Here is a 399312-nt window from a genome sequence, read left to right as displayed (position 1 = left end):
CGTGCTCTTGCTGGCGGAGTTTTGCCTGCAACTCGGCTTGCTGTTTTTCACTTTGAGCTAACTGTTTTTCTAACGTATTTTGCGTACTTTGATATGAATTCAGCTGTTCCTGGGCAACTTTTAAGGCATTTTCTAATGCAACTTTTTGCTCAGCTTGTTCAGTTTTTTCCGCCAAAGAAGCTTGAATACTTTTCGCTAATTGTTCTTTTTCGACTAACTGGGCTTGTAGTTGCTGGTTTTGTGACTCTAATGATTTACTTTTCTCTTGCTGAGCGACCAAAGAAGATTGGACATCATCTTTTTCACTTTTAGCCGTAGCTAATTCATTTTCTTTCTGTTTTAACAACTCTTTTTGCTGTAAAAGTTCAGCTGTCACTGACTTCATTTGTTCATCAGTATTACCAACAAGTTGCAGTTGATTTTTAGCCTCTGACTCCAATTTTGCAATATCAGCGGTTAATTGCTCAATTTTCAAATTTGCGGTAGCAAATTGTTGTTCTTTTTCTGCTAATTGCTGTTTAAGTTGGGCTTGTTCAACAACACTTTCATTTAATTGTTTCTCAAGCTGGGCAATCGTTTCTTGGGTTTGCTGATTTTCTTGACTTAATTGTTCAAGACTATTTTGCTTTTGCTCAATTGTTTTTTGGGCATCCGCCAATTTAGCCTTTAACGTGTCAATTAAAGACTGATCATCTGATGAATTTACAACCGCCTGTAGCTGGGCTATATGCTCTTTACTCTTCAGAACTTCGTCGTTTAGTTTATCAATCTCAAATTGTTTTTCGGTAATTGTCTGCGTTAATTGCGCAATACTCTTATTATGATTAATGAGTTCAGAAACGAGTTGATCATCATTGAGTAAATGATTATAAGCAATAAGCTGGCCTACTCCTTGAGCAATACCAAACTTATATAGATGTGTTAATTGCTGGCGTTCAATTAATTGCGCCAGTTGCTCAAGATAAGCAGAGGTATTAATACCTGTAGGCTTAGCAAATTTAGATGAATATAAGCCGAGTGGGTCAAGAACCAATTGATACTTTGCAAAATCTTTTGCTAGATAAGCAGGATCCCATTGGTTGCTTTGAAAAAAATAAGGGTAAGACGACAATAAAATAGGCGCTACGCCATTTTCTGTCGCCACCGCACACACTTCAGGAAAAGTCGTTTTTTCTGGCTCTACAGGGTCTGCTTTCGCTACATCTGCTTTCTTCGTTGATGTAGCAGCAGATTTACTTTTCCCTGTAGTTTTGCCTTTAGTTCCTTTATTCGCTGCCGCAGATTTTTGCTTCTCTTTTGGCGCAGGAACGGTAGATAGCGAAGAAAAGATATCATAACCTTGGTTTTGTGTATTAACTGGCAATTGTTGTTTTTGCTCTTGTACTTTGCCTTCTTTTTCCATTTGAAGGTAGGTATCAAAATCATCAATTACATTGTTAAAGCGCTCTGCTTTTGGAGCATGACTAAAAAAAGTCGTAACAAGTGCCAGTGACACACAAAGCCTAAGGTTTATTCTCATAATCCACTAATTTTCTTCAATGTTGATTCGGTAGACAATACTGAGTTATAACGAACTTTTGCACACAACACTTTAGTTTTAGACTCTATTGCCATTTGTAATAGTTCAATTGTGTCAGGGCTAGCAGTCCCTTCAACTTGTCGATATAGACGGTTGATTTCGCTAACTTCTTTAAATGAACCTACTAAGCGATTGTAATCTTTTGGTGATAGTGTTTTGAGCGCGTTTAATTCTTTAACACACGTATTCAAATGAGCAAATGTTTGCTGGTCAGCCCCCGCTTCACCATAAGTTGTAGAAGCAACTGGTGTACGGTTAATTGCGCTGTTTAAAACTTTTTGAGATTCAGGATAAGAGTTATCAACCTGACCTGGATTGGTATCAACAGTCGATTGTGTTACCGGCTGAGCGGTACTTGTATTGACTGTTTGTTTACTTGGGGTATTAGGTGTTGCTGTATTGTATGTGTCTGAACCAAATGTACAACCTGAAAGAAGAGCTGTACCTGCTATAAGCAAAAATGCAACATGAAATTTATTTTTTAAAAACATATGGTTACCTTACCAGCACTTTTCTTCGCTATTATAATGATGTCCAAAAAACTTAGTGTAAGCTAAAAATTAGCTATTTTCTATAAGCCCGAATGTAGAAATAGAGTCATCTCATAAATTTAGATTAACTTAACTTTAGTTTTAAAATTATTTTATTGCTACATTTCTATTAAATTTATGAGCTAATTTTCGCTAGCAGTCCTTATAAAGAGACAAATTAACACCTTTACCGGAATTTTTTATTATTTTATGTCAGATAACGATTAAGTTGCTCGATAAACCTTGCTAACAATTAGATACCTTTCAAGTAAATTCTCATTTTAGTTCTACCACCTGTAACAATTGTTAACAAATAAAATGATAACTAACAATAAATACGCCTACTTTTCATTTATCAAGCTGCTGACACACTTTAAACCTGTGACATGGCAATAACCGCCATCATTCAAAATATGGGTAACCTGCTTAATTCAATTCCAAAAACTAACAGCAATTAAAAATTACAAGCAAAATCAGATAGTTATAAAAAATCGAATTTATCGGCATTTCAGCTACATAATTTCCAACTACGTAATAAAGCATAGCAGTTATCTGTCGGAATTACTTATATTAAATTGATACGATTCGTAACTCAAATTTATTTTTAATAAAAATATAGCGTTCACATAGCCGTAATCACTCAAAAAACACTATTCAGTGATTTTATTCCATGTTACTCATTTAACGTCTAGTAAATGGTGTTTTATCTTTAACCTAAAATGAAGCATTTGAATAAAACATGAGGAAAGTAATATTGATTGCTTATAAATGTAAATATATGCCCGGAATTAACCGGGCATAATGGCATTTAAGCTTTGCTAGGACGTAAAGCGGGGAATAAAATAACATCGCGAATAGTATGGCTGTTAGTGAATAACATCACCATACGGTCAATACCAATGCCTAAACCTGCTGTTGGCGGTAAACCATGTTCTAATGCGGTGACATAGTCTTCATCATAGAACATTGCTTCGTCATCACCTTCATCTTTTTGACGTACTTGCTCAGCAAAACGCTCAGCTTGATCTTCTGCGTCATTTAATTCCGAGAAACCGTTACCGATTTCACGACCACCAATGAAGAATTCAAAACGGTCGGTAATAAATGGGTTGTCATCATTACGACGCGCTAACGGCGAAACTTCAGCTGGGTACTCAGTAATAAATGTTGGCTGAATCAAGTGGCTTTCTGCAACTTCTTCGAAGATTTCACACTGTACGCGGCCTAAGCCCCAGCTCTTTTCAATCTTAATACCAATAGACTGAGCAATTGCTACCGCTTTATCCATATCATCCAAATCAGCAACATTCGTTTCTGGGCGATATTTGCAAATAGCTTCTTTCATCGTCATTTTAGTAAATGGCTTACCAAAATCGAACTCTTGCTCCCCATACTGAACAACAGTATTACCTAACACTTTTTGTGTCAGTGTACGGAACAAATCTTCAGTCAATGCGATTAAGTCACGGTAATCCGCATAAGCCATATAGAGTTCCATCATTGTGAACTCTGGATTATGACGTGGGGATAACCCCTCATTACGGAAGTTACGGTTGATTTCAAATACACGTTCAAAACCACCCACAACTAAGCGCTTGAGGTACAATTCAGGCGCAATACGCAAATACATATCGATATCTAATGCATTATGGTGAGTCACAAATGGACGCGCAGAAGCACCACCAGGGATGACCTGCATCATTGGTGTTTCCACTTCCATAAAACCGTAGCTAACCATAAAGTTACGTACTTCAGCTAGGATCTTAGAACGAACAATAAAAGTATGGCGAGATTCATCATTCGCAATTAAGTCAAGGTAACGCTGACGATAACGTGTTTCTTGGTCTGATAAACCGTGGAATTTGTCAGGCAATGGACGCAACGCTTTGGTTAATAAACGAACTTCATGACAATGAACAGTTAACTCACCCGTTTTGGTTTTAAATAAACGGCCTTTAGCACCTAAAATATCGCCTAAGTCCCATTTTTTAAACTGTTCGTTATAGATGCCTTCCGCTAAATCATCACGCGATACATAAATTTGAATGCGTCCACCAACGTCCTGTAACGTCGCAAACGAAGCTTTACCCATGATACGACGAGTCATCATACGGCCAGCAATCGACACTTCAATATTTAGGTCTTCAAGCTCTTCTGATGTTTTATCATCATATTGCGCATGAATTTTATCGGAAATATCTTCACGACGAAAATCGTTTGGAAATGGAATACCCTTTTCACGCAGTGCCGCTAATTTTTCTTTACGTGCTTTAAGTTCGTTATTCAAATCAGGTGCTTGTTCAACACCTTGTTGTTCCTGAGACATTTTTTCCTCACAGGCCAGCTTTTAAACTAGCTTCAATGAATTTATCCAAATCACCATCCAGTACGGCTTGCGTGTTACGCGTTTCCACACCAGTACGTAAATCTTTAATTCTTGCATCATCAAGGACATAAGAACGAATCTGGCTTCCCCAGCCAATATCAGATTTGTTCTCTTCCATCGCTTGCTTGTCTGCATTTTTCTTTTGCATTTCCAGTTCGTATAGCTTCGCTTTTAACTGGCGCATAGCTTGGTCTTTATTTTTATGCTGCGAACGGTCATTCTGGCATTGCGTCACAATATTGGTTGGAATATGTGTGATACGTACCGCTGATTCCGTTTTGTTTACATGCTGACCACCCGCACCAGATGCACGGTATACATCAATACGCAAATCCGCTGGATTGATTTCGATATCAATATCATCATCAACTTCAGGATAAATAAACGCAGAACTAAAAGAAGTATGGCGACGCCCACCTGAGTCAAACGGGCTCTTACGAACCAAACGGTGAACACCAGTTTCCGTTCTTAACCATCCGTAGGCATAGTCACCAATAATTTTGACTGTTGCCGATTTTAGCCCAGCAACATCACCATCAGACTCTTCGATAATCTCGGTTTTAAAGCCCTTTGACTCAGCCCAACGCAAGTACATACGCAATAACATACTTGCCCAATCTTGAGCTTCAGTACCGCCAGAACCCGCTTGTAAATCAATGTAGCAATCTGCACTATCGTATTCGCCAGAAAACATACGGCGAAATTCAAGTTGCTCTAATTTGCCTTCTAATTGCTCTAGTTCAGCTTCAGCTTCATTGAATGTGTCTTCGTCATCAGCTTCAACCGCAAGCTCTAATAAACCTTCAACATCTTCAAGGCCTTGCGTCATCTGGTCAATCGTTTCAACAATTGCTTCAAGAGATGAGCGTTCTTTACCAAGGGCTTGCGCTCTCTCGGGTTCATTCCACACATCAGGCTGTTCAAGCTCAGCATTGACTTCTTCTAAGCGTTCTTTCTTGGCATCATAGTCAAAGATACCCCCTCAGAACCACTGTCCGTTCAGACAGGTCCTGAATCTTATTTTTTACTGGGTTTATTTCAAACGTCATTTTTCAATATCTTATGGTTAGTCAAAAATAATTTTTTATTCACAAACCGCTTAGTATAGCGGAATTTATCTCATGTTTATAGCGCCATCAAACGCTATTTGCTGGTTATTCCGCCGTTTATGATAGGCTTAATCAGGCCAAATATGCTCAATCATTAGCTGGACGTTTTTTTGTCCACGATATTCGTTCACATCTAATTTAAAGGCTATTTTCGCTTTTTTGATGCTGTTATCTGGCCATCGACGAACATCAATATTAAACATAATTGCATCTAACATTGGCCCACCATTCACGGGTTCCAGCATAAGTTTCAAATGGCGCTCACCAACAAGCCTTTGCTGTAATAATTGGAATTCACCATCAAATATAGGTTCCGGAAATGCTTGTCCCCATGGGCCACTTTCTCGAATAAGTTCCGCAGTTTCTAAACAAAACTCATTGCGTGAAAGTTCGCCATCACTCCAGATTACCCCAGCCAATTGCTCAGGTTGAACTAATTCACCCATCAATAATTCAAAGTGATGTTTAAAAGCGTCAAATTGATCAACATGCAAAGTTAAGCCTGCTGCCATTGCATGGCCACCAAATTTTTGCATAATCCCGGGTTGTAATGTATTTAACCGTTCTAATGCATCCCGCATATGGACACCCTGAATGGAACGCCCAGAACCTTTTAATAAACCATCACCCGCAGGAGCAAAAGCGATAACAGGACGATGATATTGTTCTTTGATCCTTGAGGCGAGTATACCGACAACCCCCTGATGCCATTCAGGATGATAAATGGCTAAGCCATTTGGTAACTGGCTTTCACCGTATTCGAATTGATTAAAAAGCACGAGCGCTTCTTGCTGCATACCCGCTTCAATCTCACGGCGAGTTTGATTCAGCCCATCTAACTCATTTGCCAGTTCCCTTGCATACGCCATATCGTCTGTCAGTAATAATTCAATGCTCACTGACATATCATCTAATCTGCCTGCCGCATTTAGCCTAGGGCCAAGCGCAAACCCAAAATCATTTGCCACTAGTCTTGGTAAATCACGTTTGGAAACCTCAATGAGGGCTTTAATACCCGCGCAACAGCGCCCAGCTCTAACACGATTTAGCCCTTGGTGAACTAAAATGCGGTTATTTGTATCAAGAGGAACCACGTCTGCAACAGTTCCTAATGCAACCAAATCAAGGTACTCGGCTAAATTAGGCTCTGCTAGCCCTTGCTGCACAAACCACCCTTGCTGACGTAGATATGCACGTAAGGCAGACATTAAATAAAATGTGACACCAACCCCGGCTAATGATTTAGATGCAAAGCAACATTCATTTAAGTTCGGGTTGATTATCGCATCCGCAGCAGGCAAAGTTTCCCCCGGCAGATGGTGATCGGTAATAATTACATTCATTCCATATTGATTAGCTACTGCAACCCCTTCATGGGATGAGATGCCATTATCAACGGTAATAATGAGATTCGTTCCGCGTTTACGAGCTTCTTCGACAACCAATGGCGTTAATCCATAACCATTTTCAAAACGGTTCGGAACGATATAATTGATATTTCTATATCCCATTGATTTTAGAGCTCTAATAGCTAATGCCGTACTGGTTGCTCCATCCGCATCGAAATCCCCAACAATAGTAATAGCTTCATGTTCATTTAACGCACGATAAAGTAGGGGCAATGCCTTATCAACACCCGATAATGTCCGATAATCCAATAAATTAGCTGCTTTGCGCTCTAACTGAGTGATATCCGTGATGCCCCGATGCTGGTAAATTCGTTGTAATAGCTCAGGCAAGCCAGGAAGTTGAGCGGCAGAACTTTGCTGCTGTCTTTGTTGTAAGAGTGTTTCTACATTCACAATAATTAACTATTTTTCGTTGAGTAATTGAACAAGGGCATCCGGTTTCATGTAGCCAGGCAGTAATTGCCCATCCGGTAGGATGATTGCTGGTGTTCCCGTCACTTTGAATAAATTACCCACACTCATATGTTTACTTAGGTCAATTTTGCAATCTTCAATCATGGCAACTTCTTCACCTTTAAACGCTTGAGTTAATGCTTTTTGTTGTAGGCCATTGCACCAAATAGATGCCATTTTCTTTCCTACGTCGCTATCTGCACCTTGGCGTGGATAAGCCAGATAACGCACCGTAACACCTTGGCTGTTTAATTCACCAACAGATTCATGTAATTTTTTACAATAACCACAGCTAATATCGGTAAAAACTGTCACAACATGCTTTTCCTGAGGGGCTTTGAAGATAATCATTTCATCTTTGAGCGCTTCTACTTTTTTCATTAATGGCTGATTACTGATATTGACTGGATTTTTACCGCTCATATCATAAATTGGCCCTTGCAATAAATATTTGCCATCATCAGTGATATAAACAACCCCTGTTGTGGTTTCAACAACATTCAGCCCAACGATTGGCGAAGGTTTAATTACCTCAACAACCATGTTGTATTTTTCCAAAGTATCACGGATAACTTTTTCTTCTGTTGCCCCATAGACCGTGGAAGTCACCGTTGCAATACATGCAGCAGCCAATAATAACAATTTGCGTTTCATAGATAGTCCTTTAATCATGCATCACCCCCTTGGATGATGCTGCTCATGCAATACTCGTAACCGTTCAGTAGCAACATGAGTATAAATTTGGGTGGTTGAAAGATCACTATGACCTAACAACATTTGTACCACGCGTAAATCTGCCCCATGATTGAGTAAATGGGTTGCAAATGCGTGTCTAAGAACATGCGGTGAGAGTAGCTCGCTATCAATATGTGCAAGTACTGCATAATATTTTATTCGATGCCAAAACGTTTGCCGAGTCATTTTCGTGCCACGCTTACTCGGGAATAGAATATCGCTAGTTTTGCCATTTAATAAATCTGGGCGACCTTCATCAATGTATTTCTCTAGCCAATATATTGCCTCTTCCCCCAACGGAATCAATCTTTCTTTATCACCTTTACCAACAACGCGAATAACCCCCTGCCGCAAGCTAATATCTGAAAAAGTTAAGCCGATTAATTCAGAAACACGCAAACCACAAGCATATAGCACTTCCAACATGGCCTTATCACGTAGTTCTAAAGCATCTTCGGTAGCAGGGGCATTTAATAAATCTTCAACTTGTTTTTCACTTAAATCTTTGGGTAAACGCTGCGGAATTTTGGGGGCAGCAATCACCGCAGAAGGGTCATCCAGACGGATTTTCTCCCGATACAAATATTGAAATAACCTACGCATCGCACTTAATAAACGTGCTGAACTGGTTGCTTTATATCCACAATCAATACGTTCCGCAAAAAAAGATTGTAAGTCAATTGATTGAACACTTTCTAAATGCAACTGATGCGCATCAAGCCATTTATCTAATAGTTGAAGGTCATTACGATAAGAAGCCAATGTATTTTTGGCTAGATCTTGTTCAAGCCAAATTGTATCAAGAAATTGTTCAATTAATGGATTAAGTTGTTTTGTTTCCACGACAGATAAGCTTCCTTTAGATAATACCACACGATTCTATTATGCCTGAATGTGGCTGCTTCTGTTACAATATCTCTCTTGTGATGAAAACCATAGCTGGACATAGTAATAATATATATGAAAATAGGTCTTTTTTACGGTTCTAGTACCTGTTATACCGAAATGGTTGCAGAAAAAATACGTGATATTCTCGGCGATGATTTAGTCACATTGCATAACGTTAACGATACACCGCCAACAGAAATGGAACAGTATGATGTTCTTATTTTGGGAATACCTACGTGGGATTTTGGTGAAATACAGGAAGATTGGCTTGAAATTTGGGAAGCGCTTCCCAATCTTAACCTCGCAAATAAAATCATTGCGATGTATGGACTGGGTGACCAAATAGATTATGGCGAGTGGTTTCTTGATGCCCTTGGCATGCTCTATCATCAACTAAAACCAACTGGTGCTAAATTTGTCGGTTTCTGGCCAACTGAAGGCTATACCTTTGATAGCCCTAAACCACTCAATGAAACTGGTGATATGTTTGTTGGGCTGGCATTAGATGAAGTTCACCAGTTTGAACAGACCGATGAACGTATTGCGCAGTGGTGTGTGCAGATTTTTCAGGAAATTGAAGCGCTATTATGATGCAAGTTTATATGTACTTGCTCAGCGAACCCCCAAAGTGAGGGTTACCTACCCTACACCAGGCTACCAATTTTATTTATCACCTATGATTTTGGTAGCCTAAATATCAGGGTATTGCAGCAATAATTGGTTTAAATTACGCCAATTCTCTTCCGACAATGCGTCTTTTGCAACCCACAAATGGAGCTTTTGTGGTTTACCTTGTAACGCTTCTAGTGTCAGTAATATACCATAGCGGGTAAGCCAAGGTGCTTTCAGTATTCTCCATTCATTTTTCTTCCACTGAACCTTATTGCCATTAACCAGTACAGCAACCCCTTTTATTTTACTGATATTTTTCTGGCTCTTTGCCCAACTCGCAACGACAACCACTAATAGCGGCAACCATATCATTGAGTTACCAGGGGACCATGGAGCCAATAGTAAAAACATCCCAATGACCCCATGAACACAGGTTGAGAACAGTTGGGTTTTCCATGAAATGGAGAGATTAGATTTCCACAGGACCACGATTTTTATTTTTTTCCTGAATCAGTTTAATCATACGAAAAAGTTCGTCATCATCTGGACGACCGTGATTCATTAGCCAATTGAATAAATCAGGGTCCGCACATTCTAATAAACGGACAAATACCTGCTTATCGTGAGTTGTTAGGTCATCATATTCATACTCAAAAAACGGCATGATTGAAATATCTAATTCACGCATACCACGGCGGCATGCCCAATGAATTCGCGCTTTATTCTCAATATCCATTCTACTACGGCCTTTTTTGCAGTTAACTGATTAGATTGATTATTTTCCATACTCTAACAGATTATCCGCTAAGAAAACATGTTATAGACTACATTGTTGTAATTTTAGTAGTAAAATACCGTTTTTCTACAAACAGATGATAAAAAACTATTAGATAATACAGCTTCATCATAATAACTACTTGCAATGTTATCTAGCTATTTTACCATTAGGCACCTTTATCTATCAAAGAACAACAGGTGAAATCATGACTAACCAAATTGATAGTACACAGCAATTCCCTCTCGGATCTCAGTCTTTACCACTCGTTTTGATTTCACTGGAAAACTGGGAACTTATTCACCTCCACGGCGCCGATGCAGAAAAATACCTGCAAGGCCAAGTAACCGCAGATATCGCCACACTCAAGCAATCACATGCATTAACAGCACATTGTGATCCTAAAGGTAAGATGTGGAGCGACCTCCGCTTATTCCATCATTTAGATGGCTACTCATATTTATTAAGAACCAGCGTTGCCGACTCACAACTCGCCGAACTGAAAAAATATGCTGTTTTTTCGAAAGTCACCTTTGAAAAAAAACCAGAACTGAAATTAGTCGGAGTCGCGGGTAAAGGCGCTAGAGAAGCACTGGCAACATTATTTACTGCATTACCTGACGCTCAAAACCAAGTGGTTACAGACGACGCCTCCACAATATTACATTTTGCATTACCCACAGAGCGTTTTTTAGTGATCACGAACGAAGAAACGGCACAAAAAATGGCCCAAACCTTAGGTGCTATTCAGGTCAACGATGAACAATGGTTAGCCCTTGATATCGAAGCCGGTTTTGCGGTTATCGATCAACAAAATAGTGCCCAACATTTACCTCAAGCAACCAACTTACAAGCCCTACCTGATGGTATTAGCTTTAAAAAAGGCTGTTATACCGGTCAAGAAATGGTTGCCCGTGCAAAATTCCGTGGTGCAAATAAACGTGCGATGTACACCTTAAAAGGTACAGGTACCACTATTCCTGTCGTTGGTGAAGGTGTGGAATGGCAGCTTGGTGATAAATGGCGCCGTACAGGAACTGTTTTAGCTGCTATTCGCTTAGGTAGCGGCGAAATCTATGTGCAAGTCATTATGAATAACGATATGGAAGCGGATAGCGTTTTCCGTGTTATGGGGGATGAGCAAAGTCATCTAACTATCGCACCATTACCTTATTCATTAGAAGAGAATTAATTGGAGTTTTTATGTCATCTGCATTAGGTAACAAGCCCGTAGAGGTGGTTAATTTTGGGGCTTTTACCGAAGTCGTCCAATTTTTGATGGAATTAGATAAACTCAAAAGTGTTTATCGTAAAAATAAGTTATTGAACCGTGAACGCCAAGAAAACACAGCAGAACACAGTTGGCAATTTGCCGTTGCAGCAATGAGTTTTGCACCTTATGTTCAAGGCATTAATATCGAACATGCGATAAAACTTGCCCTTGTTCATGACATTGTTGAAATTGATGCAGGTGATGTATTGGTATTTGATAATGCCGCTCGTGATGCTATTCATGAAGAAGAAGTTAAAGCGGCTAAGCGTATTTTTAACTTACTGCCTAGCCCGCAAAATGAAACGCTATTAGCTCTGTGGAATGAATATGATGCATTAGAAACCCCGGAATCTGTGTATGCGAATGCCATTGACCGAGCGATGCCGATGCTGATGAACCTGCATAATCAAGGCCAAAGTTGGGTCGAAAACCACATTCGTCTGGAACAAGTCCTCAGTAAATGTGATTATATTCAGCAGATCCTACCTGAATTTTATCAACAACTTAAATTACAATTGGAACTCGCTCAGCAAAAAGGCTGGTTACTGTAATTTATGTCAGAAGCGGCTACAAAGCCGCTTTATTTAACGTGTTACACTCATCTAATCTAATGTGTATTACCCACAGCAAGATATACTTTTCACTAATTTATTATTTTGATTTAAATAATGAACTACTTTATATTTTTTAATAATTATTAATCTCGACTTATATAGAAATATCAATATTAATAACTTGCCAATTATTAATATCGCTCCTATCTTTATCATTGAACATTTGCCAGAGAGGTTTAAAATGGAAAAATTCAATGAATATTCAAATCCTTATCTTTTACTTCTAGATGTCCATTCACCCGCTATAATTCAATTCAATAAATCAACACATCAAACAATTCCAATTATCGAAGGACTCGGTGGGACTCCTGATGGTATTGCCGTTGACCCTGCTAACCGATTAATTTATTGGAGTAATATGGGTGAAGATTATGAGGCTGACGATGGTTCCATTAATGTGATGAATTTTGATGGTACTGGCAGAAAAATACTAGTAGGCAACGGAAAGATAAGAACACCAAAACAATTGCATCTTGATTTAGTAAATCAACGATTATATTGGTGTGACCGTGAAGGTGGTATGGTTTCATCATGTAATATTGATGGTTCTGATTTATTCGTCCATGTAGCAAGACCCCGAGATAAACACAATAAAGTAGATATATTAGACCAATGTGTTGGCATTACTGTTGATGTCACAAATAATTGGATTTACTGGACTCAGAAAGGGACCCCTAAAGGTAATTTAGGTCGTATTTTTAGGGTGCCATTAACGCCTAAAATCCAACAATCGGCCAATCAACGAACTGATATTCAATTGCTCCTTCAAGACCTCCCCGAACCTATTGATTTATTGCTTGATGAAGAAAACCATATTTTATATTGGACAGATAGAGGCGCTGAGCCCGATGGTAATAGCTTAAATTGTGCCAATATTTCTGCTGATGGATTAAGCCATTACAAGGTGATAAGCCGTGGTTTTAAAGAGGCTATTGGACTCACATATGATAAGCCTGCACAACTGATGTATGTGGCTGACCTTAATGGAGGGGTTTACCGAGTCATTATAGAAACAGGTGCTGTGGAAAAGCTACACCAAGGTAAAAATTATACGGGTATCTCACAATATTTAGGTTAAATAAATCCTAAATAAATAAAGGCTTGAATTCAGTAACTCACCGAAATCAAGCCTAAAGAGTATTTAATTCACATTATATAATGGAAGTGTGCGATATATTCCTACATATAATCTTCAATCGGCACACATGAGCAGTGTAAATGACGATCCCCATACACATCATCAAGCCGTTTTACTGCTGGCCAGTATTTATTCGCTTTCGTTTGTGCTGTTGGGAATGCTGCGAGTTCACGGCTATAACTATGAGGCCACTCCCCGGCTAGCTCCGTTTGCACATGAGGCGAATTCACGAGAGGGTTATCTTCTAGTGTCCACTGCCCTTTCACGACTTGGTCAATTTCATCGCGTATCGCTAACATGGCGTCAATAAACCGATCAATTTCAGTTATGCTTTCAGACTCTGTCGGTTCAATCATTAATGTCCCTGCTACAGGGAAAGACATGGTTGGCGCATGGAAACCATAATCAATTAAGCGCTTAGCAATATCGAGCTCACTGATACCCGTATCTCTTTTAATTGGGCGTAAATCGACAATACATTCATGGGCAACATAGCCTTCTTGCCCTGTATATAAAATGTCATAACGACCAGAAAGACGCTTGGCAATATAATTCGCATTTAAAATAGCAACTTGGCTAGCTTTACGCAGACCATAAGAGCCCATCATCCGAATATACATCCAGCTAATTGGCAAAATTGATGCACTGCCAAATGGGGCTGCAGATACCGCACCTTGGTCAGTTAACATTTCTTGCTCAACCACAGAATGCCCCGGTACGAACGGTGCCAAGTGTTTTTTCACACCGATAGGCCCCATACCTGGTCCGCCACCGCCGTGAGGGATACAGAATGTTTTATGCAAATTCAGGTGAGAAACATCCGCACCAATAAAGCCCGGTGTTGTTAACCCAACTTGAGCATTCATATTTGCACCATCAAGATATACTTGACCACCATATTGGTGAATAATTTCACACACTTCACGAATACTTTCTTCATATACCCCGTGGGTTGATGGGTAAGTTACCATCACACAAGAAAGAGCTTCGCTATGTTGCTGAGCTTTTTCACGTAAATCCGTTAAATCGATATTACCTTCATCATCACAACGCACTACCACCACTTCCATACCTGCCATATGCGCAGAGGCAGGATTGGTACCGTGAGCAGAAGCCGGGATCAAACAAATATTTCGCTCCCCTTCATTGCGACTCTCATGATAGCGACGAATAGCCAATAAACCGGCATATTCACCTTGAGCCCCTGAGTTAGGTTGCATACAAACAGCATCATAACCGGTCAATTGCACTAACCAATGGGAAAGTTGCTCTATCATTTGGTGATAACCTTGAGCCTGCTCAGGTGGGCAGAATGGGTGTAGCTCGCCAAATTCAGGCCAAGTAATTGGGATCATTTCCGCAGCCGCATTAAGCTTCATCGTACAAGAACCCAGAGGGATCATAGCTTGGTTTAAGGCTAAATCTTTGCGCTCTAAACTATGCATATAGCGCATCATTTCGGTTTCACTATGGTAACGATGAAAATTTGGATGAGCTAAAATTTCATCATCACGTAACATAGAGCTTGGGATCGCTTGCTCTGTCGCTGAAACAGATTGGTCTAGTTTTTCAAAATCTAACTTAGCTTCAACACCTGTGATCACCGCAAACAATTCATTTAAATCTTGGCGAGTCGTGATTTCACTAAAAGTCACGCCAACTGCACCACGAATATCAGTACGTAAATTCACTTTGGCTTTTTCAGCACGCGCTAGCACCGCTGTTTTGTCAGCGACTTCAATACATAACGTATCAAACCAAGTTTTATGGCGTGATGTAAAACCTGCGTCTGCTAATGCCTTGGCAAAAATAGTGCTGAAGCGATGAATACGCTCTGCAATTATTTTCAGCCCTTTTGGCCCATGATAAACCGCATACATGGCTGCGATATTGGCTAACAGCACTTGGGATGTACAAATATTCGAGTTCGCTTTTTCACGGCGAATATGTTGTTCACGGGTTTGCATCGCCATACGCAGTGCGGTATTACCTGCTGCATCCCGTGACACACCGATAATACGTCCAGGCATTGCCCGTTTAAATTCGTCACGACAAGCAAAGAAGGCCGCATGTGGCCCACCATACCCCATCGGGACGCCAAAACGCTGCGCTGAACCGAAGACAATATCCGCCCCTTGCTTACCCGGTGCAGTGAGCAATACTAGCGCCATCATATCTGCTGCAACGCAACTGACAATTTTACGCTCTTTTAATTGGGCAAATAGCGAACTGTAGTCATGGACATTACCTGTCGTGCCAACCTGTTGAAGTAACACACCAAAAACACCTTCGTGTTCCAGTGCTTTCTCTGCGCTATCCACAATCACTTCAAAACCAAAAGTCCCCGCACGTGTGCGAACAACATCCAGAGTTTGCGGATGAACATCATCCGCCACAAAGAAACGTTCTGCATCTTTCAGTTTGCTGATCCGTTTTGCCATCGCCATAGCTTCTGCCGCAGCGGTGGCTTCGTCCAATAACGATGCAGAAGCGAGGTCTAACCCCGTAAGGTCGATAGTTAACTGTTGAAAATTCAGTAATGATTCTAAACGGCCTTGTGACACCTCCGGTTGATATGGCGTATAAGCGGTATACCAACCTGGGTTTTCTAATAAGTTACGCAAGATAACTGGCGGAAGCACAGCAGGGGCATAGCCCATACCAATATAACTTTTGTAGCGTTTATTGAGTGACGCTATTGCTTTTAATTCCGCTAAAGCTTCTTGCTCAGTTGCTCCACCCCCCACTCTTGGCGGCTCTGCAAGCAAAATGGCTTTGGGGACAATTTTGCCCATCAAGGCATCTAATGACGTTGCACCCACGGTGTCTAACATGGTTTTTAATTGTTGTTCTGATGAACCAATGTGGCGCGAAATGAATTCTGAACGATTTTCTAATTGACTCAGTGACATCGACATATCTGTGTTCCCATCCTTTGTCTGCTATGCATAAGTTGTAGGGCGGTTATTACGGAACTTGCGAGATAACGCTTAAAATCAATGATATTGCGGTTGTTTCTTGTTTCTAACTAATTAGATTTTATCAATCCTCTAAATAGCTCATCTTATGGCTATCACTAAAAAGTGTTTATTCTAAATAGTTTGCGTTGTGGCTAGGCGGCAAACGTAGACAATCTTGGGGAACATACACAAGTATGTGACCCGAGTTGTCGAGTGCAGCCAACACCACCACAACACAAAATATGACGAATAAACTATTCTTCGGCTTCAATCATAGAAGTATACCCCGCCGCATCAATCAAATCCGCCAGCTCTGCGGTATCGGATGCTTTAATGCGGAAAATCCAACCTTCTTGATACGGCTGTTCATTTACGAGTTCTGGCGCGTCATTCAACTCACTATTAACCGCCACAATTTCGCCACTCAGTGGTGCGTAAATATCAGATGCTGCTTTAACTGATTCGACGACTGCAACGTCATCACCTGCACTTACCGCCGTTCCCACTTCGGGTAAATCAACAAACACCATGTCACCCAACGTTTCTTGCGCATGTTCGGTGATACCAACTGTAAATTCACCATTACCTTCATCGCGCAGCCACTCATGTTCACGGGTGTACATTAATTCTTTAGGTGTATTGCTCATCATTAGCCTCTCAATTTTTAAATTTATTAATCAGATTCGCCCAAATTACACTAAGCAGTTACCTTCACGGACAAAGCCCGGTTTAACAACTTCAACTGGCATTTCTCTTTGTCTGATTTCAACAATTGCTTTGTCTTGAATTCCGTTCGGGACACGCGCTAACGCAATACTGAAGCCAAGGGTTGGCGAGAAAGAGCCACTGGTTATTACCCCTTCTTGTAGTTTCCCCAGTTCATCAGTAAAGCGAACAACTTGCCCTGCACGCAGTATACCTTTTTCACGCATCACAATACCGACAAGTTTTTCAGTACCTTGTTCGCGTAATTTTTCCAATGCTTCACGGCCAATAAATTGGCGATCTTCTGGTTTCCAAGAGATCGTCCATCCCATATTCGCGGCTAATGGTGAAATCGTTTCATCCATATCTTGCCCATATAGGTTCATACCGGCTTCAAGGCGCAAAGTATCCCGCGCCCCTAAGCCCGCTGGGTGTACCCCTGCCTTAAGCAGTTTATGCCAAAATTCAACGACCTGCTCTTTAGGCATAGCAATTTCATAACCTTTTTCGCCGGTATAGCCCGTGGTTGCGATGAACAAATCTCCAGTTTGAATACCATAAAATGGTTTCATTCCTTCAATGGCGCTATTTTGTTCCGAACTCAGTAATGAATGAACCTTTTCTGGTGCTTGCGGCCCTTGGACAGCTAATAACGCTAAGTCATCGCGAACACGAATTTCAACGGCATAACCTTTAGCATGTTGTTCAATCCAAGCGAGGTCTTTATCGCGTGTTGCTGAGTTGACGACGAGACGATAAAAGTCATCAGCGAGGTAATACACAATCAGGTCATCAATAACACCACCTGAAGCATTCAGCATGCCTGTATATAAGGCTTTACCTTGCTCTGTAAGTTTATTGATATCGTTGGCGAGAAGATAACGAAGAAAATCACGACAGCCTTCGCCGTGTAAATCGACAATAGTCATATGGGAAACATCAAACATCCCTGCTTCGGTTCTGACAAAATTATGTTCATTGATCTGCGAACCATAATGCAACGGCATCATCCAACCATGAAAATCGACCATTTTTGCACCGCAGGCTATATGTTCATCATATAGCGTTGTTTGCTTTACCATGAATACCCTCTTTACATTATTAATTAATATGACAGGGTGATTGCGTAGTGAAAATTACCCATCTGCAACAAAGTCGCGAGATAATTTTAACCCGACGCAAACGATAACTTTTAAAAAACCTACCACTGTTTGCAGTTCTATTCTATAAAAAAAAATAGGGCGACCATCCATCTGTATTACTGATTGCGCTCTGATTTTGCCAGTGCTTTTTGTTAAATAATTGAGAATGATCACTCAAAACCCTTACATTTAGCGTCTATAAGCTCAAAATATCATCAATTAAAGAATTTAAATGATAGCTTCGCCAATAAAACTCATCACACCAATATAAATAAAACTAATGCGAAAAATGAATGTAATTAGTTTTTTTCAGTCATGATAAAAAGAGAAAAGTCTGCTATTCATACTAAAACAAGATCGGCAGGGTTATTTCGTATACAGAAACCAGTGATGACACTTTGTATATTGAAATTAAAAAAGAAAAAGACACAATTTATAAGATTGTGCCTTTGCAGAAAGGGATTTAGAGAGTGTCTTCGACTTGTAACTGTTCCAGCCACTTCGGCATATCAAACAGCCCCATCGCATGGTTCAATAATTGCGGTTTAACACCCGGTAAGCTGTCCGCTAAAACCAGCCCGATATCACGAAGTAATTTCTTCGCAGGGTTATTGCCATCAAACAATTCACGGAAACCTTGCATACCAGCTAGCATCAACGCTGCACTGTGCTTACGGCTGCGCTCGTAATCACGCAAGTATAAATATTGACCAAAGTCTTTACCTTCGCGGTGCAAACGTTTAATTTCACCGATCAACATAGCTACATCCATAAACCCAAGGTTAACCCCTTGGCCCGCTAATGGATGGATGGTATGTGCCGCATCCCCCAACAGAGCTAAGCGTTGAGCTGCAAATTGCCTTGCATAACGCCCTGTGAGAGGAATGGTTAATCGCTCACTTTCCACTTGGCAAAGCCCCAGACGAACATCAAATGCAACCGCCAGTTCTTTATTAAAATCAGCAGGTTCTAAAGATTGACGCCTAGCTGCTTCAGTGGCAGATTGAGACCAGACAATCGAGCAAAGATGTGGGTCACTTAATGGTAAAAACGCCAAAATACCTTCACCATCAAAAGCTTGTCGAGCAACGCCTTCGTGAGGTTTTTCGGTTCGGATCGTAGCAACTAACGCGGTATGTTCATAATCCCAAAAGGTTAATGGGATATCAGCATGGCTACGCAACCACGAGTTTGCCCCATCAGCCCCCACAATCAACCGTGCCGTTAACATGTTTTCATCATCTAACGTAATGAAAACATCATTTTCTCCCCACACCACTTTTTTAATTGTTGCGGGGGCTAATAATGTCACATCGCGAAGCTGAGACGCCTTTTGCCATAGTGCATCACGTACAACATTATTCTCAACAATATGCCCTAAATGCGTCAGGTTACGTTCTTGAGCGGTAAAAGAAATACGCCCAAAGCTATCGTTATCCCAAACTTCCATGCCATTATATGCAGAAGCTCGCATTCCTTTAATAGTTGACCATACACCTAAGTGGGTCAGTAACTTTTCACTTGCCGCATTAATAGCAGATACCCTTAATGCATGCGGCTCTGCTACACTAAATGGCAGCTTGGGTGGATGAGTCTCAATTACCGCAACACGAAGCCCACTCCCTTCAAGCCCACAAGCGACTGCTAACCCAACCATACCACCACCGGCGATAACCACATCAAATGATTGCATATTTTTTATTCCTCTTTATTTCGTGGTTATTGGTGTGCAACCCAACCCAATGTTTGGCGAGCCAAAACATCACGAGCTGGCGGTAACATTTCCATTGCCATTAAACCTAAGTTACGCCCGACAATAAGCGGTAAACAGCGGTTCGCAAATAAACGAACCAAACCGTCGGTTATCGTAACCGTTTTGTCTCTATCTAACGCTCTGGCTTGCTGGTATTGGCTGAGTAATGAATAACGGCCAATGTCTTGCCCTTTCGCGTTTGCATCTACCACAATGTGAGCCAGTTGCATCACATCACGGATACCTAAATTAAAGCCTTGCCCCGCAATAGGATGCAGGGTCTGAGCAGCGTTCCCCACTAACACGACTCGATGACTAACAGGGTTAAGCGCCTTACGTAATACCAATGGATAACAATGACGCTTACCGGCCATGACGATTTCGCCTAGCCGCCAGCCGAATGCTTGCTGTAATTTATCCTTGAATGTCTCATCATCCCAAGACCTGATTGTGTCAGCTTGTTCTTGCTGATGACACCAAACCAATGAACTACGGCCTTGTGACATTGGCAACAAGGCTAATGGGCCAAATTCCGTAAAGCGTTCAAAGGCTTGGCCTTGTGGGTCTATGGCGGTTTTCACATTCGCGATAATAGCCACTTGCCCATAATCGTCCTGTTGCCATTGCATATGGCAGGCTTTACCAATCGCGGAATGGCTGCCATCCGCAGCAATCAGTAATTCCCCTGTCACCTTATCTCCATTATCCAAGGTGACCGTCACAATCTCTTGTTCACGATAAACATTTTCTACTTTTGCAGGGCAATAAAGGGTTACACCGGGGGCTTTACGTAACAATGAAAATAGGCGGGCGCCAGCTTCGTGCAGTTCAATAACATTACCTAGAGCATCGATATGATAATCATCGGCTGCGATATTCACAAAACCAGCATGGCCTCTATCAGACACATGAACATGATTAATGGGAGTCACACAATCCGCTAAAGCAGGCCAAATGCCTATTTTTGCTAACGACTGGCAAGTACCGTGGGCTAGCGCAATCGCACGTGCGTCGAATCCCGGATGTTTGCCATCAGGCAAAGCTGCCTCGATTAATGAAACCGATAATTTTCCTTGGCTAAGGGATGATATCGCCAGTGCTAATGTTGCACCCGCCATACCGCCCCCCACGATGATCACATTCATGCGTTGTTTATTACCTTTCTATGATGACTGACAGCTACCCTAAATTGTGCGTTGCTGCCGCCATTAGAGCTTCAATTTCATCAGGGTCTTTCACGACTAAATCTGTTAAGTTTTCATTTCCGTTTTCGGTGATAACAATATCATCTTCGATACGTACACCAATACCGCGATATTGTGGTGGCACATCGGCATCTGGAGCAATATATAAACCAGGCTCAACAGTTAATACCATCCCCACCTCAAGTGTACGGTCGCGGTCTGTGCCATAAAAACCTACATCATGTACATCTAACCCTAACCAATGACTTAAACCATGCATAAAGAATGGCTGATATGCTTTGTTTTCGATCAATTGATCCACATCGCCTTGTAAAATTCCAAGTGCGACGAGACCTTCTGTTTTGATACGAACAATTTCACGAGTCACCTCATGAATACTGGTTCCCGGGCGGTATAGCTCTAACGCGGTATTTAACGCTTTAAGGACGATATCGTAAATTTCACGTTGCGCTTGGCTAAATTTGCCATTTACTGGGAAAGTACGCGTGATATCCCCTGCATAGCCTTCAAATTCTGCCCCCGCATCAATCAAGACTAATTCGCCATCCTTCATTAGGCTCTCATTTTCGGTGTAATGCAAAATACAGGCATTTTCACCACTACCCACAATGGAATTGTACGAAGGGAAACGTGCACCATGGCGAGTAAACTCATGTTCTAACTCACCACAAAGTTGGTATTCATACATATTAGGTCGGCAAGTTTCCATGGCTCTAACGTGTGCGAGAGCAGAAATTCGCCCAGCCATACGCAGAGTATTAATTTCTTCTTCTGACTTAAATAAGCGCATTTCATGGATAATCGGCCGCCAATCTACCAATGTTTGTGGCGCTCGTAAGTGACGGCGGCTGCCTTTACGTAAAATATCTAAGGCATCAAATACTAATTTATCGGCATAGGCAAACTCCCCCTGTGCATGATAAACCACATCGAGGCCGTTCAGTAATTGATAAAGTTGTTCTTCTATTTCATTGAAAGGTAACGCTTTGTCGATACCTAACTTTTCAGGTGCGGCGTCTTGGCCAAGGCGGCGACCAAACCAAATTTCAGCAGTTAAATCACGAACACGGTTAAAAAGAACAGAATGGCTATGTTTTTCATCGCTCTTAATCAACACTAATACGGCTTCAGGTTCGCTAAACCCCGTCAAATAAAGGAAATCACTGTGTTGACGGTACGGGTATTCGCAATCCGCATTACGCTGCGCAGGAGGCGCTGAGAAAATAATTGCTGCACTGCCTGGTTGCATTTGAGCCAATAATGCATTGCGACGAGAAATAAATTCCTGTTTATTCATACCGTTTTTGCCTTATTATCAGAATAATTAGATTGCTGAATATATTGCTTGTGTTTAACCAATCACATAACAACATACACTGGCGAAATGACTTAAAACTGGATACACCCCGTTTTCAAGCACTTAATTTTATCAATAATATAATATCGTCCGATAAAGTTAAGTGGCTTTGAAAACTCACGTTACACGTTAAAAGAAACTAATGAAGAACTGGCTTATCATTTTCCACTGCGGTTGGGCCTTGGCCTTTAGTTGGCTCAATCAATGCAATGTAACATAATTGCACCGCCACCCTGACATACTCCACCACTTCTTCTAACGCTTGCTCGAGTTCTTCTTGGTCTTCGTCTTCATCATAACCAAGCATACCAATATTGCGTAAATCTGTGATAACCTCGCTTATCTCTTTTTTATCAGCCAGTTTCGGTTGTGTAACACCAACACCTAATAAAAAGTGATTTACCCAGCCAGCTAGCGCATCAGCATGGTCAAAAACAGAAGCGTCTTCGTCAGGAAACAGCATAGTAAATGCAAACTCGCTATCATCAAGTGCTTCAAACGTGGTATCAAAAAGTTCTCGCAGTGGCTGTGAAACGGTTTGTGGAAAAGCTAAACCATCGTTAGCAAGGTCATGGACTAACGTTTGCCAGCTTTGATCACGTCCCCCACCACAGATCAACCCGGTTATTAGACCATGGATCTCCGCGGCAGTAAGTGCGATTGAGTGCTGTTGCAGTAGTTTGTCCAGTGATTCATAGTTTGGTAAAGATTTTTGTATAGACATCTGAATTCGTCATGTTAGCTTATGATTCGTGATATGCTACCATCAAGGATAGCCGCTAGACCAGTATGCTTTTGTCTTATCTATTAATTGCGCCAAATATGATGTATTTATGGCGAGTATTATTCAGTATGGAGGTATCATGTCCGCACAACCTGTCGACATCCAGATTTTCGGGCGTTCAATGCGAGTTAACTGCCCATCAGAACAAAAAGAAGCCCTTCTTGAGTCGGCTAAAGAATTAGAACAACGCTTGCAAAATCTGAAAGATAGAAGCGGTGTGACCAATATGGAACAACTTATTTTTATCGTAGCATTGAACGTCTGTCACGAATTAGCACAAGAAAAGACAAAAACGCGTGATTATGCTTATAATATGGAAGAGAAAATAAAAATGTTGCAGCACACAATCGAACAAGCGTTGCACGATCAGGTGAAAATTACTGAGAGGCAGGTATTGCCCTTAGAGTAAATCTGCTTATTAATCAGACACTAGTAGAAAAAAATATACAAAATTAAGGTTGCATTTTAAATCTAGTTTCGTACAATGAAATCACTGAGTAACGATAAGTTCTCAAACCAAATTTCTCTGAGATGCGCGTGAGTGGGCGAGTCCCCTGAGCCGATATTTCAACTAAATAGAATGTGGTTATGGCGCTGGTGAGCATGCCTGATTCGCTCAGGAAGCCTAAAGGTTGCTAAACTGCGTTCACCTTGAACCAAGGGTTCAAGGGTTACAGCCTACAACGGCATCTTGGAGACCCTCAATTAAGTTCCTGCTTATTTTTCATTTGTTTTCTACATAACCTTTCATCTTGCGATATACTTTAAGTAATTTACTTTCTTGGTTAACTGTTTTTTATCGCATATATAACAGGTTATCACATGCAAGACTCCCTCTCGACCCAACGCCAGCAGGTACGTCAAACAATCCGCCAAGCACGTCGTCAATTAAGCGCTCAGCAGCAATATGACGCTGCGGAACAACTCATGCATAATGCATTAAACCACCCGAAAATAGCACAAGCCAACACGATTGCTTTGTTTCTTTCTTTTGATGGCGAAATTGATACTAAACCGCTTATTCAGGCGCTCTGGGCTGAAGGCAAACAAGTCTATCTCCCTGTTTTACATCCTTTTAGTCGTCACCATTTATTATTTCTTCACTATCGCCCCGATAGCCAACTCGTTAAAAACCGATTTAATATTGATGAACCACCGCTTGATGTTAGAGATGTGCTACCACTTGAGAAACTGGATATCATGCTTATCCCATTAGTGGCATTTGATACTCAAGGGCAACGGTTAGGTATGGGAGGTGGGTTCTATGATAGGACTCTAGCAAATTGGCAAAAAACCGGTTTTTATCCAATTGGCCTTGCCCATAATTGCCAGCAAGTAGAAAAACTCCCCATCGCACACTGGGATGTTCCTTTACCCGAAATTATTACGCCGCAAAAAGTATGGCGCTGGTCATAAATACCCGCGCCATCATTTCACACAATTTTTAGCGTAGCTTAGAACAGTAAACGCGCACGAATGGTTCCAGGCAAATCTTTTAATTTCTGGAGTGCTTCATCTGTTTGGTTCGGCGTTTGCATTAATACATCAATAACCACATAACCTACGTTCCCTGATGTACGTAAATACTGGCCAACAACGTTAATGTTATTTTCAGTAAATACTTGGTTGATGCTGTTCAAAATACCTGGACGGTTTTCATGAATATGCAAGAAACGGTTGGTATCTTCAGTATGGACAGGCAGGGAAACTTCGGGGAAGTTAACCGCAGATAGTGTTGAACCATTATCTGAGTATTTCGCCAACTTACTAGCCACTTCTAACCCAATATTTTCTTGAGCTTCTTCTGTAGAGCCCCCAATGTGCGGCGTTAAAATCACATTATCGAACTTAATTAATTCAGAGATAAATGGGTCATTAGGGTCATTATTTGCAGCTGGCTCACTTGGGAATACGTCCACCGCAGCACCTGATAAATGCTTGCTTTCCAACGCGGCTGCCAGTGAAGGAATATCCACAACTGTTCCACGTGATGCGTTAATGAAAATAGAACCAGGCTTCATACGGTCGAATTGTTCTTTAGCAAACATATTCTTCGTACTTGGGGTCTCAGGGACATGTAAGCTAACCACATCGCTCATATTCAGAAGTTCAGTTAAAGAACGAACTTGAGTTGCATTACCTAATGGTAGTTTGTTTTCAATATCATAGAAGAAAACATTCATACCGATACCCTCAGCTAAGATCCCTAACTGAGTACCAATGTGGCCATATCCAACAATACCAAGACGCTTACCGCGTGCTTCAAAACAGCCTTTCGCTTGTTTTTCCCAAATACCACGGTGGGCTTGCATATTCGCTTCAGGAATACGACGCAGTAAAAGTAATAATTGGCCTAATACCATTTCTGCAACGGAACGTGTATTCGAAAATGGTGCGTTAAATACAGGGATACCACGTTTTGCCGCAGCATCTAAATCAACTTGGTTGGTGCCGATACAAAAACAACCCACTGCAACAAGTTTTTCTGCTGCTGCAAAAATTTCTTCAGTAAGATGAGTACGGGAACGGATACCTACAAAACGTGCATCTTTAATCGCTTCTTTTAATTCTTCGTCGGATAACGCACTTTTGTGATATTCAATATTGGTGTAGCCCGCAGCTTTTAAGTTATCAACCGCACTTTGGTGCACACCTTCTAGCAGTAAAAATTTAATTTTGTCTTTTTGCAAAGATACCTTAACCATTTCCCTACCCTATCGTGAACGTACTTAAGATTTATAACAGATGAACATATGTGTTTGCCTAACATAGCTCAAGAGAGATGACATCCATCTACCTTGAGCTATGAAGCGTATACCAACATAGCAAAAAATAGCGCAGTAGCAATACAACCGTTTGCTTAATGGATGCTAAAAAGCGCGAAGAAAAAGAAGTTAAATGGTAGAAAATCAGGGGTGATAACACAAAATAAGGATTTTTCCTGCACAATGCCTATTTGTGTGAGATATATCACCAAAATAGCTAGATATTAAAAAAAATAAAATAAATTTCAAATTGGTGATATTAATAAAACTGGTTAATTAATTTAGCTTCTATCAAATCATAAACTAATGACAAAATACCAGTAAGACAAAAAAACCAGTGGGTATAACTCCACTGGCTTATTAAAAAATTGAATACGATATAGATTATAACTTGATGGTTTTAACGCCTTCGTTTGCAGTTCCCATCAAGACGACGTCTGCACCACGATTCGCGAATAACCCAACGGTCACAACACCTGCAATCCCATTAATGGTATTTTCTAATGCCACTGGGTCAATAATATTTAAATTATGGACATCTAAAATCACATTACCGTTATCTGTAATCACATTTTGACGGTACTCTGGCGTGCCACCCAGTTTAACCAATTCACGTGCCACATAGCTACGCGCCATTGGGATCACTTCAACAGGCAGAGGGAATTTACCTAACACATCAACTAACTTAGATTCGTCAACGATACAAACAAAGGTTTTTGCAATTGCAGAAACAATTTTTTCACGTGTTAAAGCCGCACCACCGCCTTTGATCATATTCATGTGGTGGTCAACTTCATCAGCACCATCAACATAAACATCTAAGGAATCCACTTCATTGCAATCAAATACCGTAATACCCAATGATTTTAATTTTTGAGTTGATGCTTCTGAACTTGATACCGCACCTTCTATTTGACCTTTCATTGTTGCTAATGCATCAATGAAGTGTGAAGCCGTCGAGCCCGTTCCAACACCAACAATAGTGCCCGGTTTTACGTAATCAAGTGCTGCCCAACCTACCGCTTTTTTTAATTCGTCCTGAGTCATGCTCATGCCTTTTAAGATTTAATTGAGTCGTGATTAAGGTTATTAATAACTAGTATATACCGGACACCCAATAAGTTGCAGCTTTGTTCGCTGTATTTGTGTCACGGTTCTTGGGATTTAGGCCACAACAATAATATTTTTAAGTGTTATTTGTAAAAATATGGCATAGTGCTTGGTAGAATAACAACAAGGAGATCTTTTTGATGAAGCGCCCTGACTATCGCGCATTACAAGCACTGGATGCCGTTATCCGTGAACGCGGCTTTGAGCGCGCAGCTCAAAAGCTCTGCATCACGCAATCTGCTGTGTCACAACGTATAAAGCAGTTAGAAAACCTATTTGGGCAGCCACTACTTGTGCGTACCGTTCCGCCACACCCAACTGAACAAGGGCAAAAACTGCTAGCATTGCTTCATCAAGTCGAATTGTTAGAAGAACAATGGTTAGGTGATGAAAATAGTGGCTCCCCCCCTTTATTGCTCTCACTTGCCGTCAACGCCGACAGCTTGGCAACTTGGTTTCTTCCAGCCCTAAACCCTGTATTAGGCAACAGCCCTATTCGGCTAAATATTCAGGTAGAAGATGAAACTCGAACTCAAGAACGTTTAAGACGTGGTGAAGTGGTAGGCGCTATCAGTATTCAACCCCAAGCCTTACCGGGTTGCTTGGTCGATAAACTTGGCGCGCTGGACTATATTTTTGTCGCATCACCTGGCTTTGCAGCGAAATATTTCCCCGATGGGGTGACTCGCTCTTCGTTATTAAAAGCGCCTGCGGTTGCTTTCGACCATTTAGACGATATGCACCAAGCCTTTGTGCAACAAAACTTTGGGTTGTCGCCCGGCAGTGTTCCATGCCATATCGTGAACTCCTCAGAGGCCTTTGTACAGTTAGCGAAACAGGGCTCTACCTGCTGTATGATCCCACATTTGCAGATAGCAAGTGAATTAGCGAATGGTGAGTTGGTTGATTTAACACCAGGGCTATGTCAGCGACGCATGCTTTATTGGCACCGCTTCGCACCTGAAAGCCGTACAATGAAAAAAGTGACTGACGCCCTATTAAAAACTGGGCGCCAGATGTTAAAACAAGAAGATGAACCCGCAAAAAACTAGCGTTTTAATTCAAATACCACATCAACTTGGTCATTAAAATCAATACTCTGTTGTTCATAAGTCTCATCAATCTTGAGGTCTTGAGCAACAGAGGCTTTCATCGCCCCACCATAATTTCTTGTTGCCATTGGATATGGCACCGCAGCTGGCGCATTATAGTTAATGCTATACACTGGGCCTAACTGAACATTAAAGCCTTTCGCTAAGAGATTAGCTTGTTCTGTCGCATTTTTAATCGCTTGAGACCGTGCTTCATCACGATACTGTTGCGGATTAGCCACACCAAACTGTACTGAGTTGATTTCATTGAGACCTGCGGCTAAAGCACCATCTAACAAGACATTAAGTTGGTCTAATTTCTTCACTTTCACTTCAACAGAACGTGTTGCCGTGTAGCCTTCGATGGTTGATTTTTGTTTCACACTACTGTAATCATATTTAGGCTGAGTTCGCACATTTGCTGCATTAATATCTTCTTTTTCAATACCGTTTTTCTTAAGAAACTCAAAATACTCCGCAACTCGCTTATCGACCCCAGCTTTCGCAGCCGCCGCATCTTTAGCAGTCACTTCCACCTGAATATTCAGCGTCGCCATATCAGGTGTCGCTTTCACTATTGCATTACCCGAAGTCGTAATGTGTGGACCATTAGGTAACGGGTCAGCCAATGACATGGTAGGAACCGCAGCACCTGCTACCATCGCAGCTAAAACTAAAGATTTTAATTTCACAGAACCTCCCAAGGCAATTATTTATCGCTAAAAAAGGGATAATTGGTAATAAACTATCCCTGAGCTCAATTTAACAGTAACACATGAAACAAAAAGTACAGTCAGAATAATGAGAAATTGAACTTTATTGCTTGTCTGTTGAAGATATATTGTTATTGAGAAAGCAAACCTAGTCCTTTAAGCCCCTGTATAGCGAGTTGAAATGCAATAAACCACATCACGCTACCGACAAAAATGTTAATAATGCGCTGTGAACGCGGTTTATTTAACACGGGTGAAAACCAAGCTGCAAGTATCGCTAACGCAAAAAACCACACAAAAGAAGCCGTTAATGCTCCAGCCGTAAACCAAGGTCTCAGCTGGCTTTCTAATTGGCCTCCCACACTACCCAATACAACGAAAGTGTCTAAATAAACATGAGGATTCAGCCAAGTGACGGCAAATAATGTGACAATCACTTTCCATCTTGTGATAGCACGGCTTTCTGTTTGAAGTATGACCTCATCAGGGCTGAGTGCTGTCCGAAACGCACCATAGCCATACCATAGAAGAAATGCTACGCCTGCCCATGTAATCAATTGCATTAATATTTCAGACTGGCTTAATAAAGCGCTCCCACCAAAAACACCTGCGATAATTAAAACGGTATCACTTAAAGCGCATAATAATGCACTCATTAAATGAAACTGCTTCCGGCTTCCTTGTTGTAAGACAAAAGCATTCTGCGGCCCTAAAGGTAATATCATTGCTGCACCCAACAGTGCACCCTGTAAATAGATCGAAAACATGCATTAATCCCAACTTTTTATTCAATTAATATGCATGGATATTAACGAGAAAAAATTATTAGTGGAAATGATTAAGTCTAATAGGTCATAAGTATGACTTATAACTAAAAACGGTTCGGTAAGAAAAATATAGGAGTGAGAAATGAATAAGAGCCCATCGAAGACAGGCTCTAATTTTCAGTGAAACTGCTGAATATGACTTTCTAAATATTACTCTGCAGCATCTTGCTTGATAGGCGCATTTTGTTTATGAACATGAACGTCCATTTGTGGGAATGGGATACCAATATTATGTTTATCCAATGCTCGCTTAAACTCTTCTAGCAAGTCCCAATACACAGGCCATGCATCACCATTGGTGGTCCAAAAACGCACTAAATAATTTAATGACGATGGTGCCATATCATGTAAACGGATAGTAACGCCTTTAGCATGCTGAATACGGCTATCTGCGGCGACGATATCACCTAATACTTTTTTCACCACATCAATATCAGAATCGTAAGCAACACCTACAATAATATCTTGACGACGGTTAGGCTCACGACTGGTATTAATAATGTTATCGGCAATGATCTTTCCATTAGGAATAACAATAATACGGTCATCTGCGGTTCTTAGCGTAGTTGAAAATATTTGTACATTTTGTACTGTACCTTCAACGGCACCAATTGAAACATATTCTCCCGCTTTTAGTGGCCTAAATACCACCAGCAAAACACCTGCCGCGAAGTTACCCAATGAGTTCTGTAATGCTAAACCAACAGCCAAACCTGCCGCACCCATTACCGCAATCACAGAGGCTGTTTGTACGCCAACTTTCCCTAATACAGCAATTAAGGTGAATGCAACAATGGTATAGCGCGCTATCGCTGATAAAAAGTCACTCACTGTTGAATCAATGCCTTTCATGGTCATCACGCGATGTAAACCACGCCCGACCCATTTTGCAATCATCATCCCGACAATCAAGATAACGATAGCAGACACGATATTCACAGCATACTGAACTAACAGATCTTGGTTCGCCACAAACCAATTCGTTGCATCATTCAACGCGCCTGTAACATCATCAGTATTCATATATATATGCCCTTTAGGATCCAATTATCAATATCAGTTCTCGCCATATTTAACTTTCAACCAAAACGTTAAATAGTATCTTATATACCCCAAATAATTCGAGTTGCAGGTAGGCGGCAAGCGAAGATAGACGGGGAGCATAGATAAACTATGTGACTCGGCTAGCTGAGCGTAGCCAACACCGCTGCAACTTGAAGAATTACGGGTATACATTGTAAATAATAGCGATGATTTATTAAAACACAAAACAAATCACTAAATAAAATTATTTTATCTATTTTCTATAACAAAAATTCGATAATCTTTTAGCATTAATAAGAAGTCATCAGTGCCGCAAAATGCAACACTTTCATTATCATAATAACTCATTCCTTCTTCCAACCCTTCAGTTTCAAATGATAATTGGTTGGCGCGGATCATCACTTCTTCATCATCAAGCAACAATGTATATTCGTGGCCAATAAGCTCCCATTGTTTTTCACTTCCTTTGATTTTTTCATAGTTTTCTTCAATAGCATCTAACAGACTAAGGTCATTTTTAACCTCTTCATTAAGCCAATATCCAATAGCCTCATGATCCATCGAGAATTTAGCGGAGATAGCTCCGGTGATATCTTGGAAAAATTGGTAGTCCATATGCAGTCCCTCTACTCTTGCGTTATTGAGCCTAGTATAACGCGAGTCAAACCGCTTTGTTGAGAGGTATTACCAACAGAAAAAATAAAATTGAGTAAAACACCGATTTCAACACATAAGCCACGTAATTCACTTAATATTAAATAAGAAAATAATTAAAATAGTCATAATTAAAACAATAGGAGCTCTAATGATCAATCGCTTAGACCATATAGTGCTAACCACAACTAACCTTGATGCCTGCATTGACTTTTACCAACGGGTGTTAAAAATGGAAGTTATTACCTTTGGTGAACAGCGTTATGCGTTATGTTTTGGGCAGCAAAAAATCAATATCCACCAATATGGAAAAGAATTTGAACCCAAAGCCCACTTGCCTGTACCAGGTGCGCTCGATTTATGTTTTATTAGTGATATACCGCTGTGTGATGTGCAAAAGCATATTGAACAACAAGGTGTAAAAATTATCGAAGGGCCAGTTAATCGGACTGGAGCAATTAGATCTATTTACTTACGTGATGTCGATTTAAATTTAATCGAAATTTCTGAATATATTTAGCGAACACACCCAATTAAAAGAGGCCCCTAACATTAGGAGCCTCCGTTATTAATATTACCTTATTACACCGCTGTTTGGAAAATCACGCCATCCGCTTTTTCGGTATATTGTGATAACTGGTCAAAGTTCAGGTAACGGTATGTATCCGCCGCTGTTTCATCAACCTTATCCATAAACTGCAGATATTCTGCTGGCGTTGGTAAACGACCTAACAAAGAAGCTACCGCTGCCAGTTCTGCTGATGCGAGGTAAACATTCGCACCTGTTCCTAAACGGTTAGGGAAGTTACGCGTTGAAGTGGAAACGACCGTCGCTCCGTCAGCTACACGCGCCTGGTTGCCCATACACAGTGAACACCCTGGAACTTCAATACGTGCACCACTCTTACCAAACACGCTGTAGTAACCTTCTTCGGTTAATTGCGCTGCGTCCATCTTAGTTGGCGGCGCAACCCATAAACGTGTTGGTAATTGGCCTTTATGAGAATCCAATAACTTACCTGCTGCACGGAAGTGGCCAATGTTTGTCATACAAGAACCGATGAAGACCTCATCAATTTTCTCGTTTTGCACATCAGACAATAAACGTGCATCATCTGGGTCATTTGGTGCACACAGAATTGGCTCTTTGATATCATTGAGGTCAATTTCAATCACTGCCGCGTATTCCGCATCTGCATCACCTTCCAGCAGTTGTGGATCCGCTAACCAGTTTTCCATCCCTTTGATACGGCGTTCAATAGTACGACGATCACCATAGCCTTCTGCTATCATCCATTTTAATAGAACGATATTCGATTGCAGGTATTCGATAATTGGCGCTTTATCTAATTTTATAGTACAACCCGCCGCTGAACGCTCTGCTGACGCATCCGCTAATTCAAACGCTTGTTCGACTTTCAGCTCAGGTAAGCCTTCAATTTCTAAGATACGGCCAGAGAAAATGTTTTTCTTACCTTTTTTCTCTACGGTCAATAGGCCGTCTTTGATTGCATATAGTGGAATTGCATGAACGAGGTCACGTAAAGTGATACCCGGCTGCATTTCACCTTTAAAGCGAACCAATACTGACTCAGGCATATCCAGTGGCATAACACCTGTCGCCGCAGCAAATGCGACTAAACCTGAACCCGCAGGGAATGAAATACCAATTGGGAAACGCGTATGTGAGTCACCACCTGTACCAACGGTATCTGGCAGTAACATACGGTTTAACCATGAGTGGATAATACCATCTCCCGGACGAAGAGAAACACCGCCACGGTTCATGATAAAATCAGGTAAGGTATGGTGTGTTGTCACATCAACAGGTTTTGGATACGCTGCTGTATGGCAGAATGACTGCATGACTAAATCTGCTGAGAAACCAAGGCAAGCTAGGTCTTTCAGTTCATCACGGGTCATCGGCCCGGTTGTATCTTGTGAACCTACAGAGGTCATTTTTGGCTCACAATATTCGCCAGGGCGAATACCTGGGCGACCGCAAGCACGACCAACCATTTTTTGTGCTAATGAGAAACCACGATTGCTTTGTGCAACGGATTTCGCGTGACGGAATACATCTGTCGCTTCTAAGCCCAGTGATTCACGTGCTTTATTGGTTAAGCCACGGCCGATAATCAGTGGAATACGACCACCTGCACGCACTTCGTCAATCAACACATCTGTTTTTAATTCAAATGTTTCTAGCAGTTCGTCCGTTTCGTGGTTACGAACTTCACCTTTAAATGGATAGATATCAATCACATCGCCCATATTCAGTTTAGAAACATCCACTTCAATCGGTAATGCGCCCGCATCTTCCATCGTATTAAAGAAGATTGGTGCAATTTTGCCGCCTAATACCACCCCACCGCCACGTTTATTTGGCACAAATGGGATATCGTCACCCATAAACCACAGCACGGAGTTAGTGGCTGATTTACGAGAAGAACCGGTACCGACGACGTCACCCACGTAAGCTAATGGGAAGCCTTTTTTATTTAATGCATCAATTTGCTTGATTGGACCAACATTACCCGCATCGTCTGGTTCAATACCATCGCGTGCGTTTTTCAGCATTGCTAACGCGTGTAATGGGATATCTGGACGTGACCATGCATCAGGCGCTGGCGATAAGTCATCTGTGTTAGTTTCACCCGTAACTTTGAACACAGTTACGGTCATTTTTTCAGCTAACGCAGGACGCTCTTTGAACCACTCGGCATCTGCCCATGATTCAATAACTTGTTTAGCGTGAATATTTCCCGCTTTCGCTTTTTCTTCTACGTCGTAGAAGTTATCAAACATCAGTAAGGTGTGAGAAAGTGCTTTAGCGGCGATTGGCGCCAGTTTTTCATCATCCAACGCATCAATCAGTGCGTGGATGTTATATCCGCCCTGCATGGTACCTAACAGTTCAATGGCTTTTTCAGGGGAGATAAGAGGGGAGGAAGTTTCGCCTTTAGCTATCGCGGCTAAAAATCCAGCTTTTACGTACGCTGCTTCATCAACACCAGGGGGGACGCGGTTGGTCAGCAGGTCTAACAGGAAATCTTCTTCACCTTTGGGTGGGTTTTTCAGTAACTCTACCAGTGCAGCTACTTGTGACGCATCTAATGGCTTAGGGACAATCCCTTGAGCGGCACGCTCGGCTACGTGCTTACGGTATTCTTCTAGCACGACGTTCTCCTCGCTTCTTTGTTATTTATATACCCGGCTCTCTGCACCATACTGACAAAATTATCATCCGGTGCCAGGTCAGAGGAATTTGCTCGCATAATCTCAATGGCGGTAAAATTATGCCCAGCTTCGGGCGATCAGCATAGCAGAATTTAAACGTAATGTTAATTCATTCACAAGAAAGCAACATTTAACTACTAACTTTACGCCTTAACACTTCATTACTGGCTATTTTTCAGCTTAAGATACTATTAATCATCGTAAAACGCCGAAAAAACCATACTTTTTATAATGCATTTTAAAATTTAAAGCACCCTAATTAGTGCCTTTTTTCATCAGCTATCACAAATTATATTTTTTATCGCAATTTTATTTATATTACTAATTGATAAGGTAAATCATTGCGATTGGTTTTAATTTTTTTAAATGTTTTAATGGATTTTACTACCCTTTTAAACCAATTAAATTGCCAAATGGGTCTTCAAGTTGGCACATTCGGTTGTTACCATCTATTAACATTGGCCCGCGATACAGTTTTGCCCCTAGTTGAGTGAAATGCTCAAAAGCCAAATCAAAATCATCGACTTGCCAATACAATACAGTCCCTTTTTTACCCTCACTGACTTTTTCATCCGCTTGCACCACTTCTATCGTGAAGTCTCCGACATGCAGTAAGGTGAAATCAAATTCAGGCAAGTATTCTGCCTTTGCTTGTGGGAAAGCTTGCTGATACCAAGCCAAACCCGCTTGAACATCAGGTACATGAATTAAAATTGCAGTAGGTTTTATTAGCATGATGACTTGTGCACTCATGTGATTCATTAAAAGTACTATTTATATTAATAAGTTACATAGCAAGATCAAGAATGCGATTAGTTTAAAGTACACTATATAGTAGTTAAGTCATGACGAATACATCATGACTTAACTAATCGAATAGGTTCTATCTAATTTGAAGGTTAATCTTCAATGATTTTGACTTCTCGATCAATTAACCGTCCTAAATTTTCACTATGAGAGATTACTGATAATGTTTTGTCTAATAGATCTTTTATCTGAACATGAAGATCTTCTGGATATAAAATTGCCACATCATCTAATTCACAACCTAGGTTTATTATATCTATCAATTTTTCCTCAGAGCCCATTTGTTCAAGTAATTTGGCCAAATACGGTTTGAAAATGAATCCTTCCGCTTCATCAATTGATATCAAATTTTTATCTAATGCAGTTAATACACCTAAAGTTAAAAAGCTTATAAATTTGCTCGCCTGTTTATCACTAATACTATAATTAAGCCTCATCACATATTACTCCAACCCGGTTTAACTTTTACATTAATGACTCTACCACTTTGGTTCCTCCACGCAAAAAATGGAGGAACCAACCTACTTATGCGGAAATTAAACTAAAGGTTCTAAACGTAAAAGATGATCTTTAGCTTTCTCTATCAATAATAAAAATTCACTGTAATTAAATTCTAAAAAATCTGAGTCAGGATAAATAATAATTTTTACCTCTTTTTTATCTTCAGACAGTGAAATTTCCCCCCACTGAACATCATTAAAGGAAAGCTCAGCATATAAATCATCTCGGCTTAAAGAACTTCCAACACTATATTCCAACATAAAATCCTTCCATCAATCATTTGCAAACATTATGGCTATCTAAAACCAATAAATTTCTTACCATCTATACTAAATCTTAATACCCGACCATCAGGTGATTTAGCATCAATCACTTCAATTCTTTTCCTATTTTCATAAATAGTTCTAGGTCTTATTATTACATTTGGATTATCTAATATTTCATCGATTAATGCTCTAGCTTCCTGATTCAATACTGAAGCTTTTTGGTTGGAATACGAGTATGCAGATCCTTCCCTACCTCCATGCTTTTGGAGCGATCTGCCAGCATTTGTTAAACCATTACGATTGATTTCTGATGCTGCTTGCTTTAGTTCTTCTTTAGAAGGAAGACCATTATTTTTTATAGAGAACTCATCAGGTTCCCACCCCTCCGGTCCTCCTGCCCTAGAGCCCCCTACCTCTACTTTGTCTGAATTTGATAACTCTTTTCCAACATTTGGATTTTTTGCTGCTTTATCTAAATCATTTGAGCAGCTCATACCAAAAGAGCAATCAAACGTTTCCGCTAGGCCATCGCGAATATTACCTAAGGTATTTTCGACACCTTTGACTATGTTGCTGTTTGCCGTTTGTGTAGCTTGCGTATTTAAACCAACGCCATGAGATAATGTAGGAACATTCGGTCTGGGAACGGCAAATACACTACTTTGGGCTATTTTCAGCTTATTTAATTCATTTAAATTAAACTGAATTTTATCCGTGATACTTTTATGTTGTCTCTTAATTTCGAGCAATTGATTTCTAGCATCACGGTCAGCTCGCTTATTAACCGCATCTATATATAGATCTATATTATCAAAAGGAAATCTCGGTATACCGGGTATATTATCGTCAAAATCCTCTGCGAGGAGCCTGTCCCTATCTTCAATTGTGCGAAATTTAAAGATTGCTGAAATTTTTAAATCTGAGGAGTCTGAAGATTGAAAATGCCATTTGTATGTACAAGGATATTTTTGTGGATCAATGATAAATTTCCAGCCAGGCGATTTTTCAATCTCCGCAATATCCTTTCTTAAGGTAATTAAATTATTTTCAATTAATGTTTGTTTAGATTTTAAATCTTCCTTAATTTTAATCGAAGGATTTTTAAAAATATCGACTTTGTGATTATCAACATCATCATGGATATTAGCTAATTTTATATTATCATAAAGATTTTCATGTAAAATACTTTTTAATTTTTCATACCTCCCAGTTAAATTAATATCTTCATGAGCATTATCATAATTATTAAAATAATCATTGAAATGCGGTCTAGGGTTACCTCCCCATACCGTTATTGTACCTAGGTCTGTCACACCATCCATAAACTAACTTCCTTATTAGTTATAAAAAACAGAATAAAGAAATTAGAATTTAATATTTTTATAGTCAACTAACCGTTTTTACTAAAAAATATTCAGTTATTTAAAATTAAATACATATTACTTATAAAATGATTAATATTGATTTTAATAAATAATTGGATAAAGACATGTGGCTGATTGTTTATATTCACAAAAACAAAAAAAGCCAACGTGTTTCCACATTGGCTTCAATTCGCTTTGGTGATAAACAGCATACTAAAGATACTGTTTATCTGTGCGATTAAAGAAAATTATTTTTTCTTTTTCGCTTTTGCGTTTGGTAAATCAGTAATGCTACCTTCGTAAATTTCAGCAGCCATACCGATTGATTCATACAGTGTTGGGTGAGCATGGATAGTTAGTGCTAAATCTTCAGCATCACAACCCATTTCAATTGCTAGGCCGATTTCACCCAGTAATTCACCACCGTTCACACCGACAACAGCCCCACCGATAACACGGTTAGATTGTTTGTCGAAAATCAGCTTAGTCATACCTTCGGCGCAATCAGATGCAATTGCACGGCCTGATGCTGCCCATGGGAAAGTCGCAACTTCGTAGCTGATATTTTGTTCTTTCGCTTCTTTCTCAGTTAAACCAACCCATGCAACTTCTGGCTCAGTATAAGCGATTGATGGGATCACTTTCGGGTCAAAGTAATGTTTCAGGCCAGAGATAACCTCTGCGGCAACGTGACCTTCGTGAACACCTTTGTGAGCCAACATTGGTTGACCAACGATATCACCGATTGCAAAGATATGAGGAACGTTAGTGCGCATTTGCTTATCGACATGGATAAAGCCACGGTCATCAACTTCAACGCCAGCTTTGCCTGCATCCAAGTTTTTACCATTAGGAACACGGCCGATTGCCACTAATACAGCATCGTAACGTTGCGGCTCTGCGGAAGCTTTTTTGCCTTCCATAGAAACGTAGATACCGTCTTCTTTCGCTTCAACGGCTGTTACTTTAGTTTCTAACAGAAGATTGAATTTTTTACTGATTTGTTTGGTGAATACTTTAACCACATCTTTGTCAGCCGCTGGGATGACTTGGTCAAACATTTCAACCACATCGATTTGAGAACCCAGTGCATGATACACAGTTCCCATTTCTAAACCGATGATACCCCCACCCATAACCAGCAGACGCTCAGGAACTTCTTTCAGTTCTAATGCATCGGTTGAGTCCCAAATACGTGGGTCTTCATGTGGAATGAATGGTAATTGAATTGGACGGGAACCCGCAGCAATAATTGCGTTATCGAAATTGATAGTTGTGCTACCGTTTTCACCTTCAACAACCAGCGTGTTGGCACCTGTGAATTTACCGAAGCCGTTAACTACGTTAACTTTACGGCCTTTAGCCATACCAGCCAGACCACCCGTCAGCTGATTAATCACTTTTTCTTTCCATAAGCGAACTTTGGAAATGTCAGTTTTTGGCTCACCAAAAACGATGCCGTGTTCTGCTAAAGCTTTTGCTTCTTCGATCACTTTTGCAACATGGAGTAAAGCTTTAGAAGGAATACAACCAACGTTTAAACAAACACCACCAAGGGTTGAATAACGTTCTACTAAAACAGTTTCTAAACCTAAGTCAGCGCAACGGAAAGCCGCAGAATAGCCTGCAGGGCCTGCACCAAGCACAACGACTTGGGCTTTAATTTCAGTACTCATCATGACCTCTTTTTGTTTTGTCCAGCGGTACTGCTGAATAAACGATCTTCCACTGGAAAAGTACACACCGAGAGCAGTTTACAGAATTGTTAACACCCTGAAAAGGCTCATTTCGTGATGTAACTCCCAACCTTTCGTAGCAGCAGCAAAAAATTCTGCCTCAGCCTAAATAAAACAGACCGGCCTATTCGCCGGTCTTATTATTTACATCACTAAACGGCGAATATCGCTCATTAATTGCCCTACTAGGGTGATGAAGCGAGCTCCATCAGCACCATCGATTACACGATGGTCAAAGGACAGTGACATTGGCAGGATTAGGCGAGGAACAAATTCGCTACCATTCCAAACAGGTTTCATTGAAGAACGTGACAGTCCCATAATTGCAACTTCTGGTGCATTCACGATAGGTGCAAAACCGGTAGTTCCGATACCACCAAGGCTTGAAATCGTGAAGCAACCACCTTGCATATCAGACGCAGTCAGTTTACCTGCACGCGCTTTCTTAGAAACTTCCATCAGTTCGCGAGATAGCTCTAAAATGCCTTTTTTGTTAACGTCTTTGAAGACAGGAACAACTAAGCCATTTGGCGTATCTACGGCAATACCGATGTTAATATATTTTTTCAGGAACAGACGCTGTGCATCTTCAGAAATGGAGCTATTAAAGCGTGGCATTTCTTCCAGAGCACGAGCAACAGCTTTCATGACAAAAACTAATGGTGTGATTTTCACATCCAGTTTTTTCTTCTCAGCTTCTTTGTTTTGTTGCTTACGGAATTCTTCAACTTCAGTGGTATCCACTTCTTCCATCAGCGTAACGTGCGGGATCATTACCCAGTTACGGCTCAGGTTAGCACCAGAGATTTTTTGGATACGACCCAGTTCAACTTCTTCAACTTCACCGAATTTACTGTAATCCACTTTCGGCCATGGCAGCATACCTGGTAAACCACCACCCGCAGCTGCAGGAGCTTCCGCACGTTTTACGGCATCCTTCACGTAAGCTTGAACGTCTTCACGCAGGATACGGCCCTTACGACCTGTACCTTTAACTTTCGCTAAGTTAACACCAAATTCACGCGCTAAGCGGCGAATAACCGGTGTTGCATGGATATATGCGTCGTTTTCAACAAATTCAGTTTTGCTGTCAGTTGCTTTCGCTGGCGCTGCTTGTGCAGGAGCTGCCGCTGGAGCCGGAGCAGACGGTTGAGCTGCTGGAGCCGCTGCAGGCGCTGCACCTGCCACTTCAAAAGTCATGATCAGCGAGCCAGTTTTCACTTTATCGCCAGTCGCAATCTTGATTTCTTTAACTGTTCCAGCAAATGGCGCAGGAACTTCCATTGACGCTTTGTCACCTTCAACGGTAATGATTGATTGCTCAGCAGAAACGGTATCACCCACTTTTACCATGACTTCAGTGACTTCAACTTCATCACCACCGATATCTGGAACGTTAACATCTTTAATTGCTGATGCTGCTGGAGCCGCTGGTGCAGCAGCTTGTGCAGCTGGAGCCGCCGCAGGTGCTGCGCCTGCAACTTCAAAGACCATAATCAATGAGCCGGTTTTAACTTTATCACCGGTTGCAATTTTGATTTCTTTAACCGTTCCAGCAAATGGTGCAGGAACTTCCATTGAAGCTTTGTCACCTTCAACAGTAATTAAAGATTGCTCAGCTTCTACTTTGTCACCGACTTTAACCATAATTTCAGTAACTTCAACTTCATCGCCACCGATATCTGGAACAGCAACATCTTTAGATGCAGCTGCGCTTGGCGCTGCCGCTGGAGCTGTAGGGGCTTCTGCAGGTGCAGGAGCTGCTGCACCCGCCTCCGCTTCGAATACCATGATTAATTTGCCTGTTGTCACTTTATCGCCAACAGCAATTTTAATTTCTTTTACCACCCCCGCTTGTGGAGATGGGACTTCCATAGAAGCCTTATCACCTTCAACGGTAATAAGCGATTGCTCAGCTTCTACTTTGTCGCCAACTTTAACCATCACTTCGGTGACTTCAACTTCATCAGCACCGATATCAGGCACTTGGATTTCAATAGACATTGATTTTTACCTCTTATGCCAAACGTGGGTTAACTTTATCTGGGTTGATGTTGTATTTTTTAATCGCTTCTTCAACGACTTTTACATCAATCTCACCACGTTTAGCTAATTCACCTAACGCTGCAACGATCACATAGGATGTATCCACTTCAAAGTGGTGACGCAGGTTTTCACGACTGTCTGAACGACCGAAACCATCTGTACCCAGAACACGGTAATCACTTGCAGGAACATAAGTACGAACTTGTTCTGCAAACAGTTTCATATAGTCAGTTGATGCAACTGCTGGTGCATCATTCATAACTTGAGCAATGTATGGAACGCGTGGTGCTTCAGATGGGTGCAACATGTTCCAACGCTCACAATCTTGGCCATCACGTGCCAGTTCAGTGAATGAAGTCACGCTATAGACATCAGAACCAATTCCATATTCAGCAGACAAGATGTCAGCGGCTTCACGCACGTGGCGCATCATCGAACCTGAACCTAACAGCTGAACTTTACCTTTGCTACCTTCAACCGAAGCCAGTTTATAGATACCTTTACGGATACCTTCTTCTACGCCTTCTGGCATTGCTGGCATGTGGTAGTTTTCGTTCAGCGTCGTGATGTAGTAGTAAACGTTTTCTTGTTTCTCACCGTACATACGCTCTAAGCCGTCTTGCATAATTACCGCAACTTCATAAGCGAAAGCTGGGTCATAAGAAATACAGTTAGGGATAGTCAGTGATTGAATATGGCTATGGCCATCTTCATGCTGTAGACCTTCACCATTCAGGGTTGTACGACCTGAAGTACCACCGATTAAAAAACCGCGTGCTTGTTGGTCACCCGCTGCCCACATCAAGTCACCAATACGTTGGAAACCAAACATTGAGTAGTAGATATAGAATGGGATCATCGGCAAGTTGTTAGTGCTGTATGATGTCGCAGCCGCTAACCAAGAAGAACCAGCTCCCAGCTCATTGATACCTTCTTGCAGAATTTGACCTTTAGAGTCTTCTTTATAGTAAGCAACTTGCTCACGGTCTTGCGGAGTATATTGCTGGCCTTTAGGGCTATAGATACCGATTTGACGGAATAGACCTTCCATACCAAATGTACGTGCTTCATCAGCGATGATTGGTACTAAACGCTCTTTGATCGATTTGTTTTTCAACATAACGTTCAACGCACGAACGAACGCGATAGTTGTTGAAATTTCTTTAGATTGCTCTTCCAATAATTGGCTGAAATCTGCCAGTGCAGGGATATCCAATTTTTCATCAAAGGTTGAACGACGAGCTGGCAAATAACCACCTAACGCTTGACGGCGCTCATGCAGATATTTGTACTCTTCGGAATCTTTTTCAAACGTAATGTATGGCAGTTTTTCAATTTGCTCATCAGCAACGGGTACATTGAATTGATCACGGAAATGACGAACGCCATCCATGTTCATTTTCTTCACTTGGTGAGCAATGTTTTTACCTTCTGCAGTTTCGCCCATACCATAACCTTTGATGGTTTGCGCTAAAATAACAGTTGGTTTACCTTTAGTTTCTTGTGCTTTTTTGAATGCAGCATACACTTTCTTCGGATCGTGACCACCACGGTTCAGTGCCCAAATTTCATCATCAGTCATATCTTTAACTAATGCTGCAGTTTCTGGGTAACGATTAAAGAAGTGCTCACGAACGTATGCACCGTCACGTGATTTAAAGGTTTGGTAGTCGCCGTCTAAGGTTTCGTTCATTAGTTGAACAAGTTTACCGCTTGTATCTTTACGCAGTAATTCATCCCAACGGTCGCCCCACATAACTTTGATAACTTGCCAGCCAGCACCATTAAAGATACCTTCTAGTTCATTAACAATTTTACCATTACCTGTAACTGGTCCATCTAAACGTTGCAGGTTACAGTTGATAACAAATACTAAGTTATCTAATTTATCGCGAGTTGCGATAGTAATTGCACCTTTAGACTCTGGCTCATCCATCTCACCATCACCAAGGAATGCATATACGCGCTGAGCTGATGTATCTTTCAGTCCGCGGTTATCAAGGTATTTCAGGAATTTCGCTTGATAAATAGCATTAATTGGACCCAGACCCATTGATACCGTAGGGAACTGCCAGAAATCAGGCATTAATTTAGGGTGTGGATAAGAAGACAGACCATTTCCACCAATTTCTTGACGGAAGTTGTTCATTTGCTCTTCAGTTAAGCGGCCTTCCAAGAACGCACGTGCGTAAATACCTGGAGAGATGTGGCCTTGGAAGAAGACTAAATCCCCGCCGTCATTGTTATTATGCGCACGGAAGAAGTGGTTAAAGCACACTTCATATAAAGTTGCTGATGACTGGAAAGAAGCCATATGGCCACCCAGTTCTAAGTCTTTTTTGGAAGCGCGTAAAACAGTCATCACTGCGTTCCAACGAATTGCAGAGCGAATACGGCGCTCTAAATCCATGTTACCAGGGTATGCCGGCTCATCTTCAACAGCAATTGTGTTGATGTAATCAGAATGACCAGATGCACCAGCGGCAATATTAACACCGCCTTTACGCGCTTCGCTTAATACCTGTTCGATAATAAACTGAGCACGATCAACACCTTCTTCACGGATGACCGATTCAATCGCCTGTAGCCAGTCGCGAGTTTCAATCGGATCCACGTCATTTTTTAACATATCTGACATGGTGTATTCCTTATCTGTTATCTATTTTATATGTTTATGTGGAGCCTATCTTCCTGCTATTTTCCCAGTCGCTATAAAACAGCGGGAAGATAGGCCCTGATGTAGTTGCCGCTTTAACTCTCAATTAGAGTATTCACAATAATATAGACGCAGCAGTCAGGATCTATATTATCAATTCAAATCAGGATGTTGCTGTAACCGACGTAAAGAACGTTCTCTGCGAGTTTGCTCTCGGCTAATATCCAACAGTAAATCTTCGATAAAGGCTAAATGGCGATGAGAAGCTTCACGTGCTTTTTCTGGTTCTCTTGCCATTATAGCGGCAAAAATTTGTGCTCGATGTTCACTAACTGCTTTATACATTTCTTTACGGGTATATAAGAACTCAAAGTTCTGACGAATATTTTGTTCTAACATCGGGATCATACAACGCAATAGATGTAGCAAAACGACGTTATGAGCAGCTTCAGTGACAATTAATTGATATTGTAATACTGCATCTGACTCTGCTTCTAATCCGCCATTTTCTTGCGCTGTCTTAATTAATTCATAGCTTTGGCGAATCCGTTCGAGATCTTCATCTGTACCACGGAGTGCCGCGTAATACGCAGCAATACCTTCAAGGGCATGACGAGTTTCAAGAAGATCGAATTGAGATTCTGGATTGCCTTCAAGTAGCTGAGCTAAAGGGTCACTAAAGCTTTGCCACATTTTCTTTTGCACGAATGTTCCGCCACCTTGGCGGCGAGATAAAAGGCCTTTCGCCTCTAATGTTTGAATTGCTTCACGCACTGATGGTCGAGATACGTCAAACTGTTTTGCAAGTTCGCGCTCAGGAGGCAGCTTTTCGCCAGGGCGTAATGTCCCTTCGAAAATAAGATGTTCGAGACGCTGCTCTATTACATCTGATAACTTTGGTTGGCGAATTTTACCGTAAGTCATAATCTGCCATATTCATGAGTGAGTAATTATTGATTACGTATTACCCAGTGTTAATTGGTAATACCAATTTATTTATGGGTTAATAAAGTAACAAAGTATTCACTATCTGTCCATAAAGACCTTGCGCTAAATCATAAAATCCTGCAAATCTTAACAATTTTTTTTAAAATTTAGCATGAATTGATAACTTAATATGCGATTTGACATGACATATTTTAACATTAAAAACGATTTTTTATGCTAAAATGCAAAAACTGAACCGTTAAAGCAACCAATATAATGAATTTAAATTTAAAATAAGTGCATTTAAAATCAAACTAACTCATTAATTGCAGTCTTTACTCGTTTGGAACACAACAACGTTAATGAAATGTTAGAATTGCAAGTGGTTTTAAATTTAACTCAAATTTTATTGATTAAATTACACTCAAGCCTATCTATTATTTTAGAATAAAATTGATGTCGAAAATAAAATAGCACTGTAATATTTCAATTTATAGGTGGCACGGAAAATGCGATAAGGTTTCGAGATTCGATTAGCTAGGAGCTACAAAATATTTCGTTGTAACCCATTAAATAGTTAAATCAATGCCAAAATACAATTTGGTAACGAGTGAGTCAGATGTTAGTCACCTATTTAACGCATTAACGTAAATAGGTGACTAATGTATAGGTCTCATCAATAACACTAAGATTAATGAGCCCAGTTAAGGCACCCTGAGTGTATTAACCAGATCACTTACCTATTCTTATCAATAAAACGCATAGACAAATCCATGGCTTTAATATGTTTGGTTAGCGCCCCAACAGAAATAAAATCAACCCCTGTTTCTGCGAACTCTTTTATCGTTTCTAATGTGACATCGCCAGAAACTTCAAGTGCCGCTTTTCCTGCCGTTAACACTACCGCTTCTTTCATCATAACTGGAGTAAAATTATCCAACATAATGATATCAGCATTCGCTTTTAAAGCTCGTAATAGCTCATCTAAGCTTTCTACTTCAATTTCAATTGGGACATCCGGATGGGCGCTACGCGCTAATTCAACAGCTCGCTCGACTGAACCTGCGGATATAATATGGTTTTCTTTTATTAAGTAAGCATCAGATAAACCTAGACGATGATTAAACCCTCCCCCCATCAATACCGCATATTTTAAAGCGGTTCTTAAGCCAGGGATAGTTTTACGGGTATCAAGTAACTTCGCTCTTGTACCTGTGATTTGTTTTACATATTCGGCAGTTATACTTGAAACAGAAGAAAGCGTTTGAATGAAATTCAAAGAGGTGCGTTCACCTGTTAATAAAATTTGTGATGGGCCATGCATCTCACAGAGAACTTGGTTAGGGGTAACGGTTTCACCATCTTGAACTTTCCAATCAATGTTGACTTGCCCACCAAGTTGAAGAAAAACTTCATCTAACCATTGTTTCCCACAGAAAACGCCATGTTCACGAGTAATAATTCGAGCACTCGCTTGTGTACCTACATTTAACAGCTGACCAGTAATATCTTTTTTATAATCAACAGATTGACCTAAATCTTCTTTCAAAGCAACACTGACCATAAAAGGAATGTCAACCTGTAACCGCTCAAGAAGCATTTTACGTCTTTGTTGTTCATCATATCGCCGTATAGTCATTTTAACTCCAAAATATGCACTCGCTTTGTTTCATCTATGCTAATCTTTTCGTTCGCAGATAACGAGTGTTAACAAAAAAGAAAAGAGAATACTATGGATAACGATATGAAAATACACAATGGTTGGCTAAATAATGTGACTCATATCCCTTCTCCACATCATGATGAGCGCCCCTCTAATACCATACCTTCTCTTCTAGTTATTCATAATATCAGCCTTCCTCCAGGACAATTTGGTGGCCCTTATATAAACCAATTATTTACAGGGACTTTAAACCCTGATGAACACCCATTTTTTAATGAAATCAGACATCTTCGAGTTTCAGCTCATTGCCTAATACGCCGTGATGGTGCAATCATTCAATATGTCCCCTTTCATTTACGGGCTTGGCACGCTGGGCAGTCTTCCTACCAAGGCCAAGAAAAATGTAACGACTTTTCTATTGGTATTGAGCTAGAAGGCACTGATTTTGAACCATTTACAGAAGAACAATATCAATCCCTTACTTATTTATCTAATTTACTTATACTTGAATACCCACTAATTAAAAATAATATTACTGGTCATAGTAATATAGCTCCTGGTCGTAAAACGGATCCCGGCCCATTTTTTGATTGGGGATATTATAAGAATAAATTAAACAATTATTAACTTTATAATTATTAGCGGATAATATCTTTATTCAATTTACCCGCTAATAAAAAACATATAAACTTATCTTCTCTTAATTTATAACTGAACTCCAGCCTCTATTTTTTCTTTATTATTTTTTTGCGAAGCTGCTCGAAGAAAAATGAAACCCCACGCACATTTCAATAAAAAATCACAAATCGTTTCGCACTACCTTTTTTAAACTCTAATTTTAACTTAAAAATACAATTATGATGAAACCTCACTTAACAACGGAGGTTTTATTTATGAATCAACAAGGATTTTCACTCATTGAAATTATGGTAGTAATTGCAATTATATCAATTCTAAGTGCTATTGCTATCCCTGGCTATCAAAGCTATATGCAAAAAGCAGCAATTACTGATGTACTCCAGACTGTTATCCCATATAAAAACAGTGTTGAAATATGTAGCTTTAATCGAGGGAGTTTATCACAATGTAATGGAGGTAATGATGATATCCCTACCAATATAACTGGAAAATACATTAGTAAAATAGAAGTTAAATCTGGGGTTATTACATTTTCTACTGACAAATCATTATCAGGCTTAAAAGTCACATTAACACCAACCCTTCCTAGCATAGGCAACCCCTTTAATTGGACAGTTGTTTGCGAAAACAAAGATAATGCCAAATTGAAGTCATTATGTAATAAAACCTTTGTGTTTTAACTGGAAGTATTTATATGAACATGACTAAAAACGAGCAGTTTATTTATAAAGAACTTAAGAGTATATGTGATAGAAATTACATTATAATCATCGATTATAATCAAAAACGGTTATCTATAGCTGTTGTAAAAAAACCAGATGACAACTTGATCGCCACATTAAAATTTATTGCTAGTGTCCCTGTATGCTATGATATTTGGCCAAAAGAAAAAATAGACCATTATTTTAATAATACAATACATGAAATAAAGGAGGAAGAAAGTAGTTATCAATCTCCAGAACCCGAACTATTACGCACTTCATCTCCTGCGATTAGTTTTGTTGAGGAGCTATTAAAAACAGCGGTTCATAAACGCTCATCAGATATACACCTTGAGCCGACTAAGCAAGGGTTAAAAATTCGATTACGTGTCGATGGAAAGTTATATTTTATTCCTTCTCCACCTTACGAAATTAATAGTGAAATTATTGCTCGTATAAAAATATTGGCAAAAATGAATATCGCGGAGAAAAGACTTCCACAAGATGGCCAAATGAGTTGGTACTTTGATGGACAAAACTATAGCATCCGTCTTTCGAGTATTCCGACAATTCATGGGGAAAAATTGGTCTTACGTATTTTAAATACACAATTAAAATATTCTTTAGAGCACATAGGGATGTGCTCTTCCCTTCTAGAGTTATTAAAAGAGTATTTAAATCGTCCACAAGGATTAATTTTAGTCACAGGGCCGACAGGAAGCGGTAAAACAGTAACTCTTTATAGCTACTTAGAATATTTAAATCAGTCCTCAAGAAATATAACAACCATTGAAGACCCAATTGAAATTCCATTACAAGGAATCAACCAAACTCAAGTCAATGAAAAATATAAACTTAATTTTTCTTCTATTTTAAGGGCGCTACTGCGACAAGACCCTGATGTCATTATGATCGGTGAGATTCGTGATGAAGAAACAGCTAAGATCGCGACTCGAGCTGCGCAAACTGGCCATCTAGTTTTGTCGACATTGCATACCAATTGTACATTCAGCGCAATAGAGAGAATGAACCAATTAGGAGTAGAAAATAGTCAACTTAAATCATGTTTGAAAATGGTTATTGCACAAAGATTAGTAAGAAAACTTTGCCCTCACTGCAAAGAAAAAACACCTAAGAAAACTAAATTACACAATAACTGTGTAATTAATGAATGGTCCTCAAAGGGGTGTGAGCTATGTTTTTCTGGTTTTATGGGAAGAACCGCAGTTTATGAATATATAGATCAAAGCAATATTAGCGAAATACTGACAAAAAATACATTAGAAAATCAAAGTAATTTTGTTAACCTTTTTAATGCAGGAATAGAGCTCGTTGAAATGAGTGAGACAACTCTCCAAGAAATCTATTCTATCATCGGAAATGGAGTAAATTAACATGTTTATTTATTCATATATCGCCATTGATTTTAACAATCAACCAACATACAGCACATTAATAGCAAAAAGCAAAAAACATGCATTCATCAACATATCTGAAAGAAATTTAATTCCTGTACAAATAAAGTTAAAAACATTATTTTCATTGGACAAAAAGAATATTAATTATCGAATTCATTTCTTCCACCAGTTATCTTTATTATCATCATCAGGTATTAATCTCGTACAATGCTTAAAAATATTACATACCAACTGCCAACTTCCTTTTTGGATTGATATTATTGAAAACTCGATAGTTCATATAGAAAAAGGAGAGAAGTTTTCACAGTATTTGAAGAAGCACCCAACAATATTTAATGATACTATAATAAGCATTATTACCATTGCCGAGAAAACAGGGCAATACGAACAAAGTTTTAGTACAATCAATTCAATATTGGAACATAATAATAAAGTGTCTTTACTCATCAGTAAATCGATACGATACCCAATAATTCTTTCTTCATTTTCAATAATGTTATTAATCATTATGATGGTCTATGTAGTTCCTCAATTTGAAAACATCTATCAAAATACCAGACACGAATTACCACTCGTTACAAAAATCATAACCTTTATTTCAAGCTTTCTAAGAGAGTACTTAGTTTACTTATTTTATTTTCTTTTACTTTCTCTCCCTCTCGTATTTAAATTCAAAGAAAAAACATTATCTTTATTAAAAAACACAATAATTCACCTACCGATATTCAAAAAATCATTACAACTCCATAACTTAAGTTTGTATTTTTTAACGATGCACTCAACAATTAACGTAGGGTTATCATTATCCGAATGTTTAAAATGCACAATTCAAACTATCAATAACCATCAATATAAAAAAGACTGTGAACACGTGCATATATCGGTACATAAAGGAGAGTTACTGTCCCATGCTATGAAGAAAACCAAGTTCTTTCCTGATTTATCTGTACAGCTAATGTCTATTGCAGAAGAATCTGGAAAAATACACTACTTTTCAAAGTATTTATTCAAATATTATTCAGAGCAATATATTTTTATTACTGAAAAAAGCCTAAAAAATATTGAACCTATTTTACTCCTTTTAATTGCCATCCTAGTAGGTATGATCATGTTAGCAATGTATCTACCGATATTTAATTTAGGTAACGTTATAACTGAACTATAAATAATTTCATGTGGATATGAATATTACATTTTATCCTAACAACTTTATATAATATTTTTTTAAACTATTCACAGTATATTACTTTGGATGAAGACAAATGATTTATTTCAGTGTAATCTATTTTTTTTCAACGAGTAAATGAATAATCATATGCCTTATATAGTTGCTTTAACAGGTGGTATTGGAAGTGGTAAAACAACAGTTGCAAACGAGTTTGCTAAACTTGGAGTCCCCCTAGTTGATGCCGATGTGATTGCACGACAGGTTGTTGAGCCTAACAGCCCAGCCCTTGAAAGTATTAGATATCACTTCGGTGAAGATATTATTCTTCCCAACGGGTGCCTAGATAGGCAACGCTTACGAGACATTATTTTTTCTAAGCCCGATGAAAAAAAGTGGCTGAATGCTCTACTTCATCCATTGATTCAACAAGAAACGCAAAAACAATTTCAACAAATAGATTACCCTTATGTATTATGGGTAGTCCCTTTATTAATTGAAAATAATATTCATCATTTGGCTGATAGGGTATTAGTTGTTGATGTTACTGTCGAAGAACAAATTCAACGAACCCTAAAAAGAGATAAGACCAGTTTAGAACAAGTAACTAATATACTTAATGCACAAGTTAGTCGTGAAAAACGACTTAATCATGCCAACGATATAATAACAAACCATACTCATGGCACGGTTCTCTCTGACAAGGTAGCAATTCTTCATAACCAGTACTTAACACTAGCAAGAATAAAAAAATAGGAATTAAAATGGGCGAATTAATTACAACAAATTTAATTACTTATGAATACCCAATGAATGAAAAAATTCGTTCGTGGTTGCGCCTTGAAACACTTTTATCTCAAATTTATGAGTTAAGTAATATTACCTCCTACTCTACTGGTATTGCTTTTTTTCGCTCAGTTTCAGAATTAATTGAAATCCTAGATAGAGGAGAGGTTCGTTCTGAGCTTATAAAAGAACTAGAAAAACAACGAACTCGGCTATCTAATTGGGCAGAAGCTCCTAACGCTGATAACCAATTAATATCTACATTACTAAAACAATTATCAGAAACAACATCCAATTTAATGTCCGCAGCACGCTTTGGCCACCATCTACGTACAGATAAAATTATTAGTATGGTACGCCAACGTTTGAGTATTCCTGGTGGCTGTTGTAGTTTCGACCTACCGACTTTACAACTTTGGTTAAATATTCCACAAACTGAACGAGACAAGGTCATTAGTGGCTGGTTGCAAAGCCTCGACCCACTCAATGATGCATTGCAAGCTGTTCTAACACTAATTCGGCAAAATGGAATCTTTGAACAAAAAGAGTCTCATAATGGTTTTTATCAAGACAACGTAGAAGGTAAAGAACTACTACGCATCAAGTTAACTGCAGAACACTTGGTATACCCACAAATCTCTGGCCACAAAACACGATTCGCACTACGTTTTCTACATATCGACAGTGAGAATGGTATACTCCCCGATATTATTAATTTTGAGTTATCCTGTTGCTAGCTAGAGAAATATTTTTATGAGTGAAATCATTGAAGTTAATTGCCCTACATGTAAAAAAATAGTTGTTTGGAATGAAAATAGCCCGTTCCGGCCATTTTGTAGTAAGCGTTGTCAACTTATTGACCTTGGTGAATGGGCTAGTGAAGAAAAACGAATTGCAAGTCAAGGGGATATTTCTGACAGCGATGACTGGAGTGAACAACCAGATAAATAATGTATAAGTCGTGACATCGTAAATTAAGTGGAAAATATATTATTGTGTATTTTCCACTTAATATCATTATCAGCTATTATGTTGATCACTTCTCTGTGTTAATAAATCAACAATGATACGGTTTGCTGGGGGAAATTCTTCAGCTTTAAGCTCATGCTGAGAAACCCAACGCGAATCCTGCCCTTCTCTGCCATACGGTTCATTTTCCCATGAAGATACCATAAAAAAATAGAGTGTAATGAAACGGTCATCAAACTCATGGTCAACCCGATGAAATAACTCGTTCTTAGTCACTACAATTCCAACTTCTTCTTCAAGTTCGCGAATTAAAGCGGCTTCAGGAGATTCATTAACTTCAAGTTTCCCACCGGGAAATTCCCAAAAACCAGCCATATGCGTGCCTTCTGGTCGTTTAGTAATAAAAATTTTTTGCTCGGGGTTACGAATAATCCCAGCCGCGATATGCAAATGTTTTTTTTCCATAATTTTTTCGTCAAAAAGGCGGGGTAACCCGCCTTTTTTATATTAATGAGTTAATAGTAAATTAATTTAAACGGCCATGGCATTGCTTGTATTTTTTACCCGAACCACAAGGACAAGGGTCATTACGGCCAATTTTGTGACCTTGGGTTGCAATTTTAGCTTCGGTTTCAGTCATTAAAGATTCAGCGCCCGCTTCATGGCTTAATTGTTGCCTCTTCGCTAAACGCTCAGCTTCTTCACGACGCTGTTGTTCTAATGCTTCAACCTCTTCAGGTAAACGAACTTGTACCTTAGATAAAGTACTAATCACTTCATATTTCAATGCTTCAAGCATGTTAGCAAACATACTGAAAGATTCACGTTTGTATTCTTGCTTAGGATCTTTTTGCGCATAACCACGCAAATGAATACCTTGGCGTAAGTAATCCATTGACGCTAAGTGCTCTTTCCATAACGTGTCTAATGTTTGCAACATGACACCTTTTTCGAAATTACGCATCGCTTCCGCGCCAACAATTTCTTCTTTACGATCATAAACTTCAATCGCTTTTGTCATAATACGTTCACGTAATGTTTCTTCGTGTAACTCTGGCTCTTTATCTAACCACTCTTTGATTGGTAAATCGAGGTCAAAATCATTGACTAAACGCTGATGTAGTCCTTCGATATCCCACATTTCTTCAAGTGATTGAGGTGGAATATAGGCATCCATCGTTGTGGTTAATACATCTTCACGAATGCTATCAACCGTTTCTTTAATATCACCGCCATCCAGTAGTTCATTACGCTGAGTATAAATCGCACGACGTTGGTCACTTGCAACATCATCATATTCAAGTAATTGTTTACGGATATCAAAGTTACGGCTTTCAACTTTACGTTGCGCATTAGCAATAGCCTTGGTCACCCATGGGTGTTCAATCGCTTCACCCGGCTTCATACCTAACTTTTTCATCATGCCAGTAACGCGGTCTGAAGCAAAAATACGCATCAGCGCATCTTCCATTGATAAGTAAAAACGAGATGAACCCGCATCCCCTTGACGACCGGCACGACCACGTAACTGGTTATCGATACGACGTGACTCATGACGTTCTGTACCAATAATATGTAAACCACCTGCTGCTAAAACAGCGTCATGGCGAACTTTCCAGTTTGCTTTGATTTCATCAATTTGCTCTTGAGTTGGCTCTTCTAATGCAGCAACCTCAGTTTGCCAGCTACCACCTAGCATGATGTCAGTACCACGACCGGCCATATTAGTTGCGATCGTTACAGCTCCAGCTTGACCCGCATTCGCAATGATGTCAGCTTCCATTGCATGGAATTTTGCATTCAAAACATTATGAGCAATTTTAGCTTTTTTCAACGCATTCGAAATCAATTCGGATTTTTCGATTGAAATTGTACCAACAAGAACGGGTTGCCCATTGGCAGTTCTTTCACGAATATCTTCAATAATTGCTGCAAACTTATCAGCTTCGTTCATATAAACGAGGTCAGGTAAATCTTTACGCACCATTGGGCGGTTAGTTGGGATAACAATTGTATCGAGTTTATAAATTGAGCTAAACTCAAAAGCTTCGGTATCCGCAGTACCTGTCATACCTGCAAGCTTTTCATATAAACGGAAATAGTTCTGGAAAGTAATTGAAGCCAAGGTTTGGTTTTCGTTTTGAATTTCAACGCCTTCTTTCGCTTCTACTGCTTGGTGTAAGCCGTCAGACCAACGACGCCCTTCCATTGTACGGCCAGTGTGTTCATCAACAATAACAATTTGACCGTCTTTTACAATATAATCAACGTCTAAGGTAAATAGCGCATGAGCACGTAAGCCCGCCATCACATGGTGCATTAACATGATGTTAGAAGGTGAATATAAAGACTCTCCTTCATCCATTAAACCTTCTTTTGCTAGAAGCTCTTCGATTAACACCAGTCCACGTTCAGTTATAGTCACTTGACGCGATTTTTCATCGACAGAAAAATGGCCTTCCCCTTGGAAAGTATCTGAATCTTCTTTCTCTTGACGTTGAAGATATGGAATAAGTTTATCAACTTTTTGGTACAGTTCAGAACTGTCTTCTGCAGGACCTGAAATAATCAGTGGTGTACGCGCTTCATCGATAAGAATGGAGTCAACCTCATCCACCAAAGCATAATGCAATTTACGCTGAACACGCTCTTCAGGGCTAAACGCCATGTTGTCACGTAGGTAGTCGAAACCAAATTCATTATTAGTACCGTAAGTAATATCTGCCGCATATGCTTCACGTTTTGCAGGCGGAGCCATACCTGGCAGGTTGATACCCACAGTTAAGCCTAAGAATTCAAATAATGGACGGTTATTTTCAGCATCACGTTTGGCTAAGTAATCATTCACCGTAACTACGTGAACCCCTTTACCACTTAATGCGTTGATATAAGCAGGTAATGTTGCTGTTAAAGTTTTACCTTCCCCTGTACGCATCTCTGCGATACAGCGTTCGTTTAGTACCATTCCACCGATAAGCTGTACATCAAAGTGGCGCATACCAAATACACGTTTACTTGCTTCACGAACAGTTGCAAATGCCTCAGGAATGATACTTTCTAAACTTTCACCTTTCGTTAAACGCTCACGAAATTCCACCGTTTTTGCTTTTAACTCATCATCAGATAACTTTTCGAAATCGGGTTCAAGACGGTTAATTTTTTCAACTTCTTTACGTAAACGGCGCAACGTACGGTCATTACGGCTACCAAAAACTTTGGTCAAAATCTTTGTTAACATATTTTAATCTCTAATAATCAATTAATTACTTTAAATTTTTATAAATTTTATGGCGTAAAACAGCACAGCGATGAGCTGTTTTACCATGAATGAAGATTAAACTGTTAACGGGCCGGCACGAATGCCGTGTACTTGAGCAATCCAAATTGCAGGTTGATAGGCAATAATATGGGGATAGTTATAATGACTAAATTGAATAACACTTTCATCCCACTGAAGTGAACGCTGTGCTAACATGGCATACAGCGTGTCTAACATCAGTTGTGGGGCAATAAGCTGTTCAGTCTCTTCTGTTGCAGCGTTTACATCATCGTCTTCTGTCGCCGAAAAAGCAAAAGTTAGCTGCCGAATAACGTTTCTTACCGCATGTTGCTGCCAGTAATTTACTGAATAAGATGACGATGATGACGAAGAGCGTTGGGAATTCTGTTGAGCAAATAAATTGTCAAAAGCATTCACAGCTTGGCTTTGGCGATTAACTGGAGAAGAGTTAACCTGTGTATGTTGAGAATCTGATAACGCATTTAAAATTGTAGGCAAGCCGACACCTGTGGCAACCACACCTAATAGCAGGTGGGACCAAAAGTATTTTCTACCAAGTTGTCGCCAAAAATTTAAAATGCCCATCAAACTCTTATATAATGAATAAGTGACAAAATTATTATTTGCAATTCGTTGTTTCATTCTCAGCTGGAGCTAAAAATGAGAGATAGTCATCCACAAGCACTTTTCGATGTTCTTGAAGGCTCATTGGCAACATCATCAAACACTTTACAAACTATTCAGCGTAATGCAAAAGCGATTATCAAACTGAATCGTGCTGTAAAAGGATTACTGCCGGCTGAAATCAAACCCATGTGCCGTGTTGCAAACTACCGTAATAATGTTATGGTCATTGAAGTGGCAAACGCCAGTTGGATGACCCGACTTAATTACGAAAAAATCAATCTTCTTTCTGCACTAAGAGCGTCCATTCTACCATCTTTATCTTCTATCGACATCAGAATCAATCCCGATCTTATGCGAAAATCGAGACAAAATAGTTCACTAACTAAGCAAACAGTCTCAATAAGTCAAAAAATGAACGAACGTCAGATAAGCCCACAAACTGCACAAGCGCTTTTGAAATTAGCCGAAAATAGCCCGAAAGGATTAAAAGAAAGGTTTGAGCGGCTGGCTGCGCTAGCCGGAGAGAGTACTAGCGCAACCAACAGAAAAGGCTAAATTCGATCAGTTCTCGAAGATAGCTGCATAATCAAATTTTATGCAAACACCGTTGAAGGTGCTTTGAATGCGACAGGCAATTGAGCTTCGTCTTCAAATGTGACGAGATCCCAAGCTGATTCTTTCGCTAAAACTGCTTGTAATAGCTTGTTATTCAATGCATGGCCTGATTTAAATGCTGTAAATGCGCCAATAATATTGTGCCCACACATGAATAAATCACCAATTGCATCCAACATTTTGTGACGAACGAATTCATCTTCAAAACGTAAGCCATCTTCGTTAAGAACTTTATAGTCATCAACAACGATGGCGCAGTCGAAACTACCGCCTAAGCATAAGCCTTTTGATTGCAGATATTCAATATCACGCATAAAGCCAAAAGTACGCGCACGGCTTATTTGATTTACAAATGATTCCGCTGAGAAATCAAGTGAGTAGCGTTGTGTGCTACTATCAATCGCTGGATGCTGAAAATCGATTGTGAAATCAAGGCTAAACCCATTATAAGGTCGCATTTCAGCCCATTTATCACCATCTTCAACACGTACTGTTTCTTTTATACGTAAAAATTTCTTTGCACAATTTAATTCTTCAATACCGCCATCAAGCAGTAAGAATACAAATGGTGCGGCACTGCCATCCATAATAGGGATTTCAGGCGCATTGACTTCAATAACAATGTTATCGATACCTAACCCTGCTAAGGCAGCATTCAAATGCTCAACAGTCGAAATACGCACATTATCTTCATTGACTAAGCAAGTACATAACATGGTGTCACGAACTGATTTCGCATCTGCCGGAAAATCAACCGGTGGATTAAGGTCAGTACGACGGTAGATGACCCCGGTATTGGCCGGCGCTGGACGTAATGTAAGCGTAACTTTCTTGCCGGTATGTAAACCAACACCAGTCGCTGTAATAATACGTTTTAGTGTCCGTTGTTTGATCATCGTATTTTTCTCGCAATGTTATAAGTCCTACTGATCATCATACAAGATAATCAGTAGGAAATTTTAGCACAAAAAGCGGAGAAACCAATATAAATAAAATTAATCAGCCTGTTTACGCAAGAACGCAGGAATATCAAGATAATCTGGTTCTTTATTTGTTTGCGTATTTTGGTCATTGACCGCTTTAGCCGCTGGTTTCTCTTCTGTTAATGAAGACATGCTATTTTGCATTTGCTGATAGCGCTGTTCCATTGACGCCTGCTGAGACATTTTATTGCTAACTAAAGTAATTTCTGGACGTTTGTCCATACCAATACCTGTAGCAACAACTGTAACACGCAGTTCTTCGTGCATTTCTGGGTCAAGAGATGTACCGATTACCACAGTTGCATTATCAGATGCGAAAGCACGAATAGTGTTACCCACCGTTTCAAACTCATCTAAACGCAGGTCGAAACCAGCCGTGATGTTAACTAATACACCACGTGCACCAGACAGGTCGATATCTTCAAGAAGTGGACTAGAAATAGCCATTTCTGCCGCTTCTTCTGCTCTATCTTCACCACGAGCAACACCTGACCCCATCATTGCGTAGCCCATTTCTGACATCACAGTACGTACGTCAGCAAAGTCTACGTTCATTAAACCTGGGCGTGTAATCAGTTCAGCGATACCTTGTACTGCACCTTTTAGTACGTCATTTGCCGCACCAAAAGCATCCAGTAATGAGATACCACGACCAAGTACTTTTAATAATTTATCATTTGGGATAGTGATCAGTGAGTCAACATGTTTTGACAACTCAGTGATACCTGCCTCTGCAAATGCCATGCGCTTTTTACCTTCGAAATTGAAAGGTTTAGTCACGACAGCAACTGTCAGAATACCCAATTCTTTGGCAACCTCGGCAACGACCGGAGCTGCACCAGTCCCTGTACCGCCACCCATACCTGCTGCGATAAAGACCATATCCGCGCCATCTAAAGCATTACGCAGCGCCTCACGGTCTTCTTCGGCGGCATTACGGCCAACTTCAGGGTTTGCACCTGCACCCAGACCTTTGGTAATACCGGTACCGATCTGGATAGTTTGTCCAACTGCGGTTTTACGCAGCGCTTGTGCATCTGTATTGACAGCGAAGAATTCAACGCCTTCAATACGTTCACGCACCATGTGTTCAACGGCGTTACCGCCGCCGCCGCCAACGCCGATGACTTTAATCACCGCATCGTTGGTTAGCTCCATTGGTTCAAACATAATGTCTCTCCGTTTTGTGCTTACTACTTTTGAAGCTAATAATATGCTTCTTTATCAAAATTAAAATTCTTTTCTCAGCCAACTGGTGATTTTACTAAACCATCCACTAACTGATGCACGTTTTTCTACTTCGGTATCATCGCCTAAATGGCTTTCTTTACCGTAATGCAGAAGCCCTACTGCTGTTGAATAATATGGCTCCTGCGCATAATCCGTTAACCCTGTGATGTTGAGCGGTGTACCAATTCGCACTTGCGTATGGAACACTTTTTGCGCACATTCGACTAAACCATCAATTTGTGCGGCCCCACCAGTCAACACGATACCAGCTGCCAAATGGTGTTTGACACCTTGTTGGCGTAACTGTTCCTGTAAATTTAAAATTTCTTCATTTACTAAGTTTAACAGCTCAGTATACCTTGGCTCTATCACTTCTGCTAAGGTTTGACGCTGTAGACTTCTTGGTGGTCGCCCACCAACACTTGGTACTTCCACGGTCTCGTCTTTACTCACGATAGAACCGACTGCACACCCATGACGCACTTTGATGGCTTCTGCATCACTAGGTGGTGTTCCAAACGCATAAGCGATGTCGCTTGTCACCACATTGCCTGCATACGGGATGACTTTTGTATGGCGCAAAGCCCCGCCAGTGTAAACCGCCATATCCATAGTGCCGCCACCGATATCAACGACACATACACCTAATTCACGCTCATCTTCCGTTAAAACACTATAACTTGCAGCGAGACCAGCAAAAATAAGCTGATCAACTTTTAACCCACAGCGTTCAACGGCTTTAACAATATTTTTTGCCATATCGTTATGGCAGGTGATCAAATGAACTTTGGCTTGCATACGTACACCGGATAAACCAACCGGATTTTTAATCCCTTCTTGGTAATCTATTGCAAATTCTTGCGGTATCACGTGCAAAACTCTGTGCTCATCGCGAACACGTACCGATTTTGCTGTATGCACAACACTGTCAACATCTTCTTGCGTCACTTCTTCTTCTGAAACTGGCACCATACCAATCTCATTTTGGCAACTGACGTGCTTACCCGATAGTGCAAGGTAAACTGATGAAATTTGGCAGTCGGCCATGAGTTCTGCCTGATCAATGGCTCTTTGTACACATTTTACCACTGATTCAAGGTCGTTTACGCCACCTTTGTCCATTCCACGAGATGGACAACTTCCCACCCCAATAATATTAACCATACCATCGGGCAGAATTTCGCCAACAAGGGCTGACACCTTGGAAGTTCCAATTTCAAGGCCTACCACTAATTTTCTGTCCGTTGCTTTAATCATTTTTTCTGCCTAATTTTTGTTATTAGTCATCGTCTTTATTGTAACTCCGGTGGAGCATCAACCAACAGTGGCGCCCAGCCCACCGCAGCACCACTGGAATAACGTAAGTCAACATAGTCAACGCGTTTATCCGTTGTTTGCTGCAAAAGCGGATACAGTTCAAGGAACCTATTTAACCGCTCTGACACATCTTTCTTACCCAATTCGATTCTAACATCGTTGTCTAAAATAATTTGCCATGCATTTCTGGCTGTCATCGATAGCGATTTTAGCTTTAGATTATGTGCAGCTAATGTGTTCTTAAAGACTGTGAACTCTTTAAGAACCTCTTTTTGGCTACCTTGTGGCCCATAAAGCAACACATAATCGCCTTTACCATTTTCACTAACCGGTAAGTTAAATACCCGACCTTGTTCATCCACCATGTTTTGGTCGTTCCACCTAGCGAATGGGCGGTATTCAACAATATGAATTTTCAATTCATCTGGCCATTGTTTACGCACAGTCACTTGGCGTACCCATGGCATCATGCTTATTTGCTTCTGGATAGCGTTGACATCGACGGTCATAAACGTCCCCGGCTGCCCTAGCGCTAAAATAGCCTTTCTAACATCATCATTTTTGGTGTAATGGCGCTCACCCGTTAACACTAACTTGGACATCGGCAGCCGATCCGCATCTTTCATCCAAGTCATTACCATCCAACCACTCCAGATGATAGTGCCAACCACAAATAGGAAGAAAAATAACCCACCTAAAAATGCACCATTACTAGGTCCTCCTGAACGAGGATCCTCATCGTTCTTTTGATTATGATGCCTAACATTTAGTGCTGCTTGTGACATATCAACGAGCCAATCTCAAAATTTGCACAACTAACTGTGAAAAACTCATACCTGCCTGACGAGCAGCCATTGGCACTAGGCTATGGCTTGTCATACCTGGCGATGTATTAACTTCCAACAGATAAAATTGGCCATCGCTGTCTTGCATTACATCAACTCGCCCCCAGCCTTCACAACCAACAACTTGGTAAGCTTTCAGCGCTAAGTCTGCGAGTTCTGACTCAAGCTGTTCATCTAAACCACTTGGGCAAAAATATTGAGTTTCATCAGATAAATATTTCGCTTCGTAGTCATAAAAAATACCTGGTGGTTGAATACGAATTGGCGGTAGAGTGTTGTCTCCTAACACCGCGACCGTGAACTCAGGACCACTCAGCCATTTTTCAATTAACAACGTTTCATCAAATTGAAACGCAAGATCCAGTGCAGCAGGCAATGCCTCTAAGTTATCAACTTTACTCATACCAACACTGGAGCCTTCAAGGCTTGGCTTCACGATAAGAGGTAATCCGAGAAATTGCACTTTAGCGACAATTTGCTCATAAGAAGCCTGCTTATACTGCTGTTTTGTTAAGTAAACATACGGCGATACACTTAATCCTGCACCTTGCCATAATTGTTTTGTTCTCAACTTATCCATGCTAAGCGCTGAAGCCATAACACCACTGCCGGTATAAGGCAGATTTAGTGTTTCTAACAGCCCTTGTAATGTACCGTCTTCACCACCGCGGCCATGTAACGCAATAAAAACTTTATTGAAACCTGCATCTTTCAATGTTTCTACAGGGAAATCTTGAGGGTCGATAGGATGTGCATCAATACCTGCTTGGCGTAAACCTGCCAGCACAGCATTTCCTGACTGAAGTGAAACTTCACGTTCAGCAGATGAGCCTCCTAATAGAACCGCAACTTTCTCTGTCATTTTTATTCCTCAATCATCGGTGGCTGTAATTTTGCTTCTGCTAGGCTTTTGGCTATTTTACCAATATTTCCTGCGCCTTGAACTAAAATTAAATCATTTTCATCAAGAGTTTGAGCTAAAATATGTGAAATTTGTTCAATATCTGCAACATAAATAGGATCAATCTGACCACGACCACGAATTGAGCGGCACAATGAGCGGCTATCCGCACCTGGTACATGCTTTTCGCCCGCTGAATATACGTCTAACATTAGCAGCACATCAACCTGCCCCAAAACGTTAACAAAATCATCGTATAAGTCACGAGTACGAGTATAGCGATGCGGTTGGAATACCATAACAATACGCTTATCTGGCCAGCCTGCTCTCGCGGCTTTAATCGTTGCATCCACTTCGGTTGGGTGATGACCATAGTCATCCACTAGCATCACTTCACCGTCTTTGCCATTCACATTTCGCAGAGGGAAATTCCCTAGGAAATCAAAGCGACGCCCTGTTCCTTGAAATTCAACTAGTGCAGATAAAATGTGTAAATCGTCAATGCCTTCTTCTGTGGCGACCGCCACTGCAGCTGTCGCATTGAGAGCATTGTGACGCCCTGGTGCATTTAGAACCACCGTCAGTTCTGGCATATTTTCACGGGCAATAGTGAAAAAGCCTTGATTTCCTTTTTGCTCATATTGCGTGATACGCACATCAGCGTCTTCACTAAAACCATAAGTGGTGATATAGCGACCAATTTTGGGTAGCAACGAACGAATGACTGGATCATCAATACACATCACTGCGCGCCCGTAAAATGGCAAATTGTGTAAGAAATTAATGAACGTATTCGTTAAATTATCGAAGTCACCTTGGTAAGTATCCATATGGTCTGCTTCGATATTGGTCACAACTGCAACTAACGGTTGCAAATGCAAGAATGAAGCATCGCTTTCATCGGCTTCTGCGATCAAGTAGCGGCTACTACCTAAACGTGCATGCGTTCCTGCTGATTTAACCAATCCCCCATTCACAAATGTGGGGTCAAGGCCTGCTTGTGCATAAATCCCAGAAATCATTGCTGTCGTAGTGGTTTTCCCGTGGGTACCTGCAACAGCAATGCCATGACGATAACGCATTAATTCCGCTAACATTTCCGCACGACGAATAACAGGAATACGCAATTCTTTGGCGGCTTGAATTTCTGGGTTCTCACTTGAGATCGCTGTTGATACGACGACGACGCTCGCATTTTCAACGTTCTCTGGGCGGTGATTAAAGTAAATCGTTGCCCCTAATGCAGTTAGTTGTTGAGTCACTGCATTCGGTGCTAAATCTGAACCACTAATTTCATAACCTTCATTTGCCAACACTTCAGCGATACCACCCATGCCAGCACCGCCGATGCCGACAAAATGGATGTGCCTGACTCTTCTCATTTCTGGCACTGATGTTCTTAATTTCGCTAATTGTTGTGTATTCACTATATTTCTTCGCTTCTAATTAATTCGGTATCAATTATGACTAATATTATTTAGCCACTTCACAGATCACGGCAGCAACTCGCTCTGTTGCATCAGTAATTGCACAACTATGTGCTTTTTCAGCCATTGAGAGTAATTCGTTTCTGTCCCATTGCCCTAATAAGCTCGCCACAGCATCTGCGGTAAATTGTGACTGTTCTAAAATTTTAGCCGCCCCCGCTTTTTCTAGCGGTAATGCGTTCCAATACTGTTGACGGTCTTTATGTTGAAAAGGAACAAAAATAGCCGGTAAACCTGCGGCTGCAATTTCACTTACGGTTAGTGCACCAGACCGACAAACAACAATATCTGCCCATGCGTAAGCTTGCGCCATATCATCAATAAATTCAGTAACTTTATACTCAGAATTGACTGAAACTTGCATGTGCTCATTATACAATGCTTCTGTCGATTCCTTACTGCCTTTTCCCGCTTGATGCCAGATATTTAACTGTTTGCCTACTTTTTCAGCAACCAGAGGCATCACTTGATTTAAAATCCGTGCCCCTTGGCTACCACCGACAACCAATACGCGTATAGCGCCTTCTCGGCCTGCTAAACGTTCCTGTGGCGCAGGTAGAGCCAAAACATCTTCCCGTACTGGGTTACCTACGACAGGTGCATCAGGAAATGCCCCCGGAAAAGCTTGTAATACTCTTTTTGCAATTCGAGATAGCCATTTATTCGTTAACCCTGCGATACCATTTTGTTCATGAAGCACAACGGGTACACCACATTGCCATGCCGCAATACCACCGGGCCCCGAAACATAGCCTCCCATGCCTAATACAGCATCTGGCTGATAACGCTTGATAATTGTTTTTGCTTGGCGAATCGCTTTATAAATACGCCATGGCGCCCCCAGTTGGGCGGCAATGCCTTTACCCCTGAGGCCAGAAATTTGAATAAATTCAATATCGATACCGTGTTTAGGCACTAATGTTGCTTCCATTCGGTCAGCCGTGCCTAACCAACGGATTTCCCACCCTTGAGCCTGCAAATAATGTGCCACGGCTAAACCTGGAAAAACATGTCCTCCAGTTCCACCTGCCATGACGAGTAATTTCTTTGCCTGACTCATTTAGTGCTCCTTACAAACGCCTGCGCTTTTTCAAGGCGTGTTTCAAAATCAATTCTCAGTAATATCGCAATGGCAGCAGCCATTACCAGTAAACTCGAACCACCATAACTAATTAATGGCAATGTTAAACCTTTTGTCGGTAACATACCGGATGCAGCCCCAACGTTAACTAAGGCTTGGAAGGTAAACCAAATACCAATTGAACAAGCTAAATAACCACCGAATAATTGGTTTGACATCAATGCGCGACGGCCAATCATCATTGCTCTAAATGCCAACATAAAGACCATCAGCAGAACCAATACAACGCCAAAGTACCCGAGTTCCTCAGCTAAAACCGAGAAAATAAAGTCTGTGTGTGCTTCTGGCAAATACTCTAATTTTTGTACTGAATTACCAAGCCCTTGCCCAAACACTTCACCACGACCAAAAGCCATTAAAGATTGGGTTAGCTGATAACCACTGCCAAACGGGTCATCCCACGGGTTCAAAAACGATGTAACACGACGTAAGCGGTACGGCTCAAACCAAATCAAAGCCAATACCCCCACTGCGCAAGCGGCAATACCAATAATAAACGGCGCTAACCTTGCGCCCGCTAAAAATAACAATCCCAGAGTGGTAACCACTAATACGATAACGGTCCCTAAGTCAGGCTGTAATAAAAGCAATGACGCCATAACAATCAAAATACACATCGGTTTAATAAAGCCAAGAAAACGGGTTCTGACTTCATCGGATTTACGCACCAAGTAACTGGACACATAGCAAAACAACGTAAATTTCGAAATTTCTGCTGGTTGAATTTTTACCAAACCGATGTCTATCCAGCGTGATGCCCCGTTAACTGAACTTCCTGCAACCAGCACCACCACTAGCATGCCAAGTGAAACCATCAACAAAATGAAATTGTACTTTTCCCAAACTGCCATCGGGATACGCATGACACCCAACGCTAAAATAAATGCGATAACGATATACACCACATCACGCTTAGCGAAATAGAACGGGTCTTCTGTTAAGCGTTGGCCAACTGGCATGGAAGCGGATGTGACCATGATAAAACCTACTGCGGCTAAACCGAATGCCAACCACACTAATGTACGGTCGTAAAGCGTTGAGCCTGAAATCACGCCATTTTTTTCACCAATGACCCAATTTTTTAAACGCATCGCACCCGGTATCGTCATTAACCTAACTCCTGGGCTAATTGAGCAAAGACAGTTCCACGCTGCTCAAAACTTTTAAACTGATCCAAACTGGCACATGCAGGGGATAACAGCACCATGTCCCCCGCTTTTAATTGTGGTGCAATTTGGCGTAAGCTTTGTTCCATAGTCTCAGTCAATACTGATTTTTCAGGTGCCATATCAGCTAATGCTTTCCCATCGCGACCAAAGCAATATAAGCGGTAGTTATCCGCAGCAATATATTGTTTTAATGGTGAAAAATCGGCTGACTTGCCATCCCCACCTAATAATAAATAGATATTTCCATCCACGTGTAACCCATTTAACGCCGCTTCTGTACTTCCAACATTTGTGGCTTTAGAGTCATTAATCCAGCGAACACCGTTATTGAATAACACTAATTCGAAACGATGTGCTAACCCCGTATATTCTTTCAATACTTGAAGGCAAGCTGGACGAGGAATATCCACTGCATCCGCCAATGCTAACGCGGCTAACGCATTAAGGTAATTGTGTTGGCCGGTTAAGTGCATTTCATTGACATCTAATAGCTCTTTTCCTTGAGCCACTAACACCCGTTTTTGGGTATCAAAGAAATAATCACCACTATTTAAGCCAAAGCTAATGCATTCATCCAAAGTATGATTAGCGGGTAAGGTCAGTATATCTTGTACGTTAACAATGCAGTTTTGAGCATTGTGATAAATTTTTAATTTCGCTTCACGGTACTGTTCTAGACCTAATGGATATCTATCCATATGATCTTCACTAATATTTAAGACTGTCGCGGCGGTCGCTTCTAAACTTGAAGTGGTTTCTAATTGGAAGCTGGAAAGTTCTAAAACGTACAGATTATGCCCTGCATTGAGTAATGAAAGTGCTGGCGTACCAATGTTGCCACCTACACCAACTGAAATACCCGCTGCTTTAGCCATTTCGCCAACCAATGACGTGACAGTGCTTTTACCATTTGAACCTGTAATCGCGACAATCGGTGCATCTGCTTCACGGCAAAATAATTCGATATCACCCACAATTTCGATGCCATTTTCTGCAGCCTGCTGTAATTGAGGGGTCGCTAACGCAATTCCTGGACTAGCAACAATTAAATCGGCGGCCTGTAACCAGCTATTATTCAAACTGCCACTATGGCATTCTACATTTTCTGGGAGTTTATCTATACCAGGCGGTACTGCACGGGTATCCATAACGCGAGGCACCACGCCGCGCTCAAGGAAAAAGTGAACGCAAGATAGGCCGGTGATCCCCAGCCCAATAATAACGACGTTCTTACCCTGATAATCAACCATCTTAACGCACCTTCAAGGTTGCCAGCCCAATCAGGACTAGCATTAACGAGATAATCCAGAAACGCACGATAACACGTGGTTCTGGCCAACCCTTCAATTCATAATGGTGGTGAATTGGTGCCATACGGAAAATACGTTGTCCACGCAATTTAAATGAACCGACTTGTAAAATAACTGACAGCGTCTCAACGACGAACACACCGCCCATAATCACTAATAAAAACTCTTGGCGCAGTAATACCGCAATAGTCCCCAGTGCACCGCCAAGCGCCAATGAGCCGACATCGCCCATAAATACTTGCGCTGGGTATGTGTTAAACCATAAGAAGCCTAACCCTGCCCCCACAATGGCAGTACAGACAATCACCAGTTCACCTGCATGGGGTAAAAATGGAATATGTAAGTAACTGGCAAAGTTGACGTTACCTGTTGCCCATGCCACTAATGCAAAACCTGCGGCAACAAATACCGTTGGCATGATAGCTAAGCCATCCAAGCCATCGGTTAGGTTTACTGCGTTACTGGTTCCAACAATCACAAAATAGGTCAGCAAAATATACAGCATGCCCAGTTGTGGCATTACGTCTTTGAAAAATGGTACAACTAACTGAGTTGCTGGGGTATCTTTACCAATCGCGTACATGGAAAAGGCAACAATTAACGCAATCACGGATTGCCAGAAATATTTCCAACGCGCGATTAAGCCACGAGTGTCTTTACGAACCACTTTCCGGTAGTCGTCAACAAAACCGACAATGCCATACCCGACTAGCACGAGTAGTACACACCAAACGTAAGGGTTGTCTAATCGAGCCCATAACAATGTTGAAACGGTAATTGAAAATAAAATCAATAACCCGCCCATGGTTGGGGTTCCACGCTTACTAAAGTGAGACTCAGGGCCTTCGTTACGAACGACTTGACCAATTTGCATTTTCTGCAGGTAAGCAATTAAATGAGGCCCCATCCACAGAGCAATGGCGAGTGCCGTCAGCAAACCGACAATGGCCCTGAACGTCAAATAAGAAAAGACGTTCAGAACAGAAAACTTGTGGACTAACATTTCGGCAAGCCAGACTAACATTCGAAGCACTCCTTCAATGCATTCACAACATCTTCCATCGCGGAGCTGCGTGAACCTTTAACTAAAATAGAAACAACGTCCTTCTGCTGCGCTAGCGGAATTAGTCGGGTTAATAAATCTGCTTTCACTGTGAAGTGCTCACCACACTCACTAAATTGGCTGATCAACTCACTTAACTGACCAACACTGAATACCTTATCTAAACCCGCCTGCTTAGCGGCAACACCTACACGTTGGTGGCAATCTTCGGCATAATCACCCAGTTCCCCCATATCCCCTACCACTAAGATGCGGTAACCCGGCATTTTTTCGAGGACCTGAATTGCTGCGATCATTGAGCCATCATTGGCGTTATAAGTGTCATCTAATACCACTTTGTGTTCACTCAAGCGCACAGGGTATAAACGCCCAGGTACCGCTTGCGTTTTTGCTATGCCGTTTTTGATATCTTCTAGGCTAGCGCCGACAGAAATCGCCAATGCACTTGCCGCTAACACATTAGCAATGTTATGCCGCCCTGGTAATGGCAAGGTGATATCGACACTACCAACAGGGGTATGTAACACAAAATCTGTTGTTAGCTGTTTCACTTGAATATCAGAAGGATAGAAATCCGCTTTTGCTTGTGAAGTTAGCGAGTAATACCAAACAGTTTGGCGTGGCTGAAACTGCCATTTTTCACTGTAGCTATCAAGGTTAACAATTGCGGTTCCTTCTTCTGGAACACCTTGATAAATTTCACCTTTGGCTGTCGCAACCCCTTCCGGTGAACCAAAGCCCGCTAAGTGCGCAGCAAATAAATTGTTAACTAACGCCGCTTCTGGTTTAACAATATTGGTTGTGTAGGCGATTTCATTAGGGTGATTAGCACCCATTTCTATCACAGCGAATTCATCATCATTTGTTAAACGAAATAGTGTCAAAGGCACACCAATATCGTTGTTTAAATTACCGGCGGTATATAAGGTTTTACCGCGCTCAGATAAAATAGATGCTGTCATTTCTTTAACAGATGTTTTGCCCGAAGACCCCGTCAAGCCAACGATTCGAGCTCTGCTCTGCTGACGAACCCATGCAGCCAATTGGCCCATCGCAATACGCGAGTCTTTCACGATAACTTGTGGGCAATCTACATTCAGCTTGCGCTCAACAAGTAACGCTTTAGCTCCCGTAACCACCACTTGTTGTGCGAAATCATGGGCGTCGAAGCGTTCACCTTTTAAGGCAATAAATAGGCAATTTTCAGCAATTTTGCGGCTATCGGTACTAACAGAGCTAATCAAAACATTGGTATCTGGAGCAGACTCAATCTGCCCTTGGGTAATCTGTGCCAGCTGAGCGAGTGTTAAAGAGATCATGCGATTACCCCCAACAAACGTGCCACCGTTAAACGGTCGGAGTAATCTAGCTTGCGCTGACCAATAATTTGATAATCTTCATGACCTTTGCCTGCAATCACAATCACATCATCAGGAGATGCCTGCAAAATGGTGTTTGTCACTGCTTCTGGACGACCTGGAATGGCCAAGGCACGGCTGGAATCTAATAGTCCAGCCATGATGTCATTAATAATGTCGATAGGGTCTTCGCTGCGCGGGTTGTCATCTGTGATCACGATTTTATCTGCATATTCTTCTGCTGCGGCTCCCATCAGAGGGCGCTTACCTTTGTCACGGTCACCACCGCAACCAAATACACACCATAATTGCCCTTTGCAATGTAAGCGTGCTGCCGCTAAGGCTTTTTCTAAGGCATCAGGAGTATGCGCATAATCAACAACAACTGTCGGTTTATTCGGTGCACTAAACACTTCCATACGGCCGCAAACTGGTGACAATGAAGATGTAGCAGCCAGCAGTTTGTTTAACGGATAATCCATCATCAGCAAAGTTGCCATTGCCACTAATAAGTTGCTGACATTAAATGCTCCCATCAATGGGCTTTCAAAGTCACCATTTCCCCATGAGGAATCAAAATGGATAGTGGCGCCTTTGTCGTGGTATTCAACTTCCGTTGCTTTTAACCATGGGCCTTGCCAATCTTGAGGAATTTTGTTTTCCATGGTCACCGCGCACGCTTGTGGTAAACGCTGCAGCCACTTCAAACCAATCGCATCATCCGCATTGATAATTTGCGATTTTGTATTATGTGTGGAAAACAATAGCCATTTAGCGGCTTCATAGCTTTCCATATCGCCGTGATAATCAAGGTGATCACGGCTTAAATTAGTGAACACAGCGGCATCGAACTGTAAGTCTGCGACACGGCCTTGCACTAATCCATGGGAAGAAACTTCCATCGCTGTTAATGTTGCTTTTTGGTTCAATAACTGGGTCAATTCAAGTTGAATATCTACCGCAGAGCCCGTGGTATTTTCGCTTGGTGACACATGGCCTAATAGGCCATTACCCACGGTTCCCATTACTGCGCTAGTTTCCCCTAGCCCTTGAGCCCACTGAGCAATTAATTGTGTGGTGGTGGTTTTACCGTTAGTCCCCGTCACACCAACGAGTTTCATTTTTGCAGAAGGTTGGTGGTAAAACTCACCGGCCAGTGCAGATAAACGGTTATTCAGGTCATTCAAATAAATAACAGGTACGCCATGAACGAAACGAATTTCGCCTTCAACGGCTTCACCTTCCGCCTCTGCTATTACAGCGGAAACCCCTTGAGCAATCGCTTGAGGAATATAGTGTCGCCCATCCGATTGATGACCTTTTATTGCAATAAACAGATCGCCCGCGGCAGCCTTTCGACTGTCTAGCGTCATCTCACGCAGTGAGATTGGAGTTGTGCTCACACCAAAGGGTGAGAGTAGGTCACAAAGATTACGATCTGCCACTTTTAACCTCTTTTTGACTATTTACGATTTCATTTTGTTCGTTTGGTTGCAATGCATCGGGTTCAACATTCATCAACCGCAAGACCCCACCCATGATTGAGCCAAATACGGGGGCAGAAACCGCACCACCATAGTATTTACCTGCACTTGGCTCATTGATAAGCACAACTAACGCATAGCGTGGATTACTCGCAGGCGCAACACCTGCGGCATAAGCTAAATATTTATTAACATAGCGCCCTTCAGGGCCCACTTTTTTTGCTGTACCGGTTTTAATGGCAATGCGATAGCCTTTAATGGCTGCTCGAGCTCCCCCGCCGCCGGGTAGAGCTACACTCTCCATCATATGCACCACAGTACGCATAATTGGCTCAGGAAAAACACGCGTCCCTGGCACGGGAGGGTCAACTTTAGTGATTGATAGAGGCCGGTAAATACCGAAACTCCCTATCGTTGCATAGGCTCGCGCTAACTGTAACGGTGTTACCATTTGCCCGTAGCCAAAAGAAAAGGTGGCCCTTTCTAAATCAGACCACCGTGTTTTTTTACTTGGAAAGATGCCACTACTTTCCCCGACTAACCCCAGATTAGTCGGCTTGCCAAACCCAAAGCGGCTATACACATCCACCAGCTCAGTGGCAGGCATCGCTAACGCAAGTTTTGAAACACCTACGTTACTCGACTTCTGTAAAATCCCAGTAATAGTTAGCTCAGCGTATCGTGCTACGTCTTTGATCTCATGACCACTAATACGATACGGATAAGTATTAATTACTGAGTTTTCTTTAATAATTTTGTTATGTAGCGCACTCATTACCACCATAGGTTTTACTGTTGAGCCCGGCTCAAAAATATCCGTAATGGCGCGGTTACGCATCGCATCCATTGATGTACCCGTTAAGTTATTTGGGTTATAGGATGGGCTATTCGCCATTGCTAAAATTTCACCGGTATGAACATCAACTAAAATTGCCACCCCCGATTCCGCTTTATTTTCCTGCACGCCACGTGTTAATTCACGGTAAACAATGGATTGAATACGTTCATCAATGCTTAATGTCAGATTATGCGCAGCTTGGCTGTCAATAGACGAAATGGTTTCAATCACTCGCCCATTACGGTCTTTACGGACTGTACGTTCACCCGGCGCACCTTTTAACCAACGGTCAAAGCTTTTTTCGACGCCTTCAATCCCTTCACCATCAATGTTTGTTACCCCCAACAAGTGAGCGGTAACTGGGCCTGATGGGTAATAACGACGAGATTCTTTGCGTAAGTAAATACCCGGTATTTTTAATTTTTTAACGTAATCACCAATAGATGGGTTAACTTGGCGCGCTAAATACACAAAACGGCCTCTTGGATTGGCCGATATTTTGCTCGTAATTTGTTCTAATGGAATTTCAAGTGCGTCTGCCAGTGCTTTCCAGTGTTCGTCATTGCTTATTCCCCCTTTTTCAAATACCTCTTTGGGGTCTGCCCAGATCGCATTGACTGGCACACTCACGGCAAGTTGCCGCCCTTCTCGGTCGCTAATCATACCTCGTGATGTCGCAACTTCTTGCACTCGTAAAGAGCGCATATCGCCTTCTTTCACCAGTTTCTCTGGCGCAATAATTTGCAGATAAGCCACCCGCGTTAGCAACCCTGCTAACGCTAAGACAATGCATCCGCACAGCAAAATAAAGCGCCAGCGGACAAAGCTGGTACTCTCTTCTTGTTTCTTATTTTTCGCTGTTTTTGGTGCTTTCATTAGGAACCTTTTTATTGCTTAGAAACAATAATTTTTTCTTGTGATGGTTCAACTTGCACCATCTGTAATTTTTCAACCGATAAACGTTCTATTCGGCTATGGCTCGCAAGGGCGTTTTCTTCAAGGATCAAATTACGCCATTCGATATCTAACAAGTCTTTTTCTTCATACAACTTATCTTTTGCGGCCGTTAGTAAACGAGTTTCATGTGCCGTCGTTACCACAAAAACAGCACTGATAATAATTGCCACTAATAAAATCAAAGGAACGATGCCATAACGAAATAAATCACGCCCAATGACGCGAGCTAGGCTGTGCCTTTCTGGAACCATTATTCCGCCGCCTTCTCAGCAAACCGCAACACGGAACTACGTGCGCGTGGATTTTCATCAATTTCGTTTTCCGAAGGTTTCATCTTACCTAGGTCACGTAACTGCGCTGCACCTAATTCTTTAATCTGCGCTTCAGTAAGAGGAATACCTGCTGGCACCGATGGACCTTTACTATTTTTGCGAATAAACCGTTTTACTAACCTGTCTTCCAACGAATGGAAACTGATAACTGATAAACGCCCTTGTGGTGCTAAAACGTTCATTGCGCCTTCTAACGCTTTTTCTATTTCTTCCAATTCACTGTTGATATAAATTCGAATGGCTTGGAAGCTACGCGTCGCTGGGTGCTTATGTCTGTCTTTCATTGGGCTAACTTTTGCAATTAATTCAGCAAGATGCCGTGTGCGTGTTAACGGTTCTTCTTCCGGGTTATGGTTACGCTCAACAATCGCTCTCGCAATTCGTTTAGCAAAACGCTCTTCACCAAAAGTTTTTAAAACCCAAGCTATGTCATCCGCTTCTGCGTCCATCAACCATTGCTGTGCAGATTGCCCTTTGGTTGGGTCCATCCTCATATCTAACGGCCCGTCACGCATAAAGGAAAAACCGCGTTCAGGGTCATCTAACTGGGGTGAAGAAACGCCTAAATCCAGCAGTACGCCATCAATTTGCCCGACTAACCCTTCTTCTTCGACATACTCTGCAATCGCAGAAAATGGGCCATGTTTAATCATAAAACGAGGGTCATCAATAGTTTGAGCCGCTTTTATTGCCTCTGGGTCACGGTCTATGGCGATTAAACGACCATTTTCGCCAAGCTGACTTAATATCAACCTTGAATGACCACCACGACCAAATGTGCCATCAATGTAGATACCGTTAGGTTTAATGTTTAAGCCATTAACGGCTTCATCCAGTAATACTGTTACGTGTTTAAATTGCTGTTGCGTCATTATTAAAGTGACAAATCCTGTAAGCGGGCTGAAAGTGGTTCATTGGTAAGGCGCTCAGCGGCAATATCATCTTCCACTTGCTGATACCAAGTTTGTTCATCCCAAAGTTCAAATTTATTAATCTGGCCAACCAACATGACCTCTTTGGTTAGCCCTGCGTGTTGACGCAATGTACTGGCTAACAAAAGACGCCCCGCGTTGTCCATTTGGCATTCACTTGCATGGCCCAATAACAGCCGTTGCACGCGTCGTTCAGCAGGGTTCATCGTCGATAACCGAGAAAGCTTTTCTTCGATAATCTCCCACTCAGGTAAGGTATAAAGCAGCAGACATGGCTGGTGAAGGTCAATGGTACAAACCATTTGCCCTTTCGATTCCTCGTTCAGCATTCCTCGATAACGAGTCGGCACGGTTAGACGCCCTTTGCTGTCGAGATTAACCAGTGTTGCCCCACGAAACATACCCGATTAAACCCCTTTTATTTCCAAGCCACCCACTTTACCCCACAATTCACCACATATAAAGTTTACGAATGGTATGAAAACGTTGTCAAGCCAGTCGCACTCAGCTTTAGCTTTATTTACAGAACAATTCAGAAAAAATAAGGGTAGGTAAAATATGACTTGGAAAGAAAATGCGAAATAACAAGTTGATATAATTAATATATTTTATAAAGTGCAACTTAAATAAGCGAGATCACTCTAGATTGCTGCAAAATCATACAAATCATTATAAATTCAACTTAAGTCTCATTTTTAATCAGTATATCTTGTACCAGTTATTTACTTTTATTGAGTCCCCAAATAATCATTAATATCTAATAATGGTAAAAACACCCCGAAAGAAAAATAAAACCATTAAATATCAACATAATAAATAACTGTTTTAATAAACAGTATTTAATTTTAAATATTTATCGCACAAATCAGTAATACATCTACAATAAATTTATATTAATTTAATCATCCGATTTAGCTTTCATTTTAAAATCAGCAATAAATATCTTAAGATAAATCCTAAAGTTAAATATTTACCTACTTTTAGCTTATAAAAAAAAAGCCCCTACAAGATAGGGGCCGTTATATTACTCATTATTGTGACCAACATCACTCATTATCGTGTAAATATTCACTGTTCGATTAAAGTTAAGTCTATTTTACTACTGCTTACGACCTAAACTTCCACGACGGCATAAATCACGGCGAATACGAGTAATACCAGGTTCTGGTTTTTGCTTTTCATCAAGGCTGGCAAGTACTAATTCTAAAATACGTTCAGCGATATCCCTATGGCGTTGTGCAAGGGAAAGCACTGGGCACTCGAGAAAATCTAATAACTCATTATCACCAAATGTGGCAATGACCATGTGCTCAGGTAAACGACCACTACGTTTCAACGCAACATCTAATACACCTTGTAGTAAGGAAAATGATGTTGTAAATAACGCGTCAGGCATCTCGTTACCGCTATCAAGCCAATGTGCAAAAACCTCTGCTGCTGAATCGCGTTCATAGCTATTTGCATACAGATAATCAATCTTGCGCGGGTCTTCATGCCATGCTTTACGGAAACCTTGCTCGCGTAAATAGCTGACAGACAGCTCAGGTAACGCCCCCAAATACAATACGGATTCAGCATTAAACTTGCGTAGTTCTGCTGAAATCATGAAAGCATCTTCTTGGTCATCACCAACGACACTAATAAAATGCTCTTTTTCAAGGGCTCTATCAAGTGCGATAATCGGTAAAGAACGGTTCGCCCAACGCTGATAAAACGGGTGTTCCGGCGGTAAAGCTGTCGAAACAATAATGGCGTCAACTTGTCGTTGCAAAAGGTGCTCAACACAACGAATTTCATTGTCAGGTTGGTCTTCTGAGCATGCTATTAGTAGTTGATAACCACGTTGACGCGCCTGCCTTTCAAGGTAATTTGCTATACGGGTATAGCTGGTATTTTCCAAGTCTGGGATCACTAACCCTATAGAACGGGTACGCCCTGCTCGTAGCCCCGCAGCAACTGCATTTGGATGGTAATTGTGCTCTCTGACGACTGCCATCACTTTTTCTACAGTTTTATCGCTGACTCGATACTGCTTGGCCTTGCCGTTGATCACATAACTAGCCGTTGTGCGGGAAACACCCGCTAGACGGGCTATCTCATCCAGTTTCACGTTAACCTCTTTACAATTTTGGGAATAGCCCCGAATCATTCGGGGCCTTAAACGCGATTATTCTACCTTCGGAAGATAAATTTTTCATCGCATAATTTTATCACCGCGTGAAACTCCGACAATCCCTGAGCGTACAACTTCAACAATTTCAGCAACACCACGCACTGATTCGATAAAAGCATCCAGTTTTTCGCTTGTTCCCGCTAGCTGAACGGTATAAAGCGTTGGGGTTACATCAACAATTTGTCCACGGAAAATATCCGCACAGCGCTTCACTTCATCACGCCCATATCCAGAGGCCTGTAGCTTCACTAACATGATTTCACGTTCAATATGTGCTGACGCCGTCAGCTCACTGACACGCAGCACATCAACCAATTTATGCAATTGTTTCTCAATTTGCTCAAGAACTTTTGCATCCCCTTTAGTTTGGATAGTCATACGTGACAATGTTGGATCGTCCGTTGGCGCCACGGTCAAACTTTCAATATTATAACCACGCTGAGAGAACAGACCTATGACACGGGACAAAGCACCTGATTCATTTTCTAATAAAACGGATAAAATACGACGCATGATCAGGTCCTCTCTGTTTTGCTCAACCACATTTCATCCATTGCGCCGCCACGGATCTGCATTGGATAAACGTGCTCAGTTTCATCAATATTTACGTCAACGAAGACTAATCGCTGATTTTCATTTACTTCAACAAGGGCTTGTTTTAGTTTTTCTTCCAGCTCATCAGGTGTTGTTATCGAAATACCAACGTGGCCATAAGCTTGCGCTAACTTGATGAAATCAGGCAATGATTGCATGTAGGATTGCGAATGGCGGCCTTGATAAATCATATCTTGCCATTGTTTTACCATGCCTAAGAAACCATTGTTTAAGTTGAGTACTAAAACGGGTAAACCATATTGCAGGGCTGTTGAAAGCTCCTGAATGTTCATTTGGATACTGCCGTCCCCGGTCACACAAACAACTGTCGATTTTGGATGCGCTAATTTCACCCCTAATGCAGCAGGTAAACCAAAGCCCATCGTGCCAAGACCTCCAGAATTTATCCAATGTCGAGGTTTATCAAAGGGATAATATAATGCGGCAAACATTTGGTGCTGCCCGACGTCAGATGTCACATACGCTTCACCTTTCGTTAAACGGTAAATCATTTCAATAGCTTGTTGTGGCTTAACTTTTGTTGGGCTGGTTTCATAACGTAAACATTGTTTACTACGCCACTGTTCAATTTCTTTCCACCATGCAGTGAGCGCTTGGTTATCTTGTTTTGCTGAAGCCTGGTCTAACTGACCTAACATTTGCTTTAATGTAAGTTTCGCATCACCCACGATTGGGATGTCCGCATTAACCGTTTTTGAGATAGACGTTGGGTCAACATCAATTTGGATAACAGTCGCATTTGGGCAGTATTTTTCTAAGTTGTTCGTTGTTCTATCATCAAAACGAACACCAACAGCAAAAATCACATCTGAGTTATGCATAACCTTATTAGCTTCATAGGTTCCATGCATTCCAAGCATCCCGACAGACTGCTTGTGAGTTTCTGGGAAAGCTCCTAACCCCATTAAGGTTGATACTACTGGTAATTGTAGTTTTTCTGCCAACTCAATAAGTTCAGCAGAGCAATTCGCGTTAATCGCTCCCCCGCCAATATAAAAAACCGGTTTTTTTGCCGAAACCAATTTAGTTAACGCTTTTTTGATTTGACCTTTGTGGCCTTGCAGCGTTGGGTTATAAGAACGTAAAGAAACATTTTCTGGATAACGATAAGCAAACTTCAAGGCAGGGTTAACGGTGTCTTTAGGGAAATCAATAACTACAGGCCCAGGACGCCCACTTGCCGCAATATAAAAAGCTTTCTTGATGGTTTCAGGAATTTCTTCTGCGCTTTTAATTAAAAAACTGTGCTTTACTATTGGCCTTGAAATCCCAACCATGTCGCATTCTTGAAACGCATCATTACCAATTAGCGAACTGGCAACCTGCCCCGATAACACCACCATCGGTACTGAATCCATATAAGCTGTCGCAATACCCGTAATCGCATTCGTTGCCCCTGGCCCCGATGTCACTAACACGACCCCAACATCTCCTGTTGAACGTGCATAACCATCAGCCATATGCACCGCAGCCTGTTCATGACGCACTAATATGTGTTCTACCCCGCCAACAGTATGAAGTGCATCATAAATATCCAATACGGCACCGCCTGGATAACCAAACACGTGCTTTACTCCTTGGTCAATCAACGATTTGACGACCATTTCCGCTCCCGACAACATCTCCATGAGTTTGCCCCCAGACATTATTTGCAAGTGAAGAGGTATGCTCTACCTCTTTATTTTTATCATTTAAATAGTGAAATTCGTACTATTAACATATCTCTCCGGCTGAAACGAAGCAAACACCATTTCAGTGCAAGGATCACGAAACTTTCACATCATCTTGAACATGGGAATTTGATAGATAAATTGACTGCGTATGAAAATAATAGAAGGAAAAATGACTGGCATGAATGAAAAAACAGTGCAACTTTAATTAGTTGGAACCGTTATAATTTTTAATATTGAGCTATTATTTGAATGAATAAATAAAAACAGAACAAAAACAAGACCTGACTTACCCATAATACAGGTAAGCCAGATAATTAAATGGTAAATTATTCTTTGTACATCGATTCAATTTCTAATTGATAGCGCTCAGAAATGATTTTACGACGTAGCTTTAAAGTCGGCGTTAATTCACCTTTTTCCATTGAAAATGTGGTTGGTAGCAATGTAAAACGCTTAACTTGATGGAAATTTTCGATATTCTTTTGTAAATCTTTTAAGCGACTTTCGAATAATGCCACAATATTCGAGTCTTTTAAGAGTTCTAAACGATCTCGATATTTCAGGTTTATTGAATGGGCATATTCTTCTAAGCTGTCATAGCAAGGCACAATAAGCGCTGAAACAAACTTACGAGCATCGGCAATGACTGCGATGTGTTCAATAAACTTGTCTTGCCCTAATACGCCTTCAATCATCTGCGGTGCAATATATTTTCCATTAGACGTTTTCATTAAATCTTTTAGTCTATCTGTAATATATAAATTACCTTGTTCGTCAATTTTCCCTGCATCACCTGTTTTTAACCAGCCATCCGCTGTAAATGTATCTAAGGTTTCAATCGGGCGGTTGTAATAGCCTTTCATAACCACCGGCCCTTTTACTTGTATTTCATCGTCTTTACCAATACGCACTGAAACAGAAGATAGTGGTGTACCAATCGAGCCTAATGGGTATTTCCCTTCTTCCCAGCAAGATACCGTGGCACAGGTTTCTGACATACCATAGCCGTATTTAATGTTTACCCCTGCAGAAAGGAAAAATGCAATCACATCGTCATCAAGACGGGCACCTGCAGCTGGCATGAACCGAATTCGCCCCCCTAACCCTTCACGAATTTTATTGAGGACCAGTTTGTCGACCATCGGGAAAATAGCGCGGTTAATAAAAGAGGGTTTGCGGCCTTTTGCTAAGGCTTTCACTCGGCTTCTGCCAAGGGATAATGCACAGCGAAATAGTGCCCTACGTACTAAAGGTGCTTTTGCCACTTTACTGTGTATTGCTGAATAAACTTTTTCATAAAAACGTGGAACCGCACACATTACTGTCGGTTTTACCTCAGCTAATGCTTCCCGAACCTGATTGGTGTCCGTTAAATAAACGTTTAGTGCTCCAACGTGCATAACGTAAAAGCTCCACGCACGTTCAAAAACATGTGAAAGTGGTAAAAAACTTAAAGAAACATCATCAGCGGTGAGTTGTAATCGTTCGTCATGGAGATACAGCTGCGCAGCCATGTTGTAGTAATCCAACATAACGCCTTTGGGTTCTCCGGTAGTACCTGATGTATAGATGATGGTAAATAAATCACTGAGATTATGCGCAGCGATGCGTTCATCCAGTTCTGCTTGGTATGCGGTTTGTGATTGCGCCATAAACGTGGATAAATGCATGGTATTGATTGAAATATCAGCCAACTTAACATTGTCATTCATCACAACAATCGTGGTTAATTGAGGGCAAAGAGCGGGTAACTGGCATGCAACTTGATATTGCGCCTCTTCCCCAACAAATAACACTTTAATATTTGCGTCGTTAATAATATACGCAGCTTGCTCGACACTGCTAGTCGCATAAAGTGGCACCGTGACCGCCCTAATTTGTAACGCGGCAAAATCCACTAATGACCAATTCATACTGTTGTGGGCAAATAACCCAATATTTTCTTGTGCTATAACGTTTAATGCTAAGAGGTGTCGAGAAATTGCTGAAGTGCGATCGCCAACCTCCCCCCACGTTAATGAGCTACGTTGCCCGTTATCCCATTGACTGAAAGCTATCCGGTTCGCTGATTCTTGTGCAGTAACCCTGCTACGTAAGCGATTAACCAAGTGGTATGGATATAGATTTTCAGTAATCAAAGTTTATTCCCTATAAGTCATTATCGATATAAGCTACTCGGCACATTCACAAGCACTTAACTATTCTTATTATTTCAGCTTACAAGTGTTAGCTGAATATTCGCAGTGTATCGACTAAAGAGATGCGTGAAAAGCATTTATATGTAAATTTTTTGCAAATGTTATGTCTGCTACAAAACTCACCATAGCACCTACGATAATGAGTTAATCAGCTTGTTGGCATGTATATTTTGTTATAAGCACGTTTGCAGAAATATAGAGGTTGTTGGCCTTAAGGGACAATTTCATTTGTTATTTTCCCTTAACAAAATGAGCTATTTCTTTCTCATCAGTTCGAGATAGCCTACAACCTCTAATATTTTAAATAGGCGTGTTATGCCGCAACAGGCTGTTCAGAGAGTTCCTCAATCAATTGATTGAATTGAGACTTCATCCATTGATGGCCTTTATCCCTAACCGTTGATTCATGCCAAGTTAAGTAACAAGGCAGTGTATCCTTAAGCCAAGGTAACGTTAACGTACGTAATTTAAGTTGCCCAAAGTGATGATTAACTAACCATTTTGGCACAATAGCCACGAGATCAGTTTGAGCAACAATACTCAATACACTATTTAAGTCAGTCCCTTGATAACTAACCGTATGCGATAACTCAGTATTATTATAATAAGGTTTACTAAATGACCCCATGTTATCCATTGACATAATAGCGTGGCGTTCATTATTTAGTTCAGTTTCAGAAATTGAATTACCAATACGTGGATGATGATTTGCCACCACTAATACTAATTCATCGTCAAATAAAACCTGATGTTGAAATTCCGTCTTTTCTAATTGATTATAGCCAAGGAAGAAATCCATTTCTTGGTATTTTAGTTGATGAGCAATTTTATTGCCCATAAAAGAATGAATGATTATATTAATATTAGGCGAAACTACCTTAAATTTTTCGACAATAATAGCAGCTAGGCGAATATCTAACGGTGAACAGATAGATAAATTAAATACCCGATCACTATTTTGTGGGTTAAAACCTGCGCTAGGTAATTCATTATGAACTAATTGTAATGCTTGCCTAATAGGCCCAAATAATTGTTTAGCACGCGATGTCGGCTGAATACCACGCCCATACCGCACAAATAACTCGTCATTAAACATTGATTTTAAACGTGAAACCGCATTACTTACTGCAGGCTGAGACATCCCTAGAACTTGCGCAGCTTTTGTCACATTTTGCATCTGCATAACCACGTCAAAAACCGTTAATAGGTTAAGATCAACATTACGTAAATGAATATCGCTACTATCTTTTTTAGCTGTTGAAATTGTATCAAAATCAGTCATTTTTTACTCCACTAATATATTTATCATTTTTCATTAACGAAAAGAGTCATTCATCTAAAGAAACCGACGAATATATAAATTCATTAAATATTATTCTTAAAACAACTTATAGATAATAAGCTATTTCGCTTTCCCTGCATTTATTAAAACGACGTTTATATTACTTAACCTATTAATTAAACTTGCAGTATAAATATCATCATAAAACGTAAATATTCATCAAAATAATGAGTGATAACTACTAATTAGACTTGCAATCACTCACCGTAAAAATAATAAAGCAATTTTTGCAAGAAATCATAATAAATCGTATTTAGAATCAATAAATATCCTCATTATCAGATTATTTTTTAAATACTCATTTATTAGATAATTAACTTAATTAAAAAGCATTGGTGTAGGTGATTCATTCCTTGCGTTGAACTTTAACTCATAGGAAAATAGAAAAACATTATAAAATTCAACACATTAAACCAAACCAATACTTAGACAATGCCTGATTAAAGAATTTTACCCTTATAATTACATAAAAATCCAGACAAAACAGAAGAGTTACACCAAAAAAATAGCAACAACCACCAACTAAAAGCCATAATTCATGATTGGTAAAAATATGCTAAAAATCTATGATTGACATTAACTTTAAGATAACGTATCAATAAATACAGTTTAATTAAGATACTCAAGAGAGACGGTTGCAATGACATTTTCTATTCGCCTACTAAGCCTACTACTACTCGCATTAAATTTGCGCGGTATGCTTATGGACGAAAAATAGAAACAAACTGTCCACAAACATTAAGAACCCGCGCAACCGCGGGTTTTTTTATGCCTGCGGCTTTGGAAGAACATAACACTCAGTAAAAACAAAATTCGATATGAGGAACACAATATGAGCAACCAAGTCATTATCTTTGATACCACCTTACGCGACGGTGAGCAGGCATTACAGGCTAGTTTATCAGTCAAAGAAAAATTACAAATCGCCTTTGCGTTAGAACGTTTAGGCGTTGATATCATTGAAGCCGGTTTCCCAGTCTCTTCACCAGGTGACTTCGAGTCCGTTCAAACCATTGCCAGAGAAATCAAAAATAGCCGAATTTGTGCATTAGCACGTTGTATTGAAAATGATATTGATGTTGCAGCCGAGTCATTAAAGGTTGCCGAAGCCTTTCGTATCCATATTTTCTTAGCCACCTCCAATTTGCATATGGAGAAAAAATTAAATAAATCCTTTGATGGCGTAATGGATATGGCAATCAATTCCATCAAGCGCGCTAGACGCTATACCGACGACGTTGAATTCTCCTGTGAAGACGCTGGCCGTACTGACCCTGACAATTTGTGCCGCATTGTAGAAACAGCTATAAATGCGGGAGCCACCACCATTAATATCCCAGATACTGTAGGTTATACAACGCCTTACCAATTTGGTGGAATTATCACTGATTTGTATAACCGTGTGCCAAATATCGATAAAGCCGTTATTTCTGTTCATTGCCATGATGATTTAGGGATGTCGGTTGCTAACTCAATCAGTGCCGTGCAAGCCGGTGCCCGCCAAGTAGAAGGGACAATTAATGGCTTAGGTGAACGCGCTGGCAACACGGCATTAGAAGAAGTGATTATGGCAATTAAATTGCGCGAGCAAATGTTAAATGTGCATACCAATATTAATCACAAAGAAATTTACCGGACCAGCCAATTAGTTAGCCAATTATGTAATACACCAATCCCAGCGAATAAAGCGGTTGTCGGCAGCAACGCATTTGCTCACTCATCAGGAATTCACCAAGATGGCGTACTGAAAAACCGCGAAACCTATGAAATCATGACGCCTGAGTCCATTGGCTTAAAAGAACAACAACTGAATTTAACCTCACGCTCAGGCCGTGCCGCTGTTAAGCACCGTATGGAGGAAATGGGGTATCACGAAGGTAAAGACTTCAAGTTGGATGAATTATATACTGCATTTTTGAATTTAGCCGATAAAAAAGGTCAAGTGTTTGACTATGACTTAGAAGCCTTGGCTTTCTTTACTAAACAACAAGATGAAACTGACCACTTCGTCATGGACTATTTCAGTACGCAATCAGGCTCTAGTATTGTTGCGACAGCAACAGTCAAAATGCAGTGTGGTGATGAAGTGAAGTCTGAAGCTGCAACCGGTAATGGCCCCGTTGATGCGATTTACCAAGCTATCAGCAACATTACACAATTCCCTATGAAGTTAGTCTCTTATCAGTTGTCAGCTAAAGGCCACGGCGAAAATGCATTAGGCCAAGTAGATATCGTGGTTGAATGCCATAACCGTAAGTTCCACGGGATGGGGTTAGCGACAGATATCGTTGAATCTTCAGCAAAAGCCATGGTGCATGTGTTGAATAGCATTTGGCGCTCAGAGCAAGTTGAAAAAGAAAAACAAAAAATAAATCAAGAATCACAATCAAACACAAAGGAAGCTGTTTAACAATGTCTAGTTATAAAATTGCCGTATTACCGGGAGATGGCATCGGTCCAGAAGTGATGGCGCAAGCTCACAAGGTTTTAGCTGCTATCAGCAAACGTTTTGCAATAACAATCAACACCACTGAATATGATGTTGGCGGTGCGGCAATCGACAAGCACGGTGAGCCATTACCACAGGCCACAGTAAAAGGTTGTGAGGAAGCTGACGCTGTCTTATTTGGTTCTGTCGGTGGGCCGAAATGGGAACACTTGCCACCTGATAGCCAGCCTGAACGTGGTGCATTATTGCCTTTACGCAAGCATTTTAAATTATTCAGTAATTTACGCCCTGCTCGCTTATATCAAGCATTAGAAGCATTTTGCCCATTACGTGCAGACATCGCAGCTCAAGGCTTTGATATTCTTTGTGTGCGTGAATTAACAGGTGGGATTTACTTCGGTCAACCAAAAGGCCGCAAAGGTGAAGGCCAAGAAGAATACGCATTTGATACTGAAGTTTATCACCGCTATGAAATCGAGCGTATCGCACGTATTGCTTTTGAATCAGCCCGCAAACGTAATAACAAAGTCACATCAATCGACAAAGCAAACGTGTTACAAAGCTCGGTCTTATGGCGTGAAGTGGTCAATCAAATCGCAAAAGAATATCCAGATGTTGAAGTCAGCCATATGTATATCGATAACGCAGCCATGCAAATGATCAAAGCCCCATCACAGTTTGATGTGGTGTTATGTTCTAACTTGTTCGGCGATATCATTTCTGATGAATGTGCGATGATCACCGGTTCCATGGGCATGTTACCTTCTGCGAGCTTAAATGAAGTTGGATTTGGTTTGTATGAACCTGCGGGAGGCTCTGCTCCAGATATTGCTGGAAAAAATATTGCCAACCCAATTGCACAAATTTTATCTGCTTCCATGTTGCTAAGATTTAGCTTAGACCAAGCCGATGCAGCAGATGCAATCGAGCGTGCGGTCAATAAGGCCTTAGAAGAAGGTTTTAGAACATCAGACTTAGCAGGTGCAGGTCAGTCAATAAGTACCAGTGAAATGGGCGATATTATTGCTCGTTATATTGCAGAAGGGGTTTAACATGGCCAAGACTTTATACCAAAAATTGTATGATGCTCACGTTGTCCGTGAGGTCGAAAATGAAATCCCTTTGATTTATATCGATCGCCATTTGGTACATGAAGTGACATCACCTCAAGCGTTTGATGGTTTGAGAACTAAGAAACGTCCTTTACATCAACCAAGTAAAACTTTTGCCACAATGGATCACAACGTATCAACGCAAACCAAAGATATTAATGCGTGTGGCGATATGGCTCGTATTCAAATGCAAGAGTTGATGAAAAACTGTAAAGATTTTGGCGTAACTTTATATGATTTGAATCACCCATACCAAGGTATTGTCCATGTGATGGGGCCTGAGCAAGGTATTACTTTACCCGGTATGACCATTGTATGTGGAGACTCCCACACCGCAACACACGGTGCATTTGGCTCATTAGCCTTTGGTATCGGAACATCTGAGGTTGAGCACGTGATGGCGACTCAAACGCTGAAACAAGTACGCGCTAAAACAATGAAAATTGAAGTCGTAGGCAAAGCTCCAGCAGGTATTACTGCAAAAGATATCGTTTTAGCGATTATCGGTACAACGGGCAGCGCAGGCGGTACTGGCTATATTGTTGAGTTTTGTGGTGAAGCTATCGAAAACTTAAGCATGGAAGGCCGCATGACGGTATGCAACATGGCAATTGAATTAGGCGCGAAAGCGGGAATTATCGCACCGGATGAAACCACTTTTGCCTATATGAAAGGTCGCCAATTTGCACCTAAAGGCCAACAATGGGACGATGCGGTTGCTTATTGGAAAACATTAAAAACGGATGATGATGCACAATTTGATAAAGTCATCACTATTCAAGCAAGTAGCATCGCGCCACAAGTCACTTGGGGAACCAACCCTGGGCAGGTGATTGCCATCAACCAGCCGATCCCTGCTCCTGAGTCATTTACAGACCCTGTTGAACGAGCTTCCGCTGAAAAAGCATTAGCTTACATGGGGTTAGAGTCTGGCATTAAATTATCTGATGTCAAAATTGACAAAGTATTTATTGGTTCATGTACGAATTCACGTATTGAAGATTTACGTGCCGCTGCTGCAATTGCAAAAGGTAAAAAAGTGGCTAATGGCGTACAAGCTATTGTTGTTCCGGGATCTGGCCCTGTTAAGGCCCAAGCTGAGCAAGAAGGTTTAGATAAAATTTTCATTGAAGCGGGTTTTGAATGGCGTTTACCGGGTTGCTCTATGTGTTTAGCGATGAATAATGACCGCTTAAACCCTGGCGAACGCTGTGCATCAACCAGTAACCGTAACTTTGAAGGCCGCCAAGGTCGCGCAGGTCGTACTCACTTGGTTAGCCCAGCAATGGCAGCTGCCGCAGCGATTAATGGCCATTTTGCTGATGTACGTGATATTCAAATCTAAGGAGAAAATGATGGAAAAGTTTATTACACACGTCGGGATTGTCGCTCCTTTAGATGCAGCCAATGTGGATACTGATGCCATTATCCCTAAACAATTTTTGCAAAAAGTGACTCGCACAGGTTTTGGGCAACACTTGTTTAATGACTGGCGCTTTTTAGATGAGAACGGGCAACAACCTAACCCTGATTTCGTCTTAAATAAGCCAGTTTTTAAAGGGGCCAGTATTTTATTAGCTCGCGAAAACTTTGGTTGCGGTTCATCCCGTGAGCACGCACCTTGGGCATTAACTGACTTTGGTATTCAAGTGGTTATCGCCCCAAGCTTTGCTGATATTTTTTATGGTAACTCGTTCAACAACCAATTATTACCAATCAAATTAAGTGAAACCGAAGTGGATGAGCTGTTTAACTATGTTAATAGCCATGAAGGTTGCCAGTTTACGGTAGACCTAGAAGCTCAAACCGTGACTGCTGGTGATAAAACCTATCATTTTGAAATTGATAGCTTCCGCCGCCACTGCATGATGAATGGCTTGGATAGTATTGGTTTGACGTTGCAGCATGTCGACCAGATCACCGATTTTGAAAGCAAGATTCCATCCTTTATGCAGTAAATCCTTTTCTACGCCTACTTTGGTGGGCGTAGTTCCTCTTTTAGCTCTAATTATCCAACTAAACCGCCTACTTCGCACCAAAAATGCGGAATTCATCCATCATTAAAAATTTACAATCCAAAATCACTTCCCCGTTAATATCTTCCTGTATAATTAATAACAAAATAAGATTTTTGCCTTTAACTGAACGATTTTTTCTAAATAGTTCGCACTGTAGCTAGGCGGTAAGAGAAGATATCTTGGGGAGCATACATAAGTATGTGACCCAAGTAGCTGAACGAAACCAACAACGCGACAGTGCGAAATATGACGAAAAAATAAAAAAAAGCCGGTAAAAACCGGCTCGGTGATAAACACCATTACTCTAAATGGGGGAGTCGGCCTGCAACATGCAGACCAAACGAGCTACTTACTGCCTTCTATTATCGTGAGATTTTAGGAAATTAAAATTGATGTATTTTTTGCCGGAGTTCCTCTTTTATGTCTAATTCACGATTACAAACCCAGTTCATTCGTCTCTGGCAACACTTTCAGGGCCAAGACAGTGAAACAACTCTGCAAGATATCGCTGATACGCTGTTTTGCTCTCGCCGTCATGTTCGGACGCTACTTAATAATATGCAGTCACAAGGTTGGCTCAGTTGGCAGGCTGAGTCTGGTCGAGGAAAACGCTCGGCCCTTATTTTTCATGTTAATGGCTTAGAGCTACAACAGGCACAGGCTGAACAACTACTCAAAGAAGAAAGTATTGAAAAACTTGTCGCCCTAGTGGGTGATAAGGAAACCATTCGCCAAATGGTATTGTCTGAACTGGAACGCAGCTATCGACAAGGTAAGAATTTATTACGGATTATTTATTATCGAGATTTCCCGACACTTCTTCCTGGCGCCCCCATGCGCCGCTCAGAAATTCACTTGATGAGTCAAATATTTAATGGTCTTACCCATTTAAATGAGGAAAAAGGGGAAGTGGAAGATGGCCTTGCCCACCATTGGCAACCCATAAGTGATACCCAATGGCGTTTCTATTTACGCCCTGCTATTTATTTCCACCATGGGAGAGAAATGGCTGCCGACGATATTATCTATTCCCTTTTACGCTTAAAAACCTGTTGGCCGCTATTTTCACATATACAATCCGTCAGCTCACCGCAACCTTATGTTATTGATATCACGTTAAGTGAGCCTGATAAACAGCTACCTTGGTTATTAGGCAGTCATCATGCGGCTATTTTACCGAAAGAGTGGGAGAGCCTCGAAAACTTTAGCCGTTGCCCTATCGGCACTGGTCCCTATCAAGTAGAAAAAAACTTGCCACAAAAGCTGACTATCACGGCTTTCGACCGCTATTTTGGCTATCGTGCACTGCTAGATGAAGTGACCATTTGGGTGGTTCCTGAACTTTCAGAACAAATGGTTTGTACGACATTAAAAATGGATGGTGACAAGCACCATAATGATTCACTTGAAAGCCGCATGGAAGAAGGCTGCTATTTCCTCTTAATGGATCAGCGCTCACCGGTTGCTCAGCGTGAAGATGTCCGTAAATGGTTATGTAGCTTTTTAACACCTGTCAACCTACTTGCCCATTGTGAACCGTTTTATCAGCGCCATTGGGCGCCAGCTTATGGCTTATTACTCCATTGGCATCATAGTAAAATGCTAACCTTGTTCCCTAAGCCTGAAGATTTGACTGAGCTGACTGTTACTTTTTATCGCAACCACCATGAGTTCTATGCGATTAGCCAAATTATGAAACGCGTGTTACAGACACAAGGCGTGGAGCTCAAGATTAATATCATTGATTATGATGATTGGTTTAATGGCAATGGGCAAAGTGATATTTGGTTAGCAACAGCTAACTTTTTTAAACCTCTTGAATTTTCTATCTTTGCTACCTTGTACGAAATGCCATTACTGCGCGAATGCCTTAATAACACTCTCCGCGATGAACTTAATCTATGGCGTAATAACCAATTAGATGTAGAAGCCTGGTGTGAAAGCTTAATTGACTCGCAAATTTTCCACCCTATTTTTCATCATTGGCTTGAACTACAAGGCCAAAAAACCATGCGCGGCGTACGGATGAATACCTTTGGCTGGTTTGATTTTAAATCTGCATGGTTTAAACCCTCTGAGGATAACCTAGCAAAATAATGATAGTTATAAACAGATGAAATGAATAATAAGGATGTTATTCACTTTTTCTGTGGATATCCATGTGAACAACCTCATGGTAATCAGGGTATATCCCCAAGCCACTTTTTTATCAAAAAAAAGAATAGTCAAATAATCATTGATAAATCAAAGAAGTAAATAACAAAAAAGCGTTTTATCCACTGGCTATTTTTCTAGCTAAAATACTTAAGACTTTAACTGAGCAAAGATCAAACAACGTTGTATTTATCCACAAGATATGTGCTCAACTTACTCATATTTTGTGATATTCGTCATAAAAACCGTTTAGTCAAGGCTGTAAATACACACAGTAATCTCTATTTTTCACAGTTATCCAGAAATCCTGTGGATAACCTAGTGCATGATCCTGTGATTATCTTGGGATGAACTTGAATAACCTCTGTTATAATTTATGACCTGGATGAATAAATAACATTATATCCCTATATATCAAATAGTTAAAAACATCAAAGAAAAAGTGTTATACTTCTTCAGTTCTATGTATTTTCACTGGCTACTTTTTATACATTAATATTCAAACCATGATGCCATTTATTGCGCCACCGCCACCTGATAACGAAGCAACCTTAATGGGTCGAGCGCAAGCCCTTGCTGGCTATACGCTTGGTGAGCTCGCCCAACATGCTGCTATCCCTATCCCTCCTGACCTCAAACGAGATAAAGGCTGGGTTGGTATGCTATTGGAATATTATTTAGGTGCGAGTGCGGGAAGCAAGGCAGAGCAAGATTTCGCTCATATTGGGATTGAATTAAAAACCATTCCTATTGACCGTTATGGTGCTCCACTCGAAACGACCTTTGTTTCTGTAGCGCCATTAACGGGGAATAGTGGCTTAACATGGGAAAATAGCCATGTTCGCCGCAAACTATCCCGCATTTTATGGTTTCCTATCGAAGGGGAAAGGCAAATTCCACTCTCACAACGCAGAGTCGCAAACCCGTTAATCTGGAGCCCATCTCCCTTTGAAGAACAGTTACTAAGACAAGATTGGGAAGAGCTAATGGACCTCATTGTATTAGGCAAAGTGGAAAGTATCACTGCACGCCATGGGCAGGTATTACAGATCCGCCCTAAGGCCGCAAACAATAAGGCACTAACGGAAGCGATTGGTGAGTTCGGTCAACCGATTATGACGCTACCTCGTGGTTTTTATCTCAAAAAAGATTTTACCGCGCCCCTGTTAGCGCGGCATTTTAATCTAAGTTAGTCGCTAACCATCGCCTGTACCAAAGCAGACGATAAATTATTATCACTGTTTAATTTGTTAATTAGAAGGTACTAAGATGTTTGAATGGATACTGGACCCCAATGCTTGGATGGCACTCGCCACACTAACCATATTAGAAATTGTCCTAGGCATCGATAATATTATTTTCCTCAGTATTGTGGTGAGCAAGCTTCCAAGCCACCAGCAAAATAGTGCCAGACGGACAGGCCTTATTGCGGCAATGGTGATGCGCCTTGCGTTATTGGCTTCGATTGCTTGGTTATCACGCCTTACCACGCCGCTTTTCACTGTCGCAGACCATGTTGTATCCGCTCGCGATCTCATATTATGCGCAGGTGGGATTTTCCTTATTTGGAAAGCAAGCCAAGAAATTTTTGATACGATTGAAGGGGAAAGTGAAAATAATCTAGCAAATAAAAAAGTGAGCTCATTTTGGGGCGCTATCGTGCAAATTGCTTTATTAGACATTATCTTCAGTTTAGATTCCGTGATCACCGCAGTGGGGCTATCAGACCACTTATTTATCATGATGGCAGCGGTAGTCATCGCTGTACTCATTATGATGCTTGCAGCCAAACCCATTGGCGACTTTGTTGAGCGCTACCCCTCCGTAAAAATCTTAGCCTTATCGTTTTTGATTCTAGTTGGTTTCACTTTACTACTTGAAAGTGTTCAAGTTCACGTATCAAAAGGCTATATCTACTTTGCGATGTTCTTTTCCATGGCAGTACAAGTCCTTAATATCTTGCGCAGCAAAAAATGGAAAACCAGAAATCAAACTAATTAAGATGGTGACCTAACCGCCTGTTTAGCCGCTAAAATAGCCCCCTCTACCGCTTTTTTTGCTTGCGGGCTATTTTTCCAGCAACTTGAACCTGTCAATGCAGCACCAGAAATTAAAATTTCATCGTAAGATGCTTCACTCAGTTGTGCGAGTGAGCTAAAACCCATTTGTTCTAAGCGGCTAATCACCATGGGACCGACACCTTTAACGGCCAATAAAATCTGCTTTTCTGATTCGGAAAATGCCATTTTACTCTTCTCTTTGTTAATGAATTGATGTTTATTACGCTAATATTTTGCATTTTACCTATTTAATACTTTAAAATTGTAACTATAACAATGCCAGTTTTAATAATTATTAACTGACCTATCTTATCACCCAATCTGTACCTGCTCTGTGTTAGGAATTCACCATGTATAACGTTCCACTAACCAACCTGAATCAACACACGATGAAATTACCTGATAGCCGTCTATTTTGCTGGTTCGAATCAGGCCCTAAAACAGGTTTTCCTGTTATTTTTTGTACTGGAGCGGGAATGAGTGGTTCATTAGGGTTTGGTTTGGATTTACTCGAAAAACTAAATATTCGTTTAATTGTTCCTGAACGCGCGGGTCTTGGTGAGTCAACATTTCACCCTGAAAAATCATTGAAAAGCTTTGCTATGGATGTTCAAGCCCTACTAGATGAACAATCTATTACTCAATTTTCAGTTGTCGGTTTTTCTCAAGGCGCCGTTTTTGCCATGGCCGTCGCCCACTATTGCCAACCTATTTCACTGTCTATCGTGTCAGGACAAGACCAATTTGAATACCCTGCAACTCGTGCGGTACTCAGTGCTGATGTTGTGAACATGCAAGAACAAGCCCTTAACACCCCTAAAGCGCTGTCTGATTGGTTATTAAAAAATGTCACTGGTGAGTGGTTATTAGCATTTATTCTTAATTGCAGCGCAGAAATAGACCAGCAACTCTATAATGAAGAACATTTCCTTGAGGCATATAGCCATTGCATGCGACGTGCTTTCGCCCAAGGCAACCAAGGTTATGTTCAAGACTTATTAATTGCATTACAGAAATGGGAATTCACCCCTGAAACGACCCGCGTGCCAGTCTCTTTATGGTATGGCGAACTCGATATGAGCACAGTTCATTCCCCTGATTTTGGCAAAATATTAGCCAGCCGCTTTCCCAATTGCCAACATCATTTATTAAGTGATGAGGGAGGCTCCCTACTTTGGACACAAGCAGAAGCTATTTTAGCCGATATTCAACAGCACACTGCATAAGCAAAAACCGCGATGAGTTATTCATCGCGGCTATTATTTACACCTTAGATTCACATAAGTGAATTAACGGTACACAATCCCGCCATCAGTCAAAATAGATTGACCAGTAATATAGTCAGAATCATCACTCGCTAAGAATGCAACCAAACCAGCCACATCATCTGGCGTTTGTGCACGACCTAATGCGATGCCTTCGACATATTTTTTATAGGTTTCACCTTTTGGCGTACCGGTGATTTCAGAGAAGCGCTCATCAATCTCTACCCACATATCTGTTCCAACAATACCTGGGCAATAAGCATTCACAGTTATACCTGAACTTGCATACTCTTTTGCAGCCGCTTGAGTTAATGCACGTACCGCAAATTTTGTAGCGGAGTAAACTCCTAACATCGCAAAACCATCATGTCCTGCAATAGAGGAGGCGTTGATGATTTTTCCTTTTTGTTTACGTTCTTGGAATTTTTCACTGGCAGCTTGAATTCCCCACATGGTTCCATCTACGTTGATTTTGAAGATTAAATCCATATCTTCTTGGCGAACATCAGCGATTGGCTTAACTTGTGCAATCCCTGCGTTATTAATCATTACATCAAAACCACCTAACTCAGCTTCTGCATGAGCCACCGCAGCAAAAACTTGGTCACGTTGACTGATATCTGCGGCAAATGTTGTTACTTTACGACCTAAAGCTTCAATTTCTTTGGCAACATCTTGGAGCTTGTCTTTTTTCAAATCTACCAGTGCGATATCAGCCCCTTCTTTCGCTAAACGTAATGCGATACCACGGCCAATCCCTTGAGCTGCACCAGTAACTAAAATAACTTTATTATTTAACGCCATACTTATCTCCTACTGAGTAATAGCCAAATTGACTAGTTCACCTTTAATATTAAGTTAGCAACAATAACAACAAGTTACAAAGCAATGATTTTACTCTAACATTTAATATTTATAAAAAATATTACACTATTAACATGGTGAATATATTTTTTTTACCGTAGAAAAAAGCATATAGACGTAAATTACAAGATTATTGTTAATAAAAATCATTCTCAACTCAATAAACAAAAAGTGCGATTCCTTCATTTTCAGTATAAATAATAATCACATAGATAAATTGTGGATATAAAAAAGCCACCAATCGGTGGCTTCTTGATACAGTAAAATATAAATAACTTATTTTTTAGCAGCTTGGATATACAGCATTTCTAATGCAATAGACGCTGCGGCGAGTGCCGTGATTTCAGATTGGTCATAAGCCGGAGCCACTTCGACTAAATCCATACCCACGATGTTTAATGACCGTATTCCACGCAATAATTTCAATGCACGATCTGACGTTAAACCACCAATAACAGGCGTTCCTGTCCCCGGCGCAAACGCTGGATCAAGGCAGTCAATATCGAAAGTCAGGTAAACGGGTAGGTCGCCAACAATCTCTTTGATTTGCGCAACCATATCATCCACACTGCGATCATTCACCTGACCTGCATCCAATACAGTAAAGCCATTGTCGCTGTCATGTTCGGTACGAATACCAAGTTGTACTGAATGATTTGGGTCTATCAGACCTTCTTTTGGTGCATGATAGAACATGGTTCCGTGGTCAAATTTGCTACCATTGCCATAGGTGTCCGTGTGTGCATCGAAATGAACTAAGGCCATTTTACCAAAGTGTTTCGCATGAGCTCGCAGCAATGGCAGTGTAACGAAATGGTCACCACCAAAGGTCAAGCAACGTTTACCTGATTCAAGTAGTTTTTCAGTGTGTGCTTGCAGCTTGTCACTCATGTCTTGCGCATCACCAAAAGCAAATACCACATCACCACAGTCAACAACATTCAAACGGTCTGTTAACTTGAAATTCCAAGGCCAGCGGTGGCTTTCCCATGCAAGATTTGTGGAAACTTGGCGAATTGCGGCTGGCCCATGACGACTACCTGCACGACCTGAAGTTGCCATATCGAAGGGTACACCGGTGATCACCCACTCTGCATCTGAACTATAAGGCTGAAAATTCAGCGGGAAACGTAAGAAACCAAATGCGTTAGAAACCAGTGAATTATCAACTTGATTGCCTAAAGTACTATTAATCATTTCTGTTCCTCAAAATAGGCCTGCCCGTTAGCAAGCCCTTTTAATATTCGATTCGAATCGTTTTACCTAAATCAACTTCGCGCAGTATAAATAATAAACAAATCATGTTATTTGCACAAAGTTATTATCTGTTCAGTATCTTAATGCGCTAAATAGTTCGTGCTGTCGCTAGGCGGCAAAATGAGCCAATCCCTAGGAGCATACACAAGTATGTGACTAGGGTTGGCAAATGCAGCCAACAACGCGACGGTGCGAAATATAACGCGCATTGAGCATTTATTCGTCTTCTAAATAAGTATACCCATACAAACCATTCTCGAACTCAGCGACAAAGTCTTTTTGTAACTGCTCACTCAAGCCTGTCCCTTTTACTTGCTCTGTGAAACTTTCTAATAGGACTTCTGGGACTAATTTGACGTATTGCAGCATATCTGCCACAGAATCGCCCTCTTCACTTTGCAAGTAACGCAGATTACCTTGGCTATCAACCCAGACATCTATTGCTGCGGTATCACCAAACAGATTATGCATATTACCTAAAATTTCTTGGTATGCCCCAATCATAAAGAAACCTATCATTGGTGGGTTTTCTGGGTCATATGCGGGCATTGGCATTGTGGTTTCAACGCCATCACCATCAACGTAATGGTCAATAATACCGTCTGAGTCACAGGTGATATCTAACAGTACTGCACGACGGTCTAATGGTTTATCTAACCCTTCAATCGGTAATACTGGGAACACTTGGTCAATTCCCCAAGAGTCTGGTAGCGATTGGAATAAGGAAAAATTCACATAAAACTTATCAGCCATGCGCTCTTGGAGTTCGTCGATTATCGGACGATGAGCACGATTGCTTGGATCTAAATCCTGTTGAATGCGGCGGCAAATATTTAGGTATAACTCTTCTGCCCATGCACGTTGGGTCAAATCTAACACACCATGAGCATATTGAGTGTGCGCTTCTTGTAAGTCGAACTGGCTATCATGCAACCATTCGCGTAATGAACGGCTATTACCTTGGTGCTGCATTGACTCCCACGTTTCCCATAAGGAAATTAATGAACGTGGCGCATCTTCATGAGGCGGTGTTGTTTTGGTAAATTCATTACGTTCAACCCCAATCACATTGGACACTAACACCGTATGGTGCGCTGTCAACGCACGGCCTGATTCCGTAATTACCGTTGGATGTGGTAAATCAAACTCTTCACACGCATCCCCAATCGCCCAAATGACATTGTTGGCATATTCATTTAAGCCATAGTTGACTGAGCAATCGGATTGAGAGCGAGTACCTTCATAGTCAACACCTAGGCCACCACCCACATCAAAGCACTGAATGTTGACTCCTAGGCGATGCAATTCAACATAAAAACGGGCTGATTCACGGACACCGGTTGCGATATCACGAATATTAGCCATCTGGGAGCCTAAATGGAAATGAAGCAACTGCAGGCTATCTAGGCGATTAGCATTGCGTAAAATTTCCACTAATTGCAGTACTTGAGTTGCAGCCAAACCAAATTTAGATTTTTCACCGCCACTTGCCTGCCATTTACCTGAGCCTTGGGAAGCCAAACGGGCACGAACCCCTAAGCGTGGCGTGACATTTAAGCTTTCCGCTTCTGCCAATACCATCTCAATCTCAGACATTTTTTCGATAACAAGGTAAACCTTGTGACCCAATTTTTCCCCAATTAATGCTAATCGGATATATTCACGGTCTTTATATCCATTACAGACGATAACGGTTTGTGTTTTACCTGCGTTCGCTAAAACGGCCATTAATTCAGCTTTTGAACCCGCTTCAAGCCCTAACGGTTCCCCAGAATTAACCAGTGATTCAATGACTCGGCGTTGCTGGTTAACTTTTATTGGATAAACCAGGAAATAATCGCCTTTATAGCCATAAGACTCACGTGCACGTCTAAATGCTGCGTTTATTGAACGTAAACGGTGCTGCAAGATTTGCGGGAAACAAAACAGTGCAGGCAAGCGTAAATGCTCCTGCTCTTCTTTAACCTGATTAACGAGGTCAGCTAAATCAACAAAGGTGTCAGGGTTCTCAGGGTTCGGGCAAACACAGACATTTCCGCGCTCATTCACCTGATAGTAACCACCACCCCAATACGCGATGTTGTACGTCTGACGCATTTTGCGAGCGATATTATCATTCATAATAAACTCCTTTTATGGAGGGGTGAGTGACGCGTTCTCCTTCCTGATGTATGTCAGTGAAGACATAACACTGCAAGGCAGTTATGTCGGGGAAACGGCAATACTCAGATTTTAATAAAAAGTGCTTAGAACTTCTAAACAGTGACAATATACGACCTTAAGCTGACAGATTAATGACTCAGCCTCGAAGGTGTATTAAAGATGTGACGGTAACTTCGTGATGAAGTAAAGAATGACAGGAAAGTAAATGCCAAAGTCACGCGGCGATCCGCATATGACGGTTGGATACTGTTATTCAGTAGATTATGGATCATTACCCATTAACCCCCAATATAACTGTTTACCCCTTTAAAATTTCAATGTGGTAGCACTATTTTGGCAGTTTGACCTGTTGATTTAAGCTATATCACCTTATTTTTTATTGAAATTCAAAAGTTTATAAACATTCCTGATAGATAGCAGAAGTTTTATATTATTCTGCTGGTATATAACGGGAAATAACAACCATCCGTTACGGTCGCAGTTTATACATCTATTGCGCTCAAAAAGCAAAACCAAAATGACTAAATTGCGATAAAACTTTACCAATGGTTGTTTTATGTCTCTATTCGTTTTTTATATAAATACAGGTAGAAATTTTTACTGTATGGGACTAAAATAGCCGTCTAGATGTTAAAACATCCAATTATAAATTTGCGAATTCTTAAGGTATTAATCTCATGGCTACACATCTCTTTACTTCTGAGTCTGTATCAGAAGGGCATCCAGATAAAATTGCTGATCAAATCTCTGACGCAGTACTTGATGCTATTCTGGAACAAGACCCGAAAGCTCGCGTTGCCTGCGAAACCTACGTCAAAACAGGTATGGTAATGGTCGGGGGAGAAATCACCACCAGTGCTTGGGTTGATATTGAAGAAATCACGCGCAAAACTGTTCGCGAAATTGGCTACACCAGTTCCGAAATGGGCTTCGATGCCAATTCATGTGCCGTTTTAAGTGCGATTGGTAAACAGTCGCCCGATATCAATCAAGGTGTTGATCGTGTTGACCCATCAGAACAAGGTGCCGGTGACCAAGGCCTAATGTTTGGTTATGCAACCAACGAAACTGATGTATTAATGCCTGCTCCTATTACTTATGCACACCGCTTAGTTCAACGCCAAGCAGATGTCCGTAAAAATGGCACATTGCCATGGTTACGCCCAGATGCAAAAAGTCAGGTTACTTTCCAATACGACAATAATAAAATTGTCGGTATTGACGCTGTTGTTTTATCGACTCAGCATTCTGAAGATATTCAACAAAAAGACCTGCATGAAGCCGTGATGGAAGAAATCATCAAGCCAGTCCTACCGGCAGAATGGTTATCAAAAGATACAAAATACTTTATTAACCCAACGGGTCGCTTTGTTATCGGTGGTCCTATGGGTGACTGTGGTTTAACAGGCCGTAAAATTATTGTAGATACTTACGGCGGTATGGCTCGCCATGGTGGTGGGGCATTCTCTGGTAAAGACCCGTCAAAAGTTGACCGTTCAGCAGCCTATGCAGCACGTTACGTGGCAAAAAACATTGTTGCCGCGGGCCTTGCTGACCGTTGTGAAATCCAAGTTTCTTACGCTATCGGCGTGGCAGAACCGACATCGATTATGGTAGAAACCTTTGGAACAGGTAAAGTTGATGAGTCATTATTGATTCAATTAGTTCGTGAATTCTTTGATTTACGCCCTTATGGCTTAATCAAAATGCTTGATTTATTACACCCGATTTACCAACAAACTGCTTCATATGGCCATTTTGGTCGTTCTCAGTTCCCTTGGGAAAAAACTGACAAAGCTGAAGCATTGCGTGCCGCTGCAGGCCTGTAATCTCTTTAGTCAATAAGTCACATACAAAAACCCATCAAATGATGGGTTTTTTATTGCTCACAATGAGCGATTAATTTTTTTGCGTAAACTGGAAGATAGCCATCCCCGCAACCATTGCTAATGTAAATATTATCCCTTGTGTCAATCCCATTCCTGTTAACAATAATGCAGGTCCTGGGCAGATCCCTGCTAACCCCCACCCCACACCAAATAACACACTTCCGGTGACTAGTTTTTTATCTATCGTTTGATTGGTAGGAATTTGCAATGGGCAATTAAGTACACTAACAGAGCGTTTTTTAACCCCTAAGAAAGCAATACCACTGATTACCATTCCAACTGCCATCGTAATTAATAAAGAAGGATCCCACGTTCCCGTAATATCTAAAAATGCCAAAATTTTTGCTGGATTTCCCATCCCGGCAATGACCAATCCTAAACCAAACAGTATCCCTGAAATTAATGCGATAAGAATAGGCATTGCTTTATCTCCCTATCCCATAATGGTTGGCTAGTGCGACTGTCGCAAAAGCAACAATCATAAAGACTAATACTGCAACAATTGAACGACGGGATAACCTTGCCATACCGCAGATCCCATGACCGCTAGTACAGCCACTTCCCAGTCGTGAGCCAAAACCGACAAATAACCCAGCTAATACTAAAATAGGTGTGCTGGTCGCAATGTTAACTTCTGGTGTATACGCCAACCAAGTAAACAACGTTGGGGCGCTCATCAAACCAATAATAAATGCCAATTTCCATGCAGTATCCCCCTTAGCTGGTTTCAATAACCCGCCTAAAATACCGCTGATACCTGCAATACGACCGTTAAACACTAATAAAATTGCTGCGGCTAAGCCAATCAACACACCGCCAATCGCGGCAGAAAGTGGCGTAAAATTAGCCCAATCTATTGTCATTTCATTTCTCCTTCACAGGGCAATAAAGCTGATATAACGTATTGAGCAACGTAAATAATTTTTCATCTGCTATCGCATAGTAAATGCGCTTTCCTTCTCGACGCGTCATCACTAAGCCTTCATTACGCAATACTGTTAATTGTTGAGAGAGTGTCGGTTGTAATATTCCTAACTGCTCTTCTAACTCGCTAACGCAGGCTTCACCCTGTGTTAATTGGCATAATAAAATTAAGCGATCTGGATTCCCTAGTGTTTTCAATAATGAAGCCGTTTCTGATGCGGCCTGCTTCATCGCTAACAGTTGCTGTTCAGAGGTATTATTGGGCATATGTTATTTCTAGTTAATATTATATAAAAATACAATATATGTTTTTATATAATTACTGTCAATTATTGCTTGTTTATGTCCATTACCTTCACGTATCCTTTACCCCATGAAAACAATCCGTGTTCCACTCTTTTTACAGCAACAAGTCATGCGCACATTGCGAGAAAAACTCGCACTTGCAGAACACAAACTCGAACAGTCATTTTCAGAGCCAACGGTTAATTACAAACAACGGGGGACAACTGCGGGTAGTGCTTACTTAAAAGAATGGGAAATTCGCCTTAACCCCAGTTTACTTATCGAAAATACAGAGCAATTTATTGATGAGGTTGTGCCTCATGAATTAGCGCATTTGTTGGTTTTTCATGTATTTGGCCGCAAAGGTATCGCACCTCATGGCAAAGAATGGAAATGGATGATGCAACACGTACTGGAAGTCACGGCGAAACGTACGCACAACTTTGCGGTTACAACAGTAAAAAGTAAAACATTTCTCTACCGTTGTGCCTGTGAAGTGTCCCATGAATTAACCATACGCCGCCACAACAAAGTACTACGTGGTGAAAACCAATATTTATGCCGAAAATGTGGAGAAGTATTGAAACAAGAAGGGATTTCTGTCGCTGCGGCAGAAAATTAGACTTTCTGCCGCATCAAGTTTGAGGTGTGCGCTTAAGCAAACTCCGTCATCACTAATTTTGCGATTTCAAAGTAGATAATTAAGCCTGTACCATCAATGAAAGTTGCAATGAACGGGGCAGAAACAACTGCTGGGTCCACTTTCATTTTCTTCAATACCATTGGAATGATTGAAGAAACAATCGCACTCCACATTGTAATGGCAACGATGGTTAAGCTAACCACAATAGTCACTTCGTGGCCAACACCTAAAATCCATGCACGAATTAATGCCGCACCACCGATGGTCACCGCTACTAAAAATGAGGTAGAAACCTCTTTCTTCAGTACGGTACCAAGGTTACGTAAACTCACCTCACCCAGTGCCATAGCACGGACTAATGTTGATGTAATTTGTGTTCCACTATTACCGCCTGTACCAATCAACAGCGGAATGAAAAACGCTAACGAAATTGCGGCTTCGAGTTGTTCTTCAAATGCTTTTAATACAGTTCCTGTATACGCTTCGGCCACAAATAGCATCAACAACCAAACGACACGTTTACGCCATAAAGTTACAGGGCTTGTCGTTAAGTAGGGCTCATCTAATGGGGTGGTAGCGCCTTGTAGCTGCGCATCAAGTGTATTCTCATCTTCAATCAGTTCGGCGATATCTTGCGGACGCAAAACACCCATTAATTTGCCAAATTGCACCACAGGTATCATATCTAAACCGCTATGATTAATCAGATCATAAACATCATGACGTGATTGTTCTGGGGCAACAGAAAAATAATTGTGTCGCATGATATCAGACACTAATAAATTTTCAGGTGAAGCTAATAATGATTTAACTGAAAGAATGCCATTTAAATAATTGTCATTGTCGACAACAAATAAATAGGTTGGGATTTGCTCGCCATCAAGGTGTTCAATAAGATTTTTTTTCACGCAAGCTATTGAGTCTGCGACAGATACTGGCAAATATGATTGACTCATATAAGCGCTGACTGTTGCATCATCAACTTTTGCTGGCTGTGTGTTATTGTCTTTGAGGCGTGCGCCTTTCATTGCGGATTGAGCAATAGCAACTGCTCCCGCTTTGTTCTGGGTAGTGAATGTCATTTTTTTAGTCCCTATTACTGTTGGTTACTCAAACAGTACTCACATAGGGGCGAAACCAGATGAGAGAATGCGAAAGCTATCTCTTCGTCTCGGTTTTAGCACTATACAACGTATCCTGACTTAGCAGGAAGTTACATGGGGATATACCTTCGGTCGATATATCCTGTCCTAATCTTGGGCGTCTCTCGACGTCGTCAGATCAGTAACCTATGTTTGTATAGGAGCCTCGCCTAACGAGATACTGCACTTTGGATGCGGCGCGAATTATACCCATTGGTGAATTAATTGCCACCCTATATCTACGTTTTTTTACGCATGGAAAACTTATTGTTTAGGTTCTGTTTAAGTTTATATTAAATATATCTTTATAAAGTAACAAAATGTAACTAATAATGAGATTGAATATTAGAATTGAAGTAAATATATTTATTTACTTATCAATAACCAACCCTTTGAGAAATCAAAGTATCATTTGTAATATTATTTAGTAAACCTTACCGATAATTAATCAAAACTTAATTCTCTATTTACCGTACAATACAAAAAAAACAATATAAAGGAGTAAGCCCAATTTAATATAATTAAAACGCTTTATTAGAGTACAAGTAATCACTAATATCAGTCATTAGTTGGTTTTTTATATTAAAAATAAGCCAACAAACAAATAATGAAGTAAGAAAATACACTTAAGGCATTATTTAATTCGAAATTATCATTAAAAAGCATTCTTTTAAATTGTTAATATTTAATTGCAGATATCAATTTAGTATTAAATATTACAAGAATTATCTTAGAATATTTTTTATTTTATATAACAGTGAAAGTTTTATTATGGATAAAGTAATTGTTGGAATGTTAACGAAACTAACATTTCGCGTAAACGATGAAATCAAAATTGCTGCCATTTCTGCTTTAGGTGATTTCAAAGCAACGATTGAATATAATGATGCCATCATACGAATCATAGACTTATGTCAGGACCCAAACAAAGAGGTTGCTGTATCAGCGATTAATACATTAAGTAAATTATCTATTTATTTTTTAAATAGCTCACTACCGAAACATTAATTGCACTCTCATTTTGAGTATTGTGAATAATTACTATGATTTATTTTAAATAATACTGTCCCATTAATACTCTAATGAGACAGTTTGCACATGTTATATAATTTTACGCTATTTCAGTGTCACCCTGTAATTGGCAACTACAAGCTAAAACATAGCCCTCAGCTATTTCTGCTTCAGTTAATGTCATTGTGCTTGTTGTTGTGTATTTACCTGATAACACTTTTGTTTTACAGCTTCCACAAACCCCTGCTCGGCAAGCTGCAATAACGGGCTGTTTATTTTGCTCCAGTGCAGATAATAAAGAAGTACCTACAGGGACTTTAAAGTCGACCAATCGTTGACGGATTTTTAATGTAAGAATATCTTCACTATCAACAACCTCTGGTTCAGTTGAAAAACGCTCCATAAAAAAATGTTCAGCAGGGACGCCTAAATTAGCAGCAAATTGCTGTGCATTTTTCATATAAGGCACAGGCCCACACGTCATCACAATTCGTGAATCAATATCTGGTACTAACGCTTTCAATTTCTCTTCAGTTAAACGTCCTTGTGCAATATCGCCATTATCTGGTGTTTCTGCCATAACACACAATTGCAACCGCTCTGGATATAAGCGGACGAGTTTTTGCCATTCCTCGGCAAAAATAACTTGTTTATCATCGCGAACATTGAATAGTACTTTTACATGGGAGCTCGGGCGGTTCACCATCAGCCAACGTGTCATTGACATAATTGGTGTCACACCACATCCAGCAGCTAACATCAAATACTCAGTGTTTTTTAGATTAGCGCAGGTGAATTCCCCTTGCGCTTCAGAAAGCCAAAGATAGTCGCCTTCTTTAACCGAACGTGTTAACCAATTTGACCCTTCACCATCGTCTAACCGCCTGACAGTAATGGAAATAAAACGACTTTGCCCCGGTGATGATGAAAGAGTATAAGCACGCATGACATCATCACTATTTTTAATGCTGACCAAAGCATATTGACCAGGTGAATATGTATAAAAATCATGATTGATAAGGTTGATTGTCCAGACATCTGATGTTTCTTGAATAATAGAATGAACTTGCATTCTATTTGGACATAAACTGCTTGGCATGGTCATCGCGCTACTCCTTTAAAGGGGGTCGCAGCCCCCATCTTTCACATCGTTTTTAAGCTTTTTCTATCGGTTTATTGATCATGCAGGTAAAATTTCTGCCAGATCTTGCTCAACTGTCGTAATACTACGCATGCCAAACTTCTCATTTAGCACATTTAATAAGTTTTCAGTTAAGAAACCAGGTGCTGTTGGGCCGGTGTAAATATTTTTCACACCCAACGCTAATAATGTTAAAAGGATGACAATCGCTTTTTGCTCAAACCAAGACAGAATCAGACTCAATGGCAAGTCATTAATACCACAACCAAGTTTCTCTGATAGATTCACCGCAAGCATAATGGCAGAATATGCATCGTTACATTGGCCCACATCCAGTAAGCGTGGTAGCCCTTCTAATGTGCCAAAATCTAATTTATTAAAACGATACTTGCCACATGCGAGTGTAAGGATTAAGCAATCTTCAGGTACACTACGGGCAAAATCCGTATAATAGCTACGTTCGCCACGGCTACCATCACAACCACCAACAAGGAATACGTGACGTAGTTTTTTCTGTGAAACTAAATCAATCACCGCGTCTGCCGCGCCTAACAGTGTTTGACGACCGAAACCAACCGTAATTTTGTGCTCGATTTCGGTATACGGGAAACCGGCAAGTGACTGAGCTTGAGCAATCATTGCAGAAAAATCATCACCCACTAAATGTTTTGCACCCGGCCAACCCACAATACTACGCGTCCAGATACGGTCTTTATAATCACCAACATCAGGGTCAATAATACAGTTAGAGGTCATCAAGATAGACCCAGGGAATTTTGCAAATTCCACTTGCTGATTTTGCCAACCGCTACCATAGTTACCGACTAAATGAGGGTATTTTTTCAGTTCTGGGTAACCATGTGCTGGCAGCATTTCGCCGTGGGTATAAACATTGATACCCGTACCTTCAGTTTGTTCTAACAACATTTTTAAGTCTTTCAGGTCATGACCTGAAATCAAAATACATTTCCCTGCGACTGGACGAACGTTGACTTCCGTTGGCGTTGGGTGACCAAATTCGCTCGTTTCACCTGCATCCAAAATTTCCATGATCTTGAAATTCATCAGACCAATTGCCATGGCATTATCAAGCAGTTCATTCATATCCGATGGCAATGTTCCCAGCCAAGCCATAATTTCATGATATTGGCCATAAACCTCATTATCATACTGACCTAAAACATGGGCGTGCTCCATATAGGCTGCCGCCCCTTTTAAGCCATATAGGCATAACATACGTAAACCGTGAATGTCTTCGCCGACTTCAGCTTTATCAATATCTAATGAAAATGGAGCCGCTTGTGCCTGTAAGGTTGGAATGTCAGTACCATTTAATTGCAAATTAATTAATGGATGATTGAAAGCCACTACACTATTCACGGATTGGCAATGTTTTATTAATTTATCACGTAAATAAATAGCTTCACGGGCGTAACCGATAATACGCTCTGAATCAAAATTGACGTTGGTTAAAGTAGAGAAAAATGCGCGCGGAGCAAAACTATCAATATCATGGTCAATAATACCCAGTGAGCGGGCAGTGACTGCACTTGCAGATAAGCTTTGCAATACAGCAACTAATAAATCTTGTAGGTCAGAAGTTTCTGCTGTTTTACCGCAAATACCCTGCGCGTATGCACAGCCATTACCAGCTGGAGTTCTAATTGTTTGTTCACATTGCACACAGTACATGTTGTTCGCCTCTTAAAGTTGCATTTCAAATACAACATTAAGACTACGCTCTTTATTAGAATAAAAAAGTGGAATTATTCATTATCTAATGGTTTATTGATCTATATTAACATTCATTGCAAATGAGAACTATTCACAGTAATGAAAGTATGCTATTCGTGCTGTTGGTTTTGTTTTCACTTTTCTTGCTTAAATGCACTATTTTGCATTTTATTTATATCCTGATAACGCTCTTACGATAACTCTTGTTATACTTACCTATAAGTGTTTGTTATTCCATCGTATAAAGAGAATCTAATAAAGATGAGCCAGGTAAATTCAGCTAGTAAATCTATGATAAAAACCCGATTGCAGATTTTTAAACGGCTAAAAGAATCAGATAAAACACCTATAAAAATCTTACTACTTGCGGCACTCATTGGTGCGGCGGTCGGTCTTATCGGTTCACTATTTGAATTAGGAACAACTTGGATTAGCAACTATCGCGTGCAATCGGTGAGTGAATGGGTTGCCCCAAAATGGCTGATGGTTGTTGGGATGTTTTTTATCTCGGCACTTCTTGCCATGTTAGGCTATTACCTTGTTAAACGGTTCTCTCCTGAATCTGGTGGGTCTGGGATCCCAGAAATTGAAGGTGCATTACAGGATTTACGCCCCGTAAGATGGTGGAGAGTCATCCCAGTTAAGTTTATTGGTGGATTAGGAACATTGGGCTCAGGTATGGTATTAGGCCGTGAAGGACCAACCGTGCAACTTGGTGCGAACCTTAGCCAAATGTTTTATGATTTATTTCGTTTAAAAGATAATGAGTCACGCCACACCTTGCTTGCCTCTGGTGCGGCGGCAGGTTTATCTACAGCATTTAATGCCCCTTTAGCTGGCATCTTGTTTATTATTGAAGAAATGCGTCCGCAATTTAAATACAGTTTAATTTCAATTAAAGCGGTATTTATCGGTGTTGTTACCTCCACCATTGTCTATCGGCTAATCAATGGAGAAGCTATTGTATTAAATATCGGCCAATTTTCTTCTGCACCTATGAATACTTTATGGCTTTATTTAATTTTAGGATTAATGTTTGGTGTTATCGGTATCTGTTTTAATGGTTTTTTATTGTACCTACAAAGTAAATTTTTAGCATTTTACCAAAATAAAATTTCTCGCTTTGTATTGATGGGCGGGTTAATTGGTGGTGCTTGTGGTGCAATTGGCGTTTACCTGCCTGAAATTGTAGGTGGTGGATATTCCGTGATCCACCAGATGGTAGCAGGCCAATTTACCATCACTTTGTTATTCATATTCTTTGCTTTGCGGTTTTTAACTTCGACGATTAGCTTTAGCTCTGGGGCTCCAGGTGGTATTTTCTCTCCTTTACTCGCCCTTGGGACATTATTTGGTGGTGTTTTCGGCTACGCCGCCCTCGAAATATTCCCTAATTACCAAATTGAAGTGGGGACTTTCGCTATTGCAGGCATGGGAGCTTTATTTGCCGCAACCGTCAGAGCCCCATTAACTGGAATAGTCTTAGTTTTAGAAATGACAAATAACTACCAGTTAATCTTACCGATGATTATTACCTGCATTGGCGCCACAATGATGGCTCAATTTTTAGGTGGCAAACCGCTATATTCTGTATTGCTGGAAAAAACTTTAGCCCGTAGCGAAAAAGAAACCGCTCCGCCTGTCACTGACAAACCTTAAATAGTAGAAGCAAAAAGAGTTGCCGACAGCGGCAACTCAGACTGCTGACAAACATATTATGTTTGGCGGCAAGTCGAATAGGTTTTGAAAATAAACTAGGAAAATCAATTTATTGATTTTCGGCTGATAACACAAAGCGGGAAAAACCACGCTTTTATCCCGCTTTGTCAACAACCTCAGTTGCCGACAGCGGCAACTCTTTTATTAAGATAACCTATGCTAATTTCTTACTTACTTCTTCCTTGCAATGAGTGTTGCAAAATTTAATTTAATACGATTACCTTGTGAATCAGTGCGGTGTAAATGACCAGGGTTTTCGTTATATTTTAAAATATCCCAATCTTTATAATACCCTTCTAGCTCCCCTGGTTTTAAGAAGCATTTAAATGGCACTAAATCCAGCGGTGCATCTGGCGTTTCAACGGCACACACAATAACGTTAACTCCCCCTGGCAGGGTATGTTCTTGCATATTAGTAATAACATTGGCGATTTTTTCTCGCTGCAAGAACATTAGCACGACAGTGGAAATAATAAGTTCGTAGTTCTCTTGTATTTGGTGACTATTAATATCATAAACAGCCGTATGAATATTCTCTACCCCAGCTTGTTTTTTAACGAAGTCAATTGCTTGGATATGCTGAGGGTTGATATCTACCGAGGTCACGTCATCCCCCTGCAAGGCAAGATAAAAACTATTACGCCCCCTTCCCGAACCTAAATCTAATGTTTTACATGGCTTACTCAGGTGATTCTCACACAAATAGCGCACTTCTGAATGTGGAGTCGTTAACCCATGCTCTTTATAAAATTTCAGTTCTGGTTTGCATAAAAATGCCAGTTGGCATTCCATGTCATCACTACAAGCAGAAATACGATGCCAAACTTGAGGTTCAATAATAGGCGGCTGGTTATGAATATCAAAGGTAAAGTGTTGCTCGCTGCCGTCTTCATTAAAAATGATAAAATCTAAAGAGCCTTTTAGCACTTTCAACTGTGCGTATGTATCCTCTTTTGTATTATGGCGCTCTTGGAACATTAACGGCAAAGAAGCTTTATTCCAAACTGGCATAGTTTTGTAACACACGAGATCATTCATATCATCACCAATAAGTTGCATTTTAAATACATCTTATACCGTTCGTTTGCTATCTGCAAAACATTCATAAATTAATTATCGCGGGCTTGATTCATATCAACCCCCTATAGACCAAGAGGGCTGAAATACTTCATGGGCTCAGTTAATAACCTAACTGTTCCGCACTTAACCCTAAGAATTCAAAAGGTTTTGTAACTACATAACTGTTGGTCGCATCCCCTGAATAGATATGGCTCTGCTCTTCACCGAGGTCCAGCTTTTTCACTTTTCCAGTTTCCGCTGAAAAGTCAATTTTTGCCAAATCAGTCCAAAAAATATTTGGAGTTAATGCTGACTCGAAAAAGTAGAGCTGACGTTTATGGTCAACTAATGTCCGCCAACGTGTTGACGATATTTCAGGCGAATTTTCAGACGTCAATCCGTAAGGGACAGACACATTACGTACGACACTGAAAACACTGGCGACCGCTTTATTAGGCGTTGTTTTCTGAGGAATTGCATTAATATAAAACTGCGCGCGAGCAAATCTATCAGCGGAGCGGTTAGTCCCCGGTAACATTACAGTGCCGCCAATTCCTTGCCAATATTCCTGCATTGCTAATTGCTTCTCATAAGTCGGCGAGTTAGTCATAACTTGATACTTGCGACTGTGATGAATTACCTGCTTGCCATCAATATATTCAATAATCGCGCTATCACCACTCGCATCTGATAATGATAAATGTAAAGTCGCTAACCTATCTTGTCCTGGCACATTATCTGTTGCGACTACGAGTGGATTCTTTTCTAGCTCAGCAACGGCTTCTTCCACTGTCGCATAGTTATCTAGAACATATTGCGCCCATAAAGATATCGACAACGCAGGTTGCTTATTATCTATTTGGGGATATTTTGATTCCGCGAGCCACAGTAAATTGGCAACCAGACCTTCCTCGTTCACTCCGTCCGTTGTTGAAATATCATAACCCGAGGCTATCACGCTGCCGTATTTTGATTTCCATTTTAAAGAGTTAGGCCCTGCAATGCCATCACGCTCCATCCCTCGAGGAAAGATCCATAGATTGGTACCAATATCGTATTTCCAATCCATTGTTCTTCCGGTCATTATTTGTTCATTTTCACCTAAATAAACAACTCGAGTACAAGCTTGGCTAACTGTAATCGGCATTGATATCGCAGCAGTTGCGGCAAGTGCTACGATACTTTTCTTAATAAATTGCATGCCATCTCCAAAATAGTTAAAAATAAATTTACATAATAAGCATACTACATAAATACGAATTATTTATGCTCAAAGAATAATGTATTAAAAAAAGTGCGATTAACACAATGAAATATAATAAATAATGACACAAAATGGCACCCATATTAACCAGTGCCATTTTGCTGGAAAGAATTAATTATTTACTGATGAAAATAAAGAACGTAGTAATGCAGCTTTTTTCTGATTATCAGGCATAGATAATATTTCATTATAGAAACTAATAGAAATACGGCACGCTAATGCAGGTGATTTCTTCCCTGCTTCTAAATTTCCAAGGATTGCGGTATCTTCACCATACTTTGCAGAAAGCCCACTAGCAAGCTGTGTTAATTCCTCAGAATACTCTTTTGGGGACATCAACGCCTGTTTTACACCAGCTTCACTTGAAATTAAGAGCTCATTGGTCGCTTGGATTTGTTTCAACAAAACAGCTTGGCTTTTTTGTGGTGGAATAATTTCCGCTGTTTCTCTTAAGTGCGGAAACAATGAATAAAAACACGTTTTTCCTGTTGGGTCTTCTTCTAATAAGATTTTCAGGTAATCATTCACTCTGCTAGTAAAATTAATTACGGAATCATCAGAAGCATATTCCATACGTTCTAGCACCAGCTTCATGACATTGCCAACAACCTGATCAAACAGTTGACGACGTAAATCTTCATTAGCTGGGTCGTATTGCGTGATTAGATGCTCAAAACTTTGATAGGTTTCAGGGCTTATTTTCTTCACCGTCGCGATAATCGGCAGTTCTTTTTCAACTTGGGCAAGTGCCTCTGAATGAATTGCACTATTATTTTCTGTAGATAACACATTATTATCTTTACTTAACCAATAAAAACCGAATGCGAATGCAATAAAAATAATGCTAACAATTAATGCGGTTTTACGTGAGTTATTTGTATTCAAAGTTACCCTGCCTTTTCTTGGTAAAACGGTTCCCACAAACACTTTCAAGCTACTTATATACTGTAGAACCCATCGCATATAATGTCATGGCATCTAAAAACAATAGTCATCACGGAGCTAGACTATTAATACCACGAATTGACCTATAAAAAGTGATAATGTTTATTTTAGCTTGTATCAAAGTCGTCAAGCTATAGGAATAAGGGAAAATGCGAGGCTAAGACGGGAGAATTTGCCATAAATAAACAATTTAGAAAACGCTGGATATAAAAAAACCCTCAAGACTTGAAAGCTTGAAGGTTTATTATGATAAAAATCTTATTTAACTTGAACACCTTCAACTGAAATCAACAGTTGTGCTTCTTGAGATTTAGGACCCAAATCAGATTTGATGTTAAATTCTTTCAGCTTAATATTACCTTCAGCTTCAAAACCTGCACGGTATCCACCCCAAGGATCTTTACCTTCGCCCATTAATTTAGCATCTAATGTAATCGGCTTAGTAACACCATTTAAAGTGAAATCACCTGTGATTTTGTATGTTTCACCGTCTTTCTTCACTTCTGTTGAAACGAATTTTGCTTCAGGGAATTTTGCTGCATTTAAGAAATCACCACTGCGTAAATGTTTATCACGCTCTGCGTGGTTAGTGTCAATGCTGCCTGTCTTAATAGTTACTTCGACTTTATCTTTTGATGGGTCTTTTGCATCATAAGTGAAAGACCCATCAAAGTCTTTAAAACTACCATATACCCAGCTATAACCTAAATGCTGAATACGAAATTCAATAAACGCGTGTTGGCCTTGCTTATCAAATTGGTAAGTTTCTGCTAATGCTGAACCTGCCGTTAAAAAAAGTGCGCCAGTAGCCAGACCAAGAACCGTTTTCTTCAACATAATTATCTCCACGTTACTTATCGGGGTTAAAACCCAACATTCTTTTTAATGTAATATCACGATCAAAAAAGTGATGTTTAAAAGCTGCAAAAGCATGCAACACTGATAATAGAACCACTGCCCAAGCTAAATATAAATGAACTTCACCTGCTGTATCTGCTTGTGTTGCAGCACCAGTAAATAGTGCAGGAACCTCAAACCAATCAAATACACTGATAGGCTGTCCATCAGCGGTTGAGATTAAATAACCACTGATCAAAATACTGAACAAAATAATATAAATCAGAATTTGAACAATAATAGAGCTAGCTTTCGTTAATTTACTGTAGCTTGCTAATGGCTTCGGTGGCGGTGAAATAAATCGCCAAATCACACGAAATGCCATAACAATAAATAATAATATTCCTATACTTTTATGTATCTCAGGAGCTTGATGATACCAACTATCATAATAGCCTAGTGTCACCATCCATAAACCTAAAGCGAACATTCCATATACGACAATTGCGACTAGCCAATGTATGAGCAAAGAGATATGCCCATAACGACTTGCATTATTTTTCCATTGCATGATAAAAACCATTTAGAGAAGAAGGTAATATTTTATTAACTAAGCCGTAATAATCATAAGGTGAAATTAATTTTATTCCTATCCCAAAGTTAAACAAATATTTTGTTGAAGACATTCAAATACGATCAACATAATGAAAAATAGATTACTATTTGATTTTGTCTAGTTTTAATTATAAAAGTTGAATAAAGATTCTTCCAGTTTTGTAAATGGTCGTAACTAAATACTTAGTTCATTTATTTATTAATTTCAATTAAATCTAGCTTATTCCTAATAGATATAAGCTGTTATTCATAAAATAACATTTGTAGGTCTGCCTTTTTCCCCATACATTGGTATTCTTTCTTTTAACATTGCAAACTGATTGATAGGTTAAATACTATGTATAAACTTTGGATAGCAAATAAAAACTACTCTTCATGGTCACTACGTCCCTGGGTTTTACTAAAGGTATTACAGATCCCGTTTGAAGAAAATTTGTGTTTATTTGAAAACGGCAAAAGCAGCCATGAAAAATTCAGTCGTTTTTCACCTACAGGCTTAGTCCCTTGTTTAATCGATGAAAACCAAACAATATGGGATTCTTTAGCCATCTGTGAATATGTTGCAGAAGACTACCCTCAAGTCTGGCCAAAAGAGCGAAAAGCCAGAGCATGGGCTCGTAGTGCAAGCGCAGAAATGCACTCGGGTTTTAGTGCATTACGCCAGCAATGTCCAATGGACGGTACTCATAATTCGCCACTTAACAATATTTCAATTGAATTACAAACCGACTTAAATCGATTGCAGAAATTATGGCAGGATGGGTTAAACCAATTTGGTGGTCCTTGGCTTGCAGGTAGTGAATTTACGGCTGTAGATGCTTTTTTTGCACCAGTTGCCTTTCGAATTCGCAGTTATCACTTACCTGTAAACCCAGCTGCCAAACAATGGGTTGACCGAATTTTAGTTTTACCCGCAATGAAAGAATGGCATGAAGCAGGTTTACAAGAACCCTATATTGAACACTAAAAATAGGCTAATCGGGAGGCATTATATGCCTCCAGCTTTTATTTGATTAGTAAAAAATCACCTGCTCGAACATCAAAATTAATATTTAACCAATTTGTCGGTCATTCAAGCTACATTAGGTTGTTTAACAGACAAACAGCGGGCTATAATTTTTCATTCCACGGGTCTGCGGTCATAATATCGCCAAGTGGTGTGTGTAATGTAACCTGTTCATTTTTAAACCACTCAGCTAATGAAAACCCACCTTTAGGGGTTTCGATATGAATATCAATTGGGCAATAAGGAGTATTCGCCTTAATTGCAAACTCAGCAAAATCTTCTTTTTCTTGACGATGTGGACAGCGAATGACCACATCAAGGTCGCAGTCTGACAACATACTTTGGATATCTGTCGCTAAAGTGTAAGCACAACTCCCTGTTACTCCCCATTGCCAAGGCCATTTAGTCTGTGAAATGATCCATAAAACCTGCACTGGTGGTAAAGCGATAAACATTGAACGTTGTAGTTCCACCGAATTCGCCACCAAGGATTCCACATTCATAATGTGCGTAATTGCAGATTTTTCAATTTGTGTTGTAACGCGTTGGTGTGGCTTAATTCCTCTAATTGCAACAGTCAGTTTATTCTCATCCGCTTTATTTCGGTATACCGTCAACGGTAACTTACTGTTCCACTGTGAGCCGACCCATTCAGGAAGCGATTCTATCGCGACATCATTATTGCTGCCGACCCAAACAAAATCATGAGGATTGATTATTTGCATTTTATTACCTTTATGATTGCTACAACTGCTCTCCCCTATTATGCCTTTTTTGTCACATAAAAACAGAATATCGCAACCAACAATTCAACACATGCCATTTAATGGTAACTTGTCATAAATACTGAGTTCTCACCTTGAAATTTTATACCGTATATTATTTAATTACGTTATTAATTAATAGGTTAAGCCTCTATTTGTGAGCATCGGATTATGAGAACGTTTCCTGCTATCCACGATGGAATTATTTTTACCAGTTGTATGTTTTTTAGCGCCGCAACCGCTTTTGTGATCTTAGATGCACAAGCTGCGATGTGGGCAACATTCTCAACGCTGTATTCCTTTAATTTATTCAATGCAGCAAAAGAATATAAGAATTATGCCTATACCGCTTGTTGTTTATTGATGATTTTAGTCGCTATTTTTATCGGTGATACGTTACGCCTTGGTACCGCATATTATATTTATCTCGCCATTTTTTCGTTCATTTACTACCAATTGTATGGCACAGATCCTGCTATGGATTTAACCATGAAATTTATGATTATCATGTCGACAATTGGTACCATTTTGCCTGATATATCCAAAAGCTTAGCGTTAGGGTTTATTATTGGTAGTGGAGTAACGTTAATTACGTATTATGTCCTTAGCCATAAAATGACACGCCATAGTGTAATAACGAGCGCTTTAGTTGAACAAAATTTGTTTACGTTGAGAAAAAATATTATCCCACGCTCAATGATTTATGCTTTGGGGCTATTACTCGCGCTCGCTATTCCTCGCAGTATAGATCTAGGGCACTTTTATTGGACATTACTGACCTTCGTTTTTGTATTGCATCCAAAATCACAAAGTATCGTTAAAATTACTTTGCAGAGGGTCTTAGGCAGTCTTATTTCTGTCTTATTATTGTATTTTTTATTCAATTTACCCTTTATGCCGTATATCGGTTTAATTGCAGTCGTGGTGTTCGCCTTTTTAATGCCGATGAGCTTTCATCACGGATATACGTTTATGACGTTTGTCGTGACAAGCTTAATTTTGTCCATTCTTGAGCTCGTTATATATTGGCGTCACCCAACCTATGAATTATTGTTTGACCGCGTTCTTGAAACCGCCTTAGGAGGAACCATCGCCATTATGACGAGTATTATTTTAAAGTTATTTAGAGAAACGAAATAAAATTAAGCATATTCCCCAATAAGAACGTTTGTTCTATACTCAAAAAGAACACATTGGGAAAACAAGTCTTAGTCCTAAAGCCTAGCCCTATCAGTATCATTATTCTTGAGTGAGGCACTCAAGCAAAGAGGAACTGAAGATGAAAATATCGATTATTGGCGCAACGGGTTTTGTCGGCAGAGCATTAGTCGCTGAAGCGTTGCTTCGGCACCACCAAGTGACGGCTATTTCTCGTCATAGTAATCAATTATTTCAGCACGCTCTTTTAATCACCGCCGCTGGTGATATTACAGATATCCCATGGTTAACCTCTCGGCTTAAAGGACAGGATGTCATCATCAGCGCGTTTAATGGTGGCTGGCAAAATCCGAATTTGTATCAAGATACCGTGGCAGGAAACCAGGCCATTTTACAAGCAGTACAAAAATCGATGGTAAAACGATTTATTGTGGTCGGTGGTGCAGGAAGCCTAAAAATTGCTTCAGGTATTGATTTAATTGATTCCCCCGATTTTCCTGCCGAAATAAAACCAGGCGCTCAAGCAATGAGGGAATTTAAGAACCAATTACAATCCATTGATTCATTGGATTGGACCTACATTTCCCCAGCCGCAATACTCGAGGAAGGAGAAAGAACAGAAACCTTCCGTCTTGGAGGCGAACAATTGCTGATGAATGGCAACGTTCCTGCGAAAATATCAGTTGAAGATTTTGCGGTAGCTATACTTGATGAGGTAAATAATAGGCAGTTCATTCGCCAACAATTTACTGCAGCATATTAAGTTTAACCGAAAAAAGCCGGTAAATATTTACCGGCAAAGATAGATAACAGAACTTAATTCACATATTTCTACTTTAACTTACTTTTCACTATGTTTCGCTGCATAGATTTCACTATTCACCCAGTTATGGTCTTTTTCCCATGTAAATAACCACTTACGGGTTGGCCCTGCCATCACATTAAGGTAATAGTTATCATAACCAGCCACTGTCGCCATTGGGTGATACCCTTTTGGTACCATAACAACATCTTTGTTATACACCGCCATACATTCATCTAACTCGCGATCATCCGTGTAAACGCGCTGCATACAGAAACCTTGGGAAGGATTTAAACGATGATAATAGGTTTCTTCTAGATAAGTTTCATTGGGTTCATTATCGGTATCATGTTTATGGCTTGGATAAGAGCTAGTGCAGCCTTCATCTGTAAAGACCTCCACGACTAATAAGCTATCAGCGGCTTTATCATCCGGCAAAATATTATGCACATAGCGTTTGTTATAACCATGGCCACGTTGTTCCGCACCAATATCATCAGGGCCAATTAAACGAGTTGGGTAAGTTCCTTTTCCTTTTGCCCTGCAAACTGCCAATTCAAGGTCGGTATCCGCCATGACCTCAGCAAACTCTTGCGCTGTAACATACACCGCATACGGCTTTTTACGCTCGAAAGGATCCATACGGTCACCAATATTTTCAAACGCTTGATTCGGTGTTTTAATTGTCGCTTTACCCGCCACCAACACTAAGCACATTTCATTTTCAGAGGCAGGCAAGGAGATAGACTCGCCTTGTTTTAATTCATAAACATCAAAGTGAACATATCCCCAGTTAGCGACTTTCGGAGTGATATGCTGAGTTCGCTTATGTGCATCTGGAGCATGGTATTTCGACAATAATTTTGACATAACTTTCCTCTGACACTTTTTAGGTTCTAGATATGTAATTCTTTTCAGTTACTAACCGTTTCATCAATTAAACAGTTCAGTTTGTGGCTAGAGTCAGCAAACAAAGCTAACAACGCCACAGACTGAAATATGACGACGACGATTTAGATTAAGCCCGCATCCTTAGCAAATTTAGACAAATTGTTGTAACCCAATGTGGCATAAGTCAATGGATGTGCGATCGCAGGATCTTGCTCTGCTTCGACTACTAACCAGCCATTTTCATATTGGCTATTTTTCAATACTTTAAACACTTCTGGATAGTTAACGCAACCATCACCAGGTACCGTGAACACCCCTGCTAATACTGCATTTAAGAAACTGGTTTTACGGTTTTTAACATCTTTTAGAACATCTGCACGGACATCTTTGCAATGCACATGATTGATACGTTTTGCCCAGCGTTTTGCCACTTCAACTGGGTCTGCACCGGCAAAGGTTAAATGCCCTGTATCCAGTAATAAACCGACCTCATCCCCTGTATGTTTCATTAAATTATCCACATCTTCTGCGGACTCGATCACTGTCCCCATATGATGATGATAGGCAATCTTAACCCCTTGAGATAAAGTATATTTTGCGAATTCGGTCAATTTTTTACCGTATTCTTCCCATTGATCAGCTGGGAACAATGGGCGCATATGAACAGGTTTGTTTTGATCGCCATGAATACAGTGAGTCACTTCCGCGAAAACCATCACTTTAGCGCCTAAATCACGTAGCAATGCTAAGTGCTCTTGTACCGCTTCAATTTCTTCTTCCACACTGCGAGATAATAATTCTCCCGAATACCAGCCTGAAACCAATTGTAAGTCATGCTGCTTTAAGATCGGCCCTAAGATTTCCGCTTTACGTGGAAATTTATTACCTAGCTCAAAACCAGCGAAACCCGCTTGACGACCTTCAGTTAAACATGTTTCTAGAGACGTTTCTGCCCCTAAAGTGGGTAAATCATCATTCGTCCATGTCAACGGGTTGATACCAAGTTGGATTGCCATGATGAAGCTCCTGTGTAGGTAAAAGTAATATTATTTACGCTGACGCCATAGGGCTATCAGGTTTAAGTAATTGGTTTTGATTTTCTGCACCAGCTCATCGTCATTGATTTCACCTTTCATCCACTCCAACGAAGGCTTACCAAATAAAGTGCGGCCAACAGCAAATCCTTTGACGATTGATTTCCCAGCGGCTGCGTTGAAGCCTGCTTGTAGCTCAGCTTGTGGTGCGTCAAGTCCTAAGAGCACGACACCGCGGCAATAAGGGTCACGTTCTTGAATTAATTGATCAACTGCATCCCAGTTTTGCGCTTGTAGTGGTGGCAATTTCCACCAATCTGGTTTTATACCTAAGTTATAGAAGCGTTTGATTGCGCGTAAATACAGCTCATCGTTGCGTTCCATATCTGCGGGCAATATCACCTCGAGCAACAATTCATGCCCTGATTGGCAGCAAGCGCTATACACTTCTTGAACCGTTTTTTCTTGCTCTAAGCGCAGTGGATGGTTGTCTTCTGGGTGAAAAAATACCAAACATTTGACAATATGCTCTTTTGGCCAGCTAATCAGCTGAGAGCCAATATTCCCATGCTCTAAGCATAATGGTCTTGACGCAGGTAGCTCAATTGGGCGGCCTATCCACCAACCACGGCCGGTTACATCATTCAATACGTCTTGGCCAAATGTACTATCACAGAGTAACCCTGCTTTCCCCTGCAGATTTGCCTCTTCGGCTACTTCACTACTAGCGCGGTAAATCAATTTTTTCAGGGTTGGAATGCAAGAAATATCAACCCCTGCGAGGCGTGCCATATCAACAAATTGAATGCGGTGGTCAAATGCCATAACACAAAGTTCATTCCATTGTGTGCTACGTGAAGTCACACGGTGCAAATGGTTAAGCATCGGGTCAAGATCTGGGCGTGGAACTGCAGCTGCACGCTCAAGGTAATTATCCAACTCGATTTTTGTTGGCATTGCAGGCGCACAGCCATGGCGCGAAACCACTAAAGCCCCACAAGCATTCGCATAAGCGCAGGCTTTTTCCCAACCATCGCCGTTTAGATAACCACGAAGTAGGCCAGACATAAATGCATCACCGGCACCTAATACGTTGAGAACTTCAACTCGCACACCATGAACGGTGATCCCTTCGTCCAACGTTTCTGGGATCTCACCACTAAATACCGAGCAGCCAAGAGAGCCGCGTTTACACACCAGTTCCGCATCCGTTAATTGGCGAATGTTCTTAAGTGCTTGTACGGTATCCGTCGTCCCGCCTGCAATATGAAATTCTTCTTCTGTACCGACAATCAAATCGAACATCGATAATACGTCTTGCAGTTGTTGCGTGACACTATCGGAAGCAATAAAACGTGTTTCACCATCACCCAAAGAGGTCAGTCCCCATAAGACCGGGCGATAATCAATATCAATGGCTGTTTTGACATTATTACGTTTAGCATATTCCAACGCTTTTAGTACTGCCGCGCGAGTTTTCGGGTTAGATAAATGCGTTCCTGTAATTGCCAAGCAGCGTGCAGATGCAATATATTCTTCAGAGAAATCGTCTGGCGTAATCGCCATATCTGCGCAGTTATCACGATAGAAAATTAATGGGAAAGTATCCTGATCTTTAATCCCTAAGATAACTAATGCCGTTAATCTGTCTTTGTCTGTAATAAGATGGCTAGTATCACAGCCTACACGCTGTAACTCCTCACGTAAAAAGCGCCCCATGTGTTCATCCCCCACACGGGCAAGCATTGATGATTTCAATCCTTGTATTGCAGTGCCGAATGCAACGTTTCCTGAAGAGCCGCCTAAATATTTGGCAAACGAGCTCACATCTTCTAAACGAGAACCTATCTGTTGTCCGTACAGGTCAACGGCAATACGGCCCATACAGATAACATCTAACTTCTTCTGCTTATCCATTAATTACCCCTTAACTACAACAGAATTAATTGATTTCTTTAACGTTAACCCAACGTTGTTCGTCATATGAACGTGCTATCGCGTCTAATATTCGTGATACTTTCCAGCCTTCTTCAAAATCAGGCCACATTGGCTGCCCTGTTGCAACGCCATCAATTAAATCGCGCACTTCAACTGTTTTTTGGTCATTGAAGCCAATACCATGACCTGCAGCATTACAAAATGGTGCATAATCCGGGTGTTCTGGCCCAACAAAAATTGTTTTAAAACCTTGGCGGTTGCTAGGTTCATCATGGCGATAGAGCTTTAGCTCTGCCATTCTTTCTTGAGTGAAAGACAACGTTCCTTTGGTGCCGGTCACCACATAGGTTAGCCCCATTTTACGGCCAGCTGCGATTCGTGAAGTTTCAATGACGCCCATTGCGCCACCAGCAAAACGTACCATGGCATGCGCTTGGTCTTCATTTTCAACCGTAACCATAACGGTTGAACCCGTTTTTTCAGGGCGCTGTTTAATCACAATTTCCATATCACCACAGACGGTTTCAATATCCCCTACTAGGAATTGCGCCATATTGATAATGTGTGCAGACAAGTCCCCCAAAGCACCTAACCCTGCTTTTTCTTTAAAGCAATGCCAGTGAATTGGAGCGCTAGGGTCAGCCATATAATCTTCATTATGAGTGCCATAAAAATGGATAACTTCCCCGATTTCACCATTTGCAATGATTTCTTTGGCTAGCTGCGAAGTTGGGTTTTTCATATAGTTAAAACCCACTAACGTTAAGACGCCGGCTTGTTTAGCCGCTTCGACCATTTCTTTGGCATCTTCAGAATTGAGTGCTAATGGTTTTTCACAATAAACATGTTTACCATGCTTAATTGCCTCCATTGCCATTTCTTTATGTAGGAAATTAGGCGAGCAAATATCCACTACATCAATATTTGGATCTGCAACTAATTTGCGCCAGTCATCCGTTGCACGATTAAAACCCATTTCCTGAGCTCGGGTTTGTGCTAGCTCAGGGGTAATTTCTGCAATCATTTCGCGAACCAATTTCCCCTGCAATGGAAAAACGGTTGGTGCTTGTGCATAAGCAATGGCATGAGCTCGTCCTATATAGCCAGTACCTATCATCCCGATACGGATCTCTTTCATCTGTTCTACCTCTCGCTCATTTCTTGTAGTGCAATAGCTGGCCCAATATTCGTTCCAGATTTTATTTCAATAATGATGTTATACGGAACATTCGTTTCATTTTCAATATTATTAGAAACATTAATTTCATTATGTGATCTAACGTTAATTTTTAGTGTAATCAATTAATTTATAAGAAAATAAATATTAAATTTAAAGAAAGGAAAAATAATAGAGTCGTGATGAGATGGAATAAAATGAAATAGAATAACTAAAAATGAAATTTATTGAGTATGGGATCTGGCAAAGATCCCATTCTCTCTTCAAAACTAAAAATTAACGATGAAGAATACTTAAAAACTCTTCTTTACTTGAGGTCAGAGACAGTGCATTGGCAATAAATTCGTCACTAAAAATCAACGCAATTTCCCTAAGTACATCAATATGTTCCCTTGATTTTGCAATCACGCCTATGGCAATAAACATCACATTGGTTCTGTCCCAAATAACACCGTCAGGAAATTGAAAAATTTCAACACCGGTATGCAAGATAATATCATTGGCGGACTTAGGTAGATGTGGCAACGTGATGCCATTCCCCAAGAATGTTGATATCTGTTGCTCCCTTTCCGTTAAGAAATGTACACAATCCCTATCAACATAACCTTTATTTTTAAATTCCGTACCAACCATTTTGAGTACTTCAGCTTTATTTCTTGCCTGACAACCTAAATGCAAATTACTTGTGGTTAGTTGTTCTATCATATCCAACCCTCGATTAAGTTAATTAGGTATATTCACACCACCAATAAGTAATAATTACATTGATGAGAGCTCTTCTTCTAATTGCTCTAATGATTTGTTTGATGTTTCTGGCAATAACTTCACGACAAAAACGATAGCTAAGTAGTTTATTACCGCAAAAATTAAGAATACCGGACCTAAACCAAGTTCTGCTTGTAATACAGGGAATAAATAACTCACAATCGCATTCATAATCCACATAAAGAAGACCGAGATCCCCATGGATAACCCGCGAATTTTAAGTGGGAATAGCTCAGCAAGTACCACCCACGTTAAAAAGCCCATCGTTCCTTGCATAACCCCAACAAACACCGCGCCAAGTAACCAAATTAATGTTGCTTTAACATCCCCGGTTAAAAAGTAGTCTGTAGCTGCAATTAATAAGTGTAACGATGCCATTAGCGCAAAACCACCAACAATCAGTGTCTTACGTTTAAATCGGTCAACAAGGAATAACACCCCTATCACCATACCACCAACAGAAAAAACACCATTTAATACGTTGAAAACTAAAGATGTTTGCTCAGAAAAACCCGCTGTTTTGAGAATTTCTGTGCCATAATACATAATAACGTTAACCCCAGTTGTTTGCTGTAATGCCGCCCACACCATCCCAATTAAAACCAATTTAAAAATCCAAGGTGTATTAAAAATTAACGCTAAATTTTGTTTATTGGCATTCGGATGACGTTTAGCTTCCGCAGCTTCAACATCTAATAACGTCACGATATCTTCATATTCTTGAATTGCACGTTTTTCAGGACGAATTTGCTTCAGTATTTTCAAGGCTTCTTCACGACGGTTTTTACTCATTAACCAACGTGGGCTTTCAGGCGCTTTCCACATACCAAATAGCAAGCACAACGCGGGCACGGCTTGTACTAACAGCATATAACGCCAAACATCAGGAAGATGGCCCCAAATTGAACCGATAATCGCATTAATAGCAAATGCTGCTAGCTGCCCGATAACAATAGCAACTTCATTTAACCCAGTGAGTTTCCCCCGCATTTCAGTCGGAGCCACTTCAGAAATAAACGTCGGTGCCGTCACAGAGGCACCACCCACCGCAAAGCCCAATATAAACCGAGCAATAAGAAGAACTTCAATATTTGGGGCTGCCGCAGATAAAAATGCCCCAAATAAAAACAGAAATGAGAGGTAAAGCAAATAAGTACGGCGCCCGACAAAGTCTGCTACACGTCCGCCACAAACACTACCTAATGCTGCGCCCACTAATAGGACACTCATTACCAGCCCTTCTGTGGTTGGCGTTAAGCCCATGTTTTCTTTCAGTGATGAAAATGCACCGTTAATGACACCAGTATCATAACCAAATAGTAATCCACCAAAGGTTGCAACCAAGGTTATTTGGTGCAACCTTTTTCTCTGTTGTTGATTGAGATTCATGATTAATGACATATTATTACCTTATTATTTGAATCATTATGTCTTACCAAAAAAACAATTTTTCAATATTTAAATAAATGTTTAATGTTAAATATTAAATAATGAAATAAGTTTCTGGCACTCTGGTTTGAATCGCTACTTTGCTAGCTTTAGGCCTGATCGATAAACTCTTTGAAAATAGATTTCGCAAATTTAAAACGATGAATACATCAGTTAAATTAAAGAAAGTAAGATTATAAAAAGCCTCAATTAATCTCGGAATATTGAAAGCCTAAAGAGTATTAAATAAAATGTAATATCAGTATTTTATATACTCATTAATAAATGAATATATTTACTATTGCGGCCAAAAATTAATTTTTAACCGCAAGTCTATAATCAAGTTAAATAGTATTACCGCATTAATTACAATTTAACTTCTTTACCTGTTTTGAGTGACTCCAGTGCTTTGTCTGCAAGATATAAAGCCAATTCACCATCGGTCCCTGTCGTTTCAGATTCCGCACGGCCTGCTAAGATATCAACAAAATGCTGCCATTCTGCTTGGTATGCTTCATGGTAACGTTGTAAGAAGAAATACTCTGGCTTGGCCGATAAGCACCCAACTTCACTTAACAGCGCAACACTATTCTCTTTAATATTACCAGCCGTTAATAATCCTTTTTCACCATGTAATTCAATGCGTTGGTCATAGCCATAACCTGAACGACGGCTGTTAGAGATGGTCGCCATTGCGCCTGATGGGAATTTTAAGATAATAAACGCGGTATCAATATCACCGGCTTGGCCGATCGCAGGGTCAACAACATTGCTGCCTTGTGCGTAGACAGAGCAAGGCTCCTCGCCAATCATAAAGCGCGCCATATCAAAGTCATGAATAGTCATATCTCTGAACATACCACCGGAGACTTTAACATATTCTGCAGGTGGTGGTGACGGGTCACGAGATGTGATAATTAAAGATTCTGCTTTACCAATCGCGCCTTGTTGGAATAAATTTTTCAAGTGGCGAAATTGAGGATCATAGCGACGGTTAAAACCAATAAACAGTGGAACGTTATGTTCTTTTACGCTTTTTAAACACTGCTTCACACGCTCAAGGTCGAGGTGAACAGGTTTTTCACAGAAAATCACTTTTTTATGTTTGGCTGCTAGTTCGATTAGATCAGCGTGAGTATCTGTGGCTGAAGCGATTAAAACACCCTGTACATTAGGGTCTTGCATTGCTTCTTCTGTTGTCTGAACTTTGGCTTGGTATTTTTCAGCCAAGGCAACCGCATTGGGTTGGTAAGGGTCGATGACAGAGTAAAGTTTGGTTTCTTTATGGCCGGCAATATTAACAGCATGAACCTGTCCGATACGTCCTGCGCCGAATAGTGCTATATTGAACATTCAAATGCTCCTTGATACCTTAAATCCACTATTTGGATATTACGAAATATACCAAATAAAACATTCATTTCAATTTATAATTTTTTGAAAATTATATTTTTGGGCTCTAGATAACAAATGTTATATTAAAGTGTATTTTTAGTGTTATTCAGATCACAAATTAACAATGTAAGCGAACAGCATTTAACAATAAAGTCTGTGTTTGCTGGCACATTAGTTCTCCATAACTTCTTTTTTTGCTCTTCCTTCGTCTCGAAATAAAACATATATTTCAATTAAATTACTTTTAAACTATTAAATCCATAAAAAAACCCAGCCTAAGCTGGGTATATAATCCAAATGATTCGAGTTGCGTGGGCGGGTAGCGCAGAGCATTCCCCATACAACTTGAAGTATGACGAATATAGAGCCACAAGTGGTAACCACTATGTAAATTAACACCAAAGCAATCCTTGCTAAATTTCCAGTAACTACCCTACTTAATTACATCTGACTCATTAAGAAAACGAAGAACATTCCTCGACGGTAAAAACACCGTCGAGTTATTACGATAATACAAAGCACTAACCCAATACGTTGATTAATAAAGACGAACTTTATTTTCAACCATCTGTTTAATTTTTTCAGCGGAAGCAACTATTTGAGGCTTTTTAGAAACTTGTGCCGTACCTGTGCGCCACCAAGCTTCATAACCATCGGTCATTGTTTTCGGAAGTACTTTAATATCAATCAATACACAGCCCGAATGGGACTTTGCGTCTTCCAGTGCGGCAATCAATTGTTCCTCATCATGTACCCGATAACTTTTACAGCCATAGCTTTCTGCGTTTTTAGCAAAATCGACCTTCACTAACGGCCCATCCATCAACCCCGTCTGTGGGTTTCGATGTCGGTTCTCTGTACCAAAACTTCCCATGCCTTGGCTCATCTGCAGGTTATTAATACAACCAAATCCCGCGTTATCAAACAATAAGATGGTGATCTTAATGTTCTCCTGAATCGCGGTTTGTAATTCACTGTGTAGCATTAAATAAGAGCCATCTCCGACCATCGCATAAACCGGTTGTTTCGGTGCAGCAATTTTAGCACCAACAGCGGCGGCAATTTCGTACCCCATGCATGAATAACCATATTCAAGATGATAGGTATCTCGCTGTTTTGGTAGCCAAATACGTTGTAAATCTCCCGGTAATGAACCTGCTGCCCCCACAATAATGGCATCGTCTTCCATGTATTGCTGCATCAAGCCTAGCACCCGTGTTTGTGCCAGTTCTGTACCTAGCGTTTTACGGTATTCTTCAAGCTTATCATCAAGATGGCCTGCAATTTCAGGGACAAAATCTAATGGCCGATACTGTATACTAAACAAGCGCTCCAGCTCATTTTTCCACTGTTGTTTAGACTGCTGAATTTCATCCCCCCACTGAGCTTCATAGTGAGAATCTTTCAGCTTTATATCCAGTGCTTGAAGTGCTTCTTTGGCATCTGCAACCACTTTCAAAGCATCTAACTTACTTGCATCGAATTCCGCAACATTGATATTTAAGAAGGTTACATTTGGATGACTAAATAAAGATTTAGATGCGGTGGTAAAATCCGTAAAGCGAGTCCCCACCCCAATCACTAAGTCAGTTTCTTTAGCCAATAAGTTTGCGGCTAACCCACCTGTAGTGCCAATTCCACCCATATTCAAGGGATGACTAGCAACGACGACACTTTTACCCGCTTGGGTTTCGCCAAATGGAATACGGTAATCTTCAGCAAACTGTAAAAATGCCTCGTGAGCTTCGGAATAACGTACCCCACCACCACAGATGAGTAATGGTTTTTTCTTGCTACGAATTAGATTTACGGCTTCTTCGATACTCACCGTTGTCGGTGGTCTACGTTCAATACGATGGATGCGTTTTTGGAAAAAATAATCGGGGTAATCCCACGCCTCGCCTTGAACATCTTGAGGTAGACAAATGGTTACCGCGCCAGTATCCGCAGGATCCGTTAACACCCGCATTGCATTAACCATGGCTGCCATTAGCTGTTCAGGCCGTGAAATCCTATCCCAATAGCGTGAGACAGGTCGAAAACAATCATTCGTGCTTATTGTTCCGTCGCCATACTGTTCAACTTGCTGCAAAACGGGATCTGGCTGACGTGTTGCAAAAGTATCGCCAGGTAGTAATAACAGTGGGATGCGATTCGCCGTAGCTGTTGCGGCAGCTGTGATCATATTCGCAGCACCTGGGCCAACAGAGGACGTAACCGCAAAAATTTGTTTACGTTTTTTTTGTTTGGCAAAGCCTGTCGCAATATGTGCCATGCCTTGCTCGTTGCAACCTTGATAAACACGTAGATGCCCAGGCGCCTCTTCGAGCGCCTGACCTAAACCCACAACGTTACCATGGCCAAAAATCGTAAATACTCCCTGAATAAACGGATACTGCTCACCATCGACATCAACATATTGTTGGTTTAGAAATTTAACCAACGCCTGAGCGGTCGTCATTTTCTGCTTATTCATACGGGTCTCCGTTTATTCCATGGTTGGCATTGTGAAACTACTTTCATGGTGTTCTAAGCGAACACTTGCAGGCCAACGGCTAGTGACTGTTTTCATGCGAGTATAGAAGCGAACACCATCATTTCCATGTACATTTAATGGACCAAAAATAGAACGTTTCCAACCACCAAAACTGTGGAATGCCATCGGTACTGGAATCGGTATGTTGATCCCAACCATTCCAGCTTGGACATTTTCTTGGAATTCACGAGCCGTTTCACCATCACGGGTGAAAATAGCCGTTCCATTTCCATATTCATGTTGGTTAATTAGTTTCAAACCCGTTTCGAAGTCTGGAACACGCACTACTGCTAAGACAGGCCCAAAAATTTCTTCTTTATAAATGTCCATCTCAGGAGTGACATTATCAAATAATGTTGGTCCTACAAAATAACCATTTTCGAAGCCTTTCACTTTAAAATCACGGCCATCAACTAATAACGTCGCACCTTGTTTTTCACCGCTAGTAATATAGTCACAGATTTTAGCTTTGTGCTGTGCTGAAATGACGGGACCCATATCATTTTCTTTGCCTTGCGTAATACCTGGCCCGACGGACATTTTAGCAATTTGACCTTTCAGGTTAGCAATGAGCGCATCTGCTGTTTCATCACCGACGGCTAAGACTACAGATAATGCCATACAACGTTCGCCCGCTGCACCAAATGCCGCGCCCATAATGGCATTAGCCGCCTGCCCCATGTCCGCATCCGGCATTAAAATACAATGGTTTTTTGCACCACCGAGTGCTTGACAGCGTTTGCCATGAGCAGATGCCGTCGTGTAAATATATTCAGCAATAGGTGTTGAACCAACAAAACTAACGGCTTGGACTTCTGGCGCGGTTAAGAGCACATCGACAGATTCTTTGTCCCCTTGAACAACGTTAAATACGCCATCAGGTAAACCTGCTTCTTTTAATAATTTAGCTAATCCTAATGCTAAAGAAGGGTCTTTTTCTGATGGTTTTAAAACAAAGGTATTGCCTGTTGCAATAGCCACTGGGAACATCCACATCGGTACCATTGCTGGGAAATTAAATGGTGTAATTCCCGCACATACCCCCAGAGGTTGCATTAATGAGTGGCTATCAACACCGGTAGCAACATTGGCTGAGTGCTCACCTTTTTGTAAGTGAGGGATACCACATGCAAATTCAACGACTTCCAAACCACGAGTTAATTCACCTACCGCATCAGAAAAAACTTTACCATGTTCTCTTGAAATTAAACGCGCCAGTTCATCCATATTCTCTTCCAGCAATGCTTTAAATTTGAATAAGATCCGGGAACGTTTCAAAGGGGAAAGTTTTGACCATTTAGGGAATGCTTTATTCGCAATCTCAATTGCTTTTTTTGTTTCATCGGCACTGCTAAGCACAACCTGAGCAATTTGCTCACCCGTTGCTGGGTTGAATACCGGTGCAAAACGCCCACTTTTGCTGGATACTATCTCACCACCAATGAAATTATGAATCTGTTCCATGTTGCCTCTCTTTAGCTGACAGAGTTACCTTGTTACTCAATGTATATGAAATATTTGTTTCACTTACAACTAAATTTGAAATAACATTCAATTTATGTGATCTAGACAAAGTTTTTATGAAATTTTTAATCGCGGCTAAAAAACACCTATTTTAAACTTATGTCCATCACTTATTTATTGGCTATTTTTCCTTTGTATTGGGCTAAACATGGCTTTCTTTCCATCAAGAAAATAAGAGAACAAATTGATGTAAGCTGTTCAATTTATTATCCCAAATTCAAATTATTTTAAGATCCTAAAAAAAGAAAATTTTTAAACATGAACTAAGTGTTTCAAAAAGATTCGACTAACGCCGTAAAACAACTACAATTAGAGCCAAATTCTGGAGGTTATATGTCAAGTGCATCAAATTTAAATGAGTTTCAAGAGCAAGTTCGCTCAAGGTATGACGAATTAAGTAAACGGCTACAGCAAGTAGCACGCTATGTGTTAGATAATACGAATAGTGTCGCATTTGATACAGTTGCCGTGATTGCGAAAGAGGCTAAGGTTCCGCCTTCGACTCTAATCCGCTTTGCAAATGCGTTTAATTTCAGTGGGTTTAATGAAATGAAACAATTGTTTCGTATGAACCTCGTTGAAGAAACGGCCAGCTACACAGATAGAGCCCGCATGTTTCGTGAAATGGACGGCTCCCAAGAACTGGGAGATGACCCTTCCCAAATTTTGAAGGAGTTCGCTCATTCTAACGCCCAAGCTTTACAACAAATGGCAGCCAGAACCCCTGCTGAAGATATCGAAAAAGCCGTATCGTTATTAGCAAATGCACAAAATATCTATATTATCGGTTTGCGTCGCTCATTCAGCGTTGCAACGTATTTAAGTTACGCTCTTAGCCATTTGGAATGTCGCCCAGTACTTATTGATGGGCTTGGCGGAATGTTCAAGGAACAGATCAGCAGGATCAGTGAAAATGACGTCGTTATTTCAATCAGTTTCACGCCTTACGCCTCGGAAACTGTCATGGTAAGTGAGAAAGCCGCTCAAGCAGGTGCGCAGCAAATCGTTATTACTGACAGCCAAATCAGCCCTTTGGCAAGTTTTAGCGATGTTTGTTTTGTTATCAAAGAAGCCCAAGTAGATGCATTTCGTTCGCAATCAGCCACCTTATGTTTAGCACAATCACTGACCGTTGCATTAGCCTACCGTCAGGGCAGCAGATTAGTCTAAGATATATGGCTCTGTAATTAAACACCTCCATTAATTCAGAGCCTCTTCCAGTCCTTTCTCTAATTAACGTAGACGTCATTATTAAAAACTAATTAAGTTTCATTTTTTTTCTTTAATTTGTGAGTCTCATCAGAAAATACAAATTCTAAAAAGACAATGGAATGAAATTATTATTTCACCCTGCTATGTTGGGATTATATCTCGTGTTAGATAAAACCAAGAATAAGGGCTAAGCATGTTAAATACACACTTTCTTTATTTACTCGGACACCTTCGTTTACTTGAAGAGCAGCATTCTGTCACGTCACTTAATCGCTCTGGTATTGGTTTAATCGGCACTGCACCTTATAACCAACTTTATATAAATGCGATAAAATGCTGCGCTCATCATAGTGAGCTAAAGTCAATTTGCCATTTGTCTCCATCTCTACCTTCTATGACTTACTTTATGTGTCAAAAGAAAAAGATAGAAGAGTTGATCAATAATGATGACGTTGACTGCATTATAATGACATCCACTTGCAGTGATGAGTTACTAAGATTTGCAATTCAGACTGCGGTATCTGCCGGAAAAGATATCCTATTGAATGATATCCCCAACTTTAGTGAAAACGAATTGAAGGAGGTATTAAAGCAAGCAATGCGCCATGATGTATTGATTGATTATAACCAACCTCTTAGCTTTGATAACCAGTTCAATCAAATAAAAGCGTCTTTAATGTCTAAACGTGGTACCGAAACAGGGTTATTGCGTATCACAGCGCACCGAATAATAGAAACTGAAAATCAATTACCATTCAATATACTACGAAACACCATCACAAAAAACATAGAATTATTGTTATCCTTGATGCCTGATTTTGTCCTTTCATCCCCCGCTATTCAATACTCACATCCCTTTACTAAAAGAACCGATGGCGATGTATTGATGATTAATTTACGCCAAGAAAACGGTTTATTGGTTTCATTTGAAATCTTTTTCAATACGGGGAAGATTTTAGACAAACTGTCATTAAAACAATGTAATAACCGATATGAGATAAAGGAAAAACTCTCTTTTAATGAAACATATCAAGAGATTAATCAAAATAATTTTATTGTAGAGCAACTCGACCAATTTGTTTTAAGACTCGGTAGCAACATAAAACTAGCCAAAATTAATCAATGGAGTCGCGCCAATAAACTAACAGATATAGTAATAAAACAGCTAAATACTCATGGATATATTTGATTATTACGAAATATAAAGATAATTCTGATAGTAACAGTTAATATTATTATGCTCACGAATGATATAACAATACTATACCGCTTAATGTTACATTCTAAAATTACTTATAATCAGTGTATTGAACTACATGTACCATTATTCACATTGACAACGCCATATAAAAAAGAAGCGGGATCAACATTAAAAAGATAAGCAAATTGAAATAGTGAATCGACATCAATACAACTTTCTCCTGTCTCAAATCGACTCATTTCTTCTTCTGTTACACCAATTAAACTCGCCATTCGTTCTATCGATATCTTATGGTTTTCTCGTTGTTTTCGGATTTTTATCCCTAGCATTTTAGCAATGTTTTCCTTCCCCATAATAACCTCTATTAAATATTAAAATGAATATTATTAACCGGTGCGTAAACTATCACCAACCATAAATTTATAAATTGACTTATAATAATAAAACCCCAACTAAACAAGTCATTTAAAGACAATCTATTAATGAATTAAAAAACAACAACCATATAAAATACTGATATGTATGGCTATATCGTTTTCTTTTTAACTGTGATTCTGATCACGTTATTTTTATAACCTAATAGGTATAGAAAACTACACTGTAATAAGCCAACGACTTCAAAATTACATTTTCAATTTAACCAAAATTCTAACTTACATTTTCAATTTAATAAAATTATCTTGACTGATTTAATGTTATAACCTTAAGAAATTCGTGACAATTTGTATTCATGCGTATCAATAAGTTTCCAGAACATAATTATAATAAAGAATTTTTTTTTCAATCATAAAAAAAGGCGCTTTTTTTTATTTATTAGTCGAATAACAACATTAAATTTAGGTATTAAATATAAAAATTTTCATATTAGTCTATAAAGCTAAATCACCTTTTCATATTAGTGCCTTACATTAACCTGCTCTTATTCTGAATATCTAAAATTAATTATCACACCTGGCTATTTTCGGTAAAAAAATTCACTCCACTGCATTTATGCCATGTTCATTACCTTCAGTCTATACCACAATACGTAAAAATTAGACAAATTATGTAAACGCTAGATAGGTGTACTCAAGCAATCTAGCTACGTTTCCACCGCCCAATACTTACTTAACTTCACATCTTTTTAATAAAATTGTCAGTTAGCATGCTATCCTATTACGAGCACCTATGAGTACTTACAATCCATAACCTTGCTATATTATATGGCTTGTTATTTTGTTGGTAAGTAAAAGAGACCTGAAAGGATAATCATGCTACAAGAAAGTGTTATCAGGGAAATCATTCTCTGGATAGAACAAAATTTAGAATCTCGCCTATCCCTAGATACTGTTGCCGATAAATCAGGATACACCAAATGGCACTTTCAGCGCCTGTTTAAGAACCAAACAGGGCTCGCACTTGGTTCCTATATCCGAGCAAGGCGCCTTTCTTGTTCTGCTGTCGCACTACGGCTAACAAATGACAGCATAATGGATATTTCTCTGAGGTACCGTTTTGACTCACAACAAACTTTTTGCCGTGCGTTTAAAAAACAATTTAATCTGACCCCTTCTGAATACAGAAAACGACAGGGTTGGAAAATTGAAGGGTTTTGCTTACCTCTACGAGAGAATAAAGAGCTCAGTGTTCAAGTTAAATTGACTCAATTGCCAGCCATCAATTTACTCGGAACTAAACATCGTTACACTAAAGATATTAATGAGTGGAACCTAAAAACGGATGAGCTACGCCGACACTATTGGATGGATTTTTTCAATAAAAACCATTATGTCACTCAGCATTTATACGCCATTCACGGTGTTGATCAAAGTACTAATGCAGAAGGCCATTTCCTATATACCACGGCTCTAGATGAACAAGATGTTGATATTGCACTTCCGCAAACAACCAACTTACAGTTACCCGCAGGAAATTATTTAGAAATCAAGATCACCAGTAGCCTTCATGGTATAGATTACAATGATATTATTTATACTGCTTATGGGAAGGTACTTGCTGAAATGGATATCGTCCGTGGTAAAGGGCCTGATATAGAGCAATATGTCCTAAAATCCAAACCCACTTATGAAGCATTCATTAATGATTCACGCAATTTCATCCAAGAGCTAAATTACTATATTCCTGTTATTATTTAACGACTAGCAGCACCCCATACGAATACTGTATGGGATGCTAGCCTAACAATTAAAAACTCACATTAATTTTTGCCCAGAAATTTCTCCCTGGTTCATTCACTGGTACATTGGATGAATAACCAAAACCGCTATTTCCAGCTAAATTAAGGTGCTCGCTATAGGTTTTATCAAAAAGGTTATCAACGCCTGCGCTTAATTTCATATTTTCATTAATTTTATACGCTGTATTTAATGAAAATATTGTGAAACCTGCACTCTTGCTAAAATCTTTCCCCACCACATTACCATCATTAATCGCAACACGATTTTGACGGCTAACAACGCGTACTAAACCTGTCGTAGTCCAATCACCTTTTTCCCACGATAAGCCAAATCGGCTTTCCAATGGTGGCATTTGCGGTAACGCTTTGCCATCTGTACGATTTTCTCCCCAAGAGTAAGCAAGACTTGCATCGGCTTTCCATTCATCACTGAGTTTCTGTGCTATACCGAGCTCTCCGCCCATAATTAATGCGTCAACATTTTCAACTTGGCTCATTCGCGGGTTTGTCGCGCTATAACGGAAGAGAATAAAATCATCAACACGCCCCACATATGCAGAAACCCATGCATTGGTGTCTTCATGGCTATATTTAGCACCAATATCTAACTGAGTCGTTTTTTCTGTTTTTAGCTTATCAAACACATTATTGCTACCATCTGGTCCGAGTTTAGGCGAAAACAACTCCCAATAATCAGGAAAACGTTCTGTATAGCCGACACCAGCATATACCATAACAGGTGTACCAGATAAAGAATGCTCATAACGCGCAAAGCCCGCTGGCATCACCGTATTACGCCCTGAAGAGCCTACGCCTGTACTATTTTCAACTATCACACGATCTAAACGAGCCCCGCTAACAACTTTACCTTGCTCAGTCGCATGCCAAGTTAGCTCACTAAAAACACCATAATCTTGGAATTGTGCATCTTTTTTCCAGCTATTATTATTGTTTTTACGATGTTTATTGGTCTGCATGTCAGCCCCTGCACGCAGTTCATAGTCTTTCCATAACCATGTTCCCATGGTACGGCCGCCCATGGTTTCACGGTCAACTCGCATTTTCATTGGCATATTCATCATACCGTGGCCTCCATGCCCCATATGCCCGCCCCCCATTCCACCGCCTGATGGAGTACGAAGCGAGTAATTATCCATAATATGATCGGCGTAATTGTAGTAAACATTTGCTTCAACTTTATCTAAAACATCACCGATATTACTCTTTTCAAAGCGTAAGCCTAAGCTTTCACGTTTAAACTGAGAGCCATCCATTCCCCTCCCTGCATAACGAGCTTCGCCGTCGCCTTTACCAGCGGTTAATTCTAATAATGTATATTCATCTGGCGTCCAGCCGATAGCAATATCAGCGTTCCACTTATCCCATTTAGAGGGAACCTTATCACCATTGCCATCTTTATAATCATTTGAACGTGATTTATTACCAATAACACGAACATAACCCGTTTCATTACCTAAGCTAATATCAGCATTACCATCCCAACGCTCATTAGATGCTGTTAAGGCACTTGCGTTGCCTTTAATACCTGCTTCAGTAAATAGCGGTTTTTCGCGCTCAAACCGGATTGTTCCTGCTGAATTCCCAGGCCCCCATAAAACAGTTTGTGGCCCTTTAATCATATTTAATACATCAAAGTTTTCCGGTGAAATATAAGAAGTCGGTGCATCCATACGAGAAGGGCATGCACCCAACATTTCACTATCATTGGTTAAAATACGCAAACGAGACCCAAACATGCCACGAAAAACCGGATCTCCGTTAGTTCCACCGTTACGTATCTGTGAAAAGCCTGGGATCGTTTTAAGGTAATCAGAACCATCACTCGCAGGGACGGGCTGCCTTGGTGTTTTAGGGGATGTCGTAATAGTCAATGGTGAATCGACTGGCGCAGTAACAATCATCACTGAGCTATTTGAGATTGGACTTTGGTTGATTTCAGTTTTAGCGACTGTAGGTGCTGTAAAAATCGCACTAATAACCAGCGTTGCAATAGGAGCCACTTTAAAAACGTGTGTGTTCATTTTTTACCTGTTTCTTAGAATATAGGTACGCTGCTTTCGCCTCTTAGCTTGCAAATACATTTTCAGCACCCATGGGTGAACCTCTTAAAAATCAAAGAAATTCAAGATGAACGAAAACGCTTTGCACAATAAAGGCAAAAATAGCAATTAAATTAATTTGTAAGATTTATCATGCTAAGACATCAGTAAATAGGCGGGGCTCTAGCGAGATGTAATGACCATGGTCTAAATAACCAAATGTGAACGTAGCGCTCAAAAGGAACAAATAGAGTCAGCGTGGCGAGTTGTCGAATAACCGCAGCAATAAATAAGATAAGAAATGGAAAGTGGACCAATAACTGACAGTAACCACATGCAATGTCTTCCATCGGAGACTGCCCCATCCCCGTCATTAACATATGATTCATTGGTGTAGAAACGTCACAATTTTCAGGCATTGGCATACTATGATGCGAATGCATCGATTGGTCCGCCATCTCACTTTGTATATCTGCACAAGTGTTCATATGCACCATAGATTTAGAAACCAGTGGTGCAATGAACAGCATAACAATGGCAAGCAAAGCAAGATAAGCGGATAGCTGTTTGATAAAAGGGCGCAGGTGCAACGTTTTTCCGTTATCTCAGTACGAATTTTATAGCGCGAAATTGTATCTTATTTAGAGGAGGGATGTTATCAATTTTCACCATTAATGTTAAGCAGGGCCTACCTCTACATGTAATGAACTAAAAAACAAACAATTACCAATAAAAATCAATCTATTGATTGAATCTCTCTCCTTATGACAATAGACTGAAATTAAAGCAAATAATAAGTTAATTATTTACATATAAACCATCTAAACCTAACGATTTAGATGAGACCATTTTGTGTTAGCCACTATTTTAGTTATCTCTTCTTTAGTTGGAATTAATATGAGTTTATCCAATTCAATCCAAACCGTTTTGGTAAATTGAAATCGGTTATCCGGTGTAAAACCGCTCAATTTGTTCTGTTGATATTCCTCCTTTTCTTTATCGCTGACGCCTTGTCTGAACTCTTCATAGGCGACCATGAATTGTTTTGTTTCCTTACCATCTAGCCCTTTTTTGAAGGTTACCAAAATTTTATAGCTGAGTTTTTCTCTGAGAAAACTTTTAGTCGTATCGGATAGTGATTGATATGCAGCAATTTTGTCGTCTTTTGCTTTTTGAATATATTGTAGACTTCTTGGTGTCTGATTTATTTGGTAATTTGGTTGAGCTCTAGCTAACGCACCCTTTTTAACTGGCGTTCTGTGGACGCGATTTAGATTGCTTGGTTCCGAATTCGAACGATTTAATACTAATGCCCCTGATATATTTTTTTGATGAATCTTTGAAGGTTCTGAATAGGCATGCCTTAACGTGGGTAGCCGAATGGGAATTTTTGACCCTGTCAAGTCAATCTGTTTTTTTTTAATACTACCAGTAAATTTATTTAATTTTAGCTGCTGATTCACAAGCTTTGTTTTAACTTCTTTATCTAATAGGAGTTTATTCAAATCTGGCATGACTGGGTGAGAGATATCGGCTACATAATAATTACGCATTATTTGGGTGGGCATATTGCTTCCTTTTATCTAGTTAAAAACTCAAACTATGTTAAAAGAATTAGTATCAATATTCTTTAATAAACCGAAGCAATTCAAACTGTAGATTTATATTTGGACGAGTCGCGTTATACAGGAGAACACCTGTATAACACGATTAGAGAAAAAAATTACTTATCCGCTGGCAGCCCTTTCTTTTCGTGTACCATCATCAGTGCCTGTTCAACACTACGCTCGATAATAGGACGACGTTGGTCATTCTCAGGCAGTAGTTTTAACATCATTTGCCAAGCCGAGATGGCCTCTGCATAACGCTCTTGCTCAAATGCATTGAATGCAAAAATGCTTAATGCTTTCACATTGGTACGGTCTTCAGCAATCAGCTTTTTAAGTAGCTCTGCACCTTGACGGTTATCTTCTGGGTCAGAAGAGCGTGTCAAAACTTCCGCATACCCCATCACTACATTTTCATTTTTAGGGGCTAGTCGATAAGCACGGCCATAGGCATCGGTTGCCATGGTCGCATTCCCCAACACCATACCAATACGGCCTAGCATTTCCCACGCTTCTACATTTTGCGGGTCTTCCTGGAGGCGAGTACGTAGACCTAAAGCGAGGTGTTCCATTTCCGCATTATTGAGTGGTGGCTCAGACGGGTCTAGCGCTCTGTCTAACAAAGCGGGAGCTTGTTGATAGGCATTATTCCAATCTGCCACTTTCTCGTAGCTACCTACCTGATAATAAGCCCCCCCCGCAACACCTAATGCAATGATAAACCCGGGTAAATAAACCCAGTTGCTAGTGCGAGAGGCCTCAGGTAATGCTTCCTCATCGCCCTGCTCAACCTGTTTTAATCTAACGCGTTTTTTAGAACGGGCAAAAATGATCCAGCCGCCTACCGCTATCGCAACAAACGGTAACCCCCACAGTACAATCGTTAGCGGCGTCAGTGGTGGGTTATAAGTGACGAAGTAACCATAACGTGCAACCATGTAATCAACGATTTCATCACGGTTTTTGCCTTCTTTCATTAACTCATACACTTTTTGGCGCAAGTCCAGTGCAATCATTGAATTAGAATCCGCAATGCTGTTGTTCTGGCATTTAGGGCAACGTAGCTCTTCGGTTAATTTACGAAATTGCTGCTCTTGCTGTTCATTATCGAAAGTAAAGACTTCTGTCGATGCATATGTCACCGTTGCACTTAACGCTAACATCAATAAACCCAATAAATACCTCATTGGTTCGCCTCCTGATTATAGCGCTCCCAAAGGGGTTTAAATTCTTTTTCCCAGACGCGCTCGTCCATTGCCCCTGCGTGACGATAACGGATCACACCATTACCATCAATTAAGAACGTTTCAGGTGCACCATATACCCCTAAATCAAGGCCTAACATACCTTCACCATCAAATAAGCTTAGGGCATAAGGGTTGCCTAACTCACGCAACCACACAATGGCTTTATCCCGTTTATCTTTATAGTTCAACCCAACCACACGAACACCCTGTGCAGACAACTTATTCAAATATTGATGTTCTGCACGGCATGTAGGGCACCATGTTGCCCAAACATTCAACAAGATAGGTTGCCCTTGTGTTAATACATCGGATTCGTAGTGCTGACCGGGGTTTTCTAGTGATTCAAGGCGAAAAACGGGCACTGGCTTACCAATTAAAGCGGATTCTAATAAACGAGGATCATCCCCTTCCGCATTACGCATCAATTGCCATAACAGGACCGCAGCGATTCCTGCAAAAATAATAAAAGGAATTAAGAAGACTTTGCGGTTCATGCTGTTTCCCCTTGTAATTTACGGCGACGATAACGTGGGTCAAACAAGCAAAATAACGCACCAATAGCCATTAATACGCCACCAGACCAGATCCAACGAACAAATGGTTTATAATACAAACGCATAGTCCACGTATCTTTAGCGACTTCCTCACCCAATGCAGCATATAAATCGCGAGTAAAACCACCATCAATCGCCGCTTCGGTCATAACAGCTCGGCTAACGCTATAAAAACGTTTTTCTGGCATTAAAACACCGATGACTTTGTCTTTCTCTTTCACTGAAATACTGCCAATGACACCTTGGTAGTTAGGGCCATCAGCCTCTCGTACGCCATTAAATACAAAGGTATAAGCACGAATTGATATGCTATCACCCGGTTTCATTTTCACATCACGCTCAATACTGTAATTTTGGCTAAAGGCAATACCGACGATGGTTACCGCCAAACCTAAATGCGCCAGTACCATTCCCCAGTAACTTGGCGTGAGCTTGATTTTCTTACTGATGCGGACTCGCATTTCTGCGAAGGCAAGAATTGCTATCCAGCACGCCATCATTAAGCCGACAACCGTCAACGCTTCTACCCTATCTTCCATCAGTAATGGTAGGGCAAAAGAAAGAATAACGGTTAATACCGTTGCAATGATTAATAACTTTTTGATAGCCGCAGGGCGGTCACGTCCCCAACGCACGAGTGGCCCAATCCCCAGTAATAAGGCAAATGGCACCATCAACGCTATAAACATGGTATTAAAGAACGGTTCACCAATGGAAATCGTACCCAGGCCAATTTGTTTATGGACTAACGGTAGCAATGTACCGAGTAACACAACTAGCATCGCTGCTGTTAGGATAACGTTATTACCCAATAACATGGATTCACGCGACCATAAGGCATTGTTAACCCTTGAGCGTACCTTGTGCCCACGCAGTGCAAACACCAGTAAAGAGCCGCCAATCACTATCACCATGAAGGCTAAGATAAATAACCCTCGAGATGGGTCTGAGGCAAAGGCGTGTACCGAAACCAGTACCCCTGAGCGAACTAAGAAAGTCCCGAGTAAACACAATGAGAAAGCAAAAATCGACAATAATAGTGACCATGCTTTAAAAGTGGCTCGCTGTTCAGTAACGGAAAGTGAGTGGATCAATGCCGTTCCCACTAACCATGGCATAAAGGAGGCATTCTCTACCGGGTCCCAGAACCACCAGCCCCCCCAGCCTAATTCATAATAAGCCCATGCGGAACCTAACATGATCCCTAACGTTAAAAAGAACCAGGCTGCCATCGTCCAAGGGCGAGCAAAACGTGTGAAAGAGCTGTCTAACCGGCCACTTAACAATGCCGCAATCGCAAAAGCAAATGCCACAGAGAAGCCGACATAGCCCATGTATAACAATGGTGGGTGGAAAATCAGCCCTGGGTCTTGTAGTAATGGGTTGAGGTCACGCCCTTCAATCGGAAAGGCGGGCAGCGTGCGCGAAAATGGGTTTGAAGTAAAGATGATAAACAGCAAAAAACCAACGCTTACCATCCCCATAACAGCTAAAACACGGGCAACAATGTCGAGAGGCATACGGTAACTGCAAATTGCCACCGCAAATGTCCAGCCGCTCATTAATAATACCCATAGTAATAATGAGCCTTCGTGAGCTCCCCATGTCGCCGCAACACGATACCAAATAGGTAATTGCGTATTAGAGTTATTGGCAACATACGTGACTGAAAAATCATTAACAACAAAGGCATTCACTAATACTAGGAATGCCCCTGTTACACAGAGAAAAAGTAACCATGCTAATGGACGTGATGATGCCATCAAGCGTGCATCATTGCGTGCCACCCCCCATAGCGGGTAAAAAGACAGCAAAACGGCAAGACCTAATGCCAAACACAGTAAAACGCTACCAATTTCAGGGATCATGATGCATTGTCCTTATAGGCAGCAGCTGGCCTGCGATGGTTTTCTTGCATCGCCTTTTCAACCTCTGGTGGCGTATAGTTTTCATCATGTTTAGCAAGCACTTCTTTCGCTAAAATATGATTATTCTCCTGTAACTCCCCTTGAACAACGACACCTTGCCCTTCTTTGAATAAGTCAGGCAAAATTCCATGATAACTTACGTCTACTTCACCTTCGGCATCATAAACAGTGAAAGTGATATTGACGGCATTAGAGACAGGGTCAGAGTCACGTACTACACTACCGGGCATCACCATGCCGCCAACGCGCAAACGTTGCCCAACTTCAGGGATTTGCTGAGTTTCCCGCTTACCATAGATGATTTCACCGGGGGTATAAAACAAGTCAATACTTGAGCGCAATGCGTAGAGAATCAATGCGAGGGTTAACCCCACGCCAACCAATATGGAACAGATCAACCAAAGTCGGTTACGACGACGAATATTCACACTCCCTCCCTACGCGCTCTTGCTGCTTTTTGTCTTACTTCACGAGCTTGCTGTTGAATAATTGCATTTATTATCATTTTTCTTTGTATGTATGTATGCAAACAGAGTAACAAAATAGGTATTAATGTCAGCGCAACCGCCAGCCATACATAAAAACCATAGCCGCCCATCGCCCAAAATTCACTCCAAGATGCAAATGCGCTAGTCATGATTGACGTCCTTTTTTATTCACAATATCTAATACCCATGGACGGTTACGTTCTAACAACAATAATTGACTACGTAAACGAATTAACGTTAATGAGATAAAGAGAAATAGGTAACCAAGGATAGCTAAACGTAGTGGCGTACGCATAGCTGGGTTGATACTTTCTTGCATACGCGTCGAAGGTTGATGCAAAGTTTGCCACCATTCAACTGAATAATGAATGATAGGTAAGTTAATCACACCAATTAATACTAAAATCGCAGCGGCCTTTCCTGCTGTACGGCGGTCATCAAAAGCATGCCATAAAGCAATAATCCCCACATACAGAAAAAATAGAATTAGTTCAGAGGTTAAACGTGCATCCCATACCCACCATGCACCCCACATTGGTTTACCCCATGTCGCACCTGTCACCAAGGCAATAAAAGTAAATACCGCCCCTATCGGTGCCATTGCCGCTATCGCCAATTCAGAGACTTTCATTTGCCAGACAAGACCAACAAAAGCAGTAATTGCCATTGTGGCATAAATGCCCATCGACCACATCGCGGCAGGAACATGGATATACATAATACGATAACTTTGGCTTTGGACTTTATCGGTTGGCGCAAAGCCAAATCCCCAAATCCACCCCACCGCTAAACAAATTACACTCAATATAATAAACCACGGTATTAGACGCCCACATAACCGGTAAAGGTTAACTGGGATGGCAAGTTGATGAAGCTTTTTCCACATAGTTTAATTACCCTGATTTATTATATTGTTAGTAAATGCTGCGTGACAGAATCATACAATACACATTAAAAAAGCAAATATATTGATTTAACACAAATATAACTTAGGCTGATCATACTCAAACGCATAACCAGCCTATTTATTGATCATTACTTATAATTTATCGGTATAACTAATCATAAAATGATTACCTTAAATTAAAAGCCAGGTTCAACTTCACGCATGTCCGGCAATTTATGGGCAATTCCTTTGTGACAGTCAATGCAAGTTTTACCATCCGTGATGGCTTGGTCATGCATTTTAGCTGCAACCCCTTTTTGTGCCGTGAAATCCATATACTCAAAATTGTGGCAGTTACGACACTCTTGTGAGTCGTTATTTTTCATCCGTCGCCACTCACTTTGCGCCATCGCTAACCGGTGGTCTTCAAATTTTTGAGGTGTGTCAATGATGCCAAAAATTTTCCCGTATAGCTCCTTACTCGCTTGAATTTTACGCACCATTTTGGGGCCGAACTCATGCGGTACGTGACAATCTGGGCAAGTTGCGCGAACACCGCTACGGTTAGTATAATGAATAGTATCCATATATTCTTCATAGACATTCTCACGCATTTCATGGCAGCTAATACAAAACTCTTCCGTATTGGCCATTTCCATACCCGTATTGAAGCCGCCCCAGAAGATAACACCACTCACAAAACCAATCAGCAATAAGGTTCCTAATGCTAAACGGCTTGGCCTACGCCACCACCGCCATACTCGGCCGAGTAACCCAAACAAGCCCTTTTTCTTCGGCTTGTCATCATTTATTTGCTTATCATTGTTATTTGACATAATTCCCCCTTATTTCCCAAAACCTTTGGATGGGGTAAATGTGTTATCAACAATCGGTGCCGTGTCTGATTGTGGCACGTGGCACTGTAGACAGAAGTAGCGGTTTGGTGCGACTTCGCCAAGAACTTTGCCTGTTGCATCCATAAAGTGCGTTGGGCTAACTCTTGGTGCCCCTGTGGTGCGATAATTTTCCACACCATGGCATTGCAAACAACGATTAGTATTAGTGGTAATTTGATAACCTTCAACACTATGTGGGATCATTGGCGGTTGATTCACATAGTTTAATGCCATTCTTTCTTGCTCTTTCGGAATATGAATGCTTCCTTCTGACGTACCGGATACTTCTGGTGATTGGGTCAGGTCTACACCATTAGCAGCCCAAACAAGACTGCTTACAACAAAGGCCATTCCAGCCACCCAACGGCTGATCGTCTTTTTCAGGACAGGATTTTTCATGATTTTGCTCCCGAACTCCATCTTAGTGTTATTTTAAAAACATCCTCAGAACAAACATCAATGCAACGACCGCAAGTGATACAATCTTTATCTGATATCTGTGCTGGAGCTTGTTTATCTAGGACCGGTGCACGCAGAACTTGCGGCTCCGGACAAATGTGGAAACAGTCCATACAACGGCTACAGTTTTCTTTATTTTCCGCTGTAACAACTAGTGCGCCCTTACACCCTGCCACGCCATATAGCGCACCTAATGGGCAAAGGTGACCGCACCAACCATGTTCCACAACTAATAAATCGAATAAAAACAGTGCAACTAAAACCAATGCACCGCTGCCAAAACCAAAAATTAAACTGCGCCCCATTAATGAAACTGGATTAAGCCATTCCCAAAGTAAGGTTCCTGTAATAGCAGAACCGATCAGGATAACCACCAGCAATACATAACGAATATTGCGTGGTATCGTTGCTGACTGGTTAAAATCAAACTTACGTCTTAACCACGCCGCGGCATCCGTCACTGGGTTTACAGGACAAACCCAACTGCAGAAAATACGCTTACCCAACAGTGCATAAACCCCGAATACGATAGCAGCCCCAACTAATGCTGAGATCCCCGGTAAGTAACCACTTGCTAAGCTCTCTAAGGTGATTAATGGGTCAGTCAAAGGTACGGTATCTAACAATAAGCTACTGCTGTAGTTACCATGTAAAATCCACACCCCAAACCATGGCCCACTCAAGAACATCGCTAACACCAGCAATTGGCTTGTACGTCTAAATACCAACCACTTGTGGCTATGCCACCAACCTTTTTTTGCCTGAGCTTCACGTCCGGCATCACGTTTACGATTCGCCATTGTTACCCTCCAGCCAACCAAAGCGGTAATGGTGTCCTAACTCACCTTTTGCTAACGACCTTGGTAATACCTTGATAGCCGCCTCTTCCAATACACAAGCCTGTTCACATTTACCGCATCCCGTGCAGTAATTGCTATTGACTGTGGGTAAGAAGCGCGCGTGCTTACCTGTTCGGTGGTTTTGTTCAAGTTCCAATGTGATGGCTTCATCAATCAGTGGACATACGCGGTAACATACATCACACCTTAGCCCTTGAAAGTTCAGGCAGTTTTCCTGATCGAGTAAAACGGCTAACCCCATGCGTGCATCGTTAATCGACTCAATGTCTTTATCCAATGCACCACTTGGGCAAACTTTGGCGCAAGGAATATCCTCACACATTTCACACGGGTTTTCTCGAGCGATGAAGTACGGCGTTCCTGAAGCCAAGCCTGATGCCAATGTCGCTAATTTCAACATGTCATACGGACAGGCTTGAACGCATTGCCCACAACGGACACATGCACTGGCAAATGCTTTTTCATCAAGAGCTCCCGGCGGGCGAAGCTTAACACCACTCGCACGGGAAGTTTGTTGCTGAAGCCCCAGCACCACACCAACAGCCGCCAACCCACCCGCAGTGCGGGCGACATCGCGTAAAAAGCGACGACGACTGTTCTGGGACTTAGCCTGTTGAGACTTAGCTTTCTGGGGCATGAGCAATTACACCTTTTCCAGTTTAACGGCACATTTTTTGTAATCCGTTTCTTTTGAAAGCGGATCGGTTGCATCCAGTGTTAAGTTATTCACTAGCTGCGCAGCATCGAAGAACGCCATGTAAACTAAGCCTTTTGGTGGTCTATTACGGCCACGAGTTTCAACAATCGTGGTCACATCACCACGGCGTGAAACTACTTTGACTTTATCACCACGGCGTAAACCTCTCTCTTTCGCATCGATTGGATGTATAAACACAAGAGATTCAGGGAAAGCACGGTGTAGTTCAGGAACACGGCGTGTCATACTACCGGTATGCCAATGTTCTAATACACGGCCTGTTGATAACCATAAGTCATATTCTTTATCTGGCGATTCCGCAGCAGGTTCAAATGGCAGTGCAAAAATGACCGCTTTACCATCAGGTTTACCGTAGAATTGATAACCCGCGCCAGCCTTAACGTAAGGGTCATTTCCTTCGCTATAACGCCACTGCGTTTCTTTGCCATCAACCACTGGCCAACGGATACCGCGCGCTTTGTGGTAGTCATCAAAATCAGCCAAGTCATGACCATGACCGCGACCAAAGCCAGCGTATTCTTCGAACAGCCCTTTTTGTAAGTAGAAGCCTAATTCACGTGATTCATCGTTAAGTTGGTCTTCGGCTAACTCACTCACAGGGAACTTCGTTACCGCTTGGTTAGCGAATAACACGTCATACAGCGTTTTACCGCGTAATTCAGGCTTTTTCGCTAATAACTCTTCAGGCCACACTTCATCCGTTGTAAAGCGTTTAGAGAACAACACCATCTGCATTAAGTCAGATTTCGCTTCGCCTGGTGCTTTAACTTGCTGACGCCAAAACTGAGTACGACGTTCCGCATTACCGTAAGCGCCTTCTTTTTCTACCCACATTGCTGTTGGTAAAATCAAGTCAGCAGCTAACGCACTAACTGTTGGATAGGGGTCAGAAACTACAATAAAGTTGCGAGGGTCACGCCAACCTGGCATACGCTCTTGGTTGATATTCGGGCCCGCTTGCATGTTGTTGTTACACATTACCCAGTAAAAATTCAATTTACCGTCTTTTAAAGCGCGGTCTTGGGCAACGGCATGTAAACCGACTTTTTCAGGGATCGTCCCAGCAGGTAACCCCCATACACCTTCTACTTTTTCACGGTGTTTTTCATTGGTAACCACCATGTCCGCTGGTAAACGGTGTGAGAACGTACCAACTTCACGAGCGGTACCACACGCTGATGGCTGACCGGTTAATGAGAACGGCCCACAGCCAGGTTGAGAAATTTTCCCTGTCAGTAAGTGCAGGTTATACACTAAGTTATTTGCCCAAACACCGCGAGTGTGCTGGTTAAAGCCCATGGTCCAATAAGAAACCACTTTAGTTTTAGGGTCTGCGTAAAGTTTAGCGAGTTCTTCTAACTGATCTTTTGGAACCCCTGTCATTTCTACGGTTTTGTCTAAAGTATATTCCGCAACAAAGGCTTTATATTCATCCCACGTCATTGGCTCAGATGCATCAGAACCTGCATTTTTCGCTTTTTGTTCGAGTGGGTGAGTTGGGCGTAATCCATAACCGATATCTGTTGCACCACGACGTAAATTCACGTGTTTATCAAGGAATTCCTGATTAACTGCATTATTTTGAATAATATAATTCGCAATATAGTTCAGGATCACTAAGTCAGATTGTGGTGTAAAAACGATACCGTTATCCGCTAATTCAAAGCTACGGTGTTTAAAAGTCGATAACACGGCAACACGCACGTCAGGGTTAGACAGACGGCGGTTGGTGATACGAGACCACAAGATTGGGTGCATTTCTGCCATGTTTGAGCCCCAAAGGACAAACGCGTCAGCATGCTCAATGTCATCATAACAACCCATTGGCTCATCCATACCGAAAGTACGCATGAAGCCCACTACCGCAGAAGCCATACAGTGGCGTGCATTAGGGTCTAAGTTATTAGAACGGAATCCACCTTTGAACAGTTTTGATGCTGCATAGCCTTCCCAAACTGTCCACTGACCCGAACCGAACATACCGATCCCTTCAGGGCCTTTTTCTTTTAATGTGGTTTTGACTTTTTCTTCCATAACATCAAAGGCTTGTTCCCACGTGATCGGTGTGAACTCCCCATTTTTGTCATATTCACCGTCTTTCATACGCAACATTGGCTGCGTTAAACGGTCTTTTCCGTACATGATTTTAGGTAAGAAATACCCTTTGATACAGTTTAGACCACGGTTTACAGGCGCTTCTGGGTCACCTTGGCTGGCCACGATGCGACCATTTTGAGTTCCCACCAATACCCCACAGCCTGTACCACAAAAACGGCAAGGGGCTTTGTCCCATTTAATACTTTCTTGTTGGCCAACCACTGCTTTCGCAATGCTTGGTGCGCCAATACCTGCCGCCGCAGCAGCGGCCGCTATCGCATTGGCTTTCATAAAGCTACGACGACTGAGTTTCATAATCTTCCTCACCTTGCTCTTCCTGCTGGTGGTAAACCAGCGAAACATCTAGTACGCCGTCAATATCGCGTACTAAATCAATAGTATCTAACAACGTTCTACTACCTTGCCCTTCAACAACCACAATCAGTTTTCCGTTTTCTGGGGCGCTTAACGCCACCTCACAATTAGAAAGTTGATTAATTTCTTCGGCCACAGTAGACAGTCGTTCACTTTTTACTTGTACTATTAAACTGCACACTTGATAGTTACTGTGCATGTTCATGCTCCACGGTAATGGCTGAAACTGGGCAACCTGCGACACAAGCACCACAGCCTGTACAACCTGGTGTTTCTACTTTTGGCTGGTATATACCGGCCATTGACGGACGAAAAGAGATGACTTCAGGCTCACAACTGTCTTGGCAACGTCGACATTCAATCGAAAGATAAGCAAGACAATTTTGGCCAATCGAAATTGAGATATCCCAAGGTTGGGAATGTTTTGGAAGGAAAATAGGTTCTGGACATGCTGTTGCACATGCATAGCAAAATGTACATTCACCACGCTTAAAATCAACAACAGGGTAGCCCCCTGCTCCCGGTTGGATAATTGCCGTTTCGCAACTCTCAACGCAGGCATTGCAACGGGTACACAATTCAATAAATTGCGTTTCACTACCACTCCATGGCGGCCGAACCACTGGGGCTGCACTACGCCACGCACCAGTTAATACTCCCCGACGGGTGAGATCAACCATGTTTTTTTCCTTTACATTGCCAACAAAAAAACTAAAACGTATTGATAAACCGCATTTTTTATATGTGTATTTATGAGAAATATTAACGATAGAGGTTATAAAAATACATACTACCAAGTGGGTAAAAGAGGTAATTCCCCGTATACGACTAGAAATGACAACATTTACGTTATTTACTCGCCATTAGCTAAAAATAGCATCAAAATGATAAACAAACAGGCCTTTTTAATTATTTGTTAACATTTTTTTAATATGAGTTATTAATTTAAACTCAAGTTTTAATTTTTTAAATTATAACACCAACCAAAAAATACCACTAAAGTAGTATGCACAATGTCATTTAGAAAAAAAATATCTGTGTTTTTTTTGATATTAAACAAATTTCATTTCTAACTTTATTTTAAAAACAACCATTAAATATTAAACATAAAGAAATTATTTTAAAATCAATAAAATAGAATTGGATAACGCTAAGCATCAGAATAAGAATCATTATTAATTAATTATTGAAACTAACAATTTAAAACTATTGAAAAATAACTATATCAATTTCAATAATACCTATTTTTTATTATTTCTTCACATTCTATTTCCTTATTACAAATTAACTTTTGATCAAAAACAATATTTTTAGTGTGGTTTTTTGTTACACATATAAATTGGCAATGTCTTGGTAGTATCTGTGCGCTTACTATCAAACCTAAATAACAAAAAGATACCCAAAATAGTTCGAGTCATAGGTCACAATACAAACACAACTCGAAAAATGAAGGGATGACTGGCTAAAATTACTCGAGGCCCTTTTTATGGCAAACATAAGAAATAATGCACTATGCTTATTGAGTCTGGTTGCAGGAATATTTCTCTTTACCTCTGTTCATGCTCAAACTCCTACTAAAGATAGTACATCTACCATCAATGCTCGAAATGAAACTTTCGAAGCCGCTCACCCTGACCAGTACCACTCTTGGCGAGCAACATCCGAGCAATCAAACCGTGAAGATGCATTAGCGGAAGACCCTCGCTTAGTCGTACTGTGGGCTGGATACCCATTCTCACGCGACTACAACAAACCTCGTGGTCACGCCTATGCGGTCATCGACGTCCGTGAAACCTTACGAACCGGTGCTCCTAAAGACGCCCAAGATGGTCCACTTCCGATGGCATGTTGGAGCTGTAAAAGCCCCGATGTGGCGAGGCTAATCCAAGAACATGGCGAAGATGGCTATTTCGAAGGTAAGTGGGCAAAAGGTGGCCCCGAAGTGGTTAATGTCTTAGGCTGTGCAGATTGTCATAAAACAGACTCTGCGGATTTTGCAAAAGGTAAACCAGAGCTAACGCTTTCACGCCCTTATGCAGAGCGTGCAATGGAAGCGATTGGCAAACCGTTTGATAAAGCCAGTCGGTTCGACCAGCAATCCATGGTGTGTGGCCAATGTCACGTGGAATACTATTTCTCTGGCGATAAAAAATCCGTGAAATTCCCATGGGATAACGGTACCAAAGTGGAAGATATGGAAGTCTACTACGACAACATTGGTTTCTCTGACTGGACCAACTCATTGTCGAAAGCGCCTATGCTAAAAGCCCAACACCCTGAATATGAAACTTGGAGTGCGGGTATTCATGGCAAAAATAACGTGACCTGTATTGACTGCCATATGCCAAAACTGCAAAACGAAAAAGGCGAACTGTACACCAGCCATAAAATTGGTAATCCATTCGATAATTTCGAACAAACTTGTAGCACTTGCCATACCCAAAGCAAACAACAACTGCAAGATGTGGTTGCTGAACGTAAAGTCGCTATCCAAGAGATGAAAATCAAAGCGGAAGATCAATTAGTTCGTGCTCACTTTGAAGCAAAAGCTGCATGGGATGCAGGCGCAACAGAAGATGAAATGAAGCCAATTTTGACTGATATTCGTCATGCACAATGGCGTTGGGATTTAGCTATCGCCTCCCACGGTATTCATATGCACGCACCGGATGAAGGCCTGCGTATGTTAGGTGGTTCGATGGATAAAGCGGCAGATGCACGAACCAAGCTCGCTCGCCTGTTAGGCTCAAAAGGCATCACCCATGAAATTGCCATTCCAGATATATCAACCAAGGAAAAAGCACAACAAGCCATTGGTTTAGATATGCAAAAAATCAATGCGGAAAAACAAGAGTTCTTAAAAACTGTGGTTCCGCAATGGGATGACCAAGCTCGTAAAAATGACCTATTAGCCAAATAACCATGATTTGCCCCAAATAAGGGGGCAATACAACCAATGGAGTGAATATGAGCGTACTACGTTCGTTATTAACTGCTGGGGTGCTGGCAACAGGCTTATTATGGGCAACAGCCGCATCCGCAACCCCACAAATGGCCCAAGAAAATGCAGAAGGCCGTTGGGTTGTCACGCAGCAACGCAGCGCTGACAAAGCCTGCTTAGACTGCCATAAACCTGACCAAGAAGGCATGCATGGCACTCACGCAGAAGTGGTTAACCCTAACAATAATTTACCCGTGACTTGTACCAACTGCCACGGTAACCCAGGGCCTGATCACCGTGAAGGTGTCAAAGATGTCATGCGCTTTAACAACCCAATGTATACCGTTGAGCAACAAAACAGTGTCTGTCTATCATGTCACTTACCGGAGCAGCTGCAAAAAGCGTTCTGGCCTCATGATGTTCACGTCACCAAAGTAGCCTGCGCGAGTTGCCATGACCTTCATCCGAAACAAGATACGATGAAGGTGCTGACTGATAAGGGCAAAGTAAAAATATGTGTCGACTGCCACTCAGATCAACGCAATAACCCTGATTTCAACCCAGCAGCGGTGAAATTGCGTAAGGAGCAGCCATGAGTTGTTCTCGTCGTCAATTCATTATCTACTCAGGAGCACTGGCGGCGGTAGGAGGAGTTGCTAGCCATACGCTAGCTAACACCATGAAAATAGATGGCGTTCGCTACGGCATGGTGCACGATGAAAATCTGTGCATCGGCTGTACGGCGTGTATGGATGCATGCCGAGAGGTTAACCAAGTCCCAGAAGGTGTTTCGCGGTTAACTATCATCCGTAGTGAGCCTATTGGCCAGTTTCCTGATGTTAAATACCGTTTTTTTCGCCACTCCTGTCAACATTGTGAAAGTGCACCTTGTGTCGATGTTTGCCCTACTGGTGCCTCTTTTATTGATAAAACGACAGGGATTGTTGATGTCAACCCTGACTTATGTGTCGGCTGCCAATACTGTATTGCTGCCTGCCCTTATCGCGTCAGGTTTATTCACCCCATCAATAAAACCGCGGATAAATGTGATTTCTGCCGTAAAACGAATCTAAAAAAGGGCAAGCAGCCGGCTTGCGTCGAATCTTGCCCGACCAAAGCATTAACCTTTGGTAATTTAGATGACCCTAAGAGCGATATTTCGTTGATGCTAAAAGAAAAACCGACTTATCGATTCAAAATTGCACTCGGTACTCACCCCAAAATGTATCGGGTTCCGTTCAAATATGGGGAGGTTAGCCAATGACAACAGCTTCTGCTTTCCATTTTGAATCCTTAGTGTGGGACTGGCCCATTGCGGTTTACTTATTCTTAATTGGTATTTCGGCTGGGCTTGTAGTACTTGCGGTACTTATGCGCCAGTATTATCCCACTTCGGCTGGCAGTGATAGCACTCTAATGCGCACAACACTGATTTTAGCTCCGACGACGATCATCTTTGGGTTATTGATCTTAATTCTTCATTTGACGCGTCCATGGACGTTCTGGAAATTAATGTTTCATTACAGCCCGACCTCAGTTATGTCGATGGGTGTGATGTTATTCCAAGTGTATATGGCAGTGCTTGTTATTTGGCTAGCTAAAATCTATGAAAAAGAACTCATTGTTTTACAGCAAAAATGGCTGCCCAAATTTACCATCATCCCAAGAGTATTAACCCTGCTAAACCGTGCAATGCGTTTTCTGGATATTGTGATGCTCATATTGGCCGTTTTGCTTGGGGCTTATACCGGTTTTTTACTTTCAGCATTAAAATCTTATCCATTCTTAAACAACCCATTATTACCAGCTTTATTCCTATTTTCAGGAATATCTTCAGGTATTGCGGTATCACTCATAGCAATCGCATTGCGCTACCGCAAAAATATTCATAACGGCGAAACCGCATTTTTGCACCGTATCGAAAGCTTTGTTATTTGGTTGGAGATATTCCTATTAGCGGCCTTTTTTGTCGGGTTAGCTTTAGGAGACGATGGGAAAATCCGTTCATTAATTGCTGCATTAGGCGGTGGTTTCTGGACTTGGTGGTTTTGGATTGGTGTTGTCGGGTTTGGTTTTATTATTCCACTTCTATTCAAGAAATGGATGGACAAAGGACAAGGCGCAGCAAGAGTATTGATTATCAGTGGTGCAAGCTTACTGGGTGTCTTCTGCTTACGCTTCTTTGTGTTATACGCAGGGCAGTTGACCGTCGCATAACTCACTAAATAATAAGGGTAATCATTGGAACTCATACTCCCAGAAATTGGCTTTCTCTGCCTTGCATTGGCACTGTGTATTGCCTGTTTTCAAGTATCATTCGGAGTTATTGGTTTCTTCCGCCATATTCCGAGGCAAATGCCTCGGAATATTCTTTGGACCTACTTACAATTTCTTTTCTTGCTCGTTGCTTATATTTGTTTAACTATCAGTTTTATTCAAAGTGACTTTTCGGTCGTATATGTGGCGCAACATAGCCATCGGCTATCGCCGCTATATATTAAAATTGCGGCAGTATGGGGAGGCCATGAAGGGTCAATATTTCTTTGGCTGCTGTTTATCTCAGCTTGGAGTTGTCTATTTGCATGGCGTTATCGCCAGCAAACTCACCTCGTGTTTCCTCTCACACTAACGCTTCTTGCCATTATCAGTGCGGCATTATTACTGTTTATCGTATTTTATTCTGACCCCTTTGTTCGCATTTTTCCTCCCGCTATTGAAGGGAGAGATCTCAACCCAATGCTGCAACATTGGGGATTAATATTACATCCCCCTCTACTTTATTTAGGCTATAGCGGGTTAATGGTCGTAACCGCCTTAGCGCTTGCATCTACACTTTGCGGGCAATTTAACCAAACTATCGCCGGGCTCTGTTGGCGCTTTGTCGTTCCTAGTTGGTGCATACTCACTTTGGGTATCACTCTTGGGTCATGGTGGGCATACAGTGAACTTGGTTGGGGTGGTTGGTGGTTTTGGGACCCTGTTGAAAATGCGTCATTATTGCCATGGCTAAGTGCAACTGCCCTATTTCATAGCTTAACAGTCTCACGCAAAACTGGGCACTATCGCCACTGGTCTATATTGCTGGCAATTCTTACGTTTATTTTATCTTTATTAGGCACATTAATTGTACGCTCAGGGATTCTAATGTCTGTCCATGCGTTTGCTTTGGATAACGTTAGGGCTGCACCCCTCTTTTTATTGTTCAGTTTTCTGAGTTTCGGGGCTTTATGTATATATGGTTGGAAAGCTAAAAATATCGATAATTTACCAACTAATATTAATCGCCGTCAGCTTTACTTATTACTCACTTTAATCCTATTTTCTACTGTATTATTTATTGTCCTGACGGGCACGCTTTACCCAATGATTTATACGTTATTTGGTTGGGGGAAAATATCGGTTGGGGCGCCTTATTTTAACCAAGCGTTATTACCATTTGGTATTTTAATGCTAATCATAATGGCTGTGAGTGCCATTTATCCTCTTAGCAAAACTCGCATTAAACCCCAATGGCGTATTCTTTTAATTATACTTCTCAGTGTGTTATTAAGCTTATCTCTTTGGTCTAAAGGGCTTATTATCGCCATTTCTTGTGGTTTTTTATTTGCAATTTTGCTTATCTTTTGGCTACGTCCTATCGATGCTATTCGGCAACATTTCCCTTCCCTTATCGCTCATACAGGAGTTGTAATTTTTGCTACTGGTATTGCCTTGTCAATTGGTAGCCACCACGAAACGAGTGTTAATCTTTCTGTTGGGCAATCTATTTCACTCGCCGGTTATCAATTCCAATTCAACGAACTGCAACTTGAAGCTAAATCTAATTACACGACCGAAAAGGCTATTATACAAATTAGCAAAGCTGGCCAGCCATTACACCAGTTAATCACCGAGCGCCGCCTTTATACCGCTCGCCAGCAATTAATGATTGAACCTGGTATATATTGGGGATGGTTACGCAATTGGTATGCGGTATTAGGTGAGAAAACAGGAACAAATAACTACGCGATACGCTTTTACGTGCAAGATGGCATTCAATGGATTTGGGGCGGTGCATTTGTGATGTGTTTTGGCCTATTAATAAGCTGGGTAAAAGGGAGAATAAAAAATGCTTAGAATCCTATTAGCACTATTTTTCCTATTTTTCTCTTTTATATCCAATGCTCAAATCGTTGATGTGTGGGAATTTAATTCCATTGAAGAACAAGAGTATTCTTTGCAGATCGCCTCACAGCTACGTTGCCCGCAATGCCAAAACCAAAATTTACTTGAATCTAATGCCCCCACAGCAGTAAGTATGCGCCACCAAGTTTTTAAAATGGTTGCTGAAGGGAAAGATAAAGCGCAAATCATGCACTATATGACTGAACGATATGGTGATTTCGTGCTGTATAACCCACCACTAACGATTGGAACTGCCCTGCTTTGGGGATTGCCTGCTATTGCTCTGATTGGCATTTTTTATTTCATTTTCAAATTTACTCGGTCACAAAAACAGCAACTTATAGAGAACAATTTTAGCCATCGACAAATATCCGAGCAATTATTACCCCCAGATATAACAACACCCTCGACTATCCTGCAATGGCATTTTAATAAATTACTTGCCATATTAATTGTGTTGGTTGTTATTGGTTACTTCTTCTCACCTCGATTTGAATTAGCTTATCAGGAATATCAACGTATATCCGATCCACTGCTCTCATTCACACCATTGCAGCAAGAACAAAAGGATTTATTACGCTTACAAAATGATATTCGTCAATCGCCTAAAAATAGTGAACTTTGGGCTATACTGGGTGAATATTATCTTTATCAAAACAGTTATGATAATGCGTTGATTGCTTATCAAAGAGCACTAAAATATGGCGGCGAAAATGCTCAAATATACTCTGCTATTGCAACCGTTTTATATTACCAAGCAGGTCAACAGCTAACCGAAGATATCAGAGCGGTAATCAATAAAGCATTAAGCCTTGATAATCAAGAAGTTACCGCATTAATGCTAGTTGCTTCTGATGCCTTTATGAATGCAAATTATGAGCAAGCGATTGATATTTGGCAAAAGTTATTAGATAGTAATAGTTCTCGTATTAATCGCTCTCAGCTCATTGAAGCTATTCATATGGCAAAAATAATGAAGAATAAAAAATAATAATCTTATCTTTATTATTAATTTTATTACGCTAGGGATTAATACATACTAAATTATCACAGTAGTGATAAAATATTCTTTTATGAATGTCTATTTATTTAAATGTGTAATTTTTCGTTTCTTATTGATTACCATTGTGTCCCCCCTATATTACTTCAAATAATCTTATGTTAGATTGGCAACAGTAAATTATCCCAAATGTAATCCAAGTATATCTCCGTAAGTGAAATTATCAATTAAAATTTAGCTTATGGTGATAAATTTTATTTACTTTTATATTATGGCATTCATTGGGAGGTTCAAAAATAATAACATAAGAAATAAACACTATGAAAAATAAAATATTTTCATTTTTAGTTATTGGCCTAATTGCAGGCGCGTCCTTTATAGGAGGCGTTGTAAGTAACTATACACCTGATTTAGACATTGTAGAAAAATCTCAAAAAGCGGTTGAAGATTTTTTAGCATTTCCCAAAACAGCTGAGTATAAAAATGTTAAATATCATGAGATAAGAGAAACCTTAGACCATGGTATGCTAGGCTATGTATGCGGTGAAGTACTTATTTTTACTAGCCAAAATTCATATTCATTTAAACGTTTTGTGGTCAAAACTTATCTTCATAATGATGGCCGTAATGTTGTTTCCATTCCATTAATCGATAGAGATGATAAAGAATTTCCTGATAATGACTTTAATGTTATTTGGAATAAGTATTGTAATAATTAAGTAAATATAAAACCCAATTGTTTAAATAAGATATTTCCGAGCCCTTTAAAATTTCATTAATATATCAAAGGGCTCAAATTAAATATTACATAAAAAACTATATTCTCTTTAGATATCTGTCATTCCGTAAATCAATCTTTTAATGATGATTACATTTTATCGTGGAGACTCTGTACTAACAGAGCATCTAGGCAAAATGCGATCAATTCAGACTATCTCCTTTTGAGCTATCCCTCATATAGAATTATTTTTCAATAGTAATTCATCCCTGCTTGATATAAAGTCTCAGCCTTTTTTCAAAATAGTTACTCTTGGAGGCGAAATGTTTATCGGTTTTGATTACGGTACATCTAACTGCGCTGTTGCGGTCATGAAGAACGGGATCCCCACATTATTACCATTAGAAGGCGATAACGTTTATATCCCATCAACCTTATGCGCACCGACAAGAGAATCAGTCTCTGAGCATTTATTTCGCCATTGTAAAATCGCTCCCTCGAATGAAATCGGGCAGCAAATTTTAAAAAGATCTATCGCATTTAACCGTGATGAAGGGATCGATTTAATGCCTGAAGACATCGTATTTGGGCAAGCCGCTTTAGATTTATATTTAAGTGATCCTAGAGATGTATATTATGTGAAGTCCCCTAAATCATTTTTGGGAGCATCTGGCTTACATGAGACTCAAATTAGTTTTTTTGAAGACCTTGTCTGCGCCATGATGAAAAATATAAAGAATACCTCAGAAAATAATTTACAACAGATTATTGATGATACTGTGATTGGACGCCCTATTAACTTTCATGGTCGTGGAGGGGAACTCTCGAACCAACAAGCAGAATCAATACTCTATCGCGCGGCAAAACGCGCAGGATTTAATCATATTACTTTTCAATTCGAACCCGTAGCCGCAGGGCTTGAATATGAATCAACATTAAATAAAGACCAGATTATCCTAGTCGTTGATATTGGTGGTGGAACAACGGATTGTTCATTAATCCAAATGGGGCCCACTTATAGAAATGCACAAGACAGAACACAATCCTTACTTGCTCATAGTGGACAACGGGTGGGTGGAAATGACCTTGATATTTACCTTGCATTAAAACAATTGATGCCGCTTTTTGGGATGGAAAGCCAATCTTTATCAGGCATTAAAATGCCATTCCTGCAATTTTGGAACCCTATTGCTATCAATAATGTTGAAGCACAAAAAGAGTTTTATTCAAGACAAAACTTGGCAGCGTTAACACGCTTAAAACAAGATGCAAAAGAACCTCAAATAATATCTCGATTACTAGAAGTTTATAATGAAACATTAGGTTATAGCTTAGTACGTAAAGCTGAAGAAGCTAAAATTGCTTTATCAGACGCCTCAAGCTATTTAGCACAAATTAAATTAATTTCTGAAAAATTAGAAGTGAATATTCCCCATGAACAAATGGTGGAATCAATTGAATCACCAAAAAGTAAAATGATTGAATTGGTTAAAGAAGCAGTCAACCAAGGCGGGGTCAAACCTGATGCTATTTACGTTACAGGTGGGAGTGCTCGCTCCCCAATATTACACCAAGCTATTAGCCAAGAATTACCTAATATTCCGATAGTACGTGGGGATGATTTTGGTTCCGTTACTGCAGGGTTAACGCGTTGGGCTGAGACTTGTTTTAAATAAGCGACAGAAACACTAATAGCGCAGAATAAATAAGATTCATATTTAGACTGCGCTATTGGTACAAAATATTATTTCTTAACTTTATGAACAATATCAAAGTACTTATCTTTATTATCTTGCTCTGGATAAATACGATATGTGTATTCTTCTGGGGTTACAGTGACATTTTCAACAACACGAGTAAACAAGACTTTACCCTCGTCATCTTTCGCTGTTAATGAGCGAGTTTTGCCATTTTCATCAAATGACCAGTCACCTTTCATTTTAGGTTTTCCATCAAACGTGGTCATATTAAATGTACCGTCTGGATAATACTCAGCTAAACCAAAAAAGTTAGCGACTTGTTTATCATCTGCATTAACTTCTTTTTTATCTTGATCTAAAGCTTCTGTCGTTGTCCATACTTTGCCTACCATAATTTCTTCGTAAGCATTTAATTTATGTTCCGCATTCTGTGATTGGCTTGCTGCTGGAGTTGTAGCTGCTTGAACAGCAAATGACATAGTAGATACAACAGCAAAGAGTGTAGGTACTAATAATTTTTTCATTTTTATCCTCTAATAAATTAACTCAAACAACAATTTGATTAAGTTAAGATTAGCGATATAAAACCAATTTTGAAAATTATATTACGTTTATTTACAAGATAATATCTTATTACAATTAGTAAATACTATTTTACAATAAAAAACATATCGAAAATTCATGAATTTTAAAATTAATACTCTTAATTTTAGCTATCAAGCAATTTATTAATCAACCAGTACCCCGCTTTTCCGGGTGGATTATTCTTAGACCAAACTAAATCCACATCAATTTTACGTGGCCATAAATCATAATTAATACTCACTAAACGGTTATGTCCAAATTGCTTAACTAACCATGTTGGTAATATTGCCCATCCAGCCCCTTGTTCTGCCATTTCTAATAATAATAAATAATTAGGTGCAAACCAGTTCTTTTCACTATTAATAATAATTTGGCTGCTACTGCTTAGCCGTAATTGACGAGTCATCGTTAAATGTTGATAAGTTATTTTTTTCTCTTTAGCTAATGGATGACTATCTAATACATATAAACCTAATTCACCTTGAATAGGTAAACGAGAAAAAGAAATATCCGCAGGATATTCTGTACGGGACTCCATCATACCAACATGGGCTTGTTGGTTCTGGATCATTTCGATAACAGCATTATTTTCTGCAATTAAAAACTCAAACTCAAGATGCGGAAATTGCCTATCTAATGTTGTTACAATATGCTCAGCATGAGGTGGCTGATAGGTATCTGAAAAAGCACAACTTAACCTAGGCTCAATATCAGGGAGCAACTCAACTCTAAGCGCTTGAAGACGCTCATCTGCTGATAAAATATCCTCAACTAAGCTCAAAACTTTTCTACCTGCAAAAGTCAATGTTGATTCACGCCCCTGCCTATCAAATAACGCAAACCCCAAATCGTCTTCAAAACCACTGATTGTCGTACTGACAGTTGATTGGCTTTTATTTAATTTACGTGCCGCAGCAGAGAATGACTTTAAGGATGCCGCTTCCACAAAGGTACGCAATGTTTCTATAGAATAGTTCATAAGGTATCGCTTTTTTCGATGGCTGCCATTTTGTATATATATAAAAAATAGCAAATAATTGCACTCGATTTTTACCTAAAAATTAATTTTCTATATCTTTGAGGTAGTTATGAGCAAGTATACAAAAACATTAACTGAGCGAATTTTTCATGCAGTTTCATTTGAGGTCATCGCAATTGCGATAACTGCACCGGTCAGTGCGTGGCTTTTAGGACGCTCAATTTTCCAAATGGGAACAGTGGCTATTGTCTTATCGACGCTGGCAATGCTATTAAACTTATTTTATAACATGGCTTTTGACCGTTATTGGCCTTTATCCAAGGGGGCTCGCCCAGCCAAAGTGCGTGTTTTTCATGCTGTTGGATTTGAATTAAGCTTTGTGATCATGGGTGTCCCAATGCTGGCGTTTTTACTTCAAATGTCATTCTTAGATGCATTCTTACTTGAAATCGGCTTTTTTGTCTTTTTCTTATTTTATACTTATGCGTTTAATCTTGGATATGACCTTTTACGTGTCCGTTGGTTTGCAAATAGAGAGAACGCAGTAAGTATCTCTGAAGCGGTAGCTAAACGCTCTTAATTTTACTATTAATAAATATTCGAACACCGTGTTGCTTATCTTCACGGTGTTCTTTGTATATTAAAACCCCTATAAACACGCCGAAATAATCCTCTTTTTTTTGCAAAAAATAAAATAGAGAATGATATTTAACTAATTTATCACACAATTAACCTCATTAAGGCTTGGCTACTCACCAAGCCTTTTTACTTATAAATAATATTTCATTAAAAATCAAAATATTAACAAATTATAATATGCACCCACCAAAGTTGATAATAACTATCATTTGCAATTGATAATTATTAACATATAATTCGAATCGTTATTTTACCTTATGAGTCATAACTCAAACATAACTACTTAATACCTGAATTGGTCTCCCCTCTTTAGGTTCAACGAGAAAGAATATTGAGGTTTTATGATGAGTCGAAAATTAATCACTTTTATGCTATCCATAACACTTCATGTTCTTGTTATTGGGTACTTAACCTATGTTACGGCTCAATCATTATCCTTAAAAAACCAAGCACAACAGGATGCGCCTATTATATCGATCGCATTGACTCAAGCTGTCAACGTTGCAGAACCTGAAGAGCTCCCCCTTCCTATAGACACACCTAGTGAGGTAAAAATTGCTTCCAGCCCAATAGTTGAACACGCCGTCATTGTTGCGCCTAAAAAGCAAAAAAAGGTGATCAAAACCCCAAAAGAACCTGTGAAGCCCAAAGAACTCACTAAAAGAACTGAAAACGCTCACAAACCAGCTAATACAGAAATTAAAAATGATTTGCCAATCGCACAACAACAAAAGGCTGGAGCCCTTGTATCGTCTCAATCCGCAGGAATAAAAGGCCCCAAAAACCAACATGCGACTAGTGATACTAATAGCCAATTAATTAATGCTTACCGTGAAAAACTACGCCAAGAAGTTGAGAGAAATAAACAATACCCTCGCCGCGCTAAAAAAATGAAAAACCGTGGTATTGCAACAATACAATTTCAATTAAGCCAAAACGGGGAAATTAGCTTAATTCGCTTAGCAAGTAGCTCAGGAAATGATTTATTAGATCAAGCTGCTTTGCTTGCAGTACAAAAAAGCCGCTCTGTAGGTAAACCACCTGCAGGTTTTGCTCAATCTATAACACTTAATATTGAATTTAATTAACCTCAGTTGAAAATAAATATTATTCCCACTAAGAAGCTACGTCTTAATTAGGTATTAGATATTCATCTAATAGATAGTTATTCCGTATTTGCTTTTTATTCCGAAAAATAATGATAATCTTTATTAATTTTTTAGAACAATTAATGACTCTAGAGAAATTTATTATTATTTTCCAACTATACTGCTAGAAATATTCTCCCTATTTTTCGAAAACTCCTCACCTAGAGAAATATTTTCTCTACAAAACCAAACATTAACATTTCTAAAATTTCAATCGCCAGCAAGGAAAATAAAAAATCCTTTTTATTCATGATATTAAGATGATATTAATTATCAATATAATTTATTTATTATAGAAAAGTTACCAGTTTTGCAAATATAACTTCATTGATATGGCGCAAAAAAAACTAAACATGTCAGAGTAAGATAACCCTTGAATAACATTATATTTAATATGGTCATAAAGGCTCATATCAATGAATACAAAAAATAAATTATTAAATAGCCCTATCTCAAGGCGCAATGTCGTGAAATCTGGCGCTGCAGGCGGTTTATTTGCTGCAGTAGGCGGTTTATCACTTCCTTTCAATGCAAAAGCAATCGATAACACTCAAAACTCAACATCCGCTGAAGAAAAAGCCGTTTGGAGCTCATGTACCGTTAACTGTGGTAGCCGTTGCCTATTACGTCTCCATGTTCGTGACGATGAAGTATATTGGGTTGAATCTGATACCACGGGAGAAGATGAATATGGCAATCATCAAGTAAGAGCTTGCCTGCGTGGCCGCTCAATCCGTAGAAGAATGAACCACCCAGATAGATTAAAGTACCCAATGAAACGTGTGGGTAAACGTGGTGAAGGCAAATTTGTCCGAATTTCATGGGAAGAGGCCCTAGATACCGTTGGTAATAGTTTGCGCGATATTTTGCAAAATTACGGCAATGAAGCGGTGCATGTTCTCTATGGCACTGGCGTTGATGGCGGTAATATCACCAATTCGAATGTTCCCTATCGTTTAATGAATTCATGTGGTGGTTTCCTGAGCCGCTATGGCAGTTATAGTACTGCGCAAATTCGTGCGGGTATGAATTATCTGTATGGTTCTCAAGAAGCCAATAGCCCCGACGATATCGCAAATACAAAACTAGTTGTGATGTTTGGTAATAACCCAGCCGAAACTCGTATGAGTGGTGGAGGTGTGACTTATTATGTCGAACAAGCACGTGAGCGTTCGAATGCGCGCATGATAGTTATTGACCCTCGTTATAATGACACAGCTTCTGGTAGAGAAGATGAATGGTTACCTATTCGCCCTGGTACTGATGGCGCACTTGCAGCTGCATTAGCTTATGTGATTATCACTGAGGATATGGTAGACCAAGAGTTTGTGGATAAATACTGTATTGGCTATGACGAAAAAACCTTACCGGCTTCTGCTCCTCAAAACGGTCACTATAAGGCCTATATTTTAGGCCAAGGTGCTGATGGTGTGGCTAAAACACCACAGTGGGCCGCTAAAATTACAGGTATTCCAGCAGATAAAATCATTAAGTTAGCTCGTGAAATAGGCCAAGCGAAACCCGCTTATATTGTTCAAGGTTGGGGCCCTCAACGTCATTCAAATGGTGAACAAACCGTTCGAGCAATTGCCATGTTAGCCATTATCACAGGTAATGTTGGTATCAGTGGCGGAAATTCAGGCTGTCGTGAAGGCACCTATGATTCAGGTGTTGAATGGTTCCCAATGCTCGATAACCCAGTCAAAACACAAATTTCCGTTTTCACATGGACTGATGCGATTGAACGCGGCACAGAAATGACCGCCATTCACGATGGCATCAAAGGGAAAGATAAATTAGATGTTCCCATTAAGTTCTTATGGTGCTATGCCAGTAACACATTGATAAATCAGCACAGTGATATCGCCCGTACCCATGAAATTTTGCAAGATGACAGCAAATGCGAAATGATTGTTGGTATCGACCATTTCATGACGGCATCAGCAAAATATTGCGATATTTTATTACCTGATTTAATGCCTACCGAGCAAGAAGACCTTATTCCTAGCGAGTCCGCAGGAAACATGTCTTACATGATCTTAGGCCAACCAGCGACTAGCGCTAAATTTGAGCGTAAACCCATCTATGAAATTTTGTCGGAAATTGCTAAACGCTTAGGCCCTGATGTCGAACAGAAATTCACCGAAGGCCGCAGCCAGCACGAATGGGTTAAATATTTATGTGAAAAAAGTCGCGAACGCTACCCTGATATGCCAACTTATGAAGAAATGAAAACCGTGGGTATTTTCAAGCACAAATGCCCAGATGAGCATGTCATTGGATTTAAAGCCTTCCGAGATAACCCTCAAGCTAATCCACTGAAAACACCTTCAGGAAAAATAGAAATTTACTCTGAAAGCCTAGCTGAGATAGCGAAAACATGGCAATTAGCACCAGATGATGTGATTAATCCGTTACCAATTTACACAGAAGGCTTTGAAAGCCATACCGATAGCCTTAATAAAAAATACCCATTACAAATGACAGGGTTTCATTATAAAGCCAGAACACACTCAAGTTATGGCAACATTGATATCTTAAAACAAGCCTGCCGCCAAGAAATATGGATTAACCCAATAGATGCCAAAGCGCGTGGTATTAAGCAGGGTGATATGGTCAAAGTTTTCAATGACCGAGGTGAAGTTCATATTCCAGCTAAAGTGACTCCGCGGATCATGCCTGGGGTGACGGCTATGGGCCAAGGGGCTTGGTTAGATGCCGATATGTTTGGCAAAAAAGTAGACCAAGGCGGGTGTATTAATGTCCTCACAACTCAACGCCCTTCACCGCTTGCTAAGGGAAACCCTCAGCATACTAACTTAGTTGAAATTGCAAAACTATAAGGAGCCCGGTATGTCACAACAATATGGTTTTTATATTGATACACAACGTTGTACGGGCTGCAAAACGTGTGAACTCGCCTGTAAAGATTTTAAAAACTTATCCGCTGATGTTCATTTTCGTCGTATTTATGAATATGCAGGCGGCGACTGGACAGAGCAAGATGGCGCATGGCATCAAAATGTATTTTCTTATTACCTCTCTATTTCATGCAACCATTGTGAAGACCCTGCTTGCGTTAAAGTTTGCCCAAGTGGCGCAATGCATAAACGTGAAGATGGCTTTGTCGTTGTTGACGAAAGTGTCTGTATTGGTTGCCGTTATTGCCATATGGCATGCCCTTATAGTGCACCACAGTTTGATGCAGTCAAAGGGCATATGACTAAATGTGATGGCTGCTATGAACGTGTGGCTGAAGGTAAAAAACCCATTTGTGTTGAATCTTGCCCGCTACGTGCATTAGATTTTGGGCCCATTGAAGAGTTACGTGAGAAATACGGAACAATCAATGAAATAGCACCGCTACCAGCAGCACATTATACCAAACCCAATATTGTATTAAATCTCAATGCAAATTGCCGTCCTGTGGGCGACACCACAGGTTATTTAGCTAATCCGGAGGAAGTTTAAAATGGGCGCAGGCTTACATGAATATCCGTTAATCTTCTTCACCGTTATAGGTCAAAGTGTTGCTGGCGCATTTATTCTCATGGCTCTGGTATTGTTAATGAAACCCATGCAAGAACAGCATCATAAAATAGTGATGAGCATGTTTGGTTTATGGGTGTTAATGGGAGTTGGCTTTTTACTCTCCATGCTACATATGGGCTCACCGATGCGTGCCTTTAATTCGATGATACGTGTTGGGCATTCAGCGCTCAGTAACGAAATAGTCAGTGGCTCAATATTCTTTGCCTTAGGTGGGATATATTGGTTATTGTCATTATTAAAGAAGATGCCCAAGTCTGTCGGCAATATTTGGTTAATCGTCACTATCATTTGTGCGGCAATATTTATTTATGCCATATCTCGCGTTTACCAAATTGATACCGTCCCAACTTGGTTTAATCACTATGGTAGTTTGCAATTTATCCTAACCAGTTTTATTGCAGGGCCTGTTCTTGCCGCATTTTTATTGCGTATAGCAAGTTATGATATCAATAACATCCGCTTTTTTATATTAATCAGTATTGTTGCGGTTATTGCGAGCAGTATTTTGGTAACGGCACAAGGATTTGAATTAGGATCTATCCAAAGTTCGGTACAAAAAGCATCGGATCTTGTTCCTGATTATGCCTCACTGATGGGATGGCGTACTGTTTGCTTAACATTGGGACTAGCTTTCTGGATTTACCCACATGTTAAAATGAAAAACCCTTCAATTATTGGGCTACTAGTCGCCGTATTATTGGTGATTTTTGGTGAATTGATTGGTAGAGGCATTTTCTACGGGCTGCATATGACGGTGGGTATGGCTGTTGCAGGCTAACGACTAATTCATTGTTTTTTACGATGATAAGAAGGTTAATGACTTTCTTATCATCGACAACAATCTCATGTTTCGCTACGATCACACCAAAGAGTCATCATCAACATAGCAATGTGGACAAATATGGAACAAAAATTATTGGCAGATTTTTCGCTTTGCGCGCAAACTTTAGGGGCATTATTTTATTATGACCCTTCTGATGCACGCGTAAATAAGTTAATTGATTTATTTACGACGAGCGAATGGTTAACTGAATGGCCATTTACTCAGGATTATGATTGCCAACGTATTGATAAACTCTTTCAAGATAGTCTTTCTGAATCAGAAACATTACAAGAAGCCTATCAGCGCTTATTTATAGGCCCTTATGCATTACCAGCACCACCTTGGGGTTCTGTTTATCTTGATAAAGAAAATGTTATTTTTGGTATTTCGACACTTGAGTTAAGAGCATGGCTCCGTAATAACCAAATCAATATTGAATTAAACCAAAAAGAGCCAGAAGATCATGTAGGGTTATTATTTCTTCTCACCGCCTGGGTGATTGAAAATAAACCAGAACTACTACGCGAATTGCTAGAATTACATTTTCTACCTTGGGTCTATCGCTATTTAGAGAAAATGCAATTGCAAAGCGGGAATGCATTTTATGAAGCCTCCGCACTATTGGCCACTGAAACTTTAAGACATATCCAACAAGCCGCTAAATTAAATCCAGCGAATAAAGAGCTTTGTCTTTAGTTTTATATCGTTCAAATAACTATTTTGTGAAGTAAAAGCCCTCTAAATAATCTGATTATTTAGAGGGCTTGAATATATTATTGGTACTTTCTTGGCATGTGATTAGTGCCACTGAGGAATTAAAATACGTTGATAGTCGCCTAATTACTGTATTTGCGATAAAGCAGAACCGACGTCAGCAAGTAAATCATCAATATCTTCACAGCCCAGTGAGAAACGCAATAATCCTTCCGTTACGCCTTGCAGTAATCTTTCCTCTTCAGGGATACACGCATGAGACATCATTTTAGGGTAGGAAATAATTGATTCAATTCCCCCTAAGCTGACCGCAACGAGTGGAATACGAATTGCTTCTAAAAATTGTTTTACATTGTCATAGCTACCCAAATCAAAGGAAACCACCATTCCGCCATTTTTGGACTGTTGCATATGAATCATATGGTTTGGGTGTGAAGCTAACCCCGGATAAAAAACGTGTTGTACTTTTGGATGCTCATTCAGATATTCTGCAAGCTTTTGCGCATTTTCACTTGCTCGTTCAACCCGCATTGCCATTGATTTTAAACCTCGCATTGTCAGCCAGCTATCAAATGGTGCAGCAATACTGCCAATAGCAACTGCAGACTTATGTAACCACCTCGCATATTCAGGGTTATTCGTTGCTACCGTCCCCAAGATCACATCACTATGGCCATTAATAAATTTAGTTGCGCTATTAATAGAAAAATCAATTCCAAGAGAAATAACATCTGATAACAACGGCGTCATAAAGGTATTGTCACAGATAGTAATAATATTATGCTGCTGCGCAATCCCAATAACAGATTTTAAATCCGTCACTTGTAACGTTGGATTAGATGGCGTTTCAATATAAAACGCTTTGGTGTTTTCCATTATTGCTTGCTGATAATTCATTGGATTAGTCGCATCAACAAATGTGACTGAAATACCGTAGCGTGGCAAAAATTCAGTCATTAATTGGAAAGAGCCACCATATATATTTTTGCAGGCAACAATATGGTCGCCCTGACTAAAATTAAGCAATACGGCACTTATTGCTGCCATTCCTGAGGAAAAAACTTCAGCAAATTTTGCGTTTTCAATCGCGCAAATTGCCTCACTTAATGCATCTCTTGTTGGATTGGAAAAACGCGAATAAATATGGTCGTAACTTTCCTCAATATTGGCTTGTGAAAATGTGGATGATTGATATAACGGAATAGAAGAACTTCCGGTATATTTATCTGTCATGGGATATCCATGAATAACCTTGGTATTAATTTTCATAATAAAATCGCATTATCAGAAGTCTATTTTAATTGTTGCTATATTGATTTCAGAATAAGCAAAAATAACAAGAGCACCATCAGTGTAAATATCACGACCTAAATATTCTGAATGATTATTTAGTTTTGCTAGTGGTGCTACTCCTTGAAATAAATCTATTTTATTTATTGCAGCTAATTTTGCCTAATCTTTATTATTTTATTCACTTTATTAATATGTGAAACCTAAATACAGATAAACCATCAGCGCAAACGCGGCCGTGACTGTTGCATAAGGCATTTGGGTACGAATATGCTCAATATGGTCACAATCTGTTGCCATAGAAGCCACAATTGCATCACTGGAAATTGGTGATGTCATGTCTCCGTAAATTGAACCTGCAATGGCTGCACCAATCATATATTCAGCAGGCATTCCGACTGAAAGTCCTAATTGCACACCAATTGGGATCATAATGGCAAATGTTCCCCACGATGTTCCTGTTGCTAATGACATCACCGCACTAATTAAGAAAATAAAACCTATTGAGAAAGCTGGCGAAATAACACCCGAGGTGATTTCTGCTATATAGGCACCGGTATTTAAATCTGAAGAAACGGTTCCCATTAAAAAAGCGAGGATCATCACCGAGCTAATTTTTACCATGCTGGCATAGCCGATATATAATTCTTTAAAGAAAGTCTCAATATTAAGTACACGACGTGCTAAGAACCACACAAAAGAGACTAAAGTTCCAAACATGACTCCCCAATATACCGATGTTGAACCGCTACCTTTACTAAAATCGCCATTACCGGTGATATAAAGCGCAACAGGTACCATTAATACCGTTGATAAAATTGGGATAAAGAAATTAAGAGAAGTATGGCAATTAGGGTGCTCAATAATATCTTCATCATCCTGCTCAGCTTCTTCCGCGGATAATAAAGTTAAAGCCTGCTGCTCTGCGCGTAAATCCGCCTTTTTCATTGGCCCCCAAGAAACATTGGAGAAAATATAAAACAGCACTGAAGCGAGGGAAAACCACGCCATGATATTAAATACCATAGAGCCAGCTAAAATTTCAAAAGGCTCTCCAGTAATTAAACCTTTAGATATTTGTACGCCAATAACCCCCATCATTGCCGCTCCCCATCCGTTAATCATGGCTGATGAACACACTGATACACAGGAAGTCTGCACAATGTAGGACATTTTTTCTGGCGAAACTCCGTATTTCTTCGCTAATGTTTTTGTTGATGCTCCAGCAATTAATTGGTTAATAGAGCTTTCAATAAAAATTAACGATGTAATAATCATCGCCATTAATTGAACAGCTTTTTTATTTTTAATTAACTTTGTTTTATTTGTTAATAATTTAACCAATGAACGCACACCTCCAGTAACAACGACGAGCCGCATAATTCCGCCAATCATTACCATAAATAGAATTGTTTTTGTGTTTCCCGGTGATGCAAACGTATTAATAATGCCATCGAGCGTTCCGTTTATACCTAATAATATATTGTGATCATATATAACGGTAAAACCAACTAATATCCCCAGTAATAATGATAATATAACTTGTCGTGTAAAAATGGCTAAAAGTATCGTCACCATTGGCGTGACAATGGTCCAAATCCCATAATCATTCATTAGATGCTCTCTTATTATATTTTATTTTGATTTTAATAAATTAAGATAGTCCGTTTTCTAAATCATTTAATAAGTCTGTGATATCTTCAATACCTACGGATAAACGTAATGTGGTGTCAAATACTTGGATACTTTCTCTTTCTTCTTTTGTCATCGACCCATGTGACATGGTTGCCGAATGGTTCACCATACTTTCAACCCCCCCCAATGATTCCGCTAAAACAAAATATTTAACTTTAGATAAAAAGACTTTGGTGTCTTCAATATCCCCTGCTAATTTAATCGTCACAACCGCTCCTCCTGTACGCATTTGTTTTTTGCATAATTCATATTGAGGATGCGAAGGTAATCCAGGGTAATAAACCTGCTCAACTTTCGGGTGTTTTGATAAATATTTCGCAACTTGTGCGGCATTACTGCATTGTGCTGCCATACGTAATGCTAATGTTTTTAATCCACGTAAAGCAAGGTAGGCGTCAAAAGGAGAAGCAATTGCTCCGAGGGTGGTTTTTAGAAAATCAAGGCGGCTGGCTAAGTCTTCTCTTTGGGTGATCACCGCACCACCAATTAAATCGGAATGGCCGCCAATATATTTACTTGCCGATAACATCACTAAATCGGCACCTAATTCTAATGGTTTTTGGTTCCAAGCTGTTGCAAATGTATTATCAACACAAGTTAAAATATTATGCTCTTTGGCAAGTGAACAAATAGCATTAATATCAACTAATTCTAATAATGGATTAGTTGGGCTTTCAATCCAAATTAAGCGTGTGTTATCTTTTATTTTTGTTTTAACTTCATCAAGATTATTCAAATCAACATAGTCTATTTGGTGACCGCTATTAATGGTTGAAACTCGTTCAAATAACCGAAAAGTTCCTCCATAAACACCCTTCATTGCAATAATATGTGAATCTTTTGGTAATAAATTTAAAACTAAACTTGAAGCAGCCACACCGGATGCAGTCGCTGTTGCATAGCTTCCACCTTCAATTTCAGCTAATAAGGTTTCATATGTATAACGTGTTGGGTTGCTGCAACGTGAATAACAATATTCACCATGCTCTGTTAAGCTTTGTTGAACGAAAGTACTGGCTGTTGTAATAGCAGGAAAAATAGCATGATTAACAGTATCTTGCTGCTTTCCACCATGAATTAAAATTGTAGCAATATTCTTAGTCATTATCTAAAACCCAATATAGTAAAGTAAAAATGATATCTTTATATTTGTTGCTAAAAGAAATATGCCACAGGGAAATAGAAAATTTTTTCTAAAAATTGGTGCCTTTTTTCAAATTAAGAGAAAATTTTTCTATTCAAGAACAAATAGCCTTTAAATTCATGCTGTTGGTTAAGTTTTGATAAATGAGCTAGCCGTCACAATATCATTATTTTGTTTATTCTTCACAATCAATTACCCAGTAAAAACCACATAAGCCACTAAAATAAAACAATAAATGTTCTATGCAAGTTAAATTTTTCATCACGTAATGTAATTATTTGGTAGGTATTTTGTCGTTAATTTAACATACACCTTAGTATTTACGCCTAATTGGCTTCTTCTCATGCTGCATAATAGTCATATAAGAGAAAATTATTCTCTTTCACCTTATTTCTTACAATGAGCTATATCGCTTAGAAGACAGAAAAAGTCGATGAATAAAAATACAATTAATACGTCAAAGAGTGGCTATCAAGCAATAATATGCTCAAAGGCTATTTATAAGAAAAGCACAGAGACTAAATTTGACTGAGTTGTTTTTAATTTAATCACTCTGACTTTTTTTGCTTAAAAAAAACACAGTTAAATATTACAAACTATGAAAAATGAATTGCTATCGTTATTTAAATTATTAGAAAAACGCATAACCACTATATATTTTATAAATTATTCTAATCACACTCTCTTAAAGAATCTCAATTTAGCCTAATACAGAATTTTTCATTAGAAACTCAAACTTGCTCGAACAATATCAGCAATGTATTCCATCTTATATATCCCCATAAAATTACTCTCTAAATGGGTTTATATTTTTAGTGAATAATCATCTTGTATACAAATTATTTATTATGATACAGTCAAAAAATACCTATGATTCAACTATCAAGTATTGGTACTTCTTATATCCTTTACTGTGGTACGACTCACTAGAGCATAAAAATTTATGGTATTTATTTCCCATAATACAAACAGTGAGAATCAAAAAAAATCGCAATTATTATTAGCAAATTTTAACACTGCCTTTTTCTTTTGTTTTTTTACCTTTAATGAAAGCAGCGTTTAATTTAGTGAAAATCTGAATCAGATAAATTTAACTTAATATACACCCTGTTTTGATATCACCTAAAATTAAATTTACCCCAATAAAAACAACTTAATTTTGTAGTAAATACAATATAAGGAAACAACCATGAATAATAACTTTTTAGCGCATGAAGACAGTATGCTTAAGCTACTTGAAAAAGTAGTCAATATCGAATCAGGCTCTTATGACAAAGAAGGTGTAGATAACCACGCTGCTGTCTGGTGTGAAAAATATCGCGAAATGGGGTTCGAAGTCGAAATCATTGAAAATGAATCACTCGGCAATAATTATCGAATATATCACCCTTCAATAAAGGCTGATATATTAATTTTATTGCATTTAGATACCGTGTTTCCTAAAGGCACCGTTGCTGAACGTCCTTTTAGCATTGAAGGTGATCGAGCTTATGGCCCTGGCGTGATTGATATGAAAGGCAGCCATGTCATGGTATATCAAGTCATGAAGCAACTTTATGACAATCAAGATATTCGCTACAAAAATATTGAAATCCTCCTCAATTGTGATGAAGAAATTGGTTCTATTTCATCTCGCGGTGTCATCGAACAATGTGCATTAGGAAAGCGCTACGCACTTGTGATGGAGCCTGCTCGTGCCAATGGCGCTATAGTGAGCGCTCGCCGCGGTGTTGGAACTTATGTATTAAATATTGAAGGAAAAGCCTCTCATTCAGGTATTGCCCCCGAAGCAGGCATTAGTGCAATTCAGGAATTATCATATAAAATCCAAATGTTACACGCACTCTCTGCTCATGATAAAGGCCTATCCGTTAACGTTGGCCTAATTTCTGGTGGAACCTCTGTGAATACTGTAGCTCCGAATGCCAGAGCAGAAATCGATGTCCGTATTTCGTCTGAAGAACAGGGTATTGAGATCGATAAAAAAGTCAGGGAAGTATGTAGTACACCAGTATTAGACGGCATCAAACTCACTTTAACAGGCGGAATTAATCGCCCACCTATGGCTAAAACGGATGAAAGCACCGTTCTTATCAACATCATTAAAGAAGAAGCTGCGCAACTAAACATTGATTTACTTGATGTTTCGACGGGTGGTGGCTCTGATGCCTCTTTTACTGCAGGTGTCGGAACGGCCACTGTAGATGGGTTAGGCCCGATTGGTGGATACCAGCACAGTGATAAAGAATACTTAGAAATACCGTCACTCACAGAGCGTGCACAGTTATTTTTCAATGTATTACAACGCATTACACAATAAATAATAATCCAATAGGAAACTCTATGACAACGATGTCAACAAACACAACAACACCACCTAAAAAACGTTCTGAAGGTCTGAACCCTTATGTTCTTTTGTTTTTCATCTTAGTATTGGCGGGTATTGCAACGTGGATCGTTCCTGCGGGGCAATATGCATCAGAAACAAAAGTCATCACCATGGTAAAAGATGGTATAGAAACAAAAGTATCTAGTTCTTATACCATTCCCGGAAGTTATGAGCGCTTACCAGAACAACACGGTATTTTGCCAGGGCAAATTTTCACCTCAATAGCTGATGGTCTAATCAAAGCTGCTCCTATTATCTTTTTGATTATTTTCACTGGAGGTGCTTTACATCTTCTTGAGGAAACCGGGGCCATCAAAAAAGTACTCAATAATATCTCGCGCAGTAAAAGACTTAATGACTTTTTACTAATCAGTATATTCTTTGTCGTTTTTTCTATTTTAGGGACAACAGGGATTGTCGTTAACTCAATTATTGCATTTGTTCCTATTGGTCTTTTAGTCGCTAAATCCGTGGGAATGGACGACAAATTTGGTGCTGCTTTAGTCTATGTTGCGGCTTATTCGGGCTTTAATGCCTCAATCATGGCACCAATGACAGTGGGTTTATCTCAAGGTTTAGCCGACGTCCCGTTGTTATCCGGCCTCGGTTTTAGAATGGCTATTTATATTGCATTTGTTATCGCGGGTATTCTATTTTTAACGATTTATACCAAGAAATGTCGTAATAAAGGCATGGTTCGTCCTGAGATTGAAATTAATACCGACGAACACCAAACCTCTAAAATTTCAGCTTTGCATGTCATTACTCTTTCCTATAGCGCATTCTGCTTAGTCGGATTTATTTTCGGTGCTGTTGAGTGGGGCTGGGGAGAAAAAGAGATGATGGCTATGTTTATCATCTTAGGCGTTGGCGTGGGTATTTTAAACCGCATGTCTCCTAATACCATTGCAACAGGCTTCTTAAAAGGTTGTGCGGGAATGGTAGGTGGCGCGTTTATCGTTGGTATGGCACGCGCTATTGCTATCGTATTATCTGATGGGATGATTTTAGATACCATCGTTAATGCCATTATTTCAATGATGGATGGCTTACCGAAGACCTTATCTGCCCTTTCCATGTTCGCAACCGCGGCAATTATGCACTTCTTTATTTCATCAGGTTCTGGTGAAGCGGCAGTGCTTGTACCTATTTTTACGCCAATGGGCGATTTATTAGAAATCACTCGCCAAACGACAGTGCAAACTGTATTGCTTGGAGAAGGGGTTGTTAACTGTATTAACCCAACCTCTGGAATTTTAATGGCTGTACTTGCAACGGCAAAAATTCCTTATACACAATGGGTGAGATTTATTTGGCCGTTAGTCTTCACATGGATAGCCATTTCTATTGTCGCTCTAATATATGCTGTAATGACAAATTTAGGTCCTATCTAAGACATCAATATTGAATACCCCCCTTCTTTTTAGCACCACTTTTAAGTGGTGCTAAAAGCCATCGACATTTCCAAAACATCATTTGCTACTTTCAAGATATTGAATGACCTCTTCCATAACTGGAAATATTGTCTTTTCAATATCCATAAATAGTGTATCTTTATCGGTAAAATCAGGTTCAACAAGTAAATTGATTGCTAACACACTGTATTGTGGCATTTCAGTTTTATCTAGATTCCAAGGGCTATTTTTCAAACACTGCCAGTATTCTTTTTGTACGGCTGCATTTTGCCCCATTAACCACAGTTCCAAATTTAGCGTGTTATGATTTAGCACGAGTCCAAATCGAAGTTTTCTTGCCGTCAAAAAACTATTAACTAATGGAAAATAGGTATAATCCAAATAGCCTGGGGATACATTTCCACACTTAAATTCTGTATCTGGATTTCTTGCAATATATTGTTTTACTTGCATGATAGTTTTAATCAAATACTCATAAGCAAATTTCAATTCACCACTTTCTAAGTGCTGCCGATAATTAATTAGCCGCTGTTGCAAATTTTCCATTTCATTACTTCCTGTTGATTTAATTTTGAACTATATCAGTGATAGCCGGATTCTACATTAATGACGAATTAAAAACAGACAGAGTAAGGTAGGAATAGTATTATTAGCGCTATTATGCCTTTTATTCTATTTGAGATTGTATTGTGACTTCATTTGCTGACCTAAATGCGCTTTCTGCGGAACAACTCACTAACTTGGAAGAGTTAGGCTATCTAAACATGACGCAGATCCAAGCTGCCGCTCTTCCCCCTATACTTGCCGGAAAAGACGTCCGAGCACAAGCTAAAACGGGCAGCGGCAAAACTGCGGCTTTTGGTCTGGGTTTATTACAACATATTGACGCCAAATTATTTAAAACTCAGTCATTAGTTTTATGTCCAACTCGTGAACTGGCAGATCAAGTCGCCAATGAATTGCGCCGTTTAGCTCGCGCGATCCCTAATATCAAAATTTTGACACTCTGTGGTGGTATGCCTTTCAGCGTACAACGCGACTCCCTTGCACATGCAGCACATATCATTGTTGCCACACCGGGGCGCTTACTTGATCATTTAAATCGTGAAACAGTACAACTTGATGCATTGCAAACTTTAGTTTTAGACGAAGCAGACAGAATGCTCGATATGGGCTTTATGCCAGATATTGAGACCATAATTGATTACGCACCAATTAATAGACAAACATTATTGTTTTCAGCCACTTGGCCAGAAGAAATTGCACGAATTAGCCAGCAAATTCAAAATAACCCACAAACTATTGAAATCAATAGTGTTGATGAGCTCCCAGCAGTTGAACAACAATTTTTTGAAGTCGCTCGTCACGAAAAAATTGAATTATTACAAAAGCTCTTAAGCCGTGAACAGCCCGCTTCTTGTGTCGTTTTCTGTAATACTAAGAAAGATTGCCAAGCCGTTTATGATGCCTTAACAGCCAGCAAACAAAGTGTCTTAGTGCTTCATGGTGACATGGAACAACGTGAGCGTGACCAAACTCTTGTGCGTTTTGCTAACGGAAGTAGCCGCGTGTTAGTGGCTACGGATGTCGCATCCCGTGGATTAGATATTAAAGCTCTCGAAATGGTGATTAACTATGAATTATCATGGGACCCTGAAGTGCATGTTCACCGTATAGGCCGAACTGCACGTGCTGGTGAAAGCGGTTTAGCAATTAGTTTATGTGCGCCAGAAGAAGCCCAACGAGCCAATGCTCTAGAAGAAATGTTAAACATGAAGCTTAATTGGCAAACCGAACCGACAGGTTTACGAGTCACTCCGTTAGAAGCGACAATGATGACCTTATGCCTTGATGGCGGTAAAAAAGCCAAAATACGTCCTGGAGATATTTTAGGTGCTTTAACCGGAGAAGTTGGCCTCAATGGTGCCGATATTGGCAAGATTGTGATCCACCCTACCCATGCCTACGTCGCACTCAAACGTGAGGTTGCCGTACAAGCTTGGAAGCATTTACAGCAAGGAAAAATTAAAGGGAAATCCGTTAAGGCTAGGTTATTAAAATAATATGTGTGATTCGAGTTTCCTTCTGCACAATGTTAGTACGGAAGGAAACTCGATAATTTTCTTACTTTTCTATGATGTGGCGTTATTCTCTTGCGGTAAGGCAGATTTAGGTAATCCAAAAATCTTATCAAATGCCCAATTAAAAAAGAAAGTATAAATTGGGATAAAAATAATTAAGGCGAAGTCGAGTATTAACGCCTGTAAAAGACTAATTGATAACCACCATGCAATTAAAGGAATTAAAAAAATCACCAACGTTAATTGAAATAATATGGCGTGTACAAACCGGCGCCTAAAGGTTCTAATGCGTGATTTTTGTTTTGATTCCCAATATTCAAATGCGGTATTGAAAATAAAGTTCCAGCTCACTGCAATAGTCGTTATGACTAAAGCTAATGGGCCTGTTGTTTCCGCTGAATTACCAGAAAGAAAAGCCAATGCCAACGCTGAAATTAACCAACCAATAACCTCATAAGCTGTGACAAAAACAATTTTACGTTTAATCCCCTGCATTTTCCCACCTCCAAAAATATCATTATCAACAAGGTGGTAAAATAAATATAATTCAATGATAATAAAAGTCAGCTTCTATCAGTTTTATTGAAAGGTGAATAATGCCATTTAATAGTGACAACCTAACGATTTTTCTCACCGTGTTAGATAAAGGCTCATTTTCTGCGGCGGCTAGAGCATTGAAACGCGTGCCATCCGCGGTCAGTATGGCCGTGGCGAATCTAGAAGCTGAACTTGGATTTGAACTATTTGATAGACACACTCGGGAGCCTAAGCCCACTGAAAAGGCACTTTCATTAGCGCCCTATGCACGGCATATTGTGGCTAATTTATCACAACTCAATACTTTTTCTTTAGAGTTGACCCAAGGTGTCGAAAGTAAATTGACCATTGGTATTGCAGCAGGTATCAATGCCAATTTACTCTTTGATGCTCTTCATATTTTAAGCCAGCGTTATCCTTTACTGCATATTGAACTGATTACCGCACCTCAAGATGATCTTCTACCGTTATTACATGAACAACAAATTCACCTTGCGATTGTCTTTGGCGGTTTAAATGTTAATTCTCAAGAGCAATTTCATTATATTGGCGAAGAATCAATTATTGCCACCATTTCGGCTAAACATCCCTCTTTACAAAATAAAACATCGCTCTATATCGAAGACCTTGTTGAAAGCCGGCAAATTATTATTGCGAGCCGCCAACGTGAATTGAGTGATATACGCATTCTAGTTTCCAGTAATTATTGGAAAACAGACAGTTTTTCTTTGGCTCTCGGTTTAGTCGAGAGTGGTATGGGATGGGGAAATTTCCCTTTGTCACTAATTAAAGATAAATTGAACGATGGCTCACTAAAACCCCTTGAGTTTAAAAATACCCCAAATGGCTTCAAACTGCCTATTCACGCGGTATGTTTGCAAGGTCATGTGCTTAAACGTGGTGCTCAAGAATGCATTGAATTACTGAAAAATAAGGCAATTTAAACCCTAAGTTATCTATTATTTCTACTTTTAATTCCATAAATAAAATTATTCTTGAATACATTAATTATTTTAAATCATTGACGAAAACGTTTGCTTTTTGTTTTGATGGCTATAAAATGCGTCGGATTTTTTTGGCCTGAAAAAAATAACTGGAGACAATCGTGCCTGACGATAAAAATTATAGCCATGGCCCCGTGCCCATATCAGCGCGGAAAGGCGGACTAGCATTAACCTTTGTGATGCTAGGTTTAACGTTCTTTTCCGCCAGTATGTGGACCGGAGGCGCTCTCGGTACCGGTCTTGATTTTCATGATTTCTTCCTCGCAGTTCTTATCGGTAATCTTCTTCTTGGTATCTACACCGCATTTCTTGGTTTTATTGGTTCTAAAACAGGCTTAACCACTCACCTTCTTGCTCGTTATTCTTTTGGTATTAAAGGCTCATGGCTCCCCTCTTTCCTATTAGGCGGCACACAAGTTGGCTGGTTTGGTGTCGGTGTTGCGATGTTTGCCATTCCTGTTGGTAAAGCAACAGGCTGGGATATCAACTGGTTAATTGGTATTTCCGGGGTCTTAATGACCGTTACTGTGTTTTTTGGTATTTCTGCTCTTACAGTTCTGTCAATCGTTGCTGTTCCTGCCATTGCGATACTCGGTAGTTACTCCGTTTACCTTGCTATCACTGATATGGGTGGAATGAGTGCATTGCAGGCTGTCGTACCCGCAAAACCCATCGATTTTAACCTTGCTTTAGCCATGGTTGTAGGCTCTTTTGTGAGTGCAGGAACATTAACGGCCGATTTTGTGCGCTTCGGGCGAAGACCTAAAATTGCAGTACTTGTCGCTATTATTGCCTTTTTCCTTGGTAACTCATTGATGTTTATCTTTGGCGCCGCTGGCGCTGCATCATTAGGTATGGCAGATATCTCTGATGTGATGATTGCTCAAGGTTTACTATTACCCGCAATTATCGTTTTAGGCCTAAATATTTGGACAACTAATGATAACGCCCTATACGCGTCAGGCTTGGGGTTTGCCAATATCACCGGCTTATCCAGCAAAACCTTATCCATTGTCAATGGACTGGTAGGAACGCTATGCGCACTGTGGCTATATAATAATTTTGTCGGCTGGCTAACTTTCTTATCAGCGGCTATCCCCCCTATTGGTGGAATTATCATCGCAGACTACCTCATGTACCGTCACCGCTACGAAACCTTTGACCGCAGTAAAATGCGTGATGTCAACATCAGTGCATTAATCGCTGTTGCCGCTGGGGTTATCGCAGGTAACTGGTTACCAGGTATTGTCCCTGTCAATGCCGTGCTGGGTGGTGCATTATGTTACGCTATCCTTAACCCATTATTAAATCGCCGCCATACTACTGATTCGGAGATGACCCGTGCTTAATCAAACTATCAAACATATCCATAATATCCGTTTACCCGAGCGTGATGGGCTGTGGCGTATTGATATCGACAACCAAAAAATTCAAGCTATCCTTCCACAACCTGAAGGCGAAATATTGCCAAACAGCTTAGACGGTGAAGGTGGTTTGGTGACCGCGCCCTTCGTTGAGCCACACATTCACTTGGATACTACTCAAACCGCTGGGCAACCAAGCTGGAACCAGTCTGGAACACTCTTTGAAGGCATTGAACGTTGGGCGGAGCGCAAAGCGATGCTTACCCACGAGGATGTTAAAAACCGCGCGTGGCAAACCCTTAAATGGCAAATTGCCAATGGTATTCAACATGTTCGCACCCATGTGGATGTGTCAGACCCAACATTAACCGCACTGAAAGCGATGTTAGAAGTAAAACAAGAAATCGCGCCTTGGGTTGATGTGCAAATTGTTGCTTTTCCACAAGAAGGTATTTTGTCTTATCCAAATGGCGAAGCCTTGTTAGAAGAAGCACTACGCCTTGGAGCCGACGTCGTTGGTGCTATTCCACATTTCGAATTTACTCGTGAGTATGGTGTAGAATCACTCCATAAAACGTTCGCTTTAGCACAAAAATATGACCGTTTGATTGATGTCCACTGTGATGAAATCGATGATGAGCAATCCCGTTTTGTGGAAACTGTCGCAGCGCTAGCACATGCACAGGGGATGGGTTCTCGCGTCACGGCAAGCCATACTACTGCGATGCATTCATACAATGGCGCTTATACTTCCCGTTTATTTCGTCTGCTAAAAATGTCTGGGATTAACTTTGTGGCTAACCCGCTAGTGAATATTCACTTACAAGGCCGCTTTGATACTTATCCAAAACGCCGTGGGATTACGCGAGTGAAAGAGATGCTAGCCGCAGATATTAATGTCTGCTTCGGCCACGATGATGTTTTTGACCCTTGGTACCCACTTGGTACAGCTAATATGCTGCAAGTCCTGCATATGGGGTTACATGTTTGCCAATTAATGGGTTACCAGCAAATCAATGATGGGCTGAAACTGATTAGTGAGTACAGCGCACGTACGTTGAACTTGCAAGATTATGGTGTGAGTGAAGGAAAACGCGCTAGTTTATTGATTTTACCTGCAGAAAATGGCTTCGATGCCGTGCGCCGTCAAGTTCCTGTACGTTATTCGGTTCGTGATGGTCAGGTGATTGCCAATACCCAACCTGCGGTAACCCAAATTCATTTAGAACAAACGGAAACCATCCGTTATGGATATACTCCAAAAATCTAACCATTAATTTTTAATTCCAAAATGGCTCTCTACAACAGTAGGTGAGCCAATTGTCTTATAGCTCATCATTAATTTAAATAAAACCAGCCCGAAGAACTAATCTTAATCGGATAAAAAGCAACTAATGACGTATTTCTTACACAAAATTCATTCCTATATACTAGACTTAATCCAATACTTATTGCAGAGCTTGAAAGCTTTGGTGAGCAAATAAACGTCTTATAAGAACTCCTTTTTTGGTTATAAGTGCCATTTCTAAGTATTAAGCGCAATTTCTATTGAAATTCAATGCGAACGTTTTATATTTTTTAGAGAGTTATCTGAAACTGGATTTGAGCTTTATTTATAGCAACAATAACGCTAATACACTGACTGTCATGCAGCGGTGGCCAATATTCCTGTTTTGCTGTACCGCGAATACGTCACAAATAAAGTTCTCTGAATCCCACTTTGAAAAAAATTGGAGATCAGATGAGTACTGAACAAGTCGTTAACCAAAAAAATACTATCGATTCTTGGCAACGCATTGCTGCTGAATTATTAAGTGAGGCTGGTATTAAAATTAATGGCTCCCGCCCTTTCGATATTCAAGTTCACAACCACCAATTCTTTAAACGAGTGCTACAACAAGGCTCATTAGGATTAGGTGAAAGCTATATGGATGGTTGGTGGGATTGCGAACGTTTAGACATATTTTTCCAACATGTATTACGCCATAAGCTCGATAAAAAAATACCTCATAATTTCAGTGATACATTGAAAATTGCTGTCGCACGCGTTCGCAATTTACAAACCCTAAAACGTGCTCGCATTGTTGGAGAAGAACATTACGACCTCGGGAATGACTTATTTTCCCTGATGCTCGACCCTTATATGCAATATTCTTGCGGCTACTGGAAAGGTTTAGAAACGGTTCCTGAAAACCTCCCTCTTGCTCAAGAACAAAAATTAAATTTAATCTGCGAAAAACTGCAATTAAAACCAGGTATGCGATTACTGGATATCGGCTGTGGATGGGGCGGGCTAGCTGCCTATGCAGCAAAAAATTATGGAGTTTCTGTCACGGGTGTCACTATTTCCGCTGAGCAACAAAAATATGCTCAAGCTCGCTGTGCAGGCTTAGATGTCGATATTAAATTAGACGATTATCGGAATCTCAACGACCAATTTGACCGTATTGTCTCTGTAGGCATGTTTGAGCATGTCGGGCCTAAAAACTATGCGACTTACTTTGATGTTATTCAACGCAATTTAAAAACTAATGGTTTGTTTTTACTTCACACCATTGGCTCTAATCAAAATAAAGTAAATGTCGACCCATGGACTAACAAGTATATTTTCCCAAACGGCTGCCTACCGTCTGTACAAAATATTGGCGAAACCAGCGAAGGCAAACTGGTCATGGAGGATTGGCATAATTTTGGTGCAGATTATGACCATACACTTATGGCGTGGTATTCCCGTTTTCAAGCGGCTTGGCCAGAGCTCGAAGATAATTATACGCCTCGCTTCAAACGCATGTTTTCTTATTATTTAAATGCTTGTGCAGGTGCATTTAGAGCGAGAGATATTCAATTATGGCAAATACTTTGGAGCCCACAAGGTGTGACCGGGGGCCTACGGGTTGCTCGCTAAGCTTTTGTCCTGAATATATATCTTTGTTAACCTTACGGGCTAGTTAAAGAGTCAATGTATTTTATTCAACCATTGATCAATAGCCCGTAAGCCTTGCTGGATATCATCCTTCAATTGGGTATCCGCCATTGGCTGCTGTTCTAATAATACGCAGCTTTGTACTGCGTTTTGCATTCCCAAACTGGCACAACTGCTTTTTAACTGGTGAGCAAGGCGCTTTATTTGTTCTGCGTTACTTTCTGCTCGTGCAATGTCAATTTGATCGAGCAAAGGCAAGGAATGTTGTTTAAAAATACTCACCCATTCGCGAATTTTCTGGAATCCCATTAATTCGGCATCACTGGCAAGCTGTTGTAAATTTATAACTTCTCCCTGAACACCAGAATCAGACAATGTATATTCACCACCTGAAATATATTTAACAATTAATTGATTTAACATATCTCTTGGTACCGGTTTTTGAATGATACCGCGAAAAACTTGGCTGGTTCGTTGGCGCAATGTTTCATCAATCACATGAGCACTAAAACCAATCAAAATCAATGTAGGGTAAGTTTTCGCTATTTGTTTAGCCAAGGTGATACCATCGATGTCAGGTAAGCCAAAATCCACCAATGCCGCCGTAAATTGTTGACCAGCTTGTAGAGTCGCCAAAGCCTCAGCAGCAGAGCCAACAATGGTTACCTGAGCCCCACTGCGGGTTAACATTTCTCCACTGATTTTTTGAGTCAATGGGTTGTCTTCTATGAGTAATAAATTCACACCTCGCATGTCTAATGGCAGCTCAGCCGATTTACCCACTGGATGAGAGGTGATACATAGCGGCAATGTTAAACGAAAGCAGCTCCCGCTCCCCAACTGGCTACTAACCGTCAATTCACCTCCCATCGCTTGCGCTAGACTTGCACTAATTGTCAGCCCAAGTCCTGTACCACCCCGCTGGCTATCTACTTGCACAAATGGCTTAAAAATATCAGTAAATCGCGAGCTATCAATGCCACACCCTGTGTCTTCCACTTCAATAAACCAATATTTACCATAACGGCAACTACGCAAAGTGATTTGCCCCTTTTGAGTAAAGCGCAATGCATTACTGAGTAAATTCGTGATAATTTGTCGGATCCGTAGCGGGTCCCCTTGTAAAGCAATCGGCAAATCATCCGCAATATCTGCAACTAACTGAATAGCACTATTTTTATTACTGGCATTCATTAAATACAAAGTACTTTCTAATAACGGCTTGGGCTCAAAAGGCTCATCATTGATGGAAACATTTTGTCCCCCTGCTTCAATTGCGGAGTAGTCCAAAATGTCATTCAAAATTGCTAATAAAGATTCACCTGAGTCAGTAATCGCATATAAATCATCATGATATTGGTTAAGTGCTTTATTTTCTAATAACAGCTGCGCTGTCCCCAAAATCCCATAAAGAGGAGTGCGAATTTCATGGCTCATTGCCGCTAAAAATGCCGATTTAGCCTGATTGGCTTGTTCTGCTTCAGAACGAGCTTTGCGGTGCTCAACAACCATCACGCGCAATTCTGCCGTCCTCGCTTTGACTTCGTCTGCTAGCTGTTCACGCTGATTATTTAAGGCATGAACACTTTCACGAAATGCATCCATTAAACGGCCAATCGTATCAAGCTCTTTCACCCCTGCAGTTTCAGGAAATGCAGAGTCAATATCGCCCTCTAATAAGCGTTGAAGGGCTTGGGTTTGCTGTGCCAGCGGCTTTGTCACTAAACGATAAACCACTCGCCAAAGGATCAAGATAAGTGAGAGTAATGAGACAATACTCAATGCTAACAACCAATTCTGCCCTCGTTCACTGGCTTGTTTAAGTTGTCCCAATGCGGTTTGGTTACGAAGCTCAATGATGTCAACTAATTGCGCTACTTCACTACTAAAACGTGCAAATTGGTCAATATTATTTTGTGATAAAATCTGTAAACGTGTTGTGATGTCGTTATCTTGCCGGTACAACGCGATTAACTCGGTATAGCGCTTCACGCTATTTAACGCGTTTTCTACTTGGCCTCGCACTGCAGGGTCTTCAATATATTTTTGCCGACGTTGTAAGATTTTAACTGCAGAATTCAACTGTTTTTCTAATTCTGCCATATTGCGGTGGGGCTGGTTTGAACCTAAATTAAGTACCATTTGCTGTACACGCATCGCGCTTAATCGAAGCTCACTCATTTGGCTGGCATATTCAAGGTCAATATCAATTAGTTGATCAAGGGCTTGTTGTGCTTGTTCCCCTTGTTTCCTTTCAATAAGGTCGTAAATACTGACTTGAGTTGCTCCCGCTGAGGTGGCGGCATTGTTTGCCTGACCATGTGCCTTTTGGGCGATATCTCCCGCCGCTGTAATTATCTGCTGCCTTAATTGTTGCTGCTCTGCGCGCAGTTTTAACCGCTGCCCAACTAATTCACCCTGTTGGCTTAATGACTGAGCAATTTCTTTTTCTTGTTGTTCAATATTTTGTGTATTAAAGCCTTGTTCTCTTAATATTTTCAGTAAATTAGTGATTTTAAGGCTTTGTGCCGTTAACATTCGTCCTTGTGCTAACCAAATACTTTCGCTATCTGCATTTGTGAGATTTTGTGCAGAAAATAGCTCCCAAGCGCTCGCTTCACTCAGTTGCCTTGCCATATTCATGGTTGGGATCAGAGCCTCGGTGTTGGCCTGTTCAACTTGGCTAACAAAACGTAAGTTGTACCACCCCACAAGGGTGCTAATAAAGGTCAATGCAGCCATCAACGCAAAGCCCATCCATAGTCGTCTAGTTAGTGATAAATTCACGGTTTGGTTAGCCTAAAAATTAAAATGGTTGAGTTAGCAGCAAGAATGCATTTAGGATAAAGGTTTCTGGTTTGTGAGGCTATCATGCGTGTATTGATTTTACTACTGTTCACATTTCACTCGTTGTTGAGCCTAGCAACGGCGCACGATAGCTCACTAATTCAGTGGCGTGACACACTGCATTTTGACCAGCAACCACATGATCCCGTTACCGCCACAAAAACATGGAAGTTGTGTGCGCTTTATCCTAGCCTAAAAGATTCTTATTGGTTATCAATTAATTACGGAATGCAAAAAGCGGCAAAACACTATGGCATTGACCTAAACGTATTAGAAGCCGGTGGATATAACCAACTAGCAACCCAACAAAAGCAAATTACACAGTGCCAACAATGGGGAGCAGATGCCATCTTACTAGGCAGTAGCACCACAACTTTTCCAAACCTTAGCCAACTGGTAGAAAATACGCCTGTCATTGAAGTCATCAATGCGACACACGATAAAACAATTAAAACCCGCGTTGGTGTACCTTGGTTTCAAATGGGTTATCAACCGGGGCGCTATTTAGTCCAATGGAGTCAAGGTAAACCATTGAAAGTTTTACTTATGCCTGGCCCATTAAATGCCGGAGGCAGCCATGAAATGGAGCAAGGATTCCGAGAAGCTATTGCAGGTAGCCAAGTACAAATTGTGGATGTGGCGCAAGGGGATAACGACCTTGAGGTTCAACGCAATCTATTACATGAAATGTTAGAGCGTAACCCTGATGTCGATGTCGTCGTTGGCACTGCTATTGCTGCTGAGGCCGCAATGGGTGAAGGCCGAAACTTAACGAACCCATTGAATATTGTCTCTTTTTACCTTTCTCACCAAGTCTACCGCGGGTTAAAAAGAGGCCGAATTATTATGGCTGCCAGCGACCAAATGGTTTGGCAAGGTGAGCTAGTGATTGAACAAGCCATCAAAGTACTACAAAAGCAGCCGGTTCCAAACAATATAAGCCCGCCGATTTTAGTGCTTACCCAACAAAACGCAGATAGTGAACACTTACGCAACTCATTATCTCCAGGAGGCTTTAGGCCCGTATATCAATATACATCGGCGGCTAAAAAATAGCCTTCACCATGCTGAGTCACTAATAAATCCGCTTTGATTTTATGGCGTAAACGGCGAATAAGTACATCTATGGTACGTAAGTCAGGGTTATCAACTCGTCGGGCAGATAACATACGTAAAAGACGTTCTCGGCTTAAAATCTCCCGCGGGTTCGTCACAAAAGCCACTAGCATTTCATATTCAGCCCGTGTGAGTTTGATAGCCTGATGCTCAAATTCGAGCGTATGCATCGAAACATTTAGGCAATAGCCAGCAAACTGATAACAATTATCTTGTGAAACAACTTGAGCTTGCGAAGGCTTAGCAAGGTCAATTCGCCAAAGTAAATTTTTAACGCGAACGACTAATTCCCTGAGTTCCAAGGGCTTAGTAACATAGTCATCGGCTCCCATTTCTAAACCCACAATACGGTCAATTTGGTCACAGCGACCTGTGACTAAAATAATTCCTACCGTGAAACGCTCACGTAGTGCCCTTGTTAACATTAACCCGTTTTCATCTGGTAAATTAATATCCAACAGAATCAAGTCAACGGCTTGCTGGTCCATAATTTCGCGTAGCCCCGCGCCATTCCCCGTTACAGAAACACGATACCCTTCTTGCTCAAAGTAAGCCTGTAAGCGAGCCTGAGTAACGGGTTCATCTTCAACAACCACAATATGATGTGATGTCATTGATATACTCTCTTCTGTTCATATCTGTTCATATTTGCCCATATCTTGCCGTAAGCTGTTCATTCTGACTAGTACCGCTATTCATATTAACTCAATAAGATCGCCTGTATTAAACCATATAATTACAGGGGCTATTATGCGGAAACTCTGGAGAGCGTTGCGAAAACCAAGTGCTCGTTGGTCAATGCTAACGTTAATCGTTGTCGGGATTGCAGTGGGTGTTGCGTTAATCGTTGTTCCCCATGTTGGGATGAAAGTGACTAGCACCACCGAGTTTTGTGTCAGTTGCCATAGCATGGAACCCGTTTACGAAGAATATAAGCAATCTGTACATTTCCAAAATGCATCTGGCGTACGCGCAGAATGCCATGACTGCCATATTCCCTCCGACCTTCCAGGCATGATTAAACGGAAACTCGAAGCAAGCAATGATATTTATCAAACATTTATTGCTCACTCGATAGATACCCCAGAAAAATTTGAAGCCAAACGTGCCGAACTTGCGGAACGCGAGTGGGCCCGCATGAAAGAAAATAATTCTGCTACTTGCCGCTCTTGCCATGATTATGACTCAATGGATCACGCTAAACAAAATCCAGAAGCAGCTCGCCAGATGCAAATCGCTGCGAAAGAGAATCAATCCTGCATTGACTGCCACAAAGGAATTGCCCACCAATTACCTGATATGAGCAGCGGTTTTCGTAAACAATTCGATGAGCTGCGCGCTAAGGCAAATAGTGATTCAGATATTCTGTATTCACTTGATATTAAACCTATTTATGCAAATAAAGGGGATAAAGACCCTGCTGGCTCGTTACTTCCTGCCTCAGAGGTGAAAGTCCTAAAACGTGATGGCGATTGGCTACAAGTTGAAATCACAGGGTGGACAGAAACCGATGGTCGCCAACGAGTTCTATCTGAATTCCCCGGCAAGCGAATTTTCGTAGCTTCGATACGTGGTGATGTTCAAGAAAATGTGAAAAATTTAGAAAGCACCGTCGTCGCTGCAACAGATACGTCATGGAGCAAACTGCAAGCGACTGCATGGATGCAGCAAGGTGATATGGTCAATGATATAAAACCGATATGGGCTTATGCAGACTCTTTATATAACGGCTCTTGTAATCAATGCCATGGCGCGCCAGATATTGCTCACTTTGATGCTAACGGTTGGATAGGCACATTAAACGGTATGATTGGCTTTACCAGTTTAGATAAGCGAGAAGAGCGTACCTTACTGAAATACTTACAAATGAATGCATCTGATACCGCAGGATCTTCACACGGTGATAACGGAGTACAGAATGAAAAATAATCCAACTTTTCAAGCTTCTCGTCGACACTTTTTGTTCCAGCTTGGCGGGCTCACTGTTGCGGGTATGTTAGGCCCTTCCCTATTAACACCACGTAAGGCTAACGCTGCAACAGCTGGAGAACAAACTGCGGTGGTACAAGAAGGCATTCTAACTGGGTCACACTGGGGCGCAATTCGCGCTACCGTAGTTGATGGTCGTTTTATCGAAGCAAAACCCTTTGAACACGATAAATTTCCATCAAAAATGATTGCAGGATTGCCTGACCATGTGCATGGCACTGCCCGTATCCGTTACCCAATGGTGCGTGTTGACTGGCTACGTAAACGCCATTTAAGTGACACCTCACAACGAGGTGATAACCGCTTCGTACGTGTTTCTTGGGATGAGGCCCTTGATTTGTTCTATCAAGAATTAGAACGTATTCAAACAACTTATGGACCAAGTGGATTACTTACTGCAAATGGCTGGCAATCGACAGGGATGCTCCACAATGCATCAGGTATGTTAGCCCGCGCCATTGCGCTGCACGGTAATAGTGTCAGTACTGGCGGAGACTACTCAACGGGTGCTGCACAAGTGATTTTACCTCGAGTTGTCGGGTCAATGGAGGTTTATGAACAACAAACCTCTTGGCCACTAGTCCTTAAAAATAGTAAAACCATCGTATTATGGGGCTCTGACCTGATTAAAAACCAACAAGCTAACTGGTGGTGTCCTGATCATGACGTTTATGAATATTATGAACAACTGAAAGAGAAAGCTGCTAGTGGCGAGATAAAAGTCATCAGTATCGACCCTATAATCACCTCTACTCATGATTACCTTGGGCGTACTAATGTTCAGCATATTGCGATTAACCCGCAAGCGGATGTCCCACTGCAATTAGCCATCGCCCACACGCTTTACAGTGAAAACTTGCATGATAAAACCTTCTTAAAAGAATATTGTGTTGGTTTCGAGCAATTTGTTCCCTACTTAATGGGAAAAACAGATGGACAACCCAAAGATGCACAATGGGCGTCTGAAATTTGTGGTATTGATGCCGGCACAATCCAAGCCTTAGCCCGCCAAATGGCAGCAAATAGAACCCAAATCATTGCAGGTTGGTGCGTTCAACGCATGCAACATGGTGAACAATGGTCTTGGATGATTGTCGTTTTGGCTGCGATGTTAGGTCAGATTGGCTTACCGGGTGGAGGATTTGGCTTCGGTTGGCACTATAATGGAGCAGGAACCCCAAGCCGCCAGGGAATTATTTTAAGTGGTTTTTCCGGCTCAACCAAAGTGCCACCTATTCATGATAACAATGACTACAAAGGCTACAGCAGCACCATTCCTATTGCTCGTTTTATTGATGCTATTTTAGAACCAGGAAAAACAATCAACTGGAACGGTAAAGCAGTTAAATTACCTCCACTAAAAATGTGTGTGTTTGCTGGAACCAACCCATTCCACCGCCACCAACAAATTAACCGTATTATTGAAGGTTGGCGCAAACTAGAAACGGTTGTCTCTATTGATAATCAATGGACATCCACCTGTCGTTTTGCCGATATCGTATTACCGGCAACCACACAATTTGAACGAAATGACCTTGACCAATACGGTAACCATTCAAATCGTGGAATTATTGCGATGAAACAACTCGTTGAACCGCAGTTTGAGTCACGTAATGACTTCGATATTTTACGTGACCTCTGTCGCCGTTTTGGTCGTGAAGAGGCCTTTACTGAAGGTTTGGACGAAATGGGTTGGATAAAACGCATTTGGCAAGAAGGCAGCCAACAAGGAAAAGGCCGTGGTATTCATTTACCCTCCTTCGATACGTTCTGGGAAAAAGAAGGCTATGTGGAATTTGAACATCCACAAATGTTTGTTCGTCATCAAGCATTTAGGGAAGATCCCGACTTAGAACCTTTAGGGACACCGAGTGGTTTAATTGAAATTTACTCAAAAACTATTGCTGATATGCAATATGATGATTGCCAAGGTCACCCAATGTGGTTCGAAAAAGCAGAACGCTCTCATGGTGGTCCAGGTTCAAAAAAATGGCCACTACATTTGCAATCCGCACATCCCGATTTTCGTTTACACTCACAATTGTGCGAATCCCCTGTATTACGTCAATATTATTCTGTGAGTGGCAAAGAGCCGGTCTTTATTAGCCCTCAAGATGCGAAAGCTAGAGGCATACAAAATGGTGATATTGTTCGTGTTTTCAACGACCGCGGGCAAGTGTTAGCAGGAGCCGTAGTTTCTGACTTATATACAGAAGGCGTTGCTCGTATCCATGAAGGAGCTTGGTATGACCCGACTAAGGGTGGAGAAATCAATTCCCTGTGCAAATACGGAAACCCAAACGTATTAACGCTTGATATTGGAACCTCTCAATTAGCGCAGGCCACCAGCGCACATACAACCTTAGTGGAGATAGAAAAATACACAGGACAAGTGGATAACGTCAATGCATTCGATGGGCCAATTGAAATGGTTGCTCAATGTGAATATGTTCCTGCATCACAGGTGAACAAATGACAAAACAAATCACTTTGTCGCCAGTACAAATAGCATGTGTTTATGCATGGCTAGCACAATTGTTCTCACGTGAATTAGATAATGCAACGTTAGCACAGATTCAATCTAGCGAAATGATGGATTGGTTTACGACTATCGAGCAGGAACCTGTTTTAACTTCGCCAATTCAAGAGATTAAAACAAAAATCAAAGCGCTAATGATGCGAAATGATGCTCAGCTCGAATTAGCCGCAGATTTTTGTAGTTTATTCTTAATGTCAGATAAACAATCAGCCTTACCTTACGCCTCAGTTTATCCAAACAGTGAACATGGTAATGAACAGATTAAGTACCTATTAGCCAAGGCAGGAATGGAAACCAGTGAGGCATTTAACGAGCCTTCTGACCATATTTCAATTTTTTTGGAGCTATTAAGTCACTTACATTTTTCATTAAATGAAGCACATTTGGACCAAGAAAAAGTGAAACAATTACGCCTAAAAACTTTGTCACTTTTACTGCAATGGCTGCCAGTATTTAGCCAAAATTGCCAACGATATGATAAGTTTGGTTTTTATGCCGCTTTGAGTCAACTGTCGTTAGCATTAGTTCAATGGGATAAGCAAACCTAGTAGATGCCATTTAAATAATTTATATATTATTCAGCTATTATTAAATGAAGGGATATTGATAAATAATATCCCTTTTAAATTTTAGTCATAACACCTGAGTTACTGTAAAGAAATAAGTTTTTCACGGCTCAGCCCAGTGCTTTTCATTATTATCTCAATACTAACTCCTTGTTCCAAAAGATTCCGTGCCGTTGTTATATTTGCCTCTTCTTTGCCTTTTTGAAATCCTTCCTGCAGCCCTTCTTGCCGTCCTTCTTGTCGTCCTTTATCTTGCAATCGTTGCGCAATATTCATGATTGTCTCCTTATGCTTTTCTGTTTGTTCCCCTAAAACTTGAATAACTTGTTCAAAATTATGCGAGTCTAAGGCAATAAACAAATAATTGAGGATAGTTATGATGTCGTTGTCACTATGCAAAAAAAACCTTGGTTTTATTAAGAGGGTGTCAGACCGGGTTGTACCACGCTATAAATTTGTTTTTTCAATTCCCCTTGCTTAGCCAACTGGTAAACATGTGAAGCAACATCCGCGCGCATCACTAAACCATGAACTTCAACCTCTTGTTGAAGAACTGCTTTTCCCGTTGGTTCACCATGTAATAACCCACCAGGGCGAACAATCACATAATCTAACGAGCTAGTTTGTAGCCATGATTCCGCAAGGGATTTTTCTCTCACTGCCTGACCAAACGCAGCGCGTGACCGAGCAGATAAATAAGGCCATGAATCTCCACAGCCTAATGACGTAACTAACACCATGCGAGATATACCCGCTTGCTCGGCACAATCAATCACCGTACGGTGAGCTAAATAATCTTGCGTACCTCCCATGGTTGAAATAACTGTGGCATTTGTTCCTGCGGCATGGCATGCAGCTTTAACCACCTCGCTATCACAAGCATCGCCGATGAAAACTTGCACCCCTACAGCCTCTAACGCTGCTGCAGATTGCCTATTACGTACAACTGCGATGACAGGATGTTTCTCTGCTATTGCCAACTGAGCAATCTGATGGCCAACACCTTTTCCACCAGCGCCAAAAATTAACCATGGTGCCATTACTTTATCCCTTAGCATTTTGAGTAAATATTAATCTAATAGTGATCGGTAAAAGCTAAATTACCACACCATTAATGATAATGCGCCTTATTTTCATTTACTATTTTAATTTATTTAGCCCGCCATTGACTAGCGCCGATGATGAAACAGTAAACAACACTAACTTTAATGTTTTTTATGTAACTCTTTTAATCAAACACATTAAAATGTGACTAGTTTAACTTTTTTATTAAAAAATAATTATCATAAAAATTGATAAACCAACAAATTAATTACAAAAATAAATCGTAATATCAACAACTAACAATAAACTAAATACCACTATCCCATTGATACCCATAATTATTTTAATGTTAATGCGAAGAATTATCATTTGCATTTATATTATTATTTGATTTAATAACTCTCGTCATATATATGCGAAATAATAATTTCTTAATCAATAGTATCGTTAATATCTTTAATAAAAATGGAGTATTTCGATGAAAAAGTTAAATATTATCGCTCTAGCACTCGCAACCTGCACAATGACTTTTGGTGCTTCTGCAGCAATCGGTTCTGGCCAAAGCCAACCTTTCGATCCCAATGAACCTTCCATTCGTGTTGGAGCGACAGAAGGAACCGGTGGTGGACATGGTGGTGCTGCGGGTGATCCTGGTATTGGTGTGCAATCTGTTTACGGTGGAAAAATCATTTCATTCTCTGGGTTAACAAAAATGGCGCCAAAACAACCAGGGAATGAAGCACATGTGGTCTCTATGCCTAATAGCTCTGGTTCACATGACAAAATGGGCGTATTTAACTTTGCAAAAGTAGCAGATGCAGAAGTCTATTTCGGCGAATGGTCATCAACCGGACAAGCTAGTGACACAACACACACGGCTTACTACTCTGGTAAAGATGTCACCACCAATATGCCAACAGCGGGCACTGCGGAATACTCTGTTAAAGGAATAAGCCAATATAATGGAGGTGTCCTAGCCGCAGGTACTCTGACAGCCAACTTTGGTACTAAATCCTTAGCAGGGAATATTGGTTCAACCAATATTAATGCCACCATAAATAACAATGCCACTTTCGCCGGAGCGGCCACTCTTAATGGTGAATCAGGCTCAACAAATGGGCACTTCTTTGGCGACCAAGCTAAACATATTGCAGGGGTAACTGAATTTAGCGACCACAGCAAAGATATGGCCTTTGGTGGAAGTCGTGGGAATATCTCCCAGTAATCCGTAAATTAACCTCAGTGGCCAACCATAAAACGTGACAGGTAGTTGGCCACAGCCTTTTATTACCGAAGCTAATCCTATGCGATATCTGCTATTACCCCCTGCCATCATGATGCTTATGGTTGCGTTCTCTGCATTTCCAGCTAGCTTGGATACTGACCGAGAACAGCTGTTATGGCAAAAAGATAAACAAAATTATCGTGATAAAAGTGCAGTTGTCCCCAATAAAGACCAATTGCTACTCCCTGATGACCTATCAATAAAACTAAATGGGGAAAACTATACCCTAAAAAATAACGCTCAAGACTTAGGACAGGCAATTTATCTGGCAATCAACCATCGGCAATTTCAAGATGTACAACGCTTGTTGCCTCGCTACCAGCAGCTAACTGATGCGGACCCATTGCTTATTTTATTTGCAAAAGCAGAAACCGCTAAAGCGCAAAACCATTACCCTGAAGCAATTTCCCACTACCAACAAATACTGGCACTGTCACCAAAGTTTCTTCGCATTAAGTTGGAACTTGCCCGAGCTTATTTTGAAGATAATCAAAATAAGGAGTCTTTGGCTTTATTCCAAAATTTAATCAACGATGAAACACTCGCATTACCTGCCAGTGTAAAGCAAACCATTCAACAATTTATTAGTGCCATCGAAAACCGTACTGCTTGGACAGGAAGCCTCTCTTTTGGCTATAAATACAACAGTAATATCAACCAAGTTCCTGATAAAAATAAAGTTTGGGAAACTCCGGGTGGAACCTGGAAAATGGCTAACCCTAAGTCATCGCCAGGGCTCACCTATGACGCAAGCCTAAGTAAAATTATTCCTATCTCGAGCAACCATTCCTTACAAATTAAGGGCACATCTTATGGCGACCGCTATCCTCACTATGCCGAGTTCAGTGAAAATACCTCTTCTTTGGCAACTTTATATCGTTTTAATGATGCAAATACGACTATCGCCTTTGGCCCATTAATTGAATTAAAAACGGTTAATGAAAAGCGCCGTTATTTAGGTATGGGCGGCAAAATTGAAGCCGACTACCAATTTACACCTCGGGTTATCCTCAGTACCTCCGCTGACTACCAACAACTTCATTACCAAAAACCGTATGACAGTGCTGATGGCAATCGAAGTAGCCTACATCTAACGGGTGTCTATGGTATTACCCCAGATACTTCCCTCTTTTTAGGGGCTGATGCGACTCGTCTCACAACTGAAGTTCGTAGTGATGATTATGACCAGCTAGGTATCCGAGGCGGCTTGTATACCGTACTCACACCCGATATTCATTTACTAGCACTCGCAACTTATCGAGAAAGCCAATTCAAGGCCTTCAACCAAATGTTGAATGTAAAACGCCATGATAAAGAAGCTATGTATTTTGCGCGACTCAGCTTTCCAAATTATTCATTGCTCACATTCACGCCTTATACCAGTTACCGCTTTCGTGACAATCGCAGTTCCGCGGATGGAATTTACTCCTACCACCAGCACGAAATTTCTATTGGGTTAGAAACCCGTTTTTAAGCGTTATGGCACAGAGAAAAACACTATGTATAAATATAAATTAACACCTATTACTACTGCAATTATTACTGCTCTTTTTATTCCAATCACCGCTTTAGGGGAAAAAGAAGAACACCTCGGCACCATTACCGTTCAAGATTCAGCAAAAACCATCAAAGAACGAGATCAACAAGGTTACGATGACCAATATGATGCCAAAGGTTCTAAAATTTATTTAGGAAAAGACCTTGTTGAACGTTATAAAGGCACCAGTACTGCAGATGTGCTAAATAGTGCAGTTGGTGTCTATAGCGGTGATGCGAGAAACAGTGGTGCGTTAGACCCAAATATTCGAGGGATCCAAGGGCAAGAGCGTGTTCCTGTCACGGTTGACGGCACAGAACAATCACTCACCGTTTATCGAGGTTATAATGGCGCAAATAACCGTAACTATGTGGACCCAAACCTCATTAGTAGCATTGAGATTGAAAAAAGTGGTTCTCTCGCTGGCGATATAAAAACCTCTGTCGGTGGAGGGATAGCCATCAGAACCATAGGGATAGATGATGTTGTTGCACCGGATGAAAAGTTTGGTGTCAGCTTAAAATTGGAAACCAGCAGTAATTCAACTCGTGAACGTATTCCCCACTATGGTTATGGCGAAGATTACCGAGATCACCCTGAAATTTATAAAAATAAGAACTCTGTCCTTTCCGACCCCGTTGTTAACATCACACCGAAATCCCGTGGAAATGCTCAATTTTTCAATTTTAAAGATAACGGAGGAAGGATCGCGGTTGGGACCCGACAAGAAAAATTTGATTTAATGGCCGCCTATGCTTATCGCCGGCAAGGTAACTACTTTGCGGGGAAAAATGGCGCTCACCGTTATAAAGAATCTGTTCAATTAAATGAACAACAAACAGTACAGCAACAACTTGGCCCAGACCCTTACTTACCTTTTGCCGCGAATGTATTTCGCCCCGGAAAAGAAGTGACTAATACCTCTAATGAGCTGGAATCCTATTTAGTCAAAACCAATTTATATCTCACTGAAAACCAAACATTACACCTTGGCTTTCGCCGGAGTGAAAGTACCTATGGTGAAATTATGCCTTCACGTTTAGGATTTGCTGAGCTGGAAGGAAAACAAGTATTACCACAATGGCCATTAGCTCACTTTACGGTCAATGCCTATAATGCGGAATACAAATGGAAACCTGAAGATAATCAATGGATTGACCTAAATGCAAATGTGTGGATGACGCATTCGGTAGGAGATACCAACACCTCTGGCGGTTACCCGCGAGAACCTAAAGAACGTGATTGGGGGTTTGAATATGGTTATGGTGATGGAAAAGATCCTAACATTGATGGAACTTTAATTAATACCGCAGCAACCAATTCTGAAAATGACCGTATTGGATTTAATTTACGCAATACCATGGCGCTCACGCCCGATCTTGATTTAACCATTCGCGGCTCAATGCTCAAAGAAAAATTAGACTCTAACGACGTACCACCATCGCAAACGGCTAGCCCGTTTATTGCCCTTCCACGCAAAGGACATCGGCAAGAAACCAGTATTGCCTTTAACTTTAACTATCGTCCAACGAGTTGGTTGGAATTGGATGCTGGTGCAAAATATATTGATGGCTGGACAGAGGATGATTACTTAAAAGAGCAAATGCGCAATCGAACCAAAGGTTTTCAAAACCCTGATGAACGACTTGCAAAACAGATCAATTACAACCGAATTTTAACTCAAGAAGAATATAATAAGGCTGTTGCCAATGGTTACCAACCCTTCAATGGTGCCTATCAAAACAAACAAATCTTACTCAAAACATTAGGACTTGATGATACGAACTATACCGTTTTCATCACCAAGAGAAAAAACTCTCAGCACCCAGAAGAAAATGGCGTTTTAGACGTTAATTTCCGCACTGAATGGAAATCAGATAACGATGGGCGCTATACCACCAAAACGAACCCTTTCCATAACGGAACTTTTGACTCTCAAGCTCGCGCAGTCGACCCAGTAACCGGTAAAGAAGTTTATGTGTATGGTTCAAGTTACTCACACCCATCAGATGACATCAAACGTGAACTTACTGAAGAAGAAAAATGGAAATTCTCAGGCAAGCAAAAAAGCCATGGCTGGGCCCCCGCTTTTGGTGCCAATATTTGGTTGTCTGATAACGACCGGGTTTATGCACGTTACATTGAAACAGTACGCTTACCGAGTATCTTCGAAAGTAGCATTGGATTTGCAGGCGAAAGTGAAGCTCGTAAAGAGAGAATGGCATTTAAACCCGAACGTGCAAAAACCTTTGAATTTGGTTATTCACGTAATTTACAGGGTTTACTCGGAGCAGAACGCCATGCCGATGTTAAAATAGGCTATTACCATACGGTCATCGAAAATGCATTTGACCGCGATGGGCGTCTTAATTTCGTTCAAGTAAAAGAACATAAAACCGCAGGGATTGAAGCCTTAGCTCGCTACGATAATGGTGGGGTATTTATGGATATTGGTGTTGATTACCGCCTCAAAAATGAAGTTTGTGATGACTCCGCGCCCGCTAATTTAGACCCAACTAACCGTTATAATCTCTCCCAATGTACAACAGCAGGTTTCCCCGGTGGCTTTTTACGCACACAATTACAGCCTAAATATGCGATTAACTCCAACCTAGGCATGCGCTTTATGGATGAAGATCTCGAAGTGGGAACACGTTTACGTTATACCAGTAGTGTGCAAAATAAAGATGAACGCAAACTGATGCAACAGTTCCCGGGAAGTTATTCGATGGCGAACAACAGTCCAATGCACTGGACACCCACCTTTACAGCGGATGCCTATGCAAGTTACCAAATTGACAAAAATATTAATGTCGAATTCTTAGTAACCAACTTAACTGATCGTTATTATATCGACCCACTGACACGTAGTATGATGCCAGCCCCGGGCCGCACACTACGCTTAGGATTAAATGCGCAATTTTAGATAAATACTGCCGATTTACCGCTCTATAAATATCCGCTGCTAACTTTTAGTTGGAGTGGATATTTATCACTTTAGTATCAGAAAAATAACCGCATAATAGTTTCATCAAATTCATCTTGCTCAACAACAGAAAAGCCAAATTGTTCAAAAAAAGGTTTCATGATGTCATTACCTTCGACATAGCAAATTGATACGGACTTATATTTGCCCAAATTTTTAATTTCCTCGAGAACTAGCGGAATAGCCCTAGAACCAAAACCTTTTCTTTGATGTTTTATATCAATCATCAATTGATCAATAAACACCTCTTCAGGCCTACCATTTTCATGGTTTGAATAATATTGAACAAAGCCAACAGGCTCATCATCAACATAGATACCTCGATTAATATAATAATCAAAAAATTTTGAGGCTGCGATTGACTCTGAGTTAAGAGCGACAAAGTCTTCCTGCTCTTTGGTTATTTCGAGACATATGATATCCACCCAATTGTCTTTGGTGATATCTTTTAGGGTAATGGCCATAAACACCTTACTTTAGATTTACCGATTACAATACCGTTGTGATAAAAAGATGACTCACCATAAATTAACAATAAATACTTTTTTGTTCGCGCCATTCGTGCCTTTGTATTTTTTGAGATGCTATAAACAAATAGCAGTTGATATGTTACGGATAACATTAATATCAACATTTAGACTAAAATAAAATTTCGACTCATTTATTGCTTTCTAATTAATGAATATTCAGAATTGCGATCCAAGTCAAATATCACTGCCAAATACAATATTATTGTAATTTATCAAATTTTTTTGAAAGGAAAACAAAAGAACGCACTGGTTTATTAAACTAATAATTAAATTTAAATCAGATTAAAGTAGAACTTAAAACCCAAAAATACAACAACAAAACCCAGTGAATCCTCAATTTTCACCATTATGCAAACTCAATAAAAATAAAACCTTTTCATATAAAAATACATAAAACCTGAACAACCTCACATTTATTAGGTATTTGATAACTCTTCGCATTAATGCATCTGAAAATAAAAATCATTTATGAAACAATATGTTAAAAATTTAATAAATTTTTGTATCACACTGAAAAATAAAAATATTTTTAATATTGAAATGCGAAAAACAATTCAAAGACTCCATTTTTATTAATTATTTTAATTTATTGATTTTAACCATGCCTTTTCGGCATGGTTAAGAGACTTTCGGAATATTGTCAGGAAAATAGTTTCATGGATAGTATGAATACGAAAATGATGCATTTTTATTATAAATATATACGAATAACTCTTAAAAACATTTCCAATGAAAGGTAACACTATGGGTATATTAAAAGATAGTAAGTTGCTTTTGGTTAGCTTACTTATCATTCTTCTTTCGGAAGCTATAGGGCAAATTAAAATCAGTTTAGTCATGGTTTTTCCAATGCTTTATTCCATGTTGATGGGTGGTATTATCAGTTTTCCAAAATTCAAAATTCTCAGCGAAAAAAACATGGCACACGCTAGCTCTATAATGAGTGTCGCGTTAGTTATCTTAATTGCAAAATTAAGCACCTCCGTTGGTGCATCTTGGGAAAAAATTATTCAAGCCGGTGGCGCATTAATCTTGCAAGAAATCGGTCACTTTATCGGTACCATTTTACTCGGTTTACCGCTTGCTATCATGTTAGGCATGGGCCGTGAAGCTGTTGGTGCGACCTACTCTATCGGTCGTGAACCTAATATTGCCATTATTGAAGCCAAATATGGTTTAAGTTCACCAGAAGGCCGCGGTGTTATGGCAATGTATATTTGCGGAACATTGTACGGAGCCGTTTGGATGGGCATCATCGCCAGTGTTATCGCTGGACTCGATATTATGAGCCCTCTCGCTTTAGCAATGGGAGCCGGAGTCGGAAGTGGCTCGATGCTAGCTGCGTCAGTCGCACCATTATTGGAGCTTTATCCTGAACACGCTGCGGATATTCAAGCATTTTCATCCTCCGCAAACTTGATGTCTTCAGTATTAGGTCTGTACATCTATATTTTCTTCTCCTTACCGTTTGCCTCTTTCTTATACAACAAGTTGAAAAGAAAACGTGCAACAGCATCAGCAGATACAGAATAAGGATATAAGATCATGAAAAAGATGGCAGAAATTGCAATAATCATCGTGTTAGTCATCATCTTCACTTCACTGGGAGATGCACTCGGCGGTTCAATTTATGGCCGCGGCAGCTTTGGCGCAGTCTTTAGTGACTCACTTATCGCCATGGCATTATTAGGGGGGATGTCATTTGTGGCATACTTAATTGCACAAATCCCACCATTAGGTAAGTTACCTGTAATTTTCTGGGTATCTTTAATTGCTGCCGGTTTGTGTTCACCGTTATTCCCTTACGATAAAGAAATGATCGCAATGACAGGTAAAATATCACTTGCTGTTATTAGTACGACGGTACTTGCATTTGCCGGTCTTTCACTCGGTAAAGATATTGATAAATTTAAAGCTATTTCATGGCGTATCATCCCAGTTTCACTGGCGGTCTTTACGGGAACATTCTTATTCGCTGCACTTATTGGTCAAGTGACACTTTCATGGAGCGGCGTTATCTAACAAGAGGAAATATTTACCATGACAATGACCAAAGACCAATTGAAAGCCATCGTCTGCGAGACAATTGCATCCCATAAAGGGGATATAAAGAAATTAGCAGATGATATTTGGGCAGAGCCTGAGCTAGGCTACAAAGAAATCAAAACAGCAAAAAAAGTGGAAGCTGCATTTTCTGCGCTAGGCGTTAATTACCGAAACCAACTCGCATTAACAGGTGTTAAGGCGCGCCTTAAAGGTGGAAAAGGGAGTAAACATAGTATTGCTGTGATTGGTGAGCTCGATGCGATTATTTGTGCAGAACACCCAGAAGCCGATGATTTAACGGGTGCTGCCCATTGCTGTGGGCACAATGCCCAAATCGCTAATATGATGGCTGTGACTATTGGTCTGGTTAAGTCAGGTGCTATGCAATACCTCGCGGGAGACGTCGTTCCTTTCGCCGTTCCCGCTGAGGAGTATGTTGAACTGGCTTATCGTAATAAACTGATTGAACAAGGAAAAATTAGTTATATCGGCGGTAAGCCAGAGCTGATATCCCTTGGTGAATTTGATGATATCGATATGGCGATGCAAATTCATTTAACCAGTGTCAAACCAGAACGTGATACCGGTTTTATTGAAATATCGACCACCACCAATGGGTTTATTGGCAAGTTGATTAATTACAAAGGGAAAGCATCTCATGCTGCGGCAGCTCCTCACTTAGGTGTCAATGCCCTCAATGCCGCAATGATGGGGATTATGGGAGTGAATGCAATCCGCGAGACCTTCCAAGAAAAAGATTATATTCGTTTTCATCCAATCATCACGCAAGGCGGTGATTTGGTCAATGTCACCCCAAGTGATGTCCGTATGGAAAGTTATGTCCGAGCGTCAAATGTCCCTGCAATGATTGATGCGAATGAGCGTATTACTCGCGCATTGGTTGCTGGTGCAATGTCTGTCGGTGCAGAGGTAGAAGTCAAAGATTTACCGGGTTACCTCCCACTGTATAACAACGATACGTTGAACCATTTGTTGCAGCAAAATGCCCATGACTTGATTGGTGAAGAAAATGTTTGGGTTGCTGGGCACATGACGGGAAGCACGGATACAGGTGACTTATCACATATCATGCCAGTGAGTCACCCATGGATTGGCGCAATTCGTGGTGGTTTGCATGGTAAAGATTACGTTGTTTTTGATGATGATATGGCCTATATCCGCCCAGCTCAAATGATGGCAATGGCAATTATTGACCTGTTATTTGATGATGCATCCCAAGCTGATGAGATGTTAGCTGATTACACCCCATTAATGAGCAAAGAGGAATACCTCTCATTTATCGGCTCTTTTAAGAACTAATTATTAAAATATTCCCCTTATTGCTATGTTAATTATAATAAGGGGAATATGATTTTTTTAGCTTTTATCCCACCTTTAAAATTTTTTCTTCGCATTAATTTAATTTCTTTTTACATTCACCATCTCATTTAAAAAAAATTCTAAAATCATGCCAATCACCGCCCTACTTTAAATAAAAAATTTAACTTAAACCCTATTCAGGCTCGCTTTAAAATATAAATATCCTTAATATTAAAATTGAAAAATAAAATCATAACAAATTGATATAAAAGGATTTTAATTGAAATGATGATTTTTTATTATTATTTTAATAAATTACCATCCTTATTATTCATGAGCCATGCAATACTGATATGATATAAACACGATCTCCGTCACGCTCACTTTTTTAATATCCACGCTAAAATTGACCCTATAAATTGATAGATAAAAAATAACGAGTAGAAGTAGAAATCACCCTATTTCTGAATCTAGTTTTTAAAATACACATAAATTAAATGAGCGTGCTGTTCATTATTCCATGCTCACACCAGGGGCCCTTTAACAGCATTAAAAACGCTTTTGTATACGGGATAAAACGTAATGACCAATAAATACAATATCAGTGAAAAGCTCTTTGCTTTAGAAACATTTAGCAAAAAAACACGTCAGGATTTACATAAAATCCCTGAATTGTCTGGGCAGGAATTCAAAACCTCACAATATTGCCGTGAATTGATGGAAAGCTTTGGATATAACATTCGTTTATTCGAAGGCTACACAGGTTTTACCGCTGAATTGATTGTCGACCCAACAAAGCGCTTGATTGCCTATCGTACTGACATTGATGGCCTTGAAATGCCTGATTTAACGTGCAATGAGCACAGTTCTGTCCATGAAGGCTGCGCTCATAACTGTGGACATGATACCCACATGACCATCGCTTTAACGGCAGCGAAGTACCTCAGTGAAAACCGTTCTGAGCTCACCCATAACGTCCGCTTTATCTTCCAAATGGCAGAAGAAGATATGCGTGTGCCAGGTGCTAACAAAATGGTAGAAATGGGGTGTATGGAAGGAGTAAACGAAGTTTACGGCCTACACAATGATGCTGCATTTGAAACGGGTTATATTAAATTCAATTCTGGGGTTATGTCCTCATACGGCTCAGCGTGGACACTAGATGTCCACGGTGTTTCTGCTCACGGCTCAACCCCTCATAAAGGGTTAGATGCTATCCGCGAAGCAACGCGTATCATTGATTATATGGACTACATTGTTGCCAAAAAAACTGATCCTTTCAGCCCTGCCGTATTTGGTTGCGGCATGATTAACGGGGGAACCATCCCAAATGCGCTGGCGGATCATGTGCAAGCACGCGGAACGATCCGTTCAATGGATGAAGAAACGGACAAAATATTAAAAGCCAGCTTCCATGAAATTGTGGCTCGTAGTGAAGGCGGTGGGTTTAAAACAACACTGGAAGCCAGCGGATATCCTGCCGTTGTCAACCACCCACAAGCAGCCAAAGTGATTTATGATGCCGCTGCCGCCTTCTTACCGATTGAGCAAATTGATTCAAATGGTAAGCCAATGACTGGCAGTGAAGACTTCAGTTATATGATCAATGCCACTAAAGATAAACTCGGAGCCATGTACTTCTTAGGAAGTGGTAATCAAGCAAAAGGGATTAATAATTACTTACATGCTAACCCTTATTTTGTTGATGACGATTGTTTACTGATTGGCGCTCAAATTTTTATTAATATTGCCACTCGTTAGAATAAATATAATACACACAGTAATACTAAAGCCGAGTAAATTGAAGTGACCCCCAATAGTTGGACAATCAATTACTCGGCTTTTTTCTTAGTCATTCACTTATAAGTTACAATTCTGGCAATTCTCGGTATAACTGATCACGCTCGCTTTGTTCTGTCGGTACCCATTGACTCGGCTGATGAATATAATTCAAATCAAGGTGAGGTGCGTAATGAGAGATAAAATCATACATATAATCTTTTAAATGCATGTGCCGGTTAATACATACATGTGTATAACTTGGCTTTACTAAGTGGCTGATATCAATACAACATAATGCTTCGCTATCTTCCTCTGGGTCAAAAGCCACGGTTGAAATAATACCGACCCCAGCACCCCGTTTTACATAGTATTTAATTATTTCAGTATCTACGGCAGTTAAAACAACATTTGGCGTTAATTTATGTTGATAAAAGACTTGGTCGAGCTTTGAATGCCCTGTAAAACCAAAAACATAAGTAATTAGCGGGTAGCCTGCAAGGTCTTCAATCTTAAGCTGTTCACATTGAGCCAATGGGTGGTCATGTGGAACAATAATACTGCGAGACCATTGGTAACAAGGCATCACCAATAAATCATCATAAAGGTGCATAGACTCGGTCGCAATGGCAAAGTCCACATCGCCATTGTTTACCATCTCTGCAATCTGAGCAGGCGCACCTTGATGGAAATGCAAAGAAATATTGGGATAGCGTGCGTTAAAACGCTCAATCACTTGAGGCAATTTATAGCGGATCTGTGTGTGAGTTGTTGCAATATGCAGGTTTTGTTTTATCGTCGAGTCTTCATGAGACACGATACTTTTAATTTTATCGAACTGCGCAAGAATATCACACGCAACATGATGAACTTTTTCACCAATCGGGCTCAGCGACAATAAGTTATTATTTTTTCGATTGAATAATGAAACGTTTAACTCATCTTCCAATATTTTAAGTTGTTTACTGACAGTTGGCTGAGAGGTATACAATTTTTCAGCCGCATTGGTGATATTAAAATCACTCCTCACTACTTCAACAAAGCTTTTAAGCTGACTAATGTTCATTACTGGGGTATCCAATGTAAAATGGATTAAAAATAAGATTTAAAAAGTATAGCTGTAGCACAATATTTTTGTGCGATTATTATACCATAAGCAGCCAGCTAGAAGCATCCTTTTAGCATTGCTGAGTTAGCATTTACATTTTTCACAAGATCCCCAAATAATACCGTTTCTATTCGTCCCAAAAAACATAATACTGCTATAACCATAGCAATATATGTAAACTAAACATACTTTTTTATAAAACAGACAGATATTATAAATAAGCATAAGAGCTTATTTGTTGCCATCTTTTTTGATGTTTTCATCAAGTATAAACAGATTGTGTCTACATATGTTGATTTTTAATAGCTCCTTTCTCAAGAAGCTATTAAATTTAATATTCAACTTATAATGGGTAGCCAAGATCAGTTTCATGCCCCAAAAAGTAATTTAAGTCACATTCCAGTATATTTGCAAATATACATAAACGATAAATAGTGAAATTCTGTGTTCCTCTTTCATAGCGTGAAATTTGTTGTTGGCTCAAGCCTGATTTTTTCCCCAATGTACTCGCAGACCAACCTAAAAGAAGGCGGCGTTTGCGAACCTGCTGCCCAATAAAACTATTAGAAATTTCAGTGTTATATACGCTCATACGTACTGTCCTAATTATAACGACACTATTATTTTTAGTGTTGTAGCCTTAAAGTTTAACGCCCTGATATGCTATAAAAAAGCGTATTCGAGATTTACAACTTCCAATAAACTTATATTTCTCAAATAAAAAAACAATCATAAACTCATATAATAAAAGATATTAAACCATTATTATTAGATTAATTAACACACTATTATTTTTCTATATTAAAATTAACGATAATTAACGCTAAACTCTGCATTTACATTCACTTTACCGTTAGTGATATCACTCGTCTTAATTAATGCACCATTATATGTTAATAATTGTTCACTACTTGATGAATTAAAACGCCATGTCACTACTTTACCTGAAGGGTTCTGAACTTCCCCATTTGTTGATTTAATACGCAGTGCTATTCCTTTTGCTGAATCCTGGCTCGTAGAATCTAATGCAAAATAATCCGCATTAAAACTATCTGGGGTACCACTCATCGAAACATCAGCAACTGCGGTTGATTCACAATTTTGTAGTTTAATCGTAAATGGTTTCTCGGCTACAACACTTCCTGAAGGGTAACTCACCGGCACATTGACCCTTTTAAAATCAACAGTTTGATCTTTTGATCCGGTATCAACCTCGCATCCCATCAATTTTATTTTGCCTTTAATCTGAACAGAAGCATCCAAAGCCAGTGCCCCTGATGAAAAGAAGCTTATACCTGCAACTAAAACAGTTCCCCTGAATAAACGGCTTATGTTCATCCTCTCTCTCCCATATTAAATAGCTATTATTTATTGATACCCAATACTGATATCAATACTCGCTTGTGCGAGACCACCATCAACATTCCCTGTTTTATACAAAGTGGCTTCATATTCTAATGGCTGTGCCGTTGATGACCACTCAACAACTGTACCATCGGGTTTTTGCTTTTTATTCTTGTCCCCTTTTACGTTCACACCATAAACCAACCCTTGCGCACTGCCAGTGCCACTATTAATGGCAAAGTATTCAGAAAAGCCGGTATCAGCCTTACCAGACATACTCACAGAAACTTTATTAATTGTTCCCGCGCAATTAGATAATTTCAATGAAAATGGTTGAGTAACCAAGCCAGAAAGACCTGTTCCACTTTTCGTCGTTGTTACTGTTTTAAAATCGATTTCTTGATTCTTACCACTATTTCCAAATTCAACATCACACCCTGTAACAATTGCATTTCCAGTAAAATTTAACGATAAATCACTAGCTGATGAAAATAGAGGGCATAGCGAAAAAACTATGCCAAAAATATAACAATACCTATACGAATATAATTTCATAATCAGTCCAAATAATAATCGCAAATCAAAATTAACGAATAAAGATGCTAGTTCTTGAATTAATCATTGCCTTATAATATGCATATAAATTATTGAATCACTTCTATAGTAAAAGTAGATAAATTAAACTTTCTTTGTCGTTTTAAGAGAATAAAACGACAATGCCATCAGTTATTTTAAATATCTATAACACCATTCAATCTATTAATATTTTATTTATATGCTACGCTAACTTCGGCAACTGAACGAACATCCCCCCCGGTTATCGTATCTAACGTTTTAACTAGTTCAGCACGATAAGGTAAAGTCACGCTAGCCCCTGAAAGACTTCCCCAAACAACCGTATCACCGACTGGCTTCTGGACTTTTTCTCCACCAGTTGTTTTCGCAATAATCTTAACACCAACGCCTTTGGACATATTTGCACCTTTATCAATCGCAAACAGTTCTCCACCGGCGAAATCCGTATCAGCAGTACCTTTCATTGAAACATCAATGCCCTTCAAATCTGCACAATTTTGGAATTGCAGATTAAAATCTTTTTTAGCTATAGAGCTCCCTTTGACCGCATTTTTAACTACGGTAACATCTGAAAAGTCAACTAATTGGTCTTTACCTGTGCCTGTTGATATATCACAACCCGCCAATTTTATCGTTGCTTTTAATGTTAATGTTGCATCAGCCGCTTGTGCGCCTGAAATTAAAGCGATACCTGCCATAGCGCTTATTAGCGTTAATACAAAAGTTTTTTTCATTTATATAACCTTTGGTTCTATATTATTAGAAGTAATATTTTTAAATAAATAATTTATACTAATTATATTTCACAGTAACATTCACAAGCCCAGTAATTGCCCCTGCAGTTACTGCACCGGTTTTATATAATGTGGCTTTAAAAGGAATATTATTTGTTGCCGCTGTGTTTGCCCATAAAACCTCTTTTCCTGGTGACTGAACAGTTTTTGCTGTATCTGTTCCCTTAATGCCAACCGCTAAGCCACCGGCTTTCCCCGCACCTTCATCGATAGAATAGTAATCAGCAAATCCCGTCACAGCTTTGGTTGTATCCATCACTAAGCTGATATTCTTAAGGTTCACGCAATTGGTAAAATCTAAAGAAAAATCCACATCTTTTAAGGCCGAAGACCCTGTCCCACCAGCTGCCGCTTTCGCCAAATCCACAGTACCGAAAGCAATTGCTTTTGTTTTGCTACTAGCTGAAATATCGCACCCTGTTACTGTTACAGTACCACTAAAGTTCAACGTAATATCCGCTGCATGTGCTGCACCACTGACTGCAATCAATAATGATAAAGCACCCACTTTTTTCATTGTTGACCACGGGAAATTACGACTATTTTCCATTGCCTTACTCATAATAGTTATCTCCATTGTTATTATCTAAAGTCTAAACGCACAGTTACAATTGATGAATATTTACCAACCGCAGGGGCTAGACCAGTACTACTGAAAGGGTAAGTTTTGATAGTTACCGAACCATTTTGATTAGCATCTAATTGCAAAGGGAGTTTCCCAGTAGTCGGTGTTAAGCGACCATTAGGCCCTTCTATTGCAATAGCAATATCTTTATTATCCGTACTAAAGCCATCAGTAGTACTATTTGGGTCAGCAGCACCAATAAAACGCATATCTAAATTTGCATAAGCGTCCATATTTGAGCATTTTATGCTTAATGTTTTAGATTGCGGAACCATGCCTGAAGGCATTTCACCTTTACCCGCCTTCACAAAATTTTGTTGTGATGTATCATTAAAAGAGATTGATATATTCTGCCCAGCATCAATTTCACATGACTGTGGAGCAGTCACAGATACATTCAACCCAATTAGTGCAATAGGGGGGCCTGAAGTATTACTAATTAATGATGCCTTAAGGTAATATATATCTGAAATACTAAAAGAAACGTTCCCGACAAATGCTTTCTTTATATAAAGATCCATTTTCCCAGAGCCACCACTCGACACACTTGTAGTTAACCGAGCAGCATTGGAGCACATTTCTGGAGTATTGTTAGATATGGGGCCAAAAGGTACTCTATGATATTGCATCCCCCCAACATTAGCGTTCCAAATTGCCACTTCTGTTCTAATATCTAGGTATTCATTTACAGAGTACCAGCCTGGGGCATGTCCTTGAGTTATTCCTGCAGCATATTCCCCCCAATAATATGTTGAGTTAATCTGCGTATTTGCTGGAAAACAAAAACACTCTACCTTATAAATAAAACCATTCTCTTTCCAAGTAAACTGGGATAAAAGCTCTGTTCCTACTTTATTAAATGACGCACCGATATCCCCCTGAAGAGTGGCGGTATACCTTCCTGGCCCATCAGCATGTGGTCGACAAATACCATTATTAGCAAATGCACTATATGGAACTACCAGCAATGAAGAAGTTAATAAGCTGGAAGCTAACAATAACTTGGACATACGAGTGCTAAATAACTTTCTCATTATAATCCCCTAATTACTGGCATACGGCTTGAGTTTGAATAATGCCAATAGTATCTTTACTCTTTGAATTGACAGGTAGTTGGTAATTAACAAAGCAACTTTGTGCTGCCTGACGTCCCCATTTAACTTCCAGTTTGCCGCTTTCTGGTAACCCACTCATAAATAACTGTCCACCTTCTCCTACTATGGAGCTATTAACCGCTTTCCCGTTGTTTTGAACTAACTGTACAGATGCACCAAAAGGTATCACTGTGCCATTTTTATGTTTTAGTGTGATTAAAGCTCGGTACCCTATCTGAGTAATAAACTCAACTCTAGAAATCGCCCCTTTACTCGGCACAACACTCTTAGCACTTTCTTGTAATTCCACATTGTCACCCAATGTTTTTGTATCTAACTCAACATGGTTAAATCGATAGGCTTGAGCAAAAGGTAATACGGCATAACCCCGCCAGTCTGTTTTAACACCGGTATAGCCTGTAACATTGGTATTTGCAGCACCTGAAGCTTTCACTAAAATTGCAGTTTCATTAATTGGTTGGGAAAGTGTTACACCGTCCCCATGGATTAAAACACCACCTTCAACACCATAATTTAACTGCCGAGAATCTTTACTATAGTTATAACCAAAGTTCATATTACCGTAGCCGCCTCGGTAATTAAGACTTGCACTACCACCATTACCTTTCCCCTTAGTACCATAACTTTGTTGCACGTTATAACTTAGGTTATTGTCATCAAGTAATGTGCCTGATATCCCCGCTTGGTGAGTTGTTGGCCCATGGCGCTGGCTAACCATATTGTAGGTTGCCCATGTGTTAGGTAATAATGCAGAGAGCGGAAATGAGCCATTGAAGCTGAATATTTGGTCTGTCTCTCTTTGGTTTGGATATGTTGCTCGACTATATGAAATACCGTAATTTAAAGGACCCCAGCTATTGTTATAACCTACTTGCAATCGAGTTTGCTTACCTTGCCCTTTCCAGAAATCTTGTCGGTTAGCAGAAAAATAGATAGACCCTAAGTCTTTACCTAGCTGCTGTGTTAATGTTCCTTCAAGGCGATAACGTCGGTGATAAGAATAGCGGCTATCATCTGCGAGATCCCAATCTTGATATCGACGCTCAACGGCTTCTTGGAAGGTATAAAACCCTTCCGTTGAGTAACGGTATCCTAATAAACGAAAGTCCGTTCCCGTATTTGCAAAAGATTTAGAGTACAGTAAGCGATAAGATTGGCCTGTAGAACCATTACCATATCGTGTTACATCTTCACTATGAGCTGTCGTAATATCAAAAGAATATGCACCAAAATCGCCAATATTCTGACCAATCCCTAGTACCAGAGAACGGTAGCGTTCTGCAACTTGCACACCACTATAAGCGGTCAAGCTATTTAGGATCCCCCAAACAAGTGAGCCCTGCGTTATAAATGGTCGCTGGCTACTGTGGCCATTACGATATTGCCCCGCTGAAAATGCGTACTTAATTTGCCCTTGACGACGCAAAACAGGCACACTCGCAAAGGGTTGAATAAAGCTCTGGATTGTTCCATCCGACTCTTTTATTTCTACTTCAAGGTCGCCACTCGCGGCGGTTGGATACAAATCAGTGATAGCAAATGGGCCAGGAGCCACATAGCTCTGGTAAACGGTATATCCGTTTTGCTTAATCGTCACCGTCGCATTAGTACGCGCAATCCCACGCACCACGGGTGCATAGCCCTTCAGGCTATCCGCTAGCATGTCATCATCGGTACCGATTTGTGCACCACGAATCTGTACACTGTCGAAAATATCGCCAGGTGTATAGGTATCACCCATAATTATTTGCGACTTCAACTGAACAATATACCGCTGGAGATAGGTATTAATATTTCTCCAACTATTATTACCATTACTACTGTTCCACGTTGAATAATTGCGTAAGCGCCATGCCCCCACGTTAAGCCCAGAACGTAAACTCAAAAAATAGCTATCACTCGACTTATCACTAATATGACTGCCTGTGTTCGTCGAGTTACTCCCTGTAAAGCTATAGTTTGTTAGTAGTGCGGGGATCCCTTCATCCCACATTGACGGATCAATCGTTCCCTTTGCTAAATTGGTCAAAGATGCTTGTGGAAAGCTTAAATACAATCTCTGTTGATTAAAATCAAAATGAGATGATGCATAAGGGATAATTTTCTCAAAAGCCGAGAATGGCTTGCATTGAACGGGATCCTTTCCATATTGTGCTAACTGTGGAAAAGCTTCAACACGTACACCGTAAGCTTCTAGTTGCTCATATGAAATGCAAGGCTCAAGTGCTACGCTATCAGATGAATAGCTTGCTTTATTCTCTCTGGTACTGAATTTTATATTCTGTTTCGCTACTGATTGTTCATTAACATAAATATCAACCAAATACTCACCAGGCAATTGGTCTATATCACCTTTTGATAATAAAGAAAAATCCGCAACGCTATTACTATTAATATTTTCTAAAAATTGAGAGTTAAACAATTCTTTGGCTAAAACAGGATAGGCGCTAAATATTCCCAATGTAATGCAAGAGAAGGCCAAAAGTTTTTTTCTATATCGTATTTTGTTCATTCCCTCGTTCCCTCTAATAAATATATTGCGCAAAAAATTTCCATAAAAATTTAATAATAAAATGCATTAAACGATATTATTTTATTTAATATTTTGCTTGTTTATTGAAGTATTGCTTTTTGCAATTCAGAAGTGCCGCCATAATCATTAATAGTTGTAAATACTATCTGAGCACCTATATTTACTTTTGATGGTAGTTTATAGCTAGTACTGCTCATCGGGAGGACAAGGTCGACTTTATCTATTTCACTACCATTCACTTTCACTTCACTTAATGTGACAGAAAAAGGTGTATTATTAACTATACGCAAGCTATCACCCTCTTTTTTCCATACTAGAGCCTTATAGGAATCCATTGGGTTACCTTTCAAACCAGCAGGTCTATAGAATAATTTCATTCTAGTTTTAATTGCTAGTTGTAAAGTATTAGCACTTTCTTCAGCTGGAGCAGGTGGAATAGCTTTTACATTGACATAATAAACCGATTCGCGATCTTCAGGTAAATTTCCGCCAGCACGTACAATACGCAACATATTTTCTTTAACAGGGTCTAGTTTAAAAAGTGGCGGTGTTATAATAAATGGAGTCTTATTATTCCCTGAGGCATCTTCAACCCAAGACTGGACTAAATAAGTACTTTTATCATTATTATTTTTTAAACTAAGATTAGCTTCTTTCTTTGAGCCATCAAATACAACACGGGTGGCACCAACAACAACACCACCAGCAGCATAAATAGAGAAACTAAAACACATGAGTAAAAAAACAAGTATTAACTTATTAATAAAAAGGCTATTAAGAATCATTACATCCCCTTCGAACAAAAAGCAGGCCACCAACATAGTGGCCTGAAGGAAATTCAATATTATTTATATGTCAGGTTGAAGTCTGCTGTTGCATTAGCAGAACCCGCTTTCACATCTTTCTTAGTAGAAACATAAGCTGCTGAGAAATAAAGAGTATTTGAACCAACTTGTAATGCAGTATCAGCTGTTTCTGTACCTAAAGCCAATTTTTTACCTTTGCTGTCATAAATTGCAATACCAACGTTTTCAGCTGCACCTTGGCCGCCATCAAGTGCTAAAAGTGTTGCATCATCCCCGTTAGTTTGGCCAGCGAATGAAACTGAAACATTCTTAAATTGAGTTACATCACAAGTCAGCAAGCTGATTTGGAATTTTTTATCCGCTGATTTAGCTCCTGCATCTGCGAATGTAGCTGTTTTAACTTGAGCCATTTGAACAGTTTGGTCCCAAGAGTTCTGTGCTACCTCACATGGTGCAGTCACGATATCACCTACGAATTTAACTGTACCGTCTTTAGCATTAGCAACTTGACCAACACAAAGCGCAGCAAAAATAGCAGTAGCAATAATCTTTTTCATTTCTAATTCCTTTTTTACTGAATCAATATATAACCCAGTGTTAAAATATTTAATTTATTAATATATTATGGTTATCACTACCACATTAATTCCCATTAATGTCTGTGGTACCTGTTTAATCCATTAACTTATTAATCCTTATGCTATTAATCTGTCAAATAGAAATAGCTAGGTACACTCTATGTAGTGAAATAGAGAAAAACATAGTTTCGTAAAGTTAGTTTCCATGATCGTCATTATCTATTAAAATTATATCATTCACCTCCTAGGTTTAGTTTAGGCTAATCTAATTATTAAGAATTGAAGGCTCTATTGTATTTTCCATAAAACAGTAGAGACATCTGAACACAGCCACAGTGCATAGGTGTATTTTGAGAGGAATAGCCATAAAATGTAATAAGACAAAAAAGCAATTTATGTAAGTTAATTATTAAATTTATGACAGATAAATATTACAAAAATATACATTGCAGCAAATTCAAACGCTCATTAAACTAATAAAAAAAACAATTAATTTTTCATTTGGCACCTGCACCTATGTTCATCGCGCTTTAATTTACTAGCCAGAAAGGGAAAAATATGAAAACAGTACTGATAGTCGATGACCATCCAGTAGCACGGCTTGCTGTAAGAATACTATTAGAAAAAGATGACATGACCATTGTAGGAGAAACCGCTGATGGCCATGAAGCTATCCAACTTGCTAAAACTCTCTCTCCCGACTTAATCATGATAGATATAGATATCCCATCACTTAATGGGATTGATGTCATGCAGCGATTGCGTAAAAATAACTACACGGGAGGGCTTCTTGTGTTATCTGCAAAAGATGATGACCATTACATTCGTCGCTGTGCAAGTGTCGGTGCCAGTGGTTTTATTAGCAAACGCAATAACTTAACGGAACTACATGTCGCAATTCATGCGATTAGAAATGGATATGGCTACTTTCCACTTAATCTGAATAAAATGGATGCTTCCCCTAGTAATCATCTTAATGACAAACAAAAAATCGCCGAGCTCTCCACAAAAGAACTACAAGTCTTACATTTACTGGCTAAAGGGATGAAAAGCATTAACATTGCACAACAAATGCGCATCAGCGATAAAACTGTTAGCACTTATAAAAGACGACTAATGCTTAAATTAGATCTTCATAATATTGCAGAGCTATACGACTTTATTCAACGCAATAATTTGGATTAATATATCGATGCGTAACCTAATCCTAATAGTTTGCTTGCTTATTGGTCTGTTTCCTTGCTCATTTTCTGCATTCCAACCTTATGAAGTCAGACTTTATAGCCAAATTGAAATCCTCCCATCAAAATTTGAATTAAGTGATTATGATTGGAGATGGCTAGGAGAAAAACAAGAATTAGCGATTGGTGTCTACGCTCCTAATAACCCCCCCTTTGATTTAGTATTAGAATCAGGAATTTATAAAGGGATTTCTGCAGATAGCATTATGACCATCATGCGTAACTTAGGTTTGCGTTTCAAAATCATCTACTATCCCGATAGAGATATGGCATTACAGGGCCTGCTCAGTGGTAAGATAGATATGTTAGCTGATGATGGTAAAAGGCAAAGAAACGAGAGCTATGGTTTTCTCAAAAGCGCTCCATATATTCCTGATTATCCTGTACTTATTTCACGAAAAGCGGCAATGTCCAACAAGCATCCCATACCTCATGGTGCTCGTATTGCTACAGTTCAAGGCTATCCAAGCAATGAATGGATCAAAAAATATTTTCCTGATGCTAAAATTGAACGTTTTCCTTTACCGCAAAATGCGTTATCTTCCGTCGCATTTGGTGAAAATGATTATTTCCTAGGCAGAATGATCGTGGCTAATTTTTTACTTGAACGCCACTATGCAACAACATTATCCACTGCTGAGATTTTCTCTAATGAAAATATTGGCCCAGTCTTTCTCTTCCATCCTAAAAATGCGCAATTAAAGCGTACTGTGGATATCATTTTAAGCTCAATATCATTAGCTCAGCATGATATTATTTTCCATCATTGGAGTTCAAAACCCGATTTATGGGCACTAAAACAATCTGTGGTATTCACACAAAAGGAAATAGATTGGCTAAAACAACACAACGAGTTAAAGGTCGTCATTAATTCACTAAATGCCCCCTTCACATTTTTTGACTCACAAAAACAATTTCATGGCCTTTCTGCAGATATACTTAATCTCATCCATTTCAAAACAAATATTAATTTTAAAGTCATTGAAGCAAGCTCTGAAAAAGATGAGATTGCTTTATTGAAAAAAAATAAAGGGGATTTCATTGCTTCAATTACAAAAAATTCAAAAAATGATAAAGAATTACTATTTACTCGTCCTTATGTTCTCCCCCCATTTGTTTTAATTGTTAGAGACACGCCATTAGCACATAAAAAAATTGCTCAGACAGCAAAACTTGCGATTACCCCTGATAATGCAATTCACGACTGGCTAACAAAAAACTATCCTCAAGTGGAATTAATTGAAGCTCAAGATACCTATACTGCTTTGCAAATGGTCAATGAAGGAAAAGTAGATGGTACCATCGAGAATCTTATCAGCGCTCACTATATGATTGACCGATATTTTCGTAGTCGATTAAAAATCAGCGAACAATTAAGCGAGGATACAGCTTATATATCGTTTGCCGTAGGACGTGACCAGCCTGAGTTATATAGCATATTAGATAAAGCGATTGCATCTATTCCGCCGAGAGATATATCAGTATTAACTAATAAATGGCTAGGCTCACCAGATGTTAAAATGGATACATGGACAGTATACCGCACCGAGTTCTACACATTAGCTTGCATTGCCACTATTCTTATTATTACCTCTTTAATATGGAATTATTATTTACATCGTGAAATTCGATTAAGAAAATATACACAAAAACGCTTACAAGAACAGGCTATATTCTTAGAAACTCTTTATAATGGTACTCCTGTTCCTATTTATGTCATTGATAAAAGCGGAACGATAATAAATAGTAATTCAGCATGGGAGAGTTTTTTCAGCCCTGATAATGAAAACATAAAACAACTTTCATTGACATCACAACAACACCCGCTATCGACAATTTATCAAGAATTGCATTCTCTTTTCGATGAGCCTAATAGGCTAGTTTCTCCGCCTAAACGTTATCAAATAAAAAATAGAATGGGTGAAAGGGTCATAGTGCATCAAGCCGTCGCATATAGAGACAATCAAGGCAATATCTCTGGCCTTATATGTAGTTGGCAAGATATAACTGAACATGAACAGCTCCTTATCGAGCTCTCTAGTGCTCGCCAACGCGCAGAACATGCAAGCCAAACAAAAAGCAATTTCCTTGCTATCATGAGCCATGAAATTCGTACCCATATCAGCGCAATTATTGGGTTATTAGAATTAGCCGCCACGAATAAAAATCAGCAAGATGATATAACAGAATCAATTCAAATACCGTATGAGTCCGCATTATCATTGATGGGACTTATAGGCGATATTTTAGATATGGCAAAAATTGAATCAGGAAAACTGGAACTCGTTCCTGAGTGGGTAAAAAGTAATGAATTAGCAACTCCCGTTGTCCGTTTGTTTGAAGGATTAGCTAAACAAAAAGGTATTTCTCTACATTATCATCTTAATGCAATCCATCCTGATGAAATATATATTGACGTTTTTCGACTACGTCAGGTTATTTCCAATCTACTTAACAACGCAATTAAGTTTACTTCAGAAGGAACTATTGAAGTTATCATTAATTATCTCCCACAGAACCATGAACAAAATATTTTAAGGATCATTATTTCTGATACAGGAATGGGAATTGAAGAGAACAGACAAGAATTGATTTTCTCCCCCTATACCCAAGCTGAATCAAGCAGTAAACATAAAGGAACAGGTCTTGGCTTAGCTATTTGTAAGCAACTTATATCCATGATGAATGGGACTATTACCTTATACAGCCAATTAGGGCATGGCACTCAATTTTTAATAGATATCCCCGTCAAGCATCGTAAAAACACTAGAGTTTCGCTTCCGACACTTTATAAGACCACAAAAAATAATAAACGCTTACGAATACTTGCCGTTGATGACCATCCTGCAAATCGCCTGCTATTAGTACGTCAATTAACAAGATTTGGTCATCATGTCACTGAAGCAAAGAGCGGGAAACAAGCCCTCGAATTATGGAAAAAAAATGCAATAGACATCGTAATTACCGATTGTAATATGCCTGATATTGATGGGTTAGAATTAACTCGGCAACTACGGGAAATATCCCCCCAAACTCTAATTATTATTGGATTAACTGCAGATGCTAGGCAAGAAGAACGCCAACGCTGTATAGAGGCGGGTATGGATGACTGTCTATTTAAACCTTTACGTCTATCTCAGATTGAAGCCCTGCTATTACGCTGCACCCTTCAACAAATAGAAGAAGATACAGAAGAGCCCATTCCACCAATGTTAAATAGTTTAATTAATTTAGATGCATTAATGCAGTTGACTCAAGATGACCAACAGCTATTAAATAAATTACTTCAAACGAGTCTTCAAGAAAATATAGAAGATATACAACAAGCAGAACGCTTATTCGAAAAACAAGACTGGCTTAATTTAGCGCATTATTGCCATCGTTTAGAAGGTTCTAGCCAAATTATTGGTGCTAAAAAAATCGCATTAGAATGTAAATTACTAGAAGAGTACTTCCTTACTGGTAATACATCTGATGAAGTAATATTACAATTTAACCAAACAATGCGATCAATCAAAACCTTAAACCAAGCTATTGAAATATATATCACTATGCCGCTTCAGCGCTAGATTTCCATGAGATTATTAGCAAGAAAATAGGGAACCGATAGCTAACGTGAATAATAGTTAGTTGTATTGTGTTCCCTAGAACAAGTTTTATTTAATTACATAGATAAAACACTCAACTTTCTTAGATTTTAAACTAATTAACCTCATTCTTTTTTGTGTTTTACATGGTGATTACTAATCACTATTTGACCATCTTCCTTGATGAAATCACTTGTAAGAGGTTGAGGCAAAATATCTAACACAACTTCAGAAGGCCGACACAACTTTACGCCTAACGGCGTGACGACAATTGGCCTATTAATCAATATTGGGTATTGCAACATAAAATCAATAATTTGGTCATCAGTATAGCTATCTTGTTCTAAATTTAATTGCTCATACGGCTCAACATTTTTTCGTAATAATGCCCTTACCGTAATTTTCATATCGGCAATAAGTTTTATTAACACATCTTTAGTTGGTGGCGTTTCTAGATAATAAATAATCGTCGGCTCAACCCCACTATTACGGATCATGGCTAGGGTATTGCGCGAAGTACCGCAATTGGGGTTATGGTAGATGGTAATCTCATTCATTGGGTTACCTTTAATTTAACAGTGAAAGTCGAAGCACTAACGCAACGAGTGTGATAATGAGTACAGGGATAGTCATGATAATCCCTGCTTTGAAATAATATCCCCATGTAATGGTCATGTTCTTTTGTGATAAAACATGCAGCCATAACAATGTCGCCAAACTCCCTATTGGGGTGATTTTAGGACCTAAATCTGCACCAATCACATTGGCGTAAATCATCGCTTGTTGAATTAACCCTGTCGCTTCACTCCCTTCAATGGATAGAGCCCCAATTAATACCGTGGGCATGTTATTCATTATGGATGATAAAAATGCCGTAATAAATCCAGTGCCTAGCGTTGCTACCCATAGTCCTTTATCAGCAAGATAATTGAGCGTTTCAGAAAGATAATCGGTTAGCCCTGCATTTCTTAAACCATAAACAACCAAATACATACCTAGGGAAAAAATGACGATTTGCCACGGCGCACCACGTAATACTTTTTTGGTATTAATCGTATGGCCTCTGGCCGCAATCACCCAAAGAATTAAGGCGCCAATAGCGGCAATCGCACTAATCGGAATACCTAAAGGCTCTAAGACAAAAAAACCAACAAGTAATAACACTAATACAAGCCAACCTGCTTTAAACGTCGTTATGTCTTTAATAGCTAAAGCAGGTGCACTCAATTTAGTGGCATCATATTGCTTAGGAATATCTTTACGGAAAAACCAATGCAACGTCACGAGCGTTGCGATAATTGCTGCAATATCCACTGGCACCATAATTGATGCATATTCCGTAAATCCAATATTAAAGAAGTCCGCAGAAACGATATTCACGAGGTTCGAAACAATCAGCGGCAAGCTCGCTGTGTCTGCGATAAACCCAGCAGCCATAACAAATGCCAATGTCGTACCTTTGTTGAAACCAAGTGCCAATAACATCGCAATCACAATGGGCGTTAATATCAATGCTGCACCATCGTTGGCAAATAAAGCCGCCACCGTTGCACCAAGTAGCACGATATAACTGAATAGTAATCTTCCTTTACCCCCGCCCCACTTAGCAACATGTAATGCCGCCCATTCGAAGAAACCACTTTCATCTAAAAGTAGGCTAATAATAATTACTGCAACAAATGTCGCAGTGGCATTCCACACAATATTCCAAACTATCGGGATATCTTGAAAACTGATCACACCAAAGATCAGTGCCAATACAGCCCCTACTGTAGCACTCCAGCCAATACCCAGTCCTTTGGGCTGCCAAATAACAAAGGTGATCGTTAAAATAAAAATGAATGCGGCAATAAACATAACAACCTCATTTAAAAGGTGCTTTCGTGCACCTTTTACTCCTCTAAAATAAGCCTTATCGACTATATGTATTTAATACTTATTGAATCAACATATACGAATTTTCATATGCGTTTAGTTAAAAAATCACTAAGAGCAATGATTATTTATCTCTTTTGCATTCAAACTTTGAAGTAAGCCTGACACTCTATTTTTCTCTGTAGCATAGGTGACATCAATAATGCTTTTTACCCATGGTAGTAATGCCGGAGATAAGCGATAGTGAACCCATTTGCCATGCTTTGAATCTAACAGAAGACCTGACTCTCTTAGCATTGCTAAGTGCCGAGATGTCTTTGGTTGCGATAGATTTAAAGCCGTATAAATATCACACACACACAGTTCACCAGCTGCTTTCAAAAGCAGCACGATATCGAGCCTTGTTTGGTCACCTAAAATTTTAAACAGTTGTAATGGTTCCATGTGTACCTCTTCAATCTTTTCTTTAAATTACACATAAATAATACATACGTCAAATCGCATATATTATTTATGAACTATTTTGATTTTTTGCACTAACTGACTGGCGCATGATGAACAGTCGCGTTTCCATGATAATCAATACATTTAAGAAACTGATATAGCTAGACGTCAGTTGAACGAAGAAGGGTTAAAGGCCTACAGGATTCAATATAAATCCATATCACATTGATTATAAACAGCTTAAATTTATTCAATTTCGTACCATGTCCCCTTTTTATTTTATGACTCAAAAATTAAGAGGTTTAAGCTTCTATTTTCCCAAAACCACCAACATTGCAAAAACATCATCAGTTAAAGCTTTTATTGCAGATAATGAAACTCCAACCAGCCCCCCTACTCGTGTTTTCCACAACTCCGTTTCAAACGGAATCGTAAAATTAACACTAGTGCGATTTCAAATGACGGCAGTGATTAACCAATCTTATTTAAACTTCATTTTCAGGCTTTAGCTTGAACATGATGGTAGTTGATTCAAGGTCACCATTAACTGATTGAGCAAACTCAGGGATTTCACCGCTAACCTGCCATCCTAGAGAACTATATAAGCTAACAGTTATTCCTTTGGTATTTGTATCTAATGTTAAAAGTGCCAATCCTGTTTCCCATGCTATTTGCTCAGCCGCTAGCATTAGTCTCCTTGCTAGCCCTTTGCGCCTGTAATCAGGTAACACCAATAACTTACAAATTTCCCCTCGATGTTTACCATTTGGTTTTATACATAGCTCAAGCCCAACGACACCAACAATTTTATTGTCTACCTCTACTGAGATCAGCTTAAAATTATTTGTTGATAAAGAGTGATTAACACCAACCCAATAATTTCTCATATCCTCTATTTGAGCTTTTGCGTCAGTATACCCAACACTAGCCCCACCAAGGACGCATCTATACAATAAATTGGTCAGCTCATCTATTTTGTTGTCGCTTATTTTGCCACTATAGCAACGTATAATCATATTTGCGCCTCAATAAGTGTGTCATTGCACAACAAGTTAGTAGATTAACTATGAATTACTTGAGCATACAAGTAACTAAAATTTTATAGATATATTTGAAATTGCCTCGGTAACTTCGGATCAAATGATCTGGTCATCTTAAAGAGGGTCAGTTAAAGGTAGGTAGCTATCCGCGCTCCTGTTAGCTGATAACCATTAAACCATCCATAGTGCCTGTAGCGATTACATTGTTTTCTTTCTGACAGGTCATAAGCTCGTAGCTATATCTAAGTAACTAAAACTAAACAAGTGACGGTAACAATAAAATTGACACCTACATTAATGAGTATAATAATCATTTTCATATATGGGTTTATCTTAGGGAGCGAAATGGAAAAGAATAAAATTTATTTAATCTATAGCCGAAGCCCTACAAAATAAGATAAACAAAATTAACTTAGATTGGGAAGTTTACCCTGATAATACAGAGTCAGACATAGAAAAATTAATTTCTCAAAATGCAAAACTGCTCATTTACACTCCAGGTCTAAGGTTTCAATTTAACAGAACGGGATTTGATAAAAATAATATTATCTACCTTAGCTCAATGGAATACGCTAATAACGTAACCTCTCGTGCTTTAAAGAGAATTAATGAAATAGATAAAACACAATAAGATAGTTTGCAGTAGACCACATGCGGGATTATACCGCATGTAGATATAATCTATTGATAATGCTTAATTTGTCACAAAACCAGAATAATGATAATTGGTCATCGTTTCAGTGACCAATGGCAATAGGCAGCAACACATTGTTTTTATTACTAACGATCACTGTGATCTCTTTAAACCTTAGCGTAACCTCACCGTTATTGGCTTAACCCTTGCTGTAATCTTGCCGATTATAATTGATATTTAACACTCAAAAATTATTGTAATTTCTATCGTCCTATTTCATATTCAAATAGAACTTAACTAAAATTAATGAGGCATTATGGACAAGGCATTAATTGTCATTGACGCACAAAATGACTATCTTTCTGATGGTCGGTTTCCCTTATGGAATATTGATACTACTTTGGAGCATATATCCAATAAAATTTCAGAGTATGAAAGAACTGGTGATATTGTGATTTTTATTCAACACTTATCACCACAAGGAGCCGTTTTTTTTGATGAAACAACAGATGGTTGTGAAGTTATCTCTAAACTCACTAGCTTATCTCCAGGCCATTTGATTGTGACTAAAAAGCATGGTAATTCCTTTGATGAAACAAATCTCAATGACTTGCTTATAACCCATAATATTAACCATATCGAATTATGCGGGATGATGACTCAAAATTGCGTCCTATTTACTGCTATTTCTGAACAAGCAAAAAAATATAAATTATCAGTATTAGGTAACTGCTGTACAAGCGTCTCACCTGTAATTCATGCTGTAGCACTGAGGGGCTTATCTAGAATAACGAATGTTATTTAAATTACTATAAATACTCACCAAAGCTATGTACTCGTAGCTTTCTTTCTATTTTCTTTGCTGTAACTTATTGATATTTATTCAGAGGAGCAAATTGTCCTGCAGGTATCGCAATACTTATCTGCATTGTGGTTACTTTTATCTCATGGGCATTATTAGAGTATTGCCAGCCAGTGACGAGCCACTAATTTCAGAGTCTCTTAATGCTAGATTAACTATTGAACAATATAATCAGCGGTCAATATCATTATATTTCCACCATGTCCGTTGCAATCAATCCTAACTACATGTTTTGGTGTCTGTGTTATTAATGTGTGCGCGTTTTCAAAATGAGTTATTGATGTCAATTTATGATCGATTGCGCCAGATGTATAAATAGCCTCTACTGATAGCTTACATAAATCATAGTTCATTTTTTCAGCATAAAGAAAATCCCAATCACCATAATTAGACCTTTTTCCATCTGCTACTAATGGATCAATACCATTACTAGAATGTGCATAAAAACCAGAGCAGGCAATCATTAGCAAGCTAGCAACTATGTATCCTTTCATCTCACCATCCCGTCAATTAGTTTCAGTCATGTTAGCTTAGCGGAAGTGCAAATTGAAGTTAATTAGTTGGAGGCATATAGCCTGGGAACATAGTCAAAGTGCAATGCGTTATTAGAAATATGATTACGACTAACACCGTCATCCCAACCCAAGGATTCCATGGTTTTATTGAAAACCTCCATTTTTCATTGATAAAACATCATCCTGGAATATTGGCATTTGGAGCTATAGTCATAGTGCATTTTGCTATAGCGAATATAATAGAGAAATATATTAAGTACCCAAGCCAATTACGTATATCACCCCCTCCAGTTGTATAGAAAACAAATACTAGGATAGATACAGATTTCAGGCAATAACCAGCAATACCCCTAGCAAGTTGATGATAATAACGCTTGGTATGCAGGATTAAAAAAGCTGGAATTGAAGATTTCAGATTTCATGATCTGCGGCATACATGGGCGAATTGGTTGATTCAGTCTGGCGTCCCGCTTTCAGTTCTACAAAAGATGGGCTGCTGGAAATCGGTTGATATGGTGAGAAGATATGCTCACTTAGAACCTAATCATTTAACTGAACGCACGAAGCCAATAGACACTATTTTCGGTACTTGCGTCCCAAATACGTCCCAGTTAGCAAAAGTGGAGAATTTTAAATGATGGTAAGTGATTGAAAATTAATGGTGCTCTACAGGATTCGAACACAAGTTAATTAACATTGTTTTATAATGAAAATATTGTGTTCGATAAATTTTATACCAACAAATATACCAACAATTGTTTTTTTGCAAAATAATTACGGCTTCTAGTTTACACTAAAGGCCACCGTTTTCATGCGCTCACAATTATGTAAGCCAAAAACTTTATCAAATTGCATGTCGACTTTCAAAACACTCGTACATCTTTTCCGTCATTACCCACAGCGCCTTATTCAATTTAATATCGCCATCAATGCCATTCACCGAACGAGTACGAGCACGCTTACCTTTAGCATTCCTGCCTGATAATCCTCCCTTGATTAAATTTTCCTGCAAGCGTTGATACACAGTCCACAGATCATCTTTCTTATCCTCCCAGCGACGAGGCTGCAATACTTGTTCCTCAGTAATAGGTTGATGTTCCTCACCAAAGCGATACGTTAAAGCTGCTTGTGCCAAGGCTTGTTGTGCTGGTGGAGGTAACAATAACGATTGCATCTCCTCACGCTTTTCTGCCACCGTATCAAAGGTTTCCAATACTTCATATGCCCCTTCAATCACTTTATCGACGACATTACCTTTGTGTGGAACTCTGACCTCTCCAAAGGTATCGCCACAAACCAGCCCATTTTGACAAACATAGCGAAAAAAGCCCGGTAACATTTGATAGCTACTCGATCCATCATGGCTATTAAGTAAGATGATTTCAGGCACTTGGCTCCCCGTATTTGGTCATGACGTCTGAGGCGTAACAGATGTTTAGTATGATCACGACGGCTGTCATCTCGCACACGAGTTTGGCATGCAAAGAACGGGTAAAAACCTTCTTTCTGTAAACTATCGAGTAAGGTAATAGTAGGAATATAAGTGTATCGGTCACTTCTAGATTCATGTTTTTCTTCTGAAAACACACTGGGTACTGTGCGAAATAACTCTTCAATCGTTAATGGGCGGTCACGACGAATGCTATTCGCCGCACCAAAGCGAGAGGCTAAACGAGTCATAATCAATTTCCTTGAAAATAAAGTCTATAGGTAAGACTGAGAGAATAAATTAAGTAAGTGGCTAATCGATTATATGGAAAATGGCTGAACTTTCAGGGTGTTGAATGGCGTAATCACGAAGCTGATAGAAACGCTCAACGAGTAGCTCACTTTCCGTTCTAAATGACCACTGGCTATACAGCATCAAGCAGACAGCGACACCTGCCGCTTCAGGGCTCAGTACTGCTTCATTGCCATTGTGCATATTGAACAGTGTGAGTTTTTCAGAGCCCAAATCAGGATAAATAAATGCACCGCCGTTGGGTAATATGCAGTATTCCCAATAACCGCCCGTGTATTCCTCACAGAACTGGCCCATGATAGTGAAAATGACCACTTCAAAGGTGGCGAAGCCTTTAACGGTGCCAAAGTGGGTTTGCCAAAAATACGTGCGCTGGTGGTTTGGAACGGGTGTTGCGATAAGTGATTCAAGTGTCATAAGAAAGCCCTTTTGTGGATAGGATGAAATAAAAAAGGCAGACCTGTTGGCCTGCCGCTATGCTGTTATTACATTGAAATAGTTGAGTTTTAGTGGTCACTAAATAACCCGTTAAGCAGTCGCTCAATGGCGCCGCCTAATAACGTGGTACAGGCTAGCGTCGCCCCAAGTCGAGCCGCTTGAATTTCCGTGTCGGAATACTCACCTTCAAGTGTGAGTTGCTCATTGACCGTCTTCTGGGCGTAGTAGGTAATAGATACCAGTGTCACAACGCTCACGGAGGTCGCGATAAGTTTAAAAATTGACATAAATTAACCTGTAGTTAGAGCATTCACTGAATGCGAAAAACTTCAAGATTTAGTAGCGATAATGGGAGACATCGGGTTTTTGGAAGGATTGGGTTTGGTAAAGAAATAATGCTTTAGCCACCTTTTTAATTGCTTGTGGGGTTTCTAATTTACCTTGGTAGGCCCATTCTAATGCATCCGTACGCGCAGAGCTCCCTAAGACTTTTTCCATCATCGGAGTAAAATCGAAGCGCCCTTGTACATTTTCAAAACTGTATAACGCATGCGTTAAAACGGGTTTTTCAGGGTTAACTAAACTCCAAATAAACACTTGGGTTAATGCCCAGTCCTGAGCATTTTTCTGCACTTGATTTAACGCTGTAATATATTGTTTTGTTATATAAATCCCTTCATTTTGTTGCTTTTTAAATTGTGATAATGCCTCTCCATTTTGTTGCTGATTATTCGATAATTTCTCACGGATCTGCATTTCAACATTTGCAGTTTGATTTAACCAAGGTAATAAATACTCGCTGACATCAGTTGTCTCGTAGCGTAATGATCCCGTTATCTCATTCCAATCTTGCAATTGTGTCATTGCCTGTTCAGATGGATTATAGTCTGGCTTAAATTCTATTTTATAATTCATCAAATAGGGCTGCTCTACATGACCTCGTAGGAGCGACCAATCTTGCTGAGAAAGCGTTGTGATAACCTGTAAGACTTGACTTAATGATTGTTGAGAAACATTTGATTCTGTAGCGGGTGGTTCTGCATTTTCAAGACGAGGTATTAACGCTGCCATACTTTCAATCGAGGTTTGATACCAATTATTCAAATCGTGATTTATTGGCGCTTGTAGTGAGCCATCGGTCAATTGACATTTGTATATAACCAAAGGACGTTCTTGATCATCTATTAATGTTTCCCATGTTGGTGAAATACAGTCTTTGCGGTGATTGAGTAAACCACCTAGAGTCACGCTACGATCATAAGAATAAATTAATCCTTGAACCCGTTGGATGTCAGATTCTGTATTCTGAGTGTTAGATGCAGCGATAGCATTACAACTTGTCACGAATATTGCAGTATTAATCAAACTTAAAAGTCGTATTTTTTTCATGATAGTTCCTTTGTATTAAATAAGGATTGGATATATTGATAATGTGGTAAGGCTTGAATAAACGCCTCTTCACATAACCGTTGGTTGAGTGCTTCACGATAACGAAAGCCCCGCGCCGTCATGACCACATCTTGCAAGGCCATCACATCAAAGACATGAATGTGCTCCGCGATATCGGTGGCGAGATACCAATGACCGTGGTAATAAATCAACTTATACGGGGCAACGTTCGTGATGCTTTTTCCTTGGTGGGCAAATTGCAGTAAACGCCGTTTTACAATGGCTTGTGTAAGGACATAAAAGCCCCCAAACAGCGAGGGACGCTGCTCAGGTGGGGTATGATAGACAATGAACGGTGAATCAATCGTCGGGTCGAGCAGAACTGCTAGCAGCTTTCTGTCTAAGGCAGGAAACAGTGAGGTGACATGCGTAATCGCGGCAAAGCGCAATATGTCCTTATCGGTACGGAAGGGGCGCTGTGATGCAGCCAATCGATAGCCACCTTGGTGATATTCCAAATCCAAATACTGAAGGCGCTCATTAAAGTCACGCCGTAGGGTACGGGTTGAGACGTTCAGCTCCTCTGACAGTGCCGATAAATAAACGGTTTCTCCTCGAAATAATTGACTGATAATAAACGCCAACCGAGACGCAAACCGGTCATGGCGAGACACGGATGTCGACATGATGTTGTCCTTATTAAAATAGCTCCGGCAAGCGGATAGAATGGGATTGATAAACCTTATTGTGATAAGGCTTTTTGTCGTAAGTACGCCACAATGATGCAGGCAGGAACGGTGACGCGATAAGCGGGTCCCGCTAAGTCAGCGACAAGCCATGCCGAGCTCACGGCAAGACCAATCGGACCCGCAATCAAAGACAGCGCCCGATGCGCAGCAAAGAGTGTACCGAGGGTGGCAACCCCGCCGAGCGCATTAATCACACCAATGGCTGAGAGTGTGGCCACTTCCAGTGCAGCAATGCCAGAGGTTCGGATAGCTGCTTGAACCGCAATCAAAATCAGTTGAGGCGTGGGGTTGGTGAGGTTAAGTTGCATATCACGAGAGAAGGCTTGTAGCTCTTCCGTGGTCAGCGCATTTAAGCTTTTTTCTAATACTTTCAATAACAAATTTAATTCCAAGGTTTCGGTATTACCCTCCTTTGGATAATTGACATCAAGGTGGTCACAGACGTCCTGTAAGATTTCACGGTACAACACGCCCTTATTGCCTCGGACGAGACTCATCAAACTGTTAGCCCCAAAAGCTTGCAGCTCCGCCGCAATCGACATCCAGTATTGCTGGTGCTCAGGGTGGTAGAGCTGGTATTCAGGCGAACTGGTTAAGGTTTCAGTCCAGCGCTTTTGTCCATCTTTGCTGTCGTGAGTCAGGATAGACACAAGTAAGCCCAGCTCTTCATTGCTGCATTCACGTAAAAATGCTAAATCGGTATCTAATCGGTAAGTTGCCATCAGTGTTATTCCCCAGTATGAAAAAGAGAACACCACGATAACAACCTTACCGGACAGGTTATGTCCGGCTATTTGACTTTTTTTCGAGAGAGAAATGAAGGGAAATGACAGGGTGTGTCGCAAAAACAACTCAACATATTGATATATAGCAAATAATTACATTACCCATAAAATGATATATATGTGAAAAAAAATTGAATCGTAATGAATTTTATTTATTCATCTTCTTTTTCAATTAGATACGTCAGGTACTCGTTAATTTTCATTCGATTTTGTTTAGCTAATCTCGATAGCTTATCTTTCACACCTTTATCTAAATACGTGTTCAGCACTTTCTTTTCCACGATTTGGGTTCGATAGTTTTCTTGTGACCACGCCTTTTTCATTTTAATAATTAATAACTCTTTTGAGTCTGCCGATATATCTAAACTAACATCAAAACACCCCATTAATTGCACTCGTTCACTAGCAAATGTATAAACTTCTGAACGAGACCATCGAGAAAATAAGCGAGACCTTGCAATATAATTTTTCGCCCATTTCATCTGCATTGGATTACGTTCATCAATCCATGACAGGTAGTTTGTATCCTTGATTAACATCCACTTTCGTTTCAAATATGCAAGAACTTCCTTTTTCTTTTCTATTGAAGAACCCAGTAAATCAAAAAAATACATAATATTATTTAATGCATCTTTTGCATTGTTGGGTGATTGAGATAAACCTTGCTTACGATACTCATACTCACCCAATGGAGTTGGGTAATCAATAGGCTCATATTCAGATGTCCGATGCATGCCTCGATATCGATGGTTATTAATAGCAAAAATCTTTTTGTTCGTTAAATAATGATTGATGTAATAGAGAATAAAAAACGTACATCGCTCATTGGATTTAATCCAATCAAATTCTTCATTTTGTATAACTTTACAACTAAATTCGTCTTTCGCCTCACGAATGAATCGCATACGCTCTGTCGTATCTTCCAACTTATTTTTTATCGCTTGATTAAGCTCTTTTTCACTTTGTGAATGGACCTTCATTAATGGAAGATTCAACGTTTTTGAAATGTAAGAACTATAAAAATACCGTTCTCTGTCATTGCTTATTTTTAAGTATTTATCTTGATTAGACATAAACCACCCCCTAAAGAACTACGTAGTAATAGTGTAGCTTATTTTGTCTTTAATTAGTCTCTATTATGTCACAATTTACGTTGTTTTTATGTCATATCTCATGTCTTACACACATATAGACAGATTGATTATAAAATTATTAATTTCAATATATTAAAACAAAAAGCACTAACTTAAAGCATATGAAAAGTACCTAAAATCAAAAAATAGGTATGATAACCCCAAGCATAACCATTCATTAAACATTGAAACCCGAGTTCAGCTTCTAGGATTGTTTATTATTAATGAGTTAATCAGTATGTCTCTTGTTTATCTTGACCCATTCACAATCATGTTAACTACAGAAGAATGAGAACATGTAAAACCATGCTCAATTGTCACTGAAAAACATTACGCATAAGCAATACAACTCCATGCTGATTTTTACCTAAATCAGCATTATTCACATCGAGGCCTATAAAAAATTAAAAATAACTCCTCTGCCTGATAATACGAACCTTTATTCGATCACAGGCAAATAAAATGACAAATCGCGCACTTCACTTAAATCAAGTTGTTCTCTCTACTGTTTTTGAAAATGACCGTCTAACGCTCACTCGAGACCACTCAATGCGTGAGTTGGTCTCGCTACTCATGGGAAATATTAAACACCTTTCAAAACGTCTAACTCATAAATTAGATTTATACAAAGGCATTCCCTTGTCACCTAATAACCCACGCTTGCAACTCACCTCGGTGTCCCCCAAAGGTGAGCTCTTTTTAGAAACGCTGAAGTTCATCAATTACATTCAATCAATGAAAATATCGCGAATACAGCGTTTGCATCCTACCCTTGAGTTGTTGGTCTCTCTTTTTAACAAATACCGCCTAAGCGACATACTCACAGACAAAGATAAATACTGGCTGGTGGATACTCCTGAACACCTTCAGTGGCTTAACGAGGCCTTCCATGAGTTCCAAAGCACGTTAAAGAGCCCTGACTACAAAAAGCAAGTTCGTACCTTCGAGCAAGGCGCTCAGAAGAATTACAGACGAGCTCAGCAGTACATTGATTCGTTGTATCAACGTTACTCCAAACTGTTAGTTGTGCGTGTAGATCTGTCTTACAAAAGTGGAATTAGTCATAAAATCAGAGCTCACCACCTTCGTCAGCATCGCCAAGCCCTGTACAAAGCCATTAATAGCGACCCACTCTTTTCATGCTGCATCGGGTATATCTTGAAATTGGAATTCGGCATGGAAAAAGGATTTCATTATCACGCCTTATTTTTCTTTAACGGTCAAAAGGTTTGGGGAGACATCACTCTGGGTAAGCTCATTGGTGAACTCTGGCAAGAACGTATTACGAACATGGCAGGCCTGTACTTTAACTGCAATTACCAGAAAGAAAGATATCGCGAACTGGGGATTGGCTTACTAAAACGTGCTGATGAGGGGAGTAAGAAAGGATTGCTCAATGCGGTGAGGTATTTATGTAAAGCTGATGCATGGGTTCGCCTTGCTGTGCCTGAACTCAAACGCACCTTTTGGCGAGGAGAAATCAAACCGAGAAAACGCCAGTAGTTAGCAACCAAATTATTTTTTACACATCCGGTTAATGATGTGGAGTGATATCCACATCAACCGTTTCGATATCGCTCCTGCTTTTTACCTACTTTAAAAACAGGAGTTTTACCATGAGCACTCAAACTGAAAATATTGCATTACTTGCTGACCAATTCATTGACATGAAATTTATCACCGCATATACGGGTATGACGGATAAGTGGTTCTATAAGCTCATTCAGGATGGTGAATTCCCAAAACCTATCAAGTTTGGTCGTATGTCGCGCTGGTTAAAAAGTGAAGTTATTCAATGGATACAAGCACGTATTGATGAATCGAGAGGAGCCTAGCGTTACCCTAGGCTCTTAAACCACCCGTACGCATTACTGCACATCTTATACATCACACCTAATCCTTTGACCATCTACTTCCCTTAAACCGCACCGGGCACGATTGAGTGCGTTTGAGACTCAGTACGCCTTAACACGAACCTCCTTCAATACCAATACAGGCGCATGCTCTGCGCCATTCGTATTTTAAAGATGAGTAACCAATACCACCCTGAGTTTTAGATACTCAGGGTATTTAATATTAATTGTCCAAAAGGGTTGCACCCATGCTTAAATTACATGAAATCAAAATGTCTCTCGCCCTAACACAAAACAATCGATTCGCGGGAGCCACTCAGGAACCAAGTGATTCACGAGAAAGTTATTACTGTTCTCACTGCGGCGAACCTGTCACATTGCATAAGACACCGACGGAGTCATGGTTTACCCATTCAGAGCCTCGGACGGCAGAACATTGTCCACTGGTCATCAGTAAGCGCAAGAGCCTACAAGACAAAGAACGGCTGAACACTCACGTTCGGTCAGTGTCCCCAATTTTAAATGTCAAGGATTGGTTTTGTGTCCAGTGCCGTGACTATTTTACAAGTAATCGAAAGCATTGTCCGAACTGTAATGAAGGGATCTGGTGCATTCCAGCGGAGAATGTGACTAATGAGCATCAACCTAAAACAGAAAAATAGTTTTTATTGTTACTTTTTAATGTTCATGGTGTTGGATTAACCAATCAGAGGGTTGTAATGTCTGCCCTTAAAGGGAGTAACGCCCAGATTTTACGTATGCTAGCACACTCTTGACACTGGTCTTTCATCTGCAATTTTGGCGGTGGTTTGCATTCATAAACCCGTATATTGATTTACTTTGTACATAAGTTTGAGCTCACTCATAATTAAATTAGTCTAAATGATTTTTCCACCAGTTGTAATATCATGAATAAATTTTGTTCTAGCTCTTTTTTTTCTGTTCCTAACTCACTATTTTTCCAAACAAAAAATTTTACATATGATGATATCCTCATTAATTTAAGTAAGTCCTGACTATTTGGCAATCTTTTTGCCATAAGCCAATCTTTGACCGTTCGTTCGCTCACATTTAGGTTTTCTGCAAGAATTTTGCTCGTCCATGCTTGTTGATGCATTTCTTTGCGCAAAGCTAATGAAAACTCATTAATAAGTTCAAGACGATTTATTCTGATTTTGGGCAATTTCTTGCCTTTTGAGTGCAACATTTTTCACTTCTCTTTAGGTAATATTAAAGGCGAATAGGAGTCGTTAGAATGCGTGCAAAACTTAATCTACAGAATCAAAATAATGCGGTTGCCTACATTAGAATGTCTACGGATCATCAAGAGTTTTCGCCAGATATTCAGCGTTGTTTTTTGCAAGATTATGCGGAAAAAAATCAGCTTTGCATTGTAAGAGAATACATTGATGCGGGTAAAAGTGGATTAAATGCTGAAAATCGTCCGGAATTTCTTTCCATGATACAACGAGTTCAAAGTGGGCAAGCGGATTTTCAACATATTCTTGTCTATGATATTAGCCGTTGGGGACGCTTTCTTAATATTGATGAATCAGGCCATTATGAGCAAATTTGTACGAATGAAAAAATAAGAGTGCATTACTGTGCAGAGCCGCTTTTAGCTGGAAATGATGTTGGTGCACAGGTTTTCAAAGTTATTAAGCGTTGGTCTGCTGGGGATTATTGCCGTGAATTAGGCATTAAAGTGTTTAATGGCCAAAAAAACTTAATAGAAAAAGGTTATCGCCAAGGTGGGCCTGCAGGGTTTGGTTTACGACGGTGCTTAATTGACAGTGATGGTACCCCTAAATTTAATCTAAAGCGAGGTGAGCGTAAGAGCCTTCAAACTGAAAGAGTTATCTTAGTCGCTGGGCCAAAAGATGAGCAAGACATTGTACTCCAAATTTATCATGAATTTATTTATGAACATAAAAATGAGCAACAGATAGCAAATAGCCTGAACGAACGTGGCATTTTGACTGATTACGATACAGTTTGGACTAAAGGAATTGTTCATCAAATTTTAGTCAATGAGAAATATGTAGGCCATAATGTTTGGAATAAATCTTCCGCCTCAAAAACGAGACGCCAATATGGCAAAAATCCCCCCGAAATGTGGATTAGGCAGGAAAATGCATTTGAAGCCATCGTACCTCAATCTCTTTTCAATGCAGCGCAAGCCATTATTCATCAGAGGTCATTCAGGTTAAGTGATGAAGATATGCTTGAAAAACTTAAATTTTTACTTAAACAAGAAGGAAAGCTATCAGGTCTTATCATTGATGAAGCAGACAATTGCCCATCAAGCAGTGCATATACAAGCCGATTTGGTAGTTTGCTTAAAACATATACGCTGATTAATTACGAGCCTAAACGTGATTATCGCTATGTGAAGCTAAATCAACAACTTCGTCAGCAACATAGCCTTATTGTACAACAAACTATTGATAAAATCCGATCACTCAATGCATCTGTACATCGAAATGAAAGAACAGATTTATTAACGATTAATGGCGAATTTACCGCATCGATTGTACTAAGCCGGTGTATTTTGACTGGCAGTAATCGAAAACGCTGGGTCATTCGTTTTGACACAAGTTTAAACCCTGATCTTACGATAGCCGTTCGTTTAGATGAAAATGCGAAAGGGGTGATTGATTATTACCTTCTCCCCATAATGAGGGAACCGCAACGTAAGCTCAAATTAAATGAACAAAATCCATCTGAGATTGAAATTTATCACTTTTCTAACTTAGGACGTTTTTTTTCAATGGCAAAAAGAATTAGCTTAAAGGAGCATCTGAGATGAGAAATGATGAAATTACGGTGCTACCTATTAGCCATATTCGAGTGATAAACCCTCGTAGCCGTAATAAGAAAATCTTTGCAGAATTGGTTGAAAATATTGCAACTCTTGGTTTAAAACGCCCAATTACAGTTACAAAAGCAAAACGTGAAACGAATGATCAACCTTATAATTTACTTTGCGGGCAAGGGCGATTAGAAGCCTGTATCGCATTAGGCGAAAAATCTATCCCTTGTCGCATAATTGATGTCGATAATGAAAGCGCATATTTAATTAGCCTTGTTGAAAATATTGCGAGGCGAAAACACAGCACTGTAGAATTACTCTTTGGAGTTAAATGCTTAGCTGAACGTGGATATAATTCACAAGATATTGCGAGGAAAACAGGTTTAAACAAATCTTATATTAACGGTATTTTATTATTATTAAATCAAGGTGAAGAAAGGCTCATTAATGCAGTTGAGAAAGGATATTTACCGATGAGCGCTGCTATTTCAATTGCTCGAGCAGAAGATCAAAGTGTTCAACAACATTTGGCAGAACTTTATGCACAAAAGCAACTCAATCAAAATTCGCTGGGTAAAATTCGAAACCTCATCCATCGGCGAAAATTAGCAGGTAAAACAGCTCACAGCGGACCTTATATAAAATCAACCTCATATCGCCAAGATACATTATTACGGATCTACAAAGATGAAACAGAAAGGCAAAAAATGATGATAAAACAAGCTGAATACAGTGAACAACAATTCAATATTATTCTGTCTTGCCTTACTCGGCTTTTTGGCAATAAGTACTTTTGTTTGTTACTCAAGTCAGAATGCTTGGATGATTTGCCAAAAGATCTCAGCGACCATTTAGCGAGACATCAAAGAGAAAATAAAAATGCCTAAAAACATTACTTATGCCTTTCATAATTCATTGATATTACTTCCCTTAACAAGGATTTTGCTTACGAGAAAAATAGATAAAGTTCAAGAACAAAGTGTCAAGTTTAAGAGTATTTTCTCATCAGTCAAAGAAATCGGTATCATAGAACCCTTAGTTGTTTATCCAGAAGGTGAGGACTTTATCCTGTTGGATGGACATCTACGTTTACTGGCTTTAAAAAATCTAGGAAAAGTCGATACGCTGTGTCTCATTTCTACAGATGATGAAAGCTTCACTTATAATAAACAAATTAATCGACTTACGACAATTCAAGAACATAAAATGTTAGTCAAGGCGATTGAACGTGGTGTATCTACTGAATTAATTGCAAAAACGTTAAATGTGAATATTGAAAGTTTGAAGACTCGGGTAAACTTACTTAATGGAATTTCAAAAGTCGTCGTTACAAAGCTAGCAGACAAGCAAGTAAGTAAAGATATCTTCCGTATTTTACGTAAAATGAAACCAGAACGCCAAATCGAAGCGGTTGATATGATGATAGCAAGCAACAAATATTCGTCTACTTACGCCAATATGATGTTAGCTGCATCTCAGCCCAATGAGCTTGTTGCAGAGAAAAAGAAAAACAGTTCTGATCCTGTTTTAGGACTTGCCATTATTGAAAAAGAAATGACGAAACTTAAAAGGAATTATAAAATCTCTGAAGAAAAGTTAGCTGAACTCAATCTCAGTTTAGTCGTTGCGCAAGGTTATATTAATAAACTTCTTAAAAATCAATCAATAGTTAGCTTTTTGAAAGAAGAATATGTTAATGTTTATGAGGCATTATTCGCTATTTCTGAAAAGTAGTTAGCCACAATAAGGATAAAAAATCCCCGTCAGTGTTGAGAGCTTCGTTGATGATCTTGCTCGCCCTCCCCAACTGGATGGTCAACAATCCAGCTTCGTGAGCAATAATAGTGTGGTAAGTCGCCTCAAAATATCACACTAACACCTTTAATTACACCGATATCACGACCAGAGTAAAAAAAACAGTGTAATCATCTAAGCCAACTAAACTTACATCAAAATCAATCAATATTTAACGCTTGAAAACCTCACAAATGAAACCAAATATTCCAGTAAATATCTTCCCAAGCATTTATTCGCCAGATTAAATTTTATTTACCAAAAAATGCGATTTCATCTTATTGTCCTTCTTGTCAATTTATGTAAATGTTAACAGTAAATTTAACTTAAGGTAACATTCTCAATGAAAGTAAGTTGTCCTCTTAATTTCGTACGCAACGGATTTATGGACATATTAGCAAGGATGCCCTGAACCGACATTTCATCACTGGCACCGCCTTAATTCATTGGGTTAGATAAATACATTTGTTGATTCATGAATTAGGCAAAAATATGCAGGAAAAAGCATTACCCCTTGCGCGTCGTCATGTTGGCGAGCAACACCGTTTCTTTAAATGGAGTTTGCTAAGCTTATGTTTTATGTCAGCGCCCTTATTGGCTGACCCCGTCAACCAAGCACTCTCTATCGATGCCCGCGAGCAACAACGCCAGCAAGAACGTGAACGTATGCTACAGCAGCAAAACAATCCTGTTGTAGATACGCGTATTCAACAACCTGATTTAACGCTACCCGATTACCCACAAAATGAGCACCCCTGCTTTACCATCACATCCATTCGTCTTGATGGTGAGTCCGCCGCCGATTTTCAATGGGCGCTAAAGGCCGTTAACGATGCCAAAGGCCAATGCTTGGGTAGCCAAGGGATTTTGTTGGTCCTCAATAAAGTCCAAAATGCCATTTTAGAAAAAGGGTATGTCACCACCCGCGTGATGGCACAAGAGCAGGACCTGAATCAAGGTGAATTAGTCCTCACACTTCAGCCGGGGCGCATTAATGCGATTCGTTTTGATGAAGGCGCCTCATGGCGTGGGCGCTTGTGGAATGCAGTTCCTGCTTCCTCGGGCGACATTCTGAATCTACGGGATATTGAGCAAGGGCTGGAAAACTTTAAACGTGTACCGAATGTGACTGCCGATATTCGTATTGAACCCGGCCCGGTTGATGGCACCAGTGACTTAGTGGTCAGTTGGCAAGAAAAACGCCCTGTACGATTAAGCTTGGGTTTGGATGATAGCGGGTCAAAAAGTACCGGGCGCTATTTAGGCTCTGCGACGCTAGCCATTGATGCCCCGTTTGCCCAAAACGACATGTTTTACGCCAATATCAGCAAAGACTTATTTGATAAAGGCCCTTTTGGTAACCGCTCTTATACCCTGAACTACTTTATTCCTGTTGGCAATTGGGGCTTTGCCGCCAATTACAACGAATATAATTATCACCAAAATATCCCCAATGCCAACGAAGTGCTGCGTTATAGCGGCAAGAGTGATACCGCACAATTTACCGTGTCACGGTTACTGTTTCGCGACCAAGTCCACAAAACCACGCTTAACTTACGTACCTACCGAAAAACCGCCAGTAACGCGGTCAATGACATTGATATTGAGCAGCAACGCCGCCGTACCGCGGGCTGGGAAGTTGGTGTCAATCAGCGCAGTTTCTTAGGCAATGCCACACTCGATGCCAATGTTAACTGGCGTCGCGGGACAGGCGCCTACGGCGCACGCCGTGCCCCTGAAGAAGATACCCACAGCGGCAGTGCCCGCGTGGGGATTTTTCTTGGAGACATCAGTTTCAATCAGCCCTTCACGTTGGGCGAACAGCCTTGGCGCTGGAATACCGCTTTACGTGGTCAATGGACTCAGCATACCCTAACACCTCAAGAACGCATGTCTATTGGTGGACGTTATACCGTCCGTGGTTTTGATGGCGAGCAAGTGCTGTCGGGTGAAAAAGGCCTGTTATGGCGCAACGAACTGGCATGGAATGCTTTCTCTCAAGGGCAAGAACTGTATTTAGCCGCTGACTACGGGCGTGTTGAAGGCCAAAGTACCAAATATCTTGTAGGACACCAGCTAGCGGGAACCGCATTAGGGATGCGCGGCTCAGTTTCATCACGTTTAAGCTACGACCTGTTTGTCGGCGTGCCGTTATATAAGCCGAAAAAATTTGAAACCTCTGGGGCAAGTGCAGGCTTTAGCCTCAATCTTGAAATTTAATCGCATTTTATTGATTTGATAGTCGATAGACATTTTCAGTTTTACCCGTGTCTGCACTGTTTTTAAAGGAATACCATCATGAACAAGCATTGTTATCGTTTAATTTTCAGCCGCACTCACGGGGAATTACGTGTTGTATCCGAACTGGCGAAAAGCTGTAGTACGGAGTCAGGCCAAACGCGTGGCTCAAATGGCGGCCGCCTGTGGGTCACTCTGCGTCGCACCTCGCTGCTGCTGTGGTTAGCCTTGTGGGGTGGCTCAGCCATGGCGAGCAGCATTATTGCCGATAACAGTGCCCCTAAAAACCAGCGCCCCGATGTGATCAATACACAAAATGGCATTCCACAAGTCAACATTGCGGCACCGAATGGTTCGGGTATTTCCCATAACCAATATAAACAATTCGATGTCGATAACCGCGGCGCTATTCTTAATAACTCGGCGGTGATGACTTCAACACAAACCGCAGGGATGATCCAAGGCAACCCGAATCTTGATCCAAACAAAGCCCCTGCGCGCGTTATCCTAAATGAAGTCAACAGCAATAACCCGAGCCAAATTAAAGGCTTCCTCGAAGTGGCGGGTGGCAAGGCACAAGTGATTGTCGCTAACCCATCGGGGATCATCTGTAATGGCTGCGGTACCATTAACGCTGGCCGCATGACCCTCACCACAGGTAAACCGCAATTTAATCAAGACGGTAGCCTCGCGGGGTATCAAGTGGAGCGCGGTGTTATCCGTGTTGAAGGCGGTGGCTTGAATGCCGATAGCCGCCACGATACCCAATATGTGGATTTGCTCGCCCGTGCCGTTGAAATCAACTCCGGCGTGTGGGCGAAAGAAAAAATTGCCGTCGTTGCGGGTAAAAATAAGGTCGATACTAACAATAAAGCCACTCCGATAGAGAGCCAAACTGCACAACCTGAATTTGCCATCGACATGGGCCAAATGGGCGGCATGTACAGCGGTTATATCCACATGGTGGGTACCGAAAAAGGCGTGGGCGTACGTAACCAAGGCGGGCACATCCAAGCGAATAAAGCGTTAACCGTTAGCAGCAACGGTAAACTCAGTTGGGGCAGCGCATCACAACAAGCGACCACCCAAGCAGGCAGCGATATCACCCTAACCGCCAAAGACACCATCGACCACCAAGGCAAGTTGCACAGCGGCGGCAACCTAAACATTGAAAGCCAAACAGCTTCAGTGAGCAATACAGGCACACTGGCTGCGCTGAAAGATGTCAATATCAATGCGAAAGGCGATATTCACAGCCAAGGCAACGTACTCGCGGGCAGTGACAACAAAAGCAATATTATTAAAGATGCCAATATCACCTTAAACAGCGACGGTAAAATTAATACCCGAGGCACCCTATTAAGTAAACAAAACGTTACTGCGACAGGTCAATCTCTGGATTTAAGCCAAACACAAGTCGCAGCCTCTACCTTGGCACTCACCGCCAAACAAGGGGATATCGCCCTCGCCCAAGGCAAGATTGACGCCAACAACGTCAAACTCCACAGTGCGCGCGATATTCATGCGCAGCAAGTGCAAGTCAAAGCAGCACAATGGAATGTCAGCGCTAACAACGTGTTTAACCAAAAAGGCACGTGGGTACAAACGGGGCAAAATGAGAGCCAATTCGCCCTCACAGGACAACTGAATAACCAAGGCGGTGCGATTGAAGCCAACCGCCTCAAGCTCAATGCCAACTCACTGAATAACCAAAACGCTCGATTGGTTGCGTTAGGCAAGAGCCAACAAGATTGGCAGGTCAAAAATAGCGTTAATAATCAGCAAGGTGAAATCGGGGCGAATGGCGATTTAAGCCTAACAGCGAATACGATTGATAACCAATCGGGCACGATTAAAAGCCAAACCACACTGGCCTTGAATGCCAAAGAACAGATTGATAATCGCGCGGGTAACCTTGTCGCAGGGAATGCCGTTAACCTGCAAGCAGGCAAATCGCTGAACAACCAATCGGGGACGATTAACAGCCAGCAAGTCACTGTCACCACGGACAATCTCAATAATGCGTTGGGTAAACTGATTAGCCAGACGACCCTCGATATTGTCGCTCGCCAACAGATGAATAACGCCAACGGATTTATTGGCTCAGGTGACAAACTCACTCTCGCCACTCAAAGCTTGGTTAACAACCAACAAGGTACGGTGCAAAGCGATACTCAACTGACCATTGATGCACAGCACATTGATAACCAAACAGGGAAAATACTGTCCGGTGAGCAACTTGCTCTTAATGCAACGACTGACCTTGATAACCAAAGCGGAACGCTTTACAGCAAAGATATTATGCTGAATGCAAACAAGATTAACAACCAGAAAGGGCAAGTCGTTGGTGAAAATAGCGTTGATATTACTGCAAAAAATGCGTTCGACAACACCAAAGGTAAAGTGATTGCCAATGAGTCGTTAACCGCGTCTATCGGTCAGCAACTCACCAACCAAGCAGGTTTACTGCAAAGTGGCAATAACGCAAGCATCACTGCCAAAGCACTGGATAACCGTGACGGGCAAGTGCTATCAGGTAAAGCCCTTGATATCACAACCATCGCGCAAATTGATAATGCCAAAGGCGAAATCAGCAGCCAAAACGTCAACATCAATACCGCCCAACTGGATAACCAAACGGGGAAAGTGATTGCGACCCAAAATCTCGACCTTACCAGCCAAGGCGGTGTAAATAATCAGTCTGGCTTATTAGAAGCGGGCAATCAATTAACCCTCGATACCCAAAGGGATATCGCTAACCTGCAAGGTACGATTCAAGCAGGACAACAGGCGAACCTCAGTGCACAAAGCATCGATAATGCCCAAGGCCAGTTGTTATCGGGCAGCCAGCTCATTGTAAACACCCAAAATGACCTCAATAATAATCAAGGCAAAGTCAGCGCGGGCAAAACATTGCAGTGGCAAGGTAATCACTTCAATAATACCGCGGGCTTGCTACAAAGTGGTGGCACATTAACGTTAACCGGTAATCAACTGAGTAATCAGCAAAAAGGCCAAATCCTCAGCCAAGATGCACTGTCCTTCACCCTCAGTGGCGATTTTAATAACCAAGCGGGTATTTTAACCAGCCAAGGTGATACCGCGATTAGCGCTAACCTTGTCAACAATGCTCAAGGCGCAATCAATGCCCTTGGGCGCTTAGATATTCAAGTGGCACAGCTGATTGATAACCGCGATGGGCGCATTTTCAGCCAGCAAGTGCAAACACTCAACGCACACAATATTCTCAACCAACAGGGTTGGATGGGCAGCTTAGATTCATGGCAGGCCAAAACTCAGTCATTGATTAACCAACGCGGTGAAATCCAAAGCCAGAAAAATGTCGAACTCACGACAAACGCACTGGAAAACCAGCAAGGCACATTGCAAGCGGGTGGCTCTGCCTCACTGTTGGTTGCCAACGAAATTAATAACACCCAAGGCAAAATCAGTGCGAGTCAAAACCTCACTACCACGGGGCAATCCGTCAGAAATCTGCAGGGACAATTACTCTCTGGCGGCACATTGCAGCTTAGCGCGTCGGATGTCGACAACTCGCAAGGCGGCTTACTGTATAGCCAAAAACAGCTGCTATTATCCATTGAAAATACGCTGAATAACGCCCACGGTAAATTGCAAAGTGGTGAAAACCTCACATTAACCAGTAAAACGTTAGACAATACGTCTGGCAAAATAGAAAGCCAGCAAGCCCTGAATATCACCAGCACAGAGCGAATTGATAATACGGCAGGGTCAATCCTCAGTAATCAAAACCAGTTGCTAGAAACTAAAACCTTTAAAAACCAGCAAGGGACAGTGAGTAGCCTCGGCGAGCTTGCGCTGAAGGCAACAGAGCTTGATAACACCCAAGGCACCCTCATTAGCCAACGCGCGGGCACCTACAACATCGCGCAGCTCAATAACACACAAGGGAAAATTCACAGCGGTGATACCTTGACGTTAACGGCTACCGATATCCAAAACCAACAAGGGCAACTGGTTTCTACCAACGCACTGAAACTGATTGCACTCACGTTGGATAATCGACACAACGGTATTTTAAGCAGTCAAGGTCGCCTCAGTCTGTTACTCAATGCCTTAGATAACCGCGAAAATGGGCTGGTTCACGGCAGTAAAGAAACCACCCTAACAGTCAAAAACATCGAAAACACGAAAGGCCGACTGCAAAGCAATGAAAACTTGACGTTTTCAGGGGTGAATACCCTCAATAACCAATCAGGTCAGGTGTTAGCCAATGGGGATATTGCACTGAATATCGATGCAGCTTCCACTTCCGCTAAGCTTGCCCTCTCAAACCAACAAGGTACCCTGCAAAGTGGTTCGTCACTTGCCATCAATACCCAGTCCATTAACAATCAGGGTGGGACAATTAAAAGCCAAAAAGCGCTTTCGCTGACTGCGGCGCAGAACTATACGCACCGCGCAGGCGATACGCTGACCAGTAACCAATCGGTCACCCTAAATATTGCAGGCGCTTTGACCAACCTCACTGACTGGTTATTACCGGGTGATTTCACTCTTTCAAGCCTGAACTTCACTAACCAAGGCTCATTGGTCAGTAAAAACCTCGCCATCTCCACCGGTAAACTGGATAACCTGAATCGGTTAGAAGCCGATAAAATGACGCTCAACGTCGATGTGTTAAACAACAGTGCGACATTGATGGGCGATGAGATCCGCGTAAAAGCTAAAGCCATTGATAATCATGGGAAAAAGGCCGTCATTGCCGCCGCAAAACACATTGACCTACAAACAGAAAAAACACTCACCAACCGCGACCAAGCGCTGATTTACAGTGGCGATACCCTCATACTCACCAGTGCTGACTTAATTGAAAATAACGCCAGTTTTATTGAAGCGGAAGGTGACGTTTCCATTACCGCGCGTCAACTGAATAACTTACGTGAAGGGTTAGATATTCAGCGCGAGGCTGAGGTCGAAAATTATAAAAAGCAACTGTATAACTTTTACTGGCGTTCATTTGAAACTCAGGCCCATAAAAACCCAACTGCGATGGCACCAACCACGCAGCAGTTGACCTTTCAAAACGATCAGGCCGCGTTGGATAACAAGTATGGCACCATCTTAGACATTGATGCCAAAAATAAACGCGCACAAATGAAGGTGAAACAGCAGGATGGTCAAGTCACCACCTTGTGGGTCAATTATTTGGCGCTCACCCCCAATAGCGATGGCAGTTATGCCATGACTTTCTATGAGTCACGTGGCGTACCGGGGCGTATTCAAAACCCGCCAACGCCGTACCATGGTGCGGTATGGCGTAAGCATAACCAATATCGCTATGAAGTGTGGGATCCAAATCAACACATTGATATGGCAACTGCAACCGGCATTGATGATTTTAGTTGGATACGCGAACGTTCGGTCACAGGCTCTGTCACCCGTGACAAATTGATCTCCGAAGGAATTGGCGCGCGCATTTTGTCGGGCGGCAATATGACGCTCAACATCACGGATTTACTCAAAAATGATGCCAGCACCATTACCTCAACCGGTGATTTGGATATCAAAGGTAAAGGGCACATTGAGAATACTGGCTATTCCGTGAATGAACGCCGTAAAGAATTTTATTCCGACCATTATGATGTCAGTAAAAGCCACTGGTATCCACAATCCAGTAGTGACAAAACCACGGCACTCACCACCATCGATGGCATTATTTCCGGTAATGGCAATGTCTCGATCACCAGTGCCAATATCACCAATACCACCGTCAATGCCGCGCAAATCACGGCGTTAGAAGCCGCGATGAATGCGGCTAAAGCGGAACGTGCCGAATGGGAACGTAATTCACTGGCGTTTGATATTGATGGCGTGAATAAACAAGACCTCAATACCACTGTCACTGAACAGGGAAAATCTGAACTCAATCAAACAGAGGGTACTTCGCCAATCGACCGCCCTCTGCTCCCTGCTGAACTCGCATTAACTGAAAAACAGCACATTGGTGATGTAGCAACCTCAATCCCAGATAATGGCTTATTCCGTCCAAACTTAACCCCGGACAGCCCATTCTTGGTGGTCACTGACCCGCGCTTTACTGACAGAAATAAATTTATCAGTAGCGACTACCTGCTTGAGCGGGTTGGCTACTCCCCTGCCGATGTGCATAAGCGTTTAGGGGATGGCTTCTATGAACAACGTCTGGTCCGCGAACAAGTATTAAAACTCACTGGTCGCCCTTCTCTGCGTGAAGAAGATGCCATGGCACAGTATCAATACCTGATGAATAATGGTATTAAAGTCGCGGAAGAGTTCAACTTGCGTCCCGGTGTTGCTTTGACCCCGGCACAAATCGCTGCCCTGCAACAGGACATCGTGTGGCTAGTCAGCGAGAGCATCGATACCCCACAAGGCCCACAAACGGTGTGGGTTCCGAAAGTCTATTTATCTAACAATACCCTTAGCCTGACACAGCAAGGGGCGATGATCAGCGGTAAGACGCTGAACTTATCCGCTGACAGCATCGATAATGCCGGAAACCTGTTGGCTGAAAAAGGCCTTGAGATCGATGCGAAACAATTTATGCACCGTGATGGGGATATCAAAGCGGATACCATCAATATCCAAGCTGATAGCCTCACGTTAAGCACCAACTTACAAGATGCACTACGCCAAGCAACGATGAGTGCCACCGATATCACCTTAAGTGGCCATGACGTTCAATTGCAAGGCGCTAAACTGGATGCAACAGGCGATATCAAGCTCAATGCACGTGACAACTTATCGATAACCGCAGTGAAAAGTACCCATACCGGCAGTATTGATGTGATTGCGGGGGCGATGGGGGAACGCGGTAATGAAGGCATGGATGCAACGGGTAGCCTTGCGCATATCAGCGGCGAATGGCAGCTCGCGCAAAGTAGCGAACTCAACGCGGGTGGAAATCTCAGCCTCAATGCTGGAAAGGACATCACCGTCAAAGGCAGCCAAGCCCAAGCGGGCGGCACGCTGAATGTCAATGCGGGTGGCGATATCAATATCCTATCGGATAAAACCACCAATAAAAGCCAACTTGATGCACAAGGCAACGGTTCTTCCGTCAGCAATACCCGTGAAGAAGACAGCTTAGTGCTCAGTACCCTCAGTGGTGACAAAGGCGTTTCACTGAATGCAGGCAATAACTTGGTGGCAGAAGGCGCCCAAGTCGATAGCCAAGCAGGTAAAATCAGTGTCTCAGCGCAAGATGTGACCATTACGGCGGCAACCCAAGACACCCACGCGCTAGACCAAGAACAAACGCGCAATGGCAGCAGCAAAGGCTTCCGAGTCGATGAGACCTCATCCCATGAGGTGGTCGGCAGCACATTCAGCGGACAAAACGGCGTCGATATTACGGCGCGTGATAAAGACATCACCGTCACGGGTAGCACCATCCACAGTGAAAAAGGCGAAATCACCCTTGATGCAAAACAAAATGTGACACTCAATACCGCCACGGAAGAAAATAAAAAATATGTTGAAGAGCAGCGTAGCAGTAAAGGCTTCTTAAGCGCCAGCAGTGAGCACACTATCCAACACGATGAGACCACTCGTGAAAAAGGCAGCTTGCTCAGTGGCGAAAAAGTCACCATTACCGCAGGTAATAACCTGACTGTCAAAGGCTCCTCGGTGGTCGCAGAAAACGATGTCAGCTTAACCGCTGGCAACAATGTCGATATCACCGCCGCCACGGAAACCGACTCGCATTATCTCCTCGAAGAGAAGAAAAAAAGTGGCCTAATGAGCAGCGGTGGCATTGGCTTTAGTGTGGGTAAACAATCCTCCCGCCATGAAGTGGATGAAAAAGGCACCACCCAAAGCCAAAGTGTCAGCACCATTGGCAGCACACAAGGCAATGTCAACATCACCGCAGGCAACAAACTGCATGTAGGCGGCGCTGACCTGATTGCTCAAAAAGACTTAAACCTCACAGGCGATAGCGTCCAAATCGACCCGGGCTATGATGAGCGTACCCGCACTGAAACGTTTGAAACCAAGCAAAGTGGGTTTGGTATCTCGCTCTCTGGCAGTGCAGGCAGCGCCCTCAATACCGCCGTCAGCACCGCACAACAAGCTCGTAAAGAAAGTGACGGTCGTTTAAGTGCCCTGCAAAATACCAAAGCGGTATTATCGGGCGTTCAAGCGCAGCAAGCTTATGAACTAGACGGACTGAAAACCGATGCGGCAAATGCACACAACCTTGCCAACAACCTCAAACCAGGCGATGAAGGCTATCAAAAAGGCGCGACCAATACAGTTGGCGTCAGTGTGTCTTACGGCAGTCAATCGTCGAAAAGCGAAACCCACACCGACAGCCGCCAATCCCAAGGCAGCACCTTAAATGCAGGGCACAACCTGTCGATTACCGCAACCGGTAAAAATAAAGACAGCAATCCAGACAGCGGTAATATCACGGTCGTCGGCAGTGAACTCAAAGCCGGCAAAGACTTGTCACTGTCTGCCACGCAAGATATCAACCTTGTCTCAGCCCAAAACACCGAGCAGACAAACAGCAAAAATAGCAGTAAAGGCAGCAGTGTCGGGGTTGGTGTGGGCGTGGGTACAGGTGGCTACGGAGTCAATGTCTCAGCCTCCGTCAACCAAGGTAAAGGCCATGAAAAAGGCAATGGCCTCACCCACACCGAAACCACATTGGATGCGGGCAATAAGCTCACCTTAAACAGCGGGCAAGATACTACCCTCAAAGGGGCGCAAGTCAGTGGTGAACAAGTCACTGTCAATGTCGGTCGTGACCTCACCTTACAAAGTGAGCAAGACAGCGACCGCTATGATGCGAAACAGCAAGAGGTCAGTGTCGGTGGCGGCTACACGATAGGAGGCACGCCAAACATCAATATCAGTGCCAGCAAAGATAAAATCAAGAGCAACTACGACAGTGTGAAAGAACAAGCCGGTATCTTTGCAGGCAAAGGCGGTTTTGATGTCAACGTCAAAGAACACACTCAGCTTGACGGCGCGGTGATTGCATCAACGGCAGACAAAGACAAAAACAGTCTCGATACGGGTACATTAGGCTGGAAAGATATCGACAACAAAGCCGACTTTACCGCCGAACACACAGGCGGTTCGATTGGCACTGGTGGCCCGATTGGCAGTCAGCTGGTGACCAATGCCGCGGGCGGGTTACTCTCTAACGCCAATAACAGCGGCCATGCTGAAGGCACCACAAAATCTGCCATCAGTGAAGGCTCCGTGATTGTTCGCAATGAAGACAAGCAAAAACAGGATGTTAATGAGCTCAACCGCGATACCGAGCACGCCAATGACGGCAGCATCAACCCGATATTCGATAAAGAGAAAGAACAAAACCGCTTAAAACAATCCCAGTTGATTGGCGAAATCGGTAATCAGACCATGGATATCATCCGCACCGAAGGGGATATTGCTGGCCTGAAAGCGCAAAAAGACCCTGATGCCCTTGCTATTGCCAAAAAACAGCTGGAATCTGAGGGGAAAACACTCACCGATGACGCCATTAAGCAACAAGCCTACAACAACGCCATGGCACAATATGGCACGGGCAGCGACTTCCAAAAAGCGGCTCAAGCCGTCACCGGTTTGCTACAAGGGCTGGCAGGTGATAATTTAGCGGGTGCATTGGCAAATGCCTCTTCCCCTTACTTAGCAACATTGATAAAACAGCAAGTGGGTGAAGATAATAAAGCCGCGAATGCAATGGCACACGCCGTATTGGGTGCCGTCGTCGCTGAGCTAAATAACCAATCCGCCGCTGCGGGTGGATTAGGTGCTGGTGGCGGTGAGTTGTCCGCTAAAGTGGTTATGGATACCCTCTTCCCGGGCAAGAAGGTTTCAGACTTAACCGAAAGTGAGAAACAGCAAGTCAGTGCACTGAGCCAGCTGGCTTCAGGATTAGCTGGCGGACTGACTACCGGTGATGTGGCTGGGGCGATTACTGGCTCGCAAGCAGCGAAGAATGCGGTTGAGAATAACTCATTGTCTCAAGCAGGGAAAGTGGCTTGGTGGTTAGTCCGCCCAAGCACTATTGGGGCTCCAGTTACGACTACAGCACCTGAAGTATTAATGAGTCAATTAGGGTTAACTCAAGCTCAGGCCGAAGACTTTTTATCGGGCTTATCGCCATTTGGTGAAGGAAATGCAATTAGGCTAGCTCTTGCTGACCCAGCAGGAAATGAAGAGTTCACGAAAGTAGTATTGGCTACTTACGAACAATATGGTTCTTTGGCTAATTCATCTAAAAATGAGGGTACTGATTCAGACAATAAACCCACATCTGAACAGAATAGTACAGTTGGTGTTAGTACTGGTTCTCCGAATGGGGTAGAACCACCAAATGATGACAAAAAGAAGAATGAATCTAAAAATAAAGAAACTACGGTCGATGACTTAATTGAAACTTCGCAAGAAGGAAGGAAAACTACAGGTAGGGCTAAGCAATATGAACGGTCTGGAGGAATGGAATCAGCAAATAGAGATTTTGACGCTCTTTCACCTACAAACGTTCGTGAGATACCATCAGGCAGAGTCGGAAAATTACCAGATGGTAGTACTGTAATAGTAAGAACTAAAAGTTCTGATGGAAGGCCAACTCTTGAAATTCAGCATGTAAAAAATAAGCAAACTAAATTTAGATATGGAGAATAAAGTAATGCAAGAGTTGTTAATTAGTTTAGGTAATAATTTATTAACTGATATCCAGTTAGATGATTTTAAATATGATTTAGAGTCTCTTTCTCTAACCCTAAGCAAACCAGATGAATCATTCACTTTGTCATTTGAATGGGTATATTCATTTAGAGTTACAGGAGAAGGAGATCTCTTAAAAATGCAAGAACACTTTGATGGGCAAATGACTACCGGTCTATATAAAGTAGAAAACTCATCTTATTTAAAATGGTTCCACGAACAGAGTGAAAATATTCACGATGATGTCATTGAACATTATTTAATCGTTACTATAGATGATGTTATAGAGGTAATTACATCAGCAGAACCATCAATTCAAACTATGTGAAAATTAAAGATCCCAGTGTAAGACTGGGATCTCCTTCCTGCTTCATTTCCCTCCAGCCAGCCGGATGATCAACTGCCCGGCTTGGCGAGTGAGGGTAAAGTGACTGTCCACCTCAAACCCTCAGCCACTTACCTCTTAACGTGAGTTGTGGGCTGGGGTTGGTTTTACCGCGGTTAGGGGCGTAAAGCGAACCCATCATCATGACGTTAAAGTTGATGGCTATTGGTTTAGAGTGACTAAAGATACTAAAACAGGGCAAGTCAGTAATGCTTTCATTACAATGCCCCCAAGGAATAGTAAATGATAGATAATTTAGCTTGGTTAAAAAAAGTAGAACAACACCTCATAAATAATGGAGCTGGCGATTTATATTGCTTGTTAGAAGTGATGTATAAAGAACAAAAAATGAACTTTCAACAATTTATTTATGATGCATCAAGAGGAATCGGCTGTGTTGTCTCTGAAGGATTAGAGTATGTATTAGATCAAGATTTAGATGATCCAAGCGAGTTTGATGGTGCTTGTTTTATACTTGGTGATTATGAAAGTTCGACGCTTTCACCTCAAAAATTTGCTGAACTAATGCAGATTATTACAGATAGTTATATAACTGAGCACCCAGAAAAAGAAGAAGTGATAGAGCGCTCTATGATGAGACTTAAAGAACGCTATACATAATATCGAAATAGTCTTATCCCCCTCCGCCAGCCGGATGATCAACTGCCCGGCTTGGCGAGTGAGGGTAAACTGGCTGCCCACCTCAACCCCATCTCTTTCAGCCACTTACCACTTAAGGTGAGCTGGAGTTGGGTTTACCTCGGTTGGGGGCGTAAGCACCGTCATTATCTTCTCGGGTTCATTAAACAATTTTGGTTAGAATCAGGCGGTGTTTATGGTTATCGAAAGATATACAGTGATCTACGAGAAGAAGGAAAGGCTTTTGGTATCAATCAAGTGTATCGACTGATGAAACAGGAAGGAATACAGTCGCAAAGAGGTTATAGAAAACCCAGATCTAAGGCAGGTACTGAAATGTTATTGTAGCAAATAAGTTAGCACGGGAATTTAATCCCACAGCCCCAAATCAATCTTGGGCGACAGATATTACGTATATAAAAACACATGAAGGATGGCTATATCTAGCCGTTATCGTTGACCTGTTTTCTCGACGTGTAATCGGTTGATCAATGAAAAGTAGAATGACGAAAGAAGGACGTAATTTATCAGGATCAAAGGATATATCATCTTCAGCAAGTACAGCTCTGCCGATTGCTTGAGACGATAATACAAGAGAAAGATAAAGCATTGATTTTTGTCCATCGCTCAACCGTGAGAAGTCAACAAGTGAACCATCGTGACTAGGAGTGAAAGAAATCGATAAATGCCGTAATAAAGCCTCAATTTCCGATGCAACAAATGTTACTTTTGGATCAGCGAAAAATGTTCCTTTATGTAACGAAGCCCAAGTCGTTTTTAAAGTTTCACTAAATGCATTTACGGAAGGGTTTGCTGCAAGGCTACCGCTGATTTGATCAGTTAATTGCTTAATTGTATTACGTTCAGCATCCCAGCGTACGGAACGAAGTAAACGCCCTAGTAAAGCGTTTGTACCATAAGTAATATGATCAGCTGGATCTCGTCGAGCGGGTAAATAGTGAACTTGGATGTTATTACGTTCTGACCGTGGAACCTTAGATGTATTATCAGGAGAGCCATCTTCATTTATATCCAGAACATAAACTAAGCTTTCATCGATATCTCCATCCAATCCCATTGTTGCCGAGAGACGAAAACGTATACGTGGTACACCGTCTAGCTCATCTAATCGCATATGACCAAAATGAGGCGCTACAGTACTATTATCCTCATCTCTTGCAAGTTCGGGAAATATAAAGTCAGCTTCTATCCATAACTGGCGTTCACGAGGGGTTTCTTCCTCATCAAATGGAATATAGAAGTCTGAACGTTGAACTCTACGTAATCCAGGGTCAAACGCAAAAAGACGGCATAATGCCTGAAGCACCACAGTTTTTCCTGATCCATTTGGACCAATCAAATAAGTAATGTCTTCCAAATTCAATTCTGTTGGCTCCTGACCAAAAGATTGAAATCCTGATAGCCTAATTATTTTAAGCTTCATTCTATCTCCTCAAAGCAGGTTACCTAGATATTAAAATTTACACCCTAATAATTGTAATAAATTAAACAATATTAATAAGTTAATTTATAATTCTAAAACAATAGCAATTAATTTTGATGATAACTTATTACTAATGATATTTTTCTGACTTAGCTCTCATACAACCCCAGAATTCCAAGCAATAGATATAAAACAATAATTACCCCATTAAAATAGCCATCTTTACACCTAACCATAAAGATGGCTATTTATCACTTAAAATTCACACTCACCACATTCCCTACCCCACACTCCAACTCATCAATATAGTCCGCATACCACTGGATCATTTCTCTTCTGTTTTCAAGGTACTGAGCATGGTTATACGTACCACGGATGGTATTCTTATCAACGTGAGCAAGTTGAAGCTCAATCCATGCCGTATTGAATCCCTTCTCATGCAAGATAGTGCTCATTGTGTGCCTAAAACCATGTCCAGTTGCTTTTCCATGATAACCAATACGTTTAAGGACCTGATTAACACTTGCTTCGCTCATTGGCTTGGTAATGTCATTTCTACCGGGGAATACCAGTTTATAACGTCCGGTAATAGCTTGAACTTCACGTAATGCCGTGATGACTTGAGTCGATAATGGAACTAGATGTGGACGGCGCATTTTCATTCTTTCTTTGGGGATCTCCCAAATACAGCGTTCGAAATCAAACTCACCCCATTCTGCTAAACGTAGCTCAATAGTTCTCACGCCTGTTAACATCAGAATTTTAGTTGCTAGCCGAGTGATTGGGCTACCTGAATAATGATTTAATGCATTAAGAAATTCAGGTAATTCGTTAGCAAGCAAATGTGGATAGTGTTGTGCTTTGGGTGGTGTTAATGCGCTAGCAAGTTCAGAAGCAGGGTTATATTCAGCTTTACCCGTTACAATAGCGTATCTGAAGACTTGGTTACATGCTTGACGGATCTTACGTAACTTGTCTAGCACTCCCCTTTTTTCTAGTTTACGCAGCGTACTGAGTACCTCTAGTGGCTTTATTTCAGCTATTGACCTTTTACCTAGATCAGGAAAGATGTCATTTTCAAATGACTCCATTAAATCTTCAGCATAACCTTTCGACCAGTTTGGCTTTTTATATTCGTGCCATTCGAGGGTTACGGCTTGAAATGTATTATTAACCGCCGATTTGCGTTCTATCTTTTCAAGCTTTTTCTGTTCTGAAGGATCAATGTTGTTAGCTATTTGACGTTTTGCTTCATCTCGACGCTGTCTTGCATCAGCTAAGGAAATTTCAGGGTAAACGCCAAGAGCTAATGTTTTTTGTTTTCCGTCGAATCGATATTGTAACCGCCAGTATTTAGAACCATTAGCATGCACGTAAAGGTGCATCCCTTCACCGTCAGTGAGTTTGTATCCTTTATCGGCAGGCTTTGCCGTTCTTACCTTCACATCTGTTAGTGCCATATAGGAACTCCCATGAGTTTGTGTTGGTATAAGAATTCATTGAACCTGTATGTACCAACGCATATACCAACAAATATTACTTGATGTAGGTTGATATAGGTAGACGTCAGTTGAACGAAGAAAGGTTAAAATCAGCTAATTAACTGAATTTTAGGCATAAAAAAAGACATCGGTTGATGTCCATTGACTTCGAAATGGTACGCCCTACAGGATTCGAACCTGTGACCTACGGCTTAGAAGGCCGTTGCTCTATCCAACTGAGCTAAGGGCGCATTGATAATGCAGGCAGCCTATCTGGCTGATGGCGTTGAATTATACGGTTGCTGAGCGCTGAGTCAATGGCTTTTCGCTACTAAAATAACTATATGCTCATTTTATGTAATAGTTTGAACTGACAAGGGCGCTAACTTCTGACAAAATAGAGCCATTACCGTGTCTCATATATGGATTAAGTTACAGATGTTAGCAAAAATTATTGATGGGAAAACGATTGCGCAGACAATTAGGCAGGAAGTTGCCCAAAAAGTACAATTACGTTTAGAACAGGGAAAACGTGCTCCCGGTCTTGCCGTTATTTTAGTCGGCGCTAACCCAGCTTCACAAATCTATGTCGGCAGCAAACGCCGTGCTTGTGAAGAAGTCGGTTTTATTTCACGTTCTTATGATTTACCAGATACAACGACAGAAGCTGAATTACTCAAGCTAATTGATGATTTAAACCAAGATCCTGAAATTGATGGAATTTTAGTTCAATTACCATTACCTGCCGGTATTGATAACGTCAAAGTCATTGAGCGCATTCATCCAGACAAAGACGTCGATGGTTTTCATCCCTATAATGTTGGTCGCTTGTGCCAACGTGCACCACGCCTTCGTCCATGCACTCCGAAAGGGATTGTTACTCTACTTGAGCGTTGCGGTATCAACACTTATGGTTTAAACGCCGTCATTATTGGCGCATCCAACATTGTTGGTCGTCCAATGAGCCTAGAGCTTCTGCTAGCAGGTTGCACCACAACAGTAACGCACCGCTTTACCAAAGATTTAGAACACCATGTTCGCCATGCTGATTTAGTTGTCGTCGCTGTGGGGAAACCCAATTTTATTCCTGGTGAATGGATTAAACCTGGAGCGATTGTGGTCGATGTCGGTATTAATCGTTTAGAGAGCGGCAAAGTCACGGGGGATGTCGATTTTGACGAAGCCGCGAAAAACGCCGCTTGGATAACCCCTGTTCCTGGTGGTGTTGGCCCAATGACTGTTGCAACTTTAATTCAAAACACCCTTCAGGCATGTGAAGAGTACCACGATATTTAATGTAATTTTGGAGTTATCATGGATATATTCAATTTAAATGGCCATCCACACGTCGAACTGTGTGATTTGCTAAAAATTGAAGGCTGGGCTGAAAGCGGAGCAATGGCAAAAGCCATGATTGCAGATGGCTTAGTTGAAGTTGATGGCGTGGTCGAAACACGCAAGCGCTGTAAAATTGTAGCGGGTAAAATCGTTTCAATGGGCAGCGAAAAAATCAAAGTTGTAGAATAGATGCAATTAGGTAAGCTGAAAAGCTTCAGCTTACCTCCTTTCTAGAATCAACAATGCACTCCCCCTCCCTTTTATTCAAAATATTCTGATTTATTACAAGACTGACAAAGCCATTTTGAAGTTCTAGAAGAATTTTTTCTTTAAATCATTTTTACTGTATTAAGCATTTAAGCAATCAAATATATTGAAAATCTAATTTATTGTTTTATATAAATAAAAATCTTCAGCAACCACTTCAGCTTTAACTTAAAACAGATAAAAAATGCGAAAATCACCCCTTAAAAAAATTTAACTTAGATCTCATTTTTTGTATTTCACACCTTAACTGCATAGACAAGACTAAACGATTCAGCTAATCTTGTTAACGATAACATGATTAACAAATAATCAGGTCCGCTTGCAAGTCTTCTGGCTGATCCGTCTATGAATAATAATCAGGAGAAATTATGTTTAACTTACCAATAAGTGATATCCACCTTGCAGCTGCTGCATCTGATAAAAAAAATGCAATAGAACAAGTCGCTAAAGCATTAGAAAATGCTGGCTATGCAAAAAGCGGTTATGCGCAAGGGATGCTTAACCGAGAAACCCAAGCTCCTACCTTTTTAGGAAATGGCATCGCTATCCCACACGGGACAACAGAGACACGAGACCAAGTGTTGAAAACAGGTTTTGCTGTTTTCCAATTCCCTGATGGTATTGATTGGGGTGATAACCAAACTGCTTATATTGTTATTGGCATTGCCGCTCAATCAAACGAACATCTCGAATTACTTCGTCAATTAACCCATATAATCAGTGATGAACACACAGCGGATGCAATGGCCAAAGCAAACACCCCCGAAGCCTTAAAACAACTTCTAATGGGTGAACGCCAAACTCAACCGGTGAAACTTGATGACTCTATGGTGACGGTTAATGCCAGTGTTGATAATATAAACACATTAAAAATACAGAATATTATTAACCTACAAAACGCCCAAGCTATTAGCACCGACTTCATTACCCAAGTTCTAACTCAAACACCTTCGTATTTAGGTCAAGGTATTTGGTTAAGTGATAGCCCTATTGGAAATATTCAGAATGCAATTGCAATAGCGACCGTAAAAAAACCATTTAACTTTCAAGATAACCCAGTCAATGCCCTGATCACCCTTTCTTATGCCAACTATCAAATAGAGTCTTTTTTACTAAAAATTAATGACTTATTGAAAAATAAAGAAGTAAATCTAATTTCCGATGATGGTAACGTTAACAGCCTAATTGGTTTATTGCGCAGTGAAAACTCACACGCAGAAAACGAATCATCGGATACGAGTACATCTGGAATCACTCAGGACTTCACCATTCTTAATCCACATGGGTTACATACGCGCCCTAGCACCCAGTTAGTTACCACCATTAAGCAATTCGAAAGCACAATTACCGTCAGTAATCTTGATGGTACTGCAACTCCCGTAAATGGCCGTAGCTTAATGAAAGTTGTTAGTTTGGGCGCTAAATGTGGGCACCGTTTACGAATTCACGCAGAAGGCACAGATGCACAAAAAGCCATCGTTACCATCGGTGAGGCAATTAATTCAGGTCTTGGAGAAGAAATCGCATGAGCAGAAGAGTCGCCACTATCACTTTGAACCCCGCCTATGATTTGGTTGGGCTATTACCTGATATTCATCGAGGTGATGTGAATTTAGTCAAAACGGCTGGGCTTCATGCCGCTGGAAAAGGCATAAATGTGGCCAAAGTACTTAAAAATTTAGGGATTGATGTCACTGTTGGTGGTTTTTTGGGCAAAGAAAACCAAGATGGTTTCCAAAAAGCTTTCAGCGAAACAGGAATTGCTAACCGCTTTCAAGTTGTTGAAGGCCGCACCCGTATCAATGTGAAACTGACAGAGCACACAGGCGAAGTTACCGATTTTAACTTCTCAGGCTTCAGTGTCACTAAAGCGGACTGGCAACGTTTCGTCACCGACTCACTTAGCTGGGCAGGTCAGTTTGATATGATTTGCGTCAGTGGGAGCTTGCCTCAAGGAGTTGATTTAAAAGACTTTACTCAATGGATGTTACGCCTTAGAGAACAGTGCATGTGTGTCATTTTTGATAGTAGCCGCGAAGCCTTTGTCGCTGGGCTCAAAGCTTCTCCTTGGTTAGTAAAACCTAATCATCGTGAACTTGAAATTTGGGCAGGCAAACCGCTCCCAACTCATCAAGATATCGTTGATGCCGCGAATCAACTTCGCCAACAAGGTATTGCGCATGTAGTAGTTTCTTTAGGCGAAAAAGGCGCGATGTGGGTCAATTCATCAGGCGCTTGGTTTGCTAAACCACCTGAGTGTGACGTTATTAGTACTGTTGGCGCAGGGGATTCAATGGTTGGTGGATTAATTTATGGGTTAATGATGAGGCAAACAAGTGAGCACACACTACGCTTAGCTACCGCTATCTCCGCGCTTGCAGTCTCTCAACCCAATGTCGGTATCACTGACCGAGCGCAACTTGCACATATGATGACAAAGGTTGACTTACAACCGTTTACGGCTGAATGAGGATGAAAAACATGAAAATATTAATCGCTCCAAGCCACCAGCAAGGCCCTGCTATTTGCTGGCTAGCCATCGATGCTTTAAAGAATGTATCTGCCTTACAAAATATCACTTTCACTGAACAACTTACTGATGCAGATATTGTGATTTGTTTTGATACCGAGTTACCTGAAAATTTTAATTGTGCAGATAAAAAAATCTATTTCGGTCACCCCGATATCGCTGTTAGGCAACCTGCTGAATTCCTAACATCAGCAATTAACGAAGCCACACTTTGTGAGCAACACATCAGTGAGCCACAGCACACGAAATCGTACTCTGTATTAGCCGTTACAGCGTGCCCTACAGGGGTTGCGCACACCTATATGTCTGCAGAAGCACTTGAAGCTGAAGCAAAAAAACGCGGCTGGAATATCAAAGTTGAAACCCGTGGTTCTGTCGGGGTTGGGAATGAAATTACGCCAGAAGAAATTGCACAAGCTGACTTAGTCATTGTCGCAGCTGATATCGAAGTCAATGTGGATAAGTTTACGGGGAAACCCATGTACCGCACCTCCACCAGTGCCGCATTGAAGAAAACAGCACAAGAAATGGATAGAGCAGTAAAAGAAGCGAATATATTCACACCACAAAATGGAAAAAATTCATCACAATCAAGCCAATCCAACGAAAAACGCGGAGTATATAAACACTTACTTACCGGGGTATCATATATGCTCCCCATGGTTGTCGCTGGGGGATTATGTACTGCGCTTTCATTTGCATTTGGCTTAGATGCATCCAATGTAGAAGGATCACTGGCTTGGGCGCTTAGCCTCATTGGCGGGCAAACTGCCCTTGCCTTAATGGTCCCCGTGTTATCCGGTTATATCGCCTATTCCATTGCCGACAGAACGGGTTTAACCCCAGGTTTAGTCGGTGGGGTACTTGCAACCACTTTAGGCGCCGGTTTCTTAGGCGGGATCATTTCCGGTTTCCTTGCAGGTTATAGCGCTCACTTTATTAGCACCCGATTAAAATTGCCACAAACCATGGAAGCGTTAAAACCAATTTTAATCGTGCCACTCATTTCCACTTTATTTACGGGTTTAGCCATGATCTATGTTATTGGTCACCCTGTAGCGTGGTTAATGGATTGGCTAACTAACTGGCTAAATACCATGGGGACGACTAATGCGGTGATCTTAGGCGCAATTTTAGGGGCGATGATGTGTACGGATATGGGAGGCCCAGTCAATAAAGCGGCATATGCCTTTGGTGTCGGTCTATTAAGTTCACAAACCTATGCACCAATGGCGGCCATTATGGCGGCGGGGATGGTGCCACCACTAGCAATGGGAATCGCAACACTATTAGCACGACATAAGTTTGTACCTGCTGAACGCGAAGCGGGTAAAGCCTCTTTTGTTCTCGGTTTATGTTTTATTTCAGAAGGTGCAATCCCATTTGCCGCCAAAGACCCGATTCGTGTTCTTCCTACTTGCATTATTGGTGGCGCAATAACAGGGGCGCTATCCATGTACTTTGGTATTCAGCTAATGGCACCTCACGGTGGTTTATTTGTGCTGTTAATACCCGGAGCTATTAATCATGTATTGATGTATTTATTCGCGATAGTGGCTGGTACGGTGGTTTCAGGTGTGCTTTATGCCATTGTCAAAAAAGCAACACCTAAAGAAGCCCAACAAGAAATGGCGAGTATAGCTTAATCACACAACTTTAAGTTCCATTCCTAGTCCCTGTTGGTAGTCTTACTTCCCCCTTAACTGGGGGATTTTTTATCCATTTAATCACGTCCCTATGAGGTTTGCCGCATATTCATCATTAAAATGAAGTAGAGAAACACCGTTATGAGATTGATATAACTCTGATTTTGCTCTAATCTTAGCTTTTTCATCCCCGACTTTATCCGCGTAATTGGATAACTCATACCAATCATTTTTTTCAATTACCATTTCAGACCAGTTTGTGGCATGTACAACTCTCATAGAAACTGATTTTCCATTTTTAGCAATACATACTGTACGGTTATCAATATCAAGATAACCCAATTTATTTTCAGATAAAGCACAAGGAAAAGAGGAAACTATATATTCGCCATATTGCTTAATTTTGGGATGGCTAAAATATCGAGGAACATTATTCTCCAAAAAACTATTATCTGACGCTAAGACAAGTAAAACATCTGGTGCATTAGTGAGTAATTCATCGAAATGTTTTGTTAGATGCGCTATATTCACTGGCGTTTTTTCAACAACAGTATTCGCATTTATGGTTCCCTGAGAACGTATTTCCCCAATCTCAAATTTTTTGACCATATTCCTAGAACTTGGTTTTACTCGGGTTTCTACATTCACTGTTTTATCTGTATTTTTAATTACTCTAATTAATGTGCTAAACCAATTATATAAACGATTTTTTAATTTATGCGTATTACTAGGCCTCTTAACATTAGTGCTATTTATTAATCTAATAGTGTCATATACTTTATTTCCTCTTTTACTATCTTTCACTCGAAAAAAATTAAAGTTCGCGTTAATTGTATCAACCCCTTTAGACATAATCCCCCCTATATTATTGTTGTTAATTTAAACTATGCTTCATTAACGACGATTATTTTATAAATGAATAATCATGTCTTTCAAATTTAGCCATCCAAATAAAAGCGGCTAGATATCTATATCTAACCGCTTAAATATTTATAACTTTTTTAACTCAATTAGCATTCGAAATATGACTCTTATTAATGCGCTAAATAGTTCGTGTTGTGGCTAGGCGCCGAACGCGGATAACTTGGGGAGCATACAAAAGTATGTGACTCAAGTAGCCAAGTGATGGCAACACCGCCACAGCGCGAAATATGACGCGTATTATTTGCGACGCCACGTAGTGCCAGATGCACCATCTTCAAGCACTATCCCCATGGCAGTAAGTTCATCACGAGCCGCATCCGCTTGCGCCCAATCTTTATTCTTACGTGCATCTAGACGTTGTTGAATTAATGCCTCGATTTTTGCCACTTCCGCATCATCTTCAGTTTGTGCGCCGCCTTTTAAAAAGACTTCTGGGTCTTGTTCTAGTAAACCCAGCACGCTTGCTAACTCACGCAATTGTGCAGCCATACCATTTGCTGCTGACATATCTTCTGATTTCAGGCGGTTAACTTCACGAACCATATCAAATAATACCGAATAGGCTTCAGGTGTATTAAAGTCATCATTCATCGCTTCAATGAAACGTGCTTTAAATTCATCACCACCAGCAGGTACGGCTGACTTATCTGTACCACGTAATGCAGTGTACATACGCTCAAGTGCTGAACGTGCCTGCTTCAAATTTTCTTCCGTGTAGTTTAATTGGCTGCGGTAATGGCCTGATAACAGGAAATAACGCACTGTTTCTGCGTCGTAATACTCAAGTACGTCACGAATAGTGAAGAAGTTATTGAGAGATTTAGACATTTTCTCTCTGTCTACCATGACCATACCGGAGTGCATCCAGTAGTTCACGTAAGGGCCATCATGAGCACAGGTAGACTGAGCAATTTCATTTTCATGGTGTGGGAACATTAAATCAGAGCCGCCACCGTGAATATCAAAATGGTTGCCTAACGTTTTACTGTTCATTGCCGAACATTCAATGTGCCAGCCTGGGCGGCCTAAACCCCATGGGGATTCCCAACTTGGTTCGCCTTCTTTAGACATTTTCCACAAGACGAAATCCATTGGATTACGTTTTACATCAGCGACCTCGACGCGAGCACCTGCTTGCAACTGCTCTAAATCTTGGCGAGATAACAGACCATAATTTGGGTCGGTTTTGACTTCAAACATCACATCACCATTCGCAGCGACATAAGCATGACCACGCTCTATCAAGCTTTGGGTTAATTCAATAATTTCACCAATATGACGCGTTGCTCGTGGTTCGCTATCAGGGCGTAAAATATTTAAGGCATCAAAATCTTTGTGCATTTCAGCCAACATACGCGTTGTTAGCGCTTCGACGCTTTCATTATTTTCTGCTGCACGTTTGATGATTTTATCGTCAATATCGGTGACGTTGCGTACATAATTTAAGTCGTAACCCAAATAACGTAAATAGCGGCTAATTGCATCAAATGCCACAAATGTACGGCCGTGGCCGATATGACACAAGTCGTAGATAGTGATGCCACACACATACATCCCAATCTTCCCTGCGTGGATGGGCTTAAACTCTTCTTTTTGACGACTTAGTGTATTAAAAATTTGTAGCATCTGAACTTTTCCATTTATTTGAAAAATGATTATCGATTTCTACCGATAAAATATCATGTTATTGAACCCCGATCACCTTAAGAATGCAAGGGTTTACCCGCTTCCTTTTCAGTTTATTGATTAGGTTTAATACACATCTATTATGCTATAAACGGCCGACTAAGCTTCCTTCCGCTTCAAGTCAGGTTTTATCTGTGATATAAACGTGCTGATCTTAACGCTTTCGCAAGTTAGCGCACAAAAAACAATTATTCAGGATAGCTATTATGGTTACATTTCATACCAATCACGGTGACATTGTTATCAAAACGTTTGACGATAAAGCACCCGTTACAGTCGAAAACTTTTTAACTTACTGCCGTGAAGGTTTTTACAATAATACCATTTTCCATCGTGTTATTAATGGTTTCATGATCCAAGGCGGTGGTTTTGAGCCAGGAATGGAACAAAAAAACACTAAAGCGCCTATTAAAAACGAAGCAAACAACGGTTTAAAAAATACCCGTGGTACTTTGGCAATGGCTCGTACTAACGACCCTCATTCAGCAACAGCACAATTCTTTATCAACGTTGTTGACAATGACTTCTTGAACTTCCGTTCAGAGCGTCCAGATGGCTGGGGCTACTGTGTATTTGCTGAAGTCGTTGAAGGCATGGATGTTGTTGACAAAATCAAAGGTGTTTCAACTGGCCGCAGTGGCTTCCACCAAGACGTTCCACGCGAAGACGTCATCATTGAAAAAGTGACTGTCAGCGAGTAAACCTGAACGCATGTCCACTTACATCATTGCAGATTTGCATTTGAGTGAAGATGAACCGGCGATCACCGCCGGTTTTATTAATTTTATTCAACAGCAAGCCATCCATGCCGAAAGCCTATATATTCTCGGTGATTTTTTTAATTATTGGGTGGGCGATGATGATAACAATCCGCTACATCAACAAGTTGCCAACGAACTCAAACAACTCACTGACCGTGGAATTCCCTGCTATTTCATTCATGGAAATCGGGATTTTTTAATCGGTCAACGCTATGCGAAACAGTGTGGCATGACCATACTCCCGCAGGAAACATTGCTCGAACTTTACGGCAAGCGCATTTTAATTCTGCATGGTGATACATTATGTATTGACGATGCTGCCTATCAAAATTACCGTAAAAAAGTTCATACCCCTTGGGTTCAACGGCTGTTTTTGTTACTCCCTCTTTTTGTGCGTCGCCGTATCGCGCAAAAAATGCGCCAAAATAGCCAGTATGCAAGCAGCATGAAAGCCGAGTCGATTATGGACGTCAATTCACAAGCCGTTATTGATGCATTACAAAGGCACCAAGCGCAATGGATGATCCATGGTCATACTCACCGCCCTGCTATTCATGAAGTAAATATTGGAGGCAAGTTGCATTATCGGGGTGTATTAGGTGCTTGGCACTATGAAGGTTCCGCCTTTGTAATTAACGAGCAAGGTATTGAACTGATTTTCTTTCCTTTCGAGTAATTTTGCCTAACGAACCATTTTTAATATATCGCCACAACTGTTTGCTCACTTATTAATCACGCAAACGTTTTCCTTGCTGCTTTACCATGATATGATCGAGACAATTCAATTTCCCACCTCAGGGTGATGTTTTTTTCAATACAGGAAAGCACCAAATGACTGCCCAAGTTCCTGCTCAATCTGCGGCAAAAATCGCCATTGTTATGGGTTCGAAAAGTGATTGGACGACAATGCAGCACGCAGCTGATGTATTAACAGAACTCCAAATCCCTTTTCACGTCGAAATCGTCTCTGCACATCGCACCCCGGATAAATTATTTTCCTTTGCTGAAAATGCGAAAAAAAATGGGTTTGATGTGATTATTGCAGGTGCTGGTGGCGCTGCTCACTTACCAGGAATGATCGCCGCTAAAACATTAGTCCCTGTTTTTGGTGTTCCTGTACAAAGTGCTGCATTAAGTGGTGTTGACAGCCTATATTCTATCGTGCAAATGCCTAAAGGTATCCCTGTAGGCACACTAGCCATCGGCAAAGCAGGTGCCGCAAATGCAGCACTTTTAGCCGCTCAAGTATTAGCAATAAGTGATACTGCTATTTTCAACCGCCTCTCAGCGTGGCGAGAAGCCCAAACCAATGATGTGCTGAACAACCCAGACCCGAGGGAAGCATAATGAAACCCGTTTGTGTGCTTGGTAATGGCCAACTCGGCCGCATGCTTCGTCAAGCGGGTGAGCCTTTAGGCATTGCTGTTTTTCCTGTAGGGCTTGATGCAGAACCTGAAGCGGTTCCTTATCAGCAAAGCGTCATCACCGCTGAAATTGAACGTTGGCCAGAAACCCCGCTAACAAAAGAATTAGCTCGCCATAATGCCTTTATTAACCGTGATATTTTTCCACGTTTAGCCGATAGGTTTCCACAAAAAAGCTTATTTGATAGTTTACAACTTTCTACTGCACCTTGGGCAGTATTAGAATCCCCTGAACAATGGCCTGAGCTGTTTGCCACACTCGGTGAGTTTCTCATTGTAAAACGTAGAACTGGTGGCTATGACGGGCGAGGTCAATGGCGTGTTCGCCCTGGTGATGAAAAAAACCTGCCTGCTGAAATTTATGGTGAATGCATCGTTGAACAAGGTATCCCTTTTGACGCGGAAGTGTCTGTCATTGGTGCACGAAATGCAGCGGGGGAATCCGTTTTTTACCCGATCACCCATAATTTACACCAAGAAGGCATTTTGCGTACCAGTGTGGCCTTCCCTAAGTCAACTAATCCGCAACAAGAACAAGCTCAAGCTATGCTCAGCGCAGTGATGGATGAACTTGGTTATATCGGTGTGATGGCAATGGAATGCTTTGTCGTGGGCAATAACTTGCTGATTAACGAAATTGCGCCTCGAGTACATAATAGCGGCCATTGGACACAAAATGGCGCATCCATTAGCCAGTTTGAGTTACATCTACGTGCTATTTTAAACCTGCCAATGCCATCTCCAGAGGTATATAGCCCTGCCGTGATGGTCAATTTAATCGGCACTGATGTAAATATAGACTGGCTGAACTTACCCCTCGTTCACCTTCACTGGTATGAAAAAGAGGTACGCCCTGCCCGAAAAGTGGGTCATTTAAACCTTTCCCATCGTGACTGCCACCAATTATCTGCCACACTGGCGGCTTTGATCCCACTTCTGCCAAATGAGTACAAAAGTGGCATTGAGTGGGCAAATGCAAAATTAGACTGGTACTCTCATCAATAAATAGGGAAAATAGCCCGATTCGATGCCCGAAACTATTTTCGGGCATTATGCTATTTTCGCCGTCATCCAGAAAACAAATATCCTGATTTAAGGTGTGCGGCATTACTGGAGTCAATATGTCCTCGCAGACTTTTAGTCCGTTTTATCAGTGGTGCATTCTTATTCTGTTAGGGCTGGTTTATTTTTTAGCCACCGCGACAACCTTTACCTCTCTTGGCGTGGTTTTACCTGAGATGATTAGTGAGCTCAAATGGAGCTGGAGTGAGGCTGGTTTTGGTTTTACGCTACTGGGTTTAACTTGCGGGCTGGCGAGTTTTCTCCCGTCTCTGTTAATCCGCAAAGTGGGTGTACGAGCCACTTTATTGCTAGGCACCAGTGTCTTTGTTGCTGGCTTTTATAGCCTTTATTCCACACAAGCCATCAGCACCTATTTTTTAGGTACTGCATTGATTGGTATTGGTTTCACCTTACTCGCCACGGTTCCGGGGACTTATGTACTTTCGCGGCTATTTGAAAAACAATCCCTTGCCTTTGGGTTATATTTCACCATCGGGGGATTGGGGGGTGTTGCAGGCCCTTGGATTTACTTTTACGCCTCAAACCAATTAGGCTCATGGCGTATGCATTGGGTTCTATGTGCCGTTTATCTTAGCATTGTCACGTTAATCACGATTTTTATGCTGCGAGAAGGTAAAAAAGAGCAAGAGCACGCAAAAAAGGTAATGCAAAAACAAGTTAGTGACGCAAGTAAACCTATTTATCGCACTGCAGAAGTATGGACAGTCGGCAGAGCACTACGTACATGGCAGTTCTACTTGATTGCTGCGACTTATACCTCGTTTTTATGGTGTGGTATCACCGTTAACAGCTTTGCTGTCGCCCATATTGAAGAGCGCGGCTTTGGCATGACAGTGGCGGTTTCATTATTAAGCACAATGGCATTTGTGAATGCATTCTCAAGGTTTATTGGTGGGGCGGCAGGCGAATGGTTAGAACCGAAGAAACTATTAATCGGTAGCCTAATTATCATGGTATTAGGTGTCATTTTCCTCAGTATTGCCACCTCATGGCTTTGGCTTATTTTATTTGTGTTATGCGTTGGTATTGGCTACGGCATGACCTTTTTGGCATCAAGTGTTTTACTGTCAAATTATTTCGGCCGAGGCCCATACTTAGAACTATTCTCTGTCGTAAATTTAATTTCAACGGTTGCCTGCTTAGCACCTTTTATTGCGGGTGCAATAAAAGATTTCACAGGAAGTTTCACCCCTGCTTTTTTGGTTATCGCGGCTCCCGTTGTGGTTATTTTATTCCTTACTTTGATGATGAAGCCCCCAGCCCTCAATCACAAATAAAAAATCCCGAGTGATTAGCTCGGGAAAATTAAAACCAAAGGGAAAACAAGCTTAAGACCAGATATTGGATCAAAACATACTGCTTATTTGCGCCACCGAAAAAATTAAATGGTGGCGCAAAATCAATTACGGCGTTAACAACTCAGGGACGTTTAATAAGATAAACTCATTATCATCCGCTTTATTTGGCTCACGGCTAGATGAAAACGGATAGTTATTGTCATTACCAACAATAATGTGTTTACTATCAACCACATCCACGTTTTCAATAGTGAAGAATGGGAAAGTAAACACCCCGTTATTAAGCGGTTTTCTTGCCATATTATTCGGGTCTTTGATATTCATTAAATCAATATAAGCCTGCTTATCTACTGGTTTGCCTATATTGTTATCTGAAAATTCAATACGATAAACACGCTTGAATTTAGCTAAATTACTAAAGCAATTTTCAGTATTACTGCTTCCCGCCGTGCAGGCTTTATCTGCGGTACCTTCACCATTATCACGCTCAATGATTAGGCCGCGGGTATCATCAATTAAGTTAAAATCACCAATGGCATTCTGATTGTCTTCAAAGACATACAACCAGCTTCTGCCTGTCCAATTTTGTTTTTTCACATCAAACTCAAGAATACGTGCTGCGCGTTTGCCATCAACATGTTCATAATCTTGTTTGTCATCAAGCCAAATCGCCCCTTCTAGCATTGGGTAGAGCTTAGAACCGTCTGGCGATGACGCCATACCTTCAAAGCCTTTTGAACGGTTGACTTGGAAATTCACTTTATCTGCGGGTTTACCCGGTGTTGTGATTTGGTAGTGATCAGGAGAAACGACTTTCTTTCCATCTACTTGTGTCTCAAATAAAGCTAATACTTTGCCATCCAAATCCATTTTGATTAGGTAAGGGCCAAACTCATCGCCAACCCATAGAGCACCACCCGCAAATTGAAAACTTTCAGGGTCAAAATCACTGCCTGTTAAATAGCGTTCTTTTGTGCTCTCATTCGTAATATGAAAAGGGATAATTTTATCGGGGTCATGGAAGAAAACCGTTTTTAATGGCGTTGTATTACCTGATTGAAAATCAATATCATATTGAGTGACATACAACATCGAATCAGGAGAATTGGCTTTGTTGCCGAATCCATTATCAGTTAAAACCCAGTAAGTGCCATCCGCCATACGTTTAATACCCGAGTGCCCTTGGCGTGGCTGGCCTTTGATTGGAATATGCATTCCTGTTGGGCGATCTGCGGATTTACCTTCCACTTTCCCCAAACTATCAACACGAACGCCAGTGGTAAATTTACCACTCACTTGCATGTCTGAAGGTGCATTTTCGGGGGAAGAAACCGTTGAATTAACTGGAAGAATGGAGTGACCCGCTAACGTTGCTGGCACTTCTTGTTGTGCAAACCCGGTGATGCTAAATGAAATTAAACCAGCCAATAAAGATAACGAGCCCAGTTTACGTTTAATCGAATGGTTATTCTGCATTGTTATGTTTCCATTTTAAGGTCATCAATAATTGATGTGGGAATCATAACCATAATGAATGACATTTTTGTGATGAATTTGAGACAGTTATTTTACTGAAAAATCGATTGTTTTTAGAATATTCAATAAATAGTGGTATTAAGGTATTTCCCTAATACCACCATATTCTAAATAACTCGAGTTGCATGTAGATCAACCTATCTAAGCGCAGTCAATGACCATGCAACTCGAAGTATGACGAGCATTTAACTATTAGGTAAACGACGGTGCTGACTCCCCGTCCCTAATAAACGCAGTCCTAACCAACTACCACAAATAGACAATAGAATTGCCGCGCACAAAGGCAATAATACCCACATACGCCATTCTGGCTGCCAAGGGAAGTCAAACACTTTACTTTGCAACAACCATAATGCAATTTCTGCCCCAAATACCGCCGCAAGCCCTGCCATTAAGCCAAGTAATGCAAATTCGCTCCATAATGTTCTACGCATTAACTTTTTGCTGGCGCCTAACGTTCGGTATACCACAAGCTCCCGCTCTCGCTGACTCATTCCCACTTGAATTTGTGCCAACAGCAGTAACAAGCCACAGAAAATAACCAATACCACCATCACTTCTAAGGCTTGGCTCACTTGCTGAAGAATTTGCTGAATTTGGGTGATAATTGCACCGGTGTCGAGCACATTAATGGTTGGATAATGGCGGCTAAGTTGCGTTAATAGCTGCCCATCGCCTTCATAGTGGAAACTGCTCAGCCAAGTAGCTGGCATTTGAGAAAGACTTTCTTCAGAGAAAATAAAATAGAAGTTCGGTCGCAGGCTTTCCCAATCAACCGTACGAATACTACTGACTGTCGCACTGAAGACCTGAGCCCCTGCGTTAAATGTAAGTTTATCGCCTAATTTCAACCCGAGTTCTTTAACGACCGTTTGTTCAATTGAGACTTCTCCCGCTTTCGGTGGCCATGTCCCTTCATCAACCACATTGGCTGGCGCTAAATCAGATTGCCAAGTTAAGCTCAATTCACGTCGTACCGTATTATTATTTGGATCACGTTGATCCGCCCACTCAATCGCTGACTGGTCATTAATATCGGTTAAACGCGCTAACACCACAGGGTTGAACTCTGTGGGTTTCACGTCAAACTCAGCTAATAGCTTGGTGACAGGCTCAAGCTGTGACTGGTTCATATTAATCAAGAAATAATTCGGGCTATCTGCGGGTAATTGCTGCTGCCAACGGTCAAGCAAATCACCACGCACTAAAATCAGCAGCGCCAATAACATAAATGACAACGAAAAAGCACTCATTTGTGTGATGGTTTGCAACGGCTGGCGCAATAGACGGCTAACAGATAAACGCAAGCTTAATTGACGGAACTTAATATGGCGTAGCCCCCATAAGCCTACCCAACCAATCAGCGCAAGTAGAACGGCAACCACGACAATACCCGCCAAAATTGACCACAGCAGAGGGTTAACGCCAGCAAACACAAATAAGCCGCCAACCACAATTAAAATAACAATCGGCAGATAGTAATATAGCGGCCAAACGGGTGATTTGGCATCTTCACGTAATACCCTAGAAGGCTGAGTTGCCATCAGTTGGTAATAGGGACGGCTGCCAACAATAATCGCAATAATAAATAATGTACCAATCGCCCAAACCCAAGGCATCAAACTCGCAGGCGGCAATTCCTTCGGCAACATAGCCCCTAAGATTTGCATTAAAATGCCTTCAAAAGCCAAACCTAATAATGAGCCGAGTAAAGCCGCAGCGGTTAAAATCACTAACCACTGCCCAATAATCCACTGACGTAATGCGCTACGCCCTGCGCCTAGAGTTTTTAATACTGCGATTAGTTGATGACGGCTGCGGCAATAATGCGTCATTGAAACCACGACCGCAGCAATGGCTAGCAGCAGGGTTAATAAAACTGACAACAATAAAAATTGTTGAGCACGTTGAAACGTTTTCCCTACTGCGCCGTTATCTTCGCTTAATGTATACCAACGTTGATCATTTCGCAGATCTTGCTCATATTTTTGTTGAAATGCATCAATAAGCTGGCGATCGCCGGCAAACATGTCGCGATAAGTTAACCGGCTACCTAATTGAATTGCTCCCGTTAATGGTGCATCTTCAATTGCTATCAATACTCTTGGGGCAATCTGGAACGGGTTAAAACCGCTGTCAGGCTCTTGAATTAGTTTACCCGAGACTTTTAGCGTTGCATCTCCGATATCAATGTTATCCCCTACATTGAGGTTCAATAATTCTAATAGCCGCGGAGCGACTAATATCTCCCCTTTTGTCGGGATTAACCCAGCCGGTTCTGTGATGAGCTCGCCATATAATGGATATGCCTTATCCGCTGCTTTCACTAACACCAGTTGTGGCCGAGCGTCTTCATCTTCTGTCGCATAAGCCATAGTAGAAAATGATATTTGTTGGCTTAACGTTAAACCCTCTTTTTGGGCCTCTTGTAACCATGCTGGGTCGCTTGGATGAGAAGATCGTAAAACTAAGTCACCCGCTAATAGCTCACGGCTTTGGTAACTCATGCTATTTTCAATGCGATCGCTAATTCGCCCTAAAGCCAGTACACAAGCAACAGCAAGGGTGAGTGCAAGCCAAACAATCAGTAACGAGGGAGTTTTCCATTCACGCCAAAACCAACGCCAAATCATGCTTCTTCCCTCAATTGCCCATCGACCAAGCGCAAACGGCGTTGGCAACGCGCAGCCAGCTCGTTATCGTGAGTCACTAAAATAAGGGTCGTCCCGTGCTGTTTATTCATATCAAACAGTAAATCTGCAATTTTATCCCCTGTGTGGCGATCGAGATTTCCCGTTGGTTCATCAGCAAATAAAATCTGTGGGCGGCCATTAAAGGCACGAGCAAGTGCAACACGCTGTTGCTCACCCCCTGACAACTGTGGTGGCATATGTTTTAGGCGATCTTTTAAGCCTAAATCCGTCAGTAAACTCGCCGCGTGTTGATAACTTTCAGACTCAGATTCGCCACGTAACAAAGAAGGAAGTTGTACATTTTCAATGGCATTTAAGGTTGGGATCAACATAAAGGATTGGAACACAAAACCGACACTTTGTGCCCGTAAGCGTGCCCGCTGCTCTTCGTCCATTTTAGTGAGGTCTTGACCTAATAAATTAACCGTTCCACTGGAACCGTCATCCAACCCAGCAATAATCCCTAGCAAGGTTGATTTCCCCGAACCTGACTCCCCAATTAAAGCAATTGTTTGCCCGGACTCGACAATTAGCTCAACACCTTGCAATATAGTCAGTTCATGTTCACCTTGACCAACACGTTTAATGAGATGATGAACTTCAAGAATATTATTCGCCGACATATATTGGTATTTCTCCTGTTACTGACTGCAAGTGGGCACGCACTTGCGTCAACTAAGCTATTAATCTTAGGTGATAGCCTAAGTGCAGGCTACCGTTTACCGGCTGAGCAGGCTTGGGCCTCCTTGCTTGCCGAACGTTGGCAGAAACTTTCCCCACCCGTTGCTATTGTTAACGGTAGTATTAGTGGGAATACCTCTGCACAGGGGTTAGAACGCCTTTCCGTTTTACTCGAACAAAACAAACCTAACTGGGTATTGATCGAATTAGGTGCAAATGATGGCTTACAAGGTCTCCCAGTTGAGCAACTCGAAGCTAATTTACAACAGATTATCGAGCAAATCGTGCAATCGGGTGCGAAACCGCTCTTAATGCAAATTCGCATTCCACCTAACTATGGAAAACGTTATACGACAAGTTTCGAAAAAGTCTATCCGAAATTGGCGCAAAGTAATCAAATTCCATTACTGCCGTTTTATATGGAAACCGTGATAACTAAGCCTGAATGGATACAACAAGATGGTATTCACCCTACCATTGAAGCCCAGCCATCCATTGCTGATTTTATGGAAAAACAGCTTTTCGAACATATTTTACCGTCTAGCAAATAAAACAGACGTTAAACAAGGGTACTAAAACGCTCTTTTATACCCGAAATAGATTCAGCTGCATGAAACCAAGGTAAAGTTATGCAAACATCGGCACGAAACAAAAAATCAGTTCTGGTCACAGGTGCATCAAGCGGTATTGGCTTTTGTGCTGCACAGACACTTCGGCAGCGTGGCTACCATGTTATTGTTGCCTGCCGTAAAGAAAGCGATATTTTACGCCTAAAAGAGCTAGGTTATGACACCGTTTCCCTTGATCTCGATAATAAGGATAGCATAGAAACCGCGGCTCAAACGGTGTTAACACTCTGTAATCACCGCCTTTTCGGATTATTCAACAACGCTGGTTTTGGGGTGTATGGCCCATTAAATAGCGTCAGCCGCGAACAACTTGAAGCCCAGTTTTCCACTAACTTTTTTGGTGTTCATCAGTTAACTTTTTTGCTATTACCTGCAATGCTAGCGCACCATGAAGGGCGAATTATCCAGACTAGTTCAGTGATGGGCGTTATTTCAACTCCCGGACGTGGCGCTTATGCTGCCAGCAAATACGCACTGGAAGCATGGTCCGATGCACTACGCTTAGAATTGGCAGGAACAGGGGTGAAAGTGAGCTTGATTGAACCGGGCCCGATTCATACGGCTTTTACTCAAAATGTTGAACAAACACAAAAAGATAAACCCGTTAAAAACCCAGGTATTGCTTCACGTTTCACCTTAACACCAGAACATGTGGTAGAAAAACTGATCCATGCGTTAGAAAGCTCGCGCCCAAAGGTACGCTATTCTGTCACGTTATTAACCGTCGCAGTGCGTATCTTAAAACGTATTTTACCTGACAAAATAATGGATAAAATACTGGCAAATCAGGGGAAAAAAGCTTGAAAAAAGCAAAATCAGCCCCATTTTATTACTATTGCTCACAAATTCTATTGATAACAAATTCAAAAGAGACTTCTTATGTTTGCTAACGCTCAGATAATTGATATTAACGAAACCAACCTACACCAAGTCATTGAACAATCAATGAACTTACCTGTCATGTTTTATTTTTGGTCACCGCGTAGCCCTCATTGCCAAGATTTCGGTACCATGTTGGAAAAAATTGCCAACGACTACGCAGGGTCATTTATTTTAGCTAAAGTTAATTGTGATGAAGAACAAATGATCGCAAGCCAGTTTGGCTTAAAAGCGATCCCTACTGTGTATGTATTACAAAATGGCCGCCCTGTTGATGGCTTTGAAGGGCCACAACCAGAAGAGGTGGTGTTGGAAATTTTATCTCGCGTGCTGCCAAGCCCAGAAGAAATGAAAGCAGCACAAGCCGCTGAATTAATTGCAGAAGGTAAAACACAAGAAGCGCTGCCATTATTAAAAGAAGCACATCAGCTGAACCCAAAAAATAGCGACATCACTTTATTATTGGCAGAAACCCAAATCGGTTTAAATCTCGTTGATGACGCACAAGCTACTTTAGAAGCTGTCCCATTACAGGATAAAGACAGTCGTTACCAAGGTTTAATCGCACAAATTGAATTATTGAAGCAAGCTGCGGACACCCCTGAAATTCAGCAATTACAAGATGAATTCAATCAAGATCCACAAAATACAACGTTAGCGGTTCAATTAGCCCTAAAACTGCATGAGGTGAACCGCAACGAAGAAGCGCTGGAAATGTTATTCGGCTTTTTACGTACCGACTTGGGTGCGGGTGACGGCGCAGTAAGAAAAACCATGATGGATATTATGTCGGCAATGGGAACCGGTGATGCAATTGCCAGTAAATACCGTCGCCAAGTATATTCATTACTTTACTAATTAAGGGTTAAATATGGACTTGTTCGCCTTTGGTGCAATACCGATTATCATTTTTGTCGCTGTCGTTATTGTTTTTACCTGTGTTAAAACAGTACCGCAAGGCTTTCAATGGACCGTTGAGCGCTTCGGTCGTTATACCCGTACGTTGCAGCCCGGCTTACATATTATTGTCCCATTTATGGACAAAATTGGCCGTCGCATCAATATGATGGAACAAGTCCTTGATATCCCATCTCAAGAAGTTATTTCTCGCGATAATGCCAACGTCACTATCGATGCTGTCTGCTTTATCCAAGTCGTTGACCCAGTACGTGCAGCCTATGAGGTTAGCAACCTTGAGCTTTCGGTACTGAATTTAACCATGACGAATATTCGTACCGTATTAGGCTCCATGGAACTAGACGAAATGTTGTCACAACGTGATTCCATTAATAGCCGCTTGCTGCACGTGGTGGATGAAGCAACCAACCCTTGGGGTGTCAAAATTACCCGTATCGAAATTCGTGACGTGAAGCCACCAAAAGAATTGATTAGTGCGATGAATGCGCAGATGAAGGCTGAACGTACTAAACGTGCCGATATTCTTGAGGCCGAGGGGATCCGACAAGCGGCAATTTTAAAAGCTGAAGGTGAAAAACAGTCACAAATTCTCAAAGCCGAAGGGGAACGCCAGTCGGCATTTTTACAAGCCGAAGCGCGTGAAAGAGCCGCGGAAGCGGAAGCAAAAGCGACACAAATGGTATCTGAAGCTATTGCCGCTGGTGATATGCAGGCTATTAATTACTTTGTGGCGCAAAAATACACCGATGCACTGACCAGTATTGGTTCTGCCGAAAACAGCAAAGTCATCATGATGCCATTAGAAGCCAGTAATTTAATGGGCGCAATTGGTGGGATTACTGAGCTAATCGGAGAAAGCAAGAAAACCAGTGCCATGAAAAAGCAGGTAAAAGAATGATAGAGCTTATCAGTGCTCAACCCGCATGGTTTTGGCTGTGCCTTGGTGGGCTATTGCTGATTGGTGAACTTCTTGGTACCGCAGGCTATCTTTTATGGTCGGGTATTGCTGCGGTGCTTGTTGGGGTTATCGCTTGGGCACTGCCATTTATCGGTTGGGAGTGGCAAGGGATTTTATTTGCCATTTTTACCGTTGTCTCTGCTGTGTTATGGCGCAACTGGTTGAGGAATAGGCAAAAAAATAAGGCAGATAACGTCAACCAAATTAGCCATCAACTCATCGGTGTTAAAAGCCGTTTGTTGTCAGATACTGAAGAAGGTTTTAGCCGTGTACGCCTTGCGGATGGCAGTTGGCGTGTCTATAGCGACACGCCATTAAGTGCCAATACAGAAGTGGTGGTCATCGCAGTAGACGGCATCACCTTGCAGGTTAAGCCTTCGCATGATGACAGCACCCACGCGCCAAGTGGTCAATAATTGGGCAATCCGCACCATCATCCCCAGGGCATACGTCCACGAGCTCTTGTAATGTATCTCGAATAGCAGACAATTTAACGATTGTCTGCTCTATTTCATTTATCTTCGCTATCGTTGTCGTTTTTACATCCGCACTATGTCTGGTTGGATTACGAAATAAACCTAACAGTTCGCCACATTCATCCAAGGTAAAACCCACATCTTTTGCCTGTTTGAGCAATACGAGTTCGTTTAAATGACGCTCCTGATAATAACGGTAGCTATTTTCCCCTCTTTCAGGCGGTGTAATTAGCCCTTTGTCTTCATAAAAACGAATAGCTTTTGCAGTTAGGCCCGTTTTTTTGGCAATTTCACTAATATTCATAATTCCTCTTGACCTTAACCTTGCTGGAAGGTGTAACCTTTGTTCATTGTCGAATTATAGACCTAATTGTAGATAAAGTTATAGACCCAATACATCAAACGGGTTTTGGAGGCTGCAAAATGAGTAACATGATTATTTTAAAATTACAGGGGCTAAGCTGCATGCACTGTGTCGGCTCAGTCACTAAAGCGCTCGAAGGGCGCGGTGATGTCACTAACTTAAAAGTCACTATCGATTATGCCGTGATGGAAAGTGATGCCAATGTGGCTGATTTAATTAAAACCATCGTTGACGCAGGTTATGAAGCTGAAGTGGCTACAGCCCCAGATATCGAATTACAACTTTCTGGCCTCAATTGTATGAAATGTGCGGGTAAAACACAAAAAGCACTCGAAGAGGTTGACGGTGTCGCCACTGCTGTTGTCGATACGACTAGCGCCAAGGTATATGGCACTGCTGATGCGCAAACGTTAATCGCTGCCGTTCAACAAGCAGGCTACAACGCAGAACTGGCTCAAACAAAAGCGATCACTTTAGCCCTTTCGGGTCTAACTTGCATGAAATGTGCCGCTAAAACACAGCAGGCGCTAGAAGCGGTTGATGGTGTTGAAAGCGCAACTGTCGATACCCAAACCGCTGTTGTTCGTGGTACGGCCTCCGTAGACGCCTTAATTGCTGCGGTTCAAGCCGCTGGCTACCAAGCCACTGAGAATGAATCTCACCCAAAAACTGAGCCGCTGAGTACCACAACTGAACAGCCGGAAGCTGATTCAGCGGCAATCTGTGAGATCCCGGCACAAGAGTCTGATTTAGGTGAACAGCCTGAAATTAGCCCAATGGATGACAGCATACAGTTACTGCTCGATGGCATGACCTGTGCCAGTTGTGTCAACAAAGTCCAGAAAGCCTTAAATAGCGTACCGGGCGTTGAAAATGCACGTGTCAACTTAGCAGAGCGCAGTGCTTTAGTCACCGGAACTGCTGAACCAAATGATTTAATCGACGCGGTTGTCAAAGCAGGCTATGGCGCGGAGATCATTCAAGATGAAGCCAAACGCCGTGAGCGCCAACAAGAAGTCGCGCAAGCCAATATGCGCCGCTTCCGCTGGCAATCGGCATTAGCTCTTGCCCTTGGTATCCCTGTGATGGTATGGGGGATGATGGGCGATAACATGGTGCTGACTGAGCAAAACCATACCATTTGGCTCACCATAGGTGCATTAACCCTTGCGGTAATGGTATTTGCAGGGGGGCACTTTTATCGTAATGCATGGCAAAGCCTGAAAAATGGCAGCGCCACTATGGATACCTTAGTTGCGTTAGGAACAGGAGCGGCTTGGCTTTATTCGATTGTGGTGAATATTTGGCCTGAGTTATTCCCAGACCAAGCTCGCCACCTTTATTATGAAGCCAGTGCCATGATCATCGGTCTTATTAACCTTGGTCATGCCCTAGAACAGCGAGCTCGCCAACGTTCATCAAAAGCCCTTGAACGCTTGCTAGACCTGACACCGCCAACTGCCCGTGTTGTCACAGAGCAAGGCGAAGTGGATATGCCACTGGAGCAAGTCAAAAAAGGGATGGTTTTACGCTTAGCAACTGGTGACCGTGTCCCTGTTGATGGTGAAATTATCGAAGGCGAGGTTTGGTTAGACGAAGCCATGCTCACGGGTGAGCCGATCCCACAGCAAAAAAGCAAAGGGGATCAAGTCCATGCAGGTACTGTGGTACAAGATGGTACCGTGCTATTTCGTGCCGCTGCTGTTGGCAGCCAAACGACTTTAGCTCGAATTATTCACCTTGTTCGCCAAGCACAAAGTAGTAAACCACAAATTGGCCAGCTTGCTGACCGTATTTCTGCCGTCTTTGTGCCGATTGTAGTGGCTATCGCCTTAATTTCAGGTGCAATTTGGTACTTTGTTGGGCCCGCACCACAAATTACTTACGCACTCGTTATCACCACAACCGTGTTAATTATTGCGTGCCCTTGTGCGCTTGGCCTTGCAACACCAATGTCGATTATTTCTGGCGTGGGCCGAGCGGCTGAGTTTGGCGTGTTAGTACGCGATGCAGATGCATTACAGCAAGCCAGTGAATTAGATACCATTGTATTTGATAAAACAGGTACATTGACTGAAGGCATGCCTCAAGTTACGGATATCCACGTGTTTAATGGGTTCGAACAAGATACCGCCTTACAGTTTGCCGCTTCATTAGAAAATGGCTCTAATCACCCACTTGCCCGCGCTGTTTTAAATCGCGCAAAAGGCTTAACACTACCCGCTAATGAGCAGTTTAGAACCTTAGCTGGGTTAGGTATTAGTGCAATAATTAACGGCCAAACTATTTTGTTAGGTAACCAAAAACTGTTAGCGCAAAATAATGTTGATACCCGTGACGTTGAAGAAACATTACACCAACAAGCCACTCAAGGCGTAACGCCTGTTTTACTGGCTGTTGATGGTAAAGTTGCCGCACTGTTATCTATCCGTGACCCATTGCGTGAAGATAGCATAAGCGCACTGGCGCGGTTACATAAACAAGGTTTCCGATTAGTCATGTTAACCGGGGATAACCCAGTAACTGCCAATGCGATAGCCAAAGAAGCGGGTATTGATGAGGTAATAGCAGGCGTCATGCCAGACGGTAAATCCGCCGCGATTGAAGCCTTACAAGCTAAAGGCCACAAAGTTGCGATGGTGGGTGATGGTATCAATGATGCCCCTGCTCTAGCCCGAGCTGACGTTGGTATTGCGATGGGCGGCGGCAGTGATATCGCTATTGAAACAGCATCGATTACCCTGATGCGCCAAAGCTTACATGGTGTAGCCGATGCAGTGTCTATTTCGAAAGGAACACTGCGTAATATGAAGCAAAACTTATTTGGGGCCTTTGTTTACAATACCTTAGGTATCCCAATTGCCGCGGGTATTTTATACCCAATTACCGGGACTTTACTTAACCCTGTCGTTGCAGGCGCAGCAATGGCTTTATCATCCATTACCGTGGTCAGTAACGCAAACCGCTTATTACGCTTTAAACCTGAAAAATAATACCCAAAAGTGGGAGGAACATGAGTTCCTCCCTTTTTAATGATGAATGCTGTTCATATCTAAACCTTATCACTACAACACTTCATTTTCTTACTAAGTAAAAATCGCATTATTTTTTATGTCATTAATATCAAGCTAAGCCTATACTTATAAATAGTTAGTTACTTAATATTTGGAGTACAAAATGCTTAATATTGATCGTGAAAAACTCGCCAAACTTGCAGGCGAAGAGTTTAAAAAGCAACGTACCTTTTTGGTGATCTTATCCATTTTACTGTTGGCTGGTGGAATTTTTTGCATTATCAACCCAATGATTTCAGGCATTGCCGTTAGTACCGTACTTGGGGTGCTCCTGATTATTGGGGGCGTTGGCGCGATTGTAAGCATTCTAAGTACCGTGATCTATACCGGTTGGTCCCGGTTATTTGGTTTTGTTATTGGCCTTATCTATATCATTGTCGGCTACTCGTTTATTAAAGACCCGTTACAAAGTTTGGTAGCTTTGGCTATTTTAGTGGCGGCTTTGTTTATCGTGGGTGGGGTCATTCGGCTGTATGTCGGCTTCCAACAAATTAGCTCAGCGGGTGGCTGGTTACAAATCATCATTGGGCTGTTAGATTTCTTTATTGCCTATTTACTTATCGGTAATGGCCCAATTACATCAATTACCTTACTGACAACCCTAATTGGTATCGAAATGGTGTTTAGTTCCTTTAGTTTGTTCACGTTACTCAGTGTATTTAAAGGTATCAGTAAAAATAATTAACCCTACCATGCCCCTTTGACAGGGGCATTTTTTCGCCTCCACGATGTCATCAATCTGCTAAAAAATGCGCAATTCGCGATGAGTATTCGCAAATTGCGGCTAGATTGTTTAACCTAATAAAATGAGAGATAACACAGGGGCGAAATCGTGGGTAAACTGTTCGAAAATTTAAAAAATTGGCTTCATACGCAAACCGCTCCGGCTTACCCTTACCCTGCCATTGATATTCGGCTATCAAAAAATCTTAAATTGCACGTTGTGGGTAGCATCCATATGGGAACAGAAAATATGTTTCCTTTGTCTGCCACATTATTAGATAAACTCAATCTCGCAGATGCCTTGATCGTTGAGGCGGATATCACTGAAACTCACTCCCCATTTCCTAGCGATACCACCGAACTTCTCCCTGTCGAACAACGACTCACTCTTGATGAATATCACCTTTTTCAACAATATTGCTTAGAGCTCCGCCAATCCCCCGAACGCTTTGATGCCTTACCCTCATGGCAAATCGCCCTGATTTTGCAAGCAACCCAAGCCCAAGAGCTCGGGCTTAGAGGCCATTACGGTATTGACTACCAACTTATCCGTAATGCGCAATCACAACTCAAACCAATTATTGAACTAGAAGGAACCGCCTCTCAAGTTGAATTGCTGCTTTCTTTGCCTAATAATGGGTTAGCGTTATTACAAGACTCATTGAACCACTGGCGTGAAAACGCGCGCTCGCTACAAACGATGATAGGCTGGTGGCTAGACTACCAACCCAATAATCGTACCGCTTTACCCAATACCTTTAGCGAAGATATTTACCAAGTATTGATGAAGCAACGAAACGCGAATTGGAGCGAACAACTTAGGTCACTTCCTGATGGTAACTATGTGGTTGCCGTTGGTGCGTTACACCTGTTTGGTGAAAATAGTCTAGTAGAATATTTGCGAAACTAAGTCATAAATAGAAGGCTCAAAATGACCCCAGCCGTTAAATTACTCGAAAAACAAAAAATTTCCTTCACTTTACATCCTTATGACCACGACCCAAATGAAAGTAACTTTGGTGATGAAGCAGTACAAAAACTTGGGTTAGATGCCAAGCAAGTGTTTAAAACCTTGTTAGTCGCACTCAATGGCGATCAAAAAACGTTAGCCGTGGCCGTCACACCTGTTTCAGGGCAATTAGATTTAAAACAGGTTGCCAAAGTGTTTAAGGTCAAAAAAGTTGAAATGGCGGACCCACAAATCGCTCAAAAAACAACGGGATACTTGCTTGGGGGAATTAGCCCATTAGGTCAAAAAAAGCGCTTACCAACAGTAATTGACGACCAAGCTCAGCAATATGCCACTATGTTTGTTTCAGGTGGGAAACGTGGGCTAGATATTGAACTTGCTCCTACCGATCTCGCCAAAGTGCTGAATGCAACCTTCGCTGAAATACGAAAATAGCATTACACTTTGATGGCATTGAGGATTATTGGATAGTATTAAACTAAAAAGCCCCACTGTGAAATAAAGTGAGGCTTTCAAGGTAATAATGATTTAATTATTTATTATTATAAATAATCTCACCTTTTGGCTCATAGTCTGCCGCTTTCAGCGGGGAGTGTTTTTCAATATACCCTTTGAGCACTTCCGCATCGACAAAGCCGGTATTAACATAATTAGGGTGGTTGTCAATTTTCGGGTAACCGTCCCCACCAATTGCATTGAAATTCAACGTTGCCATACGATACGTTTTGGCCGGGTCAACAGGCTTCCCATCAATTTTGACATCACTAATCGTGCCATCTTTATTCAGGGTTAAATTCACATTGTAGAACTGACCATACGCGCCTGCATCTGGTTTCATATTCGCAACCGCAGTCAGATATGGGATAACTTCATCACCTTTGAAGTCCACATAAACTAACTCATTGGCAAACGGTTGAACCTTAAGCACATCTTTATAAGTGATATCGCCACTTTCAATGGAATCACGAACACCGCCACCGCTCATAATCGCGAAATCAGCCCCTGCGCGTTCTTTTTGTGCAGCTAACAGAAGATGCCCCATATTGGTTTGCACAAAACGCACTTTACTGCGATCACCTTCAAGTTTACCTTCAACAGAGCCCACTTTAACACTCAATTGCTTGTCACCTTTTTCTTGATAAGGTGTCAGTAATTTCATCATGTCAGGGTTATGAGCAATTTCTTGCGTATAGTAAACTCGCTCGCTAGTCCCATCTTCTTTTGTGACTTTTTTCTTCAAGTTAATTGGGATTAACTGGTAGTGCTTCAGGGTAAACTTACCGTTTTTAAATTCAAAATCCGCACGGCCAACATATTTACCCCATTCATGGGCTTGCACAATCCAAGTTCCATTTTGGTTATCTGGCGCACACGGTGTACCGGGTACATAGTCTTCCTGTTTGTAGTTTTTCTTTTCTTGAGACATACAAACAGGGTCTTGTGAGTGACCACCCACTATCATATCTAAATAACCAGCGGGTAAGCTGCGTGCCATTTCTACATCGCCCGGGGCATTCGAACCATGGTTGCCATCATCATAATGCCCCATATGGGTTGCGGCGATGATAATGTCTGGTTTTTCTGTCGCACGGAGCTCTTCAACCACTTTTTTGGCTTCGTCCGCAGGCACACGGAATTCGACATCAGGGAAGTTGGCAGGGTTACCAATACGCACGGTGTCGTCAGTGGTTAACCCCATAACAGCAATTTTTACACCTTGTTTATCAAAGATTTGGTAAGGTTTGAAAAGGCGTTTACCTGTACTGCTTTGATAAATATTGGCGGATAAAAACGGAAAGGTTGCCCATTTTTCTTGCTGACGCAGCGTCTCAAGTGGGTTATCAAACTCGTGGTTTCCTAATGCCATTGCATCGTAACCGACTAAGTTCATTCCTTTAAAATCAGGTTCTGCATCTTGTAAATCAGACTCTGGTACACCGGTATTAATATCGCCACCAGAGAGCAGTAAAACACTGCCACCTTGCTTAGCAACTTCGTCACGAATTTCATCAACTACCGTTTTTTGCGCTGCTAAACCATATTCACCGTGGTCGTTGTGCCAAAAGTGGCCATGATGGTCATTGGTATGCAAAATGGTAATATTGTATGTTTTGTCTTTTTCCCACGCATTTGCCATAGTTGCGGGTATTAACGCTAACGATACCGTTAATGCGCATGCCTTAAATGCAAACTTCATACATTTCTCCCTGCTGGTATAGGAATTTTTATACAGTCATATTAGATTATAGTTTGTCACTACCTGCTGTCTTATAGCATAAAAATATGAGCAGGATTTGATACCTATTGCAGAATAAGAAATTCGTTTCATAAAAATGAGATCGCCATCAAATAATTAACGGGCACTAGTTATTCACGTGATTTATTTATTCATTTAAATAAATTGTATTTCAGTTATATTAATAACAATTATGTAACACAAAAAGTTGATAATGACATGAGTGAGCAAACCACAACCCCCAACAACCCAAGCCCGTCAAAGCCATTAAATAAAACAGGGAAAACGGTCTTTAGTATCCTAACTGCGATCAGTGTTTCTCATTTACTCAATGACATGATCCAGTCACTGATCTTAGCCATTTATCCTTTATTACAATCTGATTTCTCATTGAGTTTTGCCCAAATCGGGATGATTACCCTTACTTATCAAATTACCGCATCACTGTTGCAACCGATTATTGGCTACTATACGGACAAACACCCACAACCTTATTCCTTGCCAATAGGAATGAGTTTCACGCTAACGGGGTTAATCTTGTTAGCGATGGCAGAAACCTTCCCGACCATATTACTTGCAGCCGCATTGGTTGGAACTGGTTCTTCTGTCTTCCATCCTGAATCTTCTCGTGTTGCTCGTATGGCTTCAGGGGGGCGTCATGGTCTGGCACAATCATTTTTCCAAGTCGGAGGCAACTTGGGCGCCTCCCTTGGGCCACTACTTGCAGCACTAATTATTGAACCCTACGGAAAAGGCAATATTGGCTGGTTCTCGCTCGCAGCTTTGCTTGCAATTGTTATTTTGTTGCAAGTCAGTAGCTGGTACAAACAACAACACCGCGCAGCAAGTAAAAAGCCGATCAGTGCAGGGAATGTTAAAGTCCTACCACGAAAAACAATTATTGGCTCTTTGGCAGTACTGTTAATTCTGATTTTTTCAAAATATTTCTATTTGGCAAGTATCAGTAGCTATTACACCTTTTATTTGATCGATAAGTTCGGTGTTTCTGTACAAAATGCTCAGATTCATTTGTTTGTTTTCTTATTTGCCGTTGCCGCAGGTACTATGATTGGTGGGCCAATAGGTGACAAAATAGGACGTAAATACGTTATTTGGTTCTCAATCCTTGGAGTTGCGCCATTTACCTTAATTTTACCCTATGCATCTCTTTATTGGACTGGGGTACTTACCGTAATTATTGGTATGATTTTAGCCTCTGCATTTTCGGCTATTTTAGTCTACGCACAAGAGCTGATCCCTGGTAAAACCGGCATGGTATCAGGGTTGTTCTTTGGGTTAGCATTCGGCATGGGGGGCGTTGGCGCTGCCGTTTTAGGCCATATCGCAGACCAGACCAGTATTGAACAAGTTTATCATTATTGTGCTTTCTTACCCTTACTTGGGATTTTTACAGTATTGCTGCCAAATATTGGCAAAAAATAGATTTATTTTCTTATTTTACCCATACTTACCTAAAAATAAGTATGGGTCTTTCCTTCCATAATTCAGATTAATTTCAGATAAAAATCTCACAAACACACAGCTTGTAACGATTTAGCTCCTTTAACCTGTCTTTTTTTTAAAAACATTTCATTTTTTTAAGGAAATTTATCTCAAAAAAAGTTAGAATATAAAAACATGCAATTTGCATTTTAAAATGAAGGCCTCATTTTAAAAGTCAACGGCATGTACCCACCTTTCTATTTTTATATTCACCAGAGGAGACTAAATGGAGCATTCAACGCCCTTAATCACAACCATTGTTGGTGGTCTCGCCCTTGCATATTTGTTAGGTATGATCGCGCAGCGATTAAAAATTTCCCCTTTAGTTGGCTATCTTGCGGCCGGTGTTCTCGCTGGCCCATTTACCCCTGGCTTTGTTGCTGATGCAGCATTGGCGCCTGAACTTGCTGAAATCGGTGTTATCTTACTGATGTTTGGGGTAGGCCTACATTTTTCATTAAAAGATTTACTTGCTGTTAAAGCTATCGCCATTCCTGGAGCCATTGCACAAATCGCAGTGGCAACCTTACTGGGTCTTGGCCTGTCCATGTTATTTGGCTGGGGAATATTTACAGGTGTTGTATTCGGCCTGTGTTTATCAACCGCCAGTACCGTCGTATTACTACGTGCTTTAGAAGAACGCCAACTGATTGAAAGTCAGCGTGGGCAAATTGCTATAGGCTGGCTGATTGTTGAAGACCTCGCCATGGTCTTAACACTTGTTCTTCTGCCTGCTGCTGCGGCTATCATGAACACCGATGACGCTAGCTTCAGTGAACTCACGTTAGGCCTTGCATGGACAATAGGTAAAGTTGTTCTATTCATATTTATTATGATTGTCGTGGGGCGTAAAGTTATCCCATGGATTTTATCACGTACCGCATCAACAGGTTCTCGTGAACTGTTTACTCTTGCCGTACTAGCACTTGCATTGGGTATTGCCTATGCCGCTGTGGCTATTTTCGATGCCTCATTTGCCCTCGGTGCGTTCTTCGCAGGGATGGTATTAAATGAGTCTGAGCTCAGCCACCGTGCTGCACAAGACACGCTGCCATTACGCGATGCCTTTGCCGTCCTGTTCTTTGTCTCAGTTGGGATGCTGTTCGACCCAGTGGTATTAATTGAGCAACCGCTAGGGATTTTAGCCGTTCTCGCCATTATCATTATTGGTAAATCCGCAGCCGCCTTAGTACTTGTTAGGATGTTTGGTCATTCACGACGAACTGCATTAACCATTTCTGTTAGTCTTGCACAAATTGGTGAGTTTGCCTTTATCTTAGCCGGTATGGGGTTAACCCTAGGCGTCATGGATAAAGATGCACAAAACTTAGTATTAGCAGGCGCAATTGTCTCGATTATGCTAAATCCTGTGTTATTTAGCTTATTAGATAAGTACCTTGAGAAAACCGAGACAATCGAAGAACAACTGCTGGAAGAGACTCTGGAAGAAGAAACCCAAGTTCCTGTCGATATCTGCGGCCACGCAATCATCGTCGGTTATGGTCGAGTAGGTGGTATGCTTGCAGACAAACTGCGTAGAAGGGAAATTCCGGTTGTTGTTGTTGAAGATACCCGCGCTCGGTTTGAAGAACTTGCTGAAAATGGCTTTAGTGCAATTTTAGGCAATGGTGCAAATAAAGATATCATTAGCCTTGCGCGTATTGAATGTGCCAAAACATTGCTTTTAACAATCCCTAATGGTTATGAAGCCGGTGAAATTGTCGCAACCGCAAAAGAAATGAACCCAGATGTCACTGTGATTGTTCGTGCCCATTATGATGATGAAGTCAGCTTTATCAAAGAGCGTGGAGCAGACCATATCATTATTGGTGAACATGAGATTGCTAAATCCATGGCGACTCTCATGTGCAATGATGTGGAAGAGTTCGGTTGTTCAATCGATGATTTTATTGATAATGACAATAAAAAAGTTGAAGGCAAAAACTTAGATGAATATCTAAAACCTAGCCACTAAACACAGCCCTATCTTTAAAGCCGTAGCCTTTGGGTTACGGCTTTTTTACGCAAACTTTTTGCTCATCTATTAGGTAGTATTCCGTAAATATAAATCACCTAGGAACTTACCGAATGAAAAAAACGTTCTTATTTCCCCTATTAACCTTGCTTGCTTCATCTGCTTATGCAGCTGAAAACTGTAGTGATGAACAACGGAATATGCATCGTGATAACTTGCATTTGATGATACAAAAAATCGTTTATGGCCCTGTCAAAACAATTAAATCTATAAACTATAGCTCGGTTCCTAAAGGCTCATCGTTAGACACTAAAACGATTGAAATGATATTTTTACCTTGTGGTGAACTGGAAAGCTATCAAAGTGAATCAAAATGGTTTTTAAATGGAGAGCTCTTCTCATCACTGAAAAGAACAATCCAGAAAAAACCAGTTTATACAATGGTGAACCTGATTTCATTCGACCAACCCGTGCAGAATATGGAAAGCAAATTCACTTTTGAACAAGACTCATCAGGCAAAATATCAGAAATCAAAACTCAAGACCAAGCAGGTAAAGCCTATACTGTCACAGCTAAGTATAAAAATGGCAAAATAGATTCGACAAAAGGGTTTTCTGAAGGGACAGAGGTGTTTTACCAGTATTCCTATGATGACCAAGGTAGGTTAGCCACCATTAATGGCAATTCAGGCCGAGATACTCGCCAATTTACTTATGACTCTGATGGCTTTTTTCAGAAAGAAACACGGGCAATTAAAATTGATACTGATGAAATAACTACTGTCATTGAATGTCTCGAAACTGATAAATATGGTAATTGCTTAACTGAAACAGTAACCAATTTACATAGTAGCCAGCCAACCCCTTTAATTGAGACGTTTAAATACCAGTACCAGTACTATTAAAATTAATTAATATTCCACAAAAATCCATGACGATAAAACGTCATGGATCATCAAGATAACTATAAATAAGCGTTATTCTGCCATTTGTACTTTGAACTCATCCCCTGTCCAAACCGGCAACCCTTGGTCTTTAAAAAACTGAATTTCCGCTGCAACACCACCGCTCTTTTCCCAGCCTGGCAATGTCAGCACAATTAAACCATCACAGCGCTTTAGAAATTCCATATCAATAGAAGACCATGCGACTTTTTGCCCCTGTGAGGCCAAGTATTGGTTAATTGGATGGGTCATCGTGATTTGGCTATAAGTAGCGATACCTTTAAGCGCAAGTTCTGCCGCAAATTTAGTACATTCAGCAAAGCGCATTTCTACGACACTGCTGTCGGGGTCTGAATAAGGGCAAGCAATAAAATAGAGGCTCATAATCATTCCTAGTATTGGCGTTAATCAAATTTTGGGTAAAGTAACCCTATGAAAAATAATTAAATATATTTCATAGGGTGTGTTTATAATTGAATGATGAAAATTAAAGCTTATTCAACATCCGCAACAATAATTTTCGTTTTAGGATGTTTTTTATTCTCAGGTAATTTAAATTCTTTGCTGGTTGTCACCAAATAATCAATATTGTCCCAACTCGTCACAAAATTAATCGCATGCTTATTAGCCTTTGTTCCATCCGCTAACACCATTAATTTATCGCTGTTTTCCATCATCTTTTGCGCGATTGCAGCTTCATCGACGTGCTGATCCATCACACCATGCAATGCATGTATCGCCCCTGCCCCAATCACTGCGTAATCTGCAAAAAACTCAGCAATATTTTTTAGCGCAATGGCGCCTAAACATGCGTTTTGTGCGGCGTTAAATTGCCCACCAATCAAAATTGTTTCGATAGTTACGTTTTCTTGTAACGTATTTGCCAATAAAGGCGAATTCGTAATAACCGTTAAATTATCAATCAATTTGATTCTTTGGCTAAATTCAAAGGTCGTTGTGCCAAAATCGATAAACAATGTGTCTCCGGGTTTAATCAGTTCCGCGGCTTTCGCTGCAATCGCTTTTTTCTCATCAACCGCGGCTTGGGCTCTTTCCGTAAAATTACGTTCAAATTTTGACTGAATGTTTACGGCTCCACCATGGACTTTTTTTAGTAACTTTTGTGTTTCAAGTTTACTAAGGTCACGACGGATAGTTTCTTGCGCGACATTAAAATGTTTAGCAAGCTCCTGTACGTAAACCTGCCCTTGAGTAGAAAGTAACTCAATGATGGTTTGATGACGTACTTTTGAGGAACGTCCCTCACACATAGTTTAATCCTTCTTAACCATTTAACTTTCCAGCACTATACAACAGTGATGCTAATTTCAGTAGCTCCCCGTTGTATTTTTGTTAAATCAATGTTTTTCAGTAAAATACGTCGGGTTGGTAAGCAGCGATGCCGTTTTTCATATAACAGAGTATTCCCTGCCATAACACGGATGGTTCCGCTTACTGGTTGTGTAACTTTGATATTAAAATCAATCTGTCGCACCGATAAATCATCAATATCTATACATGCTGGAACACTAAAACAAATTTTCGGGTCATACTGCACAGGAATACATTGGGCCACTTTTAATTGCTGCTGATGATGATTCGCTAATAAATCGTCAGCAATCCGCTCTCCTGTCACCAATCCTTCTTGATAGCATTGGTCGCCCATATCGGCTGGATGCAACATATTACCAGCAGCATAGTAACTGGCATCTGAACAACGCCCATATTGGTCTGTTACCGGTTTTCCTGTCGCCGCATCAAACTCCAAATGGCTTTTACGGATTAACGTATTTTCACCGACAAATTGCCCCGTAAAAATGACCGAATCACACATAATTTTGTGGCTTTTACCGTTAGTTTCAACAACCACATATTCCACACGATCTAAGCCACCAATTTCAGTAATTTTACTGTTTAGATGAATGGGGGTTCCCATCACTTTGGCAAATAAAGTCGCGGGTTTAAACGCTAAAATCCGCTCGCCACTTTCAATCATCGCTTGGGCTTTAACACCGGCGTTTTTTAGTGTCCATAGCGCAGAAAAACTCACTAATTCACTGCCTACAATCACTGGATTACGGCAAGGCTTCTTACCGTTTAAATAAACAAATTGCTGTAATGCCCCGGCTGTTAATACCCCTTGAGGGCGCAAACCTGAAACTAAGCGCGGGTGTCGAGGTGTCTCTCTTACCCCCGTCGCTATCAATACTCGTTTAGCTTGCATTTCAACAAGGCCTTCTGGCGTTGAAACGGTTAATTTTCCATTAGGTTGTAACGCAGTCACGGTACTACGGGTGAAAATTGGCGTGTTTCCCAGTTGATTGACAATTTTTTCTGCAAATTGATTGCCTTTCATCGGCCGTTTAAAGGCTAATATGCCAAATGTAGGGTGCTGGCAGTGACGCGGAACGCCTCCCGCCTGTGCTTCACGTTCAATAATAGCGATATTTTGAACACCACGACGGCGTAACGCCTGCGCTGCCGCAACACCAGTAGGGCCAGAGCCAATGATAATCACATCATAATTTAAACTCATTTTACGGCCTCCACTGCCAGTGTGTGGTCAAAGCGACCATTAATGATTTCAGCCACCTGACTACTACAATAAAACCCATTACAGCGCCCCATCATCACTCGTGTTCTGCGGCGTAAAGCGCCCAAACATTCGGGAGGAATATCCGAATCAAATGCGGCTTCAATCTCCCGCTGAGTCACTAATTCACAATGGCAAACAATACCGCCATTGCTTTTGCATTGGTAATCCCGTTGGTGATATTCAGAAATCATTGGCATGGTTGGCCAAATTAGCGCTTCTGGCGGTGATAATTCAAAAAGTGGTGTGAAGTTTTCTTGATACAATTTACCAAGATAACTAGCCACCCCTAAAGCTGAAGTTAGGCCTGTTGAACGAATTCCCCCCGCACACATCCACTGCTTTTCAGGGTAATCATTAATGCGGTAATATTTTTCTTCTGTAGCAGGACGTAACCCCGCATAGGTTGCGGTCACACTGTAATTATGCAATGAAGGTAACATACGTGAACCTTGGGCAATTAAGTCTTCAAGGACTTCTTGTTTTACCTCAGCTTTCCAGCGGTCATCTTGTTCTTCCGCTGTTGGACCAAGCAAAAGGTTGCCGAAGATAGTTTTTGATAACAATACGCCTTTTGTGATAGCGGTCGGTACAGGTAGGATAATTGCATTGATATCCGCTGCTGCGGCTTTATCATAGACGAGAAACTGCCCTTTACGTGGCTTTATTTGGAACGGTGATGGGTGGCAAATTGATTCAACAATGTCACCATTAATTCCCGCACAATTAATGACCAAACGGGCAGAAAACTCACCTTTTGATGTGGTTAATCGCCATATTCTATCATTGAGTGCTCCACCGCTTACCTCACAATGAAAACGGTATTCAGCCCCATGTTTCACCGCTTGGGTTAAATACGAAAGTGGTGTACTCCATGGGTCAATAACCGCTTCACCTGGCACAGAAACAGCCGCGAGTGCTCCCGGTGCTAGATGAGGTTCTCTGCGATAGAGTTCTTCTTTATCAATAATTGCCACATCTAATACATTGTTAGTGTGTGCTTGCTCTACTATCGCAGGCAATTTACTAAGCTGCTCATCATTCCATGCAACCACTAATGCCCCTGTTTCAAGAAGAGGTAAATTCATTTTTTCTCTGATTTCAATGAATTCACGATACCCCTCTTGCATGCACTCAAGTTCTAGACTCCCTGGTGTGGCGTCAAAACCTGTATGTAATAGCGCACTATTTGCCTTACTTGCTCCCGAAAGGATGTCACCTCCACGTTCAAGTAACAACGTGTTGGCACCCATCAGTGTGAATTTACGTGTCACAGCACAGCCAATGACACCACCGCCGATGACAATGACATCCCAAATTTTTTTATTATTAATATCCATGGCTGAGATCCTTAACTTAAAACTTGCACACATAAAACCACATAATTACCACAATCACAATAATTAAAACAACACAAAGCACAACAACAACCAAAAAATTACTCACATTGTTACTTTATTGTGATTTTTGTCACATTAGTGAAACTTACTGTGAGTTTTTTGTGGATTTTATTTCCGATTAAACGATAGTAAGCAAAAAAACAGACCTATTTACAACATTTATAACACTGGGAATACTGTGATGCTCAATCAACGTTATGCGGCTATCGATCAGGGAACAACGGGAACCCGGGTCGTTGTCTTTGAAGAAGGCGGCCATTATCACTCCCCTATGAGCATTCCTCATAAACAAATCACATTGAATAGTGGTTGGGTTGAACATGACCCAGAGGAAATACTGGCCAATATCATTAAATGCTTACATAGCTGTGAAGTGGTTGATGCTATTGGACTTTGCCATCAAGGCGAAAGTATTGTGGCGTGGGATGCGGACAGCAAGCGCCCTTTATACAATGCTATTGTTTGGCAAGACTTACGGACAGAAAAAACTATCTCAATGCTCAAGGAAGCAGGGTTAGAGCCGCTGGTACAGTCTAAGTCAGGCTTACCGCTAGACCCTTATTTTTCCGCCAGCAAAATGGGTTGGATTATTGAAAATGTCGTCGGTGCGAAAACATTAGCGGATAAAAATAAATTACGTATTGGTACGATGGATGCATTCTTCCTCGACCGCTTATGTGGCGTATTTGTCACCGACTACAACTCAGCGTCTCGAACTTCATTACTCAATATTCATACCTTGGAGTGGGACCAAGAACTATGTGACATTTTTGGTGTTCCCATCCACTGTTTACCGCCTATTAAAGACAATATTGGTGACTTTGGCGCGATAAATCTTGATGGGCACCTCACCCCAGTCACCGCCATTATTGTTGACCAATTTGCTGGCACATTCGGCCATGGTTGTCGTGAAAAAGGTGATGCCAAAATCACCTTCGGTACAGGCGCGTTCTTGCAAGCACTTACTGGCACCGATATTCCACAAACTCATAACAGTGGTTTATTACCGACACTCTGTTGGAAGTTTCCCAACCAACCCCCTGTCTTTGGCTTAGATGGTGGCGTATACAACGCAGCATCTGCCATTAATTGGGCTCGCAAAATCGGTTTGTTTGACTCATTCGATGAACTGGGTGATTTCAGGGCTGAATCCGCCATTAAACGTGGTCTTGCCTTTGTCCCAGCGTTATCTGGTTTAGGGTGCCCATACTGGGATCGCAGTGCCGCAGGTCTCTGGGCTGGGCTTTCATTAGATACTGACAAAAAAGACATGATGCAGTCTGTCTTGGAAGGTATAGCAGCACGCTCCGCTGAAGTTATTTTTGCAATGGAAAAAATTTCACCGCTAGGCCAATCAATCTCAGTCGATGGAGGGCTTTCTTCAAATCAATATTTTAAGCAATTTTTAGCTAATTTATTACAAAAAGACATTGAAGCACCAGCAAACCGTGAAGTAACCGCACTAGGAGCTGCCTTACTGGCTCGCAAAGGCATAGGGATCACTCACGAAATGGCGGTAAGACGCAACGCTACTGTGACACATCCTGATGGAACGAATATGCAAGGTGTGATGGAACAATATCGCGACATCATTGCCCGTTCTCGCCAATTAAGACACTAAAATAATAAAAGGAAACCCTACCATGGCTGAATTCGGAAATTATATTATTTATTTGATCATGTGCGGAGCCATCATTGGCGCAGTCGCATCCATAGTGAAACCAACCAGTGAACTTGGGAAAGAGTTTGTTAACGGGATCTTTTCTATCGGCCCTGTATTTCTTGCTCAAGCGGGGATCATGGCCGCAGTGCCGCTGCTCTCACAGTTAATCTCTTACATCCTTGGTCCCGTCTTTTCTTCAGTCGGATCAGACGTCTCCATTGCAGCTTTATCGATTATTGCGGTTGATATGGGCGGTTACCAGCTAGCTGATGCTTTGACAACTAATCGAGATATGTGGATCACGGCAATGCTGATCGGTTATACCTCGGGTGCCACCATTGTTTACCTGATCCCTGTAGGGTTAACAATGTTAAATCGCAAAGATCATAAGTATCTTGCGCTTGGTGCAATGGCAGGGTTGATCTCAATACCATTTGGCGTACTCGCTTCACTTCTGTTAATTACGTTCAATAATATTCCTGTCAGGGATATTATTTCCACGAACTCACCGGCAGCACATCAATTAACCTTAGATTTCTTTACCATGTTGCAATACTTGATGCCGCTGTTTGTATTCTGTTTCTTATTGGCTGCTGGGCTAAAATATCGCCCGATGTTAATGGTAACTGGCTTCCTGATTTTCGGTAAAATCATGGATGCATTCGTCAAATTAGTCTTAGCGTTTTCCATTGTTGAACACTTTACTGGTGTATTCACTAAAGTTTTCGGCGCATGGGGCTTCGACCCACTATTTGCTGACCAAAATGAGCTATTCCGTGCCATCGAAATTGCAGGCTATATCGGTATTATGTTAGCGGGGACATTCCCAATTTGTTATCTGTTCCAACGCTACTGCAAGCCTTTAGTACGTGCATTAAGTAACCGTTTAAAGCTGAGCGATACGGGTTCTTTAGGATTTATTATGGTTATGGCAAACATTATTGCTACTTATCACTTATTCAAAGAAATGCGTGCGAGGGATAAAGTATTATGTGTCGCATTCGGTGTTTGTGCACAGGCAACCATCGGTGACCATCTTGCTTTCACCGCTAACTTCCAACCCACTCTCGTTTTACCTATTTTACTTGGTAAGTTGGTAGGTGGCTTCTTAGCGGTATTTATTGCAATTAAAATCTCAGTACCGCAGGCGATGCGTTATGAAGCTGAAGATGCAAAAGCAGCCGAAATAGTTAAAGAAGAAAGTGAACTCGCGGTTGCTAAACAACATTAATTAGCATTAACCATACTTATATATTTAAAGATAATTAGCTGTATGCCAAATATGAATACTCATAAAGTAGCATACGGCTTTTATTTATTAGTCTGAAATTAACTCAAACTCTCATCAATTATTAATATTGTACTCACTATATGGTTATCTATATTAGTCATCATTAACCATTACATTATTTATAGATACATAATTTGAATGTAAATAATTACTTCAATTAATAAAATTTAGTGACAACAACTCATCAAAATAATTGTTCAAAAAGAAAGGCACCTCAATAACAATTATATTGAAGTGCCTTAAAATCGATATCATTAATTAAAATGAGAATTATTTCGCTTTAACGTTCCCAATAAGACTCTTCTAAGCTATCTTCTTTTTCAGGTAAGCCACGAGTCAAACGAGGCGAATGCTGAGTTAATACTTGATAACTTACACGATTAGCATATTTACATACTTGAGCTAAAGAAGAATACGTTAAGTATTGGCGCTCATGTTTACTGGAATTAGGCACATTAGAACGGTGGTAAGAATTGGCGGTAATATCGTGAAGTAATGCCGATAAAGCCCCGTCTCCCGCCCCATTTGTGTTCATTATTTTCTCAGGTCCCCCCATATAAGGCTCGATATGAGAGAAAATTCGTAATGGAACTTGGCAATCTTGCTGGCGCATTGCTCGGCTAAACTCGTACAAGTTAAATTCTGCAATTGCCCCCGGTAATAGTGGATGTTGCGTCGTACGTTTATAGGCGTCTTCGGTGTAGCCTGCCATATACAGGCCTGATGGGCCCGCCGTACATAAAACTAAATCTACCCAGTCTAATGCCATATTAGAGGCAAGTAATGGGTCACTCAGCCCTGTCAGTTCCTGCGCTTCGTCTTCATTCATTGCAACTACTGAAATATGCTCCGCTAAAAAATCACGCCAAAACTGAGGGTCTTGAGCAATAACAAATTTAGTTCCAAGCGTTAACACTACGGGGACATTGTGCTTTTTCGCATATGCAATAGCCTGCATAGTCGCATCAGGCATGGTTTCTCCGGGTTTACAGCGGACTAAATAAGCCGTTAATACCAACGCAGAAGCCCCAGCAATAATGTCCTCGGGAATGCTATTTGGGTGCAAGCGATTCATATGGCCAGGGCTGATAGCAAACGTTCGCTCGCCATTTTCAGTGATCAAGGTAAAACAGCGCCCGATAGGGCCATCCACACCTTGTAGAAAATTCAAATCCATGCGACTTGAGGTGTGACACAAATAGCGATACGCATAGCTACCAATTTGGATGCTATTGCACATTGTGCCCAATAAAACTGACCTGTCATCGGCTAAAACCGAATAGTTGTGCAGCGTATTGCCAATCGTTCCACCTGCAAACTCATGAGTAATCAAGGCATTATCTGTAAGTTCTTTATACAAAGCTTCGGCGACATCGTCTTCAATAACCAGCGAATGCCCCTTACTCAATTGATAGCGCTGAATGAAGTCGTCATCCACTTTCGCTTCAATATCGACTAATGTTTGGTCGATACCAACAATATAGGACTTACAATTCTCATCATCCGCCAATGTTTCTTTTAAAGGCTGTAATAAAGGATCTCTGAGACTAACAGGAAAATAGTGTTTTGACTTGCGTTGACCGGGGAATTTCATAATTAGAAGATTAACAATGGAACATCACCCTATTCTAGCACGATAAAATAAAGCCAGCACCTGCAAAGAAGGCACTGGCCCCATTGTTTGTCATTTGGAAGTTATTTTATTGATTTTGATATTTATAATCGCGATAAAGCTCCCGACTTAACACAAATGCACAGCTCAAAATTAAACCGAGTATTGCGCTTAATGCAACAATTAACGATGATTTTGGTGAATCTTTATGCAACGGTAAGTCTGGCGTTAAAATAAACTTAACGGGTGTAAAATCTAATTCTTTAGCGGTTACTTCTTGTAAATTATCAAGGTAAATTTTACGGTTCTGTAAATTTTCGCTCATCAATGCCAAATCACGATTTTGGGTTTCAATCAGTAATTTTTTCTCTAAAGCTTCAGTTCCTAACGCAATAGGGTAATCAGGGTCATCATTGATAGCAACAGAATCGCTGGCTATCGGCTTTTCAATTCCAGCTGCTTTTGCAATATCAACGGCTCGTTTAAGCCTTTCAACCTTAACATCGTATTCAGTTTGAATTTTGCTAACTTCGCGTTTTAGTGACTCACTGGCATAAATAAGTTTCTCTGAAATCATATTGTCGATTTCAACTTTTAACTGTTGCCTTACTTTCGATGCGCTATAGCGAATATAACCTTCAAGTAAATCTTGGGCTTCCGTTGGCAAAGGTGCAGTAAAGCTCAAAACAATATCATTTGAAGTACTGTTTTTCTCTTTTGAGAGATCTTGAATTTTAATATCATTAGAAATGATTGAATTTACTAGCCTTTGTTGAGCAATAACATCATCTTTCGGGTCAATTTTCTCTGCCAGATTATGGTAATAATCAGTACTTCTTATATAACTTTCTTGATTAACTTTCGAACGATACTGGTCAACAAATGCATTAAAAATACGTTGAGCACTTAAATCAATAGGAATATCTAATACATCCAGTTGAGCTTTAAATGCGTTAACTTCTTTGAGCTCTTCAGATGCAGGAGGAATAACAATAGCAGTACTGCTCCATTTTTGAGGTAATAGTTTTACAACACCAACACTCACCACAATACAAACAACCGTAAATATAAGAATCAAAAATTTATGTTTTAACAAAATGGAAAACAAGGCCATTAAATCAATTTCATCGTTTTGCTGTATTTGAAATTGATGAGCAGAAGGTGACTTCTGCTCTATATTACCTTGTGGTGGCTGCTGCTTATTGCTCATATTAATTCCAAAAGACATAACATTTATTCAATCATTTATAATTTCAGATAAGTGATTATAGTCTATAATCAGCTTATTGATATATCGATAAGCAAACTTTTCTGCATTAATTTACTGAATTGATTACTTTAGAACATCTTGAATTATTGAATTAATCATATGAATGCTATTCGGATTATCATTTAATGCCGGTATATAATTATATTTGTTACCACCACTACTCATAAAAAACTCTTTATTTTGCTCGCTAATTTCTTCTAATGTTTCTAAGCAATCAACTGAAAAACCAGGACAAATGACCTGAACCGACTTTACGCCTTTGGAGGGTAATTCATGCATGGTTTTATCCATATATGGCATCAGCCAAGGCTCACGTCCAAAGCGTGACTGATAGGTCAGCATGACTTTATCACTTGGGTAATTTAACGCTTCACGGAGCGCCTCTGCCGTTTTTTCACATTCCTGCTGGTAGATATCACCTGTATCACAATAACGCTGTGGAATACCGTGGAACGACAATATAAGCCTATCGGGTTCACCATGCAGAGCAAAGCTTTCTTCTATCGAAGCCACTAAAGCTTGAATATAAGCAGGGTGTGTCGCATAACTACGAATGAATTGCACGCTTGGAATGGTACGTCTACTTTCAAACGCTCTGGTTAATGCATCATAAACCGCAGCCGTTGTTGTGCAAGAATACTGTGGATACAGTGGAAGAACCACTAAATCGGTCACGCCTTGGTCTAGCAAGCTATCCACCGCACTTTTGATTGAAGGCGAACCATAGCTCATGCCTATCTCTACGGCAATATTAGGCAATAGCTCAGCTAATTTTTGTTTTTGACGTAAAGAATAAACCAGTAATGGCGATCCCCCGTCTAACCAAATAGATTGGTATAACTTCGCCACTTTAGAAGAACGAAGAGGTAAAATCGCCCCATGTAAAATCGGCTTCCAAATCAAGCGGGGGACATCTATAACGCGTTTATCGCTAAGAAATTCGGCTAAATAGCGTTTCACTGCTGAGGTCGTTGGGGCATCAGGGGTTCCTAGGTTAGCTAACAAAATGCCGTATTTTTTTTCTGACATGAAACAACTCCTAATTGATAATTATTCCCAACTTTAGCACAGTTAATTAACGATTTTTGTCACCAAGTGGTATAAAAAACAAAGGCAGCGATGATCGCTGCCTCCATATAATACCTTATACTTAAAATAATTCGAATTGCAGTTACGATTACTGCAACACAAAGCATGGTAAGTACAAATATTAACCTAAGATTTTTGCTAGTTCTTCACTAACTTCTGCCACTTTACGAGTACCGTCTAATTTGAAGTACTTGGTATTACCTTGTTTAGCTTCATTTTGGTAATACGCAATTAAAGGTGCAGTTAATGCATGATATTCAACCAGACGCTTACGCACGGTGTCTTCTTGGTCATCTTTACGGATGGTTAATTCTTCACCTGTTACATCGTCTTTGCCTTCAACCTTTGGTGGGTTGAAGTTGATGTGGTAAACACGGCCTGATGGCGCATGTACACGACGACCAATGATACGCTCAACAATGATATCGTCTGGTACATCAAATTCCAGTACGTTATCAACCGTGATACCCGCTTCTTTCATCGCGTCCGCTTGTGGGATTGTACGAGGGAACCCATCCAACAAGAAGCCATTGCGGCAGTCATCTTGTTTGATGCGCTCTTTAACTAATGCGATAACTAATTCATCAGTAACTAATTTACCGTTATCCATCAGCTCTTTAGCTTGTAAGCCGAGTTCGCTCCCTGATTTAACAGCTGCACGTAACATGTCACCTGTTGAAATTTGAGGGATCCCAAACTTTTCCATAATAAATTGAGCTTGAGTGCCCTTACCAGCGCCTGGAGCGCCAAGCAGAATGATACGCATTGCGTAAACCCCTTGCTATTTAGATTTTTATAATTTGAAAAGAAAACAAGCTACCATACCATTAGCATACGGCTTTACTCAAGAACACACGTAAACGATTTCGCATTTATCTTTTTTCGCAAAAGAAAAAAACCACGCTAAAGCACAAGCAAAAGCGTGGTTTATGCTCAATATCGAAAATATCAAATTAAATTACTTTAAAAGTAATTCATTGATTTTACGAATAAATAGGTTTGGATCTTCCAATGTACCACGTTCTGCTAATAATGCTTGATCCAACAATACATCTACCCAATCAGCAAACACAGATTCATCTGACACTTCTGCGGCTTTTTTCACCAATGGATGTGTTGGGTTCAATTCGAAGTTATATTTTACTTCTGGCGCGGCTTGCCCTGCTGCTGCAAACAGTTTTGCCATTTGTGTACTCATTTCATCCGCATCTGTCGTAACAATGGCAGGCGTATCCGTTAAGCGATGTGTGAGTTTAACTTCTTTAACACGCTCACCAAGGAATGATTTAACGCGTTCAACAAATGGCTCTAATTGTTTATCCGCTTCCTCTTGTTCCGCTTTGTTTTCATCCGCTAGCTTATCTAATGACTCGTCTGCTTTGCTCACGGATTGGAACTGTTTACCGTCGAATTCAGACAGATAGTTCATCATCCATTCATCAATACGGTCAGATAACAGTAGGACTTCAATACCTTTTTTACGGAATAGCTCAAGGTGTGGGCTGCCTTTCGCCGCCGCATAGCTATCTGCAGTGATATAATAGATTTTATCTTGGCCTTCAACCATGCGGCTTACATAATCTTCTAAAGAAACATTCTGTACGCTGCTATCGGTATGAGTTGTTGCAAAACGCAGAAGTTTAGCAATAGTTTCACTATTTGCCATATCTTCCGCAGGGCCTTCTTTCATCACCAAGCCAAATTGTTGCCAGAAGGTTTGGTATTTTTCTGTGTCAGATTTAGCCAGTTTCTCAAGCATTTGCAGAACACGTTTCGTTAATGCGCTGCGTAAACTACGAGTTAATGCGCTGTCTTGCAGTATTTCACGAGACACGTTCAGTGGTAAATCATTGGAATCCAACACCCCACGAATAAAACGCAGGTAATTAGGCATAAACTGTTCTGCGTCATCCATAATAAATACGCGTTGAACATAGAGTTTCAAGCCGTGCTGTTGGTCACGATTCCATAGGTCAAATGGCGCTTTAGACGGCACATACAGCAAGCTCGTATACTCTTGCTTACCTTCTACACGGTTATGTGACCATGTTAGTGGGTCTGCGTAGTCATGGGAAATATGTTTATAGAATTCAGCGTATTCTTCGTCTGAAATTTCAGATTTGCTACGAGTCCACAATGCTTTCGCTTGGTTAATTTTTTCCCAAGTTACCGTACCGTCTTCTTCATTTTTTTCTTCGATTTCAACTGGTAAAGCAATATGGTCAGAATATTTGCTAATCACTGAACGTAAGCGCCAGTTATCCAGATATTCCTTTTCATCATCGCGCAAATGCAAAGTGATTTCGGTGCCGCGCTCCGCTTTTTCAATATCAGCGATGGTGTATTCACCTTCACCAGCAGATTCCCAGAACACACCTTCATCGGCAGGGGCACCAGCTGCGCGGCTACGTACAGTCACTTTATCAGCCACAATAAATGCAGAATAGAAGCCCACACCAAATTGACCAATCATTTGGCTATCTTTGACTTGGTCACTACCTAATGACTCTAAGAATGCTTTTGTGCCTGACTTCGCGATAGTGCCGAGGTTTTCAATCACCTCTTCGCGGCTCATACCGATACCGTTATCACTGATGGTCAATGTACCTTTTTCTTTATCGGCACTAATACGCACGTGCAGGTCACCATCGTTTTCATACAGTTCTGGTTTAGATAATGCACGAAAACGCAGTTTATCCGCCGCATCTGATGCGTTGGAGATCAATTCACGTAAGAAAATCTCTTTATTTGAATAAAGAGAGTGGATCATTAATTGGAGGAGTTGTTTAACTTCTGATTGGAAACCACGTGTTTCCTGACCTTTCATACTCATTAATCGCCTCTATTTCATCAATTCAATTGGATAGGTTTGACTTATCGATGCAGATTAATTGGGGGCGAAAAAATAGAATTCAACCACTAACCACAAATTAGAAGCTAAATTAATATGAATGAAAGGAAATGACCGAAGACTACGATGCTTTTGCTTGAAGGATATTTTTGAATTAAGGGTTTTGCTTTGAGGGGTTTGCCTTTAAATTTTAAAAACAGCACCTCACCATCATCCTCTAAATAATTTGTGCCGTAGCTAGGCGTCGAATGCATTAATCCCTGGGAGCATACACAAGTATGTGACTAGGGTTGATGCATGAAGACAACGCTACGGCGCAAAGAATGACGAGGACTTTAGAGCCGTTGGCGCCCCGCCAACGAGTGAGAAAGTGTGGTTCCATCAACCATTTCCAACTCCCCCCCCACAGGCACCCCGTGTGCAATTCGGCTCGCAGCCACCCCATATTGCGCGCACATTTGGCCAATATAGTTTGCTGTCGCTTCACCTTCAACCGTTGGGTTGGTTGCTAAAATCACTTCATTGATAGTCTCTGATGCCAAACGCTCTTCTAGTCTATCAAGACCGATATCCATTGGGCCAATACCATCAAGTGGTGACAAATGCCCCATCAGCACAAAATAACGCCCGGAAAATTGCCCGGTTTGTTCTATTGCATAGATATCTGCTGGGCTTTCAACAATACAAATCAAACCATTTTGTTGGCGGCGAGGGTTATCGCAGATATTACAGACCTCTTGTTCTGTAAATGTTCTGCAATCACGGCAGTGACCTATTTCAGACATGGCACGAGTGAGCGATTGCGCTAAACGCATTCCCCCACTGCGGTCACGCTGTAAAAGATGAAAAGCCATTCGCTGCGCTGACTTGGGGCCAACCCCTGGGAGACAGCGCAGAGCTTCCATCAAAGATTCAAGAAGCGGACTTGTTTGCATTAGAATGGCATCTTAAAGCCTGGTGGTAATTGCATACCACTGGAAACACTTGCCATTTTTTCTTTCTGCGTCTCTTCGATACGACGAGCAGCATCATTAAATGCCGCAGCAATCAAGTCTTCTAACATTTCTTTGTCGTCTTCGAGTAAGCTAGGGTCAATTTCAACACGGCGGCAGTTGTGTGAGCCGTTAATCGTCACTTTAACTAAGCCAGCACCAGATTCGCCTGTAGCTTCTAGTTGAGCGATTTCTTCCTGAACTTTTTGCATTTTATCTTGCATTTGCTGGGCCTGTTTCATCAGGTTACCCAATCCACCTTTACCAAACATAGTTATCTCTCACAACTGAGGCTACAGCTTAACAATGAGACTGTAGCGTTAAACGGGGCGAATACTCTCTTCATCTAATTGCGCATCAAACATTGAGCGCAGTTTTTGAATCGTTTTATCCGCAATAATAGACTGGCGCGCTTGTGCCAGTTTTTCTTCATAAATCGCCTGTCGCCATTCTAGCGGGGTTTTCACCTCGCTATTATCATCATGAACGATTTTCAGTTCAACAGTACGACCATATAGTTCGCTCAGAGCTTCTTCCAACGCTTTATGTGCCGATGGTTTATCGAGGTGCTTCTGAGCCGAGCGCAAATGTAAAACAATTTGCGACTCACTTAATTCTTCTATATATGAATTCAAAGCTAATTGTTCAACCAGCTTGGGAATATTTAATTTTGCAATTTTCCCAGACCAGCTATCACGAATTCGCCCTTCCTCAATAATTTTAGCGGCTAATTCAGGCGTTTTTTCATATTCCAACGCCTCTTTGATTTCACTTGGCGTTGTTATTGCCTCTTTTGGTGCCATCGCCTCTTCATTTTGAGGCTTCCATTGGTACTGCTTTGGTTTTTGTGGTTTTGCTGCCTGAGCCGCTTTATTTACCACATTTTGTTGATGTTTGCTGGTCACGGCGGCCAGCCTTTCCAGTGCTGATGCCGCCGGCTTAGCCCTTTCAGGCATCACCGGTTTAGCCTTTTTTGGGCTAGGATCCTCACTTTGTGGAGATTGTAGCGCCTGCCTAGCCTTCAATAACTGTAACGTTGGGCTATTGTCTGGCAGATTTTCTGCTCGTGCTTGAACAGGAGGCACCCTTTGCACCATATTTGGTGCAGCAGGCGATGCCGATTGAACAGACGCCTGCGTAATAACTTTTGGTGGAGCTTCAATTTCAGCAATCACATTTTTCGGATGAAAAGCTAATGCACGTAACAATGCCATTTCAACCCCCATACGCCGCTCAGGAGCATAAGGGAGTTCTTTTCTTCCAACTAATAACGTTTGGTAAAACAGTTGGAGATCTGCAGGAGAAATTACCCTTGCGACCTGCCGTAGCCGCCCTTCTGTCGATGATGGGTCTGTTTCTTGTTCAGCAGGAAGCAGTTGGATCATCGCGATACGGTGTAATTGCGACAAAACTTCCACCAGCAAGTTTTCCCAATCCGCACCGCGACTAGCAGCTTGCTCTACCTGTTCCATCACCGCCATGCTATCGGCACGTACTAACGCTTCAATAATCGCTAATGGCTGTTCATCATCAAGGGTTCCTAGCATTTGGCTAACTATATCAGCCGTTACTTTCCCTTGCCCCATCGCAATGGCTTGATCAGTTAAGCTTAATGCATCACGTAAACTGCCATCCGCCGCTCTTGCAATAAGCTGGCGAGCTCGTTGGTCATGTTCAATATTTTCTGCATTCAGAATAAGTTCAAGCTGTTCACTGATTTGCGTGACATCTAATGCTTTTAGGTGGAATTGCAAACAGCGAGACAAAATGGTCACGGGGAGTTTTTGCGGGTCCGTCGTCGCCAACAAAAACTTCACATGTTCAGGCGGTTCTTCAAGGGTTTTTAATAACGCATTGAAACTATGACGAGACAACATGTGTACTTCGTCAATTAAATAAACTTTGAAGCGCCCACGTGCCGGCGCGTATTGGACGTTGTCTAATAATTCACGAGTATCTTCGACTTTGGTTCGGGAAGCCGCGTCAATTTCAATTAAGTCAACAAATCGCCCTTGTTCTATTTCAAGGCAGTTGGCACATTTACCACAAGGTGATGCAGTGATCCCTGTTTCGCAATTAAGGCCTTTGGCAAATAGGCGAGCAATCGTCGTTTTTCCTACACCACGTGTACCGGAGAAAAGATAGGCGTGATGAAGCCGCTGATGCGTTAGCCCATTAGCGAGTGCAGTCAAAACGTGCTGTTGGCCAACAACGTCTGAAAATTTTTGGGGGCGCCACTTACGGGCAAGTACCTGATAGCTCATGGATTCCACTGTCATTTAACATGGTACGTGAATATATATAATCATAGTACCATGCTACCACAGCCTCAACCTATACAGCGAGACTGTGATAAAAATAGAGGGAAAATAAAGATTAGTGGCCTGGGAATTCAACAAGGCTATAAGAAGAAACACCTTCTTTTTGCAGGCGTTCAACGCCGCCAAGGTCAGGTAAACAGATGATAAATGCGGCATCAACAACATTAGCACCGAGTTGTTTGATCATTTTAACTGTCGCTTCCACTGTACCACCTGTGGCAAGTAAGTCATCAACCACTAAGACATTATCTTCAGGGCTGATACTATCTTTATGGATTTCAAGTGTATCCGTGCCATATTCAAGGTCGTAAGTCATACTCAATACTTCACGTGGTAATTTCCCTTTTTTACGTACAGGGACAAAACCTACGCCTAAACGTAATGCAACTGGAGCGCCGAATAGAAAACCACGCGCTTCAGTTCCTACAATTTTAGTGACGCCTTTATTTTGATAATGTTCCACTAACATATCAATCGTTGCTTGGTATGCAGCAGGGTTATTTAATAAAGTCGTAATGTCACGAAAGATCACACCTTCGATTGGATAATCTTGGATAGATGCGATACTTTCTTTAATCAATTGCAGTTGTTGCTCTTTAGCGGTCATAATAAAAGCCATGTAGTAAACACGAAAGTGTAGAATCTATGTAAAGTACCATAAAAATGCAATAAGAAGCCGTCAATTTGGCATCAGTTTTGTTGCTGAATATCAATTTTCCGCTATTTTTCACATTTAATGAGAACAAAAAATGAAAATTCCCGCTCTTTTGGATGCGTTAAAAAAGCAAATTGATGAATTGAAAACACGAGTGGAGCCCATAAAAGACCTTGAGTTTTCACATTCACGTTTCGATATGCAATTGTTTAGCCGCAAATCAACCCGTTTAGGGGATTGCCAAAATGAATTACAGACGTTGTACCAGCAATTGTGCCATAGCGTAACGTTAAACCACACTGAGCAAGTTAATTTTCTTACTGAAAAAATCGTCCATCAAATGCAGGCAATTTCACGAGAGATCTCTACACAAGCTTTACGCGAAAAAGAATCAAATTTTACTAAGAAAAAGGAACAAGTTGATTTATATGAACGTTTATCACAACACCAAGACTATGAACGACGCTTGCAGGCCATGGTGAGTGAAAAAGAACTTCATTTAAGTGAGCTAACCGACCACCGTTCGCAGCACCAGTGCCAAAAAGAACTCGCTGTACTCGCAGGCCGTTTGTACCGTTGCCGCCAAGCACTTTTGCGTATTGAAAAAGCCATTGAACATCAAGAAAATCAATATTTTGATTAAATCTTAGAAGGAATCAGTATGAGTTCACTCAAGGATGCTCCACAAGAAATCCAACTTGCTGTTGATTTAATCTACTTATTAGAGACGTCTGAGATAGAAGCTGATGTGGTTCTCAAAGCACTTGAAATCGTGAAAAATGATTATATTGCAAAACAAGTGCAAGCAGCAAAAACTGCCTGCACCAAAGAAACTTAATGATTTTAGTACGTTTTATCATCACTATCTTTAGGTGTTCGCTTCACTTCTTGCACTTCATCACCTTTATTATTGTGTAAATGTACCTCTAACTGATTGAATGCAATATCAATATCATTTTCTCGACATAATTTGTCTATCGCACGGTTCACTTCATCGCTGGTTACGCCACGGTCGCCAATCTGCCGTACATAAAAACGTAACTCGTGATCTAACGTACTTGCCCCAAAACTGGTGAAATAGACATTAGGAGCCGGTTCAGTCATTACCTTGCTATTATTGGTTGCTGCAGACAATAAAACGCGTTTCACTTTATCAAGATCAGAGCCATATGCCACACCGATCGCTATGGTGATACGAGTGACGGTGTCCGATAGCGACCAGTTGATCAACCGTTCAGTCACAAAAGCCTTATTAGGAATGATCACTTCTTTGCGATCAAAATCGACGATGGTTGTCGCACGAATGCGAATTTTACTGACTGTTCCTGAATAGGTCCCAATAGTGACGGTGTCGCCAATACGGATCGGCCGCTCAAACAGTAAAATGATCCCTGAAACAAAGTTAGCAAAAATTTCTTGTAAGCCAAACCCTAACCCGACAGTTAAAGCTGCCGCCAACCATTGCAATTTGTTCCATGTCACGCCAATCATACCTAATGAGGCGATCGCCCCAATCCCGACAATAATATAAGTTAATATTGTCGTGATCGCATAAGTAGAGCCCTGACGGAGTTTTAACCGTGATAATACCAACACTTCCAGTAGTCCAGGGAGGTTTCGCGTCATTACCCAAGACACAATGATAATCACAAGAGCTAAAATTAAATTCGCTAACGTCACGAATTGTAAGATATTTCCCCCTTCTGCCGATGTGGCGGTATAGCTCCATAAGTTCACGCTATCTAAGAAAGAGAAAATGGTTATAAAATCAGACCAAATCGTATAAAACGCCAAAGCGAAAATAATAAATAACACCATTGTTGTGAGACGCAATGATTGCTGGCTAATCAGCTCAATAGTCATTGGTGGCTCTTTAATTGGCTCGTTTTCAGTATCTTCTTGCTTCGACATCGCACGGCGTTCTATGGCACGTTGATATGCTAATTTACGAGCAACCAGTGTTAAGCCTCTCAAACACGCGCTATAAGTGATATACCACAGGAGTAATAGGTATAAACTGTCTATCCAACGGTTTGCCAAGCGCAATGTGGTATAATAATACCCCGCCATCATTAAGCCCACTAAAATTAATGGCGAAAATGTCAACAATGTCACAACGATACTGCGCGTTAAGTGACTCCCTTTCTCTTGCCAAACTTGTTTGCAAAATGGAATAGTAAAGATGCACAGTAGAATAAGAGAAACCAGCACGATCAACTGGCCAATTACGTCCTCAGACACTTTCAGTGGGTTGCTAACGCCATAAGTAGAAAAGAAAATGAGTGGCAATAGAGGAATAGATAGCCTGATCATCCTGCGTCGAGTCTGGGATATTTTTTCTTTTTCGATACCAAAGTGTTTTTGTGCAATACCTTGTGGTTTTAATACTCGGAAAGTCAGCTCAAATAATGCCCAAAATATCGCCAATTGTTGGCAAAATTGCCAAAAGAATGGCCCTTGCACATTCCCTGTTTTCAAAAACCAATAGCCAAATGCCAGTAAAAACAGTGAAATAGGTAATGTTTGCATTAATGTTAACAACAGTGCCAACGGGGTACTTAATACACTGTCATTACGTAAGCTGGAAAGCCGTTGGTCAATATCCTGCAGTCGGTTACTAATTTTGCGATTAAACCAAATAAACAGCAATGCGACTAAAACCAGTGGAACAACGACCAATAATGAAGCCGTCACTCCACGCTTAATACTACGATTCGATAAACTAAAATCAAAATTATGAATCTGTGCTGCCGCAGCTTCTGGAAAACCTTTAACCCATTCCAAATCCATCGGTTTATTACTATTCACCCAAAATATTTGCTGCGCCAAGGTATTTTCAAGAGACCCCACTACACTCAATAATTGGTTTTGATCAAGTTGCAAGTTGATTGCTTGGGAAATTTGCCCGCCAAGCTGCTGGTTGAGTTCATCTAATAACCCACGACGTACTTCCAATAGTTTCAATAACGTAGATTTATCCTCAGCGGATAATAATGCGCTATTTGCCAGCTCATCCCCTGTTTTTACCTCAAATTGCTGTTCCAACTTAGTAATATAATCATTAGGTTGATAAAGCTCATCACGCTGTTGGTTAATATCAAATTGCTCAAGCCGCAAATCAGCAATCGTTGTGGGTAAATTTTTAGTTAAAATGTCTGGCGGCAAGTCAATTTGTTGTTGAAATAAAATTCGTGAGAGCAATAAACTACCGCGTAATACATTAATTTGCTCTTTTAAATTTCGTTCGGACTGCGTCGCTCTTTCAAGCCATGTTTTAACTCGAATACCATTTTGCACCAGTTTATTGCTATTTTCGGTCACTGCGATTAAACGGTCACTGAGCGCATTATTAATCGCAATTTCTTTTTGAATAATGGGATTCTGTTGCGCTTCAATATCGGTTTCAGAAGTACTCAGCGCCTCGCGTACCGTTGATTGGGAGTCATTTAGTCGGCGATGGCTAATCGCATTTTGTACTTGCTGAATATGGTGTTCCAATTGCTCAATATATGCTGCGGTATAATCACGTTGTTTTTGCAGCACATCTTGTAATTGAGTGTTAGCCTGTAGAATACGTTTTTGATATTCATTTTGTTGCTGCAATAAATACTGTTCAACTTGCAGCATGGTAATTTGAGTAGGTCTTAAATTCACAGATTCATTCAATGAACTATTTAGCTCATTGCGAATTTCTTGTAAGCGCCTCGCATTTTCCAACATCATCGCTTGTGCCCTTTCAGGCTGTGTCTGTAAGCCAATTAATTGGCTACTATAGGTTGCAAGGTCATTTTGTTCTGTTTGCAGATTTTCTAAATAAGAGGCTTGTAATGCTTCTAGTTGTGAAAGAGAACTATCTTGTATTTTTCGTAGGAAATTTTCGGTGCGTTGCTCATTTTCATTTTTTATTTGCAACAAACCTTGTGCTGCTTGTTTCGATTCTTCACTCGCGCTATTCAGTTTTTTTTGCAGTTCAGCCGTTCGCTGTTCGAGTTTATCCAGCTCGTTATAAAAATCTGAGGTTTTTTCCAGATCAGCGAGAGCAAGTTTATCTTCCTCATTGAGTGAACTTTTTTTATTCAATGCGTTGAGCGCACTTTTTATTTCATTCTTATCAGGTAAGTTATTTGATGTTAATGCCGTAATGGAACTGGAAAAAGATATGATGAAAAAAAACAGTGTTATTGATACTAACTGCCGCCACTTCCATTGTTGTTTCATCATAATGGCATTCCTTTATACAAATAATAATATTGTTTAATTAAACCAAAGTGCCGATAGTCGCCTATCAACACTTACTTTCACCTAATTAAACACATTTTACGTAATATGTTAGAAAGTTAATACTTTATCTGCCGTTAATGTCCAGCTTGCAAGCTCGACTAACGTGCCTACCTCAACACCATCAGCAAGGGTTAACTCACTTACACCTCGGGCATCTGTACAAGTTTTACATAATTTAACGGGGACATTTTGTGCCGTTAAAATCTCTAACATTTGTTGAAGATTATAGCCTTCTTTCGGCTTTTGAGCTGCCAAACCTGCGGTCACAGCATCTGACATCAGAAATATTTTTAAATCTAACTGCGGCTCTTGCTCTTTTAACGTTATCGCTAATCGCAATGAGTTGAACAATGTTTCACTGCCGTAAGGTGCGCCATTAGCAATAATCAAAATAGAGGTCATATTGTACTCCACTTATTCAGTTTGAATGGGTTTTAACCGGATTGCGGTATTACATTTTAGTGTTTCTAATAGTGTATCAACCAATGTAATTGTATGTTGATTAGTATTAAAATTTTCTGATTGGAGTAGCCAGTTTTCTAACAAACCAGACATTAATGAACGGATCATAATCGCAGCACATTCCACATCAAGATCAGCAGGAAGTTGACCTGCATCAATACAGGCAGTCAAGTTATCAACTATTCGACATTGACTTGCGACATAATTAGCGCGTTTAAAATCAACTAACTCTGCCATTTCGCTAACTAATTCACACTTCAAAAAGAAAATTTCCATCAAAGCGCGGTTTTTAGGGCTTTCAATAAAATCAGTCAAAATATAAACTAATAATTCTCTTAGTATTGAAAGTGGATCATTGGTATATTTAGAACGATAATATTCTTCAGCTTGTACTATTTGGTTATCACCAAATTCACAAGCTTGATAAAAAAGATCAACTTTGTTTTTGAAATGCCAATATATTGCACCTCGGGTAACCCCCGCTGCTTTTGCAATATCGGCTAATGATGTGGCAGAAACTCCTCGTTCAGAGAATGTTTTGATGGCAGCATCTAATATTTCCTGACGGGTTTCTTCAGCCTGTTGTTTAGTTTTTCGTGCCATTGTGACCCGTTTCTATCGAAAGCTGATTTACATACATTCGTGTATGTTTGTACTATAGCATAGTGATAAATCATATTGTTTACCATTTTTCTTATTTTTGTTTTGAACTCATATTGATTAATTGAGGTTAACTTATGCGAAAAAACAGAGGGGTGTTACCTCTGGCTCTGTTAGTTCTTTCAGGTGGCTTGGCTTTATCTGGTTGTAACGATGAACAACAAGGTGGCGGAGAACGCCCGGCGCCTGAAGTAGGAATTGTTACGCTTAAAGCCGAACCTCTGACTCTCAAAACCGAGTTACCAGGCCGTACATCCGCATTTCGTGTTGCCGAGGTTCGCCCTCAGGTTAGTGGCATCATATTGAAACGCAACTATAAAGAAGGTAGCGACGTAGAAGCAGGGACATCTTTATACCAAATTGACCCAGCACCATTCCAAGCAACCTATGACAGCGCAAAAGCGGAACTTGCAAAAGCACAAGCCAATGCGAATCTGGCTGCATTAACGGTGAAGCGTTATAAACCATTGTTAGGTACTAATTACATTAGTCGTCAGGAATACGACGAAGCAACCTCAACCTATGCACAAGCACTTGCTGCCGTCAAAGCGGCTGAAGCTGCGGTTGAAACGGCACGTATCAACCTGAATTATACCAAAGTAACTGCACCGATCAGCGGCCGTACCGGTAAATCGAATGTGACTGAAGGGGCTTTAGTATCTACAGGACAAGCCACTGAATTAATGCGTGTTCAGCAACTTGATCCTATCTATGTTGACGTAACACAATCGAGTGACGATTTTTTACGTCTCAAAAATGAGATAGCGAAAGGCGCTGTACAGCGAGAATCAGGGAAAGCACCTGTCAGTTTGATCAACAACAACGGTCAAGAATACGCACAAAAGGGTGTTCTGGAATTCTCTGATGTCACTGTTGATGAAACAACAGGGTCTATCACCATGAGAGCCATGTTCCCTAACCCGAACAAAGAGTTACTTCCAGGTATGTTTGTTCGTGCTGTATTAGAAGACGGTGTTATTGAAAAGGCGATTCTAGTTCCACAACAAGGCTTGACTCGTACGGCTCAAGGAACTTCTCAAGTCATGGTTGTTGGCGCAGAGAATAAAGTTGAAGTCAGAAAAGTTAAAGCAGGACAAGCAGTTGGCAACAAATGGCTGGTAACTGAAGGTCTACAAGCAGGTGATCGTGTCATTGTCATCGGCTTACAAAAAATCAAACCAGGAATTGTTGTGAATCCTAAGGAAGCAAACTTAGAAACGCAATCCATAGACAATCAGGCAAAACCTGAAGAAAAGTCTAAATAAGGGAGCGGCTGATTAATGCCTAAGTTTTTTATAGAAAGACCAATTTTTGCGTGGGTAATTGCAATTATCACCATGCTTGCTGGTCTGTTGGCAATTATCCAGTTACCTGTTTCGCAGTACCCGACCATCGCGCCACCGGCTGTTTCTATTTCAGCTAACTATCCGGGAGCGGATGCTGAGACGGTACAAAATACAGTAACGCAGGTTATCGAACAGAACATGAACGGTATCGATAACTTGGTATATATGTCATCGAGCAGTGATTCATCAGGTTCTGCTAGCATTACGCTGACATTTGAAGCAGGAACTGATGGTGATATCGCGCAAGTACAGGTGCAAAACAAATTGCAACTGGCGATGCCATTGTTGCCACAAGAAGTTCAGCAGCAAGGTATTAGTGTCGATAAATCAACTAGTTCATTCTTAATGGTTGCGGGTTTCGTTTCTAGCGATGGCTCAATGGGGCAATACGATATTGCCGACTACGTAGGGTCAAATATTAAAGACCCACTTAGCCGAGTTAACGGTGTAGGTGAAACTCAACTGTTCGGTACCCAATATGCAATGCGTATTTGGTTAAAACCAGAGCAACTCGTTAAGTACAACATGACCACAACAGATGTCATTAATGCGATCAAGGTACAAAATAACCAAGTCGCAGCAGGGCAACTCGGTGGTTCACCGTCTGTAGCAAACCAGCGTTTAAACGTTTCTATCATTGCGCAGACACGTTTAAATAGCCCTGAAGAATTTAGCAATATTCTATTACGTGTAAACCAGGATGGTTCACAAGTGCGTATTAAAGATGTTGCTGATGTCCAATTAGGTGCTGAAAACTATAGTACTATTGCCCGCTTTAATGGTAAGCCAGCAGCAGGTATCGGTATTAAACTGGCAACCGGAGCTAACGCTTTAGATACGTCTAATAACGTCCGCGCTGCGCTTGAGGAAATGAAGCCTTTCTTCCCTCAAGGATTAGAGATTGTTTATCCATACGATACGACCCCATTCGTTAAAATTTCAATTAACGAAGTGGTTAAAACGTTAGTAGAAGCAATCATGCTGGTTGTTGTCGTTATGTATTTGTTCCTACAAAACATCCGTGCAACACTGATACCAACGATTGCAGTACCTGTCGTATTGTTAGGTACCTTTGCTATCTTGTCGGCATTTGGTTATTCCATAAACACCTTGACCATGTTCGCGATGGTACTCGCCATCGGGCTTCTCGTCGATGACGCCATCGTCGTTGTTGAGAACGTTGAGCGTGTTATGCAAGAAGAAGGCTTGTCACCAAAAGAAGCGACCAAAAAATCAATGGGTCAAATCCAAGGTGCGTTAGTCGGTATTGCAATGGTGCTGTCTGCGGTATTTATTCCTATGGCCTTCTTTGGAGGTTCTACAGGGGCAATTTACCGTCAGTTCTCAATTACCATTGTATCCTCCATGATCTTATCAGTACTGGTTGCGATGATCTTAACGCCAGCACTGTGTGCCACCATGTTGAAGCCAATTGAAAAAGGCAGCCATGGTAGCCAAAAAGGATTCTTTGGATGGTTTAACCGCACATTTGAAAAACAAGCACACCACTACACCGACAGTGTAAGCCGTATGCTTAACGGCACGGGCCGTTATTTAGTGATTTACCTGCTGTTAGTGGTTGGTATGGCGTTCATGTTCGTCCGCTTACCGTCTTCTTTCTTACCAGCGGAAGACCAAGGGGTATTCTTGTCAATGATCCAATTACCACCAGGATCAACGCAAGAACAAACCCAAGCGGTATTGGATGAAGTGAATAACTACTACCATACCGAAGAAGCCAAAAACGTTGAGTCGGTCTTTACCGTTGGGGGCTTTAGCTTCGCAGGTCAAGGTCAAAACATGGGTCTCGCTTTCGTCGTTCTGAAAAATTGGAGCGAACGTAAAGGCGATGAAAACCACGTTGATGCGATTGTACAACGTGCGAATATCGCACTGTCACAAAAACAAGAGGCACTGATTTACGCCTTTAACCTACCAGCGATTGTTGAGTTAGGTACCGCAGACGGGTTTGACTTTGAGTTAGTCGATAAAGGTAACTTGGGGCATGATAAACTGATGCAAGCCCGTAACCAGTTACTTGGATTAGCTGCTCAGCACCCAGAAATGCTTCAAGGTGTTCGTCCAAATGGTCAGGATGATACCTCGCAATACCGTATTTATATTGACCAACAAAAAGCACAGGCTCAAGGTGTCGCTATCAGTGATATCAACGCAACATTGAGTTCTATGTTTGGTGGAAGCTACGTGAATGACTTTATCGACCGTGGTCGTGTGAAGAAAGTTTACGTACAAGGTGACGCAGAAAGCCGTATGTTACCTTCTGACATCAGTAACCTGTATGTTCGCAATAACCAAGGTAAAATGGTTCCGTTCTCTGCCTTTATGGACGAATCCAAAGATCCTTGGAAGTATGGTTCACCGCGTTTAGAGCGTTATAACGGTGTCCCTGCGATGAACATTCAAGGTCAGGCAGCTCCAGGGAAAAGTACTGGTGATGCGATGCTGTTAATGGAAAAACTCACCACTGAAAACCTGCCTGAAGGAATTGGTTACGAGTGGACAGGTATGTCATATCAAGAACGCTTAGCAGGTAACCAAGCCCCTGCTCTGTACGCAATCTCCTTGATAGTGGTCTTCCTGTGTTTGGCGGCTCTCTATGAAAGCTGGTCAGTTCCATTCTCAGTTATGTTAGTCGTTCCATTAGGTATTATTGGTGCGTTACTGTTTACCAGTGTTCGTGGTCTAGACAACGACGTTTACTTTAAAGTGGGTCTCTTAACAACCATTGGGCTCTCGGCGAAAAACGCAATCTTGATTGTTGAATTCGCCAAAGACTTGATGGAAAAAGAAGGTAAAGGGTTAGTCGAAGCAACACTGAATGCAGTTAAAATGCGTTTACGACCAATTCTGATGACATCTTTAGCATTTATGTTAGGTGTTATCCCACTGGTGTTTAGTAACGGTGCAGGTTCTGCATCCCAGAACTCAGTAGGTACTGGTGTTCTTGGGGGAATGTTTGCCGCAACCTCATTGGCTATCTTCTTTGTTCCTGTATTCTTCGTGGTGATCCGTCGCCGTTTCTCGAAGAAATCAGAAGATGTTGAACACAGCCATACACCAACAGCACAATAATTGCTGATCGATAAATCGAAAAGAGCCACTTATGTTGTGGCTCTTTTTTTATATATTAATTTAATACTGACTTGTTGTAGATAACATGGCGAAATGAGGTTTGTCCTGCTCTTTGGGTGCAGTTTGAATTTCAAAGTCTCCCTGAGTAAAATCTATTCGATTCAACAACTCCCCTAATAAAACTATCTTACCATTGATATCAAAATGGCTTCTGAAATGCATTGATAAAGACATTAAACCGTGACTGGCCAAAGCTTGCTCAGCTAATAAGCTCACATCAATATGTTGATCTGTTCCATCAATTCTAAGTTGTAGATGACGATAAGAGTGAGCCTGTAAACCATAAATTCCACGGATATAAAGAGATGTATTATTTATTGAATCTGTAATAACCAAGTCATCTCCTTGGCGATTAATAAAAATCTCCTTCAATTGGTTTTTTATGGGTAGGATAAGCAAATCAACAATTCGGTCTACCGAATAATTATCAATAATAATCGTTTGATAACGCTGCCAATCTACTTTTTTAAACTGATAAGTATCGGAGCCCTCACCACCATTAAGAATTAAAACAGAAACATCGCCTAATGCTGCAGGAATAACGACATCATCCTCCGGTGTTCCTTTAATAATTAATGATAAGCCTAATTGTTCATGAGATGATGTTGGATGATAAATAATTGCATTTTCTTCTGTTAACAGCATTAAGCCACCCGCTATTTTTTGCACTGACTTAAAAGTAAGCTCAGGGTATAAATCAACATGCTTAGGTAATTTATTTGGAAATCGAAGAACACCCTGGTTATCGAAAATATTGTTAAACCTCATCTCTCCAATCGCGTTTATTCGATATAGCTTCTTTGATTTTGAATCAAAAATAACGCCATATTGTTTATCGTGATCAAAATCGATAATTTGTAACTCACTTTCTAACGAAAATGAAGGCGCAACAACAACCATCTCGTTAAAATACCATGCTGGTAATATGCGTTCCCCATTAGTATCTTTTAATCCAAACAATGCAATGGGGTCCTTTTCATTGGAAAATTGAGCAAAACGCTCCCATTTCAAAGGCTCTCTCGCAAACCAGTCTTTATTGAGGGCAACTAATTGTGTACTACCATTCGCACCCAGCTGCCTAACAAAGCCTTCTTTTTGGATAACAAGGAGCTCCCCTTGCCAGTGCGTGACATTTTCTATTCCACTCAAATTTAAACGAAAGGCGGCACTTGGCTTATTTGGATTAATATTATCTTGCCCTAACCCTTTCTGATAAAAAATGGAGTCTTCTTTTCGGCTATAAAAGAAAAAGACTTCCTTTCCATTTTCATTTAATAAACTTCCTAATAATTCCAAGTCCTTAGGAGGAAACCAATACCATAAATCGTACCTCGGATTATAACGTCCGAAGCTTGTTGCAAATATTTTTGCAAGTGTAGGTTTAATGCCATAACGCTTTAATTGAAATATCGCCTCCTTACCATCGTTAATAGACAGAGGAAACCTCACTATCCAAATTTTTTCTAATGGAGCATTTTTTGCGAGCTCACAATCAATATATTTTAAATCTTCTTCACTTATCGAAATAAACTCATTCAAGAATAGCTGTTCATTCACATTTTTTCTTTCTGAATTGGCTCTAACCAGTGTTCCACTCTCATTGAGTAGCCAGTAATGATGCCAAAAACCATTTTCATCAGTGCCCGATATCATCACCGTGTTCGCTATGCTGGGTTTGATGGTAATTGTCTTTTGATATTCAGGACTCATATCTCGACAGGCTAAGTAGTCATGGTTACTAAATTGCTTACGTTGTTCAAATGATAATAATGTTTGTGTGTCATGTAAGTTATCGAGTAATAACCTGTTATTCACAACGCTCACGAGCTCTAATTTATCACTCTGTATTAGCCTATAGGTATTTTCAACCGTACTGCCAGTACTTCTTTCTGTTAGTGTTATATACAGTTGGTCATCAACCAATGTGACTTTAATAATTTCTGCATCTAGACCTAAAACCATATTCGCTTTAAGTTGAGTCAGTAAAGAACCTGTATTTATATCAACCTGCCAAATTACTGATTCCACTGATGAATAAAAATAGGCTGTATCCCTATTAATTTTTATTAGTTGTGCCGAATGATTTTCTTTATTTTTTGAGTGAGTAAAAATGACCCGATCATATTGAACATCATAAAATGCACGTCCCACGTTTAAACCGTTATATTGATAATTATCGATGGCAACATACTGGCCGTTAAGCTTATTTTTAATTGATAAATCATGAAGATGCTGTTTAATTGTCTGGCTTTTGTTTATCCATTGACTACCATCTACATTAATAATCTTTGCAGTCTTATTAATAAAATCTATTTCACATACTTCATGTTGAGCATTGACAAGTAAAATCGAATTACCCGCCACCGATGTATCAACATTGATAGTAATGCCGCTAATTTTAATGTGATCATCCATGATTTGAATAACATGCTCTTTTCCATCACTTTCTATTAAACTCGTATCAATTATCCAGCTAGATTGTTTTCCATACATAGCCCCCTCAATTAACGTAAGAGATGCGCCATAATTAACTGTAATTTGATATTCCCCACCATTACCAGTGACAGCGTGCGTAATATGCCCTTGCCATGGAATAGGCATTTTAGGAACGGCTAATTGTCTATTTTGGCTATCTAGATTGACATGAATGGTAGTATTTTCATATTCATGCTCTAAAGTGGTGATGACATACTCTAGGCCACAATAAAAAAAATCAAAATAGAATTGATAGCGTTCTTCCATTCCTCTCAAAATAGAAAAACCATTATCCCCTCGAGAAGTTCCACCAAAAAGAGAGCTATATCTGTAACGAATGAACGATTTAGGTACAACTGGTAATATCACCACCCCAGTTTGGCTCCCATTAAAGTTTACTCTTGGCTCAGTAACACCAACAGCTTCTCTAATATTAATTGCATATGATTTATCAATCTCTGCACTCGGGCCCGACTGAAAATCATTCAACCAGCAATGCTCTATATACCACTTTTTTTTCACACCTCGATATATATATTGGCTACCAAGGTCAAAATAGCCATTTTTGAAATCTAATTTCTCGATGACAATATTGGGTGTTGGTACCAAAAAGTCTTTTTTTGCATCATAACTTATCGCTGCATTTTGATAGTCTCGTTGATAAATCGCGAATTCTTCCCCTACAGCAACAGCTTTTTGTGCGTGTCTTTCATTAATATTAACCAGTTCGGTGATACCAATACCTATTCCCATAAGTGGTACAGCTAATGGCCCTGCAACACCTGCCACCGTTTCCGCACCAAGTAGAGATGCTCCCGTGCTTACAATACCTAACCCTAATGATGATGAATCAAAAGCTAGTTGAGTACCAAATACAGCTCGCTGAGTTTCATTTTGTGCATTCGCTAACTCATAAATATCGAAACCAACCATAGCTCCTTGGAAAATAACCCCTAACCCTTCATTCGCTGTACGTATTAGAGACGAAGAAAAGCGATTCATTACTGATTTCGCTACTCCATTCCCTTCACACCATAATGAATATGCAATTTTTCCAGTTTTCATGGCATCATTGATAGCACCATGGGCCATCATAGAATAGCTAATATAACTATGAATACGCAGTGCTGTTGCTAAATTAGATGTTGGCCTAGAAGAAACCACTTTTCCATTCTCCGACCATTGAATGATTGCTTGTATTCCCATCGCTATATTGAGGCCATCCACATGTTCTGTACCCTCAATATCTCTTTCACATTGCAACTCCCCATCACTAAAAGAATAATGACTCTTTAACATAGCCATTTGCTTGTGAAAATATTCTTTAAACTCAATAAATGTTGTGTCTTTCGTTTCAGCCCAATATATCTTTTCCTCTATCCCTTGATGTATAAATTGAATACGATATCGGCCATCTTCCAAATTCTCAACATTTTCAAAAACAGGTAACCATTTTTCATCTAGTTGATGACTTTTGCACACTTCATTAATTGAGTATTCAAGACGTTCCCCCCATTTCTCTGACTCCAAAATAATTAAGGATGTCTGTATTTTCTTATCTTTTGCTATTAAAGACTGATGTTCTAGAATACTCTCTATTTTCTTATGTAGAGAAATAGATTCCATTAAATTATCTGAATAAACCAAATCGGAAACAGTTAAACCACTACCAATTTGTACTTCAGACATTTTTCCCGTATTAATAGAGACCAATTCAAAACTACTATTTAAAACCGCATACTGCTCTGCCATCTTGTTTTTAAATAAAAACTTATTTAAAGTTGAAAATAACTTATCAGAATCATTAAAAGCATAAATACCAAAGTTTGGGTCATAAAAATAATAATTAATTTCATTACCACTTTTGACTTTACCTAATAACATTGAGTGTGTTGTGCTATTTAGCACATAAATATTTCCTTGTTCAGCATTAATCAGAATTTCTTTTATTTCATTTAACTCAAATTGGCCAATTATAGTTGATGCGTGTGCCGCCTCTATATTTACATGAAGTTCTTTTAACGCAGCTTGTAACAAAGTTGAATTCGGCTCCGTTGGTGATGCCCCAGCTAAAAACATCTTATTAAGCAATTTATTTGCACCCTCACGGCCCTCTAAGGCTAATGCAACAGCCATTGCCCTAACTAAAGAGTAACAACGTCCCCCTGAATTATCATCCATTAAATATAAATAAAAATCTTGTGGTGCGAGACGTTTCTCAATATAACCGCTATCTCTAAAGATTGAATTAAATTTATAAGTAAAATCTAAAACATCATAAATAAAACCTGAATTCTCTCTCGAGGTTATATACTGAGCTAATACTCCGCACTCAATGGCAGTAAACTCATTCTCAAAGTTAAATATTTCCGCTTTTACTGATAATATATCATTATTAAATTTATCAATAATATACATACATGGGAATAACAGTGGATCCGTAACAAATCGCTGAATATCTTGGCTTATTCTATGCTTTTTAAGCATCATACAGTCAAAAAGACTATTTTTTAAATGACCATCACGCTGAACTCGCGCAACTAAACTAGGATTATTCGTATCGTAGCCTACTTTTTTTAATACTTTCGGTAAGATTTGTTTTACTGGGCGATCTGTTAATAAAGCTTCTGTAATAGCGTCTGCAATGACCTGTGACCTGGCTTGCCCATGGCTTGTTGACTGACCTTTTGGTGTTTCCGAATAAGAAATACCAGTATCCATTTTTTGCATACCAACTGGTGTATGTTCAATAAATGCATCAGAAGGAATTAATGTATTAAGTCGCTGGGTAATTTCCTTTGCATGCTCAAGCCCCGATTCAGATAAGTAAATAACTGCTTGGTCCGTTTGTATACCAAATTTTCTAGGCCCCATAATTTTGGCTTGTTCTATACACTGAGGTGACGGCTCATGAAATAACTTCACCAAAGATTTTGCCAGCCGATTAATATATTTTTTATGTATATTTATAGTTAACCTAGCATTTATACTAGAGCGAAGTTTCATTCTTTTTTTTAAATTTTTAGGGAGAATACGCAGTGCTTGTGAACTTAATAAATCGGAATCAACAAGGTTAGATAATTCAATATCCTCTTTACCTTGAACTCTTATATCGACATCATTATTTCCTGTTGATAAATGCCTTATATTATCAATAAATTTTAGCTCTTCTTGACTACTGAGTTTTTCAATACCGATAGGAACATCATTGTTATATACAAAATAAGATTTCTGTTCTATTTCTTTCTTTAATTTATCATGTTTTTTCAATAAGTCTGGAGACCACTTTCCTGCATGACGATATTCATATTTAATCGCCTCAACCAGCATCATAATATTTTTATCAAACTTTACTTTATCCATTACATAAATGGTATGATTCAATAGAGAGCTATAGCTATCACCAGACATATTATTAAATCCCTTTATTTTTAATTTAAAAACATAACAAGTAGTAATTTATTAGCAAGGAAAATGAAATTCACAAACGGCCAAAAACATTATATAACAATTACTTACATTATATTTTTTCATTTTTCCGATTTTTCCTGAGTGCTAACCGTATCATATTTTATTAAGCCAAACTAATTTTTGATTATTATAAAAAACGACTAAATACATTATACTTTTAATCATAAAAGGATTTTTACAGCAAGGAGCTAATACCAATGAAGAAAACCATATTATTCACTCTACTAAGTTGTACTTTATTTCATACCACATCATTAGCCGAGGCCCCTGATATCACAAAAGCAAAAGTTATTAATATAGAAGCCCCTCTCAAAAATAACATCTCGTTTAATACCTTCGAAAGTCTCTCATCTAATGACGATGGTTTAATTTTTAATAATGATATTAACAGTAATACTAAGCTTAATAATAAGGCAGCAAAGCTTATTTTTGCAGAAGTAACAGGGACTGAAACAAGCAACTTACAAGGGATATTAGGAATAAAAGGGCAACGCGCTAACCTTGTTATCGCAAATCCTAATGGTATTTCATGGAAAGACGGCGCCGTTGATAATATTAATAGCCTCTCCTTAATTGCCGGTAAATTTGAAAAAAAATATATTAAAAACAAAGAGAAAGATAACCAGCTTGAACTCCAAAAATTGGAGGACTATAACCAACTGAAGTTTTCAACTCAACCTGCTAGCCAAATCAGTATTAGTCAGCAACAAGGAACTCCAATTCAACTATCAAAATTAAATATCGTTGCAGACCAAATAAAGCTGCAAAATACACTTAATATCCACTCTGCCATACAAAATTATATCAGCGCATCGGGTAATAGCACCCTTTCTCCTAGTGAAGGCGTTGTCAAGTACAGCACAAAGTTCAAAACTGACATTCCTTATATTCAAGGAAATCATTTAGAGATGGATGAGCAAACTAAATTAACAGGTCGTAACATTGTGCTTGAGAGTCACCAATATCACTGTAAAGATAATTTCCTTTGCCCACAAAATAAAATAGATATTCAAGGGCTTATTAACACGATGAGTTTCTCTGTGCGCGGAGACGCAGACATTACTTTTTCTGATACGGGCGTGATAAAAATAGGGAAAAACCAACAGGCTCTTATTGCTAAAACAACACAATAATCTCAATTTAGCGTACAACAACAAATAACGGCCTCAATAAGAGGCCGTTAAGTTAAAGTGAATTGATCCTAAGTTACATCCAGATAAACCAAGCAAACAATGAAATCACAAGGATACAAGCCACGTTTAATACCGCACCAACACGTACCATTTCAATTTGCCTAATATAACCGGAACCGAATACAATCGCATTTGGCGGTGTAGCAACCGGCAACATAAACGCACAAGATGCACCAATCCCAATAATCATGGTTAATACAATGACTGGCATACCTAATGCTTCAGCAACTGTTGCAAAGATTGGTACTAATAAAGCTGCGCTCGCCGTATTACTGGTAAACTCAGTCAAAATGATAATAAAGGTAGTAACAGCTAGAATAATAACAAACCAGTGACTTTCACCGAATGTCATTTGCATCCAGTCTGCCATGATCTTACTTGCCCCAGAAGAACTTAAAATTGCGCTGAGTGTTAAACCACCACCAAACAGCATCAATACGCCCCACTCGGTATTTTTTTGAATTTGAGACCAGCTAGCAACACCTGTTACACCAATTAAAATCGCAGCACTCATCGCAATGATTGTATCTAAATCTTTTACACCACCTAATGCATCACTAATAAACGTACTCGTGATCCAACAAACTACGGCTAAAAGGAAAATCGTCATTGCTGTAATACGCTTGCCATTCCACTCAACGTGTTCTAACTCAATTTGAAAACGATGTTTCAGGTTTGGACGTAACATCATGTACATCAATACAAACATCATTGGTAGTAACACCACCATGATTGGAATACCATATTTCATCCATGATAAGAAATCTAAACCTAAAGCTGCTGCCGCAATCGCATTTGGAGGGCTACCTACAATCGTGCCTAAACCACCGATACTTGCACTATAAGCAACACCTAATAGTACAAACACGAAAGTATTACGTTCATGACGTACATCGAGATTAGACAGTATACCTAATACTAGTGGTAGCATCATTGCAGCTGTTGCTGTGTTACTAATCCACATAGAAAGTAACGCTGTTACACCAAACAGCAATAATACCGCGACTGATAAGCACCCTCGAGCTGCCATTAGTAAGCGATTTGCAATTAGCCTATCAAGGCCTTGGATATGTAAAGCCGTCGCTAATGCAAAGCCACCGAAGAATAAGAAAATAATCGGATTTGCAAATGATTTCAATGCATCCCCTGTATTCATCAGCCCTAAGCCTACTGCCAAGATCGGAATACACAGTGCAGTAATGGTGACATGGATAGCTTCAGTTAACCAAAGCACACCGATGAAAACCATCATTGCAAGACCTGCATTTGCTTTATCATCAAATGGTAAATATTTTAGTAATAAAATTAAGAGTACGATATCAACAGCTAAGATTATCCATCCCCGTTTATTCGAGGGGGTTGGGCTCACTGATGGTGTTAAAGATTCTGAAGCGTCCATGTTTACTCCATAGCTTTGGAAGCAAGTTTATTTTTAGCGCATATTGTTAATAATTATTTATAAGCTGTGAAATATAGAGTTAATTTATTGAGATGAAAATGTGGATAAGCTAAAAGTGCGATCTACCCCGCGCAATTTTTTGTATTTTTAATATCTCTACCGAGAAATGTTCTATTTTGTAAGCAAATAACCGCATAAATTAACAGTTTCAATTGACAGAACAATTGCGCTAATACGCCAACGCACCAGTCAGCAGTTAATTCCACCCAAAGCAAAATAAATGATATCGATGAATAAAAAACAAACTTAAATTAAAATATCAACCAATGAAACTAGACAACTAATTAAGCTAGCCAGTTAAACTCCGGCTAGCTTAGCTTAACTAATTCATACCTGCTTTATCCCACTAAAACAGGCGCAGTAACCAACGAAGGCTGTATTATATCCTGATGTCTAGACATGCTTTCACGATGGTTTAATGATGATGTCATTGATGCAAGCTGTGCTAACTGATTGTCATGAGACAGCAGTATTTCTTCATCAGACTCATTCGGTGTATTAGTAACCATCAGCCCATCAGTCAATAAATAACTATCTACAATAGTTTTTACCCTAATATCTCCGTTAGAATTTAAAAATCGCAGTTTAAGGTGTTCATATCCTTGAGCATTAGTAGCAAATATCCGCCTAATAATAAGTATGCTATTTGTATTTATATCCGTTAGAATAAGGTCATCCCCTAGGCGATTCACAGCTAGAGAGTTCATATCGTCAACAGGTAAAACAAGTGTATCTGTCAAACGATCGCTCGCATTATTATCAATGATAATTGCTTGATAATGTAGCCACGCCGCTCTAGAAATAACATAGCTATCTTCTTTGTCTCCCGCACTTAATATAATATTTTTTACATTATTGATAACTGGTGGGTTGATTATATCCCTTGAATTTCCACCGTTAATTAATAAAGATGATGAGAATTCCTCTTTATTACTATCTGAATTATTCTCTCCCTTACTGTAATATAAAATCTCATCATTAGTTGTATACATTAACAATCCATTTTTTAATTTTTTAACTGTATCAAATTTAATATTTGGGTATATCTCATACATTGAAGGTAGTGATAAAGTATTTTTTAAATTATTTTTATCAAAAGCTTTAACTAAAGCAGCTTCATTTACAATTGGTTGCCAATAAAGTTTTTTATTTTCCATATCAAAAATAATTGCTGCTGAACGGTACTCGTCTATTCCTAAATATTGCAATGTATTCTTTGATGATAATTGATATGCAATAACAATACTTTTATTTTCATACCAAGCAGGAATAATAGCTTGATTATCACTCATTTTTAATCCAAGTAAAGCATATACTCCTTGATTTGACTCTAATTGACCAAAATCTTCCCACCATCTTGTTGAATGTGAATCAAACCACTTTTGATTTAGTGCCACAGGTTGAATATTACCTTGAGCGTTAATTTGACTCACAATGCCATTATTACTAATAATTAAAATTTTACTTTGACTGAATATAACACTCTCAATATTTTCGGTTTCTATCCTTTTGATTTCTTGCTTTTCTATTTGAAAGAAATTTGGGTTTTCTCCAACTTGTCGATATATTGATTTTTCCTTATGACTATAAAAAAAGAATACTTCTTTCCCATCATTGTTTAATAAAAACCCAACAAACATTAAATCTTTAGGCTCAAATAATTCTTTGTTATCGAGAGCAAGATTATATGAAGTAACATTTGGCCTTATGATAACACCGTCTCTTTCTCTTAACCAATAATGATATATATTATTATTTTTATCAATTCCTGATATTTGGATAACATCAGCCAGCTTCACACTTTTACTATATATTGTTTTTTTATCTTTTACTTTATCAATTAACAATAAATACTTACCAAAAATCATATCTGAAATATCCTTAGGTATGACCGATTTTTCTTCAAATAACTGATAATGAGTCAGCTCATCAATAGAAACACTAACTAATATAATTTCATTTCCATTTATCATATAATTTGCGACTTCATAAACTCCTTCACTAGGATAACGACATGAGAAATAAATATTTTCATTACTAACCCATAACTTAGTTAATTCAAAATTCCGCTGAGCATTATTATTAATAATATACGTATATTGAACTTTATTATCCTGATCAACTAACCACAATATATTATTATCTTTTGAGTAAAAACATGCCCCCGTCCCTAATGGAGAAAATAGATCAGCATTTTTAGTATATTGTTCCGATGAGTCAGTGAAAATATATCTCCCTGTAGAAACCTGATAAAATGCTCGGCCTACATTAACATTCCCAAACTGATAATTTTCAATTAATACGTACTGCCCCATAATTTTATGTTGTTCATTTAATTTATTTAAATGATTAGATAACTCTTCATTATGTCCGACCCACTTATTTCCATCTTCGCCAATTAAATTTACATCTAAGTTTAAAAAATCCACTTTATAAACTTCATTATTATTATTAATGTATAAAAAATCTTTTTTTGATACTGATTGGTCTATTTTTATTTTTACTCCACCTACATCTATACGGTCAGAACTAACAATAATGTCATTTTTACCTAATAACCCTCCACTAATTATCCAGTGAGAAGTCGATAACTTATTTGAGTCATCAATCAATTCTATTTCTGCACCTATTTGTGGACTAATTTTATATACTCCACCATCACCCTTTATCGAATATTTAATTTTCCCATGCCACTCACTGGGTATTTTTGGAATAACTAAATGTCTATATTGATTATTTAATTTTATTTCTATTTCTGTATCTACATATTCATGGAATATCTGAGTGATAGTATTTTCACTTGGAAATATATAAAAGTCATAATCAAATTTATCTGTGTTTTCTAAACGACGAATAACATCAAACCCACTATCATGACGTGTTGTTGCTCCTGGCCATAAATTGTAATCATATTTAATATACGATTTTGGCGTGATAGGTAAGGCAATTATTTGTGCATCTAAATAGCCATACTGTCGGCTACTCATGTTATATCCGATACCTTTACGAATATTAATTGCCTGTTGACGGTCATGTACCATTGTAGGGAAATTACCCGCCCAAAAAATATAATTTTTCCGTCCGCCTCCTGCAGAATGTGCGCTAGTCCTATAGATATACTGGCTATCAAATTCAATTTGGTTATTTCTAAGATCTATTGTTTTAAAAACTGCACCAGCGCGCGGAAGAACAATACTTTTATCAGGTAAGTAATCATATCCGTTATTTTTATATGCTTGGTCTAACTGATAGAAATATCTACCTACCGATTTAGCATCTTCTCCTATCACTGCATAATTACGCGCCAAACCAGTGAAACCAATACTTAACCCTGCAAAAATAACCCCAGCTCCCCCCATAAATACTGAAGCTTCCGTTACTCCTAAAGCACCGGTTCCTAAACTGAGTCCTCCTGTGACAAAACTCGCAGAGTCAAAAGCAAGTTGTGTACTAAATATAATCTTATGAGGTTCATCTTTTGCATAGGTCAATTCATATATATCAAAGCCGACTAAGGTACCATTAAATAAAACAGTAACACCTTCATTTACTGTTTGAGCTAATGAAGTAGAAAACAGACTAATATTTTTAGCTTCATAGCTAATATTTTCATTTAACCCACTACGAATTATACCTACAATTTTAGCTAAATCATTCAGAGCTCCATGAAATATCATTCCATAATTAATATAACTATGTATTTTCAATGCTAATGCTAAGTTAAAATTATCATTATTCATTCCGTTTCTATTATGGTTTTTATCTGAATACCATAGCATCAAAGACTGAATAGCTATTCCTGCATTTAATCCATCGAACGATGGCTCATTGATATTATATTCACTGTTATTATCTATATTCTTTTGGGGAATTAATTTTTCCCCATCAAAAAAATAACTTTCTCCAAATAATGCTACTTGCTTTTCATAATAATGATTAAACTCTTTAATTGTCGGGTCATCCATTTCAATCCAATGGCTTTTTTCAGGATCATCATAATCTATAAATTGAAGTTGATATTTACCTTTTTCATTCTCTTTCAGTGTGGAAAATATAGGCACCCATTTTCTATTAAATTGGTACTTCATTGATAAATTAGTCAAAGAAGTTTCTAAACGGTATCCCCATTGTTGGGCTTCTAACATAGCCAATGTTCCTTTCAATTGAATGTCTCTTTGAATCGCAAGTTGTTTATTAACGATACTACTAGTTTTGCTTTCACGTTTAGTAATTAAACTCAATGAAATAGGCTCACTTAAATGAGTTACACTTAACCCATTACCCACCGGAACACTCGACATATCATCTGTAATAATTGAAATCACTTCAAAAACCGGATCTTTATTGCTCCCAAAGGCTGAGTAAAAATCAGCCATTTTGTTATCTACCATAAATTTTTTAAATGCTGAAAATAGTTCTTTACTATTATTAAACGAAAACAAACCGAAGTTAGGGTCATAAAAATAGTAGTGTGATTTTTTATCATTTATAGTTTTACCAATAAGCATCGAGTGATTTTGGCTATTAATAGCAAACATCATTGTTTTTTGCTTCGCCTCTAATAAATTCTGTGTCTCTTTGATATTAATTCTACCATGAGAAAATGATGCCTCTATTGCTTCCACATTCGAATGTAATCGCTCCAATGCCGTTTTTATTAATATTGAATCATTATCTTTAGGATTCGCTGATGCTATATAAAGTTTATTAAATAAAGTATCCGCGCCTTTTTGATCATCTTTTGCTAATGCAACTGACATAGCTCTAACCAAAGGGTAACAACGCCCTCGAGAATCATCCCCTATCAAGGTTAAATAAAAATCTTGTGGCATTAATCGATTAATTTGACTGTTTAATGAATAAAATAATTCACTAACTTTTCCTGTTTCATTCAAAATATATTTTATATATTCGGCATGACCTACATTATTAATTCTTTGATATAAAGCCCCTCGTTCTATAGGACTAAGGTCTTGAGTCAAATATAATTTTTTCAGTTCTATTGACGTCATATTCTTCTTTAATCCTGATATATTAACTTCTGAAAAACCGTCCATTCCCTCACTAAAACTATTTCTAAATGAAGGTTTATTAGAATTTTTATGAACAAAAACTAAATTTTCATATCGCTCATTGATTGTCTGTTTATATTCATTAATACCACCATATATTGATTGTTCTTCATTTTTAACAACAGCGTTCATGCCTTTACTTTTTTTATTTCCCACCATAATTTACTTCTTTCTATTTGGTTCCCTTCAAATAGTATTCTATTATAATGATTATGATAAAGACTAATTTGAATATCACTTTGTGCTAATTTTCGTGTTAAAGATTTTATTTTAACTTTATCATCTATTGTTTTATTTATCTTCCCATTTAGTTCCTGAAGTTGTTTCTGCCATACCTCTTGGAAACTTTTTAACATTTTTACATGATTATTTATTTTTATACTTATAGATGTAATAAACTCAAGCCATGCTTTAGCGCTATCTAGTTTTCGTTCCGTTTCAAATATATTATTACCTTTCTCATCCATATATAAGCAATTGAATTTCTTTGCTATGGACAATATTTTAACATGTATATTTTCCCGAGTATTTTCAAATTTATTTTTATTTATACTATCCATTTTATTATTAGGAATATATTTTAATATTCTATTTTTTCCTTCTATTGCAAATGATTTCCTTTCACCTTTGTAATATTTAACCTCTTGTTTTTGTAAGACTAATTGCCAATCATTATTTACAAACTGCATATATGCTGTCGCATTACCATTTGTACCATCTTTTATTTTATAATCTTGATAATCAGCAGACATAACAACATCATCATATAAAATTGAACTATTCATTCTGCAATCATTATAGACTCGATAATGATCTTTATCATGATTGGTAACTATAATAGAATTTTTATTTAAAGTACCTGTAAATAAGAGAAACGTATCTGATGGTTTTTTAGGAATATCTACATAGGAGGGATATAAATGAGTTGCATCATAATTATTATTATTGAGTAAATAACTTTTAATTACAAACGGATCAGGCTGCTCGCTATCATAATAACTAATATCATATCGTGAGTTATCATATTTAGTTAATGTTATATCTCCTTTTTCTGCCGTTGAGCCAATTTTAATTAACTCGCTTGTATCTAGCGTATATTTATTGATGATTTCATTTATTTTTTCAATTACTTCTGTATATTTTTTTACTGTCATTGCATTCATTCCTTTGAATAAAAATTAATTATTTAAAATGAATAATGACTGTAAATTAATATCTCCTTCAGTACCATAATCAAAAAACAAATTCAGATTGAATTTTATAAAAAAATTCAATTATATTTGTTAAATTAATACAATTAATAACCAAAAAAAAGGGAAGCCTAAGCTTCCCTATTCATTAACTTGCTAAGCAATAAATAATTATGCTTGGCCTTTAACTTCTTTTAAGCCATTGAATGGTGCATTTTTACCTAATGCTTCTTCAATGCGAATCAGTTGGTTATATTTAGCAACACGGTCAGAACGGCTCATAGAACCTGTTTTGATTTGGCCTGCCGCTGTACCAACCGCTAAATCAGCAATAGTAGCATCTTCAGTTTCACCTGAACGGTGAGAGATAACAGCTGTATAGCCTGCATCTTTCGCCATTTTAATTGCAGCCAAAGTTTCAGTTAAAGAACCAATTTGGTTGAATTTGATCAGGATAGAGTTAGCGATGCCTTTATCGATACCTTCTTTTAGGATCTTAGTATTAGTTACAAACAGGTCATCACCAACCAGTTGGATTTTGTCACCAAGAACTTTAGTTTGGTATGCGAAACCATCCCAGTCAGACTCGTTCAGACCATCTTCGATAGATACGATTGGGTACTGTTTAGTCAGTTCTTCTAAATAATGTGTGAACTCTTGTGAAGTGAAGGTTTTGCCTTCGCCTTTCAGCTCATAATTACCGGTTTCTGCGTTATAGAACTCAGATGCTGCACAGTCCATCGCCAGTGTTACGTCTTTACCTAACACATAACCAGCTTGCTCAACCGCTTCTTTAATTGCTGCTAATGCTGCTGCGTTTGATTCTAAGTTAGGCGCATAACCACCTTCATCACCTACAGCTGTATTCATACCTTTAGATTTCAGTACTTTTGCTAAGTGATGGAAGATCTCAGAGCCCATACGGACAGCTTCTTTCAGCGTTGGTGCGCCAACAGGCTGGATCATGAATTCTTGGATATCAACGTTGTTATCAGCATGCTCACCACCATTGATGATGTTCATCATCGGCAGAGGCATAGAGTATTGACCGTGAGTACCATTCAAGTCAGAAATGTGCTCATACAGAGGCATACCTTTCGCCGCTGCTGCTGCTTTAGCATTTGCTAAAGATACAGCGAGAATTGCGTTTGCACCAAATTTAGATTTGTTCTCAGTGCCATCGAGATCAATCATGATTTTATCGATGTTAGCTTGGTCTTTAGCATCTTTACCGATCAGCGCTTCTGCGATTGGACCATTAACAGCAGCAACTGCTTTCAGAACACCTTTACCCAGAAAACGTGCTTTATCACCGTCACGCAGTTCCAGAGCTTCACGAGAACCTGTTGACGCACCTGATGGTGCCGCAGCTAAACCAACAAAGCCACCTTCTAAATGAACTTCAGCTTCTACAGTTGGGTTACCACGAGAGTCAATGATTTCACGACCGATCACTTTAACAATTTTGGACATTAGGTTTTCCTCAGTACAAGTTAAATTTTGGGAAGTTGGTGCACCTGCGCCGACTTCCCCATATCTTATTTCAACTCACCTTTCTGGTACTTACCAGCGGCTTTAACAAAACCTGCAAACAACGGATGACCATCTCTTGGTGTAGAGGTGAACTCTGGGTGGAACTGACAAGCCACAAACCATGGATGATTAGGGTTTTCAATAATTTCCACCAGCTTATTATCCACTGAACGACCTGCAATTTTTAGGCCCGCATCTTCAATACGTTTCAGTAGTAAATTATTCACCTCATAACGGTGGCGGTGACGTTCAATGATAGTTTCTGAACCATACATTTCACGTACAAGGCTACCATTCACTAAATGACATGGTTGGCCACCAACACGCATTGTTCCACCAAGATCGCTCTCTTCTGAACGTACTTCAAGGTTACCCTCTTCGTCGCGCCATTCAGTAATCAGCGCAACAACAGGGAATTTACAATCCGCTTTAAATTCTGTTGAGTTTGCATCTGCCATATTGGCAACATTACGTGCAAATTCAATCAATGCGACTTGCATACCCAAACAAATTCCTAAGTAAGGGATCTTGTTTTCACGTGCATATTGAGCGGTCAGAATTTTCCCTTCAACACCACGCTCGCCAAAGCCGCCTGGTACTAAAATAGCATCTAAACCTTTTAGTAACTCAACACCTCGAGTTTCAATATCTTGTGAATCAATTAATTTGATGTTCACAGTTAAACGGTTTTTCAAGCCACCGTGTTTTAATGCTTCAATTACAGATTTATACGCATCTGGTAACTCAACATATTTACCCACCATCCCAATAGTGACTTCACCAGCGGGATTGGCTTCTTCGTAAATAACTTGTTCCCACTCAGCTAAATTAGCTTCTGGCGCATCAATGCGGAAACGGTTACAGATGTATTCATCCAAACCTTGTGATTTCAATAAGGCTGGGATTTTATAAATTGAATCAACGTCTTTGAGAGAAATAACCGCTTTCTCTGGCACATTACAGAACAATGCGATTTTTGCACGTTCATTTGCTGGGATCACTCTGTCTGAACGACAAATCAGCACATCTGGTTGAATACCAATTGACAGTAATTCTTTCACAGAATGTTGAGTTGGCTTAGTTTTTACTTCACCAGCCGCTGCAAGGTATGGCACTAATGTTAAGTGCAAATATAATGTGCGTTCACGGCCAACTTCAGCTGCCATTTGACGAATCGCTTCAAGGAATGGCAATGATTCGATATCACCAACTGTACCACCAACTTCAACCAAAACAACGTCATGGCCTTCACCACCACGGATGATGCGGTCTTTAATTTCATTAGTGATATGAGGGATAACTTGAATTGTAGCGCCTAAATAGTCGCCACGGCGCTCTTTGCGCAGAACTTCAGAGTAAACACGCCCAGTCGTAAAGTTATTACGACGTGTCATTTTAGTACGGATGAAACGCTCATAGTGACCTAAATCTAAGTCAGTTTCAGCGCCGTCTTCTGTAACGAAAACTTCCCCGTGTTGGGTTGGGCTCATAGTGCCTGGATCTACGTTAATGTAGGGATCCAGTTTCATAATAGTCACATTGAGTCCACGGGCTTCGAGTATAGCCGCCAAAGAGGCTGCGGCAATGCCTTTACCCAGTGAGGATACGACCCCGCCGGTCACAAAAATATAATTAGTTTTCATGCTGAACCTGAAAGTTTAGGTTTAAAAGATGATGGATATAACAGGACGGGAAAACAGTATACCCGAACCTTAATTTCGCTACAAATGTTCTAAGCATAATAAGGCTAAATTTCATCAATACTCTAATATTATCAGCAAGTTAAAAGCGAAAAATATTTATCGCTTCAAAATTAGTCATCTTTATCTATTTTTATAGATTAACACAGTTCAAACACAAAAGCTAAATCCTTTCAGCTCATTGTATGGTGTAAAAAATGCGATTCTGCACTAACTTTGATTTTGAATAACTATTTACTCTAACTCTCCACATTTAACCTTCGAAAACTTCAACCTACATATTGTTTTTGAAGCTTTGTTTGGAGCCATTGCATGAGTTGATTTTAGAACAAACCAACCATATCGAATTTTTCTGTAGATGCTTCGTTCTAATATAATTAATGCTCTAGATAGTTCGTGCTACAGCTGGGCGGCAAGAGAAGATATCTCAGGGAGCATACACCAGTTATGTGACCTGAGTAGCCGAACGCAGCCAACAACGCTGTAGTGCGAAATATGACGAACCATTTTATTCTTGACTCTTAACCTGCTGCCAAAGCCCTTCCATCTCATCAAGTGTAGCACTTTCTGTCGTTTTGCCACTTTCCGCTAGGCTTTTTTCGATTTGACGAAAACGACCTTCAAATTTGTTGCAAGCTTTTTGCAACGCTATTTCAGGTTTATGACCTAAATGGCGAGATAAATTCACTACGGCAAACAATAAATCGCCGATTTCTTCCTCTAGGTGAGTTTGGTCAACAACCGCCTGTGTGGCTTCTTCCATCACCTCTTCAAGTTCTTCATGAACCTTACCCACAACAGGGCCTAGCGTATCCCAGTCAAAACCGACCGAAGCACAACGCTTTTGAATTTTATAGGCTTTCATTAGTGCTGGGAGCGAATTCGGGATATCATCTAGCACAGAAAACTGCGATTTTTCAGCTCGCTCTTTTGCTTTTCGTTTTTCCCACCCCTCAATCACTTCCGAGCTGCTCAATGTGTTATTTGTATCAAAAATATGTGGGTGACGATGTTCAAGCTTATCGCTCACTGCTTGGCAAATATCATTAAAATCAAACAATGATTTTTCATTCGCCATTTGCGCATAGAAAACCACTTGGAACAATAAGTCGCCCAGCTCACCTTTTAAGTCGTTAAAATCTTCACGTTCTATCGCATCAAGCACTTCATAGGTTTCCTCAAGTGTATAAGGTGCAATAGTTTTAAATGTCTGTACTTTATCCCATGGGCAACCTGTTTGTGGGTCACGCAGCTGTGCCATAATGGATAATAAGCGTTCGATTTCGGGTTTTTCCTGACTCATTGTATTAACCTTTGATTTTCTTTTGTTTCTAATTGTCATCTTTATCTCAAACTTATCAGAAATGACACCTGTTCAACAAATTTTTCAGGAAAAAGCCATTTTCACTCATTAATAACAATTAAAAAACAATTCTAGGTAACTCGGAAAATGTGATTTTTAGAATATATCGGAGCCATTTTCAAAATAGTTTGAGTTGCAGCTAGGCGGCAAGTAAACGAAACCCTAGGAGCATACATCAGTATGTGACTAGGGTGAGAGCACGCAGCCAACAACGCTGCGGCTCAAAATATGAAGAAAATGTAGGAGCATACATCGGTATGTGACTAAGATGAGAGCGCGCAGCCAACAACGCTGCAGCTCAAAATATGAAGAAAACCACTGACAATATAACAGTACTGATTTTCAAAATAGTTTGAGATGTAGGTAGGCGGCAAGCGAAGATATCTCGGGGAGCATACATAAGTATGTGACCCGAGTAGCTAAGTGTAGCCAACACCCCTACAACTCAAAATATGAAGAAAATCACTGGGAATGGCGTTTTGCCTCAATAACATCCGGCAACTGATTTAATTTTGCTAACACCCGGCTCAGCACCTCAATATTATACAGCTCAATTGTCATATCTATCGTTGCTAATTGCTGCTTCACATCGCTGCGGCTACTGACGCCAAGCACATTAACCTTCTCATTAGCTAATATTGTCGTGATATCACGTAGTAGACCACTACGGTCATTGGCGACAACTCTAACCACGAGAGAATAACCACTGGAATAGTTTTCTCCCCAAACTGCATCTATCACACGTTCTGGCGCATGACTTTGCAGCTCAGCTAATTGTTCGCAATCCGCACTGTGAATAGAAATACCTCGTCCTTTCGTGATAAAACCGACAATTTCATCCCCTGGAATTGGCTGGCAACAACGTGCAATATGGTGCATTAGGTTACCAACCCCTTCAACCACCACTCGACCACTACCATGGGATGGTGCTCTTGGGAGTGAAGACTTACTTTCTAATGTCTTCATTGCCGCGCGGTCTTCTTCTTCTGCGGTGGCTTTGTTAAATTTGCTTTGCAGGAAATTCACTAATTGGTTGATACGAATATCACCACCACCAATTCCTGCTAAAACTTCATCCAATGAGTGAACATTATAGCGCGCGATTAGCAGTTTTTCGGCCTCTCGGAGGCTGATATCAAGCTGCGATAATTCGCTATCTAGAATTTGGCGCCCTGCGAGGATGTTTTTGTCTCTATCTTGTTTACGGAACCAATTTTGGATTTTGGCTCGCCCACGGCTGGTTGTTACATACCCTAAGTTAGGATTTAACCAGTCACGGCTTGGGTTTGGGTGCTTTTGAGTGATAATTTCAATTTGGTCACCCATTTGTAATTGATAGCTAAATGGAACAATACGCCCACCTATTTTTGCACCAATACAACGATGGCCGACATCACTGTGAATGTGATAAGCGAAATCAAGCGGCGTCGAGCCTGCTGGCAAATCCACCACATCCCCTTTTGGGGTAAAAACATACACTCTGTCATCAAACACTTGGCTACGAACTTCATCTAGCATTTCGCCAGAATCTGCCATTTCTTCTTGCCATGCAATCAGCTTACGTAACCACGCAATACGGTTTTCGTAGCTACTTCCTTTGCCAATACCAGTCGCGCCTTCTTTGTATTTCCAATGCGCCGCAACCCCCAGCTCTGCATCTTCATGCATTTGACGGGTACGAATTTGAATTTCAAGTGTTTTGCCGTTTGGCCCTAATACTACTGTATGAATCGATTGATAACCATTAGGCTTTGGATTCGCCACATAGTCATCAAACTCATCAGGAAGGTGGCGAAAATGGGTATGAACAATTCCTAATGCAGCATAACAATCCTGCAAGCGTTCAACGACAATACGCACCGCTCGCACATCAAACAGTTCATCAAATGCCAATGATTTTTTCTGCATTTTACGCCAAATACTGTAAATATGCTTAGGTCGGCCATAGATATCTGCTTGAATATTCTCTTTTAACATGTACTTACGTAAGGTTGTTACGAAAGTATCTATGTACTCTTCACGGTCAATACGACGTTCATGGAGGAGCTTTGCAATTTTCTTATATTCATCGGGATGCAAATAACGAAAACAAAAGTCTTCTAACTCCCATTTTAACTGCCCAATTCCTAGGCGATTTGCTAAAGGAGCATAAATATTTGAACACTCTTTTGCAGCTAAGACGCGCTCATCTTCCGTTGCATCTTTGACTTCACGTAAATGAGCAATTCGTTCCGCTAACTTAATAACAACGCAGCGGAAATCCTCTACCATTGACAGTAGCATACGACGAATATTATCGACTTGTGTCGAGCTGGTTTCGCTTGATTGTGTTGCTTTGAGTTGGCGGATCGCATCCATTTCCAGCACGCCTTTAACAAGTTCGTGAATGGATTTGCCAAATTCCTCAATAACTTCTTGTTCTTCTAACTTCCCTTCTTCCACTAAGGGGAAAAGCAAAGCCGCTTGTAAGCTGCCGATATCCATACTTAATGTCGATAGGATCTCGGTCATTTCAATACCGCGCCACAGCAACAGAGGGGCGATTTCTTGTCCGGCTAATTTATCGTGACAATATTGCCAGGTATGGATGAGCTTTTCTTCTGATTGTTTATTGCTCAATCCCAGGCCGTTAACCCACCTTTCTGGGGCAAACTCACCTGCTGGGGTAAGATGCGCACTTCTTACTGCAACCATATGTTCTCCCTACCTATTAAACCTCTGGGCGACGGATAAATAACGCCATTGACTCTAAATGGCTAGTTTGCGGAAACATGTCTAGCATCCGCAACTGTAATAATTGATAGCCCCCATCGAGTAAAGCTTTGCTATCTCTTGCCAATGTTGTGGGGTTACATGAAACATAGACAATTTTTTCTGGCATCAGTTTAATTAAATGTTCCATAACACCAGCAGCTCCAGCCCTAGCTGGGTCTAATAACACTTTATTAAAGCCATGAACTGCCCAAGGTTGTGTGTGTATCTGGGCTTCTAAGTTTTCATTATAGAATGTCGCATTACAAATAGTATTGAGCTGTGCATTGTTTCGTGCCTGTTCGACTAAATTTTCCACACCCTCAACACCCACAACAGATGTCACTAACCGTGCAATTGGCAACGTAAAGTTACCCATTCCACAAAAAAGATCTAATACCCTATCTTCACTGTTTAGATCTAACCATGCTAAAGCTTGTTCTACCATCTGCTGGTTAACTTGCCCATTCACTTGAATAAAATTTAACGGATTAAATTTTAGTATTTCCCCTGCAACTTGATATTCAGGTTGTGGCGAATTTGGTGACAGAGCCTGTAAGTTTTCATCATTACCCGCTAACCAGATAGACACTCCGTGCTGATTTTCAAAATCGCTTAACTTTTGGGTATCTGATAACGAAAAAGGGGTTAAGTAGCGAATCAATACAATTTTACAATTGTCTGCACGAATAAGTTCTACATGGCCCAGTTTCGATTTATTACTGAGCTGGTTAATACATTCAGAAAGTGGTTTTAGTAAGATATCCAAATCAGGGGACAAGATAGGACAATTTTTTATATCAACCAATGTGTTAGATTGAGATTGACGAAACCCCATAACGACATTTTTACTTTTAGGCTGATACTGTAGACCTAATCGAGCTCGACGGCGGTAACCATATGGCTCACCACTAATCACCGTGGGAACGGATATATCTAGCGATGTTTCGCGCTGCATCAAGTAAGCTAAAGCATGAGCTTTGCTTTCTCTTTGCAGTGCAATGTCAACATGTTGCTGTTGGCACCCTCCACATTGGTTAAAATAACGGCACCGTGGTTTTACTCTTTGTGGGCTAGTGCTCAAGCGTTTAGTCACCTTGCCTTTAGCAAAATGTCGCTTCTCTTCCGTCAATTCAATTTGTGCTTCTTCTCCAGGTAATAAACCTGTTACAAAAATGGTTTTCCCTTCGATACGAGCAACACCTTGCCCTGCGGCATCAAGGCTATCAGCTACAACCGTGATTTGACGGCGTGAAGTGGTACGGCGATTAGGAGAGTAAAATTGAGCCATAAAGTAGTCACTACAGAGTATTAAGTTATAAAAATCATGATCGCCGGATTTTCAATTTTAATGCGTTGCTTTTTTCGCTAATTAATTCAGAAAAACGGCCAGTCCCATTATACCTGTTTTTCCTATCATTTGATTGACTACTTTTCCATTTTTATTATGTCATTCAATTATTATATTAGTTACTAACCATAAATTTACGATATTCTTCATAGGCATAGTGGTCTGTCATACCACTAATATAGTCTTGAATCAAACGAGCTCGATAATAAAACTCCAGAATAGATTTATCTGCTTCATTCGTTGCAGAAATTTTCTCAAGTGCTTCCGTGTAAGATAAGCGATGCTTATTAGATAATTTATGGAACAATCTCGTTTCAATGAAAAAGTGTTTGTGGTAATTTTTTTCAACGAGCTCAGCAAAATCCCTTCTATTCATCATTAGTAATGGACTATAAAAATCTAATAAACCACTGATAATTCGATAGCCTTGCAACTCTAACTCTTCAACTTCATGATGGTTAAATACATGTTTAAAAGCCACTGTTTTCAATACTTTCAGTAATCTATGTTCTGGGCTTTTATCTTCTAATAAAGCGCTGTTAAAAGTACCATTATAAATTTCAGGCAGATTTTTAATAAACTGCAGTGCACTGTAATGAGACAACTTCCCTGTAATGTTCACGCGCAAATACATAAAGAACTGATCTTGCTGAATACGCCTTGTGTGGTTGTCACTGATATTATTGAAAGCTCGCATGACAGTTTGATCAAACAAATCATTTTGTTCAATATCACCCCACTCTGCTTTTAAGTACTCAATCAACTGTTCAACAGTAAAAATGCCTTTTTCCGCGGCATCATCCAAATCAGCAATACAATATGAAATATCATCAGCCGCTTCCATAATATAGGACAGAGGGAAACGGCAGTATTTCTCCATATCGAGTTTTTTGGTTAACTCACTGACAAAGTCCACCTCTGACCAATAATAGCCTGGTTTTTTCATCAAATAATCAAACTCAGGGGGAATTGGCTCCAAATCATAAGCCCCACGCGTATATTTTAAGATAGAACCAATTTGCGCATAGGTTAAGTTTAGTTTGAGTAAACGATGCGCCATGCGTAGCCCTTGCGCATTACCTTCAAATGAGCATAAATCCTGCTTTAATTGTCGACGGAATAAGTCTTGCTTTTCATTTCCAGTTAATTGTAATGCCGGTATTTGGCATGGGTCAGGGGAATTCGGCGTATACAAGTAACTTGGCGACAGTAACTTGGTAAACCACCGTTGAATTGCAGCTTCACCAAAGTGCCCAAATGGAGGATTACCGATATCATGCATCAAACAAGCCATTTCGACTAAGCTTTCAAACGCATCACAACGTTCATCTAGCCCATAGGGATCCAGTAATTTTTTCTTTTTTAATTCACCTAAAACCGTTTTACTGATGTAACGGCCAACCTGCTGAACCTCTAGTGAGTGAGTTAATCGGCTACGCACTGCTGCGTTTTGCTCTAAGGGAAAAACTTGTGTTTTTTGTTGTAAGCGGCGAATGGCTGCTGAATTGATAATCCGCCCACGATCACTTTCAAATAAGCGATTAACCGCATCTTCATCTTTAGATGAAATTTTTTGGTTTTTCGCACTGCTCATGTAGTTACGCTGAAAGTTTAGCTTCTTAACAAAATTAATCTCACCCACTCTGCCACCTTCCCTATTTCGATTGATGTTTCATTATATAGCCTAAATACAGGAAAAAACCTTCACGACTCACCTTTCAATGTTACACTTCGTGCATCTTTGTAATTTCGTTGTCAAAATTCGAGTTGTTGCAATTAAAATTGCGAACCCACTCGAAGAATGCAGCAATAACACAATAAAACATTATCGTCCCTAGTCAAAATATTGACACTATATTGACATTAATAGTGCAAATTGTGCAGGGAAAAGGAGACAAAATGAAAGTTGGAATAATTGGCGCCATGGAACAGGAAGTGGCGATTTTGCGCTCACAAATTGAAAACTGCCAAACTATTAACCGTGCTGGCTGTGAGATTTATACAGGCCAAATTAATGGCGTTGACGTTGCGTTATTGAAATCAGGTATTGGAAAAGTCGCAGCCGCAATCGGTACAACGCTATTATTAGAACATTGCCAACCAGATGTCGTGATTAACACAGGTTCCGCAGGTGGTTTAGACCCTCGTTTAAACGTCGGCGATATCGTGGTTTCTACAGAAGTTCGTTACCATGATGCTGATGTGACCGCATTCGGTTATGAACCCGGCCAAATGGCACAGTGTCCGCCAGCTTTCGTTGCTGATACTAAGTTAATTGAAGTTGCTGAGCAGTGCATTAAGTTATTGGATATGAACGCTGTTCGTGGATTAGTCTGTAGCGGTGATGCTTTTATTAATGGTGCTGAGCCACTGGCGCGCATCAAAGCGATGTTCCCACAAGTTGCGGCAGTAGAAATGGAAGCCACCGCGATTGGTCAAGTATGTCACCAATTTGGCATTCCATTTGTCGTCGTTCGTGCCATTTCAGATGTTGCAGATAAAGAATCCCACACGAGCTTTGATGAGTTTTTACCTGTTGCTGCCCGTCAATCTTCCCTGATGATCACTGCAATTTTAGCTAAGCTCGCTTAATCATTTGCACAAAAGGTATAACTATTTGTTAGTTATACCTTTTAATTAATTCTACGATGAATTTTGTTATGAAACGAATAACGCATTATTTTTCCCTTACTATCACCTTATTATGTGCTTTATTGGTGGCCTTTTCTGCACTAGGAGCAGCAAAGCAGCGCGTTATTAGTTTATCACCGGCCAATACTGAACTTGCTTATGCAGCAGGGCTTGGAGATAGCTTAATTGCGGTCAGTGCTTACTCCGATTACCCAGAGCAAGCAAAAAAATTAGAACAAGTCTCTGATTGGCAAGGTTTAAATGTAGAACGTATTATCGCACTTAAACCTGATTTAATCCTCGCATGGCGGGGAGGTAACCCCCAGCGGCCTCTTGAGCAACTCGCAGGTCTCGGTATCCCAATTATTTATTTCGATCCTCAAACTATTGATGATGTCATCAACTCAGTGATTGAATTAGCACAATACAGCCCAACCCCAGAGATAGCACAACAAAATGTTGAAAAAATGCGCTCTAGGGTCGCTCCTTATCAAAAAGAAAAAATTTCTAATAAAAAATCAAAGAAAGTGTTCATTCAGCTCGGTACTCAGCCTTTATTTAGCGCAGGTAACCACACGCTGCAAAATGATGCCGTAGAGTTTTGTGGGAGTGAAAATATTTTTGCTAACAGCGCTGTTCAATGGCCTCAAGTCAGTCGTGAGCAGGTGCTCACTCGCAAACCAGATGTAATAATCATGACGGGCTCGGCAGAACAGGAAAAAGCAGTGAAAGAATTTTGGCACTCACAGCTCAATGTCCCAATTATCCGATTAAATGAAGATTGGTTTCACCGAGCAGGCCCAAGGATTGTTAATGCGACAGAACAACTGTGCGAGCAGTTAAACGCATTATCTGATTGAGAATTACAAATTACAAAAATTTTCTAAATAGTTCGAGTTGTGGCAAGGCGGCAAATGAAGATATCTCGGGGAGCATACATTAGTATGTGACCCGAGTAACTGAATGAAGCCAACACCGCCACAGCTCGAAATATGACGAAAATTAGACGCTGAAAGACGAACCACACCCACAAGTAGACTTAGCATTCGGATTGGTCACAATAAAGCGCGAACCTTCTAAGCCTTCAGTATAATCAACACTTCCACCCACTAAATATTGTAGGCTCATTGGGTCTACGACAAGAGCAACACCTTGTTTCTCGATTGTCATATCGCCTTCATTGATCTGGTCATCAAATGTGAAACCATATTGGAAACCGCTGCATCCGCCACCAGTGATATAAACACGCAGACGCAGGTTTGGGTTGTCCTCATCAGAGACTAGATCTTTAACTTTAATTGCTGCCGCATCAGTAAATTGCAAAGGCAGAGCTGCATCATCACTCATTTTTTACTCCAAACCGGTGACCGGTAAATTCATGTGTAGGCTAAAACCTACTCAGATCAATTAACCTAATTATCCGCCACTTGACTAAATGGTTCAAGTGTTGTTACGCAATTAGACACATTGTGCATATCTTCGTATCAACATTTGGTTTAATTGGTGTGGTGCTTTAGAATGAGAGCAATTTTTTTCTTAGCCTCTTTCTGGAGCCCTGCGATGTCACAATCTGAAAAACTTTACGCACAAGCAAAAGAACAAATTCCTGGTGGTGTAAACTCCCCTGTTCGTGCTTTTAATGGTGTTGGTGGAACCCCATTATTTATTGAAAAAGCGGATGGCGCTTATATTTATGACGTTGATGGTAAAGCCTATGTAGATTATGTTGGCTCATGGGGACCAATGGTTTTAGGCCATAACCATCCTGAGATCCGTGATGCCGTGATCAAAGCGGTTCATAAAGGATTAAGTTTTGGTGCTCCGACTGCCGCTGAAGTTGAAATGGCTGAATTAGTTTGTGAACTAGTCCCCTCTATGGATATGGTACGCATGGTAAATTCAGGCACTGAGGCGACCATGAGCGCAATTCGCCTAGCTCGGGGTTACACAGGCCGTGACAAAATCATCAAATTTGAAGGCTGCTATCATGGCCATGCAGATTGCTTATTAGTCAAAGCGGGTTCTGGTGCGCTTACTATGGGCGAACCAAACTCTCCTGGCGTTCCTGAAGATTTTGTCAAACACACATTAACTTGTACCTATAATGACCTGTCTTCAGTCCGCCAAGCATTTGAAAATTATCCAGAAGATATTGCATGTGTCATTGTTGAACCTGTTGCAGGAAATATGAATTGCGTACCACCAACAGCTGAATTTTTACCCGGTTTACGTGCATTATGTGATGAATTCAATGCCGTACTCATCATTGATGAAGTCATGACAGGCTTTCGCGTCGCATTAGGTGGGGCACAAGATTACTACGATGTTCAGCCTGATTTAACCTGTTTAGGTAAAATCATCGGTGGTGGTATGCCTGTTGGTGCCTTCGGTGGCCGCCTTGAAATTATGGAAAAACTAGCACCAATTGGGCCTGTTTACCAAGCAGGGACCTTATCTGGTAACCCTGTCGCGATGGCTGCTGGCCTCGCTTGCTTAAAAGAAGTCTCTCAGCCGGGAGTCCACTCACGTTTAAATGAATTAACAGAAAAGTTAGCTCGTGGTTTAAAACGTGTTTCCGCAGAGCAAGGTATCCCGATGGTTATCAATCACGTCGGTGGCATGTTTGGTATTTTCTTCACCGATGCCCCAACCGTAACTTGTTACCAAGATGTGATGAAATGCGACGTTGAGCGCTTTAAGAAATTTTTCCATTACATGTTAGAGCAAGGTATTTACCTCGCGCCTTCTGCATTTGAAGCTGGCTTTATGTCTATCGCCCACAGCGATGAAGACATTGAGAAAACTATCAAAGCCGCAGAAACTGCATTGATGAAAATTAAAGAGAATTAATTCACATTGATGTTATAGAGGTGAAATTTTATCCATTTTCACCTCTATTTTTTTATAGTTAAGATATAGTTAAGAATAGATAACTCTAGGTTCGACACCACAACTCCCTAACTAATTAGCATTCAAATAATTAGCCTTTCAAATAAGCAATTCACCAACTAATTAATTCTCTAAATAGTTCGAGTTGTGGCAAGGCGGCAAATAACGAAATTTCTAGGAGCATACACAAGTATGTGACTAGGGTTGACGAATGAAGCCAACACAGTCACAACTTGAAATATGACGAGAAAAGCCTTACACCACAATTCCCTAACTAATTAGTATTCAAATAATTAGCCTTTCAAATAAGCAATTCGCTAACTAATTAATTCTCTAAATAGTTCGAGTTGTGGCAAGGCGACAAATGAGGAAATCCCTAAGAGCATACACAAGTATGTGACTAGGGTTGGCGAATGAAGCCAACGCAATCACAACTTGAAATATGACGAGAAGAGCCTTACACCACAATTCCCTAACTAATTAACATTCAAATAATTAGCCTTTCAAATAAGCAATTCACCAACTAATTAATTCTCTAAATAGTTCGAGTTGTGGCAAGGCGGCAAACAAGGAAATCCCTAGGAGCATACACAAGTATGTGACTAGGGTTGACGAATGAAGCCAACACAGTCACAACTTGAAATATGACGAGAATTTAGGGGTTATTGCCAAACATATCCTTAACCCAATCCGGCGCATCATCTTGTTGCTCGCCATTATTACCATTTAAGTCCCAGACCGGGGCTTGCTCTTCTGACGCTTGGCATAACCCTTCTGGGTTATCTGTCCAAATCGGCAACATTCTACCGCCGCCGAAGTTTGAGCAACTTAATTGACCATCAGCAGTGACTTGCATATCAACAATGCCCTCTGGTGCACGATTGATAAGTGCTAATGGCGCTTGGTTATCTAAGTAGCGTTGGTACACTTTCAGTGCGCCTGTCGCCCCTGTTAATTGTGTTGGACCGTTATTATCACGGCCAACCCACACAATCGCCACTTCTTTGCCATCAATACCTGCATACCAGCTATCGCGTAGATCGTTAGTTGTCCCTGTTTTACCGGCTAAATTATACTTGGCGTATTTGGTCAATAAGACTCTGCCCGTACCTTGTTTAACCACTTGCTGCATACCATACAATGTGAGGTATGCCGCTTGGGAAGGTACTGCTCGCTCTGCAGATGGGTAGCTTTGGTAAATTTCATTGCCATCTCCATCAATAACAGAACGCAATGCAGATAATTTCGCACGATTACCGTCACCACCAATGGTTTGATAAACTTGAGCAACTTCCGCTGGTGTTAGGTTAACTGCACCTAATAACATCGCAGGAACTTTTTCCATAGCAGCCGCAGGAGCTCCTAAGCGTACAAAAGTATTAAACACTTGGTCTAAACCAACCTCTAGCCCTAAGTTTACCGTTGGGATATTTTGTGATTTTGCCAAAGCGTCAACTAACATCATACGGCCGTTGAAATTACGGCTGTAGTTTCTTGGGCTCCAGTTTTGATTCCCGACTTTTACTGTTAGTGGCTCATCTTTTAACCATGTATTTAAACGAAAACGGTCCGGTTCACTTAGTGCAGCGAGGTATACCGGAGGTTTTGCCAGAGAACCAATGCTGCGCCGTGCATTTAACGCACGGTTAAACCCTGAATATTGGGGCTGAGAACCACCAACCATAGCGCGTACTTCGCCATTAATGCGGTCAACTACCACCATTGCACCTTCTATGTCATCTAATTTACGAGATTTACGTAAATCAGCGACACCATTCTCAACTGCATTTTCAGCCGCAGTTTGAGCCACAGGATCTAGAGTGGTAAAAATTTTCGCACCAGAGAGTTCTTTAACTTTATCGCCCAATTTTTCATTGAGTTCTAAACGGACCATTTGCATAAAGGCAGGTTGAGAAGCCACTAGCCCTTCTTTATTTTTCACACCGAGAGGCCTTGCGCTCAGTACCTGATACATTTCTTGGTCAATCACACCGCGTGTTTCCAAGATTTTCAGTACGATATTACGGCGTTTAATCGCATTTTGTGGCTTAGTCCAAGGGTTATACGTTGATGCCCCTTGCACCATACCGACTAATAACGCCTGTTGATCAAAACTTAGTTCGTTGATTGGACGACCAAAGTAATACAAGCTCGCTAATGGGAAACCACGAATTTCATCATTACCATTTTGGCCTAAAAAGACTTCGTTTAAATACAGCTCTAAAATGCGCTCTTTGCTGTAGTTGTAGTCCAGTAAAACCGCCATGTACGCTTCATTGGCTTTACGTTTTAATGTCCGTTCATTGGTCAAAAAGAGATTTTTGACTAACTGCTGAGTTAAGGTACTTCCCCCTTGAACAGAGCGTCCTGCACTTAAGTTAGCAACAACAGCACGGCCAATAGAGTACAAACTGACCCCATCATGCTCATAAAAGTTTCGATCTTCGGTTTCTAGTAAGATTTTAACTAAGGACTCAGGAAAATCAGATATCGGTAAAACTAACCGTTGCTCATTATTCGCCGACTGCATCATCGTGATCAGTTTCGGGTCCAAGCGGAAAAAGCCAAATGAGCGGCCATTTTCCATATTTTCAATTTTGCTCAACGCGTTATTATCAAACACCATACGCGCGAGTATTTGCCCTTCTTTTTGATCAGGGAAATTGAACGGTCGGCGTAAGATTTCGATACTATTACCGCGTACTACAAATTCGCCCGATGTCGTTATTTTACTCACCTTACGGTATTGCATACCTTCAAGCAGGCGAACCATTTCAGCCTGGCTGTAGTCCATGCCCGGTTCAAGATTAACCATCCGGCCGTATACTGCGGCGGGTAAGTCCCAAACCTTACCATCGAGACGTTCTTTAATTTGTTGGTTTAAATAAAAACCATATGCCGCGAGTAAAACAGCAAACACGATCATCAGTTTGACTAGCAGCCAAAACCAACGCCATTTACTTTTTACCTTCCGAGGCTTGTTCTTTTTTGAGCCTTTTTTAGCCATTTGCTCTTCTTCATCTTCATCATCGAGATATTGTTCATCAATATCATCATCTTCAAATAAATCTTCATCGTCATAGTCATCGCGGTCTCTACGGCGGCGAGATGAAGACTGTTTTTTCCCAGCAGTTTTTTTATTACGTCTGCCGATCGGTTCAAAATCTTTACCTGACATGGTCACTCCATATCACATGACAAAATAACTTAATAACTCACTAGTTACGCCAATTTAGTGGTTAATTTTGGCTCATAACCTCAGAGATTTCACCAAAGAAAGCTCTTAATTACATTTCCTTACTCAGGTTAACGCATCGATAGCCTGAATGAGGAAACCCGCTATTAGAGCACAAAAATAGGTTATTTCGCACCCATCATCGCTTTTTTTGTTTGTCTCGTTGGCGCAGTATTTGCAGGGTCATCCGGCCATAAATGCTTTGGATAACGCCCTTTCATCTCTTTTTGTATCTCTTTATAGCTACCCTGCCAAAATGCGCCAAGGTCTTGCGTAATCTGTAATGGCCGCATCGCAGGAGAAAGCAAAGAGAGCGTAATAGGAATTTTCCCTTGTGCTACTGTCGGGTTCGCTTTTTCCCCGTACATCTCTTGCATACGAATAGCTATCACTGGTGGCTTATCTAACGAATAGTGAATACTTACATCATGTAAAGATGGCGCTCGATAGGTCTTCGGAAACATACTTTCTAACCACTGTTGCTGCTGCCAATCTAATCGATTGATTAATAAAGAGGCTAAATCAATCTGCTGTAGTTTTTGCTTATTTGTTATGCCATCAAGATAAGGTTCAAGCCATTCATCTAACGAATCTAATAGCGCTATATCATCAAAATCAGGAAAAGCAATATCAGGAAAATGCCGCTTAGCTAGCATGCAGCGAATACACAATTGCAAAGCATCTTCCTGCCAATTTAACTGCTGCAAGCCATTTTGCTTCAACCAATAAACCAGCGCTTGGCAAATCTCAGCCTTATCAGGGTTGCTCAAACGTTCTGATTTCACTACTAATTGGCCACATTGCAAGCGTTTCCAAGCTAATAAGGTCCCTTTTTGTTCATCCCATTCGACCGTTTCTTGAGTGTTAAATAAAGATGGGCAATCTGCTTGTAATCTGTCAATTTCAATAGGATAAGCCAAGGAAATACGCGCATCCGCCATATTTTCGGGTTGCCATAAAGACACCACCATTAACCACGACTCTCCCATTAGCCTATCCGATTCACCCAATATTGCCCCTAAACCACTCGCTAATTGATAGCGATGTTGGTTATCTCGAGATTTCGCAATGCGATCGGGATAACCCACAGCTAACAACGTTGGTAACCACTCACTAATTAGCGCATCTTGCTGGCCAATGGTACTCAACACTTTTTGTTCGCAAAGTGCTGATGCTCTCTTGCACCACCCCTCAGTTGGCCTTTCTATATAATAACGAAGATCCGCATCTTGTTGACGAGGGGGGTCCTCGATAATCGCTACCAGCAACGCAGCTAATTGAATAACATGCTGATTTTTGGTCCGTTGTGCATTACATAGCATTGCCGCTGTTCGCACTGAACTGCCTAACACCGCCATCTGCTGCCCAAAAGGCGTTAACTTACCAGCCACATCAATGGCACCTAATTGACTGAGTAAATTTTTTGCCGCAGATATCGCAGGTTTCGGGGGTAAAGTCAGCCAATTCAGCTGTGCCACGTCGTGACAGCCCCACTGTAATAAAGATAACCATAAGTTGCTTAGGTCACTTTGTGCAATTTCAGCCTCGCTAAATTGAGTTGCACGTTCAGCTTGCTCTTCACTAAATAAGTGCCAACAAACACCTGCTTCTAAACGGCCTGCTCGACCGGCTCGCTGCGCCATCGATGCTTGGCTGATTCGCTGTTTAATGAGCTTTGTCAGTCCTGTTCGTGGGTTGAACTGACCCACACGTTCAAGACCACTATCCATCACAAGGCGGATCCCTTCAATCGTTAAACTGGTTTCCGCAATATTGGTGGCTAATACGACCTTTCGCATTCCTTCTGGTGCCAGCTGTATCGCCTGTTGCTGAGCCTGTAGAGATAGTGCTCCGTATAAAGGACATAAAAGTATGTCCTCACTTACCATCGAAGCGAGTTCTACTCTTACTTTCTCGATTTCCCCCATACCTGGAAGAAATAATAATAAAGACCCGTGCTCTTGTTGCAATAACTGCCAAGCCGCTAGCGCCACTTCTTTATGGAAGAGTTTATTTGGGTTAATCGGATGATATTCACGTATTACGGGGAACGTACGCCCTTGTGAGGTGATAACTGGAGCATCAGGAAACAACTGATTCAGCCCTTGATTATCCAATGTCGCTGACATCAATAGAATACGTAAATCTTCACGTAAGGCTTGCTGTGAATCAATTAACAAAGCGAGACCTAAGTCTGCCTGTAAATTTCGTTCATGAAACTCATCTAAAATGACTAAGTCAACCCCTTCAAGCATTGGGTCATTTTGCAGTAAGCGGGTCAGTACGCCTTCTGTCACGACTTCAAGACGCGTGTGGCGACTAACTCTAGTTTCAGAGCGCATGCGTAAACCGATGGTATGACCGATATCTTCACCAAGTTGCTGTGCGAGGCGAGCCGCTACTGAACGTGCCGCTAAGCGACGGGGTTCCAACATAATAACCCGCCCATCAATAACCCCACTTTTTAATATTTCTAACGGTAAAACCGTTGATTTACCTGCACCTGTAGGTGCATGAAGCAAAACTTGAGGTGAAGCGACTAACGCGGTAAGTATGTCCTCACAAACTTCGAATATCGGTAACACTGAGGTTATCACTCCATGTATTTAACTTTTACTGTCAGACATTGTAGCATTAGCCTCTTTTGCCAGTAAGCATATTACCGACAACGATAGCGGAGATCCCATGGAATTTGAACCCGCCTTACAACCAGCTACTCTGATTAAGCGTTACAAGCGCTTTTTGGCTGATGTTACTTTACCGAGCGGTGAAGAAATTACAATTCACTGTGCGAATACAGGCGCTATGACAGGTTGTGCTACCCCTGGTGATACCATCTGGTATTCGACGTCCAATAATACAAAACGCAAGTATCCGTATAGTTGGGAGTTAACCCAAACCACAAATGGCCACTTTATTTGCATTAATACCCTTCGTGCGAACCAATTAGTTGCACAAGCCTTAGCCGAAAAACACATTCCAGAATTATCCGAATACAGCGTAATAAAGCCTGAAGTTAAATATGGCACAGAAAATAGCCGAATCGATTTCTATCTCACGCAAAATGGATTACCAGATTGCTTTATCGAAGTAAAATCAGTAACTTTACTAGAAAATAATCAGGGGTTCTTTCCTGATGCAGTGACACTTAGAGGCCAAAAGCATTTAAGAGAGCTCATGCATATTGCGAAAGAAGGAAAAAGAGCCATACTATTGTTTGTTGCTTTACACACAGGTATTCACGTAGCATCTGCAGCGGCACATATTGATAAACAATATGCGCTCTTATTGGAGGAAGCGAGACAAAGTGGTGTTGAAGTGCTTTGTTATCAAGCTGATATAACTGTTCAACAAATGGTGTTAAGTAAGCAGATTCACTTTAACTCTATTAAATAAAGTTTTTTTAACCGTTTTTTATACGAGGCCGCAGAGTTCTGGGCGCTAAAAAGGGAATAAACACGCTCGCCCTCACAGCATTACAAAACTCATTGCAGGAACGATTGCCAAGAGCGCAGTCTTCTGCTATTTATAGCGACCTTAATTTTTCCCCCTTGGGGTTTTTGTAAAATTTGCGTGTGTAGGAGAAGCATTATGCAAGAAGGGCAAAAACGTAAGACATCGTCCTTAAGCATTCTCGCCATTGCTGGGGTTGAACCCTATCATGAAAAAGCTGGCGAAGAGTACATGAACGAGGCCCAGTTGGCGCATTTTAAGCTCATTCTCGAAGCATGGCGCAATCAACTCAGAGATGAAGTGGACCGGACTGTTACTCATATGCAAGATGAGGCAGCTAACTTTCCAGACCCCGTTGATAGAGCCGCTCAGGAAGAAGAATTCAGCCTTGAATTACGTAACCGGGACCGTGAACGTAAACTGATTAAGAAAATCGAAAAAACGCTGAAAAAAGTTGAAGATGACGACTTTGGCTATTGTGAATCATGTGGTGTAGAAATTGGTATCCGCCGTTTGGAAGCCCGTCCTACCGCTGATTTATGTATCGACTGTAAAACATTAGCTGAAATTCGCGAAAAGCAAATGGCTGGCTAGTGTCTATATGGAGTCCTGAACGGCGCATATTACTGCGCCGTTACAAGGGAACTCTACATCCTGTTATGTTCAGCTCAGAGCTTATTCCTTGCGTTAGCTATCACATAAAATCTATCCTTCCCGCATCTTTTTGCCAATTGGTTGGCGATAACGTCCTATCGTGCTCTTTTAAGTAAGATAAACATTTACTTTCACGTAATTTTTTACGGAGATAGATTAGGCTGTTATTTAACCCCATAGTTTGAAGTTGAATAATCATCTAACAACAAAAAAGCGCTTAAAATAAGGCTTCTAAACCTATACTTCTATAGTGAGATCGCTTTTTGAGCTATTATTTTGCGTAAATTTTATTGGTAACGTTTATAATTAGAGATGACTTTTATTCGTTTAACCATTCTCAAAGAAACTTCTGTGAGCTATGATTAGCCGCTTATTTTTGTTTAATGAATATTGGTAATGACATCGAGGTGTACTATTTTTAACCGAGTAGCAAATTTCTGCCGTAATATTTTATCTCGCAATACAGACGCATCCCCTGAAGATGTAGAACAACATCGTGATACTTCGCGAGATATACAGGCAGCCGGTAAAAGGCCAGTCACTCATTCTGCTCATGCGCAAACCGCATCTAAAGAGCAGAACACCGCTCAACCCCATAAAACAGCCCCTATTAAAAAAACGGTTCGTCAATCTCAACGTGCCGATTCAACACCTGAGAAGCGCCCTACAATGACAACCGTAAACGACGAAAACATTACTGTTATACCGCGTTCCGAACATCCTATTTCGCGTAGTGATATTAGTGACAATGCATTAAAAGTACTGTATCGCTTAAATAAAAGTGGCTTTGAAGCCTACTTAGTGGGGGGTGGTGTGCGTGATTTGCTTTTAGGCCAAAAGCCTAAAGACTTCGATATAACTACGAACGCAACACCTGAGCAGATCCGCAAATTATTTCGTAATTGCCGTCTAGTTGGTCGTCGTTTCCGTCTAGCCCATATTATGTTTGGCCCCGAAATTATTGAAGTTGCAACTTTCCGTGGCCACCATGACCAAAATGTGTCAGATGACAAAAACTTATCTGCACAAGCGCAAAACGGTATGTTGTTACGCGATAACATCTTTGGTTCTATTGAGGAAGATGCGATTCGTCGGGACTTCACCGTTAATAGCCTATATTACAATATTGAAGACTTCACATTACGTGACTACGTTAATGGTTTGAAAGACCTCAAAGCTGGCGTTATTCGTTTAATTGGTGACCCTGAAACGCGCTATCGTGAAGACCCAGTCAGAATGCTAAGAGCGGTACGTTTTGCCTGCAAATTAAATATGAGCATCGAGCCGAAAACCGCAGAGCCAATTTACCAACTCGCTCATTTATTGAGAGAAATTCCATCTGCTCGGTTATTTGAAGAATCACTCAAATTACTCCAAGCAGGCCAAGGTTACGCGACTTATAAAATGCTCAAAAAATATGGTTTGTTTGAGCAACTTTTCCCTGTTGTCGCAAGCCGATTTACTGATAACAGTGATTCGCCAATGGAAAAAATCATTGAGCAAGTCCTCAAAAATACTGATTTCAGACTAAAAAATGATAAGCGTGTTAACCCTGCTTTTTTATTTGCTGTTATGTTATGGTATCCAGTTACTGAGCATGCTGAGAAGCTATCTCAAGAAGGCGGGTTGGCCTATTACGACGCCTTTGCGCTGGCAATGAATGATATATTAGATGAACAGTGCCGCTCGATTGCGATCCCAAAACGCATTACAACCACTATGCGTGATATTTGGTTATTGCAATTACGCTTACCTCGCCGCCAAGGTCGTCGCGCAAATAAACTCATGGAGCACCCAAAATTCCGTGCAGCGTTTGATTTATTAGAATTAAGAGCCAATGTTGAGCACCGCAACGAGTTACAAGAGTTAGCGTTATGGTGGACTGATTTTCAACAAGCGAATAATATCAAACAGCGTGAAATGATTTCGGAATTAGGTAGTGCCCCTACTCGCCGCCGCCATCGCCCACGTTCATCACAAGGTGGAACCGGCGCGCGCCGGCCGAATAAGTCATAATAGATAGAGAGAATACAATGGAACAAGTCTATATTGCTGTAGGAAGTAACCTTGGTGAGCCGCTGCTACAGGCACAGCAAGCTATTGCAGCATTAGATGCTATTCCTAATAGCCGCGTTGTTTCTACCTCTTCTGTTTATCGAACCAAACCATTAGGCCCACAGGACCAGCCAGATTTTTTGAATCTGGCTGTGCTACTAGAAACAAGCCTTGAGCCTGAAGTTCTTCTTAACCATACACAAAAAATCGAACTTGAGCTTGGCCGTGTACGCAAAGAGGAACGTTGGGGGCCACGAACGCTTGACCTCGATATCATGCTTTTTGGTAACCGTATCATCAATACTGAACGGTTAATCGTTCCACATTATGGGCTAAAAGAGCGTGAGTTTATGTTGTATCCGCTTAGCGAAATCGCCCCTTCCCTTGTTTTTCCTGATGGCGAAAAGCTTTCAGAAAGACTCACACAAGTCCCTCGAAATGGCCTAACGTTTTGGGATATTCCAGCCTAAAATGTTCAACCTCTTATGAGGTATGGTCGCAGGGAGATCATTTCCGGAGGTTATTATAATGAAACCAATTTCTCTGGCTGATTTATGTCAGTTTAAAAAAGACAAACACAAATTTGCAACCATGACAGCCTATGACTCAAGCTTTGCTCAATTATTTTATGAGCAAGGTATTCAGGTGATGCTCGTTGGAGACTCACTGGGAATGACGATCCAAGGTGAATCATCTACTTTACCTGTGACCGTCGAGCAAATTGCTTACCACACCCGATGCGTTCGCAAAGGTGCACCAAACGCCTTCATTATTGCAGATATGCCATTCATGAGTTACGCCACACCAGAACAAGCTTGTTCTAATGCAGCAATTTTGATGCAAGCGGGTGCAAACATGGTGAAAATTGAGGGTGGCAGCTGGTTATGTGATACCGTAAAAATGCTAGGAGAACGCTCTGTTCCTGTGTGTGGTCATCTCGGTTTAACACCACAAGCCGTGAACGTTCTTGGCGGTTATAAAGTCCAAGGACGCGATGAGGTCACGGCAAATCAATTACTCAAAGATGCGATTGCATTAGAAAATGCAGGTATCCAATTATTAGTTCTCGAATGTGTTCCAACTGCCTTAGCAAGTCATGTTTCTGAAGAACTGCTATTACCGGTGATTGGTATTGGCGCAGGAAATGGAACTGATGGACAAATCCTTGTTATGCATGATGCACTGGGTATTACCGCACGAGCGCCTAAATTTGCTAAAAACTTTTTAGCTCAAGCAGGCAACCTTCATGATGCTATTCGTATGTATATCCAAGAAGTAGAAGATGGCATTTACCCAAGTGAAGCACATTCTTTTTCTTAATTGATGCCAGTAATTATAAGGAACACACGTATGCTTATCGTTGAAACGGCACTTATCTTACGCCGTGAAATTCGTCGTTGGAAACAAGAAGGTAAACGTATTGCACTTGTCCCAACGATGGGTAATTTACACGATGGTCACTTAACACTCATTGACCAAGCGAAAAAACAGGCTGATATTGTGATTGCCAGTGTATTCGTGAACCCTATGCAATTTGATAGGCAATCTGATTTAGCCAATTACCCACGAACTTTGCAAGAAGATTGCGAAAAATTAAAGCGTCGTGATATCAATTTAGTTTTTGCCCCTTCCCCGCAAGAATTCTACCCAGAAGGGATGGAAAAACAGACTTTTGTTGAAGTTCCTGAGTTATCGACCATGTTAGAAGGCGCAAGCCGTCCCGGTCATTTTAGAGGTGTCGCAACGGTTATCACTAAGCTATTCAACTTAGTTCAGCCAGATATTGCCTTGTTTGGTGAAAAAGATTACCAACAGTTGCAATTAATTCGCAAATTAGTTTCTGACTTATCATTTGATACTCAAATTGTTAGTGTCCCAACGGTTAGAGCTAAAAATGGCCTAGCACTGAGTTCACGTAACAATAATTTGTCAGCAGAAGAGCTAAAAATAGCGCCTAAGCTGTATCAAATTATGCAACAAGCGGGTGAAAAATTAGTGGCTGAACCTAGCGCATCTGAGGTTATTATTGAAGAGATGAATAATAGCTTACGTGAAGCCAGTTTTACTCCTGATGAGCTATTTATTCGCGATGCAGAGACGTTGTTACCACTTGGTGATTCCAGTAAACGTGCGGTTATTTTAATGGCGGCATGGTTAGGTCAAACGCGTCTTATTGACAATTTACAAGTTGACCTGCAACGCGATATTGCATAAAACAATAAGACTTATAACACTATCACAGCAACCATCTTGCTGCGTTGCTAAGCCTGTTGCGACTTATATACACGTAGTCAACAACGCTGCAGTTTTGAAGGCACTATGATTTTATTCAAAGTCATTCAGATTGCAGCTAGGCGGCAAGTAAGTGAGTCCCTAGGAGCATACATAAGTATGTGACTAGGGCGAACGTACGTAGTCAACAACGCTGCAATTTGAAGGACGAAGAAGAAATGTTAAGAAGAATGTTACAAGGTAAACTCCATCGCGTCACAGTCACACAGGCAGACCTACACTACGAAGGGTCATGTGCGATTGATCAGAACTTCATGGATGCTGCTGGGATCCTTGAATATGAAGCCATTGATATCTATAACGTCGATAATGGTGAGCGTTTTTCAACCTACGCGATTTCTGGCGAGCGCGGTTCAAAAATTATCTCAGTAAATGGTGCTGCTGCACGCCGTGCTGCGGTAGGCGATAAACTCATCATTTGTTCATATGTACAAATTGACGATGAAGATGCGCGCACGCATAAACCGAAGGTTGCTTATTTTGATGAAAACAATGTCATGAGCAGGGTTGCTAAAGCAGTGCCTGTACAAGTCGCTTAATATAAGAAAGCACCCTTCTATGGCGCTTGAGATTGTTGATAAAGCGGGATAAATACCTATTTTTCCCGCTTTGTTTTATCAGCCCAAAATCAATAAGTTGGTTTTTTTGGGGTTTACTTTAAAACTTGCTCTAATTGCTGATGACATAATAGGTTTACCAGCAATCAGAGGGCAATTTAGCAATCCTTTTTACTTAAATTATTTTTTTGCGTTAATGTCGCAATTGCTTCACGGTAACAAAGTTCAAGTTTTTCTCTGCTATCCGCCGTAATATGAAGGTCTTGCAATCGGCCATTGTTAATACCGTAGACCCAACCGTGGATCATGACTTTTTGACCGCGTTTCCACGCTGATTGCATAATGGTAGAGTGGCCTAAATTATAAACTTGTTCCACAACATTTAGTTCACATAAACGGTTAAGTCGCTCGCAAGGTTTTAATTCACCTAACATAGAGCTGTGTCTGTACCAAATATCACGTATGTGTAATAACCAATTATTGATTAAGCCGAGTTCGGTATTATCAACAGCCGCTTCAATACCACCACAACCATAGTGACCACAAATAATGATGTGCTCAACTTGTAAGACATCAACGGCATATTGAATAACAGATAAACAATTAAGATCCGTGTGGATAACTAAATTAGCAACATTACGGTGAACAAAAAGGTCGCCAGGTGCTGCGTTAATTAGCTTTTCTGCAGGTACTCGACTGTCTGAGCAGCCTATCCATAAGAATCTTGGCTTTTGTGCTTTTGATAATTCTTTGAAGAATTCAGGATCTTGCTCTTTTACTGATGCTGACCATGCTTCATTGTTAGCAAACAGTTCTTCTATTTTTCTCATCATGACTTATAGCCTAATTGTGTTACTTTGCGATAAAATCTTATACAGCATTTATTGATTAATTAATAATTAGTTATACTAATTTTAATGCCCTTATGATGAACCTCTCCTTTAGACAAAACAACCCTAAATTAGTAACATATTGAATTATCTTAGATAAATTAATTATCTCTTTTCTGCATAACATAGGACAGAAAAAAGTGGCATCATTAGGATATATTGCCGCCAAACTATCTTAAGAATAAAGGTTTTTTTTACATATGACATATGCACTTGAATTATCGCAGTTAACCAAAACCTACCCCGGTGGTGTAAGAGCCTTGCGAGGAATCGACTTAAGCGTTGAAGATGGCGATTTTTATGCTTTGCTAGGACCAAATGGTGCAGGTAAATCAACTACAATCGGGATTATCAGCTCATTAGTGAATAAAACGAGTGGGAGTGTAAAAGTTTTTGGTTATGATTTAGAAAAGCAAGTTGTACAAGCAAAACAACAACTTGGTTTAGTGCCTCAAGAATTCAATTTCAACCCTTTTGAGACAGTACTACAAATCGTCCTTAACCAAGCGGGTTACTATGGAGTCACTCGTTCAGTTGCTGTAGAACGTGCCGAACAGTATCTGACTCAACTTGATTTATGGGAAAAACGCAATGAGCGTGCCCGCAATCTATCAGGTGGAATGAAACGCCGTTTAATGATTGCTCGTGCTTTAATGCACCAACCAAAATTATTAATACTCGATGAGCCAACAGCAGGAGTGGATATCGAGTTACGTCGTTCTATGTGGACATTTTTGAAGAATCTAAACGCTCAAGGGACGACAATCATTTTAACAACTCACTATTTAGAAGAAGCTGAAATGCTGTGTCGTAATATTGGTATTATTCAACATGGTGAGCTAGTTGAAAATACAAGTATGAAACAACTACTTAGCCAACTAGAATCAGAAACTTTTATTTTTGATCTAATGCCCAAAAGTCCTGTTCCTCAATTATTAGGGTATGAATCTCGTTTGATAGACACATCAACACTTGAAGTGGATGTAAAAAGAGAGCAAGGCCTAAATAGTGTTTTTAGCCAATTCAGCGAGCAAGGTGTACAAATTTTAAGTATGCGTAATAAAGCGAACCGTTTGGAAGAGTTATTTGTTAATTTAGTCAAAAAAGAAAGCCATGCGGCCGAGAAGGAGATTGTAAAATGATCTCATTGTACTGGGTAGCATTAAAAACTATTTGGATAAAAGAAGTCACTCGATTTGGTCGTATCTGGGTACAAACCTTATTACCACCAGTCATTACAATGTCACTATACTTTGTCATTTTTGGTAATTTAATTGGCTCAAGAATTGGTGATATGGGTGGTGTGGACTATATGCAATTTATAGTTCCGGGGTTAATCATGATGGCAGTTATCACTAACTCTTACTCTAATGTCTGCTCTTCATTTTTTGGTTCTAAATTTCAAAAGAATATTGAAGAGTTACTGGTTGCACCTGTTCCAACACACATAATTATTGCTGGTTTTGTTGGTGGAGGTGTTGCTCGTGGGATCCTAGTTGGTTTTTTAGTCACGTTAGTGTCACTATTTTTTATTCCACTACAAGTCCATTCATGGGTTATGGTTGTAGTAACCTTGTTGCTAACCGCTATTGTATTTTCACTTGCTGGGCTATTAAATGCAATTTTTGCTAAGACGTTTGATGATATCAGTATCGTTCCTACTTTTGTCCTAACACCGTTAACTTATTTAGGTGGTGTCTTTTATTCGCTATCCTTATTACCGCCAGTTTGGCAGGCTATATCTAAATTAAACCCTATCGTGTATATGATTAGTGGATTTAGATATGGATTCCTAGGTATTGCAGATGTATCAATCGCAATTACTCTTGGTGTACTGATGATTTTCTTGATAGTTTTTTATTTACTAACTTGGTATTTGATTGAACAAGGTAGAGGGTTACGCAGTTAATTTAGCCTAGATTATAAATAATAAAAAGGTCATATCTATCGTTGTCATTCAGCTAATTAGATATGGCCTTTTATTTTTAAGTAAAATCACTTAATCAAGCAAAGAATATTCTCGATAAAAAATCAAAACTAAAGTAAATTTAATAAAAAATTATATATTAAAGAGAGTTTACTACCCCTTTAATTTAAACCATAAATAGTTTCTTATTGAAAACATTAAAATTCATGGTCTTATCATTCATTTTATTTACCTGGAAAAGGTAAAAATAAAAAGGTGATTTTATAGCACTGCCAGATCATATCTTATGAGTTTTCACATTTCCCCTACAGCAAATAAGCTTTAAACACCTTAAATACCAACTTTGGAAATTTTTAATACCACGCATCTCGTATAATAAGAATATTGGCCTGCATATATCCGTTAAATTATATTTCAAACGAAATACAATGTTACAGTTACTTAAATAATATTTAAATTTAATTTTAATATAATTGTTATCGTTAACAGTTAAGAAAATATCAGTTTATTGGATTATTCATCTATATTATTAACTTAAAAGTGTTATTTCAAAGTTAAACATCGCAATTTAAGTAAAATACTTAAAATTACTCGTTTAATGGATTTACTTTAAAAACACTAATATAATTTTGATGTGTGAAATATATGGGATAATAGTTATTAAAAAATAACTTAGTCATCTAACCTGAATATAATTAATGATTCTTTACTAGATAGATAAGAGGTTCCTATGATTTTTAAAAAGTCAGTATTAATGGCATCAATTATTATGGTTTCATTATCAAGTGTGGCACATGCTGCAATTGATAGCGGTAATGCTAAAGGCACCATAAATTTCAAAGGTCAATTTATTGATACGACTTGTACTATTGAAGTTAATAATACAAACAAAAATGAAGGTGTAGTGCAACTTGGCACTTGGATGACTAACACCTTCGATAAAGTCGGTGAATTAACTGATGCAGTTCCTTTAACAATAGGCTTGAGTGGCTGCCCTGCAACATTAGCACGTGCTCGCGTCACCTTCGGAGGAACCGCACACCCAGATAACAACCAATTATATGCTGTCAATGAGGCTGAAGGTGTTGGTATTGGTATTTCTGGTGATGTTAACGGAACAAATTTCTATACTCCAGACACAGAAGCTGATGGTATTGATTTGAAAGGTAATAGTGGCGAAAAAACATATTATGCGCGTTACGTTACAACCGCAAATGAAGTTACTGCTGGTAAAGCAAACGCTGACGTTACTGTCACTATTCAATATAACCAATAGTTCACTGAATTAAGGGAACATTCGTTCCCTCTTTTTATAGGGGAAAATTTTGAAAAAGCATCTCATTTCATTAGCGCTTTTATTTATGACGACTCTTAATGCAAACGCCAGTGTTATTTTAGGTGGCACTCGTGTTATTTATGAAGGCAATAAGAAAGAAGCTTCAATTTCAGTGAGAAATGATGACAAAACACCTTATCTTGTACAATCTTGGGTAAATAATTTTAATAATAATGATAAGCAAAAAGTACCGTTTACTGTAACTCCTCCACTTTTTCGCATTGAACCTGAATCAGCCAATGCTGTTCGAATTGTTTTAACAGATTCTCAGTTACCCTCTGATAAAGAATCAGTTTATTGGCTAAATGTTAAATCAATTCCACCATCTGACCCAAATGCAACAAATAATTTAACGATTTCAATTAATAACAAGATTAAATTATTTTATCGCCCTGCAGATTTACCAACAGCAGAAGCATTAATTGCGTATGAAAAATTAACCTTTAAAAAACAAGGAAGCTATTTAAAAGCAAATAATCCAACGCCTTATTATGTTTCATTCGGGGAGTTGAAGGTTGGTAATAAAGAAATTGCAGAACCAGGCATGGTCCCTCCTCTGGGCGAAGCGTCATGGAATATTTCGGGAACTCAAGCAAACCAAGTTACTTGGAGTGCAATTAATGACCATGGAACGATAACGAAAGCGAAAACTCAGACATTAAAATAATCAGTTGGAAGAACATTCATTATGCGCTGCATTTCAAGAAAGCAACATCCATTAAATCGTCATTATGACGCGATAACCGATTTGCATAATGGGGTAACTTATTTTCGATTAAAAAAAATATGTCAGGTAGTAACTGCAATAATTTTGGCTGGAATAAGCATTAGTCATGTATCTGCGGAAGATTATTTTAGTCCTAGCTCACTCAGCGTCATTGATGGCCAAAATATTGCAGATCTACCTAATTTAGACCAGTTTGCTAACCCTGGAGGCCAGTTAGCGGGAGAATATCATGTCGATATTATCGTAAATGGTATTTTAATGGATTCTAAGGTTATCGAATTTGTTAAGGATGATAAATCAAGCCAATTAATTCCACGCATAACAAAAGAAGAATTAGCACTTTGGGGAGTTAAAGTTAATTCTATTCCAGCATTGGCTGCACTTTCTGCTGGGCAATATATAGGCCCAATAGGCGAATATATATCCGAGGCAAAATCTACGCTTGAATTAAATCAACAGAAGCTGAATATCTCAATACCTCAAATTGCTATGAATAAACAAGCATTAGGTACTGTTCCCGCTAGTCAATGGGAAAATGGTGTTCCTGCTTTAATCTTAAATTATTATTATAGTGGTTCAAACAATTGGAGTCGTAATAACGCCAAAGATACAAACTCTCATTATTTCAACCTTCGTAGCACTGGAAATCTAGGCCCATGGCGTTTAAAAAACTATTCGACTTATACGGATAATAGTGGAGAACGCGAATGGAAAAACATTGAGACTAGCTTAGAAAGAGGGATTAATTTCTTAAAATCTCAATTAGTGATTGGTGACACAGCGACACCAAGTGAGATTTTTGATGGTTTTCAATTCCGTGGTATTCAATTACAAAGTGATGAATCCATGCTACCTAGTTCAATGAGAGGTTTTGCTCCCATTATTAGGGGAATAGCTCAAAGTAACGCAGAAGTTACGATTAAACAAAATAACTATGTTATTTATCAATCCTATGTCTCTCCAGGTGCATTTGAAATTGATGATTTATACCCAACAGGGACTAGCGGTGACTTAACCGTTATAATTAAAGAAGCGGATGGTACTGAACGCTCATTTACTGTTCCGTTCTCATCAATTGCTATTATGCAGCGAGAAGGGCAACTCAAGTATTCATTAACGGGGGGAAAATATAAATCTAATGCCTCCGGTGAAGTAGAACCTGATTTCCTGCAAAGTACTTTTATTTATGGGTTACCAAAAGGTATTACTGGGTACGTTGGAACTTTACTATCAAAAAATTACCAATCTTATGCGATAGGAATGGGAATTAATTTAGGTAGTTTGGGAGCACTATCGGCTGATGTTACACAAGCAAATAGCCAAAATTTATTAGGGAAAGAAGATACCGACAGTGGGCAGTCATATCGTTTTCAATACTCCAAAAACGTGACCTCGACTGGTACATCTGTAACTTTAGCTAACTATCGTTACTCAACGGAAGGTTTTTATTCATTCAGTGAAGCTAACAGTAATCAACCTAAAATATATCGCGATAATAAAAAAAATCGCTTTCAAATCTCACTAAATCAGTCACTAAATGAATTCGGTAATATTTATTTTTCTAGTTATCAGCAAGATTATTGGAACCGTTCGGGTAAAGAACGCTCATTAAATGCAGGTTATAACAAAAGCTTTGATGGGATCACTTATAACTTTAATTACAGTTATTCTGATAGTGCTTATCAACGTAAAGCTGATAATTACTTCTCTTTTTCAGTTTCTATTCCACTTAATAATACATCCGGCAATTACACATCGATAAATAGTAGTATTACAGCGGATAACAGCGGCAATGCAGACGCAATGATGGGAGTAAGTGGTACTCTTGGCGAAAAAAATAATATTAATTACGCTGTTCAGCAGTCATATGGAAATAAAGAAACTCGTGGTAGTGGAAATGCCTCGGCATCTTATCGAGGAAGTTACGGTGTTGCTAATGCGGCCTATGGCTATGATAGATATTCACAGCGAGCAAACTACGGTTTAACAGGGGCGGTTGTTGCTCATCCATATGGCATCACTTTAGCTCAGCCTATCTATGATTCTTTCGCGATTATTCGAGCTCCGGGTGCGGAAAATGTGCAAGTTTTAAATCGAGCTAATATTTCAACCGATTCTCGAGGTTACGCCATTGTGCCTTATCTCAATCCTTATACTAAAAATGAAATATCCCTCAACATTGACTCTTTACCTGAAAATGTTGAATTAAAAACCAATACAGTTAATGCGGTACCAACAAAAGGCGCCGCAATTTTGGCAAGCTACCAAACTCATGTCGGTTACCGATTATTATTTAATGTTACTCATAATGGAAAACCAGTGCCTTTCGGTGCAATGGCCCAATTCGCTCAAAGTGATGACCAAAATATGAGCTCAGGTATTGTCGGTGATAATGGTGATGTGTATCTCAGTGGGATGCCAGAGCAAGGGCGGCTACAAATTAAATGGGGTAAAAACCAAGAAGATCAGTGTGTTGCCGAATATAAATTAACCGCTGAACACTTGAAGCATCATTTACCCATATTGCCCGTCAACTGCCAATAAAATAGGTTTTGAATATGAATATAAAACAAATTATTGCTTTGGTTGGTATTACCTTGTTTTCATTTAACGCGCTCAGTGTCGGGCAGTTTCGTATCAATTTAGGGGATTTAGAAATTGATACGGCAGCTCATAAACTTCCCCGTGAAGCGATATTGGGTAATGGCTGGAAGCAATTTGAATCTACAGGGAATCAAGAATTATGTGTTGCTGAAGGGCCGGGAAACTTTAATTTTACTCCTCAAGTAAATAGCCAACCCGTAGGAATGGTGATTAATGATGGATCAGGGAGTTACCCCGTTTTTAGCACTGGCATTAATGGCGTGGGTTATGTCATGGCATTAAGGCAAAAAGGAACGAGCCAATGGTATCCATTAACAGGAAATAATAGCGAAATTAGTGCCATTGATGGCTCATCATCGCTACAACTTGAAACACGAATGATGTATGTCAAAACCGTTCAAGGAGATATTGAAGGAACGGATAAAGCTGTTACACATTTTAATCCAGTCAAAGTGCAATGCAGTGGTGATATGAATTGGGTCTCATCAGTAGGGGAAATATTGCCTGCATCAACATTGATTTCATGGGCACAACGCACTTGTGCAGTTTCATCAGTTCGACAATCGGTCGACCTCGGCGTCCATGACATCGCTAAAGTTCGCTCGTTAAATATAGGAGATACCTTTGGCCATGCTCAACAGTCGATTACGATTAACTGCCCTACCATCATGTCTGTAGCCTACACCGTAGCGGATAACTTGCATCCAAGTAATATAAATACAGATATTATTTATTTAGAAAATGAAAGCGAAAACCCTGGGTTTGCGGTGCGAGTATACGAAGCGGGTCAATCTTCCCCATTGAAATTAGGAGGAGACCGTACCTTATCCAACAATTATGTCTATTCCTTGCTGGATAAAGCAAGTCTGAGCCCCATTGTCACAAAAACATTTGAATTCAGATATGTCAAAACATCAAATGAAGTGAAGGCAACTCATGGTAATGCACAGGTTACGGTTACCCTTGTGTATAAATAATCAAGGGTCATTATTTATGAAACATAATTTAAATCTATTTGTACTGTTTTTTATATCTCTAATGCCAATGAATGTGATGGCTGTGGATGCCTATATCAAGGTGAATTTCACAGGTTCGATTAAAGGTGAAACGTGTAGCATATCTTCTGCTGCGCAAGGTGTTGATTTAGGAATGTGGTTTTTAGAAGGTGATGGAAGCAACTTCCCTCGTAACTCAGTGACGGATTGGGTGGAATTTGATTTGGTTTTTAATTGTTCAACAGTAAATCGACAAGTGAGTGGCGCCTTAGAAGGAACCCCTGCTGCACTAGATAGAAAGCTATTTGAGTTGGATCAGACTGAAGGTTCAGCGAGCGGAATGGCAATTCAAGTTGAAGCTTATTCACCCGAGCGCAAACGTTGGGAAGCGAAAAATGCAAATGAAGTCAGCACCTTAATTAGTGCGGCAGGGACAACTTCAGGAACTAATACAGTTCAATTGCGCGCACGCTATAAGCAATTAGCAAATAGCGCAACACCAGGTACGGCAAATGCCTCTATTACATTCGTTGTACGAAATAATTAAGGGGAAGCAATGAATAAAAAAACTCAATATGCAATTCATTGCGTTGTAATAATGATATCATTATTTTCTGTTAAATCATTTAGTTACGATGCCATTTTTAATATTACAGGACGAGTGTCTTCTAATACCTGCTCCGTCCAATCATCAAGAATACAAAATGTTCATCTTGGTGATTATACTATTGGCCAGTCTGGCTTTGGTAGTGGTGTCAACACGCAAAGCAAAGATGTGAGATGGCAGATTGATTTTGATTGCGATAAAGACACTAAAATTAATATTGCTCTTCAAGGAAGTCGATATTCAGGTTCTGACACAGTTCTAGACATAGATAGCTCTTCTGATAGAGCCAGAGGTGTTGGAATAAGAATAGAATACAGTAATAACCGTACGCTGTGGTATAGGATGGTAATAGGTGGCCGTGGTACTTTGGTTTCTCCGTCAAATGTTGACGGAAAACTATCGATATACTTTAACTCGTATTATATACAAATGGAAAAAACGATTCTTCCAGGTAAAGCCAATGCGACTATGGACGTAGAAGTGACTTACGAATAATAAATTGCAAAGTAGGAAAAGCGCCCTACTGTGGCGCTCAGTATACTGCTAACCTATACTATCTAGCTACAGTAAGAAGGACCGCTAAACGCGGCTCTTCTTTATAAGGTCACCAAATATTAATCTTCAAGTAACGTTACATGACCAATATAAGGCAGATGACGATATTGTTGAGCGTAGTCGATACCGTAACCCACCACAAATTTGTCTTCAATAGAATAACCAATCCACTCAACAGGAACCTGCACTTCGCGACGTGAAGGTTTATCCAGTAATGTACAAATAGCGACAGATTTAGGGCCACGTAATTCGAAAATTTCACGAACTTTATTTAAAGTATTACCAGAGTCGATAATATCTTCAACGATTAATACGTGTTTATCACGGATATCTTCGTCCAAATCTTTGACAATTTTAACATCACGGCTCGATGTCATCGCATTGCCATAACTTGAAACAGTCATAAAATCGACTTCATGAGGAACATCAATCTTACGGCATAAATCAGCCATAAAAATAAATGAACCTTTCAGCAAGCCAACAAGGACTAATTCACCATCAAGCTTTTGATAATGAGCACTAATTTTATCGGCTAATTCACTAATTCGTTGAGCAATCTCTTCTTCAGAGATCATCACTTCAAGGGTATGTTTCATCTTCTATTACGCATCTATGGGAATGGAAAGCACGTAATTTTAACATAGGCAGCACGCATATACTAATAAAGGAAAATACAGTGCTAAAATTTCACACTGCATTTTCTCTGAAAATAAATATTGCTGTTAACTGACAGTGAAGCCCAACATCATTCCTGTATCTTCATGCTCCAAAAGATGGCAATGGGCCATATAAGGGTGCTGTTGAGTTGCAGGGTGTTTAAACTCGACTAAAATTTCACTCACCTGCCCTTCCACTTTAACAATATCTTTCCACCCTTGACGATGAGGCGCTACGGCTTGGCCGTTTTCTTTTAGGATACGAAAACGTGTGCCATGGACGTGGAATGGGTGCAACATCATATCGCCACGCCCTGAAACGACCCAAATTTCTTGCTGATTCATAGGGGCATTGAATGCGGGATGCGTCATTGAGAAAACTTGCCCATTTATAGTATTCGCATTATGAATATCCAAACCATCAGAACCTGTACCACAGTGGCCGCCACTTCCCATTTTGCCATTCATATTTCCATGGTTCATATTACCTGCATTCATGTTACCGTGGTTCATATTCCCCATCATTGCACCATGACCGCCCATGTTACCCATGGCTTGGTCGCCATATTTTTCACGTAACATCATCATGCCTTGCATGTCCAAACGCATATCCATCATTAAGTGGAAACGACGGCGATTTAAGCCAGCAAGAGAAGGAATAGCAGACATTGCTGCAAGTGTTGATGGTAAGTCACCTTCTCCCTTCGTCAACGTTGTTTCAATACGCAGTACTGGCAAAGGCTGGTCAAATGGTGCGATCGTCATACCCATTTGCCCGACAGGTAGAGTTACCAAATCGAATGCACGACCATCGGAGGCATCAATTAATACTTCAAAACGCTCTCCCATCAAGATAGGTAATTCTGTTACCGCAATCGGCTCGGCTAATAAACCACCATCACTCGCAACGACATACATTTTACGTTCATCACTGGTGGAAATATTTAAACTTCTAGCATTACAGCCATTCAATAACCTTAAGCGCAGCCAACCTTTCGGGGCAACATGTTTAGGATAAACAGCACCATTCGTTAGCATGATGTCACCGAACCACCCCACAGCCGCACTCATCACATCAAGCTGGTAATCAATTTGCCCATCATCTTTTAAGCGTTTGTCTTGCAAAATGACAGGAATATCATCAACACCCCAATCGCTTGGTAAGCCGTGTTTTGTGCTGTCATCATCTTTAATTAATACAAGGCCAGCTAACCCCATCGCCACTTGGTAGCCGGTTTTTCCATGAGTATGAGGATGGAACCAACATGTCGCTTCGCTTTGATTTACCGTAAAATTCACTTTACGGCTTGTATCTGGTTGGATTATCGCTTGAGGGCCGCCATCTTGCTCACCTGAAATCTCTAAACCGTGCCAATGAACCGTGGTGTCTTCTGCCAGTTTGTTAATAATATTGATATTAACATTTTGTCCATTTTTCAAACTAATTGCAGGGCCTAATAAATTACCGTTATAACCCCATGTCGTCGTTTGCTTTCCTGGAACAAATTGCGAAACACCCTGCTGAATAACTACCTGAATGTTGCCTTGCACATCAGGCTCCAATAAGGGTGGAATCGCTAATGTTGGATAATTTCCTGCTGCGACCGCGATGCGGCTCCAAATAGGCAGCGCACTTGCAGCATATGTGATAGCACTTAACTTAAGAAAATCGCGACGTAGCATTGATAACCTTCCTTTTATTTATCAAATCGATAATCATCAGTGGTGTAATTTATGACAAATTACACTTTCGAAGCAAAACATGGTTTAATGGAGGTATGATAAAGCTTCCCCTTACAGGAAGGTCAATAAAGCCACTCTAAAAATGTGGGTTTATTACATGGATTTAAGAAAAATATAGTTGACTAACAATTCTATTCTTATGCTAACGTAACTTGACATAGAAAACAGATAGAATAACGAATGCGCAAATTTATATTGATGTCATGCTTAATGACTCTGTTAGGGATAACCAATTCTGCCAGAGCCCTTTCCAACAACGAAGCTGAAGATCTTGCTGATCTCACGGCTGTTTTTATTTATCTAAAATATGATTGCGGGTATTCACAAATCCCAGATAGAGAAATTGAACGTGCCATTGTTTACTTTGCTAAAAGTAACAAATGGGACCTTAGCAACTATAATGCGGAAAAAATGACCGCCCTTAACAAAGAAAGTTATAGTGACCTAAAAGGGATACCACTCACCACTGAGTTTAAATGCCAGTCCCTTGCACGGGATTCTCTTGGCCTCTTTGCTTACGTCAAGTAAGCTGATAAGAAAGCCCATCAAGAAAACATGCCAAAATATCGCCTGCATGTTTTCTTTCTTTACTCTAAATTATTCTTTCTTTTCTGCCTTCTTTCTTGCCAAAACAAAGCTATCGATGGAATACTTTGAATAATTACCATCCTGATAATATGGTTTGACATAACAAAGCCTGCATCTAAATTCATGGTAATTGCTGCGAATGTCATCGCTTCCATACTTCCTGGGGCCCAAGCTAACAGTAACACCGAAATATCATAGCCTGTAATCCAAGATGCAAATACCGTGATAAGAAAAGTCAGCACGATATTAACCACCACGACTTGAGCTGAAGAGTATATATTTTTAATCAACGAGGAAAGTGGGAACACAATGAAATGGTTACCAATGTTCATCCCAATCAATACCATACTCAATTCAGTCAACATCAGTGGAAAATTCAATGGGATATCAGCCCAACCTTGAATGAGTGTTGCCGCCGCTAATGACGTCAACATAAAAGGCGCAGGAACTTTTAAACGCTGTAAAATGGCCCCTGAAATCACCCCAACAGCAATAATAAGCAGTAGCCATCCCGTTGAAATTAATGTCAATTCTGGCAATTCTATTATCGGTTGTGGGTCACCATCACTGCCAACAACAATTCCTGCTAATAAGATAAGAATAATTAAGCGAATTGTATGGGAAATAACAATTTTCTGAGGCGGTGTATGGGTGTGGTCTGTTAATGCGAGGATTGCCGCCATAGCACCGGGTACAGAGCCAAGCATTGCCTCTTGTTTTGTCCAACCGACTTTCCGGTAAAACCAAAAAAAACTAAACGAAAATTGCACAGCCAAACAAACAACCAACATCAATAATAAAAGAAATAAATTGTCCGCTTCATTAAGAGATACTTGATTGAACATCAAGCCCACAGAGGTTCCCAACGTGACTTGAACAAAACTAATGGTGTGTTTAGGAATTGCGAAGGAAATACCAAAACGATGAAAAATGATAATGGCAATGATCGGGCCAAACATCAATGCAAGGGGAACTCCTAGGTAAGTAAGCCCGCCACCGATTAAAGCACAGATGGAAATCCCACCTATCATTTTTAATAATTTCTTCATATGGTATTAACCATTAAGTCTTTTTATATCCCTAATTTATATCATATTATTTAAGCCATATAGCTTTAGTTTTTATTTATTTATCACCCTAGTGATATCCACCAACATTTATCTATTTATTAGGTTTTGATCTTATTATTTTAACTTGGTCTGAAAAAATCTTTTTAACTTAGATTGACACGGTACAGTGAAAAATTTATTTCCTTCTCTTTATGTTATCAGCATGAGCTTGGTTCATAACCGCTTTGGACATCCATTGTGCTAATTGTGTTACTTGTGCATCATCCATTTTCCAAATATCTTTTAGTACTAAAAATATTTCAGAACCATAAATAACAGAAAAAGCACGAATCACTTTATCAATAATCTCTTGCGGATATTCTGATTTCATTGGCGATGTGACCATTGCAAGAATTTCTTTACGATTACCGCGTTCTAGACGCTTATCTTTAATGCTTTGTGGAGCTGCTCGCCCCTGTGCCCACTGCTGTAATGATACTTGCAGCGCGGCTCGTAAAACACCTTCATGTTCAAACATACGTGGAAAAGCATAGGTTAATAGCTCGTCAATACGCTCTTCGGTTTGCTCACTTTGCGGGCGCCAAGTTAAAATAGGACCTAAACTTTCATTAACCGTTGCGGTAATTAAATCGGCTTGTGTCGGAAAATAACGATAAGCTGTCGCACGAGAAACTCCCGCCTCAAGTGCCAACTCAGAAACAGAAGGCATCGCCCCTTTTTCAAATAAATCTAAAGCCGTCTTAATCAACAATACATAGGTTCGTTTTCGTGTCCCTTTGTATTCTGAATGTGAATTAGTTTTAGACATTAATTTATCCTTAAAATACTGTCACTTACTATAAAATGAGTTAGAGCTCATGAAAACATATAAGTGTGAATAGGTAAATGCACTTGGTTGATGATTTAAAGAAATTATTCATAAAGGTGATTTAAAAGTAATAGCAAAAATCATAACAATCACAATTATATCTTTTAAATATCCAAATATACTCAAAATAGCTCAGGTCTATAAATAATAATTTATACTATTTTATCAATAGGATAAAAACATTAGCAGTCAATAACGTCATAATAAACCAAAAATGAGACTACAATCTCATTTTACAATCAACCGCAATGATACTATAGTCTCATTATGATGAAAAATTCAACGCTCGTTTTACTCTGAAAGGGTTTGTATATGAAAAAACATCCGGGTTTTATTTATATTGTAACGACGCTTGACACTAAAAGTGCTGAACTATTTTATGTTAGTGAATTAATCAAAAACGCCGGATTGGCGGTACGTACTGTTGACCTGACAACACAACCAACGCAATTAGAAAAAAACGCAGATATCAGCGCACACACTGTCGCAAGTTTTCATCCACTTGGTACTGAGGCCGTTTTCTGTGGTGACCGCGGTAAAGCCATTGAAGCTATGGCACAGGCTTTCAGCCTTTATCTTGCCGCACAAACAGATGTTGCCGCTATTCTTGGTTTAGGTGGTTCGGGTGGAACCGCACTCATTACACCCGCCATGCAAGTATTGCCCGTAGGTATTCCAAAATTAATGGTTTCCACAATGGCATCAGGGGATATTTCTGGTTATATCGGCGCGAGTGATATTTCGATGATGTACTCCGTCACTGATGTATCAGGTTTGAATATCATTTCCCGCAAAGTATTAAAAAATGCTGCTAATCAAATAGCAGGAGCTGTTTGGTTTGACGACGAAGAACAACCGCATGACTTAAAACCAGCAATTGCACTAACCATGTTCGGAGTAACGACCCCATGCGTACAGCAGCTCACAACAGAGTTAGAGGCGCAATATGACTGTCTAGTCTTCCATGCGACAGGCAGTGGTGGCAAAGCCATGGAAAAACTAATTGATAGCCAGTTATTACATTCTGTTTTAGATATTACAACCACCGAAGTATGTGATTATTTATTTGGTGGGGTATTAGCTTGTGATGAAGACCGTTTTGGTGCCATTGAACGCACTCAAACCCCTTGCGTGATGTCTTGTGGAGCTCTCGATATGGTGAATTTCGGCCGCCCTTCGACTGTGCCCGAACACTACCAAAATCGCTTATTTTATCATCACAACGCTCAAGTCACTTTAATGAGAACGACCAAAGAAGAAAATCAGCAAATGGGTCGTTGGATTGCAGAAAAATTAAATCGTTGTAATGGTGAAGTGCGCTTTATCATCCCAACAGCAGGCTTTTCAGCATTAGATGTTGATGGTGCTCCATTTTGGGATCCTATCGCAGATCAAGCCTTCATTGATGCTTTAACAGCAAATTTAATAATAACAGAGAAAAGACAACTTATTTTGAGTCCTTATCATATTAACTCCACAGAGTTTTGTGACCAGGTTATTCAGCTTCACCAGGAAATTTTGAACAAATAATAGAGGTTAACTATGAAACATAACCGCGCAGATTTATTAAAAAAATTTAGAGACATGATTGCTCGGGGAGAACCAATCATCGGTGGTGGCGCAGGAACAGGGCTATCTGCTAAATGTGAAGAAGCGGGCGGTATCGATTTAATCGTTATCTATAACTCAGGCCGTTACCGCATGGCAGGTAGAGGTTCACTTGCAGGCTTATTAGCCTATGGCAATGCGAATGAAATCGTTATGGATATGGCAAAAGAGGTTTTACCCGTAGTAAAACATACTCCTGTCCTTGCGGGTGTGAATGGAACAGACCCATTCTGCCAATTCGATAAATTCCTTGATGATATCAAAGCAACAGGTTTTGCAGGAGTGCAAAATTTCCCTACCGTCGGCTTAATTGATGGCAATTTCCGCGCCAACTTAGAAGAAACCGGAATGGGTTATGGGTTAGAAGTTGAGATGATCCGTCTCGCTCATGAGAAAGATTTGCTCACTACGCCTTACGTTTTTAGCGCTGAAGATGCCATTGCGATGACTAAAGCTGGTGCCGACATTATTGTGCCACATATGGGGCTAACGACTGGGGGGAATATTGGAGCAGAAACCGCCCTGACGCTCAAAGATTGCGTTCCACTAATCAATGAATGGGCAAAAGCGGCAAAATCAGTACGCGAAGATGTGATTGTTCTGTGCCACGGTGGCCCAATAGCCACCCCTGAAGATGCTGAATATATTTTAGCCAACTGCCCTGATTGCCATGGTTTCTATGGTGCCAGCTCAATGGAACGTTTACCAACAGAAGTAGCATTAACCGCCACCACACAAAAATTTAAATCAATTACACGTTAGTTTTTTTACTTTATATTTTGCCAACACCAGGCGCCTACTTCGGTAGGCGTTTTTTTATCTTTCTAGCCACGAAAGTTACTTCCCTTTTTCTGGTAAATAGAATGCCCTTTGCATAAGAAATGTGTTAGACAAGCCATAAATATAGGCATACCAAAGTAGAGCACGCCAAAGGCAAAAGCCACATGGGGTTTCTCCGGGAATTCACCACCGCTAGAAATACTCGAATAATAGTCAATCGACCTTAAATATTCAGGCGTTAATCCGCCATAAGGCACGAGGAAAGATAAAATTAACACCGAGAAAATACAGAACATAAAATTGAGTGCCATTAATGCTGAATAGCCCATATTTTCTGAACGTTCTTGCTCTGTTCGGCTGGTTAAACCAAAAAGCATTCGATTGGCAACAGTGGCACTGTATAAATATAAAATTAATGGGGAATCACCTAATACTGACATATTGATGGCCAGTGCAAAAAGACCATAGAAAAGAGCAAATAACGTTAATACTCGCCAATCACGAAATACCGCCATAAAGACGCCCGAGTGAACTAAAATAAATTCAAAAATCAGGATCAACGTCAGGTTATAAATAATTTCTACCGTATAGTATTCAGGAAAAAACCATACAGATAGAATAAAACCAACATAAAACAATGAAAAACCGTAGTTTATTATTTTAGAAAAAGCACGAATAATACTGAAAGAATGCGGGTTCTCCTTCACACTTTTTACTGAAGATTGTTCTGGGAAAAAACCTTGGTTTTTATCTTTCCCATTCCTTGGTGGTTTTACCATTAGCTCACTCCATCTCACCAATATCACTTTATTAATAAGCTACTTGATCACACAAAAAATAAACAGTGGCTAAAGTCTGAATGGCTGGTTCAAAGCGAGGTAAAGTGTAAGAAATATCGACAAGATGGCATGAACGAATAAATGTCATGCCACAGATAGATTAAATTTAATTAAACCAGTTTGGCGATCAGCGTATCTAAATCACCTTGTAAGAAATTCACTGGTGGAATTTCAATCACTGTATATGCGCCTGCTGCTTGTTTCATCGTCGCTCGTGCGGCAGAAACCATAAATTGAGAAGTCAGTGCAGGGTTATTAATACGCATTGAATATTCGAATAACTGGTTATGTGTTGTGCCTGAAACCCCTTTATGAGTCATCTGCACACCGTGCCCAACATCTTTTAATGCATCAATGCTATCCACCTGACGAATATGTGTTTCATCAGAAGAAAAGTAGCTGTCTGCTTTAATCGCTTGAGCCACCTCATCGAACTTAGCGCCACCGTCTAATTCAACATAAACCATACGACGATGAACCCCTGTTCCTAATGGAATTGTGACAGAAAGGGCATCTTTTACGCCATTGATAGCTTTAGCGGCCACACTGTGTCCCATACTCATCCCTGGACCAAAATTCGTATAAGTTACCCCTTTTGGTGCCATTGCTAGCATCAATGTACGCATAATCGAATCCGAGCCAGGATCCCATCCGGCAGAAACAACCGCCACGCTATTATGCTGTTTCGCAACGTCATCTAAGCTGTGTTTTAGCGCCACAATATCTGAATGCACGTCAAAACTATCAACCGTATTAATACCGAGGCTCAAAACTTTAGCTGCTAATGGGCCGATAGCACGCGTTGGTGAACACAAGAGTGCAACATCCACTTTCCCAAGTTTTTCAATATCATCAACCACTTTATATCCAGAAAGCTCAGCAGGAATATCTTGCGTATTGCGACGAACTACCCCGACTAACTCAAAATCCTCAGCGGCCAGAACAGCTTCTAGTGCATAGCGACCAATGTTACCGTAGCCCACTATTGCTGCTTTAATTTTTGTCATTTTTGCTCCTATACAGTTCTGATGTTGCTTATTAAATTATTTATAGCGAAATTGAATTTAACAGAATAATTAAAAGTAAACAAAACATTAGCCTAATTAAATCAGACGCATTTTAACCCTATTTTCATTGTTGAAATCCATGTAGAATTAGCCCATCAGAAAGCTTTCCCTATCATTCATGAATATATAAAGGTTCTCAATGCATCAATCCGATGTGACTGAGCGGTCACTCTTTTCGCTCAGCTGGCCAATTTTTATCGATATTTTTCTTCATTTGGCCACATTATTAATTAATACCTACATGGTTAGTCACGTGTCTACAGCCTACCTTGCTGCTATGGGGGTGGGAAACCAAGTGTTTGACCTATTTATCACTATTTTTAACTTTATCAGTGTGGGGTGTAGCGTTGTTATAGCCCAATACCTAGGGGCAGGCCGCCGAGAAAAAGCCAGCCAAGCGATTCATATTTCAATCGCGTTTAACTTTATTCTTGGTTTTTCCAGCGCATTAGTTGCGTTATTTTTTGGCTATAGCATTCTAACTATTATGAATATGCCATCGCATTTAATGGCTGATGGTTATACTTATTTACGTATTCTAGGGATTTGTTTAATCCCTGAAGCGATTTCAATTATTTTAGCGGCATGCTTGCGGGTTTATGGTAAAGCGCAACCCGCAATGTGGGTCACATTAATCGCTAATGTGATTACAGTATTTGGTAATATCATTGTGCTTTATGGTTTCTTCGGCTTACCACAATACGGCCTTGAAGGCGTTGCTTGGTCAACAGTCGTTGGGCGTATTGTTGCCGTTATTTTACTTTTCTGCCTACTGTTTTATGGGCTGAGAATTAAATTTGTCCCAATGATGTTAATACACTGGTCACGGAAAATGTTGGGTAAGATTTTACATATTGGATTACCCTCTGCGGGGGAAAATCTTGTGTGGATCCTCCATTTTATGACCGCATCTGCGTTTATCGGTCTCATGGGGGAAACGTCTCTTGCGGCACAAACGCTCTATTTCCAATTATCATTGTTTATCATGCTGTTCGGGATCTCTATCAGTATTGGTAATGAAATTATGGTTGGCCACCTTGTTGGAGCAAAACGCTTTGAAGATGCCTTTAGGCGCGGTGTAAAAAGCCTTAAAATGGGTTTTTACGTAACAATTGGTGTCGTTATTGCCTTTTGGTTATTCCGTGATCCTATCTTAAATAATATTACTGATGACCAAGGTATTATTAAGGTACTGCTGCCATTATTTTTACTTTCGGTGTTCTTAGAGCCCGGCAGAACAATTAATATCGTGATGGTAAATGCCTTGCGTGCCTCTGGCGATGCTCGCTTTCCTCTGTGTACCGCTATTATTTTTATGTGGGGCGTCGCTATCCCATTAGGCTACTTCTTAGGCATAAAAATGGAGATGGGTCTCTTAGGTATTTGGCTAGGTTTCTTTGCTGATGAATGGTTGCGCGGCTTAACCAATGCATGGCGCTGGCGTTCACGTAAGTGGCAAAGTAAGCGTCTTGATGTAGAAAGCTAATCTGTGCAGTTATCACTCAGTCCTGCCGAATATTATAGGCAGGACTTTTGTGACTAAGCTCAAAGTTAGAAATTTTTCATTTTTATAATTCAAATTAGAGATAATATTTCTCTCCACTCTCTTTAAATCCCCTAACTTAGTGAAGTTTTTCTCCAGACTGTTGTTTAAAATAATAAAATCAAAAAAGATTTTATTAAGGGGACTTGCCATGCATGCTCAATCACAACCACTACTTTGGCAATATTTTATCAACGCAGTAAAGCAAGAAGTAAAGCCTGCCTTAGGTTGTACTGAGCCAATTTCATTAGCATATGCTGCCGCCAAAGCGGCTTCATTTCTTGATGGCAAAGTGACCCGAGTCTGTGCTTTCGTTTCCCCTAACCTCATGAAAAATGGTATGGGCGTAACCGTACCCGGAACAGGAATGGTTGGTCTACCCATTGCTGCAGCCCTTGGTGCAGTTGGCGGTGATGCTGAAGCAGGTTTGGAAGTATTAAAATCAGCATCTGCGGATGCCATTGCATTAAGTAAAACCATGTTAGCACAAGGGGCTATTACCGTTGATATTAAGCACCCTTGCGACGATGTTATCTACTCCGAAGCCACGGTCTATACCCAAACAGAATCCGCAACCGTCATCATTGCGGGGTCACATACGAATATTGTTAAAATTATTCATAACAATCACACCGTATTTGATGCCACAACGGCTCAACCTCACCATGAATCTCCAGTTGACTGCGCAGCTGACGTCCCACTACCGTCAGTCACTGCTAAGTCTGTGTATCAATTTGCCACCGAAGCGCCTTTAGAGGATATTCGTTTTATTCTTGAAGCCGCGCATTTAAACGAAGCCTTATCTCAAGAAGGTTTACGCAATGTTTATGGCTTACATATCGGCAAAACATTACAAACCCAGCGAGACCGTGGTTTGCTTTCAAAAGACTTAATGTCAGAAATTATGATCCGTACCTCCGCGGCTTCTGATGCACGCATGGGAGGGGCTGTGTTGCCCGCAATGAGTAATTCAGGGTCAGGTAACCAAGGTATTGCAGCAACCATGCCGGTGGTTGTCACTGCAGATTATTTGCAATCTTCTGAAGAGCAACTGGCTCGAGCCTTAATGTTGTCACACTTAATGGCTATTTATATTCACAACCAGCTTCCTGCGTTATCGGCACTATGTGCTGCGACAACAGCAGCTATGGGGGCTGCTGCAGGCATCGCTTGGTTACTAGAATCCCGCTATGAAGTCGTCGCAATGGCAATTTCCAGTATGATTGGTGATGTTAGTGGTATGATTTGTGATGGTGCATCAAACAGTTGTGCAATGAAGGTGTCAACCAGTGCGAGTGCCGCTTATAAAGCCGTGCTAATGGCATTAGATAATAGCTGTGTCAGAGGGTCGGATGGTATTGTTTCTGATGATGTCGACCAGTCCATTGCCAATTTATGTTCTTTAGCTGCGGGTTCTATGAGACATACTGACGTGCAGATTATTGAAATTATGGCCGCTAAAGCGCGCCCTTAACGCCGCAGTGTTGTTAGCTACATTCGCCAACCCTAGTTACATATTTTGTATGCACCTAGGGGTTGGCTTTTTGCCGCCTTGCTACGCCGCTAATTCTTCGCCCTTAACGCCGTAGCGTTGTTGGCTGCATTCGCCAACCCTAGTCACATACTTGTGTATGCTCCTAGGGATTGGCTCTTTTGCCGCCTTGCTACGCCGCTAATGACTTTGAATTTCTTTTCTTGAAATTCTTTTTTTTGAAATTCTTTTTTTTTGAATTGTTCTATTTTGAATTAACTTCTAGAGCTGCGAATTTTTCGCGGATCATCTCTTCTGGTAGGTCAATACCAATAAACACTAATACACTGCGGCGTTGTTCATCAACTTCCCAGTCTCTATCCCAATCCGCACTATAAAGACGCTGAACACCTTGGAATAATAAGCGTTTTGGCTCATTCACAATGGAAAGGATCCCTTTATAGCGCAGTAAATTATCTGCAAAGCCAAGTAATAATTCTTCCATTACCTGAGAAACCGCCATCAGTTCAACAGGGTAATTAAATTCGAGAACAATCGAGCCTACTTCATTTTGTTGTTTAGGGGCGAAACGGAATGTCGGTTGTTTAACATTCAATTGTGAATCCAATAAAAAACCGTCGATATCTAATAACATACTCAGGTCAATATCACCGTGAATGACGGGGTAAATCGGCGCCCTTGCATTAATTCGTTGTAAACGTTCAATTAAAGCTTCATTATTTGGCTCAATATCGGTTTTGGTCAATAAAATACGGTCTGCATAGCCAATTTGCGCTTGAGCAATGGCGAAATCATTTAATTGTTTATCAGCGTGAACAGCATCCACTAAGGTAATAATCCCATCTAATACATAACGTTCGCAGAGGACTTCATGGGAAAAAAAGGTTTGAGTGATCGGCCCGGGATCTGCCATGCCAGTGCATTCAATGAGCAGACGGTCAAAGTCTAATTTTCCACTATCAAGGCCATCTAATAGATCTAATAAGGCATTTTCTAATTCATTCGAACGGCTACAACAAATACACCCATTACTTAATGTAGTAATTTGTGTCGCACGATCACCAATTATTGCGTTATCAATGGGGACTTCACCGAACTCATTTTCAATCACTGCGATTTTATGGCCATGCTCAGCATGAAGAATATGGCTAAGGAGAGTCGTTTTACCTGCACCGAGAAAACCGGTTAAAATTGTTACGCTAATAGGTTTCATTATTGCCCTCACACTTCATTGATTAACAGCAGCGAAATCCGCCTTTACCACTACCACCATACCGTGCATTTTGTCTTTCGCGAAAAAATTCTTTATATGTCATCACAGGTTTGTCTGGATGGTTATCACTCATATGCTGCACATAAGTATCATAATCAGGAATACCAATTAACATACGTGCGGCTTGCCCGAGGTATTTTCCTGTTTTGCCGAGATTTCCAAACATCAGCCTCTCCAATACAAATGCCCTACATCATGAGCACATAATGTAGGGCGACCTTTCATTTATTGAACACCTTTCGATGTTCAAATCCGTTGAAGGGTGACTTAATGTGAAGATGAAACTTTCACGCCCTCTTTAGGTACAGGAACATAAGGTGTTTCTTTGTCTGTACGCTCTGGGTTTTTGTGTGCTTTCATCCCAACGCGGATACCGTAGAAAATGATACCGTAAACAACCACTAAGAATAGAATACTCAGCCCAGCGTTGGTGTAGTTATTAATAATAATGTGATTCATATTAGTAATTTCTTGTGCAGTTAACTCTGCACCACCTGCCGCAATCTTATCTTTATAAGATTTCGCTAAGTATAGGAACCCTTCCAGTTGTGGGTTATCACTGAATAATTTCAGTCCTAATGCCCAAGTTGTACAGATTAATAGCCATACTGCAGGTAAGACAGTCACCATAATGTATTTACTGCGTTTCATCTTAATCAATACAACTGTACTTAAGACTAAAGCAACCGCTGCTAACATTTGGTTCGAGATACCGAACAGAGGCCATAAGCTCTTAACACCGCCCAGTGGGTCAACAACGCCTTGATACAATAAGTAACCCCATAACCCAACACAGCCCGCTGTACCGATGATACCCGCAACCAGTGAATCGGTTTTCTTCAAGAACGGAACAAAGTTACCTAATAAATCTTGCAGCATAAAGCGACCAGAACGGGTTCCTGCATCCAATGCGGTTAAGATAAACAGCGCTTCAAACAGAATACCAAAGTGATACCAGAAGCCCATATTTGCCGCAGGCATGATTTCATGGAAGACATACGCAATACCTACCGCTAATGTTGGCGCACCACCTGCACGGTTTAACACCGACGGCTCACCAATATCTTTCGCTGTTTGCATGATTTGTTCAGGTGAAATCACAAAGCCCCATGAACTCACTGTAGCGGCTGCATGAACAGACACATCTTTGAGCTGAGCCATGATAGCTGCGCCATCTGGACCACCCAGTTCATGTAAGTTAGGCATAGTAATACCTAACGCCGCAGGTGGTGTATTCATTGCAAAATACAAGCCTGGTTCGATAATAGAAGCCGCTACCAGTGCCATAATCGCAACAAATGACTCCATTAACATTGCACCATAACCGATGTAACGCGCATCTTTTTCGTTTGCTAATAACTTAGGTGTTGTCCCTGAAGAAATAAGCGCATGGAAGCCGGATACCGCACCACAAGCGATGGTAATAAATAAGAATGGGAATAGAGTACCTTTCCAAACAGGACCGGAGCCATCAACAAATTGGGTGACAGCTGGCATTTTTAATTCAGGGTTTAGAATAACGATACCAATCGCTAAACCAACAATAACCCCAATTTTCAGGAAGGTCGCTAAATAGTCACGAGGCGCTAAAATTAACCATACAGGTAATAATGCTGAAACAAACGCATAACCGACTAACGCATAAGTGATCGTCGTGTCTTTGAATGTCAGTGCTGGGCCCCAGTATGGGTCATGAGCAATCACACCACCAAACCAAATGGAAGCAACTAACAGAACAATACCGATAACAGAAACTTCACCTACGCGCCCCGGCCGGATATATCGCATATATATCCCCATAAACAATGCGATAGGCACTGTTGAAACAACGGTAAAGACACCCCATGGGCTTTCTGCCAAGGCTTTCACCACAATCAATGCTAATACAGCAAGGATAATGATCATGATTAGGAAGCACCCAAAGAGCGCCAGCGTTCCCGGAATCGGGCCAAGCTCCTCTTTAACAATTTCCCCTAATGATGCACCATTACGGCGTGATGAAATAAATAACACCATGAAATCTTGCACCGCACCGGCTAACACAACCCCAGCTAGTAACCATAAGGTACCGGGTAAATAGCCTACTTGCGCCGCAAGAACAGGTCCGACTAATGGCCCAGCCCCTGCAATAGCGGCAAAGTGGTGACCAAATAGAACATTTTTATTTGTCGGAACATAGTTTAAACCATCATTATTAATGACGGCTGGGGTCGCACGTGTTTCGTCCAGCTTCATCACTTTCTTAGCAATATATAAGCTGTAATAACGATATGCGATGAGATACACCGCCACAGAAGCGACGACAATCCACAGCGCACTAATGTGCTCACCGCGTCTGAGTGCAACAACCCCTAAACAGACTGCACCGATTATCCCGAGGATCATCCACGGAATGTGCTTTAAAATACCATTTTTGTTCATAGAACACCCTTCTGAGGTAAAACGAACATGCCATTGATTTTGTATTAACCATCTTAAAAAACGATATCGCTGTGTTTTCGTTGCTTATCATTTATCGTTGATGGTTTTTTAATTGGCAGTGGTTGAACTGTATTGAATTAAAAAATTGAGCTCTGCCATGGTGTATATGGTATGAAATTACACTCAGCAAATGACTAAAGTTATGCTAAGTGGTGCCATATAGAATTAAGCGGTTTGTTTTTTACTTTAAATGGTTTTAAGGAAGGGAATATGAGGTCAAAAATGTGATCCACATAACGATTCTGATTTGTTTTCAATAAGTTAAAAAATGTAACTCATATGAATAAAATGAAGTTTATTGTAAACAAATTTCACTAATAACGTGAAATCTCAAAGTTAGGTTATCTAAAGCTTTATAATATCTATGTGCTATTGGCGTGTAATTGTTGTCCATTTACCACCAACCCACCAACTGTGTTCACCATCTGTTTGCGTTTCACATCCGATACCGACTTTCGCTTTCCCTGCTTCAAAGGGATACGCGCAATCATAAATTGCATCAACCACGATTTCCCCAGTAATTGCGTCTGCAAAACCAATTTTATTTTCTTTGCGAATTCGATATACCCCGTCTTGCGCTTCATCAGGCCAATTATCAAAATAGTAAAGTTGGTAAATCTCTTGTCCTTTTTGGTCAAAAACAGCTAAGCCTTTATTCGATGATTTACCTAAACAATACTTAAATGAAGATTGTTGCTCAAAACACTCGATTTTATCTTTTTCGTTCTCTACCCATAAACTGAATTGTTGTTCAAGATTTTGCGCTGTTGATAAAAAAGATATTAATCCTAATGACATTAAACCAACTACATAATGAATCATCATAACTTTCCTTATTCTACTTTTACGCCTGCTAAGTGATAAGACGCTAAGCTCATCAACTTTGCTCTATTAAATACTCGCTTAATTAAAGATAGCGGATATCTATTTCAGTGAAACTAGGAATAAAGGTAAATAAAGTCTTATATGAAGATAATCTCAAAGTTAAAATTAAAGTATACAAGCGCTCACTCACTTAGAGTCATTGAGCGCAAAATTCATCAAGATCAACCAGAAACACACACTGTATTCGCGGTTTTCTTAGCCATATCTAATGCATTTTCAATAGAATCCGCAATCGCCAAAGCCACACCTAACCGACGAGTTCCTGCAATTTCAGGTTTACCAAATAACCGTAATTGGGTGTCAGACCCCAAAGCAGCACCAATATTTGAAAAAACCACATTTTGGCTTTGTAAATTAGGTAAAATAACCGCTGAAGCACTCGGCCCATATTGACGGATCACGCCAATTGGGAAACCAAGAAATGCACGAACATGTAATGCAAATTCAGATAAACTCTGCGAAATAAGCGTCACCATCCCCGTATCATGGGGACGAGGCGAAACCTCATTAAAAATGATATCGTCACCACATACGAATAATTCAACACCAAATATTCCATAACCTCCTAGAGAGGTTACAATTTTCTTGGCAATGTCTTGCGCTTTTTTCAACGCAGCCTCACTCATGTACTGCGGCTGCCAAGACTCACGGTAATCCCCTTTTTCTTGTCGGTGACCTATAGGCGCACAAAAGTGAATACCATCCACCGCACTGACTGTTAACAATGTAATTTCAAAATCAAAATTAACCATTTTTTCAACAATTACACGCCCCTGCCCTGCTCGCCCACCTTGCTGCGAATAATCCCAAGCCTGATCTAATTCTGCTCGAGAGCGGATCACACTTTGTCCCTTTCCTGATGAACTCATCACAGGCTTAACAATACAGGGAAACCCAATTTTTTCTGCCGCTGCAATAAAATCGGGTTTACTGTCTACAAATTGGTACTCTGATGTTGGCAATTTCAACTCTTCTGCCGCTAAACGACGGATCCCTTCTCTATCCATAGTAAGTACAATGGCTTTCGCAGACGGAACCACTTTTTGTCCTTGCTGTTCAAGCTCCATCAATACCTGTGTCGCAATTGCTTCAATTTCAGGCACGATAATATCAGGTTTTTCCCGTGAGACTATTTGTTTCAGCGCTTCGCCATCAAGCATGTTTATCGTATAACTGCGGTGTGCAATATGCATCGCTGGCGCATTATCATAGCGATCAACCGCAATAACTTCGATGCCCAATCGTTGACATTCAATCGCAACTTCTTTGCCTAACTCTCCAGCACCTAACAGCATGACTTTTGTTGCAGATTTACACAGCGCAGTACCTAATTGATTCATGATTGATGACCTTACCGACAAAAAGTTGATACCCATTATATACGCAATCGTTTGCTTTTACTATCAAGGAAAAAATACCATAAAAAAAATTTTTATAATCAATTGATAATACTTGTAATTATTTAATCTAATGGCGTTTGGTCGCGCCCAGTAATAAAGGGTTCTTTGTGAGAAAATTTAATATACTGTTTGCGTAAAATAGCTAATACACAAAACATTAAACCAATCCAAATAAGTGAAAAACTAATACCTTTGACCCAATCAAAGAGCTCATTAAATAAAAATACGGCCAATAAAAATTGAATTGTTGGTTCTATATATTGCGCTAAACCAATCACCGTTAATGATGTCCGTTTAATCGCTGCGGTAAAAAAGAGCAAAGGAATTATCGTGACAGGCGCCGCTAACATATAAAGAACTTTAATTTGCCAATCCCCTTGCGTCACGGCACTTAGACCATGAGATGCTAACCACCAAGTGATCGCTATTGCAATGGGAAGCAGCCAAAGTGCTTCTAGAAATAAAGACGTAATCACATCAAATCGAATAAATTTACGAATTAACCCATAGACTGCAAAAGCACTCCCCATTACTAACGCTAAAATAGGTAATTCACCATACTGCCAAATTTGATAACCGACCCCCGCACAAATAAAAATAACAGCCATTTTTTCTGCAAAAACAAGCCGTTCGCGAAGGAACAAAACACCAAGTAAAATAGAAAATAATGGGTTAATAAAATAGCCAAGACTAGCAGCTAACACCTGCCCGTGGGTTAATGCATAAGTAAATGTTGTCCAAGATATCGCCATAACCGACGAACTAAATAAACACAGAATTATCGACTGTTTGTCAGACCATACCTCACGCCATAAAGATTTATTTTTGATAATTAAGCGAACAAGAAAAAGTATAGGCACAGACCAGATAAGACGTTCTGCAAGTAGCTCTAAAGGTTCCGCACCGGGAAGTAAACGATAAAATAATGGTGTTATTCCCCATAAGATATAGGAAAAAATAGCAAGAGCTACTCCCGAGCGAAGCAACATGATTTATCCACAATAAAATCTGATTAAATAATATTAGCTACTTATCATACGCCAAAATGCAAAAAATAAAACTTGCCACCACCATAATATAATTTGAATTATATCAAGTATTCTTAAACTAAAAGGTAACTATATCGCTACCTTTTAGTTGCTCAATACACATATATTCTCATCAAAAAACATCGCGTTGATGTAATGGCGGTTGCTGCTGCATAAATACAAATAATTCCTGTTGTGTCGGAGCCGCAGCGATAGCGCCTTTTTTAGTTGTCGCTAATGCACCACAAGCCGTAGCTTGCGAGATGACCTTCATCAATCCCTCTTTTTCGTTGACTAGCCCATATTGTGAGATGGCCGCCAATAACCCTGCCATAAATGCGTCACCTGCACCAGTAGTATCAATACTTTCAACTAAATAAGCACTTACGGCTATTTGAACTGAGGGGGTGAACACCTGACAACCTTTAGCACCTTGAGTCACAATTTTTAATTGAGCAGGGTAATTTTGCAATTTAGCTATGGCATTCTCAAAACGACTTTCTTGCGTTAACCACAGCAATTCATCATCCGAAAGTTTTAAAATATCTGCTTGTTTTGCAAAATTATCAACAATTTGGTGCATTTCGTCGGGATCTGACCACATTTGCGGACGAATGTTAATATCAAAGCTCAGTAATCCGCCAGCGAGCTTGAGTTGTTCGATAGCTGTCGATAGTGATGCTCTGCATTGATGGTGCACCAGAGCTAATGAGCAAAAATGCAAAATATCATTACCAAATTGCGGTAAATTATTTATCGTTAAAAATTGGTCGGCCGAAGGAGAAACTAAAAAAGAAAATTCACGTTCTCCATTTTCGTGTAACGAGACGAGAACAGTACTTGTTTTATACTTTTCATCAAACTCCATCGCACTAGTATCAACCCCTATATCAAATAGGGTTTTCTGCATAAAATGCCCAAAAGCTTCTTCGCCGACTCGCCCAATAAAACCACTGTTTTGCCCTAAGCGTGCAACACCCGCGGCAACATTCACAGGTGCTCCACCAGCACAAGCTTCATATTGCATGTTTTGAAGGGGGATTAAATCAATGACAGCATCCCCTAATGCCCAAACTTTCATTATGTCTCCTTTGCGAGTTTTATATTTTTAACCTTCATTCTTATTCATAGCTAGCACATTACCAACTCATAAAAATAAAACTAGTAAACGCAAACTGTTAACGTTAACATTGAGTATAAAGAAACCAGCAAATAAACGCACCTATTATTGAATTTCATGTGCTTATTTTGTTATTGCGATCGAAAAACATTCAGGAAGCCATAATGAAAAAACAACTTGAACTAGCCAACGAAGCCATCAAAACAGCAAGGAAAAATATGGACTTGCAGTTTTACCCACAATACCACCTTGCCCCTTATACAGGCTGGATGAATGACCCTAATGGTTTGATCTATCATCAAGGCCAATACCATGCATTTTATCAACATCATCCATTTAGTGCGATTTGGGGCCCCATGCATTGGGGGCATGCAACAAGTACAGATATGGTACATTGGGAACATCAGGCAATTGCGTTAGCACCTAGTGAAGACTATGACCGAGATGGTTGTTTCTCAGGATCTGCAATTAGTTACGATAATAAATTATATCTGTTCTACACGGGCCACATCTGGTTAGCAAATCCAGGTAATGATAGTCAAATCATCCAATCACAATGTGTTGCAATCAGTGAAGATGGTATTCATTTCGAAAAGAAAGGTGTTGTGCTTTCTGCACCCGATGGTTATATGCACTTTCGAGATCCTAAAGTTTGGCGACAAGATGGAAAATGGTGGATGGTCGTCGGCGCAAGAGACTCCCAAGATCAAGGACAAATACTTTTATTTAAGAGTACAGACTTATTAAATTGGGATCAAAACTACCAAGTTCTGGCAAAAACTGACGACGATAATGTTTATATGTGGGAATGTCCTGATTTCTTTCCATTAGGCGAACAATTTGTTGCCCTCTTTTCACCTCAAGGAAAAAAGGCAAAAAATTATCAGTATCGAAATCTATTTCAAAATGGTTATTTGGTTGGTAATTGGTCTCCTAATTCATCTTATAAAATTTCACATGCATTTACAGAACTTGATTTCGGCCAAGACTTTTACGCACCTCAAACCTTTTTAGCTAAAGATGGCCGCCGTATCGCTATCGCTTGGATGGATATGTGGGAAAGCCATATGCCCACACAAAAACATGGGTGGTCAGGATGTTTTACTTTACCTAGAGAGCTAACACTGAATGAACAAGGTAAAATTGTCGCTAAACCTATAGAGGAATTGAAAACATTACGTCAGTCCGCAAGCCATTTTCCCGCAACAACACTAGCTAAAAACAGCACAATCATACTGAATGAGAATGCGACAAGTTGTGAAATAGAACTTATCTGGGACTTACAGCAAAGCCCTGCTGAAAAATTCGGCTTTTGGGTAGGATACGGCGTACAGTTTTACATTGATAACCAAAGTCAGCAATTAACCTTAATGCGTCATTACCCTGAATATACAATTAGTGATAGTCGTTGTGCGCCAATACCTGAAGGTCATCAACTTAAAATAAATGCTTTTATCGATCACTCTAGCTTGGAAGTATTTATTAATGATGGTGAACTCAACTTTAGTTGTCGAATCTACCCCCATCAAAGTGAGCGGGACTTAAGATTATTTGCAATAAATCAGCAAGCAAAGCTCGAAAAAGCGATTTATTGGGAGATCAAAAAATCCATTGAATAGCAAGCTACTAGATTTGCTTTTCTCTGCAAGGTTAAAAAGAATTACGTTCTAACAAGTCGCAAGCAACATATTCAACACTATTTTGCTGCCGTTCTTCTATGATGTGTAAAGCGGCTTGTTGGCCTAATTGATAGTGCGGTAACACAACCGTACTTAATGGAGGATAAAATAGTTCCCCGACACCTATCATATTATCATAGCCAAGTACTGCGATATCTTGTGGAATACGTAAGCCACGGCTAAGTAGTACTTGGTAAGCTAAAAATGCTATACGGTCATTTCCACAAATAATGACATCAAAATTCGGTTTTTTATTCTTAAAATGACTATTAATTAAAGCTATAACATCTAAATAATGCTCATCGCCTAACTCTAAATGGTGTTGCTGAAGTGATGCTAGCGGTAAGTCAGCACTTGCCCACGCAGACTCCACTGCTTCACGGCGCATTTTTCCAGCAAGTGTCTCTTGCGGAATATAAAGACAAAGAGGATTTCGATACCCTTTCTCTATTAAGCGTTTTACTGCATTAAATTGACCATTAAAATCATCTGGCACATAAGCAGGGAACTGCCCATTTTTATCTATGCAATTAGCAAGAACCAAACGATTATTATGTAATGTTTCTGGAATCGCTACTTCTCGAAGCCCCATCGTAGTATAAATAATACCATCAGGCCGCTGAGATAATAATTGTCGGACAGCTCTTTCACTATCTTCGCTAGATGTAATATTAACTACAAAGCTACTCCAGCCGAATTGTCTCGCGGTTTGTTCTATTGAAAGAATGATTTCTACAGAAAAAGGGGTAGTTGCTGTATCGAGGGCCAAAACACCAACTGTCGAAACCCTAGAGCTTTTCCCTCTGATCTTTCGCGCTGAAAAATCAGGGACATAATTGAGTGACTCAATAGCTTGTTGGACTTGTTTCAAGGTTTCAGGCTTTAGTAATTCAGGGCTATTAATTGCCCTTGATACAGTCATCAATGAAACATTTGCAAGTCGAGCTACGTCTTTTAAAGAAGCCATTAAGTATATTCACTCATCAAAACTAGGTAAGTATTAATTTTAACATGTTAGATATAAAAAGTACTTAATCTTCGTCAATTCACAAGTTAAGAGCTATCACCTCAAAAAACAACATAAGTGTACATCTAAGACTTTTTATGACTAATGATTTAAGATATTATTGATTAGCTTTAGCAATATTTCTGTCTATCACTTTATGATAAAAACACATTTAATAAGTAAAATCACCTAAAATGTTACACGTCATTAATCGAATATTACCCAATGACACAAACTTTAACTATTGTTTCTATTTTTATATTAAATTTAACTAGATGATGTTTTTAATATAAATTAAGGTCAGTATTACATTAATAAAAAAAACAACGATCAGTAGAAAATATTATTGTGGAATTTAAATTTCACTTTATTTATCTACGTATTTTATCAGATTAGTATGAATATCAAATCAGTTCAACAGGAGTATGGTGATGAATAACACCATTCACATAATCGTAGAAAGTGATAATGTCTTTAAGAATAAACTAAAATTAATGATGGAATCTTTTGGTTTTATCTTTAGATTTTATAATAACGAAGAAGTGTTTATGAGTAATTATACTTATCCTAATGAGGGTAATGTAAAGGAATGTATTTTATTATTCTTAAACAATGATGAAAATCGTATTAATCGATTAAACAATATAAATAATTCATTTGGTATTGTTCCATTCATTGTACTTGCCGAAGAGCCTTCTATCAGTCTATGTCGAGAAAGCTTTAAAGCTGGAGCATTTGATTTTTTTCCTTTTCCTTTCAAGGACATCGAAATATCAAATTCCATTAGTAACGCGATGGAATTATTTTTAAGTATGCATGAAAAGCATAAAAAATATACTCATCTCTCTGATAAATTTAATCGTCTTTCGGTTAGAGAAAGAGAAATTATGGATATGATATTAGAAGGTAATACCAGTAAAGAAACCGCAGAAAAACTGTCATTATCACCAAGAACTGTAGAGGTACATCGCTCTAATATTTATACAAAATTAGGAATAAAATCACTACCACAACTTATTCAAGAATACGAATATATTAATACCTATCCTAGATATATTTAATCTATATGCTATGTTTACCTTCTTATAGCGTTATTATTTCTGATGGCTTGATTCTAAGCCATCAGAAATTAACTATATGAAAAATACCTAAAGGTACTATAATTTAGATAAATATAGATTAATATTCTGTTAATTTTGAAATAATAACTTATTTTTATAAGTGATAAAAACAACACCACTCTGTTATGGATTAAAAACCTAAGTAAATTAATAATTCAGATGGTAATAATAACCACTAATAATCACAAAATAAAATTACATTTTTTTTAGTTATTAAAGTATTATTTACCCTCCCCATATCTCACTACTTTTTTAGTAAAACAATAACCTTTATCAACAAACTTTCTCTCTCATAAAACTAAAAAAATAAGGCTACAAACGACATACCTCTTTACCGTATCCAAGCATAATAAGCATCGTTTTCATTTTCTTTTCTCGATACATCAAGTAACGATACAAGTAGATAGATTACGCTTTATTTATCTATCGGCTGTCGTTCAAAATGTTGGTAAATATTTCGCGCTTCGCTGTTTTTATGCTTTGTAGCTGTTCAAAAAACACGCAAAAGCGCTATTTTTTACCATTCAGAGCATATAGAAGAGCTATTTGTAGTCCTTAATGTTAATTTCGTACTGCTTTAGCTTGCGCCATAATGTTGTCCGTCCCATATCAAGGACTTTATGCATTTTTTGAATTTTACCTTTGCAAGCTTGTGCAACTTCAATAATCAAAGCTTTCTCAACTGAATGAATATCTAAGTTAGCGAACCGTTGTTCGTCCTTATCTACCTTAAAAACACCTTGTTCGTAATAGCGAAATTTCAATTTTTCACTCACTTCCCTTGCTAAGGATTGCGTAAGTGCAAACAAAATATTGCAACTATTCTTAGTTGAAGATAAAACAACAACGAGTACAGGCTCACCAGTATGTGAATACACTGGTGCTAAGTAATAAAAAATTCCATGTAATTCAATTGGCTCTGCATACAACCTAAGCTGAGCCCCATAAGTTAAATTATCAGATAGTAAATTTGCTATCTCAAAGTTACCATCAAGCTCATGACTGAGCCAAAGCGTTTTCCCATCAGTGCTCAGTAGAGAACTGCGAATATTATTATCATGTAACGAGGCTAATCCGCTCTCAATGGTTGTATGAGCAAGCTCTACGATATATTCATAATTATCTGAATTATAAATACTTTCTTTTACAGGTGTTGTAGTTGGAAATATTAAATGAGTTGACATAGTTATCCTTATTCTTCGATAAGAGTTATCTGATTATGTCAATTTGCCATTTAATTATTATATTCTAGATCAAGTTATTAATTGATAGGTTTACAACCATTGATCCACATCAATTTTTCATAATTAAAAGTAGTAAATCAATGTGGTAAAAAAGAAAATGGCTAACTGAATCTATCTAAGTTAGCCATATACACTTCTAGAACGCTTTTATTAAATTAAGCAGTAACAATATTTCCCCACAGATCATATTCATCTGCATGCTCAACTAATACTTTCACTATATCCCCAACGCTAACCTCAAATTCACCATTGAGATAAACCATACCATCAATTTCTGGTGCATCAGCCATACTACGGCCAATAGCACCTTCATCATCAACTTCATCAATAATGACTAAAATTTCTTTACCAATTTTATCTTGTAATCGCTGTGTAGAAATTTGCTGTTGTACTTGCATAAAACGATGATAACGATCTTCTTTTATTTCCTCAGGAACTTGATCAGCTAGTTCATTCGCTTTCGCTCCCTCGACAGGGCTATATTTAAAGCAGCCGACTCGGTCCAACTTAGCTTCCAATAAGAAATCTAATAGCATTTGGAAATCTTCTTCTGTCTCACCGGGAAATCCAACAATAAATGTTGAACGTAAGGTGAGTTCAGGGCAAATTTCACGCCAACGTTTAATCCGCTCAAGTGTTCTTTCAACGGCACCGGGGCGTTTCATTAATTTTAAAATTTTCGGACTTGCATGCTGTAATGGAATATCTAAGTAAGGTAAAATTTTACCTTCTGCCATCAACGGGATAACATCATCAACATGTGGATAAGGGTAAACATAATGTAAACGCACCCATACGCCCATTGAAGCAAGTTGTTCGCATAACCCCACCATGCTAGTTTTTACAGGCTGACCATCCCAAAAACCCATTTTATTTTTAACATCAACACCATATGCAGAAGTATCTTGGGAAATAACCAGTAACTCTTTGACTCCTGAAGCGACCAGACGCTTAGCTTCATTTAACACATCCCCGATTGGACGGCTATCTAAGTCCCCTCGCATTGAAGGAATAATGCAGAAAGTACAACGATGATTACACCCTTCGGAAATTTTTAAATACGCATAATGCTTTGGTGTCAATTTTACCCCTTGTTCAGGGACTAAACTCAAGAAAGGGTCATGTTCAGGCTTCGGAACATAGTGGTGAACATGATTAAGTACCTGCTCATAGCTATGTGGGCCAGTGATTTCTAAAACTTTTGGATGTACTTCACGAATTTGGTTTTCTTTCGCACCAAGGCATCCTGTCACAATCACTTTACCATTTTCATTCAGTGCTTCCCCAATCGCTTCTAATGATTCCTGCACTGCACTGTCGATAAATCCACAAGTATTCACAATGACTAAGTCAGCATTATCATAGCTTGGAACCACTTGATAACCATCAGTGCGTAATTCAGTTAAAATGCGTTCTGAATCAACTAGGTTTTTCGGGCAGCCGAGTGAAACGAAACCAATTTTTGGTACCGGATTAGTATTTTGCGACATAACTCACTTCTTTTATTGTGTTATAAATATTGTTTTAGAAAAATGGGCGAAATTTTACCTGAAGAATTGAGGGAATTGTATAAATTTTTATCGAAAATAATATGAATTTAAATCTAGAATAGATAGAAACAAATCTTGCTTTTAGTCGGTGATTTTCACAAATCATTTTGTAAAAACCACCTAAAAATGCCAATCAGCGATTAATTGAACGAGCAATACGTGAGTAAGTGTGCCTAACCCCTCGGATCACAATACTATAATTTAAAATATTCTCAGGTAATGCAATTCCGTTATACCCTGAATCACCAATATGATGTAAATCTGTCCCGGCCATTTTACACATTAATGCTATTTGCCGAATAGTTTGTAAATCTGCGCCTTCTTGAGAAGTCCCAATCGCTGTCATTGTCATCACACCTTGGGAATGGCAATAACCCACCATTTTTTGCACAAACTCTAACGAGATCCCGGGGACCGTTCCTGGAGCCGGAAGCAAAATAATATCTGCACCACTGTTAATAAAGGTACGAATATCATCTTCTGTTATGAGTTGCTCAGCCGAGGCATTCAAAACTCCTGCTGCGTGCATTTTCCCTGTAATAAGCACAATATCTTCGCCAACAACAGCTTTAAGCTCTTTAAGACTCTGGTTAATTTCCTGATTAGTGACTCCGTTTCCAGGGTTTCCCGTTAAAACAATAATGTCAGCACCCATTTCTTTTAACTTAAGGGCATTTTTTACTGTTGCTAGCCGCCCCTCTGACATTTTCCACTGCGCATCCTGTGTTGGATTATTAAATCCCTCAGGTACGGGCTCTAAATTAACGCCTATTGCTCTCCCCGTTAAACGCTTAAGCGTTCGAATGATTTCTTCGGGTTCAATCCCTTCGGGCAGACCTTGCATAATAGGTTGATTAACATCAAAAACATTCAGCAACAGGATATCGGCACCTTGGCTTGCAGCTAATTCAGCATTCGTTACCGTCATTAATACAGGCTGAATTGTACCAATAGTTTCAGAAACCAATATTCGCCCTTCACTGGCTTTAATTGATTCTAATAGATTCTTTTTATTGAATTTTGCGATTTCTGAAGCTGAACAATCAAGATAACGTCGTTGCATGGCTATACCTTTAGTTTCAACAAAATTGATGAAAAACTCATTTGTCATGAATATCTACATTCAAAATATATCACGTAGATAATAATAAACTGCCTAATAGAGCACACTATTAGCAAGTTATTTTTTGAAGAATAATAACTTTTTCTAACACATAGATTTTTATATAAAAATAATCATTCTCAGCAACGCGTTGTCAACTTATCAGAAATTATCACTTGTTTTTTATTAATAGTAATGATTATCATTACTACTCTATATCACTTATGGTAAGGACAAAAATAATGAAACTCGCCTATAAAGCTGCTGTTTCAGGTCTCGCGTTGTTTTCAATCTCAGCATTAGCTCAAGAGTACCCTCTCGGTCACCCTGTGATCAAAAACGGAATGGAAATCCAAGGTGTTTATTTACAGCCCATTACAATGGATACCGAAGAAGGCCATCATGCGATGTCTCACTTAGCTGCAGATAAAGCAGATGTCCACTTAGAAGCAGATATTCACGCTGTTGAAGATAACCCAAATGGCTTTGCAGAAGGCGATTGGATCCCTTACCTGACCATTGAGTATTCAGTGACTAAACTCGGTGATAAACCACAAACTCAAACAGGCACATTTATGCCTATGGTGGCGAGTGATGGCCCTCATTATGGGGAAAACATTAAATTAGATGGCAATGGTAAATACCGCGTCACCTATAAAATTTACCCGCCATCACACAATAAAGAAGTTGCCTTTGGGCGCCATATTGATAAAGAAACAGGTGTAGCCCCTTGGTTCCAACCTTTCGAAGTCTCTTGGGACTTTGACTACGCAGGTGTTGGCCGTAAAGGTAGTTACTAATTTTTTTATTAAAATTAGATAAGGGCTTAACCAAGGGAGTTATCTTGCGTAAGCCCTTTTTTGTTTGTTGTTATTAAAGGATAAACCAAGCCAAAATGAAAACATTACTGAGTTTTTTACTGGTTATCACTTGTACAATAGTTCCCTTATCTTCATTTGCTGCAGAAAAATATACTGTCGAATTAGAAATGAAAAATGGTGATCTCATCCCGCGAGTTCTTGAAGTTCCTGCAAAAACGATTATCCGCATTAAAATTACCAACACAGGTACTGAACCCGCAGAGTTTGAAAGCATTCAATTAAGAAAAGAAAAAGTTTTAGCGCCGGGTGCAAGCTCAGTAGTGGTAATCGCACCACTGAAACCTGGTACGTACACTTTTTTTGATGACTTCCACCTTTCTCACCCCAAAGGCGAGATCATTGCGAAATAAAAGGATTTAGCATGGGACAAGTTCTGTTTGTTGTTTGGCGTGAAAGCTTTGAAGCGCTACTTGTCATTGGCATTATTTATGCGTGGATTAAACGTCACCCTGACGCACATAATGGTATGAAATACCTTTGGGCTGGTGTCGCTATCGGGGTTATAACCTCAATCTTATTGGCGCTTCTCATTTATGGTGTATTCAATGTCCTCGATGACACTGGGCAATCACTATTTATGATTTTTATGGAGTTACTCGCCTGTGTCCTGATTGTCCAAATGGTGTATTGGATGAACAAACATGGAAGTTCAATGAAATCCGAAATTGAATCAGGAATAAGACGTAATGCCGCCCACCATAACTGGTGGGGAGCCGCATTGATTATTGCTATTGCCATTGCCCGCGAAGGGAGTGAAATCGTCGTCTTCCTATCTAGCTTTATTATGTCGCTAACCACATCTAATGCCTCGACTTTCTTTATCGAGGTCGGTGGTGGAATTGCGATTGCAGGTCTTACACTTTATGTTTTCCTACTAACAAATCGCTTAATTTCGTGGTCTATCTTCTTTAAAGTTACAGGGGTTATTTTATTATTCCTCGCATTATCTCTCTTACTTAAAGGTGTAGAAGAAAGTGCTAACTTATTGATTGAATATGATTTCGCTATCCCTGAGTTTTTAATTTACCCCGCTTGGGATACAACTGCATTTCTCGATGATTCTGGTATTGCTGGCAATTTTATCTCTTCTTTCTTTGCCTACCGTTCACAACCGATTTGGCTCAGCGTCATTACCTTTGTCCTTTATTGGGCTATTGTGATCCCATTGTTTGCTCGGAGCAAAAAAAATGTCTAGCTCACTGAGGCGGAATATCAAATGGATGTCTTTTAGCTTAATACTCAGTGTTGCCATTCCTACTTTGGTTCAAAGTAAAGCACTAAGATCCCCTGTGCAAACAGGGGACAACATCATTATTGCTAAAGGTGATATACCCACTCCAGAAAAATATCAACATGCAATCCAAACCTATTTAACCTTTGCCACTAATCAATTGGCAGAAATGGTCACACAATTGGAATTGTTGCAACAGAATTTACAGCAAGGGAAGCTGCAACAAGCTCAAACAGCATATATTCAAGCTCACCAGTACTATGAAACAGTGCGCCCGATTATTATTTTATTTGGTAATACGGATAGGACAATTAACCCAAGAGCCAATTATTTCCTCGATAAAGAAACAGATTACCGCTTTACGGGGTTTCATCTTGTTGAGTACCAGCTATTTATGCAAAAGGATGCCAAACTTGCGTTAGCGGCAAACCAAGAGCTATTACTCAAAGGGCGTGATTTGCATAAACGAGTAGCAACTGAAACCATCGAAATACCCAAGCTCGTGCAAGCCTCGGCTGATTTTATTGAAATGATCTTAGAAACGAAATTGGGGGGTAAAGAAAATATCTACAGTTTGTCTGATTTAACTGATATTGCCGCTAATTTAAAGGGATCACAAAAAATAATTGGGGTTCTTAAACCTTTTATCAAGCCAGAAACACTGGATAAAATACAGCAAAATGAACAGCTGATTAACCAAATAATGCAGACATATCAACTGTCAAATACCACATATCAACCCTATAGCCAATTACAATTAAAAGACAAAATGGCACTTTATTCATTACTCACTCAGCAAGCTGAAACCTTAGCCAAATTACGTGCTGAGCTTGATGTCGATGTTTACTATAAATATTAAGGCATATATTTATGCAAGCTAAACTTAGTAGTATATTGCAAACCAACGGAATGTCTCGGCGTAATGCCCTAAAAATGCTCGCAGTTAGTAGCGCAGTTTTAGCGGCTCCAACATTAAAAGCGCAAGGGAAAATTGCTAATTGCCAGCTCACCTATAACAAAGCAATCAATTATCTTGGGCTACACCAAGCCGGTGTTTTAACGCCTGAACCCAAAAATGCCACTTTTATTGCATTTAATACTACAGCGAATTCTGTCGAACAATTACAAACTGTTTTTACTTTACTGACTCAGCGTATTGCTCACTTAACTCAACCCCAAATAGAGCCGTCAATCAATAACGATAAGATGCCTCCGGCAGAATCAGGTATTCTAGGGACACAACAACAACCCGACTCACTAACTATCACCGTTGCTTTAGGAAATTCTCTTTTTGATAACCGGTTCGGCTTAAATAAAGTTAAGCCTAAACATCTTAGTGAAATGACCAGTTTCCCTAACGATCGACTAGAACAAAAATGGTGTGGTGGTGATCTCCTTCTGCAAATATGTGCGAATAGCCAAGAAAGCGTTATCTATGCATTACGTGATATCCTACGTCATATTTCGCCATACAGTTTTCCTCTCTGGAAAATAGATGGTTTCTTACCTGCAAGAGATATTGATAACCACTCAACGCCTATCAACCTTTTTGGTTTTAAGGATGGAACAGGAAATGCGCCTGCCGATGACAATTCGTTAATGAACGAATTAATATGGATAACAAAAGGCAGCCAAGAACCGTCTTGGTGCGACGGAGGGACATACCAAGCAGTACGTCTCATTCGTTTTAATTTAGAGTTTTGGGATAGAACCCCCTTAGAAGATCAAGAAAATGATTTTGGCCGACATAAAGACTCAGGAGCACCAATCGGCATGAAAAATGAGCATGATGATCCTGAGTTTGAAAAAGATCCTCATGGTGACCGTATTTTATTTGATTCCCATATGCGCCGTGCAGAGCCTCGTAACCCTGAACGTTATACCGCAAAACTAAGGCGAAGAAGTTATAGCTATTCACTGGGGTTAACCGAAACAGGAACTCTCGATATGGGCTTAGTTTTTGTCTCTTTTCAACAAAATTTAAAGACAGGCTTTATTGACACTCAAAAACGGCTCAATGGTGAACCACTTGAACGTTATATCAAGCCTTTTGGTGGAGGGTACTATTTTGTATTACCTGGAGTCCAATCGGCACAAGACACACTTGCTGAAAAAATGTTTACAGCCTTAAAACAAACTAGCTAATTATATTTATAAAATGAAAGCCCTTATTACATTTGCCGTAAGGGCTTTATTCGAAGCGATATCATCTCTTTTTAATTGAACACATTATTATTTTTTACGTTCCTTCACATCCGCTTCGACTTCCTGTTTCCAGTCCTCTGATATTGGCGCAGACATTTGTTTAGCTTCCACCGCTTTATTTACAGCACGATAAGCTTTATCGTAACCTGTCCCATCTTGCACATAACCAGTGGCATTTGAACTTTTAATCCCAATATTTTCCGCTTCAGAAATGGCATCAATATTGGCTCCTAAGAAAATAAAATCCCATTTATCTTCTGTTTCAGCAGACTTAATCATAGCTTTAATTTTCGCCTGGGAATATTTACGGCTACTATTTTCTTGCCCATCTGTAATTATTACAAAAAGGACATTATTATTTTTAGTAACCTTTCTATTTTCTTGCATTTTTTCAATGCCTTCTCCTATTGCGTCTAACAATGCGGTATAGCCACCAACAGGATAATCATCAAGTGTTAGATTAGAAACTTTTGCAATGGGTTCTCTATTATGGAGTAAACTTGTTTTGTCATTAAATAAAATAGTTGTAATGTAGGTTTTTGCTTTTTTTCCTTTATTTTCAGTTAATACACTATTATATCCACCAATTGTATCAGTCTCGAAACCTGACATAGAGCCACTTTTATCAAGAATGAATACTAAATCTAAAACATCGGGTTCCTTTTTGGTATCAATAATAGTTGTACTGCTAGCGACAGAAGAAAATAAAAACAAAAATACAGCTGATATGACGGTGAAAACAGATTGTATGGATAAATTCATCGCCGAGTTCCTTGGTGAGGTTAATAAAAATATAACTACCCCAATCTCGCTTTTTCGCCAATTATTTCAAATAAGATTACTCTGTATAATTAATAAGCATTTTCTTAATTAATTTCAAAAAAATTATTACTCGAAATAGTTTTTTGAGTAAATATGTAAAGAGTAAATCTACTTAAATGATTATTATTTTAACCAAATACCATTTTCTCTTACTAC

Annotated in this window: 328 protein-coding genes, 1 tRNA gene, 1 other RNA gene, 3 pseudogenes and 1 riboswitch (1 of these 334 cut by a window edge); of the genes and pseudogenes, 141 read left to right on the top strand and 192 right to left on the bottom strand. The window is 40.3% G+C overall.

What is annotated here, in order from left to right:
* From PR834_RS04795 to xerD, 7 genes are all read right to left on the bottom strand, one after another.
* The coding region (locus tag PR834_RS04795) for a hypothetical protein (protein WP_272517188.1) at positions 1 to 1495 on the bottom strand (1495 nt) is incomplete at its 3' end.
* Positions 1496 to 1515: 20 nt separating this feature from the next.
* Positions 1516 to 2070, bottom strand: coding sequence for a hypothetical protein (locus tag PR834_RS04790; protein ID WP_096863165.1), 555 nt, complete (start codon positions 2068 to 2070; stop codon positions 1516 to 1518).
* 847 nt (positions 2071 to 2917) lie between these two features.
* Entirely contained in the window at positions 2918 to 4435 is a 1518-nt protein-coding gene (lysS, locus tag PR834_RS04785; protein ID WP_004261800.1) for a lysine--tRNA ligase, read from the bottom strand.
* 7 nt (positions 4436 to 4442) lie between these two features.
* Positions 4443 to 5544 (bottom strand): peptide chain release factor 2 gene (prfB, locus tag PR834_RS04780; RefSeq protein ID WP_096863166.1). Its coding sequence is split into 2 segments (ribosomal slippage): positions 4443 to 5465 and positions 5467 to 5544, totalling 1101 coding nucleotides; the frame shifts between segments, so codons are not numbered across the junction.
* Positions 5545 to 5672: 128 nt separating this feature from the next.
* Entirely contained in the window at positions 5673 to 7406 is a 1734-nt protein-coding gene (recJ, locus tag PR834_RS04775; RefSeq protein WP_094963001.1) for a single-stranded-DNA-specific exonuclease RecJ, read from the bottom strand.
* 9 nt (positions 7407 to 7415) lie between these two features.
* Entirely contained in the window at positions 7416 to 8120 is a 705-nt protein-coding gene (gene dsbC, locus PR834_RS04770) for a bifunctional protein-disulfide isomerase/oxidoreductase DsbC (protein ID WP_096863312.1), read from the bottom strand.
* Between the two features lie 21 nt (positions 8121 to 8141).
* Entirely contained in the window at positions 8142 to 9044 is a 903-nt protein-coding gene (gene xerD, locus PR834_RS04765; protein WP_272536476.1) for a site-specific tyrosine recombinase XerD, read from the bottom strand.
* 117 nt (positions 9045 to 9161) lie between these two features.
* On the opposite strand from xerD, the gene fldB reads away from it, so the two are divergent.
* Positions 9162 to 9680, top strand: a complete 519-nt coding sequence (gene fldB / locus PR834_RS04760; protein WP_094963000.1) for a flavodoxin FldB — start codon at positions 9162 to 9164, stop codon at positions 9678 to 9680.
* 99 nt (positions 9681 to 9779) lie between these two features.
* Here fldB and PR834_RS04755 read toward each other — a convergent pair whose 3' ends face one another.
* Complete coding sequence (locus tag PR834_RS04755) at positions 9780 to 10190, bottom strand: protein YgfX (RefSeq protein WP_036958456.1); 411 nt, start codon at positions 10188 to 10190, stop codon at positions 9780 to 9782.
* Positions 10171 to 10437, bottom strand: a complete 267-nt coding sequence (gene sdhE, locus PR834_RS04750) for an FAD assembly factor SdhE (RefSeq protein WP_004261864.1) — start codon at positions 10435 to 10437, stop codon at positions 10171 to 10173. The genes PR834_RS04755 and sdhE overlap by 20 nt, the downstream gene beginning before the upstream one ends.
* A 247-nt stretch (positions 10438 to 10684) precedes the next feature.
* On the opposite strand from sdhE, the gene ygfZ reads away from it, so the two are divergent.
* From ygfZ to PR834_RS04735, 3 genes are all read left to right on the top strand, one after another.
* The gene (gene ygfZ, locus PR834_RS04745) at positions 10685 to 11668 is read left to right on the top strand and encodes a tRNA-modifying protein YgfZ (protein ID WP_112307213.1); all 984 of its coding nucleotides are present in this window, start codon (positions 10685 to 10687) and stop codon (positions 11666 to 11668) included.
* Positions 11669 to 11679: 11 nt separating this feature from the next.
* Complete coding sequence (locus PR834_RS04740) at positions 11680 to 12300, top strand: HD domain-containing protein (protein WP_004261871.1); 621 nt, start codon at positions 11680 to 11682, stop codon at positions 12298 to 12300.
* Between the two features lie 244 nt (positions 12301 to 12544).
* Positions 12545 to 13441, top strand: a complete 897-nt coding sequence (locus tag PR834_RS04735) for a YncE family protein (protein WP_272536475.1) — start codon at positions 12545 to 12547, stop codon at positions 13439 to 13441.
* 101 nt (positions 13442 to 13542) lie between these two features.
* Here the strand turns inward: PR834_RS04735 and gcvP are convergent, their stop codons facing one another.
* The 7 genes from gcvP to PR834_RS04700 form a co-directional block, all read right to left on the bottom strand.
* Positions 13543 to 16419 carry an aminomethyl-transferring glycine dehydrogenase gene (gene gcvP / locus PR834_RS04730; RefSeq protein ID WP_262961199.1) on the bottom strand — a complete coding sequence of 959 codons (2877 nt, stop codon included), beginning with the start codon at positions 16417 to 16419 and terminating at the stop codon, positions 13543 to 13545.
* Between the two features lie 296 nt (positions 16420 to 16715).
* Positions 16716 to 17108 (bottom strand): glycine cleavage system protein GcvH, encoded by a 393-nt coding sequence (gene gcvH / locus PR834_RS04725; RefSeq protein ID WP_036958523.1) that lies wholly within the window; start codon positions 17106 to 17108, stop codon positions 16716 to 16718.
* 45 nt (positions 17109 to 17153) lie between these two features.
* Entirely contained in the window at positions 17154 to 18248 is a 1095-nt protein-coding gene (gene gcvT / locus PR834_RS04720) for a glycine cleavage system aminomethyltransferase GcvT (RefSeq protein WP_096863171.1), read from the bottom strand.
* A 523-nt stretch (positions 18249 to 18771) separates the two neighbouring features.
* Complete coding sequence (ubiI, locus tag PR834_RS04715; RefSeq protein ID WP_272536474.1) at positions 18772 to 20001, bottom strand: FAD-dependent 2-octaprenylphenol hydroxylase; 1230 nt, start codon at positions 19999 to 20001, stop codon at positions 18772 to 18774.
* A 26-nt stretch (positions 20002 to 20027) separates the two neighbouring features.
* Positions 20028 to 21206: a 2-octaprenyl-6-methoxyphenyl hydroxylase gene (gene ubiH / locus PR834_RS04710; protein WP_096863174.1), complete on the bottom strand. Its 1179-nt coding sequence runs from the start codon at positions 21204 to 21206 to the stop codon at positions 20028 to 20030.
* A gap of 34 nt (positions 21207 to 21240) precedes the next feature.
* The gene (gene pepP, locus PR834_RS04705; RefSeq protein WP_272536473.1) at positions 21241 to 22563 is read right to left on the bottom strand and encodes a Xaa-Pro aminopeptidase; all 1323 of its coding nucleotides are present in this window, start codon (positions 22561 to 22563) and stop codon (positions 21241 to 21243) included.
* Between the two features lie 199 nt (positions 22564 to 22762).
* Entirely contained in the window at positions 22763 to 23347 is a 585-nt protein-coding gene (locus PR834_RS04700) for a YecA/YgfB family protein (protein ID WP_094962992.1), read from the bottom strand.
* Positions 23348 to 23486: 139 nt separating this feature from the next.
* Here PR834_RS04700 and zapA point away from each other — a divergent pair, with 139 nt between their 5' ends.
* The 3 genes from zapA to PR834_RS04685 all read left to right on the top strand — a co-directional run bounded on the left by zapA (position 23487) and on the right by PR834_RS04685 (position 24823).
* Positions 23487 to 23816, top strand: a complete 330-nt coding sequence (gene zapA, locus PR834_RS04695; protein WP_004913067.1) for a cell division protein ZapA — start codon at positions 23487 to 23489, stop codon at positions 23814 to 23816.
* A gap of 111 nt (positions 23817 to 23927) precedes the next feature.
* A non-coding RNA gene (gene ssrS, locus PR834_RS04690) (6S RNA) lies at positions 23928 to 24109 on the top strand.
* Positions 24110 to 24229: 120 nt separating this feature from the next.
* Positions 24230 to 24823: a 5-formyltetrahydrofolate cyclo-ligase gene (locus tag PR834_RS04685; RefSeq protein ID WP_004261918.1), complete on the top strand. Its 594-nt coding sequence runs from the start codon at positions 24230 to 24232 to the stop codon at positions 24821 to 24823.
* Between the two features lie 38 nt (positions 24824 to 24861).
* On the opposite strand, the gene serA is transcribed toward PR834_RS04685, so the two are convergent.
* The gene (gene serA / locus PR834_RS04680) at positions 24862 to 26112 is read right to left on the bottom strand and encodes a phosphoglycerate dehydrogenase (protein WP_004261923.1); all 1251 of its coding nucleotides are present in this window, start codon (positions 26110 to 26112) and stop codon (positions 24862 to 24864) included.
* A gap of 444 nt (positions 26113 to 26556) precedes the next feature.
* The gene (gene rpiA / locus PR834_RS04675; protein ID WP_136135327.1) at positions 26557 to 27219 is read right to left on the bottom strand and encodes a ribose-5-phosphate isomerase RpiA; all 663 of its coding nucleotides are present in this window, start codon (positions 27217 to 27219) and stop codon (positions 26557 to 26559) included.
* 203 nt (positions 27220 to 27422) lie between these two features.
* On the opposite strand from rpiA, the gene PR834_RS04670 reads away from it, so the two are divergent.
* Entirely contained in the window at positions 27423 to 28334 is a 912-nt protein-coding gene (locus tag PR834_RS04670) for a LysR family transcriptional regulator ArgP (protein WP_210833818.1), read from the top strand.
* On the opposite strand, the gene PR834_RS04665 is transcribed toward PR834_RS04670, so the two are convergent.
* From PR834_RS04665 to PR834_RS04650, 4 genes are all read right to left on the bottom strand, one after another.
* Positions 28331 to 29065, bottom strand: coding sequence for an oxidative stress defense protein (locus tag PR834_RS04665; protein WP_004261938.1), 735 nt, complete (start codon positions 29063 to 29065; stop codon positions 28331 to 28333). The two genes, PR834_RS04670 and PR834_RS04665, sit on opposite strands and share 4 nt — an antisense overlap.
* 152 nt (positions 29066 to 29217) lie before the next feature.
* The gene (gene argO / locus PR834_RS04660) at positions 29218 to 29853 is read right to left on the bottom strand and encodes an arginine exporter ArgO (protein WP_140170998.1); all 636 of its coding nucleotides are present in this window, start codon (positions 29851 to 29853) and stop codon (positions 29218 to 29220) included.
* Between the two features lie 210 nt (positions 29854 to 30063).
* Complete coding sequence (gene mscS / locus PR834_RS04655) at positions 30064 to 30936, bottom strand: small-conductance mechanosensitive channel MscS (RefSeq protein WP_094962989.1); 873 nt, start codon at positions 30934 to 30936, stop codon at positions 30064 to 30066.
* A 270-nt stretch (positions 30937 to 31206) separates the two neighbouring features.
* Entirely contained in the window at positions 31207 to 31572 is a 366-nt protein-coding gene (locus PR834_RS04650) for a YacL family protein (RefSeq protein WP_102137416.1), read from the bottom strand.
* Between the two features lie 190 nt (positions 31573 to 31762).
* Here PR834_RS04650 and PR834_RS04645 point away from each other — a divergent pair, with 190 nt between their 5' ends.
* On the top strand, positions 31763 to 32131 hold the full coding sequence (locus tag PR834_RS04645; protein WP_272536472.1) for a VOC family protein: 369 nt from the start codon (positions 31763 to 31765) through the stop codon (positions 32129 to 32131).
* A gap of 62 nt (positions 32132 to 32193) precedes the next feature.
* On the opposite strand, the gene acnB is transcribed toward PR834_RS04645, so the two are convergent.
* The 10 genes from acnB to nadC all read right to left on the bottom strand — a co-directional run bounded on the left by acnB (position 32194) and on the right by nadC (position 46793).
* Positions 32194 to 34791 (bottom strand): bifunctional aconitate hydratase 2/2-methylisocitrate dehydratase, encoded by a 2598-nt coding sequence (gene acnB / locus PR834_RS04640; protein WP_196724614.1) that lies wholly within the window; start codon positions 34789 to 34791, stop codon positions 32194 to 32196.
* 444 nt (positions 34792 to 35235) lie between these two features.
* A complete protein-coding gene (locus PR834_RS04635; RefSeq protein WP_272536471.1) occupies positions 35236 to 35604 on the bottom strand; it encodes a VOC family protein in 369 nt (122 codons plus the stop codon).
* 146 nt (positions 35605 to 35750) lie between these two features.
* On the bottom strand, positions 35751 to 36095 hold the full coding sequence (locus tag PR834_RS04630; RefSeq protein ID WP_231135934.1) for a DUF3969 family protein: 345 nt from the start codon (positions 36093 to 36095) through the stop codon (positions 35751 to 35753).
* Between the two features lie 99 nt (positions 36096 to 36194).
* Positions 36195 to 36419 carry a hypothetical protein gene (locus tag PR834_RS04625; protein WP_004261965.1) on the bottom strand — a complete coding sequence of 75 codons (225 nt, stop codon included), beginning with the start codon at positions 36417 to 36419 and terminating at the stop codon, positions 36195 to 36197.
* Positions 36420 to 36454: 35 nt separating this feature from the next.
* Positions 36455 to 37747: a hypothetical protein gene (locus tag PR834_RS04620; protein WP_196724616.1), complete on the bottom strand. Its 1293-nt coding sequence runs from the start codon at positions 37745 to 37747 to the stop codon at positions 36455 to 36457.
* A gap of 290 nt (positions 37748 to 38037) precedes the next feature.
* Positions 38038 to 39465: a dihydrolipoyl dehydrogenase gene (lpdA, locus tag PR834_RS04615; protein ID WP_094961375.1), complete on the bottom strand. Its 1428-nt coding sequence runs from the start codon at positions 39463 to 39465 to the stop codon at positions 38038 to 38040.
* A 204-nt stretch (positions 39466 to 39669) separates the two neighbouring features.
* Positions 39670 to 41529, bottom strand: a complete 1860-nt coding sequence (aceF, locus tag PR834_RS04610) for a pyruvate dehydrogenase complex dihydrolipoyllysine-residue acetyltransferase (RefSeq protein ID WP_004261981.1) — start codon at positions 41527 to 41529, stop codon at positions 39670 to 39672.
* Between the two features lie 13 nt (positions 41530 to 41542).
* Positions 41543 to 44209: a pyruvate dehydrogenase (acetyl-transferring), homodimeric type gene (gene aceE, locus PR834_RS04605; protein WP_004261984.1), complete on the bottom strand. Its 2667-nt coding sequence runs from the start codon at positions 44207 to 44209 to the stop codon at positions 41543 to 41545.
* Between the two features lie 171 nt (positions 44210 to 44380).
* On the bottom strand, positions 44381 to 45151 hold the full coding sequence (gene pdhR / locus PR834_RS04600) for a pyruvate dehydrogenase complex transcriptional repressor PdhR (protein ID WP_004261987.1): 771 nt from the start codon (positions 45149 to 45151) through the stop codon (positions 44381 to 44383).
* A 739-nt stretch (positions 45152 to 45890) separates the two neighbouring features.
* Positions 45891 to 46793: a carboxylating nicotinate-nucleotide diphosphorylase gene (nadC, locus tag PR834_RS04595; protein ID WP_094961373.1), complete on the bottom strand. Its 903-nt coding sequence runs from the start codon at positions 46791 to 46793 to the stop codon at positions 45891 to 45893.
* A 105-nt stretch (positions 46794 to 46898) separates the two neighbouring features.
* Between nadC and ampD the strand changes: the two genes are divergently transcribed.
* The 7 genes from ampD to yacG all read left to right on the top strand — a co-directional run bounded on the left by ampD (position 46899) and on the right by yacG (position 52477).
* Complete coding sequence (gene ampD / locus PR834_RS04590; RefSeq protein WP_272536470.1) at positions 46899 to 47444, top strand: 1,6-anhydro-N-acetylmuramyl-L-alanine amidase AmpD; 546 nt, start codon at positions 46899 to 46901, stop codon at positions 47442 to 47444.
* Positions 47445 to 47710: 266 nt separating this feature from the next.
* Positions 47711 to 48136: a prepilin peptidase-dependent pilin gene (ppdD, locus tag PR834_RS04585; protein WP_036958460.1), complete on the top strand. Its 426-nt coding sequence runs from the start codon at positions 47711 to 47713 to the stop codon at positions 48134 to 48136.
* Between the two features lie 14 nt (positions 48137 to 48150).
* A complete protein-coding gene (locus PR834_RS04580) occupies positions 48151 to 49551 on the top strand; it encodes an ATPase, T2SS/T4P/T4SS family (RefSeq protein ID WP_004262001.1) in 1401 nt (466 codons plus the stop codon).
* A gap of 1 nt (position 49552) precedes the next feature.
* Positions 49553 to 50740, top strand: coding sequence for a type II secretion system F family protein (locus PR834_RS04575; RefSeq protein ID WP_272536469.1), 1188 nt, complete (start codon positions 49553 to 49555; stop codon positions 50738 to 50740).
* A gap of 150 nt (positions 50741 to 50890) precedes the next feature.
* Positions 50891 to 51496, top strand: coding sequence for a dephospho-CoA kinase (gene coaE, locus PR834_RS04570; RefSeq protein WP_272536478.1), 606 nt, complete (start codon positions 50891 to 50893; stop codon positions 51494 to 51496).
* Positions 51497 to 51504: 8 nt separating this feature from the next.
* Positions 51505 to 52263, top strand: coding sequence for a cell division protein ZapD (gene zapD, locus PR834_RS04565; protein WP_004262007.1), 759 nt, complete (start codon positions 51505 to 51507; stop codon positions 52261 to 52263).
* Positions 52264 to 52279: 16 nt separating this feature from the next.
* The gene (yacG, locus tag PR834_RS04560; protein WP_004262008.1) at positions 52280 to 52477 is read left to right on the top strand and encodes a DNA gyrase inhibitor YacG; all 198 of its coding nucleotides are present in this window, start codon (positions 52280 to 52282) and stop codon (positions 52475 to 52477) included.
* Between the two features lie 69 nt (positions 52478 to 52546).
* Here the strand turns inward: yacG and mutT are convergent, their stop codons facing one another.
* The 3 genes from mutT to secM form a co-directional block, all read right to left on the bottom strand.
* Entirely contained in the window at positions 52547 to 52960 is a 414-nt protein-coding gene (gene mutT, locus PR834_RS04555; protein ID WP_004262011.1) for an 8-oxo-dGTP diphosphatase MutT, read from the bottom strand.
* Between the two features lie 61 nt (positions 52961 to 53021).
* Positions 53022 to 55733, bottom strand: coding sequence for a preprotein translocase subunit SecA (secA, locus tag PR834_RS04550; protein ID WP_272536468.1), 2712 nt, complete (start codon positions 55731 to 55733; stop codon positions 53022 to 53024).
* 96 nt (positions 55734 to 55829) lie between these two features.
* A complete protein-coding gene (gene secM / locus PR834_RS04545) occupies positions 55830 to 56360 on the bottom strand; it encodes a secA translation cis-regulator SecM (RefSeq protein ID WP_094961382.1) in 531 nt (176 codons plus the stop codon).
* Positions 56361 to 56435: 75 nt separating this feature from the next.
* On the opposite strand from secM, the gene PR834_RS04540 reads away from it, so the two are divergent.
* Complete coding sequence (locus PR834_RS04540) at positions 56436 to 56957, top strand: DUF721 domain-containing protein (RefSeq protein ID WP_112307197.1); 522 nt, start codon at positions 56436 to 56438, stop codon at positions 56955 to 56957.
* 38 nt (positions 56958 to 56995) lie between these two features.
* Here the strand turns inward: PR834_RS04540 and lpxC are convergent, their stop codons facing one another.
* From lpxC to leuO, 21 genes are all read right to left on the bottom strand, one after another.
* Complete coding sequence (gene lpxC, locus PR834_RS04535) at positions 56996 to 57913, bottom strand: UDP-3-O-acyl-N-acetylglucosamine deacetylase (RefSeq protein ID WP_004262020.1); 918 nt, start codon at positions 57911 to 57913, stop codon at positions 56996 to 56998.
* A gap of 99 nt (positions 57914 to 58012) precedes the next feature.
* Positions 58013 to 59170, bottom strand: coding sequence for a cell division protein FtsZ (gene ftsZ, locus PR834_RS04530; protein ID WP_004262022.1), 1158 nt, complete (start codon positions 59168 to 59170; stop codon positions 58013 to 58015).
* Between the two features lie 60 nt (positions 59171 to 59230).
* A complete protein-coding gene (ftsA, locus tag PR834_RS04525) occupies positions 59231 to 60487 on the bottom strand; it encodes a cell division protein FtsA (RefSeq protein ID WP_272536467.1) in 1257 nt (418 codons plus the stop codon).
* Between the two features lie 35 nt (positions 60488 to 60522).
* On the bottom strand, positions 60523 to 61332 hold the full coding sequence (gene ftsQ / locus PR834_RS04520) for a cell division protein FtsQ (protein ID WP_004262025.1): 810 nt from the start codon (positions 61330 to 61332) through the stop codon (positions 60523 to 60525).
* A gap of 1 nt (position 61333) precedes the next feature.
* The gene (locus tag PR834_RS04515) at positions 61334 to 62254 is read right to left on the bottom strand and encodes a D-alanine--D-alanine ligase (protein WP_112307299.1); all 921 of its coding nucleotides are present in this window, start codon (positions 62252 to 62254) and stop codon (positions 61334 to 61336) included.
* Positions 62255 to 62256: 2 nt separating this feature from the next.
* Complete coding sequence (murC, locus tag PR834_RS04510) at positions 62257 to 63720, bottom strand: UDP-N-acetylmuramate--L-alanine ligase (RefSeq protein WP_272536466.1); 1464 nt, start codon at positions 63718 to 63720, stop codon at positions 62257 to 62259.
* A gap of 46 nt (positions 63721 to 63766) precedes the next feature.
* Positions 63767 to 64840: an undecaprenyldiphospho-muramoylpentapeptide beta-N-acetylglucosaminyltransferase gene (gene murG / locus PR834_RS04505; RefSeq protein ID WP_004262030.1), complete on the bottom strand. Its 1074-nt coding sequence runs from the start codon at positions 64838 to 64840 to the stop codon at positions 63767 to 63769.
* Positions 64837 to 66030, bottom strand: coding sequence for a cell division protein FtsW (gene ftsW, locus PR834_RS04500; protein WP_004262031.1), 1194 nt, complete (start codon positions 66028 to 66030; stop codon positions 64837 to 64839). The genes murG and ftsW overlap by 4 nt, the downstream gene beginning before the upstream one ends.
* The gene (gene murD, locus PR834_RS04495; protein ID WP_272536465.1) at positions 66030 to 67340 is read right to left on the bottom strand and encodes a UDP-N-acetylmuramoyl-L-alanine--D-glutamate ligase; all 1311 of its coding nucleotides are present in this window, start codon (positions 67338 to 67340) and stop codon (positions 66030 to 66032) included. The genes ftsW and murD overlap by 1 nt, the downstream gene beginning before the upstream one ends.
* A gap of 1 nt (position 67341) precedes the next feature.
* On the bottom strand, positions 67342 to 68424 hold the full coding sequence (mraY, locus tag PR834_RS04490) for a phospho-N-acetylmuramoyl-pentapeptide-transferase (protein ID WP_004262035.1): 1083 nt from the start codon (positions 68422 to 68424) through the stop codon (positions 67342 to 67344).
* Complete coding sequence (gene murF / locus PR834_RS04485) at positions 68418 to 69782, bottom strand: UDP-N-acetylmuramoyl-tripeptide--D-alanyl-D-alanine ligase (protein WP_004262037.1); 1365 nt, start codon at positions 69780 to 69782, stop codon at positions 68418 to 68420. The genes mraY and murF overlap by 7 nt, the downstream gene beginning before the upstream one ends.
* A complete protein-coding gene (gene murE, locus PR834_RS04480) occupies positions 69779 to 71266 on the bottom strand; it encodes a UDP-N-acetylmuramoyl-L-alanyl-D-glutamate--2,6-diaminopimelate ligase (protein ID WP_110592161.1) in 1488 nt (495 codons plus the stop codon). Before murE ends, murF begins: the two co-directional genes overlap by 4 nt.
* Positions 71253 to 73019: a peptidoglycan glycosyltransferase FtsI gene (gene ftsI / locus PR834_RS04475; protein ID WP_004262040.1), complete on the bottom strand. Its 1767-nt coding sequence runs from the start codon at positions 73017 to 73019 to the stop codon at positions 71253 to 71255. Before ftsI ends, murE begins: the two co-directional genes overlap by 14 nt.
* A gap of 11 nt (positions 73020 to 73030) precedes the next feature.
* Positions 73031 to 73351, bottom strand: coding sequence for a cell division protein FtsL (ftsL, locus tag PR834_RS04470; RefSeq protein ID WP_004262041.1), 321 nt, complete (start codon positions 73349 to 73351; stop codon positions 73031 to 73033).
* A complete protein-coding gene (gene rsmH, locus PR834_RS04465; RefSeq protein WP_004262042.1) occupies positions 73351 to 74304 on the bottom strand; it encodes a 16S rRNA (cytosine(1402)-N(4))-methyltransferase RsmH in 954 nt (317 codons plus the stop codon). Before rsmH ends, ftsL begins: the two co-directional genes overlap by 1 nt.
* 2 nt (positions 74305 to 74306) lie before the next feature.
* A complete protein-coding gene (gene mraZ, locus PR834_RS04460) occupies positions 74307 to 74765 on the bottom strand; it encodes a division/cell wall cluster transcriptional repressor MraZ (RefSeq protein WP_004262043.1) in 459 nt (152 codons plus the stop codon).
* Between the two features lie 698 nt (positions 74766 to 75463).
* Entirely contained in the window at positions 75464 to 76474 is a 1011-nt protein-coding gene (gene cra, locus PR834_RS04455) for a catabolite repressor/activator (RefSeq protein ID WP_094961381.1), read from the bottom strand.
* Between the two features lie 84 nt (positions 76475 to 76558).
* On the bottom strand, positions 76559 to 77050 hold the full coding sequence (gene ilvN, locus PR834_RS04450) for an acetolactate synthase small subunit (protein ID WP_004262045.1): 492 nt from the start codon (positions 77048 to 77050) through the stop codon (positions 76559 to 76561).
* Positions 77051 to 77052: 2 nt separating this feature from the next.
* Positions 77053 to 78780 carry an acetolactate synthase 3 large subunit gene (ilvI, locus tag PR834_RS04445; RefSeq protein ID WP_036958468.1) on the bottom strand — a complete coding sequence of 576 codons (1728 nt, stop codon included), beginning with the start codon at positions 78778 to 78780 and terminating at the stop codon, positions 77053 to 77055.
* Positions 78781 to 79151: 371 nt separating this feature from the next.
* Positions 79152 to 80963, bottom strand: a complete 1812-nt coding sequence (locus PR834_RS04440; protein WP_036958469.1) for an AMP-dependent synthetase/ligase — start codon at positions 80961 to 80963, stop codon at positions 79152 to 79154.
* Between the two features lie 373 nt (positions 80964 to 81336).
* Positions 81337 to 82305, bottom strand: coding sequence for a transcriptional regulator LeuO (leuO, locus tag PR834_RS04435; RefSeq protein WP_004262052.1), 969 nt, complete (start codon positions 82303 to 82305; stop codon positions 81337 to 81339).
* 892 nt (positions 82306 to 83197) lie between these two features.
* On the opposite strand from leuO, the gene leuA reads away from it, so the two are divergent.
* The 7 genes from leuA (at position 83198) to PR834_RS04400 (ending at position 92099) form a co-directional block, all read left to right on the top strand.
* A complete protein-coding gene (gene leuA / locus PR834_RS04430; protein WP_004262054.1) occupies positions 83198 to 84775 on the top strand; it encodes a 2-isopropylmalate synthase in 1578 nt (525 codons plus the stop codon).
* 2 nt (positions 84776 to 84777) lie between these two features.
* Entirely contained in the window at positions 84778 to 85866 is a 1089-nt protein-coding gene (gene leuB / locus PR834_RS04425; protein WP_196724623.1) for a 3-isopropylmalate dehydrogenase, read from the top strand.
* 1 nt (position 85867) lies between these two features.
* Positions 85868 to 87271, top strand: coding sequence for a 3-isopropylmalate dehydratase large subunit (gene leuC, locus PR834_RS04420; RefSeq protein WP_272536464.1), 1404 nt, complete (start codon positions 85868 to 85870; stop codon positions 87269 to 87271).
* A gap of 7 nt (positions 87272 to 87278) precedes the next feature.
* Positions 87279 to 87884, top strand: coding sequence for a 3-isopropylmalate dehydratase small subunit (leuD, locus tag PR834_RS04415; RefSeq protein WP_094961358.1), 606 nt, complete (start codon positions 87279 to 87281; stop codon positions 87882 to 87884).
* A 480-nt stretch (positions 87885 to 88364) separates the two neighbouring features.
* Positions 88365 to 90041, top strand: coding sequence for an HTH-type transcriptional regulator SgrR (gene sgrR / locus PR834_RS04410; protein WP_096863192.1), 1677 nt, complete (start codon positions 88365 to 88367; stop codon positions 90039 to 90041).
* Between the two features lie 566 nt (positions 90042 to 90607).
* Positions 90608 to 91291, top strand: a complete 684-nt coding sequence (gene mutH, locus PR834_RS04405; RefSeq protein ID WP_036958529.1) for a DNA mismatch repair endonuclease MutH — start codon at positions 90608 to 90610, stop codon at positions 91289 to 91291.
* Positions 91292 to 91367: 76 nt separating this feature from the next.
* A complete protein-coding gene (locus PR834_RS04400) occupies positions 91368 to 92099 on the top strand; it encodes a TerC family protein (protein ID WP_004262066.1) in 732 nt (243 codons plus the stop codon).
* Here PR834_RS04400 and PR834_RS04395 read toward each other — a convergent pair.
* Entirely contained in the window at positions 92096 to 92344 is a 249-nt protein-coding gene (locus tag PR834_RS04395; RefSeq protein WP_004262067.1) for a hypothetical protein, read from the bottom strand. The two genes, PR834_RS04400 and PR834_RS04395, sit on opposite strands and share 4 nt — an antisense overlap.
* A 164-nt stretch (positions 92345 to 92508) precedes the next feature.
* Between PR834_RS04395 and PR834_RS04390 the strand changes: the two genes are divergently transcribed.
* Complete coding sequence (locus tag PR834_RS04390; RefSeq protein WP_094961356.1) at positions 92509 to 93384, top strand: alpha/beta fold hydrolase; 876 nt, start codon at positions 92509 to 92511, stop codon at positions 93382 to 93384.
* 63 nt (positions 93385 to 93447) lie between these two features.
* Here the strand turns inward: PR834_RS04390 and PR834_RS04385 are convergent, their stop codons facing one another.
* From PR834_RS04385 to speA, 3 genes are all read right to left on the bottom strand, one after another.
* Positions 93448 to 94227, bottom strand: coding sequence for an acetoin reductase (locus PR834_RS04385; RefSeq protein ID WP_004262072.1), 780 nt, complete (start codon positions 94225 to 94227; stop codon positions 93448 to 93450).
* Positions 94228 to 94563: 336 nt separating this feature from the next.
* Positions 94564 to 95484 (bottom strand): agmatinase, encoded by a 921-nt coding sequence (gene speB / locus PR834_RS04380; RefSeq protein WP_272536463.1) that lies wholly within the window; start codon positions 95482 to 95484, stop codon positions 94564 to 94566.
* A 276-nt stretch (positions 95485 to 95760) separates the two neighbouring features.
* A complete protein-coding gene (gene speA / locus PR834_RS04375) occupies positions 95761 to 97665 on the bottom strand; it encodes a biosynthetic arginine decarboxylase (protein ID WP_112307307.1) in 1905 nt (634 codons plus the stop codon).
* Positions 97666 to 98384: 719 nt separating this feature from the next.
* Between speA and metK the strand changes: the two genes are divergently transcribed.
* Entirely contained in the window at positions 98385 to 99536 is a 1152-nt protein-coding gene (metK, locus tag PR834_RS04370) for a methionine adenosyltransferase (protein ID WP_004262078.1), read from the top strand.
* Positions 99537 to 99606: 70 nt separating this feature from the next.
* On the opposite strand, the gene PR834_RS04365 is transcribed toward metK, so the two are convergent.
* The 3 genes from PR834_RS04365 to PR834_RS04355 are packed head-to-tail and all read right to left on the bottom strand — an operon-like array spanning position 99607 to position 100787.
* Positions 99607 to 100017, bottom strand: coding sequence for a DUF6691 family protein (locus tag PR834_RS04365; protein WP_004262080.1), 411 nt, complete (start codon positions 100015 to 100017; stop codon positions 99607 to 99609).
* 4 nt (positions 100018 to 100021) lie between these two features.
* A complete protein-coding gene (locus PR834_RS04360) occupies positions 100022 to 100459 on the bottom strand; it encodes a YeeE/YedE family protein (protein WP_144140750.1) in 438 nt (145 codons plus the stop codon).
* A gap of 1 nt (position 100460) precedes the next feature.
* Entirely contained in the window at positions 100461 to 100787 is a 327-nt protein-coding gene (locus tag PR834_RS04355; RefSeq protein ID WP_004262083.1) for an ArsR/SmtB family transcription factor, read from the bottom strand.
* 106 nt (positions 100788 to 100893) lie between these two features.
* Between PR834_RS04355 and PR834_RS04350 the strand changes: the two genes are divergently transcribed.
* Positions 100894 to 101427 (top strand): SprT family zinc-dependent metalloprotease, encoded by a 534-nt coding sequence (locus tag PR834_RS04350; protein ID WP_004262085.1) that lies wholly within the window; start codon positions 100894 to 100896, stop codon positions 101425 to 101427.
* A 32-nt stretch (positions 101428 to 101459) separates the two neighbouring features.
* Here the strand turns inward: PR834_RS04350 and PR834_RS04345 are convergent, their stop codons facing one another.
* Positions 101460 to 102530, bottom strand: a complete 1071-nt coding sequence (locus tag PR834_RS04345; protein WP_004262087.1) for a magnesium transporter — start codon at positions 102528 to 102530, stop codon at positions 101460 to 101462.
* Between the two features lie 73 nt (positions 102531 to 102603).
* A riboswitch (M-box (ykoK) riboswitch) is annotated at positions 102604 to 102775 on the bottom strand.
* 586 nt (positions 102776 to 103361) lie between these two features.
* Between PR834_RS04345 and PR834_RS04340 the strand changes: the two genes are divergently transcribed.
* Positions 103362 to 103598, top strand: coding sequence for a HEAT repeat domain-containing protein (locus PR834_RS04340; protein ID WP_047756882.1), 237 nt, complete (start codon positions 103362 to 103364; stop codon positions 103596 to 103598).
* Between the two features lie 103 nt (positions 103599 to 103701).
* Here the strand turns inward: PR834_RS04340 and hcr are convergent, their stop codons facing one another.
* Positions 103702 to 104706 carry an NADH oxidoreductase gene (gene hcr, locus PR834_RS04335; protein WP_036958472.1) on the bottom strand — a complete coding sequence of 335 codons (1005 nt, stop codon included), beginning with the start codon at positions 104704 to 104706 and terminating at the stop codon, positions 103702 to 103704.
* Positions 104707 to 104781: 75 nt separating this feature from the next.
* Positions 104782 to 106434: a hydroxylamine reductase gene (gene hcp, locus PR834_RS04330; RefSeq protein ID WP_272536462.1), complete on the bottom strand. Its 1653-nt coding sequence runs from the start codon at positions 106432 to 106434 to the stop codon at positions 104782 to 104784.
* A 303-nt stretch (positions 106435 to 106737) separates the two neighbouring features.
* On the opposite strand from hcp, the gene clcA reads away from it, so the two are divergent.
* Positions 106738 to 108135, top strand: coding sequence for a H(+)/Cl(-) exchange transporter ClcA (gene clcA, locus PR834_RS04325; protein ID WP_096863198.1), 1398 nt, complete (start codon positions 106738 to 106740; stop codon positions 108133 to 108135).
* A 231-nt stretch (positions 108136 to 108366) separates the two neighbouring features.
* Here the strand turns inward: clcA and tehB are convergent, their stop codons facing one another.
* The 5 genes from tehB to PR834_RS04300 all read right to left on the bottom strand — a co-directional run bounded on the left by tehB (position 108367) and on the right by PR834_RS04300 (position 112871).
* Entirely contained in the window at positions 108367 to 109254 is an 888-nt protein-coding gene (gene tehB / locus PR834_RS04320) for an SAM-dependent methyltransferase TehB (RefSeq protein ID WP_272536461.1), read from the bottom strand.
* Positions 109255 to 109375: 121 nt separating this feature from the next.
* On the bottom strand, positions 109376 to 110455 hold the full coding sequence (locus PR834_RS04315) for a linear amide C-N hydrolase (protein WP_004262105.1): 1080 nt from the start codon (positions 110453 to 110455) through the stop codon (positions 109376 to 109378).
* A gap of 174 nt (positions 110456 to 110629) precedes the next feature.
* Positions 110630 to 111403 carry a hypothetical protein gene (locus PR834_RS04310; protein WP_036958473.1) on the bottom strand — a complete coding sequence of 258 codons (774 nt, stop codon included), beginning with the start codon at positions 111401 to 111403 and terminating at the stop codon, positions 110630 to 110632.
* Between the two features lie 318 nt (positions 111404 to 111721).
* Positions 111722 to 112300: a YceI family protein gene (locus PR834_RS04305; protein ID WP_004262112.1), complete on the bottom strand. Its 579-nt coding sequence runs from the start codon at positions 112298 to 112300 to the stop codon at positions 111722 to 111724.
* A 13-nt stretch (positions 112301 to 112313) separates the two neighbouring features.
* The gene (locus PR834_RS04300) at positions 112314 to 112871 is read right to left on the bottom strand and encodes a cytochrome b (protein ID WP_094961347.1); all 558 of its coding nucleotides are present in this window, start codon (positions 112869 to 112871) and stop codon (positions 112314 to 112316) included.
* 381 nt (positions 112872 to 113252) lie between these two features.
* On the opposite strand from PR834_RS04300, the gene PR834_RS04295 reads away from it, so the two are divergent.
* Positions 113253 to 113882: a glutathione S-transferase family protein gene (locus PR834_RS04295; protein ID WP_004262116.1), complete on the top strand. Its 630-nt coding sequence runs from the start codon at positions 113253 to 113255 to the stop codon at positions 113880 to 113882.
* Between the two features lie 143 nt (positions 113883 to 114025).
* On the opposite strand, the gene PR834_RS04290 is transcribed toward PR834_RS04295, so the two are convergent.
* Positions 114026 to 114646 (bottom strand): malonate decarboxylase holo-ACP synthase, encoded by a 621-nt coding sequence (locus PR834_RS04290; RefSeq protein ID WP_004262117.1) that lies wholly within the window; start codon positions 114644 to 114646, stop codon positions 114026 to 114028.
* Between the two features lie 210 nt (positions 114647 to 114856).
* Between PR834_RS04290 and PR834_RS04285 the strand changes: the two genes are divergently transcribed.
* The gene (locus PR834_RS04285) at positions 114857 to 115825 is read left to right on the top strand and encodes an FUSC family protein (RefSeq protein ID WP_004262118.1); all 969 of its coding nucleotides are present in this window, start codon (positions 114857 to 114859) and stop codon (positions 115823 to 115825) included.
* 139 nt (positions 115826 to 115964) lie between these two features.
* Positions 115965 to 116606, top strand: coding sequence for an NAD(P)-dependent oxidoreductase (locus tag PR834_RS04280; protein WP_110592173.1), 642 nt, complete (start codon positions 115965 to 115967; stop codon positions 116604 to 116606).
* 78 nt (positions 116607 to 116684) lie between these two features.
* On the opposite strand, the gene iolB is transcribed toward PR834_RS04280, so the two are convergent.
* The 9 genes from iolB to PR834_RS04235 all read right to left on the bottom strand — a co-directional run bounded on the left by iolB (position 116685) and on the right by PR834_RS04235 (position 129273).
* A complete protein-coding gene (gene iolB, locus PR834_RS04275; RefSeq protein ID WP_196724626.1) occupies positions 116685 to 117515 on the bottom strand; it encodes a 5-deoxy-glucuronate isomerase in 831 nt (276 codons plus the stop codon).
* A gap of 143 nt (positions 117516 to 117658) precedes the next feature.
* Positions 117659 to 118552, bottom strand: coding sequence for a myo-inosose-2 dehydratase (gene iolE, locus PR834_RS04270; protein ID WP_004262122.1), 894 nt, complete (start codon positions 118550 to 118552; stop codon positions 117659 to 117661).
* A gap of 30 nt (positions 118553 to 118582) precedes the next feature.
* Positions 118583 to 120487 (bottom strand): bifunctional 5-dehydro-2-deoxygluconokinase/5-dehydro-2-deoxyphosphogluconate aldolase, encoded by a 1905-nt coding sequence (locus tag PR834_RS04265; protein WP_110592175.1) that lies wholly within the window; start codon positions 120485 to 120487, stop codon positions 118583 to 118585.
* A gap of 25 nt (positions 120488 to 120512) precedes the next feature.
* Entirely contained in the window at positions 120513 to 121646 is a 1134-nt protein-coding gene (locus PR834_RS04260) for a Gfo/Idh/MocA family protein (RefSeq protein ID WP_004262126.1), read from the bottom strand.
* Positions 121647 to 121961: 315 nt separating this feature from the next.
* The gene (locus PR834_RS04255; RefSeq protein ID WP_004262128.1) at positions 121962 to 122390 is read right to left on the bottom strand and encodes a PTS sugar transporter subunit IIA; all 429 of its coding nucleotides are present in this window, start codon (positions 122388 to 122390) and stop codon (positions 121962 to 121964) included.
* 54 nt (positions 122391 to 122444) lie between these two features.
* Positions 122445 to 123851: a sugar porter family MFS transporter gene (locus PR834_RS04250; RefSeq protein WP_004913304.1), complete on the bottom strand. Its 1407-nt coding sequence runs from the start codon at positions 123849 to 123851 to the stop codon at positions 122445 to 122447.
* A gap of 393 nt (positions 123852 to 124244) precedes the next feature.
* Positions 124245 to 125231 carry an inositol 2-dehydrogenase gene (gene iolG / locus PR834_RS04245; protein WP_144140963.1) on the bottom strand — a complete coding sequence of 329 codons (987 nt, stop codon included), beginning with the start codon at positions 125229 to 125231 and terminating at the stop codon, positions 124245 to 124247.
* Between the two features lie 580 nt (positions 125232 to 125811).
* A complete protein-coding gene (gene iolD / locus PR834_RS04240) occupies positions 125812 to 127749 on the bottom strand; it encodes a 3D-(3,5/4)-trihydroxycyclohexane-1,2-dione acylhydrolase (decyclizing) (protein WP_196724629.1) in 1938 nt (645 codons plus the stop codon).
* 12 nt (positions 127750 to 127761) lie between these two features.
* On the bottom strand, positions 127762 to 129273 hold the full coding sequence (locus PR834_RS04235; RefSeq protein ID WP_004262148.1) for a CoA-acylating methylmalonate-semialdehyde dehydrogenase: 1512 nt from the start codon (positions 129271 to 129273) through the stop codon (positions 127762 to 127764).
* A 393-nt stretch (positions 129274 to 129666) separates the two neighbouring features.
* On the opposite strand from PR834_RS04235, the gene PR834_RS04230 reads away from it, so the two are divergent.
* Positions 129667 to 130503, top strand: coding sequence for a MurR/RpiR family transcriptional regulator (locus PR834_RS04230; RefSeq protein ID WP_272536460.1), 837 nt, complete (start codon positions 129667 to 129669; stop codon positions 130501 to 130503).
* 235 nt (positions 130504 to 130738) lie between these two features.
* Positions 130739 to 131734, top strand: coding sequence for a hypothetical protein (locus PR834_RS04225; RefSeq protein ID WP_231135930.1), 996 nt, complete (start codon positions 130739 to 130741; stop codon positions 131732 to 131734).
* A 110-nt stretch (positions 131735 to 131844) separates the two neighbouring features.
* Here the strand turns inward: PR834_RS04225 and PR834_RS04220 are convergent, their stop codons facing one another.
* A complete protein-coding gene (locus PR834_RS04220) occupies positions 131845 to 132075 on the bottom strand; it encodes a helix-turn-helix domain-containing protein (protein WP_272536459.1) in 231 nt (76 codons plus the stop codon).
* 921 nt (positions 132076 to 132996) lie between these two features.
* Between PR834_RS04220 and PR834_RS04215 the strand changes: the two genes are divergently transcribed.
* A complete protein-coding gene (locus PR834_RS04215; protein ID WP_004262166.1) occupies positions 132997 to 133881 on the top strand; it encodes a helix-turn-helix domain-containing protein in 885 nt (294 codons plus the stop codon).
* Positions 133882 to 133930: 49 nt separating this feature from the next.
* Here PR834_RS04215 and PR834_RS04210 read toward each other — a convergent pair whose 3' ends face one another.
* The 16 genes from PR834_RS04210 to napF form a co-directional block, all read right to left on the bottom strand.
* Entirely contained in the window at positions 133931 to 135964 is a 2034-nt protein-coding gene (locus PR834_RS04210) for a TonB-dependent copper receptor (RefSeq protein ID WP_196724630.1), read from the bottom strand.
* 182 nt (positions 135965 to 136146) lie between these two features.
* Positions 136147 to 136572, bottom strand: coding sequence for a DUF2946 domain-containing protein (locus PR834_RS04205; RefSeq protein WP_112307320.1), 426 nt, complete (start codon positions 136570 to 136572; stop codon positions 136147 to 136149).
* 237 nt (positions 136573 to 136809) lie between these two features.
* The gene (locus PR834_RS04200; RefSeq protein ID WP_196724631.1) at positions 136810 to 137550 is read right to left on the bottom strand and encodes a hypothetical protein; all 741 of its coding nucleotides are present in this window, start codon (positions 137548 to 137550) and stop codon (positions 136810 to 136812) included.
* A 155-nt stretch (positions 137551 to 137705) separates the two neighbouring features.
* Positions 137706 to 138776, bottom strand: a complete 1071-nt coding sequence (locus PR834_RS04195; protein WP_136134525.1) for a cytochrome c-type biogenesis protein CcmH — start codon at positions 138774 to 138776, stop codon at positions 137706 to 137708.
* Positions 138773 to 139330 (bottom strand): thiol:disulfide interchange protein DsbE, encoded by a 558-nt coding sequence (dsbE, locus tag PR834_RS04190; RefSeq protein WP_004262204.1) that lies wholly within the window; start codon positions 139328 to 139330, stop codon positions 138773 to 138775. Before dsbE ends, PR834_RS04195 begins: the two co-directional genes overlap by 4 nt.
* Positions 139327 to 141258 (bottom strand): heme lyase CcmF/NrfE family subunit, encoded by a 1932-nt coding sequence (locus PR834_RS04185; protein WP_094961337.1) that lies wholly within the window; start codon positions 141256 to 141258, stop codon positions 139327 to 139329. The genes dsbE and PR834_RS04185 overlap by 4 nt, the downstream gene beginning before the upstream one ends.
* Positions 141255 to 141746 (bottom strand): cytochrome c maturation protein CcmE, encoded by a 492-nt coding sequence (gene ccmE / locus PR834_RS04180; protein WP_036958480.1) that lies wholly within the window; start codon positions 141744 to 141746, stop codon positions 141255 to 141257. Before ccmE ends, PR834_RS04185 begins: the two co-directional genes overlap by 4 nt.
* Positions 141743 to 141955, bottom strand: coding sequence for a heme exporter protein CcmD (gene ccmD, locus PR834_RS04175; protein ID WP_004262214.1), 213 nt, complete (start codon positions 141953 to 141955; stop codon positions 141743 to 141745). Before ccmD ends, ccmE begins: the two co-directional genes overlap by 4 nt.
* Positions 141952 to 142692, bottom strand: coding sequence for a heme ABC transporter permease (locus tag PR834_RS04170; RefSeq protein WP_004262222.1), 741 nt, complete (start codon positions 142690 to 142692; stop codon positions 141952 to 141954). The genes ccmD and PR834_RS04170 overlap by 4 nt, the downstream gene beginning before the upstream one ends.
* 197 nt (positions 142693 to 142889) lie before the next feature.
* Positions 142890 to 143528 carry a cytochrome c-type protein NapC gene (gene napC, locus PR834_RS04165; protein WP_094961336.1) on the bottom strand — a complete coding sequence of 213 codons (639 nt, stop codon included), beginning with the start codon at positions 143526 to 143528 and terminating at the stop codon, positions 142890 to 142892.
* A gap of 9 nt (positions 143529 to 143537) precedes the next feature.
* Positions 143538 to 143987, bottom strand: a complete 450-nt coding sequence (napB, locus tag PR834_RS04160; protein ID WP_004913351.1) for a nitrate reductase cytochrome c-type subunit — start codon at positions 143985 to 143987, stop codon at positions 143538 to 143540.
* On the bottom strand, positions 143984 to 144847 hold the full coding sequence (napH, locus tag PR834_RS04155) for a quinol dehydrogenase ferredoxin subunit NapH (protein ID WP_094961334.1): 864 nt from the start codon (positions 144845 to 144847) through the stop codon (positions 143984 to 143986). Before napH ends, napB begins: the two co-directional genes overlap by 4 nt.
* Positions 144834 to 145544, bottom strand: a complete 711-nt coding sequence (napG, locus tag PR834_RS04150; protein WP_004262231.1) for a ferredoxin-type protein NapG — start codon at positions 145542 to 145544, stop codon at positions 144834 to 144836. The genes napH and napG overlap by 14 nt, the downstream gene beginning before the upstream one ends.
* 6 nt (positions 145545 to 145550) lie before the next feature.
* Positions 145551 to 148037 carry a nitrate reductase catalytic subunit NapA gene (gene napA, locus PR834_RS04145; RefSeq protein ID WP_036958481.1) on the bottom strand — a complete coding sequence of 829 codons (2487 nt, stop codon included), beginning with the start codon at positions 148035 to 148037 and terminating at the stop codon, positions 145551 to 145553.
* The gene (napD, locus tag PR834_RS04140) at positions 148018 to 148296 is read right to left on the bottom strand and encodes a chaperone NapD (RefSeq protein WP_036958482.1); all 279 of its coding nucleotides are present in this window, start codon (positions 148294 to 148296) and stop codon (positions 148018 to 148020) included. Before napD ends, napA begins: the two co-directional genes overlap by 20 nt.
* Positions 148286 to 148777: a ferredoxin-type protein NapF gene (gene napF, locus PR834_RS04135; protein ID WP_004262238.1), complete on the bottom strand. Its 492-nt coding sequence runs from the start codon at positions 148775 to 148777 to the stop codon at positions 148286 to 148288. The genes napD and napF overlap by 11 nt, the downstream gene beginning before the upstream one ends.
* 806 nt (positions 148778 to 149583) lie before the next feature.
* On the opposite strand from napF, the gene nrfA reads away from it, so the two are divergent.
* From nrfA to yegD, 8 genes are all read left to right on the top strand, one after another.
* On the top strand, positions 149584 to 151017 hold the full coding sequence (gene nrfA, locus PR834_RS04130) for an ammonia-forming nitrite reductase cytochrome c552 subunit (RefSeq protein ID WP_004262239.1): 1434 nt from the start codon (positions 149584 to 149586) through the stop codon (positions 151015 to 151017).
* A gap of 47 nt (positions 151018 to 151064) precedes the next feature.
* Positions 151065 to 151634 carry a cytochrome c nitrite reductase pentaheme subunit gene (gene nrfB / locus PR834_RS04125; RefSeq protein ID WP_004262246.1) on the top strand — a complete coding sequence of 190 codons (570 nt, stop codon included), beginning with the start codon at positions 151065 to 151067 and terminating at the stop codon, positions 151632 to 151634.
* Positions 151631 to 152302 carry a cytochrome c nitrite reductase Fe-S protein gene (nrfC, locus tag PR834_RS04120; protein ID WP_094961333.1) on the top strand — a complete coding sequence of 224 codons (672 nt, stop codon included), beginning with the start codon at positions 151631 to 151633 and terminating at the stop codon, positions 152300 to 152302. Before nrfB ends, nrfC begins: the two co-directional genes overlap by 4 nt.
* Positions 152299 to 153255, top strand: a complete 957-nt coding sequence (gene nrfD, locus PR834_RS04115; RefSeq protein WP_136135151.1) for a cytochrome c nitrite reductase subunit NrfD — start codon at positions 152299 to 152301, stop codon at positions 153253 to 153255. The genes nrfC and nrfD overlap by 4 nt, the downstream gene beginning before the upstream one ends.
* A gap of 24 nt (positions 153256 to 153279) precedes the next feature.
* On the top strand, positions 153280 to 155154 hold the full coding sequence (locus PR834_RS04110; RefSeq protein WP_094961331.1) for a heme lyase CcmF/NrfE family subunit: 1875 nt from the start codon (positions 153280 to 153282) through the stop codon (positions 155152 to 155154).
* Positions 155147 to 156193, top strand: a complete 1047-nt coding sequence (gene nrfF / locus PR834_RS04105; protein ID WP_004262269.1) for a heme lyase NrfEFG subunit NrfF — start codon at positions 155147 to 155149, stop codon at positions 156191 to 156193. The genes PR834_RS04110 and nrfF overlap by 8 nt, the downstream gene beginning before the upstream one ends.
* Positions 156194 to 156522: 329 nt before the next feature.
* The gene (locus tag PR834_RS04100) at positions 156523 to 156921 is read left to right on the top strand and encodes a hypothetical protein (protein WP_004262270.1); all 399 of its coding nucleotides are present in this window, start codon (positions 156523 to 156525) and stop codon (positions 156919 to 156921) included.
* A 322-nt stretch (positions 156922 to 157243) separates the two neighbouring features.
* Positions 157244 to 158596, top strand: a complete 1353-nt coding sequence (gene yegD / locus PR834_RS04095; protein WP_262960554.1) for a molecular chaperone — start codon at positions 157244 to 157246, stop codon at positions 158594 to 158596.
* Between the two features lie 68 nt (positions 158597 to 158664).
* Here yegD and PR834_RS04090 read toward each other — a convergent pair whose 3' ends face one another.
* Together PR834_RS04090 and PR834_RS04085 are read right to left on the bottom strand one after the other, a co-directional pair.
* Positions 158665 to 159144 (bottom strand): DUF4822 domain-containing protein, encoded by a 480-nt coding sequence (locus PR834_RS04090; protein WP_004262272.1) that lies wholly within the window; start codon positions 159142 to 159144, stop codon positions 158665 to 158667.
* 185 nt (positions 159145 to 159329) lie between these two features.
* The gene (locus PR834_RS04085) at positions 159330 to 160184 is read right to left on the bottom strand and encodes a LysR family transcriptional regulator (protein WP_004262273.1); all 855 of its coding nucleotides are present in this window, start codon (positions 160182 to 160184) and stop codon (positions 159330 to 159332) included.
* A gap of 109 nt (positions 160185 to 160293) precedes the next feature.
* Here PR834_RS04085 and PR834_RS04080 point away from each other — a divergent pair, with 109 nt between their 5' ends.
* From PR834_RS04080 to dmsD, 6 genes are all read left to right on the top strand, one after another.
* Complete coding sequence (locus PR834_RS04080) at positions 160294 to 160764, top strand: multidrug/biocide efflux PACE transporter (RefSeq protein ID WP_094961326.1); 471 nt, start codon at positions 160294 to 160296, stop codon at positions 160762 to 160764.
* Positions 160765 to 161164: 400 nt separating this feature from the next.
* Positions 161165 to 161911, top strand: coding sequence for an energy transducer TonB (locus tag PR834_RS04075; protein ID WP_096863214.1), 747 nt, complete (start codon positions 161165 to 161167; stop codon positions 161909 to 161911).
* A 476-nt stretch (positions 161912 to 162387) separates the two neighbouring features.
* Positions 162388 to 164814: a selenate/tellurate reductase subunit YnfF gene (gene ynfF / locus PR834_RS04070; protein ID WP_262960553.1), complete on the top strand. Its 2427-nt coding sequence runs from the start codon at positions 162388 to 162390 to the stop codon at positions 164812 to 164814.
* Positions 164815 to 164824: 10 nt separating this feature from the next.
* Positions 164825 to 165442, top strand: a complete 618-nt coding sequence (locus tag PR834_RS04065) for a DMSO/selenate family reductase complex B subunit (protein ID WP_096863216.1) — start codon at positions 164825 to 164827, stop codon at positions 165440 to 165442.
* A gap of 1 nt (position 165443) precedes the next feature.
* Positions 165444 to 166301 carry a DmsC/YnfH family molybdoenzyme membrane anchor subunit gene (locus PR834_RS04060; protein WP_112307327.1) on the top strand — a complete coding sequence of 286 codons (858 nt, stop codon included), beginning with the start codon at positions 165444 to 165446 and terminating at the stop codon, positions 166299 to 166301.
* Positions 166302 to 166424: 123 nt separating this feature from the next.
* Positions 166425 to 167042: a Tat proofreading chaperone DmsD gene (gene dmsD / locus PR834_RS04055; RefSeq protein WP_164455248.1), complete on the top strand. Its 618-nt coding sequence runs from the start codon at positions 166425 to 166427 to the stop codon at positions 167040 to 167042.
* Positions 167043 to 167186: 144 nt separating this feature from the next.
* Here the strand turns inward: dmsD and PR834_RS04050 are convergent, their stop codons facing one another.
* From PR834_RS04050 to PR834_RS04040, 3 genes are all read right to left on the bottom strand, one after another.
* On the bottom strand, positions 167187 to 168329 hold the full coding sequence (locus PR834_RS04050) for a trans-sulfuration enzyme family protein (RefSeq protein WP_262960552.1): 1143 nt from the start codon (positions 168327 to 168329) through the stop codon (positions 167187 to 167189).
* A gap of 210 nt (positions 168330 to 168539) precedes the next feature.
* Positions 168540 to 169964 carry a Na+/H+ antiporter NhaC family protein gene (locus tag PR834_RS04045; RefSeq protein ID WP_272536458.1) on the bottom strand — a complete coding sequence of 475 codons (1425 nt, stop codon included), beginning with the start codon at positions 169962 to 169964 and terminating at the stop codon, positions 168540 to 168542.
* Positions 169965 to 170004: 40 nt separating this feature from the next.
* On the bottom strand, positions 170005 to 171150 hold the full coding sequence (locus PR834_RS04040; RefSeq protein WP_272536457.1) for a trans-sulfuration enzyme family protein: 1146 nt from the start codon (positions 171148 to 171150) through the stop codon (positions 170005 to 170007).
* Between the two features lie 1228 nt (positions 171151 to 172378).
* Here PR834_RS04040 and PR834_RS04035 point away from each other — a divergent pair.
* Both PR834_RS04035 and PR834_RS04030 read left to right on the top strand, forming a co-directional pair.
* On the top strand, positions 172379 to 173509 hold the full coding sequence (locus PR834_RS04035) for a M20 family metallopeptidase (RefSeq protein ID WP_004262318.1): 1131 nt from the start codon (positions 172379 to 172381) through the stop codon (positions 173507 to 173509).
* A 23-nt stretch (positions 173510 to 173532) separates the two neighbouring features.
* Positions 173533 to 174972: a YfcC family protein gene (locus tag PR834_RS04030; RefSeq protein ID WP_231135933.1), complete on the top strand. Its 1440-nt coding sequence runs from the start codon at positions 173533 to 173535 to the stop codon at positions 174970 to 174972.
* 78 nt (positions 174973 to 175050) lie between these two features.
* Here the strand turns inward: PR834_RS04030 and PR834_RS04025 are convergent, their stop codons facing one another.
* Entirely contained in the window at positions 175051 to 175539 is a 489-nt protein-coding gene (locus PR834_RS04025) for a DUF7000 family protein (RefSeq protein ID WP_004262327.1), read from the bottom strand.
* A 143-nt stretch (positions 175540 to 175682) separates the two neighbouring features.
* Here PR834_RS04025 and dbpA point away from each other — a divergent pair, with 143 nt between their 5' ends.
* Entirely contained in the window at positions 175683 to 177056 is a 1374-nt protein-coding gene (dbpA, locus tag PR834_RS04020) for an ATP-dependent RNA helicase DbpA (protein WP_272536456.1), read from the top strand.
* Between the two features lie 69 nt (positions 177057 to 177125).
* On the opposite strand, the gene PR834_RS04015 is transcribed toward dbpA, so the two are convergent.
* Positions 177126 to 177569 carry a PACE efflux transporter gene (locus PR834_RS04015; protein ID WP_004262335.1) on the bottom strand — a complete coding sequence of 148 codons (444 nt, stop codon included), beginning with the start codon at positions 177567 to 177569 and terminating at the stop codon, positions 177126 to 177128.
* Between the two features lie 101 nt (positions 177570 to 177670).
* Here PR834_RS04015 and PR834_RS04010 point away from each other — a divergent pair, with 101 nt between their 5' ends.
* From PR834_RS04010 to cfa, 4 genes are all read left to right on the top strand, one after another.
* Positions 177671 to 178555, top strand: coding sequence for a LysR family transcriptional regulator (locus PR834_RS04010; RefSeq protein ID WP_112307331.1), 885 nt, complete (start codon positions 177671 to 177673; stop codon positions 178553 to 178555).
* Positions 178556 to 178716: 161 nt separating this feature from the next.
* On the top strand, positions 178717 to 179964 hold the full coding sequence (codB, locus tag PR834_RS04005; protein WP_004262339.1) for a cytosine permease: 1248 nt from the start codon (positions 178717 to 178719) through the stop codon (positions 179962 to 179964).
* Positions 179957 to 181249 carry a cytosine deaminase gene (locus tag PR834_RS04000; protein ID WP_110592197.1) on the top strand — a complete coding sequence of 431 codons (1293 nt, stop codon included), beginning with the start codon at positions 179957 to 179959 and terminating at the stop codon, positions 181247 to 181249. The genes codB and PR834_RS04000 overlap by 8 nt, the downstream gene beginning before the upstream one ends.
* Positions 181250 to 181720: 471 nt before the next feature.
* Positions 181721 to 182884, top strand: coding sequence for a cyclopropane fatty acyl phospholipid synthase (gene cfa / locus PR834_RS03995; protein WP_112307333.1), 1164 nt, complete (start codon positions 181721 to 181723; stop codon positions 182882 to 182884).
* Positions 182885 to 182935: 51 nt separating this feature from the next.
* Here the strand turns inward: cfa and torS are convergent, their stop codons facing one another.
* A complete protein-coding gene (gene torS / locus PR834_RS03990; RefSeq protein ID WP_272524924.1) occupies positions 182936 to 185689 on the bottom strand; it encodes a TMAO reductase system sensor histidine kinase/response regulator TorS in 2754 nt (917 codons plus the stop codon).
* A gap of 84 nt (positions 185690 to 185773) precedes the next feature.
* Between torS and torT the strand changes: the two genes are divergently transcribed.
* On the top strand, positions 185774 to 186805 hold the full coding sequence (gene torT, locus PR834_RS03985) for a TMAO reductase system periplasmic protein TorT (RefSeq protein ID WP_094961310.1): 1032 nt from the start codon (positions 185774 to 185776) through the stop codon (positions 186803 to 186805).
* On the opposite strand, the gene torR is transcribed toward torT, so the two are convergent.
* Positions 186778 to 187479: a two-component system response regulator TorR gene (torR, locus tag PR834_RS03980; protein WP_004262356.1), complete on the bottom strand. Its 702-nt coding sequence runs from the start codon at positions 187477 to 187479 to the stop codon at positions 186778 to 186780. The genes torT and torR overlap by 28 nt on opposite strands.
* A 136-nt stretch (positions 187480 to 187615) precedes the next feature.
* Between torR and torC the strand changes: the two genes are divergently transcribed.
* Genes torC through torD form a run of 3 tightly spaced genes read left to right on the top strand, consistent with a single transcriptional unit; the run spans position 187616 to position 191941 of the window.
* On the top strand, positions 187616 to 188794 hold the full coding sequence (torC, locus tag PR834_RS03975) for a pentaheme c-type cytochrome TorC (RefSeq protein WP_036958495.1): 1179 nt from the start codon (positions 187616 to 187618) through the stop codon (positions 188792 to 188794).
* Positions 188784 to 191330, top strand: coding sequence for a trimethylamine-N-oxide reductase TorA (gene torA, locus PR834_RS03970; protein WP_153673167.1), 2547 nt, complete (start codon positions 188784 to 188786; stop codon positions 191328 to 191330). The genes torC and torA overlap by 11 nt, the downstream gene beginning before the upstream one ends.
* Complete coding sequence (gene torD / locus PR834_RS03965) at positions 191327 to 191941, top strand: molecular chaperone TorD (RefSeq protein WP_187710473.1); 615 nt, start codon at positions 191327 to 191329, stop codon at positions 191939 to 191941. The genes torA and torD overlap by 4 nt, the downstream gene beginning before the upstream one ends.
* Positions 191942 to 192040: 99 nt before the next feature.
* Here the strand turns inward: torD and PR834_RS03960 are convergent, their stop codons facing one another.
* Together PR834_RS03960 and PR834_RS03955 are read right to left on the bottom strand one after the other, a co-directional pair.
* Entirely contained in the window at positions 192041 to 192235 is a 195-nt protein-coding gene (locus PR834_RS03960) for a hypothetical protein (RefSeq protein WP_228676962.1), read from the bottom strand.
* Between the two features lie 140 nt (positions 192236 to 192375).
* Positions 192376 to 192999 carry an SDR family oxidoreductase gene (locus tag PR834_RS03955; RefSeq protein WP_096863230.1) on the bottom strand — a complete coding sequence of 208 codons (624 nt, stop codon included), beginning with the start codon at positions 192997 to 192999 and terminating at the stop codon, positions 192376 to 192378.
* Between the two features lie 482 nt (positions 193000 to 193481).
* Between PR834_RS03955 and PR834_RS03950 the strand changes: the two genes are divergently transcribed.
* From PR834_RS03950 to PR834_RS03940, 3 genes are all read left to right on the top strand, one after another.
* Positions 193482 to 194228: a Slam-dependent surface lipoprotein gene (locus PR834_RS03950; protein ID WP_272536455.1), complete on the top strand. Its 747-nt coding sequence runs from the start codon at positions 193482 to 193484 to the stop codon at positions 194226 to 194228.
* A 79-nt stretch (positions 194229 to 194307) separates the two neighbouring features.
* The gene (locus tag PR834_RS03945) at positions 194308 to 195762 is read left to right on the top strand and encodes a porin family protein (protein WP_206277899.1); all 1455 of its coding nucleotides are present in this window, start codon (positions 194308 to 194310) and stop codon (positions 195760 to 195762) included.
* A gap of 25 nt (positions 195763 to 195787) precedes the next feature.
* Positions 195788 to 198751, top strand: a complete 2964-nt coding sequence (locus tag PR834_RS03940; protein WP_272524926.1) for a TonB-dependent receptor plug domain-containing protein — start codon at positions 195788 to 195790, stop codon at positions 198749 to 198751.
* Between the two features lie 77 nt (positions 198752 to 198828).
* Here PR834_RS03940 and PR834_RS03935 read toward each other — a convergent pair whose 3' ends face one another.
* Entirely contained in the window at positions 198829 to 199275 is a 447-nt protein-coding gene (locus PR834_RS03935; protein ID WP_004262388.1) for a GNAT family N-acetyltransferase, read from the bottom strand.
* Between the two features lie 810 nt (positions 199276 to 200085).
* Here PR834_RS03935 and PR834_RS03930 point away from each other — a divergent pair.
* From PR834_RS03930 to PR834_RS03915, 4 genes are all read left to right on the top strand, one after another.
* Positions 200086 to 200874 carry a DUF3100 domain-containing protein gene (locus PR834_RS03930; RefSeq protein ID WP_036958500.1) on the top strand — a complete coding sequence of 263 codons (789 nt, stop codon included), beginning with the start codon at positions 200086 to 200088 and terminating at the stop codon, positions 200872 to 200874.
* Between the two features lie 12 nt (positions 200875 to 200886).
* Positions 200887 to 201363: a hypothetical protein gene (locus tag PR834_RS03925; protein WP_004262394.1), complete on the top strand. Its 477-nt coding sequence runs from the start codon at positions 200887 to 200889 to the stop codon at positions 201361 to 201363.
* 18 nt (positions 201364 to 201381) lie between these two features.
* Entirely contained in the window at positions 201382 to 202707 is a 1326-nt protein-coding gene (locus PR834_RS03920) for an amidohydrolase (RefSeq protein WP_164564855.1), read from the top strand.
* A gap of 582 nt (positions 202708 to 203289) precedes the next feature.
* On the top strand, positions 203290 to 204468 hold the full coding sequence (locus PR834_RS03915; RefSeq protein ID WP_272536454.1) for a M20 metallopeptidase family protein: 1179 nt from the start codon (positions 203290 to 203292) through the stop codon (positions 204466 to 204468).
* A 106-nt stretch (positions 204469 to 204574) separates the two neighbouring features.
* Here the strand turns inward: PR834_RS03915 and PR834_RS03910 are convergent, their stop codons facing one another.
* From PR834_RS03910 to PR834_RS03865, 10 genes are all read right to left on the bottom strand, one after another.
* Positions 204575 to 205552 (bottom strand): LysR substrate-binding domain-containing protein, encoded by a 978-nt coding sequence (locus PR834_RS03910; RefSeq protein ID WP_272536453.1) that lies wholly within the window; start codon positions 205550 to 205552, stop codon positions 204575 to 204577.
* A 385-nt stretch (positions 205553 to 205937) separates the two neighbouring features.
* A complete protein-coding gene (locus PR834_RS03905) occupies positions 205938 to 206186 on the bottom strand; it encodes a helix-turn-helix domain-containing protein (protein WP_004262407.1) in 249 nt (82 codons plus the stop codon).
* A gap of 215 nt (positions 206187 to 206401) precedes the next feature.
* Positions 206402 to 206932, bottom strand: coding sequence for a fimbrial protein (locus PR834_RS03900; RefSeq protein WP_110592208.1), 531 nt, complete (start codon positions 206930 to 206932; stop codon positions 206402 to 206404).
* A gap of 30 nt (positions 206933 to 206962) precedes the next feature.
* On the bottom strand, positions 206963 to 207493 hold the full coding sequence (locus tag PR834_RS03895) for a fimbrial protein (protein WP_136134009.1): 531 nt from the start codon (positions 207491 to 207493) through the stop codon (positions 206963 to 206965).
* Positions 207494 to 207705: 212 nt separating this feature from the next.
* Complete coding sequence (locus PR834_RS03890) at positions 207706 to 208248, bottom strand: fimbrial protein (RefSeq protein WP_004262414.1); 543 nt, start codon at positions 208246 to 208248, stop codon at positions 207706 to 207708.
* A gap of 58 nt (positions 208249 to 208306) precedes the next feature.
* Positions 208307 to 208870, bottom strand: a complete 564-nt coding sequence (locus PR834_RS03885; RefSeq protein ID WP_272524929.1) for a fimbrial protein — start codon at positions 208868 to 208870, stop codon at positions 208307 to 208309.
* 20 nt (positions 208871 to 208890) lie between these two features.
* Complete coding sequence (locus PR834_RS03880) at positions 208891 to 209967, bottom strand: fimbrial protein (RefSeq protein WP_136134008.1); 1077 nt, start codon at positions 209965 to 209967, stop codon at positions 208891 to 208893.
* A 13-nt stretch (positions 209968 to 209980) separates the two neighbouring features.
* Entirely contained in the window at positions 209981 to 212560 is a 2580-nt protein-coding gene (locus PR834_RS03875; RefSeq protein ID WP_262960543.1) for a fimbria/pilus outer membrane usher protein, read from the bottom strand.
* 101 nt (positions 212561 to 212661) lie between these two features.
* Positions 212662 to 213366 (bottom strand): fimbrial biogenesis chaperone, encoded by a 705-nt coding sequence (locus PR834_RS03870; RefSeq protein WP_136134006.1) that lies wholly within the window; start codon positions 213364 to 213366, stop codon positions 212662 to 212664.
* 59 nt (positions 213367 to 213425) lie between these two features.
* Positions 213426 to 213944, bottom strand: a complete 519-nt coding sequence (locus tag PR834_RS03865; RefSeq protein ID WP_272536452.1) for a fimbrial protein — start codon at positions 213942 to 213944, stop codon at positions 213426 to 213428.
* Positions 213945 to 214523: 579 nt separating this feature from the next.
* Here PR834_RS03865 and PR834_RS03860 point away from each other — a divergent pair.
* Entirely contained in the window at positions 214524 to 215150 is a 627-nt protein-coding gene (locus PR834_RS03860) for a response regulator (RefSeq protein WP_004262426.1), read from the top strand.
* Between the two features lie 7 nt (positions 215151 to 215157).
* Positions 215158 to 218775: a response regulator gene (locus PR834_RS03855; RefSeq protein WP_272536451.1), complete on the top strand. Its 3618-nt coding sequence runs from the start codon at positions 215158 to 215160 to the stop codon at positions 218773 to 218775.
* Positions 218776 to 218918: 143 nt separating this feature from the next.
* On the opposite strand, the gene arsC is transcribed toward PR834_RS03855, so the two are convergent.
* From arsC to PR834_RS03835, 4 genes are all read right to left on the bottom strand, one after another.
* On the bottom strand, positions 218919 to 219350 hold the full coding sequence (arsC, locus tag PR834_RS03850) for a glutaredoxin-dependent arsenate reductase (RefSeq protein WP_272536450.1): 432 nt from the start codon (positions 219348 to 219350) through the stop codon (positions 218919 to 218921).
* A gap of 10 nt (positions 219351 to 219360) precedes the next feature.
* The gene (locus tag PR834_RS03845; protein ID WP_110592217.1) at positions 219361 to 220650 is read right to left on the bottom strand and encodes an arsenic transporter; all 1290 of its coding nucleotides are present in this window, start codon (positions 220648 to 220650) and stop codon (positions 219361 to 219363) included.
* A gap of 129 nt (positions 220651 to 220779) precedes the next feature.
* A complete protein-coding gene (locus tag PR834_RS03840) occupies positions 220780 to 221112 on the bottom strand; it encodes a metalloregulator ArsR/SmtB family transcription factor (protein WP_004262433.1) in 333 nt (110 codons plus the stop codon).
* A 485-nt stretch (positions 221113 to 221597) separates the two neighbouring features.
* Positions 221598 to 222128 (bottom strand): GNAT family N-acetyltransferase, encoded by a 531-nt coding sequence (locus PR834_RS03835; RefSeq protein ID WP_196724661.1) that lies wholly within the window; start codon positions 222126 to 222128, stop codon positions 221598 to 221600.
* Between the two features lie 974 nt (positions 222129 to 223102).
* Here PR834_RS03835 and PR834_RS03830 point away from each other — a divergent pair.
* Positions 223103 to 223591, top strand: a complete 489-nt coding sequence (locus PR834_RS03830; protein WP_262960540.1) for an isochorismatase family protein — start codon at positions 223103 to 223105, stop codon at positions 223589 to 223591.
* A gap of 212 nt (positions 223592 to 223803) precedes the next feature.
* Here PR834_RS03830 and PR834_RS03825 read toward each other — a convergent pair whose 3' ends face one another.
* Positions 223804 to 224142: a hypothetical protein gene (locus PR834_RS03825; RefSeq protein ID WP_004262443.1), complete on the bottom strand. Its 339-nt coding sequence runs from the start codon at positions 224140 to 224142 to the stop codon at positions 223804 to 223806.
* Positions 224143 to 224523: 381 nt separating this feature from the next.
* On the opposite strand from PR834_RS03825, the pseudogene PR834_RS03820 reads away from it, so the two are divergent.
* Positions 224524 to 224801, top strand: a pseudogene (locus tag PR834_RS03820) (tyrosine-type recombinase/integrase); the annotation flags it as partial.
* A 206-nt stretch (positions 224802 to 225007) separates the two neighbouring features.
* Here PR834_RS03820 and PR834_RS03815 read toward each other — a convergent pair.
* The 7 genes and pseudogenes from PR834_RS03815 to PR834_RS03785 all read right to left on the bottom strand — a co-directional run bounded on the left by PR834_RS03815 (position 225008) and on the right by PR834_RS03785 (position 230338).
* Positions 225008 to 225843 (bottom strand): annotated as a pseudogene (locus PR834_RS03815) (DUF932 domain-containing protein).
* A 61-nt stretch (positions 225844 to 225904) separates the two neighbouring features.
* Positions 225905 to 226321 carry an antirestriction protein gene (locus PR834_RS03810; RefSeq protein ID WP_262960538.1) on the bottom strand — a complete coding sequence of 139 codons (417 nt, stop codon included), beginning with the start codon at positions 226319 to 226321 and terminating at the stop codon, positions 225905 to 225907.
* 89 nt (positions 226322 to 226410) lie between these two features.
* The gene (locus PR834_RS03805; protein ID WP_262960537.1) at positions 226411 to 226629 is read right to left on the bottom strand and encodes a hypothetical protein; all 219 of its coding nucleotides are present in this window, start codon (positions 226627 to 226629) and stop codon (positions 226411 to 226413) included.
* 49 nt (positions 226630 to 226678) lie between these two features.
* On the bottom strand, positions 226679 to 227731 hold the full coding sequence (locus tag PR834_RS03800; RefSeq protein WP_272536449.1) for a hypothetical protein: 1053 nt from the start codon (positions 227729 to 227731) through the stop codon (positions 226679 to 226681).
* A complete protein-coding gene (locus PR834_RS03795) occupies positions 227728 to 228417 on the bottom strand; it encodes a helix-turn-helix transcriptional regulator (RefSeq protein WP_272536448.1) in 690 nt (229 codons plus the stop codon). The genes PR834_RS03800 and PR834_RS03795 overlap by 4 nt, the downstream gene beginning before the upstream one ends.
* A 56-nt stretch (positions 228418 to 228473) precedes the next feature.
* Positions 228474 to 229202, bottom strand: coding sequence for a DUF3944 domain-containing protein (locus PR834_RS03790; RefSeq protein WP_262960534.1), 729 nt, complete (start codon positions 229200 to 229202; stop codon positions 228474 to 228476).
* Between the two features lie 215 nt (positions 229203 to 229417).
* Positions 229418 to 230338, bottom strand: coding sequence for a hypothetical protein (locus PR834_RS03785; protein WP_262960533.1), 921 nt, complete (start codon positions 230336 to 230338; stop codon positions 229418 to 229420).
* 522 nt (positions 230339 to 230860) lie between these two features.
* On the opposite strand from PR834_RS03785, the gene PR834_RS03780 reads away from it, so the two are divergent.
* From PR834_RS03780 to PR834_RS03770, 3 genes are all read left to right on the top strand, one after another.
* On the top strand, positions 230861 to 231901 hold the full coding sequence (locus tag PR834_RS03780; protein WP_272536447.1) for a YagK/YfjJ domain-containing protein: 1041 nt from the start codon (positions 230861 to 230863) through the stop codon (positions 231899 to 231901).
* Between the two features lie 113 nt (positions 231902 to 232014).
* Positions 232015 to 232233 carry a helix-turn-helix transcriptional regulator gene (locus PR834_RS03775; protein ID WP_262960531.1) on the top strand — a complete coding sequence of 73 codons (219 nt, stop codon included), beginning with the start codon at positions 232015 to 232017 and terminating at the stop codon, positions 232231 to 232233.
* 266 nt (positions 232234 to 232499) lie between these two features.
* On the top strand, positions 232500 to 232913 hold the full coding sequence (locus tag PR834_RS03770; protein ID WP_262960530.1) for a zinc-ribbon domain-containing protein: 414 nt from the start codon (positions 232500 to 232502) through the stop codon (positions 232911 to 232913).
* Between the two features lie 206 nt (positions 232914 to 233119).
* On the opposite strand, the gene PR834_RS03765 is transcribed toward PR834_RS03770, so the two are convergent.
* Complete coding sequence (locus tag PR834_RS03765) at positions 233120 to 233458, bottom strand: hypothetical protein (RefSeq protein WP_262960529.1); 339 nt, start codon at positions 233456 to 233458, stop codon at positions 233120 to 233122.
* A 48-nt stretch (positions 233459 to 233506) separates the two neighbouring features.
* On the opposite strand from PR834_RS03765, the gene PR834_RS03760 reads away from it, so the two are divergent.
* The 8 genes and pseudogenes from PR834_RS03760 to PR834_RS03725 form a co-directional block, all read left to right on the top strand.
* Positions 233507 to 235060, top strand: coding sequence for a recombinase family protein (locus tag PR834_RS03760; protein WP_262960528.1), 1554 nt, complete (start codon positions 233507 to 233509; stop codon positions 235058 to 235060).
* The gene (locus PR834_RS03755) at positions 235057 to 235950 is read left to right on the top strand and encodes a plasmid partitioning protein RepB C-terminal domain-containing protein (protein WP_262960527.1); all 894 of its coding nucleotides are present in this window, start codon (positions 235057 to 235059) and stop codon (positions 235948 to 235950) included. Before PR834_RS03760 ends, PR834_RS03755 begins: the two co-directional genes overlap by 4 nt.
* The gene (locus PR834_RS03750; RefSeq protein WP_262960526.1) at positions 235943 to 236797 is read left to right on the top strand and encodes a plasmid partitioning protein RepB C-terminal domain-containing protein; all 855 of its coding nucleotides are present in this window, start codon (positions 235943 to 235945) and stop codon (positions 236795 to 236797) included. The genes PR834_RS03755 and PR834_RS03750 overlap by 8 nt, the downstream gene beginning before the upstream one ends.
* Positions 236798 to 237436: 639 nt before the next feature.
* Complete coding sequence (locus PR834_RS03745) at positions 237437 to 239077, top strand: ShlB/FhaC/HecB family hemolysin secretion/activation protein (protein WP_272536477.1); 1641 nt, start codon at positions 237437 to 237439, stop codon at positions 239075 to 239077.
* Between the two features lie 78 nt (positions 239078 to 239155).
* Positions 239156 to 249763, top strand: a complete 10608-nt coding sequence (locus PR834_RS03740; protein WP_272536446.1) for a hemagglutinin repeat-containing protein — start codon at positions 239156 to 239158, stop codon at positions 249761 to 249763.
* Between the two features lie 4 nt (positions 249764 to 249767).
* Positions 249768 to 250133, top strand: a complete 366-nt coding sequence (locus PR834_RS03735; RefSeq protein WP_262960524.1) for a hypothetical protein — start codon at positions 249768 to 249770, stop codon at positions 250131 to 250133.
* A 300-nt stretch (positions 250134 to 250433) separates the two neighbouring features.
* Positions 250434 to 250811: a hypothetical protein gene (locus PR834_RS03730; RefSeq protein ID WP_262960523.1), complete on the top strand. Its 378-nt coding sequence runs from the start codon at positions 250434 to 250436 to the stop codon at positions 250809 to 250811.
* Positions 250812 to 250979: 168 nt separating this feature from the next.
* A pseudogene (locus tag PR834_RS03725) lies at positions 250980 to 251314 on the top strand (IS3 family transposase); the annotation flags it as partial.
* Here PR834_RS03725 and PR834_RS03720 read toward each other — a convergent pair.
* The 3 genes from PR834_RS03720 to PR834_RS03710 all read right to left on the bottom strand — a co-directional run bounded on the left by PR834_RS03720 (position 251218) and on the right by PR834_RS03710 (position 254005).
* Entirely contained in the window at positions 251218 to 252273 is a 1056-nt protein-coding gene (locus tag PR834_RS03720; protein ID WP_272536445.1) for an AAA family ATPase, read from the bottom strand. The pseudogene PR834_RS03725 and the gene PR834_RS03720 overlap by 97 nt on opposite strands.
* A 251-nt stretch (positions 252274 to 252524) precedes the next feature.
* Complete coding sequence (locus PR834_RS03715; protein ID WP_262960521.1) at positions 252525 to 253733, bottom strand: tyrosine-type recombinase/integrase; 1209 nt, start codon at positions 253731 to 253733, stop codon at positions 252525 to 252527.
* A 195-nt stretch (positions 253734 to 253928) separates the two neighbouring features.
* Positions 253929 to 254005 (bottom strand) — tRNA-Arg (locus PR834_RS03710).
* Positions 254006 to 254192: 187 nt separating this feature from the next.
* Here PR834_RS03710 and folD point away from each other — a divergent pair.
* From folD to fruA, 5 genes are all read left to right on the top strand, one after another.
* On the top strand, positions 254193 to 255050 hold the full coding sequence (gene folD / locus PR834_RS03705) for a bifunctional methylenetetrahydrofolate dehydrogenase/methenyltetrahydrofolate cyclohydrolase FolD (protein WP_102139361.1): 858 nt from the start codon (positions 254193 to 254195) through the stop codon (positions 255048 to 255050).
* A gap of 18 nt (positions 255051 to 255068) precedes the next feature.
* Positions 255069 to 255281 (top strand): ribosome-associated protein YbcJ, encoded by a 213-nt coding sequence (gene ybcJ / locus PR834_RS03700; RefSeq protein ID WP_004260239.1) that lies wholly within the window; start codon positions 255069 to 255071, stop codon positions 255279 to 255281.
* Between the two features lie 446 nt (positions 255282 to 255727).
* The gene (gene fruB, locus PR834_RS03695; RefSeq protein ID WP_272536444.1) at positions 255728 to 256888 is read left to right on the top strand and encodes a fused PTS fructose transporter subunit IIA/HPr protein; all 1161 of its coding nucleotides are present in this window, start codon (positions 255728 to 255730) and stop codon (positions 256886 to 256888) included.
* Positions 256885 to 257829 (top strand): 1-phosphofructokinase, encoded by a 945-nt coding sequence (fruK, locus tag PR834_RS03690; RefSeq protein WP_004260245.1) that lies wholly within the window; start codon positions 256885 to 256887, stop codon positions 257827 to 257829. The genes fruB and fruK overlap by 4 nt, the downstream gene beginning before the upstream one ends.
* 11 nt (positions 257830 to 257840) lie before the next feature.
* Entirely contained in the window at positions 257841 to 259535 is a 1695-nt protein-coding gene (fruA, locus tag PR834_RS03685; RefSeq protein ID WP_272536443.1) for a PTS fructose transporter subunit IIBC, read from the top strand.
* Positions 259536 to 259616: 81 nt separating this feature from the next.
* Here the strand turns inward: fruA and PR834_RS03680 are convergent, their stop codons facing one another.
* Both PR834_RS03680 and cysS read right to left on the bottom strand, forming a co-directional pair.
* The gene (locus PR834_RS03680) at positions 259617 to 260387 is read right to left on the bottom strand and encodes a hypothetical protein (RefSeq protein ID WP_272536442.1); all 771 of its coding nucleotides are present in this window, start codon (positions 260385 to 260387) and stop codon (positions 259617 to 259619) included.
* 309 nt (positions 260388 to 260696) lie between these two features.
* On the bottom strand, positions 260697 to 262085 hold the full coding sequence (cysS, locus tag PR834_RS03675; protein ID WP_094960986.1) for a cysteine--tRNA ligase: 1389 nt from the start codon (positions 262083 to 262085) through the stop codon (positions 260697 to 260699).
* Between the two features lie 266 nt (positions 262086 to 262351).
* Between cysS and ppiB the strand changes: the two genes are divergently transcribed.
* From ppiB to PR834_RS03650, 5 genes are all read left to right on the top strand, one after another.
* Positions 262352 to 262846 (top strand): peptidylprolyl isomerase B, encoded by a 495-nt coding sequence (gene ppiB / locus PR834_RS03670; RefSeq protein WP_004260260.1) that lies wholly within the window; start codon positions 262352 to 262354, stop codon positions 262844 to 262846.
* Positions 262847 to 262856: 10 nt separating this feature from the next.
* Positions 262857 to 263582, top strand: a complete 726-nt coding sequence (gene lpxH, locus PR834_RS03665; RefSeq protein WP_004260263.1) for a UDP-2,3-diacylglucosamine diphosphatase — start codon at positions 262857 to 262859, stop codon at positions 263580 to 263582.
* A 155-nt stretch (positions 263583 to 263737) separates the two neighbouring features.
* A complete protein-coding gene (gene purE / locus PR834_RS03660; RefSeq protein ID WP_094960984.1) occupies positions 263738 to 264253 on the top strand; it encodes a 5-(carboxyamino)imidazole ribonucleotide mutase in 516 nt (171 codons plus the stop codon).
* The gene (gene purK / locus PR834_RS03655; protein ID WP_153673154.1) at positions 264253 to 265335 is read left to right on the top strand and encodes a 5-(carboxyamino)imidazole ribonucleotide synthase; all 1083 of its coding nucleotides are present in this window, start codon (positions 264253 to 264255) and stop codon (positions 265333 to 265335) included. Before purE ends, purK begins: the two co-directional genes overlap by 1 nt.
* A gap of 116 nt (positions 265336 to 265451) precedes the next feature.
* Positions 265452 to 266690, top strand: a complete 1239-nt coding sequence (locus PR834_RS03650) for an MFS transporter (RefSeq protein ID WP_094960983.1) — start codon at positions 265452 to 265454, stop codon at positions 266688 to 266690.
* A 126-nt stretch (positions 266691 to 266816) separates the two neighbouring features.
* Here PR834_RS03650 and PR834_RS03645 read toward each other — a convergent pair whose 3' ends face one another.
* The 3 genes from PR834_RS03645 to ybbA all read right to left on the bottom strand — a co-directional run bounded on the left by PR834_RS03645 (position 266817) and on the right by ybbA (position 271563).
* Positions 266817 to 268187, bottom strand: coding sequence for an esterase-like activity of phytase family protein (locus PR834_RS03645; protein ID WP_272536441.1), 1371 nt, complete (start codon positions 268185 to 268187; stop codon positions 266817 to 266819).
* A 245-nt stretch (positions 268188 to 268432) separates the two neighbouring features.
* Positions 268433 to 270880 carry a putative ABC transporter permease subunit YbbP gene (ybbP, locus tag PR834_RS03640; protein WP_272536440.1) on the bottom strand — a complete coding sequence of 816 codons (2448 nt, stop codon included), beginning with the start codon at positions 270878 to 270880 and terminating at the stop codon, positions 268433 to 268435.
* Positions 270877 to 271563, bottom strand: a complete 687-nt coding sequence (ybbA, locus tag PR834_RS03635) for a putative ABC transporter ATP-binding protein YbbA (protein ID WP_004260298.1) — start codon at positions 271561 to 271563, stop codon at positions 270877 to 270879. The genes ybbP and ybbA overlap by 4 nt, the downstream gene beginning before the upstream one ends.
* Here ybbA and tesA point away from each other — a divergent pair.
* The 5 genes from tesA to PR834_RS03610 all read left to right on the top strand — a co-directional run bounded on the left by tesA (position 271531) and on the right by PR834_RS03610 (position 275421).
* On the top strand, positions 271531 to 272172 hold the full coding sequence (gene tesA / locus PR834_RS03630; RefSeq protein ID WP_136133995.1) for a multifunctional acyl-CoA thioesterase I/protease I/lysophospholipase L1: 642 nt from the start codon (positions 271531 to 271533) through the stop codon (positions 272170 to 272172). The two genes, ybbA and tesA, sit on opposite strands and share 33 nt — an antisense overlap.
* 78 nt (positions 272173 to 272250) lie before the next feature.
* Entirely contained in the window at positions 272251 to 273054 is an 804-nt protein-coding gene (locus PR834_RS03625) for an SDR family oxidoreductase (protein WP_004260306.1), read from the top strand.
* A gap of 75 nt (positions 273055 to 273129) precedes the next feature.
* Entirely contained in the window at positions 273130 to 273987 is an 858-nt protein-coding gene (locus PR834_RS03620) for a co-chaperone YbbN (RefSeq protein ID WP_094960978.1), read from the top strand.
* A gap of 13 nt (positions 273988 to 274000) precedes the next feature.
* Complete coding sequence (locus tag PR834_RS03615) at positions 274001 to 274945, top strand: SPFH domain-containing protein (protein WP_004260315.1); 945 nt, start codon at positions 274001 to 274003, stop codon at positions 274943 to 274945.
* Positions 274942 to 275421: an NfeD family protein gene (locus PR834_RS03610; RefSeq protein WP_164455216.1), complete on the top strand. Its 480-nt coding sequence runs from the start codon at positions 274942 to 274944 to the stop codon at positions 275419 to 275421. The genes PR834_RS03615 and PR834_RS03610 overlap by 4 nt, the downstream gene beginning before the upstream one ends.
* Here the strand turns inward: PR834_RS03610 and cueR are convergent.
* Complete coding sequence (gene cueR / locus PR834_RS03605; RefSeq protein ID WP_094960975.1) at positions 275375 to 275785, bottom strand: Cu(I)-responsive transcriptional regulator; 411 nt, start codon at positions 275783 to 275785, stop codon at positions 275375 to 275377. The two genes, PR834_RS03610 and cueR, sit on opposite strands and share 47 nt — an antisense overlap.
* Positions 275786 to 275904: 119 nt before the next feature.
* Here cueR and copA point away from each other — a divergent pair, with 119 nt between their 5' ends.
* From copA to ybaK, 4 genes are all read left to right on the top strand, one after another.
* The gene (copA, locus tag PR834_RS03600; RefSeq protein ID WP_206277285.1) at positions 275905 to 278838 is read left to right on the top strand and encodes a copper-exporting P-type ATPase CopA; all 2934 of its coding nucleotides are present in this window, start codon (positions 275905 to 275907) and stop codon (positions 278836 to 278838) included.
* Positions 278839 to 279022: 184 nt separating this feature from the next.
* Positions 279023 to 279604: an HdeD family acid-resistance protein gene (locus PR834_RS03595; RefSeq protein ID WP_004260329.1), complete on the top strand. Its 582-nt coding sequence runs from the start codon at positions 279023 to 279025 to the stop codon at positions 279602 to 279604.
* Positions 279605 to 279751: 147 nt separating this feature from the next.
* Positions 279752 to 280552 (top strand): TraB/GumN family protein, encoded by an 801-nt coding sequence (locus tag PR834_RS03590; protein ID WP_047757018.1) that lies wholly within the window; start codon positions 279752 to 279754, stop codon positions 280550 to 280552.
* A 21-nt stretch (positions 280553 to 280573) separates the two neighbouring features.
* Positions 280574 to 281047, top strand: a complete 474-nt coding sequence (gene ybaK / locus PR834_RS03585; protein WP_004260336.1) for a Cys-tRNA(Pro)/Cys-tRNA(Cys) deacylase YbaK — start codon at positions 280574 to 280576, stop codon at positions 281045 to 281047.
* Between the two features lie 97 nt (positions 281048 to 281144).
* Here ybaK and ushA read toward each other — a convergent pair whose 3' ends face one another.
* Positions 281145 to 282809, bottom strand: coding sequence for a bifunctional UDP-sugar hydrolase/5'-nucleotidase UshA (gene ushA, locus PR834_RS03580; protein ID WP_004913593.1), 1665 nt, complete (start codon positions 282807 to 282809; stop codon positions 281145 to 281147).
* 258 nt (positions 282810 to 283067) lie between these two features.
* Here ushA and PR834_RS03575 point away from each other — a divergent pair, with 258 nt between their 5' ends.
* From PR834_RS03575 to PR834_RS03565, 3 genes are all read left to right on the top strand, one after another.
* Positions 283068 to 284291, top strand: a complete 1224-nt coding sequence (locus PR834_RS03575; RefSeq protein WP_004260347.1) for an MFS transporter — start codon at positions 283068 to 283070, stop codon at positions 284289 to 284291.
* A 286-nt stretch (positions 284292 to 284577) separates the two neighbouring features.
* A complete protein-coding gene (gene ybaL / locus PR834_RS03570) occupies positions 284578 to 286326 on the top strand; it encodes a YbaL family putative K(+) efflux transporter (RefSeq protein ID WP_094960970.1) in 1749 nt (582 codons plus the stop codon).
* Positions 286327 to 286439: 113 nt separating this feature from the next.
* Positions 286440 to 287231, top strand: a complete 792-nt coding sequence (locus PR834_RS03565; RefSeq protein ID WP_272536439.1) for a hypothetical protein — start codon at positions 286440 to 286442, stop codon at positions 287229 to 287231.
* Between the two features lie 72 nt (positions 287232 to 287303).
* Here the strand turns inward: PR834_RS03565 and PR834_RS03560 are convergent, their stop codons facing one another.
* The 4 genes from PR834_RS03560 to PR834_RS03545 form a co-directional block, all read right to left on the bottom strand.
* A complete protein-coding gene (locus tag PR834_RS03560) occupies positions 287304 to 287654 on the bottom strand; it encodes a DUF1937 family protein (RefSeq protein ID WP_036958284.1) in 351 nt (116 codons plus the stop codon).
* Positions 287655 to 287764: 110 nt separating this feature from the next.
* Positions 287765 to 288541 (bottom strand): DeoR/GlpR family DNA-binding transcription regulator, encoded by a 777-nt coding sequence (locus tag PR834_RS03555; protein ID WP_004260363.1) that lies wholly within the window; start codon positions 288539 to 288541, stop codon positions 287765 to 287767.
* A 35-nt stretch (positions 288542 to 288576) separates the two neighbouring features.
* Positions 288577 to 289806, bottom strand: coding sequence for an NAD(P)/FAD-dependent oxidoreductase (locus PR834_RS03550; RefSeq protein WP_153673148.1), 1230 nt, complete (start codon positions 289804 to 289806; stop codon positions 288577 to 288579).
* Entirely contained in the window at positions 289803 to 291203 is a 1401-nt protein-coding gene (locus PR834_RS03545) for an NAD(P)/FAD-dependent oxidoreductase (protein ID WP_272536438.1), read from the bottom strand. The genes PR834_RS03550 and PR834_RS03545 overlap by 4 nt, the downstream gene beginning before the upstream one ends.
* A 241-nt stretch (positions 291204 to 291444) precedes the next feature.
* Here PR834_RS03545 and PR834_RS03540 point away from each other — a divergent pair, with 241 nt between their 5' ends.
* Together PR834_RS03540 and eutH are read left to right on the top strand one after the other, a co-directional pair.
* Positions 291445 to 292884, top strand: a complete 1440-nt coding sequence (locus PR834_RS03540) for an FGGY family carbohydrate kinase (protein ID WP_004260369.1) — start codon at positions 291445 to 291447, stop codon at positions 292882 to 292884.
* 22 nt (positions 292885 to 292906) lie between these two features.
* Positions 292907 to 294157 carry an ethanolamine utilization protein EutH gene (gene eutH / locus PR834_RS03535; protein ID WP_004260372.1) on the top strand — a complete coding sequence of 417 codons (1251 nt, stop codon included), beginning with the start codon at positions 292907 to 292909 and terminating at the stop codon, positions 294155 to 294157.
* A 340-nt stretch (positions 294158 to 294497) separates the two neighbouring features.
* Here eutH and PR834_RS03530 read toward each other — a convergent pair whose 3' ends face one another.
* The 9 genes from PR834_RS03530 to apt all read right to left on the bottom strand — a co-directional run bounded on the left by PR834_RS03530 (position 294498) and on the right by apt (position 304959).
* On the bottom strand, positions 294498 to 295811 hold the full coding sequence (locus PR834_RS03530) for an inosine/guanosine kinase (RefSeq protein ID WP_036958371.1): 1314 nt from the start codon (positions 295809 to 295811) through the stop codon (positions 294498 to 294500).
* Between the two features lie 106 nt (positions 295812 to 295917).
* Positions 295918 to 297039, bottom strand: coding sequence for an LPS O-antigen length regulator Wzz(fepE) (gene wzz(fepE), locus PR834_RS03525; protein WP_112307160.1), 1122 nt, complete (start codon positions 297037 to 297039; stop codon positions 295918 to 295920).
* Between the two features lie 123 nt (positions 297040 to 297162).
* Entirely contained in the window at positions 297163 to 298128 is a 966-nt protein-coding gene (gene hemH, locus PR834_RS03520) for a ferrochelatase (RefSeq protein WP_004260382.1), read from the bottom strand.
* Positions 298129 to 298309: 181 nt separating this feature from the next.
* On the bottom strand, positions 298310 to 298954 hold the full coding sequence (gene adk, locus PR834_RS03515; protein WP_004260386.1) for an adenylate kinase: 645 nt from the start codon (positions 298952 to 298954) through the stop codon (positions 298310 to 298312).
* A 192-nt stretch (positions 298955 to 299146) separates the two neighbouring features.
* A complete protein-coding gene (htpG, locus tag PR834_RS03510) occupies positions 299147 to 301015 on the bottom strand; it encodes a molecular chaperone HtpG (RefSeq protein WP_206277548.1) in 1869 nt (622 codons plus the stop codon).
* 359 nt (positions 301016 to 301374) lie between these two features.
* Positions 301375 to 301974 carry a recombination mediator RecR gene (gene recR, locus PR834_RS03505; RefSeq protein WP_004260396.1) on the bottom strand — a complete coding sequence of 200 codons (600 nt, stop codon included), beginning with the start codon at positions 301972 to 301974 and terminating at the stop codon, positions 301375 to 301377.
* Entirely contained in the window at positions 301974 to 302303 is a 330-nt protein-coding gene (locus PR834_RS03500) for a YbaB/EbfC family nucleoid-associated protein (protein WP_004260403.1), read from the bottom strand. Before PR834_RS03500 ends, recR begins: the two co-directional genes overlap by 1 nt.
* 48 nt (positions 302304 to 302351) lie before the next feature.
* Entirely contained in the window at positions 302352 to 304295 is a 1944-nt protein-coding gene (gene dnaX, locus PR834_RS03495; protein ID WP_272536437.1) for a DNA polymerase III subunit gamma/tau, read from the bottom strand.
* A 112-nt stretch (positions 304296 to 304407) separates the two neighbouring features.
* Complete coding sequence (gene apt, locus PR834_RS03490) at positions 304408 to 304959, bottom strand: adenine phosphoribosyltransferase (protein ID WP_036958374.1); 552 nt, start codon at positions 304957 to 304959, stop codon at positions 304408 to 304410.
* Between the two features lie 142 nt (positions 304960 to 305101).
* On the opposite strand from apt, the gene priC reads away from it, so the two are divergent.
* Both priC and PR834_RS03480 read left to right on the top strand, forming a co-directional pair.
* On the top strand, positions 305102 to 305650 hold the full coding sequence (gene priC, locus PR834_RS03485; protein ID WP_004260412.1) for a primosomal replication protein PriC: 549 nt from the start codon (positions 305102 to 305104) through the stop codon (positions 305648 to 305650).
* An 18-nt stretch (positions 305651 to 305668) separates the two neighbouring features.
* Complete coding sequence (locus PR834_RS03480) at positions 305669 to 305845, top strand: DUF2496 domain-containing protein (RefSeq protein ID WP_004260415.1); 177 nt, start codon at positions 305669 to 305671, stop codon at positions 305843 to 305845.
* A gap of 5 nt (positions 305846 to 305850) precedes the next feature.
* Here the strand turns inward: PR834_RS03480 and mscK are convergent, their stop codons facing one another.
* The 3 genes from mscK to acrR all read right to left on the bottom strand — a co-directional run bounded on the left by mscK (position 305851) and on the right by acrR (position 310353).
* On the bottom strand, positions 305851 to 309228 hold the full coding sequence (gene mscK, locus PR834_RS03475; RefSeq protein WP_272536436.1) for a mechanosensitive channel MscK: 3378 nt from the start codon (positions 309226 to 309228) through the stop codon (positions 305851 to 305853).
* A 108-nt stretch (positions 309229 to 309336) separates the two neighbouring features.
* Entirely contained in the window at positions 309337 to 309690 is a 354-nt protein-coding gene (locus PR834_RS03470; protein WP_004913652.1) for a DsrE/DsrF/TusD sulfur relay family protein, read from the bottom strand.
* A gap of 12 nt (positions 309691 to 309702) precedes the next feature.
* The gene (gene acrR, locus PR834_RS03465) at positions 309703 to 310353 is read right to left on the bottom strand and encodes a multidrug efflux transporter transcriptional repressor AcrR (RefSeq protein ID WP_272536435.1); all 651 of its coding nucleotides are present in this window, start codon (positions 310351 to 310353) and stop codon (positions 309703 to 309705) included.
* A gap of 134 nt (positions 310354 to 310487) precedes the next feature.
* On the opposite strand from acrR, the gene PR834_RS03460 reads away from it, so the two are divergent.
* Both PR834_RS03460 and PR834_RS03455 read left to right on the top strand, forming a co-directional pair.
* Positions 310488 to 311675: an efflux RND transporter periplasmic adaptor subunit gene (locus PR834_RS03460; protein WP_004260432.1), complete on the top strand. Its 1188-nt coding sequence runs from the start codon at positions 310488 to 310490 to the stop codon at positions 311673 to 311675.
* A gap of 15 nt (positions 311676 to 311690) precedes the next feature.
* Positions 311691 to 314849, top strand: a complete 3159-nt coding sequence (locus PR834_RS03455) for an efflux RND transporter permease subunit (RefSeq protein WP_196724684.1) — start codon at positions 311691 to 311693, stop codon at positions 314847 to 314849.
* Positions 314850 to 314909: 60 nt separating this feature from the next.
* On the opposite strand, the gene PR834_RS03450 is transcribed toward PR834_RS03455, so the two are convergent.
* Positions 314910 to 320795 carry a TcdA/TcdB pore-forming domain-containing protein gene (locus PR834_RS03450; protein WP_272536434.1) on the bottom strand — a complete coding sequence of 1962 codons (5886 nt, stop codon included), beginning with the start codon at positions 320793 to 320795 and terminating at the stop codon, positions 314910 to 314912.
* Positions 320796 to 321052: 257 nt separating this feature from the next.
* On the opposite strand from PR834_RS03450, the gene PR834_RS03445 reads away from it, so the two are divergent.
* Complete coding sequence (locus tag PR834_RS03445) at positions 321053 to 321988, top strand: two-partner secretion domain-containing protein (RefSeq protein WP_112307166.1); 936 nt, start codon at positions 321053 to 321055, stop codon at positions 321986 to 321988.
* 73 nt (positions 321989 to 322061) lie between these two features.
* On the opposite strand, the gene PR834_RS03440 is transcribed toward PR834_RS03445, so the two are convergent.
* From PR834_RS03440 to dgt, 9 genes are all read right to left on the bottom strand, one after another.
* Complete coding sequence (locus PR834_RS03440; RefSeq protein ID WP_272536433.1) at positions 322062 to 323447, bottom strand: SLC13 family permease; 1386 nt, start codon at positions 323445 to 323447, stop codon at positions 322062 to 322064.
* Positions 323448 to 323845: 398 nt separating this feature from the next.
* The gene (locus PR834_RS03435) at positions 323846 to 328738 is read right to left on the bottom strand and encodes a TcdA/TcdB pore-forming domain-containing protein (RefSeq protein WP_272536432.1); all 4893 of its coding nucleotides are present in this window, start codon (positions 328736 to 328738) and stop codon (positions 323846 to 323848) included.
* Positions 328708 to 329733 carry a hypothetical protein gene (locus tag PR834_RS03430; RefSeq protein ID WP_272536431.1) on the bottom strand — a complete coding sequence of 342 codons (1026 nt, stop codon included), beginning with the start codon at positions 329731 to 329733 and terminating at the stop codon, positions 328708 to 328710. The genes PR834_RS03435 and PR834_RS03430 overlap by 31 nt, the downstream gene beginning before the upstream one ends.
* A gap of 207 nt (positions 329734 to 329940) precedes the next feature.
* Complete coding sequence (gene eno / locus PR834_RS03425) at positions 329941 to 331242, bottom strand: phosphopyruvate hydratase (RefSeq protein ID WP_004260453.1); 1302 nt, start codon at positions 331240 to 331242, stop codon at positions 329941 to 329943.
* Between the two features lie 65 nt (positions 331243 to 331307).
* Positions 331308 to 332945, bottom strand: coding sequence for a glutamine hydrolyzing CTP synthase (gene pyrG / locus PR834_RS03420; RefSeq protein WP_004260455.1), 1638 nt, complete (start codon positions 332943 to 332945; stop codon positions 331308 to 331310).
* A 565-nt stretch (positions 332946 to 333510) separates the two neighbouring features.
* Positions 333511 to 334305 (bottom strand): nucleoside triphosphate pyrophosphohydrolase, encoded by a 795-nt coding sequence (mazG, locus tag PR834_RS03415; RefSeq protein WP_140171249.1) that lies wholly within the window; start codon positions 334303 to 334305, stop codon positions 333511 to 333513.
* Between the two features lie 522 nt (positions 334306 to 334827).
* Entirely contained in the window at positions 334828 to 337059 is a 2232-nt protein-coding gene (gene relA, locus PR834_RS03410; protein WP_272536430.1) for a GTP diphosphokinase, read from the bottom strand.
* 16 nt (positions 337060 to 337075) lie between these two features.
* The gene (rlmD, locus tag PR834_RS03405; protein ID WP_094960956.1) at positions 337076 to 338407 is read right to left on the bottom strand and encodes a 23S rRNA (uracil(1939)-C(5))-methyltransferase RlmD; all 1332 of its coding nucleotides are present in this window, start codon (positions 338405 to 338407) and stop codon (positions 337076 to 337078) included.
* Positions 338408 to 338582: 175 nt separating this feature from the next.
* Positions 338583 to 340109 carry a dGTPase gene (gene dgt, locus PR834_RS03400; RefSeq protein WP_272536429.1) on the bottom strand — a complete coding sequence of 509 codons (1527 nt, stop codon included), beginning with the start codon at positions 340107 to 340109 and terminating at the stop codon, positions 338583 to 338585.
* A gap of 257 nt (positions 340110 to 340366) precedes the next feature.
* Between dgt and mtnN the strand changes: the two genes are divergently transcribed.
* Positions 340367 to 341059 (top strand): 5'-methylthioadenosine/S-adenosylhomocysteine nucleosidase, encoded by a 693-nt coding sequence (gene mtnN, locus PR834_RS03395; protein ID WP_036958290.1) that lies wholly within the window; start codon positions 340367 to 340369, stop codon positions 341057 to 341059.
* Positions 341060 to 341127: 68 nt separating this feature from the next.
* On the top strand, positions 341128 to 341958 hold the full coding sequence (gene btuF, locus PR834_RS03390) for a vitamin B12 ABC transporter substrate-binding protein BtuF (RefSeq protein ID WP_272536428.1): 831 nt from the start codon (positions 341128 to 341130) through the stop codon (positions 341956 to 341958).
* A gap of 142 nt (positions 341959 to 342100) precedes the next feature.
* Here the strand turns inward: btuF and erpA are convergent, their stop codons facing one another.
* The gene (gene erpA / locus PR834_RS03385) at positions 342101 to 342445 is read right to left on the bottom strand and encodes an iron-sulfur cluster insertion protein ErpA (RefSeq protein ID WP_004260480.1); all 345 of its coding nucleotides are present in this window, start codon (positions 342443 to 342445) and stop codon (positions 342101 to 342103) included.
* A 213-nt stretch (positions 342446 to 342658) separates the two neighbouring features.
* Between erpA and hemL the strand changes: the two genes are divergently transcribed.
* Entirely contained in the window at positions 342659 to 343948 is a 1290-nt protein-coding gene (hemL, locus tag PR834_RS03380) for a glutamate-1-semialdehyde 2,1-aminomutase (protein ID WP_110592616.1), read from the top strand.
* A 694-nt stretch (positions 343949 to 344642) separates the two neighbouring features.
* Here the strand turns inward: hemL and mrcB are convergent.
* Both mrcB and hrpB read right to left on the bottom strand, forming a co-directional pair.
* Entirely contained in the window at positions 344643 to 347165 is a 2523-nt protein-coding gene (mrcB, locus tag PR834_RS03375) for a bifunctional glycosyl transferase/transpeptidase (RefSeq protein WP_094960952.1), read from the bottom strand.
* Positions 347166 to 347347: 182 nt separating this feature from the next.
* The gene (gene hrpB, locus PR834_RS03370; protein WP_272536427.1) at positions 347348 to 349807 is read right to left on the bottom strand and encodes an ATP-dependent helicase HrpB; all 2460 of its coding nucleotides are present in this window, start codon (positions 349805 to 349807) and stop codon (positions 347348 to 347350) included.
* A 100-nt stretch (positions 349808 to 349907) separates the two neighbouring features.
* Between hrpB and sfsA the strand changes: the two genes are divergently transcribed.
* The 7 genes from sfsA to panD all read left to right on the top strand — a co-directional run bounded on the left by sfsA (position 349908) and on the right by panD (position 356215).
* Positions 349908 to 350618, top strand: coding sequence for a DNA/RNA nuclease SfsA (gene sfsA / locus PR834_RS03365; RefSeq protein WP_004260493.1), 711 nt, complete (start codon positions 349908 to 349910; stop codon positions 350616 to 350618).
* Positions 350619 to 350813: 195 nt separating this feature from the next.
* Positions 350814 to 351269 carry an RNA polymerase-binding protein DksA gene (gene dksA / locus PR834_RS03360; protein WP_004260494.1) on the top strand — a complete coding sequence of 152 codons (456 nt, stop codon included), beginning with the start codon at positions 350814 to 350816 and terminating at the stop codon, positions 351267 to 351269.
* Between the two features lie 729 nt (positions 351270 to 351998).
* The gene (gene pcnB, locus PR834_RS03355; RefSeq protein ID WP_206077539.1) at positions 351999 to 353345 is read left to right on the top strand and encodes a polynucleotide adenylyltransferase PcnB; all 1347 of its coding nucleotides are present in this window, start codon (positions 351999 to 352001) and stop codon (positions 353343 to 353345) included.
* Positions 353346 to 353362: 17 nt separating this feature from the next.
* Positions 353363 to 353854, top strand: coding sequence for a 2-amino-4-hydroxy-6-hydroxymethyldihydropteridine diphosphokinase (folK, locus tag PR834_RS03350; RefSeq protein WP_094960949.1), 492 nt, complete (start codon positions 353363 to 353365; stop codon positions 353852 to 353854).
* A gap of 58 nt (positions 353855 to 353912) precedes the next feature.
* Positions 353913 to 354704: a 3-methyl-2-oxobutanoate hydroxymethyltransferase gene (gene panB / locus PR834_RS03345; RefSeq protein ID WP_036958292.1), complete on the top strand. Its 792-nt coding sequence runs from the start codon at positions 353913 to 353915 to the stop codon at positions 354702 to 354704.
* Between the two features lie 30 nt (positions 354705 to 354734).
* Entirely contained in the window at positions 354735 to 355598 is an 864-nt protein-coding gene (gene panC, locus PR834_RS03340) for a pantoate--beta-alanine ligase (RefSeq protein WP_036958293.1), read from the top strand.
* A 236-nt stretch (positions 355599 to 355834) separates the two neighbouring features.
* Positions 355835 to 356215, top strand: a complete 381-nt coding sequence (panD, locus tag PR834_RS03335; protein ID WP_036958294.1) for an aspartate 1-decarboxylase — start codon at positions 355835 to 355837, stop codon at positions 356213 to 356215.
* A 176-nt stretch (positions 356216 to 356391) separates the two neighbouring features.
* Here the strand turns inward: panD and can are convergent, their stop codons facing one another.
* Complete coding sequence (gene can, locus PR834_RS03330; RefSeq protein ID WP_004260515.1) at positions 356392 to 357066, bottom strand: carbonate dehydratase; 675 nt, start codon at positions 357064 to 357066, stop codon at positions 356392 to 356394.
* A gap of 257 nt (positions 357067 to 357323) precedes the next feature.
* Between can and PR834_RS03325 the strand changes: the two genes are divergently transcribed.
* From PR834_RS03325 to PR834_RS03290, 8 genes are all read left to right on the top strand, one after another.
* A complete protein-coding gene (locus PR834_RS03325) occupies positions 357324 to 358265 on the top strand; it encodes an ABC transporter ATP-binding protein (RefSeq protein ID WP_004260518.1) in 942 nt (313 codons plus the stop codon).
* Positions 358262 to 359032 (top strand): ABC transporter permease, encoded by a 771-nt coding sequence (locus PR834_RS03320; RefSeq protein WP_004260522.1) that lies wholly within the window; start codon positions 358262 to 358264, stop codon positions 359030 to 359032. Before PR834_RS03325 ends, PR834_RS03320 begins: the two co-directional genes overlap by 4 nt.
* Before the next feature lie 748 nt (positions 359033 to 359780).
* Complete coding sequence (locus tag PR834_RS03315; protein ID WP_004260526.1) at positions 359781 to 360326, top strand: fimbrial protein; 546 nt, start codon at positions 359781 to 359783, stop codon at positions 360324 to 360326.
* 49 nt (positions 360327 to 360375) lie between these two features.
* Positions 360376 to 361053, top strand: a complete 678-nt coding sequence (locus tag PR834_RS03310; RefSeq protein ID WP_272536426.1) for a fimbrial biogenesis chaperone — start codon at positions 360376 to 360378, stop codon at positions 361051 to 361053.
* A 21-nt stretch (positions 361054 to 361074) separates the two neighbouring features.
* Positions 361075 to 363657, top strand: a complete 2583-nt coding sequence (locus PR834_RS03305; protein WP_196725285.1) for a fimbria/pilus outer membrane usher protein — start codon at positions 361075 to 361077, stop codon at positions 363655 to 363657.
* A gap of 14 nt (positions 363658 to 363671) precedes the next feature.
* Positions 363672 to 364694 carry a fimbrial protein gene (locus tag PR834_RS03300; protein ID WP_196725286.1) on the top strand — a complete coding sequence of 341 codons (1023 nt, stop codon included), beginning with the start codon at positions 363672 to 363674 and terminating at the stop codon, positions 364692 to 364694.
* A gap of 16 nt (positions 364695 to 364710) precedes the next feature.
* Positions 364711 to 365259, top strand: a complete 549-nt coding sequence (locus PR834_RS03295; protein WP_165119655.1) for a fimbrial protein — start codon at positions 364711 to 364713, stop codon at positions 365257 to 365259.
* A gap of 9 nt (positions 365260 to 365268) precedes the next feature.
* Positions 365269 to 365814, top strand: a complete 546-nt coding sequence (locus PR834_RS03290; RefSeq protein ID WP_272536425.1) for a fimbrial protein — start codon at positions 365269 to 365271, stop codon at positions 365812 to 365814.
* A gap of 119 nt (positions 365815 to 365933) precedes the next feature.
* Here the strand turns inward: PR834_RS03290 and hpt are convergent, their stop codons facing one another.
* A complete protein-coding gene (gene hpt, locus PR834_RS03285) occupies positions 365934 to 366470 on the bottom strand; it encodes a hypoxanthine phosphoribosyltransferase (protein WP_125891608.1) in 537 nt (178 codons plus the stop codon).
* A 126-nt stretch (positions 366471 to 366596) separates the two neighbouring features.
* A complete protein-coding gene (cueO, locus tag PR834_RS03280) occupies positions 366597 to 368213 on the bottom strand; it encodes a multicopper oxidase CueO (RefSeq protein ID WP_272515163.1) in 1617 nt (538 codons plus the stop codon).
* Positions 368214 to 368453: 240 nt separating this feature from the next.
* Between cueO and PR834_RS03275 the strand changes: the two genes are divergently transcribed.
* Positions 368454 to 368801 carry a YacC family pilotin-like protein gene (locus tag PR834_RS03275; protein ID WP_096863287.1) on the top strand — a complete coding sequence of 116 codons (348 nt, stop codon included), beginning with the start codon at positions 368454 to 368456 and terminating at the stop codon, positions 368799 to 368801.
* 59 nt (positions 368802 to 368860) lie between these two features.
* On the opposite strand, the gene PR834_RS03270 is transcribed toward PR834_RS03275, so the two are convergent.
* Positions 368861 to 369910 carry an AbrB family transcriptional regulator gene (locus tag PR834_RS03270; RefSeq protein ID WP_110592266.1) on the bottom strand — a complete coding sequence of 350 codons (1050 nt, stop codon included), beginning with the start codon at positions 369908 to 369910 and terminating at the stop codon, positions 368861 to 368863.
* 196 nt (positions 369911 to 370106) lie between these two features.
* Entirely contained in the window at positions 370107 to 370739 is a 633-nt protein-coding gene (locus PR834_RS03265) for a TetR/AcrR family transcriptional regulator (RefSeq protein WP_004260563.1), read from the bottom strand.
* Between the two features lie 372 nt (positions 370740 to 371111).
* On the opposite strand from PR834_RS03265, the gene PR834_RS03260 reads away from it, so the two are divergent.
* Both PR834_RS03260 and PR834_RS03255 read left to right on the top strand, forming a co-directional pair.
* A complete protein-coding gene (locus PR834_RS03260; RefSeq protein WP_110592268.1) occupies positions 371112 to 372329 on the top strand; it encodes a Tm-1-like ATP-binding domain-containing protein in 1218 nt (405 codons plus the stop codon).
* 12 nt (positions 372330 to 372341) lie between these two features.
* Complete coding sequence (locus PR834_RS03255) at positions 372342 to 373169, top strand: phosphoenolpyruvate hydrolase family protein (protein WP_004260569.1); 828 nt, start codon at positions 372342 to 372344, stop codon at positions 373167 to 373169.
* A 62-nt stretch (positions 373170 to 373231) separates the two neighbouring features.
* Here PR834_RS03255 and PR834_RS03250 read toward each other — a convergent pair whose 3' ends face one another.
* Positions 373232 to 373966, bottom strand: coding sequence for a hypothetical protein (locus PR834_RS03250; protein ID WP_004260570.1), 735 nt, complete (start codon positions 373964 to 373966; stop codon positions 373232 to 373234).
* 170 nt (positions 373967 to 374136) lie between these two features.
* Entirely contained in the window at positions 374137 to 375033 is an 897-nt protein-coding gene (locus PR834_RS03245; RefSeq protein ID WP_096863289.1) for a diaminopimelate dehydrogenase, read from the bottom strand.
* 199 nt (positions 375034 to 375232) lie between these two features.
* Here PR834_RS03245 and PR834_RS03240 point away from each other — a divergent pair, with 199 nt between their 5' ends.
* Together PR834_RS03240 and PR834_RS03235 are read left to right on the top strand one after the other, a co-directional pair.
* Entirely contained in the window at positions 375233 to 376579 is a 1347-nt protein-coding gene (locus PR834_RS03240; RefSeq protein WP_004260574.1) for an MATE family efflux transporter, read from the top strand.
* A 208-nt stretch (positions 376580 to 376787) separates the two neighbouring features.
* Positions 376788 to 378110 carry an L-cysteine desulfidase family protein gene (locus PR834_RS03235; RefSeq protein WP_096863290.1) on the top strand — a complete coding sequence of 441 codons (1323 nt, stop codon included), beginning with the start codon at positions 376788 to 376790 and terminating at the stop codon, positions 378108 to 378110.
* Between the two features lie 262 nt (positions 378111 to 378372).
* On the opposite strand, the gene yjiA is transcribed toward PR834_RS03235, so the two are convergent.
* The 7 genes from yjiA to PR834_RS03200 form a co-directional block, all read right to left on the bottom strand.
* On the bottom strand, positions 378373 to 379341 hold the full coding sequence (gene yjiA, locus PR834_RS03230) for a GTPase (protein ID WP_094960941.1): 969 nt from the start codon (positions 379339 to 379341) through the stop codon (positions 378373 to 378375).
* 22 nt (positions 379342 to 379363) lie between these two features.
* Positions 379364 to 379567 carry a YbdD/YjiX family protein gene (locus tag PR834_RS03225; RefSeq protein ID WP_112307183.1) on the bottom strand — a complete coding sequence of 68 codons (204 nt, stop codon included), beginning with the start codon at positions 379565 to 379567 and terminating at the stop codon, positions 379364 to 379366.
* Between the two features lie 101 nt (positions 379568 to 379668).
* Positions 379669 to 381822, bottom strand: a complete 2154-nt coding sequence (locus PR834_RS03220) for a carbon starvation CstA family protein (protein ID WP_004260588.1) — start codon at positions 381820 to 381822, stop codon at positions 379669 to 379671.
* A gap of 429 nt (positions 381823 to 382251) precedes the next feature.
* Positions 382252 to 382707 (bottom strand): hypothetical protein, encoded by a 456-nt coding sequence (locus tag PR834_RS03215; protein ID WP_004260591.1) that lies wholly within the window; start codon positions 382705 to 382707, stop codon positions 382252 to 382254.
* A gap of 221 nt (positions 382708 to 382928) precedes the next feature.
* Positions 382929 to 384107, bottom strand: a complete 1179-nt coding sequence (gene purT / locus PR834_RS03210) for a formate-dependent phosphoribosylglycinamide formyltransferase (protein WP_153673138.1) — start codon at positions 384105 to 384107, stop codon at positions 382929 to 382931.
* Positions 384108 to 384229: 122 nt separating this feature from the next.
* Entirely contained in the window at positions 384230 to 385156 is a 927-nt protein-coding gene (gene rarD, locus PR834_RS03205) for an EamA family transporter RarD (protein ID WP_096863291.1), read from the bottom strand.
* Positions 385157 to 385328: 172 nt separating this feature from the next.
* Positions 385329 to 386276 (bottom strand): aminoimidazole riboside kinase, encoded by a 948-nt coding sequence (locus PR834_RS03200; protein ID WP_004260601.1) that lies wholly within the window; start codon positions 386274 to 386276, stop codon positions 385329 to 385331.
* A gap of 203 nt (positions 386277 to 386479) precedes the next feature.
* Between PR834_RS03200 and PR834_RS03195 the strand changes: the two genes are divergently transcribed.
* Complete coding sequence (locus PR834_RS03195) at positions 386480 to 387934, top strand: glycoside hydrolase family 32 protein (RefSeq protein ID WP_272536424.1); 1455 nt, start codon at positions 386480 to 386482, stop codon at positions 387932 to 387934.
* Positions 387935 to 387965: 31 nt separating this feature from the next.
* On the opposite strand, the gene PR834_RS03190 is transcribed toward PR834_RS03195, so the two are convergent.
* Complete coding sequence (locus PR834_RS03190) at positions 387966 to 388961, bottom strand: LacI family DNA-binding transcriptional regulator (RefSeq protein ID WP_004260608.1); 996 nt, start codon at positions 388959 to 388961, stop codon at positions 387966 to 387968.
* Between the two features lie 470 nt (positions 388962 to 389431).
* On the opposite strand from PR834_RS03190, the gene PR834_RS03185 reads away from it, so the two are divergent.
* A complete protein-coding gene (locus PR834_RS03185; protein WP_272536423.1) occupies positions 389432 to 390061 on the top strand; it encodes a response regulator transcription factor in 630 nt (209 codons plus the stop codon).
* A gap of 602 nt (positions 390062 to 390663) precedes the next feature.
* Here PR834_RS03185 and PR834_RS03180 read toward each other — a convergent pair.
* From PR834_RS03180 to PR834_RS03170, 3 genes are all read right to left on the bottom strand, one after another.
* A complete protein-coding gene (locus tag PR834_RS03180) occupies positions 390664 to 391305 on the bottom strand; it encodes a helix-turn-helix domain-containing protein (protein WP_110592277.1) in 642 nt (213 codons plus the stop codon).
* Positions 391306 to 391520: 215 nt separating this feature from the next.
* The gene (gene rimO, locus PR834_RS03175; RefSeq protein WP_262960951.1) at positions 391521 to 392855 is read right to left on the bottom strand and encodes a 30S ribosomal protein S12 methylthiotransferase RimO; all 1335 of its coding nucleotides are present in this window, start codon (positions 392853 to 392855) and stop codon (positions 391521 to 391523) included.
* 193 nt (positions 392856 to 393048) lie between these two features.
* On the bottom strand, positions 393049 to 393978 hold the full coding sequence (locus PR834_RS03170) for a DUF7916 family protein (protein ID WP_164455181.1): 930 nt from the start codon (positions 393976 to 393978) through the stop codon (positions 393049 to 393051).
* 281 nt (positions 393979 to 394259) lie between these two features.
* Between PR834_RS03170 and PR834_RS03165 the strand changes: the two genes are divergently transcribed.
* From PR834_RS03165 to efeB, 5 genes are all read left to right on the top strand, one after another.
* Positions 394260 to 394817 (top strand): iron transporter, encoded by a 558-nt coding sequence (locus tag PR834_RS03165; protein ID WP_094960937.1) that lies wholly within the window; start codon positions 394260 to 394262, stop codon positions 394815 to 394817.
* A gap of 95 nt (positions 394818 to 394912) precedes the next feature.
* Positions 394913 to 395248: a cupredoxin domain-containing protein gene (locus PR834_RS03160; RefSeq protein ID WP_004260622.1), complete on the top strand. Its 336-nt coding sequence runs from the start codon at positions 394913 to 394915 to the stop codon at positions 395246 to 395248.
* Positions 395249 to 395259: 11 nt separating this feature from the next.
* Positions 395260 to 396093, top strand: a complete 834-nt coding sequence (locus PR834_RS03155) for an FTR1 family iron permease (RefSeq protein ID WP_094960936.1) — start codon at positions 395260 to 395262, stop codon at positions 396091 to 396093.
* Complete coding sequence (locus PR834_RS03150; RefSeq protein ID WP_262960950.1) at positions 396086 to 396988, top strand: EfeM/EfeO family lipoprotein; 903 nt, start codon at positions 396086 to 396088, stop codon at positions 396986 to 396988. The genes PR834_RS03155 and PR834_RS03150 overlap by 8 nt, the downstream gene beginning before the upstream one ends.
* Before the next feature lie 11 nt (positions 396989 to 396999).
* On the top strand, positions 397000 to 398274 hold the full coding sequence (gene efeB / locus PR834_RS03145) for an iron uptake transporter deferrochelatase/peroxidase subunit (RefSeq protein WP_112307188.1): 1275 nt from the start codon (positions 397000 to 397002) through the stop codon (positions 398272 to 398274).
* A gap of 87 nt (positions 398275 to 398361) precedes the next feature.
* Here efeB and PR834_RS03140 read toward each other — a convergent pair whose 3' ends face one another.
* Together PR834_RS03140 and PR834_RS03135 are read right to left on the bottom strand one after the other, a co-directional pair.
* Positions 398362 to 399096, bottom strand: a complete 735-nt coding sequence (locus tag PR834_RS03140) for a vWA domain-containing protein (RefSeq protein WP_050763767.1) — start codon at positions 399094 to 399096, stop codon at positions 398362 to 398364.
* Between the two features lie 183 nt (positions 399097 to 399279).
* Positions 399280 to 399312, bottom strand: partial view of a hypothetical protein gene (locus PR834_RS03135; RefSeq protein WP_112307189.1) — the 3' portion only. The gene runs 861 nt beyond the window's last position; 33 of the gene's 894 nt are visible here — the last part of the coding sequence; its start codon lies off the right edge, out of view; it ends in the stop codon at positions 399280 to 399282.

This window comes from Providencia sp. PROV182 (genome assembly GCF_028480325.1).
Lineage (GTDB): Bacteria > Pseudomonadota > Gammaproteobacteria > Enterobacterales > Enterobacteriaceae > Providencia > Providencia hangzhouensis.
The sequence above is the reverse complement of the archived record's forward strand: the minus strand, read 5'-3'. Positions and strand labels throughout refer to the sequence as shown.

Excerpts from the sequence above, each read along its gene's own strand:
- iolE (WP_004262122.1), bottom strand. The coding sequence starts at position 118,552 with ATGGCAATCCAACTTGGTATCAACCCGTTGACATGGACGAATGATGAT.
- zapD (WP_004262007.1), top strand. The coding sequence starts at position 51,505 with ATGGGCGAATTAATTACAACAAATTTAATTACTTATGAATACCCAATG.
- mutT (WP_004262011.1), bottom strand. The coding sequence starts at position 52,960 with ATGGAAAAAAAACATTTGCATATCGCGGCTGGGATTATTCGTAACCCC.
- eno (WP_004260453.1), bottom strand. The coding sequence starts at position 331,242 with ATGTCCAAAATTGTTAAAGTGATCGGTCGTGAAATCATTGACTCTCGT.
- PR834_RS04220 (WP_272536459.1), bottom strand. The coding sequence starts at position 132,075 with ATGCTAGGGATAAAAATCCGAAAACAACGAGAAAACCATAAGATATCG.
- PR834_RS03715 (WP_262960521.1), bottom strand. The coding sequence starts at position 253,733 with ATGGCACTAACAGATGTGAAGGTAAGAACGGCAAAGCCTGCCGATAAA.
- PR834_RS03530 (WP_036958371.1), bottom strand. The coding sequence starts at position 295,811 with ATGAAATTCCCCGGTCAACGCAAGTCAAAACACTATTTTCCTGTTAGT.
- PR834_RS04625 (WP_004261965.1), bottom strand. The coding sequence starts at position 36,419 with ATGTTGGAATATAGTGTTGGAAGTTCTTTAAGCCGAGATGATTTATAT.
- folD (WP_102139361.1), top strand. The coding sequence starts at position 254,193 with ATGTTAGCAAAAATTATTGATGGGAAAACGATTGCGCAGACAATTAGG.
- PR834_RS03545 (WP_272536438.1), bottom strand. The coding sequence starts at position 291,203 with ATGGATATTAATAATAAAAAAATTTGGGATGTCATTGTCATCGGCGGT.
- PR834_RS04390 (WP_094961356.1), top strand. The coding sequence starts at position 92,509 with ATGTATAACGTTCCACTAACCAACCTGAATCAACACACGATGAAATTA.
- ynfF (WP_262960553.1), top strand. The coding sequence starts at position 162,388 with ATGAATACAAAAAATAAATTATTAAATAGCCCTATCTCAAGGCGCAAT.
- PR834_RS04025 (WP_004262327.1), bottom strand. The coding sequence starts at position 175,539 with ATGGAAAATTTGCAACAGCGGCTAATTAATTATCGGCAGCACTTAGAA.
- PR834_RS04030 (WP_231135933.1), top strand. The coding sequence starts at position 173,533 with ATGACAACGATGTCAACAAACACAACAACACCACCTAAAAAACGTTCT.
- priC (WP_004260412.1), top strand. The coding sequence starts at position 305,102 with ATGAAAATTCCCGCTCTTTTGGATGCGTTAAAAAAGCAAATTGATGAA.
- PR834_RS04185 (WP_094961337.1), bottom strand. The coding sequence starts at position 141,258 with ATGATCCCTGAAATTGGTAGCGTTTTACTGTGTTTGGCATTAGGTCTT.
- cfa (WP_112307333.1), top strand. The coding sequence starts at position 181,721 with ATGAGTACTGAACAAGTCGTTAACCAAAAAAATACTATCGATTCTTGG.
- rpiA (WP_136135327.1), bottom strand. The coding sequence starts at position 27,219 with ATGACTCAGGACGAATTAAAAAAAGCGGTAGGTTGGGCAGCACTTGAT.
- PR834_RS03780 (WP_272536447.1), top strand. The coding sequence starts at position 230,861 with ATGACAAATCGCGCACTTCACTTAAATCAAGTTGTTCTCTCTACTGTT.
- PR834_RS03460 (WP_004260432.1), top strand. The coding sequence starts at position 310,488 with ATGCGAAAAAACAGAGGGGTGTTACCTCTGGCTCTGTTAGTTCTTTCA.
- PR834_RS04365 (WP_004262080.1), bottom strand. The coding sequence starts at position 100,017 with ATGCCTATTCTTATCGCATTAATTTCAGGGATACTGTTTGGTTTAGGA.
- murF (WP_004262037.1), bottom strand. The coding sequence starts at position 69,782 with ATGATCTCTTTAACACTCGCTCAGCTGGCACAGATTACCCAAGGGCAG.
- PR834_RS04575 (WP_272536469.1), top strand. The coding sequence starts at position 49,553 with ATGTTTATTTATTCATATATCGCCATTGATTTTAACAATCAACCAACA.
- PR834_RS03835 (WP_196724661.1), bottom strand. The coding sequence starts at position 222,128 with ATGATTATACGTTGCTATAGTGGCAAAATAAGCGACAACAAAATAGAT.
- pdhR (WP_004261987.1), bottom strand. The coding sequence starts at position 45,151 with ATGACTTACGGTAAAATTCGCCAACCAAAGTTATCAGATGTAATAGAG.
- PR834_RS04280 (WP_110592173.1), top strand. The coding sequence starts at position 115,965 with ATGAAAATATCGATTATTGGCGCAACGGGTTTTGTCGGCAGAGCATTA.
- PR834_RS03190 (WP_004260608.1), bottom strand. The coding sequence starts at position 388,961 with ATGGCTTCTTTAAAAGACGTAGCTCGACTTGCAAATGTTTCATTGATG.
- PR834_RS03140 (WP_050763767.1), bottom strand. The coding sequence starts at position 399,096 with ATGAATTTATCCATACAATCTGTTTTCACCGTCATATCAGCTGTATTT.
- purT (WP_153673138.1), bottom strand. The coding sequence starts at position 384,107 with ATGAATCAATTAGGTACTGCGCTGTGTAAATCTGCAACAAAAGTCATG.
- PR834_RS04790 (WP_096863165.1), bottom strand. The coding sequence starts at position 2,070 with ATGTTTTTAAAAAATAAATTTCATGTTGCATTTTTGCTTATAGCAGGT.
- PR834_RS03745 (WP_272536477.1), top strand. The coding sequence starts at position 237,437 with ATGTCAGCGCCCTTATTGGCTGACCCCGTCAACCAAGCACTCTCTATC.
- metK (WP_004262078.1), top strand. The coding sequence starts at position 98,385 with ATGGCTACACATCTCTTTACTTCTGAGTCTGTATCAGAAGGGCATCCA.
- zapA (WP_004913067.1), top strand. The coding sequence starts at position 23,487 with ATGTCCGCACAACCTGTCGACATCCAGATTTTCGGGCGTTCAATGCGA.
- PR834_RS04350 (WP_004262085.1), top strand. The coding sequence starts at position 100,894 with ATGAAAACAATCCGTGTTCCACTCTTTTTACAGCAACAAGTCATGCGC.
- PR834_RS04400 (WP_004262066.1), top strand. The coding sequence starts at position 91,368 with ATGTTTGAATGGATACTGGACCCCAATGCTTGGATGGCACTCGCCACA.
- PR834_RS04340 (WP_047756882.1), top strand. The coding sequence starts at position 103,362 with ATGGATAAAGTAATTGTTGGAATGTTAACGAAACTAACATTTCGCGTA.
- leuA (WP_004262054.1), top strand. The coding sequence starts at position 83,198 with ATGAGCAACCAAGTCATTATCTTTGATACCACCTTACGCGACGGTGAG.
- PR834_RS03910 (WP_272536453.1), bottom strand. The coding sequence starts at position 205,552 with ATGAACATTAGTCAGCTTAAAAGCTTTGTTGAAGTAGTGAGGAGTGAT.
- PR834_RS03795 (WP_272536448.1), bottom strand. The coding sequence starts at position 228,417 with ATGTCGACATCCGTGTCTCGCCATGACCGGTTTGCGTCTCGGTTGGCG.
- PR834_RS03315 (WP_004260526.1), top strand. The coding sequence starts at position 359,781 with ATGATTTTTAAAAAGTCAGTATTAATGGCATCAATTATTATGGTTTCA.
- panB (WP_036958292.1), top strand. The coding sequence starts at position 353,913 with ATGAAACCAATTTCTCTGGCTGATTTATGTCAGTTTAAAAAAGACAAA.
- PR834_RS03620 (WP_094960978.1), top strand. The coding sequence starts at position 273,130 with ATGTTTGCTAACGCTCAGATAATTGATATTAACGAAACCAACCTACAC.
- PR834_RS04235 (WP_004262148.1), bottom strand. The coding sequence starts at position 129,273 with ATGGAACAGATTCATAATTTCATTGGTGGTGAGATAGTATCCAGCAAA.
- murD (WP_272536465.1), bottom strand. The coding sequence starts at position 67,340 with ATGGTTGATTATCAGGGTAAGAACGTCGTTATTATTGGGCTGGGGATC.
- PR834_RS03260 (WP_110592268.1), top strand. The coding sequence starts at position 371,112 with ATGAAAAAACATCCGGGTTTTATTTATATTGTAACGACGCTTGACACT.
- PR834_RS03540 (WP_004260369.1), top strand. The coding sequence starts at position 291,445 with ATGCTCAATCAACGTTATGCGGCTATCGATCAGGGAACAACGGGAACC.
- fruA (WP_272536443.1), top strand. The coding sequence starts at position 257,841 with ATGAAAATATTAATCGCTCCAAGCCACCAGCAAGGCCCTGCTATTTGC.
- nrfB (WP_004262246.1), top strand. The coding sequence starts at position 151,065 with ATGAGCGTACTACGTTCGTTATTAACTGCTGGGGTGCTGGCAACAGGC.
- PR834_RS04200 (WP_196724631.1), bottom strand. The coding sequence starts at position 137,550 with ATGCCCACCCAAATAATGCGTAATTATTATGTAGCCGATATCTCTCAC.
- aceE (WP_004261984.1), bottom strand. The coding sequence starts at position 44,209 with ATGTCAGATATGTTAAAAAATGACGTGGATCCGATTGAAACTCGCGAC.
- murG (WP_004262030.1), bottom strand. The coding sequence starts at position 64,840 with ATGAGTCAGGCAAAGAAATTACTCGTCATGGCAGGTGGAACTGGAGGA.
- ybcJ (WP_004260239.1), top strand. The coding sequence starts at position 255,069 with ATGGATATATTCAATTTAAATGGCCATCCACACGTCGAACTGTGTGAT.
- PR834_RS03955 (WP_096863230.1), bottom strand. The coding sequence starts at position 192,999 with ATGGCACCATGGTTAATTTTTGGCGCTGGTGGAAAAGGTGTTGGCCAT.
- hcr (WP_036958472.1), bottom strand. The coding sequence starts at position 104,706 with ATGACCATGCCAAGCAGTTTATGTCCAAATAGAATGCAAGTTCATTCT.
- PR834_RS04075 (WP_096863214.1), top strand. The coding sequence starts at position 161,165 with ATGATGAGTCGAAAATTAATCACTTTTATGCTATCCATAACACTTCAT.
- yacG (WP_004262008.1), top strand. The coding sequence starts at position 52,280 with ATGAGTGAAATCATTGAAGTTAATTGCCCTACATGTAAAAAAATAGTT.
- ppiB (WP_004260260.1), top strand. The coding sequence starts at position 262,352 with ATGGTTACATTTCATACCAATCACGGTGACATTGTTATCAAAACGTTT.
- PR834_RS04385 (WP_004262072.1), bottom strand. The coding sequence starts at position 94,227 with ATGGCGTTAAATAATAAAGTTATTTTAGTTACTGGTGCAGCTCAAGGG.
- PR834_RS04050 (WP_262960552.1), bottom strand. The coding sequence starts at position 168,329 with ATGAAAATTAATACCAAGGTTATTCATGGATATCCCATGACAGATAAA.
- PR834_RS04225 (WP_231135930.1), top strand. The coding sequence starts at position 130,739 with ATGTTAAATACACACTTTCTTTATTTACTCGGACACCTTCGTTTACTT.
- recR (WP_004260396.1), bottom strand. The coding sequence starts at position 301,974 with ATGCAAACAAGTCCGCTTCTTGAATCTTTGATGGAAGCTCTGCGCTGT.
- PR834_RS04215 (WP_004262166.1), top strand. The coding sequence starts at position 132,997 with ATGCTACAAGAAAGTGTTATCAGGGAAATCATTCTCTGGATAGAACAA.
- PR834_RS03500 (WP_004260403.1), bottom strand. The coding sequence starts at position 302,303 with ATGTTTGGTAAAGGTGGATTGGGTAACCTGATGAAACAGGCCCAGCAA.
- ftsZ (WP_004262022.1), bottom strand. The coding sequence starts at position 59,170 with ATGTTTGAACCAATGGAGCTAACCAACGATGCGGTGATTAAAGTCATC.
- PR834_RS04300 (WP_094961347.1), bottom strand. The coding sequence starts at position 112,871 with ATGCAATGGAAAAATAATGCAAGTCGTTATGGGCATATCTCTTTGCTC.
- PR834_RS04085 (WP_004262273.1), bottom strand. The coding sequence starts at position 160,184 with ATGAACTATTCTATAGAAACATTGCGTACCTTTGTGGAAGCGGCATCC.
- speA (WP_112307307.1), bottom strand. The coding sequence starts at position 97,665 with ATGAATGATAATATCGCTCGCAAAATGCGTCAGACGTACAACATCGCG.
- fruB (WP_272536444.1), top strand. The coding sequence starts at position 255,728 with ATGTTTAACTTACCAATAAGTGATATCCACCTTGCAGCTGCTGCATCT.
- PR834_RS03800 (WP_272536449.1), bottom strand. The coding sequence starts at position 227,731 with ATGAAAAAAATACGACTTTTAAGTTTGATTAATACTGCAATATTCGTG.
- PR834_RS03235 (WP_096863290.1), top strand. The coding sequence starts at position 376,788 with ATGCATGCTCAATCACAACCACTACTTTGGCAATATTTTATCAACGCA.
- PR834_RS04290 (WP_004262117.1), bottom strand. The coding sequence starts at position 114,646 with ATGCAAATAATCAATCCTCATGATTTTGTTTGGGTCGGCAGCAATAAT.
- PR834_RS03275 (WP_096863287.1), top strand. The coding sequence starts at position 368,454 with ATGCGCAAATTTATATTGATGTCATGCTTAATGACTCTGTTAGGGATA.
- ftsL (WP_004262041.1), bottom strand. The coding sequence starts at position 73,351 with ATGGTTCCAGAAAGGCACAGCCTAGCTCGCGTCATTGGGCGTGATTTA.
- PR834_RS03480 (WP_004260415.1), top strand. The coding sequence starts at position 305,669 with ATGAGTTCACTCAAGGATGCTCCACAAGAAATCCAACTTGCTGTTGAT.
- nrfC (WP_094961333.1), top strand. The coding sequence starts at position 151,631 with ATGAGTTGTTCTCGTCGTCAATTCATTATCTACTCAGGAGCACTGGCG.
- PR834_RS03295 (WP_165119655.1), top strand. The coding sequence starts at position 364,711 with ATGAAACATAATTTAAATCTATTTGTACTGTTTTTTATATCTCTAATG.
- PR834_RS04540 (WP_112307197.1), top strand. The coding sequence starts at position 56,436 with ATGAGAGATAGTCATCCACAAGCACTTTTCGATGTTCTTGAAGGCTCA.
- PR834_RS04035 (WP_004262318.1), top strand. The coding sequence starts at position 172,379 with ATGAATAATAACTTTTTAGCGCATGAAGACAGTATGCTTAAGCTACTT.
- rlmD (WP_094960956.1), bottom strand. The coding sequence starts at position 338,407 with ATGGCTCAATTTTACTCTCCTAATCGCCGTACCACTTCACGCCGTCAA.
- gcvT (WP_096863171.1), bottom strand. The coding sequence starts at position 18,248 with ATGGTAAAGCAAACAACGCTATATGATGAACATATAGCCTGCGGTGCA.
- PR834_RS03925 (WP_004262394.1), top strand. The coding sequence starts at position 200,887 with ATGAAAAAGATGGCAGAAATTGCAATAATCATCGTGTTAGTCATCATC.
- tehB (WP_272536461.1), bottom strand. The coding sequence starts at position 109,254 with ATGCAACTTATTGGTGATGATATGAATGATCTCGTGTGTTACAAAACT.
- PR834_RS04260 (WP_004262126.1), bottom strand. The coding sequence starts at position 121,646 with ATGAAAGAGATCCGTATCGGGATGATAGGTACTGGCTATATAGGACGA.
- PR834_RS03430 (WP_272536431.1), bottom strand. The coding sequence starts at position 329,733 with ATGACAGTAAAAAAATATACAGAAGTAATTGAAAAAATAAATGAAATC.
- PR834_RS03865 (WP_272536452.1), bottom strand. The coding sequence starts at position 213,944 with ATGAAAAAGATTATTGCTACTGCTATTTTTGCTGCGCTTTGTGTTGGT.
- PR834_RS03810 (WP_262960538.1), bottom strand. The coding sequence starts at position 226,321 with ATGACACTTGAATCACTTATCGCAACACCCGTTCCAAACCACCAGCGC.
- sgrR (WP_096863192.1), top strand. The coding sequence starts at position 88,365 with ATGTCTAATTCACGATTACAAACCCAGTTCATTCGTCTCTGGCAACAC.
- tesA (WP_136133995.1), top strand. The coding sequence starts at position 271,531 with ATGATGAACTTCAAGAATATTATTCGCCGACATATATTGGTATTTCTC.
- ftsA (WP_272536467.1), bottom strand. The coding sequence starts at position 60,487 with ATGATTAAAGCAACGGACAGAAAATTAGTGGTAGGCCTTGAAATTGGA.
- PR834_RS03195 (WP_272536424.1), top strand. The coding sequence starts at position 386,480 with ATGAAAAAACAACTTGAACTAGCCAACGAAGCCATCAAAACAGCAAGG.
- PR834_RS04580 (WP_004262001.1), top strand. The coding sequence starts at position 48,151 with ATGAACATGACTAAAAACGAGCAGTTTATTTATAAAGAACTTAAGAGT.
- PR834_RS04230 (WP_272536460.1), top strand. The coding sequence starts at position 129,667 with ATGTCAAGTGCATCAAATTTAAATGAGTTTCAAGAGCAAGTTCGCTCA.
- PR834_RS04040 (WP_272536457.1), bottom strand. The coding sequence starts at position 171,150 with ATGACTAAGAATATTGCTACAATTTTAATTCATGGTGGAAAGCAGCAA.
- ybaL (WP_094960970.1), top strand. The coding sequence starts at position 284,578 with ATGGAGCATTCAACGCCCTTAATCACAACCATTGTTGGTGGTCTCGCC.
- fldB (WP_094963000.1), top strand. The coding sequence starts at position 9,162 with ATGAAAATAGGTCTTTTTTACGGTTCTAGTACCTGTTATACCGAAATG.
- eutH (WP_004260372.1), top strand. The coding sequence starts at position 292,907 with ATGGCTGAATTCGGAAATTATATTATTTATTTGATCATGTGCGGAGCC.
- purE (WP_094960984.1), top strand. The coding sequence starts at position 263,738 with ATGACTGCCCAAGTTCCTGCTCAATCTGCGGCAAAAATCGCCATTGTT.
- torC (WP_036958495.1), top strand. The coding sequence starts at position 187,616 with ATGCGGAAACTCTGGAGAGCGTTGCGAAAACCAAGTGCTCGTTGGTCA.
- PR834_RS03300 (WP_196725286.1), top strand. The coding sequence starts at position 363,672 with ATGAATATAAAACAAATTATTGCTTTGGTTGGTATTACCTTGTTTTCA.
- PR834_RS03625 (WP_004260306.1), top strand. The coding sequence starts at position 272,251 with ATGCAAACATCGGCACGAAACAAAAAATCAGTTCTGGTCACAGGTGCA.
- PR834_RS03250 (WP_004260570.1), bottom strand. The coding sequence starts at position 373,966 with ATGGTAAAACCACCAAGGAATGGGAAAGATAAAAACCAAGGTTTTTTC.
- apt (WP_036958374.1), bottom strand. The coding sequence starts at position 304,959 with ATGACCGCTAAAGAGCAACAACTGCAATTGATTAAAGAAAGTATCGCA.
- speB (WP_272536463.1), bottom strand. The coding sequence starts at position 95,484 with ATGATTAATAGTACTTTAGGCAATCAAGTTGATAATTCACTGGTTTCT.
- PR834_RS04630 (WP_231135934.1), bottom strand. The coding sequence starts at position 36,095 with ATGAGGCTTAATTATAGTATTAGTGATAAACAGGCGAGCAAATTTATA.
- hpt (WP_125891608.1), bottom strand. The coding sequence starts at position 366,470 with ATGAAACATACCCTTGAAGTGATGATCTCTGAAGAAGAGATTGCTCAA.
- lysS (WP_004261800.1), bottom strand. The coding sequence starts at position 4,435 with ATGTCTCAGGAACAACAAGGTGTTGAACAAGCACCTGATTTGAATAAC.
- PR834_RS03565 (WP_272536439.1), top strand. The coding sequence starts at position 286,440 with ATGAAAAAAACGTTCTTATTTCCCCTATTAACCTTGCTTGCTTCATCT.
- lpdA (WP_094961375.1), bottom strand. The coding sequence starts at position 39,465 with ATGAGTACTGAAATTAAAGCCCAAGTCGTTGTGCTTGGTGCAGGCCCT.
- ftsI (WP_004262040.1), bottom strand. The coding sequence starts at position 73,019 with ATGAAAGCACCAAAAACAGCGAAAAATAAGAAACAAGAAGAGAGTACC.
- PR834_RS04285 (WP_004262118.1), top strand. The coding sequence starts at position 114,857 with ATGAGAACGTTTCCTGCTATCCACGATGGAATTATTTTTACCAGTTGT.
- napH (WP_094961334.1), bottom strand. The coding sequence starts at position 144,847 with ATGGCGAATCGTAAACGTGATGCCGGACGTGAAGCTCAGGCAAAAAAA.
- PR834_RS04740 (WP_004261871.1), top strand. The coding sequence starts at position 11,680 with ATGTCATCTGCATTAGGTAACAAGCCCGTAGAGGTGGTTAATTTTGGG.
- sdhE (WP_004261864.1), bottom strand. The coding sequence starts at position 10,437 with ATGGATATTGAGAATAAAGCGCGAATTCATTGGGCATGCCGCCGTGGT.
- ftsQ (WP_004262025.1), bottom strand. The coding sequence starts at position 61,332 with ATGTCACAAGCAGCACTAAATGTTAGGCATCATAATCAAAAGAACGAT.
- PR834_RS03680 (WP_272536442.1), bottom strand. The coding sequence starts at position 260,387 with ATGTCTAAAGGGGTTGATACAATTAACGCGAACTTTAATTTTTTTCGA.
- sfsA (WP_004260493.1), top strand. The coding sequence starts at position 349,908 with ATGGAATTTGAACCCGCCTTACAACCAGCTACTCTGATTAAGCGTTAC.
- PR834_RS04010 (WP_112307331.1), top strand. The coding sequence starts at position 177,671 with ATGCCATTTAATAGTGACAACCTAACGATTTTTCTCACCGTGTTAGAT.
- hemH (WP_004260382.1), bottom strand. The coding sequence starts at position 298,128 with ATGTCAGAAAAAAAATACGGCATTTTGTTAGCTAACCTAGGAACCCCT.
- PR834_RS04670 (WP_210833818.1), top strand. The coding sequence starts at position 27,423 with ATGAAGCGCCCTGACTATCGCGCATTACAAGCACTGGATGCCGTTATC.
- mraZ (WP_004262043.1), bottom strand. The coding sequence starts at position 74,765 with ATGTTTCGTGGGGCAACACTGGTTAATCTCGACAGCAAAGGGCGTCTA.
- leuD (WP_094961358.1), top strand. The coding sequence starts at position 87,279 with ATGATGGAAAAGTTTATTACACACGTCGGGATTGTCGCTCCTTTAGAT.
- yegD (WP_262960554.1), top strand. The coding sequence starts at position 157,244 with ATGTTTATCGGTTTTGATTACGGTACATCTAACTGCGCTGTTGCGGTC.
- PR834_RS03855 (WP_272536451.1), top strand. The coding sequence starts at position 215,158 with ATGCGTAACCTAATCCTAATAGTTTGCTTGCTTATTGGTCTGTTTCCT.
- adk (WP_004260386.1), bottom strand. The coding sequence starts at position 298,954 with ATGCGTATCATTCTGCTTGGCGCTCCAGGCGCTGGTAAGGGCACTCAA.
- serA (WP_004261923.1), bottom strand. The coding sequence starts at position 26,112 with ATGGTTAAGGTATCTTTGCAAAAAGACAAAATTAAATTTTTACTGCTA.
- PR834_RS04355 (WP_004262083.1), bottom strand. The coding sequence starts at position 100,787 with ATGCCCAATAATACCTCTGAACAGCAACTGTTAGCGATGAAGCAGGCC.
- PR834_RS03790 (WP_262960534.1), bottom strand. The coding sequence starts at position 229,202 with ATGGCAACTTACCGATTAGATACCGATTTAGCATTTTTACGTGAATGC.
- PR834_RS03185 (WP_272536423.1), top strand. The coding sequence starts at position 389,432 with ATGAATAACACCATTCACATAATCGTAGAAAGTGATAATGTCTTTAAG.
- ccmD (WP_004262214.1), bottom strand. The coding sequence starts at position 141,955 with ATGACTAGCGCATTTGCATCTTGGAGTGAATTTTGGGCGATGGGCGGC.
- PR834_RS04345 (WP_004262087.1), bottom strand. The coding sequence starts at position 102,530 with ATGACATTCACTACCCAGAACAAAGCGGGAGCAGTTGCTATTGCTCAA.
- PR834_RS03905 (WP_004262407.1), bottom strand. The coding sequence starts at position 206,186 with ATGAGCGTATATAACACTGAAATTTCTAATAGTTTTATTGGGCAGCAG.
- ppdD (WP_036958460.1), top strand. The coding sequence starts at position 47,711 with ATGAATCAACAAGGATTTTCACTCATTGAAATTATGGTAGTAATTGCA.
- PR834_RS04650 (WP_102137416.1), bottom strand. The coding sequence starts at position 31,572 with ATGGACTACCAATTTTTCCAAGATATCACCGGAGCTATCTCCGCTAAA.
- PR834_RS03320 (WP_004260522.1), top strand. The coding sequence starts at position 358,262 with ATGATCTCATTGTACTGGGTAGCATTAAAAACTATTTGGATAAAAGAA.
- relA (WP_272536430.1), bottom strand. The coding sequence starts at position 337,059 with ATGGTTGCAGTAAGAAGTGCGCATCTTACCCCAGCAGGTGAGTTTGCC.
- hcp (WP_272536462.1), bottom strand. The coding sequence starts at position 106,434 with ATGTACTGTGTGCAATGTGAACAAACAATTAGAACTCCAGCTGGTAAT.
- mscS (WP_094962989.1), bottom strand. The coding sequence starts at position 30,936 with ATGAATACTGATGATGTTACAGGCGCGTTGAATGATGCAACGAATTGG.
- PR834_RS03930 (WP_036958500.1), top strand. The coding sequence starts at position 200,086 with ATGGGTATATTAAAAGATAGTAAGTTGCTTTTGGTTAGCTTACTTATC.
- PR834_RS04210 (WP_196724630.1), bottom strand. The coding sequence starts at position 135,964 with ATGAACACACACGTTTTTAAAGTGGCTCCTATTGCAACGCTGGTTATT.
- PR834_RS03755 (WP_262960527.1), top strand. The coding sequence starts at position 235,057 with ATGAGAAATGATGAAATTACGGTGCTACCTATTAGCCATATTCGAGTG.
- btuF (WP_272536428.1), top strand. The coding sequence starts at position 341,128 with ATGAAACGAATAACGCATTATTTTTCCCTTACTATCACCTTATTATGT.
- ilvN (WP_004262045.1), bottom strand. The coding sequence starts at position 77,050 with ATGCGTCGTATTTTATCCGTTTTATTAGAAAATGAATCAGGTGCTTTG.
- PR834_RS04735 (WP_272536475.1), top strand. The coding sequence starts at position 12,545 with ATGGAAAAATTCAATGAATATTCAAATCCTTATCTTTTACTTCTAGAT.
- rarD (WP_096863291.1), bottom strand. The coding sequence starts at position 385,156 with ATGTTGCTTCGCTCGGGAGTAGCTCTTGCTATTTTTTCCTATATCTTA.
- PR834_RS03455 (WP_196724684.1), top strand. The coding sequence starts at position 311,691 with ATGCCTAAGTTTTTTATAGAAAGACCAATTTTTGCGTGGGTAATTGCA.
- leuO (WP_004262052.1), bottom strand. The coding sequence starts at position 82,305 with ATGACTGATTTTGATACAATTTCAACAGCTAAAAAAGATAGTAGCGAT.
- PR834_RS03945 (WP_206277899.1), top strand. The coding sequence starts at position 194,308 with ATGCGATATCTGCTATTACCCCCTGCCATCATGATGCTTATGGTTGCG.
- PR834_RS04315 (WP_004262105.1), bottom strand. The coding sequence starts at position 110,455 with ATGCAATTTATTAAGAAAAGTATCGTAGCACTTGCCGCAACTGCTGCG.
- napB (WP_004913351.1), bottom strand. The coding sequence starts at position 143,987 with ATGAAAAATCCTGTCCTGAAAAAGACGATCAGCCGTTGGGTGGCTGGA.
- PR834_RS03595 (WP_004260329.1), top strand. The coding sequence starts at position 279,023 with ATGCTTAATATTGATCGTGAAAAACTCGCCAAACTTGCAGGCGAAGAG.
- PR834_RS03775 (WP_262960531.1), top strand. The coding sequence starts at position 232,015 with ATGAGCACTCAAACTGAAAATATTGCATTACTTGCTGACCAATTCATT.
- PR834_RS03950 (WP_272536455.1), top strand. The coding sequence starts at position 193,482 with ATGAAAAAGTTAAATATTATCGCTCTAGCACTCGCAACCTGCACAATG.
- PR834_RS03215 (WP_004260591.1), bottom strand. The coding sequence starts at position 382,707 with ATGATGATTCATTATGTAGTTGGTTTAATGTCATTAGGATTAATATCT.
- torA (WP_153673167.1), top strand. The coding sequence starts at position 188,784 with ATGAAAAATAATCCAACTTTTCAAGCTTCTCGTCGACACTTTTTGTTC.
- ybbP (WP_272536440.1), bottom strand. The coding sequence starts at position 270,880 with ATGATTTGGCGTTGGTTTTGGCGTGAATGGAAAACTCCCTCGTTACTG.
- torT (WP_094961310.1), top strand. The coding sequence starts at position 185,774 with ATGCGTGTATTGATTTTACTACTGTTCACATTTCACTCGTTGTTGAGC.
- coaE (WP_272536478.1), top strand. The coding sequence starts at position 50,891 with ATGCCTTATATAGTTGCTTTAACAGGTGGTATTGGAAGTGGTAAAACA.
- PR834_RS03440 (WP_272536433.1), bottom strand. The coding sequence starts at position 323,447 with ATGGACGCTTCAGAATCTTTAACACCATCAGTGAGCCCAACCCCCTCG.
- PR834_RS03825 (WP_004262443.1), bottom strand. The coding sequence starts at position 224,142 with ATGAAAGGATACATAGTTGCTAGCTTGCTAATGATTGCCTGCTCTGGT.
- PR834_RS04255 (WP_004262128.1), bottom strand. The coding sequence starts at position 122,390 with ATGATAGAACAACTAACCACAAGTAATTTGCATTTAGGTTGTCAGGCA.
- PR834_RS04645 (WP_272536472.1), top strand. The coding sequence starts at position 31,763 with ATGATCAATCGCTTAGACCATATAGTGCTAACCACAACTAACCTTGAT.
- PR834_RS04170 (WP_004262222.1), bottom strand. The coding sequence starts at position 142,692 with ATGTGGAAAAAGCTTCATCAACTTGCCATCCCAGTTAACCTTTACCGG.
- PR834_RS03160 (WP_004260622.1), top strand. The coding sequence starts at position 394,913 with ATGAAAACATTACTGAGTTTTTTACTGGTTATCACTTGTACAATAGTT.
- lpxC (WP_004262020.1), bottom strand. The coding sequence starts at position 57,913 with ATGATCAAACAACGGACACTAAAACGTATTATTACAGCGACTGGTGTT.
- iolD (WP_196724629.1), bottom strand. The coding sequence starts at position 127,749 with ATGAATAAGCAGAAAATGACGACCGCTCAGGCGTTGGTTAAATTTCTA.
- PR834_RS03940 (WP_272524926.1), top strand. The coding sequence starts at position 195,788 with ATGTATAAATATAAATTAACACCTATTACTACTGCAATTATTACTGCT.
- gcvH (WP_036958523.1), bottom strand. The coding sequence starts at position 17,108 with ATGAGCAATACACCTAAAGAATTAATGTACACCCGTGAACATGAGTGG.
- dsbE (WP_004262204.1), bottom strand. The coding sequence starts at position 139,330 with ATGAACCGCAAAGTCTTCTTAATTCCTTTTATTATTTTTGCAGGAATC.
- panD (WP_036958294.1), top strand. The coding sequence starts at position 355,835 with ATGTTAAGAAGAATGTTACAAGGTAAACTCCATCGCGTCACAGTCACA.
- PR834_RS03735 (WP_262960524.1), top strand. The coding sequence starts at position 249,768 with ATGCAAGAGTTGTTAATTAGTTTAGGTAATAATTTATTAACTGATATC.
- PR834_RS03960 (WP_228676962.1), bottom strand. The coding sequence starts at position 192,235 with ATGAATATTGCGCAACGATTGCAAGATAAAGGACGACAAGAAGGACGG.
- PR834_RS04060 (WP_112307327.1), top strand. The coding sequence starts at position 165,444 with ATGGGCGCAGGCTTACATGAATATCCGTTAATCTTCTTCACCGTTATA.
- PR834_RS04015 (WP_004262335.1), bottom strand. The coding sequence starts at position 177,569 with ATGCAGGGGATTAAACGTAAAATTGTTTTTGTCACAGCTTATGAGGTT.
- ybbA (WP_004260298.1), bottom strand. The coding sequence starts at position 271,563 with ATGTCGGCGAATAATATTCTTGAAGTTCATCATCTCATTAAACGTGTT.
- efeB (WP_112307188.1), top strand. The coding sequence starts at position 397,000 with ATGCAAGCTAAACTTAGTAGTATATTGCAAACCAACGGAATGTCTCGG.
- napA (WP_036958481.1), bottom strand. The coding sequence starts at position 148,037 with ATGAAACTCAGTCGTCGTAGCTTTATGAAAGCCAATGCGATAGCGGCC.
- PR834_RS04250 (WP_004913304.1), bottom strand. The coding sequence starts at position 123,851 with ATGTCATTAATCATGAATCTCAATCAACAACAGAGAAAAAGGTTGCAC.
- PR834_RS03445 (WP_112307166.1), top strand. The coding sequence starts at position 321,053 with ATGAAGAAAACCATATTATTCACTCTACTAAGTTGTACTTTATTTCAT.
- PR834_RS03890 (WP_004262414.1), bottom strand. The coding sequence starts at position 208,248 with ATGAAAAAAACTTTTGTATTAACGCTAATAAGCGCTATGGCAGGTATC.
- PR834_RS03840 (WP_004262433.1), bottom strand. The coding sequence starts at position 221,112 with ATGGAACCATTACAACTGTTTAAAATTTTAGGTGACCAAACAAGGCTC.
- PR834_RS03830 (WP_262960540.1), top strand. The coding sequence starts at position 223,103 with ATGGACAAGGCATTAATTGTCATTGACGCACAAAATGACTATCTTTCT.
- PR834_RS03915 (WP_272536454.1), top strand. The coding sequence starts at position 203,290 with ATGACCAATAAATACAATATCAGTGAAAAGCTCTTTGCTTTAGAAACA.
- PR834_RS03765 (WP_262960529.1), bottom strand. The coding sequence starts at position 233,458 with ATGTTGCACTCAAAAGGCAAGAAATTGCCCAAAATCAGAATAAATCGT.
- PR834_RS03240 (WP_004260574.1), top strand. The coding sequence starts at position 375,233 with ATGCATCAATCCGATGTGACTGAGCGGTCACTCTTTTCGCTCAGCTGG.
- PR834_RS03805 (WP_262960537.1), bottom strand. The coding sequence starts at position 226,629 with ATGTCAATTTTTAAACTTATCGCGACCTCCGTGAGCGTTGTGACACTG.
- PR834_RS03450 (WP_272536434.1), bottom strand. The coding sequence starts at position 320,795 with ATGTCTGGTGATAGCTATAGCTCTCTATTGAATCATACCATTTATGTA.
- nrfD (WP_136135151.1), top strand. The coding sequence starts at position 152,299 with ATGACAACAGCTTCTGCTTTCCATTTTGAATCCTTAGTGTGGGACTGG.
- folK (WP_094960949.1), top strand. The coding sequence starts at position 353,363 with ATGGAACAAGTCTATATTGCTGTAGGAAGTAACCTTGGTGAGCCGCTG.
- clcA (WP_096863198.1), top strand. The coding sequence starts at position 106,738 with ATGAGCCAGGTAAATTCAGCTAGTAAATCTATGATAAAAACCCGATTG.
- cueO (WP_272515163.1), bottom strand. The coding sequence starts at position 368,213 with ATGCTACGTCGCGATTTTCTTAAGTTAAGTGCTATCACATATGCTGCA.
- PR834_RS04360 (WP_144140750.1), bottom strand. The coding sequence starts at position 100,459 with ATGACAATAGATTGGGCTAATTTTACGCCACTTTCTGCCGCGATTGGC.
- ftsW (WP_004262031.1), bottom strand. The coding sequence starts at position 66,030 with ATGACGATACCGGGTGCGATGCGTTTAAAAAATTGGGTCATTGGTGAA.
- PR834_RS03740 (WP_272536446.1), top strand. The coding sequence starts at position 239,156 with ATGAACAAGCATTGTTATCGTTTAATTTTCAGCCGCACTCACGGGGAA.
- PR834_RS03575 (WP_004260347.1), top strand. The coding sequence starts at position 283,068 with ATGAGTGAGCAAACCACAACCCCCAACAACCCAAGCCCGTCAAAGCCA.
- PR834_RS03900 (WP_110592208.1), bottom strand. The coding sequence starts at position 206,932 with ATGAACATAAGCCGTTTATTCAGGGGAACTGTTTTAGTTGCAGGTATA.
- nrfA (WP_004262239.1), top strand. The coding sequence starts at position 149,584 with ATGGCAAACATAAGAAATAATGCACTATGCTTATTGAGTCTGGTTGCA.
- PR834_RS03875 (WP_262960543.1), bottom strand. The coding sequence starts at position 212,560 with ATGAACAAAATACGATATAGAAAAAAACTTTTGGCCTTCTCTTGCATT.
- hemL (WP_110592616.1), top strand. The coding sequence starts at position 342,659 with ATGTCACAATCTGAAAAACTTTACGCACAAGCAAAAGAACAAATTCCT.
- PR834_RS03785 (WP_262960533.1), bottom strand. The coding sequence starts at position 230,338 with ATGTCTAATCAAGATAAATACTTAAAAATAAGCAATGACAGAGAACGG.
- PR834_RS03325 (WP_004260518.1), top strand. The coding sequence starts at position 357,324 with ATGACATATGCACTTGAATTATCGCAGTTAACCAAAACCTACCCCGGT.
- ampD (WP_272536470.1), top strand. The coding sequence starts at position 46,899 with ATGAAAATACACAATGGTTGGCTAAATAATGTGACTCATATCCCTTCT.
- ilvI (WP_036958468.1), bottom strand. The coding sequence starts at position 78,780 with ATGGAGATGTTGTCGGGAGCGGAAATGGTCGTCAAATCGTTGATTGAC.
- dksA (WP_004260494.1), top strand. The coding sequence starts at position 350,814 with ATGCAAGAAGGGCAAAAACGTAAGACATCGTCCTTAAGCATTCTCGCC.
- PR834_RS03845 (WP_110592217.1), bottom strand. The coding sequence starts at position 220,650 with ATGTTTATTGCCGCATTCATTTTTATTTTAACGATCACCTTTGTTATT.
- PR834_RS03165 (WP_094960937.1), top strand. The coding sequence starts at position 394,260 with ATGAAACTCGCCTATAAAGCTGCTGTTTCAGGTCTCGCGTTGTTTTCA.
- acrR (WP_272536435.1), bottom strand. The coding sequence starts at position 310,353 with ATGGCACGAAAAACTAAACAACAGGCTGAAGAAACCCGTCAGGAAATA.
- PR834_RS03555 (WP_004260363.1), bottom strand. The coding sequence starts at position 288,541 with ATGTGTGAGGGACGTTCCTCAAAAGTACGTCATCAAACCATCATTGAG.
- PR834_RS04100 (WP_004262270.1), top strand. The coding sequence starts at position 156,523 with ATGAAAAATAAAATATTTTCATTTTTAGTTATTGGCCTAATTGCAGGC.
- napC (WP_094961336.1), bottom strand. The coding sequence starts at position 143,528 with ATGTCAAATAACAATGATAAGCAAATAAATGATGACAAGCCGAAGAAA.
- leuB (WP_196724623.1), top strand. The coding sequence starts at position 84,778 with ATGTCTAGTTATAAAATTGCCGTATTACCGGGAGATGGCATCGGTCCA.
- PR834_RS04395 (WP_004262067.1), bottom strand. The coding sequence starts at position 92,344 with ATGGCATTTTCCGAATCAGAAAAGCAGATTTTATTGGCCGTTAAAGGT.
- PR834_RS03305 (WP_196725285.1), top strand. The coding sequence starts at position 361,075 with ATGCGCTGCATTTCAAGAAAGCAACATCCATTAAATCGTCATTATGAC.
- PR834_RS03180 (WP_110592277.1), bottom strand. The coding sequence starts at position 391,305 with ATGTCAACTCATTTAATATTTCCAACTACAACACCTGTAAAAGAAAGT.
- pcnB (WP_206077539.1), top strand. The coding sequence starts at position 351,999 with ATGACAACCGTAAACGACGAAAACATTACTGTTATACCGCGTTCCGAA.
- ybaK (WP_004260336.1), top strand. The coding sequence starts at position 280,574 with ATGACCCCAGCCGTTAAATTACTCGAAAAACAAAAAATTTCCTTCACT.
- mtnN (WP_036958290.1), top strand. The coding sequence starts at position 340,367 with ATGAAAGTTGGAATAATTGGCGCCATGGAACAGGAAGTGGCGATTTTG.
- PR834_RS04045 (WP_272536458.1), bottom strand. The coding sequence starts at position 169,964 with ATGAATGATTATGGGATTTGGACCATTGTCACGCCAATGGTGACGATA.
- PR834_RS03470 (WP_004913652.1), bottom strand. The coding sequence starts at position 309,690 with ATGACCTCTATTTTGATTATTGCTAATGGCGCACCTTACGGCAGTGAA.
- PR834_RS03760 (WP_262960528.1), top strand. The coding sequence starts at position 233,507 with ATGCGTGCAAAACTTAATCTACAGAATCAAAATAATGCGGTTGCCTAC.
- dnaX (WP_272536437.1), bottom strand. The coding sequence starts at position 304,295 with ATGAGCTATCAGGTACTTGCCCGTAAGTGGCGCCCCCAAAAATTTTCA.
- PR834_RS04635 (WP_272536471.1), bottom strand. The coding sequence starts at position 35,604 with ATGAGTGCACAAGTCATCATGCTAATAAAACCTACTGCAATTTTAATT.
- PR834_RS03560 (WP_036958284.1), bottom strand. The coding sequence starts at position 287,654 with ATGAGCCTCTATTTTATTGCTTGCCCTTATTCAGACCCCGACAGCAGT.
- napF (WP_004262238.1), bottom strand. The coding sequence starts at position 148,777 with ATGGTTGATCTCACCCGTCGGGGAGTATTAACTGGTGCGTGGCGTAGT.
- ubiI (WP_272536474.1), bottom strand. The coding sequence starts at position 20,001 with ATGCAATCATTTGATGTGGTTATCGCCGGTGGTGGTATGGTTGGGTTA.
- yjiA (WP_094960941.1), bottom strand. The coding sequence starts at position 379,341 with ATGAAACCTATTAGCGTAACAATTTTAACCGGTTTTCTCGGTGCAGGT.
- PR834_RS03270 (WP_110592266.1), bottom strand. The coding sequence starts at position 369,910 with ATGAAGAAATTATTAAAAATGATAGGTGGGATTTCCATCTGTGCTTTA.
- purK (WP_153673154.1), top strand. The coding sequence starts at position 264,253 with ATGAAACCCGTTTGTGTGCTTGGTAATGGCCAACTCGGCCGCATGCTT.
- mrcB (WP_094960952.1), bottom strand. The coding sequence starts at position 347,165 with ATGTCAGGTAAAGATTTTGAACCGATCGGCAGACGTAATAAAAAAACT.
- PR834_RS03720 (WP_272536445.1), bottom strand. The coding sequence starts at position 252,273 with ATGAAGCTTAAAATAATTAGGCTATCAGGATTTCAATCTTTTGGTCAG.
- fruK (WP_004260245.1), top strand. The coding sequence starts at position 256,885 with ATGAGCAGAAGAGTCGCCACTATCACTTTGAACCCCGCCTATGATTTG.
- erpA (WP_004260480.1), bottom strand. The coding sequence starts at position 342,445 with ATGAGTGATGATGCAGCTCTGCCTTTGCAATTTACTGATGCGGCAGCA.
- can (WP_004260515.1), bottom strand. The coding sequence starts at position 357,066 with ATGATGAGAAAAATAGAAGAACTGTTTGCTAACAATGAAGCATGGTCA.
- PR834_RS03770 (WP_262960530.1), top strand. The coding sequence starts at position 232,500 with ATGCTTAAATTACATGAAATCAAAATGTCTCTCGCCCTAACACAAAAC.
- PR834_RS03645 (WP_272536441.1), bottom strand. The coding sequence starts at position 268,187 with ATGCAGAATAACCATTCGATTAAACGTAAACTGGGCTCGTTATCTTTA.
- PR834_RS03220 (WP_004260588.1), bottom strand. The coding sequence starts at position 381,822 with ATGAACAAAAATGGTATTTTAAAGCACATTCCGTGGATGATCCTCGGG.
- PR834_RS03615 (WP_004260315.1), top strand. The coding sequence starts at position 274,001 with ATGGACTTGTTCGCCTTTGGTGCAATACCGATTATCATTTTTGTCGCT.
- PR834_RS03885 (WP_272524929.1), bottom strand. The coding sequence starts at position 208,870 with ATGAGTAAGGCAATGGAAAATAGTCGTAATTTCCCGTGGTCAACAATG.
- mutH (WP_036958529.1), top strand. The coding sequence starts at position 90,608 with ATGCCATTTATTGCGCCACCGCCACCTGATAACGAAGCAACCTTAATG.
- nadC (WP_094961373.1), bottom strand. The coding sequence starts at position 46,793 with ATGACTATACGGCGATATGATGAACAACAAAGACGTAAAATGCTTCTT.
- cueR (WP_094960975.1), bottom strand. The coding sequence starts at position 275,785 with ATGAATATTAGTGAAATTGCCAAAAAAACGGGCCTAACTGCAAAAGCT.
- PR834_RS03290 (WP_272536425.1), top strand. The coding sequence starts at position 365,269 with ATGAATAAAAAAACTCAATATGCAATTCATTGCGTTGTAATAATGATA.
- PR834_RS04195 (WP_136134525.1), bottom strand. The coding sequence starts at position 138,776 with ATGAGGTATTTATTGGGTTTATTGATGTTAGCGTTAAGTGCAACGGTG.
- rimO (WP_262960951.1), bottom strand. The coding sequence starts at position 392,855 with ATGTCGCAAAATACTAATCCGGTACCAAAAATTGGTTTCGTTTCACTC.
- napG (WP_004262231.1), bottom strand. The coding sequence starts at position 145,544 with ATGCCCCAGAAAGCTAAGTCTCAACAGGCTAAGTCCCAGAACAGTCGT.
- PR834_RS03870 (WP_136134006.1), bottom strand. The coding sequence starts at position 213,366 with ATGATTCTTAATAGCCTTTTTATTAATAAGTTAATACTTGTTTTTTTA.
- PR834_RS03895 (WP_136134009.1), bottom strand. The coding sequence starts at position 207,493 with ATGAAATTATATTCGTATAGGTATTGTTATATTTTTGGCATAGTTTTT.
- PR834_RS03880 (WP_136134008.1), bottom strand. The coding sequence starts at position 209,967 with ATGAGAAAGTTATTTAGCACTCGTATGTCCAAGTTATTGTTAGCTTCC.
- mraY (WP_004262035.1), bottom strand. The coding sequence starts at position 68,424 with ATGTTAGTCTGGCTTGCCGAAATGTTAGTCCACAAGTTTTCTGTTCTG.
- mazG (WP_140171249.1), bottom strand. The coding sequence starts at position 334,305 with ATGAGTCAGGAAAAACCCGAAATCGAACGCTTATTATCCATTATGGCA.
- secA (WP_272536468.1), bottom strand. The coding sequence starts at position 55,733 with ATGTTAACAAAGATTTTGACCAAAGTTTTTGGTAGCCGTAATGACCGT.
- ushA (WP_004913593.1), bottom strand. The coding sequence starts at position 282,809 with ATGAAGTTTGCATTTAAGGCATGCGCATTAACGGTATCGTTAGCGTTA.
- ygfZ (WP_112307213.1), top strand. The coding sequence starts at position 10,685 with ATGACTAACCAAATTGATAGTACACAGCAATTCCCTCTCGGATCTCAG.
- PR834_RS03255 (WP_004260569.1), top strand. The coding sequence starts at position 372,342 with ATGAAACATAACCGCGCAGATTTATTAAAAAAATTTAGAGACATGATT.
- PR834_RS03225 (WP_112307183.1), bottom strand. The coding sequence starts at position 379,567 with ATGTTTGGAAATCTCGGCAAAACAGGAAAATACCTCGGGCAAGCCGCA.
- PR834_RS03155 (WP_094960936.1), top strand. The coding sequence starts at position 395,260 with ATGGGACAAGTTCTGTTTGTTGTTTGGCGTGAAAGCTTTGAAGCGCTA.
- aceF (WP_004261981.1), bottom strand. The coding sequence starts at position 41,529 with ATGTCTATTGAAATCCAAGTGCCTGATATCGGTGCTGATGAAGTTGAA.
- torR (WP_004262356.1), bottom strand. The coding sequence starts at position 187,479 with ATGACATCACATCATATTGTGGTTGTTGAAGATGAACCCGTTACTCAG.
- napD (WP_036958482.1), bottom strand. The coding sequence starts at position 148,296 with ATGCACAGTAACTATCAAGTGTGCAGTTTAATAGTACAAGTAAAAAGT.
- htpG (WP_206277548.1), bottom strand. The coding sequence starts at position 301,015 with ATGAAAGGTCAGGAAACACGTGGTTTCCAATCAGAAGTTAAACAACTC.
- mscK (WP_272536436.1), bottom strand. The coding sequence starts at position 309,228 with ATGATGAAACAACAATGGAAGTGGCGGCAGTTAGTATCAATAACACTG.
- PR834_RS03435 (WP_272536432.1), bottom strand. The coding sequence starts at position 328,738 with ATGGTGGGAAATAAAAAAAGTAAAGGCATGAACGCTGTTGTTAAAAAT.
- PR834_RS04620 (WP_196724616.1), bottom strand. The coding sequence starts at position 37,747 with ATGGATGGTGTGACAGACCTAGGTACAATAACGGTATGGGGAGGTAAC.
- PR834_RS03860 (WP_004262426.1), top strand. The coding sequence starts at position 214,524 with ATGAAAACAGTACTGATAGTCGATGACCATCCAGTAGCACGGCTTGCT.
- PR834_RS04700 (WP_094962992.1), bottom strand. The coding sequence starts at position 23,347 with ATGTCTATACAAAAATCTTTACCAAACTATGAATCACTGGACAAACTA.
- PR834_RS04515 (WP_112307299.1), bottom strand. The coding sequence starts at position 62,254 with ATGACAGAGAAAGTTGCGGTTCTATTAGGAGGCTCATCTGCTGAACGT.
- pepP (WP_272536473.1), bottom strand. The coding sequence starts at position 22,563 with ATGAATAAACAGGAATTTATTTCTCGTCGCAATGCATTATTGGCTCAA.
- iolB (WP_196724626.1), bottom strand. The coding sequence starts at position 117,515 with ATGTCAAAATTATTGTCGAAATACCATGCTCCAGATGCACATAAGCGA.
- PR834_RS03170 (WP_164455181.1), bottom strand. The coding sequence starts at position 393,978 with ATGCAACGACGTTATCTTGATTGTTCAGCTTCAGAAATCGCAAAATTC.
- PR834_RS04295 (WP_004262116.1), top strand. The coding sequence starts at position 113,253 with ATGTATAAACTTTGGATAGCAAATAAAAACTACTCTTCATGGTCACTA.
- PR834_RS04305 (WP_004262112.1), bottom strand. The coding sequence starts at position 112,300 with ATGTTGAAGAAAACGGTTCTTGGTCTGGCTACTGGCGCACTTTTTTTA.
- panC (WP_036958293.1), top strand. The coding sequence starts at position 354,735 with ATGCTTATCGTTGAAACGGCACTTATCTTACGCCGTGAAATTCGTCGT.
- PR834_RS03650 (WP_094960983.1), top strand. The coding sequence starts at position 265,452 with ATGTCCTCGCAGACTTTTAGTCCGTTTTATCAGTGGTGCATTCTTATT.
- PR834_RS03550 (WP_153673148.1), bottom strand. The coding sequence starts at position 289,806 with ATGAGTTTAAATTATGATGTGATTATCATTGGCTCTGGCCCTACTGGT.
- PR834_RS04090 (WP_004262272.1), bottom strand. The coding sequence starts at position 159,144 with ATGAAAAAATTATTAGTACCTACACTCTTTGCTGTTGTATCTACTATG.
- secM (WP_094961382.1), bottom strand. The coding sequence starts at position 56,360 with ATGGGCATTTTAAATTTTTGGCGACAACTTGGTAGAAAATACTTTTGG.
- PR834_RS03730 (WP_262960523.1), top strand. The coding sequence starts at position 250,434 with ATGATAGATAATTTAGCTTGGTTAAAAAAAGTAGAACAACACCTCATA.
- PR834_RS03750 (WP_262960526.1), top strand. The coding sequence starts at position 235,943 with ATGCCTAAAAACATTACTTATGCCTTTCATAATTCATTGATATTACTT.
- cysS (WP_094960986.1), bottom strand. The coding sequence starts at position 262,085 with ATGCTACAAATTTTTAATACACTAAGTCGTCAAAAAGAAGAGTTTAAG.
- lpxH (WP_004260263.1), top strand. The coding sequence starts at position 262,857 with ATGTCCACTTACATCATTGCAGATTTGCATTTGAGTGAAGATGAACCG.
- argO (WP_140170998.1), bottom strand. The coding sequence starts at position 29,853 with ATGTTTTCGATCTATTTACAGGGTGCACTGTTGGGTGCAGCAATGATA.
- nrfF (WP_004262269.1), top strand. The coding sequence starts at position 155,147 with ATGCTTAGAATCCTATTAGCACTATTTTTCCTATTTTTCTCTTTTATA.
- copA (WP_206277285.1), top strand. The coding sequence starts at position 275,905 with ATGAGTAACATGATTATTTTAAAATTACAGGGGCTAAGCTGCATGCAC.
- gcvP (WP_262961199.1), bottom strand. The coding sequence starts at position 16,419 with ATGTCGATGTCACTGAGTCAATTAGAAAATCGTTCAGAATTCATTTCG.
- PR834_RS04685 (WP_004261918.1), top strand. The coding sequence starts at position 24,230 with ATGCAAGACTCCCTCTCGACCCAACGCCAGCAGGTACGTCAAACAATC.
- iolG (WP_144140963.1), bottom strand. The coding sequence starts at position 125,231 with ATGTTCAATATAGCACTATTCGGCGCAGGACGTATCGGACAGGTTCAT.
- PR834_RS03200 (WP_004260601.1), bottom strand. The coding sequence starts at position 386,276 with ATGAAAGTTTGGGCATTAGGGGATGCTGTCATTGATTTAATCCCCCTT.
- leuC (WP_272536464.1), top strand. The coding sequence starts at position 85,868 with ATGGCCAAGACTTTATACCAAAAATTGTATGATGCTCACGTTGTCCGT.
- PR834_RS03935 (WP_004262388.1), bottom strand. The coding sequence starts at position 199,275 with ATGGCCATTACCCTAAAAGATATCACCAAAGACAATTGGGTGGATATC.
- PR834_RS03265 (WP_004260563.1), bottom strand. The coding sequence starts at position 370,739 with ATGTCTAAAACTAATTCACATTCAGAATACAAAGGGACACGAAAACGA.
- PR834_RS04265 (WP_110592175.1), bottom strand. The coding sequence starts at position 120,487 with ATGGATAAGCAGAAGAAGTTAGATGTTATCTGTATGGGCCGTATTGCC.
- PR834_RS03610 (WP_164455216.1), top strand. The coding sequence starts at position 274,942 with ATGATAGAGCTTATCAGTGCTCAACCCGCATGGTTTTGGCTGTGCCTT.
- pyrG (WP_004260455.1), bottom strand. The coding sequence starts at position 332,945 with ATGAAAACTAATTATATTTTTGTGACCGGCGGGGTCGTATCCTCACTG.
- rsmH (WP_004262042.1), bottom strand. The coding sequence starts at position 74,304 with ATGACGCAACAGCAATTTAAACACGTAACAGTATTACTGGATGAAGCC.
- PR834_RS04080 (WP_094961326.1), top strand. The coding sequence starts at position 160,294 with ATGAGCAAGTATACAAAAACATTAACTGAGCGAATTTTTCATGCAGTT.
- dsbC (WP_096863312.1), bottom strand. The coding sequence starts at position 8,120 with ATGAAACGCAAATTGTTATTATTGGCTGCTGCATGTATTGCAACGGTG.
- ubiH (WP_096863174.1), bottom strand. The coding sequence starts at position 21,206 with ATGAATGTGATCATCGTGGGGGGCGGTATGGCGGGTGCAACATTAGCA.
- arsC (WP_272536450.1), bottom strand. The coding sequence starts at position 219,350 with ATGAATGAGATTACCATCTACCATAACCCCAATTGCGGTACTTCGCGC.
- PR834_RS03920 (WP_164564855.1), top strand. The coding sequence starts at position 201,382 with ATGACAATGACCAAAGACCAATTGAAAGCCATCGTCTGCGAGACAATT.
- dmsD (WP_164455248.1), top strand. The coding sequence starts at position 166,425 with ATGGAACAAAAATTATTGGCAGATTTTTCGCTTTGCGCGCAAACTTTA.
- PR834_RS03150 (WP_262960950.1), top strand. The coding sequence starts at position 396,086 with ATGTCTAGCTCACTGAGGCGGAATATCAAATGGATGTCTTTTAGCTTA.
- torD (WP_187710473.1), top strand. The coding sequence starts at position 191,327 with ATGACAAAACAAATCACTTTGTCGCCAGTACAAATAGCATGTGTTTAT.
- PR834_RS03245 (WP_096863289.1), bottom strand. The coding sequence starts at position 375,033 with ATGACAAAAATTAAAGCAGCAATAGTGGGCTACGGTAACATTGGTCGC.
- PR834_RS04065 (WP_096863216.1), top strand. The coding sequence starts at position 164,825 with ATGTCACAACAATATGGTTTTTATATTGATACACAACGTTGTACGGGC.